Raw genomic sequence first — 382,234 nt, forward strand, 5'->3', positions numbered from 1 at the left:
GACCGGGCCGAGCTCGGCATGCTGCAGCACTCGCCCATAGAAGGTTTCCACAAGCCTCGAAATGAAGGCTTCATCGATGCCGATCGCCGCCATTTCGGCCTCGGCCTTTTCGCGGATCGCGGCAATATGCGCAGCCCGCCCTTGTATCTCGTTATCCATCTCAAGCCCCGGCGCTACTTCCAGCTGGCAGCTCTCATATAGGTTCGCGCGCGTTCTCGCAAAACGGCGGTGAGGGGACCGTGGCAATCTGTCAATCTGGCGGGGTTTCGATCTTGACCCACGCCACACGCCTCTTTAAATTTAGAATAATTCTAAAATATTGGAGAATACACATGCTGGCGCGATTTTTCAGATCACCAAAACGTTCCTTCCGATCCCTTTCCGAGCAGGAAATTCTGGCGCTTGCTATCGCCTCGGAAGAAGATGATGCGCGGATCTATCTCGCCTATGCTGAGCACCTGCGAAAGGAATTTCCGGCATCCGCCAAGGTGTTCGAGGATATGGCCGAGGTCGAGGACACGCATCGCCGGTCCCTGATCGAAATGCACCGCCAGCGCTTTGGCGAGCGTATTCCCCTCATCCGCCGCGAGCATGTCGAAGGCTTCTACGAGCGCAAGCCCGACTGGCTGCGCGCCAATCTTTCCCTCGATGCGATCAGGCAGGAAGCCGAAGCGATGGAGGAGCAGGCCTATCGCTTCTACGTCGAGGCGATCAAGCAGACCTCTGACGCCTCCACTCGCCAACTTCTCGGTGATCTCGCACTTGCCGAGCAAGGCCACGAGGATATTGCCCGCATGCTTGGCGACAAGCACACGCCCGAGGATGTGAAGAAGGAAGAGGACGAGACGGCACGCCGACAGTTCGTACTGACCTATGTGCAGCCGGGCCTCGCCGGTCTGATGGACGGCTCGGTTTCCACGCTGGCGCCGATCTTCGCCGCCGCTTTTGCCACGCAGGATACCTGGCAGACCTTCCTCGTCGGTCTCTCGGCCTCGGTCGGCGCCGGCATTTCGATGGGCTTCACGGAGGCTGCTCACGACGACGGCAAGATCTCCGGCCGCGGCTCGCCGCTCAAGCGTGGCCTTGCCTGCGGCATCATGACGGCGCTTGGCGGCCTCGGCCATGCGCTGCCCTATCTTATCCCGCAATTCTGGACCGCGACGATCACCGCCGCCGTCATCGTCTTCTTCGAGCTCTGGGCGATTGCCTTCATCCAGAACAAATACATGGAGACGCCGTTCCTGCGCGCGGCCTTCCAGGTCGTCGTCGGCGGCAGCCTCGTCCTCGCAGCCGGTATTCTGATTGGGAATGGGTGAGGAGCGGTCGGCGCAGCCGAGCAATCGATCCAGTGAATCGATTGCAGCGACGAACGCCCTGAGCCAAAACGAAGGGCCGGGCACGGGCGGCCTAACACTCGACATGAAAAAATCGGTCGGGCAAAGCCCGAGCAACCGGCGCAATGAATCGATTGCGGCACCGTCGCCTCAACCCGAAGCGAAAGTCCCGGTCGTCGCTGCTACAAATTCCAAGCACCGAAAATGAAAAAGCCGGCTGTCGCCGGCTTTTTCACAGTCCCCCCACGAAACCTTTTACTTGAGAGCGCCGACCAGAACGTCGCGGCCATTCTCGATGGTAACCCAGCGGCCGGCGTTGAAGCTCGACTGGCGCTTGATGAAGCTATAGGGCGTCGCAAACCAGGGCTTGACGTCGGAAGCCAGGTTGTCGAGCACGAAATCGCCTTCGGCAGTGCGCAGCGTCAGCACGGCGTGGCCTTCGCCATCAGGCTTGCGAACGACGGTCATCAGCAGGTCCGCGGGCGAGAAGCCGCGCTGGATGAGGATACGACGCTTCAGAAGCGCGAAATCCTCGCAGTCGCCAGCCGTGGTCGGATAGGCCCAAACCTCGTCCTTGCCGTAGATTTCCTTGTCGGTCATCGGCGTGATCGTGCGGTTGACGGTCGCGTTGACCGAACGGACCGTGGCCCACTTGGCGCCGGTCATGGCAACCGGACCGCTATTGCGGTTGGCACCGCATTCGCTGCGGTGCGTCTGACAGAAATCGTAATGACCAACCGGCTGCGATGTCGCATTGCCGGTCACCATCGAGGCATTTTTGCTCGGAGCCGGAATAGCGGCCGGCGCCATTGCAAACACGGCCATCATGGCCACGAGGAAACCCTTGATCCGCACGCCCTACTTCCCTGCATCGCCCTTCATTTATTAACAAACAGTTAACGGAGAGGGCCGAAAGGAGTCAATCGTTACTTCTTGGGAGGGCGTTGCAACTCGTAGACATGGTTAAAATGCGACATAACCTTAGGGATAGTCGGGCGTGAGTTACTCAACCAAGGCCCTCTATTGGGGTGGTTGCATATTCTTTGGCGAACAACTGGTCTCAGTCTATCGGATGAGGCCTTTGACTGCGCCGCGCAGCCGCTCGATATCCTGTGGGCGCGACAGCCGATGGTCGCCATCGCGAATGAAGGTCAGTACCACGTCGTCGGCAGGAAGATGTTCCACGAGCTTCATCGCATGCAGATAGGGCACGTCGGCATCTTTCATGCCCTGCAGGATATGGATCGGGCAGCCCGTTTCGATAATACCGGTCAGCACCCGGTTCTGGCGGCCATCTTCGATCAGCGCGCGGGTATAGATGTTGGGCTCGGGGCTATATTGCGAGCGTTCCTCGAAATAGCCGCGCTCTTCCAGCGAGACGCGCTCCTTCTTCTTGAGGTTTGGTTCGATGAGATCGGAGGTGAAGTCCGGTGCTGGCGCAATCAGCGCCATGCCTTCAAGCTTGGGTCCACCAGCCTTTGCAAGCTCCTGCGCCACCCTGAGCGCGATCCAGCCGCCCATCGAAGAACCGATGAGGATCATCCGTTTGGGGGCGGCGTCGCGGATCACCGCGAGCGCCTCCTCCAGCCAGCGCGAAATCGTGCCGTCGGTGAAGGCGCCGCTGGAAAGTCCGTGGCCGGAATAGTCGAGACGGATGCAGGCGGTCCCCAGTTCTTCCGCCAGCCTGTCGATTTCGACGGCCTTGCTGCCGCTCATGTCAGATCGGTAGCCGGATAGCCAAACGAGAGCTGGAAGATCGCGGTCCGCTCGTGCCGGTCGCACCAGCATGGCGATCTGCCGCGCGGCCTCGCCTGCGCCGACGGTGAGGAACTGAGGCTGAAGAACGGACATCGGGCGGAACTCCTGTTGTTTCGGTCTATAAAACAGATTCTTGACAGGCTGACAGCAGGTGATTTTTCCGCTATAGGGTGTTATTGAATCCGTTGCAGTGATGGCGTGACCCGTTTGTGCCCCCTTTTCGAACTGGGACACGAAGCTGCAACGTTCCGAACAACGCGAGGAGAATACGACCATTCGCAGACCCTTTAAAACCGACGCGCCCGTAAAGGATGGACCGCGCTCGAACCGGGAGATCCGCATTCCGAAAGTTCAGCTGATTGCTGCTGACGGACAGAATATGGGCATCGTGCCCACAGACCAGGCCTTGAAAATGGCGGAAGAAGCCGGCCTCGACCTCGTCGAAATTTCCCCCAATGCTGAACCGCCTGTGTGCAAGATCCTCGATCTGGGCAAGCTGAAATATGCCAACCAGAAGAAGGCCGCCGAGGCGCGCAAGAAGCAGAAGATTGTCGAAGTCAAAGAAATCAAGATGCGTCCGAACATCGACACCCATGATTATGAGGTGAAGATGAAGGCAATGGGTCGCTTCTTCGACGAAGGCGACAAGGTAAAGGTGACGCTGAAGTTCCGTGGCCGTGAAATGGCCCACCAGGAACTCGGCATGAAGCTTCTTCAACAGGTCAAGGCCGACACGCTCGAGATTGCCAAGGTTGAAGCCGAGCCTAAGCTCGAAGGCCGCCAGATGATGATGGTGCTGGCGCCGAAGTGACGGTGCCGCACTCTTTCGCTCAAAGCCGTCCGACAGGGCGGCTTTTGTGTTTTCCGGGGGCGGAAGATTCGTCATCCGCCCCGTTGCACTTTCATGACGCTGCGGTTATAAGCGCGCGTCCGAACTGACCGGCAGGGCATGCCGTGGCAGTTTCGAATGCTTGCGGGCAGGTTTCGTCACTGGACCCGCAGATCAACAACAAACGCTCCCGCGCCTTTGGCGAAGACCGGAAAACCGGGCTTTCGCAGAAGGGCTTCTTTAACGAAGCGGGTGAGGAGCTCTCAGAACGGAGTAGCAAAATGCCCAAGATGAAGACGAAGTCCTCTGCCAAGAAGCGGTTCAAGATCACCGCTACCGGCAAGGTCAAGGCGGCTGCCGCTGGCAAGCGCCATGGCATGATCAAGCGCACGAATAAGTTCATTCGCGATGCACGTGGCACGATGGTTCTGGCAGAACCCGATGGCCGCAAGGTCGTGAAGAACTATCTGCCGAACGGTCTCTGAGACTATTCCGGTAACGCGTTAGATTTAAGGAGATCATGAAATGGCACGTGTAAAAAGAGGCGTCACCGCCCACGCCAAGCACAAGAAGGTTCTGAAGCAGGCCAAGGGTTTCTACGGCCGCCGCAAGAACACCATCCGTACCGCCAAGGCTGCCGTTGACCGCGCCAAGCAGTACGCATACCGCGACCGCAAGGTTAACAAGCGCAACTTCCGCGCTCTCTGGATCCAGCGTATCAACGCTGCCGTCCGCGAATTCGGCCTGACCTATGGCCGCTTCATCGACGGCCTGAACAAGGCTGGCATCGAAGTTGACCGCAAGGTTCTCTCCGACATGGCAATTCACGAGCCGGAAGCATTCGGCGCCCTGGTTGCTGCCGCCAAGAAGGCCCTTGAGTATCTCAAGGACACCGGCACGGCTAACGAGTTTGAAGGCGCGGTTCGTTAACCAGCGCTTCCCAAGCTTGACGCTTTTTTGAATTTTGGGAAACCCGCGCTGGTTTGGGCTAGCGCGGGTTTTTCTTTCTCTATACTGCTGGCGCGGCCTTGCCGAGCCCGCCTTTCGAACGCCGCCTGATCCGGACGGAAAGAAGACAATGTCAGATATCGACCAGCTCAAATCCTCTCTGCTTGCCGAAATTGCCGCAGCCAATGATGAGCCTGCGCTCGAAGCCGTCCGTGTTTCCGCGCTTGGCAAGAAGGGCTCGATTTCCGAGCTCCTGAAGACGCTCGGTGCCATGACTCCGGAAGAGCGACAGACCCGTGGCGCCGCGATCAACGCCCTGAAGAACGAAGTGACCGACGCCCTTGCCGACCGCAAATCGGTGTTGAAGGAAGCGGCGATCAACGCTCGCCTCAAGGCCGAAACGGTCGATGTCAGCCTGCCGGTCCGCTCCTCGCCTGCCGAACGCGGCCGCATCCATCCAATCAGCCAGATTGTCGATGAAATCACCGCGATCTTCGGCGATATGGGCTTCTCGATCGCAGAAGGTCCCGACATCGAGACCGACTATTATAATTTCACGGCTCTGAACTTCCCGGAGGGCCATCCGGCCCGCGAGATGCACGACACCTTCTTCTTCAATCCGGACGAGAAGGGCGAGCGCAAGGTACTGCGCACGCATACCTCGCCGGTGCAGATCCGCACGATGGAATCGCAGAAGCCGCCGATCCGCATCATCATTCCCGGCAAGACCTACCGCCAGGATTCGGATGCCACGCATTCGCCGATGTTCCATCAGGTCGAAGGCCTCGTCATCGACAAGAAGGCCAATGTCGCCAATATCCGCTGGGTGCTCGAAGAGTTCTGCAAGACCTTCTTCGAGGTCGACAGCGTGACGATGCGTTTCCGCCCGTCCTTCTTCCCCTTCACCGAGCCCTCCTTCGAGGTCGATATCCAGTGCGATCGCTCCGGTCCCATCGTCAAGTTCGGTGAAGGCACGGACTGGATGGAAATCCTCGGCTGCGGCATGGTCCACCCGAACGTGCTGCGTTACGGCGGTCTCGATCCCGATGAATATCAGGGCTTTGCCTGGGGCATGGGCCTCGATCGCATCGCCATGCTGAAATACGGCATGCCCGACCTGCGCGACTTCTTCAATGCCGATGTCCGCTGGATGAACCACTACGGCTTCCGCCCGCTCGACATGCCGACACTGTTCGGCGGTCTCAGCGTTTAAGGGGAGGATTGGACCAATGAAATTCACGCTTTCCTGGCTCAAGGATCATCTGGAAACGGATGCCACGCTCGATGAAATCTGCACGCGCCTGACCGAGATCGGTCTGGAAGTGGAAGATGTCGATGACAAGGCGGCCTTCAAGCCCTTCGTCATCGCCAAGGTTCTCTCGGCTGAAAAGCATCCGCAGGCCGATCGCCTGAAAGTGCTGATGGTCGATATCGGTGAGGGCGCTCCGGTTCAGGTCGTCTGCGGCGCGCCGAATGCGCGTGCAGGCCTCGTCGGCGCCTTTGCCGCTCCCGGCACCTATGTTCCCGGCATCGACGTGACGCTGTCCATCGGCAACATTCGCGGTGTCGAAAGCCGCGGCATGATGTGCTCGGAAAAGGAACTGCAGATCTCCGACAATCACGATGGCATCATCGACCTGCCTGCTGATGCGCCTGTCGGTACGAGCTACGCCGCCTATTCCCATCTCGACGATCCGGTCATCGAGATCAACCTGACGCCGAACCGTCCGGATTGCACCTCGATCTACGGCATTGCCCGCGATCTCGCAGCCTCAGGTCTCGGCACGCTGAAGGCGCGTCCGGCACCGTCGTTCACGGTGGAGGGCGAAACTTCGGTCAAGCTGACGCTCGATCTTGATGATGCAAAGCTCTGCCCGGGCTTCGGCCTGCGGCTCGTGCGCGGCGTCAAGAATGGCCCGAGCCCCCGTTGGCTGCAGCAACGGCTTCTCGCTATCGGCCTGCGCCCCATCAATGCTTTGGTCGATATCACCAATTACATGACCTTCGACCAGGGCCGGCCGATGCACGTCTTCGACGCGGCCAAGGTCAAGGGCAACCTGACGGTCCGCCGCGCCAAGGAAGGCGAGACGGTATTGGCGCTCGATCAGCGCGAATACAAGCTCGGTCCGAACAATGTCGTCATCGCCGATGAGAACGGCGTCGAATCGATCGGCGGCATCATGGGCGGCGAACATTCCGGCTGTGACGAGAACACCGTCGACGTGTTGATCGAATCCGCTCTCTGGGATCCGATGAACATCGCCAAGTCCGGCCGCGCGCTCGGCATCATCACCGATGCCCGCTACCGTTTCGAACGCGGTGTCGATCCGGAATATATGGTTCCCGGCCTCGAACGCACGACGGAACTCGTTCTCGAACTCTGCGGCGGCAAGCCGGCCAAGTCCGAGATCGTCGGCTACAAGGGCTACGAACCGAAGATCGTCGACTTCCCTTATTCGGAGGTCAAGCGCCTGACCGGCCTCGAGATCTCTACGGAACAAAGCAATACGATCCTGACCCGCCTTGGCTTCAAGGTTTCGGGTTCGGGCGAGCGCGTCTCGGTCGCCGTTCCCTCCTGGCGCCCCGATGTCGATGGCAAGGCCGATCTCGTTGAAGAGATCATGCGCATCCATGGTGTCGACAATATCAAGCCGGCGCCGCTCGAAAGCCATGCAGCCGTCAATGGCCGCATCCTGACGACGCTGCAAATCCGCACCCGCGCCGCCAAGCGCGCACTTGCCTCGCGCGGCATGCTGGAAGCCGTCACCTGGTCGTTCATTCCGGAAGATCAGGCAAGGCTCTTCGGGGGTGGTTCGGCAGCCCTCAAGCTTGCCAATCCGATCGCCGCTGAGATGTCGGACATGCGCCCTTCGCTGCTGCCGGGTCTGCTGACGGCAGCCCAGCGCAATGCCGACAAGGGCTATGGCGACGTAGCGATCTTCGAAGTGTCAGGCACGTACGAAAACGACAGGCCGGAAGGCCAGCGTCGCGTGGCCGGTGGCATCCGCCGTGGCACGGCATCGCTGGCTGGCGCCGGCCGGATGTGGTCGAACGCAGCAAAGGGCGGCGGCAAGCCGGTCGATGTCTTCGACGCCAAGGCCGATGCGCTCGCCGTGATCGAAGCCTGCGGCCTGCCGATGGGCAATATCCAGATCGAGCAGGGCGGTCCCGAATGGTATCATCCCGGCCGTTCCGGCACGATCAAGATGGGTCCGAAGATCATTCTCGGTTACTTCGGCGAGTTCCATCCGACCACGCTCGAAAAGCTTGACGTCTCCGGCGCCCTTTGCGGCTTTGAAGTCTATGTCGACGCGATGGCCGAGCCGAAGAAGAAAGCGACCCGCACCAAGCCGGCGCTCGACCTCTCGCCTTTCCAGGCCGTCAAGCGCGACTTCGCTTTTGTCGTCGACAAGACGATGGAGGCCGGCGCGCTTATCAAAGCGGCGACCGGCGTTGATCGCAAGCTGATAACCGGCGTCAATGTCTTCGACATTTTCGAAGGCGCTTCGGTCGGCGAAGGCAAGAAGTCCGTTGCAATCGAAGTGCAGATCCAGCCGGCCGAGCGCACGCTTACCGACGAGGATTTCGAAGCGCTGACGCAGAAGATCGTGGCCAGCGTAGCCAAGTTCACCGGTGGTGTCCTTAGAAGCTGATCCGGCTAACAAAGTCGTGATAGGGCCGGCGGCGCATGCTGCCGGTCTTTTCATAGATGGAGATGGTAGAGCTTGCTCACGATCGTCCAGCGACCATCGATCTTCAGCAGCGACAGATAGTCGGTGAAGCGCATGCCGGCAAAATCGTCGGTCACTTTCACGGTTGCCGCGTCACCTGATATATCGATGCTGTCTATATCCATGTAAGGCTGGGTGCCGGGCGGCGCGGCCCCTTCTTCGAGAATAGCGGCGATGAATTCGTCGCGTGAGAGCCATTCCACTGCGTTCTGATAGTGCCCGATAACAGAGCTTTTCGGGTGAAAGGCCTTCTTCAAGGCCGCCTCATTGGCGAAGGCCATACCCTCGACATAGAGATGAACCGTTGCTTCGATTGCCTGCCTGTCGGCCATATCGATACCTCGTCCCATATTCCCAGCGGAAAGGATAGGGGCATGGCGGGCGAAGACAAGATCAGAGGGAGAAGAGCAGCGCGTGACGGCTGCTCTTCTTGCATGCGCTAAGCTGCGCGTGAAGCCTTCTGGTTTGCGGCAGATGTCGCAAGCTTCGTCAGGATCTGGTCGGTCTTGCCTTCTTCCTGCAGTGTCTGGTCGAGAAGCGTAACAGCGTCCTTGAAGCCCAGCGTTTGCGCCCAGGTTTTCAGTGTCCCGTAGCGGGCGATCTCATAATGTTCGACGGCCTGGGCCGCGGAAATCAGGCCAGCATCGACAGCTGCCGTCCCCTTGAACTCCTCCATGATTTCCTCGCCCTCGGCAATGATGCCCTGAATTGCTTCGCAGGTCTTGCCCTGGGCGCGCTTGCCGATGATTTCGAAAACCTGCTGCAGTCGCTCGACGTGACTTTCGGTCTCTTCGCGATGCTTTTCAAAACCCGCCTTCAATTCCTGCGACTGGGCGGCGCGCGCCATTTTCGGCAGGGCTCGCAGTATCTGGCGTTCGGCGAAGTAGATGTCCTTGAGGGTATCGTAAAACAGATCTTCCAGCGTCTTTTCCTTGGCCATTGTTCCGTTCCTTATTGGGAGATTTCCGCCCTTGCGGCGACACTGCATAGAAGCATTCACTATGCTAATTGTTCCCGTGGAAATCGGGTGGCGCGGTTTGGTCCTCCTGGCAATGATATCAGGAGGGATCGGGGAGGGCGGAACATGAAGAAACCGGGATCGATGAAGGGGCTGGAGGATCTCGGGCGGGTGCGGCTGTCGAAGAACTTCTTCTTCCGCGATTTCCTTCATTCCGAAATCGCCGATTTCTACCGTATTCCGAATATTCCCGAAAATCCTGATCTCGCCATCGAGACAGGCAGGCGGCTTTGCGAAGAACTTCTGGAGCCGCTGGAAGCAACCTTCGGGCGCCTCCATATCCGCTCCGGCTACCGGGCGCCCGAGGTCAACCGCTTCGGCAATGAAAACAATCTCAACTGCTCGACCAATTCCACGACTGCCGCCCACCACATATGGGACATGCGCGATTTCGACGGCTGCATGGGCGCTGCCGTCTGCATTGCCGTGCCCTGGATGGTCGATCGTTACAATGATGAAAGCGATTGGCAGAGGCTCGCCTGGTGGATCCACGACCACCTGCCCTATGCCTCGCTCTGCTTCTTCCCGAAGCTATGGGCTTTCAATATCCAGTGGCACGAGCGGCCGAAGCGGGTGATCCAGAGCTACGTGCGTCCGCGCGGCATCCTGACCAAGCCGGGCATGGCCAATTGGGAGGGCGATCATTCCGAATGGTATGAAGGCTTTCCGCAACTCAGAAATTGATGCGGTAGCGGATGTGGCCATCACTCTCGACATAAGTGTCGTAGAGTGCACGGGCCGTCCTGTTCTGCTCACTCGTATGCCAGTAGAGCCGCGACCAGCCGTTCTTCTTGCAGAGGGCCACGAGGTCGTCCATCAGTGCCCGGCCGACACCCTTTCCGCGCACATCCTCTGATACGAACAGGTCTTCGAGATAGCAGTCCTTGCCGCGGATCCAGGTGCCTTCATGCGTCAGGCAGAGTGTGAAGCCCACGACTTCGCCGTCGAGTTCCGCTACCCGCATGAAGATTGCCGACGCCGGATCGAAGACCCGGCGCCAGGTGGAATCGGTGATATCGGCATCGACGGCGACCTCGTAGAAAGCGAGATAGTCCGCCCAGAGCGCACGCCAGCGCGCCTCATCCTCGGGTCTCGCATCGCGGATCGTCACGGTCATGCCATCACCTCGTTTCAGGCGCCGGCCTCGTCGAGCAGCGCCATCGCCTCGTCGGAGAGCGCGAGCGTTGCCGATTTCACCAGGCTTTCAAGCTGAGACAGGCTCGTAGCACTGGCGATCGGCGCCGTCACGCCCTTCTTGCGCAGAAGCCAGGCGAGCGAGATTTCCGCCGGCTTGGCGCCCGTCTCAGCCGAGACCTTGTCGAGTGCGGCAAGGATGCGCATGCCCTTGTCGTTGAGATATTGCGAAACGCGGCCTTCGCGAGCGCGGCCCTCCGTATCCGCCTTGCTGCGGTATTTGCCGGAGAGAAAGCCGGCTGCGAGGCTGAAATAGGTGATGACGCCGATATCTTCCTTCACACAGAGATCGGCAAGCGGGCCTTCGAAGCTCGAACGCTCATAGAGATTATATTCCGGCTGCACCGCCTGATAGCGCGGCAGGCCGGCCTTATCGGCGGCATCGAAGGAAGCCTGCAGCAGGCTCGCATCATAATTCGAGCAGCCGACGGAGCGAATCTTGCCTTGTTCTAGAAGCTTCGCATAGGCGCCGAGCGATTCCTCATGCGGCGTGTCCGTGTCCGGCCAGTGCGACAGATAGAGATCGATATAGTCGGTCTGCAGCCGGCGCAGCGAATCCTCGACTGCCTTCAGGATATAGCCGGCCTTCAGCGTCTTGCCCTGGCCCATGTCCGAGCCGACCTTGGTGATGATGACCGCCTTGTCGCGAGAAACCTTTCCCTTCTTCAGCCATTTGCCGATGATCTCCTCGGAATCGCCGCCCTTGTTGCCCGGCACCCAGGCGGAGTAGACGTCGGCCGTATCGATCGTGTTGAGACCGGCGTCGAAAAAGCCGTCCAGAATGTCGAAGGATGTTTTTTCATCGGCCGTCCAGCCGAACACATTGCCGCCGAAGACGATCGGCGAGACCGAAAGACCTGTTTTTCCAAGCCGGCGCATTTCCATGGCGCTCTCCCAAAATGCTGAAGTGATTGAAATCGGAGGAAACGGCAGAACGCCGTTCGTCACTAACCTAGCGCGGACTGCCTTCGAGGGAAACCAAACTTCCGTGATCGCCCGTCGCGCCATTGCGCCGCATGAGAGGGCTGAATAAGGTGCGCCCGATCGATTGCAGGAGGACCTTTCATGTTGCGTTTCGGTATACTTTCAACGGCCAAGATCGGCCGGGATAATGTCGTTCCAGCCATTCAGGACGCGGAAAACTGCGTCATCACCGCTATTGCCAGCCGTGATTTTGCGCGTGCCCGGGAAATGGCGGACCGCTTCTCCGTGCCGCATGCCTTCGGCTCCTATGAGGAAATGCTGGCGTCGGACACGATCGATGCCGTCTATATTCCTTTGCCGACCTCACAGCATGTCGAATGGTCGATCAAGGCCGCCAATGCCGGCAAGCATGTGCTCTGCGAAAAGCCGATTGCATTGAAAGCCTCCGAGATCGACGATCTCATCGCCGCGCGCGACCGCAACAAGGTCATTATCAGTGAGGCCTTCATGGTCACCTATTCGCCGGTCTGGCGGAAGGTTCGCTCGCTGCTGCAGGAGGGGGCGATCGGCGAGCTTCGTCATGTCCAGGGCGCCTTTACCTATTACAACCGCGACCCCGGCAACATGCGCAACATCCCCGAGCTTGGCGGCGGCGGCCTGCCTGATATCGGGGTCTATCCTGTTATCAGTACCCGCTTTTCCACCGGCAAGGAGCCGTCCTGGGTCCAGGCAATCACCGAGCGCGATGCCGAGTTCGGCACCGATATCTATTCCAGCGTCAAGGCCGATTTCGGCGATTTCGAACTGAGCTTCTATATCTCTACCCAGATGGCCGGCCGCCAGATCATGGTCTTCCACGGCACCGACGGCTATATCGAGGTCAAGTCGCCGTTCAACGCCAATCGCTGGGGGCCGGAGGAGATCGAAGTGACCGATCGCGGTCACAGCGAATCCCGGATCATTCGCTTTCAGGATAGCCGCCAGTACAGGTGCCAGGCGGAAGCATTTGCCCGTGCTGCCGCAGGCGAAAAGGACGAAATCGTCACGCTGGAAGATTCCAGGCTCAATCAGAAGGCTATCGACGCCATCTACCGCGCCAGCGAGAAGGATGGTTGGGAAGCCGTCTAGTTTTTCTCGGCTTTGCCGCGGAAGACGAAGCGGGAATAGCCGAAGAAGCTGAAGAACATCGACGCTGCGGTCGCGAGCACCATCGCGACGAGCGGCTGCAGCGCCGGTAATGACAGAAGCAGCGCCGAATAAAGCCCATAATTGACGAGGGCTGCTGTCACGCCGACTGAGCCGTAGCGGAAGCCTTCTGCTGCCAGCGATCGGCCTGACCGGTCGAAAGTGAATGTCCGGTTGAAGGCCCATGTCGTCGCCATTGCGAGCGCAATGGCAATCAGCCGGCCAATGAAGGGGCCGAGTGGCGTCAGGTGTAGCAGGGCAGCAAGCACGCACGCATCGACGATGAAGCCAAGGCCACCGGCGATCGCGAAACGAATGAGCTTCTTCATGCGGCATCCGCCTTCTTGCCATCGAGCGTTATGGCTGAGGTTTTATCCTTTACCGAAACCGGTGCTGCAAGGCTCATATAATGGATACGCAGCTGCTCAGCCCGCGCCCGCGCAACGGAATCGAGGATCACGCCGGCAGTAAACAGCATGATGGAGATCATCGCCAGTGCCGTCGAAAGCACCCAGGTCGGCATGCGGCTGACGAGGCCGGTCGCAAAATATTCCGCCAGCACCGGGCCCATGAAGCCGAGACTTGCCAGCATGAAGAACGCGCTGATCGTGCCGAAGAAGGCGAAGGGCCGCGTCTCCTTCATCAGCATCGCAAACATCCAGAGGATCTTGCCACCATCGCGGAAGGTCGAGAGCTTCGAATGCGAGCCCTCCGGGCGCCGCCCGTAATGCAATTCCAGTTCACTGACAGGCAGTTTCAGCCGCGACGCATGCACCGACATCTCCGTCTCGATCTCGAAACCGCCGGAAACCGCGGGGAAGCTCTTGACGAAACGGCGCGAGAAGGCCCGGTAGCCGGAGAAGATGTCGGTAAAGTCAGGTCCGAAGATTGCGCGATAAAGGATGTTGAACAGCCGGTTGCCGAGGGCATGTCCCTGCCGGCCGGCATCATCATGGACGCCGCGCCGCGTGCCGACCACCATATCGGCCCTTTCCGTCAGCAGTGTCCGCACCAGCTCTTCGGCATCCTCAGGCGCATAGGTCCCATCACCGTCGGCGATGATATAGATGTCGGCATCAATGTCGGCGAACATGCGCCGCACCACATGGCCCTTGCCCTGACGCCGCTCGCGCACGACATGCGCGCCGGCAAGCATGGCATGCAGCGCCGTGCCGTCAGTGGAATTGTTGTCGTAGACATGGATATGCGCATCGGGCAATGCCGCCCGAAATCCCCTGACGACAGCCCCGATCGTCGCCGCTTCGTTGTAGCAGGGAAGCAGAACGGCAATGTCAGGACTTTCGCTGAGCGATCGCGCCATGGGGTTACACTCGTTACAAAGAAACCGCAGCGAATTTACGCCATGCTGCGTTAACAAGCCCCTATAAGAAGCGAAAGCTGTCGCGTCCTGTGGTTTACACTTTCTTGATAAGCCAAGGCTAAGGTTTGCCTATCACGCAACGACCTGGCTATCATGATGAACGCAGTGCAGCCGATCACCAAGGCGCAAGCCACATCAGTCAGGACTGGAATCATCGGCAATATTCGGCAGCTGCTGACGCGTCTCCTGCCATCCGCCCTCATCTACAGCCTTGTTCTGATCGGCATTATCGTGGTCATGAAATACGCCGGGGGTCCGGTCGATTATGTCGGCCCCGACAATGATGACGGCATGCGCCTCGTGGAGGTCAGGGACTTTCTGAACGGGCAGGGCTGGTTCGATCTGATGCAGTATCGGCTCGGCCTCGGCGAAGGCACGCTCATGCACTGGTCGCGGCTGATCGACTTGCCGATCGCTGCACTGATCCGCTTCTTCGGCCTCTTGCTCGGCCATGATGCTGCGGAAGCTGCTGCACTCGTGGTCTGGCCCCTGTCGCTCGTTTTTCCTGCCATGCTTGCCATGGGTCTTGCCGGACGGCGTGTCGGCGGCCTTGCCGGCATGCACCTGTCTTTCTGCTTTGCCGGCATGGCGGTCTATACCGGCAATCGCTTTGCGCCAGGCGCCATCGATCACCACAATGCTCAGCTCGCGCTCGTCGCAACCATGGTGGCGATGCTCTTCGATGAAAAGCAGCGCGCCTGGAACTACGTCGTTGCTGGCGCGTCAGCCGCCCTGGCGATCGCGATCGGCGCGGAAACCACGCCCTTCGTTGCCATCTATTGCCTTGTCGTCGCGCTGCTTTGGGTCTGGGAAGGCGAGCCGTTCGCCGCCGCCACCAAAGCTTTCGGCCTCAGCCTCGCTGTTGCGATCAGCATCCTCTTCTTTGTAACGGTACCGCCACAGCACTATTCAGCGGTGACTTGCGACAATCTTTCGCTCGGCTTCTACAGCCTGGCAACCATTGGCGGTGGTCTGCTGCTCGCCGCCGCGATCTTTGCGAGCCGTCTCGGCCGCGGCTTGCGTCTTGCCGTGATTGCGGCTGTCGGCGCCGGTGTTTTCGGCTCCGCCATGGTCATTGCCCCGGAATGCCTGCGCAATCCGCTTGCCGACCTCGATCCCATGCTGGTCGAACTCTGGCTGCGCAATGTCTCGGAAGCGCAATCCATTCTCGCTCTTGGCAGGACAGATCCCTTTTCCCTTGGCGCATTCTATGCGCCTGGCCTGCTCGCGATTGCCGTCTGTATTTTCCGCTCCGTGCAGGGCGATCGCGTGCAAGTCCATCTCGTCCTTCTGGCACTCTTGAGCGTCAGCTGGGCGGTTGCACTGGTTCAGGTCCGGGGAGCCGTCTTTTCAAATCTGCTATCCATCCTGCCGCTTGCCTTGCTGATCATCGACGTGCGCCGCGTGTCGAACGGCGACAGCGAAAATGCCGCGGCTGCCCTCATCTATATCGTGACGGTCCTGGCAAGCGTGCCGGCGGTATGGGCCGTCGGCGGTGCGCTTGTCGGAATGCAGGTCAACAAGACGAAGAATACGGAGGTGGCGGATAGACCGTCATGTTCCTCCAGGCAGGCGCTCGCGCCGCTTGGCGGCCTGCCTGCGGGTCTCGTCTCGGCGCCGTCGGAAATGGGTGTGCCGATCCTGCGCTACACCGCTAACCGTGTTCTATCGGCGCCCTATCATCGCAACCAAGGCGGCATGCTGACCGAGATGCATATAGGTCTGGCCGAGCCGCAGGAAGCAGAGGCCTTTCTGAAGGGAGCGGGCGTTACTGTTGTTGCCTTCTGCCCGGATGATCTGCAGACAAGCGAAATCGCAAAATTGAAGCCCGACGGGCTTTATGCACAACTTGGCAACGGCAATATTCCTGGGTATCTCGATCCGCTGCCAAAAGCTGCGGACAGCGGCGTCCAGTTCTTCCGTTATCGGCCGGCGTCGGACTGAGTCCCGTCTTTCAGGAGTGGACGAGTACAGCCCGCAGGCGATCGGTGGTAAAGAGGCCGCCGAGATAAAGCAACAGGCCGGCATTGTAACCGATGATCGTGTAGAAAAGCGCCAGGAATGAAACCGCACCGCCAGACACAATCGCGGCGATGGCAAAGGTTACAGCGATCAGCATGGCGACGATTGCAATGACGCCGGCTGAGCGCATAAGGCCAGCGGTGAGGCCCAGGGTGGTTGCTGTCAGGATGATCATGTTGTCACCTCTTCTTCAGGTCGTTTGCGAGGAACCTAGGGGTCCTCCGCTAACAAAAGTTTATTGGCCACCCTTAATGAAAGCTGCACTTGCAGCCATGGTTACGGATGCGTTCACCTGACGGCATTTCCTCCGGCTCGCGCCGGGCATGTGTTTCGATACAGTTCAACTCTGTTACAGGCTGAAAAGTTCCGTTACTTTTCCATTTACGTAAACGGAACTCTCCGGCTGCAACATCCGCGTTCGCACGAAGCAGCATTACGCTGTCAATTCGATCGCGCCTGATCGACCAGTTGTTCGGAAAGAGGGCGAGCCGAAACCTATAAGGTTGAGCAAGGGCGACGATGATAGAAGCGACCGTTCCCGCGTCGCTCATCGACGGGGAATTTTCACTGTCACCAACATGCTCATTTTCGGGTCGGGTGTTCGCCACTCCCTACGAACATGAATGATACTAAGATTTTTTTTAGAGTAGCGATATCCCTATTTCTTGGGTCTCCCACCGTTTTTTGAATAAAAATTCGCCCTTCCCCGGCCCCGACCTTTCAGTTTAAGGGCGATCAAAATAGAAAGAGGGGATGAGCAATGTCTTTGACGGCGATTCGCCTACCAATCTTGCGGAATATTCGGTCTCTGAGCTCTCCGGATCCATCAAGCGGACCGTCGAGACAGCCTTCGATCAGGTGCGTGTGCGCGGCGAGATCTCGGGTTACCGTGGTCCGCATTCCTCGGGCCATGCTTACTTCTCGCTGAAGGACGATCGCGCGCGGATCGATGCGGTCATCTGGAAGGGCACGTTTTCCCGACTGAAATTCCGCCCGGAAGAGGGCATGGAGGTGATCGCGACCGGCAAGGTAACGACCTTTCCCGGTTCCTCCAAATACCAGATCGTCATCGAGACGCTCGAGCCCGCCGGCGCCGGCGCGTTGATGGCGCTGATCGAGGAGCGCAAGCGCCGTCTCGGTGCCGAAGGCCTGTTCGATCCCTCGCGCAAGAGGCGTCTGCCTTTCATGCCCAAGGTGATCGGTGTCGTGACCTCGCCGACGGGCGCCGTCATCCGCGATATCCTGCATCGCATCTCCGATCGTTTCCCCGTCCATGTCATCGTTTGGCCGGTCAAGGTGCAGGGGGAGGGCTCCGGCGAGGAGGTGGCAAACGCCATCAACGGCTTCAACGCTCTGGAGCATGGCAGCGAGATCCCGCGCCCTGATGTGCTGATCGTCGCTCGCGGCGGCGGCAGCCTTGAAGATCTCTGGAGCTTCAACGACGAAATCGTCGTGCGGGCCGCAGCCGATAGCCGGATTCCGCTGATCTCCGCTGTCGGCCACGAGACCGACTGGACGTTGATCGACTACGCCGCCGATATCCGCGCCCCGACACCGACCGGTGCTGCTGAAATGGCCGTGCCCGTCAAGGCCGAGCTCGAGGCCCAGGTCGCAGGTCTCACTGCCCGTCTGCAGGGCTGCATGAGCCGCCAGATGGATCAGCGCCGCCAGTCCGTCCGCGCCTTGATGCGCGCCCTGCCGTCGCTCGATCAGCTGCTGGCGCTGCCCCGACGCCGCTTTGATGAGGCCGCTGCCGGTCTCGGTCGCGGCCTGGAGCTCAACACCATCAACAAACGCCGCGGTTTCGAGCGTGTTGCCTCGCATCTGCGGCCGGACGTGCTCTCCAACCGCATCACCGAGCGTCGGCAGCTTTTGAACGAACGCATGGCGCGGGCCGAGCGTGTCGTCGAACGCCGCATCGACAATCTGAAAGCCCGTGTCGAACGCTTCGGTGTCGTTCTGTCATCCGTGCCGGCTAGATTGACCACACAGACGGGTCGTGCTCGGGACCGCCTTGCCAATTTCTCCCGCCATGCCGACAGCGCTATTGGTCATCAGCTCGCTCGCGCCCGCGCAGCTCTGGCAGCGCAAGACCGCGTTCTTCAGTCTCTCTCCTACAAGAACGTGCTGAAGCGAGGTTATGCCGTCATTCGCGATGAGGAGAACAGGCCGGTCTCGCAGGCATCGGCACTCTCCGCCGGCATGGGCATCGCCATTGAGTTCGCCGACGGCCGCGTCGGCGCTATGACGACGGAAGGCGGCGCTGCGCCATCAGGGGGCAGGAAGCGCACGATCAAGGCCGGCGAACCACCGAAGCAGGGAAGCCTGTTCTAGCAATGCACATTCTGCTGGTGCTCGCCCATCCGCTGCCCGAAAGCTTCGCCGCTTCTGTGGCGCGGACTGCTCGCGAGGCCCTCGAAACCTCCGGCCATACTGTCGATCTCCTGGATCTCTATGCGGAGGATTTCGACCCACGGCTGTCCAGGGCCGAGCGGGGCGGTTATTTTGATGTGCCCTACGATACGTCCGCCGTCGCCGGTATCGTTGCACGGCTGCAAGCGGCTGACGGTCTCATTCTGGTTTTTCCGCAGTGGTGGTTCAACTTCCCGGCCATATTGAAGGGCTTCATCGATCGCGTCTTTGCGCCGGGCGTCGCCTTCACCCATGATGTCGCCGGCGGCCGTATCGTGCCGCAGCTCACCAATATCAAGCTGCTCTACGCGCTGACGACGACTGGTTCGCCCTGGTGGCTGGTGCATCTCTATATGGGCAATCCCGTCCGACGCCTGCTGAAGCGCGGCATCGCCAATTTCTGTGCCAAGCGAGTGAAGTTCCGGATGCTGAGCCTGCACGACATGGACCGTACGACGGACGCCAAGCGCAAGACGCATCTGGAGCGCGTCCGAAAGGCGCTCGCTGCCGTCTGACTATTCGAAATCGGACAGGAATTTTTTCAGCAACCGGTCGAGTTCGGCTCTGTCTTCTGCCGTCAGGTTGCGTGTCAGCCGCTGCTGGTTGGCGACATGCGCGCCGACCGCCTCTTCCACCGCTGCCAAACCCTTCTCGGTCAGCGCAATCAGCACGCTGCGCCGGTCTTCGGGATTGAACAGGCGCTCCACCAAGCCCGCTTTTTCCAACTGGTCGATCCGGTTCGTCATCGTGCCGGAGCTCACCATCGTCATGCCGAGCAGCTCTCCGGGCGAAAGCCGGTAGGGTGCGCCGGAACGGCGAAGCGTGGCCAGCACATCGAAGGAGGAAGAGGAAAGGCCGTGCTTGAGCAGAACCGCGTCCACTTCGCGGCCGATATGCGTTGTCAGCCGCTTCAGCCGGCCGAAGATCCCCATGGGCTCGACATCCAGCTCCGGCCGCTCGCGCCGCCATTGCGCCAGGATCCTGTCGACGTGATCCGATTTCTCCTTATCCATGCTGCATCGATATCAGCAGGTATCTTGACGTCAAGATAAAATGCATTATCTTGAATTTATCTTGAAGTAGAGATTCTTGAAATGAAGACAAATATCCGATACGCGACCGATGTGTTGATAACCGCGATCGCGCCCGCCATCTGGGGCAGCACCTATTTTGTCACCACATCCTTCCTGCCGCATGGCTACCCGCTGACGGTTGCAATGCTGCGGGCGCTGCCGGCAGGGCTGCTTCTGCTGCTGATTGTCCGGAAGCTGCCGACAGGCATCTGGTGGAGCCGCGTCTTCATTCTCGGCGCACTGAACTTCTCGTTCTTCTGGGCGATGCTCTTCGTTTCAGCCTACCGCCTGCCCGGCGGCGTGGCCGCGACGGTCGGCGCCGTACAGCCGCTGATCGTCATCGCGCTCTCGCGCATCTTCCTTGGCAAGCCGATCCGCTTCATTGCCGTTATGGCCGGCCTGATCGGCATCGCAGGTGTCGCACTTCTGGTGCTGACGCCGAAAGCGGCCCTCGATCCCGTTGGGGTCGTCGCAGGTCTCGCTGGCGCGGTCTCCATGGCCTTTGGTACGGTCCTGACCCGCCATTGGCAGCCGCCCGTCTCCAGCCTCACCTTTACCTCCTGGCAATTGACCGCAGGCGGCATTCTGCTCGTGCCCGTGGCCTTTTTCCTGGAGCCGGCGCTTCCCGTGCCGACGACAGCCAATATCCTCGGCATTGCTTGGCTTGGCCTCGTCGGTGCTGCTTTCACCTATCTGCTATGGTTCCGAGGGCTCTCGCGCATAGAGCCTTCGGCCGCTGCGTCGCTCGGCTTCCTGAGCCCGGTTGTCGCGACCGTGCTCGGTTGGCTGGCGCTCGGCCAGAGCCTGACACCGATCCAGCTTTCAGGCTTTGCCATGGTGCTGGTCAGCGTCTGGCTCAGTCAGCGCAGCCTGATGCCGAAGGCCGGTATTATGCCCACTCGCCCTGGCGCATCACCGGTACCCGCGAGCCATCGGGCTTGATGCCGTCAATATCGACCTTGTCGGAGCCGATCATCCAGTCGATATGAATCAGGCTGGAATTGCCGCCCTGCGCCTTGATCTGCTCCTGGCTGAGCGATGCGCCGTCGAGGAAGCATTTCGAATAGCACTGGCCGAGTGCGATATGGCAGGAAGCGTTTTCGTCGAACAGCGTATTGTAGAAGAGGATGCCGCTCGCTGAAATCGGCGAGGAATGCGGTACCAATGCCACTTCGCCCAGCCGGCGGGCGCCTTCATCCGTGTCGAGCACCTTGTTCAGCACTTCCTCCCCGCGTGAGGCCTTGGCCTCGACGATGCGGCCGCCTTCGAAGTGAACCCGGATATTGTCAATCAGCGTGCCCTGATGTGAGAGCGGCTTGGTGCTGGACACGTGGCCTTTCACGCGCAGCGCATGCGGCGTGGTGAAGACTTCCTCGGTTGGAATATTCGGATTGCAGGTAATGCCGTTCTTCGCCGTGGAGGCGCCGCCGTGCCACTCATGGCCGTCCGCGAGGCCGACGGTCAGGTCCGTGCCCGGCCCGGTGAAATGCAGTGAAGCGAAACGCTCGCCGTTCAGCCAGGAAGAACGCTTGCGCAGATTGGCATTGTGCTCGGCCCAGGCGGCGACCGGATCGGGCACATCGACACGCGATGCGGCAAAGATCGCCTTGGCGAGTTTGGCAATGGCGATTGCTTCCGGATCGTCCGGGAAGACGACCTTCGCCCAGGAAGGATTGGGGTAGGAAACGATGTTCCAGTTGATGTCGAAGTTGGAAATCTTCTCCAGCGCCGGCTTATAGGCCGTGGAATTGGCGCGGTTGGCGCGGCCGACCTTGCTCGGATCCTGCTCCGCCAGCAACATCGGGTTGTCGCCGGCAATCGCGAGGCGGGCAGCACCCTTTTCGTAGGCTCTCGCCATGCCGTCATAAAGCCAGCCGGAAGCCCGGTCGAAGCTTTCGTCGCTGGCATACTGGTAGCGGGCCAGCGTCGTTTCCTCGTCGGAATAGAAGGTCGAAACCAGGCCGGCGCCCGAGAGATAGGCGTGCTTGGTGATCAGTCGCACTAGGGGCAGCGCCACGACCGGCGCGGTAATGACGAGATCCTGCCCCTGCTGAAGCTGCAGGCCCACCTTGATGGCGACTTCTGCGAGTTTCTCGAGTTTGCCGGGATCGACGGAGCTATGGCTCTGGGGCATAAACGTCATGGGTCAACCTGCCTTCTGATATCTGCGACGGGAGGTGAAAGACTTAGACCCCTTTACGGCGAAAATGAAGCGTGCCGCCTCCAATTTGAGCGCGGCCGGAGCATGTCCGGCCGCGGGTGCGCGCGCGTCAAGCGGCGGCGGGCAGCCGGAGTAGGACCGAATTATGCTTCTCGAGGAATTCCATCAGCCGCTGCTGATAGTCTTCGCCGACGGCGTTCCTGACGCTTGCCCGCTCGGCCAGCGCCTTGCGCCAGCGCTCGACCCGCTCGAGGCCATCGAAGATGGGGCTGTCGCCGAGCGTATCGAACAGGTCGAAGTAGCGAAAGATCGGCCCAAAGACCGCGTCGACGAGGCTGAAGCTCGTCCCTGCGAAATAAGGTCCGTCCGCCAGCGCGCGCTCGATCGTCACGAATTTGGCAACAAGCGCCTTATGCTTGGCCTCCAGCTGCGCCCCATCCTGCGCCGTCTCATAGCCCCAGAGATCGGAAAGCACGGATGAGCCGAACTCCATCCATCCGCGATGGCGGGCGCGGGTCAGCGCATCGGCGGGATGCAGCACCGTACCTGTCTGTGTTTCCTCCAGATATTCGCAGATCACGCTGCTTTCGAATAACACCTCTTCGCGACCGTCGTCCTCTTGTATCCGCAGTAAAGGCACCTTGCCGAGTGGCGAGATTTTCAGGAACCAATCCGGCTTGTCGGCAAGATCGATGTTTATCCGCTCGAATGGCACGCCCTTTTCGATGAGCGCGATCGCGGCACGTTGCACATAGGGGCAGAGATGATGGCTGATGAGGGTAAGCTTGCTCATGAAAGTCTCCGGGGGTTTGCAAGGGATCGTTGGCTTCATATGTATGCAGATGCATCTAATATCGCTTGTCTTGAGTTTCAAGATAGATGTATTTGCATTTATGTCTGAGAATATGCCGAAGCCGAACGAAGCCGTCGTCTCTGCCTGGACGGGCCTCATGCGTGCCCGCGAGCGGCTGCTGGGCTTGATCGAAGCCGATTTGAAGTCTGCCGGCATGCCACCGCTTGCCTGGTATGACGTGCTTTGGGAATTGGCGCGCTCGCAATCAGGCAGGCTGCGCCCCTATGAGCTCGAGGAGCGGACACTGCTGGCGCAGTACAATCTTTCCCGTTTGATCGATCGGCTGGAAAAGGAGGGCCTCGTCGGTCGCGAGGTCTTCGCACAGGATGGTCGCGGCCGCTGGGTGGTGATCACTGATGCCGGCCGGCAGCTTCGGGAGCGCATGTGGACCGTCTATGGCAAAGCAATCGAAACTCATATCGGCGGCAAGCTTGCAGAAGGCGAGGCGAGGATGATCGCTGGCCTGCTGGACCGCTTTCTTTGATTAGGCGATCAGCGGGGCGGCGGCCGCCTTCAGCGCCTTCAACGCCTCTTTCGGATCGAGCCGCACCTGCAGCCCGCGTTGCCCGCCATTGATATAGACGAACGGCTCGGCAAGAGCGGTTTCCTCGATCGCCGTCGGCACGATCTTCTTCTGCCCGAACGGGCTGATGCCGCCGACATGGTATCCCGTCAGCCGTTCCGCATCGGCCGGTTTCATCATGTTGGCCGATTTGCCATGAAAGGCGCTCGCGAGCTTCTTCATGCTGACCTCGCGGTCGGAAGGCACGACCACGCAGACCGGCTTCCCGTCCACCTCCGCCATCAGCGTCTTCAACACGCGATGCGGCTCCTCGCCGAGCGCTTCGGCTGCCTGCATCCCCACGCGCTCGGCGTTCGGATCATAGTCATAGGTGTGAACCGTGAAGGCGACGCCGGCTTGTGTGAGGACCTGGGTGGCGCGAGTGGTCTTGGACATGGCTCAGCCCTTGAACGCCTGCGCGTAGATATCCGGCTTGAAGCCGATCAGCAGCTTGCCGCCAGTTTCCAGTACTGGCCGCTTGATCATCGACGGCTGGTCGAGCATCAGCACGATGGCTTTATTGCGGTCGAGATTTTCGCGCGCGGCGTCAGGCAGGTTGCGGAATGTCGTACCGGCACGGTTCAGCACCGTCTCCCAGCCCGCCTCATCGATCCAGCGTTCCAGATGCGCTTGGTCGATGCCGACGGCTTTGTAGTCGTGAAAGTCGTAGGCGACGTTATGATCGTCCAGCCAGTTGCGGGCCTTCTTCATCGTGTCGCAGTTCTTGATACCGTAGATGGTGACGGCCATGCCGGTTCGATCTCCCTGTTTTTGGAGGGAGATACCACGCTGTATCAGCGCTGCAAACGCCGTCGGTCCTTTATCCCTCAAGCTCTTCGATAAGGGCAGGCAGGTCCGCCACCGTTTCGATAACGTAGTCGGCACCGGCAGCAATCAGCTTCTCGCCGATCCGCTTGTGCAACACGGCTCGCGCCTCTGGCGAAAGCGCATCCAGCTCTTCAGATGTCAGCCCCGCCTCGTTGCCCGAGAGCGTGACGCCAACGGTGACGCAGCCTGCGGCAGCACCCTCGGCAATGCCGGGTTCGGTATCATCGACCTTCAGCACGGCAGAGGCCGGATAGACCATCAGGTCGAGGAAGCATTTATACATGCCGATCGGCGTCGGTCGGCCAAGCGGCAGATCATCGGCACAGATCAGATTGTCGGGCGCATAACCTTGTTCGGCGGCAAGCGGCAGCACGCGCTGCATGATCGAGCGTGTATAGCCTGTGGTCGAGCCGATCTTCATCTGCCGCTCGCGCAGATATTCGATCGTCTTGATCGCTCCAGGCACCAGCACGCAATAATCGCTCACGACAGCTTCGTTCAGCGGCACGAAGAGTTCGTAAACACGGTCGATGGCCGCCTCGTCCGGAAGCGTGCCTTGTGCCGCCTGCCAGCGGGCGGCGACATGCGGCTCGGCCAGCATCGCGGCGATATGCGCGCGCTTCGGGAGCCCCATCGGCTTGCGCGCGTCGGCGATCGTCACCTCGACGCCGAACTTGCCGAAGGTTTCCACAAAGGCGCCCATCGGCGCGAAGGATCCGAAATCGATGACCGTGCCGGCCCAGTCGAAGACCACTGCCTTGAATTGTGTCATGCTGCGCTCCCGTAGAGATCCTCGATGGTTTCCTCGCCGATGCCGAAGGCGGTCGAAGCACCGCAGCCTGCGGTTACCACGACAATGCGCAGCGCATCGGAAGGCTTGTCGGTAAACCGCCAGCGGTCTGGAGCGGAGGCATAGGTACCGATCCAGCGCTCGGTAATGAAGCGACCCGGCAGGTTGAGCACGGCATCCATTTCGTCGAGGGTCAGTCGGTCGACCCGCTCCAGTCCAAAGGGATCGGGCGTTTCGGAGTAATGGTGGCTGTCGCCGACGATCAGCGATCCGTCTTCCGACTGCGTGACGATCAGGTGGACGCCGTTTTCCCGCTCTGGCTTGAATTCGCGGTCAAGCCGCGCCTTCAGGGCCGTCGCTTCAGGCAATTCGGCATAGCCGAGATAACGTCCAAGCCCGAGATCGGACATGACGGCAGTGCTCAGCGAAACCCGCTGGGCCGGCACGACACGCATCATCTGCAGCTTGCAGCGTGTGACGTTATAGGCAGCGATGCGATCGGGAAACAGGCTCTTGAAATCGTCGCCTGGGCAAACAACCACGGTCTCCGCCTCGATCAGACCGGTTGACGTCTCCATCCGCGGCGGTTCGACGGCATTCACTGCTGTGGAGCGGCGGAACTCGATGCCATATTTGACTTCGAGATAGCGGGCGAGTAGCGGAATGGCTGTACGGGATTCGACCCGAAGTTCATGCGGACTATAGAGTGTGAAGCGCCCGGCTTCCGGTCGCAGCGCCGGCACAAGCCGGCGTGCTTCGTCCAGCGTCAGCCTTTCGCAGCCTTCACCCATTTCCGTGCGCAGGAAGGCGTCGATGACGGCTTCGGATTCGTCGAGCCTTGCAGCAAGGAGCAGCCCGCGCTGCAGGACGTCAATGCCGGCGTCATCGACGATCTCGGCCCAGACATCGCGGGCCCTGCGTGCCTTGTTCCAGCAGTCGCCTGCCTGCTGGCCGGTCACCGTCACAAAGCCGAAATTGCGCACCGAGGCGCCATTTGCCTGGGCGTCGCGGTCAACAACGACGACCCGTTTGCCGCGCTTTGCCGCCGCCAGCGCATGCGCCAGCCCGACAATTCCCGCGCCGACGATCGCAATGTCGTAATGCGGCATGAAAGCTCCTTCGCAACATGTCTGCAACGGCTTGGCGGATTTTCTTGAAGCCTGTGTGACAGTTGCGCGAGCTTTACATTCGCGTGTTGAAAAGAACGCCGGTCAGTCTTCCAGCGTACCGGCCTTTCGCGTCGCCCTGCTTGGCTTGTCGGCGGCGATCTTCATCAGGTCGCCGCGCCGGCGCACAAGGCGATCAGATGTCCGTGTGAGAAACAGCCCATCCTGTGGCGCCCGGATATCGATATCCCCTTCGGCAAAGCCGGGCCGGGTGACGATCGTCGCCAGAAGCTCTCCTTCCGAGACATGTTCGCCGATATTGCGGTGGAAGAGCACGGTACCACCCTGCGGCGCACGCACGATCTCCACATTGTCGAGCGGCACGGCAGGTCCGGCGAAGGTCTTGTCTCCGGAAGGTTTGCCGTTGACGACACCGCGCCCGATGAGGAAGCGCAGCAGCCCCTCGGCGTCTTTCTCGGCCATATCGGGATAGACGTCACGGCGGCCGCGCAGTTCCACAGTCACCGAAAGTTTGCCGGGAAGCTTGGCCTTGCGCTCGCCCGGCACCTCATACTTCCACGCAAAACCGACCGCCTCTTCGAAGGCGGAACTCTCGCCATCTGAAAGCAGCACCGCTTCCATGTGGAGCGCATTGGCAAGGTCAGCAGCCTCCGGCCAGAAGGCTTCGTCGATATAGGCATATTGCAGCGATTCATCATCGCAATGCAGGTCGAGCACCAGATCGGCCCCGAGCGCCATATGTATCAGCTCTCGTTTCAACCGATCTATAGCCGGGTAATTATCGGATCCGTCAAGTAGCTCTGCCCGATCACGGATCGAGATCAGCGGAAAATCGCGATTGAAATTGGTTCGTGACCCCAGATCGAAGCGACCCTGCAATTCACCAAAATGCGATTGTGCCGCTCCAACAGGGTTTGCCTGCGGCACGAGCGTAATGTCGCCCGCGATCCGCCCCTCGCTTTCAGCCTGGCGCAGCTTACCGCAGAGAAAATGCACGAGCGCCGTGCCCGGCAGTTCGTTGGCGTGCAAGGCAGCCTGGATATAGACCTTGGGTGCCGCAGGATCCTTTCCATGGAAGCACATGACTGGCAAACGCCATTCGATACCTGGTGTATCGCCGGGGAGGATGATCTCTGAAACGTCCACTGTCTTGCTCCGCATGTGCATATTGAGTGGGGAGTTTTACAAGAATCCCCACCCGCGGTGCAAGCGCAGCTCAGCCGATCAGGGGCCATCGGTTGACGACGCGATGCTCGCTCTTCCCATAGATGCTATGGATCAGCAGGAATTCCTGTACCATCCAGCGCACGGGTCGGTCGAGCTTTTCGGGCAGAACGGTCTTGCGATCATAGAGCATCGTCATGTGTGGCGTCAGATGTCCGCCGACATTATAGGGCAGTCCGGCCTCGTAGAGACCTTCCTGGATTTGGTTGCGAAGATCCAGCAGGCCTTCGTTTTCTTGCCTGCCGCAGATGACGAAGGCTTGCGGTCGGCCCGGATGCGTGAAGCTCATGGCTTCGTCGAGAACAATTTCGAACGGTTGGACGCGCACTGTCGCGGCGACTTGTTCAGCGCTGAACACGATATCATCCGGCAGCCGACGGTAGGCGCCGATGCCGTTCAGCGTGACATGAAGCAGTGCGTTGGGCCGCGAGGGCACGGTCAGAGAATGTCTATTGCGATACACTTGCGCGATGTCCAGCGYCTCGGATGCCGCTTCGATAGTTGGACGAAGTGCGAAGAAAATCCTGTCGTGAAATTCCCCGACGAGATTGGATTTCTTCCGGGGGCCAGCGCTATTCGGATCGAGTGGAAAATGAGGCATTTGAACTACGGACAACATCGCCCGCCTCCTTGTTTTTACGAGGAGGAGCATACTGGGATCGGCGTTCTGGTCAAGAACAAAACATGAACAGACATTACTGCGAGGATACTCAAAACAGAAACGGCCACCTTTGCGGCAGCCGTCTGCTGGGATCAATCACGCCTAGGCATGGATTAGGCAGCGTTCTTGACGACCTCGGCCACCTTCCTGGCGGACTTGGCGCGGGCTGCCTTCGGCGGTGCGAGACGAAGGACATCGTCTGCCAGCATACGGGCATTGTCTTGCGCCTTGTCGAGATTACTGACGCGAGCAGGATCCATCGTATAGAGGCTGCCACCGGAAACGAACATGTCGCGGTAGGCGGCGCGCTCGATCAGTGCCGTGTCGATGACATTGACCTGCTGCTTTGCGAGTAGGCCCTTGACCGCCAGCAGCGCGCGAGTGGTGATGATCGAACTGATGCGCGTCAGCACGACCGAATGCGGGATGCGGATATCATGCTGGGCTGCAAGCTGCTTCATGATCTCGAGCACCTGCGCACCGCCGACGGCATCCATTGCGCATCCCTGGACCGGAACCAGCACGTGGTCGGAAAAGCCGATGGCTTTCGCCATAGCCGGGCTCAGACCGGCCGGCAGATCGACGATGATGTAGCCGCCACGCTTTTTCAGATCCTTGACCTGCTGTTCGATCGTATTTTCGCTGACACCGGGGACGACAGCGAATTCCGCTGCGTCACCAGTCAGGCGATGCCAGCGTGTGGCCCATTGCTGGGGATCGGCATCCAGAACGGAAACGCGATGGCCACGGCGAGCCAGTTCTGTGGCGAGAACGAGAGCGACCGTCGTTTTGCCGGCGCCTCCTTTCGTATTCGCAAAAGTAAGTATTGGCATCGATACCTCGGGTTGATGAGTTGGCGGCATCATCCCTGGGAGAGGTGCGTCTCGGATTTTAGGAACAGCAGCTTTCACAGCGATGATACGAAAGGGTCAAACAGCAACCTTGCGTGGCGCTGTCTCAACATGCTGTCCGAGGTTGATTTTTTGGGGGGGCAATCAATGAGGGGCGGGCCTCAGGATAGCCACGCCTGAGATGATTAGCACGCAGCCCTATAAAACCGGCAGCGGTTTTTCATGAGTAGAATTGAATACTCTAGCTCTGGCAGGATCTAGATGCTGAAACACCCACTGTTCAGCTGTTTTGCCTATCATTCAGGCTCCTATGGAGCAGAGGCAAAACGGGAACCCGTGTCGGGTTCCCGAGATCTTCATTCCCACTCGATCGTGCCAGGCGGCTTGCTGGTCACGTCGTAGACGACACGGTTGATGCCGCGGACTTCGTTGATGATACGGGTGGCTGCGCGGCCGAGGAATTCCATGTCGTAGTGGTAGAAATCCGCCGTCATGCCGTCGACCGAGGTGACGGCGCGCAGCGCGCAGACGAATTCATAGGTGCGGCCGTCGCCCATGACCCCAACGGTCTGGACGGGCAGCAGCACGGCGAAAGCCTGCCAGATCGCGTCATAGAGGCCGGCCTTGCGGATCTCGTCGAGATAGATCGCATCGGCTTCGCGCAGGATGTCGAGCTTCTCGCGGGTAATGCCGCCGGGGCAGCGGATAGCGAGGCCCGGACCGGGGAAGGGGTGTCGCCCGATAAAGCTGTCGGGCAGGCCGAGTTCCTTGCCGAGGGCGCGAACCTCGTCCTTGAAGAGTTCGCGCAGCGGCTCGACGAGCTGCATCTTCATGCGCTCCGGCAGGCCGCCGACATTGTGGTGCGACTTGATGGTGACCGACGGGCCGCCGGTGAAGGAGACGGACTCGATCACATCGGGATAGAGCGTGCCCTGGCCGAGGAAATCGGCGCCACCGAGTTTCTTGGCCTCGTCCTCGAAGGTCTCTATGAACAGGCGGCCGATGATCTTGCGCTTGGTTTCCGGGTCGGAAACGCCCTCGAGCTCGCCGATGAAGCGATCGGAAGCGTCGACATGGAGCAGGTGCAGATTGTAGTGCTCGCGGAACATGGCGACGACGCCGGCCGCCTCGTCCTTGCGCATCAGGCCGTGGTCGACGAGGATGCAGGTCAGCTGATCACCGACGGCCTCGTGGATCAGCAGCGCTGCGACGGAGGAGTCGACACCACCGGAAAGCGCACAGATGACGCGCTTGTCACCCACCTGCTTGCGAATGTCCTCGACCGCCTTCTGGCGGTAGGCCGACATGGTCCAGTCGCCCTTGATACCGGCAATGTTATGGATGAAATTCGCGATCAGCTTGGCGCCGTCGGGCGTATGCACGACCTCAGGATGGAACTGCACGCCATAATATTTGCGCTTTTCGTCGGCGATGAAAGCATAGGGCGCGTTGGACGACGTCGCGACGACTTCGAAGCCCTCGGGCAGCTTGGTGACGCGGTCGCCATGGCTCATCCAGACCTGGTGGCGCGAACCCTTGGACCAGAGGCCCTCGAAAAGCACGCAGTCCTCATCGACTTCGAGGAAGGCACGGCCGAATTCGCGGTGATGGCCGCTTTCCACCATGCCACCGAGCTGCATGCACATCGTCTGCTGTCCGTAGCAGATGCCGAACACCGGAAGACCACTGTCGAAGATGATCTGCGGCGCCCTCGGCGATCCCTCATCGACCGTCGAGGCCGGGCTGCCGGACAGGATGACGGCTTTCGGCTGGAGGCGCTTGAAGCCTTCCTCGGCGGACTGGAAAGGAACGATCTCGCAATAGACGCCGGCTTCACGCACGCGACGTGCGATGAGCTGGGTCACCTGGCTGCCGAAATCGACGATGAGAACGCTGTCGGGATGTGCTGTCTGGGTCATGGCGAGCCTTTAATGAAAAGCGCCTCTTCTTGCAATGCGGGAATTCGGCCGTATCAGGTTTTATTGTCCCGATTGTCCCTGTTTTCAGCGCTTGAAGCGTGTCGCGATCTTTCAAATTCGCTGCCGCGCCTCAAGCTTTTGTCTTCGCATGTCGTTATCGCAAAACCGCTGCACACTTTTGCGCGACATGCTCTAGAACCAGAAAACGCCGTCCTCCAGAGCGGTGAAAAGGCTGTCCACGGCATAGGAAAGCTTGCGGTCGACGATATGCAGATATTCCGTCCAGCCGGAAATATGCTGCAGCTCGACCGCGCCGTCGGAAATACCGCGAAGGCCGATCAGCGGCAGCTTGTAGCCCTGGCAGGCGCGCAGCACCGCATAGGTCTCCATGTCGACCATGTCGGCTGCTATATTGGCATAGGCGGCACCGGAAACAACGTTGCCACCGGTCGAAAGCGTGGCTTCGGGAATGCCGGGAATGCGCAGCGGCAGGTCGAGGTCCGCAGGCAGGTCGAGGAAGGGGGTCTTGCCCTTTTCGAAGCCGAGCGGCGAGGCATCCATGTCGCGATAGGAAACGGAGGTCACCTGATAGACTTCGGTCTGCTGCAGGCGCGCCGAACCGGCCGAGCCGAGCGAAACCACCAGATCGGGCAGATCGTCCGAAGCATCGAGACGGGAGAGCGACTTGGTGATCGCGATTGCTGCCTCGACTGGCCCGACGCCGGTCATCAGCGGTTCGATGCGCGAGCGCAGGAACGGGCCATATTCGGCCTCCGCGGCCATGACAAACAGGATGGACTTGCCTGCAACCGACTTCAGTTCGAATTTCATCCCGTAATTCCCTCTCTTCCGCGAATGACCATCATCGTCCCGGTCATGGACGCGATGAGCTTGGCCGGCCCATCGCTGATCGCATAACCTCGCCCGTCGGCGACGATGATGTTGGAGCCGGGCTTGGTGATCTCGCCCCTGAAGAGGAAGCGTTCGCCGCGCCCCGGCGACATGAGGTTGACCTTGAACTCGATTGTGAGGATCGAGGCTTCGGCATCGATGACGCTGTAAGCGGCAAAACCGCAGGCCGAATCGAGCGCTGCGGAAATGACGCCTGCGTGCAAAATGCCGTGCTGCTGTGTCAGTTTGACGTCGAAAGGAAGCTCGATTTCCACCATGCCGTGCTCGATACGCGTCAGCTCCGCGCCGATGGTGTGCATGGCGGCCTGTCGTGCAAAACTCTGGCGGATCCGCTCCCGGAAATCGCCTCTGTCGGTATCGTTCATCGCAGCCCTCTCACGACCGCGAAAGTGGCATGGCCCGCCGGATTCGACAAGGTTGCAATCCGGCTCACGGCGTTTTTGTCTTCCGCTGCCACTCCAAATGCGTCCATCTCGAACAATCTGTTCGAGATGGACGCTCCCGTCCTGTCGCCGCGCCGATGTTTCGCCAACGGCTTGCAGCACTTCATCCGCCACTGCCACATCAGACTTGATCACAGCGTGATACGGCGTAGCTCTGGGCAAGAGCGGCGGCCATTGCAAGCCGCCTTTGCGATGGCTGGATTTTGGTCTCGTCGCGGCCGCCTTAGATTGCCTCAAAACCGCTTCTGAATAAGGCGCCCCGGGTTTATGATCATGCAAACCTGAGGGCGAGCCGATGAAGACATTTTCTCAATCTATGAGTGATTACGAGGCGTGGCTGGCACACGAGCTGCAGGGCGAGCTCGTACAGGAGGGTATCGACGAGAAACACAGGAAGATGCGCGAAGAGGCATTCTCCTTCCTGCGCGCTACCTACTGGCGCTGGGCAGAAATCATCTACGCCGTGAGGCCGGAGCTTGCCGATATGCCGCAAGTGTTGTCGATCGGCGATACGCACCTCGAGAATTTCGGGACCTGGCGTGATATCGAGGGGCGGCTGGTCTGGGGTGCGAATGATTTCGACGACGCGGCGATCATGCCCTATGGTCTGGATCTTGTCCGGCTGGTCGCAAGCGCCATTCTGGCTCAGCCGGATGCCGGGATTTCCGGCAGGGCGATCGCCGAGCTCATTCTCGCTGGATATGTGCGCGGACTTGAACATGCGAGCCCGATCGTGCTGGAGCGCGATCATCCCTGGCTGCGCGACAAGCTGCTGCTTTCGGAGGATGAGCGGAAGGAATTCTGGAAGAAATGGGACAAGCACAAGCCCGGCGAAAGGCCAGCCCCCGGCCGTTTTGTTGATGCACTGAGGAATGCTTTGCCGGGGGGCGCAGGAAGTTTTACGCCCTTACCCGTGAAGAAGAAGGGAACGGGCAGCCTCGGGCGGCCACGTTTCGTCGCCTATGTGAAGGAATGGCGTGGTGGGCCTGTGCTGCGTGAAGCCAAGGCGCTTGTGCCCTCGGCATGGTCGCTGGCAAGATCGGGAGATCACGTCATCAGAACAGGCGTCATCGCCGCCGGGCGCATGCGCAGCCCAGATCCTCATTTCGCAGTGTCGGGCCGAATTCTTGTCCGCCGGCTTTCGCCGAACAGCCGCAAGATCGAGATCGAGAGCGATGCTAAAACGCTCTTGGATGGCGCCATGCTGGAACTGATGGGATTCGAGATCGCCAACATCCATTCGGATGACGCGGCAAGTGCTGCGGCTATTCGCAATGACCTGCATTCCCGCGGTGAGGACTGGCTGTATGAGGCGGCGCGGGCAGCCGCCGAAGTCACTGAAAAGGAATGGAAAGACTACCGCATGAGTGCCGGCTGAGTGATCCGCACGATATGCTGATCCCAGGCGACATCGCTATGAGCCGACAGGAAATCGCCATCATAGGAGGAAACGGCAAAACCGCCGGGAGCAGGCGCGATTCCCGCGGCATCGCGAACGCTGTCCTCGCGCAGCACATTGCCGGTTTTCGCATCGATGGTGACAGATGCGCCGCCGACCGGCGAGGTGACGCCGACCAGACCTTCCTTTCGATTGACTGCGATCGCCCCGACATAATTGGCAAGCCGCCGGGTCGTTTCCTCTGGCAAATCAATGAAAACAAGATCCTCACCCTTGGCGAAATGTCCAACGAGTGGCGGCAGGTCCTTCCTATGACCCTCATACTGGCAGGCGAACCAGATGCGACCGTTGGCCTCGAGATCGACATGGCGTGTCGAGACCGACGACCATTGCGGCGGTAGCGTATGCTTTTCGATCAGCGTGCCGGTCGCCGCATCGATGAGCGCCAGCGACGGCTGCATGTTGCCGAGATTGAGCTTGGTGCGGCCGAAATCCGGGTGGGTCTCGATACCGCCATTGGCGACAACAAGCATGCGGCCGTCATCCGAAACCGTCATGTCATGCGGGCCGACGCCATAGGTTTCGTATTCGCCGATACGGACGAAACGGTTCGTCGCATCGTAGAGGCCGATCATGCCCCTGTTGTTGTCGAAGTCGTTTTCGCTGGCATAGAGCAACCGCCCATCCGGCGAAAACGCACCGTGGCCGTAGAAATGGCGGCCCTCCGGTGAGGTGATGACGATCGGTTCGCCCCTGTTCCGGGGGTCGAAGATCATCGCGAAGGTACCCGGCCTGCGGGCGAAGGCGACGGTGTGGCCGGTGGCAACACTATGGGCCATGCCATGGGCGCGGGCGGGCAGCGCCACCTGATCGACAATCTCCCCGCGTTCGGTAACCGTCGCGACCGCAAAGGAGCCGTTGGCAGCGCGGATACCGGATGCGTAGACAGCATCGGCGCGCGTGAGAGCCAGCAGCGCTTCAGGTTTCAGCGCAGCCAGAAAGCCGATACCGGCGGCCTTGACGAAGCCACGGCGGTCGATGGCGGCGCTGCGCCACATCGGTCAGTCTCCGTCCGAGAAGGAGAAGCCGGCCGAAAGACCGATTGCCGCTCCATACTGATCGCTGATCGTGGTGATGAGATCGCGGCTTTCGCTAAGCAGCGTATCGAGCTTGCCCCTCTCCGCATCGCTGACCGCGACTTCGATATCCGGGTTCAGCTTCGAGACGCTGTCGATGATCGTCTTCAACTTGGTGTCGATTGAATCGGCAACCGCCTTCTTTTCGGGCGGCAGCAGCTCGGCCATGCCGGCCTTCTGCCAGAGGGTACGAATGCCCTCAAGATTGGCGGCCATCGATTTCCAGGTGTTCTTGGAACGCCAATAGATCGCCATGCGCGGACGGGCGGGCGTATCCTTGCCCTTGTAGAATTGCTCCAGTCGCTGGTCGCGGACATTCTCCGCGCCGTGGACGAGGATGCCGAGGAGGGCGGTCACTGCCTCCTTGTTATCCATGAAATCGTCGCTCTGCGGGCCAGGATGTTTCCAGCCCGCCTGCACACCGTCAGGCTTTTCCCAGGCGGCGACCACTTCGCCGGCTTCACGCTGGATATTGCCGGCAACCGCCTGGCCATACAGGCAGCGGAAACCGCCCTTCTGCTTGATCAGGTCCTCGGACCCGTTGCCGTAGAGCACATATTCGAGTGCGGTCAGACCCTGCAGAGCAACACTCTTGCCGGCGATGGCGTCGACTGTCGCGTCCTTCGGATCGGCCTTGGCGATCAGCGCCTGCACCTGCTTCAGGCCGACACCCTTGCGGTCGGGATAGAAGAGGATGTGCTCGAAGAGATTGTCCTGGATGACAGGGCCGGTCTGGACGATCTCGATCGTCGACCAGTAGCGGATCGTATCGTCGAATGCCGATTTGGCGCGGTCGAGCGTCTGCTGTGTACCGGAGGCGCAGAGATCGTTCATGGCGGTCGTCAGGCGCGCGGACGATTGCTGCATGTTACGATAGCCTGGGCGGATGACCTCATCGACGGCGCGCTGCATGACCGACGGCACGGCATCCTCGTTCAGTCCCGCAGCGGGCGTCGCCGCGCTCTGGGCGGCAGCCGATGTGGCAAGGCCGGTCACGGCGAGGCAGAGGAGGGTGTGCCAGGGGCGCATTAAAGTGACTCCAGGAATGTAATCAGGGCCTCTCTATCGCCTTTTGATAGAGAGGAGAATGCGCTACGGGCTTTTTCCGCTTCGCCGCCATGCCAGAGGATTGCTTCGGTGAGATTTCTGGCGCGGCCGTCATGCAGGAAGAAGCTGTGTCCGCTGACAGTCCGGGTCAGTCCTATACCCCATAGCGGTGGCGTGCGCCATTCCCGTCCGCTTGCAAGTCCCACCTGCTGCCCATCGGCAAGACCGTCGCCCATGTCGTGCAGCAGAAAATCGGAATAGGGCCAGATGAGCTGGAAGGATTGCGCCTTTTCGGCGGTATCGCGGCGCGTGACGAACTTCGGCACGTGGCAGGAAATGCAGCCCGATTCATAGAACAGCTGCTTGCCGCGCAAGGTTTCTGCGAAACTTGCTTTGCGCCGGGCAGGCACGGCGAGGTTTTCGGAATAGAAGGTCACCAGGTCGAGCACCGGGCCAGGAGCTTCCTGCTCGCCGAGGCGTTTCTGCACGCCATCAGGCATGGCGAGGCACTTTGTCTCAGCGCCGGTGCAGTCGCCGTAGGCATTTGGCGCGTCCGGCGTCGAAATGCCGATATCGGTGGAAAAGGCGTCAGCGCTCTGGTCGCGTATATTGGCATTCTGCGCCTTCCAGCCGAAGCGCCCCAGTGCAATATTGCCGCTGCGGTGGTCGCGTACGATCGCCGTCTTGCCGGAGATACCATCATGATCGAGATCATCAGGATCGGCATGGGCAAGAATATCCGCCTCGGGGATCGCCTGGATCAGGCCGAGGCCGATCATCGCCGGGGCGACCCGCGCTGAGATCGTTGTTGCCGGATCGAGCGGGCCGTAGGCGAGGTCCTTGGCGGAATAGGCGGGTTTGCGCAGGCTAACCGTCTCCCCGCCCGCAAGCGTGACAGTCTCCTCGGTATAGGCGACAGCAACCTTGCCTTCGGCGGCAAGCCCCGGAACCGCGAGGTCCTGAAGCTGGTGCCCATAAACCGGATCGGGGAAGTTGACGACATCGGCGCCGGCGATTGCTTTCTCTTCCTCCGCTGTCTTCGCTGCACGGGCAATACGCAAGACCATCGAGGTAGCGCTTGGACCACCCTCCGGCGGTTTGCCGCGACCGTCATTGGCGTGGCAGCTCATGCAGGAACGGGCGTTGAAGAGCGGGCCGAGCCCGTCGGAAGCTTGTGTCGAGGATGGCGCCGAAACCCAAAGCTTGCGGAAGAGCGCATTGCCAAGCCGGAAATTCTGCTCTTCCTCGAAGGGGATATTGGCCGAGATATGCGAGAAACTGTCTTCGGTAACCGGATCGACGGAGGTCGCCGCACCCGCTTGCATGGCCTCGTAAGGCTCCGCCTTGCTGAAATCGCTGGTCGGCCTTGTGATATCGGCGACGCGCTTCAGGTCTGCATCGGAAAGATCGATCCGTCTGGTGGGAAGATCGAAAGCGTCGGCGATGGCGACGGGAAGCCCGGCAAGCAAGGCGCAGAAAGCTGCGCTGACAAGAAGGTGACGGGCAGGGTCATGCGACATTTCAAGGGTCCGGGCCGTTCCGCGATCGGAACGGCCCGCCTTTTTGCTTATTTGAAGACAGCGTTAGGATTATCCAGGCTGTCGGAACCTTCAAGCTCCACGGTGCCGAGGTCAAGTGCGGCAATAACACGCTGGACCGACTTCGTCTGGTCGATGAGACCGTCGATAGCAGCCTGGACGACGGCGTTGCCTTCCTTGTTGCCCTCGCCAATCATCTGGTCGTATTTCTCGACTGTCTCGCCGCGCTTGGCCATGGCGTGCATGGCATCCAGCGTCGTATTGAGCTTGCCGGTCATCTCGGCGTCCAGTGCCTTGTCCTTGGCGGCAACGAGGTCGTGCAGCGAAGGGCCGGTCATCTTTGTGCCGTCGACGCGGGTATATTCGCCCGTATAGGCGGCGGCGATGCCGATCGCGTCGTTCAGATGCGAGTTGTAAGTATTGTCGGAGAAGCAATCATGCTCTTCTTCCGGATCGTGCAGCAGCAGGCCGAGCTTCATACGCTCGCCGGCCAGTTCACCATAAGAGAGCGAACCCATGCCTGTCAGGATGGCGGCGAGACCGGCCTTCGGATCAGCTTCGACATGCTTGGTGGCTTCACCGTCGGGCGCCCAGTTGTCGGTCATTTCTTGCAGGTCGGAAACGAGCAGCGTGGAGGCGGACTTCAGATACTCGGCGCGGCGGTCGCAATTGCCATGTGTGCAATTCTTCAGGTCATAGTCGGTTGCTGGGCGCTCGCCGGCACCTGGTCCCGTTCCATGCAGATCCTGGCCCCAGAGCAGGAATTCGATGGCGTGATAGCCGGTCGCGACATTGGCCTCGATACCGCCGGCTTCGGCCAGCGTGCCCGAGAGGAATTCCGGCGTCAGCTTGGAGGCGTCGACATCCTTGCCATCGATCTTGATCGTCTTGTTGGCAATGACATTAGCGACATAGAGCGAGTTCTCGTCGCTTTCCGTACCGTAAGAAGGATCGACATAGTCGATCAGGCCTTCATCCAGCGGCCATGCGTTGACCTTGCCTTCCCAGTCATCGACAACAGGGTTGCCGAAGCGGTAGACTTCCGTCTGCTGATAGGGGACGCGCGCCTTGATCCAGGCATCCCGGGCAGCCTTCAACGTCGTATCGTTGGGCGTCTTCAGGAATATATCGATGGCCGCGTCGAGCGCCTTCGCAGTCGTCAGCGAGTCCTCGTACTTGGCATGGGCGACTTCGGCATAGTGTTTCACGACTTGAGCAGCATCGGGCGCCGCATAGGCGGGAAGGGCGAGCAGGGCGGCGGGGGCGATCGCCAGCGCGGCTGCGCGGAATGTGCGGTTGAGCTTCATAATCCTCTCCTGTGACGGATTTCCGTCTGAATCCGGCAATCGTCTCTTCGCGCAAAAGCAAACTGGTGTCAAACACTCTAGTTTGGAATGGTTTTAAGGATGGATGACTGTATTTAGCTGGTCGTTTGAAGACTATCTGACCGCAAATTCTAGGATCACCTGCACGACGGATCGCCCTTGCTACCTCTGCGTCTCGTGATCAACGCGGATCATGCAGGGTTTTCGATTTCCGCTGCAGAGCGCTTCTCAGCCGTCCCTTCTCAGGCGGCAGAAGAAGAAGCCATCCGTATCCGTCGACGCCGGCGTCAGCGTGATCGTCTTGCCATCGGAAGAGCGTGGGCGCGCGCTGTCCTTGCCGAACAGGCTGTCCCAGGCCGGCAGCGCGCTTTCAATCTTGAAATCGCCATTCTCGGCAGCAAAGCGCCGCACCTGCTCTTCGTTCTCCTGCGGCAGCACCGAACAGGTGACGTAGATGAGGTCGCCACCAGGGCGCACGAAGCTGCTTGCCTGCTTCAGGGCGTCCTGCTGCTGGGCGGTGCGCTCGTCGAGGTTCTTTGCCGTTAGCCGCCATTTCGTGTCCGGCCGGCGGCGCCATGTGCCGGTGCCGGTGCAGGGGGCATCGACCAGAACCTTGTCGCAGCGGTTGCGCAGGTTGGACAAGCCCTTGGCATCGTCATGGACCTGGACGTTGCGCGTGCCGGCGCGCTTCAGACGCTCGATGATCGGCGCAAGCCGCTTGCGATCGGCGTCATAGGCGTGAACCTGACCCTTATTGTGCATGGCGGCCGCCATGGCGAGCGTCTTGCCGCCGCCGCCGGCGCAATAATCCAGCACCTGCTCGCCATCCCCAGGCAGGACGAGATCGGCGACGATCTGCGATCCCTCGTCCTGAACCTCGAACCAGCCCTTCTGGAACGAAAGCTCGGCCGTGACGTTAGGAAGACGTGAGGCGCCTTCGCCGGCGGGAATCCGGATGCCGTAGCGTGCGATCTTCGCCTCGTTCGCGCCGGCGCGTTCCAGAGCCTTGAAGGCCTTTTCACGGGTGGCCTTCAGGATATTGGCGCGCAGATCAAGCGTCGGGCGCCCGGCAAGTGCCTGCGCCTCGGAAAGCCACTCGCCGCCGAAAGCCTGTTCGAAGGAGGGCTGTACCCATTCCGGAATATCGCCCTGCACATGTGGGGAGGCATCGGAAAGAGAACGGCTGGCAAAGGCTGCGAGCGCTTCTGCGGAAAGCGGCGTCGGCGCGAACTTGTCGCCTGCAAGTTCCGCAGCCAGTGTTTCCGGCGTAAAACCCCACTGGCGGAACATGACGGCGTGCGCAATGGCAACGGCACTGTCATCGTCCATCAGATAGGCATGGGACAATCGCATGCGCAGCGCGTCGTAGACAATGTTGCCGATCGCCGCCCGGTCGCCGGAGCCGGCAAAGCGGTGAGCGAGGCCCCAGTCCTTCAGCGCATCGGCGACAGGCCTTTTACGGGCATCGATATCAGCCAGAACCGAGATCGCCCCTTCGAGGCGGCCGCCCAAACGCATTCAAAATTCTCCTGTTGCCTTGGCTGGTGAACGATCCGCGCAAGAAAGAACCCCCAGCAAAGCTGTTCGGCTGGGCGGATTGTTCACAAGTCTCAACCGCGTGGTACCCGCGATTGACGGCAAGAGCAAGCGCCGCATCCGGCGCAGGGATTGTGCGGAGGACTTGGCCTCAGCTGATGACTTCGTAGCAGACCTTCGCAGTGCCCGAGGAGACCATGCCGATATTCTGTGCGGCAGCGCGCGACAGATCGAGCACGCGACCGCGGATGAACGGACCACGGTCATTGATGCGAACGACGACGCTGCGGCCGTTGTTGCGGTTGGTGACCTTCACCTTTGTGCCGAACGCCAGAGAGCGATGTGCGGCAGTGTAGACGGCCGGGTTCATGCGTTCCCCGGAAGCAGTTTTGGAGCGAAGTGCGTACCACGAAGCACCGCCACATCCGTTGGCAGCAAATCCTTCAGCCGGAAGGATGAAAGAGCACGCTGCAATGGCTGCGGTAGTGATTAGAGAACGGCAAATTTTCTTCAAAACGGATTGTCCCTCAACTATTGAACTTGCGCCTTCACAGGCGGCGGGGCTTAAATCCGGGGAAAAGTGGCGAAAAAGTGCCGAACACGATCACGGAACATTACAGTCTGTAATATTTGTGATTCCAATAACATTGCGGTAGCAGGACACCGCTTTGGCAATTCTTGGAAAAAGCCTAATGAAATCAGTTAAAATCCGAACGATTTTTTCGCGTAAACGGTAAACATTTGATGGCCGTTGGAAATCACAAAAAATTTTTTCTCAGGGTGCCATATTTGTCGCCACATTTGCGCAAATTTAGAGGCCGTTAACCATAATACGGAGCGAAATTCAGTTCGCAAAAATCAGAAAGTAGGAAATTCCTACTCTTTATGGATTATAACCCTATCACCCGAATGAGAGGGGTTCGTCAGCCGCGCCAACCGTCATTTTGCCACAACTGGGCGAGCGACATCGGATAGTTCGGGAAGGCAAACCGGAAGCCTGCAGCCTTCAGCTTGGCATTGGAAACGCGCTTGTTCTCTCCATAGAAGGAACGCGCCATCGGCGTCATCTCGGCGGTCTCGAAAGGCTGCTCCGGCGGCGGCGTGACGCCCATCAGGCTGGCGGCCTCGACTATGACATCCTGCGGCGGACCGGGTTGGTCGTCGGTGACATTATAGATCCCGCCGAGCGCATGTTCTGACAGAAACCGTGTGGAAGCGCCGATGTCCTCCACGCGGATACGATTGAACACCTGGTCCTTCTTGATGATGCGGCGCGCTGTGCCGCGGTCCAGATTGACGAAGGCGTTGCGTCCCGGTCCATAGATGCCGGAAAGTCGCAATATGGCGGCCGGCGTTTCGCGGGAACGGCCGAGCGCAAGCCAGGCATCCTCGGCGTCGAGACGTTCCTTGGAGCGGCCCGAGACCGGTATACACGGCGTTTCCTCGGTCACCCAGGAACCCTTGTGGTCACCATAGACGCCGACCGTGGAGAGATAGCCGATCCATTGCAGGTCAGGCAGAAGCACCGTGCTGTCCTTCCCAAGTAATGCAAGCAGCGGGTCGGCATCGCGCGGAGCGATCGACTGAACGAGATGCGTGACGGTGGCCATCGCTGCACGTAGGTCGTCGCTGAAGTCCTCTCCGTTGAAGATAAAGGCTTCGATCTCGATCTTGCGCAACTCTTCGGCTTTCTCTTCCGAACGGGTCGTACCGGAGACTCGAATGCCGCTGTCGCCGAACGCCTTGGCGATAGCCGTGCCGGAATAACCGCAGCCAAAGATCATCACATGCATCAGCTCACCCCTGCCAATCGCCATTCATTGAGGACGTCATCGTCCGACTCATTTTCCTTTTGTGCGGCAAAGGCTTTGAATTCGCCAGCCTCCATGAGCCGCGACAGCGCCCAAACCGCCATGCCGCGCACGACCGGCGAGGTATCGGCGGCAAGCGCACGACATCGCTCGATCAGGCTCCGCTCGCCGGAATTGCCAGCGGCGATCAGTACATTGCGAATGAAGCGGTCACGCCCGATGCGCTTGACCGGCGAACCGCTGAAGAACGTGCGGAAGCTTGGGTCGTCGAGTGACAAGAGGAAGGCGATCGAAGGCTCCTTCAGATCCTCCCTTGCCTTCAGCTTCATTTCCGACGCTTCGTTTGCGAACTTGTTCCAGGGGCACGCGGCAAGACAATCGTCGCAGCCATAGATGCGGTTGGCGATCAGCGGCCGGAATTCGGGATCGATCGGCCCCTTATGTTCGATCGTCAGATACGAGATGCAGCGGCGCGCGTCGATCTGGTAGGGGGCAGGAAAGGCAGCCGTCGGACAGGCGTCGAGGCATGCACGGCAGGAGCCGCAATGGTCGATCTCTGGCGCATCCATATTGAGATCGGCCGTCGTGAACATCGAACCGAGGAAAAGCCAGGAGCCATGTTCGCGGCTGACGAGATTGGTGTGTTTGCCCTGCCAGCCGAGACCGGCGGCTGCCGCGAGCGGCTTTTCCATGACGGGTGCAGTGTCGACGAAGACTTTTACATCCGCGCCTGCCCTGGCGGCGAAGCGGGTCGCAATCTCTTTCAGCCGGCCCTTGATGACATCGTGATAGTCGCGATTTCGTGCATAAACGGAAATTGCCGCCTTTTCCGCCTTGCCAAGGATGCCACGCGGGTCTTCGTCAGGCCCATAATTCAGACCGAAGACGGCGACCGAGCGCACATCGCTCCAGAGCGTGCGCGGATCACCGCGGCGCTCACGCGTTTCCGCCATCCATTCCATCGTCCCATGCCTGTTGGCATCGATGAACTGTCCAAGCCGTTCCTTGGCCTCCGGGATCGAATCGGGACGGGTGATGCGGCAGAGATCGAAGCCAAGAGCCGCCGATTCCGCCTTCAGGAAGGCGGTCAAATTGTCGCGGCGCTTCTGCTCCCTGGTATCGTCGGTTTTCGCTTCGGGCATCAAAAGCCCTCGTCAGAAATCCAGATCGGCATAATGGGAAACCGGCGTCAGTCCGCGCACGCGCTCGGTGAGCATCGGCCGGAAGGAGGGGCGCGATTTCAGCCGCTGGTACCAGTCTTTGGCGAGTGGCGATTCCGACCAGTCGATTTCCCCGAGATAATCGAGGATGGAAATGGAGGCTGCGGCGGCCAGATCGGCGTAACTCATCCGGTCGCCGGCAAGCCACTGGCGCGAGCCTGCAAGCCAGGTGAGATAACGCATGTGCTGGCGGATATTCGCGCGCGCCGTGCGCAATATCTTGGAATCCGGGGCGCCTCCGCCCTGGTCGGCCGTCATCTGAAGCTTATAGACGCGCTCGCGCGCCAGCGGCTTGGTGACGTCGTTTTCCATCTTCTGCATGAACCATTCCGTCAGCCGGCGGATTTCCGCACGCTGGAATGGATCTTCGGCGAGCAACCGACGGTCGCGCTTCAGCACGCCATGCGTCTCGTCGAGATATTCTGAAATGACGGTCGCGCCACAGAGCGCCCGCATGCTGTCGTCGACATAAACGGGCAGCGTACCGGCCGGGTTGAGCGCCAGGAAGTCGCGGCGCTTCTCCCAGGTCTGTTCCTCGATCAGCTCCGCCTGATAGCCGTATTCCGCCAGAATGAGCCTGACGAAGCGGGATGCGGACGACATGGGATGATGATAAAGCGTGGGCATCGATACTCGGACTTTTGATTGTGGTGCATGGGCTCAAGGGCTCGCCACTTATACCGCCCTAGTCATGACTCATTAGTTGAAGCTATAGGAGCTTGCCCCCGCCAATACAAGCGAATCGGGCTCACCTGCCTGACAAGGGACAAAACATGGCTGCCTGAATCATCGCAACTCCCCGCTCGCCTTTTCTTGCCTCCCGCTCTGGCGAATGATGATTGTGCAGTGCAATATAAGCCTGACCGCCACTCCAGTCCGACCGAACCCCAAACCGGAGACACTTTATGGACTACATAAACTCTATAATTCTGGGCATTATAGAAGGGATCACAGAGTTCCTGCCGATTTCGAGCACCGGCCATCTGATCATTGCCGAACAGTGGCTTGGTGCCCGCAGCGATACATTCAACATCGTCATTCAGGCGGGAGCGATCCTCGCCGTCACGATTATCTACTGGCGTCGTCTGCTTGATCTGCTGCTCGGCTGGCGCGATCCGCAAAACCGCGATTATGCCTTTAAACTGATTGTTGCCTTTCTGATCACCGCAGTGCTCGGCCTTCTCGTCAAGAAAATGGGTTTCGAGCTGCCTGAGACCGCAACGCCGGTCGCCTCGGCCCTGATCATCGGCGGTATCTGGATGATCTTTGCCGAATGGGCTGCCGCCCGCCGCCCGCCGAGCGCCCACATCACCTGGCTTGTTGCCATTCTGGTCGGTATCGCCCAGGTCGTCGCCGGTGTCTTCCCGGGCACGTCCCGCTCCGGCGCCACGATCTTCGTCGCCATGCTGGCCGGTACGGCCAATCGCGCAGCGGCAACCGAATTTGCGTTCCTCGTCGGCATTCCGACCATGTATGCCGCAAGCGCCTTCTCGCTGCTGAAGACCTTCAAGGATGGCGGCGCGGCCAATGAAGACTGGACAGCGCTCGGCATCGCGTTCGTCGTCTCCACGATCGTCGCCTTCGTCGCCGTCAAATGGTTGCTGGCCTATATCAGGAGCAACCGCTTCACGGTCTTTGCGATCTATCGCATCATTTTGGGTGTCGTCCTGCTCGGCATGGCGATGGCCGGCATGATCAGCTGATATGCTGAAAAAGTGAGCGATCGAACATTGGTCGCTCGCATCAAGGCAAAAATAAAAGCCGGTTCGAAAGGACCGGCTTCTTTATTAGTGGGTGATGGAGGCCGTCGAGCAGGGATCGACGCCATAGGCCGGCGAGCAACCGCCCTTCACCGCTGCGACGGAGCCCGGCGCAATGAAGGAGCCTGCGAGGATGACCAGTGCCGCACACGCAAAAAGAAGCGCGATTGACTTACCCATTAGAAATAGCCTTTCACAGTGATTGCCGCACGCCTGCGAGGCGCTTGAGTCTGTCTGAAGACGCGCGGGGGTGTTTAGTCAGTGGAATGGCAAATAGCAATAAATGTTCCTGCTAAATTTGGTGTTAATTCCACTAAATTTCCTATGCGTCTTTTATGCAACGTCACACATTATGAAACGCCTCATAACGCGCCAGGCTTGCCCCGGATTTGCATCGCACAAAAACAAAGCGCCGCCCGTGAATGTTCACGAGCGGCGCTTGAACGACCGTCTGTCGATTATCAGGCAGCCTTGCCGGAGCCGGTATACTGACCGTGCGGGCGGTAATGCACCAAATAGGAGTCGAGCACGGAAGTCGCCATCGTCGGCTTGATGCCAAGGCCCTTCAGCGTGCGGCCTTCAGCTTCGGCTTCCTTTGAAACGACGTTGTCGTGCTTCAGTAGCTTGACCTGGTCCGGCGTGATCGGCGGCGCGATGAAAGGCACCAGCGAGGCGATGCTGCCGATCATGGATGCGATGCCGAACGGCAGGGAAACGAGCGGGTTCTTGCGGACCGTGACCTTGAGCATGGTCTCGAGACATTCGCGGAAGGTAAGCACTTCAGGACCGCCAAGTTCATAGATCTTGCCAGTTTCGACCTTGCCGTCGACAGCGCGGGCAACAGCCTCGGCAACATCTTCAACATAGACGGGCTGGAATTTCGTCTTGCCGCCGCCCACGAGCGGCAGAACAGGAAACATGCGCGCCATGTCGGCGAACTTGTTGAAGAAGCTGTCTTCGGGACCGAAGACGACAGACGGGCGGAAGATCACCGCGTCCGGCTTGATCGACAGGATGGCGGCTTCCGCGCGGCCCTTGGTGCGGCCGTAACTGGACTGGGAGCCGGAATTTGCACCGATAGCCGAGAGGTGGGTGAGCGTCGCACCTGCGTTGCGGGCAGCTTCGGCAACGGCGCGACCGCCGAATTCTTGCACCGCATCGAACGTGTTGCGGCCGCTCTCGTGGAGGATGCCGACGCAGTTGATGACATGGTCGGCACCTTCGACGGCCCGGTCGATCGAATTGCGGTAGCGCAGGTTGGCCTGGACGAAAGATATCTGGCCGACATTACCGAGTGGCTGCAGGAAGCCTGCGAGATCGGGGCGGCGCACCGCAACGCGAATGCGGTAGCCACGCTTGGCGAGCGCCCGCACGACATGTCTGCCGATGAAGCCGGACCCTCCGAACACGGTGACGAGCGGCGGCAGGTTGGCAAGGGTCATGGCAGGCTCCTCGAAAGGCTTTGGAATGCTGTGATTGTTTTCGTCTTAGCCCAATACCGACGCGACGAAAAGGGCCATCGCGCCGCAGTTCTTACCCGTTCAAAACTGGCTCAGACGCCTTCGACCACGACCATTTCCGCGTCAGCCACCTCATGGCGGATTTTTGCGGCAGCCTGGTATTCGGGCGAATTATAGCAGTCGACGGCATGTTGCATCGTGGGAAATTCGATGACCACGTTGCGGGCACGCGCCTTGCCTTCAAGCTCGGTAATTGCACCGCCGCGGGCGAGGAAATTCGCGCCGTATTTCTCGAAGGCCGGCTTTGCGGTCGCGACGTAATCCTTGTAGCGCTCGAGGTCGCGTACATCGACGCGGGCGATCCAGTATCCCTTGGCCATTCCTGTCTCCCGTTTCAGCGGTTCGCCGGCCAGAGCGCGGCGACCATTTCATTGAGGATTGCACGAGCAGCTTCCCGAGGCTCCGGCGCCTTGACGATCGGGCGCGCGACGACGAGATGGGTGGACCCGGCCTTCAGTGCATCCCTAGGCGTCATCACCCGTTTCTGGTCGCCCTTTTCGGCGCCCGTCGGGCGAATGCCTGGCGTAACGATCGCCATATCAGGTCCAACGATCTCGCTGACAGCGGCGGATTCTTCGGCGGAGCAGACGATGCCGCCCATACCCGCAGCACGCGCCTGTTCGGCGCGGCGCGCGACCAGCGCCCGCGGATCATATTGATACCCGGCCTCGACGAGGTCTTCGGCATCCATCGAAGTCAGCACGGTCACGCCGAGCAGGCAGAGACCGGAGCCCCTTGCCGCCTCGACTGCGGCCTTCATCGCTTTCGGATAGGCATGCAGCGTCAGCATCGACATGCCCATCTTGGCGATGTTTTCGACGCCGGATGCGACCGTATTGTCGATGTCGAGCAGTTTCATGTCGAGGAAGATCTTCTTGCCGCTAGCGGCAAGGTCGCGGGCGAGTTCCAGCCCGCCGGCAAAAACGAGCTGGTAGCCGATCTTGTAGAAGAGAACGTCGTCGCCGAGCGTGGAAACCAATCTTTCCGCTTCGCCGATCGTTGGAACATCCAGTCCGACGATCAACCGCTCGCGTGCGTCCATCTCAAATCATCCCCGCCAGTCTTCAATGGGTGTCCAGTCGCATGATAAGCGCCGATCTGCAAGGCCGAAAGCATAGAGATTGCCGCCGCCGGCCGGCTGGTCGCGATCACGCGCAATGGGGGCTCCGGCCAGTTGGCATTTGAGCAGCGTTCCAACGCCGCCATGGCCGACGAAGGCGATCGGCGCTGTCCGGTCATGAGAGGATAGGATGGTTTCGACGGCAGAAACGATGCGGGCCTGCGCATCAGTGGCCCGTTCCCAGCCCCTGAAGCTCTCTTCCGGGTGTGCGAAAAACCAGTTGGCCGCCTCTTCGAACTTGTCCGGTGGCAGGAAACCGGTGGCGGAGCGGTCGTTCTCATGCATGCCATGCACGATCTCGATTTTCACGCCTGACGCCGCTGCAAGGATTTCCGCCGTCTCGATCGCTTTCGTCTCGTCGCTGGAGACGATACGGGTCAGCCGTTTCGCCCAGTCGCTTGAAGCAGCCTTGCGGGCGCGTTCTGCGCCAATGTCGGAAAGCCCCCACTTGGGAACGGGAATCTCAGGGTCGATCTTGACCTGGGGATGAGTAATATAAAGTCCAAACATTTATCCGCGCCGATAGATCCAGAGTTGAGCTGGAGGAATATTGCGCACGATGAAATCAAAATGATGAATGCTGTAGCGATCGGCATTGGCAACGATCGGCGAGACCGCGCCATAGGAGATCTGCACTACCGGCCGGCCCTCCGGCATGCGATCGAGCAGGCTTTCCAGGAGCGCGATGCGCGCCTGCATGGGAAAATTCAGAAGCGGTATGCCTGAGATCACAGAATCGAACGTCTGGTCCTTGAACACGCCGAGCGTCCGGTCGAGATCGAAGGCATCGCCGTTGATGAAGTTCACGCCTGGATAGAGGCGTACGAGATGTTCGTAGAAATCCGTCGAATATTCGATCGCGACGAGCTTTTCCGGCTTTATGCCATGCGCGAGGATTGCCTTGGTGATGGCGCCCGTGCCGGGCCCGAGTTCGAGCACTGGCAAGTCCGAATGCGGATTTGCGACACTCGCCATCTTGCGGGCGGTGATCGAGGAAGTCGGAACGATGGAGCCGACGGTTTTCGGCCCCTGCATCATGCCCTTGAAGAAGCGGATTTCCTCGTCAAACTTCCTGCCGAGCCGTTCCTTGAGCCGCAGTGCCATGCCGTCCTCCCATGCCTGCCGTTAAACCCTCCCTTAATTGCAGGAGGATGAAGCAAAAACAAGAGGCGATGTCGCGATCAGGAAAGTTTCGACGACAAAAGCGACGCGAGATTAAACGCGCATCGGCATCAGCACATAGAGAGCGTCGTCACCTGCGGTGTCACGCACAAGTGTCGGCGAGCCCGCATCGGCCAGAAGGAAGATAGCCTCGTCTCCGGAAAGCTGCGCGGTGATATCGAGCAGATATTTGGCGTTGAAGCCGATTTCCATCGGGTCGGTATCATAGCCGACTGCGACTTCTTCGGTCGCACTGCCGGAATCCGGATTGTTGACGGTGAGCAGAAGCTGGCCGTCGGAAAGGGCAAGCTTTACGGCGCGCCCGCGCTCGGAGGAAATGGTCGAAACGCGATCGACGGCCTGGGCGAAGCTCGTGCAATCGACGCGCATTTCCTTGTCGTTATTGGTGGGAATAACGCGCTGGTAGTCTGGGAATGTTCCGTCGATGAGCTTCGAGGTCATGACGATTCCGCCGATCGTGATGCGGATCTTGGCGTCGGAAACTTCCACGGTGACGACCGCATCAGGCGAGTCGACGAGCTTCTGCAGTTCGCCGACCGTCTTGCGCGGAATGATGATGCCCGGCATGCCTTCAGAGCCCGAGGGCGCATCGACATCGGCGCGCGCCAGGCGATGACCGTCGGTGGCGACAGCACGCAGCTTCAGATCGCCGCCGCTCTCGATCGTGTGGAAGAAGATGCCGTTCAGATAGTAGCGTGTTTCTTCGGTCGAGATCGCAAACTGCGTGCGGTCGATCAGCATCTTCAGGTCGCTTGCCTTCAGCTTGAAGGAATGCGTGAACGTGCCGGCGGTCAGGTCGGGGAAGTCGGATTCCGGCAGGCACTGCAGCGAGAATTTCGAGCGGCCAGACTGAACGTTCATCGAGCCGCCATCCTGGGTGGTGGCAAGCAGGACCTCTGCGCCATCGGGAAGCTTGCGGACGATGTCGTAAAGAAGATGGGCCGGAACGGTGGTGGCACCCGCCTGCTCGACATTGGCAGGTGTGGCTTCGGTAATTTCCAGATCGAGATCGGTTGCCTTCATGTCGAGGCTCTGACCATCTGCTTTCAGCAGCACGTTGGACAGGATCGGGATCGTGTTGCGGCGTTCGACCACGCGGTGGACGTGGTTCAGCGACTTCAAAAGGTTTGACCGCTCAATAGTAATACGCATGGGATGCTACCGCTTTCGACCTTTATTGCCCGGGCGCAAAAAGCGCCGCGTCACTGTTTCCCCTTCGGGAGAGGGGAGTGGACGGGCAAAATGGCAGAACTTTGCCAGCGATTGCAAGAGGCATGGCCGTCCACAGGCTCGCAAATGCCGTTTTGCAGCGCAATGCTCACAGAAATTGCGGCTCTTGTCGAAGCAGCACCGCTCGCCCATAAAGGCAAGAGGCTGGCGGGACGAAAGCGAGTGACATGACGGAAGAGGTGAGAGCGGAAACCGGCGCCCGGCGCGGCTTTCGCCTGCATAATATTGCGGTGCCGGCACGCCCGCTCGAACCGGCCCTCTATCTCGTTGCCACGCCGATCGGCAATCTGGGCGACATTACGCTGCGGGCACTGGAAACGCTTGCCGGTGCCGACGTCCTGGCCTGCGAGGACACACGCGTTACCCGCGTCCTGCTTGATCGCTACGGCATCCAGAACCGGCCTTTCGCTTATCATGAACATAATGCCGATGAGGCAGGGCCGAGGCTCCTGCAGGCGCTCGAGGCGGGCAAGTCGGTGGCGCTTGTTTCCGATGCCGGCACGCCGCTTGTATCTGATCCCGGTTATCGTCTTGCGCAGCAGGCGATCGAGGCAGGTTACCGCGTTATCCCCATTCCCGGCGCTTCGGCGCCGCTTGCTGCCCTCGTCGGTTCAGGCCTGCCAAACGACGCCTTTCTCTTTGCGGGCTTCCTGCCGACTAAGGACAAGGCTCGCCGAGACCGTCTCGCGGAATTCGCAAACGCACCGGCAACACTGATCTTTTTTGAATCGCCCCACCGCATCGGTGCGACGCTGCTTGCCGCAGCCGATGTGCTTGGCGGTGGGCGCCAGGCGTCTGTATGCCGCGAACTGACGAAGACCTACGAGGAGTTCCGCCGCGGTACGCTTTCCGATCTTGCGGTCCACTATGAAGAGCATGACAATGTGAAGGGCGAGATCGTGCTGGTGATCGGCCCGCCGAAAGAGCAGCCCGCCACCGAAGCCGATGTCGACGCGATTCTCACCGATCTCGCGAAATCCCTACCAACGGCCAAGGCCGCGACCGAGGCTGCCCGCTTGACCGGCCTGCCACGCAAGGTGCTCTACCAGAAGCTTCTCGATATGAAGGCGGCAAATGGCTGACGGCGAAGCGACGCTCCGCAGGAGAAAGGCGCTGCGCCGGGGTTCGGCCGCGGAATATATTGCCGCCGTTTTCCTGATGCTGAAAGGCTATCGCATCCTTGCCATGCGCTACAAAACGAAGCTCGGCGAGATCGACATCATTGCCCGAAAGAGGGACCTGGCCGTCTTCGTCGAGGTCAAGGCGCGCGCCGACGAAACAGGTGCGATAGATGCCGTCTCCTACACATCACAAAATCGGATCCGGGCTGCAAGCGATCTCTGGCTTGCCCGTCAGCGCGATTATGCGCGGCTATCGCAGCGCTACGATATCGTTGCGATAGTGCCCGGGAAACTGCCTCGTCATTTCCCGGATGCCTTCTGATCTCTCGCCGAGTTTGTTCTGGCGGCAGTGACGGTATCCGCAAGTCGTCGGCGGCGAACAAGCTTTCATTAAAATTTTAGCGCCTGCTTGAACGGCCCTTTACGACTCTTTTGTTATCCACGGCTGAGCTAGGGGTAGCAAATTGGGGGTTATGCATGGCCTGGAAGATGATGCTTGCGACCGCCGTCGCCATGGCGGCGCGGTCCGTGCCTTATGCGGCGTTGAAACCATCAGGGAAAACATTCATCGCGCACGCAAGCGATGGCTTGGTTCTGAAACCGACGCCGATCAATCCGGACTGGATCATCAGCGGAAACCCGCAGGCACGCACGGCAGAACATTCCCGCGGCCATGACGAGGCGTCGCTGACGGCGATCTGGGATTGCACATCGGGTGAATTCCGCTGGCGTTTCGGCTGGGACGAAACGGTCATGATCCTCGAAGGCGAGGTGCATGTCACCACCGAAGACGGAACGGAACGCACGCTGAAGACCGGTGACGTCGCCTTCTTTGCCGGCGGCACCTGGGCCAACTGGAGGGTCGATAACTACGTCCGCAAGGTCGCCTTCCTGCGCAAGCCCTTCCCGAAGCCGCTTGCCATCGCCTACCGCCTGCGCAACCTGTTGCGCAACAGCGGTGGCTCCGGTATCGCAGCCTGAAAATTGCGCATCCCGAAACGCCCGAAGCCATTGATTGCCGTTGCGTTTGATACCTGACCGACCTACATCTGGGCGGCATCAGCTCAAGGGACGGAAATGGCCAAGATCAAGAACGTAGCGGTCCAGATGGACCATGTCTCCGGCATCAACATCGCGGGCGATTCCACCTTCGCCATGAGCATCGAGGCGCAGGCGCGTGGCTACAAGCTCTTTCATTACACGCCTGATCGCCTGAGCTTCCGCGACGGCAAGCTTTATGCCTCCGTCGAGCCGATGGTCTTGCGCGACGTCAAGGGTGACCATTATGAGCTTGGTGCGCCCGAACGCGTCGACCTCTCGACCATGGATGTCGTCCTGCTGCGCCAGGATCCGCCTTTCGACATGGCCTACATCACCTCGACGCATCTTTTGGAGCGCATCCATCCGAAGACGCTTGTCGTCAATGATCCGGCCTGGGTGCGTAACTCGCCCGAAAAAATCTTCGTCACGGAATTTTCCGACCTCATGCCGAAGACGCTGATTACCAAGGATCCCGCGGAGATCCGCCGCTTCCGCGACGAGTTGGGCGATATCATCCTGAAGCCGCTCTACGGCAATGGCGGCGCAGGCGTCTTCCACTCCACCAAGGATGACCGCAACCTGTCCTCGCTGCTCGAAATGTTCGGCCAGCTCTTCCGCGAGCCCTTCATCGCCCAGCAGTACCTGCCCGACGTGCGTAAGGGCGACAAGCGCATCATCCTCGTCGACGGTGAATTTGCCGGCGCCATCAATCGTGTTCCCGCCGAGCATGACAGCCGCTCCAACATGCATGTCGGCGGCCGTGCTGAGCCAACCGAACTGACGGCGCGCGAAAAGGAAATCTGCGATCGCATCGGCCCGGCCCTGCGCGAACGCGGCTTCCTGCTCGTCGGCATCGATGTCATCGGCGATTACATGACCGAAATCAACGTGACCTCGCCAACTGGCATCCGCGAAGTAAAGAAGTTCGGCGGCGCCGATATCGCAAGCCTTTTGTGGGATGCTATCGAGGGCAAGCGCGGCTAAAGCAAAGCCAGGAATACTTCCGGACTACCAAAAGTGTTCTTGTCGTTCCGCCTTTGATCGCCTCCGTTCCAAGATTGCAACCCGCTGCAATTTGATTGCAGCGGATAGCTGAATTCGTTCGCTTATCGTTCTTGTTTTATTCCGGCTTCCATGCCAGATTGTGACCGCCTTCATAGGTTGGGTATCGGGGTCACGGGGCAGGGGCATGGTCGCGCGCGTCAGTACGGTTGCATTTCAGGGCATTGAAGGTGTTCCGGTCGAGGTCCAGGTCATGGTCGCTCCCGGCAAGATGGGGATCCAGATCGTCGGGCTTCCTGACAAGGCGGTCGCGGAAAGCCGCGAGCGGGTACAGGCAGCCCTGCACGCCTCCGGCCTGGCGTTGCCGTCCAAGCGCGTGACGGTCAACCTTGCGCCTGCCGACCTTCCCAAGGAGGGCAGCCATTTCGATCTTCCCATCGCACTTGGACTAATGGCTGCACTCGGCGCAATTCCCGCGGATGCCTTGTCCGATTACGTCGTCGTCGGCGAACTCAATCTCGACGGTACGATCGCCGCAATCGCCGGCGCTCTGCCGGCTGCTATCGGCGCCAACGCGACGGGCAAAGGGCTGATCTGCCCTGCCGAAAGCGGAGCGGAAGCCGCCTGGGCCGGTTCGGACGTCGATATCCTGGCGCCGCGCAGCCTGATAGCACTCGCCAATCATTTCCGCGGCACGCAGATCCTGTCGCGACCGGAACCATCCATTCGTCCGAATGCCGCCAATCTGCCCGATCTCGCCGAGATCAAGGGCCAGGAAAGCGCCAAGCTGGCCCTGGAAGTGGCGGCTGCCGGCGGCCATAACCTCATCATGGTCGGGCCGCCCGGTTCCGGCAAGTCGATGCTGGCGTCCAGGCTGCCGTCCATCCTGCCGCCGCTCTCGGCGGCCGAATTGCTGGAAGTCTCGATGATCCACTCCATCGCCGGTCAGCTCTCCGGTGGCAAGCTCTCCGACCGGCGGCCATTTCGCACGCCGCATCATTCGGCGACGATGGCGGCCCTCATTGGCGGCGGCCTGCGCGCCCGGCCGGGCGAAGCCTCGCTTGCCCATCACGGCGTGCTTTTCCTCGATGAATTCCCGGAATTTGCACCACAGGTGCTTGATGCCCTGCGTCAGCCGCTGGAAAGCGGCGAATGCGTCATCGCGCGGGCCAATCATCGGGTCTCCTATCCCGCGCGGATCCAGCTCGTCGCGGCCATGAATCCGTGCCGCTGCGGCATGGCAGGTGAACCCGGCCATACCTGCGCCCGCGGGCCGCGCTGCATGACGGATTATCAGGCCCGTATTTCCGGCCCGCTGATGGACCGTATCGATATCCGCATCGACGTGCCGGCGGTCTCCGCCGCCGATCTTATCCGGCCGACGGCAGCCGAAGCGAGCGCCGATGTTGCCCGGCGCGTGGCCCGCGCCCGTGACATCCAGCGCGAACGGTATGCTTCTGCAGGCGCCAGAGGTATTTCGACCAATGCCGGCTGCTCTACTTCGATGATCGAGAAATTTGCTGAGCCGGATGCGGCCGGATTGCAGCTGTTGCGCGATGCCGCGGACAAGATGAAGTTCTCGGCGCGGGGTTATCATCGCGTCCTGAAGGTCGCCCGCACGCTCGCAGATCTCGACGGCAAGGATACTGTTGGACGTATCCATCTCGCAGAGGCGATCTCCTATCGCGTCGCGGGCGAAAGGCTGACTGCCGCTGCATAAAATGACCGCTGGGTGAGAGACAAGATCCTGCTGTGGATCAAGGCAGGGCCAGGGCTCTATCTCGCCATTGCCGGTGCGACCTGTTTTACGGTGGACATATCCGCACGATGTGATGGGAACAGGAGAGATGTGGCAGGCCAAAACCGTAGCAGCGAACGACGCAATTCAGGATGTTGACGAGGTTAAACGGAGTGCCGAGGCAGTTGGCATCGCCTGAAAGAATAGGCGCGCAGGTTCTTCCTGCCTAAAGAGCGGCCGGGTTGCGATGTATGAAATAAGCAAGCGTTTCCATACGCTTGTCGAAAATCCTGACCGGGTTGGGAATAACTCTGCTTCACGGGCGATCTAGTTCGTCAGCGAGAGCGTGGATGACTTGCCGCTTTCGCCACTCGAAACGCCATCAACGAGGGGAGGTATGCCATGTCACTTCGCGCCGTCCCGGGATCGGCTGCTGTGGCCGCGCTTAGCCTGTCGCCGAAGCCTGAATTCGTTATCTCGTCACTTGCTGGGATAATCGGGGAACCAACGGCTGGTTTCTACAAAGATATATCGAGGTCGCGGCGACGATATATGAGGGCATCCGAGCAGACGAATATCGCGGCGAGTTCTGTGTCGGGGCCGGATAATGCAGCCAAGGCCGAGGAGCAGGTGTCCGCGCTGAAACAGCTTTGCCCTGGTTCTTGCGAAGAGTTCGAAGGCCTGCGGGCGGTGATAGCCGCAAGGACGGACAACCGAGGAACCGGCGGAATACAGGCGGTTGTCAATGAAAGGGGCTGGCCTTGATTGAGAGCACTGATCTGACAATATCCGAATGCCTTCGCGATCCTCTTATTGCCGTGCTGATGCATGCCGATGGCGTGAAACTGGAAGACCTCAGGCAATTGCTTGAGGCGGCGGCCCGCAACTGGCAATCTAAGCTGGATAATTGTCTGAATACAGGTGCGAGGGGCTGGTCAACGGAAATGCAAACCCCTTTGCAACGAACGGGGGACGCCGTTTCCCTCATTGGCATGGCAGATGTTTGATGATCATGTTTGGTCATTCTCGATCCGGACCACGCCCGGAAACCACGCGCCGTTCTTGCCCTATGAATTGAACGTAGAATTGTCAGATACCATCATAGCCTCTCCTGTGGAGTTCAGACGCAATGAAGTGGGACACGTCAAAAAGATTCGAGCCGATAGTTCTCGTTTTTGCAGAAAGGAGAGAGCGCAGGGTCGTCCGTACAGCTCGCGAGGCGGCCGAAGTATTGCTGAGGGAATGGCCGACCGAGGAGGGAGAGGAATTCCTGGTGGCGGTGAAAACCTGTTTGGACGTCATTACCGGAAAGACCGAACCCGAAAAGCTGCACCAGGCGATCGTCCGTGCAGCATATGAAGCTGGCATTGCGGCGATCACCACTGATCATCGACTGGGTGTCGTGAGGATGTATCCGCGACCGCACATCGCGTCGGTAATGTAAGGCTGACACCGGCAGCATGATAAAAGGGGCGCCGAAGCGCCCCACGAACGGTGACACGAAGTGCCGAAATCCAATCAGCTTCCGAGACCTTCGAACAACGCCGTCGAAAGATAGCGCTCAGCGAAGGATGGAATGATCACGACAATGTTCTTTCCGGCATTTTCCGGACGACGACCCACTTCGATCGCCGCCGTCAATGCCGCACCCGAGGAGATGCCGACCGGCACGCCTTCGAGCCTGGCGACGAGCCGAGCCTGCTGGAAAGCGTCGTCATTGCTGACGGTAACCACCTCGTCATAGATGCTGGTGTCGAGGATTTTGGGCGCGAAACCGGCGCCGATGCCCTGGATCTTGTGCGGGCCAGGCGTGCCGCCTGAAAGGATCGGTGAATCGGTCGGCTCGACGGCCACGACCCGAATATCCGGCTTGCGGCTCTTCAGCACCTGGCCAACGCCAGTGATCGTGCCACCGGTGCCAATACCGGCCACGAAGATATCGACGTTGCCGTCGGTGTCGTTCCAGATTTCCTCCGCCGTCGTCTTGCGGTGGATTTCCGGGTTGGCGGGATTTTCGAATTGTTGCGGAATAACAGCGTCGGGCAGCGAGGCGGCGAGCTCCTCGGCCTTGGCGATCGCCCCCTTCATTCCCTTCGCCCCCTCGGTCAGCACCAGCTCCGCGCCGAGCAGCGCCAGCATCTTTCGGCGCTCGACGGACATGGTTTCCGGCATGGTCAGGATCAGCCGGTAACCCTTGGCAGCGGCAGCAAAAGCGAGCGCGATACCGGTATTGCCCGAAGTCGGCTCGATCAGCACGGTCTTGCCGGGCGAGATCTTGCCCTGCGTTTCCAGGCTCTCGATCATGGCGACGCCAATACGATCCTTCACCGAGGCGATCGGATTGAAGAACTCGAGCTTTGCCAGAATGTTCGCCACGACGCCCTTCTCCTTGGCGATCTTGTCGAGGCGAACGAGCGGCGTGTCGCCGATTGTATCGGTAATGGAGGAATAGATGCGGCCGCGGCCCGGTTTGTGCGACATGGTGCTCTCCCTTTGAAATCCATATTGAAATCTGCGGAGAGAATAGGGTCAAAGTGGCGGTGAGACCAGAGTGGCTTCACCCGTCGGCCGTGCAAGCCAGAGAAAAAATCCTTTGAAAACCGTTCGTTGCCGAATGTTTATTTCAGGCGGCACGCGTTGCGATGAAGGCCGCCGTGCCCGCCAGGATGCTGGCTGCGACGCGGTTCAGGGCTTGCAAGGCGCGCGGTTGCTTCAGCATCGTGCGGGCGCGCGATGCGAGAAGCATGTAGGGAATGAGCACGATCATCAGTACGACGAAGGTGACGGCAAGCAGCATGAGATAGTCGCGCGTTCCGATACTGTTGAGATCGATGAGGGTCGGCACCAGCGCGACATAGAAGAGCATGGTCTTCGGATTGCCGAGTGTCACCAATAAACCGGACAGGAACGACATGCCGGCGCTGCTGGATTTTTTCGCGGCAATATCCTGCGGCAGCAGGCCGGCGGTCCAGAGCTTCCATGCGATATAGCCAAGATAGAGCGCGCCAGCGATCTTGATGACGAGGAAAATCTCGGTGAAGGTCTGCGCCACGAAGGCAAGGCCAAGGATAACGGCGGTCAGGTAGCTCATATCGCCGAGCACGAGACCGAGACCCATGAAGAAGGTTTCGCGGAAGTTCGAACCAAGGGCGCGCGCCACGATTGCCGTGATCCCCGGGCCGGGAATGGCGGCGGCGATGAACAAGGCGCCGGCATAGGCGATCAGGGCGGTAAGGCTCATCTTTGGATCCAGGAGATTGCGTCGTCTTTCTATAGGCGCATGAGGCATGCTCCATCAATCGCCGGGCGCTGATCTGTCCATAACCATAAAGAATAGGTCGGCTGAACCATGATCTACTTGGAAACCAAATCCGCCTTGCTATTTTCCCCTTGCAAGCGGCCGCAGACACGGCCCGCCGAGGCTTTCCCCAGTCGTCGGCGCAGAAGGTTTTCATCACCAAGGAGAGAATGCATGTCGCCTACCTCAGCCGAAGCCCGCAGACGTTCGCCGCTCAAGACCCCCTCCGACCTTCCGACCAATGCGATCACGGATATTTCGGCCGCGCTGACCGCCTTGCTCGCTGATGTCTTCGCGCTCTATGTGAAGACCAAGAATTTTCACTGGCATATGTCCGGCCCGCATTTTCGCGATTACCATCTGCTGCTCGACGAGCAGGCGGAACAGATCTTTGACATGACGGACGAGGTTGCCGAACGCGCTCGCAAGATCGGCGGCACGACGCTGCGCTCGATCGGCCAGATCGCCCGCCAGCAGCGAATCCCGGACAATGACGCAGACTATGTTACCCCCGAGGACATGCTCTCCGAACTGCGCGAAGACAACCTTCACCTCGTCTCCATCCTGCGCGAAGTGCATGAGGTCTGCGACGAGCACAATGACGTGGCGACCGCAAGCCTCATCGAGAACTGGATCGACCAGAGCGAACGCCGCACCTGGTTCCTGTTCGAAACGACGCGTCAGGCGAAGTAATAGACAAGCTGAAGTTACAGCTCAGCTTCTGGTCGCCGGCAGGCGGATAAGCCTGCCCGGCGACCAGCCGAGGTTCATGCCGGCCGCAGCAAGCAGAATGACGACCGCGCCGGCAATCTGCATCGGCTGCAATGCATGGCCGAAGGCCAAACGGTCGACCAGGATCGCGGCGACCGGATAGATGAAAGAGAGAGCGCCGGTCAGATGTGTCGGCAGCTTCTGAATCGCACCATAGAGCAGCACATACATGAGACCGGTGTGGATAACGCCGACGGTGATCAGGATCACCCATGATCCGGTATCGGCCGGCAGGTTGGTGAAATCGGTCATGGGTGCCAGCATGACGATGCCGGTCGAAACCTGGATCAGCGCGATTAGATGTGGTGGTGTGCCTCGCAGCCATTTGGCGGCAAGTGCGGCCAGCGCATAGAAGAAGGCAGCGCCGAGCGCCAGCAGAATGCCGACACCGTAACTGCCGGAGGCGGCATCGGCCTGCGGCTTAGCCTCGACAATTGCCGCCATGCCGGCAAAGGAAAGTCCGAGCCAGAACAGCTTGGTGCCTGTGATCTTCTCACCCAGAAAGAGTGCGCCGAGCGCAAGCAGCATGAAAGGCTGAGTATTGTAGACCGTCGTCGCAATCGAGATTGACGCGTGCGAATAGGAGGCGAACAGCAGTAGCCAGTTGGAGACGATCGCGACGCCGCCGAAGACGGCAATAGCGAGCGACCGCAGGCTGATGATACCAGGCCTCAGCAGGCCAAGCGCGGTGCAGATCACGAGCAGTGTCAGCGCCCCGAAGAAGCAGCGCCAGAAGACCACGCCGCTAACCGGCTGACCCGACATGACGACGAACCAGCCGATCGTTCCCGAGATCAGCATCGCCCCCGTCATCTCCGCTGTACCCCTTCTGATTTCATCCTGCATCGCCATCTCCGTTCGTTAGCGGGAAATTGTATTGCGGCATCGCAGCATTTTCTATAAGTTGAAAGAGGGGAAAGGCTGGATGAACCTAATCTTGTTAGGAGTTTTGCCATGTTGGCTAACGAGATGCAGGCAGTCGACGATATTGACCGTGCAATGATAGAGGCACTGGCCGGAAATTCGCGAATTTCCCTAAAAGAGCTCGCCCAGGCTGTCGGGCTTTCTTCGCCGAGTGCGGCGGAACGTCTGCGACGTCTTGAGGATCGCGGCGTGGTGACGCTTTTCACCATCGATCTCGATCCGGCGGCGATAGGCTACCCGCTTCAGGCGATCGTCCGGGTGCGTCCGCTGCCCGGCCAGCTTCACATCGTCGAGCGTATTATCCAGGACACGCCCGAATTCATCGAGTGCGACAAGGTGACCGGAGACGATTGTTTTATCGCCCGGCTCGTGGTCCGCTCTATGGGAGAACTGGACAGCATTCTCGACAAGGTCGCCGAGCGGGCGGAGACCAATACGTCGATGATCAAATCCTCGCCGGTCAAGCGTCGCCTGCCGCCCCTGATACGGAAAAAATAGCCTTAGAAATCCGCCAGTGGAGAGAGCATGGCGGGATGGTCGAGACTTATCTCTTTCAGCCCGCGCACCATCAGCCGCGTTCCGCTTTCGTAAGGCACTGCCTTGCCGGACCATTGAAGCCTGTCCGGGCGGAAGTGCGTTTCGACGGTCGTCGCCAGAATGCCGAGGCCGGCAAGGATGGCGGCAAATGAGGGGATTTCTGCCGCGACCACATCGAGAAGAGCGAAATGGCCATCCGCCGGCATTTTCCACGCGACGGCTGCCTTGTACTCTTCGAGATAACTCAGCCGGACGTCGGGATCGAGAAGCGTGTTGATCAGAAACATGGCCGGGCTGCTGGCGACGGCAAGCGTTTCGGATACCGGTTTGCGGGTCGCAAGCAGACCCTGGAGCAGGGCAAGATCCTCGGTATAGCGAGGCTGAAGCGGCCGTGATCCGCTATAATCCATGGCGATGGGCGCCTGTCCGACATATTTGTGAAGCGGCAGCGAACGGAAACCATATTTCTCGTAGAGTGCAGGTTTGTCCGTATAGAGGATCACTGCCTCGAATCCTTGCGCCTCGCACCAGGCAAGTGCCTTCTGCGTCACATCGTGATAGAGGCCTCGGCCGCGCCACGCCGGACGGACTGCGCCGGATTGAAGCCCGGCCGCGTTGACGAGCCGGCCATTGAGGACAAAGGGCATGGCGAAGGCGGAAAGATTGGCCGCAAGCACGCCCTCATCGGTAAACCAGCCGAAGGGCATGCTTGTCGGGTCCGGACCGCCGAGATCGCGCAACGGATCGATATCGATGCCGAATGTATCGTCGAGAAGCGAGACGAGGGCGGCCCAGGCCGCCGGGTCGCTGAAATAGTCCTGTCGGAAATTGAGCAGGTGCGCCGCGCTCATACCCCAGTCGAGCCGAAGCCACCGGCTCCGCGCGCGGTTTCCGTCGTTTCCGAGACTTCGGCGATGTGGGTCTGGGTGAAGGGTGCAACTACCATCTGCGCGATGCGCATGCCGCGCGTGATGGTGAAATCCTCTTCGCCATGGTTGACGAGAATGACTTTCACTTCGCCGCGATAATCGCAGTCGACCGTGCCGGGCGCGTTAAGGCAGGTGACGCCGTTCTTGGCGGCGAGGCCGGAACGCGGGCGTACCTGGCCCTCAAAACCCTCGGGGATTTCAAAGACGAAGCCCGTCGGGACGAGCGCGCGTTTGCCGGGCGCCAGCACCAGGGGCTTGTCCTCGTCAATGGCCGCGCGCAGGTCCATGCCGGCTGCCCCACGCGTTTCATAGGCGGGCAGATCCAGGCCCTGGCCGTTCGGCAGGCGGATCAGATTGAGGGTGGGGCGGGTGTCTGTGTGAATGGTCATGCGGCATTACTTCGCGCCGCAAGCAGCAAGGTCAATTGCAATGGCGCGCTTTAATCGCTAGATACGCCGCAATTCCACAGGATTCACACTATGGCCGAAAGTCTCGCCGAGGCGGTCTCCCGCCGCCGCACATTCGCTATTATCGCGCACCCGGACGCGGGTAAGACGACGCTCACCGAAAAGCTGCTGCTGTTCGGCGGCGCCATTCAGCTCGCCGGTGAGGTGAAGGCGAAGAAGGACCGCATGCAGACCCGCTCGGACTGGATGAAGATCGAGCGCGAGCGCGGCATCTCCGTCGTGACCTCAGTCATGACCTTCGAATATGAAGGCAATGTCTTCAACATTCTCGACACACCCGGTCACGAAGACTTCGCCGACGATACCTACCGCACGCTGACGGCGGTGGACGCCGCGGTGATGGTCATCGACGCTGCCAAGGGTATCGAGCCGCGTACGCTGAAACTGTTCGAAGTCTGCCGCATGCGCGACATTCCSATCRTCACTTTCATCAACAAGATGGACCGCGAAAGCCGCGATCCCTTCGAAATCCTCGATGAAGTCGAAGAGAAGCTGGCACTGGATACGGCCCCGATCACCTGGCCGATCGGTCGCTCCAAGACCTTCTGCGGCTCTTACCATCTGAAGGAAAACACCGTGCGCGGCTCCGATACGGAAGTCGCCGTTACGCCGGTCAACGGACCGCAGAGTGTCGCCGACCGGCTGCCGGAAAACGAGCGCGATGCTTTTATCGAAGAAGTGGGGCTCGCAATCGAAGCCTGCCGTCCCTTCGACCGGGAGTCCTTCCTCGAAGGCCACATGACGCCGGTTTTCTTTGGCTCGGCGCTGCGCAATTTTGGTGTCCGCGATCTCATCAACGCGCTCGGCGATTTCGCGCCGCCGCCGCGCGACCAGGTCGCCGATATCAGAACCGTGCATGCCGCCGAAGACAAGATGACGGCCTTCGTCTTCAAGATTCAGGCAAACATGGACCCGAACCATCGCGACCGCATCGCCTTTGCCCGAATCTGCTCCGGGAAGCTGGAGCGCGGCATGAAAGCCCGCCTGGCACGTACAGGAAAGCAGCTCGGCCTGACGGCGCCGCAGTTCTTCTTCGCCTCGCAGCGCCAGCTGGCCGATACGGCCTTCGCCGGCGATGTGGTCGGTATCCCGAACCACGGCACGCTGCGCATCGGCGACACGCTGACGGAGGGCGAAAGCCTGGTATTCCAGGGTGTGCCGAACTTCTCGCCTGAAATCCTGCGCCGTGTCCGCCTGGAAGACGCCATGAAGGCTAAGAAGCTGAAGGAGGCCCTGCAGCAAATGGCGGAAGAAGGCGTGGTCCAGCTCTTCCAGCCGGAAGACGGCTCGCCGGCCATCGTCGGTGTCGTCGGAGCGCTGCAGCTCGATGTCTTGAAGGAGCGGCTAATGGCCGAATACGGTCTGCCCGTCTCCTTCGAAATGTCGCGCTTCTCCGTCTGCCGCTGGATTTCGTCCGACCAGGCTGCGGAACTCGACAAGTTCCTGACCGTCAAGCGCGGCGATATCGCCCGTGACCTGGACGGTGACCCGGTCTTCCTGGCGCAGGACGGTTTCTCGCTCCGTTATGAGGCGGAGCGCTATCCGGCCATCAGGATGGTGGCGATCAAGGAATATCACGCGGCCAAAGCCGCCTGATCATCCTGCCAGCCGCTCGGCGAGGAACTCGACAACCGCGCGCACGGATGGCAACTGCCCGCGCCTGTGTGGCATCAGTGCTGTCGTCGTGATGCTGCCTGCTGTCCAGCCGGATAGCAGGCGTATCAGCTGGCCATCTTGCAGCGCGTCGTTGCAGACCGACGTAGGCAGGATGGTTATGCCGATCCCGGCGGCAGCGGCTTTCAGCAGCACCATCGGTTCGTCCGCTGCCATGACAGGCTGAGGCCCTATCACGACTTCCGCGCCGTCATCTGAAATAAGTCGCCATTGCTCCCCGGAGAGGCTCGGCATGACCCCCTTGTGAGTGACTATGTCCTCGGGTCGCTCGAGCTTTCCATATTTCGCGATGTAATCGGGCGAGGCTAYGAGCAGGAACGGGTGGGTGGTGATCCGGCGCTGCACGAGCGTGGAATCGCCGAGTGGCGAGCGGTGGCTGCGCAGCGCAATATCGAAGCCTTCCTGAACGATATCGACGAAGCGGTCCGTCACATGCAGCGATAATTTCAGTTTTGGATAGCGCGCCGTCAGCTCGGCCAGATGTTTGGAGAGCATGAACTGCGCGGTCGGCACGGCAGCCGTCAGTCTGACAGTGCCGCTCGGCTCCGCAAGGCGGCTGCGGACGACGCCCTCGGCCATTTCTGCTTCGATGATCGAGGCCTGCGCGTGCTCGAAGAACTCCCCGCCAATATCCGTTAGTGCGAAGCTTCGTGATGTGCGCTGGATCAGCCGCACGCCAAGCCTTTCTTCAAGTTCCGCCACGCGTTTGCTGATCGTTGATTTCGGAATGCCGAGATGGCGCCCTGCGGCCGTGAAGCTGCCGCTTTCAACCGACTGCACAAAGAGCTGGAGATCGTTGAGATTGAAGGCCGCCATATCATCTTCCATGCCTGTGGACTTTAAGATGCATTATCGTCGTCTGCCGCTTCATCGTCCACGAAATCATATTGCGCGGGTCAATAATTCCTCATGGAAAGGACCCATAATGTCCCTCATACTGTTTTATGGCGTGCCGGAAGGCTGCTCCTTCGGTTCCATCGTTGCATTGGAATGGTCCGGCCTACCGTATCGTCTCTGCCGTATCCAGATGCCCGAGGTCGTCTCCGGGGACGAATACCGGCATATCAATACGGTCGGCGAAACGCCGTCGCTGCTGTTGCCGGACGGCCGGCTGATCAGCGAAAGCATGGCAATCCTGAACAATATAGGCGCGCAGTCGACCGACAAAGGACTGGGCTTTGCGCAGGGCACCGTGGGTTTCGATCGTCTGAACCAGATGCTCGCCTATCTGAACACGAGCTTCTTCAACGCCTTCAGCCCGCTCTGGCACGCGGTAGAGCATGAATTGGAGCCTGCAGAGAAGGAGATTCTCGCTGCTTATGGCAAGGCCAAGGTGGAGAAGGCTCACCGGACGCTGGAGCGCCTGCTTGCCGGCCGGAAATGGTTGCTGGGCGACCGGCCTGGCATCGCCGACGCCTATTTCACCGGCATCGCCCGCTGGAACGACTTCCACAAGACCGTCGATATCGGACGGTTTCCGGCGGTGAATGATCTCTATCAGCGCATGCTGCAGGAGCCCGCTGTTCGTTTCGCGCTTGCGATTGAGCATCAGGAGAAGGCCGAAAGCACCGGCAGCTTCATGGGAGAGATCGACCTGGACCAAGCCCTTGGCCTGCTCCGCCAGGCTGCCTGATCGTCCTTTGCCGCCCTGTCCCGCGGGGCGGCATTCTCCCATGCTGGGCGGTATTCTCTCATGCGGCTGCGATGATTTCGATTTCCACCAGCCAGTCTTTCTGGAGCGTTTGAACAACGATAGCGGTGGTCGGCACGATATGATCACCGAGTGCGGCCAGCCGTGCATTCTGGTTTGCTTCTGCATGGCCAGCATCCCCGAGATAGCTGGTCAGCCTTACGATATTGCGAACCCCCATGCCGGCATCCGCAAGGATCGCCCGCAGGTTCGACCAGATAAGGTCGAGCTGGACCGATAGATCCTTGCCCGGCGCGCCCTCCGCGTCGAGGCCCATAGTGCCGCTCACGAAGAGAAAGCGGGTGGGGTTCCTGACCTCCATCGCGTGAATATAATCTGGTGTTGCCGCGTAGATGCCGGCGCTAGGACTGTGCTTCACCAGTTCCATTTCAAGATCTCCTCGAATATCTGGAAACTTGGCGCTATTATTGCCGAATATTTTTCGGCGATAAGGCGGATTTTCCGAATGACGAAAGAAACGAATGGTATTCGACGCAGCAGGCAAAGGCCCGAACAACTGGACCTCTTCGACCGAAGGATATTAGGCGCCCTGGCGGAGGATGCCCTGCAGAGCTATGCGGCCCTGGGAAAAACCGTCAACCTGTCGCCGCCTGCAGTGCACGAGCGCGTCAAGCGGCTGCGCCGGTCCGGCGTCATGAAAGGTGCGCATGCTGCACTTGATGGCGCCGCGCTCGGCAAGCCATTGCTGGCCTTCGTGCATGTCGAGGCCGCAGGCTGGGGCAAAAGTGAAAGGCTGATGCAGCTCTGCCGCTTTCCCGAAGTGGAGGAAATGCATTCGGTTGCCGGCGACGCCAGCGTCATCTTCAAGGTGCGCACCGAGAGCCCGCGCGCGCTGGAAGCTTTTCTGTCCCAGGTCCATTCCGTTCCCGGCGTGACCTCTACCAAAAGCTATGTGGCACTTTCCACCTATATGGAGCGGCCCGTTCAGGCGGATATGACGGCGGACTGGCCAGAAAATCCTTTGCCGGCCTGAAGGTATGCGGTGTAGTCCAGCCACCACATCGTCATGCATAGTGCCGTCTTGCAAGGAGAGCATATGATGGTTCGAGAAAACGAGATCCGCGAAAACGAGCTGCTGCTGGACGATCCGCCTGATGCAACCGACGCCGGCCTCGTCTTCGTCGGTCGGATTTTCACGCCGTGGACCTCGCGCATGGAGACGCCGCGTCAGGGCCGGCATGACGGGCCGCTCTGCCGCATTGAGATCTTCGACCCCTGGGTGCCGGCTTTGCAGGGCGTTGCGGGTTTCGAGCGGCTCGAAGTGCTTTACTGGCTACACCAGTCACGGCGCGACCTCTTGCTGCAGAGCCCGGCTCGCAACGGCAAGACGCATGGTACTTTCTCACTGCGGTCACCCGTGCGGCCGAACCCGATCGGCACCTCCATCGTCAAGCTCGAAGCTGTTGAAGGCAATACGGTGCTTGTGCGCGGCATGGATTGCCTCGATGGCACGCCGCTCCTCGATCTTAAGCCGGATCGGACGCTCTTCACGCCCATTGCGCCGCCGCAGCAGGGCGACTTTCAGACCGGCGATATGTCCGAGGTATGAAGCTCAGTCGACAGCCACCATCACGTCGGAGGCCTTGACGACCGCATAGGCTTCGGCGCCGACCTTGAGATCGAGTTCGTCCACGGCTTCATTGGTAATCGAGGCCGTGACGATGGTGCCATTGCCGATATCGATGCGAACATGTGCCGTCGTCGCACCCTTCACCACTTCCACGACCTTGCCCTTCAGGCGGTTGCGTGCACTGATCTTCATGGAATCCTCCGCTTGTTGTCAGCGAGATTATCTTCTGGCAGATGCGCCCGTCAAACCGTTCAGGCGGCAAGATCGCCGAGAAAGTCATTGCACCAGCGCGAGACGTCGCGTTCCAGCAGATGGTCCATCATCCGTCTCCAGCGATCCTGGCGCTCCTGAAGCGGCATGTTGAGCCCCCGCGCCAGCGCGTTGGATGTGCCGACAATGTCGTAGGGGTTCACAAGCAGAGCGCCGTTCAGCTCGCGCGCCGCACCGGCGAACCGGGAGAGGACCAGAACGCCTGGATCATCGGGGTTCTGGGCGGCAACATATTCCTTGGCGACGAGGTTCATGCCGTCGCGCAGCGGCGTAACAAGCCCGACTTTGGCGAGCCGATAGAGGCCGGCAAGCACCGGCCGGCTCACGGAGCGGTTGATGTAGCGGATGGGCACCCAATCGACCGTACCGAGTGCACCGTTCACGCGGCCCGCCTGTTCGGCGACCATGCGCTGCATCGCCTCATATTCGGGCACCTCGGAGCGGGATTTCGGTGTGATCTGCAGGTAGGTGACCTTGCGCTGATGCGCCGGGTTGTTGGTGACGAAATTTTCAAACGCGTCGATGCGCTGGGTGATGCCCTTGGAGTAATCCAGCCGGTCGACGCCGATGATGAGGCTGCGGTTTTCGATGCTCTGCTGTGCCTTCAGGACCATGCTGTGAGTACCGGCTTTCCTCGCGAATTCCGCGAAGGCGGCCGTCTCGATGGCAATCGGATAGGCTCCGCCGCGGAACCTGCGCTCGCCGGCGACGAAAAGCCCTTCGCTGATCATGTCACCCATCTCTTCCCGGCGCAGGCAGCCTGCGAAGTTCTCCAGATCGTGATCAGTCTGGAAGCCAACGAGATCGTAGGCGGCGAGCCCCCGCATTATCTCGTCATGGACAGGCATGGCGAAGAGGACGTCGGCGGGCGGCCAGGGGATATGCAGGAAAAAGCCGATCTTGTTCCTGATGCCCATCTGTCGAAGTTCGGCGGCAAGCGGGATCAGGTGATAATCGTGCACCCAGATGATATCGTCAGGCTTGATCAGTGGCGCCAGCCGATGGGCGAAGAAGCGATTGACACGGAAATAGCCGGCCATTTCCGTGCGCCCATATTCTGCGAGGTCGAGCCGATAATGACAGATTGGCCAGAGCATGCGATTGGCGAAGCCGAAATAATATTCGTCGACATCTTTGGATGTCAGGTCGGTTAGAGCATAGGTGATGTTGCCGCGCTGCTCGATCGCAAGCGGTCCGGGTTCGCCCGCGTCGTTGATTTTGCCCGACCAGCCCATCCAGACGCCCCCCCGTTTTTCAAGGGCGGCCTCCAGTGCCACTGCGAGCCCGCCGGCAGAGGCCGCCCCTTTCTTCTCCGGAACGGGCACGCGGTTCGAAACGACGACAAGGCGGCTCATGGCAAATTCCTTTCATTAGAAATAATTGCAAAACGCAATCAGCCGGCAAAACGCGCGACGATCTCGCGGACCACCGCTGCGGAGGGCAGGATGCCGCGCGCGTCTGTCTCGTGCGAAGGTGCACCGACGCGGATGGAGTAGCCGCCAAGCCTGTTTGCGGCGCGGAACATTGACTCATCGGTAATGTCGTCGCCAATGGCGATCGGACGACGGCCAAGGAAGGGCGGGGTTGCGATAAAACTCTCCAGTGCATCGCCCTTGTTGGCTCTGGCGGGCCGGATTTCCAGAACCATCTTGCCGCGCTGGAGGGTCCAGTCCGGACCTGCGCGGTTGACGAAACGCTCGATCAGCACGGTAAGTTCCGCCAGCCGCTCGGGCGCAAGGCGATAGTGGGCGGCAACGGCTGCGCCCTTGTCCTCGATCAGGATGCCGGTCCAGCTGGCCGTTTCTGCCCGAAGCTCGATCTTCAGCCTCTCGAACTCGCCCGTAGGCTCTACTTTGAAGATGCTGCCGTCAGGGCTGCGGCGCTCGGCTCCATGCAATCCGGCGATTGGAAACTGGAAGGGAGCGAAGAGCCGGTCGGCATAGGTAAGGCCTCGTCCGGTCACCAGAGCTAGTGCCCCGCCGAACCTCTGCGACAGCGTATCGAGCTGCGCGGGAAGCGACGGCGGCACGAATATCTCATCCGGCGTCGGCGCGAGATCGAGGAGCGTGCCGTCTATATCGAGGAAGAATGCACCGTTTTGAAGATAGGAAGAGAGTGTGGAGAGGGTTTCATCCTGCCGGGAAGCGCTGCCGGACGGCGGAGCTTCTGATAGCTGATTGCTGTTTGCCATGCCGGGGAAACTAGGTCAGCACAGCCCTCCGGCAACCCTCGATCGTCGTTCAATCCGCTGGCGGGCTCACCGGATGCTCGGCATAAAAGGCTTTTGCATCCGTCGTGAATGCGGCGCGCTGGCCAGCTGTCGTGTAGAACATGTGGCCGCCGCGATAGAGTTTCAGCGACACGCGATTTCCCGCCAGGGACGGCGGCAGGTGATCGACCACATAGCGGCTGACGCCGTAGGGCGTTACGAGATCGCTGTAGCCGTGGGCTATCAGCAGGTGGAAGGACGGGTTGGAGGCAAGCATCTGCCTGATATCATCAGTTGCGCTCGCCTGGAAACGTGAACCGCCGCCGCGGCCGCCGCCCCACTCCCAGCGCTGGCTGATATCGTTTTCGAGCAGCGTGTAGGTCATCTCTGTCTTGAAGCCGAGCTCGTTACGGGCGTAGTCGGCGAAGGCGCCGCCATAGGCTCTGGTAAAGCCGTCGAGGATCGCATCGTCGCCTCGGTCGTAATCGGATTCCGGAAAGGGGTCGGGCGTTGCGAAGGCCGCGTCGTATGGGCTCATCACCTCGCCCGCCTGCTTGCCGGAATGCTTGGTGTAGGCATTGCCGAGGAAGCCGCGATTGCGGGTGACGATATCCTGAGGGATGCCCGTAAGGCTGGAGATCCTGCTATAGAAGCTTGCTGCCGCGTCCCCTGTCGGTGCCGGGCCGGCGAGCGTGGTGAGGTAGTCGCCAAGTGCAAACTTCTCCGCATCGCGCTGGCCGGATTCGCTGAAGCTCTTGCGCCGGTCGGCTTCGGCGGCTGCCAATGAGGGGAATTCCAGCGCAGCCCCCAATGCGAACTGGTCGGCATTGAACATCAGCTGGCCTTCGAGCAGCGGCGAAAGCATGACGGTGCCGGCAATGATGATGCCCTGGTTTTGCTGCAGCGCCGAGGCGACCTTTGCGGCGCGGAAGCCGCCATAGCTCTCGCCGAGCAGATATTTCGGCGAATTGGCACGATTATTGTGCGCGACATAGAGGGCGATTGCCTTCGCCATCGTCTGCGCGTCGCTGCCGACATTGTAATAATTCGAGGCGTCGTCCGCCTTTACCGTACGGCTCCATCCGGTGCCGATAGGATCGATCAGCACGAGATCGGTGAAATCGAGCCAGCTATGGGGATTGTCGACGAGCTTCGCGTTTGCGCCGTCCCGGCCATCGGGCCCGAAATCGAGTATGCGCGGGCCGACAAGTCCAAGATGCAGGAAGGCGGAAGCCGCGCCCGGGCCTCCATTGAAGGCGAAGGTCAGCGGCCGGTTCGGCCCGGCATCCTTGGCGATATAAGCGGTGTAGAAGATCGCGGCGTTCTGCGCGCCATCCTGGCCGAAAAGATCGAGCGTACCAGCCGTGGCCGTGTAGGCGATGTTGCGTCCGTCGGCCGTTGTCATCTCGTGCTCGGTTACGGAATCTCGCGGCAGCAGCTTGAGCACGCCGTCGCGGGAGGAACCCTGAGCTGACGCAGCCCGTCGTACACCGGCCTCTTGCGCAAAGGAGAACGCGGGTGCGAGCGTAGCGGTCAGCGCGGCGAACAGAAGCAGGGATCGGAAGTGCAAGGATTTTTCCTCCGGCGGGTCGGAATGCGGCTGAGATAGGGTAGCAGCCGAACCCCTTCGATGGAGATCAAGAGATGGTGATGCGAAGGTGAGGCTAGCTCATTCGCCTTTCTCGACCGTGCGCGCATTCACATGCAGCGCCCGGCCGGCCCGCCACCCGTTGAACGCGGCGCCAAGGCCGAGCGCGACGAAAAGCACCGCGCACCATGCGAAACTGCCAGTCCAGCCGCGGATCAGACCGACAATGAACGGCCCGACGGCGGCAAGCAGATAGCCTACGCATTGTGCCATGCCGGAAAGGTGAGCGGCGACATGCGGGTCGCGCGAACGCAGCACGATGGCGGTCATCGCCGCGGCGATCAGCCCGCCCTGACCGATGCCCTGCAGCACTGCCCAGACCCAGACGGTCGAAAGCGGCGCAAAGAGCAGGCCGAGCAGTGCGACGACGGCGAAAGCGCAGAGTGTCACGTTGATGAGGCGCTGATCCCTGCCTCGTACGGCGATGTGCGGCACGAAGAGGCAGGCGGCGGCCTGCACCATCACGGAGACCGAGACTATGCCACCGGCCACAATGCCGTCGAGACCACGCTCACGCAGGATCGGCACCAGCCAGCCGAAGACGCAATAGGCGAGCGCCGACTGCAGGCCCATGAAGAGCGTGACCTGCCAGGCAAGCTTATCCCGCCACAGACCTTCGACGCGAAAACCGCTGCGCCGGGCCTGTCGGCTGCTCGCAAAGACCTGCGGCAGCCATATAAGCCCGACCAAGAGCGCAGGCAGCGCCCAGACGGAGAGCGCGCCGTCCAGCGAACCGCCGAGCGCATGTTCGATCGGTAGCGTCAGGCCGGCGGCACTGGCGGCGCCCGCGCAGAGCGCCATCGTATAAAGGCCGGTCATCAGAGCCGTATTCGCGGCGAAATCGCGTTTCACCAGTCCGGGCAGCAGCACGTTGCCGACGGCGATCGCAGCACCGGCAAGAGCGGTACCGAAAAAGAGCAGAGGCACGGAGGAAAAGCCACGCAGCGCCGTACCGAGCGTCAGCAGCAGGAGCACACCGAGCAGCGTCCGCTCCGTGCCGATGCGCTGGGCAAGCCGCGGAGCAAGCGGAGAAAAGGCGCCGAGGCAAACGACAGGCAAGGTCGTCAGCAGGCTGGCGCCGAGTGGCGACAGGCCGAGTTCCCCACGGATCTCCGGCAACAGGGCGGAAGCGCTGGAAAAGACCGGGCGCAGATTGAAGGCGATCAGCACGAGGCTGGCGCCAAGGAGGAAGCGGGCTGTTGTGCTCTGCTTCTGCGGAGGCAGCGGTGAAGGCACGCTGTCAATTTCGGCATCGATCATTGTCTCGTCGGCGGCGTCGAACGAGGGCGTGACATTCTGTACGGTCATGGTCATGAAAGAAGCATCCGGTCGAGAGCGGAAAGGATGGGCGCCATGAAGGCGCGCACGGCAGCATCGGCCTTGTCAGGGCTGCCCGTCTCAATGGCGTCGACGATCGCCTGATGCGCTTGCATGTCAGGCTCAGGAATGGTCCTGTCGAGCGTGGCGGCGATGGTTTCCGCGATGGAGATGGAGAAGAAATCGTAGATCTCAATCATCGCCCGGTTGCCCGAAGCGGCGATGACGGCCTTGTGGAAGGCAAGATCGCGTTCGATAAAGCCTGCGGGATCGCCGCCTTCATAGTTGCCGCGCTCGGCAAGCAGCCTGCGAAGCCCGGCGATGATATCAGGCGTCTTGCGGATGGCGACAAGCCGTGCGCCCTCGACATCAAGCGCACAGCGCGCCTCGAACTGGTCGCGCAGGCTGGCGCGCCGTGCCATTGTGAGCGGTCGGCTGTTGTCGGTGGTCGAAAGCACATAAGTGCCGGAGCCCTGCCGCGTTTCCAGAAGACCCTGCGAGACGAGAACGCGCACAGCCTCGCGCACCGTGCCGCGGCTGACCGAAAGCATGGCCGAAAGCGTGGCCTCGTTCGGCAGCTTCTCGCCGACAGCCCAGCGCTTGGCGAATATCTCGCTGCGGATTGCTTCGGTTGCCGTATCGGCAAGGTTTGTTTTGTTGAGTGGTTGCATGACACTATTCATAAAGTCATCGGATGACTTTATGAATAGGTTGCTTTCGTTCCAGCGTCAATTGCCACCGCGGCAATAAAAAAGGGCCGCTTTCGCGACCCTTTCCATGAGGTTTGGCCTGTAATTGGCCGGACCGTCTTATGCGGTCCCTGGAAGGTGGGGTTTAGTGCGAGGGCTGCCTCGCTTCCATCACCACTTCCATGCCCGTTACGAGGTCCGAAAACTCATTAGACATTGGATCACCTTCCTTTCGTTACGTTGATAATGATCTAAACGTAAGCCGATTCCCCGGAGATGCAAGAAAAAATCGCATGGCTGTTTTTTAGCCGGCGTTGGGTTATGTCGCGCAACTGTCTGATTTTCCATGGCTGCGATCACGCAAATCCCTATTGTTTTTGCGGAAAGTGATCTCGATCAGCGTCAAGAATTCGTCAACTTGGCCTGGCAAATCGGATAGTCATTAAGTTGTTGTTAGCCGTAGCGTCAGACAATCGAAGACGTTTTCAGCATTCCTGCCGCGCAGGCGGCGGGCCGGAGCAAGAGCATGTGTCGCTGGGCAGCCTATCGCGGAGACCCTCTCTATCTGGAGGAGCTGGTATCCTCTCCCGCCCATTCCCTGATAGAACAATCCCATTGCGCCACCCGCGCCAAGACGGCGACGAATGGCGATGGTTTCGGCATTGCCTGGTATGGTGACCGACCCGAGCCGGGCCGCTACCGCGATATCCTGCCGGCATGGTCCGACTGCAATCTGAAGAGCCTGGCCCGGCAGATCCGCTCGCCGCTATTCCTCGCCCATGTCAGGGCCGCGACCGGCGGCGGCACGCGCCGCGACAACTGCCATCCCTTCACGCATGAAAGCTGGTCTTTCATGCACAACGGCCAGATCTCCGGTTTCGAGCGTCTGCGTCGGCCGATGGAAACCATGCTGGATGACGAACTCTTCAATGCCCGCAGCGGCACGACGGATTCCGAACTCCTGTTCCTGCTCGCTCTGCAGTTCGGTCTTCGGGATGCACCGATCGCTGCGATGGCGCAGACAATCGCGTTCGTCGAAGGCCTGGCGGAGAATATTCTGGGATCCGTGCTGCTGCGCTTCACCGCGGCCTTCTCGGATGGAAAGTCTCTTTACGCGGTTCGCTATGCCACTGACCGCAAGGCACCCACCCTCTATGCCTCGCCGCTTGCCAAGGGGTACTGCCTCGTTTCCGAGCCGCTGAACGATGACGGTGATGCCTGGCGGGAAATCCCTGATGGGAGTGCTGTGATCGTCAGCACCGAGGGTCTTGAGATCACGTCTTTCCGGCCGGAAAAGCCTGCGGCTGCGAGGCCGGAACCTTTTTCTATCCCCGCATAAGCTGTTCGGCGATCAGCGCGGCCAGCCGTACCGCCACCTCGTCCTTGGATAGATCCGGCCATTGCTCGATGCCGTCGCGCCGGATGAGCTTCACGCTGTTGCGCGTACCCCCCATGATGCCGGTGGATGGCGAGACGTCGTTGGCAACGATCAGATCCGCGCCTTTGCGATCCAGTTTCAGCTTGGCATTGGCCTCGACATCCTGTGTCTCTGCCGCAAACCCGATCACGAGTTTCGGTCGCGTCGTGTGATGGCCGACGGTCTTGAGGATATCCGGGTTCTCGGTCAACGCCAGTGTCGGAATGGATTCACCGGGATGCTTCTTGAGCTTCTGGTCGGCGGCCGAAGCCACCCGCCAGTCGGCGACGGCTGCCACCATGACGGCGACATCGGCGGGAAGGGCGGCAAGCACGGCGTCGCGCATCTCTTCAGCGCGCTCGACATGCACCATCCTGACACCGGCCGGATCGGGGATCGTCACCGGGCCGGACACCAGCGTCACATCCGCGCCGAGTCGCGCCAGGGCTGCGGCAATGGCATGACCCTGCCGACCGGAGGAACGGTTGGCGATGTACCGCACCGGATCGATTGGCTCATGCGTCGGGCCTGAGGTGACGATCGCCTTCCTGCCGGCGAGCGACTTAGGCCCGTCGTCGAGCAGTGCTTCGGCAGCCGCAACGATCTCCAGCGGCTCCGCCATCCGGCCCGTGCCGGCCTCGCGGCTCTCCGCCATCTCGCCGGCGACAGGGCCGATGAAGCGGATGCCGTCGCGCCGCAGGGTCTCCATATTGCGTTTCGTCGCCGGATGCGTCCACATTTTAGGGTTCATCGCGGGTGCGGCAAGCACCGGCCTATCGGTGGCAAGCAGCACCGTGGAAGCGAGATCATCGGCAAGCCCATGCGCCATCTTGGCCATCAGGTCGGCGGTGGCGGGCGCGATCAGCACCAGATCGCAATCGCGCGCCAGCCGGATATGCCCGACATCCTGCTCATCCTGCCTGGAAAAGAGATCGGTGAAGACATGGTCTGCCGCAAGCGCACCGACGGCAAGCGAGGTCACGAACTCCTGCGCACCCTTCGTCATGATCGGACGCACGGAAGCGCCGCGTTCCCGCAGGCGGCGGATGAGATCGAGGCTCTTGTAGGCCGCAATGCCGCCTGTGATGATGAGAAGGATGCGTTTGCCGCTGAGAGCCATGGTTTTTCCCGCCGCTTCTTTGATTGGGCAAAACCCTAAGCCTTTGGCGGAAAACATGCAATCGCCGATGCTCAGGCCGGCTTGGGCCGCTTCGGGGTAAAGATCGCAATCGCCATTCCGACGCCGATCAGCTGAAGGATCGCGCCGCCGGCTTCGGGCACTGTCGGCATGCGCTGCTCGAACAGGAAGCCATAGAACAGGCCGAAGACCGTCTCCGCAACGATAAGCTGGGCGGCGAGTGCCAGCGGCAGAATACGCGAGGCAATCATCCAGCACAGCGTGGCAAGCCACGATCCGGCAATGCCCATGACGGCCGCCCAGAGCACGAAGTGAAAGGTCTGCACGCCGGTGAAGCTGACTGTCTCCCCGAGCGAGGTGAAGGGCAGGAGGACGACTGAGCCGAGGCCAGCTCCGATCCCCTGCAGAGCGGTCCAATGCATGGCGCTTGGCGCATCCTGGGACTGCATGACGGCAGCGCTCATCATGCCATAGGTGACCCAGAGCGCCAGTCCGATCAGAGCGGCGGCGATGCCGAACAGGATCTCGGTCTGATCGCCGGCGGATGTCGTGGCAAAGATCGAGACATTCACCCAGCCGATGCCGATCGCTATCAGGATCAGCGGTATTGCCAGCGCTCTCCAGCCGATGACCTGATCCCTGAGATTGGCGATGATGGCGAGTAGGACGGGCATGGTGCCGATGACGAGCGGTGGGATGGCAGTGCCCGCGTAACGCACGGCATAGGAAATACTCATGAAATAACCGACATAGCCGACGCTACCGAGCGCGATGCCGGTCAGAACAAGCGAGCGTCGCAAGCCCGCTGGGCGAAAGCGCGGATTGATCATCAGGATAAGGCTGACGACGGCAAAGAGCCCGTAGCGCGCCACCGTCAGGTCGATCGCCGTATAGGGTGCGACGACGCGCGGGGCAACGAAGCTGAGCCCCCATAGCGCACAGGTGGCAAGACCGCACAGGATGCCGATCAGCATGTGAAACTCCGAAGAGACGGGGCGAGGCTCCGGCAGGAAAGGGATAGGGAGCGGTCACGCGGAAGGATGTTCATAGCCGATATGCCCTATCGGGCGTCGAAACAAGGCCTGTCTGCGACATCCGGATGATAGTCGGAACGCAGATCGCGAATTGCTGCGTTGGTGTCACTAATCATGTGACGTAAGCGCACTTCAGTCAAAGACGGCGCATCGGCATAGTGGGCCAACCCGAGTAAAGGAGTTGCCCCATGTTTGCTGTAACAGGAATGACAGGTCAGGTCGGCGCCGCTGTTGCCGATCATCTGCTGAAAGATGGCGCCGAGGTTCGCGCGGTCGTAAGAAACCCCGAAAAGGCGGCCGGCTGGAAGGAACGGGACTGCGATATTGCTGTCGCCGACATGAATGACGCGATATCTCTGACATCGGCGTTCAGAGGCGCCGAAGGCGTCTTTCTCGTCATCCCACCGCTTTTCGATCCCACACCGGGTTTTCCGGAGGTGAAAGGCATGCTGGCAACCTTGAAGACCGCGCTTGAGGCGGCGCGGCCAGAAAAACTTGTCTGCTTGTCGACCGTCGGCGCACAGGCGAAACAGCCGAACCTGTTGAGCCAGCTGGGCATCGTGGAGAAGGAGCTTTCGAGGCTCTCCATCCCGGTCGCTTTCCTGCGCGCTGCTTGGTTCATGGAAAACGCTGCCTGGGATGTGGCGCCAGCCCGCGAAAGCGGCATCATTCCGAGCTTCCTTCAGCCTCTCGATCGCACCGTGCCAATGATTGCAGTTGATGATATCGGCGCGCTCGGTGCGAAGATGCTAGGTGAAGACTGGCAGGGCGTACGCGTTGAAGAGCTGGAAGCCCGCGAGCGCGTCAGCCCGGTCATGATAGCAGCTGCCTTTGCCAAGGCACTTGGCAAACCGGTATCCGCGCAAATCGTGCCGCGTGAGAGCTGGGAGGAACTGTTCCGGACCCAGGGCATGAAGAACCCAGAGCCACGGATGCGCATGCTCGATGGTTTCAACGAGGGCTGGATCGATTTCGAGGGCGACCGCGAGAAATCGCTGAAGGGCACGACGACGATCGAAACGGCGATCCGCCGTCTCGTCACCGGGGCATGAATACAAAGGCCGCGGCGGCAGCGCTGCGGCCWTTGCTCGATACCTCTGATATGCAGGAGAAATCTCAGAGGTTGCTCATGCCGCCGTCGATGATGAGTTCGCTGCCGACGATATAGGCAGCCTCATCAGAGGCGAAGAACACGATGGTCTTGGCGACTTCGCTGACATCGCCGAAACGGCCGACCGGGATCTGCGACTGAATATGGGAGGCCATCGCCTTGGAATCGGCCTCCGACATGCCGAGCTTGTCATAGAGCGGTGTAGAGATCGGGCCGGGGCTGATGGCGTTGACGCGGATGCCGCGACCGATCAATTCACCTGACAGCGTCTTGGCCAGCGTCAGCAGCGCACCCTTCGTCAGCGAGTAGACACTCGAATTCGGCATGCCGATATGGGCGTTGATCGAGGTGTTCAGCACGATCGAAGCCTTCTTCGAGAAAATCGGCAGCAGAGCCTGGATCAGGAAGTACGGGCCTTTGACATTGATCGCGAAGGACTTGTCGAAAGCCGCTTCGCTCCAGCTCTCGACCGGGCCGAACTCCGCGATACCGGCATTGACGAAGAGGATATCGAGCGTGCCGAAAGCGTTCTTTACCGTTTCGGCAACCCCAGCCTGACCACCGACATTGCCGGCATCGGCCTGGATGACGAGAACCTTCTCGCCGAATTCCGCGCGGGCGGCGTCGACGCTTTTGGCGCTGCTGCCGGTAATGGCGACGCGAGCGCCTTCGGCGATGAACTGGCGGGCGGTTTCAAGGCCGATACCGCTGGTGCCGCCGGTAATCAGGGCTGTCTTGTTTGCAAGGCGAGTCATTGTCCTATTCCCCTGGATATCTGGGATGATGATGGGATCATGCGGGAGGAAGGCCGGCGCGATAACCCGCTGTTTTCGGCAGAAATCATTAACCTGCAGCGGATAATCGCGCCATAGCCGTCAGGTGCGGGTGATCGAGGCGCCGCCATCGACCAGCGTCGCAGTGCCGGTGACGAAGCTTGCATCGTCGGATGCGAGATACAGCACCGACCGGGCCAGTTCTTCCGGCGCTGCAACGCGTTTCAGCGCATGCAGGTTGGTGATGAAGGCCTGCTTGTCCGACGTATCGTTCATCTCGCGATACATGTCCGTATCGACGGCACCCGGCAGGATCGCGTTGACGCGAATGTTCTGCGGGCCGTATTCGGCGGCGAGCGCCTGTGTGAGGCCGATGAGGCCGGACTTGCTGGCGGCATAGGCCGCAACGCCGGGGAAAGCGAAGCTGTAGCCGACGAATGTCGAGGTGAAGACGACCGAGCCGCCACCATTCTTGACCATCTCGGCGATCTGGTGCTTGGCAGCAAGGAACGAAGCCGTCAGGTTGATCGCCAGCGCATCGCTGAAGCCCGCTTCGGAGACGTCGGTGCTCGGGCCTGCTTCGCCGAGCGTGCCGGCATTGTTGAAGGCGATATCGAGCTTGCCGTAGTTCTGGACGGCGGCTGCGACCAGCGCTTTGTGATAGTCTTCCGAGCGGACGTCGCCGGCCACGGCAACAGCGTCACCACCGGCAGCCTTGATTTCCGCTACCAGGCTTTCAAGCTCGGCCTGGCGGCGGGCACCGACGACGACCTTGGCGCCTTCGGCGGCAAAAAGCTTGGCAGTCACGCGACCGATACCCGAGCTTGCGCCGGTAACGATTGCCACTTTGTTGATCAGACGATTCATAGTTCCATCTCCTGAGTCTGGGTTGGATCGGCGACGCCGTCCCGTTTCGATGACTGGAAGATGGCATTCTTCTTTCGTTCGGATTAGTCTCCCGATCACGGAGTTCGAATTCGGAAAAGCCGAACGATGATAGAGCCAAACGATGATGAAGATTGAGGGGATAGCGGCTTTCGTCGCCGTAGTGGAGGCAGGTTCTGTCAGCGAAGCCGCGCGGCGGCTGCGGCTGTCGAAGTCGGTTGTCAGCGAACGGCTGGCCGAGCTGGAAAAGACGCTGGGCGCCATGCTCGTCCACCGCACCACGCGCAAGCTTACCGTGACCGAGGATGGGGCAGCCTTTCTGGAGCGCGCCGGGCGCATCGTCCGCGAGATGGAGGATGCCGAGGCAGATATGGCCGAACGCCGCGGCACACTCTCCGGTCCGCTGCGCATCGCAGCGCCCGTCAGCTTCGGCCGCCTGCATCTCGGTCCTGCGCTTTACCCGTTCTTGAAGGCGCATCCGCGGATCGCTCTCACGCTCGACATGGACGACAGGCGCGTCGATCCCGCCTCGGACGGTTATGACGCCATCATCCGCCATGGTGCCATCGCCGATTCACGGCTGGTCGCCTGGAAGCTCGCCCGCAGCCGCCGGCTGCTGGTCGCCTCACCCGACTATGTCGAACACCACGGAACGCCGGCTTCCTTGTCCGATCTCAACGGCCATCGCGGTATTTTCTATACCAATCGCGGCGCTGCGGATTGGCGCTTCCAGACAGAGGAGGGCACCGTCGTCATCCGCGCGATGCTCGGTCTCGGCATCAATAATGGCGATATGCTGCATGATGCAGCGATCGAGGGCCTCGGCATCGCGCTGCTGCCGACCTTCATCGCTGGTCCCGCCATACGCGAGAGACGACTCATGGAAATCGACGTCGGCGCCAAGCCCGAACCGGAATTCATCTACATGGCTCATCCCGAAGGCCGAAATCCTTCCGCCAAGCTGCGCGCCATCGCCGATCATCTGAAAAAGACGTTTGGTGATCCGCCCTATTGGGATCCGGATTGCTAGTTCAGAAGGCTCATCAGGTTTTCGGTCACGGGAGAACGCTGGCTGCGCAGCACCGCAAGCGCCAGCCGCGCTACGGCGGGCGGGCCTTCGATCGGCCGGTACGCAACACCGGCGAGTTTGATCTGTGAAATCGACGCCGGAACGATCGAGACACCGAGATCGGCTGCAACGAGGTTGACGACCGAGGAGATTTGCGGCGCCTCCTGAGCGACCTTCAACTCAAATCCCGCCTCGCGGCAGGCCCGCACCACGTCATCATATAGGCTGAGGCCAACGAGACGCGGGAAAAGAATGAATGGCTCCTTCGCCAGCAGGGCGAGCGGCAACGTCTTTCGTTTTGCCAGCGCGTGGCTTGCCGGCAGGGCCACGACCATCGGTTCGTCCGGCAGGCGCTTCAGCCTGATGCCATCGGGATCGTCGAGGCCGGGGCGGAAGAAGGTCGCATCCAGTTCGCCATGCTCCAGCTTCTGCATAAGGCCTAGCGTGTTCATTTCCGTCAGTGACAACTGCACATCCGGCCAGCGGGCCTGAAAGCGGCGGATCGTCGTGCTGACCACGGGGTTGAAGGCGGAGGAGGCGGTGAAGCCGAGCGACAACCGGCCAGTCTCGCCGCGATTGGCGCTTTGCGCCGCCAGCCGTGCTTTCTCGGCTGCCGCGAGCGACGCTTTCGCTTCCGGCAGGAAGGCAGCGCCGGCTGCGGTTAATTCCGCCCCGTGCGGCACGCGATGGAAGAGCATGGCGCCGATTTCGGTTTCGAGATCTCGGATCTGCTGGCTGAGCGGCGGCTGGCCGATGCCGAGGCGCGCAGCCGCCCTCGTGAAATTGCCCTCTTCCGCCACCGCCAGAAAATACCTGAGATGCCGCAGCTCCATCACTATCTCCAAAAGCTATCAAGAACGCCTGTCTCATATATTGGACAAATGGAGGCGATCTGACTAGATCGGGAGGCAGGAAGGAATGATAATGTCCGACTCTGCAATCCAAGACGTCGCCGGCCTTGAAACGACCGAAGAAAACCACCGGAAACACTATCTCACGCGTGGCACCGGCGCTTATCGCCGCGCCAGCCTGGCGCTCTTCCTCTCGGGTTTTGCCACCTTCTCGCTGCTCTACTGCGTGCAGCCGCTCCTGCCGATCTTCTCGCAGGAATTTGCCGTCAGCCCGGCTGAAAGTTCGCTTTCGCTGTCCCTCTCCACCGGCTTCCTGGCGATCGCCATCGTCTGCGCCGCTGCCGTCTCCGAAGGGCTCGGCCGGCGCAGCCTCATGTCGATTTCGCTGGTCGGCGCCGCCGTGCTGACGATCGCCACCGCCTTTGCACCGAACTGGCATCTGATGCTGATTATCCGCGCGTTGCAGGGCTTCGTTCTGGGCGGGGTTCCGGCCGTTGCCATGGCCTATCTCGCAGAGGAGATCGACCCGCGCGGTCTCGGCGCCACCATGGGTCTCTATGTCGGCGGCACGGCCTTCGGCGGCATGTCGGGCCGCGTGCTGACGGGTATCTTCGCCGAATATCTTTCCTGGCGACCGGCCCTGTTTCTGATCGGCGCCATCGGCTTGGTCGCCGCGATCGGCTTCATTGCGCTGCTGCCGCCCTCGCGCAATTTCGTGCGTCGCGCCGTCTTCGATCCGCAATTTCATCTGAAGGCGTGGTCCGGACACCTCAGCAACCCGGCGCTGCCCTTCATCTTCATGATCGCCTTTTTCGCGATGGGTTCCTTCGTAACGATCTACAACTATGCCGGCTTCCGCCTCGTGGCACCTCCCTATGATCTCAACCAGACCGAACTCGGCTTGATCTTCACGGTCTACCTCTTCGGTATCGGCGCGTCCTCGGTCGGTGGCATCCTCGGCGACAGGCTCGGCCATTTTACCGTGCTGCTGGCGGGCATCGTCATCACTGCAGCAGGCTGTGCCCTGACGCTTTCGGCCTCGCTGCCGCTGATCATCACCGGCATCATCGTACTGACCAGCGGCTTCTTCATGACGCATTCGGTAGCAAGCGGCCTGGTGGGCAAACTTGCTGCCGGCACCAAAGGTCACGCCTCCTCGCTCTACATGCTCGCCTATTACATCGGCTCGAGCGTCATGGGCTCTGCCGGCGGATGGTTCTGGGCGGTGGAGGGATGGTCTGCGATCGTGATTTTCACGCTGACGATGATGGCGCTCGCGTTTCTGTCCGCGCTGACCGCGCGCCGTCTCGCCCGTCTCCTCCCTTGACTTCTGGCCTGCGACGATTAATTTAACTGAATGGTTAAATACAAGTCGGAGGATCACCTTGAAGAAAATCTATCGTGGAAGCTGCCACTGCGGCGCCGTTGCCTATGAAGCCGGGCTCGATCTTTCGGCAGGCACCTTCAAGTGCAATTGTTCGATCTGCCGCAAGAAGCGCAGCTGGCTGGCTGTCGTGCAGCCCGATGACTTCCGGCTGGTCTCGGGCGGTGACGGGCTGCGCAAATATCAGTTCGCTTCCGGCTCGATCCAGCATCTCTTCTGCGAAAATTGCGGCGTGGCTTCCTTTGCCCGCAATGACAATGAGACGATCGGCCCCTTCATCGCCGTCGCCGTCAGCTGCCTTGACGACGCCAGCGCCGAAGAGCTTGCCGCCGCCCCGATCGCCTATTTCGACGGCATGCATGATCGTTATGACGCAGCACCTGCCGAAACGCGGCATCTGTGACTACGACCGTCACCCAAGCCGGATATAGGGCACGTCCTTCTTCGCCACCTCGTCGAGCGCCTCGTCATAACCGGCATCGGCATAGCGCATGACGCCGAGTGCCGTATCGTTGGTCAGCGCATGGTCGAGCCGTTCGTCGGCGGCCTCGGAGCCGTCGGCAACGACGGTGACGCCGCAGCTCGTCATGTAACCGGCATAACCACCGCCACCGGAATGGACGACGACGAGATCGGCCATCGAGGAGCAAAGCATCATCGCATCGATGAGCGGCCAGTCTGCGATGGCATCGGAGCCATCCTTCATGCGCTCCGTCATGATGTTCGGATGCGCCATGGCGCCGGCATCGAGATGGTCGCGGGAGAAGGCGACCGGTCCCTTGAGTTCGCCATTGGCGACCAGTTCGTTGACGCGGCGCGCCAGCGCCGTGCGCTCGCCATGGCCGAGCCAAGCAATACGCGCCGGCAGCCCCTCGAAGGGAATATGCTCGCGCGCCAGGCGGATCCAGTTGGTGATGATCTTGTTGTCGGGAAACATCTCGAGCAGCAGATCGTCGATGCGGGCGATATCGCTCTCCTCACCGGAAAGGGCCATCCAACGGAACGGGCCGATGGCGCGGGCAAAGAGCGGGCGCAGATAGGCTTCGGTAAAGATCGGGATATCGAAAGCATTGGCAACGCCACCCTCGCGGGCCTGCGTGCGGATGAGATTGCCATTGTCGAAGACTTCAGCGCCGCGCTTCTGGAATTCCAGCATTGCGGTGACGTGCTCGACGATCGAGGCACGGCTGGCAGCCATCAGCTGGCCCTGGCCATCGTCGCGCAGGCCCTTCACCTGATCGATGCTCATGCCCTTCGGCACATAGCCATAGACAAGGTCATGCGCTGAGGTCTGGTCGGTGACGATATCGGGCACGATGCCACGCCGGGCAATTTCCGGATAGATCTCAGCGGCGTTGCCAACGAGCCCGACGGAAAGCGCCCGCTTGTCCTTGACCGCGGCATCGATCATCGCGAGCGCGCTGTCGAGATCGGGCGCGATCTCCTGCAGATAACCGATCTGCTGGCGCTTGCGGGCGCGTTCCGGATCGATGTCGACGCAGAGGATTGCAGCCCCGGCCATGCGGCCGGCGAGCGGCTGCGCCCCGCCCATGCCGCCAAGCCCTGCCGTCAGCACGAAGCGCCCATGGAGATCGCCGCCGAAGCGCCGTTCGGCGATGCGCATGAAAATCTCGTAGGTGCCCTGAATGACCCCTTGGCTGCCGATATATTGCCAGGCGCCGGCCGTCAGCCCACCCCAGCAGATCAGCCCCTTGCGCTGCAGCTCGTAAAAGACCTCGGCCTTCGCCCACTGGCCGACGATGTTGCAATTGGCCATGATGACGAGCGGCGCCTTGGCATGGGTCTTCACGAGGCCGATCGGCTTGCCGGACTGGATGAGCAACGTCTGATCCTCGTCCATTTCGGTGAGCGCCTTGACGATGCCCCGATGCGCCGCCCAGTTGCGCGCCGCCTTGCCGAGAGCTGCATAGACGACGAGATTGTCAGGGTCTTCGCCAACCGAAAGTACGTTTTCCAGAAGCCGCAGCAGCGCTTCCTGCCGCCAGCCCCTGGCGCGCAGCTCCGGCCCGCCGGGGATCGGAAATTTCGGATGGCGTGGATTGGCCTTCGGCATCTTGGGTTCCTCGTCTTTCGTCGTCGGCGCCCAAAGCACCGGTTCATTCACTTGGCAGGCAGCGGCTCCACAAAGGCAAGCGCGGCATCGATGAGGCGGCTGCGCATTGTGTCGTCGCCATAGACATCGGCATTGGCCCGCACCCAGCCATACATGATCCGCTCGCCTGACAGCATCTGGATCACGCCGGGCTGCGCCAGCGCCCAGCCATCATTGCCCTTGCCCAAGCGCAGCAACATGCCGTCATGGCGTGCGCAGCAGAGCAGGTTACCATTGAGCATGAAGGCCCAGCCGCCGAACATGGATTTTTCGCTCAGGCCCGTCCGGTCGCCGAGTTCTTCGCGCATCAGTTCTTCCAGGCCGGGATCGCGCGCCATGGCTCAGGCCCTCGTCTCCAGTGCATAGCGTGCTATCTCGATGCCCATCGCCTTTTCGACGAACGGATAGACGGTTGGATCGAGCACGCTGGCGGATAGCGGTATGATCTCCTTCGGTACATGCAGGATGAAGACATGCATGCCACCCTTTAGCTGGCCGACCGAAAGCGGCTCGCCCTCCTCGGAAAGCGTGGTGATGACGGCCGGGAAGGTCGCTAGGCGCGTGCCGCCGGCATCTTCGACTGCCATATATTCGTTCATCACATGCAGGGTGACGGCTTTTTCGCCGGCGCCGACGGTGATCGTTCCGATGTCGAAGGCTTCCTTCGTATAGACGACGTCCTTCCTGGTAATCGTACCTTCGGCCAGGATATGGCCACCCGTCGTCTTGCAGATCGCATCGATGATCGCCGATCCGCCGCGTTTTTCCGCCTCGATTATGGCTTCGCCGAGCTTCAGTGCCATCGAGATCCCGCCAAGCGCGGCATTCTTGCGGACATAGGAGGCGCGCAGCGGGTTGCGGCAGCTGGCGATGAAGCCACCGGACTGGTCGGCGGCCGCCCGCAGCACCGGCGAGATCTTCGCCGTAGCACCCTTCACGACCAGCTCGATATAGCGGTTTTCGGCCCGGTTGCCGCCGACAGCCGTCTGGATCATCTGTTCCGGCGATCCTGCCATGCCGATCGAGCCCATGTCGCCGGTCGGATGTGCGCGTATATCGCCGACGGCATCGACGACTTTGGTGCCGAGGATCGCTGAAGGCAGCCAGCCGTTCAGCGTCGAGGACTTGCCGTTCTGGCCGATGATGAGACCGGAGAGCTTTTCGCCGAGCGACTCCTGCAGCAGCTGCACGGCTTTCACATAATCGATGCCCTGCATCTCCCAGGGCGTGGTGGAGGCAGGCGCCCCGATCGCCGCCGCCGTCGCGACCCAGTCGTTATCGCCGAGTTCCTCGATGGAGACGAGTTCAGGCTTGCCGACGTTGACGGCGGCATAACCGAGCATACGGCCATGATCGGCCCAGCCACCGCCGCCGGCGGCATAGACGGAACCGCCCTTAACGGCGGCTTCCACGTCCTTCTCAACCAGTATGCGTCCCATTATCCTTCTCCGTCGTAAGTGTCCTGTCCATCTCGCGCACTGCCTCGAAAAGCACGGCGGCGCCGAGCGCTATGTCGTCATTTTCGGCCCATTCATCCGGGGAGTGGCTTCGGCCCTCCTTGCAAGGCACGAAGATCATCGCAGCCGGCGCGACGCGGGCAATCCAGGCCGTATCGTGGCCGGCGCCCGACGCCATGAAGCGGTGTTTGGCTCCGACTGTCTCGCAGGCCCGTTCCAGGGTCGCGAGCAGGCCTTTGTCGCTCGGTGTCGGGAAATTGTCGGAAATGCGGTTCGGAGAAGGAATTGTCACGCCGAATGCCAGAGCGAGCTTTTCAGCATGGCCGTCCAGCCAGCGGCAGAAGGCTTCCATGTCGGCCCGGATTTCGGCCCGTCCGTCGATCAGCAGCACGACCCGCGACGGCACGACATTGGCGGCATTCGGCTCGATGCGGAATTCGCCGACAGTGGCCGCAAGATGACCGGGTGTCTTGGCAAGTTCGCTCGCCGCATTGCGAATATCGAGGACCAGCTGCGAAGCGGCAACCAGCGCATCGGAGCGCAGATCCATCGGCGTGGTCCCGGCATGGTCGGCGCGGCCTTCGACAGTGATCTCGATGCGGGTAATGCCTGAAATCGCGGTGACGATGCCGATATCCTTGCGCTCGTTTTGAAGGATGGGGCCTTGTTCGATATGCAGTTCCAGAAAGCCGGCAATATCGGGCTTGTTCTCGTGAGTCAGAACCCCCGGCGATCCACCGACCTCGGCAATCGCTTCGCCAAGATCGCGGCCGTCGACCGCGCGGGAAAGCCATGCCTGCGGCAATTGCCCCGTCATGCCGCGACTGCCGATGCAGGAAACACCGAAAATGCTGACCTCCTCGGCCAGGAAGTCGACGATCTCCAGATCATGATCGAGGTGAATCTCCTGCTCCCGCAACGCCCGCGCAACCTCCAGAGCTGCGGCAACCCCGGCAATGCCGTCGAAGCGCCCGCCATCGGGTACCGTGTCGGAATGCGACCCCAGCATGATGATGCCTGAACCGGGTTTTGCGCCTTCGCGCCGGCCGATGAGATTGCCGGACGCGTCGATACGGGTATCCAGGCCGATCGCCTGCATCCGCGCCTCCAGATAGGCGCGGCCCTCAAGGAAAAGCGGCGAAAAAGCCCGCCGTGTCCACGGATGCCCAGGCTCGGTAATATTGGAGAGAGCTTCGATGTCAGCGGATATCCGGCCAGGATTGACGGGCAGGTTGCGGCTCATGCCAGCACCTGTCTGGCAAGCGGTCGCACGAAGCGGCCGGTACCGGGTTCGGCCAGAACCTTCGACCCCTCGGTGATCTTCTCTCCGCGCAGCCATGCGGCTGAAACCGTCCACGGCAGGCGGATGCCGTTATAAGGGCTCCAGCCGACGACATTGTTGCCGCTGGACGAAGCGTCGTAGACCATTTCCTTCGGCTCCAGCACGACGATATCGGCATCCTTGCCCGGTGTGAGCGCTCCCTTGATATGGTCGAGGCGGAAATGCCGGGCCGGGTTTTCGGCCATCAGCTTCGCCGCCCAGGTCAGCGGTACGCCGCGTTCCAGCGCGCCCTTGACGAAAAGCGGCACCATCACTTCCAGACCTGGAACACCCGACGCATTCGCCAGCATGTCGGGATTGGTCTTGCGGTTTTCGGACCAGCTCACATGGTCGGTCGACACCAGCCAGACGTTGCCTTCGGCAACCTTGCGCCAGAGCGTCTCGACTTCGGCGCGCGGCCGCACTGGCGGATTGATCTTCGCCTTGCCGCCCAGCCGCTTCACATCGTTTTCTTCGTCTAGCGTCAGGTAGTGAATGCAGCATTCCACCGTCGCCTCGAAACCGTCGCGGCGATAGGCCCGCGCGATGTCGTAACCGCGACCGAGCGAGCAATGCACGACATGCGACGGACAGCCGGTATTGGCGCCGGTTTCGAAGATCGTGTGCATGGCAAGCAGTTCGGTTATCGGCGGGCGTGACAGGCCATGCGCTCGCCAGTCGGTGATGCCGCTTGCCTTCACCTGTTCCATATAGGTGCGGACCGCCTCGTCATCCTCGTTGTGCACGCCGGCCGTCAGCCCGGTCGGCGCAATCGCCGCAAAACAGGCGTCGAGCAGGGCCGGTGGAATGCGCGGGAAGCGTTTGGGATCGGTGCCGAAGGTGGAGAATTTGAAGGCGGCAACACCCGCTTCCACCATTTCCGCGATGCGTGTCGCGCCTTCCTCGGGATCGACCGTACCATAGACCGCAAAATCGACGCGGGCCTGCGGACCGGCATGATCGACCTTCTTCTTCACGGCTGCCGCCGAGCAGACGAGATTGCCTTCGTCATAGGGCATGTCGACGATGGTCGTGACACCACCGGCCGCAGCCGAGCGCGTCGACCAGATGAAGTCCTCCTGGTCCTTCTGGGAGAGTGAATGGACCTGCGCATCGATCGCGCCCGGCAGGATCAGTGCCTTGCCAAGCAGGTGCCGTTCTTTGGCCGCCGGCGGCACGCCAATACCGACTTCGGCGATCTTTCCATCGTAAACGGCGACATAGCCGCCCTCGACAATGCGCTCCGGCAGCACCACTGTGCCCTGCAGAACGAGATCGAAATCCATGCCGCGTCTCCCTCGATAGGTTGAAAATCAGATGATAGCCGGTTCCCGCGTCAGCCGTTCTTCGATGCGCTCGAGCGAACCGAGTGCAAAGAAATCGTCGAAGGAGGCGATCGGCACCTGCTCGATCAGCTTGGAGAGGAATGCATCCGAGCCGAGTTCCTCTTCGATTGCCTCGACCTCGGCCGAAAGCGGCCGGTCCACCGTGTAGAAGGCCGCATGTTTGCGCACGACCTCATAGAGCATACCCGCAACACCCTTCGGCGTGTCGCCGATAATATCGATCGCCTGTGCTGAAAGCAGGGCTTCCAGTGCGGCGAGACGCTTCAGCGCCCGCATCTGCCGGTCGAAACGCTCGATAACGAGCGGCAGGAAGGCCGCCTCGTCCTCAAGCCCCGCCGCTACGACGAGCGATTGCGCCGAAACAGGGTTCGACATGGAGAGTACGCGCGAAAAGATTTCGCCTGCAAGCTTGATGATCGGGCCGAAACCGGTCGCGATGCGGCCGGGAGGCACGAGATTGACCGGCAGGCCGCGCCGTTGGCCGTTGCCGAGCAGGACACAGCGGTTGAAGGCGTTGCGCGCTGCATGCGCCATGCAGAGCGCTGCCGATTCCAGCAGAATGGTCACGTCGAGCGGCAGGGAGCCGCCCGATGTCATCACCCGTCCCTCGACGACGACGGGATTGTCATCGGAACGCCCGGTGGCGGCGAGAATCTTGTGGCCCGTCGAAAGCAGGTTTTCGATAACGGCACCAAAGACCTGGGCGATCATGCGCAGGCTGAGCGCATCCTGCACATGGGTCGCGACCGGCCATTCCCATTCGTCGGAGGCATTGCACAGCCAGGCGCCGATCAGCGCTTCCCGCGCGGTGCCGACATGGCGCACAGCCCGCCAGGGATCGCGCGACCCGCCGAGCGCACCTGAGGCCATCATGCCGGTCGCCAGCAGCACACGGATCGAGGCGGCGGCATTGCGCGTCGTCTCCGCAGCGGCGGCAAAGCTGACGGCATTGACGCTGAGCGAGGCGAGGCTGTCGCGCGGCGCCATCTTCACCGGTTCCATGCCGGCTGCCTGGAAGGCGTCGGCAGCCTGCATGCGCTCACCGCGATAAATCGCTTCGCCAACGCCGGTCAGCACTGCGCCGATCTGGCCCATCAGGCCGATATCAGCGCAACCGATCGAGCCGGTGCGGCGCACGACCGGAATGAGGTCTGCCCTCAGCATGCGCATATAGGCGTCGATGAGATCGGGCGTACAGCCGACCTGGCCGGTCAGTGCCGTGTTGACGCGCATCGCCATGGCATTGCGCACGACATTGCAGGAAAAAGGTGTGCCGGTGCCGAAATGGTGGGCGCGTACCAGACCGAGATTGAAGGCGTCAAGATCTTCGGGCGACCATTCGACATCCTTCATGGCGCCCACACCCGTGGTCGCGCCGTAAACCGGCATGCCGGATTCGATGGCATCCTCGACGATCGAACGCGCGATCCTCACGCGCTGCATACCGATCTCCGAGGCCGAAAGCGTAACCCTGCCGGAGCCGATCCTCACCATTTCGGCAAAGCTGAAGAGCTGGCCGCTCAGTTCGATTCCGGGGCGTTCATGCTTCATGTGCTCATCTCCATGGAGGCGAGACTAAGCGAGCCTCACGTCTGGCGGGATATCCCAAATGCCGAACACATCATGCTTTTGTTGCTTTCCGATCAGCTCACCATCCAGGCAATATAGAGAAGCGTGAGCGCAATGATCCAGAGGGCCACTTTTGCCGAACGGTTATGACGGGCTTCCGCCTTGCCGATGGCTTCTGCTGTCTGCTCGTCGAAGCGCAATCCATGTTCGCTCATATGCAGAAGCTGATGGTGGAATTTCTCGGTCTGGGCGGCGATCTCCGGCGCGGCTTCGGCGAGCTTCACGGCGGCCTTCAGCCCGTCCTTGAGATCGGTGACGATGCGTTTGGGGCCGAGATTGTTCTTGATCCAGTCGCCGACGACAGGCTCGGACGCCTTCCACATGTTGAAGCGCGGATTGAGCATGCGCGAGACGCCTTCGACGACGACCATCGTCTTCTGCAGCATGACGAGCTCGGGACGCGTTTGCATGTCGAAAAGTTCGGTGACTTCGAAAAGCAGCGTCAAGAGCTTGCCCATCGAGATCGTCTCGGCCGGCTGTCCGTGGATCGGCTCGCCGATCGCCCGGATCGCCTGGGCAAAACTCTCGACATTGTGGTGGCCGGGTACATAGCCCGCCTCGAAATGCACTTCCGCCACCCGGATATAATCGCGTGTGATGAAACCGTAGAGGATTTCGGCGAGGAAGCGACGCTCCTTCTTCCCGAGACGTCCGACGATGCCCATGTCGACGGCAACGATCATGCCGTCGGAATCGACAAAGAGGTTGCCCGGGTGCATGTCGGCATGGAAGAAACCGTCGCGCAGCGTATGGCGCAGGAATGACTGGATCAGTGTATCGGCAAGCATGTTGAGGTCGTGGCCGGCAGCCCGCAGCCCCTCCACATCGGACATCTTGACGCCGTCGATCCACTCCATGGTGATGACGTCACGGCCGGTGCGCTCCCAGTCCACCTTCGGCACGCGGAAGCCCGGATCCTTTTCGGTATTCTCGGCAATCTCGGAAAGCGCAGCCGCCTCGAGACGCAGGTCCATTTCCACCTTGGTGGTCTGCTCCAGCGTCTTCGTCACCTCAACCGGCCGCAGGCGCCGGCTGGCCGGCATGAAGCGTTCCTGCATATGGGCGACGAGATACATCGCCTCGATATCATGGGCAAACCGCGCTCTCACGCCGGGCCGCACGACCTTGACCGCAACCTTCTTGGGTCCATCAGGTGTGCCGACCTCTGCTGCATGCACCTGCGCGATGGAGGCTGCGGCAATCGGATCGCCGAAGCTTGCATAGAGATCCGTGATCGGCCGCCCGAGCGAACCCTCGATATTGGCCTTGGCGGCAGCCGCCGGGAAAAAGGCCATCCGGTCCTGGAGTTGGGACAGATCGTCGGCAAACTCGACGCCAACGACGTCAGGACGCGTTGCAAGGAACTGGCCGATCTTCACATAGGATGGCCCAAGCCGCTCGACAGCCTGTGCCAGCCGGTCGCTGCGCTTCTGATATTTGCTGCGCTTGCGCGCAAACATGCCGACAAAGGATTTCGCCAGGCTGACCGATGGCGGCAGGCCTTCCGAAGGCAGCGCCGAGATGACGCCCTCACGCACCAGAATCCAGCCGACTCTTGCGAGCCTGAAATATGCCCCGAAAGCACTCATGCGGATCAGAGCTTCCAGCCGGAATGCAGCGCTGCGATGCCGCCGGTATAATTGGTATAGGTCACGCGCGAGAAGCCGACCGTGCGGATCATCGCCGCGAAATTCTCCTGGTTCGGGAACTTGCGGATCGATTCCACGAGATACTGATAGGGTTCTGCGTCACCGGTGATCGCCTTGCCGAATTTCGGAATGGCGTTGAAGGACCAGGCATCGTAGACCTTGTCGAGCAGCGGCAAGTCCACTTCGGAAAATTCCAGCACCAGCAGCCGCCCGCCGCGCTTCAGGACGCGATAGGCTTCCGAGAGTGCTACCTCGATCCGCGGCACGTTGCGGATGCCGAAAGCAATCGTATAGGCATCGAAGCTGTTTGCCTCGAAGGGAAGGTCTTCGGCATTGGCCTCGACAAAGGTCAGATTGTCGGAAAGTTTTTTCTTTTCCGCTCGCTCGGCGCCGACGCCAAGCATCGAACCGTTGATGTCGAGCACGGTCGCATGCGCCTGGCGGTTGGAAGCTTCGATGATGCGGAAGGCAATGTCGCCCGTGCCGCCGGCAACATCGAGCACCTTGTAGCCCGGCTCCTTGCGCGGGTTGAGCGCCGCGATCATCGCGTCCTTCCAGGCCCTGTGCATGCCCATCGACATGACGTCGTTCATGATGTCGTAGCGCTTGGCGACCTTGTGGAAGACCTCGTTGACGAGGCCTTGCTTTTCACCGGTCGGCACCTCACGGAAGCCGTAGGACGTTTCCATGCCGCCATCGGCGGAGGTCCGGCTGTCTGACATCAAGCTACTCCGTTCACATCAAGAATTCGGCGCGGCGACCATAGCGAAAGCGAGGGAGCGGCGCTATCTGTGGGCCACGGTCCGCCCGCGGCACGTTGGCGCTATAGCGCACATCGCGGGCGGTTGAAACACGTTAGATATAGATGGGTTAAGATGCCGGAATTGCCAGAAGTCGAAACGGTGAAGCGCGGTCTGACGCCGGCAATGGAGGGCGCGCGCATCGAGAGGCTGGAATTGCGCCGCGGCGATCTGCGGTTTCCCTTTCCTCAGGGCTTCGAGCAGCAGGTATCCGGCCGCAAGATCATCGGCCTTGGACGGCGGGCCAAGTACTTGCTGATCGACCTCGACAGCGGCAAGACGATCATTTCCCATCTCGGCATGTCCGGCTCCTTCCGGATCGAACAGGGCGCCGTCAGCGGCACGCCTGGCGACTTCCATCACGAGCGTTCCAAGGATGAGAAGCATGATCACGCCATCTTTCATCTGGATGGCGAAGGCGGACCGCGCCGCGTCATCTACAATGATCCGCGCCGCTTCGGCTTCATGGACATTGCCGACCGCTCTGAACTCGACGCCAACCCCTTTCTGTTCGGTCTGGGGCCGGAACCGACTGGCAATGAGCTGTCGGCAGCCTATCTGGCCGAACGTTTCCAACGCAAGGCACAGCCGCTGAAGAGCGCGTTGCTCGATCAGAAGAACATCGCCGGGCTCGGCAATATATATGTCTGCGAGGCGCTCTGGCGGGCGCATCTGTTGCCGACGCGCGCAGCCGGCACGCTGGTGACCAAGGTGGGTAAGCCGAAGGAAGCGCTGAACCTGCTGGTCAGCTCTATTCGCGATGTCATCGCCGATGCGATCGCTGCGGGCGGATCGTCGCTGCGCGACCATATCCAGACGGATGGCTCGCTCGGCTACTTCCAGCATTCCTTTTCCGTCTATGATCGCGAAGGTCTAACTTGCCGCACGCCGGGCTGTGGCGGTACGGTCTCGCGCATCGTGCAGGCTGGCCGGTCCACCTTCTGTTGCGCCACCTGCCAGAAATAGGAGAGCGCCATGGCCTATGAAACACTTCTTGTTGAAACCCGCGGCAATGTCGGCCTCATTACGCTGAACCGGCCGCAGGCGCTGAACGCGCTGAATTCGACTATGCTCGAGGAACTGAAGCAAGCCTATGCGGCCTTTCATGCCGATGAGACCATAGGCGCGATCGTGTTGACCGGCTCGGAACGCGCATTCGCCGCCGGTGCCGACATCAAGGAAATGCAGCCGCTCGATTTCGCCGAAGTCTACAAGAGCGATTTCATCAGCGGCTGGGACGAGATCGCCAAGGCCCGTAAGCCGATCATCGCCGCCGTCAGCGGCTTTGCGCTCGGCGGCGGATGCGAGCTTGCGATGCTTTGCGATTTCATCATCGCCTCGGAGACGGCAAAGTTCGGCCAGCCGGAGATCACGCTGGGCGTCATTCCAGGCATTGGCGGCTCGCAGCGCCTGACGCGCGCGGTCGGAAAGGCCAAGGCGATGGATCTGATCCTGACCGGCCGGATGATGGACGCAGCCGAAGCCGAGCGCGCGGGACTCGTTTCGCGTGTGGTGACACCGGAAAGGCTGCTGGATGAAGCGCTGGAGGCGGCAACCAGGATCGCATCATTGTCTCGGCCGTCGGTTTTGATGGCAAAGGAGGCGGTCAGCCGCGCCTTCGAGACGACGCTGGAGGAGGGCTTGCGTTTCGAACGCCGCCTCTTCCAGAGCCTCTTTGCGACCGAGGATCAGAAAGAGGGCATGGCCGCCTTCATCGAAAAGCGCAAACCTGCCTTCAAGAACAGGTGAGCGGATGCTGCCGGGAAAGGCGCTTTTCCTTGAAAATGCGCGTTGACGCGGGTGAGCTTTAGCGTTATATGCCCGCCCACGGTTCGGAAAGCCGCTCAGGTTTTCCGCTAATGCTCCCGTATTGCTGAATTGAGTGGCCGCAGGGCCAGCGCGGCAATGGCGGAGTTTGTTCGAATTCTTGAGAGAGGCATCCATGGCCAATACAACTTCGGCGAAAAAGGCGACCCGCAAGATCGCTCGCCGTACCGCAGTCAACAAGGCTCGCCGTTCGCGCGTTCGCACTTACGTTCGCCAGGTCGAAGAGGCACTCGCCGCTGGTGATGCCGCCAAGGCAAAGGAAGCCTTCATCGCAGCTGAACCCGAGCTGGCACGTGCCGCAAGCAAGGGCGTCCTGCACGCCAACACGGCATCCCGCAAGGTCTCGCGCCTCGCCGCTCGTGTGAAGGCCCTGTCGGCTTCTGCGACAGCGTAAATATCTCATTAACGAATTGCTCGTTATGATTAGCCCGGTAATTTTACCGGGCTTTTTCGATTCCGTCTCCCGCTCCGGCTATGGTTAATCTAACGACGATTTCGTGTCAGAGGCATGACAGGAAAAATTGTTTTAAAACAATAGCTTACGCAAGGATCTTTTTAAGACTTGCGACTCTGGTCACCCAGCCCGGGGCACCAAATGAGTCAAGAACATTTTTTCTTTTTTCTTTTTATGCGTGTCCAAAATAGCCCACTCGGGGAATCTCCTTGATTCAAAAGCGATTCTTTTTTGACGGTGGTGTGACGCCCTAAAAGGGCAGCGGGAGTCAATGGCCGCATCTTAATTTTGCGTAAAATTCATCGTTGATCTTGCCATTTGATCCTGCCTAAATGGCGTCCAGCAAAGGGCGCGGACATCACCTGCAGAAGTCAGTCCAAACTGCCACGTCGGCAGGATGATGGCTCTGTGTCGCTTGCAACGGAGCGGACAGCTTCCGTTTTCTCACGCACTCGACGGCATTGTACCGTGACGTGGCTGTCACGGGACGGGGACGTTTTGTGCGCTCCGCGGCCACACGCTTTGCGCGAGGCCCGGAAAAGGGCAGGGGAAAGTGTAACATTGCGTGCGGGCTTGCGGGCGAAAAACGAGGATCGGCCGCCAGCCTGACACAGAGCCGTTGAGACGGTTGTCGCATGATCGCGACCACCGCAGGGTCTCTGTGTCAGTCCCGAAAGGGGCAGTGTTTGAGTGAACCGGCATGCAGGCGGCTCATGAGGATGTCGCTGGCTTTGCCAGAGCGGGGAATGATCGGGCGGCTGTCAACGAATGACCGCCCGAGGAAATGAAAGGCGGCATTATGCAGATGAATTCGATGACGACGGGTGCGCTGGATAACGGGGAAGCTGCACCGCAGTCTTTCGGTTCCATTCACCTGAGTGCAACGGAAGAAAAGGGCGAGATGAAGCATGGCGTTCTCTTCGACCGCGTAAGCGCGCGTCTGAAGGCACAAGTTGGTCCTGACGTCTATGCAAGCTGGTTTGCACGGCTCAAGCTTCATTCGGTTTCCAAGAGTGTCGTCCGTCTCACCGTTCCCACGACCTTTCTGAAGTCGTGGATCAACAACCGGTATCTCGATCTCATTGTCGGGCTGTTTCAGGCCGAAGATCCTGAAATCCTGAAGGTCGAGATCCTTGTGCGCACGGCAACGCGCACCGGCGTGAAGGCGGTCGACGAGGCGGTCGCCATCGAGCCGGCTGCCCAGCCCACCCAGCTTCGTCGTCCGGCATCTGCCCAGCCGGCGGGGCATATCGTCCAGCAGGCCGTTTCGGCCGCCGCTGCGGCGCGCCCGGCAAGTGTCGGTTCGCCGCTCTTTGGCTCGCCGCTGGATTCTCGCTTCACCTTCGACACCTTCGTTGAGGGCAGCTCCAACCGCGTGGCGCTTGCCGCCGCGAAAACCATTGCGGAAGCAGGTCAGGGCGCTGTGCGCTTCAACCCGCTCTTCGTCCATGCGACCGTCGGTCTCGGCAAGACCCATCTGCTGCAGGCGATCGCCAATGCTGCGGTGCAGAACCCACGTGGCCTGCGCGTCGTCTATCTGACGGCCGAATACTTCATGTGGCGTTTCGCGACGGCGATCCGTGACAATGACGCGCTGACGTTGAAGGATTCGCTGCGCAACATCGACCTTCTGATCATCGACGACATGCAGTTCCTGCAGGGCAAGATGATCCAGCACGAGTTCTGCCACCTGCTGAACATGCTGCTCGACAGCGCCAAGCAGGTCGTCGTCGCAGCCGACCGAGCGCCGTGGGAACTGGAATCGCTCGATCCGCGCGTCCGTTCGCGACTGCAGGGCGGCGTTGCGATCGAACTTGATGGTCCCGACTACGAGATGCGTCTCGAAATCCTGAATCGTCGTCTCGCGGCGGCCCGTCTGGAGGATCCGTCACTGGAGATCCCGACCGACCTGTTGCAGCACGTTGCCCGCAACATCACGGCAAGCGGCCGCGAACTGGAAGGCGCCTTCAACCAGTTGATCTTCCGTCGCTCCTTCGAGCCGAACCTGTCGATCGAGCGCGTGGATGAGCTGCTGGCCCATCTCGTCGGTTCCGGCGAGCCGCGTCGTGTGCGTATCGAGGATATCCAGCGCATCGTCGCACGTCACTACAACGTCTCGCGCCAGGAACTGGTCTCGAACCGCCGCACGCGTGTCATCGTCAAACCGCGCCAGATCGCCATGTATCTGTCGAAGACGCTGACGCCACGCTCTTTCCCGGAGATCGGTCGCCGCTTCGGCGGACGCGATCACACGACGGTTTTGCACGCCGTGCGCAAGATCGAGGAACTGATCTCGGGAGACACGAAGCTGTCGCATGAGATCGAGCTATTGAAGCGTCTCATCAACGAATAAGCGGTGCACAGCCACCACGTTTCAACAGCCGGGAGCAATCCCGGCTGTTTTCTTTTATGAGCATTTTATTCTATACACCCGCGAGTGAGAAAAATGCGCCGGTGACGAACGTCGGCGTTCGGGAGGACATCAATGAGTTTTGAACGGATTGCCGTGATCGGCCTTGGCAAGGTCGGGCGGCTGGCGGCAACGCTTTTGCATGAGGGTGGCTTTGAGGTTGTCGGTGTCGATGCACAACTGCCCACGGGCGAATTGCCCTTCCAATGCCGGGCTGGCGATATCACCGACGTCTCCGTCATCGGAGAGCTGCTGTCGAGCGTCGAGGCGGTGCTGTCCTGCCTGCCATATCATCTCAACATCGAGCTGGCACGGGCGGCCCATCTCGCCGGCATCCACTACTTCGATCTGACCGAGGATGTGCCGACCACCAATTTCATTATCGAACTATCCAAGACCGCCCGCGGCCTGATGGCGCCGCAATGCGGTCTGGCGCCCGGCTTCGTCGGTATCGTCGGCTCAAGCCTTGCCGATGGCTTTGATCGCTGCCGCTCGATCCGCATGCGTGTCGGCGCCCTGCCGCAGCACCCGACCGGACTTCTGGGCTATGCCTTCAACTGGTCGCCGGAAGGCGTGGTCAATGAATATCTGAACGATTGCGAAGTCATCGAGGGCGGCGTGCGTAAGCTCGTCTCGCCGATGGAATGGCACGAAACGATCTATGTCGGCGGCGTCAAGCTGGAGGCCTTCACCACCTCGGGCGGCCTCGGGACCATGTGCGACACCATGCTCGGCAAGGTCGATAACCTCGATTACAAGACGATGCGTTATCCCGGCCATATGGAGCTGATGAACTTCTTCTTCCATGAGCTTCTGATGCGTGAGAAGCGCCAGCTCGCCGGCGAAATCCTGACCAACGCCAAGCCGCCTGTCGATGACGACGTCGTCTACGTCCATGTCGCGGCCGAAGGCACGATCAACGGCTCCTTGCGCCGGAAGGAATTTGTCCGCGCTTATTATCCGATCGAGATTGCAGGAGCCCGGCGTACCGCGATCGCCTGGACGACGTCGGCCTCGGTGGTTGCCGTCATCGAAATGGTCCGCGACGGTCTGCTGCCGGCGAGCGGCTTCCTGCATCAGGAGCATATTCCGCTCGAGATGTTCCTGAAGACGCCGACCGGCAGCCTTTTCAAGGCAGGTGCTACCAGCCGCGATTAGGTTTTCGCTTCTGAAAGCAACCAGCGCCGGAACGCCGCAACCGCCGGCCGTTCCAGCGCTGTGCCTGGATAGACGAGATGGTAGGCAAGTTTGCTTGTCAGCCCCAGTGGAAACGGCGCGATGAGCCTTCCCTCGGCAAGTTCCTTCTCAATGAAGGAGCGGCGCATCAGCGCCACGCCGAAGCCTGATTTCATCGCATCGAAGGCGCCATTGCCGTCGCTGAAGATCGGGCCGCGGGAGGCATCCACCTTGGTGGCGCCCGCCGCGGCCAGCCAGAGCTGCCAGTCGCGGCGGTAGACGTCGTGGATGAGCTGGTATGCCGAAAGCTGATCGGGCGAGGGATTTTCGCCGAGGGTCGCAGCGATCGCCGGCGTGCAGACCGGCACCAGTTCGTCATCCACCAGCCGCTCGCTGATCAATCCCTCATAACCGCCAAGCCCGTGGCGGATGGCGAGATCGATCCCATCGCGCTCGAAATCGAACATGCGATGGGACGCACTGATGCGGACATCGATATCAGGATGTATGTCCTCGAAGCGCTGCAGGCGCGGCAAAAGCCAGTGTGTTGCAAAACCTGCCGTACAGGTCAGCGCCAGCGCATTGCCCCGCCGCCGTGCCGTCAGTGATGCCGTCGCTTCGCGCACGAGCTGGAAGGCCGTGCGCAATGTCGCGAAATAGTCCCGGCCTTCCGGCGTCAACAGAATCTGCCGTGTACGCCGCTCGAACAGCGATACGCCGAGCGAGGCTTCGAGATCGCGGACCTGCAGGCTGACAGCGCCAGGCGTGACGTGGAGCTCGCGCGCCGCCTGCGTCATGCTCAGATGACGCGCCGTGGCCTCAAAGGCGCGCAGGGCCGACAATGACGGCAAAGGATCTGTCATGCTTTAGCTCAGCTCAATCATGCGAGCAGAAATGCTCGTTTGTCAGGCGGTAAGGAATACTAATAAAAACCGGTAGATCTGGCAAATCCACGCAGATGAGCCGGAGAAAACACTTTAGCAGAACTCGGCGAGGAGATTGTCATGTCCGTCCAGAAGACCATGGGAGCCGCAGAATGGGCCATGCTGATCGTGCTGTCGCTTCTCTGGGGTGGCTCCTTCTTCTTCAACGGCATTCTCGTGAAGGCGCTGCCGCCGTTCACAATCGTGACCGGGCGTGTCCTGCTTGCCGCCATCGCACTTAATCTGATCGTGCGCGCCATGGGCCATACCATGCCGCGTGACAGGCAGAGCTGGATCGCCTTTTTCGGCATGGGGCTTCTCAACAATATGATTCCCTTCTGTCTCATCGTCTGGGGCCAGACACATATTGCGAGCGGTCTTGCCTCGATCCTCAACGCCACGACACCACTCTTTGCCGTACTCGTTGCTCATGTCCTGACGGCGGATGAAAAGCTGACGGCAAACCGTCTCTTCGGCGTGATCGTCGGCTTTGCAGGCGTTGCTTACATGATCGGCTTTGACGCGTTGAAGGATCTCGGCTCGAACGTGCTTGCCCAACTCGCAGTTCTCGGTGCTGCTTTCTCCTATTCGCTGGCCGGCATCTGGGGACGGCGATTCCGCCGGATGGGCCTTGCGCCGCTTATTCCGGCCGCCGGGCAAGTGACTGCATCCACCGTTCTGATGCTGCCGATCGCGCTGATTGTCGACCAGCCCTGGACGCTCGCCATGCCCTCCGCTGAGACCTGGCTGGCGCTATCAGGACTTGCGATCCTCTCGACGGCCGTGGCCTATGTGCTGTTCTTCCGCATACTGGCAACGGCAGGCGCCACCAATCTGATGCTGGTGACCTTCCTGATCCCCGTTAGCGCGATCCTGCTTGGCGCCGCAGCACTCGGTGAGCAGTTGCAGCTCAAACATCTGGTGGGCATGGCTTTGATCGCGGTCGGCCTTGCCGCAATCGATGGAAGGCTCGTCAATTTTGCAAGGAGACGGGCTGCTTGAGGCGGACCTGAAGCGATTCGGGAAAAAGTGTGAGCGGCAGGTTTGCGCCCGGAACTGAGTGAAGCAAGGGAGATAGAGCTTAGCCTTGTTTCGAAGAACAATAGGAATGCTCTAGCAGGCGAGGTCCGCCACGACGGAATCAAGGATCAGCATGCCTGCCGGCGTGCAGCGCAGGCGGGAATTGCCGATCCGCTCAATGAAGCCGTGTTCCAGTAAAAATTCCTCGCGTTTCGGATCGGGATCGCGGCCAGAAAGCTGCTGCCAGCGGGCAAGATCGACACCTTCCTTCAGGCGCAGTCCCATCAGCAGCAATTCATCGGCCTGCTCATCGAAACCGAGGCGCTCGTGCTCGGTGATACCATGGCCGTCGCGTTCGACGAGGTCCAGCCAGGCTTCAGGCTTGCGCTCCGTAGCGGTCGCGACCTTCTCTGCGCCCCGCGACAGGCGACCATGCGCGCCAGGGCCGATGCCGGCATAGTCGCCATAGCGCCAGTAGGTGAGGTTATGGCGGCTCTCCGCACCCGGCCGGGCATGATTGGATACTTCATAGGCCGGCAATCCTTCGCGCTCGGTGATCTCCTGCGTGGCTTCATAGAGAGCAGCGGACTGGTCCCCATCCGGCACGATCAGCTTTCCGGCCTTATGCAGCCCGTAGAAGGGCGTGCCTTCCTCGATGGTGAGCTGATAGAGCGAGAGATGGTCCACGGCATAGGAGATGGCTTCCTTGAGCTCGCGATCCCACTCCTCGACCGTCTGGTTCGGCCGTGCATAGATCAGGTCGAAAGACATACGCGGGAAGATGTCGCGTGCGAGTCTGATCGCCTTCAGCGCGTCTGCGACGTCATGCAGCCGCCCAAGGAATTTGAGGTCGCGATCATTCAGTGCCTGTACGCCGAGTGAGACGCGGTTCACACCGGCGGCGCGGTAGCCGCGGAAACGGTCTGCTTCGACGCTGGAAGGATTGGCCTCCATCGTGATCTCGATACCGTCAGGCACATTCCAGTGCCGCGCAATGCCGTCGAGGATCGCATCGACTGTTTCCGGCTTCATCAGCGACGGCGTGCCGCCTCCGAGGAAGATGCTGGTTACCGTCTTCGGCCCGCTCATCAGGCGGGCATTTGTGATCTCTTTCAGGAAAGCGGCGACATAGCGCTCCTGATCGACCGGCTGATGCCGGACATGGCTGTTGAAATCGCAATAGGGGCACTTCGCCGCGCAGAAAGGCCAATGCACATAGACCCCGAAACCGGGCTCGCCGGTATCGGGCAGAAGCTTTGCATCGCGCGTCAGCGCAGACGGTTCGATCATGTTCAAGGCTCGGCCTATGCTTCCAGGCAGGTTTCGACGAAGAGCTTGAAGGCGCGGGCGCGATGCGAGAGAGCCTGCGGCTTGCCGATGTTCCAGCCGTGTTTTTCTTCCGCACTCATCTCGCCGAAGGTCACATCATAATCTTCAGGCTGGAAGATCGGATCATAGCCGAAACCTTGCGTCCCGCGCGGCGGCCAGACGACTTTACCTTCCACTTCGCCGCGGAAAAGCTCCGTGTGACCATCCGGCCATGCAAGGCAGAGCACGCTGACAAAACGGGCAGAGCGCTGCTCGGGCTTGGTGGCGCCGGCCTTTTCCAATGCCTTCTCGACCTTCTCCATGGCCATGAAGAAATCGCGGGTGCCGTTGCCGGTTTCAGCCCAGTCGGCGGTGTAGACGCCGGGATCGCCGCCAAGCGCATCGACGACGAGGCCGGAATCGTCGGAAAGCGCCGGCATTCCGGAGGCTTGAGCCGAGGCAAGTGCCTTGATCGTGGCATTTTCCTCGAAGGTCGTCCCGGTTTCCTCGGGTTCGATGAAATTGAGTTCGGCGGCCGATTTGGCGGTGAAACCAAGCGGACCGATCAGATCCTGGATCTCGCGGATCTTGCCTTGGTTGTGGCTGGCGACGACAATAGTTTTGGTTTCGAGCTTACGCATAAAATATCCTTACCCCATGCCCCAGATTTTGGCCTCCGCGCATTCCAGGCTATTGCCTGAAGGGTCGCGGAAATAAATCGATCGGCCGCCCTGCGGCCATTGAACCTCGGATTCGATGCCGATGCCGGCAGCTTTCAGCTTTTGCACCATCGCATCGAGATTGTCTCCCGAAACCCTGAAGCAGGCATGGCCCCTTCCGATAGTGCCATGCGGCGGAACCTGCAGGCTGTCCGGTGCAGGCGGCTTCACCGTTTCCTCCGGGTTGAAGATCAGGAGCACGCCTGGTCCGCAGCGGAAGAACACATGACGGTTGCCAGACCGTGCGATCTTCTCAAGGCCCAGCACATCCTCGTAAAAGGCTTCTGTCGCATCGAGATCATTTGCGTAGAGCGCAGTTTCAAGAACGCCTTCGATGGGTTGTGCCATTGCCCGCCCCTTTTGAGGCCTTGCCCCCGTAAGCAGGGACGAGGAAATTCACTGGCGAGGCTTGAATGAAAGCCTCAGGCGATGGCTTGCTTCTGTAGGTCCACCAGCTCGGCAATGCCCGCCTTGGCGAGACCCATCAGCGAGGAGAACTCCTCTTCGCTGAAAGGCGTGCCTTCCGCCGTACCCTGGATCTCGACGATGCCGCCGGCGCCTGTCATGACGAAATTGGCGTCGGTCTCGGCCGAGGAATCCTCGAGATAGTCTAGGTCGATGACCGGCTGGTTGGCGAAGATGCCGCAGGAGATCGCCGCGACATGGTCCTTCAGCACGCGGTCGGCCTTGATCATGTTGCGGGTTTCCATCCAGCGCAGGCAATCGTAAAGCGCAATCCAGCCGCCGGTGATCGAGGCCGTGCGCGTGCCGCCGTCGGCCTGGATGACGTCGCAGTCGAGCGTGATCTGCCGTTCGCCGAGGGCAGTAAGATCGACCACGGCACGCAGCGAGCGGCCGATCAGGCGCTGGATCTCTTGCGTGCGGCCGCCCTGTTTGCCGGCTGCGGCTTCGCGCTTCATTCGCTCGCCTGTCGCGCGCGGCAGCATGCCATACTCGGCTGTGACCCAGCCCTTGCCGGTGTTGCGCAGCCACGGCGGCGTCTTGTCTTCCAGGCTCGCCGTACAGAGTACGTGCGTATCGCCGAACTTTACCAGGCAGGAGCCTTCAGCATGCTTGGAAAAATTGCGCTCGAAGGAGACCTTGCGCATCTGGTCGGTTTTTCTGCCTGAAGGCCGCATTCTCTTCTCCTGAAACATGATGCCGAAAACGTGAGCGCTTTCAGGCAATGTCTGTGCATGCATTGTATCGTCGCCCGCTTCTACGATTGGCTGCGTGCATTTGCAAATTCCCTTTTGCCACGGGGGGCAGATTGGCTATATTTCCCTGATATCATTCAGTGCGGGTGCGAAAAGTTCATGAGCTACAGGTCGACATCAATTTCGGATGCCGTGGCTGCGCTGGATGAACGATCGAAGGAAATCTTCCGGCGCATCGTCGAAGGCTATCTGGAGCACGGTGAGCCGCTCGGCTCCCGCAATCTTTCGCGTCTTCTGCCGATGTCTCTGTCGCCTGCCTCCGTTCGCAATGTCATGAGCGATCTGGAAGAGCTTGGTCTCATCTATTCGCCGCATGTCAGCGCCGGGCGCCTGCCGACGCAGATCGGGCTGCGCTTCTTCGTCGATGCCTTTATGCAGGTCGGTGACCTCTCGGCAGAAGAACGTGCCAGCATCGACCGCCAGGTGCGGGCTGGAAGCCGCGACAATCCGGTGGAATCGATGATGAATGAGGCGAGTCGCATGCTCTCGGGCATTTCGCGCGGCGCCGGCCTTGTCATCACCTCAAAGAGCGACCCGGTTCTGAAACATGTCGAGTTCATCCGCCTGGAACCTACCAAGGCGCTGGCTGTTCTTGTCGGTGACCATGATCAGGTGGAAAACCGCATTATAGAACTGCCCGCAGGTGTTACCTCGTCGCAACTCACCGAGGCTGCCAATTTCCTCAATGCACACATGACCGGGCAGACGCTGCCGGAATTGCGCTTGCAATTGAGCCAGCTGAAAGATGAAGTTCGCCATGAGCTCGACGCACTGTCGCGCGACCTCGTGGAGCGCGGCGTCGCCGTGTGGGCCGGCAACTCGGACGAGACGAAGCCGGCACAGCTCATCATCCGCGGCCGAGCAAACCTGCTGGAAGGCGTAGGCGGCGCGGAAGACCTCGACCGGCTGCGCCTGCTATTCGATGATCTGGAGAAGAAGGACAGCTTGATCGAGCTCCTGAACCTTGCCGAAAGCGGGCCGGGCGTACGCATTTTCATCGGTTCGGAAAACAAGCTTTTCTCACTTTCCGGCTCCTCGCTCATTGTGGCGCCCTATCGCGATGACGACGACCGCATCGTTGGCGCGGTAGGGGTGATCGGTCCCACGCGGCTCAATTATTCCCGCATCGTGCCGATGGTGGACTATACCGCGCAGCTCGTGTCGCGCCTTTCGCGCGGATCTCTCTGATCCCTTGCGCAAAACAGGCGGAATTTTAGCTTCTTCGTAACGCAGACTTGATTTTTTCCGGCCAAACATCGATATCGGGCGCATCTGAGAATACACGAACCGGAGACCGTCATGACTGATGAAACGACGAAGAACGGACCTGACGCGGCTGCGGCGGAAGCCACAGCCGACGCCGCCGCAAACGTCGAGAATGAAGCCGTGAAGGAAGCAGCCGCAGGCGAACCGGATGCGCTTGAGCTTCTGAAGGCCGAGAATACGGAATTGCGCGACCGCTACCTGCGGCTCGCTGCCGAAATGGATAATCTGCGCCGCCGCACGGAGCGCGAGGTCAAGGACGCCAAGTCCTATTCCGTCGCAGGCTTCGCCCGCGACATGCTGGCCGTCTCGGACAATCTGCGCCGTGCGATCGATGCCATTCCGCCGGAAGCCAGGGCTGCCGCCGACGCTGGCCTGATGACATTGATCGAAGGTGTCGAGATGACCGAGCGCTCCATGCTCTCGGCTCTCGAGCGCCACGGCGTTCGCAAGCTGGAGCCGGTCGGCCAGAAGTTCGACCCGAACTTCCATCAGGCGATGTTCGAAGTGCCGAATACCGAAGTGCCGAACAATACGGTGGTACAGGTCGTACAGGCCGGTTTCAGCATTGGTGAACGCGTCTTGCGCCCGGCCATGGTCGGCGTCGCCAAGGGTGGTCCGAAACTCGTCGAAGCCGAGGCCAACTCGGTGCTGGACGAGAAGGACGCCTGAGACAGCAAGAATGCCTGACAATTGAAAAAGGCCGCGTCAGCGGCCTTTTTGGTTTTTGTATCACCCTTGCGAACTAGATGCGCCCGAAACGCTCGATCAGCAGATCGAAGAAACCGTCGGAATCCACGTAGCGCATGACCTTTGCATTACGCTTTCGGTCGGTCACATGCCACCAGTCGACGACGGTCATGCCGACCGTCAGTTCGGATGTGACTTCGATCTCGACATTGCAGTCCCGGCCCTTGAAGAGGTCCGGTTTCAGCAGATAGGCGACGGTCGTCGGATCATGCAGCGGACCGCCGTCCGAGCCGTATTTTTCGATGTCGAAGCGCTCGAAGAATTCCAGCATCTCGACCATCGCCTTGGCAGGCGCGGTGCCGATATCGGCCATGCGCTTCACCCGGTCCTTGCGGGTCAGCAACTGGTGCGTCACATCGAGCGGCATCATGACGACCGGCACGCCCGAGCGGAACACGATATCGGCGGCTTCCGGATCGACATAGATGTTGAATTCAGCAGCCGGCGTGATGTTGCCGCCTTCGAAGAAGCCGCCGCCCATCATGACGAGTTCGCGGATGCGCGGTACGATATCCGGCGCCTTCTGGAAAGCCAGGCCGATATTGGTCAGCGGACCGAGCGTACAGAGCGTGACGGTGCCTTCCGGCTCGCGTCGCAGCGTTTCGATGATGAAGTCGACCGAATGCTGCGCCTGCAGCGGCATCGTGGGCTCTGGAAGCGTAGGGCCATCGAGGCCTGTCTTGCCATGCACGTGCTCGGCGGTGACGAGCTTGCGGGCGATCGGTCGGTCGGCGCCGGCAAAGACCTTGATATCGGTCCGCTCGCACAATTCGCAGATGATGCGCGCGTTGCGGCTGGTGAACGACAGCGGCACATTGCCGGCAACGGTGGTGATGCCCAACACCTCAAGCTCTTCAGGGCTACCGAAGGCCAGCATGATCGCGGCGGCATCGTCCTGGCCGGGGTCGGTGTCGATAATGATTTTTCTCGGTTCTGCCATCCGAATCGTTCCATCCTCTGGTGCGCGACGCCTGGCATGCACCTTTTCATTGTCTTTACGCTCCCGTCGCAAATCAACACAGCGCGCCGGAGCATGTTTTGATGCGGGGCGCTGCGCCCTTTGTCAAGGAAGCGATCAAAATGCGGGAGGCCCGGCCGGCGGCCGTCATGCCTTGCAGCAGGCAAGCGTCGTCCCCATATTGGCGATACCCGGATGCTGCATGTGAGGTCCGGGAAGGTCGCTTGCATCAAGGACTTTGGAAGATGAGCCGCATTACCCCTTTCGCCAGCCCGCTGCTTTTGGGCTTCGATGCCATGGAAAAGACGCTCGAGCGGATTTCCAAGGCCAGCGACGGTTATCCGCCCTACAATATCGAACGCATCGCCGCCGGTCACGACGCGCCCGAGCGGCTTCGCATCACGCTTGCAGTCGCCGGTTTCAGCGAAGAAGAGCTTGATGTGTCAATTGAGGAAAACCAGCTTCTAATCCGCGGCCGCCAGGTCGATCAGGGCGAGCGCGATTACCTCTATCGCGGCATTGCCGCCAGACAGTTCCAGCGCACCTTCGTTCTCGCCGATGGCATGCAGGTCTTGGGCGCAATCCTTAAGAACGGCTTGCTTTCGGTTGATCTAATTCGCCCGGAACCGGCGCGTATGGTCAAGAAAATTAACATTTCGGTTTCACAGTAGCACAACGGTTTGTTGAACCGTTGGTCCCTTCTCTCGGAGGAACAGGAATGTTGATGAAAGAAGCCACGTCGCGTCTGACCAAGTCTGAACTTGCCGGTATCGGCAATGGCGAGGTCGCCTATATCCGCAAAATTCGCAATGAAGAGGTCTCCAAATGCTTCCCCGAGGCTCCGGATATCGATCCGAGCGTTGATCTCTGGGCACTGTTTGGTGCCGATGGTACGCCGATCCTGCTGACCGACAATCGCTCCAGCACCTTCTTCAAGGCAGCTGAAGACGAACTGAAAACGGTCAGCCTGCATTGATCGAAACCGGCCCGCCGAGCACGGCTGGCCGCCGAATGCATGTGTGAAGATCGTAATGGGCGATGCAAGGGACTGACGTCAGTCCCTTGCCCATACGCTAGCTGCTTTGCAGCATTTCCCTATTCTCGAAAAATTCCACTCAGCGGCAACGCCGTCGAAATTGATCCGTCTACGCGGGTTAGACGCGCTTGAAGGTGAGATAGGCCGAAGAACGGCCCTCACGACGGGCCTTGGCTTCATAGCGGGTGCTCGGCCAGCCCTCATAGGGCGTCAGCCAGTCAGCCGCATTCTGCGCCATCCATTCGAAGCCGCCATGGTCGCGGCATTTCAGGAGCGTCCAGTTCACATAGGTGTCGATGTCGGAGGCAAAGCAGAACAGCCCGCCCGGCTTCAGCACGCGATGAAAACGGTCGAGATTGGTCTTGGAGACGAAGCGTCGCTTCCAGTGTTTCCGTTTCGGCCAGGGGTCCGGATAGAGCAGGTCGATCTGGTCGAGGCAATGATCGGGAAGCCAGTCGAGGAGCTGTGTGGCGTCGTCGTTGTAGACGCGCACGTTGCGGGCACCGGTCTCATCGACGCGTGCAAGCAGCTTCTGCATGGAATTGATGAAGGGCTCGACGCCGATAAAGCCCGTCGAAGGCGTTTCCAGCGCGCGGTGGATCAAATGCTCGCCACCGCCGAAGCCGATCTCCAGCCGCAATCTTTCGATCCCATCGGGGAAAAGCGCTTTCAGCGGCTCCGGTGGAGCCGCCGAGAGATCGACGATGAATGCCGGGAGCAGGGTAGAGAGCCTTTCGGCCTGTTGCTCGCGCAGAGCCTTTCCCTTGCGGCGACCGAAAAAGGCTTCGGTCGCCCGACCCCGGCGTTCCATGTCCGTCATGCAGCAGCCTTGGTCTTGACGGCTTCCTTGAGCGCCTTCACGAGGTCCGTGCGCTCCCAGGAGAACGAGCCGTCGCGACCGGCCTTGCGGCCGAAGTGACCGTAAGCCGACGTCTTCGCATAAATCGGCTTGTTGAGGTCAAGGTGACGGCGGATGCCCGACGGCGAAAGGTCCATGTTCTGGCGGATCGCCGCCTCGACCTGATCCTCGGAAACGCCCTTGCCCGTGCCATGCAGGTCGACATAGATCGACAGCGGCTGCGCGACGCCGATGGCGTAGGAGAGCTGGATCGTGCAGCGGTCGGCGAGACCGGCGGCAACGACGTTCTTGGCGAGATAGCGGGCAGCATAGGCAGCCGAACGGTCGACCTTCGTCGTGTCCTTGCCGGAGAATGCGCCACCGCCGTGGGGAGCCGCACCGCCGTAGGTGTCGACGATGATCTTGCGGCCGGTCAGGCCGGCGTCACCGTCAGGGCCGCCGATGACGAACTTGCCGGTGGGGTTGATGTACCACTTGCAATCGTCGGCGATCTTCAGGTCGCCGAGGGCTTCGCGGATATAGGGCTCAACGACGCTGCGAACCTTCTTCGAGTCCCAGCTGTCGTCAAGATGCTGGGTGGAAAGAACGATCGAAGTGGCTTCTGCGGGCTTGCCGTCGACATAGCGCACGGTCACCTGGCTCTTGGCATCGGGGCCGAGCTTGGCAACTTCGCCTTCGCCCTTCTTGCGCGCGGTAGCAAGCAGCTGCAGGATCTTGTGAGAATAGTAGATCGGCGCCGGCATGAGGTCAGGCGTTTCCTTGCAGGCGTAGCCGAACATGATGCCCTGGTCGCCGGCACCTTCATCGCCCTGCTGGTCGGCGGCGCTGTCGACGCCCTGGGCAATGTCGGCCGACTGCGAATGCAGGAGCACGTCGATCTTGGCCTTCTTCCAGTGGAAGCCGTCCTGCTCGTAGCCGATGTCCTTGATGGCGCGACGGGCCGCAGCCTTGAACTTCGAAGGGTTGATGACGTCGTTGCCGTCCTTATCCTTCTTCATCAGGCTCGGCGGCAGGCGAACTTCACCAGCGATGACGACGCGGTTGGTGGTCGCCAGAGTTTCGCAGGCAATGCGCACGCCCCACGGATTGATGCCGGTCTTTGCCGCTTCGCGGTAGACCAGATCGACGATCTCGTCGGAGATGCGGTCACACACCTTGTCCGGGTGACCTTCGGCAACAGATTCGCTGGTAAAGAAATAGTTCGCGCGCATTCCGGGATTCCCCTCAAAGAATAAAAGCGGTCTAGTAGGTACTCACTTCGTGCTCTGATGACAAGCACAGAAGGACATAAATATATCTTTATATCTGCGGCGAAATGACAAATTTTGCCCCAAAAACGCAAAAAGGCGGCCTTTTGAGCCGCCTTAAGCTTTCCGAGCGTGGAGACGCTCAGTCGGAATCGGCTTCCGCCGCAAGTGCCTTCACCAGTTCGACGACTTTGCGACGAACCTTGGGATCGGTGATCTTCACAAATGCGCGGTTGAGCTGGAGTCCTTCCGAAGAGGAGAGGAAATCCACGACATAGTTCGAGCTCGAGGTTTCCGCCATACCGGTCAAGGCACCGGAATGTTCACCGGGAGCGTCTTCGAAGAAGAAGGAAACCGGAACGTTGAGGATGCTCGAAATGTTCTGCAGGCGGCTGGCGCCAACGCGGTTGGTGCCCTTCTCGTATTTCTGGATTTGCTGAAAGGTGATGCCGAGGCTTTCGCCGAGCTTCTCCTGGCTCATGCCTAACATGGTACGGCGAAGTCGAATGCGGCTACCGACATGGATGTCGATAGGATTCGGCTTCTTCTTATTTTCAATCATGGTCGTGCCCTAGCAAAGAAAAATTCAACCCTGTTCTAACCGGCATGCCCTGACCTCATTCCGTAACGCCACGTTGCAAGTCGCGATAACCCACCTTGAAGCATACGTTACTAACGCCGATTGCGACCACTATGCAATTTTAGGGGTTTTTGGTCAATTCAACCTGGAAATAAAACCCCTGCGTGAAATTAGCGCAATGGCCATCAGTAACGTTTCAGTCAACCAGAAGTACGTTTGGCGGGGATATGGGCTTCCAGTGTTTTTTTGCAATCCATCGAGAGTTGCATCAATAAAGCCCATTTCGTCCAATTTAAGACCTGCAACGATTTCGCCGCGTGCGTCTACAACCGCCGAAATTCCGCTATTCGCATCGCGAATCAGCGGCAGACCGGTCTCGACCGCCCGTACGCGTGCCTGCTGAAAATGCTGGTAAGGACCCGGCGTCGAGCCGAACCAGCTGTCGTTCGTGATGTTGAGAATAGCGTTCGCTTGACCGATGTCGCCGGTCATTTCGTCCGGGAAGATGATCTCGTAGCAGACGAGCGGATAGAATTTCAGCCCGCTCGGAAGTTCGAGCAGATGACGGCTGGCGGCTGCCGAAAAGCCGCCCGGCATCTCCACCACATTCTGGATGCCGAGTTCGTTGAGCATGTCTTCGAAGGGAAGATATTCACCGAAAGGAACGAGATGCACCTTGTCGGAGGCGGCGACGATCTGCCCCCGCCCGTCGATCACATAGATCGAATTATAGTAGCGGGTAGGATAGCCAGGGCCGAGTTCTTCAGCGCGGACGGCGCCCGCGATCAGGATCTGGTCGTCATCGAGCGTGTCGGCAATCCGGGTCAATGCATCCTGGTTGTCTGTGAGGATGAAGGGGATCGAGGTTTCCGGCCAGACGATGATGTCGGGCTTCTTGCCACCGTCCTTGGGAGGCTCACTTGAGAGCTTGAGATGGGTCTCGAAGATAGCCTCGCGATCCGCATCGCTGTCCATCTTGGCCGTCTGGTCGATTGCCGGCTGCACGAGGCGCACCACGGGCCGCTTGTCCTCGGGTAATGCTTCGGGTTTCGGCGCGAGATAGAGAATGTAGGCGCCATAACCGAGATGCACTGCAAAGAGGATCGCCGCGAGGCTGACGCCGAGTTTCGCTCCCTGTCGGGTTCCGATGAGGGCAGGGGCAGCAAAGACGAAGACCGAGAGAGCGGTGACCCCCATGGTGCCGATCACATGCGCCGACTGCATCATGATAGGCATCGGCATCATGGCATAGCCGATGGCGTTCCACGGAAAACCTGTGAAGATGAAGCCGCGCACCCACTCAAGCAAGCCGAAGCTGGCAGCAAGTGCTGCAATCCGCCCCATGCCGTCGGACCAGAAGATACGCGCAAGAGCCGCGGCCAAGCCGTAGAAGACGGCAAGACAGGCCGGAAGCCCGAGGATCGCGAGCGGCAAGGCCCAGGCAAATTCATCTGAATCGATCAGCAGTGCATGCCCGAGCCACCAGAGCCCGGCAACGAAATAGCCGAAGCCGAACAGCCAGCCCGTGGCGAATGCCGGCCAGAGCCTGCCGGCAAGGCTGCTTTCGGGCGAGGCGGCCGCCCCGTCGATCAGCCAGACGAGCAGCGTGAAGGAGACGAACATCGCCGCGAAGAAGCCGATCGGAGGCAGCGCCAGGACACCGAACGCGCCGGCGGCGATCGCAAGCAATGACCGTTTGAACCCCCAGACGAGGATAATCCTGTCCGCAAGCCGCTCCATGCGCACTCCCATCAAAGCCGCGAATCAATCCAATCGCAGTCTTTCAAAAAAGCGCGCGCTTGTCGTCTTGCGGGATCGGACAGCAAATCGAAATCCGCTTTCGGAAAGCCCGACACTGCGTTCTTGGGAAGGGTCAGTTTGCAGTCGATTCCGCAGGCCGGTCGTCGTTGCCGTCGCCGATGGACGGTCCGTCACCATCTGCCTTGGCGCGACGGCGGATTGCCTGGCGCTTGCGGGTGATGCGCACCCGCTTGATGCGCCGCGGATCCGCGTCGAGGATGTGGAATTCGAAATCTGGCAAGGCCTGGACGACTTCTCCACGCACGGGGATGCGCCCCAGTGCGGAGAAGATCAGGCCGCCCAGCGTATCGACTTCATCAATCTGCTCGCTGATGTCGAAATCCGGCCCGATGGCCTCGGCAATCTCCTCGAGCTCGACGCGGGCATCGGCAACGAACATGTCTTCCGAAACACGTTTGAACATGACTTCTTCATCGTCATGCTCGTCATCGATATCGCCGATCACCATCTCGACGATGTCTTCATGCGAGGCAAGGCCGTCCGTGCCGCCATATTCGTCGATGACCAGCGCCATCTGTGTGCGGTTCACCTGCATGCGACGCAGGAGATCGGATGCCAGCATGGAAGGCGGCACGAAAAGGATCTGTCTGATAATGCCCGTCTCGGCGAGCGTCTTCTGCAGGTCGACGCGTCCGAGATCGAAATTCGGCTTGGCCGAGCGCGCCACCTTCTGGAGGTTCTCCAGAGAGACTTCGATCGTTGGCGCGCCCGCCGCCGGCTTCGTGCCGCCGCGGCGCTTGTTACGCGCCTGCTTGGCGACATAGGAAAGAAGGTCGCGGATATGCACCATGCCGCGCGGGTCATCGAGCGTTTCGGCATAAACCGGCATGCGCGAGCGACCGCTTTCCTCGAAGAGGATCATCAGTTCGCCGATCGTGATGTTCTGGTCGACCGCCTCGATATCGGCGCGCGGCACCATGACGTCGGCAACGCGCACCTCACGGAAGCGCAGGATATTGTGGAGCATTGCCCGTTCGTCGGGCGAAAACGCGTCCGCTGCAGCCGGGTCGGTCATCAGCGCGTCGGCAATATCTTCGCGCAGACGCGAGCCCTGTTGTGGTCTCAAGATGCGCGCGGCGCGTGACCAGAAGGATTGCGGTCGGTGTCGACTACTTCCACCCTCGTCGGAAGAGGAGGATTGGTCGGAGTCCATGGCGTCTGACGCCGGCTTCGTTGAAAAGTCGCTCATGGTTCCATTTTAAGGTCTTGACCCTCGTAGGGGTCAGATAGGCCGAGTACTGCCAAAATGCGAGTCTCCAGCCCCTCCATAATTTCGGCTTCGTCATTATTCATATGGTCGTAGCCGAGCAGATGCAAGAAACCATGCACCATAAGGTGGGTCAGATGATCGTCAAAGCTCTTTTCGAGCTCTCGCGCTTCGCGCTCCACTGTTTCCAGGGCGATGATGATATCGCCGAGCATCGGGCCCGGCATTTTGCCGGGTTTGACCGGAAAAGCCGGAAACGACAGCACGTTGGTCGGCTTGTCCTTGCCGCGCCATTCCGCATTGATGTCCTGGATGGAGGCATCGTCGGTGAAGACGAGCGAAACTTCCGGCGGCATCTTCGGGAAGGGTTGTTTTTCCTCCTCCCTCAGATAAGTGACAGCCGCGCCCAACACGCGTTCGGCAAGGGCATGCAATACATCTTCGGCGGGCCAGCCCGTGTCCTCGATGCTGATCTGTATGTCGAGCTCGGCCATCAGTCCTGCCGGCTGGCCTCTTCGTTTGCCGCAGTATAGGTCGCGTCATAGGCCTTGACGATGCGACCGACGAGCGGATGGCGAACGACGTCGACATCCTTGAACCGCGTGATCGAGATACCCTCGACATCGTTCAACAGATGAAGGGCTTCCACGAGGCCGGATTTGACGCCGCGTGGCAGGTCGATCTGGCTCGGGTCGCCGGTGATGATCATGCGGGAGTTTTCGCCGAGACGCGTCAGGAACATCTTCATCTGCATCGAGGTGGTATTCTGTGCCTCGTCGAGGATGATGGCGGCATTGGCAAGCGTACGGCCACGCATGAAGGCGAGCGGCGCGATTTCGATGACGCCGGCAGTGATCGCCCGTTCGACCTTGTCACCCGGGATCATGTCGTAGAGTGCGTCATAAAGCGGGCGCAGATAGGGATCGACCTTTTCCTTCATATCGCCCGGCAGGAAGCCCAGACGTTCACCGGCTTCGACGGCCGGTCTCGAAAGGATGATCTTTTCGACCGCGCCGCGTTCCAGAAGCTGGGCGGCCTGGGCGACGGCGAGATAGGTTTTGCCGGTACCGGCTGGGCCGACGCCGAACACCATCTCCGAGCGCTCGAGCGCCCGCATATAGGCATCCTGTGTCGGCGTGCGCGCGATGATCGTCTTTTTGCGCGTCGAAATCTGCGCCATCGTCAATTTGGCTTTTTTCTCCATCGTCGGCAGCGTGAGCTGGTCGTCGGCGGCAACCGCCATGCGAATTGCCCCTTCAACGTCTGAACGCTCCACACTGCCGCCTTTCTGGAGTTTTTCATAGAGGTAATCGAGTGTGCGTCGCGCCTGATTGGTGGCCAGCACATCGCCGGTGATCACGACGGAGTTGCCCCGCGCTCGCGCATCGATATTGAGCCGCTGTTCCAGAAGCTTCAGGTTCTGATCGAACTGTCCGAAGAGTTCGCTGGCGAACCGGTTGTTCTCGAACGTCAGGACGAAGTGATTGGCGTCGCTCGCAATGCGTGGGTGGCGCGGTGAAGAAGAAACCAATTCCTGTCCGTTCAAGCGGTCGAGCTCCCTGGGTTAAACCTCAGCCTCTGCGCGTTCGGCAAACAGGCTGTTGGTTCCGGTTCCTGTGATTCGCACTTTAATAATGTCACCGATTTGCGATGCTTTTGCATCAACATTCACGGACTGCAGCCACGGCGATCTGCCGATAAGCTGACCAGGCATGCGGCCCGGCTTTTCCAGGAGAAGATCGATTTCCTTGCCGATGCAGGACTCGTTGAATTCCTGCGTCTGCTTGAGAAGCAGCGCCTGCAGGCGTTCCAGCCGTTCTGCCTTGATATCTTCCGGCACCTGGTCCTTCAATTCCGCACCGGGCGTGCCCGGCCGCGTCGAATATTTGAACGAGAAGGCCTGTGCATAACGAACCTCCTCAACGAGTTTTAGTGTATCCTCAAATTCCCGGTCTGTCTCCCCCGGAAAGCCGGTTATGAAGTCGCCTGAAAGCGCAATGTCAGGGCGGGCCTTGCGGATGCGCTCGATGAGCGAAAGATATTCCGCTGCCGTGTGGCGACGGTTCATGGCTTTCAGGATTCGGTCCGATCCGGCCTGAACCGGAAGGTGCAGATAGGGCATCAGCGTCCGAAGGTCGCGATGCGCCTCGATCAGCCGATCGTCCATGTCCCGCGGGTGGCTCGTCGTGTAGCGAAGCCGCGCAAGGCCGGGGATATCGGCAAGCCGGTAGAGCAGGTCGCCGAGGCTCCACTCTTCGTCCTTGGGACCGACACCGTGCCAGGCATTGACGTTCTGGCCGAGCAGGGTGATTTCGCGCACGCCGGCTTCGACAAGCTTCATCGCCTCCTCGACGATCTGCGACACTGGCCGCGACACTTCCGAGCCGCGCGTATAAGGCACGACGCAGAAGGTGCAGAACTTGTCACAGCCTTCCTGAACGGTGAGAAAGGCTGTTACGCCGCGGGCGCGGATTTTCGGTGCCTCGGCGATCGGCAGATGCTCGAACTTGTCTTCGATCGCATATTCCGTATCGACGACGCGGTGGCCTTCCTTGGCGCGGCGGAGCGCTTCCGGCAGGCGATGATAGGTCTGCGGGCCAATGACGACATCGACCGCCGGCGCACGCCGAAGGATCTCTTCGCCTTCGGCCTGCGCGACGCAGCCGGCGACACCAATCATCATCTCGCGGCCGTCCGCAGCCTTGCGCTTTTTCATCTCCCGCAGGCGCCCAAGCGCGGAATAGACCTTCTCGGCCGCCTTCTCGCGGATATGACAGGTATTGAGCAGGACGAGGTCGGCCTCTTCCATGTCCTCCGTCGGCTCATAGCCGTCGCGGGCAAGAGCATCGCTCATGCGGGTCGAGTCGTAGACGTTCATCTGACAGCCATAGGTCTTGATGAAAACCTTGCGGCTGTTGGAGCCATCGCGAAGAGAAGTCTCCGGGGCCTGAAGAAGGGCGTTGTCCTGGGTCATGGCGGCTATTTAGTGGTTTTTACCGCGCGAGAAAAGGGACTCTCGGTTCAGCCGATATTACGGCCGCGCAAGCTGCTGTTCAGCAGGTTGCGGATGCGGGCGGAGATCGTGGTGCTGACTGTCTTTCGATTGGTCTTCTCGCCATATTCGACCGCCTCGCCAAACGAGACTTCGACATCGATCGCGCCGCATTTCAGGATGTCGGTCAGATGCGGCAGAAGCTCTATATCGCCGGGCCAGGCTGCAAGTGGACGATGGTAGCGGCCCATGGCGATGCCATGCACCTGAGTATAGGCAATCGCCACCGGCTGCACCATCACCGAGCCGGTCGGGGAATGGGGCACGGCCATGGCGGCTGCACCGAAGAGCGACGACTTGACCTCCAGCAGGCGATTGCCGTCTGACGTCGTTCCCTCCGGAAACAGCACGACGATTTCACCGTCGGCCATGCGGCCTGCGATCTCGCTCGCCTGATCGCCGGTGCGGCGTTTTTCTTCCCGCACCACGAAGACACTCTTTTGCAGCTTGGCAAGCATCCCGAAGATCGGCCAGTCGCGAACCTCGATCTTGGCGATGAAGGCAACGTCGGCTACCGCCGACATGACCATGATATCCATCCACGAGGAATGGTTGGAGCAGAGCATCAGCGGCCGGCGGCCCTCGAGTTCGCCGCGCACGCGGATGCGGATGCCGAGACAATAGCAGACAATACGATGCCAGCGGCGGGGCAGGGTACGCCGGAGTTTCCAGTCGAAATGCAGCGCCAGGATCTGCAGCGGCATGAGAAGGATGCTGACGACTATGATGATGGTAAGCGCGAAGAAAATGCGCAGCCGGACGATCAAATGTGGCGCTCCCGGACTGCCATGATGTCAGAGTTCGTCTTTCTTCAGCGGGATGCCATAGAGTTCCAGCCGGTGATCGACGAGCTTGAAGCCATGTTCGCGCGCGATCCGCTCCTGCAGCGCCTCGATTTCCGGCGACCGGAACTCGATGACGACGCCGCTCTTCAGGTCGATCAGATGGTCATGATGTTCTTCGGGCACCGTCTCGTAGCGCGAGCGGCCGTCGCGAAAATCGTGTCGGGCGATGATCCCCGCATCTTCGAAAAGCTTTACCGTACGATAGACCGTCGAAATCGAAATCTTGGCGTCGACCTTCACGGAGCGGCGATAGAGCTCCTCGACATCGGGATGATCTTCGGAGTCCTCGAGGATGCGCGCGATTACCCGGCGCTGCTCGGTCATGCGCATGCCGCGTTCAGCGCAAAGCTCCTCAAGGGTTTTGGCTACCTCAGTCATGGCTGCCTTCTCGCTATTCCTGCCGAGAAGGGAACTACCGAAGAACGCGCTTCATGACAAGCGCCGTGGAGGTAGCCCCGTTGGCATCCTTATAATAGCCCTTGCGCTCGCCGGCCTGCTCGAAGCCAAGCTTGCGGTAAAGGCCGAGGGCGGCGGTATTGCCGTTATCGACTTCCAGGAACATGCTTTCGCCGCCACGGAGCCGTGCTTCGCGTATGGCGGCCTGCATCAGCCGCCACCCGAGGCCGGAACGCGCGACCTTAGCCTGTACGGCAACCGTCAGGATTTCCGCCTCGCCCGCCACCTGGCGCGCAAGGATGAAGCCCGGCAGGGACTTTTTCAGGATCGCATTGGTCTGGCGGGCGACGAAGCCGAACACAGTGTTCTGTGACAAGAGGCTGTGGAATTCGCCGTCACCCCAGGGACGGGCAAAGCGCTCGCCGTGCAGGACGGAAACGTCGAGGCAATCCTCCGGCTGCATGGTGACGATTTCGAATTCCGGTTTCAGCGTCAGATAGGCTTCCAGCATCGTCATACTCTTGCAATCGCGTATCCGGCCTGCGGTTTGGCATCGGGTCCGCGCAGATAAAGTGGCTTCGGCTTTCCGGTATTCGGGTTCGCGGTAGCACCGAGACGCGCCACGATGGAGATCGGGAAGGAGTTGGCGTATTCGCCCGTTGCATCCGGTTTCAGGATCGGGGTCGCCGAACCGGTGATCTCGCCGTCGAAATCGGCAGCGAAAGCCTGAGCCTCGGCGATGCTGACCGCGCGTGCCTCGTCGAGCGCGGCGCCGTCGGCCGCAAAAGACTGAAGATAGATTTCTTCCCTCTTGGCATCCATCGCCGCGAGCACTGCGCGGCCAGGCGTCTTTTCGCGCTGGGCGGCTGCCATGACTTCGAGCGTGGTTATGCCGACGGCGGGGATATCGAGGGAAAGCGCAAAGCCGCGGGCGGCTGCAACGCCGACACGGATGCCGGTAAAGGAGCCGGGACCGATGGTGACGGCAAGGCGGTCGATATCCGAAAGTGCGACGCCCGCCTGATCCAGCGCGCGGTCGACGATACCCATCAGATGTTCAGCATGCCCCTTGCCGATCATGTCCGATGCCTCCCCCAGCATCGTATTCCTGCCGCTGTCATAAATAGCGGCAGCGCAATCCACACCTGCCGTGTCGAGCGCCAGAACGATCATGCCATCAATATCCGAATAAACTATTGTCGCCTATCCATAAATCCGTCTGGCCGAACCTCGGATGAACGGCCCAGCGTATCCGGCTTTTTTAAGCGGCAATCACTTCCTGCACTTCCGGAACGAAATGGCGCAACAGGTTCTGGACGCCGTGCTTCAGCGTTGCCGTCGAAGACGGGCAACCGGAGCAGGAACCCTTCATGTTCAGGTAAACCTTGCCGTCCTTGAACCCACGGAAGGTGATGTCGCCGCCATCCTGGGCAACGGCCGGACGCACGCGGGTCTCCAGCAGTTCCTTGATGGTCAGCACGATCGATTCGTCGCCTTCATCGAAGAATTCATCGCCGGCGTCGACATCTTCCGACAGGATCGAGGCGTCACCCATGACCGGCTTGCCGGACATGAAATGCTCCATGATCGAGCCGAGAATGGCTGGCTTCAAATGCTGCCATTCGGCATTGTCTTTGGAAACGGAAATGAAGTCGTAGCCGAAATAGACGCCGGTCACGCCCGGAATCTCGAAGAGGCGGGCAGCGAGCGGCGAAGCCTGGGCTTCATCGGCATTGCGGAATTCGGCCGTACCGTTTTCCATCACGACCTTGCCGGGAAGGAACTTCTGCGTGGCGGGGTTCGGCGTGGCTTCGGTCTGAATGAACATCTCGCTCTCCATGCGGCGGGCTTCAGCCTCTACCGTCTTTAGAATTCTTCAAAAGAAAATAAGCCTATTGTCCGGCTGATTCAAGAGACTGATACTCAAGAAATGCCTTAGCAGAGGGCGTCTATTTCCTCGTTGGTCAGCGTGTCGGGAAGCACGGTAACTGGAATCGGAAAGGCCGCTCCGCGTCCTGCAACGGAAGAAACCAGCGGCCCCGGTCCTTCCTTGGCCGAGCTTGCCGCAAGCACGAGGATGGCAACGTCCCGGTCTTCCTCGATCACGGCGTTGATCTGCTCGGCCGAATTGCCTTCACGGATGACGATCTCAGGCTCGATGCCTATCGTCTCGCGCACGATCTGCGCAGCCTTGGCAACTGTGGCTTCCGCCTCCTCGCGAGCTTCCGCCCGCATGATCTCCTCGACGCCAAGCCATTGCTGGAAATCGCCTTCCGGGATCACATAAAGAAGAATGAGACCGCCATTGGAATTCTTGGCGCGCCGCCCGGCATAATGGACGGCGCGTTGGCATTCGGGTGTCCCGTCTATCACCGCCATGAACTTGCGGCGATGACCTTCGAGCCGTGAGAGTCGCTTTGATACCATGGCGCGAACTCTGACACCTGTGACCGAAAATTTGCAAGCCCCCGTTTTGCACGGGGGCTCTGCATGTCGATCGGCCTAGTAGAGGAAGCCGATGATTTCCCGAAGTTCGCGCATCGTCACATCGGCACGCGCCCTTGCGCGCTCATTGCCGTCGCGCAGGATCGCATCGATGTGGCTCGTATCGTTCATCAGGCGGCGCATTTCGCCTGTTATCGGCGACAGGACCTGAACGGCGAGATCGATCAGCGCTGGCTTGAAGACGGAAAACTGCTGGCCGCCAAATTCGGCGAGCACCTGTTCTCTCGTCTTGTCGGCGAGTGCGGCATAGATCGAGACGAGGTTTTCAGCTTCGGGCCGATTTTCGAGACCTGCGATTTCGCTCGGCAATCCATCCGGATCGGTCTTGGCCTTGCGGATCTTCTTGGAGATCGCATCCTCGTCGTCCATCAGGTTGATGCGCGAAAGATCCGACGGATCGGACTTCGACATCTTCTTCGTGCCGTCCCGCAGCGACATGACGCGCGGTGCCGGTCCGCCGATCAGCGGTTCGACCATAGGGAAATAGGCATGCACCGGCTCGTCGCCGACGGCGATGTCGATCCCGTAGTTCGTCTTGCGGATATGCGAGGCGTAATCGAGGTTGAACTTCATCGCGATGTCGCGCGTCAGCTCGAGGTGCTGCTTCTGGTCCTCGCCGACAGGCACATGCGTGGCGCGGTAGACGAGAATGTCGGCAGCCATCAGGCTCGGATAGGCGTAGAGACCGAGCGAGGCCTGCTCACGGTCCTTGCCGGCCTTGTCCTTGAACTGCGTCATGCGGTTCATCCAGCCGATGCGGGCGACGCAATTGAAGATCCAGGCGAGCTCGGCGTGCTGCGGTACGGCGGACTGGTTGAAGACGATATGCTTTTTAGCGTCGATGCCGGAAGCGATGAAGGCGGCTGCGATGGAGCGCGTCTGCGACAGCATGTCCTCGTGGACGAGCTGCGCGGTCAGTGCATGCAGGTCGACGACGCAATAAATGCAATCGTTGCCGTCCTGAAGCTGCACGAAGCGGCGGATCGCGCCGAGATAATTGCCGAGATGCAGGTTGCCCGTCGGCTGAACGCCGGAGAATACGAGCTTCTTGAATTCACCCATGATGCTGTCCTCGATTAGGCTGGTGGAGGGCCCCAGGGCCAAAGGCCCATGTTGCTAACGCGGGCGCTTATGCACGGGCTCCCGGTCGCAATCAAGAGGCCTCGGGCGCGGCATGTTGAATGAGATCGAAGGTGTTGCCGTAAGGATCCGAAAAGACGGCCACAGTGCCGTAAACCTCATGGCGCGGCTCCTCCAGAAAGCGCACGCCGCCGGCACGCATCGCCGCATGATCTCGTGCGAAATCGTCGGTCCTGAGGAAAAAGCCGACGCGCCCGCCGGTCTGGTTGCCGATGGCGGCTCGCTGGCTTTCGCTGGCCGCTTGCGCGAGCAGAAAGGCCGCCCCATCTCCCCCTTTTGGCTTCACGACCACCCAGCGCTTGCCTTCCGGCTGCACTTCGTCTTGCAGGCATTCAAAGCCAAGCGCCTCACAATAGAAGGCTTTGGCGCGATCATAGTCATCGATGACGAGGGTGACGAGGAACAGGGATTGGGCCATAGGATCTCCGATTTTTGGGAATTTGTTCTCTTTTGGTGCTGCTAAACGTCCTGTTTTACGCCAAATTGATCAGAAGACTTAGCTAAAATTGAGTATAAAATTTCACAGAAAAGCTTTTTTTGAACTGAAAATCCCTCGACTGGCGTGACGGCCGCATTGAGCCGTCTGTGTAACCGATCGGAGGGACTATGCAAAACGCCAGTTTGCTCGCTGTGGCAGGCCTCTTTGCCCTACAATCAGCAACCACCGCTGTCGGTCAAGATGGCCGACGGCAGACCAACAATCTTCCAAAACACGAATTGCGCGTTGCCTATACGGTTCAGACCGTCAGCGTTCGTGCCAGCTGTTTCCCTGAGCGATTGCGAGCGGTCTTGTCGTATATCGCGGCAAAGACCGGGCGACGGCCGATGATAACCTCGGGCTTTCGCCCGCACCCCCGTCGCCATGGGTCCATGCATGGAAAATGCCTGGCGGCGGATATCCGGATCCCCGGTGTGCCGGAACGCACGATCATCGCCGCTGCGAAAAGCGCTCCCGGCATCGGTGGGATCGGCACCTATTGCAATGGCATCGTCCATGTCGATGTCGGCCCGCAGCGACAATGGGTGGATTGCTGAAGCAATTCCAGCGAAGACGCGCAGCGGCTTGCGTCAGTAATCGCGTAAAGAGAGCCTTATACGTCCTTCGCGGGTGCCGGTTTGCGATTGAGATTGCGCCGTATCATGCCGAGATCCGCGCCGCCGATCAGGAAGGCGGTCGCGAAATAGATGACTATCGAAATCGCAATCAGCAGGCCAAGCGTGCTGACCTTGGTCAGAAGCGGCGCGCCCGAGGCGAGCGAAGGCGCCCAGTAATGTTTGAGATACATGATCGCAACGCCCATTACGGCAGAGGCGACGATCAGCAGCGCGGTGCGCTTGGCAAGTGCCCATTCCCATGTCAGGTGGCCGCGGCGCAGAAGCGTGGTGAAGAGCAGCACGGTGCTGATCCAGCCTGCGGTCGCTTCCGCCACTGCAATGCCGGGTGCGCCCATATAGGGAAAGAGCGTCAGCGCGGTCGCGCAGTTGGTGGCGACCGCGATTGCCGAAAACCGCATCGGCGTCTTGGTATCCTCGCGGGCATAGAAGCCCGGCTGCAGCGCCTTGATGAGCACGAAGGCCGGCAGCCCGATGCCGTAGATCGCAAGGATCGAGCCGACGATCAGGGTGTTTTGCTCATGAAAGGCCCCGCGCTCATAGAGCACGCGGATGATTTCGTCCGACAGGATCCACAGCGCGAAACCGGCGGGGATGGTCAGGAACATCACGAATTCGATCGATCTGTTCTGGAGGAAGGCGGCCTCGCGTAACGCGCCGCCCTTCAGCGCGCGGGCAAGCTCGGGCAGCAGAACCACACCGACGGCGACGCCGACGACGCCGAGCGGAAGCTGGTAGATACGGTCGGCATATTGCAGGGCGGCGATGGCGCCCTCGCGCGAGGAGGCGATCGCCTGGCCGATCAGCTGGTTGATCTGCGTAATGCCGCCGGTCACGGCCGCCGGAACGGCAAGGATCAGCAGCCGCTTGACGTTGGGCGTCATCTTCGGAAAGCGGAAGCCGATGCTGATGCCGGCATGCAGCACGCCGAAATAGACGACGGCGAGCTGCAGGACGCCTGCTGCCAGCACGCCCCATGACAGATACCAGGCGGTCGCGAGCGGTTCGGCGCCGGTATAGAGCGCATAAAAGAGCGCGCCGATCATCACCACGTTGAGGAAGACGGGCGCCACCGCTGCCGCGAAGAAATGATGCAGCGAATTCAGCATGCCGCTCATCATCGCCGTCAGCGACATGCACATGAGATAGGGGAACATCACCGCCGCCATGCGGATGGTAATGTCGAACTTCTCCGGATCGTCTGCAAAGCCCGGTGCGATTACGAAGCGCACCAGCAATGGCATACAAAGCTCCATCACGATGGTGATGAGCAGTAGCACGGAGAACAGAACGCCGAAGACTTCTTCCGAAAAGCGCTTGGCGCCATCAATGCCGTTCGCCTCGATCTCCTTGGCAAAGAGCGGCACGAAGGCCGCGTTGAAAGCGCCCTCGGCAAACAGCCGGCGAAACAGGTTCGGGAAACGGAAGGCGGCATAGAAGACGTCGGCCATCGGTCCGGTGCCGAGCGCCGCTGCCATCAACGTTTCGCGGGCAAAACCAAAGATGCGGCTTCCGAGCGTGGCGCCGCCGACCGTGGCGAATTTCTTGACGAGGCTCATACGGGGGAACCGGCTTTCTTTTCGGCGGCAGTAGCGGCAGGGGCGATGATGCCTGACGGCATGCGTTCGCGCAGTTCGTCCTGCTCCTCGGCCATGACCGCTTTCATGCGGGCAGTGATATTGGAACGCTTGCTGTCGCCGGAGATCTTCTGGCCGACGAGATCGGTGACGTAGAAGGTATCGATGACCTTCTCACCGAAGGTGGTGATGCGCGCCGACTGGATGTCAAGCGACAGATCGGAGAGAACGGCTGTCATTTCCGACAGCAGGCCCGGCCGGTCGAGGCATTCCACCTCGATGACGGTGAATTTGTTAGACAGGCTGTTGGTGATGGTCACCGACGGTGGAATGACGAAGGCCTTACTCTTCTTCCGGTTCTTCGTGCGGGTCGCGATCACCTCGGGCAGGCGTTTGCGGCCGGAAAGCACGTCCTCGATCATGCGGCCGATGGTGCCGGCGCGTCGAAGCTCGTCCTCATCGTTCGGAAACTCCCGGCTGACATGGATCGTGTCGAGTGCCCGTCCGTCGGAGGTGGTGAAGATCTGCGCATCGACGATATTGGCCCCGGCCGCAGCGCAAGCGCCGGCAATGACGGCGAGCAGGCGAGGGTGGTCGGGGGAGAGAACGGTGATTTCAGTGATGGCATGGAAGCTGTCCGTGCGCACTGACGTCGCCAAGGCCTGCCCCGCCTTGTCTGCCTGGCGGATAAAATGCGCGTGGCGGATCTGGTCTTCTAACGGCACGGAGAGCAGGTAAGGTTGGTAATGCAGCTTGGTATAGGTGCGGCGGTCCTTCTGGCTCCAGTCGGAAAGCGCGGCGTAGAGCGCTTCGGCCGCGGCCTGCGCGCGCTCCTTGCGCGACACTTCCGAGAAGCCGCCGGCAAGCAGCAGTTCCGTCTCGTAATAGAGCGTGCGCAGCAGCTGGCCTTTCCAGCCGTTCCAGACACCCGGTCCGACGGCGCGGATGTCGCAGATCGTCAGGATCATCAGCATCTTCAGGCGGTCGAGAGACTGAACGCGATCAGCGAAATCGGTGATCGTCTTGCGGTCCGTCAGATCGCGCGTCTGCGCGACCATCGACATGGTCAGATGTTCCTCGATCAGCCAGACGACGATCTCGGTCTGCTTCTGTGACAGGCCAAAGCGGGCGCAGAGCTTGCGGGCGACGCGTGCGCCGGCAATCGAATGGTCTTCCTGCCGGCCCTTGGCGATATCGTGCAGCAACACGGCGACATAGAGAGCCTCGCGGTCTTCGATATGCGGCATGAGCTTGTTGGCGAGAGGATGCAATTCCTCCGCCTTGCCCTTGTCGATCTCGGAGAGAACATCGATCGCGCGGATCAAATGCTCGTCGACCGTATAGTGATGATACATATTGAACTGCATCATCGCGACGATCTTGCCGAATTCGGGAATGAAACGGCCGAGCACGCCAGCCTCGTTCATGCGCCGCAGGATCAGCGCCGGATCGCGCTTGGACGTCAGGATCGACAGGAAAAGCCGGTTCGCCTCGTCATTCTCACGCAGGTCGTTGTTGATGAGGGCGAGCGAACGGGTGACGCGCTTCAGCGCGTCGGGATGGAATTCCAGTCCGTTGATATCGGCCACATGGAACAGACGGATGATGCTGACCGGATCGCGCTTGAAGACATCGGGGTTGGCGAGTGTGATGCGGCCGCGGTCCTCCACGAACTCGACGCTGCCGGGGATCTTACGATTGCGGTGGGTGAAGCGGCTGATGACGCCCGACAGTCCCGGGATCGATTTCGCCTGCTGGTCTTCGAGTGCCGCGCAGAGGATGCGAGTGAGATCGCCCACATCTTTAGCGACCAGGAAATAGTGCTTCATGAAGCGCTCGACGGCCGAGAGGCCGGGGCGGGAATGATAGCCGAGCGCCTCGGCGATCTCGCGCTGGATGTCGAAGGAAAGACGCTCCTCCGCTTTGCCGGTCAGGAAATGCATGTGGCAGCGCACGGCCCAGAGAAAATCGTCGGCCTTTTTGAGAAGCCGGTACTCCTGCTTCGACAGCACGCCGAGCGGCACCAGATCGGCCGGATCGCGGACGTGGTAGTAATATTTCGAAATCCAGAAGAGCGTATGCAGGTCGCGAAGGCCGCCCTTGCCTTCCTTGACGTTGGGTTCGACGAGGTAGCGCGTATCGCCTGCCTTCCGGTGGCGTTCGTCACGTTCGGCAAGTTTGGCGGCGATGAATTCTGGCCCCGTGCCGGTGACGATTTCCTTGTCGAAGCGGGCTTCCAGATCCGCCTCCAGCGACTTTAGGCCGCAAATGTAGCGCATCTCGAGAATGGCGGTGCGGATGGTCATGTCGGATTTGGAAAGCGCGATGCATTCCTCGACGGTGCGCGTCGCGTGCCCGACCTTGAAGCCCATGTCCCAGAGCATGTAGAGCATGAACTCGACGGCTTTATGCGTCTCTTCCGCCGGCTTCGGCAGGAAGAGGAAGAGCAGGTCGATATCGGAGCCTGGCGCGAGCGTGTCACGGCCATAGCCGCCGACGGCGGTCACCGCAAACTTGTCCTTCTGCTTCGGGAAAACATGCTCGGTGGCGAAATTATAGAGAACGGCGATGATCTGGTCCTGCAGCCAGGAAATGCGGTGGGCGCAATCAAGTCCGCCACCTTGGGCATCGAGCAGTTCGCGCGCCTTCCTGCGCCCTTCGACGCTGGCTTTCTTCAGAACGGCAAGAAGATCGTTCCGCAGCACGTCCGGACGGTTGCGGTTGGCTTCGGCAATGGCGTTACATTGCCCCTGCAGCAGTTCTACATCGAGGATTTCGGAAAAATCGATGTCGTGCGTCACCATTGGCCGGGCGGTTGTCTCTTCGGTCCGAGCCGCTTGCTCATGGCGCGCCTCTTGTTTGATCTGCATGCGCTATAGCCTCTTTGCCCGCGGATTGACACGGGTCTTCATATTCCATGAACCTTTAAATTTGGCGAAATGGTGTTGGCAAGCTTCAGGTGACGGACGCTTTGCCGCAAGCCCTCAGGCTGATGCCTGCGTCAGCAGCGTATCGAGAACCTGCCGCGTCTCGCTCATGATGCCGTTAAGCGTCGCCTTGTCACATTCGCGGTAGCCGGCATCGACGATCGCGCCGCTGAGTTCGCCGATCTTCAGGCAGGAACCGGTGATCTTCGCCATGCCGATCGGCGTGTTCCAGCCGCGCGCCTCCAGATTACCATCAGATTGCTTCATGACTTCTAGCATCGAAACGATGACGGAGAGTCGCTGGGTTTCCTGAAGCAGTTTTTCCATGAACACGGGGTGCTGCTCCTATTTCATCTTCTTTTTAAGGTCGTAAAGCGCATCGAGCGCCTCGCGCGGCGTCATGTCGTCGAGGCTCATTGCCTTGAGGGCTTCTTCCACCTTGGAAGGCCCGCGCGATGTTTCCTCGCGGCGCACTGCGACCTGGAAAAGTGGCAGGTCATCGATCAGCTGGCTCGCCGGGTTCTTGCGATCGGCATCTTCAAGCCGGGTCAGCACATCGCGCGCGCGGGCCACGACAGAGGAGGGCAGACCGGCGAGCCGCGCGACCTGAATACCATAGGAGCGGTCGGCCGCACCTGGACCGACCTCGTGCAGGAAAATGACATCGCCGTCCCATTCCTTCACGCGCATCGTCGCATTCGATAGCCGGGCAAGCTTTTCAGAAAGCACGGTCAGCTCATGGAAATGCGTGGCGAAAAGTCCGCGGCAGCGATTGGCTTCGTGCAGATGCTCGACAGCGGCCCAGGCGATGGAAAGGCCGTCGAAGGTCGCGGTACCGCGGCCGATCTCGTCGAGAATGACGAGGGAACGATCGGTTGCCTGGTTTAGGATTGCAGCCGTCTCGACCATTTCCACCATGAAGGTGGAACGCCCGCGCGCCAGATCGTCGGAAGCGCCGACGCGCGAAAACAGCCGGTCGACGATGCCTATATGCGCTGATGTTGCCGGCACGAAGGAACCCATCTGGGCGAGAATCGAGATCAGCGCGTTCTGCCGTAGGAAGGTGGACTTGCCGCCCATGTTCGGGCCGGTCAGCAGCCAGATCGCCCCATCCTTCCCATCGGAAACGGGCGAGAGATCGCAATTATTGGCGACGAAGGGGCCGGTGGACTGCCGCCGCAGCGCCTGTTCGACGACGGGATGGCGCCCGCCCTCGATTGCAAACATCTTCGAGCCGTCGACCAGCGGTCGGCAATAGGCTTGCTCTTCCGCAAGCAGCGCCAACGCTGCCGCGACATCGATGACGGCAAGTGCGCGCGCGCCGGCCTTGATCGCTTCGGCCTCGGCCACGGTCGCTTCCGTCATTCGGTCGAAAGCTTCGAGCTCGATCTGCAGCGCGCGGTCTGCGGCGTTGGCAATCCGGCTTTCGAGGTCGGCAAGCTCGGTCGTGGTGAAGCGCATGGCATTCGCCATTGTCTGGCGATGGATGAAGCGGGCCTTCGCCTCTGATGTATCGGTCATCGGCCCGGCGTTGCCGGCGGTGACCTCGATGAAATAGCCGAGAATATTGTTGTGCTTGATTTTCAGCGATTTGATGCCGGTCTCTTCGGCATACTGCAGCTGCAGGCCGGCAATGACCCGGCGCGACTGGTCGCGGAGCGCCCGAACCTCGTCGAGATCGGCATTGGCGCCGTCACGCAGGAAGCCGCCGTCGCGTTTCAGGAGCGGCAATTCTTCGGCGAGGTTTTCGGCGAGGAGTGTTTCCAGTTCGGATGGAAGAGCCTGCAGCCCCACGCGCGCCTGCTCCAGTTCCTCCGGCAGCATCGCGCTTCCCAGCAGGTCGGCGATTTGAGCCGCGGCACCAAGCCCCTGCCTGATAGCCCAGAGATCCCGCGGACCGCCGCGGTCGAGCGCCAGGCGGGAGAGTGCCCGCGGCATGTCCGGAACGTGTTTCAGCGCGTCGCGCAAGTCGCCGCAGAGCGACGGTTCCTGCATCAGGAAGCCGATCGAATCCAGGCGCTGGTTGACCCGGCTGGGATCCGTCAGCGGTGACATCAACCGCTCGGCAAGCAGTCGCGCCCCGCCGCCGGTGGTCGTGCGGTCGATCGCCCTGAGCAGGGCGCCATTGCGATCGCCAGAGAGCGTGCGCACAAGTTCCAGATTGGCGCGGGTTGCCGGATCGATGAACAGTGTCGACGCGCCACTTTCCCGCTCGGGCCGCCCGAGCGGCGGTCGCTCGGCAATCTGTGTCTTTTCCACATAAGCGATGGCTGCGGCGGCGGCCGCCAGCTCTGCGCGCGAAAAACTTCCAAAACCGTCGAGCGTCGAAACCTCGAAATAGCGCGCTATACGCGTTTCTGCTGTCGCGCTGTCGAAAAGCACGGCCGGCTGCGGAACGGCGGTGCGGCCGAGTATGTCGAAGACCGGCTTCAGTTCGACATCATAAAACATCGTATCGGGAACAATGAGCTCGCGCGGATCGATGCGCAGGATATCGGCGAGCAGTCGTGATGCTTCGGTTTCCGCCAAGCGGAAGACGCCGGTGGAAATATCGATCCAGGCGAGCGCCAGCGCCGGCTCGGAAGAACCGCGGATGCGCGACAGCGTCATCAGATAGTTCGATTCCGAAGGGGAAAGCAGCTTCTCCTCGGTGATGGTGCCCGGGGTGACAAGACGCACGACATCGCGCTTGACGACGGATTTCGAACCGCGCTTTTTGGCTTCCGCCGGATCTTCCACCTGCTCGCAGACGGCAACGCGGTAGCCGAGCCCGATCAGCTTCTGCAGGTAGTCGTCGGCCGCATGCACAGGCACGCCGCACATGGCAATGTCCTGCCCCATGTGCTGGCCACGCTTGGTGAGCGTGATGCCGAGCGCGCGCGAAGCTTCGAGCGCGTCCTCGAAGAACAGCTCGTAGAAATCGCCCATGCGATAGAAGAGCAGCGAATCCGGATTGTTCGCCTTGATCTCGATATACTGTTCCATCATCGGCGTCGCCGAGGCGCGACTTTCCTCAGTCGCGAGCTCGGCTGCCGAGAAGGCTTCGTTTCTGCTGTCTATTCGTGCGTTCACGGAGGTGCAGTTTTTCCCAAAAAAACAGGTGCCAACCCTATCCGCGCGCCGCTATAGATGACAACAGCAATTGGGAAAGAGGAAAACGTCACCCACAGACGTTTGGAGGAGGCATGTCCCAGATGGAGAAGAAAGAACGGCCGGTGACCTCTGTTACCGACAAGGAAGCGCTCGAATTTCACGCGATGGGTCGGCCAGGCAAGCTGGAGATCAACCCGACCAAGCCGATGGCGACACAGCGCGACCTCTCGCTTGCCTATTCTCCCGGCGTCGCGGTGCCCGTCAAAGCCATCGCCACCGATCCTGCCACTGCCTACGACTATACGACCCGCGGCAATATGGTCGCCGTCATCTCCAACGGAACCGCCATCCTTGGCCTCGGCAATCTCGGAGCATTGGCTTCCAAGCCGGTCATGGAAGGCAAGTCGGTTCTCTTCAAGCGTTTCGCTGATGTCGATTCCATCGACCTCGAGGTAGACACCGAAAATATTGACGAATTCATCAATTGCGTGCGCTTCCTCGGCCCGTCCTTCGGCGGCATCAATCTGGAAGACATCAAGGCGCCGGACTGTTTCGTCATCGAAAGCCGCCTGCGCGAGCTGATGGATATTCCTGTGTTCCATGACGATCAGCACGGCACGGCAATCATCGCTGCTGCCGGCCTCATCAATGCGCTGGAACTGACCGGGCGTGATCTCAAGACCACCAAACTCGTCTGCAATGGTGCGGGTGCTGCCGCCATCGCCTGCGTCGAGCTCATCAAATCGATGGGCTTTGCGCCGGAAAATATCATCCTCTGTGATACCAAGGGCGTCATCTATCAGGGCCGCACCGAAGGCATGAACCAGTGGAAGTCGGCGCATGCGGCAAAGACCGATACCCGCACGCTGGAAGAAGCCATGCAGGGCGCCGACGTGGTTTTTGGCCTGTCGCAGAAGGGTGCCTTCTCCGAAGAGATGATCCGCTCCATGGCCGACCGGCCGATCATCTTCGCCATGGCCAATCCCGATCCGGAAATCACGCCGGAAGAAGTTGCCCGCATCCGTGATGACGCCATCATGGCGACCGGCCGTTCGGACTATCCGAACCAGGTCAACAACGTGCTGGGCTTCCCCTATATCTTCCGCGGCGCCCTCGACGTTCGTGCTACGACCATCAACGATGCAATGAAGATTGCCGCTGTAAACGCACTCGCCAGTCTCGCCCGTGAAGATGTGCCCGATGATGTTGCGGCTGCCTATCAGGGCAACCGCCCGCGTTTCGGCGCGCAATATATCATTCCGGTTCCCTTCGATCCGCGCCTGATCTCCGCCATTCCTGCTGCCGTTGCCGAGGCGGCGATCGAAAGTGGCGTCGCCCGCAAGATCATCACCGACATGGCTGGCTACAAGCGAGAGCTGTCGGCTCGCCGCGATCCGATCGCCTCCACGCTCGCCAGCCTTTATGAGCGTGTGCGCCGTCACCCGAAACGGGTGGTTTTCGCCGAGGCCGAAGAGGAGCAGGTGCTGCGCGCCGCCATGTCATACGCCAATCAGCAGCTTGGCACCGCCATACTGCTCGGCCGCGAAGACCTGATCCATGCAACGGCCGAACGCGCCGGCATCGACCTCAATCGCCCGGGCCTCGAGATCGTCAACGCTCGTATCTCGACCCGCGTCGAGGCCTATATTGACTATCTCTATGCCCGCCTTCAGCGCAAAGGCTACCTCCACCGCGACGCGCAGCGCCTGATCCATAATGACCGCAACCATTTCGCGGCCACCATGGTGGCGCTTGGCGATGCCGATGGCATGGTGACGGGCATCACCCGCAACTATTCGACGGCACTCGAAGATGTGCGCCGCTGCATCGACCATAAGCCGGGCCATCGCGTGATCGGCGTGTCGATCGCGCTTTGCCGCGGACGCACGGTCTTCGTTGCCGACACTGCGGTCCACGACATGCCGACGGCCGAGGAACTTGCCGATATCGCCGAGGAGGCCGCAGGTCTGGCGCGCCGCATGGGCTACCAGCCGCGCGTCGCGTTGCTTGCCTATTCCACCTTCGGCCATCCCTCGGGGGAGCGTTCCGAGCGTGTCCGCGAAGCGGTAAAGATCCTCGACAAGCGTCGCGTCGATTTCGAGTATGATGGCGAAATGGCCGCCGATGTTGCCCTGAACCGCAAGGTTATGGAGCAATATCCCTTCTGCCGCCTCTCCGGCCCGGCCAACGTCCTCGTCATGCCGGCATTCCACTCGGCATCGATCTCGACCAAGATGCTGCAGGAACTCGGCGGCTCGACAGTCATTGGCCCCATCCTCGTCGGCTTAGACAAGGCGGTACAGATCACCTCGATGGGCGCCAAGGACAGCGATATCGTCAATATGGCTGCCATCGCGGCCTATGCTGCCGGCTCTTGATAGGTAAAAGAGGCCGGATCACTGCGGTCCGGCCGCACGCAGCCTAGCCCGCGAAGGCGATCAGGTTTCCATCTGGATCGCATACGATGAATGTTCGGGCGCCCCAGGGTTCCAGCCTCAGCGGCTGATGAAACGGCACGCCATTTGCGGTGTATTCGAGAAAAAGTGCCTTCACATCATCAAGTGTGATCGTTGCTGACAGGATATCCCTCTCGCGCTGACGAAGTTCGGGATGGAAGGCAGGCATGTCGACGTGGCGAAGATTGAGCCTGGCTGCATCGCGAATGACTTGCGCATAAAAGGGCGGTTCGCCGTAGGTAAAGGCAATCGTGAAGCCGAGTTTCTGTGAATAGAAATCGCAGGCGGCCTGGATATCGTCCACAAAAAGCTGCGGCTGAGCGTCAAGCAATGTCGGTTGGCAAGCGGATTTCTGCTGGTCGGTTGCATTCATCTCCGTGAGCCCTTTTTTCAGCGCCTCCCAGCTTTCAAATCCCTCCTGTGCGGCCACCAGTTCCTGTGCATCCGCAAGCTTGAACTCAAGTTCGAGGATTTGCCGGTCATTGAGATGGCGGTAGCGGGAAAGCCAATGGCGAATCTCTGCGGCAACAGGATAATAACGATCCTGATGCCAGCGCTTGAATTGCTTGGCTTTCTTCCGGAGATTTTCGAGATTCGGCATGGCGCAAGGTTTGATCTTGTAGGCGGGCATAGCCCAGCCGGCACCATTGCCGATGCGCCCTACTGAAAACGCCGAATAAGAATGGATGCATGAGACATCGCCGTCAAGCGATGGCCGTCAGCTTGCGAAGCGACCTGCGTCTGCACCATAATAATTGAGATATCGGTCGGAAATGCTCGATATCGGCAGCACGATCAGCACGTCGGTCGTATTGAACGCCTGATCGACGACCGCGCTGGAACCGACCATCGCGCCGAGGCGCAGGTAACCCTTGATGAGCGGCGGCAACGCCATCAGCGCCTTTTTCGGATTGACGCCTTCGGGCGGCATCAGGTCCATGTCGCGCGCGAGATGCGGCAGGGCGCCAACGGCCCATTCGTTCTTGGCGAGCACGCTGTGATAGAGGAAGGAGAGTGCCAGCGCATGGCTTTCCGGGTGAACGCCTGGGAAGGAGGCGCAGCCGAACATGGCGCTCATGCCGTGCTTCAGCGCATAGGCCCAATTGCCCTGCCAGAGCAGTTCCACCGTGCGCTTGGTGCGGTACTCCGGCAGCACGCAGGAGCGGCCGAGTTCCATGAAGCGCTTGTCAGGATGACGGGCAATGAGCTCGTCGATCGCAAATTCCGAAGCCGAGTAAAAACCGCCATTGGCCATGGCGACATCCTGCCTCAGCAGCCGGTAGGTCCCGACGATCTGGTCTTCAGCGTCCCCCTCGATCGAGCGGTCGAGAACGAGAAGATGATCGCAGAAGGCATCGTAGGCATCGAAGTCCCGCTCGCGGCGCATGGCGTCTGCCGGCAGCTGGGCCTTCATTTCCTCGACGAAAACGCGGTAACGCACAGCCTGCGCGGCATCGATTTCACGCGCGCTGCGGGCAAGGCGAGTCTCCAGATTGCCGATACGACCGAGAACATCGTCTTCCTTCGGCGCGGCAGCCGTCGACGGCCGAGCGGCCTCGGCAACAGCGTCACAATTAAGGATGTCAACAGACATGGCGATTCTCCCGTCTCCGGCCTACCACACGCCATAAAACACTTATGTACGACAGGAAAGTGACATATCGAATTTGTGCACGCAAGAAACGTGCCGATTTCCCCACCTTCAGCGCGCCTCAGCCCGGCGTGCCGAAAGCGCAACAACCGCCTGTACTTCGGTCAACAGCCTGACTGGATCCACCGGCTTCACCATGACGCGATTGGCGCCGTTGAGCAAGACCTGTCGCCGCGATTCGTCACTCTTGTCAGCAGTCAGGACGATGACCGGTACGGGCTGAAGATCGAGCCGTCGTTCGTGTCCGCGCAGGCGTCCGAGCATGTCGATGCCATTGCCGCCGGGCATGGAGAGATCGCTGATGATGATATCGGGCCTGTCGTCACCCAATGCATAATCGAGCAGGGTTTCGAAATCATCCACGTGCCTGACGGAATGGCCGCCTTTTTCCAGCATGACCCGCACCAGCATGGCATTGATCGGATCGTCCTCGCCTAGCAGGACGGAAAGACCGCCGCCCATCGCCGTGCGTTCAGCAATGGAGGGGCCGAGCCCGGGCTGGTTGTCGTTCAGCGCATCGCGCTTTTCCATGCCGCGCATGCGTCCGCGCAGCACGTCGATCAGCGACTGCTCGCGCAGCGGCCGGATCAGCCACGCATCGAAGAGGTCGAGCGAATAGGAGTTGCGCTCTTCCGGATTGACGAGCAGCACCTTGCGCAGGCCCAGTGCCGCGATCTCCGTGCGATCGGCGATATGCAGCGAGAAATCGTCAGACATGCGGTGATCGACGATAATATCGGTCGGTCGGTCGCCGCTGCGGGCTAGCGACAGCAGACTTTCGCGCGCCGCCTCGCCGGCGGCGACAAGGTGGCAGCGTCCGCCAAGCGTCGTGATCGTTTCGGCGATCGCCGTGCGCGCTGCGCCCGCCGGAGCGAGCAGCACGATGCTGTTTCCCGCCAGCAAGGCATTTCGGGTGGCTGTATCCTCTTCCGAAAATTCGACAGGAAAGCGGATGGTGAACTGGCTGCCCTTGCCCCTCTCGCTTGCAACTGTCAGCGAACCGTCGAATTCGCGCATGATGCGGGCGGAGATTGCAAGGCCGAGGCCCGTGCCGTTGCTCTTCTGGGCAAGCGAACCGCCCTGTTCGAATTCCCCGAATATGCGCGCCTGCTCGTCCGCCGTCATGCCAGGCCCGGTATCGGTCACCGATATCACCAGCTCGCCGGCAGCTCGGGAGACGCGGATGAAGACGCCGCCGGCCTGCGTGAACTTGACGGCATTGCCGATGACATTGAAGAGCACCTGCCGCAGTCGCGCCGGATCGAAGTTCATCAGCTCCGGTACGTCGGAGGAAACTGTCGCGCCGATCTCGATACCCTTCTCATGAGCGCGATGGGCGAGCATCTCGACAACGCTTTCGACCAGCTTGCGCAGGGATTCCGAGCGCGGATGAAGCTGGAAGCGGCCGACCTCGATGGTGGAGAAGTCGAGCAAATCTTCAACCAGCTGCGTCAGCGCCTGACCGGACTGGCGGATGCTGGTGAGGTAGTTCTGCTGTTCCTGCGTGAGCTTCGTTTCTGCGATCAGATGCGCCATGCCGAGAATGCCTGACAGAGGCGTGCGGATTTCGTGACTGACCGTGGCAAGCAGCCGCGATTTGGCGGCGCTGTTATATTCGGCCTTCTGCCGAGCCTCCTCACGGCTTTCGGCGGCAAGCCGCTCTTCGGTCACGTCGCGCGCGATGCTTTGCAAAAGCAGGCGTCCATTTGTCGGATCGCGGGTCACCACATCTTGCCAGAGAAAGATGCGCTGGCCGGTCGATGTCGAGATTTCGACATCATAGCGGTGCGGCTGAGGGCCGGGGCGGAAGGCAAGGCCGATCTCCTCGCAAGTCTGGCCTTCGGGTTTGGCGCGCCCTGTCAGCCGGCGGAACGTCTCATTGGCGCCGATGATGCGGCGGTCCATCGTCCGGGTGACGACGATGTCGCCGAGCACGTCATGGACCTCACCGAGCAGGCCGGTTGTATCGACACGTTCAGATATATCCGGGCTTCGCCCGCCGGGCCTGGCTCCGTTCTTCAAAAGCGTGGCAAGATAGCCTGCAATCGCGGCGATCAGGACAAGGCCGAGGCCTGCAACGAGTGACCCGCCCCAGTGAGAAAGCAACAGCAGCAGGATCGCCGAAATGAGACCTGCTCCGCCGAGCCAGTAAAAGAGCAGAGGATACAGAGAGCGCAGGGGAGGCGGCGACGATAATTCACCCGCCGTCCGGCCTCGGTAGGCCCTGACGGCGGTACCGCCGAATGCGGCGGACAATCGGTCCTGTAACTGCGCCAGACTCTGCATGCAGTCCAGCTAACATATTGCCCGTTCCGAATGTTTTCAGGAATCCGCTAAAAATTTAATGATCCGTCTTTTTCGGCTTCTGCAGCATCTCATCGACAATGACGCAGCCTGCGCCAACGGTGATAAAACTGTCGGCGAGATTGAACACGGCGAAGGACCAGGTTTCCGTGTGGAAGAGGATATAGTCGATCACATGGCCATAGGCGAAACGGTCGATGAGATTGCCGATCGCTCCTGCAATGATCAGCGCGTAACCGAGATGCGCCAGCCAGCGGTCCTTGGCCGTGCGATGCCAGAGATAAAGTACGAAAGCGACGATGATCAGGCGCATGCCGACGATGAACCAGCCATCCATGCCTGATAGCATCGAGAACGCGACGCCCAGATTGTAAGTGCGGTAGAGCGCCAGCATCGGAATGACGGGCACGGCTTCCTGCAGCGGAAGATAATGGTCGACGGCGATCTTGACGATCTGGTCGAGGATGACGGCGATCACGATGAAGATCAGGATCGGCAGCGGTCGTGAAAAGAGCGCCGGGCGTGCGGTCGCAAGATCGGTCATTTGCCCTCGGACAGTGAGAGGAGATGGCGGCGTGCCTCGAAAAGCATGACGGCTGTGGCAACGCCGAGATTGAGGGAATCGGCGCGACCCTGCTGCGGAATGCGGGCAAGCGCGTCCGCTTCCCTGGCAAGCTGGTCCGGCAGGCCGGATTGTTCGTTGCCCATCAGAAGCACGACCGGCTTCTTCTTGTAATCGATCGTGCGATAGTCGACCGAGCCGGCAAGATGGGTCGCGACGACGGAAACGCCCGCCTGCTTCTTCCAGGCGATGAATTCCTCCGCAGTTGCATGGGCGACCTGAACGGCAAAGACCGAGCCCATGGTGGCCCGCACCGTTTCCAACGAGAAAGGATCGGTCGTTTCGCCGACAAGAATGACGCCGGAGGCGCCGGCCGCGTCAGCCGTCCGGATGATCGTTCCAAGATTGCCCGGATCGCGCACGCGGTCGAGCGCCACCCACGTCTCGCCATCCTTCGGCCGGATATCCCTGAGCTTTGCCCAGCGCGTTTCGAAAATGCCGACCACCATCTGCGGATTGTCGCGACGCGTGATCGAGGAGATCACCTTCTCGCTGACTTCGAGCACCAGACCGCCGGACGCAACGGTCTTTGCCGCCATCTGCTCGACCAGCGGCTTGCCCTTGGCTGCCTTGGCATAGACGAGCGTGCGGATTGTCCAGCCGAGCTCGATCGCGTCGATGACGAGCTTCAGCCCTTCAGCCATGAAGGTGCCGCTCTCTTCACGCGACTTCTTGTTGGTCAGCGCCTTGATGTCTTTTATGATCGGATTGGCAAGCGAGGTGACTTCCTTCACCTGCCCAACCCTGCGGGGGCCGCGATCGTGGAATTCGTTCATTTCGGCACCCAGCGGGAAAAGAGGGAAGTGGAGAGCGCCCGACCCGGCGTCTTGCCGTCAAGGCCTGCCTCGCGGATGACGAGTTCGCCGGATTCGACCACGCCGCCGGCCCCGCGCATTGTCTCGCGCATCAATTCGTGGATCGAATAGAAGCTCGCCCGGATCGAATAGGCGGTCAGCACCAGGCCGACGGCTCTAGGCGACAGGATCTCGCGGCAGATATCCAGCATCAGCGGCAGGTGTTCGAAGAGATGCCAGACCTCGCCGTTCGGCCCGCGGCCGAATTTCGGCGGGTCGGTGAGAATGATGTCGTATTGGCTGCCTCGGCGCTCCTCGCGCAGGATGAACTTCATGGCGTCCTCGCAGATCCAGCGGATCGGCAATTTCTCCATGCGTCCCAGCGCCTGGTTCTCGCGGGCCCAGCCGATCGCCTTCTTCGACGCGTCCACATGCGTGACCTCCGCACCGGCGGCGGCGGCGACCAGTGAGGCGACGCCGGTATAACCGAAGAGGTTCAGCACCTTCAGAGGTCGCCCAGCCCGTTCCACCTGTTCCTTCATCCAGCTCCAGTGCACGATCTGCTCGGGAAAAACGCCGACATGCCGGAAGGAGGTGAAGCGGCCGAAGAAATCGACACCGAGCAGGTTGAGGGGCCAGGTCTCGCCATGCGCCCCCTTCGGAAAACGCCAGCGGCCAGTGCCTTCCTCATCCGTATCGCCGGTGAAGACAGCGTCGACCTTCTCCCAGGCATGGGCGGGCAGGGTTGGCTGCCACAGTGCCTGTCCCTCAGGGCGCACGATCCGGTAGGGGCCGTACTGCTCCAGCTTCTGACCGTTGCCGCTGTCGATCAGATGGAAATCGCCGGCGCCCGTCGAATCGAGGATGACGGGGACGCGTTCAGCCGGCCGCTCGCCATTGCGCACCATGAGCGGGCGGTCGATTGCTGCCGGAATGGCTGCCGGTGGGCGCTGTTCGCGCTGAGGTGCAGGTTTTGCGGCCGTCTTCTCCGGCATTGCAGGTCGCGCATCGCTGCGGCGTCCGCCCGAAGGGCCTGCCGACGTCTTCGCGCCGGGCCGGCGTTCTCTCTGTTTCAACGTGGTCTTCCGCGTCCAAAAATCAATTGAGCCAGTGCAAATAGCATCCTGTCCGACCTTGGCAAAGCGCTTTCCCGTTATGATATGGTTCGCTCATGGAAATGGGGAATTGCTGATGGAACTGATCGGGGAGGAACGCATCGCCGCGCCGCGGGATGTTGTATGGGCGGCCATGAACGATCCCGATATCATCAGGCAATGCATTCCCGGCTGCCAAAACGTCGAAAAGCTGTCGTCCACACAATTCCTGGCAACGGTCAAAGTCGGTTTCGGACTGTTTTCCGTGACGTTCAACGGCGAGATCAGGCTTTCGGATGTCGATGTGCCGCGCAGTTACACCATCGCCGCGGAAGGGCGGGGCGGGATTGCCGGCTTTGCAAGAGGCGAAGCCGATGTGACCCTGGTGGACGAGGGCCTGCATACCTTGCTGTGTTATAAGGCGGACGGTGATACGGGGGGGCGGGTCGCCGAACTCGGCGGCAGGCTGATCCGCACCACGCTGGAAAAGCTCGCGCGACGCTTCTGGGGCAGCTTCAACGCGGCCGTCGTCGAAAAGGCTGCAGGCTAGACACTATGCACAATCCCTTCCAAGCAGGATCGATGACCTGGAAAATCCGACCGAACCGTCCCGAAGATGCGATGCAGCTCGCTGAGATCTACCTCTCCGTCCGACGCCGAACCTTCACATGGGTGGACCCCGGCAAATTTCATCGGGAGGATTTTGCCGCCCATACCAACGGTGAAATGATCTCCGTCTGCGAGGAACCCGCTGGGAAGATAGCTGGCTTCATATCGATCTGGGCGGCGGATGATTTCATCCACATGCTCTACATCCTGCCCGAATTCCAGGGCAAAGGCGCGGGAACCGCGTTGCTGCAATCGCTTCCTGCCTGGCCCGAGCACAGGTATCGGCTGAAATGCCTGGTCAACAACAGCAGGGCCAAAGCCTTCTATCTGGCGCATGGCTTTCAGGTCACCGGCAGGGGCGCCTCGACGGAAGGCGACTATGAAGAACTGAGTTTCATTCCCGCCACGACGGGATAGTTGCAATCATCGCGAGGGTAACTGTCCGGCGATTTCCTCCGCCCGCGTTTTGTGGCGGCCAGCTTCGCCTTGCCAGCGGATTGCTTCCTTGGCTTCGACGCGTGCGCGCTTGCGATGTTTGCCTTGATTGAACCAGGTCGCAGCAGAACCCACCAGCATGCCAATGATGAAGGCGATCAGCAGGAAGACGAAGAAAGGCGCGGCGAGGGAAAGAACCTGATCTTCCGGGCGAAACGGATTGAAGGCAAGCGTCACATTCTGTCGGTTGGCGACGCAGAAGATAATCAGGATGACGCCGAGTGGCAGCAAAATCAAAAGGTTGATGATCTTCTTGGTCATATGGTTCTCCGCGCCGGTCTTCCAAAGGCAAGCTTCATGGACGCCAGAATAGAAGGGCGGCGGCGAAGTTCAAGTGTGGCTTGATGCGCGATGCCGAGGATCAATCCTCTTCGTCGGCCTGTCCGGGGTTCAGGCGCTCGCGCAGTTCCTTCCCGGTCTTGAAGAAGGGGACCCACTTCTCTTCGACAAATACCGTATCGCCGGTGCGCGGGTTGCGGCCGGAGCGGGATGGGCGGTTCTTGACGGAAAATGCGCCGAAGCCGCGCAGTTCGACGCGGTTGCCGGCAGCAAGCGCATCCGTGATCTCGTCGAGGACCGCATTGACGATATTTTCAACATCGCGGTGGTAGAGATGCGGATTGCGTGCCGCAACGATCTGCACCAGTTCGGACTTGATCACGATTGCCCCCTTAAATTATTGATTTCTTATTCAATCCTGGCCAACCTGCCAAACTGAAAGCAGCCCGTCAAGGAGCAACTTTGGGGGTAGGATGCCGTTCATATCCTGACCTTTGACCAGATCACCATAACCAAAGATCGTAATCAATCGCGAAACAGCTCCAGCGAGCAAAAAGGGCGTGTTGCTCTTCTTGTCCCAGTCGACGACCGGGAGCTTGTCGCTAACGTTTCGGGAGGTCAGATAGGCCTTGATTTCCGCTTCTCCACCGACGGCGTCGATGAGCTTCACCTTGAGCGCCTGGCGGCCCGTATAGATCGTGCCGTCAGCCAGTTTGAGCACCTCGTCATGCGGCAATTTGCGCCGGTCGGCAACGAGGTTGACGAACCAGTCGTAGCTGTCGAGAACCATGTTGCGGATCATGGCCTTGGCTTCTTCACTCGTGTCGTGGAACGGCGACGGCTCGGCCTTGAGCGGCGAAGATTTGATCTCCTGCAGCGAGACGCCGAGCTTGTCGAGCAGTGGCTGGATCTGCGGGTACTGGAAGATGACACCGATCGAGCCGGTGATCGAGCTTTCGCCGGCGATGATCGTATCGCCGGCCGTTGCAATCATGTAGCCGGCGGAAGCTGCGAGCGTTCTGACGTCGGAGACGACGGGCTTCTTCTCCGCAATCGCCCGGATCGCCTTGAAGATCTTTTCGCCGCCATAGGTCGTGCCGCCGGGCGAGGAGATCGAGACCACGACTGCCTTGACTTGATCGTTGTCCTTGATCTTTTTCAGTCGCTCGAGCAGTTCGTCATCATCCGTGATGAGGCCGGAGATCGTCACATGGGCGATATGCGGCCGCGCCGTGCTGCTTTCGCTGAAGGCAAAACTATAAAGCGCGAAGCCCAGCGCAACGAGCAGCACGACCGCAGCAAGGCGCCAGAAACCAAGCCTGCGGCGCAGCAGCCGGCGGTCTGCGATGATCGAGCTGTCCATTCCAACCTCCAGAAACGAAACCCAACAGCGGTTTCCGCCGCTGGGAAATAAGGCGCAAGCCCCTTCGAGAAAATGCCCGGAAACCTGCTATTTTCGGTTTAGTTGCTTGTTGCAGAAAAAAATCCATATTGGCAAGCCAATGTAATAATGCGAAACGAACTGTGATTGGCGACCGCTATTGCTATATAAGCGGCACGATCATCACACACGGACCAGGCATATGCTCGATACCCTCAGGAATAACGGGAAGCCCGCATACGCAGGGCCAAAGGACAGCGCCTATGGCGTTGCCCGGTTTCATTCCGTACGTGTCCGCCGCCTGAAGTTTTTGCTCCCGGTCGCAGCTCTCGTCGTTTCCCTCATCTTCATTGCCGTCTCTGTGATCCGCACTTACCTGCCTGAAACCATCAAGATCGAGGGCGCCAAGATCGAGAACGGCAAAGTCGTGATGGAAAAGCCGGCCATTGCCGGTCGTAACTCCGACGGCATCAATTATTCGATGCTGGCCGAACGCGCGCTGCAGGATATTCGCAATCCCGACTTCATCACGCTGGAGACGATCAAGGCGGCCGTGCCGATGAATGACGGCCTGATGGCTCGCGTGACGGCGGCGACCGCGGATTTCAACCGCGCCACCGACAACCTGCATATGACCGCACCGTTCACCCTTGTCCTGAGCAGCGGTCTCGTTGCGAATTTTCAGTCCGCCCACCTTGATATCAAGGGCGGAAACTTGACGACGGACGATCCCGTCAGAATTACCAAGGACAACGCTTCGATTGTTGCGCAGACCCTCAATATAACCGATAAGGGGCGCGTGATCACATTCGAGGGGAATGTTCGCATGAATGTTGAATCATCCGCTATCCACAAACAGGGTACCTAAAGAGCCGGGTCACATGACAAAAGATTGTCGCATTTCAACTTGCAAGACTGGCGTAGCTTTCATCACTGGCGCGCTTGCCTTCGTTCTGTCGGTCGCGGGGGCGGCCGCTCAGTCGACGACGATGCCTGGCATGAAGCTTTCAAGCGATCAGCCGATCCAGATCGAAAGCAACAAGCTGGAAATCCATGATCAGGAACATACGGCGCTCTTCACCGGTGACGTCAAGGTCGTTCAGGGTACGACGACCCTGCAGGCCGGCAAAATGACCGTCTATTACAAGGACAAGGCAAAGCAGCCCCAGGCAGGCGGCGCAGCAGCACCTGCAGCCCAGCCGGCGCAGGCAGCCGCTGAGCAGTCCAATTCCCTTGCCTCGGGCAGCGCGGACATCGACAAGATCCTGGTGACCGACAAGGTCTACCTCACCTCTGGGACGCAGACGGCGACMGCCGAYGATGGCAATTTCGATATGACCTCGCAGGTCTTYATCCTCACCGGCAAGAAGGTCGTGCTGACGGATGGCCCGAACGTTTTTACCGGTTGCCAGCTCACCGTTCACATGACGACAGGCCAGGCAGAGCTTGAAAGCTGTGGCGGCCGTGTCCAAATTCAGCTCGATCCGAAATCGCAGCCGAGCCAGCAGCCAAAGCAGAACTGAGAGTCGGCCTTTCACGTGAAGCTATTCTCCTTATCCACCAAGTCCGGCAGAGCTGCGACGGAAGCTGCGGCTGCTCCCGTCGATAAGGCCCGTTATCAGGGAACGCTGATTGCACGCGGTCTGACCAAGACCTATGCGACGCGGCGTGTCGTCAACGGCGTCTCGCTGGTCGTGCGGCGCGGCGAGGCCGTGGGCCTGCTAGGTCCGAACGGCGCCGGCAAGACCACCTGTTTCTACATGATTACCGGCCTTGTGCCGGTTGATGAGGGAACGATCGAAATCGACGGCAATGACGTGACAACGATGCCCATGTATCGTCGCTCCCGCCTCGGCGTCGGCTACCTGCCGCAGGAAGCCTCGATTTTTCGTGGACTGACGGTGGAGGAGAATATCCGAGCCGTTCTCGAGGTGCATGAAAAAGACAAGGCGGCGCGTGAGCGCAAGCTCGACGAACTGCTCGAAGAATTTCACATCGCCAAGCTCCGCAAGAGTGCCGCCGTGGCACTCTCGGGCGGTGAACGCCGACGCCTGGAAATCGCCCGCGCGCTTGCGACCGACCCGACATTCATGTTGCTCGACGAGCCCTTTGCCGGTGTCGACCCGATCTCGGTTGCCGATATTCAGAACCTTGTGCATCATTTGACGGCACGCGGCATCGGTGTCTTGATCACCGACCACAATGTGCGCGAGACATTGGGATTGATCGACCGGGCCTATATTATCCATGCAGGCGAAGTGCTGACCCATGGGCGCGCGAACGATATCGTCAACAATCCCGAAGTGCGCCGGCTTTATTTGGGCGACAATTTCAGTCTCTGAACCAGTTCTGGACGACAGAAAATTATCGTTGCGGCATAGGTTCCGCTTGACCAAATAGGATAAAAAAGCAATTTTTGGGCCAACTCGGATTTCCGTGGCCTGAAGCCTTGATCGGACGCGGTTTCCAGGAGGAGTCGAGGGAGTTTAGCGTCCGCCATGGCCCTGTCTGCAAACCTTTTTCTAAGACAGAACCAGTCCCTGGTGATGACACCGCAACTGATGCAATCCATCCAGTTGCTGCAGATGACGCATGTTGAACTCACCCAGTTCATCGCTCAGGAAGTGGAGAAGAATCCACTGCTCGAAATCCCGTCGAGCGATGGCGATGGCGACACCGGCGAACGTGGTGAGGCCGCGGACGAACCATACTCCCAGCAGACAGAGGACGCGGGCGACGGCGATTATGAGGCCCGTGGCGAAACGCTGTCCGGCGACTGGTACGATAACGGCAGCCCAAGCCGGCTGAGTGACGAGCTGGACGCCAATTACAGCAATGTTTTTCCCGATGATGGAGCGCCGCAGCGTCTCGACGCGCCTGAACTCGTCAGCCAGTGGAAATCGATGCCGGGCAGCGCCGAAGGTGCTGACAATTATGATCTCGATGATTTCGTTGCCGGCCAGGTCTCGTTGCGCGATCATCTTGCCCAGCAGATACCTTTCATATTGCCCGATATGGCCGATCGCCTGATTGCCCAGAACCTGGTCGATCAGCTCGACGATGCCGGCTATTTGCAGGCAGATGTCGCCGAAGCCGGTGAGCGTCTCGGTACAGATGCAGAAGACATTGAGCGCGTGCTCGCAGCGTTGCAGACGCTCGATCCGCCCGGCGTCTTTGCCCGTACCCTTGCCGAATGCCTGGCTATTCAACTGCGCCAGAAGGATCGTTTCGACCCTGCCATGCAGGCACTGGTCGAAAATCTCGAATTGCTTGCACGGCGTGACTTCGTCAGCCTGAAGCGCCTCTGCGGCGTCGATGAGGAAGACTTGCTCGACATGCTCGCCGAAATCCGCCAGCTCAATCCGAAACCCGGCAGCGGGTTCGAGGCCGGCGTTTCAGAGGCCATCACGCCCGACGTCGTGGTCCGCCCTTCGTCTGACGGCGCCTGGCTTGTCGAACTCAATCCGGATACGCTCCCGCGGGTCCTGGTCAACCAGACCTATTTTTCGCACATTACGAAGAATGGAGAGGATTACGCCTTCCTCTCCGAATGTCTTCAGAGCGCCAACTGGCTGACGCGCAGTCTGGATCAGCGCGCCAAGACCATCATGAAGGTCGCAAGCGAGATCGTACGCCAACAGGATGCATTTCTCGTACATGGCGTCGATCATCTGCGGCCGCTGAACCTCAAGACGGTTGCCGAAGCGATCAAGATGCATGAATCGACGGTCAGCCGCGTCACCTCGAATAAATATATGCTGACGCCGCGCGGTCTTTTCGAACTCAAATATTTCTTCACAGTTTCGATCAGCGCCGTCGCGGGCGGGGACAGCCATTCGGCTGAGGCGGTTCGCCATAAGATCCGCACGCTGATCATGCAGGAAAGCCCCGACGCGGTGCTCTCCGACGACGACATCGTCGATATGCTCAAGAAAGGCGGCATCGATCTTGCGCGTCGAACGGTCGCCAAATACCGGGAGGCGATGAACATTGCCTCTTCGGTCCAGCGCCGCAGGGAAAAGCGTGCACTAGCCAAGGTCGCCGGCTTCTGAGTTGCAACGCCAGGGCGAGTAAACGCTCGTCGTTACGAACCGCTGATCGCGGATGCCTCCCCATTTCATGGGATTTTCATTGCACGTTTTCCGCGTATACTAGGCCTCGCTGTGCCGGGCTATTGACTTTCCGGGAGCCTGTCGCTAGAAGCCCGCCGCAATCGGAGCAGCGAAGGGCATCCGGGCATTATCCCCATCATCCTTACGGCACCAGGGACACGCAGACTTGAGCCTCATCTTGCTTGAGATTGCGCGAAGTGCTTGGATGAACTTGAGGCTTGGCGTAAACTGATACTCGCAAACTACCATAAGAAGGGAAACTCCATGAGTGTGCGTGTATCCGGTAAACATATGGAAATTGGTGACTCCTTCCGTCAAAAGATCGAGGACCAAATTGGTGTGGCCGTCACGAAATACTTCGACGGGGGATATTCCGGTCAGGTGATCGTGGAAAAATCGAACTCTCGGTTTTCCGCCGATTGCAAGCTTCATCTCGACAGCGGCGTCGTGCTGCATGCGGCAGGTGAGGCGATGGACCCGCAGATTGCCTTTGATGCGGCATCCGAGCGTATCGAGAAGCGCCTGCGCCGCTACAAACGAAAGCTCAAGGATCACCACGCTGGTAATCACCTGAACGGTTTCGCGGAAGTCGCCTACACCGTCATGGACGCGGTTCCCGATCACGAAGACGAGGTCCCGGACGATTTCGCTCCGGCCATCGTCGCTGAAAGCACCAAGCAGCTCAAGACGATGTCTGTCGCAACCGCCGTCATGGCACTCGACATGACCGATGAGCCACTTCTCCTGTTCCGCAGCCCCGGCAAGGAACAGCTCAACATCGTTTACCGTCGTCACGACGGAAATATTGGCTGGATCGATTCAGCCAATATCAAAAGCTGAGATCCGGACGAAGGAGTGGTGCGATGTACCGCTCCTTCGGACGCGTGATCTCGGTGACAGAAGGAAAAAGAAATGGCATTGGCAGATTTGCTGCACCAGGATGCGATCATTCCCGCCCTCAGGGTAAATTCCAAGAAACAGTTGCTTCAGGAATTGGCAGCAAAAGCCTCCAGGACCACGGGGCTTTCCGAGCGGGAAATCTTCGATGTGATCCTGCAGCGTGAACGCCTGGGCTCGACCGGTGTCGGCAACGGCATCGCCATTCCCCACGGCAAGCTCGTCAATATCCACTCCATCGTCGGTATTTTCGCTCGGTTGGAACAGCCCGTTGATTTCGAAGCGCTGGATGACCAGCCGGTCGATCTGGTGTTTCTGCTTCTGGCGCCGGAAGGCGCCGGTGCTGATCACCTCAAGGCGCTTTCACGCATTGCGCGCGTCCTGCGCGACCACGATCTGGTCGCCAAGCTGCGCGCGACCGATTCCGCTTCGGCGATTTATGCCTTCCTCAATGAAGAGCAGACGTCGAACGCTGCCTGACGCCTGACTGTCCATCCGAATGCAAAAAGGCGCCTGATCGATCAGGCGCCTTTCCTGTTCGGCGACAAGCGATCAGAACTCTTCCCAATTGTCCTGGGCAACAGCCGCCGAGCCGCGAGACTGAGTAACGGCCCGTCGCGGTGCAGGAGCAGCCGCACGTGGTGCCGGAGCGGCTGCGCGTGGTGTCTGAGCGGCCGATGCGCGCATCTGTTGCCCGGTGGCTCGCAGTGCTGCCGCGGCATTTCCCTGGCCCGCGACGCGGAAGCGGCTGACCAGTGTCTTCAGCGTCTGGGCCTCGTCGTTCAGCGTCACGCTGGCGGCGGTGGTCTCTTCGACCATCGCTGCGTTCTGCTGCGTGACCTGATCCATCTGGTTCACGGCCTGGTTGATTTCCTTCAGGCCAATAGCCTGCTCGCTCGCAGAGGCTGAGATCTGACGGATGAGGCCGTTGATGCCCATCACCTGCTCGGCAATCTTGTGCAGCGTCTCGCCGGCCCGACCGACGAGATCGACGCCTTCCTTGACCTGGACGGCCGATGTGTTGATGAGCGTCTTGATTTCCTTGGCGGCATTTGCCGAACGCTGGGCGAGTTCGCGCACTTCCTGCGCGACGACCGCAAAGCCCTTGCCTGCTTCTCCTGCGCGGGCCGCTTCGACACCGGCGTTCAGAGCCAGAAGGTTCGTCTGGAAGGCGATCTCGTCGATGACGCCGATGATGCGCGACACTTCCGTCGAGGACTGTTCGATGCCGTGCATGGAGGCAATCGCCTTCTGCACGACTTCACCTGATTTCTCGGCGTCTTCGCAGGCGAGATTGACGTTGTCAGCCGCTGTACGCGCATTCTCGGCGCTGGAGTTGACCTGAGCGGTCAGCTCGTTGAGTGCCGCTGCCGTCTCTTCCAGGCTTGCCGCCTGCTGTTCGGTGCGCTTGGCAAGGTCGGACGCGCTGTTGCTGATTTCGCCGGTGCCGGAGCCGATATTGACGACGCTGAGGCTCATCGTAGTGATGGTTTCCTCAAGGCTCGCCAGAGCGGCATTGAAGTCCTGCTTCAGCTTGCCGTATTCGCCGGGGAATTCCTCGGTAATGCGGTGGCCGAGATTGCCCTGCGACAGTTCGGAAAGGCCCGCACCGACGATCGACACGATATGACGCTGCAGGTTGACCGATTGCTGGCGTTCCGATTCCGAGCGACCGCGTTCGGTTTCGGCGGCGAGCCGCTGATTGTCCGCCTCGGCTTCGAGACGCCGCGTATCGGCAAGGGCAAAGCGGAAACCTTCGAGAGCCTTGGCGACCGATCCGATTTCGTCGGCGCGGTTCTGGCCGGCGACCGCTTCGTCATATTTACCGTCGCTCAGCGCCTTGACGCTGGAGACGAGGCCAGCGAGCGGACGCTGAACGAACGAGCGGACGGCGAAGTAGAGGGCGAGCAGGACAGCGCCGAGCACGATGATGCCGTTGACGATCATCATGACGGTCTGGTCCTGAACCGGCGCATTCATCGCCGCATGCGGAACGTCGACCAGCACGACCCAGTTGGCATTCAGGCCCGGAACTGGGAATGGATAGACGACGCGGTCGAACGGATCGAGCCCATCGAAGCTGAGATTCTTGACGAGGCCGACCTTCATGGACGAAAGCGCAGCCTTTACGTCAGCCGAGCCAGGATTGTCGCCATAGGGTTTGGACATGAGCTCGGGGCTCGGGGCAACGATCCAGTTGCCGTTCTGGGCAATCAGCGTCACGCGACCGGATCCGAAGGGGCGCAGCGCCTGCACCTTGTCGGTGAGCGACTTCAGCGAGATATCGACGCCTTCCACACCGATCATCTTGCCGCCGGACATGACGGGATAGGCAATCGACGTCAGCAAGGTCGGAACGTCGGTGCCCTCGGCGAGGTACGGCGCAGTGATCGCGCCCTTGCCGCTGTCGGCAGCGAGTTTCCACCATTCGGCAGTATAATCGTTGTCGAAGGTCGAGAACTGGATGTCGCCGGTCCTGGTCTTCGACCAGTAGGGCGTAAAGGCGCCGACTTTGTTCGTGCCTTCGTCGTTGTTGTTGGCGATCTCAGTGGTCTTGCCGTCGAATGCGCCGAGCTGCTCGCAGAACCAGCTGCCAAAGGCGAAAGCATTCTGTTCGAGGTTGGCTTTCAGAATATTGATGATGCCCTTGCGGTCGAGGATCTTGCCCTCGTGTCCGCGCCCGACGACGCCCGACATGGTACGGGCAGCACTCGCAAGCTCGCCGACATTGGCGGCAATCTCGTTGGCGATCGACTTGGCTTCCGAATTGGCCTGATCCAGCGTGAGGGTCTGAACGCGGCTACGGGTCTGGTCGATGAGGAAGAGGTTTGAAACGACGAGCACCAGTGCGATGGCGGCACCGGTAATGACAATGAGTTTCGCCGCAAGCGATTTCATTCTGAAAATGAACATGTGTTCCTCGGGCAGGACGCGCCGAAGGGCCATTCTTCGGCACAGCGGGTAAGGCATGCTTCGTCATGGAGCAGCCACAGGGGTTGAACCGCCTCGAAGATGGACGAGGTGCGATCGCGAGAAAGATCGCCAGAAACCTCTTAAATTTGAATGAAATTTGCTATGTTTCGGCAGCAAAACCGGAACGCCGCCCCAAAACTAGGGGTGGCGTTTCATGGGTTATTCGCAGTTGGACTGGACTATATTCTGTCTGCGACTTCGGCTGCGAGCGGTATCGACGGTTGTGCACCCGGCTTCAGGCAGGCGAGCGAGCCGGCGACCGCTGCGCGGCGGAGCGCCGAGTCGAAATCCAGCCCTTCATCAAGGCTTGCGGCGAAGTAACCGCAGAACGTATCGCCGGCGCCGACAGTATCGACGGGTTCGATGACGAGGCCTTGCGCGCGGGCGATCTGACCATCCCGGATCGCGATGACGCCATCACCGCCGAGCGTGACGATCAGGGTCTGGCCGGTCTCCGCATGAAGACGCTCCAAAGCAGCCTCACGGTCACCGGCACTCATGTTTTCCCGTCCCGCCAGCCGCTCGAATTCGGTCTCGTTGGCAATGACGATATCGGCGAGCCGCCCAAGGCGCGGTGCATCTGGAATGAGTGGAGCGAGATTGAGAATGCTCGTGACGCCCTTGGCGCGAGAGGTGGCAAGCGCACGCTCGACCGCTTCAACCGGAATCTCGAGCTGCAGCATCAGGATATCGCCCTCATTCATGGCATTGACGGCAGCCTCGGCATTGGCGCCGTCGACCTTGCCATTTGCGCCGGGAATAACGGCAATCATGTTCTCACCATCGCCGCCGACGAGAATGAGGGCAGTGCCAGTCGGTCCCTCGACACGCCTGACGCGGGAAAGATCGGTGCCGGCGCCGTCGAGAAGTTCGAGCGCACCTTCAGCAAACGCGTCCTTGCCGACAGCACCCGCCATATGGACATAACGTCCCGCCCGCCGGGCGGCGAGCGCTTGGTTGGCGCCTTTGCCGCCGGCAGCCGTTGCAAAACTGTTGCCGGCAACCGTTTCGCCGGGCTTCGGCAGGCGTTCGGTCGTGGCGATGAGGTCCATGTTGATGGAGCCGAAAACTGTAATCATGGCATGTCCGTCCCTTGCTTCGGGCCGCGACACTGCCGAAGCGATCATTCCTCGTCAACTACCCTGAGCTTGAGCAGTCCAGTACGGCTTTCGACAGATTTGGCCGGCGCCTCGTTCTCGCGCGCCGGCTTGCCGTCGCCGCCTGCTTCAAATTCCAGCGCTTCGATCTTTGCACCCCGCTTGGTGAGCTTGTCCGCCGAGGTGATGATCTGGTCCACGTCGCGCTGCGTCTGGGAAAAATGTCCCTGCAGTTTGCGTACGCGTTCGTCGAGCCGGCCGAGATCGTCCATGAGGAGGGCGACTTCTCCCTGGATGACATGCGCCTGCGCCCGCATGCGCTGGTCTTTCAGTACGGCCTGAATGACCTAGATTGACAGCATCAGGAGCGAGGGCGAGACGATGACGACCCGCGCGCGGTGAGCCTTCTGCACTATTGCCTCGAAATTTTCGTGAATTTCGGCAAAGATCGATTCCGAGGGAACGAAGAGGAAAGCCGTATCCTGTGTTTCCCCCTGAATCAGATATTTCTCGGAAATATCCTTGATATGGACTTCCATGTCGCGGCGAAACTGCTGTGCGGCTAGCTTGCCCGCATCCGGCCCGCCGGCATCGCGAATCGCATTCCAGGCTTCGAGCGGAAATTTCGCGTCGATCACGAGCGGCGGTGCGCCGTTCGGCATCCGGATCGTGCAGTCCGGTCGCGAGCCATTCGAAAGCGTCTGCTGGAAAGCATAGGCGCCCATGGGCAGGCCGTCGGCGACGATCGTCTCCATGCGCGACTGGCCGAAGGCTCCACGCGTCTGCTTGTTGGAAAGAATGGCCTGCAGCCCGACGACATCCTTGGCGAGTGTCTGGATATTGCTTTGGGCGGCATCGATGACAGCCAGCCGTTCCTGTAGTTTCTGCAGGTTGTCATGCGTCGATTTCGTCTGTTCGGTCAGGGTCGAGCTCATGCGCTGCGTCATGCCATCGAGCCGCTGGTTGATCGCGTGGTTGAGTTCTGCCTGCCTTGAACCGAAAACCTCGGCCATCGTCGAGATGCGTCCCTGCATCTCGGCCTGGATTTTCAGAAGCTCGGCCATGCGGGCTTCGCTTTCGGCAGCACGAAGATTGGCCTCTTCCGCCTCTTCGCGGCGTATGCCGGCATTGCGCAACGCAAACACGATCGTCACGAGAATGACGACGGCGAGCGTGCCACCGGCAAACGCAAGCACGCCAGGGCTCAGCACGGGCAGGGAAATGGTGAGTGAGTCGGATGTCATGGTCATGCCGCACCATAACAAAATAACCGCCGATATCTAGATCAAAACGTGAACAATCCCCGCTGTCCTTTGGCATATTGTCGGGCTACCCCACTGGAATGGAAGAAAAATTAGCGAGTACACTTAACCATTGCTAAACCATATTCGCCAAATCTGGCGCGGTAATTTCCCTCCGCATCCCCGCCAGATAGAGATCCCCATGACTTCCCAGCAGACCGACAATGCCCTCAGGCAGCGCCTTGACTTCATTGAGCTCGACGATGAGGCACGCAAGAACCTGCGGGAACTGCGCCCGGCAATCTCGGAGCTACTCGGCGGCGCGCTGGACAAGTTCTATGGCAAGCTCGCCAAGACCCCGACCGTCGCGAGCTTTTTTTCAGACAAGGCCCACATGGGTCATGCCAAGAAGCGCCAGCAGGAACATTGGGGCAATCTCTCCGGCGGCAATTTCGACCAGAGCTATGTGAATGGCGTCACGGCCGTCGGCCGCACCCATGCCCGCATCGGCCTCGAGCCACGCTGGTATATAGGCGGCTATGCGCTTGTCATGTCCGAGCTCGTCCGTGGTCTGATGGAAAAGCAGTGGCCTTCGCTCTTTGCCCGCCAGCAGGGAAAGACGCTCGCCGAAAAGCTGACCGCCGTCATCAAGGCGGCGATGCTCGATATGGACTATTCGATTTCGGTCTATCTGGAAGCGCTTGATGAGAAGCGCCGTGTTCTGGAAGAAGAACGCGCCCGGGCCGAAGCCGATCAGGCACTGGCGCTGGAGCATTTGCGTCGTGGCCTCGAAGCTCTTTCGCGTGGCGATCTTGAAGCGACGCTTCCTTCGGATCTGCCCGGCAATTTTCGTGGAATGGCCGAGGATTACAACCGGGCCGTCAGCGCACTGCGCGATTCCTTTACCTCCGTCCGCACGACGTCCCGTCACATTCTCGAAGGCGCCGATGTGATCTCCAGGGCGGGCGATGACCTCGCCCTGCGCACTGCTCAGCAGGCCGCAGGTGTTGAGGAAAGCTCGGCCGCCCTCCAGCAGCTCTCCGTTAGCGTCAGCCAGACCGCCGCCAATGCCGAAAAGGCATCTGGCGCCGTGCGCGAAACGCAGCAGAAGGCCAAGAATTCCGGCGAACTCGTCACCAGCGCCGTTTCGGCCATGGCAGGTATCGAGAAGTCCTCTACCGAAATCGCCAAGATTATCGGCGTCATCGACGAGATCGCTTTCCAGACCAACCTGCTGGCACTGAATGCCGGCGTCGAGGCCGCGCGTGCCGGTGATGCCGGTAAGGGCTTCGCGGTCGTCGCTCAGGAAGTCCGTCAGCTTGCCCAGCGCACGGCCGATGCCGCGAAGGAGATCAAGAACCTGATCTCCGAAAGCTCGACGCAGGTGAACGAGGGCGTCAACATTGTCAGCAGCACCGGTGAAGCGCTGAGCGACATGATCAGCCGCATCGACATCATCAACAGTTTCGTCGCCGATATCGCCGCCGCCGCCCGCGATCAGGCAACCGGCGTCAATGAGGTGAGCATCGCAATCCGCAACATGGATACGATCACGCAGCAGAATTCCGGCATGGTGGAGCGTACGTCTGCCGAAACCCGTCGGCTGAAGGATGAGGTCGAGAACCTCATCGAGCTTCTGCAGCGTTTCCGTGCACGTGCCGAAGGCCGTCAGGCTGCCCCTGCCGCTCGCCGCGCGGCCTGATAATCTCGACGAAAACCGGGCAGGCGCTGCAAAAAACCGCAATCCTTGCCCGGCGGATGATTCCCTAGTGTGAAAAGATGCGTTATGGGAACGCCATGACCATCAAGCCACTCATCATTCTTCCCGACCCCCTTCTCCGTCAGGTTTCCCAGCCGATCGAGCGGGTCGACGCCGACCTGCAGCGCCTTTCCGACGACATGTTGGAAACCATGTATGATGCGCCGGGCATCGGCCTTGCCGCGATCCAGATCGGCGTGCCGCGCCGCATGCTCGTTATCGATCTCTCGAAGGAAGGCGAGGAAAAGCAGCCGCTCATCTTCATCAATCCGGAGATCGTCCGCTCTTCGGACGAGCGCTCCGTCTATGAGGAAGGCTGCCTTTCCATTCCCGACTATTATGCGGAAGTCGAACGCCCCGCGAATGTCACGGTCAAGTATCTTGATCGCGAAGGCAAGGAGCAGAGCGTCGAGGCTGATGGTCTTTTGGCGACATGCCTCCAGCACGAGATCGATCACTTGAATGGGGTGCTCTTCATCGATCATATTTCGCGGTTGAAGCGCGAAATGGTGATCAAGAAGTTCACCAAGGCTGCAAAGTCGAAGGTGCTCTGAGAGGGCCGACAGCAGCGACAAACAAAAGATTCGAGCGGGCTTGCTGGTGAGCCCGTAAACCCGTTTGAAGACGGTTGATCCTCATTTGGCGAGATAGAATGTCTCTTCGTATCGTTTTCATGGGAACGCCCGACTTTTCCGTCCCGACGCTGCGCCTGCTCGTCGAGGCTGGCCATCAGATCATCGCCGTCTATACCCAGCCGCCACGGCCGGGCGGACGGCGCGGGCTTGATCTTCAGAAGTCGCCGGTGCACCAGGCGGCCGAGCTGCTCGGCCTGCCGGTCTTCACGCCGGTCAATTTCAAAGATCCGGAAGAGCGCGAGCGCTTCCGCGCCTTGGGTGCCGATGTCGGTGTGGTCGTTGCTTACGGCCTGCTGCTGCCCGAGGCTATCCTGAACGGCACGCGTTATGGCTGCTACAACGGCCATGCCTCGCTGCTGCCGCGCTGGCGCGGCGCGGCCCCCATCCAGCGGGCGATCATGGCTGGCGATGCCAAGACCGGCATGATGGTCATGAGGATGGACAAGGGCCTCGATACCGGCGACGTGGCGCTGACCCGTGAAGTCGAAATCGGCCCGAACATGACGGCAGGCGAATTGCACGACCGCCTGATGCATGTTGGCGCCAAAGCGATGTCCGAGGCCATGGTCAAGCTGGAGATGGACGATTTACCGCTTACGCCGCAGCCGGCCGAAGGCGTGCTCTATGCCGCCAAGATCGACAAGGCGGAAACGCGCATCGATTTCGCCCGCGATGCCAAGGACGTTCACAACCATATCCGCGGCCTCGCACCTTTCCCAGGCGCCTGGTTCGAGCTCGTCAGCCAAGGCAAGGCGGAGCGCGTCAAGGTGCTGGGCTCGGAGCTTGCGACGGGCGAGGGTATGGCTGGAACGCTTGTGACGGATGATCTCGTCGTCGCCTGCGGCACTGGTGCGGTTCGCCTTACGAAACTTCAGAAGGCCGGGGGCAAACCGCTCGCCGCGTCCGATTTCCTGCGCGGCACGCCGCTTGTTGCCGGCACAAGGCTCGCCTGATGCCGCGATACCGTATGATCGTCGAATATGACGGCGGCCCCTATGTCGGCTGGCAGCGGCAGGACAACGGACCATCGGTGCAGGGCGCAATCGAAAAGGCGATCTTCTCGGCATCGGGCGATGCCGTATCCATCCGCGGCGCGGGACGCACCGATTCCGGCGTCCACGCCATGGGGCAGGTCGTCCATGCTGACCTTTCGAAGGACTGGTCCCCCTTCAAGCTGCAGAATGCGCTGAACGCCCATCTGAGGCTCGCCGCCGAGAAAGTGGCGATCCTCGACGTGGAGGCCACGAGCGAATTCTTCGATGCCCGCTTCTCGGCGCTCCGCCGGCACTATCTATACCGCATCATCAGCCGGCGCGCGCCGCTGGCGCTGGAGGCGGGCAAGGCATGGTGGGTGCCGAAGCTGCTCGATCACGAGGTCATGCATGCGGCCGCCCAGACGCTCGTCGGCAAACATGATTTTTCCACCTTTCGCTCAGCTCACTGCCAGGCAAACAGCCCTGTGCGCACGCTCGACCGACTGGATGTGACCCGCAATGGCGAGCTGATCGAAATCCGCGCCACGGCCCAGAGCTTCCTGCACAACCAGATCCGCTCATTCGCTGGAACGCTGAAGCTTGCAGGCGAGGGCAAGTGGACGCCAGATGATGTGCGTGCGGCGCTGGACGCACGTGATCGCAAGGCCTGTGGCCCCGTGGCCCCGCCCGACGGGCTCTATTTCATGCAGGTGGATTATCCCGAGGTGATCACCGACCGCCGCAAGCCTGCAAATGACGAGGACGACTTTTCCTAGCTCACGCCGGATAGATGCCGAGGAAGTTCTGCAGATATTCCGACAGCAGCATCGACGGCACCAGCAGCACCAGCGTCAGAGCGCCGACCAGCAGGGCGTGCCCCTGGCAGATCATCCTGAGGATGCGTGCCAGCACGAAGACCTGTGCCAGCATGAACACGAGTAACAGCAGCGATACAATGCCGACGGAGGCTGGCAGGAAGAAGACGAGCGCCAGCAGCAGACCGTTGATATAGGCAAGCGGCACGCCGAGCCAGTTGATGCTGACTACGATGGGAGCAAAGCGCTCGCCCATGCGGAAAGCAAGCAACAACAGACCGGCAAAGACCAGCGGCACGAACCAGTTCGCAAGCTCGACCAGCCCTAGCCGGAAATAGAAGGGAAATCCGACATCGGTTTCCGGCGGCATGGATCGCAGAAAGGCATTGCGCCACCAGAGCCAGGAAATCCCTGTTGGCGGCAGGCACCAGAGGATCGCCCAGAAGGACCGGTTGACGCCGCGATCCGATATGTCGAGGAAGCGGAAGCCGCGCGGATCGAGCTTGATCAGCAGCCAGATGCCGGCGAGATAATATTGAACCTCTCTAAAGCCCGGCATTCGCAAACCATCGTTCGATGAAGGTCTCGTAGATCGCCGTCAGCGTCTCCAGATCTGCAACGGCGACGCGTTCGTCGACCATGTGCATGGTCTGGCCGACAAGGCCGAATTCCACGACCGGGCAATAGTCCTTGATGAAGCGCGCATCCGAGGTGCCGCCCGTCGTCGAGAGCGCCGGCGATGCGCCAGTGATGGCTTCGACTGCGGAGGAAAGCGAGGCGATCAGCGCATTGTTGCGTGTCAGGAAGACGTGGCTCGGGCGATCTGCCCATATGATCTCGTATTTCACCGGCTCGCGGCCCGGCCGCAATATACCGGCAGCGGCTGCCGCATCGAGCCGCCTGATGATCTCGGCCCGCAGCGTATCGGCCGTCCACGTATCGTTGAAGCGGATATTGAAGCTCGCGGAAGCCTTGGCGGGAATGACGTTGGTCGCCGGATTGCCGACATCGATGGTCGTCACTTCGAGATTGGACGGCTGGAAATCGTTGGTCCCGGCGTCGAACGGCGGGTCCATCAGCGCCTGCGCCAGTTGCATCATGCCTCGCACCGGATTGTCAGCAAGATGCGGATAGGCGGCATGGCCCTGTACGCCATGCACGATGATCTTGCCGGAGAGCGAGCCGCGTCGGCCGATCTTGATCATGTCGCCAAGTTTGTTCGGATTGGTCGGCTCGCCGACCACGCAGGCATCCCAGGTCTCGCCGCGTTCGGCTGCCCATTGCAGAAGCTTGATCGTACCGTTGATCGACGGGCCTTCCTCGTCGCCCGTGATCAGGAAGGAAATCGAGCCCTTCGGCAGGCCATGTTTTTCGACATGGCGGGCAACGGCTGCTGCAAAGCAGGCAACGCCTCCCTTCATGTCCACTGCGCCGCGGCCGAAAAGCTCGCCATCGGCGATCTCGGCGGCAAAGGGCGGGTGGGTCCATGCGCCTTCATCTCCCACCGGCACAACGTCCGTATGCCCCGCAAACATCAGATGCGGGCCTTCGGTTCCGAGGCGGGCATAGAGATTCTCAACGTCGGGCGTGCCGGCCTCTTTCGCAACCATCCGGTCGACTTTGAAACCGAGCGGCGAAAGCATGGCTTCCAGCGCAGATAGCGCTCCGCCTTCCGCCGGCGTCACGGACGGGCAGCGGATCAATGTCTGAAGGTTGGCAACAGGATTCGTAGCGGTCATGGCGGTGGAATTATCCGGTGGGAATGGCAAAGACGTGGCAAGGCGTGAGCTCGCCTTGCCCAAAAAGACGCCGATTGTTTACCGAATCAATATCGGGCTGTCATCAATCTCTGAGCAGTTCGTTGATGCCGGTCTTGGAACGGGTCTGCTCGTCGACGCGCTTGACGATCACGGCGCAATAGAGGTTCGGCGCCGGCTGGCCGTTCGCCATCGTCTTGTCGGATGGCAGCGAGCCCGCAACAACGACCGAATAGGGCGGCACTTCGCCATAGGTGATCTCGCCGCTGGCCCGATCGACGATCTTGGTGGACTTGCCGATGAAGACGCCCATGCCGAGCACCGAGCCTTCACGCAAGATGCAGCCTTCGACCACTTCCGAACGGGCGCCGATGAAGCAATTGTCTTCGATGATCGTCGGGCCGGCCTGCATCGGCTCCAGAACGCCGCCGATGCCGACGCCGCCGGAAAGATGCACATGCTTGCCGATCTGTGCACAGGAGCCGACAGTCGCCCAGGTGTCGACCATCGTTCCTTCGCCGACATAGGCGCCGAGATTGACGAAGGACGGCATCAGGATGGCGTTCGGGGCGATATAGGCCGAGCGTCGCACGACCGCGTTCGGCACGGCCCGGAAGCCGGCGGCGCGGAACTGGTTCTCGCCCCAGCCTTCGAACTTCGAGGGAACCTTGTCCCACCAGGTTGCCTGACCAGGACCGCCCTTGACGACTTCCATGTCGTTGAGGCGGAAGGAAAGCAGCACGGCCTTCTTCAGCCACTGATTGACTTGCCAGGCGCCGTCGGCGCCGCGCTCGGCCACGCGCACCTTGCCCTCGTCGAGCAGGTTTAGAGCCGCCTCGACCGCATCGCGCACTTCACCCTTCGTCGACGTGTTCACATTGTCGCGATTGTCGAAGGCAGTTTCGAGGGTCTTTTCGAGGGATGCGAGGTCGGTGGCGCTCATGAGAATTCCTTAAACTTCGATCTTTATCGTGGAGACGACGGAGTCTCCGGAATTGCGGTTGGCGGGTTATCACCCGATCTATAGCATGCGCCCGTAAAATGGAATGATTTTTCGGACAAGATCATATCTGGATTCAAGGCGTTATAGCGACATATCCGGTCACTTATGGCCGGTGATACTGAAAGGCATTTCGATATGGCAAAGGCAAGAAACGGCGGCGGACGGCGCAAGGATGGCGTCTGGGACCCGTTGAAGAGCAGTTCGAGCGACAGGCAGCGTGCGGAAGCGGTTCCGAAGACGCCACAGACGCTCTCGCCGGCCTATCGCCTTGCCTATGTGGACGAGGATTTCCTCTGCCGCGAGGAGCTGCGCCCGATCCGCCTGCAGCTCGAGCTCCTCAAGGTCGAGATGATGATGGCCGAGCGCGGCATCAAGTCGACCGTCGTCCTGTTCGGCGGCGCGCGCATTCCGGCCCCCGGCCAGAGCGCCTGGGCCGCCCGCAACGAAACCCAGCGCGCAAACCTCGAAGCCGCATCGGTCTATTATGATGAGGCCCGCAAGTTCGCCCGCCTTTGCTCACGCTATGCTGCCGGCTTCGATTTCCACGAATATGTCGTCGTTACCGGTGGCGGTCCCGGCGTCATGGAGGCGGGAAATCGGGGCGCGGCGGATGAAGGAGCACCTTCGATCGGCCTCAATATCGTGCTGCCGCACGAACAGGCGCCGAATGCCTATGTGACGCCCGAGCTCAGCTTCAATTTCCACTATTTTGCAATCCGCAAGATGCATTTCATGGTGCGCGCCAAGGCAATTGCGGTCTTCCCCGGCGGCTTCGGCACGATGGACGAATTCTTCGAATGCCTGACTCTGATCCAGACAGGCCGCATRGAGCGCATCCCGCTGCTGCTCTTCGGCTCGAAATTCTGGCACAGCATCATCAATTTCGATGCGCTCGCCGAATTCGGAACGATCGCCCCCGAGGACGTGAACCTGATCAGTTTCGTCGATACTGCCGACGAGGCCTGGAAGATCGTCCAGGATTTCTACGAGCACCGGGAAGGCCACTAGGCTCTGACTCCTGGCAACGAAAAACCCTCTTCCCATGAGGTGGGAAGAGGGCTCCTGATGAGGGGCAAACCCCTCGCGATGAACTGCTTGCGGTTCGGTCATCCCTTCAGAGGAAGGGCTGGTCCGGCATGTCGTCGATCGAGATCACGCCGTCTTTGTTGCGGTCCATGCGATCGAAGAACTTGTTGAAGGCGGTTTCCGCTTCCTGCTTGCTGATCTGGCCGTTCTGGTCGGTGTCGATGCGGCCCATCATCATTGCCATGAAGCGGCCATTGCCATGCATCCAGTGGTGACCGTCGCGGCCATGACGGCCATGGTTCTTGTCGTCGTCGGCCTGCGGCGCCGCATTCTGATCCGCATCGCCCTGCTTGGCTGAGACCGCTTCACGACGCGCCTTGAACTGTGCTTCGCGGTACGCGCGGATTTCGCCTGGCGTCAGCGAGCCGTCATGGTTGGTATCGATGGCGGCGAAGATCTTCTCCATGCCATCGGTCGCCTCCTGCTTGGTAATCTTTCCGTCCTTGTTGGTGTCGAACTGTTTCAGCATGCGCACGAAGACGATGTCGCGGAAGGCAGCACCACGCGGACCACCCATCATGCCCCAGCCCATCTGGCCATGATGTCCCGGACGGTCGGGCCGATCCGGCCGGTCTCTTGGTGCGGCGAAGCTCACCCCGGCGGCGGCGCCGAGGAGAAGAACAGAAGAAAGAGCCGTCAGAATAAGCTTGTTGCGGTGCATGATTGCATCCTTTCGTAGGGTGTCCCTCGACCACGAAAGGTAGGTCCGAACCGCGCCCGGACCCAGTTAAACATCTGTAAGATGGATGAAACTTTGGTAAGCTAGGCCGTAATCTTCTTAAGGAAATCAGCAAGATCGTCGGTGACGAAATCGATGTGGTCATCTTCGCCGCTGGTCTTTTCCCACCATTCGACGACGGTCTCTTCCAGGTTGCGCGGCACCAGCAGAACGGTCTGCATGCCGAGTGCCTTCGGCACGGTGAGATTGCGAGGCAGGTCTTCGAACATCGCAGCCTTGTTCGTCTCGATCTTCTTCAGCGCCATGAACTTGTCATAGGTCGCCTGCGCCGGTTTCGGCAGGTAGTCTGCCGCGACGATGTCGAAGATATCGTCGAAATGATCGAGAATGCCGAGTGCGCCGGCAGCTGCCTGTGCATGCGGGACGCTGCCATTGGTGAAGATGAACTTACGGCCCGGCAGGGCCTTGATTGCGTCGGCAAGGTCCGGATGCGGGGTCAGCGATGAATAGTCGATCGCATGCGCCTTTTCGAGGAAGTCGTTGGGATCGACCCCGTGATGGATCATCAGCCCCTGCAGCGTCGTGCCATGATCGAGATAATATTGCTTCTGCAGCCTGCGCGCCTCGTCATGCTCCATCTGCAGAAGCGCTGAGACATAGGCCGTCATGTTCTTGTCGATCTGCGCGAAGAGATTGACATGATGCGGATAGAGCGTGTTGTCGAGGTCGAAGACCCATTCGGTCACGTGCTCGAAATCGTTCTTGGTAGGCGTGCGGTCGATCTTTGTCATGGCCGCTCTTATCGCATGGCCGCGGCGGGAAACCAAAGGCTTTCGCTAGCAGGTCCGGCCCAGCGAGGTCCTCCCAAAAAAGACACCAGATTTTCACAACTTTAGAGAGATTTTGGCCGACTTTCGCCATCGATAACTGGTGATCTCTGCCTGCGTCAGACAGGGGGACCCGCAAGGGTAAAGTCGCATGAAGATCGTTCTGTTAAACCCGCCGCATACCGCGATCGGCAGCCGTATTCCCGATGATCATCTTCCACCGCTCGGCCTTCTTTCGGTTGGAGGTCCGCTGATCGATGATGGTCATGTCGTCAGGCTGATCGATGCCGAATTCGGGCCGATGACGGTTGCGGACATCGTCAGCCGCGTGGTGGCTGACAGTCCCGATCTGGTGCTGATCGGCCATTCGGGCTCGACGTCGGCCCATCCGACTGCCCGAGCGATCGCAGAGGCTATCAAGAGCAGCGATCCGAAAATCTCCATCATCTATGGCGGCGTATTTCCAACCTATCACTGGCGGGGGGTGCTGGCCGAGACCGAGGCATTCGACGTCCTCGTGCGCGGCGAGGGCGAGGAAACCATGCGGCGTCTTGCGGATGCGCTAGTGACGAACCGTCCGCTCGCCACGATCCCCGGAATTGCCTTTCGCGATGGCCATTGCGAAATCCTGGCAACGCAGCCAGCACAGGCGATCGCCGATCTCGATGCCTATCGCGTCGGCTGGGAACTGATCGATCATCGCAACTATAGCTACTGGGGCGGCAAGCGTGCCGTCGTCATGCAGTTTTCCAGGGGGTGCCCGCATCTTTGCAACTATTGCGGCCAGCGTGGTTTCTGGACCCGCTGGCGTCATCGCTCGCCGGAGCTTTTCGCCCGCGAGATTGCCAGGCTCTATCGCGAAGAGGGCGTCGAACTCATCAACCTCGCCGATGAAAACCCGACATCCTCGCGAAAAGCCTGGCTGGCTTTCCTCGAAGCGATGGTTGCCGAGAATGTGCCCGTGCAGATCGTCGGCTCGACGCGGGCCGACGACATCGTTCGCGATGCCGATATCCTGCACCTTTATCGCAAGGCTGGCATCGTCCGCTGGCTGCTTGGTATGGAAAACACCGATGAGGCGACGCTTGCCTTGATCAAGAAGGGCGGTGCCAAGACAACCGACCGGGAAGCGATCCGCCTCCTGCGCCGGCACGATATCCTCTCCATGGCGACCTGGGTCGTCGGTTTCGAGGAGGAGAAGCTGAGCGATCTCTGGCGCGGCTTCCGGCAGTTGCTCTCCTATGATCCCGACCAGATCCAGGCGCTCTATGTGACGCCGCATCGCTGGACGCCCTTCTTCCGCATCGCTCGCGAGCGACAGGTGATCGAGGCCGATATCCGCAAATGGGACTATAAGCATCAGGTCCTGAAGATGCGCTATCTCAACCCGATCGTGCTGGTCGCCTGCGTCAAGCTGATCGAGGTCGCAGTCCAGGCGCGCCCGAAGGCGCTGCTGCGTATTCTCTTCCACCGCGATCCAGAACAGCGTCATTCCATGCGCTGGTATACGCAGATGGGCCGCCGCGTCTGGTTTCACGAGATCCTCGAATTCCTTTTCCGCCGCCGTCACCTCAAGGAAGGCCCGACCCTCGAGACATTCTGGGGCGCACCCCAGGATGCAGAGGAGGAATCGATGCTGCGCCCGCAGCGGCATGTGAAGAGCCTCGACGCTGCGGAATAAAATAGACGCCCGATTTTCGGCGGACGACTGAGGCGCGGAGTGCTAGAAAGCCGACATGCTTTTCGAACGCCCCGACGATGACACGCTCTATGATGCCCTGATCGCCCGCAGCGCCGATTATGAGGGCCAGGCCTATGTCTGTGTGAAGACAACAGGCATCTTCTGCCGTCTGACCTGCCCGGCGCGCAAGCCGAAGCGGGAAAACACCATCTTCTTCGATACGATCGCCGCCTGCATGCATTCGGGCTTCCGTCCATGCCAGCGCTGCAGGCCGCTGGAGCAGCCGGGCCGCGAGCCGGTCGTCGACATGCTGCTGGCGCGGCTCGACAGCGAACCCGATGTGCGCTGGACCGAAGATGAGCTCGTACGCCGGGGCTACGATCCTTCGACCGTGCGCCGCGCCTTCAAGCGGGCGCTCGGCATGACCTTCCACGATATCGTACGCTATCGCCGGCTTGGCGAAGCAGCACGGCAGCTCGCCGGTGGCGCGCGGGTGATCGATGTGCAGCTCGATGCAGGATATGAATCCCCGAGCGGCTTTCGCGCCGCTTTTCAGCGGCTGGTCGGCAAGGCGCCGGCGCTTTCGCAAAACCGCGAACTGCTCTTTGCCGACTGGTTCGATACACCGCTCGGACCGATGATAGCAGTCGCCGACAAGACGCATCTGCATCTCCTCGAATTTCACGACCGCAAGGCTTTGCCGACCGAACTCGAAGCCCTGCAGAAGCGTGTCCGTTCCTCGGTCGCGATCGGCCGTACGCCTGCTATCGACCAGATCGAGATGGAGATCAGGGACTATTTCGAAGGGCGGCTTGCCACATTCAAGACGCCGCTGGCGCTTGGCGGCACGCCCTTCGAAAAGCATGTCTGGGCAAAGCTCATCGAAATTCCCGTCGGCCAGACACGCGCCTATGGCGATCTTGCAAGAGAAATGGAAAGGCCGGAGGTGGTGCGTGCTGTCGGCCGTGCCAACGGCGCCAACCAGCTCGCCATCATCGTGCCCTGCCATCGTATCCTCGGCGCGGATGGTTCACTCACCGGCTACGGCGGCGGGCTGTGGCGCAAGCAATGGCTGCTGCGGCACGAGGAAAAGATCAGCGGATATAAAATGGAGAGGACAGCATGAATCAGACTGAGAAAACCGACTATTTCGGTACGCTGCATCGCAAGGGCACGCCCGTCATTTTATACAACATCTGGGATGCCGGAACGGCCAAGGCCGTTACGGAGGCGGGCGCGAAGGCGCTCGCGACCGGAAGCTGGTCGGTCGCGGCTGCCAATGGTTATGGCGACGGCCAGAAGCTGCCGATGGATGTGCTGATCGAGACGGCGCGCACGATCACCGCCGTCAACGACCTGCCGCTCTCGGTCGATTTCGAAGGTGGCTATTCCACCGAACCCGCCGGCGCCGCGGCCAATGTCGCAAAGCTCATCGAGGCTGGCGCCATAGGGATCAACTTCGAGGACCAGCGCGTCGGCGAGGCCGGCCTTCATTCTATCGAAGTGCAGGCGGCTCGCATCCGCGCCATCAGGGAAATGGCGAAGGCGCGAGGCATCAATTTTTTCCTCAATGCCCGCACTGATCTCTTCCTTCAGGAAGGTGACGGCTCCAGGCACGCAGGACTGGTGGATGCAGCGATCGAGCGTGGCAAGGCCTATGCAGCGGCAGGCGCCAGCGGCTTCTTCGTGCCGGGTCTGATCGAGCCGGCCCTGATCGAAAAGGTCTGCGCCGCATCCTCGCTGCCGGTCAATATCATGATGAAGGCCGGTGCGCCCGAACCGGCCGATCTTGGAAGGCTCGGTGTTTCGCGCATCAGCTATGGTCCGGGGCCTTATCGGGCGATGATGGAAAAGCTGAAGGAAGCAGCAGCTGCGATCTATTCGGCCAACTGATCGTTGCCGGCGGAGTTTCGCTGCATGGCGATGGCCTGAGCAATGAAATTGCGAACGGTGGGGGAGCGCTCGTCACGCCGGGTGGCGAGTGCCAGCCGTGCCGCTGGCGCTTCGCCGTCAAATGCGATGTAGCAAACACCGGGAACTTTGATCTTCACCATTTCCGCCGGCACGATCGAAACGCCGAGACCGACTGCGACCAGGCTGGCAATCGAAGTGATCTGCGGCGCTGATTGGCCGAGCCGCGGTTCAAATCCCACTCGCCGGCATGCGGCGATGATGTCGTCGAAGAAGCCGACACCCGCCTCGCGTGGAAAGAGGACGAAGCTCTCTTCGGCCAGGGCGCCGAGGGGTAAAGTCTGCGCCTGTGACAGCGGATGCCTTGCTGGAAGCACGATGACCATGGGATCTTCGGCCAGCAGCTGACATCGGGCCTGCAGCACATCACTGCTGCCCGGGCGGATAAAGACGGCGTCGAGTTCGTCCCCGTCGAGACGCTGCAGCAGTTGCGCCGTCGGCGCTTCCCCCAGGCCGAGTTCGACGGCCGCATATTTCTCGCGAAAGGCATTCACGATGGCGGGCACGACCGGATTGAACACCGCAGAGCTGGTGAAGCCAACCCGCAGCCGCCCGCTCCCTCCGCGCGCCGCCCGCAGCGCAGATTTTTTGGCCTGCTCCGCCTGAAGCAAAATCGCCTGCGCCTCCGGCAGAAAGGCCTTGCCTGCCTCCGTCAGTTCCGCGCCGTTCGAGAGGCGGCGGAAAAGAGCCGCTCCAATCTCGTTTTCAAGATCGCGTATTTGATTGCTGAGTGGCGGCTGGCCGATACCGACCTTCCGTGCCGCGCGTGTGAAATTGAGTTCTTCTGCGACGGCGATGAAATAACGAAGATGGCGAAGTTCCATGCGATACGTTTAAGATATCGCATTCATCTCTGCAATATATTGGAACTATCTCCCCTGCGCCGCCACATGACGGAACGCGCAGCCTTCATATGACGGCTGCGCCAGGAAAGGAGTTCACGATGAGTTCAATCGAAAAGCAGTTTCTCATTACCGGTGTCAGCTCTGGCTTTGGCCGCGCCTTTGCGCAGGCCGCATTGGAAAAGGGCCACCGCGTGGTGGGAACGGTGAGAAACGATGATGCCGTAGCGTCGTTCGAGAGGCTGGCGCCGGGTCGGGCGACGGCAGTCCGCCTCGACGTGACCGATATAGAGGCAATCGAACCGGCCGTTGCCGGCATCGAGGGAACCATCGGTCCGGTGGACGTTCTCATCAACAATGCCGGCTATGGACATGAAGGAACTTTGGAGGAATCGCCGATCGAGGAAATGCGCCGGCAATTCGAGGTCAATGTCTTCGGCGCCGTCGGAATGATGAAGGCCGTTCTTCCGTTCATGCGCCGGCGGCGGGCGGGTCATATCATCAACATCACATCGATGGGCGGGTTCATCACCATGCCGGGCATCGCCTATTATTGCGGCAGCAAATTTGCGCTCGAAGGCATCAGCGAGGTTTTGGCGAAGGAAGTGAAGCCATTTAATGTTGCAGTCACCGCTGTGGCTCCTGGCTCATTTCGCACCGACTGGGCCGGACGATCGATGATCCGCACCGACAGGAGCATTTCTGATTACGATGCGCTCTTCGATCCCATCCGCAGGGCGCGCGAGGAAAAGAGCGGCAGACAGTCAGGCGATCCTCGCAAAGCGGCGGCCGCTGTGCTGGCACTGGTCGAGGCTGAAGATCCGCCGGTCCATCTGCTGCTCGGCGCCGATGCGCTGACGCTGGTCCGCGACAAGCTCAAGAGCATGAGTTCGGAAATTGATGCCTGGGAAGATCTGACGCTCTCGACAAACTTTGCCGGAGCATGAGAAAGGCGCCCGCAAGGGCGCCTTTTTCGATCAGGGAACGATCAGTGTGCCGACGCCGTGCTCGGTGAAGATTTCGAGCAGCACCGAATGGGCCGTCTTGCCGTTCAGGATAACGACGCCCTGCACGCCGGCCTTGATGGCATCGATGCAGGTCTCGACCTTCGGGATCATGCCGCCGGAAATCGTGCCGTCGGCAATCAGCGCATGCGCTTCGGCGACGGAAAGCTCCTTGATGAGTTTGCCCTGCTTGTCGAGAACGCCGGGCACATCCGTCAGGAACAGCAGCCGGGTGGCGTTCAGCGCTCCGGCAATCGCACCGGCAAACGTGTCGGCGTTGATGTTGTAGGTCGCGCCATCGCGGCCCGGGGCAACCGGCGCGATGACCGGGATCATCTCGGAGCGGGCGAGAAGGTCGAGCAGCGTGCGGTCGACTTCGACGACTTCGCCGACGAAACCGAGATCGAGCACACGCTCGATGTTGGAATCCGGATCCTTGACGGTCTTGCGGGCCTTTTCGGCGAAGACCATGTTGCCGTCCTTGCCGCAAAGGCCGATCGCCCATTCGCCGGTCTGGTTGATCAGCGCGACGATTTCCTTGTTGATCGAGCCGGCGAGAACCATCTCGACGATCTCGACCGTCTTCTGGTCGGTGACGCGCAACCCGCCTTCGAACTTCGATTCGATGCCCATCTTCGTCAGCATGGCGCCGATCTGCGGGCCGCCGCCGTGAACGACGATCGGGTTGACGCCGGACTGCTTCAGAAGCGCGATATCGCTAGCGAAAGCCTTGCCGAGCTCGGGATTGCCCATGGCATGGCCGCCGTATTTCACGACGATCGTCTTGTTTTCATAGCGCTGCATGAAGGGCAGCGCCTGTGCGAGAAGACGTGCCTGGATTTCGCTTTCGGACTCGTTCATGGGGGACCCCGCGGAATTGATCGCGGCCTTTTATCTCAAGTTTTTGACAGAGGGAATAATCCGGCACGCAATAGTTTTTCGTATCTAAGGCCGACCTGGAAGCCGGCCAGCTCATATTGAAACTATCGAACCGGAAATCGTTCATTCGAGGGCGACATGACTGGGGATTTTGCAGATTTAATCGGCCGTGTCGCGTTGGGTGACCGCAGGGCCCTCGCCGCGCTCTATAACCAGACCAGCCCGAAACTTCTGGCGATCTGCCTTCGTATTCTTGGAAACAGGAACGAGGCCGAAGAGGTGTTGCAGGAGGTCTATATCAAGATATGGCAGCGCGCCGGTGCCTTTACGGCGGGCTCCGCGACGTCGGCCGCGTGGCTTGCGGCAATTGCCCGCAATCAGTCGATCGATGCCTTGCGTTCGCGCAAGCCTGTAGCCGACGAAATCGACAAAGCGCTTGATCTTGCCGATGCCGGTCCCGATCCTGAAGCGCAAGTCGTGATTAAGGATGAAGGAAGGCGGATTGACACCTGCATGGAAGAGTTGGAAGCTGATCGTGCGGTCGCAGTGAAACGGGCTTATGTCGAAGGGCTGAGCTATCAGGAACTGGCCGATCAGTTTGGTGTCCCGCTGAATACGATGCGGACATGGCTTAGACGCAGCCTGCTGAAACTGAGAGAGTGCATGGAACGATGACATCGCCCGACAAAAGCAAGGGAGACCGCTCCCGGGATGAGGTTCTCGCCGGCGAATATGTGCTGGGCGTCCTCTCTCTTCAGGATCGCAAGATCGTTGAGGAACGCATGCGCCGCGACCGGCAGTTTGCCGCGATCGTCAGCCGCTGGGAGGTCAACCTCTCCGGCTTCAACGACGAATATGGCACGGCTTCTCCGAGCCACGAGACCTTCAAGCAGATCGAGGCGCGTCTCTTCGCCGATACAGAAAGTGCGCCGCGCTTTTCGCACGGCCTCTGGAATTCCGCCGGTTTCTGGCGCTCGCTGACATTTGCCTCCCTTGCGGTCACCCTGGGCGTCATCGCATTTACCTCCGGTCTCGTGCCTCAGCCCCCTGTATCGCCGCCGCTGGTGGCCGATCTCTCCGGGCAGAACAATCAGGTCAATCTGACCGCCTCCTACGAGATCCAGACAGGCCGGTTGAAGATCGTGCCGGTCGCTGCCGGCAAGCCGGAGGAGAAATCTCTGGAGCTCTGGTTGGTGCCGGGCAGCGGCACGCCCCGTTCTCTCGGCGTCTTCCAGCGCGGTATGAACGGCGAATTGCAGATACCGACGGATATGCGCGGCCAGATTTCCGATGGCGCGACGCTGGCCGTCAGCCTGGAGCCATTCGGCGGCTCGCCTACACATCAGCCGTCAGGCCCCGTCATCGCCAGCGGTTCGATCCACAGACCGTGAAAATCGGATCATTTTCCTGAAACTCTTCTGCAGCGCCTTCCGTAGTTCCTGATATCCGGGCGGCGCAGGGCATAAAGCCGGCGGCTGCGACCGGATGCAGAGGAGAAAAATCATGATCAAGTCCGCATTGCGCGTTGCAGCTGTCGCCGCCGCCTTTTCCGCTATCGCTTTCGCTGCTCAGGCAAAGAACCCGATCGTCGGCGGTGCCGCGATGTATGCGAACAAGAACATCGTCGAGAATGCCGTCAACTCCAAGGATCATACGACCCTTGTTGCTGCCGTGAAGGCCGCCGGCCTCGTCGGCACGCTGGAAGGCAAAGGGCCCTTCACCGTTTTCGCGCCGACCAACGAAGCCTTTGCTGCCCTGCCGGAAGGCACTGTCGATACGCTGCTGAAGCCGGAAAACAAGGCTAAGCTCGTCAAGATCCTGACGTGCCATGTCGTTGCCGCAGACGCGATGTCGAAGACCGTCGCAAAGATGATCAAGGACGATGGCGGCGAGCACGATATCAAGACGGTCGGCGGCTGCGTGCTCAAGGCAAAGGAAAGCATGGGCAAGATCACGCTGACGGATGAAAATGGCGATGTCGCCCACGTCACCATCGCTGACGTCAAGCAGTCGAACGGCGTCATTCACGTCGTCGATGAGGTGCTGCTGCCGAAGATGTAACTCCAAGTATCGGCTGTCAGAGGCGCCTTTCGGGGCGCCTCTTTATTTCCAGTTGTTGATGCCGACTGTTTCGGCGATCGCCTGGCGTAGTTCGTCCAGTCCTTCGTTCTTTTCCGAAGACGTTGAAAGCACGGCCGGATAGGCGGCCGGCCGCTTGCGGATCTTTTCCGATGTTTCGGCAAGCAGCTTCGGCACGGCCGGCGCCTTGATCTTGTCCGTCTTGGTCAGAACGATCTGATAGGAGACGGCCGCCTTGTCGAGCAGCGTCAGCACGTCTTCGTCGTTCTTCTTGATGCCGTGGCGGCTGTCGATCAGCACATAGACGCGCTTCAGCGTCGCGCGGCCGCGCAGGTAGTCGAAGACGAGCTTCGTCCAGTTATCCACCTGCTCCTTCGGCGCCTGCGCATAGCCATAGCCAGGCATGTCGACAAGCGCCATCGGCGGCAGGTCGCTGCCCTCGCCGGAATAGCCATCCGGAACGAAGTAGTTGAGCTCCTGCGTGCGTCCCGGCGTATTGGAAGTGCGCGCCAGACCCTTCTGACCGACCAGCGCATTGATCAGCGACGATTTGCCGACATTCGATCGACCGGCGAAGGCGACTTCCAGGGGACCTTCCGGTGGAAGGAATTTCAGGGAAGGCACGCCGCGGATGAAGATCCAGGGGTGGCCGAAGAGCGGCTTTGCGATTTCGGTCATATGAATTCTGCAATCTCCGGGTTCGGTAGTGAAACCGGCTTCATGTTTTTAAAGCGTGTTGTCAAGCTTCGCGCGGTTGAGCGCTTCGGCGGCCCGAAACAAAAAGCCCTGCCGAAGCAGGGCTTTTCGACTATTTCGATGGTGCCGGTTTTCGTTTGAACAGGCCCTTCAGATTGTCGAAGAGTTCGATCTTCACGCCGTGGCGCTTCATGATAACCGACTGCTGGATGACCGAGAGCGTGTTGTTCCAGGCCCAGTAGATCACCAGACCTGCCGGGAAGCTCGCCAGCATGAACATGAACACCAGCGGCATCCAGTTGAAGATCATGGCCTGCGTCGGATCCGGCGGGGTCGGGTTCATGCGCATCTGGAAGAACATGGTGATACCCATGATCAGCGGCCAGACGCCGAGATGCAGCAGGGTCGGGGCCTCGAATGGCAGCAGGCCGAACAGGTTGACGATCGACGTCGGATCGGGTGCCGAAAGGTCCTTGATCCAGCCGAAGAACGGCGCATGGCGCATTTCGATGGTGATGTAGATCACCTTGTAGAGCGAGAAGAAGATCGGAATCTGCAGCGCCACCGGCCAGCAGCCGGCGATCGGGTTGATCTTTTCTTCCTTGTAGAGCTGCATCGTCGCCTGCTGCAGGCCCATACGGTCGTCGCCGAACTTGGCCTTCAGCTCTTCCATCTTCGGCTGCATGCGCTTCATGTTCGCCATCGAAGCATACTGCTTGCTGGCGAGCGGGAAGAACAGCGCCTTGACGACGATGGTCGTGCAGAGGATCGCCACGCCGAAATTGCCGAAGTAGCGGAAGAAGAAATCCATCAGCTTGAACATCGGCTTGGTGATGAAATAGAACCAGCCCCAGTCGATCAGGCGGTCGAAGCGCGGGATGTTGTAGCTCTGTTCGTAGCCGTCGATGACGGGAACTTCCTTCGCACCGGCAAAGACAAGATTCTTGAGTTCGACCGACTGGCCCGGCGCAATTGTAAAGGCGTCTTCCTTATAGTCCGCCTGGTAGCGCGGCTGCCCGTCGGTGAAGTGCGAGAAACGCGCGTCATAGGGTGCCTGCTGCGGCGGGATGATTGTCGCGGCCCAATACTTGTCAGTAATCCCGAGCCAGCCGCCGGTGGATTTTGGCGGGGTAACGGCTTCCTTCTCGACTGCCGAATATTTGCTCTCGATGAGACCGTCGTCGCCGATGACGCCGATGAAGCCTTCATGCAGAACGTAGACGGACGGCGTCGTCGGCTTGTTGTAGCGCGTCACGCGGCCGTAAGAGGAAAGCGAGACAGGTGCCTGGCCGGCGTTCTGGATCTTGTCCGTGACCGTGAACATGTAATGCTCGTCGACGGAGATCGTGCGGGCGAAGGTGATGCCCTTGTCATTTGTGTAGGTAAGAGTGACCGGCGTCTTTTCGGTGAGCTTTGCGCCCTCCGGTGCGGTCCACACGGTGGATGGGCCTGGAACGGTGCCTGTCGTGTCACTGCCGACATAACCGAGTTCGGTGAAGTAACCATCCTTGGTTTCAGCTGGTGAGAACAGCGTGATGATCGGGCTCGAGTCATCGACCGTCTCGTGATAGGCCTTGAGCTTCAGGTCATCGAGGCGAGCGCCGACGAGGTTGATGGAGCCGGAGAGCGCGGCGGTGTCGATGGCAACACGCGGCGTCTTTGCAAGCGCTTCTTCGCGGGTAGCGGTCGCAACTGCCTGGCCTGTCGGGGCGGCGCCATTCGTCTGGGCGCTCGGGCTGCTGCTTGCGGCAGGCTGCTGCGTCTGCTCGGTCTGCTGCTGTGCCTTCTGCGCTTCCTGAGCCTTGCGCTGAGCTTCGATGCGCGGGTTCATATAGAGGAACTGCCAGCCAAGGACGATCAGCACCGAGAGAGCGATCGCAATGAAGTAATTGCGGTTGTTTTGCATCATACGTTCCTGGGGCGCTCGTCTTTCGGGCGCCGGTGTTTCGGCCTGGTTTCCACGCGGGCTTTCAGTTCCGCGGCCAGTTCATCGAAGGACGCCGTCAAAACGTCCCTGCGGGCGACAACCACATAGTCGTGTCCGGGCTGCATTGCAAACCCTGCATGAAGCCGCACCGCCTCTTTAAGGCGCCGCCGCATGCGGTTTCTTTCGACGGCGTTGCCATGTTTTTTGGTGACTGTGAAGCCGACGCGGGCTTCGCTTTCTTCTTCCTTGCGGTTCAGGACCTCGAGAAGGAAGAGAGGGCCGCGGCGCTTTTCGCCTTCGCGGACTGCAAGAAATTGCGGGCGGCTCAAGAGCCGCCCGACAATCTGTTTGTCTTCTTTGGTCTTCAATTCGCCCGTCATTTTCTATCGGGCAATTCCGGCCTTAGGCCGAAAGACGCTTGCGGCCGCGTGCGCGGCGAGCAACGATGACCTTGCGGCCGCCCTTAGTGGCCAAACGCGCACGGAAACCGTGGCGGCGCTTGCGAACAAGCTTCGAGGGCTGATAGGTACGCTTCATTTATTTAAACACCGCGGAGTGCGGCCCTTCTTGAATTTGCATAATGCAAGGAGCGTGGTTTTTCGAACGGACGAGGTCGCAAAAGACCTGAAACGACCGGACGTGCGGCGGCTTATACGGATGAAGCCTCTCAAAGTCAATTATGGCAGGCAGATTCCTGAATACACACGGTAGATGGCAAGATTTCGCACTTTGGTGTTAACGAATGCGGCGGTTCACTATATGGTTGTATATTTCTTCTGAAGGCTTCGGAAAGCTGTCAGCCGGAGTTTTTCTTTCTTGAAGATGCTCGGTTCTAGACGAAACATAACGCGGCTAACAGTAAATATGGGTAATTTCCTGTAGTCGATATTGTTAATATTCGAAATACAACATTAACGAATTTACCCGATCTTCCAATGCATCGGCTGGGAGTGTGTTTTCCAGGCATTGTGAGGCGAGGAGCGTTCGTTGAAAATTCGCGGCAAAATCAATCTTCTTGTGTCTGTCATGGGCGGCGTTGCGCTTTTGATTGGTGCCACCGCGCTGTCGGCGATGGCCAAGTATAACGCGAACCTGACGGCGTATGAACACGCCGCGGCCCGTGCCTATGCAGGCGAACGCTTGAACCGCTTTGTCACCGCCGTCGTCATGGAATCGCGCGGCATCTATGCTGCAAAGAGCCTCGACCAGACGCCGGCTTTCGCCAAGGGGCTGATGGCCGATCTGGATGAGATCGACAAGGTCATCGCCGGTTGGGCGACGCTTGTGCCTGACAGCCAGAAAGATTCCTTCACCAAGCTCGTTGACCGCGCCAAGGAATTCCGCACCTTCCGCAGCGAGACGGCCCGTCTCGGTACGCAGGTCAGCCCGCAGGCGGCCAACGAGCAGGGCAACAACGACGCCAACCGCGCCAACCGCAAGGCGTTCCAGGCCGAGATCGACGCGATCGTCACCACCGACAAGGCGGAGTTGACGGCAGTCAATGACGAGATCGAAGACTTCCGCAGCTGGATCCTGATGCTGGTGCTCAGCATTACCGGCATCGGCATCGCGGCAGGCGTCGGCATGGGCTTTTACATCGGTACCAGCCACCTGAGCCGGCCGATCAAGAAGGTGACGGATGCGATCAAGGAGGTCGCAGACGGCAATTTCCAGGTCGAAGTGCCCTTTGCCGGCCGCAAGGACGAAATCGGCGAAATGGCCGCAGCCGTCGCAGTTTTCAAGGAAAACGGCCTCGTTATCCAGCGCATGAATGCCCAGGAAGCGGCGATGCGCGCAAAGAGCGACGACCTGCAGTCCAGCATGTCGGTCGTCGTCGCTGCCGCAGCCGCCGGCGATTTCAGCCATCGCATTGACAAGGACTATGAGGACGAAAGCCTCAACCAGTTCGCCGGCAACATCAACTTGCTCCTGTCGAGCGTCGATGCCGGCGTCGATGAAACCCGCCGGGTCATTGCAAGCCTTGCCGAAGGCGACCTGACGCAGACCATGCGCGGCCAATTCCAGGGCGCCTTTGCCGAACTGCAGAATAACGTCAACAGCACATTCGTGACGCTGCAGACGACCATGCGCGAAGTGCGCGAAACGACTGAAGCGATCAACGGCAATACCAACGAACTCCGGAACGCCAGCGACGATCTCTCCAAGCGTACGGAACAGCAGGCTGCCGCGCTGGAGGAAACCTCCGCTGCTCTCGACGAGATCACGGCCGTTGTTATGAATTCGACCGAACGTGCGCAGGAAGCGACCGTCATGGTCTCTGAGGCAAAGGAAAATGCCGGCCGCTCTGGCGTCGTGGTTCGCAACGCCGTCGATGCGATGGGCCGCATCGAACAGGCGTCTCGCGAAATCAGCCAGATCATCAACGTCATCGATGAGATCGCCTTCCAGACAAACCTGCTGGCGCTGAACGCCGGCGTCGAGGCCGCCCGTGCTGGTGAAGCCGGTAAGGGATTTGCTGTCGTCGCGCAGGAAGTGCGCGAACTCGCCCAGCGCTCGGCAACCGCCGCCAAGGATATCAAGGCGCTCATCACCAAGTCGGGCGATGAGGTGCAGGTCGGCGTCAAGCTGGTTCAGGCGACGGGTGAGGCCTTGTCCGAGATCGAAACGCGGGTCATCGCCATCAACGATCATATCCATTCGATCGCGACAGCGGCAAAGGAACAGTCGACCGGCCTCAAGGAAGTCAACACCGCCGTCAACCAGATGGATCAGGTCACTCAGCAGAACGCCGCGATGGTGGAAGAGACCTCGGCTGCGACCCACAAGCTGTCGGCCGAAGCCGATGGCCTCGTGCGCCTCATCTCCCGCTTCAAGCTTTCCAGCGAGGCGTCCGTTGCTGTTGCGCGCCAGCAGCATCACCAGCCAGTTGCCTCTCCGGCGCGCCGCGCTATCAGCCGCGTCGCCCGGGCCTTCGGCGGCAATGCAGCCGCTGCGGAGCAGAGCTGGGAAGAGTTCTGACAGCCTCTGTAATCAGGATCGGAACGCCGCCTGCGGGCGGCGTTTTCGTTTGTGACGACTTGCCGCTCCTCGCAAAGATTTGAAAGCGGAGCATTCTGCTCTAATATAGAAGCTCATTCTGATGGCGGCCTTTCGCCGCACGGACAAGACGAGATGCCGGTTCAAGACCAGGGCGAGACTTCCAAAGCGGAAAACATCGCGGCCGGCGAGGCTGCCAAGGGCTCCTATCCGCGTGCCGGCATGTTCAGCCGTCTGTCCGGCAAGCTGCTCTGGCTCACCGTCTTCTTCATCATGCTGGCGGAAATCCTGATCTTCTTTCCCTCGATCGCAAGCATGCGTGTCCGCTGGCTCGAGGACCGCCTGAATACGGCCGCCGCTGCCGCAATCGTCATCGACGGGCTGCAGCCGGTGGAGCTGCCGCGGACGCTGCAGAAAGAGACGCTGGAGGCGACCGGCACCAAGGCGATTGTGCTGCGCAAGGACGGCACCTCCCGCCTGCTTGCCATGAGCGAGATGCCAACCTCGGTCGACGAATCTTACGACCTCACAGATATCCCGCCATTGACCGCCATGCGCGATGCGCTGGACACTCTGATCTTCGGCGGCAACCGCATGATCCGCGTCTACGGACCGGTGGGCGAGACGAATACCGGCGTCGAAGTGGTGATGAAGGACAGGCCGCTGCGCAAGGCAATGTTCGTCTATGCCCGCAACGTTCTGCTGCTGTCGATCCTGATTTCGCTCTTTACCGCGACACTGATTTTCTTCTCCATCAATCGCATCCTCATCCGCCCTATCCGCAAGCTGACGGGCAGCATGCAGCAATTTGCCTCCGACCCCGAAAATCCGCTCCATGTCTATGTCGGAGACGGCGGCCGCGACGAACTGGCTGTTGCCGGCCGCAACCTGACATCCATGCAGCTCGAACTGCAGAAGACATTGAAGCAGCAGAGAAATCTCGCGGCACTCGGCCTCGCGGTGTCGAAGATCAACCACGATATGCGCAATATCCTGGCATCCGCCCAGCTGATGTCCGACCGCCTCGTCGATGTCGATGATCCCATGGTGAAGAGCTTCGCGCCGAAGCTGTTGCGCACCATCGACCGAGCCGTGGGCTACACGACCGAAGTGCTCTCCTATGGCAAGGCGACCGAATCGGCGCCCCGCCGCCGCCGCCTCCGCCTCTATGAGCTGATACAGGAGGTGAAGGACATCCTTGCCATCGACCCTCAGACCGGCGTCGAATTTGTCGAGCAGATGGGTCTGGATCTGGAAGTGGATGCCGATAGTGAGCAATTGTTCCGGATCATCCACAATCTCTGCCGTAACGCCCTGCAGGCGCTGACCTCTCCGGGAGAAGAAGGGGCAGGGATCGTCAGGCGCATCACCGTTGCCGCCCAGCGCGTCGGGAGCGTCGTCAGCATCACCGTGGATGATACCGGCCCAGGCATGCCGCTTAAGGCGCGGCAGAACCTCTTTGCCGCCTTCCGCGGCTCGGCCCGCTCTGGCGGCACCGGTCTCGGCCTTACCATTGCCCGTGAGCTGGTGCTGGCCCATGGCGGCACCATCGCACTTGTGGAAAAGCCCTCGGTCGGCACTCAGTTCCGTATCGAAATTCCGGATCGCCCGGTTTCACTGGAAGATTATCGCAGCCGGTCGCACGCCGAAAAGTGATGCAATTTCCGCAATGGAGCCTTGCTCAACCAAAGTCGCGATTTTTTTCGAATTGCTCTTGCATTGCCCGAAAAGACCCTTTAGAGAACCGCCCACGCAAGCGGCACGGCCGCCACTGCAGACGCACCCGTAGCTCAGCTGGATAGAGCACCAGACTACGAATCTGGGGGTCAGGAGTTCGAATCTCTTCGGGTGCGCCATTTCCTCTCCAAATTCCTGTGATCAGTTATTGAGCTGCTTTGTGATCGGTTGTTGCCGAAGCCCGACTACTATCCGGTCGCATTTCGAATGCACGGTCAATGGGTCTAGTGCGCAGCCCTATGACTATGGAGCGGGCGGCTACTTGAGTTTTTCGATCTCGTAGTACCCATTGTCGAGCCGACCGGATGATGTGACTTCCTGGGCTCTTTGGCGCCATCGAGTGTTTCGCAGTGCTGGCAAAAAAGCGGTTCAGGTCTTCTGCACGCTGCTCGCTGATGCCGAGAAAGCCCATATAGTACCGCCGCTTCCTGGTCGGCGGCGAAGTTCCCCCATCCAAGCCTAGTTTCGCGCAACCTTCGACGTCTATCTGCGGAAGCGATGGATTATGGCAGGCGAGAAGCCGGAGGATTGCATGAAGACGGGAACTGTTGGTGTCGTAGGTCTCGTCGCGATGATRGCGGCCCTTGCGGGATGCGTCGATCGTGCCAATGCGCCGGTGCTCGTGGCTGTCGCTTCGCCCGTCAATCCGCCTGGCGTCGCTCACAGCCTCTGCATGTCCGATGCCAATGCCATGTACGACGAATCCAACAAACAGTACGACTTGCGGGCGCAGTTGACCGGTCACCGTGATCCGGTGGAACGGGAGACGAATGCGAGCAGTGCCGCCCATCGGCAATATGTCTCCTGCATCGCCGGCCAGGGCTACCGTCCTTTGTACGCATATCAAGAACGGTGAATTCACACATTCGATAAATGTCCCAGGAGCCCGCCCGAGCGGCTTCTGCAAAGTCGCAAATTTTGATTTTTTGTGTCTTTCAGTCGCGGCGGATCGCCTGCAATCACAAGTGTAGGAAGCTGCGTGTGATGGCGGAACTTCACGCGCGTAGAACGCATTTTTCATAGATAAATCCAGGAAGGAGGGTTTATCATGAAAATGTTCACTCTAGTCCCGTCCGCCATTGCGCTCAGCGCTCTTCTCGCCCTCTCGTCTATCGTTCCCGCGCTGGCGGCGCCCGTTCAGCAGGCCCGGAATCCGGTCGCCTCAAGCCCAGAAATGGTGCAATATAAGGTACATGCCGGCTATTGGCATGGCTACCATGGTTTCCGCACGGAACGCCCCGGTACCCGCCGTCACTCCGATGGCTACTGGTATCCGCTTGCTGCGTTCGGCGTTGAAGCCCGCACCACGGGCGCGATTGTCCGCCAACCCCTCAATCGCACCGAGCCTAAGACTATGTGCAACCCAGCATTTAGTGGAACGATCGGCCCCGGCAGCATGCCATGCGACAACGGCTATTGAGCCGGCAAAGAGAGAGGCGGCCAAAAGCCGCCTTTTTCTTGCGCGCAATTGGATCTCACGTCGTCGTGATTGCTATCTGGTGCAGTGGAATGTGACAGATCTGCTCCCTAGCTCCTTGGCGTAAATCCCAACCATCCTCCCAAGGAGACAAGAAATGATCAATATCGTGAAGAATGGCCTCGTGGCCGTAGCCTTTGGCGCAATCGTCAGCGTTTCGGCTTTCGCATCGGCCAACGCAGCCCCGGCGCAACCGCAGCAGCAGGTCGTAAAGCAGCAGAAGAACACGAACGCTCGCAACGAGCCGCGCACCACCGGATCCGTCAATGGTGCTTCCAACAGCTCCGACCCTTACCAGTACGGTCGGAAGAAGTCGCTCAACATGGCCTGCGGCCTGCGCTTCAACCCAACCAGCAGCTCGGGCTGCAACTACTAAAAGCAGTTGATGGCATGGGCGAAGGGGAGGGACTGACGTCCCCACCCCGAAAAAGGCAGCCGCTACGGCTGCCTTTTTCGTTCCGCAGACGCTTCGGCCACGCCGTCGAGGGAAAGGCCGGTCAGATATTCCGAGACCTGCCACAGCCTGCGCCAGACCGCCTTATCCTGCGCAGCAGGAACGATCTTTGCGAGCGCAGGTGAGCCTTTCAGCTCATAAAATCCATCGGGACCGTACATGACGCCACCTTTCGCATCCGGCGAAGTCGCGGCAAACAGCGTCGGCAATGCGCCGGCGGCCGCCGATTGGGAGAGCAGGGGTTCCAGCAACTTGCTGAAACGCTCCTGCCAGCTCGGGCCAGTACGTCCCATGCGCGGACCAGTGCTCTGCAATCCGGTCACCGCGTAGCCCGGATGTGCCGCGTTGCTCCTCAGATTCCAGCCCTGCGCTCTGGCCATACGATCGAGTTCCAGGCTGAACATCAGCGTTGCAAGCTTGGACTGCGCATAGGCTGACCAGTATCCGTAACGTTGCTCGCATTGCAGGTCGTCGAAGTTGATCCTGCCGGAGCGGTGGGCCAGGCTGCTGACCGTAACGATGCGCGGGGCGCTGCCCGACAATACTCTGGGCAATAGCCGCAGGTTCAGGGCGAAATGGCCGATGTAATTGGCACCGAGCTGCATTTCAAACCCGTCTTCGGTGACATGGCGCGTCGGGATTGCCATTACGCCGGCATTGTTGATGAGCAGGTCGATGCGTGGAAGCGAGGCGGAGAGACGGGTGGCGCAGTTTGCCACCGATGTCAGGCTCGCCAGATCGAGCGGTTCGAAACTTACCTCGGCGCCGGCATGCGCCGCACGGATATCCGCGAGCGTTTGCTTGCCCTTTTCCACATTGCGCGATGCGATAATGACGCGGGCGCCCGCCCCGGCAAGCGCCTTGGCCGTTTCATATCCGATACCGCTCGTCGCGCCGGTAATGACCGCGATACAGTCCGTCTGGTCCGGTATGTCCTTCGTCATCCAGTCAGTCATGGAAGTTCCTTTTGCGGTGCAGCGCGTGCCGAGTTGCTGTTTTGATATGGTATATTGCACTAAATGCAAAAATGCAATAAATACAAAAATACACAAAATGTTTATGGAGAAGGACGTGCGCAAAGACGATGGATTGACGGGGCTGCCTTGGAATTGCCATGCTGCGAGAGATCGTCGCATCAATGGTCAATCGCATTTCAGACAGGTGGGATAATCATGATCGCTAGAACTGCATGCTCCGATTTCCTGCATTTTTTCCGCTCCTGGCTGAGCAACCCGCTGAGGGTTGCGGCCATTGCGCCCTCCGGCGATTCGCTCGCGCGGATCATGACCAGCGAGATCGCGGCCCTGGATGGTCCGATTATCGAGCTTGGGCCGGGCACCGGCGTCTTCACCCGCGCGCTGCTTGCGCGTGGTATCAGCGAATCCGATCTGACGCTGATCGAGTACGGTCCGGAATTCATCGGGTCGCTTCAGAAGCGTTTTCCCGATGCACGCATCCTGCAGATGGATGCCGGTCACCTGGCGCAGGCCGATATATTCGAGGGTGAACCTGTCGGCGCAGTCGTCAGCGGCTTGCCGCTGCTTTCCATGTCGCCGCGCAAGATCGCCTCGATCCTAGCCGGTGCCTTCGTCTATATGCGGGCAGGCGGCGCCTTCTATCAATTCACCTATGGGCCGCGCTGTCCCGTGCCGCGCCCGATCCTTGACCGCCTGGGCCTGAAAGCCACGCGCATCGGCGGCACGGTACGCAATCTGCCGCCGGCCTCCGTCTACCGGATCTCGCGCCGCAAGCCGCTGGAGCTTTCGCGTGAGCGTTTCAAATATCGCAGCAGCGGAGCGGATATGGAGATCTCTGCTTTCCCCGAAGCAGATGACTGAATGACACCTGATGGAAATGACAGAGAAGAAACAGCCTGAAGCCGTAGAGGGCAGGCGCGAGCGCAAGCGGCGCCAGACCCGCGAGCGCATCGAGCAGGCAGCGATGACCCTCTTTCTGGAGCGCGGCTTCGACGCCACGACGATTGAGGAAATCACCGAAGCCGCAGATGTCTCGAAGCGTAGTTTCTTTGATTATTTCCCGTCGAAGGAAGAGGTCGTCTTCGCTTGGCAGGATTCTTTTGCTGACCGCCTGATGGCGGCGATTGCCGCACGTCCGGCCGCCGAATCCTCCGTCAAGGCTGTAGAAGAGGCCCTTATCGTCACCGTAACCGCCTCGGCTGACGAGCGCGCTCTGGCGCTCGGTGAGCTGATCCATTGCACGCCGACCCTCAAGGCCCGCGATCAGCTTAAATATGCCAAGCTGGAGCAGGAGCTGACCGAGGCGCTGATCGCCCGCAAGGGCGGCGATCCTGATGTGCGGACACACATGCGCTTGCTTTCGGCTGTTGTCATCGGCGCGCTGCGCGTTGGCGGTGAGCTCTGGGAGCGGCGCGTGCCAGGTACTTCGACCGAAAGTGTCGCGATGGAAGCCTTCGCACGCGAGATCCTTGGTGAACTCTGGAAGATGCTGGCCGAATTCGGTGAAGAAGCAAAGTCTGGGTTCTAGGCAGTTTCACCCTCGACGATCACCCTACTTGTCGTCGCGGTGCTTCGGATCGATGCCGTTCCGGGATGTTGGCGACGCGCGTGAGCTCTGCCGCCCGTCCAAGATGAATGTTCTTGCCCGTGGCTGTCATGCAAGCAGTGCTGCCCTATATGCTGCAAACGCAGCAGCGGCCACATCCTCAATGTCATCTCGATGGACGGGATCATCACCATGCCGGGCATCGCTTTTCATCATGGCAGCAAGTTTGCCTGCGAAGGCATTTCCGAGAACCTCGGCAAAAGGGGCGGGAGCTTTGTCATCCAGGTGATGGTCGTCGAGCCGTACGATCCAGAAAAGGCAGCGTCTGCAATGCTGACGCTCATTGCATCCGACGATCCGCCGGCCCATCTGTTGCTTGGGCGTGACGCGATTAGCTCCGTTCGCGAAAGGCTGGAGTCTCTCAAGACCATATTCGACACTTGAGGGCAGGTCTCCGGCTCCGCCGATTTTGAGTGATTTATTGACCAAGAGAGGAAGAGACGATGACTGATTACAATGCAGCGAAATCCGGCACCTTCAAGATTGGTGGCGATCTGGAGGTCAACCGCCTTGGCTTCGGCGCCATGCGCATTACCGGCGACGGTATCTGGGGCAATCCTGCCGATCACGATGAATCGATCCGCACGCTGAAGCGCCTGCCGGAATTGGGCGTCAACTTTATCGATACCGCGGATTCCTATGGTCCTGACGTTTCCGAGTGGCTCATCAAGGAAGCGCTCCATCCCTATAAGAAGGGCCTCGTCGTCGCCACCAAGGGCGGCCTCACACGCCACGGTCCCAATATCTGGCTGCCGCTCGGCCGCCCGGAATATCTGATCCAGCAGGTGCACAAGAGCCTGCGCAATCTCGGCGTCGAGCAGATCGATCTCTGGCAGTTGCACCGCATCGACCCGAAGGTCCCGGCCAAGGAACAGTTCGACGCGATCAAGTCGCTGCTCGATTCCGGCCTGATTCGCCATGCGGGTCTCAGCGAAGTCTCGGTCGCCGATATCGAGGCGGCCTCCAAGGTCTTCAAGGTCGCGACGGTCCAGAACCGCTACAATCTCGTCGACCGCACCAGCGAAGATGTGCTCGACTATTGCGCCAAGCATAATATCGGCTTCATCCCCTGGTACCCGTTGGCAGCCGGCGATCTCGCCAAGCCCGGCTCACTGCTCGATACGATTGCCAAAAAACACAATGCTGCCCCCAGCCAGATCGCGCTTGACTGGGTACTGAAACGCAGCCCGGTGATGCTGCCGATCCCCGGCACGTCGAAGGTCAAGCATCTCGAAGAAAACGTTGCAGCCGTGAACATTACTCTGTCCGACGACGAGTTCACCGCTCTCGACGCCGAAGGCAAGAAGCTCTTCAAGGCTGCCTGATTGGAATTGGACCGGCATTTGAACGGTCGCGATCTCAGTCGCGGCCGTTTTCGTTTTCCGCCTTGCGCCGCTGTTTCCCGGAGAGTGCCCAGAAAGACGCGCAGCTTTGATGATGCGTGCCTTTCGCCAATAAAAAAGGCAAGGGACAAGGGGAAGGGCGGCGGCATCTGGTTCTATCCGCCGCAATGTGCGGAATAATTTTGATCAGTTGATAAAAGATGCCGCAAAATGAGGCGCGTGTGTGACGCTAACTAGGCAAGCATTGCGCCCAATGCATTGCTGCATTGCGGTAATTTCGCTATTCTCCATCAAATGAATTGGGTATTAATAATCCCGAAGGCAGCGCACTCCTCCTCCCAGCGCTCCCTTTCATCGGACTGACAACACTCCTCCTCCCAGTTGTCAGTCAGGATCAAGAGCCCGACGCACCTCCTCCCGCGTCGGGCTCTTTTCTTTTCCGGATCAAATCTCGCCTAAAACCTTCGTGAAATTGACTCGGCTCGCGGGCTCGGACTATCTGGAAGCGCGCCGCAAGCGCATATCGGTGGCTTGGCGCGATGACGCCTGAACCTGCGGAGATGTCATGATCGGCGGATGCGGCGTTTCTCGCAAAGCCCTCGCAGCCCTGCTTGTCCTGTGTTTTGGTCTTGTTTCCTGCGGGCGGCCGATCGGCGTCATGCAGGCAGCCGGCACCGTTCCGCCGGGTACTTCGCGCGTCGACCTTCTGGTGGCAACCACGCGTGCTGCGGATGAAAATCCGGCGGTGCTCTTCTCCGGCGAGCGCGGCACCGGGTTGATGGTTGATGCCGTCGATGTCTCCATTCCGCCGGAAGCCAACCGCAAGGCTGGCCAAGTGCAATGGCCGCGTCGCCTGCCTGCCGATCCTCTCAAGGATTTCGTCACCGTCGCAGTTGACCCGCTCGATGGCGAGAAGGCGGGCGAGAACTGGTTGAGGACGCACATGCCGAAGAGCAAGCGCGTGCTCATCTTCGTGCATGGCTTCAACAATCGCTATGAGGATGCGGTCTATCGTTTTGCGCAGATCGTCCATGATTCGCATGCCGACGTTGCGCCCGTCGTTTTCACCTGGCCCTCGCGCGCCAGCATTTTCGACTACAATTATGACAAGGAAAGCACCAACTATTCGCGTGATGCGCTGGAAGAGTTGCTGCGGCGCACGGCCAACAATCCGGCTGTCGGCGATATCACCGTCATGGCCCACTCCATGGGCACATGGCTGACGGTGGAGGCGCTGCGTCAGATGGCGATCCGCGACGGCCGCGTCGCCTCCAAGATCAACAACATCATTCTTGCCTCGCCGGACCTCGATGTCGACGTGTTCGGTCGTCAGTTCCAGAGCCTCGGCAAGGACAGGCCGCATTTCACCATCTTCGTATCCCAGGACGACCGGGCACTGGCGCTCTCGCGCCGCATCTCCGGCAATGTCGATCGTCTCGGCCAGATCGATCCCTCGGCCGAGCCTTATCGCAGCAAGCTGGAAGCTGCCGGTATCACTGTGCTTGACTTGACCAAGCTGAAGACCGGCGATCGCCTGAACCACGGCAAGTTTGCCGAAAGCCCTGAAGTCGTGAAGCTCATCGGCGACCGGCTGATTGCCGGCCAGACCATCACCGATTCCGAAGTCGGGCTCGGTGAGGCCGTCGGTGCAGTCGCCATGGGTGCTGCACAGACGGCCGGCAGCGCAGTCAGTCTCGCAGTCAGCACCCCGATCGCGATTTTCGATCCTCGCACTCGCCGCAACTATGACAGCCAGGTTCGCCGCCTCGGCCAGTCTATGAACAATACGGTGGGGTCGGTGGGCGATAGCGTCGGTGCCGGCCTGCCGGAAGATCCGCAGTAAAAAATCATAGGCATTCGCCTCGCGGTGATATATCACATCTCCGACGGCACCGACTCTGCCGTGCGGTGGACAAGATATGGCGAATGAAACGAATGAGACGGTGGCCGTCGTCGGCGCCGGTGTGATCGGTGCTTCGATTGCTTTCGAACTGCAGCGACGCGGCTTTCAAGTCACGTTGATCGACAAGGGCGAGCCGGGCAGGGGGACCTCCTACGGCAATATGGCGAGCATCGCGCTCGACTTCGCGGCCGGTTCCGGTCCCTCGACCTGGAAGAAGCTGCCGCGCTGGCTGATCGATCCGGAAGGTCCGGTCTGGCTGCGGCCAGGCTATGCGGCAAAAATCCTGCCCTGGTTCCTGCGGTTTCTCGCGGCCGGCCGTCCGGCACGTTTGAGAGAGATCGAGGATGCGGGCATGAGCCTCTCCAGGATCGCTCTTGGCGATATGACCGCCATGCTCAGTGCGATCGGCGCGCCCGACCTGATGACTGAAGAGGGCTGCCTTGCGATCTACGAGACCGAGGCCGAATTTGATGCGGACCGTGGCCACCTTGACCTGATGCGGCGCTACGGCATGGAATTCGAGGTGCTGAGCAACGGTGCGATCCAGTATTACGAGCCGACCCTCTCGCCGAAAATCGCCAAGGCCGTGCTGCTGCCGGACAACAAGTCGATCCGCGATCCCTATAAGCTGGTTGTAAAGCTTGCAGATGCGGCAAAGGCCGCCGGTGCCAACTTCGTGTCCGGGCAAGTGAAAACTGTCGAACGCAAGAGCGATGGCAGGACCGCCGTTCTTCTCGAAAACGGCAATCGCATCGAAGCCGACAAGGTCGTCCTGGCAGCCGGCGTCCACACGCGGTTCCTTGCCGAGGCCCTCGGTGAGCCGATCCCGCTCGAAACCGAACGTGGCTATCATACGCAGATCATGCAGCCCGGCATTTCCATGCGCTATTCGGTGATCTGGCCGCATCGCGCCTTCATGGTGACGCCGACCGCAGGCGGTATCCGTGTCGGCGGCAATGTCGAGCTGGCGGGGCTTACGGCCGCCCCCGATTTCCGCCGTCCGCGCGTGCTGGTGCGCCACGCGCAACGCATCCTTCCCGGTCTCAAGGTCCAGGACACCAGCGAATGGATGGGCCATCGCCCGGCATTGCCGGATACGATCCCGATCGTTTCGCCTTCGTCGAAAATGCCTGGCGTCTTTTATGCCACCGGCCACGGCCATCTCGGTCTGACCTATTCGGCAACGACGGCGCGGTTGATCGCGGATATGGTGGCAGGTGTCAAAACATCAGTTGATATCAAGCCATTCCGTATCAACCGATACTAGCATTGGTCATGGCCGGAACCTTCGTCACCCGTAATAATGTCCGCGTCGATGGCGCCATCGCGCATCATATCTGATTGGGAGCTTGAGAGATGAGATGGAAGCGCACGATCCAGCTTCTGGATGTTCACGCCGAAGGTGAGATCGGCAAGGTCGCAATCGGTGGCGTGCCCAAAATTCCGGGCGAGACGGTCGCCGCCCAGCTTCACTGGCTGAACACCGACCCCAAGGGGCAGGAGCTTCGTCGTTTCCTCTGCCTCGAGCCGCGTGGTGCACCGATCGGGTCGGTCAACCTGTTGCTGCCGCCAAAGCATCCGGACGCGGATGCGGCCTTCATCATCCTGCAGCCTGATCAGGCGCATGCGAGCTCCGGCTCGAACTCCATCTGCGTAACGACCGCTCTCCTGGAATCCGGCATCGTCGAGATGAAGGAGCCCGAAACCATCGTCACACTGGAAACTGCAGCCGGTCTCGTCAAGGCGACCGCCACTTGCCGCGACGGTCGCTGCGAGAAGGTGAAACTGACGATGGTGCCGTCCTTCGTCCACGAGCTGGATGTCGAGATCGACACGCCGCACTGGGGAACGATCAAGGCCGACATCTGTTATGGCGGCATCTTCTATGCGCTGGTCGATGTCGGCCAGATCAATTCGAAGATCGAAAAGGCCAATGCCGCAGCACTCGTCCAGGCAGGCATGGTGCTGAAGGACCTCATCAACCGGCAGATGCCCGTCGTCCATCCGGAAATTCCGGCAATCTCAGGCGTCGCCTATGTCATGTTTCGCGATATCGAGGCCGATGGCACGGTGCGCACCTGCACGACCATGTGGCCTGGACGTGCTGACCGTTCGCCCTGCGGCACCGGCAATTCGGCCAATCTGGCAACCCTTTACGCCCGCGGAAAAGCGAAAGTCGGCGACACATTCAAGTCGAAGTCGATCATCGGCTCGGAATTCGAAGTCGGCCTCCAGGCGGTGACGGAGGTCGCCGGCAAGCCTGCCGTCATCCCGACGATCACTGGCCGCGGTTTCACCTTCGGCCTGTCGCAGGTCGCACTCGACCCCTTCGACCCGCATCCTCTCGGCTTTGCGCTGACGGATGTCTGGGGGCCTTCGGCCGGCGAGATCTGATCTCGCGTCACAGCTATCAATAAACGAAGGGATCGACTTCGGCCTTGACGGGTTCGTCGGCGGCCGTGGGATAGATCACGCCCTTGCGCAGGATGATATTGGCATAGAGCCGCGGTTCGCTGGTCTGGATGACCGCATGGGCCGCGCGCACGCGGCCATAGAAATCCTGGCCGATAAGTGGAACGACCTCTCGATCCGGCTCATGCCTGGCGCAGCAGGCGATCATTTCCTCATGAACGGGGTCGAGCTTGTCGCGTTCGGCCTTCACCGTTGAGCGGAAAATTGCTTCTGCCACGAAGTCGTCAATTGGCAGCACGCTCAAAACGGCATCAAGGACCGGAATGAGATGATGTCCGTCGAGCCGGATCAGCCGCCGCGCATGCTCGATACCCGGATAGTTGCCATCGACGATGGCAATTTCATCGCCATGGCCCATGCCGCGCAATGTCGCGAGCAGATCCGGGCTCAAGAGCGGGTCAAGCCCTTTCAGCATTGTCGATCTCCTTGAAGAGTACATTCTGGTCAGTAAGATAGCGCGCAAAGATCGGCAGGCTGGCACCTCCGATGGCACGTGCCTGCGCGCCGACCAGGCCCTCCACGATGTCGGGCATGACGACGCCCTGCAGGTCGAGCTTTTCAGCTTCGTGGATCGTCGCGTAAACGATGCGCCGGCGCACCCAGTCCGGAAAGCCGCCATCGATGACGGCGGCGCTGAAGTCGATGATGGAGGCGGCTGCCACGATCGCCTGTGCCAACGCCTTGGCCGTATCCTGGATCCAGGTTTCCATTGGTTCGCCGAAATCCACCCAGTCGTCGGCCGAATACCAGAGCGGTTGCGGATCTATGCCGCGCTCGCGCAGCATGTTTTCCAGTACGAAGATGGAAGCGATTTCCAGGAGCTGCAGCGTTTCGCCATTCTTGCCGCGCACGGGCAGTGGGCCGATGGCGCCTGCTGTGCCGGTTTTGCCGGAAAAGATCGCCGAATTGAGCACGATCCCGCCGCCGATGAAGGAACCGATGAAGAAATAGACGAAATCCGGATAGGACGGACCAATCCCGAAGACCAGTTCCGCACCGCAGGCGCTGGTGGCGTCGTTCTGCAGGAAGACCTGATAGGCGACCTGTTCGGCAATCTCTGCCTGCAGGTCGAAGTCGCGCCAGACTTCCATGGCACCCTCGGGCGCACCCACTTCGTCCGCCCAGTTCCAAAGCTCAAAAGGAGCCGCGATGCCGAGCCCGGCTATACGGCTGCGCTCGCGTTCGTCGAGCCTCCCTTCCAGCTCCCTGATCCCTTTGGTGACAAAGGACAGGATTTCGTGCGGCAGGGGGTAGGCGTAGATCCTGTGCAATTGCAGCCGGATGTTGCCGACGAAATCCATCAGCACGAGGTCGGCACTTCGCCGACCGATCTTCACGCCGAAGGAATAGACGGCATCCGGATTAAGCCGCATCGGAATGGATGGCTGGCCGACGCGACCGCGGATCGGTTCGCCGCGCGAAAGCAGGCCTTCCTTTTCCAGTGCGCGCATGATGACGGAGACGGTTTGGGCCGAAAGCCCGCTGCGGCGTGCGATATCGGCCTTCGATAACGCGCCGTATAGGCGCACCAGCGACAGCACGAGCCGTTCGTTATAGGCGCGCACCCTGATCTGGTTCGCACCTCCCGACGGATTTAGAATTGGTGGTGGGGCCGGCATGGAATCCGGACCATCCAAGGACGACATTGGCCACTCCTCCCGTTTAACGGCCTATGCCCGATTTCTCGCCAGCATGCCACATCGAATTAATAATTCAATTGGATTTATTTATTGACAAGCGGTTTTCTTTCGCTCTTAATTGCCAGCGTCAACGGCACGGGACGGCTTTGGGAGGGGCTCATGTCACATTCCGCAAGTCTCGCCGTGCATGAATTCCGGTGCCGCCTTGGGGCGGGCCGGCTAATCTGGGAGGAGTTCATGAAGAAATCAGTTCTCGCTTTCGGCGCGCTCGCGCTCGGCGTCGCCTTTTCCGCTCCGGCAATGGCGGCGGATGTTTCCGCATGCCTGATCACCAAGACCGACACCAACCCCTTCTTCGTGAAGATGAAGGAAGGTGCGACAGCCAAGGCCAAGGAACTCGGCGTCACGCTGAAGTCCTATGCGGGCAAGATCGACGGTGACAGCGAAAGCCAGGTCGCAGCAATCGAAAGCTGCATTGCCGATGGCGCAAAGGGCATTCTGATCGCCGCTTCGGACACCAAGGGCATCGTGCCCTCGGTCAAGAAGGCTCGCGACGCCGGCCTGCTGGTCATCGCACTCGACACGCCGCTTGAGCCGGCCGATGCCGCAGACGCTACGTTTGCAACCGACAACCTGCTCGCCGGCAAGCTGATCGGTCAGTGGGCCAAGGAAACGCTGGGCGACAAGGCAAAGGACGCCAAGGTCGGCTTCCTCGACCTGACCCCGTCGCAGCCGACTGTCGACGTCCTGCGCGACCAGGGCTTCATGATGGGCTTCGGCATCGACCCGAAGGACCCGAACAAGATCGGCGACGAAGACGACAAGCGCATCGTCGGCCACGACGTGACGAACGGCAACGAGGAAGGTGGCCGCAAGGCCATGGAAAACCTTCTCCAGAAGGACCCGAGCATCAACGTCATCCACACGATCAATGAGCCGGCTGCGGTCGGCGCCTATCAGGCCCTGAAGGCCGTCGGCATGGAGAAGAACGTACTGATCGTATCGGTCGACGGTGGTTGCCCGGGCGTGAAGTCGGTCAAGGAAGGCGTCATCGGTGCGACCTCGCAGCAATATCCGCTGATGATGGCATCGCTCGGCGTCGAGGCGATCAAGAAGTTCGCTGACGGCGGTGAAAAGCCGAAGCCGACCGAAGGCAAGTCCTTCTTCGACACCGGCGTTTCCCTCGTCACCGACAAGCCGGTTTCCGGCGTCAAGTCGATCGACACGAAGGAAGGCACGGACAAGTGCTGGGGCTAAGCCCTGCCTGAACTAAGTGTGAGAAGTGGCCGGGGCTTGATCCCCGGCCGTTTTGGGCGGACCATATGCCGTCGCCCGACAAACCGGCTGAACAAAGACCGGAAGACTATCGGCGACGGCTTTCGCGTGAGTTCGGCGCGCGGCTGCGAAGGAGGAACAATGACCGGAGCACAGGAATTTGAACGTGTCCTCGACGAAAGCGACAAGAGTGTTGCCTCGTTCGAGCACGAGAATGTCTCGCTGATCAAACGCGCGCAGCATTTTCTGCACTCGACACCGGCCGCCGTGCCGCTGATCGTGCTGATACTGTCGATCGTGATCTTCGGAATAGCGATCGGCGGACGGTTCTTCTCGTCCTATACGCTGACGCTGATCCTGCAGCAGATCGCCATCGTCGGTATTCTCGGCGCCGGCCAGACGCTGGTTATCCTGACCGCCGGCATCGATCTTTCGATCGGCGTCATCATGGTCATTTCGGCCGTCATCATGGGCAATGTCGCCATCACCTATGGCATACCGACACCGATCGCGGTCGTAGCCGGCCTCGTCGTCGGTGGTCTCTGCGGATTGCTGAACGGTTTCCTCGTCGCCTTCATGAAGCTGCCGCCGTTCATCGTGACACTCGGCACCTGGAATATCGTCATGGCGACGAATTTCATCTATTCCGCCAATGAGACGATCCGCGATACCGATGTCGATGAACAGGCGCCGCTGCTCCATCTCTTCGCCACGAGCTTCAAGCTCGGCAGCGCGGTGCTGACCCTCGGTGTTATCGCCATGGTCCTGCTCGTCGTGCTGCTCTGGTATGTCCTCAATCACACCGCCTGGGGCCGGCATGTCTATGCCGTCGGCGATGATCCGGAAGCTGCCAAGCTCTCCGGCATCCAGACCAAGAAGGTGCTGCTGACCGTCTACACCATATCGGGTGTCATCGCTGCCTTCGCCGCCTGGGTCTCGATCGGCCGCAATGGCTCGATTTCCCCGTCCTCGGCCGTCACGGACTATAATCTGCAAGCGATCACCGCGACCGTCATCGGCGGCATATCGCTCTTCGGCGGCCGAGGCTCCATTCTCGGCACGCTCTTCGGCACCATGATCGTCGGTGTCGTGTCCATGGGGCTCAACATGCTCGGTGCCGACCCGCAATGGAAAGTCCTGCTGACAGGCGTGCTGATCATTGCCGCCGTCGCGATCGATCAATGGATCAGAAAGGTTTCGGTGTGACCATGGCTGGCGAACCCATTCTCACTGCCCGTGGCCTCGTCAAGCGTTATGGACGCGTGACTGCGCTCGACAATGCCGATTTCGACCTCTATCCGGGCGAAATCCTCGCTGTCATCGGCGATAACGGCGCCGGCAAATCCTCGCTCATCAAGGCGATATCGGGCGCAATCACGCCCGATGACGGAGTGATCACCCTGGAAGGCCGGCAGGTACAGTTCAGATCACCGATGGAAGCGCGCGAAGCAGGCATCGAAACCGTCTATCAAAACCTCGCCCTTTCGCCGGCGCTGTCGATTGCCGACAACATGTTCCTCGGCCGCGAGATCCGTAAGCCAGGTCCGTTGGGCACGTGGTTCCGTATGCTCGACCGGCCGACGATGGAAAAGCAGGCACGCAACAAGCTGTCCGAACTCGGTCTGATGACTATCCAGAACATCAACCAGGCGGTGGAAACGCTCTCCGGCGGCCAACGCCAGGGCGTCGCCGTTGCCCGTGCGGCGGCCTTCGGTTCCAAGGTCATCATCATGGACGAGCCGACTGCCGCCCTCGGCGTCAAGGAAAGCCGCCGCGTGCTGGAACTGATCCTCGACGTGCGCGCCCGTGGCATTCCGATCGTGCTCATCTCGCACAACATGCCGCATGTCTTCGAGGTCGCGGACCGCGTTCACATCCACCGTCTCGGACGCCGCCTGACGGTCATCAATCCGAAGGAATACACGATGTCCGATGCCGTCGCCTTCATGACCGGCGCCAAGGCAGCCCCTGCGGAGCCCGTTGCGGCATGAATGCGAGAATAGGCGAAATCGTCGGCGAGGTCCTGAACCGCGCCGGCGATTCCAGGCGCTTCCTGATTGCGATTGCGGGGCCACCCGGCGCCGGCAAATCCACCATGGCCGACAATATCGCCGACGCCTTGAAGGTGCTGGGCGAGAGTGCTGCCGTTTTGCCCATGGATGGCTTCCATATGGACAATACGGTTCTCATCGAGCGCGGTCTGCTGGCTCGCAAGGGCATTCCGGAAACCTTCGATGTACGCGGCTTCCTCGATATCGTCCGAGCCGTGCGGCCCGCCGATCAGGAGGTCCTCGTTCCCGTCTTTGATCGTTCGCGCGAGCTTGCGATCGCGTCGGCCAGGCCGATCGATCCGCAGGACCGCTTCATCATCATCGAGGGCAACTATCTGCTCTTCACGCAGGGCAAATGGGCCGAGCTCGACGGCATCTTCGATTACACGATCATGCTCGCCCCGCCGATGGAAGTTCTGGAAGAGCGCCTCTGGGATCGCTGGCGCGGCTATAGACTGACCGAGGAGGAAGCGAGCGCCAAAGTCTACGGCAACGACCTGCCGAACGGCCGGCTCATTCTCGAAAATCGTCGGCCCGCCGACATCACATTGGAAATCGCGCTGGCCTGAGCAGTTGTTTCTGCACCGGTCTTGATGCTATCGAGGCGAAACCCGCATCGCTTCGGAGGCTCCCATGCAATCGATCACTATCCGCCGTCCTGACGACTGGCATCTGCATCTGCGCGACGGCGCCATGCTGGAAGGTGTGATCGGAGATACGAGCCGAACCTTCGCGCGCGCCATCATCATGCCGAACCTGGTCCCGCCGGTCGTCACGACCGCGGATGCGGCCGCTTATCGCCAGCGTATCATGAAGGCGCTTCCGGCCGGCCATCGCTTCCAGCCGCTGATGACGCTTTATCTTACCGAGCACACGAGCGCCGACGATGTGGAAGAGGGCAAGAAGAGCGGCCTCATCACCGCCGTAAAACTCTATCCGGCCGGCGCCACGACCAATTCGCACGGCGGCGTGCGCGATATGGAAAAGGCGATGCCGGTACTGGAGCGCATGGCGAAGATCGGCCTGCCGCTCTGCGTCCACGGCGAGGTGACGACGCCCGACGTCGATATTTTCGACCGCGAAGCCGTCTTCATCGAAACGGTGCTCGACCCGCTTCGCAAGCGCCTGCCGGAACTGAAGGTGACGATGGAACATGTCACGACATCAGATGGCATCGACTATATCAAGTCGGCCAGGGCCAATCTTGCCGGCTCCATTACCACCCATCACCTGATCATCAACCGCAATGCCATACTCGTCGGCGGCATTCGCCCGCATTATTACTGCCTGCCGGTCGCGAAACGCGAAAATCACCGGCTGGCATTGAGGGCAGCGGCGACCAGCGGCGATGCCAGGTTCTTCCTCGGCACGGATTCCGCGCCGCATGTCGACCCGTTGAAGGAATGTGCCTGCGGCTGCGCGGGGATCTATACCTCGATCAACACGATGAGCTGCCTTGCCCATGTGTTCGAGCAGGATCGCGCGCTCGACAGGCTGGAGGCCTTTGCCTCCTTGAATGGTCCGGCCTGGTATGGGCTCGAGCCGAACGAGGAACATATCACGCTGGAGCGGCAGGCCGACCCCGTGGTCTTCCCCGCCAGGATCGAAACCGGCGCCGGGCCGGTTACCGTCTTCGATCCGATGTTTGCATTGCATTGGCAGATCAAAGCCTGAGAACCTGTATAAGCTTAAATATTTTTCTTCTTATAGTTGCTGTCGAACGTTGATTTTGTAACGCTCGGCTGCGAAACCTATGTTTTTTAACGGAATGCGTAAGACATTCGTCAGCAATGACGAGATAGATTTTTAAAAACGGTATCGGCGCGGCAAGAGCCGCGGAGATTTAAAGCATGATGCTTGACTATAATTCATTGCTGCTGGCGCTTGGCGTTTCAGCAACCTGCCTTGCCGTGACGCTCACGGGAAGCTGGCTTGCGCGCCGGGCTGAAACCTTTCTTCTCACCGGCGCATTCGGCCTCGTTCTCGTTGTCGCCGGCATCTTAGCCTATGCCCACTATGTGGAACAGCCCGAGCGCCTGCTCGGTGCGGGTTGTTTCGTGCTGTTTCATGCCGGTTTTGCCACGATCTGGGGCGCGGGCTATCAGTTCCGCACCGGTCGGCTCCCGAAATCGGGCATTGTCGTCCGTGCACTCGTCGCCATGGTCGCATCCATTCCGCCGATGATCGCCGGGCTGGATGGTCTGGCCTTCATGGCGGATAATCTCGCCATCGCCTTCCTGCTCTTCACCACCGCCCGGCAATATTGGCTTGACCGCGCAGAAGCACCTGCGCCGATATCAGGCATTACCGCCCTCTACACATTGACGGCGATTTCCTTCGTCCTCTGCGCCGCAGTCTTGATCTGGGACGGCAAGCTGGTGCTCGGGGCCGCACCCAGCAATTGGGCCGAAGACCTCAGTATCGCCGTGTGCATCGCCGGGATGACCGGCATCGGCGCCTTGTCGCTGGCACTGCATCAATGGCGGCTTGCCGCCCGTCACCGCATGGATGCGATCACCGATCCGCTGACCGGGTTGCTGAACCGCCGCGCTCTGTTCGACCAATATGGCGTCCGCTCCATGGATGCTTCGACCGCCGTCATCGTCTTCGACATCGATTATTTCAAATCGGTCAACGACCGCTACGGCCATGCGGCCGGTGATCACGTCCTGAAAGTCTTTGCCGGCGAACTCTCCGCCAATTGCCGCGGCGGCGATACGGCCGCCCGCCTCGGTGGTGAGGAATTCGCGCTGGTGCTGAAGGAAATCATGCCCGGCCGCGCCGAGCTTGCCGCCGAGCGCATTCGCAAGGCTTTCGAGGAGCGCGACATCTATATCGAGGACGAAGTGCTGAAATGCACTGTCAGCGTCGGCGTCGCGCCCGGACGTTCCGAGCCGCTGGATTTCGATGCCATGCTGAACGAGGCGGACAAGGCGCTCTATGCCGCAAAACGCGCCGGCCGCAACCGCGTCGAACTCGCCAGCCACCTTCATTCGGTGCCGACAGGTGTTGCGCGCTCGGCCTCTTGATCCGTCTCCCGACCTTTCGTAATGTGAGATCGGCCGGATGCAGCCAGCCGCCCCGCGATGCGCAAGCATAATGGTGAATGCGTCCAACTCCACCTTCACATCCTTGCTCTGGCAATCGATGGCGAACGGGTCAGCAGACGCGGGCACTGATCTTCCTGTTTGCCGCCAACGGAGAAGGATGAACCATGCGCGATTTTCGCGATGCCAAGCTTATGGCAAAAACCCTGCGGCAGGCGCTTGCCGACCGCGATATTTCCCTCACCCATAGCGAAACCCTGGAGATTGTCGCCAGACAATTCGGCCTCGACCAGTGGAATATTCTCTCGGCAAAGCTGGATGAGGCCGAAGGTGCGAAATCTGCTATCGGTATCGAACCACCTGTGCCGATCTTCCGCATCTTCTCGGTCGAGAAAGCCATGGAATTCTACTGCGGCTTCCTGGGTTTCACGCTCGACTGGGAGCATCGTTTCGGCGAAAACTCCCCGCTCTATTGCCAGGTCTCCCGCGAGAATATGCAGTTGCACCTGAGCGAACATTCCGGCGATGCCAGCCCAGGCGCGCGAGCCTTCGTACGGGTGAGGGATGTCCGAGCCTATCAGGCAGAACTCGCCGCCAAACGCTATCGTTATATGAACCCGGGTGTCGAAGAGGCGCCCTGGGGCCTCGAAATGGGCGTCATCGACCCCTTCAACAACCGCATCACCTTCTGCCAGCAGAGCTAAAGCATTCCAGCAAAGGTGTGCCGCGGTTCTGCGTCCGGAATTGCGCGGAAACAGCGAAGGGCGGAGGGCTATTCCCTCCGCCCTTTTCAAATGATCATGAGCACCCGCACGAAAGCGACCGAGGCCAACAGCGAGGCGATCGTGCGCACATGGTTCCACCACGTCCAGTCCCTGAGATAGGTCGTCCAGAGCTGCACCGCGTCTGGCCCGTTGCCGCTGACTTTCGCCAGCGCATCATTCATCGGCACGTTGAAGACGATGGTCGAGAGGAAGGACGCGATGATATAGAGTGCCGCGCCGGCCAGCATCATCGAAGAGGCGCCGCCGCGCCAGTTCACGAAGGCCAGCACTGCGATGACGACGCAGAGGATCGCCGTCGGCACGAAGAGCAGCATAAAAGGCGAGCGGACGATGGTCACGTTGATGGAATTCATCGCAGCAATGCCCTGCTCGGCAGGGATGCGCGAAAAGGCAGTCATGATGAAGGTGGAGAAAGCAAAGAAGATGCCGGCGACAAGGCCGCTGCCGATCGCAGCGGCAATAAGGGAAATGACGAGAACGATCTGCATGGTCAGGCGCTCCACAATCCGGTTGCCGCGGTCTCCCGCGCATATTGGCTGAAATCCTTTGCCGGTCGGCCGAGTATCTCTGTCACCCCACCCATCACCTCGGAATTGCGTCCATCGAGCACCTGTCCGAAGAGTTCTTCCAGAAGTGCCACGATCGGCGCCGGCATTCCCACAGCGGCAAGTCCGTACTTGAAATCCGCCATCGATACCTGTGCATATTCTATCGGACGGCCCGAGGCAGCCGCAATCTCGGCCACGGCTTCGCGGAAGCTCAGCGCGCGAGGACCGGTCAGCTCGTAGATCCTGTTGCGATGCCTGATATCGGTCAGCGCCGCCACTGCTGCATCGGCAATGTCTCCAGCGTCGATGAAGGGCTCCTTGATATCGCCAGCGGGCAGTTCCAGCCTGCCGGCAATGAGCGACTCTACGAAAGCGCCCTCGCTGAAATTCTGGCAGAACCACGAGGCGCGCAGGATCGTGTAGTCGATCCCGGCCGCCCGCAGCGCTTCCTCACTCCGCTGCGCCCCTTCTTCGCCACGGCCGGACAGCAGCACGATATGCTGCAGCCCGCACTCCCTTGCGAGTCTTGAAAGTGCCTCGATAGCCTCTGCAGCCCAGGAGACGGAAAGGTCCGGCTGGAAAGCGACATAGGCGCTCGTCGCACTCGTGAGTGCCTTGCGCCAGGTCGTGCGATCCTCCCAGTCGAAGGCCGGTACCGTGGAGCGGGATGCTTTGCGAACATCAAGTCCGAGCTCTTCCAGCCTGTTGGCAATGCGGCCGCCGGTTTTCCCCGATCCGCCGATCAGAACGATTTCGGAATTCTGCATATCGAAACTCCTCTTCGATTCAAAACAAGAGAAACTCTCTCATTTGCAAAATGAGATAAACTCTCTTATTTTCTTTGTCAACAGTCGAAGGAAGCGGAAGATGGCAGAAGAGGTGATCCCACGACGCAGGCGCCAGCAGGAGCCGACCGGCCAGCCGCGCCGTATCCCGAGCCAGCAGCGCGGCCGCGAACGCTTCGAAAGGATCTTGACGGTCGCCTCCGCGCTGATCGAAAAGAACGGCAGCGATGCACTGAAGATGAGTGAAATCGTTGAAAAGGCCGAGATTTCCTTCGGCGCCCTCTATCAATATTTCCCGGACAAGACCTCGATCATCCGCACACTTGCCGAGCGCTTCAATGAGCAGGGCCGGCAATGCGTGGCAGACGAACTGGCGAAGGTGACGGACGCGGACAATCTGCAGACAGCCCTCGGCGTCATCGCGGATGAATATTATGCCTTCTTCCGCCGCGAGCCTGTCATGCGCGATATCTGGCACGCGACCCATACGGACAAGCTTCTTCAGCAGGTCGATGCCGAAGATATGGAATTCCACGCGCAGGCCCTGTTCTCGGTGTTAAAACGACTATGGCCAAAGCGTGCCGAGCCGGAGCTTCTGGCCATTGCCCGACTGACCATGCAGCTCCTGGCGGCGGCTGTTCGCTACGCTGTTTCGCTGGATGAGAAAGAGGGCGCGCAGGCAATCGCGCTCTTCAGGAAGATGCAGGTTGCGGATATTGGCCGCCTGCTCGGCTGACGGCCGTCTTCCGTCTGGAAACCGACCGCTCTTGCTGCTATTGCCGCTGGAACGTCAGCCGAAGGAGAAGCCGCATGATCCAGACCACATTTCCTGACCGCGCCGTCATGGCAGAGCTGCTGGCAAAGATGCTCTGGGAGATCAAGGCTGTTCATTTCAATGCCGAGACGCCCTACAAATATGCTTCCGGCATCATGAGCCCGGTCTATATCGACTGCCGCAAGCTTCTCTCGTTCCCACGCGTCCGCTCGACGGTGATGGACTTTGCCGCCAGCACGCTGCTGCGCGATGCCGGCTTCGAACAGTTCGATTGCATCGCCGGCGGCGAAACCGCAGGCATTCCCTTTGCCGCACTGCTTGCCGATCGTCTCGGCCTGCCGATGATCTATGTCCGCAAGAAGCCGAAGGGCCACGGTCGCAATGCGCAGATCGAAGGCGACATGAAGGAAGGCGCCCGCGTTCTCATCATCGAGGATCTGACCACTGCCGGCGGCAGTATGTTCACCTTCATCGATGCCATAAGGGCCGCCGGCGGCATCGTCGATCACGGCATGGCGCTCTTCTTCTACGGCATCTTCCAGGAGGCGCATCAGCGCTTTGCCAATGGCAAGGTCCAGTTCCATCATATCGCCACCTGGCGTGAGGTTCTGGCGATCGCCAAAGAGCAGAAGCTCTTCGACGACAAGACGCTGCAGGAAGTCGAAGCCTTCCTCGATGCGCCGCTGGCCTGGTCGGCAAGGAATGGTGGCGTGAGTGAGCTTTCGCTCTAGCCTTTTGACAAAAGCTCGCTTAATCGATTGAGAAACGCGTAAGTCCTGTTGGGAGGAATTCGATGATTTTGTGCTGCGGCGAGGCCCTGATCGACATGCTGCCGAGGGATACGACCCTTGGCGAAAAGGGCTTTGCGCCCTATGCCGGCGGCGCGATCTTCAACACGGCGATTGCGCTTGGTCGTCTGCGCATCCCGACGGCCTTCTTCACCGGCATTGCCAATGACATGATGGGCGAAATCCTGCTCGATACGCTGAAGGCGAGCAATGTCGATTACAGCCCGTGCGCCATCACCTCGCGCCCTTCGACGATCGCCTTTGTCAAGCTCGTCAACGGTCAGGCAACCTATGCCTTCTACGACGAAGGCACCGCCGGCCGCATGATCACCACGGATGATCTGCCTGTTCTCGGCGATGATTGCGAAGCGCTGCATTTCGGCGCGATCAGCCTGATCCCGAGCCCCTGCGGCGAAACCTACGAATCGCTTCTCGATCGCGAAGCCGCAAAGCGCGTCATCTCGCTCGACCCGAACATCCGCCCTGGCTTCATCAAGGACAAGCCTGCGCACATGGCCCGCATCAAGCGCATGGCCGCCAAGTCCGACATCGTGAAATTCTCCGACGAGGATCTCGAGTGGTTCGGCCTGGACGGCGACCATGACGCACTGGCTGCTCACTGGCTGAACCACGGCGCCAAGCTCGTCGTCATCACCAAGGGTGCCGAAGGCGCAACCGGCTACACTAGCGCGCGCAAGGTCACCGTACCTAGCGAGCGCGTCACCGTCGTCGATACTGTCGGCGCCGGCGACACATTCGACGCCGGCGTCCTCGCCTCGCTGAAGATGGATAACCTGCTGACCAAGGCTCAGGTCGCCAACCTCGACGAACAGGCGCTCCGCAACGCTTTGGCGCTCGGCGCCAAGGCGGCTGCCGTCACCGTCTCCCGCGCCGGCGCCAATCCGCCCTGGGCAAAAGAGATTGGACTGTAAGACTTTCAGCCAGACCCCGCCGCTGCCTTGAAACTCAAGGCAATTCCTTCGCGTCTTTCGCGCGGGCGCGCGCCTGGCTTTCCTTCTTGATCGGCCGACCGACCGGACAGACTTCCTGCACGAAGCCGTTGAGTGTGTTGACGAGATTGTTCTCGATCAGGGAGTAATGGACGAACTGACCCTGCTTCTCTCGCCGGATCAAACCCGCCGTCTCAAGGACGGAAAGATGCTGCGAAACGGCCGGCTTGGACATGCTGAAGCGGTCGGCGATCTCGCCGGCGGTCAGGCCCGATGCCGAGAGATAGGCGAGTATCTTCCGACGTGGCGCACTGGAAAGTGCGTGGAATACCCGCTGAGCGGCGCTGACGGAACCGTCTTCCGCAGCGTCATYGAACATCTCTTCTTCCAAGTCCTGTCTCCGTGCCCGAGGCATCGCTGCATCGATCCATTAAACAATTAAGCAATTAATGCATTGCTTAATTGTTTCTCTTGCCGCAAAGTAATTAGGTAATTCCTTAAATAATGAATTGGCGGGCGGTGTTCAAGTGTTGAATGCGCCCGAAGGGAGGGAGTTTGCCACGAGCAGCATTTCCACCGGACGGATGATTGATGACAAAAGCGATCCAGTGAAGGGCAGGGTGGTCTGGATGCCCGCGAAGTCGATCTGGATTACCACGATGACCTTGATTGCGATTATTGGCGGACCGCTGACTTTCACCTGGAGTGCCTTTGCCGTCTTCATCCTGTTGACCGCGGTCACGATCTGCCTCGGTCATTCGGTCGGCATGCACCGGCTGCTGATCCACCGCTCGTTCAGCACCCATATCTGGATCGAACATTTTCTCGTCTATATTGGTACGCTGGTTGGCATGGCCGGCCCCTTCGGCATGATCTATGCGCACGATATTCGCGATTGGGCTCAGCGACAGCGAGAGTGCCATGACCTTTTTGCACACAGGCGGTCGTTTTTCATCGACGCCTTCTGGCAGATGCATTGTGCAGTGGTGCTGGATCATCCGCCGCATTTCGTCATCGGGGAGCGGGAGCGGCACGATCGCTTCTATCGCTTCGTGGAGGCGACGTGGATGGCACAGCAGATCCCCCTAGTCTTCATGCTCTTCATGCTCGGCGGATTGCCGTGGCTAGTCTGGGGCATTGCCGTGCGGATAGCGGTGTCGCTGACCGGACACTGGCTGGTCGGTCATTTTGCCCACCGGGATGGCCATCAGGGCTGGAGTATCGATGATGTCGCGGTGCAGGGGTATAACCTGCCGCATTTCGGGTTGGTGACCTTCGGCGAGAGTTTCCACGGCAACCATCACGCCTTTCCGGAATCCGCGCGGCTCGGCATCGAACCGGGCCAGCTGGATCTGGGTTGGTATTTCATTCGGATGCTGGAAGGGCTCGGTTTGGCCACGGCGATCAGGCTGCCCCATCTGATTGCGCCAAGACGAGGGTTGAAGCGCCTCAATGCATCCGGAACCGCCGGCGATCGTGCTGATACGCCCTGGGCGCGCGAAATCGGCCTCTGAGCCTATTCGATCCGGTCAAGAAAGGCCCGGACCTCGCGATTGAAGAGGTCCGGTTGCTGCAGCGGCGCGAAATGGCTGACACCGGGCAGCAGCACGAATTCAGCATCCGGGATCGTCCTTGCCAGATAATCGGCATGCTCGGGCTTGATGAATTCGTCATGTTCGCCGAGCGCGATGGAGACCGGCACCTTGATTCCGGCCAGTTGTTCGGCCGTATAATTCGGCTCCGTCGCCATCATCTTTGAAACATCGCCAACGAAAGCCTCGAACTGATCAGGCGTCGCAGATAGCGCCTGATAATCCTTCCTGTGACGGCTGAAGCAGCGATCGATAACGGGCGTCATCTTGAATTCCTTGGTGCCGCTGGGGTCCATGTTGCAGGCGAAGAAAAACACACCGCAGACCCGGTCCGGCTGCTGGTCGGCGAGGACTAGCGACGTGCAGGCGCCATCGCTCCAGCCGACGAGGGCCGCTTCCTCTATGCCGGCATGATCCATGACCGCCAGCGCATCTGATGCCATCAGGTGATAGCTATAGGGACGGTCGTCACGGGTGCTGCGGCCATGACCGCGGCTATCGATCACCACGACCCGGTGGCCGGCCTCAATAAGATCGGGAACCTGATAGCCCCAGTTGCCGCTATTGCCGAGCCCGCCATGCAGCAGGATGACAGCGGGGCCTGCGCCATAAGTCGCATACCAAATACGCGCGCCCTTGTTTTCGACGAAACCCTCATCAGTCGACGGCGGCAATGGTAGCGCACCCTCGGCTTCGAATTTCACCAGCTCGTCATCCGTTGCAGTCATCAGCTCCTCCACTGTCACTCTCTCTCTATAGACGACGAGATGCCCTGCAATTCGACAGGGTCAAATAAAAAAGCCCACCCGCATGGCGGATGGGCTTCGATAACAGCGTTCGCCGGGATTACTTGGCGAGCTTTGCCAGCGCAGCGACAAGACCCTGCGTCGAGGAATCGTGGCCGGCAGCGCTTTCCTTGCCTTCGACGACGGGCAACAAGCCGGTCGCCAGTTCCTTGCCGAGCTCCACGCCCCACTGGTCGAAGGAATTGATGCGGAAGAGCACGCCTTCGACGAAGACGCGGTGCTCGTAGAGCGCGATCAGGCGACCGAGCGCATAGGGCGTCAGCTTGTCATAGACGAAGGTGATCGACGGGCGATTGCCGGTAAAGACACGATGCGGGGCGATGAAATCGGCCTTCTTGTCGTCCATGCCCTTGTCGGTCAGCTGCTTCTTGGCTTCCGCGAAGGTGCGGCCCTTCATCAGCGCTTCCGACTGGGCGAGAACGTTGGACATCAAGAGCTGGTGCTGGTGGCGCAGCTCCGGCTCGAAGCCGTTCGCGGCGATCATGAATTCGGCCGGGATGATGCTCGTGCCCTGATGGATGAGCTGGTAGAAGGCGTGCTGGCCGTTGGTGCCGGGCTCACCCCAGGCAACAGGGCCGGAATTGCCCTCGACCGGCGTGCCGTCGATGGTGACACCCTTGCCGTTCGATTCCATATCGAGCTGCTGCAGATAGGCCGGAAAGCGCGACAGGCGCTGGTCGTAAGGCAGGATGGCGCGGGTCGGGTAACCCAGGACATTGCGGTGATAGAAACCGATAAGGCCGAGCAGAATTGGCAGGTTTTCGGTAATCGGCGCCTTGCGGAAATGATTGTCGATGGCATGCGCGCCATCGAGGAACTTGCCGAAATTCTCCGGACCGACGGCGATCATCAGCGGCAGGCCGATTGCCGACCAGATCGAGTAGCGGCCGCCGACCCAGTCCCAGAAGCCGAAGACGCGTTCACTTTCGATGCCGAAGGCCGAGACCTTGTCGAGTGCCGTCGAAACGGCGGCGAAGTGGTGCTGAACAGCAGCTTCACCCAGTGCGCCGGCGATGAACTTGCGCGCCGTCTGGGCGTTGGTCATCGTCTCGACGGTGGTGAAGGTCTTGGAGGCGACGATGAAGAGCGTCGTTTCCGGCTGCACCAGCTTCAGGATATCGGCAATATGGGCGCCGTCGATATTGGAGACGAAATGGGCGCGCGGGCCGTCATGGAAGGGGGCAAGCGCCAGCGTCGCCATGACCGGGCCGAGATCCGAGCCGCCGATGCCGATATTGATGACATCGGTGATCTTCTTGCCGGTCGCGCCCTTCAGCGCGCCGGAGCGCACGCCGTCTGCGAACTTGCCCATGGCGGCGAGAACGGCATTGACGTCAGGCATGACGTCCTTGCCATCGACCAGCACGGGCGTGTTGGAGCGGTTGCGCAGCGCCGTGTGCAGAACCGCGCGGTTTTCGGTGAAGTTGATCGCCTTGCCGGAGAACATCTCCTCGCGCTTCTTTTCGACACCGCCTTCTTCGGCGAGCTTGACCAGAAGCTTGAGGATCTCGTCGTTGACGGCCGTCTTGGAAAAATCCATCAGCAGGTCGTCAAGCGATACGGAAAAGCGCGAAAAGCGCTGCGGATCGGCCGCGAATGCGGCGCGCAGATCGGTGGCCTTGGTGGCAGCCGCGGTGCTCTTCAATTGTTCGACGATGGCATTCATGGAAGGCTCCTTTGGAGGCGGAGAGGGCTGCGGAAACTATTCCCTTTCTCCTGGTCAAATCAAGTTCAGCCATCTGTCGAAATATGAAAAAAGCCACCCGCGACAAGCGGATGGCTCGCAATTTCACGGGACGGTCAAATTCAGCCGCGCAGGTCCTTGCGCAAAATCTTGCCGACGGGCGTCTTCGGCAGCTCGGTGCGGAATTCGATGAAACGCGGTCGCTTGTAGTTGGTGAGATTGGCGGCACAATGCGCCTTCACATCGGCCTCTGTCAGCCCAGGGTCCTTGCGTACGATGAAGAGCTTCACCGCCTCGCCGGAATGCACGTCCGGCACGCCGATGGCCGCCGCCTCCAGGATGCCGGGATGCATGGCCGCCACTTCCTCGATCTCGTTCGGATAGACGTTGAAGCCGGAGACGAGGATCATGTCCTTCTTGCGATCGACGATCTTGGTATAGCCGCGCCCGTCCATGAAGCCCATGTCGCCGGTCCGGAAATAGCCGTCCGGCGTCATCACCTTCGCCGTTTCCTCCGGCTTGTTCCAATAGCCGGCCATGACCTGCGGCCCGCGGACGCAGATCTCGCCGATCTCGCCGAGCGACAGCGAATTGCCGTCCTCGTCTCTGATATCGAGCTGCGTCGAAGGAATGGGAAGGCCGATCGATCCTGTGAATTCAGGGGAATCAAAACGGTTGGCCGTCGCGACAGGCGATGTCTCGGAAAGCCCGTAGCCTTCCGTAATGTGCGAGCCGGTCACCTTCAGCCAGCGCTCCGCGACCGGTCTTTGCACTGCCATACCGCCGCCGAGCGACATGACGAGCGAGGAAAAATCGAGCCTAGCGAAGTCGGCATTGTTGAGCAGCGCGTTGAACAGCGTGTTGAGACCCGGAAAAATATGGATGTTCGACTTCTGGAATTCCTTGACCAGCCCCGGAATGTCGCGTGGATTGGCGATCAGCACATTATGGGCGCCGAGCGACATGCCCATCAGCGAATTCACCGTCAGTGCGAAGATGTGATAAAGCGGCAGCGCGCAGAGGAAGTTCAGGACATCAGGCTGCCTCTTCTTGTCGAAGGCGGATTTCAGCCAGAGTTGCAGCTGCAGCTTGTTGGCCAGCAGGTTCTGATGCGTCAGCACCGCGCCCTTCGCAATGCCTGTCGTCCCACCCGTATATTGCAGGAAGGCGATGTCGCTGCCGGTGAGCGCAACGGGAGCAAGGGTCCTGTGCGCGCCTTCGGCCAGGACCTGTCTGAAACTCTTGTGTTGCGGGATGGACCAGGAAGGAACGAGCTTCTTTACCCGGCGAACGACGAAATTGACGATATGCCCCTTGGGCCCGAGCATTTCGCCGAGAGAGGTGACGACGACATGGCGCAGGTCCGTCTTGTTGATGACCTGTTCGACGGTGCGCGCGAAATTTTCCAGAACGAAGATTGCCTTGGCGCCGGAATCGTTGAGCTGGTGCTCAAGCTCGCGCGGCGTATAGAGCGGGTTGACGTTCACGACGACGAGCCCGGCGCGCAGGATGCCATAGACCGCGACGGGGTTCTGCAGCACGTTCGGCATCATCACGGCGACACGATCGCCCTTTTGCAGACCGGCATCTTGCAGCCACGCAGCCACCTTTCGGGTCTGGGCCTCGAGTTCGCGATAGGTCATCGTTTTGCCCATGCTGGAAAAAGCCTTGCGATCGGCAAAGCGGGCACAGTTTTTTTCCAGGAGGTCGGGAAGCGATGTGAATTCCAGTGGGGGAATCTCGGCCGGAACGATGTCCGGATAGGTGGCAAGCCATGGTTTTTCCGGTTTCTCACCGCTTGGGTGGACGGAAATGCTGTTCATTTTCTCTCTCCCATTCGGCCGCCGAAACCGGATTTGCGCCGGGATCGATCGGAAGATTCCTCCATCCTCCGTCAAGGCAGCTTATGCCATTGCTTGAACGGTTCAAGCAACTTGAGGCTACAATAACCTTGACGTAAACGTCAATATCGCAGCCGGTGCCTGCGAACATCATGCGGCCGGGAACTTTGAAGCAAAGGGTACGTTGTGTCGGTGTGGATGAACCACGAGGAACGACAAAGGAGGTGCACAATGCTCAATCAGGATACCGACGCCACTCGCCGCGACCCGAATGTGAAGGATACGCCGACGCTGATCGCCAGTGACCGCGTTGAAGGCACCCGCGTCTATGGCGCCGATGGCAAACATATCGGCTCCATCGAACGTCTCATCCTCGGGAAGCAGGATGGCCGCGTTGCCTACGCCGTCCTGAGTTTTGGCGGCTTCCTCGGCATCGGCCACGACCACTATCCGCTGCCCTGGGCAAAGCTGAGCTATGATACCCAGCTGGACGGCTACCGCATCGATCTCACCAAGGAGCAGATCGAAGGCGCGCCGAGCTACGCGGATGATGACGACACCTGGTACAACGATAATGGCCGCCGCGTGTATGATTATTACGGCGTGCCGCCCTACTGGATGTAACGTCGCCCGCGCAGATGAGCCGGCAGAGGCCCCGCGAGAGCGGGGCCTTTCAGTTTTTGTTCACAAGGTCATTGGCGGTCCGAAGCACCGTTCCAACGACGATTTGTTCGGCCGACAAGGACTTATCGGTCGTTAAACGGAAGACGTGGCTTTCACCAGGCAGCAGCGTCACCAGCATCGAGTCGACCACAGCCGAGGGGTCGAGCCGGTCCGCCATCAAGCAGAGATCCTTCAGGAAATTCCGCGCCGTCACCGTGACATCGTAGCCGCCGGCCGATTTTGCCAACGATATGCTGAGATCAGGTGCCGGAAGCTTAAGATCGATATCCTCGACGAAATAGTGGAAGGCGCGCTTGTCCAGCATCTGGACGAAGATGACTTCCTCATCCGCTGCTCCGGCTTTTGCGATATCCGCAGGCAGAGGAAATTCCTTCGCTTCGAACCGATCGCAGAGCAGCCGCCAGAATTCGAACTCCGCCAGGACGGTACCATCGAGCCGCATGCGCTTGCCGCTGATCTTCGAACGCCAGAACAAGGTTTGCTCGTTGACGGCCACTGCCGAAAGGCCTTCGCCGCGTGGCTGGATCGTCAGCAGGCGAGGGTGGAATGCCTGCTGCATCGCATACCAGAGCGGCTTGCGCCGGCCGGCGGAATCGAGTGCCGCCCAGGACGTCACCGGCCAGCAATCGTTGAATTGCCAGACGACCGCGCCCTTGCAGATGTCGCGATGCGAGCGCATGTGCTCGACGGCGAAGCGAATGGCGCGGGCCTGATTGAGCTGAGTGGCAAAATGCCAGTCATCCATCGTCTGCGGTACGGGCAGATGCCCCGCAAGCCCCTTGATCAGCTTGTCATTGCCCTGCGTCGCCTTTTGATGATGGAAGACGCCGCGCGATTCCGGCGTCAGCGGGTTGTCATGCACGCTCTCCTGCAGCGTCGCCCAGTTCGGCGGGGCCTGCCAGCCGAATTCCGAGCAGAAGCGCGGGATGTAATTGCGGTAGACCTCGTAACCGACGTCGTTCCACACGTCCCAGATATGCTTGCAGCCATGCCGGTCGTCATTCGGCTCGATATCCATGGAGCCCGAATAGGGGCTGCCAGGATAGTAGGGCCGGTCAGGATCGAGTTCCGCGCAGAGCTTTGGCAGGACATCGAGATAATAGCCGAGCCCCCAGCTGACGCCGTCCTCGATAATCGGTCTCCAGCCCCACTCGTCAAAACCCCAGATATTCTCGTTATTGCCGTTCCAGATGATGAGCGAAGCATGCCACATCAGCCGCACGACATTGTCTCCCACCTCGGCAATCACCTCGTTGCGCAACGGCTCTTCCTCCGGATAAGAGGCGCAGGCAAAGAGGAAATCCTGCCAGACGAGCATGCCGGCCCGGTCGCAGGACTCGTAGAATTCGTCCCGCTCGAAGATGCCGCCGCCCCAGACGCGCAGCAGATTGATATTGGCGGCCTTCGCCTCGTCGATCCGCGCCGCATAGCGCTCCGCCGTCACGCGGGACGGGAAACAATCGTCCGGAATCCAGTTGGCGCCGCAGGCAAAGATCGGCACGTCGTTGATGATGAAGGTGAAGGCAGAGCCATGTGCGTCCGGTGACGTATCGAGCCGCAGCGAGCGGAAGCCGATCTGCTTGTAATAGCTGTCGAGGATATCGCCGCTCTCGTCCTCCAGCCGGATCTCCAGCGGATAGAGTGGCTGCGCGCCGAGATGGTGCGGCCACCATAGCTGCGGCGAGGGCACGCGCACCTCGAACGAAACCTCATCCGCATCTGTGTCGATCGTGACCGTCTGCGTCACGCCCCCGATCTCGGCCGTCAGCTTGGCCAGTCCGGTCTCGCCATGTCTTGCCAGCCGCGCATGAACCTTGACCAGCCCATCGCCGCCGGCAAGCGTTGCCGAGATGCGGGTTTCGCCAAGCCGCACCCGATCCCAGCTCTCCAGCCGCACCGGCTTCCAGAGGCCAGCCGTCACAAGCGTCGGGCCCCAATCCCAGCCGAAATTGCAGGCCATCTTGCGCATCAGGTTGCCCGGCCCCGGATAGTTGTTCGGGCGGTAGCCGTAGTGCTTCTCCATTTCCGCACCATAGGCATAGGCGGAATGGAAGGTGACGCTGAGTTCGTTCGTGCCTGCCCTTAAGAGCGACGAAACATCGAAGCGATAGGTGCGGTGCATGTTGAAGGTGCGGCCGATCTCCTCGCCGTTCAGTCGGATCGTCGCGATCGTATCGATGCCGTCGAAGACCAGTTCCTGCATCGTGATGGCATCGGGCTCGGCTTCGAAATTGAGCCGGTAGACCCATTCCGTCTTGCCGATCCAGTCATTGGTGATCTCGTTGATATCGAGATAGGGATCGGGGATCAGCCGGTTGGCCAAAAGGTCGAGATGCACGCAGCCGGGCACCGTTGCCGGAATGGACGCCGGCAGACCGGTTCTTCCTGTATCGTTACAGGAAAGCGTCCAGCCGTTATGAAGGTCTCTCCTCCCAATCATGTCAGCCTCTTGTCTTTTATTGAAAACGGCCGTGGCGCTGAAGCACTTCGATCTTGTAGCCGTCGGGATCGGCGATGAAGAAGAACAGCCCGAAGAGCTTGCTATCGCGGTTGAGTTCCACGAGCTTGCCGGGATTGAGGCCGAGATCGGTCAGCCGCTTGTGCTCGACCTCCACTTCCTGAACGGAGACGGCGAGATGGCCGTAGGCATCGCCGAGATTGTAGGGCTCGATACGGCCCTTGTTGACCGTCAGTTCCAGCTCGAAACCGCTCTCGTCATTGCTCATGTAGATCAGCGTGAAAGTCTCGAAATCGACACGGTCGGCAATCCTGAGCCCGAAGACCTTGCTGTAGAATTCGACCGAGCGCGCCTCGTCCAGAACGCGGATCATGGAATGGATCATCTTGGCCAAGGCGGTCTCCCAATCGCTGATATCCAGAGCAATTCCAGCAGAAACGTGCAGCGGTTATGCGTTCGGAATTGCGTAAAAACGAGCAGATAGAGCACTTTCGTGATTCGAAGAAAACGAACGTGCCCTAGGCAGCCTTGGTAGCCGTCCTCTCAAGCCGGACGCAAGCCCATTCTGCGCGTGATCGCGCCTTCGAGCATGCCGACGACATCATAGATCAGCACCGCCATCAGGCCGACGATAAGGCCGCCCTGCAGAATGAAGGCGGTATTGTCGGAAATCAGACCGGCAATGATCACTTCGCCGAGACCCTTTGCCGCAACCGTCGAGCCGATCGTCGCCGTGCCGATATTGATGACGGTTGCGACCTTCAGCCCCTCGAGGATCAGCGGAAGGGCGAGGGGCAGCTCGACCTGGAAGAGGCGCTGCGTCCCGTTCATGCCCATTCCGTCTGCTGCATCCAGTACCTGCGGTGACACTTGCTTGAGGCCGGCAACCGTATTCTCGAAGATCGGCAGCAGGCCGTAGAGAAAGAGTGCGATCAGCGTCGGCGCAGCACCGAAGCCGGTAGCGGGAACGGCAAGCGCCAACACCGCGACAGGCGGAAAGGTCTGACCAGCATTGGCGATGGCGCGTGACAACGGCAGGAAGTCGGCCCCGCTTGGCCGGGTGACGAAAATGCCGCCGAGAACGGCAAGCACCGCGCTGCCGATAATCGAAACGAAGACCAGCTCCAGATGGCCGAGCGCCAGCGAAGCGAGGCTGTTCTGCATATAGACCGGCGGCGCATTGTTGTTGGTCAGCGGCACCAGCATGAAGGAGAGCCACTCCGTCCTGAAGATCAGGATGAGCAGGATCACCAGCGCCAGCGCGCGAAACAGATTGGCGAGGAGAAACTTCATGCCTTGCGGCCCAGTTCGATGAGCCGCTCCATCGAAATCGAACCGACAGCCGCTTTGTCGGCATTCTGCACGGCGGCCTCATCCACGCCCTGCCAGATCATCTCGGCCAGCGCATCGCGAAGGCTGAGCGACTGCGCCAGCGAATAGGGCAGGCCCGGCTTGGCTGGCTCCATACTGTCCTTCAGCGGGGTCAGCGACATCAGCTTCAGCGCCCGGTCGGATGTGCCGGTCAATTGCTGCACGAAGGGGTCTGCAGGCTCTGTCAGGATCTTCTCCGGCGTCGAGCACTGCAGCAGTTTGCCGCCGCTCATCACGGCGATCTGGTTGCCGAGATGGAAGGCCTCGTCCATGTCATGGGTGACGAGCACGACCGTCGTGCCGAACTGCTTCTGGATCGCCAGCAGATCGTCCTGCGCCTTGCCGCGAATGACGGGATCGAGCGCGCCGAAGGGCTCGTCCATCAGCAGCAGTTCCGGTTCGGCCGCGAGCGCCCGGGCAACGCCGACGCGCTGCTGCTGACCGCCAGACAGCTGATGCGGATATTTCTCCGCGAAGGCTGCCGGATCGAGATTGAAGAGGCCGAGCAATTCCCTCACGCGTTTGTTGGTCCGGGTTGCGTCCCAGCCGAGCAGTTGCGGCACGGTCGCGATATTCTGCGCCACCGTCCGGTGCGGAAAGAGGCCGTGTCCCTGGATCGCATAGCCGATCTTGCGGCGAAGCTCTGTCGCCGGCACGTCCATGATATTCTGCCCATTGACCAGAATCTCGCCTTCGGTGATCGGCACCAGCCGGTTGATCATCCGCATCAGCGTCGATTTGCCGGAGCCCGATGTGCCGACGATGACGGTAATCGATCCCTTCTCGACGCTCATCGAGACATTGTCGACGACGGTGGCCGAGCCATAGCGCTTGGTGACGTTCCGGATCTCGATCTTGCTCATGCGGCTGGCCCCTGGATGCTTTCGATGACCGCATCGAGGATGACGGCCGAGGAGAAGGCGAAGAAAACGGTCGGCACGGCGCCGAGCAGAACGAGGTCCATGGCCGTCTGGCCAAGCCCCTGGAAGATGAAGATGCCGAAGCCGCCACCGCCGATCAGGGCGGCGATCGTCACCATGCCGATTGCCTGCACCAGCACGATACGGATGCCGGTGAGGATGACGGGGAAGGCAAGCGGCAGGTCGATTCCGGTGAGGATCTGCCGGCGCGTCAGCCCCATGCCGGCCGCCGCATCGCGCACCGAGGGATCGACGCCTTCGAGGCCGACGACCGTATTGGCGACGATCGGCAGCAGCGAATAGAGCACGAGCGCGATCAGCGCCGGCGCCGTGCCGATCCCGCGAATGCCGATTTCGGCCGCGAGCGGCACATGCGTCGCGAGATAGCCGAGCGGCAGCATCAATATGCCGAATAGCGCAAGGCTTGGAATGGTCTGGATCAGACTTAGCGTCTGCAGCACGATGGCGCGCAGCTTGGGCACCCAGAAACAGAGGATGCCAAGCGGCAGTCCAAGCACGATCGCCACCGCAAGCGATCCGAAGGCCAGAACCAGATGGGAATAGGCCTCCGTCCAGAACTGCGCCGAGCGCGTGGAGAATTCCCGGAGGATCGACAGGCTATCGAGCAGGCCGGAGGAGAGGCAGAGGCCGAGAAGCGCCGTATAGGCGGCAAGCACAGCGACACGCGTCCAGGGCGTCAGCCGGATCTTCACCAGCGCGTCGGAGATGATGAGGCCGATCACCCCGAAGAGCACCCAGAAACTGCCACCTGGCGTCATGCGCGCCACCGTACTGCCGGGCGGGGTGGCAGCCGTTGCGGTGAGACCAATGGCGGCGATCAGCGCCGCAAGGCAGAGCGTGCCGAGGGCGAGCCGGATGAAAGCATTGCGCAGGAAGAGAGTTGCCAATGCTGTGGCAACCAGCAGCACCAGCAGGATGACGACGGAAGGTTGCGGAAGAAGTTGCGTCAAGAGCATCGGCTTGCCGGCGGCGATACGGTTTGCCTTCACATAGATGAAGGGCAGAAGCGCCGTTGCCAGAATGCCGCCTGCCACGAGTACCACGCCGAGCCGGTCCAGTTTGCGGACCGCTAAGGTTTCTTCCATCGATCCTACCCTGTGGGAGAAAGCCCCGCCCTGAACGGGCGGGGCGCATCAGCCAATTACTTCAGGAAGCCCTTTTCCTTCAGATAGGCTTCGGCAACTGACTTAGCCGGCTCGCCATCGACCTGGATCTTGGCATTGAGCTTGCGCAGTTCATCCGCCGTCAGGCTTTGGAAGATCGGAGCGAGGATTTCCTGGATCTTCGGGTTTGCCTGCAGCACGGCTTCACGGATGATCGGGGTTGGTGCATAGACCTGCTGCACGTTCTTGTCGTCTTCGAGAACGACGAGTTCGGCAGCCTGGATTGCGCCGTCAGTGCCGTAGACCATGGCGGTATTGACGCCGTTGGTCTGGTCGGCCGCAGCCTTGATCGTCGCAGCCGTATCGCCGCCCGAAAGCACGACTTCCTGATCCGGCTTCAGCGTGAAGCCATAGGTCGTCTGGAAGGCGGGCAGGGCGCCGGCCGAGTTGACGAATTCGGCGGAGGCAGCAAGCTTGGCAGCCCCGCCGCCCGAAACCCACTTGCCGAAATCGGACATGGTCTTGAGGTTGTTCGGGGTGGCGACATCGCTACGCACGGCGAGCGCCCAGGTGTTGTTGGCAGGCGAAGGCGTCAGCCAGACGATCTTGTTGGCGTCATAGTCGAGCTTCTTTGCTGCCTGGTAGCCTTGTTCCAGGTTCTTCCAGGCTGCGTCATCGGCCTTGTTGAAGAAGAAGCCGGCATTGCCGGTATATTCCGGATAGATGTCGATTTCGCCAGCAGTGATCGCCTTGCGCACGACGGGCGTCGCGCCGAGCGCGATGCGGTCCTGCGTCTTGATTCCGTTGGCTTCCAGCGCGAGCGCGATGACGTTGCCGAGCAGCGTGCCTTCGGTGTCGATCTTCGATGAAACGACGACGTCTGCGGCGTGGGCCGCGCCGGCCGCAAAGGCGGCAAGCGAAACGGCAAGTGCGAATTTCTTCAGCATGATTATCCCCTTGGTTGAACACCGTTAAACGTCGCGAAAGCCCCGGACGAGAAGCCTGCGCGCATAAAACCAGCCGGCATGGTCAGCCATCAGGCCATCATGCCGGAAATACGTGCGTCATGGAAATAGTGTGCATGCCCGAAAAATCGATGCCCGAAAATCGAAGCAGCCCCCTCCAGTATTCGCTCTCGCGGCGCGATTATGGCGGCGAATGCAGACCGTTGCGCGGAATTGCATTCCCTTTTCCAATGCCGGCGCGATTTGTTTTTGTCCCCTTGCGTGTTTCCACGATGTTCCGGTGCTTTTGATCGGTTCTTTTTGCCGCCCGGATTTCTATGGGTGAACGATAGCCTGCACCTTCGCGAGCAGGGATATCTTTTTTCACGAACACGTCATATCCTCCGCCTTTTCAGTAGTTTCCGGAGAAAGCCTTGCATCTCGGCGCCCTCTTCATCGCAAGTCACGTTCTGTCTTCCGGCTCCATGCGCGAGACGGCGCGCCGCTTCAACGTCTCCGTCTCGACCGTGTCGGCAGCGATCGACAATCTGGAGACGGAGCTTGCCTTGAAGCTCGCCGAGCGTTCCTCGGGCGAACTGGTCATTCTGCTTGCCGGAGGCAGAGTTCTGGAGGGATTGGCGCCGATCCTTGCTGCAACAGGGCAGCTTGGAGACAGGCTCGGTCATCGTGAACCAGAAGCTTACGGACAATGGGCCGCCCGCATCCCAGTCAAGCTAGTCACCATGGAGCGTTATCTGGAGGTTGCCGATCAAGGCAGCATCAACAGGGCAGCACGCCGCCTTCGTCTTGGTCAGCCGCAGCTTTCCTTGCAGATCGCCAATCTTGAGAAATTCTTCGGAGACCGGCTCTTCGAACGTCAGGCACAAGGCTCTGCGCTGACGGAGGAGGGCCGATTTGCTTATGCGGTCTTTTCGACCATCAGCCTCGCCTGGAACGAACTGAAATCCGCTGCGGACGAACGCTACCAGCGCACCGCCCGCTCGCTGCGCATAGGCGCCATCATCCCTACGGGCTCGGAAAGCTGGGTCGCACGTTGCCTTGGCAGCCTCGTCGCCGAGTGGAATACCGGCCGCAACAAGAATGCCTTATCGCTGGTCTCGATGACCGCGGACGATCTGCGCGAGGCGCTGAAATCCGGACGCATCGATGTCGCGATCCTCGATTCCGTCTTCGGCCTGGAAAGCTTCCGTCATCGCGAATTGCTGCGCACCGACATGGTAGCGATCGCTCCGCTCGACAGCACGGGAGCAACTGCCACGGAGCTTGTCGCCAGTCATCCGATCTGCACGCCGAGCCCGCGCACCGGAATCGGCCATGCCGCCATGACCTTCGGCTATGACCGTACCCTGCATCGCCGCCTCCGCGACCGGGATATCACCGCGGCGGATTCGCTGCCTGTCATCGTCGATCTCGTCGCCAACCACGGTTACGTCTCCTTCCTCGGCCGCGTCAGCGCCATGCCGATTGCCGACCGAGTGCGCATCGTCGAACTCGCCGAGCCGATGCCCATGTCCTACCACGTGGCCTTCAATCATCGGAAAGCGGCCGCTGACGCTTGCGACCTGCTGATCGCGACTGCTGCAAAAATCGTCCCAAGACCTGTCGCGAAAGATGCCGCCTTCGCATAAATAAGCTGCGGCGGAAGAAGAGGGATTCGGATGATGACGGTTTTGCTGGAAGTATGCGTCGATAGCGCTCAAGGCCTTGCGGCGGCGATCGAGGGTGGTGCCGGCCGCATCGAGCTCTGCTCGGCGCTGGAACTTGGCGGGCTGACGCCGCTGCCGAGCCTGATGCGAATTGCCGCCGAAGCACCGATCCCGGTCTATGCGATGATCCGCCCTCACGCCGGTCCCTTCATCTTCGATGCCACGGATGAAAAGGCGATGCTGGCCGATATCGATGCCGTCAGGGCCGCGGGCCTCGCCGGCGTCGTCATCGGCGCCAACCGGTCGGACGGCACGCTCGACATGCCGCTCATTCATCGCTTGAAGGCGCATGCCGCCGGCCTCGGCTCGACCCTGCATCGCGCTTTCGATCTCGTGCCGGACCCGGATGTGGCACTGGAGCAGGCGGTCGAACTCGGCTGCGAGCGCATCCTCACTTCAGGCTGTGTGCCGAAGGCGCTCGATGGACTGGAAACGCTGAAGCGCATCTCCGCCAAGGCAGCCGGTCGCATCTCGATCATGCCGGGCAGCGGCGTGCGCCCAACCAATGCCGTCGAAATTCTGCGGGCGACGGGTGCTCACGAAATCCACGGTTCCTGCAGCTCACCCGTTGCCAGTGCCGATCCGCGCGCCGTCTCCTTCGGCTTCGATGTGCCGACCTCGAACCGGACCGATGTCGAAGTCGTCAGGCAGATGCGCGCCGCGATCGCTACGCTTTAATCAGCAACCTTGATGACGGCCTTGATAAGGCCGCTCTTCTCATGCGCCCAGCGGGCAAGATCACGCGGCGCGTCGGCAAGCGTCGTGCGATGCGTGATCAGCTTGTCGACCGGAACGAGGCCCTTGGCGATCGAATCCGCGACATGTTCGAAGTCGACGCGCGTTGCATTGCGGCTGCCGATGACCATCATCTCCCGCTTGTGAAACTCCGGGTCGGAGAAGCGGATATCGTCTTTCACGACACTGACGAGCACCAGCGCGCCGCCATGGGCGACAAAGCCGAAGGCCTTCTCTATCGACGGCCCAAAGCCTGTCGCGTCGAAGACGACATCAAAACCATCGCCGTCCGTCCTGGCTTTCACGGCATCTGCGGTCCCATCATTGGCGACGATGCCTGACGTGAAGCCGAAGCGCTCGGAGGCCATCTGCAGCCGTTCCGTGCTCGTATCGAGCAATGTCACATCATGACCGGCAATACGCGAGAAGATTGCCGCACCAAGGCCGATCGGGCCCGCGCCGATAACGAGCGAGCGGGAACCTGCAGCCGCCATGGAGCGGCGCACAGCATGCGCCCCGATCGCCAGGAATTCGACGGTCGCGGCAGCCTCCAGGCTGAGGCCCTTGGCGGCATAGAGATTGCCCGCAGGCACCACGATCTCCTCGCAGAAAGCGCCGTCGGTATGAACTCCGAGAACCTTGATATTGGTGCAGCAGTTCGGCTTGCCCTGCCGGCAGGCGACACAGCTACCGCAGGAAAGGTAAGGATTGACGATCACAGGTGTGCCCGTCGCCATCGCCACGCCGTCGCCTGCTTCGAGCACGGTCGCCGAGATCTCGTGTCCCATCACGCGCGGATATTCGAGGAACGGGTGCTTGCCTTCGAAGATGTGGTAATCCGTGCCGCAAATGCCGACATGGCTGACGGCGAGCCGTACCCAGCCGGGTGCCGGTTTTTCGGGGGAGGGGCGCTCGACGAGATCGAGGACGCCGGGTTCGCGGCAAAGGACTGCTTTCATGACGGTTCTCGCATTGCTGAAATGAAGAAAGCCGGCCCTGTGGGCCGGCTTTGTTTTGTATCCCGCTCAGCCCGCCCGGCGCCGGCGAAGCTGATCGAAGTAGACGATGACGATGATCAGCAGGCCGGTGATGATGCGCTGCCAGAACGAGTTGACGTTCAGAAGGTTTGCGCCGTTGTTGATGGTCGCTAGAATGAACGCACCGATCAGCGGACCATGCACCGAGCCGACGGCACCGAAGAGAGACGTGCCGCCGATGACCGAAGAGGCGATCGCCTGCAGTTCCCAGCCGTCGGCCTGTGTCGCGTTACCGATTGCGATACGCGAGGCGAGCAGCACGCCCACGAAGGCCGCAAACGAAGCCGAAAGGATATAGGCGAGGTAGATCATCCCCTTGACGTTGACGCCGGAAAGACGCGCCGCTTCCGCATTTGAACCGACGGCGAAGAGGTAGCGGCCCCAGCGGCTCAGATGCAGGAAGACGAAGGAGGGGATCGCGACCAGGATGACCATCCAGAACAGGCTTGGAACGCCAAGGAAATCGGCGCGGGCGAAATTGCTGAAGCCCTCGTCCGTGATGCTGATCGTCGAGCCGTTGGTGATCAAGAGGCCGATGCCGCGCAGCGACGTCAGCGTCGCAAGCGTGATGATGAAGGGCGGCAGGCCCATATGCACGATGCCGAAGCCATGGAAGGAGCCGATCGCGACACCGATGGCCAGCGTCAGCAGGATTGCCGCCCAGAGCGGCACACCCGCCTGCAGCAGCCAGGCGATGATGACGGTGCAGAAACCGACGATTGCGCCGACAGAAAGGTCGATGCCGGCGGTGATGATGACGAAGGTCTGGCCGAGCGCCAGGATCGCCGTCATCGCACCTTGGCGCAGCAGGTTGGAGATGTTGAGCGGCGTCCAGAAGCTCTCGGTGACGAAGCCGAGCACGACCCAGAGGAAGATCAGCAACCCGATCAGCGTCAGGCCGAACAGAATGTTCATCTTCCGGCGCGGCGGCGGCGCGACGATTTCGGTGGGGGTGACAGTCATGAATTTTCTCCCTCTTATTCTTTTGGCTCAGACGCCGATCGCTTCGCTGAGCACTTCTTCATGCGTCGCCGCGTGGAAATCATGGCTTGCAACGAGCTTGCCGCTGCGGAAGACGTGCAGCCGGTCGGCCAGTTCGTAGACCTCGGGCAGGTAGGAGGAGATCAGGATGATGCCTGCCCCCTCCTTCAGCAGCTTGGCGAAGAGCCGGTAGATTTCCGCTTTGGTGCCGACATCGACGCCGACAGTCGGCTCGTCGAAAATGAATAGCCGGGCGCCATGGCTCAGCCACTTGCCGATCACGATCTTCTGCTGGTTGCCGCCCGACATGCTGGAGGCCGGAACACGCCGGCTCGGCGTCTTGATGCTGAGATCGCGGATCTGCTTGTCGGCATTCGTCGATTCGCGTGCGTGATTGATAACCGGGCCGTTGCTGAGGCGTCCGAATACCGGCAGGTTGATATTGAGGCCGATCGGCAGGTTGAGGCAAAGCCCCTGGTCGCGCCGGCTTTCGGGCGCCAGCGCAATACCGAGCTCCATCGCGGTGCGTTCGTTCTTGATGTCGACGCGCTTGCCCATCCAGTGGATTTCGCCCGCACTTGTCGGCTGGCGACCATAAAGCCCGAGCGCGAATTCGCTGCGCCCGGCGCCGATCAGGCCGTAGAGCCCGACAATCTGTCCTGCCTTGACGTTCAGCGTCACATCCTCGAAGCCCGGACCTGTAAGTCCCTTGACGTCGAGGATCGTCTGGCCGATCGGAATCTCTTCCTTATGGTAGATCTGCTCGATCGAGCGGTTGATCATCAGCGCGATCAGCTCGGCCTCATTGGTCTCGCCGATCAGGCGCGTACCGACATGCGTGCCGTCGCGAAGCACCGAGACACGGTCGGCGAGCTCGAAGACCTCTTCCATGCGGTGGCTGATATAGACGATGGTGACGCCTTCACTCTGCAGGCGGCGGATCAGCTTGAAGAGCTGTGCGGATTCCTGGCGGGTGAGGTAGGCGGTCGGCTCATCGAAGATCAGGAACTGCGTGCCGCGCATGGCGGCGCGCGCGGTGGCGACGAGCTGCTGCTGACCGATCGTCAACGAGCTCAGAAGCGCACCGGCCGGCAGGCCGAAGCCGAGATCGTCGAGGACGGACTGCGCCATCTTCTCCATCTGCTTCCTGCGCATCAGCCCGTAACGGTTGACCTCGTCGCCGAGGAAGAGATTGGCAGCCACCGTCAGGTGCCTGCAGAGCACGACTTCCTGGTGAACGGCGTTGATGCCGCGGGCAATTGCCTCGTTCGGCGTCGACAGCCCCACCGGATGGCCGCACCACAGCACCTCGCCTGCCGTGCGGGTGATGACGCCGGTGAGCAACTTGATGAGGGTGGATTTGCCGGCACCGTTTTCGCCGACGATGGCGTGGATTTCACCGGCAAGGAAGGTCAGCGTCGCCGGTTTCAGCGCCTGCACGTGACCGTAATTCTTCTGCAGGCCTTTCAGTTCGAGGATAGGCGATCCGGCGGGAATTCGATTGGCTTCTTTCAGCGTGGCGCTGTCATCGTGGCGATGACTGACCTCTTCCAGTCCGACCATGGACCTCTCCTCCTCTTGTCACGTCTGCTCCATCCCTGGTGAACCATACCACGGATGAGAAAGGCCGCGCCGGCTTTTGAAGCCGGCGCGGCCGCCTGTCGCTCTTACTTGATCTTCGGGTTCAGGAGCGCGTCGATCTTCGGCTCGGCCATGTTCGCCTTGGTGACGAGGTTTGCGCCGGTGTCGACGTTCTGCTCGACCTTCTCGCCCTTGGAGACGGCAAGAGCGGTCTTCACGCCGTCATAGCCCATGCGATAGGGGTCCTGAACGACGAGGCCGGCGATCGCACCATCCTTGAGGAAGCCGACCGTCTTGTCGTCGCTATCGAAGCCGATGACCTTGATCTTGTCGCCGAGCTTGTTTTCAGCGATCGCCTGGCCCACACCCTGCGCCATGATCAGGTTCGAGGCGAAGACGCCGACGAGCTTCGGGTTTGCCGTGATCAGGTCGGTCATCATGTTGAGACCGGTCGTTGCCTGGCCATCGCCGTACTTGTCGGCAATCACCTTCAGGCCGGGATGCTTGGTCTTGATCTGATCCAGGAAGCCTTCGCGGCGCTGTTCCAGCGAGCCGACGCCCGGAAGGTTCGTCAGGATGACGATTTCGCCCTCTTCCTTGCCGGTGGCGCCTTTGATGGCGGCGGCAAGACCGTCAGCGGCGATACGGCCGCCCTGGACGTTGTCGGTCGTCAGGAACGACTTGAATGCCTTGGAGTCGGCGCCGGAGTCGATGCCGATGATCGGAACCGACTTGGCGGCTTCATCGATCGGCTTGCCGAGTGCCTTGAACTCGGTCGGCGAGATGACGATGGCGGCCGGCTTGCCGGCAACGGCATTCTCGAGAATGCTGATCTGACCGTTGATGTCGGATTCAGCCTGGGCGCCGAGTTCCGGCACGTTGACGCCGAGATCCTTGCCGGCCTTGCGTGCGCCGGCCAGAACGATCTGCCAGTAGAAGGACGTCGTGTCCTTGACGATGATCGGGATCGTTACCTCGGCGGCAAAGGACGCGGCCGGCATTGCCGTTGCAATGACAGCGGCGCCTGCAAGTGCCGTAAAGGCGCGGCGAGACAGAATGGATTTCACGATATTCATAAGGGTTCTCCTCTAAGGGTGCGTTCTCCTCCAATGAAACCGGACCGCTGAACGCAGGCGGACGATTTTTATCGATAAAAAACATTTACGATGTGAAGCTAGCCGAGGCGAAAGCAAATTGCAAGTGTGCCGATTTCGCTTTTTTACCCGCTAAATTGTCTGCCAAGCAATTGTTTTCGTTTCCAATACATAAGAACCTAAAATACGGTCCTCAGTCGAATTGCACCTCGTGCGGGTGCACGACGCCCTTCTTCAAAATCAGGTTGCCGTAGAGCCGGAACTCGGTGGTCGCGACAATATAGGCCGCCTTCCGTGCCATCTCGTAGAAGGCGAAGCGTTCGACGGATGCGATGGAAAAATCGCCGGCGCGCCGGGTGACGATCTCCTGGAATTCGGCGCAAACCTCCGGCACCGCCTTGGAATCGCCGACCACCTCCATCCGCCATGCCGATTGCGGCACGAACGTATCGAGCGGCATATGGGTGAGGATCGCCTCGGCCATGGCAGTGGCGCTGACGCCATCAGCCCGGATGACGTCAGGCCCCATGCTGCTTGCAGGGAAATTGGCATCGACAATGACGATGTCGTCGCCATGCCCCATGCTCTTCAGCGCATAGAGCAGATCGGGGCCAAGAAGCGGGTGAATACCTTTAAGCATGGTGTCTCCTCAGACCCGCACGGCCTCTTCGCCGAGCGGCGCGGCGACAAGCGTATAGGGTTCGAATTCGGGATAGATGTCGGCAGGAAGCCGCGGCTCGAAATTTTCTATGTTGCGCGTCAGGCTCGACGGACGCGCGGTGCCGATCAGCACCGAGGAGACCACCGGGTCGTGCAGCGGAAACTGCAGGGCAGGGGCTGCCAGCGGTACGCCGTGGAGCTTGGCCACCTCTTCCATTGCGCCCACCTTGGCGAGCACTTCCTCGCTCGCCGGCATATAGTCGAAATGCGAGCCCGGCACCGGGCCGGTCGCGAGGATGCCGGAATTGAAGACGCCGCCGACGACGAACGAGGTTCCCTTCTGTCGGCAGAGCGGGATCAGTTCGGCAACGGCCGAACGGTCGAGCAGGGTGTAGCGGCCGGCCATCAGGATCGTGTCGATATCGGCGTTGCGCATCACGTCGAGGCAGACAGGCACCTCGTTGACGCCGAGGCCGAAAGCCTTGATCGCGCCCGAGGATTTCAGCTGCTCCAGCGCCTTGACGCCGCTATCGAGGAAATTCTTCAGATGCACGGCATTCCTGGCCGCACCATGCGTATAGGCGCCGATGTCATGAACGAAGAGGATATCGATGCGGTTCAGGCCGAGGCGCGCATAGCTGAATTCGACCGAGCGCATGATGCCGTCATAGGAATAATCGTAATCGGCATCGAAGGAGAGCGGATCGACATAGCTGTAGTCGGGAACCGTGCCTGTCGGCACCGGGCGCAACAGACGGCCGACCTTGGTGGACAGAACATAGTCGTTTTCCGGCTTGTCACGCAGGAAATCGCCGACGCGTCGTTCGGCAAGTCCGAGGCCATACCACGGCGCCACATCATAATAGCGGATGCCGTGATCCCATGCCGTTTCCAGCGTTTCCATTGCCTGCTCACGCGGGCAGGCGCGGTAGAGGCCGCCGAGGGCAGCGGCGCCGAAGCTGATTTCGGTCACCTCGAGCGCCGTCTTGCCAATTCTCCTCGTCTTCATCATTCCTCCTCGTGAAGACCTGAAATTCAATAAATATTATTCAGAGCGTGGCTCCGAGATGCCACGGGACGAATTCGTTGTCGCCGTAGCCGAAAATCTCACTTTTCGTCTTCTTGCCGGAGGCCGTATCGACGATCAGTTCAAAGATCTCGCGGCCTTTGCCGCTGATCGTCGCGTCACCTGTAACGATCGAGCCGCAGTCGATATCCATATCCTCTTCCATCGAGGTATAGAGCGCGGAATTGCTGGCGAGCTTCAGCGAGGGCGCGGGACGACAGCCGAAGCAGCTGCCGCGACCGGTCGTGAACGCGATCATGTTCGCGCCGCCGGCAACCTGGCCGGTGGCTGAAACCGGATCGTAGCCGGGCGTGTCCATGAAGACGAGGCCGGGGGCGGTGACGCGCTCGGCATAACCATAGACGGCGGTCAGCGGCGAGCGGCCGCCCTTGGCGACGGCGCCGAGCGACTTTTCGAGAATGGTCGTCAGGCCGCCGCGCTTGTTGCCCGGAGACGGATTGTTGTCGAGCGAGGCACCGTGGAGGGCGACATAGTCTTCCCACCAGGCAATCTTCTCATCGAGCTTTTTAGCGACATCGTCGCTGACGGCGCGGCTGCGCAGCAAATGCTCGGCACCGTAGATCTCGGAGGTTTCCGAAAGGATCGCCGTACCGCCGGCAGCCGCCAGGAGGTCGGCAGCAACACCAAGCGCCGGATTGGCGGTGATGCCCGAAAAACCGTCCGAGCCACCGCATTGCAGACCGATGATGATCTCGCCGATCGACATCGGCACGCGTTTCTCACGGCCGACATCGGCGGCGATTTCGCGCAGCACGCCCATGGCGCGCTCGACCGCGCGGCGGGACCCGCCTGCGTCCTGAATGTTGAAATGCCGCTTGGAGGCGCCCGCGCCACTCTGGCCGTAAAGGGTGAGCTGGTTGACCTCGCAGCCGAGGCCGATCATCAGCACGCCGCCAAAATTCACATGGCGCGTATAGCCGGCAAGCGTCCGGTGCAGCACGTTCATGCCATCACCGGTCGAGCTCATGCCGCAGCCCTGGTCGTGGACGATCGGCACGAAGCCGTCGATGCCGTCATAGTGCGGCAGGATGGTGCGGTTGGCCTCGTCGGCAATCGCGCGGCAGACCGTGGTGGAACAGTTCACACTGGCAATGATGCCGATATAATTGCGCGTCGCCGCCCGGCCGTCTGCGCGGCGGTAGCCCATGAAGGTCCGCGCTCTGTCCTCTGCACTTGCTTCTTCAGGCGCCGAATTGGCGGTCGCCGCAAGGCGGTCGTTTTCGAAATGCAGATTGTGGCTGTGAACGTGGTCGCCGGCTTTCACATCAGCCGTGGTGCGGCCGATCGCCTGGCCGTATTTCACGACCGCTGTGCCGATCGGAATGTCCGATATGGCGACCTTGTGGCCGGGGTCGATCTTCTGGCGCGTCGTAACGCCGGCAACGGTCGCTCCTTCGGCAATCGGGGCCGTTGCGACCGCGACATTGTCTCCGGCCGACAGGATGATCCAAGGCTGTCTGTCCAATTTCATCTCCCTGACGAAACGTTCGCTTCTGCGCCCGTTACATCGACGAATGCGCATTGATTTTGTTTTTTATCTACAATAAACATTTTCAAGTCAACGGGAATATTGATCCTGTGGATGAGGGAGGCAAACAGCCGCATGCGACCGAAAATAAGATAAAGGTCGCCTGAAGAGGCTCCTGGTCCGGCTGTGCCCGTTCTTGGCGGCGGGCATCATCGCCGTGTCGCCAGAGCCGTCGGGTTTGAGCGGAAAGCGGGGTCTGATGGCACGGCAGAATACAGTCTTCAAGGAAGCCTATAACCGATATGCGGCAGCATTGCGCATGGACACGGCGTTGCCTTCGGAGCCGGAAATCGCCGCCCAGCTCGGCGTCAGCCGCAGTACGGCGCGCGCCATCCTGACCCGCCTCAGCGATGAGGGCATCATCCGCTGGAACAAGCGCCAGAAGATCGTGCTGCGCCAACCTGTCGACCGCGACTTCTTCCCCTCGGAGGAAACGGATTCGCTGCACGACATCATCGAGCGCAGCTTCATGCAGCGCATTCTCTCCGATGAGGCCGCCCCCGGCATGCAGATCAACGAGCTGGAGCTTGCCCGCGAGATCGGCACCGGCACGACCAGCGTGCGCGAATTCCTGATCCGCTTCTCGCGCTTCGGGCTGATCGAAAAACGGCCGAACAGCCATTGGACGCTGAAGGGCTTTACCCGTGAATTTGCGCTGGAACTTGCCGATGTGCGCGAAATGTTCGAGCTGCATTCGGCCGCCGAGTTCGGCAAGCTTCCTGCCGACCATCAGGCCTGGGCTGCTCTTGCGACTATCAAGGAAGAGCACCTCTCCATGCTCTCGGACATCAACAACCGCTTCAAGGAATTCTCGGTCCTCGACGAGCGCTTCCACCTCTTGATCCACCGCGCCTCGAAGAACCGTTTCATCGCCGATTTCTATGACGCGATCGCCATCATCTTTCACTATCACTATCAGTGGAACAAGACCGCCGCCCGCGAACGCAACGAGCGCGCGATCCACGAACATCTCGATTATATCGCAGCACTCGAAGCACGGGATCAGGAGAGGATCCAGGCTGCCTGTCGCATCCACCTTCGCTCGGCCCGCCAGACGCTGCTGCAGTCCATTCCGCAGGCGGCCGAGACTGCGTGAAGTGACGAGTGGCGCTACGACTTACGGGATCGCCGATGCTCAGGCCTCTTTAATTCTTGATCACATTGATGTTGACGGTTACGTCCTTGATCGTTCCCTCCCCATAGGACACTCTCACTTTATACATATCTTTTCCAGAATAGCCGCTCTTTGAAGTATAGTATTCGGATACTCCGGGAGATTTCCTGGAATTGCATCTGCTTTGAGGGGCATTCTTATAGTTAGCGAAAATATTTTCTTTCACGAATTCGACGGATCCGTGCTCCGGGGCTTGAATTAGTTTTACATTAGGCATTGTTCTTGGGCTGCAGTCTGGATTCAGCATGTAAGACTGGCCCATTTTTGTCCGCTCTCCACTTAGAGCTCGACTATGATCCTCAGAATTCTGAACGCCATTATTATTTGTGACGCATCCTGACAGACCTAACATCGTAGAGAGCATAAAAATTTGAATATGACTTTGTCTGAAAAATCCCGAAACAACCATTAGTATTTCAGCTCCCGGTTTTATTGATGCTCTAATTCGCCTTATCCAACGAATGAGCTGTTGTAAATGACCCGGGCGAGCGTCACTCCTTTGTTATTGCATTTTTGCACTTCGGGAAAAAGATCAGGTCTAATGCGACGCCGCTTCGCTCGCAGCACTCCCCGCGCCCCCGGCCTTCACACCGCGCCCGATCGGGATCAGCCAGGTGGTCGCAAAGGTCAGCACCGCCACCACGACGACGCCCCAGAAGCTCCAGTGTAGTGCCGCATCGAAAATGCCGCGCACTGCCGGATCGGCGGCGAGTTCGGAGAGCCCGGTCGGCTGGTTCAGCGCCTCACGCAGGCTGTTGGCCGCATTCCCCTTCGCATAGTGGTTGATACCGGCATTGAGGATGGCGCCGAGTACGGTGGCACCCAGCGTATTGCCGAGGCTGCGGGCAAAGATGATCGAGGCGGTGGCGCTGCCTCGCATCGACCACTCCACGCTGTCCTGCACCAAAGCGATGCTGGTGAGGTTGATGAGCCCCATGCCGAAGCCCATGAAGAAGGAGCCGGCGCCCGCAACGGCCGGATGGCTTTCCGGCGTCAGGAACAGCAGGAAGAAGGCCCCGAAGGGAAACATGAAGCTGCCGACCCGCAACGTATTGCGGATGCCGAATGCCCTGAAGAACCGGCTGGAAAGCATCACGGAAAGCGGCCAGCCGACGACGAGCATGGTGAGCGTGAAGCCGGCAACGATCGGCGAGCGGCCGAGCACGCCCTGCACATACATCGGCAGGATCGTCGAAAGGCCGATCAGCGCCATGCCGGCAAGCAGCATGCAGGCATTGCTGGTCGCCACGAGCCGCCGGCTCCAGAGCGCGATGGAAATGATCGGTTCCGGCGTACGCTTCTCCTGCAGCACGAATAGGATACCGGTCACGACGAAAACGGCGGCAAGTGAAATGAGCACCCAGGCCGGCGCATCCGTCTCTGTCAGGATCGTCAAAAACGCGATGATGGCGATCGAAAACAGGATGGCGCCGAGATAGTCGATCTTCGCATCCTTGTGCGCCACGTCCTCCTTGAGGAAGAGCAGAAAGGCGATGATCGAGAAGATGCCGATCGGCAGGTTGATCCAGAAGATCCAGGCCCAGGAGATCGTATCGACGATGATGCCGCCGGCGAGCGGCCCGACGACGGCCGAAGTCGCCCAGACCGTCGCCATCACGCCCTGCACCTTGCCGCGTTCCTCCAGCTTGAAGAGGTCGCCGATGATTGTCATCGTCACCGGCTGGATCGCGCCGGCACCCAGCCCCTGCACCAGGCGGAAGACGATCAGCGAGGCCATCGACCACGCAAGTCCGCAGAAGAGCGAGCCGATGAGGAAGACGATGATGCCGCCGATCAAGACCGGCTTGCGGCCGAAAATATCCGAAAGCTTGCCGTAGATGACGGTGGTCGTCGACTGCGCCAGCAGGAATGCTGAAAAGACCCAGCTGTAATAGGTGAAGCCGCCGAGCTGGCCGACGATCCGCGGCATGGCGGTCGCCACGATGGTGGCCTCGATCGCCACCATGAAGGTTGCGAGCATGATCGTGGCAACCACGAGCGTGCGGTTGGATTGCTGAGCGGTGGCGGACATGATGAACCTTTCGGAGCTTTCTCCGTGGCGAGAAAACTGCTCTCGGCTTGGCGGGGCAAGTGCAACGCGGAGTGTCGGCAGTCTTTTATGCTCCCGCTGATAGCAGGTAAAGCGCAAGTGATATGCTTTCTTTTGTGTCGACGCTTTAAACCGCTTCCGACCCCGGCAAAATTCAAATACAAGGCATTTTACAAAGCAGGTTTCGGTGGGTTTCCGCCGAAACACGAGGTCTGGCAGGCCAGGGCTCTCGGATGTCAGGATTGCATTTCCGCCAGGTTATTCCCAACTGAAAATCTGATGCAGGCCTGCGAACCGCTCCATCGGATGCGAGGGGTTCGGATCCGGGCAGGGAAATGGCGAGCTATGATGACGCATGTTTTGGCTGCGAGCGGCGGGGTTAGACAGGTAATTTGCATCAATTGGGGCACGAGATACGGGCCGACCTTCATCAACCGTCTCTTTGCGATGGTGAAACGCAACATAACGCCGCCCTTCACCTTTACCTGTTTCACCGACTGCCGGGACGACCTCCATTCCGGCATCCTGTGTGAGGACCTGCCGCCTCTGGATGTCGAAATGCCTGTTAAYACGAGAGGCATCTGGCCGAAGGCAAGGCTTTGGGGATCGAAGCTTGGGAGCCTGAGCGGGCCGGTCCTCTATCTGGACCTCGACCTGGTGATCGTCGCCTCCCTCGATGCGTTTTTCGAGGTTGGAGCGCCTGAGGATGTCGTCATGGCCCGCAACCAGACGACGCCTTTCGAAAAGCTCGGCCAGAGTTCGCTTTTTCGCTTCCCGGTCGGCAAGCTCCTGCCGCTGCAGGAGGAGTTCAGGGCCAACCCGCAGAAAGTGGCCGATGAATATCAGTATGAACAGCGCTTCGTCACCCGCAATGCGCCGGGTGGCGTGAAGTTCTTCCCGCGGAGCTGGGTCTTGCATTTCCGGCAGGATTGCCACTGGGCCTTTCCGCTGAACTATTTCCTGACGCCGCGCTTGCCCTCCAGTGCCCGCGTCGTCCTCTTCCCGCGCGGCTTCCACCCGCAGAATGCCATCGACGGGAAATTCGGCCCGAAAGGCCGGGCCGAAACGAGGCTCGATCATATCAGGGGCGTCTTCGACGCCGGAAAGCGCGGCAACAAGAAACCGTTCCGCTACCTGCGCCACTATATTCTCCCGACGCCATGGGTGGCGGATCACTGGCATGAATAAGAACGCAAGTTCGGCAGCAGAACGGAACTATTTCTCGCCTTGACTGTTTTCGGCTGAGGAAAACTCCCGGGTGCTCCGATGCGTCCTCTTCTATGCGCAGCATTTCTTTCGCTCACCGGCCTTGCCGCCGGCGCAAACGCGTCCGAGGCGGATTTCCTCAATTCGCTCGAGGGTAACTGGAGTGGAAGCGGCATGGTCCTGACCAGGATCGGCGGCATGAAGGTCAACGTGTCCTGCAATCTGAAATCCGACGCCAGCGCCACGACAGTGGCCATGAACGGCAACTGCCGTGGTCTCGCCGTCGTCACAAGAAGCTTCTCGGCAAATGTAAAGGCTGTCGGTCAACGTTATACCGGCAACTATACGGGCCCATCGGGCCAGCCCTCCAGGCTTGTCGGCAGCAGGAAAGGCGATGCTCTCAATTTCAATGTCACCTGGGCGCGCGTCACCAACGGCGATCGGAGCGCAAACATGATGATCGAGAAGGTGGGCCAGAACGGGCTTCGCCTGCAGACCGTCGATCGCGACCTTGCCTCGGGCCGATCGGTGGTGACGAGCCGCATCGATCTGCAGCGGCAGTGAACATGTCCCGGATTTTGTGACGCGCCCGACCCATCGGAACCTACGACTGCTTCCTGATGGTAGCGTAGATGATGTTGCGATTGGCACCGAACCAGACCGTCTTGTCAGTGTCTCCCGGCGCACTGCGATGGGAAATACGCCACATGTCGGCTTCGGAGCGCTGGAGAAGCTCCCAGTTCATGTAGGATTCCATGTAGCCGTCATCGGCCATCTCGTTGGAAAAGTTGGCAAACAGGAAGACGCCGCCGGGCTTCAGCATTTCCATGCAGATCTGCGTGAGCCGAATTGCCACCTTGTCCGTGAGATAATCGTATAATCCTGCCGCGTAGATCAGATCGAACGTGCCGATCCGGTGCTTTCGTGCAAGCAAGCCGCGCACGGATCCATTGATGGGCTCGACGGACGTTCCATGGAATTGGCTCGAGACGGAACCGATGCTTTCCGGATCCTGATCAAGGGCTACCCAGCGTTTCAGGCGGCCTTCCGCAAGGGCCTTCGATGCCTCCGCTTCCCGCAGGTGACCGGCAGCTACGGCCAGCACCTCGGTATCCGGACCTGTTCGCGCAGCGCTCTCGTCGACATAGCGGGTCAGGATGTCGCGACGTTCCCTGACGGCGACCGGGCCGGGGGCATTTATCGTGTAGTCGAAGATATCGAGGCCCAGACGGGTGGATCTGGCCACTTCTTCGGCCACCGCCGGATGCCCATAAATGAAGTCTATGAGACTGGCATCGCCAGAATAGCCGCGAGGTTTGTCAAAAGACCAGCGGGTGAACGGGCATTGCTGGAGGATCTTTGCCGAGGGATGGGCCTGAATGATCGGGATGAGCTTCTGCCACACGGCAGCGCCGAATTTATGACGGACCTCATGGAGCTGGCCGATCAACCACCTGACGGCATCAGGCAGGTTCCCGCCCGCGGAGAACCGTTGCATGGCAATGTTGATGACGATCGCAAACTCTGCCTCCGCAGTTCGCAGATGGTCTGTCTCGTTATCTCGGCTCGGTAAGGGAAGCGTATTGCTGAAGGACTGCGGCGTAATCAAGCTTTGGCCATCAAGAGAAAAGAGCGGCTGAGCCACGGAAACCTCACTGGTAAACAAGAATTTAAAACATTGCGTAAAATCCTCATCATTTACACGGAGGTCAAGCGTTAAGGTTGGACTGCGGGGCAAATGCACGTCTGACTTTAGAAAATATTAGTGAAACCGAGCGATAGCCCGCCCGCTTCGGGACCCCTTTGGGCATTATCGGTTGATGTGGAGTCTGCCTGCGGCTATCCAGCGTCACTGGCAGTCTGYGAAGGGCAACTGCTGCAAGATGTTGGGTGGCAGGGGCATGATGCACGTGTTAGCCGAGACCGCAGCTGCTACCGTGCGGCCGACGCTGTCGCCAGAACAGTTGCGTTGCCTATACAAGCAGAATAGCGAGAGCAGCCGAAAGAACGCGACGCGCAAAGGCCTCTGGACAGCGGTCGCTGCCTACCTTGCATACTCCTTCACGGACTATCTTTTTATCGGCGATGTCGTCCAGTACACGGTCGCCGGCCGGCTCGTGGTCGGCATCGCCGCACTATGCGTGCTGGAATTCCTGCTCTATCGCAAGGCAAAAGCCGATACGGTTGACATGGCCGCGGCGTTGTCGGTGCTCGCAGCCTATCTCGTCTGGCTTCTCACTGGCCAGATGACTGCGGTCAGGGATGCGTTCTCCTATTATATGGTGTTTGGCGCGATCTTCATGATGAGCGTCAATCTGTTCTTCAGTTTCCGGTTTCCGGTTGCTCTTGCCGCCTCCGCAACGAACGTGCTCATCTTCACTGGCGCCCTCTATCTGTTTGCGCCGATGTTGCTGCTGCACAAGCTCATTCTCGGCGCGTTCTGTTTTTCCTGCTTTGTTTTCACGTCCTACGTGAATCTTCAGCTCAATAGGGAGCGCTACAAAGTCTTCCTGAATGCTCTTGAAGCCAGTTTGCAGCAAGCTGCCGCGGACGAAAGAGGCAAGGCTCTCTTGCATCTCTCGAACACCGACTCGCTGACCGGCCTCGAAAATCGGCGGGCCGTCGATCAACGTCTGCGTGATCATTGGCAACGATGGCAGGACGACAGCGCGCCATTTGCCGTCCTCCTGATCGATGTGGATTATTTCAAACGCTATAACGACTGCTACGGCCATCAGGAAGGTGACCGCTGTCTCATCGCTGTCTCCGAGCTTCTTCGAAGCGTGGCCGAGTCCTGGGGTTCGATCATCGGGCGATACGGCGGTGAGGAATTCATCGTCATCACACCGATGCCGAATCCAGAACGAATGGTCGAGCTTGCAGAAGCGATGTGTGCTGCCGTTAGGGCCTTGGCCTGGCCACACGAACACAGGCGGGACGGGACCACTGTCATCACGGTGAGTGTTGGCGTGTCCTGTACGCGGGACGAGAGCAAGCAGGTCGAGAAGGTCATTCACGAAGCGGATCGCGCGCTTTACGCCGCCAAGGCTGCGGGCCGCAACACCCTGGTGGTCTTCGATCCCGAAGATCCCGAGAGCAGCGATGACAGCGAGGATATAGCTGCGACCCTGAAGATCGCGCTCGATCACGGCCTTGTCTCTCTCGTGTACCAGCCGATCCGCAACGTCCAGACGGGCAAGACGGACGCTGTCGAGGCCTTGATGCGTTTGAGCATGCTGGATGGAACGTCCGTACCGCCTGTCAAATTCATCCCGGTCGCCGAAAGAACGGGTTCAATCGTCGAACTCGGCCGGTGGGCAATCCGCACTGTTTGCCGGGACTTGCTGGCGGCCGACCTCGTGCAGGTCGCGAGCGTCAACGTTTCCCCGATCGAACTCAAGACGCCGGGTTTCGCCACCTATGTGGCGGCAACGCTGGCAGAATTCGGCGTGACGGGCGCCCGGCTTGCTTTCGAGATTACCGAGGGCGTGGAGTTGGAAATCGACCAGGACGTCGTTCGTTGCATCAGCGACCTGAGAAAGCTCGGCGCTCAGGTCTGGCTTGACGATTTTGGCACAGGCTTCGCAGGTCTCTCGTGGCTCCGTCTCATAGAGTTCGACACCGTCAAGATCGATCGATCCTTCCTCCATGACTGCAATACGGAAAGAGGCAAGAGGATGTTGCTCGACATCATCAGCCTGCTGCGTAATCGCGGCGTGCAGATCCTGATTGAAGGCGTCGAGACCATCGAACATCAGCGGCTGATGCAGCAGTATGGGATCAACCAGATTCAAGGCTATTTCATAGGAAGGCCCGCGCCGGCAGCCCAGCTCGAAGCTGATAACGTGCTGCAGTTCAGCATGATCAGGAACCTTGATTCAAAACGCCTGTTCCGGAATGGGCCATAGATTCAGCCCGCTTCAGGACCTCCACGGACGACGGCTGCCGTGCCGGGCCGGTCCATATTGCCTTCCGTGCGGCGAGCCGGCGATAGAGTGAACGTCGCCCTGCGTCGGCTGTATCGCGTCGAACTGCATCGCATTTGTTATGAACAGCCGTCGTCGCGCATTCTGCCTCTGATCGGTCTCAGCGGAACGACCATGACTGGCAGCGCAATCACCTGCACACTGTCGAACACGAGTCAGGGATGGCAAGTTTCCCGGTCCGGTACGGCCGTCGGGAGGGGCGCGTCTCACCGCCTTGAACGGCTGCGCCGCCGGTAGGATTATCGCCGTCAGGGGTTTTCGCGAAACTCGAAATGTCAGCCTGTGCCGCGATACCAGAGTGCAACTCATGCGGCGAGTAGCAAATCTACAGATGATCTCGGTGGGGGGCGGCCCACCGCTTACGGCCAGCGGGCATCCAAACAGCCAGATCAACGACCTGCTGCAGTTGGCCTTCGTCGCAAGCCCGAACTCAAAGTCGTGACCAGAAAGCACGGCATATCCTACACCAACGTATGGTTATGGAACACACACTAACGGGATAATTTTCATCCATCGCATCACTGCCTTCCCCGGTCGGGTCGGCCGGCTGGCTGAACCTAACTTTGCTGGAATCGCTAAATCCCGGTGCAGCCCAAACCGCCAGTTGGCGCTTCAGGGGCAGGAGCCCCCATGACCATGAATGTCACCAATCATCCTGCGAACACAAACCTGAAAACTTCAGATGAGAGCGATCAAGCGGAGACAGGGACACCTGTTCCGCCGACGCGAAAGCCGAAATGGCGAATGCTGGTGCTGGGTACGATAGGGATAGTGGCGCTTGGTGCAGCGGCCTATGGCGGCTGGAAATACTGGACGGTGTGGCAATTCGAACAATCGACGGACGATGCATATGTGCAGGCCGACGTGGTCGCGATAGCGCCGCAGGTGGCGGGCTATATCCAGACGCTTCTTGTCAATGACAATCAGCCGGTCAAAGCCGGTGACGTTCTCGCGACAATTGATCCGCGCGACTTTCAGGCGGCTGTCGATCAGGCCAAGGCGGATGTCGCCGAGGCCGAAGCGGCCATCGTCAGTATTGCCGCCCAACTCAGCGAACAAAAGGCCCTGATCGATGAAGCGCAAGCGACGATCAATACCGATCAGGCATCGGAGGTGTTCGCTGAACAGAACAACCAGCGCTTCATGACCCTGTCAAAAACGGGTTCGGCAACAGTGGAAGAGGCCCAACAGGCATCGTCGCAGGCCGATTCGGCGAAGGCCGTCGTAGTCAAGGACAAGGCTGCACTGGTCGCCGCGCAGAAGCAGATCGCTACGCTCGATGCTCAAGAGTCCGAAGCAAAAGCGACTCTTGGTCACAATCGTGCCGCGCTGGCTCAGGCCGAACTCAATCTCGGATACACGGTGCTGCGAGCACCCGTCGACGGAGTAGTCGGCGCGCGGGCAGTCCGGGTTGGCCTCTACGCCCAGCCTGGTCAACTGTTGCTGGCCGTAGTGCCGCTCCAGGCGGCCTATGTCGTCGCCAATTACAAGGAGACTCAGCTCGCCAACGTCAAGCCAGGCCAACCGGTCAGGATCGACGTGGATACATTTTCAGGTATCACCGTGCGCGGCATCGTTAACAGCCTAGCGCCGGCAAGCGGTCAGGAGTTCGCCTTGCTGCCGCCCGACAACGCGACCGGCAACTTTACCAAGATCGTCCAGCGTGTTCCGGTCAAGATCACCATCGACAAGTCGGATCCACTTGCCGGTCGCCTGCTTCCGGGGATGTCGGTAACGACCACAATCAAGGTTGGACCGGCCGCTAATGGCAACCCTCCTGGGAACGCAAGCAAGTAATCCTTGGGAGGTTTACGGCGATGGCGGGCATGGAAACATCCGGCGTTGAGCGCGAGCCGGGCGCCAGCGTGCGCACTTGGATCGCGGTTGGCGGCTGTATGGTGGGGGCGCTGATTGCCGTCCTCGACATTCAGATCACCAACTCCTCGCTTCCACAGATCGAAGGCGGAATAGGTACCGGTTCCGACAACGGCACCTGGATCTCGACCGCCTATCTGATCGGCGAAATCATCATGATCCCGCTGACGGACTATCTGAGCCGCGTCTTCACCTTCCGCCGCGCCTTGCTCGGCAATCTCGGCCTGTTCCTGTTGTTTTCCATCTGCTGCGCCTTTGCCACGAACCTATCGGAAATGATCATGTTCCGTGGATTGCAGGGCCTCACGGGCGGGGTGATGATTCCGATGGCCTTCACTCGCGTGTTGACGACGATCCCGCTGCGCCAGCAGCCGACGGGGTTAGCGGCTTTCGCGCTGACTGCGACCTTCGGACCAGCAATCGGGCCGACCATCGGCGGCTACCTGACCGAAAACTACGGATGGCAGTATATCTTCTTCATCAATCTTATCCCCGGGGCGTTGATGTTTGGCTTGCTCTATCMGACGCTGGAACGATCCAAGATGAACCTCGCATTGCTGCGCGACGGCGACTGGCTCGGCATCGCATTCATGGCGGTTGGCTTGGCATCGCTGCAAACAGTGCTCGATGAAGGCAACAAGGACGATTGGTTCGGGTCACCCTACATAGTGCACTTGGCCATCCTGGCAGCCATTGCACTGACGATTTTCATCATTATCGAGTTGGTCGTCGCGAAACCTGCTGTCCAACTACGTCTGCTCGCGCACCGAAATTTTGGATTGGGTACGCTCGCCAATATCATCGTTGGCTTTGCTCTCTATGGCTCGGTGTACGTGCTGCCTGCGTACCTGAACGGAGTTCAAGGCTACAACGCCGAGCAAACCGGCTTGGTGCTGGCCTGGGCCGGCCTGCCCCAGCTTCTGATCATCCCCTTCGTGCCTTTGCTGCAAAAACACTTCGATCGGCGTGCCATCGTCTCCGTCGGGCTGGCTATCTTCGCAGCAAGCTGCTTTCTGAACACGCATCTGAGCTTCGACGACGGTGGTCCCCAGTTCATGATTACCAACATCGTGCGTGCAATTGGTCAGGCCGTGGTGATCGCACCGTTGATCGGTATCGCAACTGTTGGGATCCCCAGAGAGCAATCAGGAGCGGCATCCGGGCTGTTCAACATGATGCGAAGCCTCGGTGGCGCAGTGGGAACGGCCACACTGGCAACGATCATCACCAAACGTGAACAATTCCATTCCAACATCATCGGCCAGTCGGTCACGCCCTATGGAAGCAACGTCGAGCAGTTTCTGACGAACATGCAGCAGTATTTTATGGCGCATGGCGCCGGCGATGTCGGTCATGCGCATCACGAGGCCGAGATCTTGCTCGGCACGCTCGTTCAGCAACAATCCTTCGTCATGGCGTTTTCCGACACATTCTATGTACTCGGAGTGCTCCTGTCGCTCGCAGTCGTCGTGGTCCTTTTGACACGAGGGCCTTCGCCGACTTAGGCTGTTTCGGCGGGGTGCCAAGGCGCTATATGGCCTGAACTCGTTGTACAACGCGGTGTTGGAACACCTTTGGCAATGTAAACGAACGTTTGACCATCGTCGTCCGGATTGGGGCCAACAAGAAAGTACACTCCCGCCTTTGTGACTTCGGGCCGTGGCTGGAGATCCTTCGCGAGCGCATTCCGGAAGGTCCGCTGAAGATCAAGGCCACGGATGTCTGGAAGCTGGTCGGCTTCGACGGGCCGGAAACCATCAACAAGCTGACGAAGGCTCATCACGCCCATATGCGTGCGGCGATGGTCGGCCTTGGGTTTGAGAAGAGGGACAACGGCCTTCGCTTTCCCGACGGCGACAAAAAGGCCGCTTACCTTCGCGGCGATGCGGAGGAGGCGAAGGAATGGAGCCTCGACAGGCGTGAGCCGGCCTATGATTACGGTTCGATTTTCTGACGCGCACTGACGTCAGGACAACCCGGCCACCGAGCCGGGTTTTTTATTTCCAGGGGTATGACGAACCCCGTCCACGGCAACCCCGTCCGCGCCTGGAACCCCGTCCATCAACGGCAGATTCTGGACGGGGTTCACAGAGGTGGATGGTGTATGGATGGGGTAACGACATCCGGCTTAAGAAATTGATTTGTAATGGTTTTCCTGCGCTGGACGGGGTGGACGGGCTTGTTTGCTGAAAGGTATCGGAAACAGGTTATGCCGGCTTGTAAACGGCGAAACACAGGGTGTTTCCGGCGACTCTTGGGAAATGCGTTTTAACCCCGTCCACCGCCTCCGGGAGCCAATCGCGCCGTTTTTGATGATCCGAGCGGATACCTGCTGCCACGCCTCGTGCCGGTTCCACTGTGGACTTTAGAGAAAACTTATACGAGAGTGCATTTAGGGTTTATCCAAAATTCGAGGTTGCAATGAGACAGCTGTGGATTCCTGTGCTGACAGGCACGGCAATTTGCGCCGCTGCGAGCGTCGCCCATGCCGGCAATCCGTCATATCGCTGCGAACCGCAAACGGTTCAGGACGACGCGGTGGCCGTCGTTTATTCGGATGTGGATGTCAGCAGTTTTTCCGACCCCGACAAACATACCTGCGTCTTCGCCATCGGTGCGCGCCCGCGTTCCGGCGGCGCTTCCGAGGCGCTTCCGCCCATCCCTGAAGTACTCCAGCAACTGCGCAACGGCGATGTGAGTGAAATCATCGTCCGCCTCACACTCGCCCGCGCGGCCGTTCAGCCCGACATCAGCGAGATTTCCGGGCAGCTCAAGAAGGCACTTGCGGATTCTGCCGCCGACATTGGAAATTGCCTTACCGCGTTGTCGCTATTTGCCAGCCCCGACGCGCCGAAGCCCAAAGTCATCATAGGAAGAGATCCGAATTATCCCAATGGTCGGGAGTCTGTTTATCTTTCGATCAAGGACAAGGAACTGGAAGTGACCTGCAGCGTCTCACCAGCGGGAAGCGAAGGGCGGGTCAACTCCGATTCACCTATGATGCGGCTCCAGGTGCGTTCGAGCAGGGGCACTAACGACAGCTGGTTTGTCCCCCGTGGTGCGATCCCTCCGCAATAAGGCCCGGAACAATGTGGGCGACGGTGCAAAGATATCTCAAGGAAATCGTTTTTGGCTTGATCGTCGCAGCGATAACCGGTGCTCTGGCATGGGGCTTTTGGGAGCTGTATGACCGGTTCAGAGACCGTCCCCTGACAGCCAGTATCAGCGACGAGACATCAACAGCGCCTTTTTATGAAATACAGATAAAGCCCGCGCTCCAGAGTATCTGCGCGCGACCGAGCTGGGAGGCGTGGATCGGAAAGACTATCTTCGACCAGCATTGTGTCCGGCTGGTCTTTGAGCCGCCCGCGCTTGAAGACATGATTACCCGCCGCGTCCCCTTCCAGGAAACGGCCGAACCGGACCAGCTTCTAGAATTGTTCGTACGACACCACCGGGGATGCCTTTCATTGCGGCGCGAGGCCGACACGATCTTTGTGGAAGAGCCCGCCGACGCGCAGATCATCCGCGAGGGCGACCGCCTGATATGCCCCAAATAACTATCAGAATAGAATTCCGTCGTCTGCTTCGTCATCCACGCGGCGGTGTCCCTCGTCTTCCTCGCCGCAAAATCACTGAGCGCGCAGCTAAATCTCCTTGGCGTCTTTCAATTTGTCTGGCACTCTTTTCTTGATGTGCGCGAGATATGGTCTTCGTCTGTTTGTCGTGTAGATCGCCGCCCACATGACGCCGGTCTGGATGTCACCTGTCACATCGCCGCGATCATGGGCAATACCGGTCCATTGCTCTCCGACTTTCAGGACATGCAGAATTGTCGGCGGATAACCTTCAGGCTGCGGATGCGGAACGATGAAGGACTTGCTCGCTCTGTCACGCCAACGTCGCCAGAAATTGGGATACTCCAGCAGGCAGAAGTGGGTGATTGTGGTCGGCGCATCACCGTTATTGAGCACGTTGACAAGAAGAAGCCCCTCCTTCTCGATGCCCCCAAGGCCGACCATCGTCATATTGGCGTTCGCTCGCACGTGGATTTTAGGTCCGCTTTCAAACCAGCGGCGCACTTCGAGCGAGAGCGCACCAGTGGCGACGATTGCAGCATATATGGCAATCCAGTCGGCAGCGTTCATGGCGGTGTGCTCTTACCAAAGGCCACTTTGATCACGTCTCGGCTGCCGGACGGGCGTGCTACCGAATTGGTAAAGGTGATCGCGATTGACCTGACAGGTTTTATAGTCTCCGCTACCCTGAATGAATACAATCAGACGATCTTTTGCAAGGCACGCGGGGCAAATGTAGTGCTCCGGTTGTCCATCGGCTGCGACGGCTCGCAGCTTGTAGACCAGATTGCCGTGAGAAGTGGTAAAAAGCTCGTACCGCCCCTTTTCTTTCTCGAACTGATCTTCTTTGCGCAGCTCGTTGCTGAGCTGCTTCAACGCCTCGCTGAGCTGGACGTTCATGACATTTGCTGTCGTCAACTCACTAGCGAGCGCGTTAACCAGCTTCATGGCCTCGCCGTTGTCCGGCGCTGCCTTCTCTAAAGAAAACAAGTTCTTGATCGCGTCCGCCGTGGATGCGGCCTTGCTCGTCACACCTACCGCGGTAGACGCCAAGCCGAGCACTGTCTCAACGATCGTCAGGTCCATGCGATAGAATCCTTCAATGGTGACAACCTCGACTTGAAATTACCGCTCGACCACCGGTATCAACAAGCATACGCCGAGGGGTATCCCAAGACTTTCGTAAGGGCAAGCTAAGTCCTTCTGTTTATGTTATGCCCTTACAAGAGTGTAATCATGCGGTTCTTTGCGAACGAACTTCGTATCGGCGACGCGTCTGTACTTGCCGGGGTTGGTGGTTCATTCTTGGCCATAAACGACTCTGGGGATAGCCGTGCCGTATCACAGCCTAAACGCCAATCCTGTCTCGCAACTCGCCGAGCTTTATGCAGAGGTTGTAGAGGACCCAGGTGGCTTGCGTGCCGAGGTGAAAGTTACACTTTCGCTACAACCTGACGAGATTGACATCGATGACTTCAGTGTGGGCGTTTCCATACGTGAAGCATATCTAGTCGTTACAGCTGATGGACAGCAAACGGAACATTCTACCAAACACGGCATGAGGAATGCGGGTGAGCGCATTTCTTCGAAGCGTACGCTCGAAAAGATGGTGAGCGCTGTCGTGTCCAATGAAGCGGCGATCGAAGGTGTAGCAGAAGCCAATTTCGCGGCTGTAGATGCCAGCCTTAAAGCATCGGCTAAGGTATCCAAGAGCCATGACGAGACCCGTCCCACTTCGCTTACAGAGCGGCGCGAACTAGACTTCGAACATATTCCCGTGGAAGCGATAGGAAGCGATCGCTGGAAGATTTCTAACGAGGGTGGGGCTCCGCTGCGTGGATATTATCTGACGGATGAGAGGCTTTGTGTCCTAGTACGAAACACCGTTCGGCCAAATCTCAAGGCAGTGCAAATTTCGCTCAAAGCTAAACCTAAGGATGTCGATGTCGAGGTTATGAAAGATCGCCGCCTATTGAAGCTCTCCATCAACAAGACAAAGCTACTTGGAATACTGGCGGCAAAGCATCTGGGGACGCTCTCAGAATCCTCGGAGGAAGCACTGACGCTGGCGAGCTATGAAGGACGGTATGAGGACTAACGTATTTCTTGACGGAGAGTTTGCGAACAAACGTGGTGCAATCCTTGCAGTTTTGACGGAGGATACTGACAATTTCGGGGCACTGGTAGCCTCAGCGGGCCTAGATCCTCGGCAGGACTTCCGGTTCAAAAACCTCGATGGAGTGGATTTTAGCCACACTGATCTGCGCAGCTTTGACTTTACAGGATCAAGCTTGAAGGGCGCGACGGGCGTTAATGCGATTTGGGATGAGACTACAGTCCTTGTCGATGCGGAATATGAGGGATCCATCTTTGATAAAAAAGCCGGGACAGGTGTTTTTGTTGAAGAGTCGCCGCTAAATGAGAGATTTCGTGCAATATATCGAAAGACATGGCAGGAGCAGATAATATGGCTTGATAGCATTAATGGTGATGGAAACTTTAATGCCGATTTTGAAACCGCATTTGATATTTATTTAAATAGTGAAGATACGTTTGTAAAACGACACGCTTTGGCTACTATTGTAAAATTCCTACACAAATCCGTGGTTCTCGGTTTTTTATGTCAGCCCGCCCGCCTAACGCCGCATAATTCGAGGGCCAGAGCGGCGGTGTTTCATGTTCTGGGTATCTTCGTAGAGCGCGATCGAAGAGAGGCACTCCGGATAGCACTTGCCTTGTTAAGTACAGCTTGGAGAGACGAAGCGGTCGCGTTCCTCGCGCGGCATCTGCTGGAAGATGGTGCTATTCGCCACCTCACTGACTTAGTAAGGCGCGCCGACTCGCAAGTTCTTAGAAAGCGATATGTCGGAGCATTGGCTTCACGATACGGGCAGCCGGTCTCGTTGATGGTCCGCGATCCGCTAACCGAAGATAGCGCGGATTTCGGCGAACTGATCGATGCCGACCGAATAGCGCGTGTCGCCAATGTTATGTCTCGACGCATAAATGATGAGGCGAGAAATGGACGCATAGGATCTTACCTTGATGAGTTCGAGACCCACCAAGGAGAAACTGCGGTTCGCCTCAGGATATTGGCGCGCTTGGAAATGCTCAATAATTTTGGTCTTGGCTTTCGGCTACCAAGTCGCAGGGAAGTATCGGCTTATAAAGCGCAGCGACACCGAAATAATGGACCGTAGACCCCACACCTAGCATTATGCGGTGGCCAGTTGCGGAAGAGGTTCACTGGTTACGACTCACTCGGATGTGCCCCTCTAACGCCTCCTTCCAAGATTTCGTCTATAACTTTCGCCTTACAAACCCTGCCCAATTGAACTCCGAAAGGATCATCGCCTAGGCGCCCCGAATAAATCCCAAGCAAGCTTTCTACGGTTCCGAAAACGCTATCGTCATCTGGGATACCGTTCGGAAGATGTACACCAGTGTAGCGCAAAACGACTAGTGACCCTGACATTCCCTCTCGGGTATGCCATGCTGTGGCCCGCCTGTGTACCGGTGCGCAGCCTATAACCTTGTGATTCCTTGAAAGAATAGTCATTTCAATGAGGAAGAGAAATGGTGCCGCTTACGTGACTCGAACACGTGACCCCATCATTACGAATGATGTGCTCTACCGACTGAGCTAAAGCGGCAATCCGGCGGGAGAAGCTTGTCGCCCGCGATTTGCATGGGGCTGATACAGGCATTATCGCGAGATTTCAAGCACCCTCTTATGCCGCCGGGCAAAAAAGCTGAAGCCTGTGGAAAGGCCCGCCCTTCACAGCGCCAGCCGGGTGCGGGCGGCCTGATATTCCGCTTCCAGCCGGTCGACCAGCTTTGCGACCGGCTCTACGGCCTTGATCGCGCCGATGCCCTGGCCGCTGCCCCAGATGTCCTTCCAGGCCTTTGCGCCGCCCGTTGCCTGTTCGAAATCCATCTTCGAGGGATCGGCATCAGGCAGGTTGTCGGGGTCGAGGCCGGCGGCGCGGATGGAGGGTTTCAGGTAGTTGCCGTGTACGCCGGTGAAATAGTTCGAGTAGACGATATCGGCGGCGGCGCCCTCGACGATAGCCTGTTTATAGCCATCGGAGGCGCGCGCCTCCTCGGTGGCGATGAAGGGAGTGCCGATATAGGCCATGTCGGCACCCATGGCCTCTGCGGCCAGAATGGCGCCGCCGGTTGCAATCGAGCCGGCAAGCAGAAGTGGGCCGTCGAACCATGCGCGGATTTCCTGCACCAGCGCGAAGGGCGAAAGCGTGCCCGCATGTCCGCCGGCACCTGCCGCAACGGCGATCAGCCCGTCCGCGCCCTTGCGGATCGCCGAATTGGCATGGCGGTTGTTGATGATGTCGTGCAGCACGATGCCGCCATAGGAATGCACCGCCGCATTCACTTCCGGCACGGCGCCCAGCGAGGAAATGACGATTGGCACCTTGTATTTCACGCAGAGCATCAGATCGTGCTCCAGCCGCTTGTTCGACATATGGACGATCTGGTTGACCGCGAAGGGGGCTGCTGGCCRCTCCGGATACCTGGCATTATAATCGGCAAGATCTTCGGTGATCATGGCCAGCCACTCGTCGAGCTGGCTTTCCGGCCGCGCGTTCAAGGCCGGGAAGGCGCCGATCACGCCTGCCTTGCATTGCGCCAGCGTCAGCGCCGGATGGGAAATGATGAAAAGCGGAGAGCCGATGACCGGCAGTCGCAGATTATCTCTGAGTATCGCGGGCAGAGCCATGCTTTCACCGATTTTGACGTTTACGAAAACGTCAATTGATTATCAGAGCCGGTGCCTGAGGAAAAGAGCGAGAGAGGGAACGCGTGCTCTTTTCCGTAATCCCGTCTAGTTTCAGAATATCTAGTGGAGATTTGGAGCACAGCGCGGCGTCGCTTATCCCCCGCCGATGCGCTCCGGCAAGGTTGCAAGGCTTGCGGTTTGCCGCACTTGCCGCTACCGAATTTTGACAGGCATGTGATCTTTGAGCTCGATGCCGGCAGGAAACGTGAAGGGCCTGATGTGAGCGGACTAGAAACGGCTATCAGAACTGCGTTGGATAATTCAGACCGCGACAGTGCGGAAGTTCGTGCACGCATCTATCAGTCCGCGCGTCAGGCGCTGGAAGCCGGCCTGCGCAAGCAGGATATCACCGATGCCGATGTGGTTGCCCATCATCGCCACCGTCTCGAAACGACGATCCACACCATCGAGAGCGAAGAGCGCGCCCGCCTTCACCCGCGGCAGGGGCCTCCGGAGGTTCCGGTTCCCCCTGTCGTAGAAATGCCCGAGCCCGTCCATCACGCGGCAGAGCCCGCTTATCCTGCGCAGGAAGATCACGATCCGGTCGTCGCCGGTGAAACGCGTGGCCACCATGCCGCCTCCCGGGCCTCGGATGATGCGAGCCTGGATGACGTTCACGCGAGCAGCGTTGATCAGCTGGGGGCGGCACCCCACGGAGAGATGCGCGGCGAAATGCGCGCAGCGCCGGAAAAGCGCGGCGGCATGGATTTTCGCCCCGAGCGGGCAGCTGTCCGCCGCAAGCCGCGCAAGTTCTTCTCGCGTCTGCTCGTCTGGTGCGTGCTGCTCGCTTTCATCGGCACCGGTGCCTGGTGGGCCTATAGTTCCGGCCTGCTGTTGACGGCGGCCGAGCGTGACACGAGCGTCGCCAATCCGCCCGCCAGCACCCAGCCGGAAGATTTCGATGGCGAGGATAGTGCCGCCAACAGCCCTCCCTCGCATGACGACCAGCCTGTGACGATCGACCCGCAAAACAGCTTCTCGGCAGACTGGATCGAGGTCTTCAAGCCCTCCGATGCTGACAAGATCGAGAGCGGTGCGCGTGCCCGCACGGAAAATGTCACCGAAACGGAAGGTCAGGCCGTTCGCCTGACGTCCCAGAGCGGCAATACGGATGGCAACGTCTCAATCACCATCCCGGCCAATGTCCTGCAGCAGCTCGCCGGCAAGTCCTCGACCATCGCGCTGACCTTGCAGTCCACCACGGACGACCCCACGCAGATCACCGTCGAATGCGATTTCCAGTCACTCGGCAATTGCGCCCGCCACCGCTTCAACGTCACGCGTGAAAAATCGGACGCGCTGCTTCAGGTGCGCTTCGACCGTTCACTGGCCCCGAATTCCGCGGGCCGGCTCATGATCAACAGTGATGTCGATGGCAAGGCTCGCGGCATCAATCTCTTCGCCGTACGGATCCTGCCTGGTCAATAAGCGGCAGGGTTTGCCGGACGCCGTGCGTCCGAGGCTGTAGCGACCTCTATTTCAGGAAGCCTCGGCCGGAGCCGATGATCTTGTCGTCGATCGCGCCGATCGCGTTCTTGTCCTTGCTGTCATAGTCGATGGTTTTCAGCATGTGGCGCAGGAGGTTGAGCCGTGCCCGGCGTTTGTCGTTGGCGTGGATCACGGTCCAGGGCGCAAATTCGGTGTGGGTTTCCTTCAACATGCGGTCGCGCTTCTCACTGTAGTCGTCCCATTTGGTCAGGGCGGCTATATCCATCGAGGAAAGCTTCCAGACCGCGAGCGGATCGTGGCGCCGGTCATGGAACCGTTTGATCTGCATTTCCCGGCCGATATCCAGATAGAACTTGAAGAAGAAGATGCCTTCATGGGCAATGACCTTCTCCACCTGTGGCGCCTGGTTGAGAAAGTCCTCGTATTGTTTCGGCGTGCAGAAGCCCATGACCGGCTCCACGCCGGCACGGTTGTACCAGGAGCGGTCGAAGAGCACGAATTCGCCCGAGGTCGGAAACTGCGCGATATAGCGCTGGAAGTACCACTGGCCCTGTTCCCGCTCCGTGGGCTTGGCGAGCGCCACAACGCGGGCAAGGCGCGGGTTCATGTGAGCCGAGGACGCCTGGATCGCGCCGCCCTTGCCGGCCGCATCACGCCCTTCGAAGAGCGCCATCACCCGTTTGCCGGTCGCCTGCAGCCAGAACTGCACTTTCACGAGCTCGACCTGCAGCTTCCTCAGCTCCTCGAAATATTCGTCTTCCTTGAGCTTCTTCTTGTAGGGATAGTCGCCGGATTCCAGCGCATGCTCGTCCACCCAGTCGGGCAGCACGGGATCATCGATATCGAAGACGCGTTTCTTGCCCCTGATCTCGAGCTCCACGGCTCTGCTTTCGACGTCCTCGGCCATCATCTCCTCCGGCGCTTGATGCTTTCGCCTTTCGGCAGGCGAACATATTTATCATTGAAAATCAAATCCGATGCGTGAGCAGAGCATAATCCCGTGCTGAGTGCTGCGGCTTTTCGTACAAGTTTCGGAAACGGAAAACTTCTGTCATGAAACGCGGCTATCAGGCAGAGTTTGAATGTGAAGAAAAACGAATCGATGCCGTGAGGGGCCGTTTGGAAGACCAAATGCCGTGGACAAAAAGCCTGTTGGCGCGCATCCGGCGCGAACGCCCGGTTTTGCTGGCGACGCTGCTGAGCGCGCTTGTCGCGCTTGCTGCGGGCATGAACAAATGGATCGTATTCGCCCTGCTGCTCGTCATGATCGTCACCTCGCTCTTCAACGAGGCCCCGGTCATCAGGCCCGATGTCGTCGAACCGGTCGAACCCGAGCCCGAAGTGCTTCCGAGCCGCCTGCCTGAAGTCTCCGCCACGCTGGCCGGCCTCGATATCCCGGTCATGGTGCTCTCGGAAGATGCCTCGGTGCTGTTTCAGAACCGGGCGGCCGAAAAAGCCTTCGGCGAGGCGACGCTCGGCTCCCATATATCGGCACGGTTGCGTTCGCCAGGCGTGTTGGACATGGTGCGCGAGACCATCGCCACCAACGCCCCGAACCAGATCGAGCATTCCGAGCGGCTGCCTTCGGAGCGCGTCTATATTGTTCGCAGCGCTCCTGTCGAATTCAAGGATGATGACGGCCGCAACGAGCGCTATTACATCCTTTCCTTCCGCGATATTTCCGAGGTTCGGCGCATCGATCGCATGCGCTCGGATTTCGTCGCCAATGCAAGCCACGAGCTGCGCACGCCGCTTGCCTCGCTGCGCGGCTTCATCGAAACCATCCAGGGCCCGGCAAAGAATGATCAGAAGGCGCAGGCGCGCTTCCTCGGCATCATGTTCGACCAGACGACACGCATGAGCAGGCTTGTCGACGATCTCCTGTCTCTCTCCAGGCTGGAACTCAAATCGCACATCGCTCCCGACGAGAAGGTGGATCTCGTGCCGCTTCTCGGCCACGTCAGGGACTCGCTTCTGCCGCTTGCAAGGGATGTCGGCGTCTCGATCAACCTGCATCTGCCCGAGGGCAAGGTCGAGGTGCTGGGCGATCGTGATGAGCTCGTTCAGGTCTTTGAAAACCTGATGGAAAACGCCTGTAAATACGGCCAGGAGGGCGAGATCGTCGATGTCTGGTTGAAGAACGGGTCGGGCCAGCCCGTCGAGGTCAGCGTTGTCGACAAGGGGCCCGGCATTCCCGCCGAACACGTGCCGCGCCTGACGGAGCGCTTCTATCGCGTCAGCATTGAAGACAGCCGTTCGAAGAAGGGCACCGGCCTCGGGCTTGCCATCGTCAAGCATATTCTGACGCGCCATCGTGCACGGCTGATCGTTAAATCCGAGGTGGGCAAGGGAACCGAGTTCACGGTGCGCTTCTGACGCAATATGTCGCACACTATTTTGAAGCGTCGCATTTTTACTTTAATAATCAATAGCTTAATCTGTCATAAATGTTTCACCGATTTGACATAAAAGGACGGTGCTTAAGGCGCTAAGAGAGTCCTGCCGATGAAAAAAGGCAATGCGAGGGCCTCTTTGAGGCCGCACTCACACAAGCCCAAATGCCGGGAGATTCAAATGAACACCTTTAAACTTACTGTTGCCGCGCTCGCTGCAACCGCCGCTTTCGCTGGCGTTGCTGTCGCCCGCGACCAGATCCAGGTTGCTGGTTCGTCCACCGTCCTGCCGTACGCAAAGATCGTTGCCGAATCCTTCGGCGAAACCTTCACCAACTTCAAGACGCCGGTCGTCGAATCCGGCGGCACGGGCGCTGGTCTGAAGGAATTCTGCAAGGGCGTCGGTGAAGACACGATCGACGTTGCCAACGCTTCGCGGCCGATCAACAAGAGCGAAGCCGAAGCCTGCAAGGCTGCAGGCGTAACCGACATCCAGGAAGTCAAGATCGGCTACGACGGCATCGTCTTCGCAACCGACTCTTCCAACCCGGATGTTGCCTACGTTCCGGCCGACATCTACAAGGCCCTCGCAGCCCAGGTCGTTGTTGACGGCAAGCTCGTCGCCAACCCGTACAAGAAGTGGTCCGAAGTCAACCCGAAGCTTCCGGCTGTTGATATCGCTGCCTACATCCCGGGCGAAAAGCACGGCACCCGCGAAGTCTTCGAACAGAACGTTCTCGCTGCTGGCTGCAAGGCTTCCGGCGCAACCGACGTTATCGCCAAGGAAATCGCCGACAAGGCTGCCCAGGGCAAGGCTTGCGTCGCAGTTCGTAAGGACGGCGCTGCCGTTGACATCGACGGCGACTATCCGGAAACGCTGGCACGCATCGCTGCCAACAAGACCGGYGTTGGCGTATTCGGTCTCTCCTTCTATGAAAACAATGCCGACAAGCTCAAGGTTGCGACCATGAGCGGCATCGTTCCGTCGACGGAAACCATCGCTAACGGCACCTACCCGGTTTCCCGCCCGCTGTTCTTCTACGTCAAGAAGGCACATCTCGGCGCCGTTCCGGGCCTGAAGGAATATGTCAACTTCTTCGTATCCGACCAGATGATCGGCCCTGACGGCCCGCTCGCCGAATACGGTCTCGTTGCTGCTCCGGATGCAGAGCGCGACGCGATCCGCAAGGACGTAGAGGCTGGCAAGACCATGTAATGAACTTTGCCGGCGCGACGCTCGGGGGGCGTCGCGCCGGCATCGCCTTATCCATCCGGCTCCATTCGGGGCGCCGGACGGGTGAACTTCTTCTCCATGATAATGAAGCCGATGGCACGCTCCTGGAGCTGCCGGGTTCTTTGGGGGCTGTGGGCCTGGGGACGTAACGAATGAGCACATCCATCATACTCTTGTGCCTGGTGGTGATCGGCGCCGTTGCCTATGTGGCTGCGCGCAGCCGCGCTAGCGCACTTTCCGGAGGCAGATCTGCTGCCCTGCATTCGCGGCCGGCCTATTATGGCTCCTATGCCGCGATCTGGGCTGCTCTGCCGTCCCTGATCGTTCTGTGTGTCTGGCTGGCTGTCAGCCCGGGCATCATCTCTTCTTCCGTTCGCGGCGCCTTTCCTGACGACGTGAAGGCGCAGCCGGCCGTCCAGCAGGATCTCGCCTACAGCATGGTCGCCACCATTGCCCGCGGCATGAACCTGCTGACCTCGGATGAGGTTTCCTCCCTCTCGGGCAATCCCGCGGGCTTGCAGGCAAAGCTCAGTGAAAAGGGTGTGCCGCTCGCCGGCGAGCCGCAGCCTTACATGATCGATGCCGCAAAGACCCTGAACTCTGAGAGCATGACGAGCCGCACCATCATGACGGCGATCGTTCTGCTCATTTCCGTCGCAGGCGCCTTCTATGCGTTGCGCTCGGTTGCTCCGCGCTTCCGCGCCCGCAATCGTGTCGAGCGTGTCATGCTCTGGGCGCTGCTCGTTGCATCCTCTATCGCCATTCTGACGACGATCGGCATCGTTCTCTCGATGCTGTCAGAAGCGGCCCGTTTCTTCTCCGTCGTTCCCTTCGTCGACTTCTTCTTCGGAACGGTCTGGGATCCGCGCTTTGCCGGTGCGGGCAGCTCCTCCTTCGGCCAGTTCGGGCTTATCCCGCTCCTGCTCGGCACGCTCTATATCGGCCTGGTCGCCATGCTGGTCGCCGTGCCGGTTGGCCTCTTTGCCGCCATCTATATGGCCGAATACGCCTCTCCGAAGATCCGCTCGATCGCCAAGCCACTTCTCGAAGTGCTCGCCGGCATTCCGACGATCGTCTACGGCTTCTTCGCGCTCGTCACCGTCGGGCCGTTCCTGCGTGATTTCTCGTCGCAGATCAGCGGTCTCCTGACCGGTAACTATACGAACTTCATCCAGGCGCAGAGCGTCATCACCGCCGGCATCGTCATGGGCATCATGCTGATCCCTTACGTTTCCTCGCTGTCGGATGACATTATCACCGCCGTTCCGCGTGCCCTGCGCGACGGTTCGCTCGGCCTCGGCGCCACGCGCTCCGAAACCATCAAGAAGGTTGTCCTGCCCGCAGCCCTTCCCGGTATCGTCGGCGCGCTGCTGATGACGGCTTCCCGCGCTATCGGCGAAACCATGATCGTGGTTCTGGCCGCCGGCGTCGCCGCCCGTATCCAGATCAATCCCTTCGAGCCGATGACGACCGTGACCGTCAAGATCGTCAACCAGTTGACCGGCGACCTTGAGTTCACCTCGCCGCAGACGCTGGTCGCCTTCGCACTTGGCATCACGCTGTTCTGCATCACGCTTTGCCTCAACATTTACGCGCTCTACATCGTGCGCAAATATCGGGAGCAGTACGAATGACGAATATTGTTTCCCCCGTCGCCGGCGTCACCGTTTCCAAGGCGCCCGCGCGTCGCGATATCGGCATCAAGCGCCGCTATGCCGCCGAGCGCCGGTTCCAGGCCTATGGCATAGCAGCCATAGCGTTCGGCCTCATCTTCCTCTTCATCCTGCTCTGGACGGTCATCAGCAACGGCTATACGGCCTTCCAGCAGACGTCGATCACGCTGCCGATCGAGTTCGCCGAGAAGACGCTCGACCCGGACAACAAGCGTGCAACCGACCCCTCGGTGCTGGTCGCTGCCAACTATCCGGTTCTGCTGCGCGACGCGATCGTCAAGCAGCTCGGCATCAATGCATCGAGCCGTCCTGACGTGCGCGACGCATCCGCCATGCTGTCCAAGGGTGCGCCGATCCAGTTGCGCGACATGGTCGTTGCCGACCCGTCGATCATCGGCAAGACCGTCAATGTCACGGTGCTTGCAGATGCCAATATCGACAGTGCCAACAAAGGCCAGATCAACCTTTCGGTCGATGAGAAGAACCGCAAGGTCAACGACAAGCAGGTTGCCTGGATGAACGAGCTGAAGGCGAGCGGTGCTCTCCACAAGACGTTCAACACCGGCCTCTTCGTCAACGGCAATTCCAGCCGTCCGGAAGCAGCAGGTCTCGGCGTCGCCCTCATCGGCTCGCTCTACCTGATGCTCATCGTGCTTGCCCTTTCGTTGCCGATCGGCGTCGCTGCCTCGATCTACCTCGAGGAATTCGCGCCGAAGAACAAGCTGACGGATCTGATCGAGGTCAACATCAACAACCTCGCCGCCGTTCCGTCGATCGTCTACGGTCTGCTCGGATTGTCGGTCTTCATCAACTTCGCCGGCCTGCCGCGTTCGGCGTCGCTCGTCGGGGGCCTGGTGCTGACCCTGATGACGCTTCCGACGATCATCATCGCGACGCGTGCGGCGCTGCGCGCCGTACCGCCGTCGATCCGCTCGGCAGCCCTCGGCCTTGGCGCCTCGAAGATGCAGATGGTGTTCCACCATGTGCTGCCGCTTGCAATGCCCGGCATCCTGACCGGCACGATCATCGGCCTTGCCCACGCACTCGGCGAAACTGCGCCGCTGCTCCTGATCGGCATGGTCGCCTTCGTCGCCCAGGCGCCGGCCACTCCGCTCGATCCCTCCACGGCACTTCCGGTTCAGGTCTACATGTGGGCCAACGAAGCCGAGCGCGCATTCGTGGAAAGAACCTCGGGTGCCATCATCGTCCTGCTCCTGTTCCTGATCGTCATGAACATCGGAGCTATCCTCTTGCGTCGTCGCTTTGAGCGCCGCTGGTAAACGGAGTAAAGATCATGAACATGTTGACGGAAGCCGCAGTCGAGAAGGCGCTGGACCAGAAAATGAGCAACGTTCCGTATAAGATGATCGGTCAGGATGTCTCCGTTTATTACGGCGAGAAGCGTGCGCTTTTCGATGTCAATCTGAACATCCGCGAAAACACCGTGACCGCGCTGATCGGCCCCTCGGGCTGCGGCAAGTCCACCTTCCTGCGTTCGCTGAACCGCATGAACGACACGATCGACGGCTGCCGCGTGACCGGCAAGATCACGCTCGACACGGATGATATCTACGATCCCGATATCGACGTCGTCGAACTCCGCGCCCGCGTCGGCATGGTGTTCCAGAAGCCGAACCCGTTCCCGAAGACGATCTATGAAAACGTCTCCTACGGCCCGCGCATTCACGGTCTGGCAAAGTCCAAGGCCGACCTCGACCAGATCGTCGAGACCAGCCTGCAGCGCGCCGGCCTCTGGAACGAGGTCAAGGACCGCGTGCATGAATCCGGTACCGGCCTTTCCGGTGGTCAGCAGCAGCGTCTGTGCATCGCACGCGCTGTCGCCGTCAGCCCGGAAGTCATCCTGATGGACGAGCCCTGCTCGGCGCTCGACCCGATCGCGACTGCAAAGGTCGAAGAGCTGATCCACGAGCTGCGTGAAAACTACACGATCGTCATTGTGACGCATTCCATGCAGCAGGCCGCGCGCGTATCACAGCGTACGGCCATGTTCCACCTCGGCAACCTGGTCGAGGAAAACGATACTGACAAGATGTTCACCAATCCGGACGATCCGCGCACCCAGGACTATATCATGGGCCGGTTCGGCTGATTTTGGCAATGTGAAGCCTTCCCGATTTTCGAGGACAAAGCCCCATGGCATCGACACATATTTTTTCCGCCTATGACGACGATCTGAAGTTCCTGTCCCGGCGCATTTCCGAGATGGGTGGTCTTGCCGAACAGATGGGCGCCGACGCAATTCGCGCGCTGGTCAACGGTGACACCGCACTCGCTCAGAAGGTCATTTCCGACGACGTGATCCTCGATCACGCTGAACGCGAGATCAACGACAAGGCGATCGTCACGATCGCCCGCCGCCAGCCGATGGCCTCCGACCTTCGCGAGATCATGGGTTCGATCCGCATCGCCGCCGACCTCGAGCGCGTCGGCGATCTCGGCAAGAACACGGCAAAGCGCGTCATCGCGGTGCAGAGCACCGGCGTTCCGCGCAAGCTCGCCCGCGGTCTCGAGCATCTCTCCGAACTGGCGCTGGTCCAGCTTAAGGAAGTGCTCGACGTCTACACCAATCGCTCGGCCGACAAGGCCAAGTCCATCCGCGAGCGCGACGACGAGATCGACGCGATGTACACCTCGCTGTTCCGCGAACTCCTCACCTACATGATGGAAGATCCGCGCAACATCACGAGCTGCACGCATCTTCTCTTCTGCGCCAAGAACATCGAGCGCATCGGCGACCACGCGACCAACATCGCCGAGACGATCTACTACATGGCAACCGGCGCCCAGCCGGAGGGCGAGCGTCCGAAGGACGACAGCTCCAATACCGTTGGTGCGGTCACGGAGTAATCCGGACCTGCCGATTGCGTGCGCGCCCCGTCGGGGCGCGCAAGGGTCGCAGCCAATTCCGAGTCTTGCATGGTCCCTTGCTTAAATCACCCCCGGTTTAAGGATCATGCATTAGGAGACTGACACGCATGATCCCAAGAGTTGCAGTTGTTGAAGATGAAGAGGCGCTGAGCGTGCTTCTCCGCTACAACCTCGAAGCCGAAGGTTTCGAGGTGGATACGATCCTTCGTGGCGACGAAGCCGAAATCCGGCTTCAGGAGCGCACGCCGGACCTGCTCATCCTTGACTGGATGCTGCCGGGCGTTTCCGGCATCGAGCTCTGCCGCCGGCTGCGCATGCGGCCGGAAACCGAGCGCCTGCCGATCATCATGCTGACGGCGCGCGGTGAAGAGAGCGAGCGCGTTCGCGGTCTTTCGACCGGCGCGGACGACTATGTCGTCAAGCCCTTCTCCACGCCGGAACTCGTCGCCCGCGTCAAGGCGATGCTCCGACGCGCCCGTCCCGAGGTGCTCTCCACCGTTCTGAAATGTGGTGATATCGAGCTCGATCGCGAAACGCACCGCGTCCATCGCAAGAGCCGCGAAGTCCGCCTCGGCCCGACCGAATTCCGCCTGCTGGAATTCCTGATGTCCTCGCCGGGCCGCGTCTTCTCCCGCTCGCAGCTTCTCGACGGCGTCTGGGGCCATGATATTTACGTGGACGAGCGCACCGTCGACGTCCATGTCGGCCGCCTGCGCAAGGCGCTGAATTTCTCCAACATGCAGGATGTCATCCGCACCGTGCGCGGCGCGGGATATTCCATGGAAGCTTAAGCTTAATCCGAGTGATCGGAGGTCCAGACGGGTCGCTCGCTTGCCGGGCGGCCCGTTTGTCTATCTGGCACCCCTAGCTCCTTACGAAAGCCGACACCAGGCGCCGAAAGCGAACCTCGAAAGGATCTGCTTTTTACAGACGGATGCGCACAAGAATTCGATCAAGAGCCTTTTGCAGAGCCGCAGTGCCGCCAAACGCACGAAAGTCTTCGAGCACCTGTTCGTTCAATCCGCCCTTGGTCGAATGCTCGCCGATGAGTTCATCGAAACTCGCGACAGGTTTTGAACGGGCAGCATGGGCGAGGCCGGAAAACAATTGACGGAGGTAGGCGTCGCCAGCCGTTCCCGAGAGCCCCTTGCTCTGCAGCCAGGTCGACGTCGCGTCCAGGATGCCGAAATAGCTGGCCATCAGGCAGCTCGCCACCGCGAGAAGTTCGAACTCCTGCTTGTCTTCAACCTGGATCGCCGTTCCGAGCGCCGAAAAGAGGGTGTGGGAGACCTCGTCGGGCGGGTAGATCGCAGTCGCCCCCTGGAGATCGGCGACGAACGGAAGTGGAATTGCCAGGCTCAGGCGAACCGGCCGATCGATCCACGCCAGCAGTTGATCCATTGGCGTAGCCGCGACAAAGCTGATGACATGGTGGCCCGGCCGAAATCGAAGCGAGCGGATGACCTCCTCGGCAATTTGCGGCCTCACTGCCAAAAATACGAGATCGGAGCGGTCGAGAACATCCTGGTTGCCCACAGCGATAGACACATTCCCGTTTGCCGCCGCGAGCCGGGAGGCGACGCCTGCGTTACGAGGTGACAGCGCGATGGGTGCGTCGCGAAACGCTGTCTTGCCCAATCCGGTGACGACAGCCTCGGTAATCGTGCCCGCCCCGACGAACCCCATTGTCATCCGCTTTGGATCGATCTCCATTGGCACCCCCAAGCGACTATGTGCGCCGTGCTACTCGACCAGAATACCGCATCTGTATCAGAATATCGCGCTACAGCGCTATGACCCACCGGTCCATGCCAGCCCTGGGGCTGAAACGCATCGATGGTCTTGGCCACATAAGTTCGTATTGTCAGGCAGGTGGATGCAGGCAGAGATCGGCCTTCCGCAGATCGTGGTCAGGAACCGTTTTCCGCCGTTCCTGTGCCGGCTAAAAAATCACCCCTCCGCGCAAGGCGAGGAGGGGTGATGATACATCGCGTCTGTTGGAAGATCGCGGATTAGGCGACCCGGACAGCCTTGCGGCGTTCGCTCACCGGCTGATAGGCGAGACGCTGGTGGTAGTTGCAATAGGGCGATGAATCCGGGGAGTCGCAGCCGCAGAAGTAGAAATCGTCCTTCAGCGGATCGCCGACCGGCCACTTGCAGGTGCGCTCCGTCAGTTCCGTCAGGCCGAGGCGGCGCGAAATAGGCACGACCACGTTTTTGGCCGGCACGTATTCCATTTCCTCGACCGTTTCGATCTCGATCTCTTCCTTCAGCATCGTTGCGCCCTGCTGGCGCGTCACGGTGCGGGTGGCGATGCGAGATGCATAGTTCGGGGCGCGGGGCGCAGAGGTGTTGCGCTTGGGCGCACGCGCCGTGGTTGCGGTTCCGCCGGCCTTGGCGCGGCCGGGAAGACTGAGCCGGTGAACCTTGCCGATAACAGCGTTTCTACTTACTCCGCCAAGTTGCGCAGCGATCTGGCTGGCACTCAGTCCCTCCGACCAAAGCTTCTTGAGCTTTTCGACACGCTCGTCTGTCCAGTTCATGCCCTGTCTCCACCTTTCGCGTTGGTGATGGCAGAATCCCTCACCGTTGCCTCGGAAGCCTCCGAAGCAAGAAACGCCTGATCAATTTTGGTGACTAGTTCCGCCGCATGCAGTCTAGTAATTGAACTTTAACCTAGTGTGAGCCTGACTCTGTGACAAGAGTCGCAGGAATCCGATGAATCCGAATTCGTAGTTTTCCCCAACTTGCTTCCCGGGAGAGTCATTTCTGCAACATTAGCTGTTGATAGACCTGTAATGCGGATTGCAGGCTTGACGCATGCGCTAAATCCTCAGTTTTGTTGACATTGCAGTGCGAAAAGTAAATAGTGCTTCAGGCCGCCGAAAGGCGGCATTTTTAATTTTTCGGACCTGGTTTTCTTAGCCGGAGTCCGTTGCCTCAGAGCCTGATTGAAGGAGATCGCGCCATGGCTGAAGCCTCGCCGCTTTATGATACCTATTCTCGTGCCCCGCTGCGGTTCGAGCGAGGTGAAGGCGTCTGGCTGATCACCGAAACCGGCGAGCGATATCTGGATTTTGGCGCGGGCGTTGCCGTCACCTCTGTCGGACACGGCAATCCGCATGTCGTGGCTGCTCTCAGGGATCAGGCTGACAAGGTCTGGCACCTCTCCAACGTCTATGAGATCCCCGGCCAGGAGAAGCTTGCCAACCGCCTGACCGGGGCCACCTTCGCCGACAAGGTGTTCTTCACCAATTCCGGCGCCGAGGCGCTCGAATGCGCCATCAAGACGGCGCGCCGCTACCAGTTCTCCAAGGGTCATCCGGAACGTTTCCATATCATCACCTTCGAAGGCGCCTTCCACGGCCGCACGCTGGCGACGATCGCAGCCGGCGGCCAGGAAAAATATCTCGAAGGTTTCGGCCCCAAGACCCCCGGTTTCGACCAGGTTCCTTTCGGCGATGTCGAGGCGGTACGTGCCGCGATTACCGACAAGACGGCCGGCATCCTCATCGAACCCGTGCAGGGTGAAGGTGGCGTGCGCCCGGTGACGCCTGAATTCATGAAGGCGCTCCGCCAGCTCTGCGATGAGCATGGTCTGCTCCTCATTCTCGATGAAGTTCAGACCGGCGTCGGCCGCACCGGCAAGCTCTTCGCCCATGAATGGTCGGGTGTCACGCCCGATATCATGGCTGTTGCGAAGGGCATCGGCGGCGGCTTCCCGCTCGGCGCCTGCCTCGCGACCGCAGAAGCAGCCTCCGGCATGAAGGCCGGCACGCATGGTTCCACCTATGGCGGCAATCCGCTGGCCATGGCCGTCGGCAACGCGGTTCTCGATGTCATCCTTGCCGAGGGCTTCCTGCAGCACGTGCGCGATGTCACCCTGGTCTTCCGTCAGGGCCTTGCCTCGCTCAAGGATCGTTATCCTGATGTGATCGAAGATATCAGGGGCGAAGGTCTGCTGCTCGGCGTCAAGGCTGCCATCCCCTCGGCGGAACTGCTGAAGGAAATTCGCGCAGCACACCTTCTGGCGATCCCGGCGGGCGACAATGTCATCCGCCTGCTGCCGCCGCTGGTCGTAACCGCCGAGGAGGCGCGCGAGGGGCTTTCCCGTCTCGAACGCGCTGCCGAAAGCATCCGTGCCGCCAAGGTCAAGAAGACCGCTTGATAGGACATTGCCCCGCCCGCTGGCGGGCGTAGCAGGTAACGAACAATGGCTTCCCCCAAACACTTTCTCGATCTCTCCGCAGTCACCGCTTCCGACCTCAGAACCATCATGGACGATGCCAAGGTGCGAAAGCAGGCATTCAAGGCCGGTTCCGCCGACAAGCCGCTCGCCGGCAAGATGCTGGCCATGATCTTCGAGAAACCGTCGACCCGCACCCGCGTCTCCTTCGACGTCGGCATGCGCCAGCTCGGCGGCGAGACGCTGTTCCTGTCGGGTACTGAAATGCAGCTCGGCCGCGCCGAGACCATCGGCGACACGGCCAAGGTCCTGTCGCGCTATGTCGATGCCATCATGATCCGTACGACCGAGCACAGCCGGATGCTGGAGCTAGCCGAGCATGCCACGGTGCCCGTTATCAACGCCCTGACCGATGACACCCATCCCTGCCAGATCATGGCTGATATCATGACCTTCGAAGAGCATCGCGGCCCGATCAAGGGCAAGACGATCGCCTGGACCGGCGACGGCAACAACGTGCTGCATTCCCTCGTGGAAGGGGCTGCCCGTTTCGGCTACCGCATGAACATGGCGGTACCCCTTGGTTCCGAGCCGAAGGATCACTATCTGAACTGGGCCCGCAATGAGGGCGCCGAAATCATGCTTTACCATGATGCTGACCGTGCGGTCGCCGGCGTCGATTGTGTGGTGACCGATACCTGGGTCTCCATGAATCAGGAACATCGGGCCCGTGGTCACAATGTCTTCCAGCCTTATCAGGTCAATGCGCATTTGATGGCGCAGGCCGGCAAAGATGCATTGTTCATGCATTGCCTTCCCGCCCACCGCGGCGAGGAGGTGACGGATGAGGTGATCGATGGCCCGCAGTCCGTGGTCTTCGATGAGGCGGAAAACCGTCTTCATGCGCAGAAGTCGATTCTTGCTTGGTGCCTGGGCGCGATCTGAACCATAATCGGATGTCGCGAGTCCAAAACTCGCGGCTGCGCAAGCAGCCGGTGCGCTAGCCGGCTGCTCTGACAGAACAGGAGTGAAAGCCATGGCAGAAGCTGCCGCCGCCCTCGGCGAGTTCGATTTCGCCGGCGATGATCATGTCGTCCCCTTCCAGGTGGAAGGGCTGGATGTGCGCGGTCGCGCCGTCCAGCTCGGCCCGATGCTGGATTCGATCCTCGAGCGCCATCACTATCCCATGCCCGTCGCCCGCCTTCTGGCGGAAGTGGTGGTGCTCACCGTGCTGCTCGGCACCTCGCTGAAGTTCGAGGGCAAATTCACGGTCCAGACCAAAAGCGACGGTCCCGTCGATCTACTGGTCGCCGATTTCTCCACGCCGGAAAATGTCCGGGCCTACGCCCGCTTCGATCAGGCCTTGCTCGACAAGGCGATTGCAGCAGGCGAAACGGAGCCGGAACAGCTGCTCGGCAAGGGCGTGCTCGCCTTCACCATCGACCAGGGCAAGTTCAGCCAGCCCTATCAGGGCATCGTCGCGCTTGACGGTACCTCGCTGGAAGACATAGCCGGTGTCTATTTCCGCCAGTCGGAACAGATCCCGACACGTGTGCGCCTTGCCGCTGCCGAACTCTTCGACCGCGACGAGAACGGCAAGCCGCGTCACCGCTGGCGGGCAGGGGGCCTCGTCGCCCAGTTCCTGCCGGAAGCGCCGGAGCGTATGCGCCAGCCCGATCTTCATGGCGGCGATGGCGACACGGCTACGCGCGCCCATGTTGAGGATGATGCCTGGACGGAGGCCCGCTCGCTCGTTGAAACGGTCGATGCTGACGAACTGACCGATCCGCAGGTCGGCACGGAACGCCTGCTCTTCCGCCTCTTCCACGAACGCGGCGTGCGTGTCTACGATCCGCGGGCGGTCTTCGATCGTTGCAGCTGTTCGCGCGAAAAGATCGGCGGCGTGCTGAAGGGATTCAGCGCGGAGGAAATCGAGGCGAGCCAGGAAAACGGCGAGATCGCGGTGACCTGCGAATTCTGCTCCACGACCTATCGCTTCCCGGTGCAGGAACTGACGCCTCAGCTTATCTAGTCTTCCTGACTAGAAGAGACGAGAAGCAATAAACAGGCGAGGGTACAGCACAGTGACTCGACTTTCGGTAGTCACTGTGTGTCTATGCGTTTCATTGGTTGGGCTATGAAAACGGGATGGGTGCCAATGAAGCTGTTGTGTTTGCTTCTCGCGCTGATAGCTGCGGTGCCGCAAACGAGCTTCGCCAGTGACGAGACAATGCTATGGAAAGAAGTCGGCGGCTGGACGGTGGCTGCCGACCTGACTTTGGGCAGCGCCTGCTTTGTTGCGACGGCCTTTGAGGATCGTACACTTTTCCGTCTTGGCTTCAATTTCCTCGATAAGGACCATCCCTTTTATATTCTGATGGTCAATGACAATTGGAAATCGTTGGAGGAAGGCAAGCAATACCCGATCGAACTCTATCTGGACCGCTCCAAATGGACTGTCGATGCAAGCGCTGTGGTCTTTAACGGTGAAAAGGGACTACGCATTGATTTTAAAGATACTAACTTGGTCAGCGAGTTTGCCGTCAAGTTGGGTTTTCGCGCCGATTTTAACGGCAAGCGAATAGTCGCCCTTAGTCTGAAAAACTCCGTCAAGGCTATTGATGAGATGATCGCCTGTCAGAAGGCCGTTGACGCTGTCCTGGCCAAACAGTCGAAACCGCCACAATCAAAGGATCCATTCGATGCAAAACCGGATGCTCAGACCGCCTCGGATCCGTTTGAACTTTAACAGAGATTGACGACTGAAGGCTCAAGATTGACGCATCGTCACGAATAGCGAGGCTACGCTTTAGTTCAGCACCCTGAGCAGGCCGGGTGAATCGAGCGAGAAGGCGGGTATGTCGACATCGAACATCTCGCCTTCGTCCGTCTCCATCTGGTAGTGGCCAAACATCAGGCCGGATGGCGTATCCAGCGGGCAGCCGGAGGAATATTCATAGGTATCGCCCGGCTGCAACCGCGGCTGCTCGCCGACGACGCCGGGGCCGCTGACCTCGTCGATCTGCCCGTTCTGGTCGGTAATGTTCCAGTAGCGGTTGACGAGACGCACGGCGATATCGGAGTTGTTGCTGATCACCACGCGATAACCCCAGACATAGCGATCGTCTTCCGGATCGGATTGCTCCTCCAGATAAAACGGCTCGACAACGACTTCGATATCTCGTGTGAGGGCGCGATACATGCCTTACACCTTAGTCAGGATACGTTACCCGTATCTTATACGAGGCCTCTTCCGTCAAGAAACGGTACAGTGATCGCGGCCTCACTACCTTCAGTTGGGCCGCCTTTCGTTCATTAAGCCTAACTCTCAGTGTTAATTTCAAGGCAAATGCGACGGCCGCGGCGTTTGCCGGCGGCCGTGCCTTGATGTCAGGCCGAAACCTTGGCCAGAGCGCGAGCGAAATCCTCGATGAGATCGTCCGTATCTTCGATACCGGCCGACAGGCGTACCGTGCCCGGCGAGATGCCGAGTTCGGCGCGAGCCTCATCCGTCAGGTTCTTGTGCGTGGTCGTTGCCGGGTGGGTGATCAGGCTCTTGGAGTCGCCGAGATTGTTGGAGATTTTCACGATCTCAAGCGCATTCTGCAGCGCGAAGGCCGCCTCCTTGCCGTCCTTCAGTTCGAAGCAGACGAGTGTCGAGCCGCCCGACATCTGCTTGGCGATGATATCGGCCTGCGGATGGTCCTTGCGGCCGGGATAGATGACCTTGGCGACCTTGCCCTGATCGGCGAGGAAATCGGCGATATCAGCCGCATTCTGCGTCTGCTGCTTGACGCGGAGCGGCAGCGTCTCGATGCCCTTCAGGAGTGTCCACGCATTGAAGGGCGACATGGCCGGGCCGGTATGGCGGAAATAGTCGTGCAGGTTCTCGTCGATCCATTCCTTGTCGGAGAGAACGACGCCGCCGAGGCAGCGGCCCTGGCCGTCAATATGCTTGGTCGCCGAATAGACGACGATATGGGCACCGAGCTCCAGCGGCTTCTGGAAGAGCGGCGTTGCAAACACGTTGTCGACCACGACCTTTGCGCCGATCTGGTTGGCGAGCTTGGCGACACCTGCGATGTCGACAACCTCCAGCGTCGGATTGGTCGGGCTTTCCAGGAAGAAGACCTTGGTCTTTGGGGTAATAGCCTTTTCCCAGTTTTCGAGGTCGCGACCGTCGATCAGCGTGCAGTCGATCCCGTATTTCGGCGCAAGCGTCTCAACTACCCAGCGGCAGGAGCCGAAGAGGGCGCGCGCAGCAACGATATGATCGCCGGCCTTCAGCTGGCAGAGGATGGCAGCAGTAACAGCGGCCATGCCGGAAGCGGTGGCGCGGGCGTCTTCAGCGCCTTCCAGCATGCACATGCGCTTTTCGAACATGTCATTGGTGGGGCTGCCGTATCGCGCATAGATGAAACCGTCCGTCTCGCCCTTGAAGCGCGCTTCGGCTGCTTCGGACGTATCGTAGACGAAACCCTGCGTGAGATAGATTGCCTCTGAAGTCTCGCCATACTGCGAACGGAGCGTTCCGCCGTGGACGAGTTGGGTTGCTGGGCGCCAGGTCTTGCTCATGCCATCACCACTTTCAAACAACAAAAAAACCGGCCGCAAATGCAGACCGGTTTTCAACCCGGTCTTTTTAGCCACTTGTTTAACGTGGCTGCAAGCCGACCGGCCAAATCACCACGGGATAAATTTGCAATACTGCCGTTCTAAGCTTGCGTCAATTCCCCGACTTTGGTTTTGTCTCCGCGAGTATATGGATGGAGCATGATGGCTCGCGAAACTGGAATTTTGGCTGACCGCGCAATTGCCGCGCTGTTTGAAACCGGGCGCCTTCAAAGCGAACGCGAGCTGGATCGCGACCAGATCCAGCCGGCAAGCTTGGATCTGCGGCTGGGCGCCAAGGCTTTCCGGGTGCGCGCCAGCTTCATGCCTGGCCCGTCCCATCTCGTTTCCGACAAGCTCGATCGGCTGAGCCTGCACGTCATCGACCTCGGCGAGGGCGCGGTACTGGAAACCGGCTGCGTCTATATCGTGCCGCTGATGGAACATCTCGATCTGCCGGCCAATATGTCTGCCTCGGCCAATCCGAAAAGCTCGACCGGTCGCCTTGATATCTTCACGCGTGTCATCACCGATTACGCGCAGGAATTCGACAAGATCCCATCAGGCTATTCCGGGCCGCTCTATCTCGAAATCAGCCCGCGCACCTTCCCGATCGTCGTGCGCCGCGGCTCGCGTCTCTCGCAGATCCGCTTCCGCGTCGGCCAATCGGTACTCGGTGAGCCGGATCTTCTGAAACTGCACGAGACGGAAACGCTGGTCGCAGCCAAGCAGCCGAACATTTCCGGCGGCGGCATCGCGTTGTCGATCGACCTGACGGGCGACAAGGACGGCCTGATCGGCTACCGCGGCAAGCATCACACCGCCGTCGTCGATGTCGACAAGAAGGCCCAGCACGATATCTATGATTTCTGGGAACCGCTCTACAGCCGCGGCCGCAACGAACTGATCCTCGACCCTGACGAGTTCTATATCCTGGTCTCGCGCGAGGCCGTACACGTTCCCCCGCACTACGCGGCGGAAATGACGCCCTTCGACCCACTCGTCGGCGAATTCCGGGTCCACTATGCCGGCTTCTTCGACCCCGGTTTCGGCCATGCTCCGGCAGGCGGTCGCGGCAGCCGCGCGGTGCTCGAAGTGCGCAGCCACGAAGTTCCGTTCATCCTCGAAGACGGCCAGATCGTCGGCCGCCTGATCTACGAACACATGCAGGAACAGCCCTCGAGCCTCTATGGCTCAGGTCTTGGCTCCAACTATCAGGCCCAGGGCTTGAAGCTCTCGAAGCATTTCCGCATCTGATATGCGGTGACGCCGCGACTTGACAGCGACCGCCATCTGTTGGAAGTCTCAAGTCATCAGGCGGGTGTAGCTCAATGGCAGAGCAGCAGCTTCCCAAGCTGAATACGAGGGTTCGATTCCCTTCACCCGCTCCAGCGACCTTCACAGCGGAATTTTACAGAGTCTGCCAGCGCCCAATTCCTTGTCCGTGGCGCTAGACGACTATCAGGTAGCCTCCACTGTCATCCTGAGGGCAGGCAAATGGCGACTTATCGCGCCGGCAATCCCGCCAAGGTAAGTATCACACATGCTCCAATTTATATGGCCAGCTTGAGCATTTGACGGCTGATTGCCGGGATACGCTTTGAAGATAGATGAGGCGGCAGTCAGAGGAGAGCGATGACCGACAGGTTTGAAAGTTACGATGCCGAACAACGCGCGATGATCGATTGGTTGACTGGCCGTTCGCCGGATGCTCGCCATGCCATTGCCCTGGAGCTCAATTTTGACTTCGCCGAAGATGTATTCGAGTGGATTCTGACCCAGCCGGACTGCGATTTGGCAACTGCGGCAAGCTATTTCTGGCGGGCAGGACCCCTGGAACGGCTTGAAGATCCCGATTTCTTCGGGGAAGAGAGTTTAGCGTTAAAGCGGCTGGTAGAGCGCGTTAACGCAGGTTTTTATAGCCGATCGGAGATTTTTTACCGCGGGCAGGAGCCACGGAGCGGCGAAGAGGTTGACAGCGCAACACTTCAAGAAGCCGAAATGTTGCGAGAATTTGCGCGTACCCACAAGGCCTCTGATCTTCCTTGGACCCTCCCTGAGGCATTGGTGCCGCCGTTCGGACATCGCGTAGTTCGCATTTTGGAGGAGGAAGATTTCGATAAATCGGAGGAACTCCGGATACTGTTTGCCGGGCTTGGTACAGGTTCCGGACCGGCTGCAGAAGAATTCACATGGGCGAAGCCGTCCCCAGGAAATATAGCGCGGCGTGCGCAGAGTTCTGTCGTTGGAGAGGGAGCCGCAAGATCGAGCAGGTCCAATTTAACGCCATTATATCTTTACATCGCATTCGTTGTGGCGGGATGGGGACTTGTTTACGTCTTTGAGCCTCCAAGGCTCGTGTACACGGTTATGATTGTATGTTGCATACAGTTCGGAATTACGACCGGCATTAGGCTGCGATCTCGAAAATAGAAATCTTGCAGTGGGCATGCGAGCATGCCCACTGCAAGCTCAATTCTTTCTAGCCCTCAATCTCTTCCGAAAATTGTGATTGGCCGATATCGACGATGCGCGATCGCAAGCGAGCGATCCGGGCGAATGATATAGGTTTCCTCGACCTGCCGGCCGAACTGGTCGATGAAATCGTGCGGGAAGGTCGAGCCGATTGGCGACTTGGTAAGCTTCGAACGCGGCTGACCGCTATAGGTGATGCTGCCGGGAATGGGTTCGAGACCGGGACCGTTATACTCGACAGTGGTGCAGCCGGCGAGCGCCAGCGCGCTGATCAGGCCAAGTGCGATCAGTTTCATGTTGGATGCCTTTCTTTCCGCAGCACGGCGCCATTCTACCTCAAATCGTCAAAAGCTCACGACACAAACGGCACCGGTCTCTTCAACCCTTCGAGAAGAGTTTTGCGACCAAAAGCTTAYTGCTTGGCGAAAGTGACTCGGCCGGCCAATATTGCCGCTCTTGGATCGATCTGCTCGAGCGRCAATGTCGAAAAAGGCAGGACTGGATAAGGTAAGCCCGGTCCCTCCCACCATGGGAAGCTCTGCTCCGTGTTTCACACGAGAACCCGCGACGTGGCCCGCATGCGAATGCGGGGTCCCGGCGGCATGCGGAGCGTTAAAAGACGCACTCCTCCGGGATTTTATTCTCAAAGGAGACAGTCATGCGTTTGAACCATCTTGATTTCTACGTGCCCGATATTGCCGCTACGGCGGATTTCTTTCGGCGGAATTTCGCTCTCGAATTGCGGGATATGAACGAACGGATCGGCCGGGCGATCCTCTACGACGACCAGGGCACGGAGGTCGTTCTCAGTCGCCCGTTGCCAAAATTCGGCGGTGCCGATCAGGTCGAGCTGCAGCGACAAACCTATCATATCGGCTTTATTCTTGCTGAAAGGTCGGATGTCGATGGGCTTCATGGCCGCCTGGCAGCGGACGGCGCCGCTGTCTCAGGGCCGCCTGCCGCCATTCGCGGCGGCTGGCTCTTCTATTGCACCGCGCCCGGTAACATTCTTGTCGAAGTCGGCTGGCGTCCACCGGTCTGAACAGAGACCTGAAACGAAAATGGGCGGCCGAAGCCGCCCATCCTCATTCAATCAGTCTCTTGCTCAGAACTCTGTCCAGTCGGCTTCCTGGCTGCTGGACGGGGCGGCGGCATTGCTCACGCCGAAGGCGCTGGCGAGCTTCTGGCCGAGTGCGCGGGCAGGCGAAGCCTTCGGGCGTGTCGTGCTTTCGGCAACGCGGACCGGGGCTCTGGCGGCTGGGCGTGTGGCGGCGCGTGGCGCGGCCGGCGCCGTCGGGATCGACGCGCTTGCAACGAAGCCGCCGGTGCCCGTCAGGCGGAACTGGCCGAGCAGGTTGTTGAGTGCTGCCGCTTCCGTGGCAAGGCCATGGCTGGCTGCGGTGGATTCCTCGACCATGGCGGCATTCTGCTGCGTGCCCTGGTCCATGGTGTTGACGGCTGTGTTGATCTCCTGCAGGCCGGTCGACTGCTCGCGGGCTGCTTCTGCAATCGCATGGACGTGCTGGTTGATTTCCTGCACCTCGTGGACGATTGCGTCGAGCGCCTTGCCCGTTTCGCCGACAAGACTGACGCCGGTCTGCACATGCGTACCCGATGTTGTGATCAGCGCCTTGATTTCCTTGGCGGCGTTTGCCGAACGCTGTGCGAGTTCACGCACCTCCTGTGCGACGACCGCAAAGCCCTTGCCGGCTTCACCGGCACGCGCTGCTTCAACACCGGCGTTCAGCGCCAGCAGGTTCGTCTGGAAGGCGATATCGTCGATGACGCCGATAATATTGCCGATCTCGACGGAGGATTGCTCGATCTGCTGCATGGCGGCGACCGCCTTGCGGACGACGTCGCCGGATTTTTCGGCACCAAGGCGGGTGCGGGCAACGAGTTGGCTTGCCTCTTCGGCCCGCTTTGCCGCGTCTCTTACGGTGGTGGTGATCTCTTCGAGCGCTGCTGCCGTTTCTTCGACGGAGGCGGCTTGCTGTTCGGTGCGCTTCGAAAGCTCGTCGGCAGACGACCGGATCTCGTTGGCGCCGGCGCTGATCGCGCGGGCATTGGAGCCGACTGTGTGCAGGGTCTCGTTGAGCTTCTCGATCGAATTGTTGAAGTCCCGGCGCAGCGCGTCGAGATGCGCGACGAAAGGCGTTTCGATATGCGATGCGACATCGCCGGCAGAGAGTCGGCGCAGGCCGTCTCCGAGCGCATTGACCGCGCGCTCGAGATCAGCGGCTTCCGCAGCCTTCTGCGCTTCGCGTTCCCGGCGCTCGTTGTCGCCGAGGCTGCGGTCGGCTTCGGCGCGTGCCTCGATCCGGGCGCGTTCGATCGCGTTGTCGCGGAAGATCGAGACGGCCTTGGCCATCTGACCGACTTCGTCGCCGCGGTCGAGCCCGGTGATCTCGCTCGCGGTATCGCCTTCGGCAAGCCGCGTCATGCGCAGGCGCAACTGCATCATGGGGCCGGCGATGCCGATTTGCGCCACGGCCACGCTGATGCCGACAGCAGCCAGAACCGCAATGCCGATCAGAATGAAGCAGAAGAAGATCCGCTCATTGACGGAAGCCGAAAGCGCGTCGCCGCCGTCGTTGAGCATCGTCATCATCGCATCGTTGTTGGCGATCATCTTCGGCGTCAGTGCGTTGAGCTTGGCGTTGATCAGAGCGACATTCGCCAGGGCGCCGGTGCTGTCCTTGGCCTTGCTCTGTTCGATGATCTTGTTCGCCAGCGTTTCGATTTCATCGATACCAGCCTGGATTTCATCGATCGCGGCCTTGCGGCTGGGCACAAGCTCCAGCGCCTGCTTCATGCGGTCGCGTGCCTGCGGCAGCTTGCTCGGAGTGGCGAGTGCCGTTTGGAATGCCGGCGTATCGGGCTTCATGTCGGCAAGCAGGCTCACCTGCAGCACCGAGGCGACGACCGATGCGCTCGCGCGGGCGCTCTGCATCGAGGCCAGCGCCTCATGATCGATGAAGGCGCTATAGGTCGCGTCCGCCTGGCGGAACTCCGACATGACATAGACCAGTCCGGCCATGGTGATCAGCCCCAGGAGCGCCACGACCGATATGACTTTTGTACGGATTTTCAGATGTTTCAGCATGGAATGTCACCCGATTGGCCGGGTGTGTTGCGAACCCGGCGCTTTTGAAATCATTTGTTGCAGAACAATTCTTCGGTATTTCGGTGGCGGGAGATACCTTGAGAGGTTCGACATGCGCATCATGCGGTCGGCCGGTGAGGTCGGTGTCGTCGCGCCAAATAAGACTGGATATTGCTTAATTCCGCGCTAACGAGGGCATGCGATTGCTGTTAATTTCGAGGGGGCGGGCCGCTCTCGTCGCAGAGATCGCAAAACCGCTCCGCGCAGAATGCCGGAGTGATCTGTGTTGGATGGCGCTGTTGAAAAGTCAGCTTTGAAGGCAGAACAGTCCTTCTGTTTGCGCCTCTGGCAGCTGGCGGAACGGCTCGGCCATATTCCCCACACGGGATGATTCTGTTACAGCTCGGGGGAGCGGCAAACCCGCATGTAATCTCTAGGCAGGTCATAATGGTGCAATCTAAACCGGCGTTTATGGCTCGCGTAGGGATTTTCATCCTCTGCCTTTTTTCGGCTGTCATGCTGTCGGTTTTTTCCGCTTTTGCGCAGCAACCAGGCCTGTCCGTGCCTCTGCTCTTCGATTCCCGCGAACGGTTGGCAAAGCCTGACCTTTCCTCGCTCGTGCGCCTGCGTTTCCTGACCTCGGTGGACTTCCCGCCTTTCAATTTCACCGACCAGAACGGCAAGCTCGCCGGCTTCAACGTCGATCTCGCCCGCGAGATCTGCACCGAGCTGGAGATCGCCGACAAGTGCCAGATCCAGGCGCTGCCCTTTGCCGACCTGCAGAAGGCGCTCGCCGGCCTACAGGGTGACGCCGTCATTGCCGGCCTTGCCGTCACGCCCGAGTTGCGCCGCGAGTTTCTCTTCTCCCGCCCTTATCTGATGCTGCCGGCCCGCTTCGTCCGCAACACGGCCGCGTCCGTGACCGGAACGACGGCCACCGGCCTCGCCGGCCACTCCGTCGGCGTCGTCAAGGGCACCGTGCATGAGGCGATGCTCGCTGCCTTCTTCCCCGCCATCAAGGCTCAGCCCTTCGACAACAAGGAAGCGCTGCTGACGGCCTTGAAGGAGCGCAAGATCGACGCTGCCTTTGCCGATGCGCTGCAGCTTTCCTTCTGGGTCGCTTCGTCAGCTTCGGACAAATGCTGCGCTCTGTTCGACGGACCCTATATGTCCGAGCATTTCCTGGGCGAGGGAATGACGATCATGCTGCGCCAGAACGACAGCGTGCTGACGGCAGCAATCGACCATGCGCTCGCAACTCTCTCGCGCAATGGCCGCCTGCAGGAAATCTATCTGCGCTATTTCCCTTACGGGCTCTACTAGAGCAGTCCAGCAAAACTGTGCAGCGGTTTTGCGTCCGGAATTGCGTTAAAAAGCAGAAAGCTTTAGCCCTTGCGGAAGCGGGCGATCGCGCTGCGCTCGATGGCGGCACAGGTCAGCTTGTCGAGGCCGAGACGGTCGCGCAGCAGGCTGAGCAGCCGCAGTTCTTCTGCCTTGACGGAAAGGTCGGCCGAGGCGACTTCGACTGCCAGTGCATAGGCCGTGTCATAGAGACGGGCAGGCAGTGTATCGCGAACGGTTTCCAGTACCACATCCAGCCCTTCAGGGCCGGCCAGCAGCGAGGCGCAATCGCGGGCGATGGAAATCAGATTGTCGTCGTCGAAATCGCGGAAAACCGGCAGGAAGCCAATGAGCTGACCAATTCTCTCCATTTCCCGGTCGTTCATGGTGCTGTCGACGGCGGATGCCATCACCATCACATAGATCAGCGCGTCATGGGCGGAAAGCGGCTTGTTCATGTCTGATTCCCTCTTCGATGAGCGGAGATTAGGAATTGGCGGTCTCTATTACAAGGGAGTGGCGGTTTCAGGCCGGACCACAGCCGCCGGCCTGCGGCGCGGATCCTCGCCGTGAATGCCCTGTTTTGCCTGCTTTGCCTTTTCGCCGGCAGCAGCAAGCGGTGAACCCGGCTGCGCATCCACCCAGCCGTTTTCAACCAGCCATGTGCCGATATCCTGCTGCCCCAGCCGGCAGGCAGCAGTTGCCATGTCCTCCCATGCATCGGAAGGCAGGTCGCAATCGATCGTGCGGTTGCGTAGGTAAAGCCGCAGCGCCGTCTTCGCCATCATGCCGCACGGCCACTGCTTTCCGTCCGAGCCGCAGCTCTTGTCGGCGGGCGTCTCGATGATTTTGGCAATCTGCAGCCTGCGTTTACCGAAGGAGAGAATACCGGCGCTCTCCACCGTCGGTCGCAGCAGTTCCACGCTGTCCTTTCCGGCAGGGGAAGGTGATGGCGTCCCCGTCGGCGCTGGAGCGCTTTGCGCGGGCGCGCCCGCTGGCGCATTCTCGGAAGAAGCTCTTGCTGGGGTTTCGGATGGAGCCGCTGCCGGCTCGGTTGGCGCAGGCTCCGTTGCCCGGGCGATCAATTCGGCGTCTTCATCGGTGAGCGATGCAGGCGGCTTTGCCACATCGGGCAGCGCTGCGGCGACATTTCCGGCATCGGCGTCAGATGCCAGCCCCCCGCCGCCATTGAGCCGTGCTTGCCCGGCCAAGAGCAGGCCGACCACGACCGCCATCCCCGCGATACCTGTGATCAAGGCTGCAGGGCGCATGATTATTTTCCTATTGGCTGGCCCAGATGATACGGGCAATCCATTCGACGTCGGAAAGCTCGATCGTCCGGTTGGGATGTTCAGGATTGAGCGACAAAAGTTCGATGGAGCGCGGGCTCTGCCGCAGAAGCACCTTGGCCATGACCTCGCCCTCGCGTGTCTTGACGACGACACGGTCGTTGCGGCGCACTTGCGCGCCGGGCTCCACGATCAGCACATCGCCGTCGCGGTAGAGCGGCATCATGCTTTCGCCCTGTATCTCGAGCGCATAGACGCCGGCCTTCTGCGAGGGGCCGGCTGGGAATTCCACAACATCCCAGCCCTGGCCGGCAGGAAAGCCGCCATCGTCGAAAAAGCCGCCGGCGCCCGCCTGTGCAAAGCCGAGCAGCGGAATTGAGTTCCCCTGTGAGGCAAAAATTCCCTCCGGCAGGCTTGCGGCCGCAGCCCCCGCCGGCCGCATGAAGCCGAGGAACTGCTCCATGCTCGCCCCCGTCGCCTCCAGCACCTTGGCGATGGATTCCGTCGAAGGCCAGCGCAGGCGCCCGTCTGCCGAGAGCCGCTTGGATTTGTTGAAGGAGGTCGGATCGAGCCCAGCCCGTCGCGCAAGACCAGACGGCGTCAGGTCATGCCGTTCGGCAAGCCTGTCGATCGCTCCCCAGATCTGGTCATGTGACAGCATATGCGTCCGGTTCCGCGGTCCATCCGGCCGCTTTCTATCGCCGGCAGATTAACCGAGGCATTTCTCCGAGTAAAGCGAAAATGAGGAATAAAATCCTGTCTTGTCTGTCGCAGGCTAAAGCATGTCGCGCAAAAGTGCGCAGCGGTTTTGCGATAACGAACATGCGAAAACAAAAGCCTGAAGCGTGGCAAGCGAATCCGAAGATCGCGACACGCTTTAGGCGACCATGGCCATGTTGATCTTGCCGAGCTGGATGACTGCCTGCGTGCGGCTGTCGACATTGAGCTTCAGCAGGATTGCCGAGACATGTGCCTTGATCGTCGCTTCGGAAACGCCGAGCTCGTAGGCGATCTGCTTGTTCAAAAGGCCTTCGCCGAGCATGGTCAGCACCCGGCTCTGCTGCGGTGTCAGCGTGTGCAGGCGATGGATGAGGTCGGCGACATCGGGGTCCTGTTCCTGTCCGTCGCGATAGCTCTCGGGCGTAGCAATGTCGCCCGCGAGTACTGTCAGGATGCCGCGGCGGATATCCTCGATGCCGGAAGATTTCGAAATGAAGCCAGAAGCGCCAAGTTCCAGCGCCCGGCGGATTGTCGTGGTGTCATCGGTCGCGGATATGATGACGATCGGGAGGCTGATGAATTCGGAGCGCAGCGCCATCAGGCCGGAAAAACCGCTGACTCCCGGCATGGCAAGATCGAGCAGCATCAGGTCCGCATCGGGATGCTCCGATGCCGCTGTTCGCGCAGCAGCAAAATCCCCGGCTTCGACGATTGCCTGGTGTCCTTCCATCCCGGTCACCGCCTGCCGCAACGCGTCGCGGAAAAGCGGGTGATCGTCAGCGATGATGATGGTCTGTTCCTGCATCGAAAACTCCCTCCCAAGAGCTCGATCCCGTCAGCCCTGTTCGGCTCCCCCGCACGAACATGACTCTCCACTTATATGAATATAACCAGATCAACTCCGCTGCGGAAGAGGATTGGCCTCGTCTTCCGCCCGGAATTCCCGAACTATACCCATGAAACTGCGCATCATCCGCTCCATGATGCCGATCGATCGGTCGACTTCCGCATCCGTCGGCAAGGCGGGCCGGGCGCCTGAATTCCTTTCCAGCGCGCTTACGCGATCGGCGAGCCGGTCGAGTTCGTCCTCGTAAGCCGCCCGTTCATCGGCGGCCATGCGGCAGACCAGGGCACCATCCTTCTCGGTGCAGAGCGACATCGCCCCTGTCTGCCTGTCGAGGCGCACGAAATGGTCGCCGCTGCGTTCGAGCTGGAAGCGGGCGGTATCCGGCTCGGCCGCCAGTGCCGCACATGGCAGAAGACCGGCGGCAAGCAGTACTGCAAATGCCTTCATCGTCTCATCCTCCGCAAAGCGTGATACCCGTCCGTTTTTGCGCCCGCAGGCGTGGACAACGCCGTCTCTTTGGGGCAAAGCCCTCATTAACAAGGCCAGCCAACGGGATCATCATGACCGCGACACCGACCCTTTACAAGATCGTGCCGGAGGCACTCTGGAAGGAGGCCAGACAAACCGGCATTTTTCATGGCGCCGGCATTGATATCAAGGATGGCTTCATCCATTTCTCGACCGCGGACCAGGTCAGGCAGACCGCGGCCCTGCATTTCGCCGGCCAGGCCGGTCTCGTCCTCGTCGCGATCGATGGGAGCGGTTTTGGCGACAAGCTGGTCTTCGAACCCTCACGCGGCGGCGCGCTCTTCCCGCATCTCTATGCCGACCTGTCGCTTTCGGCCGTGCTCTGGGAGGCCGGCCTGCCGCTCGATAATGGCGGCCTTCACATCTTTCCGGAGCTCTCAGCGTGATCGACCCCTTCAAGCGCATCGCCCGCCGCGGCCTCTTCCTCTTCGATCCGGAGACCGCGCATGGCATGTCGATTGCGGCGCTGAAGTCAGGCGTCGTGCCCGCCTGCCGTATCGCGCCGGACCCGCGCCTGCGCCAGACCGTCGCCGGGCTCGATTTTCCCAATCCGCTCGGCATGGCGGCGGGTTATGACAAGAATGCCGAGGTGCCGGAAGCGCTCTTGAAGCTCGGCTTCGGCTTTACCGAAATCGGCACCGTTACCCCGAAGCCGCAATCGGGCAATCCGCGCCCGCGCATCTTCCGTCTGGTGGAAGACGATGCGGTCATCAACCGCCTCGGCTTCAATAATGAAGGCCATGATGCAGCTTTCCGCCGCCTTCAGCAGATCAGTCGCGCCGGTATCGTCGGCGTCAATATCGGCGCCAACAAGGATAGCGATAACAGGATCGCCGACTATGTCGCCGGCATCCGCCGCTTCTATTCGGTCGCCCGCTATTTCACCGCCAATATATCCTCGCCCAACACGCCGGGCCTGCGCGACCTGCAAGCGCGCGAAAGCCTCGCGGCCCTTCTGTCGGCTGTGCTGACGGCGCGTGACGAGGAAGCGGAAAAGGCCGGCCGGAAAGTCCCGGTTTTCCTGAAGATCGCCCCCGATCTCACAGAAGAAGGCATGGATGACATTGCTGCAGAGGCGCTGTCACATGCACTCGACGGTCTCATCGTTTCCAACACGACGCTCGCGCGCGACGGCCTGAAGGATCAGGTCCAGGCGAAGGAGACCGGTGGCCTTTCCGGCGCTCCGCTGTTCGAAAAATCGACGGCCGTACTCGCCAGGATGCGCAAGCGCGTCGGTTCTGCTCTGCCGATCATCGGCGTCGGCGGCGTCTCTTCGGCCGAGACTGCGCTGGAAAAGGTCAGGGCAGGGGCCGATCTCGTGCAGCTTTATTCCTGCATGGTTTATGAGGGCCCGGGCCTGCCCGGCACCGTCGTACGCGGCCTCTCAAAGCTGCTCGACCGCGAAAAGGTCGCCTCGATCCGCGATCTCAGGGATAGCAGGCTCGACTACTGGGCAGCGCGAAAGGTCTGAGCCGCGCGCGGCTTGACCAGCACGACCAGGAAGAAACCGCGAAACAGCAGGAAGGCATTCATCGCCAGCCACAGGCCGTGATTGCCGAAGAGCGGCACGAAGGCGGCGAGCATGGCAAGATAGCCCGCAAAGGACATCAGCATGCGGTTGCGCATGTCGACGGACCATGTCGCGCCGATGAAGACGCCATCCATCAGGAAGGCGAGCGCACCGGTCAGTCCTGTCACCGCTGCCCAGGGCAGGTAGGTCTCGGCGGCTGCCTGTACTTCCGGCGAACTCGTCAGTCCGGAGATGAGGGCAGGACCGGCAAAATAGAAGAAGGCGGAAATGATTGCCGCAAGCCCGAAAGACCAGAGCGTCGTGAGCTTCAGGCCACGATCGAAGGCGGGCTTATATTGCGCGCCGATCGCCCGCCCGGTGATCTGTTCGGCGGCATTGGCAAGGCCGTCGAGATAATAGCCCGACAAGAGGAAGAAATTCATCAGCACTGCATTGGCTGCAAGGGTGATGGCCCCGAAGCTGGTGCCGATGCGGGTCATGATCGCAAAGGAGCCGATCAGCACGAAGGTGCGGATCAGGATATCGCGGTTCAGCGCGAAAAGCTCGGCAAGCTTGCTGCGCGAAAAGATCTCCATCCGATTTGGCCGATGTGCCCGATCGAAGCTGCGCAGTACGATGAAGAGACCGGCAAGCGCGCCCACCGTTTCGCCCGCCATGGTGCCCCAAGCGACACCCGAAACACCCCAGTCGAGCGAGAGGCCGAGATAGATGGAGAGCAGGATGTTGATGCCGTTGATCACCGCCTGCAGCAGCAGTCCCGTCCGGCCTTGTCCGCGGCCGAGCACGAAGCCGAGCAGCGCGTAATTGGCAAGGGCTGCCGGGGCTGCGAGGATGCGGATCGAGAAATAGGTGCTGGTTGCCTCGGCAATCCGGCCTTCCGCCCCCATCAGCTTCAGCCCCACAACAATCAGCAGTGGCGACAGCACCAGAAGCGCCAGGCCGGAGCCGAGTGCGGAGACTATCGCTCGCCAGAAGACGGCCTGCTGCTCGTGTTGATCCCGCCGCCCGAGCGCTTGCGCCGTCAATCCGGTCGTGGACGCCCGCAGGAAGTTGAAGCTGCCCATGATCAGGTCGAACAGCATGGCACCGATGGCAAGCCCCGCCAGCGCTTCCGGATCGCCCATGTGGCCAACGACGGCAGTATTGGTGATGCCGAGCAGCGGCGTCGTCATGAAGCCGAGCGTCATCGGAATGGCGATCGACAGCACCAGCCGGTGCGTCACGTCGAAGGCCGATATATTTCTGCTGCCGCCTGTATCCATATCCGCCTCTTGGGGAGAGAGGCGGTGTCGCCTCAGTTGGAAAGCACCATCGCCCAATAGGGCAGATTCTTCGAAGACGTATTATGTGCAACGGCAACGCCGAGACCGCTATAGCGTCCGAGCATATTTTCCAGATGGTGGGGGGAATTGATCCAGGCAGTGACGACCGCATCGACGCTCTGCTGGCCCGCTGCGATGTTTTCGGCGGCCGGAAGGGAAACGCCGCTCGCCTTCACGCGGGCGCCGAAACTGTCCGTCATGCCCATCAGATGCTTCATCTTGCCCGCACTGGCCATGCGCTTGGCCTGGAAGATCGCGGCGGCACTTGCATGCGGATCGACGCTGAGCGGCGGCAGGCCGTTCTTGGCGCGCAGCTGGTTGACGAGCGGCAGCGCCGAAGCGGTCYGATCGACGCCGTCGGATGGAGTGCTCGCCATTTTCGGCGTGGTCGTGCAGCCGGCAATGCCGGCGGCCAGTGCGAGGCCCGAAAGCTGAAGAATGCCGCGGCGTGAAAGGATGATTGAGCTCATGTTATTTGCGATAGCTGAAAAGACGGATGATGATGAAGATCGGGATGACGATGGTCGCACCCAGCATCAGATAGTCGCCGACGTGTCCGAGCGCCGAAAAACCCTGCCGCCACAGATGCACCACGAAATCGCGGAAGTTGTAGATGAGCTCCCAAGGGGTGAGCCCGAATATGGCCATGACGAAGCCGACGATCAGCGAGACCACCAGAAGCTTGATGATCGTGCGGCCAATGGAATCGCCGAGGAATCTGTTTACCTGATCGGACATGCGCCATCTCCTGTTTGCCTTGAGATACGGTCACGGCGATTCGGCCGCAAGCCTTTTCCGCCAAGGCAGCACCGCCTCTGAAATAGGACTTGAGTTTTTTTGTGGCCGCAGCCAAATGCCGCCAGCCAAAGGGTCCGATCATGCAGCCAAACCAGCTTTCTTCCGGCGACGTCATCGCCGACCGCCGCGCCGATTATGCCAAGATGCTTGCCGAAGGTGGTGATACGCAAGCGGCGGCCGAGCTGATGGAGCAGGCGCTGGAACTCACGCCAGCCTGGGCGGCCGGCTGGTATCGCTTGGCCACCTATCACGAGAAGGCGGGCAAGGCGGAGGCCGCCATCGAAGCCTATCGCCGCACGCTGGAGCTTGATCCCGACGATATTTTCGGCGCGGGCCTTAAGCTCGCGCTGCTTGGTGATGCGGAGACACCGGCCCAGCCGTCGAGCCGCTACGTCGAACGCCTTTTCGACGATTATGCCGATCGCTTCGAAACATCGCTGGTGGAGAAGCTGGACTATTCCGTCCCGCAGAAGCTTGCCGCCCTCGTCGCATCCACCGGCAGGCACTACCAGCTTGCTGTCGATCTCGGCTGTGGCACGGGCCTGCTCGGCCCTGAGATCCGTTCCCATGTCGTCAGCCTTGAGGGCTTCGACCTGTCGCAGAACATGCTGGCGAAGGCTGCCGAAAAACAGGTCTATGATCATCTTGCTCAGGCGGACCTGTCGCTGGCGCCTGAAGCTTCAGGCATCTTCTCCGATGGCGGGCGGCACCGTGCCGATCTCGTCACGGCCGCCGATGTGCTGATGTATCTCGGCAATCTCGAAAGCGTCTTTGCGATCGTCGATGACCTCGCCGCAACAGGTGCCGACATCGTCTTTTCGGTCGAGGATGGCGGCGAGGGCGACGGCTTCAGCCTGGCGCCGTCGCTGCGTTATGCCCACTCGCAAACTTACATCGAGGGACTGGCGTCAGCCCACGGCCTCGAAATTCTCGATGTCGTCAAAACCACCATTCGCAAAGATGGCGGCAGACCGATATCCGGCATTCTGTTCCTTACGCGCAAGGCGGCTTAAGCGCATATTTCTTGCGATTTTAAAATAGGTCAACATTGCTTACGTATTTCGCTTGCGCACAACCGGGCAAGGCCTGATAATCCGGCCATCCCGCGAGACAGCGACGCGCTCCAAAAGCGCAGCACGCGCCGCATCCATCCCTACATTGCCCCTACCTCCGGCCGGTCCGGAACAGCCGCTATTGGAGATCGCGACATGAGCCAGATCATCAGTGCCCTCGGTTTCTGGAATACCACCGCGACGCGCCACACGCCGGTCGAGGATGTCCAGGGCATATTTTCCGGCAGCCTCATCTCCGCGCTCGGCCTCTATGTGCTCGCCAGCGCCGGGCTCCTGACAGGCAGCACCGCAGGCGTTGCCTTCCTGCTTCACTACGCCTTCGGCGTGAACTTCGGTCTCGCCTTCTTCCTGCTCAACCTGCCCTTCTTCTACCTCTCGTGGAAGCGCCTCGGCACAGCCTTTACGATCAAGACCTTCATCGCCATCGGCCTGACGTCGCTACTCGCCAGCCTGCAGCCGAAGGTCATGGAAATCGCCGCCATCCATCCGGCATGGGCAGCCCTTCTCGGTGGCCTGCTGCTTGGCTACGGGCTTCTTGCTCTCTACCGCCATCGCGCCAGCCTCGGCGGCGTCGGCATCCTCGGCATCTATATGCAGGAGCGTTTCGGCATCCGCGCCGGCATCGTACAGCTCGCGATCGACATGTGCGTGCTGGCAGCCGCCTTCTTCGTCACCACGCCGCCGGTCGTCTTCTATTCCGTGCTCGGCGCGGTCGTGCTCAACCTCTTCGTCGCGATCAATCATCGGGCCGACCGCTACATCGCGCTATAACATTCTCCCAGCTGATCTGACCGGAAACTCAACCTTACAAATTGGTAATCCTTTGTAAACAAAACGTAACTTGCCTGTGATGGATCCCGGCGTGAAACTTTCCCTCGCGCCGGAATTGATGAGGTAAGCTATGTCAGATCTGGAAAAGCTTGTCAGACGCCGCATGCAGGAAGAATACACCAAGGGTTCTTCCGCAGAGGAAATAACGAAGGTCATTCGCGACATATTCAACAGCGTCGACCTGTCGGGCAAATGGCCTGCAGCCGTTGCCGCACGGGCAATGACGGGTCACAAGTGACCAAATAGTCAACCGACCCGATACTTCGGGTCGGTCACAGGATGAATTCCCTTCAGGCGGAATCTATCAGGCTGCCTTCTGCGGCGCATCGATCGGATGCTGGCTGCGGAAGCCAACGGCAAGCCGGTTCCAGATATTGATCGTGCCGATCGCAACCGTGATCTTGGTCATTTCTTCCTCTGAAAAATGCGCCTTCAGCGTTTCGTAGTCGGCATCCGGTGCGCCGGTCTCGGCAATCTTCGTCACCGCATCGACCCAGGCGAGCAGAGCGCGTTCGCGGGCGTCATAGACAGGCGATTCCCGCCATACGCACATGAGGTTGATCCACTGTTCGGAAAGGCCGTGGTGGCGCGCTTCCTTCGAATGCATGTCGACGCAATAGGCACAGCCGTTGATCTGCGAGGCGCGAAGCTTGATCAGGTGAATGAAGCGCTTATCCAGTCCGGATTCCTGGACATATTGCTCCAGCGCCGCGACGGCCTTGTAGGCATCCGGGGCGGCTTTGCCGAAGTTGAAACGTGCTTGCATGGTATTCTCCTTGGGTTGGGGTTTGTTGTTGCAGCTCAGCGAGCCGCTTTTCTCTCGTGCATTTCCATGAAGGCGCAGCCTCTGGCAGCAATCCCGCCGTCATCATCTGCGGAAAGTTCGGCCAGGATTTCGGCGATACTGGTGTTTGCGAGTTCGGCGCGATAGGCGCGCTCTGCTCTGAGCATTGCCGCCGTGATCTGGCAGGGTTTCGTGAAATAGCGCTGCGGCAGCGGATTCGGCCCCCGCTGGCGGATCTCCGAACAGCGGAAGGCCGGTGCCGGCCCTTCGACCGCGAGCACGATATCGAGCAGCGAAATATCCTCCGGCTTCTTCGCCAGTCGATACCCGCCTTTGGGACCGGGCACTGTTTCCAGAATTCCGCTCCCCGAAAGCGCCTGCAGATGCTTCAGCAGGTAGCTCGTGGAGACACCGTGATATTCGGCAAGGGCCGCAGCCGATAACACGCCGCCTTCGGAGAGCCCGGCCAGCACTGCCGTGCAATGAATGCCCTGTTCGACGCCGTCACCAAGCTTCATGGCCAATCTCCTGTATCGTGGATATAAGTTATCCATGATTATGCCAAGGAGTCAATAGCGCTTCTATTCGCTGATGTTTGAACTACATTTGCCCCGTGGATCAGATCGATGCCGAAACCAGCCTTGCCTTGCCCCCACCCTTCCTCCGCTGGTTTGCGGAAAAGGGATGGCGCCCGCGCGCGCATCAGCTTGAATTGCTGGCCCGCGCCGAAGCCGGCGAAAGTACGTTACTCATCGCGCCAACCGGCGCCGGCAAAACGCTCGCCGGCTTTCTGCCGTCGCTGACCGACCTCACTCGCCGCGGCAAAATCCCGCCGGGCTCGGCCTTCACAGGCATCCACACACTCTATGTCTCGCCGCTGAAGGCGCTGGCCGTCGACATCGAGCGCAATCTCATGAAGCCCGTTACCGAGATGGGCTTGCCGATCTCGATCGAGAACCGCACCGGCGATACGCCGAACGCCAAGCGCCAGCGCCAGAAGCTGAACCCGCCGGACATCCTGCTGACGACGCCGGAACAGGTGGCGCTGCTGCTTGCAAACCGCGAAGCCGAGCGTTTCTTTGGGGATTTGAAATACGTCATCTTCGACGAGCTCCATTCACTCGTCACTTCAAAGCGTGGCCATATGCTCTCGCTTGGCCTTGCCCGCCTGCGTCGGCTGGCGCCCGATCTGAAGACCATCGGCCTCTCCGCTACCGTCGCCGAACCCCTGGATTTGCAGAGATGGTTGGTGGCGCAGCAGGAGGGCAGGGAGAACCACGCTGGCCTCGTACTCGTCGAAGGTGGCGCCAAGCCCGATATTTCCATTCTCGATACGGAAGAGCGCATCCCCTGGTCCGGCCACGCCGCCAAATACGCCATCCCGGATGTTTACCGCCAGCTCATCGACCACCAGACGACACTGCTCTTCGTCAATACCCGCTCGCAGGCCGAAATGCTCTTTCAGGAGCTCTGGACGGTCAACGAGGAGAATCTGCCGATCGCGCTCCACCATGGCTCGCTGGATGTTACCCAGCGCCGCAAGGTCGAAGCCGCCATGGCCGCCAACCGCCTGCGGGCCGTCGTCGCCACTTCGACCCTCGACCTCGGCATCGACTGGGGTGATGTCGATCTGGTCATTCATGTCGGTGCGCCGAAGGGCGCCTCGCGCCTTGCGCAGCGCATCGGCCGCGCCAATCACCGCATGGACGAGCCGTCGAAGGCAATCCTCGTTCCCGCCAACCGCTTCGAGGTCATGGAGTGCCAGGCTGCCCTCGATGCGAATTACATCGGCGCGCAGGATACGCCGCCCGTAGGCCGAGGTGGGCTCGATGTGCTGGCCCAGCACGTGCTCGGCATGGCCTGTGCCGAACCCTTCGACATGCTGGATCTCTATGACGAGATCACCAGCGCCTCGCCTTATGCCGATCTTGCGTGGGAGACCTTCGAGCGCGTTGTCGATTTTGTCGCGACCGGCGGTTACGCCCTGCGCACCTATGAGCGCTATGCCCGCATCCGCAAGACCAAGGAAGGCCGCTGGCGCGTCTCCAATCCGCAGGTCGCCCAGCAATATCGCCTGAACCTCGGCACCATCGTCGAAGACCCGATGCTGAACATCCGTATGGCCAAGCGCGGCGAGGGCGGCAGGCTCGGCCGTCCGGGCGCCGTGCTCGGCAAGGTCGAGGAATATTTCCTCGAACAGCTCGCCCCTGGCGATACGTTCATCTTCTCCGGAAAGGTTCTGCGCTTCGAAGGTATCCGGGAAAACGAGGCTCTGGTCAGCCAGGCCTATTCCTTCGATCCAAAAATCCCCTCCTATGCCGGCGGCAAATTCCCGCTTTCGACCTATCTCGCCGATCAGGTTCGCTCGATGCTCGATGATCCCGCCCGCTGGCACCGTCTGCCGGATCAGGTGCGCGACTGGCTGTCGTTGCAGAAGGAAAAATCGCTGCTGCCGAAGCGCGACGAGCTGCTGATCGAAACCTTCCCGCGCGGCAGCCGCGGCTATATGGTCATCTATCCCTTCGAGGGCCGGCTTGCGCACCAGACGCTCGGCATGCTGCTCACCCGCCGACTGGACAGGGCAGGGGCAAAACCGCTCGGCTTTGTCGCGACGGACTATTCCCTTGCCATCTGGGGTCTGGAAGACCTCGGCCTGATGATCGCCAATGGCCGCCTCAGCCTCTCAGATCTCTTCGACGAGGACATGCTGGGTGACGATCTGGAATCCTGGCTGAACGAATCCTTCCTTCTGAAGCGCACCTTCCGCAATTGCGCCGTGATTGCAGGCTTGATCGAGCGACGCCATCCGGGCAAGGAAAAGACCGGCCGGCAGATCACCGTCTCCGCCGACCTGATCTATGATGTGCTGCGCACCCACGAGCCCGATCACATCCTGCTGCAGGCAACACGGCAGGATGCTTCGACCGGTCTTTTGGATATTTCCCGCCTCGGCGATATGCTGAGGCGAATCAAGGGCCATATCACCCACCGGGCGCTGGACCATATTTCGCCGCTCGCCGTGCCGGTCATGCTGGAAATCGGCCGGGAATCGGTGCCGGGTCAGGCCCATGATGCGCTGCTTGCCGAAGCCGCCGACGATCTGATCGCCGAGGCCATGTCCTGAGAAATCGGGCCTGAATTATTGGGAATACGAGAGTGATGAACCGCCTGGCGCTCGCGCGCGACATGATCAGCCTTGCCGCAATACCGGGCGTCGAAACCGCCATTCACGGTGTTGCCGCCGTCTGCGATCCGCTTGGTGCGCTCTACCTGCCGGATGCCGGCATTCTGGTCGTTTCCGACCTCCATCTGGAAAAAGGCGCAGCCTATGCCCGCCGCGGCATGCTGCTGCCGCCCTACGATACGCTGGCGACACTGACAGTGCTCGCCGCCGTCATTTCCCGCTACGATCCGAAACTTGTCATATCCCTTGGTGACAATTTCCACGACCGCGTCGGCTCGCAGCACCTGCCGGATGCCTTCCGCACCCTGATCGTCGAAATGGCCCGCGGCCGCGAATGGATCTGGATCAACGGTAACCACGACCCTGACGGTACAATCGACCTGCCCGGCACCTGTTCGGATGAACTTTTTTACGCCGGCCTGACCTTCCGCCACGAGCCGCGTGACGGTCTGCAGAAGGGCGAGATCGCCGGCCATCTGCATCCGGCAGCCACCGTCCGCCGCCGCGAAAAATCCGTCCGCCGTCCCTGCTTTGCGACCGACGGCGCCCGTCTGCTGATGCCAGCCTTCGGCGTCATGAGCGGTGGCCTCGACCTTGGCCACAAGGCGATGAAGGGCCTCTTCGACAAGGCTTCGCTGATTGCCCATCTGCTCGGTCGCGACCGGATCTATTCGGTGCGCTACGGCAATCTGCGCGGCTGAACAGGCTTAATTACATCCCTGCAACTGCTGCTGATAGGTGCCGGCCATCCGTGCAAACTTCTGCGCCGTCTGCTGCAACTGACCATTGCTGCGCCAGTCGCCGCGTTTGTAGCCGGTCGGGCCGGAGTAATAGGCCAGGTAAAGGTTGTAGGCGTCGTTGAGCGGAATGCCCGTCGTTTGGGCGTTGCTGTAGTGGTACCAAGCGATGAAATCGATCGCGTCGCCAAAGTTCGTGCGACGCGCGGACCAGTTGCCGGTTTCGGACTGGTAGTGATCCCAGGTTCCGTTCAGCGCCTGTGAATAGCCATAGGCCGTCGACGGTCTCGTCCAGGGAATGAAACCGAAGAGTTTTGTGCGCGGCGGACGCGCATAGGGCTGGAACCCGGATTCGACATACATGGTCGCCATCAGGATTGGCACCGGCACGCCGTATTTTTTCTCGGCACGCTCTGCGGCGCCCTGCCAACTGGTGAAGAGACCATCCTTCTGATCGAAGACGGCGCAGATATTTCTCGTCTGGCGGGGCGCTGTCGCGCAGCCGGCAAGCAGGGCCAGCCCGATGACCGCAAGCACGATACGAGTACGCATGATACAAACCTCTCGTTTCCGAGAGATTACTAACTCGTAAACGTTAAAGAGCGGTTTTTATGCGAATACGAGATGTTCTGGCGGCTTTTTGTGAGGCCAGGGATTGGTGCCGTCCCGCAGCCAGAGCAGCGTATCCAGCCAGAAGCCGGCGGCATGGCGTGCATGAAAAAGATCGAAATGTCCGATCCTCGGAAATCCGAGATCGTCTGGCGCCAGCAGTACCTCCTCCACTCTGGCATTGCGATAGTGGGAAAGCCCGCGGCGAATGGCCTGCACAGTACCAATCTCGTCATCAGTGACGGTGAGGCCGAGGATCGGCGCATGGAAATTTTCGAAGGATTTTGAGGCGTCTTTTTTTGCAGCCGAGCGAGGACTGCTCCATCCCCGCTGGAATGCCCAGTCGAGCGCGACGTCCTTCGGCAGATCTTCGAGCCAGCCGAGACACCGTCCGGGAAAATAGCCGGCAAGCAACGTTATCGCCGGCATTAGAAGATGCCATTTCGCGAACAGCCGCCCGCGATGATCAGGCGCATAGTCCCGCCAGTTCCCATATTGTGCCCCGACCGCCAGCATCCGGGCAACGCGGTCGCAATGCGCCGAAAGACCCGGCAGGAAGCCGCCGATACTATGCCCAACGACAAAGAGCTCTCGGCCGGGCCTTTGGGCCTCCATGAAGCCTAGCGCTGCATCGAAATCCCGCTCGCCCCAGTCCCGCCAGCGATAGCCGCAGTCACGCAACCGCTCCGGTCGCGAGAGGCCGATGCCGCGATAGTCATAGATCAGTACATCGAAGCCATGTTCGGCGAGAAAGCGCGCATAATAGTGATAATAGCGCGCCGCAACGCCGGTTGCCGGATTGATGACGACGTTGCCATTGCTGCGTTTGCTGGTCGCACTCCAGATGTGGCCGTGAAGCGCAACACCATCGGAGCACTCGATCACGACGGCTTCCGCCTCCTTGATAAGATCACTCTCCCTGCGTTTGCCTGCAGCCGGCATCTGTCGTCCCCTTCGTCCCTGACCCTGCAGGACATTAGCCGTCAAGCCGTGTTGATGACACTCACTAGTCGGTATACATTGCTGTCATGGTCAGATCCGCATCAGACACGCGGGAGCGCATCGTCGCAGCCGCCGCGAAACTCTTCTACAGCGACGGCATCCGCGCCGTGAGCGTCGATGCCGTTGCGGAGAAGGCAGATGTCACCAAGCGCACCCTCTACTATCATTTCGACAGCAAGGACGATCTGATCGCCGCCTATCTGGAAAGCCGGGATCAGCCCAATCTCGCTGTCTACAGGCGCTGGTTTGCGGAAACGGACGGCGATCTCGCGGCGAAGGTAAAAGGCATTTTCGGCAATCTCGCCCGTTCTGCCCGGCACCCGAAATGGAAGGGCTGCGGATATCTCAGAACTTCGGCGGAACTCGCAAACATGCCCGGCCATCCCGCGATCAAGGTCGGCGCCGCGCATAAGAAGAATGTCGAGCAGTGGCTCGTGACGCTCTTCGAGGCTGAGCATGGTGCTGACGCGGATAAGCTCGCCCGCCAGATCGTGCTGCTGCTCGACGGCTCTTTTGCCGCCGTGCTCCTGCATCGCGATCCGACCTATATGGAAACGGCCGGCGAAGCGGCTGCAGCCCTCGTGGCTGCAGCCGGAAAATGATCATTCTGCGGTGCCGGGTTCATAGCGCAGGATCACCGCACCGCTCTTGGTCACCGAGGAATCGAGCAGCTTCAGCGCCCTCTGGTTTTCCGCCGGCTTGAAGTGCGGATTGCCACCGCCGAGGATGACCGGCACGAGGCAGATACGGATTTCATCCACCAGTCCAGCCTTCAAGAGGACATCGGTAAGCTCGGCGCTGCCGAAGATGAAGATCGTCTTGCCGCGCTCCTCCTTCAGCCGCTTCAGTTCGGGTACCGGGTCGTTGACGACGCGCGTATTGTTCCAGTCCGCCTTTTCCATGCTTCGCGAGACGGCAATCTTGGCGATGCCGTTCATATAGGCCTTGATCTTGTCCTCGCTCTCCGCGGTCGGCCAATAGGCCGCCATGCCCTCATAGGTCTTGCGTCCGAAGACCAGAAGGTCGCCTTCCTCGCCGAACTGCTCGGCATATTTTTCGAGCTCCGGCCCCCAGGCCAGATTGTGGAACTCGATGTCCCACGGTTTCGTCCCTTCGAAGTAGCCATCCAGCGTCATCAGGTTCCAGACAACAAGCTTCCTCATCTCATCCTCCTTGGACTGTGTCCTCTTCAAAACCAGTTGCCAATAACAACTGGTTTTGAAGCTAGTCCAACTGATAGCAAAATGCAAGCGGTTAAAAATGGAGGAGTTTGAAAGACGGCGGCAGCGGGCATCGGGACACGCTTCTGCCGTCCGCTACGTGATGGCCGTCGGATGTTTGATGAAAACCTATCTGAAACTTATCGACCGGTGGCGGAGATCCGCGGATCAATCCTTACGGAAGATCAGGCTGGCGCCCCATCCCGTCAGCACGGCCAGCAGCACCGCAAAACAGCCGTAGAAAATCGGTTGCTCATGCGCAGCATCGGTAATCGTCTGCTCGATACCCGTCTTGATGACACGCAGCGGCTGCGATTTCTGCGTCACGAACTTGCCGCTCTTGAACAGATAGGCGCGCACCGTATGCACACCGTTCGGAATGTTGGCTGGCAGCCGCAGGCTTGCCTTGAAGAGGTTGGAGGAGACGAAGCGCACGCCACTCGGATCGCGCTCGTAGAGCCCGCCCACCTGCTGTATCCGCCGGAAGGCGGTGCGGAATTCGTTGAGACTGTTGAAATTACCGGCAAAATCGATCGGCCGCAGCGGAATATGGTCGATGCCGATCCCTTCGCCCGTGAGGTCCAGCGGCGTCGTGATGTCGTCGATGGAACGCGAACTCGACATTGAATAGGAATGCGGCACGTCGGCAAAGGTCATCGACGAGGTGTTGATCCATATGCCGAAGACCCGCTCCTTCTTGCGCACGGTGGCATCCTCGCGCGGTCCTTCCAGAACCACGATGACATCATACTGGCCGATGGCGAGCAGCAGGTCGTCCGTATTGGTCACTGCACCGAAAATCGTCAGGTCCGCGCCGCGGAAATCCGAGGTGATGGCGATCTCGCTGGTCGAAGTGCCAATTTCCAGCAATTCGCGTTCGGCCTGCGTCGTTCCCTGACCGGGCAGCATCATCTGCGCCGAGGCGGCCACAGGCATGAGAAGAACAAGAAGCAGGAGGAGCCGAAACATCAGTTCCCCACTCCCATCACGACCGAATAGATATCCTGCGGTGTCACGATCAGCGCGACGGCAAGGCGCAGTCCGACGGCGAGAACCAGCAGGCCGAGAAGCGCGCGCAATTGCTCGCCGCGCAGCCGCTGGCCGACACGCACGCCATATTGCGCACCGATGACACCGGCGAGCATGAGGAAAAAGGCGAGTACGATATCGACGGAATAGTTGGTCGCCGCCTGCACGATCGTCGTATAGGCGGTCACGAAGATGATCTGGAAGAGTGAGGTACCGACGACGACATTGGTCGGGATGCGCAGCAGGTAGATCATGGCCGGAACCATGATGAAGCCGCCGCCGACACCCATGACAGAGGTCAGGATGCCGATCGCAAAGCCGAGCGTCACGATCGGAATAACCGACAGATAGATCTTCGATTTCTTGAACCGCACCTTGAGCGGCAGCTTGTGAACCCAGTGCTGATGGCCGGGCTTGCGGGGCGCCGGTGCCTCGTTGCGGGCCGCCCGGCGCATGGCATTGACGCTTTCCCAGAGCATCAGCCCGCCGACTGTACCGAGGAAGACGACGTAAAGCAGCGAGATGAAGAGGTCGAGCTGACCGATCGCGCGCAGCAGCGAGAAGATCCAGATACCAACAGTCGCGCCCGAAAGACCGCCGACAAGCAGCACCGATCCGAGCTTCACATCCAGCGTGCCGCGCCGGAAATGCGTGATCGCCCCCGAGATCGAGGAAGCGACCACCTGGTTGGCCCCGGTTGCGACGGCGACGACCGGCGGAATGTTATAGAAGATCAGGAGAGGCGTAATCAGAAAGCCGCCGCCAACGCCGAACATGCCCGACAGGAAGCCAACGGCGGCCCCCATGCCGAGAATGATGAAGATGTTCACCGACAATTCTGCGATGGGCAGATAGATTGTCACAGCCGACCCCGATTATCGCCGCGCCCGCCGCGGCGGCCTGTCTCACGTCCCCGTTCGAATGGCGCATCCTACTGTGAAATCGTTGCCAGAGGCTTTCGAAGGAAAAAGTGCAATCAGCCGGATGCGGGTCTCGATATGTCCCGCATAATCCGGCTTTTTTCAGGTTTTGTGACAGGTGGCTCGAAAAGGCGAAAAGCCCCGCGGCAGAGTGCCGCCGGGCGATCTCAGATAGCCTTGGCGCCCGGTTTGTTGCGTTCCAGAAGCGCCTTCACCGTATCGTCGTTGACCTTGCCGGTCGGCTCCTGTCCGATCGACTTCTGGAAGTTCTTGATGGCAGTCACGGTCTTGGCGCCCATTTCTCCATCCGCCGGGCCAGCGTCGAAGCCGTTATTGTTGAGGATCGCCTGGATGTTGCGGATCGCTTTCTTCATGTCGACAGTGGCCGTCTTCGGTGCGGCGGCACTTGCCCATGCATCGGGAACCTCGATGCCGTTCGCCTTGTTGTCGAGCGGCTGCGGCTTCCAGAGCTCGGCCTTGGCGCGGGCGCGCTCGAGTTGGTCCGGCTTCATGGCATTTGCGACTTCGTCACGTTTCTGGGCGGCATCCTTGTCGCCCGACTTGGCGGCGATCGAAAACCACTTGTAGGATTCTTCCAGATCCGCCGGTACGCCATTGCCGCGGGCGCACAGGATGGCGAGGTTGAACTGGCTGTCGGTGATGCCGAGGTCGGCAGCCTTCTGGAACCACGTTGCGGCCGTCGCATAATCCTGCTGGCCGAGCGCGCCTGAGGCATAGAGCACGGCGAGATTGTGCATGGCGCTGGCATTGCCCTGGCCCGCAGCCTGCTCATAGAGGCTCTTGGCCTTCTGCACGTCGCGGTCGACGCCATTGCCCTTCTCATACATGCTGCCGAGACGGTACTGTGCCGGTGCGAAGCCGTTGTCGGCCGAGAGCTGATACCAGCTCGCGGCCTGCTTCTGGTCGGCGGCAAGGCCGTTGCGGCCTTCGGTATAACGCGCACCGATCTCGAAGAGCGCCAGCGCGTCGCCATTGCGTGCTGCATCGGCAAGCGGCTGCGGCTGGATCGTATCGGGAACGATAATCGAAGCGTCAGCGGATGCGGCAGGTATCGTCGCCGGCGCCGCGGGAGCGTTCGGAACGAAGCCGGACGTATTCTGCGCGGGCGCCTGGGTGAAATCCTCTGCGCCTTCGCCGTCAAGCGGCGTGGCATCGGTGAGGTGATCGGGTGTCGCTGCCTGCGGCTCTGCGGGCGCGGTCGCCTCGGAAGGTGCTGCGTCCGGCGTCATCATCGGCGCCGGAGCGCTGGTTTCGGGCGCGGCTGCTTCCGGCGCAACCGGTGCCGGGGCTGTCATATTGGCCTGCGGCGTTTCGGTCGCGTCGGTCAGAACCGAGACTTCAGCCGGAGGCGGGGCCTTTTCGCCCGTGGTCAACGTGCGGGCAAGCGGGAAAGCCATGATGGCCAGCAGCACGGCCCCGACCGCGAGCAGGATCGGCCGGCGAAAGCGCGAGAAGGCGCCACCCTTGCCGGCTTTTTCAGGCTTTGCAGCACGACGCTCGGCGCGGGTCGCGGGCTTTGCGTTGCTGTCGATCTCCATGGCGGCGGCCTGCGCGGCGCGTCGCGCAGCGGCAATATAGTCGGCCCGATCGTTTTCGGTCGCCGGCTTGCCGCGCTGGGCATTCTGGCTGGCGCGCACGCGCTCCAGGATCTTCTTGACATCAGGTGCGCCAGAGCCCGGTTCGAGCAATTCGTTTGCCGCCTCTGCCGGCACGACATCGACGGGATCGATTGACGGTGCGGGATCGATGACCGTGCGCTCGGCAGCGGTCTTTGCCTCCGTCTTGCGCGATGGCATCAGCTTGCGGCCAAGGCTTGCAAGCAGGCTACCCTTGGCAGGAACGACAGGCTTTTCCGACTGGCTCGTCGCTTCGATGGCGATCGCGCTGGTGCTGTCGGCCAAAGCCGCTTCCGGCATACGCATCACCGTCTCTTCGGCGATGTCGGCCGTGCGCAGCACAGGCGAAGCCTTCGGCGCCTGCATCACCGGCGCCTTGGCTGGCTCGCTGCCCGCATCGACGAGTGCGTAGGGGTCAACGTCGAAATCGACTTCCGCCGCCGGCATCCGGGCGGCCGGGCGAACCCGCTCCTCCATCGTATCGAGCCGGTCGGCAATATGCAGCAGCGTCTCGTGGAGGGCCTGGAAGGTCTTGTGCGTGCGCTCCTCGCTGTCGCGGCTCAAATCTTCGAGGTTGCGCAGATCGTCGGCGAGCGCGATGAGGGCCGACATGTCGCTCTCTGCGGGTGCGGCGCCCTGCGCTCCGCCGTTGCGCGAGTAGGCATCGACCACGGCTTCCGCTGCCTGCCGCGCCGCCTCGATGATATATTCGTCGTTCGTCGCGATATAATCTTCGATTGCACCCATGCGACGGTCGAGATCCGCCGATACTTCCGCATTTTCGCGCGGCGCATTCAGGAGCTCGGAGAGATTTGCGATCTGCTCCTCGAGGTTCTTCAGCGCGCGCGTGTCGGTCGGCGCAGCTGCCGTGCTTTCCTCCAGCCTTGCGGCGATGTCGCTAAGCCGCCCTTCGATACGCTGAAAGGCGCTGTCGTCGATAACAGGCGCCGGGACGGGGCGGATTTCCATCTCGTCGATGCGACGTGCGAGATAGTCGAGCCTCTGGGCGAGCGCATCATTGACCGAGCCGCTTTCCAGCGCATCGATCTTGCGGGAAATGTCGGAAAGCGCGCCGGTCAGGTCCTGCTGCGGGGCGGCCTTCTGCGTGCGCTCGAGCAAATAGGAAAGGTGCTCCAGCCGCTCGTCGAGACGCGAAGTCGCCTCGGCCTTGGCAAGGTCCTCGACGCGTGCCGTCAAGGCTTCCAGCCGGCCGGCCATCTCGTCGGCCGGGTTGGGACGGTTTATGGCGGCGCGGCCCATCAGCTCGATCTGTTCGCCAAGCGCGGAAAGGCGATTTTCCAGCCGCTGCATCAGTGCGGGATCACCACCTGCAGCACTGCGTCCGCTGGCGGCGATCGCGCGACTGATCTCGTCGAGCCGCGTGTCCATGGCGGCGAACTGCTCCGACATGATCCGGTCGTGCGGCTGGATGAGGTTGCCGAACTGCTCGACCGCAGAGGCGATGGTGATGAGCTTGTCTTCCAGTGCGTGCACGGCCGGGCTTTCGCCCATGCCGCCAAGATGCCGCTTGATGTCGTCAAGCCGGTAGGCGAGCGACACCAGCTCTTCCTGCAGCCCGGCCGTGTCGAGCTCTGCCAGGCGGTTTTCCACATTGTCCCAGCGCTGTTCCATGTGGCGCATGGAATCCTCGCGCGCCAGCCCGTCCATCAGCGAACGCAGCTCTTCGAATTCGTTGCGCAGGCCAGTAGCCTCCGGACCAGCCGAGCGGCTGGTGAGCTGCGCGATGCTCTGCGACAGGCGACCCATGTCGGCGCGGATGTCGTCGGCGAAATGCCTGTCCTGCGCGCTCGCCTTGATCTCGCGCAGTTCCGTGCGCAGCGCATTCATCTCGCGCGTGACACCTTCGGAAATGTCGCGCTTCAGGTCCTGCCGCAGGTTGACGAGGGCCTGGGCGATTTCGGTCATCGTGTCGCCGGAGGCGCGGAAAGCGGGTGCGGGCGGCTGCGGTGCCGGCGCGCGCTGCGGAGCAGGCGCAAGTGCCGGTTCACGCAGAAGGGCCGGTGCCGCTTCGCGCGTATAGGCGCGCTCGCGGTTCTCTCTGGTAGCGTCAAGCGCGCGCTGGCGCTGGCGGATTTCCGCCAGCGGGTCGGCAGCGCGCGGCGTATAGGAACTGACGTAGGGATCGCGGACGGGCGTCGGATTACTGGGTCGCTGTTCGCGTCCGCTGCCCATCAAGCCTTCGATCCGCGCTTCCAACCCCTCGATCGTGCGGTTCAACGCGTCGAGCGAGGTCCTGTCGGAATGCCGGGAAGAATGTGATCGCGATCCGTTCATGTTCTTGCTCGCTTCGATTGCCCGGTCCGGGCCCGATCATTGCCTTTTCCGAAGCGTACCGGGGCACGCAGCGGAGAGCGCCATCCATGAGGAAATAATCAATTAGACTTTCCTCAAGCTGGACAGATTTTGGCGGCACTCCTGAAACGCGAGACAAAGAAAAGGAATGCAGATCGCCAATGCTCACCGCGCACCTTTCACGAAACGTGGTAAAGAACTCGTTAACCCGGATGAGAATTTTTTAACTTTTGCGCTCTTCGTGCCAATTTGGCGCGCGCAAATCTTCAGATCGGTCGCTTGTACTGCAACTCGATCTTCACGCCTTCTGGCCCATAGATGAAGACTTGGCCGAGATCGGTATCCGGAATGTCGAGATATTCATGGCGATAGCCGCTCGCTTTGATACGGGCGAGTGCCGGTTCGAATTCGAAGAGGCTGAAGGCAACATGATTGAAGATACCGGGCGGAAAATCGCCCGCCCGCTCCGTCAGACTCAGATGGATCACCGGCTTGTCGTCGAGATAAAGCCAGTGACCGCGCGAGGGAAAGGGTGGCCGATAGCCTTCCTTCACGCCAAGAATGTCTTCGAAAAAAGCGATCATGGCAGGCGCATCGCGGGTATCGATCGTCACATGGTCCAGACGCAGCATCGTTCCCTCCCAGGCTTTCGAAGCCAAACCGATCCTACCGGTTTCGACGCCTTCGGGAAAGCATCTATGCGCGATCGAGACCGCCTGGATCAGAAGTTCTCCGTCCAGGGCCGCAACTCCACTTCCTGCGACCAGGCGCTGCGGTGCTGCTGCAGCACGTCGATATAGGACTGTGCGATCGCATCAGGCGAAAGCGTACCGTCGGGTTTGTCTTCGCTATCCGGCCTCATGGCAGAACGCACGGCGCCATCGATGATAAAATGCGCCACATGGATCCCGCGCGGCCCAAGTTCGCGGGCAGCACTTTGTGCCAAACCCCGCAGCGCAAATTTTCCCATGGCAAAGGGCGCCGATTGCGCATAGCCCTTGATGCTGGCCGTCGCCCCCGTCAGCAGGATAGCCCCGCGACCTTTCGCGATCATGCGTTTGGCCGCCTGCTGGGTCACAAGGAAGCCGCCAAAGGCACTGGTGGCGATCGCCTGTTGCACCTCTGCGGCATCGAGTTCGGCAATCGGCCCTCGCACCCGGCCGCTGGCATTATAGATGACGATATCGGGCTCGCCGATTTCGGCATCGACGCGCTCGAAGAGGGCCGAGACCGCCGCGGGCTGTGAAGCATCGGTAGCAAAAGCCTTCGCCCCGGTTTCATCGAGCAGAGGCCCGAGCTTGCCGATATTGCGCGCCGCAAGGCTCACTTTGACGCCGCGCTCTGCAAGCTTGCGGGCAAGCGAGCCGCTGATGCCGGAACCGGCACCGACGATGAGCGCGCTGCGATAGGGAAACTCGGCCATGATCTTCTCCTTCGGATGAACCCTCTGGAGAGGTAGGCAGTCGCAGCCCGTCAAAAAACCGCCGGCCGGAAATATTTCATTCCTGGGGAGCGTCGATCGAAAGCCCGCAGATGCGCGAGAGATGGGCGAGCGGCAGACCCGTCTCCTCGGCCCAGCGGTTGAAAGTCTGCTGGATCAGTTGCTGATCCTTCTTGCCGGTTCCGGATGACGAGAGCGGCACGCCCGCATCCCTCAGGCAGGCGAGCACGTCTGATGTCATGATAAAGCCGTCGCGACCGATACCGCGCAGGAAATATTGACCGGTGGCTCCGCCCAGCCGGTTGCCGCGTTTGGCAAGCACGTCGAGCAGGCCGATATGATCCTCACGTGGCCAGTTTGCGAAAAAGGCGCCGGCGCTGCCCGCTTCGTTCGCCATCTCGCGTACGAAGGCGGCGTTTGCGCGCACCGACATGATCTTCGCGCCATTCTTGACGACGCGGTCATCGTTCGTCAGGTCATGCCAATATTCGTCGGAAGCGATATTGAGGGCGGCAGGGTCGAAACCGTCGAAAGCCGCTTCAAAGCCTGGCCATTTATTATCGATGACCTTGTGGACGAAACCGCTGTAGAAGACGCGCTTCGTCATCTGCGACAGGATGCGGTCATCCGGCAGGGCGCGCAGTGCCTCATGGTCGGGAATTGCCGGCAGCATCGCCTTCAGCGCGTCGGCGCCGCCTTTTCTCTGCTCGGCGCGCTGACGGATAATCTTGAAATCGCTCAAGGCTGGGCTCCCGAAATAGACATTGCTGGCGCAAGCCTAGTCCGGGAGAGACCGTGTCTTCAAGCCGTTTGGCTTCAAGATCCCCGCTCAGGCGGCGACGGATTCACGCACGTCGTCGAGCAGAAAATGCACGACCAGATAATCGGTCTTGTAATGGCGCCCGCTGTCACCGACTTTTTCTTCGCAGCCGCCATCGGCGGGGTGCCATGGATGATAGTGTGGATTGGTGGCGATCAGCGTCACCGCCTTGCCGGCATATGGCCCCTCGGCCGGCCGGAAACGCATTTCGGCAAGCGGCCAGATGCGTTCATAGGTTTCCATGGGAATGCGCACCCTCAGCGCCCTGCGCGGAGACGGCGGCTCGTCATGCGCAACCACTCTTTCGCCATTGACCGGTTCCACAGTCACAGGCTCGATGGTCACAAGTTCCGCCGTATCGAAGATGGAATTGAACTCCGCAGGCCACGCTCTTTTCATGAACAGCTCCTCCCAGGCTTTTCCAAGGTCGCAGGATGGAGTGTAGCGCGCTTGGCCGGAGAAGCAACGGACTATTACCATTCTGTGACAATGCGCGTACATGGTTCACCTCTCTCTACGCCACCTCACAAAATCGCGCGCACTCCGGATTTGACGTTTACGCAAACGTCAATATTTTGTAAGAGAGTGTCAACGCCGGAGCGATCCGGTTGCCGAATTGGAGGAATTCGAACGATGCCAGTCTACAAGGCCCCGGTGAACGACACGCTCTTCGTGCTGAACGACGTGCTGGGTCTCGAGCGCTACAACAATCTCCCGGGTTTTGCCGATGCCACGCCTGACATGGTGGAGGCTATTCTGGGCGAAGCGGCGAAAGTGGCCGAGGAGGTTATGTTTCCTCTGAACTATTCCGGCGATCAGCAGGGTTGCCAGCGTCAAGAGGATGGCACGGTTTCGACACCGAAGGGTTTCAAGGAAGCCTATAAGGCCTATCGCGAAGGTGGCTGGATCGGCCTCGCCGTGCCGGAGGAATTCGGCGGCCAGGGCCTGCCCTATACGCTGCACGTCGCCGTCGGCGAATATACCTCGGCCGCCAATATGTCGCTGATGATGTATCCGGGCCTGACCCAGGGCGCGATTGCTGCCATCCTCGTTCACGGCAGCGAAGAGCAGAAGCGCACCTACTTGCCGAAGATGGTCGAGGGTGCCTGGACCGGCACGATGAACCTCACCGAGCCGCATTGCGGCACAGATCTCGGCATGTTGCGCACCAGAGCTGTACCGCAGGCTGACGGCAGCTATCGGATCTCAGGCCAGAAGATCTTCATCTCCGCCGGTGAACATGACATGGCCGACAATATCGTCCACCTTGTGCTCGCGCGTATCGAGGGCGCCCCCGAAGGCACCAAGGGCATTTCGCTCTTCATCGTGCCGAAGTTTCTGGCCGCTGACGATAGCGGTACCGGGGTGCGCAATGGCGTTACCTGTGGCGCGATCGAACACAAGATGGGCATTCACGCGAACGCCACCTGCGTCATGAACTACGACGACGCGACCGGCTATCTTATCGGCGAGGCAAACCGCGGGCTCAACGCCATGTTCGTGATGATGAACGAGGCCCGTCTGATGGTCGGCCTGCAGGGCATCGCCATTTCAGAGATCGCTTATCAGAACGCCGCAAACTATGCCCGCGATCGTATCCAGGGTCGCTCCCTGTCGGGCGTCAAGGCGCCGGACAAGAAGGCCGATCCGATCATCGTCCACCCAGATATCCGTCGCGCGTTGATGACCATCCGGTCGTTCAACGAGGCCGGCCGCGCCTTCCTGCTCTGGACCGCGCTGAAATCCGATATCGCCCACCGCGCCAGCGACGAGAAGGACCGCCAGACGGCCGACGACATTCTCGGCCTCGTCACCCCGATCCTCAAGGGCGTGATGACCGACAGGGGCTTCGATCATGCCGTCATGGCCCAGCAGGTCTTCGGCGGCCACGGCTATATCGAAGAGCATGGCATGAGCCAGTATGTGCGCGATGCCCGCATCGCCATGATTTATGAAGGCGCAAACGGCATACAGGCACTCGATCTGGTTGGCCGCAAATTGGCACTGAATGGCGGTCGCGCGGCCATGGCGCTCTTCAAGGAGATCGGTGATTTCTGCGAGGAAAACCGCAATGACGGAGAGCTCGGCTTCTTCACCAAGCACCTCAAGAAGGGCTTGAACGACGTGCAGGGCGCAACCATGTGGTTCATGCAGAATGCGATGGCAAAGCCCGACAACGCCGGTGCCGGCTCCGCCGATTACATGCACCTCTTCGGCCTTGTCATTCTCGGCTATATGTGGGCGCGTATGGCCAAAGCCGCCAATGAACGTCTTGCCGCCGGCGATGCCAGAGAAGACTATCTGAAGAACAAGCTCACCACGGCGAAATTCTTCATGGAGCGTGTGATGCCCGAAACCGCATTGCGCAAGACGCGCATCGAAACCGGTGCCGACACGATGATGGAACTGGCCGCCGAAGCGTTTTGATCACTACCCCTTCTCCCCACTGGGAGAAGGTGGCCCGAAGGGCCGGATGAGGGGGCCGCAAGCGCGGCCGTCTCTGGCTCCTTCCTGCCGGAAGACGATTTCACCGGCGCCTTTGCGCCGCCAGGGAGATGAAACAATGACCGAGGTTTTCATTTACGATCACGTCCGCACGCCCCGCGGCCGCGGCAAGAAGGATGGCTCGCTCCACGAAGTGCCCTCCGTGCGCCTTGCGGCGAAGACGCTGGAGGCGATCCGCGACCGCAACGGTCTTGACACCGAAACCGTCGACGACATCATCATGGGCTGTGTCGACCCGGTCATGGATGCCGGCGCCGTCATCCCCAAGGCCGCTGCCTTCGAAGCCGGTTATTCGACCAGGGCGCCCGGCATGCAGATTTCACGCTTCTGCGCTTCCGGTCTCGACGCCGTGAACTTCGGCGCCGGCAAGATTGCGCAGGGCGCTGACGATATCGTCATCGCGGGCGGCGTCGAAAGCATGTCCCGCGTTGGCCTCGGCATGTCTGGCGGCGCCTGGTTCATGGACCCCTCGGTGAACTTCCCGGCCTATTTCATGCCGCAGGGCGTGTCGGCCGATCTGATCGCCACCAAATACGGTTTTTCGCGTGACGACGTCGATGCCTATGCTGTCGAAAGCCAGAAGCGGGCGGCAAACGCCTGGAACAATGGCTGGTTCAAGAATTCCGTCATCCCGGTCAAGGACCAGAATGGCCTGACGATCCTTGCCCATGACGAGCACATGCGCCCCGGCACCGATATGCAGGCGCTCGCCTCCCTCAATCCGTCCTTCCAGATGCCAGGCGAAATGGGCGGCTTCGAAGCCGTTGCCATCCAGGCCCATCCGGAAGTCGAGCGTGTCAACTATGTCCACCATGCCGGCAATTCTTCAGGGATCGTCGATGGCGCGGCGGCTGTCCTGCTCGGCTCTAAAGCCGGCGGCGAGAGCATGGGTCTCAAGCCCCGCGCGCGCATCAAGGCCTTCGCCAATATCGGCTCCGACCCGGCTCTGATGCTCACTGGCCCCGTCGATGTCACAGAAAAGCTCCTGAAGCGCACGGGCATGACGCTTGCCGATATCGACCTCTTTGAACTGAATGAGGCCTTCGCCGCCGTCGTGCTGCGCTACATGCAGGCCTTCGACATCGAGCACGACCAGATCAACGTCAATGGCGGCGCAATCGCCATGGGCCATCCGCTGGGTGCCACGGGCGCCATGATCCTCGGCACTGTGCTGGACGAACTGGAGCGCCGCGATCTCAACACCGCACTGGTCACCCTCTGCATCGGCGCCGGCATGGGCACGGCAACCGTCATCGAACGCGTCTAAGGGAGAGAGACGATGAGCTACACCAACTTCACCGTCGAGACCGATGCGGATGGTATTGCCCTGGTCACCTGGGACATGCCCGGCAAGTCGATGAACGTCTTCACCGAAGAGGTGATGAGCGAACTCGATGCGATCATCGATGCCACCGTTGCCGACAGTGCCGTCAAGGGCGTCGTCATCACCTCGGGCAAGTCTTCCTTCTCCGGCGGCGCTGATCTCTCGATGATCAAGGCTATGTTCACGCTCTATCAGCAGGAGAAAGCCGCAAACCCTGACGGCGCGGCACAAAAGCTCTTCGATCTTGTCGGCCTGATGACCGGCCTCTTCCGCAAGCTCGAAACCTGCGGCAAGCCCTGGGTCTCCGCCATCAACGGCACCTGCATGGGCGGCGCGCTGGAAATGTCGCTCGCCTGCCACGGCCGCGTCGCCTCCAATGCCAAGAGCGTCAAGATCGCCCTGCCGGAAGTCAAGGTCGGCATCTTTCCGGGTGCCGGCGGCACGCAGCGCATCTCGCGCCTCACCGATGCCCAGTCCGCCCTGCAGATGATGACGACGGGCCAGTCGCTGAACGCATCGCGCGCCAAGGCCATGAACCTCCTCCACCAGGTGGTCGAGCCGGATCAGTTGATCCCGGCTGCCAAGCAGATGATCAAGGACGGCCTGAAGCCCGTCGCCCCCTGGGACGAAAAGGGCTTCAAGGTCCCCGGCGGCGGCATCTGGACTCCTGCGGCAGCCCAACTCTGGCCGGCAGCTCCTGCAATCCTGCGCCGCGAAACCTCGGGTAACTATCCCGGCGCGCTCGCCATCCTGAAATGCGTCTATGAAGGCCTGCAGGTTCCCTTCGATACGGCGCTGAAGATCGAGCAGCGCTATTTTACCCAGGTGCTGCAGACGACCGAAGCCTTCTCGATGATCCGCTCGCTCTTCATCTCCATGCAGGAGCTTAACAAGGGAGCCCGCCGCCCGGCCGGTGTGCCGAAGACCGAACTGAAGAAGGTCGGCGTCGTCGGCGCCGGCTTCATGGGCGCCTCCATCGCCTATGTCACCGCCGCCGCCGGTTTCGAGGTCACTCTCATCGACCGCGATATCGAAGCCGCCACCAAGGGCAGGGGCGTCGGCGAAGGCCTCGTCAAGGATTCCGTCGGTAAGGGCCGGCTGACGCAGGAGGAGGGCGCCGCCCTTCTTTCCCGCATCACGCCGTCTGCCGACTATACAGACCTGAAAGACGCTGATCTGGTCATCGAAGCGGTTTTCGAAGATCGCGCGGTCAAGAAGGCGGTCATCGAGCAGGTCGAAGCCGTCATCCCGGAGACGACCGTCTTTGCCTCCAATACCTCCACCCTGCCGATCACAGGCCTTGCAGAAAATTCGAAGCGCCCGGAACAGTTTATCGGCGTGCACTTCTTCTCGCCGGTCGAAAAGATGATGCTGACCGAGGTCATCCTCGGCAAGAATACTGGTGACCGTGCGCTTGCAGTGGCTCTCGATTATGTCGCCGCCATCAAGAAGACGCCTGTTGTCGTCAACGATACCAGAGGCTTCTTCGTCAACCGCTGTGTCTTCCGCTATATCCACGAAGCCTATGACATGCTGATCGAAGGCGTGCCGGCGGCGATGATCGAGAATGCCGCCAAGATGGCCGGCATGCCGGTCGGGCCGCTGTCGCTGAACGATGAAGTGGCAATCGACCTCTCGCAGAAGATCCTGAAGGCCACCGTCGCCGATCTCGGCCCCAAGGCTGTCGACAAGCGCCACCTCGCCCTCATCGACAAGCTGGTGGACGAACTCGACCGTCGCGGCCGCAAGAACGGCAAGGGCTTCTACGAATATCCGGCCAAGCCCGCCAAGAAATTCCTCTGGCCCGATTTGAAGACCCTCTATCCGCAAAAACCTGCCGCTGAGGTCGACGTCAACACGCTGAAGCAGCGCTTCCTGGTGACGATCGCTCTCGAAGCCGCCCGCACCATGGAGGAAGGCATCGTCACCGATCCGCGTGAAGCCGATGTCGGCTCCATCCTTGGCTTCGGCTTCGCGCCCTATACCGGCGGTGCGCTGAGCTATATCGACGGCATGGGCGTGAAGGCTTTCGTGGACCTCGCCGAAAAGCTAGCCTCCAGCTACGGCGACCATTTCAAGCCCACGCCTCTGTTGAAGGACATGGCCGCCAAGGGCGAAACCTTCTACGGTCGTTTCGATCCCTATCCGGCCGCCGATAAGGCTGCTTAAACGAGGCGGGAACGTCCGGAGCCCCCTCATCCGACCCTTCGGGCCACCTTCTCCCCGAGGGGAGAAGGGGTTTTGCCGCACTGTTTTCGCGCTCTCAAAGGCGTCGTAGCCCACGTCCCCTCTACCCACCGGGGAGAGGGTTAGGGTGAGGGGCTCCAGACGACCGCGCAATTTCAGTTACTCACAATTCTGCCGGACACTCTGGGCCAAAAACACTTAGCTCTTGCGCTAAGTATCGCATCATGATACTTAGCCTCATGGATTACTATTCGCATCAGCTCGACAGCATCTTCCTGGCGCTCGCCGACCCCACGCGCCGTGCCGTCATCGGCCGGCTCGGCACCGGTCCGGCGAGCATCAGCGATCTTGCAAAGCCTTTCGCCATGGCGTTGCCGTCCTTCATGAAGCACATCCACCTGCTCGAAGAGACAGGCCTTATCGAAACGAAGAAGCAGGGTCGTGTGCGCACCTGCACGCTGGAGAAGAAGCGTTTCGCAATGGTCGAAGGCTGGCTTTCGGCTCAGCGCGCCATCTGGGAGGCCCGCACCGACAGGCTCGAAGCTTTCGTCACTGCCACGCAATCGAAGGAGGAGAAATCCCAATGAAGCCAAATGTGAATCCCGATCTTGATCTGACCATTTCGCGCGTCATCAAAGCACCACCGTCCGCCGTCTGGAGCGCCTGGACCAACCCGGCACAATTCGAAAAATGGTGGATACCCGCGCCGGCGCTCTGCCGTGTCGCCACCATGGACGTCAAACCCGGCGGCGCCCTTGTAACCGAAATGAGCGAGGATGGCGGTCCCTTTCAACACCATCTCAGTGCCTGCTATCTGGATGTTCAGGAGGGTCGTCGCATCGTCTTCACCAATGCGCTCCTTGGCGGCTGGCGCCCTGCGCCAACCCCCTTCATGACAGCCATCATCACCCTCGCCGATCATCCCGAAGGGACCGACTACAGTGCCGTCGTCATGCACAAGGACAAGGAGACCCGCAGCACGCATGAAGAACTGGGCTTCCATGACGGTTGGGGCACGGTCGCCGCGCAGCTGGCAAAGCTGGTGGAGAAATAAAGAAAACTCATGCCCGGTATAGCGGCCGGGCTAAGGCGATAACTGGGAACGGCTGAGAATGCCGGGTGACACGGATCGCTTAACCTGCCAGTCGGTGATCCGTTGTCTGGCCCTCGTCGAACATCTCGCTCAGCATTTCAAGGATCACATGGACCTTCTCGGATTTGACCGAGTAGTAGATCGTCTGCGCATCGCGCCGCGTCTTGACGAGGTCCCTGCTGCGGAGCTTGGCGAGGTGCTGGGAGAGGGCCGATTGGCTGATTCCGATAATATCGGCGAGATTGTTGACGGCCACTTCGCGCTCGGCAAGCGTCTTCAGCATCCGCAGTCGATGGGCATTCGCCATCACCAGCAGCAGGTCGGCTTTCTTTTCAAAACTATCTGTATTCATCGCATTCCCTTCACAATCTTGCGGCCGCTATTTATATGACTAATTAAGAATTGTCTTAAGAGTGTGGCCGGGAACAAATTTTTCCTCATGTTTTTAGAAGTGTCAGGAGAAGCAGGGCTCCGTGCTGCAATTGACCGGTGCCGAATTCGCATTTGATCAGTCACCAGGTTCAGAAATCTCCCGTGCGCGCCTATATGCCTGTCAGGAATCATGAGAAGAAGCGTGCAGGCACACTTCAGTTTAAGCGATGGAATCATGAAGAAGATCGGTTTTCTCTCGTTCGGGCATTGGACGCCCTCGCCGCAATCCCAGACGCGCTCCGCCGGCGATACGCTGCTGCAGTCGATTGATCTTGCCGTTGCAGCTGAAGAACTCGGTGCCGATGGCGCCTATTTCCGTGTCCACCATTTCGCCCGTCAGCTTGCGTCACCCTTTCCATTGCTGGCCGCTGTTGGCGCCCGGACCAGCCGCATCGAGATCGGCACCGCGGTCATCGACATGCGCTACGAGAACCCGCTCTACATGGCGGAAGACGCCGGCTCCGCCGATCTGATTTCCCGCGGGCGCCTGCAGCTCGGTATCAGCCGCGGCTCGCCAGAGCAGGTCATCGATGGCTGGCGATATTTCGGCTACAACCCGCCGGAAGGCCAGAGCGATGCAGATATGGGCCGCCGCCATGCCGAGGTTTTCCTCGAAATATTGAAGGGTGAAGGCTTCGCCGAGCCCAATCCGCGGCCGATGTTCCCCAATCCGCCCGGCCTCTTGCGGCTCGAACCGCATTCCGCCGGCTTGCGTGAGCGCATCTGGTGGGGTGCCGGCTCGAACGCTACGGCAGTCTGGGCCGCCAAGCTCGGCATGAACCTGCAAAGCTCGACCTTGAAGGACGACGAGACGGGCGAGGCCTTCCATATCCAGCAGGCCAAACAGATCCGCGCCTATCGCGAGGCCTGGAAGGAAGCCGGTCATCAGCGGGAGCCACGCGTCTCCGTCAGCCGCAGCATCTTCGCGCTGGTGAACGATCGCGACCGCTCCTATTTCGGCTATGGCAATGAAGGGCAGGACAAGATCGGCTTCATCGACGAGAATACGAGGGCGATCTTCGGCCGTTCATACGCCGCCGAGCCTGATGCTCTGATCGAGGAGCTGAAGAAGGACGAGGCGATCGCCGAGGCAGATACGCTGCTTCTCACCGTCCCCAACCAGCTCGGCGTGGAATACAATGCCCACGTTATTGAATCGATCATGAAATATATCGCGCCGGCGCTCGGCTGGCGGTGATCGCATAGCGTGTCGCGCAAAAGTGCGTGCGGTTTTACGATAACGACGTGAGAAAACGGGAGCTTAAAGCGTGGCGGATCTGAAAGATCGCGGCACGCTTTAAGCCGTCGCCGTATCCCTTGTCGAGCGCATCATCACCAGCCCGGCAAGGCTGACGAGGACGATGCCGGTTGCGTAGATGTCTGTGGTCATGCCGTAGCCGATCGACTTGACGAGGAAGCCAGCAAGGATGGCCGGCAGGCTGAAGGCGAGATAGCTCTGGATATAAAAGGCCGAAAGCAGGCCGGCCCGTTCTTCCGGCTTGGCGAGCGGCATGATCGTGCCGATCGAGCCGAGGAAGTTGGTACCAAAACCGGCGCCCGTCAAAAGCGTTCCGATGAGCAGCAGCGGCACGCTGGCAAGATGCACGCCAGCGACGACCGTTGCGATACCCGCTGTCTGGGAGGCCACGCCGAAGACGAGATTGCCCTTCGGGCTGCGGCTGCGGCGAAGGAAAACGGTAATTGCGCCGGACAACATCAACGCTGCCACGACCGCGCCACCCGTCAGCGGTGCGCGACTGCCGGTAGTGGAGACGACCAGCGAAGGTACGAGCGACAGGTAGAAACCGCCGAGCGTCCAGTTGGCGATATTGATCGGCGTCACCAGCGACAGCGGCTTCTTTACCTGTTGCGGAATGAAAATCGTCGGCTTCAGCGAAGTGAAGATGCCGGGCCGTGTGCCGCCGGTTTCTCGCGTCAGCCACAGCGCAAAGGCCTGCACTGTAAAGGCGACGAGAAGCAGGGCGTAGACGAGATGCAGTGGTTCCGGCCCGTACTGGATCAGCGCGCTGGTTCCGATCGCGCCGATCGCCATGCCAGAAAGCGGCGCAATGGAGTTGACGATTTGCCCCTTGGCCCGGTCGACATCGACAAGAGCTGCACCGAGGGAGGCGCCGGCAATACCGGTGGCGATACCCTGCACGATGCGCGCCGCGATCAGCCATTCCGGTCCGCTGGCGATGGAAAATAGCGCCATGGCGATGATCTCCAGCACCAGCGCGCCAAAGATGACAGGTCGCCGTCCGAGATGATCGGAGATGGAACCGGCGATCAGCAAAGTGGCGAGCAAAGCGAAGGCATAGACGGCGAAGATGACGGTGATGAGGATTGGGGAAACGGCAAAGACTTCCTGATAGATGCGATAAAGCGGCGTCGGCGCAGCCGATGCGCCGAAGAAAATGGCCAGCGTCAGTGCGTGGAAGCCCATGGGTGACGAATTCTTGATGGATTCAGGGGCGGCGACCATATATTGATCCATTAAAGCTAAATCGTTGCGTTAGCCCTATTTAGGTTGAGGCGCCGGTAAAAGCAAATAATTTGCGTTAATGGATCGATGAATGTTTCTGATCTATTGGTGCCGGAGCAGTTCCAGCAAGGTGGGCTACGCCCGGACTTGTGGGCAAGCAAAGAGAGCATGTCCCGCAAAACTGGGGAGCGGTTTGCGACCACGGCATGTTAAAACGGGACCAGAAGCATGCTAGGCAACCGAAAGGTCGCGGCGCGCTTCAGGGCTGAGAAAGTTGGGTTGAAATGGCAGTGAAAGAGAATATCCGTCCGGGTGGCAGAAGTGCACGTGTCCAGGCTTCGGTGCATGCCGCAGTGCGTGAGCTTCTTGCGGAGATGAGCCGAACGGAGATCACCGTTCCGCTGATCGCGACGCGGGCGGGTGTCACGCCGTCCACCATCTATCGCCGCTGGGGTGATCTGCAGGAATTACTGGCCGACGTCGCCGTCGAACGTCTGCGTCCCGACATGGAACCGGTCGATACCGGTACCGGCGCCGGCGATCTGGAAGCCTGGGCCGAACAATATGCAGAGGAAATGTCCTCTGGCCCCGGTCGTGAATATATACGCGACGTGCTCGCTGCCCAGACCGGTGATAATGCCAATAAGTGCTGCAACTTCACCCGTCAGCAGATTGAAGCGATCGCCGGAAGGGCGAAGGGGAGGGGCGAGGCCTTTCCCGATGTCGATACGGTGATGGATAGTGTCGTTGCACCCATCATGTACCGCACCCTCTTCGGCGATGCTCCGAACTCTGCTCGTGTACGGGAGCTTGTTGACCACCTTTTCGACCGGCGCAAGGTGGCGTGATCTTCACTCGGCGGCGGCGCGCTTCAGCCCCGAAACCTGGGTGATATAGGCGCGCAGTGCCGCAGGGCGCACCGGCTTGTGCTGCACCGCGATGCCGTGTTTTTCTGCCTCTGCCCGCACTTCCAGCGTCCTGTCGGCTGTGACGAGCAGTGCGGGAATCTCAATACCGAAATGCTGCCGGAGATACAGGATCGCTTCGACCCCGGTTCCGTCGGCAAGATGATAATCGGCGATGACAAGGTCMGGCGGCTGACGCATCGAAAGCGTCTGGACAGCCGAAAGTGAATCCGCTGCCTGCGTGTTGCAGCCCCATCCATCGATCAGCAGCCGCATGCCTTCGAGGATCTTGGTTTCATTGTCGATGCACAGGATGCGCAATCCTTTCAATGGCTCGGCCGTGCGATCGACTGGAACCACGGCTGCACTTGTTTCCGCGCTCTTCGAGATGTCTAGCGGCATGAGAACGCGGAATTCCGTACCCTTGCCATGTGTCGACTGAAGTTCGACCTTGTGGCCGAGCACGCGGGCGATGCGGTCGACGATGGAGAGGCCGAGCCCGAGACCCGATGCGGTCTTGGCGCCTTCGTCCAGCCGCGCGAATTCCTTGAACACCGTCCGGAATTTCGAAGGCGGAATGCCGATGCCGGAATCCATTACCTGGATCATCACCTGATTGCCGCGTCGCCTGACCCCGATCAGCACCTTGCCGCTGACCGTATATTTGATGGCGTTGGAAACGAGGTTCTGTACCAGGCGGCGCAACAGGTTCGGATCGGAGCGCACTCGCAGCGAGGTCGGCATGACCTTGAGCTTCAGCTTCTTCTCGCGGGCGATCGGCGCAAAATCGGTCTCGATACGCTCGAGCAGGTCGGAAAGCGGCACGGATGCCAGCCGCGGGCGCATGGCGCCGGTATCAAGTCTGGAAATATCGAGCACGGCGCCGAGAATGGATTCAACCGATTCCAGCGCGGAATCGATGTTGCGCACGATCGGGCTGTTTTCCGATTGCGCCATGCGTTCGACGAGTGCGGAAGAATAGAGCCGCGCTGCATTGAGCGGCTGCAGGATATCGTGGCCCGCTGCGGCAAAGAATCGGGTCTTGCCAATATTGGCCTCGTCCGCCGCCGCGCGTGCCTCCGCCAGCTCCTTGTTGACGCGCGTCAGTTCCGCGGTGCGCTCCGCCACGCGCTGTTCCAGTGTCTCGTTTGCCTGTTTCAGTGCCTGGTCGGCGGCCACACGCTGGGTAATGTCGGTGAAGGTCGCGACGATGCCCTTGTCCGGCATGGCGTTGGAGCGCACTTCGATGATGCGCTCGCCGCCGGCGAGCACCAGCGGGAAAGGCTTGTCGAGCGTCAGGAAATGCCGCACCGCTTGGCCCTGGTCACCGGGCGCGATGTCACCGCGATGGCTAAGGATACTGACGATGTCAGATAGCGGAAAGCCGACCTGGCCCGCATTTTCAGGCAGGTCCAGCAATTGACGGAAACGCCGGTTCCAGATCGTCAGCCGGTTGGAACTGTCGAAGACGGCAATGCCCTGATCCATCTGCGACAGTGCCGTCTGCAGCATGTCCTGATTATATTGCAGCGCTTCGCTCGCCTGGTCGAGCAGCCATGCGGTATCCGAAGAGGCATCCTCGATCTTCTGCAGGATCAGCGACAGCACCAGCCGTGCGGACGAAGAACCGATGGCGCTGCCGAGCAGCTGCTCGGTGAAATGGATGAGCGCCATATCGGCCGGCTGATCGTCCTCCAGTTTGCGCCCCGAGGTCTGCTCATAGGTCGCAAGCGAGCGCTGCATGCGCTCTTCGCCGAGATAGCGGGCGATGGCCGTTTTGAGATCGCCGACGCTGATGCGGGTCTTCCAGCCGCGCGTGGCAAACTGCGAGCGCGAATGCCGTTTGACGAAGATACCGGCCTGGATGCGTTCCAGCGGCTTGGCATTGCGCGTCAGCGAGCCCACGACGAAGGCGGCAGTATTGACGAGCAGGCTCATCGCCGTCGCATTGACCAGCGGATCGGCATCCGGATCGGTGAAGAGCGTCGTGCCGGGAAAGATGAAACCGAGGAAACTGCTTGCCACATAGGAATAATCCGGCCCGCCGAAGGAGGGCAGGAAAAGCAGGTAGACCCAGATGGTGAAGCCGGAGGTCAGGCCGAGGATGGCGCCGCGCGCATTTGCCCGCCGCCAGATCATGCCGCCGAAGAGGGCAGGCGCAATCTGCGCGATGGCGGCAAAGGAGAGCAGGCCGATCGAGGCAAGCCCCGCAGTGCTGTCAGTCGAACGATAATAGGCGTAGCCGAGCAGCAGTACGGCGAAGATGGCGCTGCGGCGGATATTGAGCAGGCTCTTTGCGAAGTCGTCGCGCTGGCTTGCAAGGCCCGCAAGCTTCCGGCGCAGGAAGAACGGCATGACGATGTCGTTCGACACCATGATGGAAAGCGCCACGGAATCGACGATCACCATGGCGGTCGCCGCGGAGAAGCCGCCGATGAAGGTGATCAGCGAGACGACAGGCATCTGCCCTGCAAGAGGCAGGGTAAGGACATAGAGATCGGCATTGCCGTTGCCGCCGAAGATGAGCAGCCCGCCGATGGCGACGGGCAGCACAAAGAGATTGATGGCGATCAGGTAGAGCGGGAAGAGAAAGCCGGCGAGCCGGAGCTGTTTTGCCGTTCGGTTTTCGACCACTGTGACGTGAAATTGGCGCGGCAGCATGATAATGGCGAAGGCCGAAAGCAGTGTCAGCGTGATCCATCGGCTGAGCGGCGTCTGATAGTCGAGGGCGGCACTGACCAGGGCATTCTCCGATCCTTTCCGCCACAGGTCGCTCGGTCCGTCGAACAGGAACCAGATGACACATATGCCCGCCGTCAGGAAGGCAACGAGCTTCACCATCGATTCCATAGACACCGCGAGGATGAGCCCGTCCTGATGCTCGGTCGCATCGGTATGGCGGGTGCCGAACATGATGGCGAAGCAGGCAAGCACGAGCGTCACGATCAGCGGCAGGTCGAGGAAATAGAGATTGCCGCTGCCGATACCGTAGTCGGACGGATTGACCATGGCCGTGACAGTCGCGGAGATGGATTTCAACTGCAGCGCGATGTAGGGAATGGTGCCGATCAGGCAGATGAGCGCCACGATGGTTGCGACAGTGGAATTCTTGCCGTAGCGCGCCGCAATGAAATCGGCCACCGATGTCAGCTTCTCGGCCTTGGCGAGTTCGATAATGCGCTTCAAGAGCGGCATGCCGAGTGTGAAGACGAGAATCGGCCCAATATAGATGCCGGCAAATTCTAACCCGTGATGCGCAGCGAGGCCGACACCGCCGAAATAGGTCCAGGACGTGCAGTAGATCGCAAGGCTGAGCGCATACACAACAGGCCGGCCGCCCTCCGGCACGCCGAATTTTCGGCTCCGGCGGTCGCCATAGCTTGCCACTGCGAAAAGCAGCAGAAGATAGCCCAAGGCAAACGCAAATATGACCCAGCCTGGAAGCATTGACCCTCCGCCGGCGGACTATCCGCCGTCCTCCCGGAACGGTTTGAAGATTAGGGCAATTCAGCAGGTTTGAAAATTCCCGCGGTCTTGGTCTTAAGTTCTACGCGGAAGGGGATGATGTCCGAATATTTCCAATTGCCGATTGATTAATTGAGATGAAGGTGTAGCTAATGAAAACAATGGCATGTCTTTGAAAAATGCATCGAGGGGAGACAGATCTGATGCTCAATGAGTTCAAAGCGTTCATCGCCCGCGGCAATGTCATGGATCTCGCAGTCGGTGTCATCATCGGCGGCGCGTTCGGCGGGATCGTCAAGTCGCTGGTCGAGGATATCATCATGCCGATCGTCGGCGCGATCTTCGGCGGTTTCGATTTTTCCAACTACTACATTTCGCTGTCGGACAAAGCCGTTGGGCCAACCCTTGACGAAGCCCGCAAAGGTGGGGCCGTTTTCGCATACGGCAATTTCATCACCGTCCTCATCAATTTCCTGATCCTCGCCTGGATCATCTTCCTGATGATCAAGGCTGTGAACATCCTGCGCGAGCAGGTCGAGCGCAAGGAAAAGGCCGCACCGGCAGAGGTCCCGCCGCCGCCGGCCGATGTCGCATTGCTGACGGAAATCCGCGACCTTCTCGCCAAGCGCCCGGCCGTCTGATCTGACGGTCTGATCCGGGTGAGGGCCCGCCCATTCCGGCCGGGCTCATCCATCACGAAAATCGATATGCCATCACGCTTTGTCATGGGATTTGCGCCTGCAAATCCGTTATGAAGGCGTGAACCGGAGATATGCATGTCGATTATAAGCAGCCTCAGCCCGCGCGCCGTCGCAGCGCCAGAAAGCGGGATCGTCGAAGTCGTCAATTATGCCCGCGGCCGTGAGGGCCTTTTGCCGCTCTGGGTCGGCGAAGGCGATCTTCCTACTCCCGATTTCATCAATCAGGCGGCCATGCAGGCGCTCGCCGCCGGCGAGACCTTCTACACCTGGCAGCGCGGCATCCCCGAGCTACGCCAGGCCCTGTCGGATTACTATTTCAGGCATTTCGGTATCCGTCTGGCACCGGAGCATTTCTATGTGACCGGTTCCGGCATGCAGGCGATCCAGATCGCCGTCCAGGCGCTGACTGCACCCGGCGATGAGTTCGTCTATCTCACCCCGGCCTGGCCGAATATTGCCGCCGCCCTTGAAATCGCCGGCGCGCGGTCGGTTGGCGTAGAGCTCCAGTTTGAAGGCGGCACATGGGCGGTCGATCTCAACCGCGTTGAAACAGCCATTACGCCGAAGACGCGCGGCCTCTTCATCAACACGCCGTCGAACCCCACGGGCTGGACCGCGACGAAGAAGGACCTGGCCGGTATCCTGGCGCTTGCTCGTAAACAGGATCTCTGGATCATGGCAGATGAGATCTACGCGCGTTATTTCTACGCTGGCGGTCGCGCGCCGTCCTTCCTGGATGTGATGGAGCCGGGCGACAAGGTCATCTTCGTCAACTCCTTCTCCAAGAACTGGTCGATGACCGGCTGGCGCGTCGGCTGGATCGTCGCCCCGCCGGAGACCGGACAGGTGCTGGAAAACCTCATCCAGTATTCAACCTCCGGCGTAGCACAATTCATGCAGAAGGGTGCGGTTGCGGCCCTTAACGAAGGTGACGCCTTCGTGCAGTCGAATATCGAGAAGGCGACCCGCTCCCGCGATATCCTCTGCGAGACGCTGATCGCCACCAACCGCGTTGAAACGCTGAAGCCCGACGGTGCGCTTTACGCCTTCCTCAAGATCGACGGCGTTACCGACAGCCGCAAGGCCGCGATCGACATCGTCGACAAAACCGGCGTCGGCCTTGCGCCCGGCACAGCCTTCGGACCGGGCGGCGCACTTTTCCTGCGTGCCTGCTTTCTGCGCGATCCGGCACAGGTGGCGGTCGCTGCCGAACGGCTCGCCGACTACATCCTCAAGATTTAAGCGGAACGGCGCATCGCTTCCGGCAAGACCGGAAGCAGCGTCACGTTCCGACCCTCGACGATGATAACTTCGCCGTCCCTGAGCGGCTGAAAGGGCATGCCGGTTTCGTCAAGGAAGTTGGCTGCCTTTTCGGCCGCTTCTGCCTCATCATGAGCCGAGCGATAATGCGGAACGATGGAGAAGTCGACGAGGCCAAGGCCTTCCCAAGGAACGCTCTCGTCATAGCCTGGCGCACACTGCCGCGGATCATCCATGATGTCGATGCCCTTGAGCGAGGGCGTCGCCACGACCGCCCCGGCGCTGAACCCGCCATAGACGATCGCATCGCCGCGCACCAACTCCCCTATGATCTGATCGAAACCGCTCTGCCGCATGGCGCGCCGTAGAAGAAAGGCATTGCCGCCGACGGCCCAGACGAGATCAAAACCGGCGAGCGCTTTTTCAAGAACACGCGGCTCCCCGAAATAATCCCTCAGATCCAGTTCTTCCGCCTCGATCCCCCAATCGGCGAGCTCCTCCTTGGGATCGTAGACATTGGCCTCATAGGCGCGACGCGCCTCGGCCGGGATGAAGTCCAGCGCATTCTGGATAATGGCGGCGCGCCGCCCGCCATTGAGAAGCTTCTTGAGCCGGAAGGCGCTCGCTCCGAGCCGATAGGATGACAGGTAGAGTCTCATCATTGCTGCTCCCTGTTGGAGAGGGGCAGGTCACGAGATATGGAAAGAAGATACTGTGCCACGAGAAGTCCTTGCATGGGGCGGACATCGGGGCAGAAACAAAAAACCCCGCGCGTCCGGCGGGGTTGGATCGGGTAATGTGAACAGTTTCAGGTCACAAGCCGACGCCCCCACCGCAAAGGGTGGTCGTCATGCCCATCGTCATAGCCTGAAACGCGAAGTTGTTCATGGCCTGAGTTTGCCCGGCCGCATGCGTGATGTCAATGAGCGCTGAAAGAGAGGGGCAGGAGGCCTTTTCGTTTCGAAATCGGCCGGTCGCTAAAATTGTAGCAAAGCCGGAAATCCGCCTCTAACCACATGTCGAAACATACCGGCCGCAAAGGCTTTCCGAGGCTGTTTGATAACAAAATCGGAAAGGAAAATCCCGTTCTGATGTTCCCGAAAAAACATAAAACAGGGAATGCAGACATGGCGGTTCTGGTGACAGGTGGGGCTGGATATATCGGCAGCCACATGGTTTGGACGCTGTTGGATGCCGGTGAAGACGTCGTCGTGCTCGACAACCTCTCTACCGGCTTTCGCTGGGCCGTGGCGCCGGCGGCGCGCTTCTATCTTGGCGATGTCTCCGATCCGGATGTGCTGAAGAAGATCTTCATCGAGAACGATATCGAGGCAATCATCCATTTCGCCGGCTCTGCCGTCGTCCCTGTTTCGGTTGCCGATCCGCTCTCCTACTACGATAACAATTCAGGCAAAACGCGCGCGCTGCTGAGCGCTTCGATCAAGGCCGGTATCCGCAACTTCGTCTTCTCCTCGACGGCCGCTGTCTACGGCCAGCAGAAGAGCTCCGCTCCCGTGAAGGAAACGGCACCCCTCAATCCGGAAAATCCATACGGCCAGTCGAAGCTGATGACCGAAATGATGCTTCGTGACGCCGCGGCCGCCTATGACTTCGGCTATGTGGCGCTCCGCTATTTCAACGTCGCGGGCGCCGACCCGCAGCTGCGCGCTGGCCAGTCGACCTCGGGTGCGACCCATCTCATCAAGGTCGCCTGTGAGGCTGCGCTCGGGAAGCGTGGCAGCATTACTGTCTACGGTTTCGATTACCCGACCCATGATGGCACCGGTGTGCGCGACTACATCCATGTCAGTGATTTGACGGCGGCGCATTTGAAGGCACTCGAGCATCTGCGCCAGGGCAGGGGGCCACTTGTCGCCAACTGCGGCTATGGCAACGGCTATTCCGTACTCGATGTATTGAACATGGTCACCCGCTTGAACGGTCATTCGTTCAAAATCAACATGGCGGCACGTCGCCCGGGTGACGCCGCAAGCGTCGTCGCCGATGCGACGCTTGCCCGCCGCGTGCTGGATTGGGCGCCGAGATATGACTCACTGGAAACCATCGTCCGCAGCTCGCTCGACTGGGAGCTCTTCCTGATGAACAAGAGCGTCGACGATCTGCACAGCATTCATCGCGCACTGGCTGCAGCTTCTTTCTGAGATGTAGCCGAACAACTTGCCATTCCGGCGTAGGTACGGGTGGCCCGACGTTACGTGAATAAGGAATAATCAAGCTTTCTCTGGCCAACTTCAGCCAAGGGAATAGGGATCATGAAGAACTTCATAGCCTCGTTGCGGCTGCAAAAAGATAATCCGAAGTTTCTGGTGGCACAGTTCAAGGCTTTGTCGTCACAGATTCCGATTCTCTACGTTCTTCTTGTCATCAATGCGCTGGCTGTGGCCATCACTCACATCAGGTCGGCGCCTCTCTGGCTTTCGCTCTACATTCCCGTCGGGCTCAGCATTGTCTGCGTCTTTCGCCTCTGCTGGTGGGAAATATCAGGCAAGGAAAATGTCACTCCGGAGCGCGCGCTGCGGCTGATGAAAGTAACGCTAGCAGGCGCGGTCATCCTCACCATCGGCTTTGGCGGTTGGGCTATCGCGCTCTATCGATATGGCGATGCCTCGCAGCAGGGGCAGATCGCCTATTTTCTGGTCGTAACCGGCATTTCCTGCGTTTTCTGCCTGATGCACCTGCCGCTCGCCGCGGCAATCACCACGGTCATCACCTTTACGGCCATGATCGTGACCTTTCTCTTCTCCGGCAACCCGGTTTTCGTCGCAACGGCTGTCAGCGGCCTGTTCCTGGTGCTGCCTTTCCTGCGCGTCATCAACAGCTACTTCCAGAATTTCGCGCATCTGGTGCGGCTTGCAGAAGAGCTCAAGCAGAAGCAGGCCGAAGCCGAGGAGCTGAATCGCGTCAACAGCCGCAATGCCCTGCAGGATCAACTGACTGGCCTTGCCAATCGTCGCAGTTTCTTCCTGTCGCTGGAACAGATGCTGCTGAAGGATTCCGCCTCGCCACCGGTCATCGGCATCGTCGATCTCGATGGCTTCAAACCGGTCAATGACGTCTTCGGCCACGCGGCCGGCGACGTCGTATTGAAGGAGACGGCACGCCGCTTCGTCTTGTTGTTGGGCGATCAGGGCATCGTCTCGCGTCTTGGTGGCGATGAGTTCGGCATCATCTTCCCCGCTGACATGACGCTCAGGGCAATTTCCGATCTCGGCCTGGCGCTATGCGCGGCCGTGCGCGAACCCTATGACATCCCGGACGGTTCGGTCCGTGTTTCCGGCTCCTGCGGCATCGTCTATCCTGAGGCGGGCGAGTACACGGCCGAAGACCTCTACGAGAAAGCGGACTTCGCGCTCTATCAGGTCAAGAGCAAGCGTGTCGGCGGTGTGGAATTCTTTTCGCCGGAGCACGAAAAGATCCTCACACAACGCTACCTCATCGAGCTCGAACTGCAGACCGAGAATTTCGCCAGTGAGTTGAAGCTCGAATATCAGCCGATCGTCGAATTGCGCAGCGGCCGTGTCGTCGGTTTTGAGGCGCTTGCGCGTTGGGACAGCGCGCGCTTCGGCCGTATCAGCCCGGATGCCTTCATCCCGGCTGCCGAACGCACCGCCGTGATCGGCCGCGTGACGCGCATTCTCTTCGGCCAGGCGCTCGACGCCCTGAAGATCATGCCGGCGCATCTGCGCGTCTCCTTCAACCTGTCGGCCCGCGACATCTGCGATCACGAAACCTCGATGGCCCTGCTCGCCATGATTAATCGCTCGGGCGTCGACCCAAAACGTATCGAATTCGAGATCACCGAGACGGCGCTGCTGTCTGACTTCGATACTGCCGATCAGGTGATCGGCATGCTGCGCGCCGCCGGCATCTCGATTGCGCTTGATGATTTCGGCACGGGCTATTCAAGCTTGAGCCATATCCATCGCCTGGCCTTCGACAAGCTGAAGATCGACAAGGCCTTCGTGATGAATTTCGACCGCGATGCTCGCTGCATGAACATCACCCGTTCCGTCGCCAATCTTTGCCAGAACCTCGGCATCGCTTCCGTGGCCGAGGGTGTCGAAAGCGAGGATGTGGCCGAGTCGCTGAAAGGCATCGGCGTAAGATTGGCGCAGGGCTATTACTTCTCCCGGCCGCTGCCGCTGGAACTGGCGATCGACTACGCGGTCAGGCGCGATGTTACTGTTTCTCAGTCCCTTTCGGCCTGAATGATCAGCCAGCCACTGGAACCTCGGCCCGACCCCGTTTATTCCTAGGGAAGGAGTGAGGTGGATCATGGACAATAGCAATCAGAGCGAAGTTATCGTTGAACGGCGTGGCACGGCGGGCCTTATCCGGCTGAACCGCCCAAAGGCGCTGAACAGCCTGACGATCCCGATGGTGCGTACGATTGCCGCCGCACTTGACGAGTTTGCCGGTGACCAAGCGGTGGCCAGCGTCCTCGTGATGGGGGAGGGCGAGCGCGGCTTCTGCGCCGGCGGCGATATCCGCGCCATTCACATGAGCGGGCGTTCCGGCGATGGCCTGGCGGAAACTTTCTGGCGCGAGGAATTCCGCCTCAATCACCGGATCGCCAGCTATCCGAAACCCTATGTAGCGCTGATGGACGGCATCACCATGGGCGGCGGCGTCGGGCTTTCCAGCCACGGCCGCCATCGGATCGTCAGCGAGCGCACCCGCCTTGCGATGCCGGAAACCGGTATCGGCTATTTTCCAGATGTTGGCGCCACGTGGCTGTTGCCTCGCACGCCGGGTGAAAGCGGTACATGGATGGCCCTGACCGGGCTCGATATCAATGCCTCCGATGCAATCTATACCGGCCTCGCTGACGTCTATATGTCTTCCTCGCGCCTCGAAGAGGCAGTCCATCGTCTGACGAACCTGTCTGCGGGAAGTTCGTCTGACGATGTGGATGCGGTGCTGCGCGATCTCTCGGAACAAGTGGATGAAGGCAGGTTGCAGGCCAATGCCGCAATGATCGACCGTGCCTTCCATTTCAACCGCGTGGAGGATATCGCTTCCGCACTCGCTGCGGAGGAGGGTGAATTCGCCGCCGAAACCCGCCGTGTGATGCTCACACGATCGCCGACAAGTCTCAAGCTTGCCTTGCGGCTGCTGAGAGCCGGCCGCCAGAGCCGCACGCTCGGCGAATGCCTGGCCCGCGAACTCGGGGCTTGCATGCACGTCCTGCACGGTCCGGATTTTTACGAGGGCGTTCGCGCAGCCGTCATCGACAAGGATCGCAATCCGAAATGGTCGCCGCCGACGATCGCCCTGGTCAATGATGAAATGATCGGCCGCTTCTTCGAATCGCCCAAGCCGCCGCTTTCGCTCTGACACTGTTTGATCGGGAAAGGCTCTAGCGCCACATGCCCCGCATGCGCGCGCCGACATCGATGCGCACCTGCCGCGCCTGCTGGGCGGCTGCCGTATCGGTCTTGACCTGCGGCCAGCCGCAAACCTCGAAGAATTGCAGCAGCGTGGCCGGAATGAAGCGGCTGCGCGACGCATAGACATGCCGGTCACCCTGCGAATTCTGACCATAGGTGAAGAAGCGCTGCGGCACGACGAGGTCGAGACTGTCCTTGGCGCGGGTCATTGCCACGTAGAGGAGGCGCCGCTCTTCCTCGATTTCCGCCGTCGTCCCGACCGCGAGATCGGAGGGAATGCAGCCGTCGATGACATTCAGCATGAAGACCTTGGTCCATTCCTGTCCCTTGGCCGAATGGATGGTCGAAAGGATGAGATAATCCTCATCGAGGAATGGCACGCCAGCCTGATCCGAGGTTGCATCCGGCGGATCAAGCGTAAGCTCGGTCAGAAAGCGCTCGCGAGAAGCATAACCGCCGGCGATTTGTTCGAGCTGGATGAGATCGGCAAGCCGGGCGCTCGCATCTTCATGCAGCCGTTCCAGATGCGGCTCATACCATTGCCGCACCAGCTCGATCTCAGCGGGCCAGCCGGCCTTGCCAGTCTTCAGCTGCTGCATGGTCGAAACGAAGGAGGTCCAGTCGTCGCCCGAGCGTGGCGGCGCAGGCATGGCGGCGAGGGCCGCAACCGGGCTCGGGTCCTCAGCCATATGGTCCAGCACCTTCTGCGCCGTAGAAGGCCCGACCCCCGGAAGGATCTGCATCAGCCGGAAGCCCGCCACCCGGTCGCGCGGGTTCTGGGCAAAACGCAGTGCCGCCAGCATGTCCTTCACATGCGCGCTGTCGAGGAACTTCAGGCCGCCGAACTTCACGAAGGGAATGTTGCGGCGGGTTAGCTCCACTTCCAGCGGGCCGCTGTGATGCGAGGCGCGGAAGAGCACGGCCTGGCTCTTCAGCTTCACACCCTCTTCGCGATTGTCGAGAACCTTGTCGGCCACATAACGTGCCTGATCATTCTCGTCGCGCACAGTCACCAGTCGCGGCCGTTCCGGCGATTCACGTTCCGTCCAGAGGTTCTTGGTGAAACGCTCGGAGGCAAGGTCAATCACGGCATTGGCGGCGGCCAGGATCGGCTGCGTCGAGCGGTAGTTGCGGTCAAGCGTGACGATGTTGGCGGGCGGGCTGAAGGTGGCCGGAAAATCGAGGATGTTGCGCACCGTCGCCGCGCGGAAGGAATAGATCGACTGCGCATCGTCGCCAACGACGGTCAGGCCCTGGCCGGTCGGCTTCAGCGCCAGCAGGATCGAAGACTGCAGCTTGTTGGTGTCCTGATATTCGTCAACAAGCACATGATCGAAGCGGCTGCCGATATCCTCGGCAATCATGGGCTCGGCCACCATCTGCGCCCAGTAGAGCAGCAGGTCGTCGTAATCGAGCACGTTCTGGCTCTGCTTGGACTCGACGTAACAGGCGAAAAGTTCGCGAAGCTGCTTTTCCCAGGTGGCGCACCAGGGAAAGGCGTCGCGCAGCACGAGCGGCAGTTCCATTTCCGAGTTTACCGCGCGCGAATAGATCGCCAGGCAGGTTCCCTTTGTCGGAAACCGGCTCTCGGTTTTCGAGAAACCAAGATCATGACGCACGAGGTTCATCAGGTCGGCGCTGTCTTCCCGGTCATGGATGGAGAAGGCCGGATCGATGCCGATCTGTTCGGCATAGTCGCGCAAGAGGCGTGCGCCGATGCCGTGAAACGTGCCGCTCCAGGCAAGTGCATCCGCCATGATGCCGGAATTCTTGCCGAGAACCTCGCCGCAGATGCGTTCGACGCGGCGGCCCATTTCTGCTGCTGCCCGGCGGGAAAAGGTCATGAGCAGGATTCGGCGCGGATCGGCGCCTTTGAGGATCAGATGGGCAACGCGGTGCGCAAGCGTATTCGTCTTGCCGGAGCCGGCCCCGGCGATGACCAGCAGCGGACCTGCCACATGACTGCCGTCTGCGAGCGTGCCGTGTTCAACGGCCATGCGTTGCTGGGGGTTGAGTCTCTCGAGATACATCCAGCCGTCCGGTTGGGCTTCACGGGAGAATCAGCACCCGCGAATAAAATCAGATGTTCCTTGGATGTTCTCGATTGGCGCCGCTGTCAAGCAGGCAGGGGCCGCCACGCACTATTGCGGAAAATCCGGCACGATCTGGCGCCGCACCAGCTTCAGGCTGCGGTCGGGCTGAAGAATATAGGTTTCGTAGACGCGCTGGCCCTGCTGATCGTAGAAGTCGTTGTACACTGCGCTGCCGATCGGCGACTTCGTCAGCTTCGTGCGCGGCTGCCCGCCATAGGTGATGCTGCCGGGAATTGGCTCTAGTGCGGGCGCGTCCGCGGCGGAGCAGCCGACCAGAGCGGGTGTGGCCAAAAGGGTCGTCGCAAGAAGGGCAGGCACCAGCGCTTTCATCGTCTTTTCCTCGGCTGCAATTGTTTACGGCGGCTACCGACATTTCCCTCAAGATTTCAGCAGCACCATCGTGATGACTATGCATCGGGCCGACCGCGCGCCGCAACAAACGTCGTCTTCCAGCGTTAAATCCCTATTAGCCAATGTCAGGAACGACCATGGTGCTGCGATTTCACAACTCGCCGACTGACGAGGAAGCCTGGATGAAGAGCCGCAACACGGCCGCCATGCGCGCGTCCGTGGAAAGCGCCCTGCATGCCGCGGGCGATTTCGATGCAGCCGAAATCATCGTCTCCACCATCGGTTCCCTCGTCATTCTCGAAGGTTTCGTGCGCCAATGGAGCGACAGTGAGCGGGCTCGGGCGATTGCCGAGGCTATTGTCGGAAGCGGTTACGTCCATTGCCGCATGCTGGTGAAATAAATCACCGTCCACTTGAAGATTTTCAAGGAACCAACGCCCCGCCTTCGGTGTTGAAAAGCTGATTTCAATGCTGGAGACAATAATGCGAACGCTTATACGCCTCTGGGCCTGGGGCCTTCTTATTGGGTGCGGCGCCTTTGCCGGCTCCGCCTATGCCTCACTCGAAACCGATATGGATTATTCGGCCTTGCCGAAGGACGAAATCGCGCTGAATGAATATACCAGCGCTGCCGTCTGCGAGCCCGCCGAGCCGCATTACCTGCCGTCCTTCATCCGTGTCGCAGATGGCACAATCGTCGGTGTGGGATATATTCAGGTCCAGGATGAGAATACTTCGGATTGCTGATCGAATATTCTAATTTTCTTGCGGACGAGGCTCGTCTGCAGTCTCCCGCAGAGGGTGACGAGCCTCTGACCATCATCATGATGGCTGGCGTCGTTCTATTGATGAACAGATGAGCTGCGCAATATCTTTCGAAACAAAGCCCTGCGCGAGCTCCGTGCAGGGTTAAGTGAAAATTAAGCATTGCTCCGTTTCGGAACGGATTGGACTTTATTTGTCCGAAACCGCCGCTGAAGACTTAATGCACTTTAAGCTTTGCTTCCTCGGCCGCTGCCATAAACTCCGCGCGAGCCTCTTCGACGGTCTTTCTTCCGTCGAGTGCTGCGCGGCAGACGCTCCGTGCCCTGAGGTATTTCAGTCCGCGCATGGCAGGCCAGTGCTCGGCAAGGCACGCCAAGGCGTCGAACGGTCCGTTAACCGTACGTGCTCCGGCCCCTTCGAAACCTACCTTGATCGGACCATTCCATCGTTCAGTTGCCATCGACGCTCCTCCAGCATGTCTCGATAGAAACAGTGATTGAAGCCTCCCGGTTCCTCCGCAAAGACTTCAGAATGCTAATATTCTAGCGAGATTTTTGCCGGCAGCAATGGCGCCGATTGGCGCGGTGGATAATGCTAAAGGAGAAAACTGGTGCTGCCGAGTGGGATTGAACCACCGACCTCACCCTTACCAAGGGTGTGCTCTACCACTGAGCTACGGCAGCAGGACCAGACGCGTGAAGCGAAAACGCTCAACTCGCGTGAACGGGGCGGCTATTGCCACAGGTTCGGCAGGAGTGCAAGCCGCAAATTCCAACTTCTCTGGGAATAACGTTCGGAGCACTTTTGGAATGGCGCGAATTCGGTTACTTCTGGGACATGAACGAAGAGACTGAAAAGGCCCGGCAGAGCCGGAAAGCGGCCATGGAAGCCCAGGCGGCATTGAGGCGCGAGCGGGCTGCCGAAAAGCTGAGAGAAAATCTTTCCAGACGCAAACAGCAGGTACGGGCTCGCCGCTCCGGCCAGGCGGACGAGACGGATGGCTTGCCCGCGGCAAAGACTGCTGCCGCAAAAATGGACGAATCGTAATGTTCGGTCCGCGACGAATTGAAGCGTACGGGGATTTGCTCTAAAGACCCCGACTTCTTGCCTTGCCCCCACAGGCAAAACTTTTTGAGGAAAGGCGGGCCTCGCCCGTAAGTGCACATGGATCGTATCAGAATTGTCGGCGGTAATGAGCTCAATGGCATCATTCCGATCTCCGGCGCCAAGAATGCCGCGCTGCCGCTGATGATCGCCTCGCTTTTGACGAGCGATACTCTGACGCTGGAAAACGTACCGCATCTTGCCGATGTCGAATTGCTGATGCGCATCCTTGGCAATCACGGCGTCGATGTAGCCGTCAACGGCCGCCGCGAGCGCCAGGAAGATTCCTACGCCCGCACGATCCATTTTACCTGCCGCACCATCGTCGATACCACTGCGCCCTATGAGCTGGTGTCGAAGATGCGCGCCTCCTTCTGGGTCATCGGTCCGCTTCTCGCCCGCGAAGGCCATTGCCGTGTTTCCCTGCCGGGCGGCTGCGCCATCGGCACGCGTCCGGTCGATCTCTTCATCGACGGTCTGACCGCGCTCGGCGCGACGATGGAAATCGATGGCGGCTATATCAATGCCAAGGCGCCGCAGGGCGGTCTTATCGGCACGCATTACACCTTCCCCAAGGTGTCCGTTGGCGCAACGCATGTATTGATGATGGCGGCAACGCTTGCCCGCGGTACGACCGTGATCGGCAATGCCGCACGCGAGCCTGAGGTCGTCGACCTTGCCAACTGCCTGAACGCCATGGGCGCCAAGATTTCCGGCGCCGGCACCTCGACCATTACGATCGAAGGCGTCACCTCGCTCTCGGGCGCCCGCCATCGTGTCCTGCCTGACCGCATCGAGACAGGCACCTACGCCATGGCCGTCGCCATGGCCGGCGGCGATGTCGTGCTTGAAAATACCGATGTTGGCCTCTTGGAAACGGCTCTCGAAACGCTGCGCCGCGCCGGCGCGGAGATCTCGTCGACGAACAACGGCATGCGCATCAAGCGCAACGGCGCCGGCATCCAGCCGGTCGATATCGTCACCGATCCCTTCCCGGGCTTCCCGACCGACCTGCAGGCGCAGTTCATGGCGCTGATGACCCGCTCTTCCGGTGTCTCGCATGTCACGGAGACCATCTTCGAAAACCGGTTCATGCATGTGCAGGAACTCGCCCGCCTTGGCGCGAAGATCTCGCTCTCCGGCCAGACGGCGAAGATCGAAGGTGTCCAGCGGCTGAAGGGCGCCCCCGTCATGGCGACCGATCTTCGCGCTTCCGTCTCCCTCGTCATCGCCGGCCTTGCCGCCGAAGGCGAAACCACGGTGTCCCGCGTCTATCACCTCGATCGCGGCTTCGAGCGGCTGGAAGAAAAGCTGACCCGCTGCGGCGCCATCGTCGAACGCGTCAGCGAGTAAGAAAAGGGCGCACATCCGCCCTTTATCCCGGTTGCGTATTTGGCCGCCGCGCCTTATTTCCGTTGTCTGACAGATCGCCGCACCTGCGGCCGAAAGATACGGGATAGAGGCTGGATGACCGACCTGAAACTTGTTGCGCTCGATGCCGAGGACCTGGCGGTCATTTCCGCACATGTGCAGGACAGTGTCTTCAAGGTAGCCGATATAGACTGGTCGCCGCGTGACAAGCAGTTCGCAATTGCCGCCAACCGGTTCGTCTGGGAAGAAGCGGCCCGAAAACGCAAAGGTTTTGAGCGCCGTCGTGCGGCCCTCGTATTCAAGCGCGTGCTATCCGTACGCTCGATCGGCATCGACCGCGCCCGCCGCGATGACGTGCTGTCGCTGCTTGCCCTGCAATTCGAGCAGAAGGGCGAAGGGCCGGAAGGCACGCTCGAGCTCTCGTTGTCGGGCGCGGCCTCCATCATTCTCGATGTCGAATGCATCGAAATGCAGCTTGCCGATGTCGGCGGCGCCTGGGAAACGGGTTCCAAGCCGCGTCATCCCGGCACCTGAGCCCAACAGTTCGAGCAAGAAGGAATTCCGGCCTTGGCAATCTGGCTTAATCAGACATCCCACGGTTTCGAACAGCGCTTCGCGGCCTTTCTCACCACCAAGCGCGAGGTCTCCGAAGACGTCAACGCCGTGGTGCGCGCCATCATCGATGATGTGCGCGCCCGTGGTGATGTCGCTCTCGCCGAATATTCGAAGAGGTTCGACAGCATCGATTACGCGACGGTACCGATGCGCGTCACCGAGGAAGAGATCGAGAACGCCGTCGAGGTCGTCCCCTCGGAAGTGCTCGGCGCCTTGAAGGTCGCGGCTCTCCGCATCGAATCCCACCATCGTCGTCAGCTTCCCAAGGACGATATCTACGAAGACAATATGGGTGTCGGCCTCGGTTCGCGCTGGACGGCGATCGAAGCCGTTGGCCTCTACGTGCCGGGCGGCACGGCGAGCTATCCGAGCTCGGTGCTGATGAACGCCGTACCGGCGAAGGTCGCAGGGGTCGATCGCATCGTTATCGCGGTGCCGGCCACGGGCGGTTCGGTCAATCCGGCGGTGCTGGCTGCAGCCAAGCTTGCAGGCGTCAGTGAGATCTACCGCGTCGGCGGCGCGCAGGCGATTGCTGCCCTTGCCTATGGCACGGAGACGATCGCCCCGGTCGCCAAGATCACCGGCCCCGGCAATGCCTATGTGGCCGCCGCCAAACGCCATGTCTTCGGCACTGTCGGCATCGACATGATCGCCGGCCCCTCGGAAGTGCTCGTCATCGCCGACAAGGATAACAATCCCGATTGGGTCGCCGCCGATCTGCTCGCCCAGGCCGAGCATGACGAGAGCTCCCAGGCGATCCTGATCACGGACGACGAGGAATTCGGCAAGGCGGTCGAAGCAGCCGTCGAACGGCAGCTGAAGACGCTGAACCGCGCGGAAACTGCCGCTGCCAGCTGGCGCGACTTCGGCGCGATCATCCTCGTCTCCGATCTCAAGGATGCCATCCCGCTCGCAAACCGCATCGCCGCGGAACATCTGGAATTGGCCGTCGCCAATCCTGATGCCTTTGTGGAGAAGATCCGCAATGCTGGCGCAATCTTCATCGGCGCCCACACGCCCGAAGTGATCGGCGATTATGTCGGCGGCTCCAACCACGTGCTGCCGACGGCGCGTTCGGCCCGCTTTTCCTCCGGCCTTTCGGTTCTCGATTTCGTCAAGCGCACCTCGATCTTGCGCCTTGGTCCCCAGCAGCTTCGCGACCTCGGCCCGGCGGCGATTGCGCTCGCCGTCTCCGAAGGCCTCGATGCCCATGCGCGATCGGTCGCGATCCGCCTCAACCTCGAAAGGTGAGGGAATGGCGAAGGACGACTTCCGGCTCTGCGACGTTGTCCTTGACGATACGATCGGCCGTTCGACGCCCGATGTCGAGCATGAGCGGGCAGTCGCGATCTTCGATCTGATCGAGGAGAACTCGTTTGCGCCGTCAGGCCATGCCGGCGGGCCGTACCGGCTGAACATTTCGCTGGTCGATTCCAAGCTGGTCTTTGCGATCACCACGGAAAAGGGTGAGGATGTCGCAACCCATATCCTCTCCCTGACGCCCTTCCGGCGGATCGTGAAGGACTACTTTATGATCTGCGAAAGCTATTATGAGGCGATCCGTTCGGCCTCTCCAAGCCGTATCGAGGCGATCGACATGGGCCGGCGCGGCATTCATAACGAGGGTTCGCAGACGCTGAAGGATCGTCTCTCCGGCAAGATCGACGTCGATTTCGACACCGCCCGGCGCCTCTTCACGCTGGTCTGCGTGCTCTACTGGCGTGGATGACGGCGATGGAGCCGCATGTTGAAACCGAGGGTGGAAAGCGGCCGGGCGCCATCCTCTTCATGTGCGGCATGAACGCTATCCGTTCGCCGATGGCCGAAGCAATCGCCCGCAGCATTCTGCCGGCCAATACCTATATACGATCTGCCGGTGTTCGCGCCGGCGAACGCGATCCCTTCGTCGATGTCGTGCTGGAGGAAATTGGCCTGTCGCTCGGCCGCCGGCAGCCGCAGACGCTGGAGGAGCTTGAGGACGATTATTTCGACCTCATCATCACGCTCTCGCCGCCGGCCCATCACGCAGCCCTCGAGCTGACCCGCTCCAGCGCTGTTGACGTTGTCTACTGGCCGACCATGGATCCGACGGTCGCGACCGGCACGCGTGAGCAGATATTGGACGGTTACCGCGAGGTTCGCGATCACCTCGCCGGCCTCATCGAAAGCCGGCTACTCAAGAGAAATGGCATCGCCGCGCAATCGGCGTGAAACAAAAGTCAGAAAGCCCGATCTACGAGGTTCACAAATCCCCGTTGATTGTGTAGTTTCCGCGCAAATTTTCAGGCGCCTTGCGCCTTTTTACCCAACACACAGGAAGAAAACCCTTATATGCCGAAAGAAGAAGTCCTCGAATTCCCGGGCATCGTGACCGAACTTCTGCCGAATGCGACGTTCCGCGTGAAGCTCGAAAACGAGCATGAGATCATTGCCCACACCGCCGGCCGCATGCGCAAGAACCGCATCCGCGTTCTCGCCGGCGACAAGGTTCTGGTCGAAATGACGCCCTACGACCTGACGAAGGGCCGCATCACCTACCGCTTCAAGTAAGCTTGGTCTGCGAAGCTCCCCGGAGCTTTCGCTCCCGCCTGCCGATGGTCGAGGTTCCATGGCGCTGAAATACAAGCTCATTCTGGCCTCGGGCTCGCCCCGCCGCGTCGACCTGCTCAATCAGGCTGGCATCGAGCCCTCGCGCCTCATGCCGATGGATATCGACGAGGCGCCGAAGAAGTCGGAGCATCCGCGCTCTCTGGCGCGTCGCCTATCGGGCGAAAAGGCAGAGGCGGCACTTGCCGCCATCAAGGGCGACATCACCTGGAAGGGCAGCTATATCCTGTCCGCCGATACCGTGGTCGCCGTCGGCCGTCGCATCCTCGGCAAGGCAGAGTTTGCCGACGAAGCCTCAAACTCGCTGCATCTGCTCTCCGGCCGCAACCATGTGGTCTATACGGGCATCTGCCTCATCACACCCGATCGCAAGGTGCGCCAGAAGATCGTCGAGACCAAGGTGCGCTTCAAGCGCCTGTCGAGTTTCGAGATCGAAAACTACATTGCGTCAGGCCAATGGCGCGGTAAGGCGGGTGCCTACGGCATCCAGGGGCTCGCGGGCACCTTCGTGCAGAAAATGGTGGGTTCCTACACCAATGTCGTGGGACTGCCGCTTTATGAAACCATCCTGCTTCTGACCGGCGAGGGCTTCGATGTCCACAGCCGTTGGCCCGAGGGTTGATCTTCAGCTAGAGCGCCGTGCGTCCTTTCGGACGCACAAAGGACGCTTTAGCGTTTTGAATCTACGCATCAGGCTTTCTGAAAATCGCAACGGTTTTCGGACCCATGCTGTAGGAGGAAATATGTCCGATGAAATGAAGACCGGAGGCAAGGTCGAGCCGCTGCGCAAGACGCGTCCCTGCCCGGAATGCGGCAAACCGTCGAACCGCGAGCACTATCCCTTCTGCTCCAACCGCTGCCGCGAGGTGGACCTGTCGCGCTGGCTGACGGGTTCCTACGCCATTCCCGTGGCCGACGACGAGACCAAGGCGGACTACCCCGACGAGGAAAACTAGGTTTTCCACCGCGAAGCCCTTATTTTTTCTCGCAAATTGCCAAAATCTGCTGGACCGTCAAAAAACTATCATTTGATGCTTGCCATGGGCGAACAAGATGCTATAACCCCGCTCGCTTCCGGGGCGAACCAAGGCCCCGACATTCCAAGCCGGAATGTTTTTCGAGAAGCGTGGTTAGCCCAGGTAGCTCAGTTGGTAGAGCAGCGGATTGAAAATCCGCGTGTCACTGGTTCGATTCCGGTCCTGGGCACCATCACATTTCAAACTATTTTTTGTTTTCGGTTGCTTGGATAGACGCGCGCCAAGCCAGTCCACCTTTCTGTCCACCTTCATTTTTCATTGGATGTGCCGCGGCCACCTTTCGCCCGAGGCATTCTTCGACGCATCTCCTCGTCGACAATAGCCTCGCCCACTTTAAGCCACAGCTACACGTAGAATATGCGCCTTGCCTGTCCGTCTTGGCGGCACCTAGCATCCTGTTTGGTCTCGGTCTCGCCGTGGGGGTTGCTTGAGCAGCCGCCAGCGTCCTTCCTTGGAGAAAACCGAATGTCTGCAAAAAGATGATCGATCTCAGGATCGGGTCGCTTGTCGTAGACATCGCCCCGGGACACTCGCCGAGATTAGCTTCAACGTCCGCCGCCAGCGGGAATATGAGGCTCGAACGCCTCGCTTTTGCTGGCCAGAATCAAGAAGTGTGGACGTCCCCGCACGCTAGTAAGCACAACTTTTGTGTGTAGTTAGATGATTCTAACTTGCTTATATGTGGTTGGTACGCATAATCGCCTCGGGAGGAACGGGGATGATCAGTAGCGCCGAAATTGTTGAAATGTATTCAGACTACTACGCTGATGGCGAAGTCGCTCAGAAACGCGCGATCGCAGCAAAGCAGTCTGTGGGACACATTAAGAAAGTTGCAGCGGATCATAGCTTTCAGTCGGTAATCGACATTGGCGCCGGAGAAGGCGCTGTCCTTTCGGAACTTGCCGGCAACGGCTTTGCCAATCGTTTCGCTGCAGTAGAGCTATCACGATCAGGCATCGAGGCCATACGCGCACGCCAAATTAATAGCCTGGCGGCAGCGGACCAATTCGACGGTTATTCAATCCCACATCCTGACAAGGCATTCGATCTCGGGCTTGCCATCCATGTCCTTGAACATGTCGAGCATGAACGAATGTTTCTGCGGGAGGCCAAACGTGTCAGCCGAAATCTCTATGTCGAAGTTCCGCTCGAACTGACGAACGATCTTCCGAAATCCATCCGCGAGTCCGGCCCCTACGGTCACATCAACTTTTATACGCCAGGCTCCTTCGAAAACTTGCTGAAGACGTGTGGTCTAAAGGTCGAACGGCTAATGGTTTTCGCTCATGACATTCAATACGAACAGTATCTAGCCGGACGGGCGAAGGGGTGGCTGAAGTACCAAATTCGCCAAAAACTCCTAAGAATTGCGCCTAAATTCGCGACCAGGAATATGGTCTATATGGCAGGCGCGTTTTGCAAAGCTGATTGATAAAGCGGGGGGGGGGCCTGCCCGTCACGTCACAAGCAGTGAAGATCGCAACATGTTGCGGCGGCGGAGAACGTATAAACGTGCTGGAGGAAGCGGACTGCAACAGTCCGCGCCACATCACTCAAACGGAAATGTCGCGCGGTTCTTCAATCGGACGGAAATCCTTTGGGTGAAAGAATGGTGGCGGTCCGAGGTCGAAGCTTGAGAACCAGCCCGCCGGGCCATACTTGCTTTCGTCGCTGAAATTAGGCGGCGGAAAAAGTCCGGCAAACTTCGCGTAGGATATCATCACACCAAAGAACAGCGTGAGGACGAAAGCGACTTTCTTGGCTCGGGAGACATCTTCTTTATGCATGTGCTTGCCTGCTCATAACGACATCGAACCATTGGTACGAAAATCGTGTCAGGAAATTGTCGAAACGAATATGTGATTGCGGCCGTGAACTCTTGGATGTCACGTCGAAACTTCGCTGGCGGAGGGAATTTTTCGCGTCCAAAGCCCTCCCGGGCGGAACCTCTCGCCACGATTTCCGTTTATGGCGCATGGCCCGTCAAACGTTCTGGAAAGGCTACCTCAAGCTCTCGCTTGTCACAGCGTCCGTTTCACTGACGCCGGCGACGACGGAGTCGAGCAAGGTGCGGTTTCATGTGTTGAACCGCGCAACGAAAAATCGCGTCGAAAGCCGCTATGTCGATAGCGTCACGCATAAGCCTGTTTCTGAGAAAGATCAGGTGAAGGGCTACCCCCGCGGCGAGGACGACTACGTCCTGCTCGAAGACGAGGAGATCGAGGAGGTGGGGCTGGAGAGCACCCGCACCATCGATATCGACAGTTTCGTACCGCGTGGATCGATCGATTGGATCTGGTATGACAAGCCGCATTTCCTGGCGCCGGAAGACAAGGTCGGCATGGAGGCCTTCTGCGTGATCCGCGAGGCGATGCGGGCCAATGATGTGGTCGGCATTGCGCGGCTGGTGCTCTACCGACGCGAAAGGGCCGTGCTGCTGGAGCCGCAGGACAAGGGCATCGTTCTCTGGACATTGCGTTATGGCGACGAGGTGCGCGAACCGGCCGCCGAACTCGATATGAAGGCGAAGGTCGACAGCGAGTTGCTGACCTTGATGAAGAAGCTGGTCAAGGAAGAGACGAAGGAATGGAGCCCTTCAATGGTGCAGGATCCGGTTCAGAAGCGGCTGAATGCGTTGATCCGCGGTAAAGAAAAGAGCCTCAGGAAGGCAGCCCCAGCCCGGAAGCCGGCCCCGGTGAAATCGACGGGCAATGTCATCAACATCATGGATGCACTGAAGAAGAGCCTCGCCGCTGAGGGCGATCGCGGAAAGTCGCGATAGGACTTCTCGGGTTCCGTTCCCCGGAAGGGGAGGGCGGTCGGTCTATGCATCGGCTCGCGCCTATCTTTTCCGCTTCTGCAATGGCTTGGCAGCCGCAAAGAACCCGTCCCAGGGATCCTTGTTAAGCGCATCGAGCCGCGCCGGCGTATTGTCGACGGTAAAATAGGCGGGGCCCATTTCGGTGGTCAGCTCACTCCACTCCAGCGGCATGGAGACGGCGGCACCCGGCCGGGCACGCGTGGAATAGGCGGCAACGGCGGTGTTGCCGCGGCCGTTCCGGAGATAGTCGATGAAGATCTTGCCGCTGCGCTTCGCCTTTGTTGCGGTCGCAAGGTAGCGGTCGGGATCATCTTTCGACATGCTGTCCGCCAGCCATTTGGCAAACCCCTTCACGTCCACCCAGCTGGCCTTCGGCTCAAGCGGCGCCACGACATGCAGGCCCTTGCCGCCGGAAGTCTTGACGAAAGCTGCAAGGCCTTCGCCTTCGATGCGCTCCTTCAGTTCGTAAGCGGCCGCTATCACATTTTCCCATGGCACGTCCTCGCCGGGGTCGAGATCCATGGTGATCATGTCCGGCTTTTCCCAGTTGTCCGTCGTCGTGCCCCACGGATGGATTTCCAACACCGCCGATTGCACCAGTGCCACGACGCCATCGTAATCGCCAATACGCAGCAGCTTCTCGCCACCCTTGTCCTTGGGGTCGGTAATCTGCTCGATATGATCATTCATGCCCTTCCAGGCATGTTTCTGGAAAAAGCGCTGATGGCCGGAAATCCCATCGGGCAGACGCAGGAGCGCTAGCGGTCGATTGACGACATAGGGCGCCATGAAACGCCAGACCTGCGCATAATAATTGGCAAGGCCCTCCTTGGTGACACCCTCATCAGGCCAATAGATACGGTCGGGATGGGTGAGCTGCACGGCCGATGTTGGCAGGTTTTTTGCGGTCGTCTTTTCCATCTCGCGCACAACATCCTTTGCCTGCTTGTCCTCCCGCAATCCCCGGAAGGCTGCGTGGCGCAGGTTACCATCGGCCGACCATGCGCGGAACTCCACTTCGGCAACAAGCTGCGGCTTGACGTAGTGCAGGCCGCGCCGCTCCTCCGCGGTCAGCTTGTCGTCGAAGGAATTCTGTTTCATCTCCATGGCCGACAGCCGCTCGTAAAGCATCTGTGCCGTCGTGACCGTATAGCCGGTGCCGACGCGGCCGACATGTTTCAGTGCGCCGTCCTCGTAATAGCCCATGGCGAGCGAGCCGATGGCATTTTTCATCGCGGTCGAGGGCACGTAGCCGCCGATGACGAATTCCTGCCGTTGTGAGCATTTCGATTTGATCCATTCGCCGTTGCGACCGGAGACATATTTGCTGTCGCGCTGCTTGGATACGACACCTTCGAGGCTGAGCCGGCAGGCGTGATTCAGCACCAGCCCGCCATCCTCGTTGAAATGCGCACTGTAGCGCAGTTTGCCGCTATCATCGGGCAGCAGGCTTTCGAGCAAATGTTTGCGTTCGAGGAGGCTTACGTTCAGCAGGCTGTAGCCATCGATATAAAGCAGATCGAAAGCATAAAAGACGAAGCGATCATAACGGCCTTCGCTGAGGTCGTGCTGCAGTGCGGAGAAATCCGATGCGCCGGTATCACGCTCGACCACGAGCTCGCCGTCGAGAACAGCCGTTTCCACCGCAACGGAGCCAAAGGCATCGACAATGTCCCTGCCGAATTTTTCCGTCCAGTCCAGCCCGCTGCGTGTCAACATCGTCACACGTCCGTGCTCGATCTTAACCTGCAGCCGATAGCCATCGAACTTGATCTCATGAATCCAACCCTCGTCGGTCGGCGGCTTCGGTTTGAGTTTGGCAAGCTCCGGCTCGGTAAAGCCGGGCATGACAGTCTTTTTCGCTCCCTTCGGCCAATCCCGCTTCTGCGCGACAGCAGGCTTGGCCTTTCTGGCCGGCGCCCTCGCTTTTGCGGCAACAGCCTTGCCGCCCTCCGGTCTGGAGTGCCAGGTTGCGTCTGGATTTTCGGCCACCTCTTCGAGTTGCCGACCGGTTTTGGCGGATTCGGGGCGCTCTTCAAGGATATCGGGTCCGCCCTCATGCCGGGCTTCTTCATCGTCGCCTTTAATGAGCAGCCAGTTCTCACGTTTCTCGCCGGGTTTTCCATGCATGCGCACCAGGTGCCAGCGGCCCTTCAGCTTCTCCCCGTCGAGTTCGAATTCCATGTGGCCCTTGCGATAGGCCTTGCGCGCGTCGCCAAGCGGCGTCCACGTGCCGCGATCCCAGACGATCACGGTACCGCCGCCATACTGGCCCTTCGGAATGATGCCCTCGAAATCGCCATAGGAGAGCGGATGGTCTTCGACATGAACGGCCAGGCGCTTGTCTTCGGGATTGAGGCTCGGCCCTTTGGTGACGGCCCAGCTTTTCAGTACGCCGTCCATCTCGAGCCGAAAGTCGTAATGCAGCCGTGTGGCGTCATGTTTCTGGATCACGAAGCTGTTGCCCTTCGCCTGGCCTTGTTTGCCGCGCGGCTCTGGCGTGATCTTGAAATCCCGCTTGGCCTGATAGGTTTCGAGCGCCATGATCAGCTTGCCTTCCTGCTGCTTCTATCGGCGGTCTTGCGGGCGGCGGGCTTCTTCGTCGGTGTCTTGCGGTCCATCTTCGCGCCCATTTTCGCACTTTGGCGCAATGCCTCCATGAGATCGACCACCTTGCGCTCGGGCTCGCGCTTGCGTTTCGGCGGCGCACGGCCTTCGATCTTGGCTTTCACCAGCTCGACGAGTGCTGCCTCGTAGCGGTCGTGATATTGGCTCGGGTCGAAGCTGCCCTGCTTGGTGGCAATGATGTGCCCCGCAAGCTCCAGCATCTCCTTGTCGAACTTGATATCGGGAATGTCCTTGAAGACGGAGCTTGCCGAGCGCACCTCATAGTCGAAGTTCAGCATGGTCGCGATGACATGGTCGTCCTGTACGCGGATGAGCAGTGTGCGATTGCGGCGGAAGAGCACGGCTTCGGCAAGGGCTGCCATTTTGCCGTCAAGCATGACCCTCGCAATCAGCGCCAGCGCTTCCGCATCGTGCGCGTCGACCGGCGCCAGATGGTAGGGGCGGTCGAAATAGAGTTTGTCGATCCCATCGCAGGGAATGAAGCCCTGCACATTCAGCACTTTGTCGCTTTCGGGCATGATCTCGGCAATCTCATCGCCTTCGATGAGAATGTAGTCGCCGCTCTCCATTCGGTAGCCTTTGACCTGGTTGTCCCGCTCCACCGGCTTGCCGGTTTCGCTGTCGACGAACTGCCGCTCGACGCGGTGGCCGGTCCTGCGGTTGATGATGTTGAAGGAGACGCGATCTGACGAGGAGACGGCTGTATAAAGGCCGACGGCGCAAGCAAGATCGCCGACCTTCAGATGGCCCTTCCAGCTTGCGCGTGCTGCCATCGCCCCCTCCGTTCAGAGCCTGCCGTTGCCTTTGTCGGTTTCAAGTGGCTGGAATTTCCAGCCGTTTCCATCTGGCGCTGGATAGGCGAGCAGCGCATCGCCATTGCCGATCTTCTGGCGAGCAGCGGCGTTTCTTGCGCGATCCATTGCCTGTTCAGCGGTAGCGTAGGGTTCGGACAATGTGTCGCCGAGCTTGTAAGCCCAACCATTGTCGTGGGGAACGATCTGATAGGTGATGTCGGCCATATGCTTTCCTCCTTGTCAACCGTTCTGGTCATTCATTGCCGGGACGGGCGGCTACGCCGCTCGTCAAGCGCGATGATCTTTTCGAGCGATGCGATATCCTCGCTGGTCACGACCGGAACCGGATCGCCGGCAATCGCCTCCAGTACTTCCTTGGATACTGCACCGTTGCGGATTGCCCATTCCAACGTCTCGCGTGTTTCCCGCTCAGCCTTGAGTTGGGCGTAGAGCGCAACGATCAGCCGGTCGCGAGCATCCATAGTTTTGTGCTTGCGGTCGATGTGGCGAGCATTAGGCATGGAGAAACCGTGCCTCTTCATGAGGTTACTTTGGAAAAAAACTGCTGAGAAGTAGAAAAGTTCCGTTCCGCAGCGCTGAGTGAAAATCAAATCACCGCATTGCGGCTCTGGACCGGAACCACTATCTGAAAGCTATATTCGATAGAGGATTTCAAAATGGCCGATCTCAAGGCTCGTCCCCGTCCCACCGGTGCAAAGGCTGTTCTCGGCCGTGTCGGTTTCCCGCATGTCACCTCGGTTACCGGCGGCGAGATCGATGTCGTCACCAGCCCGTCGCAGCCGGGCTTCAATCCGCTCGATCTGCTCTATTCCTCGCTTTCGGCCTGTCTCGTGCTCAGCGCCCGTATGGCGGCAAGCCAGCTCGGCATCCTTGACAAGGTCACGGAGATCACCGCTGATGTGACCGGCGAGAAGGCTGTGGAAGGGCTGTCGCGCGTTGCGAAATTCAACATCGCTTTCTCCATCAAGGGCGATATTGACGAGGAAACGCGTCGCAAGATCGCCCATATGGCCGAAGACGAAATCTGCACGGTCAGCAACACCATCCGGGGCACGCCGGAATTTGCAACCACGATTTCCGGATGATCGCATTGCTGCAGATTTCTGCATAAAAATTATAGACAATGGGACCGAAGCATTGCGTGGCCGTCGTGCTCCACATATGCTTTGGTATCCATTGAAATGATGCCGGCTGAGATGCAGTTTCAGACAGAACTTTCGACCGAACAGAAATCCCGGCGGCCGCTTGTCGCCATTATCGGCGGCGGTGTTTCAGGAGCGGGTGTCGCCTATCATCTGTTGAAGCTTGCCGGCAACGATGTGCCCGAGATTGTGGTCTTCGAGCCGCGCCCCATGCTGGGCCGCGGTCTTGCCTATGACACTGTCGATCCGGCGCACCGCATCAATGTACCGGCCGCCAAGATGAGCCTGCAGCCGGACGACGTGGAAGAGTTCCAGCGCTGGATCGAGATGAACAATGCCGTGCGCGACGATCCCGAGGCCGCGCGCGAGAATGGCCAGCTGTTCCCGCGCCGGCGTGTCTTCGGTGATTATGTCGGCTCGCTTCTGCAACCCTTCCTGAAATCGGGTGCCATCACACATCGCCGCGCCCTGGTGACGGCCATCCGCCGCAAGGGTGATGGATGGGTGATCCTCGACGCCAAGGGTGGTCGGACGCAAGCCGATATCGTTGCCATCGCTACCAGCCATCCCCCCCCGGTTGCACCGGGCAGGCTCGCGGCTATTCTTTCAAGCCATCCTCGTTTCGTCGCCGATACCACGAAACCCGGCTCCCTGGAGATCGTGCGGCCGCAGGACAGGGTTCTCGTCATTGGCAACGGTCTGACGGCGGCAGATGTGATCGCCTCGCTTGCACGCAACGGCCATGAAGGTCCTGTCGTCGCGATTTCCCGCCGCGGCCTGCGCTCTCGCGGCCATGCTGCGGCTCCGCAGGAGCCCTTCGGCGATTTCATCGCCGATCCGGGATCCTCTGCAGTCGCATTGTTGCGCAGGATCCGGCTGACCATTCGCCAGGCGGCTGAGCAGGGCTTGAGCTGGCATGCCGTCATCGATCAGGTGCGCTCCCAGGGCCACGATCTCTGGCGTGCTCTGCCTGTCGCCGAGCGGCGGCGCATCGTCCGACATCTCAGACCATATTGGGATGTTCATCGTTTCCGCATCGCCCCGCAGGTGGAGGCTGTGCTCGATTCGGCAATCGAAGCCGGCCGGCTGGAAGTAATTGCGGCATCCGTCGCCGATGCCAAGGTCGAGGGTGAAACGATCCGTGTCACCCTGCAGCCGCGGCACGCCCGCGAAAGATTGGAACGGACGTTCGACGCCGTCGTCGTCACGACTGGTCCGGCGCATGGCGGCATCTTGCAGACACAGCCTTGGCTGGGAGAACTCGCGCGCGAAGGCTGTCTCGTCCTCGACCCGGCCGGTCTCGGGCTTGCTTGTTCCGAGCATTCCGAAGCGCTCGGAGCGGATGGTCAGGTGATCCCCACCTTGCTCATTTCCGGTCCGCTTGCACGCGGCACCTTCGGCGAATTGATGGGATTGCCGCAAATCACCGAGCATGCGGTCTTCGTCGCCCGCGAGATCGCAGAAAAGCTGAAAGCCGCGGCCGAGGGATAATCACGATCTATTTCTGATCGATCTGTCGTTCACCGACTGTCATCGAGGCGCGACTTCTGATAGTCGCTGCGTCAGTCGCGGCTTGCGAGATCAGCCGTGCAGAAAGCATCGAGATCATGTCGCAGGCCGCTTCCCCCGTTTCCGAAACTCCGTCTTCCAGCCGCCTCCCGCTCATCGCCCTCATTATCGGTGGTGCGGCGATCGGCGGATCGCCAATCTTCGTACGGCTTTCCGAGGTCGGGCCGATGGCAACGGCCTTCTGGCGTGTGGCGCTGGCACTGATCCCGATCTTCATCTTCTCGCTTCTGCGCAAGGATACCGGTCCCAAGCCGAAGAGCCTTGCCGATTACGGTATGCTGATCCTGCCGGGCGCCGTGCTGGCGCTTGATCTGTCGGCCTGGCATCTGTCGATCACCATGACCTCCGTCGCCAATGCGACACTGCTTGCAAACCTTGCCCCGGTCTTCGTCACCGCTATCGGATTTCTATTCTTGGGCGCCAAGGTTACCCGCGTCTTCGTGCTCGGTCTGGTCCTGGCATTGGCCGGCGTAATCGTGCTGAAGGGCGGGCCTGCTGCCTTTGGAAACGGCGACCTGCGGGGTGATGGGGTCGCCATGATCGCCGCCTTCTTCTACGCCTGCTACATCCTGGCAATCGGCGCGCTGCGCAGTCGTTTCGATACGATCCGCATCATGCTGTGGAGCACAGCCTCTGCCGCGGTCGGCGTCTTCCCGCTCGCGTTTTTCTTCGAAGGCCACATGCTGCCGGCAAGCCTTTACGGCTGGTCGGTGGTATCGGGCCTTGCCTTCGTCAGCCATGCGGGCGGGCAAGTGGCGATCGCCTATGCGCTTGCTTACCTGCCAGCCGCGTTCTCCTCGCTGACCCTGCTTCTCCAGCCGGTCGTGGCGGCCATTCTCGCCTGGGCGCTGCTCAACGAGTCGATCACGGCAATGCAGGCCCTGGGCGGCCTCATTGTGCTTGCCGGCATCATGATCGCCAGGCGAGGGTGACCCGCTTAAAGGAAGCTTGACCATTGGCTGCTAGACCTGTCCCCGAGTTCGGACAGGATTGGCTATGGCGAACCTTGATCACATATTTTCAGCTGAAGTCCACGGCGCGGTAAAGCAGCAGGACGTGACTGTCCGGCAGGCGTCGACGGCGCCTCTGCTCGTGTTCATGGGTTTTGTGGCCATTCTTGTCGGCCTGTTCAAATTTCCGCCACTGCTCGACTACGCGAACCATTATGCCCGGATGTGGCTGCTTGCCGGCGGCATAAGGGAAGCACTATTCCCCGAGATCTACGCGATCGAGTGGAACCGCACCTTCACCAATGTCGGCATCGATCTGCTTGCCCGTTTCATCGGTCCTTTCATCGGCGTCTCGCTGCTCGCCCGCACCCTGCTGTTCCTGGCCATTGTTCTGCCGCCGCTTGGCGCAATCGCTCTGCATCGCCGCTTGTTCGGCGGCAGCTACTATTGGCAGATCGGCATGCTGTATTTCGCCTGGTGTGCCACGCTGATCGGCGGTTTCATCAATTTCCAGATCGGCCTCGGCCTCGCGTTACTGTTTTCAACGATGGATCACCGGCTGCAGTCCGGTTCCGCGGTCAGGCTCTTCCTTTGGCGGGTGGCCGCGTCGCTGTTTCTCACCGTCGTGCATATCTTCTCGGTAGGCTTCTTCCTGGCGATCGTCTGCGGGCTGGAATTTTCCTGGCGCTTTGACATTCTCGCATCGCGCACGGCGGTGTTGCGTCTCGCCGGCAGACTTGCCGCTGCAATGGCTGCCTGCCTGTTGCCGCCGCTGGTGCTGGCACTGACCGCCGCAGAACTCCCGGGCAGTCATGCTGGCGGCATCCTGGCGGCCTGGAATAACGGGCCGGTACTGCTGATTTTCAACCTGCTGTCGGCCGTCTGGACCTATGTTGCGATCGTCGATGTCATTTTGCTCGTACCGATTCTGCTCGTCTGCAGCAGGGCGGTTGCCGCAAAGGACATGCGCGTTCATGCGGGGCTTGTGATCACCGCGGCCGGTCTTCTTGTTCTAGCCATCCTTTCACCACGGCATGCCTTCGGTACCGGCTGGATAAGCTGGCGCTTTCCCATCATGGCTGCCCTTGTCGGCATGGTGATGATCTGCCCCTTCCAAAAAGTCGGCCGGAGTCAGGCCATCGTCCTGTTCATCGCCTTGAATATCGCTGTCCTTGGCCGAACCGCCTGGATCGGTTTCAACTGGTGGCAGGGGCAGGCCGATGTTGCCAGCGTTGAGAAGGTGCTTGAAGCTGTTCCTCCCGGCGCAGCGATCTTGCCGCTGCAGCACGATCCGGCCTTTGCCGAGATAAAACTCGATCAGCGGCATTACGCATTCACCGAGGATACATTTCGGCATCTGCCGACATTGGCGGTGCCTCTGGCGCATGCTTTTGTCCCGACGCTCTTCAGCGCGCAGGGCAAGCAGCCTCTTGCCGTCCTGCCCTCCTGGTCAGACCGTTCGGTACCGGAAGGAAATCTCTTTTCAACCGGTGTTCTGTCCTGTCCGGGCCTGATGGCGGAGGCTGCCAGCTTCACGCCCTATCTCGTCGACTGGCGCAGCAAGTTTGATTTCATCATGGTCGTCAACGCCGATACCGTCGATCAGAACGTCGGCGACGTCATGCCGGCAGGTACCCGCCTTCTGCGAGACGCTGGCTTTGCGAGGCTTTACGCGATCGATCGCAAGGCGCCGGCGGCACTGGAGGCCGTGCCGGCATCATGCCCAGACAGTTTCCACTGGTAGCTTACTGGGTTTCCTGCAGATTGTTTTCCTGCAGCAGCCATTTTTGAATGATCGGCACGTCGGCATCGCCGAGATCGTGACCGCCGGGGATGACGTCGGAATCGACAGTCGCCCCCGATGTCTTCAGCCGGGTTTCCAGTTCGCTCGCATATTTGCCATAGGCATCCATCTTGCCGCTGATGACGAGCAGGTCCGTGCCCTTCAGGTCGGCATGAGGATAGGTGCTGAGCACCGGCATGGAGCGAAGGAGCACAGCCTTGTGCACCAGGTTCGGGTGCAGGTAGAGCAGCGAATTCAAAAGGTTCGCGCCGTTGGAATAGCCGACATAGACGACCTTCTTCGGATCGAGGCCGTAGGATTTGACCGCGCCTTCGATGAAGGCGGCAAAGGCTTCGGCCTCGTTCTTGATGTCGTCCTGGTCGAAGGAGAAAGGCGTGATGCGCTTATACCAGCGCGGGAAGCCTTCTTCGGTCGCACGACCGCGCACGCCGAGGAGTGTGGCGCGTGGAGCGACCTTGTTCAGGAGCGGCATCAGCGTCGTCTCATTGCCGCCGGAGCCGTGCAGCAGCACGAAGACGCTGCCGTCCGGATCCGGTGGCGTATAGAAACGATGGACGAAAGGCAGGTCGCGGTAATTGATACGCGGCTGGCCGGGCATGGAAAATTGCGGCAGCACGACCTTGAGGTCGCTGAGACTGGTAATCGAATCCTTCGGTGGGATGAAAAGCTTGCTGCCGAGGGTAGCCTTCGGCTCATCCACCAGCATGCCTGGCTGGTTGGTGGCAAGCTCTATGAGCGTGCCGCCGGGTTCACGGGCATAGAGCGAGTGGAAGTATTTGCGATCGTGCAGGTTGGTCGCCGAAGCATTTTCCTCTTCGAGCGCCGTGTGAACGGCAAGCACGGCTTCGTCGTCATCGGCGCGGAAGGCCACATGGTCGAACGTGCCGGTGCCCGGCGCGCCGCCCCAGAAGCCACGCGCATCGCGCACGTCGATGACGTCACCCGACTGCGAGACGAGACGATCGATCGTGCCGCGATTTGCCTGGAACCTGTAGCCGAAATGGCTTTCGATGAAATGGCGGCTCTCCGCCGGCTTTTCAGTCAGCATGGTCGCACCACGCACGCGCTGCACGGCATGCTCGATCGGCACCTCGCCGCCATCCCAGACGGTTGGCGATTTCAGATCCCTGGCGCCGGCGAGCTTCACGATGACATTGTCGGGATCCTTCAGCCGCAGAACCGGCTCGCCGAATTCATCTGCCGGACCTTCCGAGCGGAAGCCGAAGCGCATCGCGCGCGTCAGCCAGTAACCGATGCTGGAGGGATCGATCGCCAGCGACATTTCGCTGATCTGGCCGTAGCCGGCGCGGCCGGGCGCTCCGTCCTCCCAGACGAGGAAAGTCACGAGCGAGCCCGGAGTACCTTCGGCATCACCATAGAAGAGATGAAGCTGTGTGGCGTCCTCGAAACCGGCCGTCTGTTTGACGAGCCGCATACCAAGGAATCCGGCGTAGAAATCCACGTTCGCCTGCACCTTGCGGGTGATCAGCGTGATATGGTGTATGCCTGAAGCCATGGATGAAAGCCCGAATTGAAAAGGCGAGGCCAGGAGCGCGAGTATGAGGGTCGTTGCTAGCGTCATGCCGTTGCCAATGGCCTTCTCTCTAATTTTGTTCCGCAAAAAGTACAAGTGCGTCACCGCGCGGCAGGAGTTCCAGCGTCTCGACTTCCTCTAACGCTTCCTCGAGTTGCTGCAGTGTCGGCGGCTTGACCATGTAGGCGAGTGCGCCGAGATCCTTAGCCCGTTGCATGTCGCTTTCGTCGCTTGATGTGCTCAGCACGCAGACTGGAATCCGGTTCAGCCGTTGATCGGATGAGAGCGCATTCAGCACTTCGAAACCGTCCATGATCGGCATGTTGATGTCGAGCAGCATCAGGTCGATCTGCGGTTCGTCCGCGATACCTGCGCGTTGCTCCAGGAGCCGCATCGCCTCACGACCGTTGGTGGCCACATGCAGGTTGAAGTTCACCTTCTCGCGGCGCATCAGCTTGATCTTCAGAAGCTGGATATCGGCCGGGCTGTCTTCCACCAGCAGCACTTCGGCGAGCCTGCCGCGGCTTTCGCTCGCATGGTCGGATGCTTTTGCCGTCGGGGACTGTTTGCGAGTGATCGGCTGTCCGCCCGATGTCTCCGCGAGTGGTACTTCGAGCAGGAAGGTCGCACCTCTGCCGGTCTTCGCCTCGCACCAGATAGAGCCGCCATGCAGCTGCGCGATGCGGCGGCATATGGCAAGCCCGAGCCCCGTGCCTTCGATGCCGCGGCCGACGAGGCGCTTGAAGGGTTGGAAGATCAGCTCACGATGGTCGGGGTCGATACCCGGCCCGTTGTCACCGATCGTCAGGCGGCAGACTCCCCTGTCTGCTATGGCCGAAATGCGCACTTCCGGAACGGTATCCTCACAATAGCGGATCGCATTGGAGACGAGGTTCTGCAAAAGCTGGATCAGCAGCGTCGCGTCGCCCATCACCTCCGGCAGATGGCCGCGGATAAGGATTGCCTGCCGGCTTTCGATCTGCTGGTGCAGATTCTGCTCCACCTGATCGAGCACTGCCGACAAGGGGACGGGCTTGAGCTCGAGTTCGCTCGAAACCTCCAGCCTCGTAAAGCTCGAGACCTTGACGATCAGGTCTTCCATGTGATCGGCGGCGCTCAGTATATAATCGAGAAGCTCGCGGTCTTCGGCCGGCAATTCGGCCGAGCCATGCAGGATGCGGCTGAAGGACTTGATCGTTCGCAGCGGCTCCTTGAGATCATGCGCCATGGCGCGGGTGAAGATTTCGAGCGACTGCCGCTTCTGCTCGAGCTTTGCTTCCAGCGCGCCATGCATCATCGCATTCTGGATGCAGCGATGCAGGGTTTCGGGCGATAGCGCATCCTTGGTGAGATAGTCGCGCGCACCGCTTTTCATCACTTCAACGGCGACGGTCTCGTTACCCTGGCCGGTCAGCATGACCACATTGGCGGCGGCATCCTGGGCGAGGAGTTCCGAGAGCACGCCAAGGCCGTCGCGGCCGGGAAGCGAATAGTCGAGCAAGATGCAGTGAGGGTGCCTCTGGCCGCTGAGGGCCAGACCCTCGTCACCGGTCTCTGCCTCGATCACGGTATAATTCGTGCCGGAGACGCGTGCCAGCATGCGGCGATAGACTTCCCGGTCGTCTATGTTGTCATCGATGATGAGAACGCAGCAGTCTTCCGCCAAACGTCAGTCCTCTAAAGGCAGGATTGCGATTTCGAACCAGTATTCCTTGAGCCGCTGGATAGCGGCGAATAGTCCATCGAGATCGACTGGCTTCTGTACATAGGTGTTGGCACCGAGCGCATAGCAGCCCTCGATGTCGCGCTCGTCGTCCGATGTCGTGAGGATCACGACGGGGATCTTGCGCCAATGCGGATTGGACTTGATCGCCTCAAGGGTCTTGCGCCCGTCTAGGCCCGGCATATTGAGGTCGAGCAGGATGAGGCCGGGCTTCGGAGTCATGGTGGCGAGCACGTCGAGTGCTTCCTGACCGGAGGCGGCCCAGCGGATGGAGTTGCGCAGATTGGTGCGCTTGAAGGCGCGCATCGTCGCTTCGAAATCATCCTCGCTATCCTCGACGATGAGGATCGGTTGCGTATCACGCTGCTGCATTCTGGCCCTCGCGCTTCCTTCCCAGGGTAAAATAAAATGTAGTGCCGACGCCGATATCCGACTCCAGCCATATCTCACCATTGTGACGCCCGATGATCTTGCGCACGAAGGTGAGCCCTGCGCCGGTGCCGTCCTCGGAATCCTGCGATTTTTCAAGCCGTTTGAAAATGCGGAAAATATCCTCGTAGAATTCTTGGGGTATGCCCTTGCCGTTGTCCTTCACGTAGAAGACGTTGCGGGCTGTCGTCCCGTCCCTGCCGACATAACGTTCCAGATAGCCGACGCTGATGAGCGGCATGGGCTTGTCGTTGTATTTGACCGCATTTGTGACGAGATTGCGGAACACTTCGGTCAGGCGCGGCGCATCGCAGACGACTTCCGGCAGCAGGCCGTCGATGACGACCTTTGCATGCCGTTCCTCCAGAAAAAGCTCCATGGTGGCGGCGACGTCGCGGACGATCGAACCGATATCGGTTCTTTTGACCGCGAGCTGCTGGCGGCCGATGCGCGAGAAATAGAGAAGATCGTTGACGAGCTTTTCCATGCGCTGGCTGAGCCGAACCAGCCGGTTGAGCCGGCGCACGCCGTCATCGTCGAGCTTCTCTTCGTAGTCTTCCAGCAGGAAACGCGAGTGATTGTGCAGGCCGCGCAGCGGTTCCTTGAGATCGTGCGAGGCGATATAGGCGAACTCGTCGAGATCGTGGTTGGAACGTTCGAGATCGGCTGTGTATTCCTCAAGTTGGGCAAGCGTCGTCTTCATCCGCTCTTCCTGCCGCACACGCTCGCTGATATCGCGCACGATGCCGACGAAGGTCTTGCTCGAACCGGCGACGACGGCGCTGACCGAGAGGTCGATCGGGAAGACGACGCCGTTCCTGCGCCGGCCGGAGACCATGCGCGTCGTACCGATGATCCGTTCCTCGCCGGTGCGCCGATAGTTGCCGAGATAGGCGTCATGTTCGGAATGATAGGGTTCCGGCATCAGCATCTTGATGTTGTTGCCGATCGCTTCCTGCGATGTATAGCCGAACATGGTCTCGGCGGCCGGATTGAAGCTCATGATCCGCCCCGCCTCGTCGATGGCGATCACCGCGTCGGGCGTATTGCGCACGAGCGCGCTAAACCGGATGCGTTCGGTTTCCAGACGCTGGTTGTTGCGCATGAAATAGAAGACGAAAATGGCAATCAGCCAGAGCGTCGCTGCCGTGATCGACCGATTGGCGGCTTCGCGCCAGAATTCGTTCTCAGCATGGTTGACGGCGAAAAAGCCGAGCAGGATCAGCACAGTGCAGACGAAAGCGAAGAAGATCGGCGCGTTACGATTGCCGAACCAGAGCGCTGTCAGCACAAGCGGGACATAGAGAATGCCGCTTGCCACGCCAAGTGGCGTGTAGAGATCGACAATGAGGCCGGTAAAGCAGATCGACGCCGGTATCCAGAGGGGGATCTGTGCCCGGTTGGTTGGCAACATCCACCAGGATCTGGCGAGAAGCCCGCAACCCAAAGCCACCAGACCGATAGCTGTCGGCAGGGCCATCGCGGCATAGGGACCCCAGCGATATCCCTGTTCGGCATTGGTGATGTATCCGGCAAGCGCGATCATGCCGAGCGTGATCACGATATAGCTGGTGAGTTCCTGTACGAGCTGGCCGCGCCGCTCCTTCCCATAGAGCGCAAGGAGAATGGAAAGATTTGATATCAGGAAGATCAGCGCGGTGTTCGGCCCCATGCCGCCGCCGATCTGTTCGGCAAAGCTTGGAGAGATGAGAAATTGCGTCAGGAACACATCGACATTGTGTATCGTGCGGCCGAGCGTGATGATCTCTGTCAGGCGCACCGCGGAAAGCAGAGCGGCAAGGCCGCAAGCGATGAGGGGCACGATGCGGCCGGGCTTGCTTTTTCCCATCGAAGCGGCGAGCCCGATACCCGACAGAACGAAGCAGATGGCGGTATTGAATGCCATGGAGGGAAAGCCGGGCACGATCGAGATGATGATTTCGATCTCGAGCAGCCACCCGGCTACCACCGTCAGCCCAAGCAGGACCAGCAGGTAGCCGATGACGATCGCGACCATGCGGTAGTGACCGCTTTCCGTCCCGTCTCGTCCCGCATTGCCAGCATCCCGCACCCGCACCACCTTTCCGCCATGTCCTTGTTGGACAGCCATCTTTTCCGAAATCGACGAATACTCAATAGCCAGATTGTTGGGCAAAACATGCTTTTTCGACAACAAATCATCAAAGGTCGATATCGAATTTTAGCGAAGTGGCGTTAAAGTCTCAGTCAAGGACAGTATAGAGCCGCCGAAACAATATCCCGATTGTGGTGCCAGATGCCGATCTTGTTTTACGTCGACGATAGCAGGGATGATCTCTTCTATATCGACTATATCCGAAAGAAACAGAAGGTGGATGTTGATCTATTCTGCTTCTCCACCGCACAGGCGGCATTCGAGGCGCTCGAGGAGCGGCTGGAAAGAGGCGAAGGCGTACCGGATATACTCATCGCTGACCTCTATATGCCTCTTGACAGCGGCAGCGGGCTGATCGCGCGGCTGCGGGGGGAGGAGCGCTTTTCAGCCATGCGGCTCGGCGTTTGCAGTGGTTCTGATGCAGCGGAGGACCGGGAACGGGCGCTTGCCGCTGGTGCCGATTTCTACCTTGAGAAACCGTTGGACTTTGCCAGCATCACCGGCAATCGATGATTGCGGAAATGCGGCGGATCTGCATCCCTGAAGTGCCCGATCTGTGCGACAAAGCACAATTGACAAGCCCGGCAGCGCATTTCAAAATGCAACCCAAGAGAAGAAAATCAAAGAGCACTGAGAGAGCCGCCCGATCCATGTTCGCCGCCACGAACGTCAGCCAACCCCTTAGCTGAATGGCCCGACCGGCTCTCCCGCGCTTACTTCCGGCACTGTCTTCCGCATCCATGGATGTTGAATGCAGAGAGATTGCGATACCTAGGTAAGAGCTACTATTCGAGTAAACTGCCCTATGCATCACCTGTAGTTGAGATGTCTCCGCTTGCGATATTGAAAGTCCCCATTTCGCTATCGATCATCAACCGTCTCGCAATTTTTGTAGCTGTTCGCGTTTTAGACGTATATCCCAAGATTTCGGGATCGCCGGAATGAGAATTGGGGAGGAGGAAGAGTCGGAATGACCAGTGCTGCCGCAGTTCCCTTTCATGCGGGTCCGGAACTGAGCCGGGCGATCAATCGCACGGATTTTTTTCGCCTGCTGAAGGCGGCCGCGCAGCATTACAATTTCGACAATTTTACCCTGGCGCGTATCTCGGAGGCTGCAGCGCCTTTCGGCGAACGCGATGTCGTCATCACCAATGTCGCCGAACGGCGCATGAGCCTCTTTGTCAAGACTCTCAAGGAAGCATTGGGAACTGCCAAGGCGCGGACGGCGCAGTTCCTGACGACGCCGGTACATGGGAAAAGTGCGGCGATAGAAGGCTACCCTCCAGACTTGGTCTTCAACGAATTCAGCGGCAGTACATTTCTTTTCATCCCGCTGTTTACGCCGGAAGGACGTCGCTACAGCCTGGTGCTCAGCGGCCCGCGTCCGGAGCCGGACCAGGGCGAGGTGGCGGATATTCTGCTCGATGCCATGCGCATCTTCGACAAGCTGTATGAGGAAATCCTGACGCAGGAAATGTCCGGTCGGCTGACACAGCGCGAAACCGAAATCGTCAAATGGACGAGCGAAGGCAAGACTTCCGCGGAGATAGCCATCATCCTCGGTCTTTCCGAACACACGGTCAATTCCCATATTACGGCCGCAGTCCGGAAGCTTGATGCCGTCAACCGCGTTCATATGGTGGCGATTGCGTTGCGAAACGGTCTGGTTTCGTGAGCCGGTTTCACGTCGGGGAAAGGTGAAACGATGAGTGCGGAAGCAACGCGCAGGAATGCGGTGAAGGTATTGTTCGTCGATGACGAGTTCATCGAGTTCCGTTCGCTCAAAAAGAAGATCGCAGACCTCTCCGAACCGCCCGTCGACGTCGAATATTCTCAATCGATCGGTGATGCGCTGGACAAGATAAGGACTGCTCGCTTCGATCTCGTCCTTCTCGACAACCGCCTGCTGCCAAACGCTGATTTTCGCGAGACGGTGCCTGAACTCCGGGGTATTGGCTATACCGGCCCGATTGGCGTCATCTCGACCGACATATCAGGCAATTATTTCCAGGAATTTCCCGATTACGGTGTCGATTTCCGTATCGGCAAAGACGAGATCGACGTCCAGACGCTGCAGCACATCATCCGCGAATACGTGACATATGATGTCCCGGATTTCTGGAAGGATGATTACAGCATCTGACGAGGAAGCTCTATGCGGGCAGGCGGATCGCAAAGCGGCTGCCGCTCTCGTCGGAATGGTCGAGCCTGATGTCGCCGCCGAAGGCGGCGAGCAGGTCGCGCGTGGTCGTGAGGCCAAGCCCCGGGCCGGGCACGCTGCCTGCTTTCGGCAGCTTCCAGAAGGCATCGAAGATCTTCTCCCGATAGGCAGGCTCGATGCCGCAGCCGTTGTCGGTGACGATGATGCGCCAGTCAGCAGCTTCTCGTGCGGCCGTCACGATCACATGCGGCGCGGCGGCGCCGTGGTATGTCAGCGCATTGGAGAAGAGGTGTCTCAAAACAATAGTCAGAACTGCCGCATCGCTGCGGATGAGGGGCAGATTGTCGGCATCGAGTGCGGCGCCGCTCACGGGAAATTCCTCCACCGATTGCTTCCAGGCCTCCTGCGCAACATCGGTGAGGCGCACGTCGCTGATGGTGATCTGGGGTGTCGTTCCTGCAAGGCTGATCAATGCCTTGGTAAGCCGCTGTGCCGTCTGGGCCTTGTCCATGATCGTTCTCAAGCTCTGCAGCTGTTCGCTGTCGAGCGTCGGTTCAAGATCGTCGAGCAGCATTTCCGCATACATGGCGATATGGCGAAGCGGTGATTGCAGGTCGTGCGAAGCGGTCGCGAGGAAACGTTTGATACGCTCCTCCTGATTATCAGTGGAACCGGTTTCCGGCTTTTTCGCCGTCGGGTTGGAAGACATGTGGCGGTGCTCCCGATCTCTTTGAACCGAACATAGAAAGAGGGCGCCGGCTGTGCAACCGGCGCCCTCTCCAAGTCCGTTAAATATCGGCGGTTTAGCCTGCCGTTTTGCGCGGCTGGCCTGCATCCGGCGGAATGATTTCCACGGCTGCATCGTTCGAAGCCGCGACTGCCTTGGCATGGCGGCGGCGCCAGTCGCCGAGGAAGAGCAGGATCGGTGCTGCGATGAAGATCGACGATGCAGCGGCAACGAGAATGCCGAAGGCCATCGGGATCGCGAAGCTTTCCACGGCACTGCCGCCCCAGATTGCCATCGGCAGCAGAGAGAGGAAGGCCGTCGCATTGGTATAGAGGCTTCGGGCCAGCGTCTCATTGATCGACTTGTCGATGATTTCGCGCAGCGGCATCGACTTGTAGAGGCGCATGTTTTCACGCATGCGGTCGTAGACGACGACCTTGTCGTTCACCGAATAGCCGACCAGCGTCAGGATGGCTGCGATGGCCGTCAGGTTGAAGTCCAGTCCCGTCAACGCGAAGAAGCCGATCGCCTTGGTCACGTCGAGCACCAGAGTGACGATGGCGCCGACCGCGAACGGCCATTCGAAGCGGAACCAGATGTAGAACAGCATCGCAAGGCTTGCGACGACGACCGACAGGATACCGGCCCAGGCAAGCTCGCCGGAAACCTTCGGACCGATGACGTCGGTACCGGTCACGGTCGCCGACGGGTCGATCTTGACGATCTCGGCCTTCAGTTTGGTCACCGCGGCCGTCTGTGCTTCCTCACCACCGTCCTGGCGCTGCGCGCGCACCAGCATGGTCTTGTTGTCGCCGAAGGACTGCAACGCGACTTCGCCGAGGCCAAGGCCGTTCAGACCTTCGCGGAAGCGGCCGAGATCGGCAGCGTCCTGCGTCTTCACCGACATCTGGATACCGCCACGGAAGTCGACGCCGTAGTTGAGGCCCGGATAGATGAACAGGGCAATCGAAGCGATCGACAGCAGCGCGGAGACGGTCACGCCGAAGAAGCGTGCTTTCATGAACTGGATATGCTTGTCGTAGGGGCTGAAGGGGATCAGCGGCCTGATGTTCAGGACCTTCAACTTCCGACGACGGGCGATCTCGATCATCGTGACACGCACGAAGGCGACCGAGGTGAACATCGAGATGATCAGGCCGAGCGCCATGGTCACGGCAAAGCCGCGAACCGGGCCGGAGCCGAACCAGAACAGGATGGCGGCAGCGATGAGCGCCGTCATGTTGCCGTCGATAATGGTCGAGTAGGCACGGCGGAAGCCGGTGTCGATAGCCGCAAAGGCACTCTTGCCCTTGCGCGTTTCTTCACGGATGCGTTCGTTGATCAGGACGTTCGCGTCGACCGCAAGGCCGATGCCGAGCACGACGCCGGCGATGCCGGGCAGGGTGAGCGTCGCCCCGACAAGCGTCAGTGCCGAGAAGGTCAGGATCGTGTGGATCAGAAGCGCGATATTGGCGAGAATGCCCCAGGTGCCGTAGAGCACGAAGATGAAGGCGGCGACGAGCACGAAGCCGACGACGCCGGCATAAAGGCCCATCTTGATCGCGTCCGCGCCGAGGTCGGCGCCGACGGTGCGTTCTTCGATGACGGTCAGCTTGGCGGGCAGGGCGCCGGCGCGCAGCATGGCCGCGAGCGTATTGGCGCTCTCAGTCGTGAAGTTGCCGGAGATCTGCCCCGAACCGCCGGTGATCGGCTCGCGGATGACAGGCGCGCTCAGCACCTTGTCGTCAAGCACGATGGCGAAGGGATTGCCGACATTCTGACGGGTAATATCCGCAAAGCGGGTAGCACCGGCGCTGTCGAAGCGGAAGGTAACGACCGGYTGCTGGTTCTGGTCGAAGCTGACGCGGGCATCCGAGAGGCGGTCGCCGGAAATTTCGACGCGGTCGAGAACCGGATAGGAGTTGCCTTCGTCGTCCTTCATGATCGTCACGCCGGGGCCGGCCTGGCCGTTCGGGGCGAGCATATGGAAGGACATCTTGGCGGTGGAGCCAAGAAGTTCGCGAAGGCGGGACGGATCCTGTGCGCCCGGAAGCTGGACGAGAATACGGTTGGAGCCGATGCGCTGGATCGTCGGCTCGGCAACGCCGACCTGGTCGACGCGCTGGCGAATGACTTCAAGGCTCTGTGCGACGGCATTGTCGACATTGGTTGCAATACCGGCCGGCGAGAAGCCAATGGTGATATTGCCGCCATCGGCCGTGACCGCAAGGTCGGACTGGCCGGCGCTGATGCCGCTGGAGATCACATTGCCAAGGGTGCGAAGTTGYGTGACGGCAGCATCGCTCTGCGACGGATCGGCGAGCGAAACAACGATATTGTTATTGTTGCGGACGATCGACTTCGGCTGAATGTTCTTTTCGCGCAGCACGCGGCGCGCGTCCTGCAGCAGCGAGTTCAGGCGCTCCTTGGTGAGATCGGCCTCATCGACTTCGAGCACGAGGTGCGAACCGCCGCGAAGGTCGAGACCGAGGGAGACCTGGCTATGCGGCAGCCAGGCAGGAATGCGCTGGAGCACGCTTGGCGGCAGCGCGTTTGGAAGGGCGATCAACAGGCCGAGCACGATGATCACCGTATAGGTGAACACCAGCCATGGTGAATTGCGCATGTTTTAAGTCCTTGGATAATGCTTTGGCCCGCGCGACCGCGCTGCGGCATGTCTACATGTCTATTTGATCAGAAGCACCCGAAGGTGACGTGATTCAGGCAGCCTGCGGCGGTGCGCGGGGCTGGTGAGCCCGGGCTGTGGCAGGCCGCAGCGGGGCTTCGAACTCAGGTGCCGGGGCGGCCTGGCGCCAGTCGGCAATATGCAGTGCGGGCGCAGCGTTCAGCGATGCCGGGCCGGCATCGTGGACCTGCTGTTTCGGTGCCATCTTGCGGTCGCTGATCAGCAAGCCGCGAATGGCGTCGCGCGCAGTCACCTGCGTCTGCTGCGAATCCCGGCTGGAAGACGACAGGCTGTTCGGCGCCGACGACGGGCCGATGACGATATTGCCGCCGAAGAGCAGGCCGAGATAGGCGAGAAACGCGACGACAACGGAAGCGGCAATACGACTTGCCAGACGGCGCTGACCCAGCTCCGTCTCCCCTGTCTCAGCGATTTCACTCCCAAATCGGCTCAAAGGCGCGCCAATCTCTCATTCTTTTCCCGGCGGAGGCTCCACCGACGGCACGATTGTACCAGCCGAAGGTCCGTCTTCATAGGGTGCACTGTCATGATGCACTTGAGCGAGCCGGTCAACCATGCCAAGCGCAATTTCCCGCTCACCCATGATCACGGTATCGGCGCCGTATTGCCGCAGTTCGTCTACCTCGGCGTCGGAATGAGCGCGCGCAACGATCAGGATCGATGGATTGATGGCGCGGCCCTGCTCGGCAATGCTGCAGGCTTCGAAGGCATTCGGAATAGCGATGACGAGGCTGCGGGCGCCGGCGATATTGGCGAGGCCGAGTGTTTCGCGGCTGACGGCATTTCCGGAGAGCACTTCGATTCCCTGCGCACGCAGCTCTGCAATGCGCTTGTCGGAATCCTCGATGACAAGGAAAGGRGTGCCTGCGGACTTGAGGTTCTGGCCGACAATGCTGCCGACGCGGCCATAGCCGACGAGGATTGCGTGGCCGCTCAGTGCCGTCGGGTGAACGTCGTCCGCGTCAACGTGTTCTTCCACATGTGCTGTGACGGTATCCGTTGCCGGAACTGGAGCTTCCGCCGGCTCCTCGCGCTTTGTTTCCAGGAGCGGCCGCATGCGGTCACAGACGAAGAAGAGCAGCGGGTTGAGGATGATCGAGATGATCGCGCCGGCAAGGATCAGGTCTCGGCCTTCCTCCGGCAGAAGGCCGAGGTCGACGCCGAGGGCGGCGAGAATGAAGGAAAATTCGCCGATCTGCCCGAGGCTCGCGGAGATCGTCAGCGCCGTGCCGACCGGCTTCCTGAAAAGCAGGACGATCAGGAACGCCGCCACGGACTTGCCGATCACGATGATGAAGACGGTCGCAAGTACCGGCAGCGGCCGTTCGATCAGGATGTTCGGATCGAACAGCATGCCGACGGAGACGAAGAAGAGCACCGCAAAGGCATCGCGMAGCGGCAGGCTTTCCTGGGCGGCGCGATGGCTGAGTTCGCTTTCGGCGAGAACCATGCCGGCAAAGAAGGCGCCGAGTGCCAGCGACACGCCGAAAAGCTTGGATGCGCCAAAGGCGACGCCGAGTGCGATGGCCAGCACGCCGAGACGGAAAAGCTCGCGCGAGCCCGTATGGGCGATGCGATGCATCGTCCAGGGAATGAGCTTGCGGCCGAAGACCAGCATGAGCGCGACGAACAGCACGACCTTGACCAGCGTCATGGCGATGATGCCGCCGACGCCAAGATCGAGGCCGAGAAGCCGGTTGAGGCCCGCCGAAAGAGGTTCGACCGGACCATGACCATCGCCGGTGATACTGGCAGCCGCCGGAATCAGCACCAGAGCCAGCACCATGGCTAGGTCTTCGACGATCAGCCAACCGACGGCGATACGCCCGCGTTCCGTTTCGACAAGACGCCGCTCCTGCAGGGCTTTCAGCAGCACCACCGTCGAGGCGACGGAAAGCGCAAGGCCGAAGACGAGGCTGCCCCCCGTCGGCCACCCGAGAAATGCACCGAGACCCCAGCCGAGCAGCGTGGCAAAGCCGATCTGTACGACAGCACCCGGCACCGCGATGCCTCGCACGGAGAGCAGGTCCTTAAGGGAAAAATGCAGGCCGACGCCGAACATCAGCAGGATGACGCCGATTTCCGCAAGCTCCGGCGCAAGGCTTTGATCGGCAACGAAACCCGGCGTATGGGGGCCGACGAGGACACCCGCGACAAGATATCCCACAAGAGGAGGAAGGCGTAGGCGATTGGCGATCGCGCCTAGAATAAATGCCAGCACGAGGCCGCCGACGATCGTCGAAATCAAAGGCGTATCGTGGGGCATCACTCTCTCCCGGTGTGGAAATCCTGTTTAAAACATGACATATATGATCTATATTGACCAATATGGGTGGTTTGGAATTATGGGTCAAGGTGCAAAAGAAACAATTCTGACGCCTGCTTTGTGCCGAGCGGCTCGCGGGCTGCTTGATTGGACTCAGACGGATCTTGCTGACAAGGCAGCCGTCTCCCGCAGCACGATCCGCGACTATGAAGGCCGTCATCACGAAATCCATCGCGCGACGGAGGCACAGTTGCGCCTTGCCTTCGAGGAGGGCGGCGTAAAATTTATCGAAATAGAAGGCTGCGGAACCGGCCTCTGCCTGCCCGGCTCCGTGAATTGAACTTCCTCAGGGCCGCATCAGGCAGGCCGCGCCGACCTTGTAAACATAGATCGTATCGCCTTTGTAGTTACCTTTTTCCGGCTGCCAGCTTTTCAGCATTTCCGGCGTTTCGTTTGCGCAGTTCAGCGGCTTGGAAGTCAGGAATAGGACCTGCCCGCGGGTATCGGCCGGCAGGGCGAATTCCTGCTCGTAATAGCTGTCCGGCAAATCGGCCGGCGGACGGGCATAGATCTTGTAGGACGTATCCCGCAGAGTGTGGAAGAGGTCGGCGACCATGTCCCTGTTGTCGGTGACGATGATGCCGGCGCCGGCCTGCGCCGCAAGATCGGCAGCTTCACGGCTGACTTCGGCTCGGCCGAGATAGCGTTCCATGACTTCCTTGCCGTTGGGCAGCACCAGTTGATGCGAGAAGATCGTTGCGAAAGGGAAGAGCAGGCAGGCAATGCCATTGATGGTGAGCGATGTTCTGAGACCCTTCGGCCACAGCCGATAAAGCACCCAGACGGCCAGCACGATGCCTGCCACATAGGCCGTTACGGCCCAGTTGGCATAGGCTTTGGCAATTGTCGCCTGCAAGGTAATGAGCAGCACGACCGGGATCGACAGCCAGACGAGTATCTTCTCGCGCGGCTCGCTGCGGCCGCGGATCATGTTCCAGACGGCCCAGAGCATGGCAAAGAAGACGATCGGGCCGACGACGCCAAATTGCGCCGAGAAGAATTCCAGCCCGCCGCGGATATTGATGCCGAGATCGCTCCAGTGGGCGATATCCTGCGTGTGGCGCACCGTCGTATTGTTGTTCTGGAGGTTCCACCAGAGGTTCGGGACGGCGACGACTGCCGATGTAACGACCGCGATGATGAAATCGCGCACCGAGATGCGCGCCGCCGGAATGAGCAGCATCGCGATCGCGCCGCCCGGCACAAGGAAGAGCACGGCATATTTCGTCAGGAACGCCAGCCCGACGCCGATACCCATGAGGAGAGCCAGCCCGACCGAGCGACGCCGCATCAACTCGAAATAGGCAATGAGCGCAATGCCTATGAAGAAGAGCAGGATGACGTCGGTGGAAAAGAAGACAGAGGAAAGCGCAACCGCCGGCAGCGTGATATAAGTCGCGCCGACCCAGCCTTCGATCTCCGGCCCGATGAAGCGCTTCGCCGTTTTCATCAGCACCAGCGCGGTTGCCATGTGGAAGAGAGGGCCGGGGAACCGCAGCCAGTAAATGTCGCTGGAGCCGGCAAGCTCGGTAAAGATCCTGAGCACCCAGGCAATCATCGGCGGTTTTGAATAATAGCCGAAATCGAGATTCTGAGACCAGAACCAGTATTGCGCCTCATCGACGAACAGATCCGTCGTATCAAAATGAAGCGTCACGAGGCGGAAAATCGTGAACGCCAGAATGATGAAGAGGCCGGTCCGAGCTGACATTAATTGGTTACTTCCGCTGACACAGGAGCGCGTGTCGATACACCAACGGTATCGGGCTGCCAACGGGAAAGGTAAGAAGCGTCGGAGGGCGGCGTCTTAGAAGACGCGAAGAGTGCGGCTGTCGCGGTGTGCCGCGATCACATCGAGGAGGGTGATGGCCGCGGCGATCGCAATCGCGATCAGGCAGGAACCCATTCCGAGAACTATCATTTCTCTTTCCTTGTTGACATCATGTCAGGCTCTTCAAATCGGCTCTATAACATAGAGCTTGCGTGTGCCTTGTAGCAGCGATGCAACTCTGTGCCAGTATTTACTAGGTCAAGTCTGGCGAATTGTTTCAAAAGCTATCGACGCGAAGGGCTTATTAACCTTCAAGCAAGGAATTAACCATAAACATTGGGTTACACGTCGGAATGGGAAGATGCACTCGTTCCCACCAGGCATGACGCCGCCCCGCCGTACCGGGTCGATCCGGTATCCATCTCTTCAGGCAGCTCCGAAACAGAATTGCTGATCAGGAGGCTTCAGTCCGTCGGTCGTTACCGATGGCGAAGACGGTCTCCATGCGTAGCGTTCTTCGGAAACGTCAAAAGTTTTTGGCCGGGTTAGCCCGGAAAGTGGTTGGGGACAGGCGTTGGGGCAGGATATGCCATCAGATCAGGCTCGTGGAGCACAGGCAGGCAGCCTGCGTGACCGCCTGCGCTTTGCAGGTCTCGACACCGACCAGTGCGAGATGGTCCGCCGCAATCGGCCTGCCCTTGAAGCTCATCTGAAGGCCGGCCTGCGCGATCTCTTCCATCGTTTCCAGTCTTTCCCGGATGCCGCGCGCAATTTCGGAAGCGAGCGTCAGATCGAGCGCCTTCACGACCTGCAATCCTCACACTGGGATGTGTTGACGGATGCACGTTTCGACAGCCTCTACGCGGAACGCGTCAAGGTTCTCTCCGATACCGAAAGCAAGATCGGCCTGGATCCCCGCTGGCACATGGCAGGCCACGGCGTCATGCTGGAGCACGTGATTTCCGGTCTCGCCGATGAACTGGCCGGCCGCCCGGTCCTGCCATCGGCCAAGCGTCGTGCTCGTGAGATCACCGACCTGATGACATCGATCATTCGTATCGTCATGGTCGACGTCGAAATCGCCGTCTCGCTGCGTTTCAATGCGCTGCGCACCACGCAGCAGCGGGCACTCGCCGATCAGCGTGCCGAAGGTGAGGCGGAAATCGCCCGTATCTTCAGTGACGTCATAGAAAGCCTGTCAGCCCGGGACTTGACGCAGCGCGCACCGGTCGATGGCGCTCACGCCGACATTGCTGCAGCGCTGAACGCGGCCCTCGACAACCTCCAGACGGAATTTGCTGCGATTGCCGAGCGCAATGCGAAGGCGGAAGCTGCAACACAATCGCTTGCCGGCGCATCCCGCAGCTTTGCCGGCAATGCCTCCGGTCAGGCCGGGCGCCTGCAGCTTTCCGCTGCCGCCCTTGCCGGCATTGCAGAGCGGGTCCGCGAGGGTGCAGCGGGCAGCCGGGCTGCCGAAAAGGCGGCCGCAGCCACGCGTGCCGCCGTCGAGGAAAGCGGCGAGGTCGTCGGCCGCGCAATCAACGCCATGGCTGATATCGAACAGTCTGCGGAGAAGATCGGCCAGATTATCGGCGCGATCGACGAGATCGCCTTCCAGACGAACCTGCTTGCCCTGAATGCTGGCATCGAAGCCGCACGCGCCGGCGAATCTGGCCGCGGCTTTGCCGTCGTGGCGCAGGAAGTGCGGGCACTCGCCCAGCGCTCCGCAGAAGCGGCCCGTGAAATCAAGACGCTGGTGACCACCACCAAGACGCAGGTCGACGCCGGCGTGCAGATGGTCGGACGCACGCAGGATTCGATTGCCAGCATCGTCCGCCAGGTGACTGACATCAACGCCGCGATCGCCAATATTGCCAGCGAGACCGGTGAACACGCCGCCGGCCTCGAAGCTGCGACTGCCGATGTAAAGGGTCTCGGCGGCGAAGTGGCAGACAATGCAAGCTTCGCCGAGCGTTCTGCCGAAGGCGCCGATCACCTCTACACGGTCATTCTCGAGCTTGGCCAGACGATCCGTGAGTTCCGCATTGCCCGTGAAAACACTTATGCAACCCGGCTGCAGCCGGCACGTGCCGCCCAGCCCCGGCAGGTTGCGATCGCGGCGCGTCCGGAAGCGGTCGAAGACGAATACGAAAACGACGATTTTACCATGCCGTTGCCTGTCGCGAGAGCGGGAGGTGGGCGGAATGTTTACTAACCTATCGGATTATGACGCCGGCTCGCTTTCGCGGGTTGGGGACAAGGGGACAAGGAAAAGCTGATGGCAGCAAAGAAGAGTGCCAAGACGCTGGAGTTGCCAGCGGTTCTTGATCTCAATGAGGCGTCCGCATTGCGCGACAAGCTTCTCTCCATGCGCGGAAACCCTCTGGCGATCGATGCTTCGGCAGTCGAACGCATTGGCGCTCTTTGCGCCCAGGTTCTGATGGCCGCCGAGAAGACCTGGGACCAGGACAAGCAGTCGATCACCTTCTCGAAGGTGTCCGACGCATTCACGAAAACCATGCAGTTGGTTGGCGTCGACATCGACCACCTGCTTGCCAAGGAGATCCGGCAATGAAGAAGAAAGTATTGACGGTGGACGATTCCCGTACCATCCGGAACATGCTTCTCGTAACCCTGAACAACGCAGGTTTCGAGACGATCCAGGCCGAAGACGGCGTTGAAGGCCTCGAGGTTCTCGAAGAGTCCAACCCTGACGTCATCGTCACCGACATCAACATGCCGCGCCTCGACGGCTTCGGCTTCATTGAAGGTGTCCGTCGCAACGAGAAGTACCGTGCGATCCCGATCCTGGTGCTGACCACTGAAAGCGACGCGGAAAAGAAGAACCGTGCCCGCCAGGCTGGTGCCACCGGCTGGATCGTCAAGCCCTTCGACCCCGCCAAGCTGATCGATGCCATCGAGCGTGTAACCGCCTAAAAAGCCCAGGATTTGCTCCTATGGATATGAACGAAATCAAAGAGATCTTTTTCCAGGAGTGCGAGGAACAGCTCGCCGAACTGGAATCCGGTCTCCTGAAAATGAATGATGGCGATCGCGACCCGGAAACCGTCAATGCGGTTTTCCGCGCGGTCCATTCGATCAAGGGCGGTGCCGGTGCCTTCGGTCTGGATGACCTCGTCGCCTTCGCCCACGTCTTCGAGACCACACTTGATTGCGTTCGTTCCAACAAGCTTGAGCCGAACCAGGACGTCCTGAAGGTCATGCTGAAGTCGGCCGACGTGCTCGCCGACCTGACCAATGCTGCCCGCGATGGCGGCAGCGTCGATGAAAGCAGAAGCCGCGGCCTCGTCAAGGAACTGGAAGCGCTTGCCCATGGCGAGCTGCCGTCTCCTTCGGCGGTTTCCGAGGCGCCCGCACCGAAGCCGGTTCCCAAGGCCGCTGCTGCTCCGGCTGCCGTAGCCCCGACTCCGAAGCCGACCGACGATAGCGGCTTCCAGCCGATCCCTTTCTCCTTCGACGATTTCGGCGGTGAAGAGAAGCCGATCGATCTGCCGGCCTATGAAATCATCTTCAAGCCGCGCTTCGAACTCTATTCAAAGGGTAATGACGCCACTCTTCTGCTGCGTGATCTCTCCCGCCTCGGCGAGATGAGCATCTATTGCAACACCGATGCTCTGCCCGGCCTCGATGAGATCGATCCGGAAGGCGCCTATTTCTTCTGGAACATCACGATCAAGACGGACAAGGGCGAAGACGCCATCCGCTCGGTCTTCGAATTCGCCGAATGGGATTGCGACCTGACCGTGAGGCCGGCAGAGGACAGCAAGCCCGGCGACACCAACGAAGAACTGCCGATGATCCCGGTCCCGTTCGATCTCTCGATCCTGGATGATGGCGGTACCTCCGAAGCACCGGCTGCGGCCGAGACCACGGCCGAGGATACGGCGGCGGCCGTTGCTGCTGCCGAAACGGCGACCAACGTCACGCAGATGGCTGCTGCTGCCGCCCGTGTCGAAAAGAAGGAATCGGCTGCCGCCGCTGCGGCTGCAGCAGCAAGTGCTGCCGCCCAGAACAATGCCGCTGCCAGCGCCGGCCAGACGATCCGCGTCGATCTCGATCGCGTCGACCGCCTGATCAACCTCGTCGGCGAGCTTGTCATCAACCAGGCGATGCTCTCCCAGAGCGTCATCGAAAACGATACGACCGGCACGTCCTCGATCAATATGGGCCTCGAAGAGCTGCAGCAGCTCACCCGCGAGATCCAGGACTCGGTCATGGCGATCCGCGCCCAGCCCGTGAAGCCGGTCTTCCAGCGCATGTCGCGTATCGTCCGCGAAATCGCCGACATGACCGGCAAGTCGATCCGACTGATCACAGAAGGTGAAAACACCGAAGTGGACAAGACGGTCATCGACAAGCTGGCCGAGCCGCTGACGCACATGATCCGCAACGCCGTCGACCACGGTATCGAAACGCCTGAAAAGCGTGCTGCTGCCGGCAAGAACACCGAAGGTACGGTCCGCCTGACGGCAAAACATCGTTCCGGCCGCATCCTGATCGAACTGGCCGACGACGGCGCCGGCATCAACCGCGAGAAGGTCCGCCAGAAGGCGATCGCCAACGAGCTGATCTCGCCTGACGCCAACCTGTCGGATGAGGAAATCGACAACCTGATCTTCCTGCCGGGCTTCTCTACGGCCGACAAGATCTCCGACATTTCCGGTCGCGGTGTCGGCATGGACGTCGTCAAGCGCTCGATCCAGGCGCTCGGCGGTCGCATCAACATCACCTCGAAGCCGGGCCATGGTTCCGTCTTCACGATGAGCCTGCCGCTGACGCTCGCTGTTCTCGACGGCATGGTGGTCACGGTCGCCGGCCAGACGCTGGTCGTGCCGCTGACGGCGATCGTCGAAACCCTGCAGCCGGAAGCGGCCGCGATCCACTCCTTCGGTGCGAACCACCGCCTGATCTCGATCCGCAACTCCTTCTGCCCGCTGGTCGATGTCGGTCGCATCCTGAACTTCCGCGCCACCCAGGCAAACCCGGTCGAAGGTGTCGCCCTTCTCGTCGAATCCGAAGGCGGCGGTCAGCGCGCCCTCATGGTCGATGCGATCCAGGGGCAGCGTCAGGTCGTTATCAAGAGCCTCGAGGCGAACTACACCCACGTTCCGGGCATCGCTGCCGCAACCATCCTCGGTGACGGTCGCGTGGCCCTTATCCTGGACGTGGATGCGGTGGTCGGCGCCTCGCGCGGACAGTCCCTTAAGGCGGAAATGTCTCTGGCGGCAGTAGGATAAGAGGCAATGTCGTACACGGCGAAAAATCTGACCCTCGGCGGAAACGAGCTTATCGCATTCCGCATCGGCGATCAGGAATTCTGCGTGAACATCATGGCGGTCCGCGAGATCCGGGGCTGGACCCCGGCGACCGGAATGCCACACTCGCCATCCTATATGGTGGGCGTCATCAATCTGCGTGGTGCAGTGCTGCCGATCATCGATCTGTCGGCCCGGCTCGGCATGAAGCCGACCGATCCGAGTGCCCGTCACGTCATCATCGTCGCCCAGGTCCACCACAAGGTGGTGGGCCTGCTGGTCGATGCTGTTTCCGACATCCTGACCGTCACTGACGATGACATTCAGCCGACACCCGAGATTTCCTCGGACCTTCAGCGTCAGTTCGCTCGCGGCATTCTCTCGATCGAAAAGCGAATGATCTGCCTGATCGAACTCGAAGCCCTGTTCCCAGATACCGAAAGCGAAGCCGCATGAATGCACTTGGCGTAAAAGATCAGAGGCAGCCTGGTGCCGACGAGGTTCTGGCGAGCGGCGAATACCCGCTGACGCGCCGCGATCTCTCGGAAATCGCCGCCATGATCTATGCGGATGCCGGCATCTTTCTCAATGAGACGAAGGCTTCGCTGGTCTACTCTCGTCTGTCGAAGCACATCCGCAATCTCGGCCTTTCGGGCTTTCGCGAATATTGCGATCTTGTCGCCTCGCCGGCCGGTGCTGCCGCCCGGCGCGAGATGCTGTCGCACCTGACGACAAATTTCACGCGCTTCTTCCGCGAGAACCATCATTTCGAACACTTGCGCGATCACGTCCTGCCCGATCTTCTGAACCGGGCGCGTGCCGGCGGCCGTGTGCGGATATGGTCGGCTGCGTCCTCGGATGGGCAGGAGCCCTATTCGATCGCGCTGACCGTCCTCTCAATGATGCCGAATGTCGCCGACTACGACTTCAAGATTCTCGCGACCGACATCGACCCGAAGATCCTCGCGGTCGCCCGCACCGGTGCCTACGATGAAAACGCGCTGGAAACCGTCTCACCTGCCATGCGTAAGCAATGGTTTACCGAGGTCGAGATGCAGGGGCGCCGCAAGTATCAGGTCGACGACCGCGTGAAGCGTCTTATCACCTACAACGAGCTGAACCTGATGGCCCAGTGGCCGTTCAAGGGCAAGTTCGACGTCATCTTCTGCCGCAATGTCGTCATCTACTTCGATGAGCCGACGCAGATGAAGATCTGGCAGCGCTTCGCCGGCCTGCTGCCGGAAGGAGGGCATCTCTATATCGGCCACTCCGAGCGAGTCTCGGGCGAAGCCAAGAACGTCTTCGACAATATCGGCATCACCACCTATCGCTATACGACCAAGGGTATCGGGAGGAAGGCATGAGCGCTCCGGCAAGAGTTCTCGTCGTTGACGACTCGCCGACCATGCGCGGCCTGATCTCGGCCGTTTTGAGCTCGGATCCCGAAGTCGATGTCATCGGTCAGGCCGGCGATGCCCTGGAGGCGCGCGAGGCGATCAAGCGGTTGAACCCGGATGTGGTGACGCTCGACATCGAGATGCCGAACATGAACGGTCTCGAGTTCCTCGAGAAAATCATGCGCCTGCGGCCCATGCCCGTCATCATGGTCTCGACGATGACACATCGCGGCGCGGAGGCGACACTCGCCGCCCTCGAAATCGGTGCCTTCGATTGCGTCGGCAAACCGCAACCGGGTGAACCGCGCCCGTTCGGCGACCTTATCGAGAAGGTGAAGGCCGCCGCCCGCACACAGCGCAATTTCGCCAAGCCGGCCATGCTTGCCGCCGTCACGCCGACCGCAGTGGCCGATTTCCGCGTCGGTCGCAAGATCGTCGCCATCGGTTCTTCGACCGGTGGCGTGGAAGCCCTGATCGCCGTGCTGCAGAAATTCCCGGCGAATTGCCCGCCGACCGTCATCACCCAGCATATGCCGCCGACCTTCACGAAGAGCTTTTCCGAACGGCTGAACCGCCTCTGTGCGCCGGTCGTGGAAGAAGCGACCGATGGCGCCCGTCTCGAGATCGGCAAGGTCTATCTGGCACCCGGCGGCGAACGTCATCTGCAGGTCTCCAACGCATCGGCGCCCTGCTGCCGGCTGGTGGAACGGGCGCCGGTCAATGGCCACCGCCCGTCGGTCGACGTGCTCTTCGATTCGGTTGCCGAACTCGCCGGGCGCAATGCCGTTGGCGTTATCCTTACCGGCATGGGGCGCGACGGCGCTGCCGGGCTGTTGAAAATGCGCCACGCAGGGGCAAGAACGCTCGGTCAGAACGAAAAAACCTGCGTTGTTTACGGAATGCCAAGAGTTGCCTACGAACTTGGCGCAGTTGAGCAGCAGCTACCGCTGACTGCTATCGGCGAAGAAATACTGAAAATGACAGCCGCCCGAAAGGAAGGGACAGAATAATGTCGATCGCGGAGAAAATCAAAGTTCTGATCGTTGACGATCAGGTTACAAGCCGCTTGCTGCTCAGCGACGCACTGACGCAGCTGGGCTTCAAGCAGATCACCTCTGCCGGCGATGGCGAGCAGGGCATGAAGATCATGGCGGAGCAGCCCCATCATCTCGTCATCTCCGACTTCAACATGCCGAAGATGGATGGCATCGGTTTCCTTCAGGCCGTGCGCAGCAACCCGAACACCAAGAAGGCGGCCTTCATCATCCTCACCGCACAGGGCGACCGTGCACTGGTGACCAAGGCAGCGCAGCTTGGCGCAAACAACGTTCTGGCGAAGCCCTTCACCATCGAAAAGATGAAAGCGGCCATCGAAGCCGTGTTTGGAGCCCTGAAATGATCACTGAGGGTGCGGCCCGCCGCGTGCACATCATTCAGGGTGAATACAAGGTCTTGAGTGATCCGGATGCGGTGCTTTCGACCATCCTTGGCTCGTGCGTGGCAGCCTGCCTCAGAGATCCCGTCGCAGGTGTCGGCGGCATGAACCACTTTCTGCTGCCGGGGACAGGCAACACCCCGATGACCGGCGGCGATGCCACGCGCTACGGCGTGCATCTCATGGAACTGCTGATTAACGGCCTCCTGAAAAAGGGCGCGCGGCGCGACCGGCTGGAGGCCAAGATCTTCGGAGGAGCGAAGACGATCTCGACATTCTCGAATGTCGGCGAGCAGAACGCAGCCTTCGCCATGCAGTTCCTTCGAGATGAAGGCATTCCGGTGGTCAGCTCCAGCACGGGCGGTGAGCATGGACGCAAGATCGAATACTGGCCGGTGTCCGGCCGGGCCCGGCAATACCCCCTGACCGGCGCCGAAACCCAGAGAACTGTCGCTCTCGAGCAGCGCCCCGCCGCTCCGCAAAAGCCCGCCGAGACCAGTATCGAATTCTTTTAATGGCGAGGATTTTTATATGACTTTTACACCGATGATCGAGCCGCCATCGCCGGTTGAGGCGCTGAGCGACGTCTTGATGCGCATTGTCTCCGAGCTTCACGACGTTGCCTACCTGATCGAACGGATCGAACCTCAGCTGATCGAACTGGGCGGCTCCGAAATCCTCAATTCTCCCGATAGCATGAAGGTGATGCAGGGTATCGATCTCGCCGTGCAGAAGTCGCGCGGCCTCGCCGAGTTCATCGACACCATCACCGGTGAAATTCCGCATAACTGGTCAATCGATGTCGCGACCGCACTAAGCCTCGTCAAGCTTGCCGAGATGCAGAAAGCGCTCGGCGGCGGTACGCGCCACGGCCACTCCCAGCCGCTCAGCAAGGCTGCCGGCGACTTCGATTTCTTCTGATACTGCAATTCTCCTAGATGCGCTGAACGAAACGCTCGCACAAGTTTCGGCGTCTATTCGTCAAATGAGGCAATAAGCCTGCTTTGTCTTTGACGGATCGTGCGAGAACAGAATGAATCTGTTAAATCAATTAGTTCAGATTATTAAGAACTTTGGTTCCCTTGGGCGGACGCGTTTGATGATCCTTGGTGGGGTCGGCGCCGCTTCCATCGCAATCATCCTGGCGGCCGCAATTTTCGTCAACAAACCGGCCCAGGAAACGCTTTATGTCGGCCTGGAGACGACTGATCTCAATCAGATCAGCATGGCGCTCGCTGAAAGCAATGTCGACTTCCAGGTCGGGACCGATGGCTCCAGCATCACCGTACCGGCCGGCATGACCGGCAAGGCCCGTCTGCTGCTTGCAGAGCGCGGCCTGCCGAACAGCGCCAATGCCGGCTACGAACTCTTCGACAATGTCGGCTCGCTCGGCCTCACCTCCTTCATGCAGGAAGTGACCCGCGTCCGTGCGCTCGAAGGTGAAATCGCCCGCACCATCCAGTCGATCTCAGGCATTACCGCCGCACGCGTCCACATCGTCATGCCCGAGGTCGGCAACTTTCGGAAGGCCGAACAGAAGCCGACGGCTTCCGTCATGATTCGCGCCAGCGCCGCGACGGGACGAAACGCGGCCACCTCGATCCGCCATCTCGTCGCCTCGGCCGTGCCGGGGCTCGACGTCGCTGACGTGACGATCCTCGACTCGGCCGGCCAGCTTCTCGCTTCCGGCGATGATGCCGCCAATGGCACGCTGAACCGCTCGCTCAACATCGTCCAGAATGTCCAGCAGGAAGTCGAATCCAACATCGACAAGGCGCTCGCACCTTTCCTCGGCATGGACAACTTCCGCTCCAGCGTCACGGCCAATCTCAACACCGACGCCCAGCAGATCCAGGAAACCACCTACGATCCGGAATCCAAGGTCGAGCGCTCCGTTCGCTCCACGAAGGAAGCACAGCAGTCGCAGCAGAATCAGTCCGACAATGCGACGACGGTCGAGCAGAACATTCCGCAGGCGGCCCCGCAGGCCGGCGGCGCAAATGGTCCGCAATCGCAGGACAAGTCCGACAAGCGGGAAGAACAGACCAACTACGAAATCAACAGCAAGACCACGGCCACCACGCGCAACAGCTACCGGGTCGAAAAGCTCTCGGTCGCCGTCGTCGTCAACAAGGGCCGTATCGCCAAGATGGTAGGCGAGCCCGCCGACCAGGCCAAGATTGACGCCTATGTTGCCGAGATGCAGAAGATCGTCGCCTCGGCCGCCGGCATAGATCCGAACCGCGGCGACGTCATCACCGTCACCCCCATGGATTTCCTCGAAAACCAGCTGCTCGACGATGCCAACGGCGGTGTCCATGTCATGGATATGCTGAGCCGCAACCTCGCAGGCATCATCAACTCGCTGGCCTTCGTTGCGGTAGCCTTCGTGGTGATCTGGCTGGGCGTGCGTCCTCTCATCCGCACCGTCAGCGGCTCGGGTACATCCTCCGCCGCAGTCTTCGGCGACGCCACTCCGGAATCGGCCGGCCTGGAACTTCCCGACTTCGCACCGGCGGGTGCTGCGGCGGGCGGTGCTCTCATGGATGGCTTCGGCTCCGACTTCGGCTTCGACAGCACCGAGGATCTGCTCAGTCTCGGCGACGACGACGGCAACTTCAACCGCCGCGTCAAGGAAGGTCCGGAACGCAAGCTTGCCCGTATGGTGGAGATCAACGAGGAACGCGCTGCGAAGATCCTCAGAAAATGGGCCATCGACGAAGCTGCATGATAACAAAGGCCGGGAAACCGGCCTATTTCTTTTTCAGCTGTGGATAGACCGATCAGTAACGGAAACGTTATCGGCACCGGTAGCCGGCCCGTAAGGACCCGATTACTTTGTAACGAAGAATTCGGATGTAGAGATCCTGCGGCAAAGGGATGGCGTCGTCTTCGCGACGCTGAAGCCTTGAATAAGGCGGACGACGTAAGTATGCTTCCAATAGAACAACAGGTCGTTGCTTTCACGCGTTTGATATTTGCTTCCGTTGGGCGATCGGTTTCGGCGCGTCCCTGGCCGGAACTGTGATAATTACGCCATTCAGACCGATAATTCCGCGCAGCCCCACTCGCGCATAAGGCGAGGAACATTGCGGCCAAAGCCAGAATCATCCTACTTTATCTATATTCGCGAGAGTGGAGTGGTGGTCGAATCACCGCATGGAAGGCCACAAAAGTAAATCCCCAGAAGTCGGAGATGGTGATTTGCGGTGGTTGGCTTACCCTTAAGTGATTCGAAATGGGATTCGCGTGGGGCATGTGTTTGAATCCTTTTCCTAAAACAGAACTTCTTTGCGAGAATCGATAGTTTCTCAGCCGCAGGTCACTGCTAATGGATATGGACACATTTCAGGCGAATAGAGGCGAGAAGCAAATGGCGAACTTCGTCGGCGCCAATGTGCCGGATCTTCTGCCGCGCCACGAGCTGATCAATCGTCTGCGCATCATCGCCGAAACCGGCAAGTTGCAAGCCGGCTTGCAGGCGCTGACAGAATATGTCGGTGCCATGCATTATCTGATGGCGCGCTGTGACCTCATCCAGGAAAGCGGTTTGGACTTTATCGTGTCGTCCGACTGGCCTTTCGATCTGGTGAAGGAGGTCGCCAATGACCTGGTATCCGGCTATGCGCGCTCGACCGAATTCGAAAAATGCATGCAGGTGCTGCAGCCGGGCTTCGCGCTTTTGCCCGACAGCGTTGAAGTGCCACACGGCGCAAGCCGGCAATATTGTTCTCTGACCTTCAATGTCGGCCGATCTCGGTTGGCATTGATGTTCCTGTTCAGGGAAGGTTTCGTGCTTTCGCCGGAACGTCTCCGGGACGTGGGCCTTCTTGCAGGCTATTTCGCAAGCTTCCTTCGGTGCGGGGGCACGAAGGTCGATCGCGATTTCGAGCTGACGGAGCGGGAGCTGGAATGTCTCTTCTGGATCGCGGAAGGCAAGACAAGCGACGAGATCGCCATGATCCTCGGTATCTCCCGGAATACGATCAATAACTATATAACCAGCGTGATGCGCAAGACTGCAACGAAGACGCGTTCCGAGGCGATAGCCTTCGCCGTTCGCAACAATCTCGTTTGAGGGGAATTATGGGGCATCAACCAGGCAGGGCGATAGGCAATACGGACCAGATGCGCATGGTGCGCGTGAACAGGATTTCCAGCCGGTCTGACCTTTTTCCGCGCCTGATTGCCATGCAGAAGCTCGCGGATGCGCAAGGTTTCGCTGTCTTTCGTGTCACAGGTTCCGGCGTGCCGGCAAAGCAGCGACTGATCTGCGAGCTGGAAAACTGGGGTCCCTCGAATGCCGGCTTCGGCAAGGCCTTCGTCGATGCCCATGGCGAGGCTTTGCTCGATCACATCGATCGTTCGCTGCTGCCGCTGTTCTGGGCGGGCAGCCATGATCGCGCGGCTCCGGGTCCTGCCGACTTCTCACCTTTCATGGTGAGGCTGAAAGACGGGGTGGTTCCTTTCTCCGGTCTTGCCTTTCCGGTGCGTCTCGGCGCTATCGGCAACGGCTTCGTGCTCTTCACGGGCGACGATCTCGATCCCCTGAGCGACACGATCATCGAGCTGCACGGCCGATGCTGCAATGTCATGATGGACCTGCTGTCCCTTGACGAACGTCGTGCGGCGGCAACGGAAGCGCTGAGCGAGCGTGAGATCGCCTGCCTTCAGCTTGCCGGCGACGGCCGTATCAGCGAAGAAATCGCCGACAAGCTCGGCCTTTCCGTCCACACGGTGAACGCCTATCTCGGCTCGGCCACCATCAAGCTTGATTCGGTCAACCGTATCCAGGCGATCGCCAAGGCGATCCGGCTCGGCTACATCAGCTAAAGAACGGCAAAGCCCGGCGCCTTGCGGGCCGGGCCTGATATTCCCAAGCGTAAACTGCTTTAGCCGGCGAGCGCCTGTGGCTTTGCCACGATATAGCGCGCTTCGTGCAGGCTTCTTTGCAGAAAAGCCGTGTTTGCGTCCGGATCGCTGGAAGCGTTCTGGAAGGAAATATGATTGATCTCGATACCGGCATGGTCCTCGGCCAGCGTCAGCTGCGCATAGACGGTCACGCCGCGCGGCTTGATTTCCAGATCGAGCACGACTTCGGGCTTGCCGCCCCATTCCAGCGTATAGTTTCCCCCCAGGCCGAAATTGACGGTGCCGGGATGGAAAAACAGTTCCGCTGCGGAGGCGACGAGGTCGGCGAGATTGCCGTAATACTCGAAACGCAGCAGAGAAATCAGATCGGATGCGTCCAGAAGCCTGAGCTCGGTTGCGACCGGGCTGATTGCTTCTGCAAGGATTTTTTCACGCTGGGCAGAGTAGGGGCATTTTTTCATTCGACTTATCTTACCCGTTTGTTCTTGGCCTCCGCGGCGTAAACCCGGTGAATGAGTTCCGCGACGGCCTTATAGAAGACTGACGGTATGACACTATCCACCGAGACTTGCGCAAACATGGAGCGTGCGAGAGGTGGATCCTCGAACACGGGAATGCTGTTCTCTTCGGCGATCTCTCTGATTTTCAACGCAATAAGGTCCTGGCCCTTGGCCAGGACGACCGGCGCATCGTTTTCCTCGCGCACGTAGCGCAGCGCCACGGCATAGTGCGTCGGGTTGGCGATGACGAGGGTGGCGCGCTGAACGCTAGCGATCATGCGCCGGCGGGCGCGGTCACGCATGACGGAGCGCTGTCTGCTCTTGACGAACGGGTCGCCCTGCGACTGCTTGTTTTCTTCCTTCACCTCGTGCTTCGTCATCTTCAGTTCGGTGAACCAGTGGTAGCGCGTCCAGAACACGTCGGCGATGGCGACGATGGCGGTGGCGATCAGCATCACGATGATGATCTTGCGCATGGCCGTCATCATGCGAACCATGATCGTCTGCGGGTCGGAGAACATCGCATCGATCGAGCCGAAATATTCGCTTCTAAGGACGAAGAAGAGAATCACTCCGACGACGACCACTTTGAACAGCGACTTGCCGAATTCGACGAGCCCCTGGACGCTGAAGAGCCGCGACCATCCCTTGACGGGCGAAATACGCGAAGCCTGAGGACGGATGCGTTCGAGAACCGGTGTTGGCAGGTTCTGGAAGACGGACGAGGCGATACCGAACACTATGAACATGATGAAGGCCGGGGCAAGAAGCGCCGCAACGGCCCAGCCGAGCTTCACAAAGAGCGAGATGACGTCAGGTCCGGTTTCGATCTTCCACTGGTCTGGCTGCTCGAAGATGTCGCGCAGGGTCTCGGCCATGTGCGACGTTGCGCTGGGAAGGAAGAAGACGAGGTAGATGAAGGTCGCGAGAATCGTCGTGAAGATCGAAATTTCACGCGAGTGGGGGGTATTACCTTTTTCGGCAGCATCAGACCGCTTTTTCGCGGTAGGGGCTTCTGTTTTGCTGTCCTTGTCTTCATCGGCCAAGTCTGCGGCCCTCCGTCAAAGAAAAAGGCCGCTGCTAAAGCGCGGCCCGTTTCCAGGAAGGGTAGACGTGTGCGTCTTGTCGATCAACCGCCGCCTTGCCGGCCAGTCGAATTGTCAACAGCTGCGATGATTTAGGCGGCCGCCGGACCGCCTTCCTTTTCCTTGAGCTCGATCTGGCCGGCATTGGCCAGGCGAATCGCTTCCTGCGCCACGGCGCGCCGTGCAATCGCGATCTCGCGCGGGTTGACGCCGGCCATGCCGCTTTGAAGATCCGATTCGATCATGCGGCGCTGGCGCGGACTGATGGAAGAAAGAACCGATTCGCGGATTTCCGCCGATGCACCACGCAAGGCGACTGTGAGGACGTCGGTCGAGATGTCGTTGAGCAGCATGACGCGGCTGCGCTGCGGCATGAACATAAGATCTTCGAAAAGGAAGATCTTCGGACGAACCTTGTTGACCGCTTCGCGATTGATCGATTCGAGCGAGGTGAGCAGCGTATCGACCTGCGGCTTGTCCATCTCGTTCATCAGGTCGGCGACCTTGGTGGAGCCCGATGCGTTGCGTTCTGCGTCGATCTCGGCAAGCAGCGTCATCACCTGGTTTTCGATGATTTGTGCAGCCTTCGGGCTGACACTCTTCATGTTGACCGTACGGTTCATGATGTCGGCACGACGGTTGTCGGGAAGCTGCAGCAATACCTTCGCGCCGAAGGACGAGGGCATCATGGATAGGATATACGCAACGGTCTGGGGGTGTTCGCGCAACAGGAACTGGGCGACGAAAGCAGGTTCCGCCTCGGCCAGACGATCCCAGATGGAGGTTTCGTAGGCTTGGAAAGCGGTGCGGCGGCCGAGAAGGCTGTCGACTTCGTCAGGGGTCAGCCCTTCCTCGAGGATGGCCTCGATCGCCTTGGCGTTGTCCATCAGACCCGCGCCTTCGGTGAAGAGATCTTCGAATTCGCTGACGAGCTGGAGGAGCTCGTCAGGCGGGATGGCACGAAGCGCCTGGGCAGATCCGATAATGGTCTGCAACTCGGCCTGCGTAAAATATTTCAGCAGCCGGCCGGCGACCCCCTTCCCCATAGCGAGAAGAACTGCCGCCGCCTTTTCAGCCTGGGTCAACGGTTTCCCGGCAAGTGCGCCGCCGAAATCGTCAAAGTCCATCATGGTCTAACCTCTCCGTCCCACACAGGGATCAGGCTTTTTTCGTGCTCAAAACTTCTATCAGTTTTACACCGAATCGCGTGTCGTCGTTATCAAGAACCGTAATCTCGCCGCGTGCAATCCTGCGGCCGTTCACCATTATTTCGACCGGCTCGCCGATCTTCTTGTCGAGCGCGATAGTGGCACCCTCGGTGAGGTTCATCAGGCCGGAAACCTGCATGCGGCTCGTCCCGAGCACGATCTGGACATCGATCGGAATGTCCATGATCAGGTCGAAGTTCGAGTTCAGCGCGCTGCCGAGCGGTGCCGGAGCGGACTGGAAGGAATTGCCGCCGAAGCTCGGCGCAGCGTCGAGGCTGGGAAAGCCTGCTGCACCGGTGCCGGCAGCATCGTCGCCGAAATCGCCGCCCCCGAAATCGCTTCCTGCGAAATCGGCACCGCCGAAGGATGTTTCGCCGGCATCACCGCCGAATGGCGAGAGGTCCGTTCCTGCTGCGAAAGCATCGTTCTGCAGGTCGTCGCCGAACTGCGGAAAGTCGCCGTCCGTATCTTTCTTCAACACGCCGCGCAGATCGTCGATAGCCTGATCCAGATCGGCTTCATTGCCCGGCATGTCCAGGGAGAGGTCACTATTCTGCTGTGTCTTCTTCGTAGCCATGAAATCACTATTCCAGTTGAAACTTGCCTCAAACTGCCTTTGTGGCGCTGAGAGCGAGAGAACCGATTAATTCATTAAGTGCCGGATCAGCTCGTCATCCGAATTCATGGTGTCTTTCACGCGCACCATGTAGTTGTCGCCTGAACGCCCGAACTCGCACACATACAATTCCCGGCTGTTGGCGCTGACTTCAACGCGCACGTCGCCACTGTCCCGGAAAGGAATGACATCGCCAGCCATCAGCTTGGAAATCGTCCGTAATGTCAGGTCCTGGAGATGGATCTTCGCTTCGAGGGTGACCTGCGAGCGGCGAACCTGGTCGCCGATCTGCTCGGTGAACTCGGGCGATTTGCTGGGCTGCTTCTTCGGCTTCGGGGCCGAAACCGTCGTCTTGAGCAGTGCCGTCTGCGGCACGATCAGGCTGAATTCGGAAACGATGCCGGCAAGCGTGATCGACATGTTGATCGCAGCGGCAAATTCGTCGGTGCGATCTTCCGGCGGACGCACACGGGCCTCATGCGCGAAGGGCGCCGAGAGGCTGGGCTCGAATCCGCCCGGCGCATTCACGGCCGAGCGCAGCACCTTGGATATCTTGTCGAACACCATGCCGGCGAGATCGAGTTCGATAATGGAGAGAAGCCGGTCGGCCGGCTCCTCGATCGTTTCGGCAGTGGCCCCAAGCAGGTGCTCCATCAGGGTGATGATGAAACCGTTGCCACAGCCGATGGTGATGTTCTGCGACCAATTGCGCAGCGTCGCATCGACGAGCGTCATGTTGGTGCTGAGATCGTCGATCAGGTGATTCTTGTAGCCGATCTCGCAGCCAAGATAGCCGACTGTCACATCGAGGCCGGTTTCGCTTTTCAGAACGTCGGGAAAGAATTCGCTGTATATGTCGCCGAAGGAACTGCAGAGCTTGGCAACCCTGCCCCTGTCGCCGAGACCGCCGGTCAATTTGGCAAGAAGGGCGGGATCCATTGTCTGGTTGTCATGCGAAGCATTGCTCATAGTCATTTAAGCTGCCTTGTTTTCGCCACCTGGGTTCATCATTTCCTGTTCCACTGCGTCGATCGACGGGCGCTCATACGCCGAGATCGTCTTGCGGCCGTATTCGAGGGCGACCTGCGGCACCGAGCCGTTCATGTAGGCAAGCAGGGTCTGCTTGACGACAACGTAGAGGCGGTGCTGCTTGGAGCGGACGACCTTGATCTGGGAGACCAGCGGGGAGCAGACGCAGTAGGAAAGCAGAATGCCGAGGAATGTGCCGACGAGTGCCGAACCGATGAGGTGGCCGAGCACTTCCGGCGAGTCATTGATATGCGCCATGGCCTTGATGACGCCGAGAACCGCCGCGACGATACCGATGGCGGGGAACGAATCGCCCATGATCTGGATCGCGTGGTAAGGCTTCATCTTGTCATGAAGGATGGTGTTGATTTCTTCGTCCATCAGCGCCTCGATCTCGTGGGAGCGGGCATTGCCGATGATGATCAGGCGCACGTAGTCGCAGATGAAGGCCGTCAGTTCCTTGTTCTTCAGAACTGTCGGAGCCTGCTGGAAGATCGTCGATTCAGCCGGGTTGTCGATATGCGCTTCGATTTCGTTGCGCGATTTCGTACGCAGGTCGCGCATCAGCGAATAGAGCACACCGAGCGTGTCGAGGTAGTTGCGCTCCTTGGGAACGGAGTGCTTGAAGGCTTCGCCGAGCGCCTTGCCGGAGTCCTTCACCACCTTCATGGGGTTCGCCATGATGAAGCTGCCGAGGCCGGCGCCGCCGATGATCAGGAATTCGAAGGGCTGAAAAAGAGCATCGACTTCGCCGCCCATGGCCATGAAGCTACCGACGATACAGCCGCAGACAACTACAAATCCGATAATAATATTCATCGTCAGCCCAATCTGAACGTTGCTTTTCTTTGCGACGGATAGGATTTGTGCCTTGCGTGAGGCTGATGAATGCCGTTTTGGCGTATGCATTTGCGCTGCCAGTTTCGCGCAAGGATTTGCCTTCATATTGAACGTGACGAGTGGGCCTATGCGCGCCCATGTCTGAGATGCCGCTCAGCGGAACCCGTGGCCGAACGAAAAGGAGCCCGGTGTTTCGTCCCGTTTATCGCCAATGTGGAGCTTACCGACATGCAATCCGGTCTTTACGTTTCCCTGTCGTCCCAGATGGCTCTCGAAAAACGCCTGACGACGATCGCCGACAATATGGCCAACGTGAATACGACCGGTTTTCGTGGCACCGAGGTAAAGTTCGACGAAATGATGGCGAACAACGAGAACAAGACGAACACCAAGGTCGCCTTCGTCTCCCAGGGCAACGACTACATGGACACTTCCCATGGTGAGATGCAGCACACCGGCAACATGCTCGATTTCGCCATCAAGGGCGATGCCTGGTTCTCTCTCGACACACCGGCGGGCCGCGTTCTGACAAGGGACGGCCGCTTCACGATGYGCGATACCGGCGAACTGGTTTCCACCCGCGGCTATCCGGTTCTCGATGCGGGTGGTGCGCCCATCGTCCTCAACACAGCCGGCGGCGAACCGAAGGTCGGCACCGACGGCATCATCTACCAGAACGACCGCCAGGTCGGTTCGCTTGGCCTTTTCGAAGCGGATCTCAACAAGGGTTTCCTGCGCTACGAAAATAGCGGCGTCATGACGACAGAGCAGCCGCGTGCCGTCGTCGATCGCTTCGATGTCGGTGTCGAGCAGGGCTACCTCGAGAATTCCAACGTCAATGCGATGCATGAGATGACGCAGTTGATCGAAGTGAACCGCGCTTTCGAAAGCGTCTCGTCCCTGATGCGCGACAGCGAAGATTCCTTCAAGGAAGCGGTTCAGACGCTGGGCGGTAGCCGCTAAGGCAGGGCGTGAAGCATGAACACCACGCTGTTGACCGAAGACGCACTCTCGCCGAAGCTGACGCATCTCGGCGCCCTTGCAGAACGCTATGCCTCGCCAGAATTCTCGGTGACGCATGGCGGCCGCGTTCATACGATCGCAGCCGGTCACTATACCGTGCGCGGCCTTTCGAGGTATGTGCGTCTTGGCGAGTTCGTCGCCCATAAATCCGCGACGGGCATACATCTCGGCGAAGTTGTCCGGGTAGAGCCGGATCTGATCTATGTCTGCCCGATCGAACCGGGCGAGCCGATCGGCATCCATGACGTCGTCATCCGCAAGGGTGCCTTCCGCATCTCCCCGTCGGACAGTTGGTGTGGTCGCACCATCAATTCCCTCTGCGAGCCGATCGACGGGCTCGGCCCGATCACCGAAGGCCTGGACCGCCGGTCGATCTCGAATACTGCGCCGCCTTCGATGACGCGCCAGCGCGTCGAAAAAGGGTTCAAGACCGGCGTGCGCGCGATCGATATTTTCTCGCCGCTCTGCCTCGGCCAGCGTCTCGGCATCTTCGCCGGTTCCGGCGTCGGCAAATCGACACTGCTGTCGATGCTGGCTCGTGCCGACGCTTTCGATAAGGTGGTGATCGCGCTGGTCGGCGAACGTGGTCGTGAAGTCCGCGAATTCATCGAGGATACGCTCGGCAGCGACATGAAGAAGGCGATTGCGGTCGTTGCCACCAGTGACGAGAGCCCGATGCTGCGCAAGATGGCGCCGCTGACGGCCGTAACCATCGCCGAGCACTTCCGCGACAAGGGTGAAAACGTCCTCTTCATCGTCGACAGCGTTACGCGCTTTGCCCATGCAATCCGCGAAGTCGCGACCGCCTCCGGTGAGCCGCCGATTGCGCGCGGCTATCCGGCCTCCGTCTTTACCGAGCTGCCGCGTCTTCTGGAGCGCGCCGGTCCCGGTGCGGAAGGTGCGGGCACCATCACCGCGATCATTTCCATCCTTGTTGATGGCGACAATCATAACGATCCGATCGCCGACTCCACGCGCGGTATTCTGGATGGTCATATCGTTCTGCAGCGAAGCCTGGCGGAGGAGGGGCGCTACCCGCCGATCGATCCACTCGCATCCATCTCGCGTCTTGCCCGCAAGGCCTGGACCCCGGATCAGGAGAAGCTGGTTTCGCGCCTCAAGGTGCTGATCCATCGGTTTGAGGAAACGCGCGACCTGCGTCTTATCGGCGGCTACCGTCCGGGCGCTGATGCCGATCTCGACATGGCGGTCAGGCAGGTGCCGATCATCTATGACGTCCTGAAACAGTCTCCCGGAGACCGAGAATCGCTCGATGCGTTTGCGGATCTTGCCGGTGCTCTGAAGGCCGCCGCCGGCGTGCCCACTCCGAGTGCGCCTATTCAAAGGAGGGCCTGATCATGGCCGATTTCGAAGACGAACGGATAGCCGCACTGAAAGAGCGCAACAAAGGCGTGCTGCTCGACCGCGCGCTGACCTTTTTGGGTCTGGCGCTTGCCGGTGCGTCCGCCTTCTTCCCCTGGTACGTCTTCTTCAACGAGGACAAGTTCGGCATCAACGTCGCCGACAGCAATGCCTCCCGCGATTTGCCGGACTGGCCGGCGCGCAACGTCTTCAGCGTGTCGCCGCTCGCCATGGTCAACAAGAACGATGAGGGCAAGAAAGTCCCGCCGATCGACAATTTGACGACGGCAACCGTTTCCGAGCTCGGCAAGGAGCGCAACGGCGACGCCTTGATGGAGGACCAGCCTTTCCCCGGCAAGGGTTCTTTCCGTTTGCTGCACGTGGCCAACGGCCGGGCCCTCATCGAGGATCCCTCCGGCATGTATGTCGTGCGCGTCGGCTCGATCCTGCCTGACGAAAGCCGCCTTGCCACATTGGAACAGCGCGATGGCAAGTGGGTGATCGTTACCTCCAAGGGTGAGATCTACCAGAACAACTGAAGCATGCCGCGCAAAACCGGGCAGCGGTTCTGCGACAAAGACGTGCGAAATCAAAGCCTGAAGTGTTGGTGGCGAACCCTGAGGATCGTGACACGCTTCAGTTCAGACAAAAGGTGAATCGCTGCAGGCCCGTGTCGGAGAAACGGTCGGGCGACGGTTGGTCGATGTCTGCAAGTAACCTCGAGCAATGGCCTGCAAATCCTGCATTTACCGTAAGTCCCACGCAAGATTACCGCCCTAGGTTCGGCCTAGTAAAAACGGAGAGTTCTCATGCAACCGATTCAACTTTTCGACTTGGCTTCAAAGCAGGCGGAATGGCTGACGATCCGTCAGGAGGTTGTTGCCGGCAACATCGCGAATGCAAATACGCCGAAGTTTCGTGCAAAGGATGTGACGCCTTTCCAGGCCGTGCTCGACCAGTCGGACGTGACCATGGCGCGCACCAATCCGATGCATCTGAGCGGCAACGATTTCAGCACGAGCGGCGATATCGACGTCAAGGACGCCGCGCTCGATCAGGAAATCGGTGTCCAGGAATCCGGCAACACCGTTGGTATCGCCGAAGAACTCTCCAAGTCGGGCGAGATCAAGCGTCAGTATGACCTGAACACCTCGCTCGTCAGTTCCTTTCATCGAATGATGTTGATGACGGTAAGGAAGTAGACGGATGGATCCGCTTTCAGCAGCAATGAAAATCGCAGGCTCCGGGCTCGAATCGCAGTCGACACGTCTGCGTATCGTCTCGGAAAACATCGCCAACGCCCGTTCGACCGGCGACACGCCGGGTGCCGATCCCTATCGCCGCAAGACGATCACCTTCGGCCAGCAGCTCGATCGCACCAGCGGCGTCGAGACTGTCAACGTCAAGAAGATCGGGACCGACGAAGGCGATTTCACCAAGGAATACGACCCGAGCAACCCTGCTGCGGATGACAAGGGCATCGTCAAGATGCCGAACGTCAATATCCTCATCGAGATGGCCGACATGCGTGAAGCCAACCGCTCGTATGACGCCAATCTGCAGACGATCAAGCAGACTCGCGACCTTATCTCCTCGACGATCGATCTCCTGAAGAGCGGACAATAATGATCAGCAGCGTACAGAATGTCAGCAATCTTTCGATGACCCGCGCCCTCGGCGCCATCGATACCGAAAATTCCGCCTCCTCCACGACTGCGGCCTCGTCTGCTGCGGCCGGTGCATCCGGCGGCCTGAGCTTTGCTTCCGTCATGGGCAACATGGCGACCCAAGCCGTCAGCAGCCTGAAGGGTGCGGAAAACATGTCCTTCGCCGGCATCAAGGGCACGGCTTCCACGCGCGAAGTCGTCGATTCGATGCTGCAGGCGGAACAGACCCTCCAGACGGCAATCGCCATTCGTGACAAGGTCGTTTCGGCCTTCCTCGAAGTCACCAAGATGCAGATGTAACTGATTTGAGGACGAACACATGAGAGCGCTCGCCATCGCAGCAACGGGCATGGATGCCCAGCAGACCAACCTGGAAGTCATCGCGAACAACATCGCGAACATCAATACGACCGGTTTCAAGCGCGCCCGCGCAGAATTCACCGACCTTCTCTACCAGACGGAGCGCGCCAAGGGTGTCGCCAACCGCGCCAACCAGGCCATCGTGCCGGAAGGTGCCAATATCGGCCTCGGCGTTCAGACCTCCGCCGTTCGCAATCTGCATCTCCAGGGTGAACTGACCCAGACCGGTAACGACCTCGACGTCGCAATCGTCGGCAAGGGTTTCTTCCAGATCCAGTCGACCGATGGCACGACGCTCTATTCCCGCGCCGGTGCGCTGAACAAGAACGACCAGGGCCAGTTGGTCAACATCGACGGTTATGAGGTCATCCCGGGCATCACCATCCCGCAGGGTTCCACCGAACTGACGATCAGCCGCTCCGGCGAAGTGACCGCCAAGCTGCCCGGCCAGACCGATCCGACGACGCTCGGTCAGATCACGCTTGCCGACTTCGTCAACGAGGCCGGCCTGAAGCCGATCGGAGACAACCTCTTCCAGGAAACCCCGGCATCCGGCGATGCCGTCATCGGCAATCCCGATGAAGACAACATGGGCTACCTCAAGCAGGGCTACCTGGAATCGTCGAACGTCGACCCGGTGAAAGAAATCACCGAACTGATCTCGGCCCAGCGCGCCTATGAAATGAACTCCAAGGTGATCACCACCGCTGACGAAATGGCATCCATCGTCAGCAAGAACCTGAAGTAAGAGGGAAGGGCCGAACATGATGTTTCGCCGGGCAGGATACGTCCAGGGATGGGTGGCTGCGGCCACGATCGCAATCGCCGGCATGTTCGTGCCGGTCGCAGCGGATGCCGGCATGGGTTATGCCGTCGTCCCGACGACGATCATTTACCCCGGCGACACGATTTCGAACTCTCAGCTTCAGGAAGTCGAGGTCACCAATCCCAACCTCGCCGGAGACTACGCAAAGTCCATTTCCCAGGTCGAGGGGTTCGTTTCCAAGCGCACGCTCCTGCCGGGCCGGACGATTTCGATCTCCGCCCTGCGCGAACCCTATACCGTGACGCGCGGTTCCAACATCCGCCTGGTCTTCCAGCTCGGCCAGATGACCATTTCCGCTGCCGGTTCGCCCCTTGAAGATGGTGCGACCGGCCAGATGATCCGTGCACGCAATATGGACTCCGGCGTCATCGTCAGCGGCACCGTGCTCGCCGATGGTACGGTCCATGTGAGGGCAAAATGAGTTTCTTCTTTCGTATTCTGAGCCTGGTTGCGGTTCTGGCGATGAGCCTGACCGATGTCGCGCCTGCCTGGGCGTTGACGTCCCGCATCAAGGATATTGCCTCGCTGCAGGCCGGCCGTGACAACCAGCTTATCGGTTATGGCCTTATCGTTGGTCTGCAGGGCACAGGCGACGGCTTCCGTGCTTCGCCCTTCACCGAGCAGTCCATGCGCGCGATGCTGCAGAACCTCGGCATTTCCACCCAGGGCAGCCAGTCGAATGCCAAGAATACGGCGGCTGTCATGGTCACTGCCAACCTGCCGCCCTTCGCAAGCCCCGGCAGCCGGATCGACGTGACGGTCAGCTCGCTCGGCGACGCGACGTCGCTGCGCGGCGGTACGCTCGTCATGACGTCGCTCTCGGGCGCCGACGGCCAGATCTATGCCGTCGCCCAGGGTGCAGCAATCGTCAACGGCTTCCAGGCCCAGGGACAGGCGGCGACCGTGACCGAAGGTGTGACGACGGCCGGCCGCGTGCCAGGCGGTGCCATCATCGAACGCGAGCTGCCATCCCGCTTCAAGGATTCGGTCAATCTGGTCCTGCAGCTGCGCAACCCCGACTTCTCCACCGCGATCCGCATCGCCGATATCGTCAATGGTTATGCCAAGGCCCGCTTCGGCGGCCCGGTCGCGGAAGCCAAGGATTCGCAGGAAGTCGTCATCGAGAAGCCGCGTGAGGCAGACCTCACGCGCCTGATGGCCGATATCGAAAATCTCGTGGTCGAAACCGACACGCCGGCCAAGGTGGTCATCAACGAACGCACCGGCACGATCGTCATCGGCTCGGATGTCCGCGTCTCGCCGGTCGCCGTCAGCTATGGGACTTTGACCGTGCAAGTGACCGAAACGCCGCAGATCATCCAGCCGGAGCCGTTCTCTCGCGGCGAGACGGCTGTCCAGCCGCAGACGGATATCCAGGCCCAGAAAACGGGCGGCCGGGTTGCGATCATCGACGGTCCTGACCTGCGCACCCTCGTTGCCGGTCTCAACAATATCGGCGTCAAACCGGATGGCATCATCGCCATTCTCCAGGGCATCAAGTCTGCAGGCGCCCTGCAAGCGGAGCTTGTGCTGCAATGATCAAGGTCAAGAGCGAGAATCCTGTCGTCCAGCTGTTGCGCCGGCTGTCCTTGCCGGCCGCCGGCCTCGTACTACTTTCCATTCCCGGCGCCTTCGCCCAGGAAGTGGCGCCGGCAGGCGACATCACCTCGACGGACGAGGTCAAGCAGTTCTGCACGAATATCGCCGATCCGGCTCGCGATCAGCGCTATCTCCTGCAGAAGCAGGAGCTCGAAAAGCTGCGCGCCGATATCGACAGCCGCGTTGCCGAAATGGACAGGCGCAAGGCCGAATACCAGGACTGGCTGAAGCGGCGCGACGATTTCCTCAAGCAGGCCGAGGCCGGCCTGACGGACATCTATAAGAAGATGAAGCCGGATGCGGCAGCCCTTCAACTGCAGGACGTCAAGCCAGAACTGGCCGCAGCCGTCATCATGCGGCTTGGGCCGCGCCAATCCAGCCTGATCCTGAACGAGATGGATTCCACCAAGGCTGCCAACATCGCCAGCATCATCGCAAGTGCATCTGATCCCAATACCTCGAAGGATCCTTCATGAATAAGCGTTTACCGGCTGTGATCGCCGCTGTTGCCCTCCTTGCTGGCTGCCAATCCACGGCAGTCAACGAGATCGGCCGCGCGCCTTCCATGAGCCCGATCGGCAGCGGTCTTGCCTATGGCCAAACGCCGCAGATGGCGCTTTATCCGAAGCAACCGCGCGCGGTTGCGCAGGGCTATTCGCTGTGGAGCGATTCTCAGGCCGCGCTCTTCAAGGATGCGCGCGCGCTCAACGTCGGCGATATCCTGACGGTCGATATCCAGATCAACGACAAGGGCTCCTTCGACAACGAGACCAACCGCAGCCGCAAGAATTCAAGCGGGATGAACTGGGACGTCAACGCGCAGGTCTTCGGCTGGACGCCACAGTCCAAGACGGATCTGACCTACGGTTCCGACACGAGCACGGACGGCAAGGGCAAGATCGAGCGCACCGACAAGCTCAACCTGTTGGTGGCGGCGGTCGTTACCGGCATCCTCGAAAACGGCAACCTGGTCATCAGCGGCTCGCAGGAAGTGCGCCTGAATCAGGAACTGCGCATCCTTAACGTCGCCGGTATCGTACGTCCGCAGGACGTCAATTCCGACAACCAGATCTCGTATGACAAGATCGCCGAAGCCCGCATTTCCTACGGTGGCCGCGGCCGCCTGATGGAAGTGCAGCAGCCGCCGCGCGGCCAGCAGGCCGTCGATCTCTTCTCGCCGCTTTGAGGCTGAACCAAAATGGCAGACAACGAAACGGACGAAGGCAAAAAGAAGAAGTCGGGCACGGTGATGACGATCATCGGCATTGCCGTCCTGACGCTTGTCGGCGCCGGCGGCGGCTGGGCGGTCGGCAACATGGTAGCGCCGAACATCCGCAGCGCCACCGAGGCCGAACAGGCGAAGGAGGCCGAGGCCAAGAAGAAGGCCGAGGGCGGCCTTCCGAAAATCGCCACGGAAGCCAACAACATCGTCGTGCTGGACCCGGTCACCTCGAACCTGGCTTACCCCTCGGAAAACTGGATCCGACTCGAGGTGGCGCTGATGTTCAACGGGCCGCCGGATGTCAAGGTCGCCGAGGATATTCACCAGGATATCCTCGCTTATATCAGGACCATTTCCCTTCAGCAGATCGAAGGGCCGCGGGGCTTTCAATATCTCAAGGATGACATCCAGGAACGTGTTGACCTTCGCTCTCAAGGGCGCGTATCGAAGGTCATGTTCAGGACCTTTGTCATCGAATGATTCGACTCATAGTTTTCCTTGCCGCCATGATGGCGGTGCCGGAACTGGCGGTAGCACAGCAGCTTCCGACTGATCTGTTGAATATCCCGGTCGACGGCTCCGCCGCCGCCTGGATCATCAGGACATTTGGCCTTCTGACCGTGCTTTCGGTCGCGCCGGGCATCCTCATCATGGTGACGAGCTTCCCGCGCTTCATCATCGCCTTTTCGATCCTGCGTACGGGCATGGGCCTGTCTTCGACCCCGTCGAACATGATCCTTCTCTCGCTCTCGCTGTTCATGACCTTCTACGTCATGTCGCCGACCTTCGATAAGGCCTGGCAGGACGGCGTCCAGCCGCTGCTTGCAAACCAGATCGATGAATCAACGGCGGTTCAACGCATCGCCGAACCGTTCCGCACGTTCATGTCTGCCAATACGCGTGAAAAGGATCTCGCGCTCTTTGCCGACCTAGCCCGCGAGCGCGGCCAGAATATCCAGACGACAGACCCGATCGACTACCGCATCCTGCTGCCTGCCTTCATGATCTCGGAGATCCGGCGCGGTTTCGAAATCGGCTTCCTCATCGTCCTGCCCTTCCTCGTCATCGATCTGATCGTTGCGACGATCACCATGGCCATGGGTATGATGATGCTGCCGCCGACCTCGATCTCGCTGCCATTCAAGATTCTCTTCTTCGTGCTGATCGACGGCTGGAACCTCCTGGTCGGAAGTCTGGTGCGCTCCTTCAGCTGACGGGCAAGGTCAGGCTCCCAGTCAGTTTGCCGCATTCCCTTTCTCACAAACACGAAGCCCGCCGGATCGCTCCGGCGGGCTTCGTGTTTGCAATGACGATGGCCTCAGTCTTTCGAGCCGAAAGGCTCGGTGCGCGACGGTAGGGCGGGAACGTCGATGTGGTCGGGGGTGAGGCCGTTTTTCCGCCGCTCGATGATCAGCTCGTAGCCGCGCTCGAGATGATGGCAGAAACGTTCCGCATCGAAGAGCGGCGCGATGTAGCGCTTGTCCCTCAGATGGTTCTTGTAGCCCGCGACACGTTCCGGATTGAGCGCGAGCTCGACGGCGAGATCCTCGTAGGCACCGAGATCGTCGGCGACGAGTTCCGGCAGATCGATTGCCTTCAGCAGGCTTTCGCTGACGCGTGAGGCGAAGTTCGTGCCCTTCATCGTCAGAACAGGAAGGCCGCCCCAGAGCTGTTCCGAGGTGGTCGTGTGTCCATTGACAGGGAATGTATCGATGCCGAGATCGGCCGCCTGCTGACGGCTTATATGCACTTCATAGGGCGCACGCGGGCAGAAGATGATCCGTTTCGCCGAGATACCATTGGCCTGGAAGCGCGCCAGCAGATTGTCCTTGTTGCGGGACGTATTTGCCATCAGCCAGAGCACGCTGTCGGGCGCACGCTTGAGGATCCTGGACCAGCTGTCGACGACCTCGGAGGTGATCTTTCGGTTGCCGTTGAACGAGGCGAAGATGAAGGCATCTTCTGGGAGGCCCAGCTCTGCCCGCGTGACAGGCTGCGGCCGCGGGCGGTTTGCCGGATCGTTCGGCTGGTAGCTTTCCGGCATGCGCAGGAATTTCTCGTGATAGAAAGGCTTGGCGACGTCAGGCAGCACCGAGTGATCGCCAATGACGTAGTCGAGATCGATATTGACCGTGCTGCCGGGAAAGCCCAGCCAGGCGACCTGGATCGGCGCCAGCGGCTGATTGAAGGACGATGCGCGGCTTCCCGAGGTGTGGCCCTTGAGGTCGACCATGATGTCGATGTTCTCGGCGCGAACGGCATTCAGGACAGCGGCGTCCGACAGGCCGTATGTGTTGACGATCTTGCCCCAGCGGCTGCGATCGGCGACGTTCTTCTCCAGAAACTCGGGCTGGGTGTGATCGAAGAGCGTGATTTCGAACCGATTGCGATCATGAAGCTCGAGAACCCGCTGTAGCAGCTTCATCGTCGCGTGACCGTCCCACAAGTCCGAGGACATGTAGCCGATGCGGATCTTGTCGGACCAGGTATGCGGCAGACCGCGTCGATAATCCACGCGCACCGGGTCCAGCGGCTGCGTGCCGATCGTCGCGTAGCGATTGAAATCCTCGTCGCCGCACCAATGCAGATGATAGAACGGGTTGTCCTTCCTCAGCGTGTCGATGTCGCCCTTGGCAAGGGCAGCGTCGATAGGCGCCTGATGTTTGTTCGCCTCATCGAATTCGTTGAATTCGCGCACGCAGACGAGATACAGAAAACGGAAGGCGAGGTTGCCYGGGAAGCGCCGGAAGAGGTTGCGGGCGAGCTGCTGGTTCGTCTCGTCCATGAGGTCGTCGTTAAGCAGCAGCGCGGCAAGGCGCATATGATCCGGGTTCATGCTCTCGGACAGGATTTTCTTGAACGGGCGCAGCAGATCCCGCCGCTGCCGGCGTACATAGATCGTCGAGATAATGAATGCGAGTTCGGCATCTTCCTGAGCCTTGCCGAGATTGCGCATCGCGATCAGCAGGGCGTCGTCGTCGTTGCCGGCTTCCAGGTGGAGTTTGGCGGCAGTCTTCAGGAATTCGAACCCGCCTTGCCCGGCGCAGTCGGCTGCGAGGCCATAGGCCTTGGCTGCATCGGACTTGAAGCCCAGTTGCAACAGGTTCTTGGCGAGGAGGGCGTAGGTCTTGGCGTCCTTCTGAGTGTCGATGAGCTGGTTGAGCGTCGCCAGAGATTGTGTATAGCGGCCCGCCTGATAGTCGCGGGATGCCGCCGAGAACGAAACTTTGCTGTTCAAAACCTAACTCCGTGAGGAAATGTTCCGGCATGAAATGGTGATCGACGGGCGCGCAATCGGACGGTCCCGCTAAAAGCAGGTTGCCCGACGATACTATCCCGGCTTCTGCCATACTGGCATTCGAAGCTTGCTTGAAACCGGTGCAGTCGCACACCCGCTTTCCGGGAAAGCTGCTTCCTGGAAGACAAATTCAAGTAACATTAACCATGGAATTGAAGCGACTTGGCCGACCCCTCGGCTTTTAAGAAGTTGGCAAGTATTGGCTGCGAGATTGCCCTCGACATGACGGGTTTGGGCCAAGAGATAAAGGCACCGAGTGGCATGAAGCTGGTCCGTCATCGCCGGTATTTATAGTCCGGTATGTCCTCCTTTTTGTATCTAGTTTTTCTAGGGGACACACTTATGACGAGCATTAACACGAACACTTCCGCCCAGGCCGCTCTCCAGACGCTGCGTAACGTCAACCAGGGCCTCAACACCACGCAGAACCACGTTTCGACGGGTTACCGCGTTGGCAAGGCTTCCGACAACGCTGCTTACTGGTCGATCGCAACGACCATGCGTTCGGACAACAAGGCTCTCGGCGCTGTTTCGGACGCCCTCGGCCTCGGTGCTGCAAAGGTTGACACTGCCTACACCGCCATGGACAGCGCTATCGACGTCGTCGGCGAAATCAAGGCCAAGATCGTTGCCGCTACCGAAAAC

General features: G+C 60.1%; 383 protein-coding genes, 5 tRNA genes, 1 pseudogene and 1 riboswitch (1 of these 390 only partly in view). Of the genes and pseudogenes, 190 read left to right on the plus strand and 199 right to left on the minus strand.

The window, feature by feature from the left end; genetic code table 11:
* A protein-coding gene (locus AC1DF8_RS05310; RefSeq protein WP_477995178.1) for a group III truncated hemoglobin crosses the window boundary here: on the minus strand, window positions 1–159 show its 5' end (the start). It extends 309 nt beyond the left edge of the window; only the first 159 of its 468 coding nucleotides appear in the window; its start codon is at window positions 157–159; the stop codon falls past the left edge of the window.
* Between the two features lie 173 nt (window positions 160–332).
* On the opposite strand from AC1DF8_RS05310, the gene mbfA reads away from it, so the two are divergent.
* Window positions 333–1,316 (plus strand): iron exporter MbfA, encoded by a 984-nt coding sequence (gene mbfA / locus AC1DF8_RS05315; RefSeq protein WP_477995179.1) that lies wholly within the window; start codon window positions 333–335, stop codon window positions 1,314–1,316.
* Window positions 1,317–1,589: 273 nt separating this feature from the next.
* Here the strand turns inward: mbfA and AC1DF8_RS05320 are convergent, their stop codons facing one another.
* Together AC1DF8_RS05320 and AC1DF8_RS05325 are read right to left on the minus strand one after the other, a co-directional pair.
* Window positions 1,590–2,189, minus strand: coding sequence for a transglutaminase-like cysteine peptidase (locus AC1DF8_RS05320; protein ID WP_112541932.1), 600 nt, complete (start codon window positions 2,187–2,189; stop codon window positions 1,590–1,592).
* A gap of 210 nt (window positions 2,190–2,399) precedes the next feature.
* Complete coding sequence (locus tag AC1DF8_RS05325) at window positions 2,400–3,185, minus strand: alpha/beta hydrolase (protein WP_113013170.1); 786 nt, start codon at window positions 3,183–3,185, stop codon at window positions 2,400–2,402.
* 181 nt (window positions 3,186–3,366) lie between these two features.
* Here AC1DF8_RS05325 and infC point away from each other — a divergent pair, with 181 nt between their 5' ends.
* From infC to pheT, 5 genes are all read left to right on the plus strand, one after another.
* Window positions 3,367–3,903 carry a translation initiation factor IF-3 gene (gene infC, locus AC1DF8_RS05330; protein ID WP_112541930.1) on the plus strand — a complete coding sequence of 179 codons (537 nt, stop codon included), beginning with the start codon at window positions 3,367–3,369 and terminating at the stop codon, window positions 3,901–3,903.
* Between the two features lie 299 nt (window positions 3,904–4,202).
* Entirely contained in the window at window positions 4,203–4,406 is a 204-nt protein-coding gene (gene rpmI, locus AC1DF8_RS05335) for a 50S ribosomal protein L35 (RefSeq protein ID WP_004108077.1), read from the plus strand.
* A 40-nt stretch (window positions 4,407–4,446) separates the two neighbouring features.
* A complete protein-coding gene (gene rplT, locus AC1DF8_RS05340; protein ID WP_112541929.1) occupies window positions 4,447–4,851 on the plus strand; it encodes a 50S ribosomal protein L20 in 405 nt (134 codons plus the stop codon).
* Between the two features lie 148 nt (window positions 4,852–4,999).
* Window positions 5,000–6,082 (plus strand): phenylalanine--tRNA ligase subunit alpha, encoded by a 1,083-nt coding sequence (pheS, locus tag AC1DF8_RS05345; RefSeq protein ID WP_112541928.1) that lies wholly within the window; start codon window positions 5,000–5,002, stop codon window positions 6,080–6,082.
* A gap of 16 nt (window positions 6,083–6,098) precedes the next feature.
* On the plus strand, window positions 6,099–8,522 hold the full coding sequence (pheT, locus tag AC1DF8_RS05350; protein ID WP_477995180.1) for a phenylalanine--tRNA ligase subunit beta: 2,424 nt from the start codon (window positions 6,099–6,101) through the stop codon (window positions 8,520–8,522).
* Window positions 8,523–8,572: 50 nt separating this feature from the next.
* Here pheT and AC1DF8_RS05355 read toward each other — a convergent pair whose 3' ends face one another.
* Together AC1DF8_RS05355 and AC1DF8_RS05360 are read right to left on the minus strand one after the other, a co-directional pair.
* On the minus strand, window positions 8,573–8,932 hold the full coding sequence (locus AC1DF8_RS05355) for a nuclear transport factor 2 family protein (RefSeq protein ID WP_113114779.1): 360 nt from the start codon (window positions 8,930–8,932) through the stop codon (window positions 8,573–8,575).
* A 107-nt stretch (window positions 8,933–9,039) separates the two neighbouring features.
* Window positions 9,040–9,540 carry a YciE/YciF ferroxidase family protein gene (locus tag AC1DF8_RS05360; RefSeq protein WP_183847755.1) on the minus strand — a complete coding sequence of 167 codons (501 nt, stop codon included), beginning with the start codon at window positions 9,538–9,540 and terminating at the stop codon, window positions 9,040–9,042.
* 144 nt (window positions 9,541–9,684) lie between these two features.
* Between AC1DF8_RS05360 and AC1DF8_RS05365 the strand changes: the two genes are divergently transcribed.
* A complete protein-coding gene (locus tag AC1DF8_RS05365; protein ID WP_183847757.1) occupies window positions 9,685–10,302 on the plus strand; it encodes a hypothetical protein in 618 nt (205 codons plus the stop codon).
* On the opposite strand, the gene AC1DF8_RS05370 is transcribed toward AC1DF8_RS05365, so the two are convergent.
* A complete protein-coding gene (locus AC1DF8_RS05370; RefSeq protein ID WP_183847759.1) occupies window positions 10,292–10,735 on the minus strand; it encodes a GNAT family N-acetyltransferase in 444 nt (147 codons plus the stop codon). The genes AC1DF8_RS05365 and AC1DF8_RS05370 overlap by 11 nt on opposite strands.
* Before the next feature lie 14 nt (window positions 10,736–10,749).
* The gene (locus tag AC1DF8_RS05375; RefSeq protein WP_183847761.1) at window positions 10,750–11,697 is read right to left on the minus strand and encodes an aldo/keto reductase; all 948 of its coding nucleotides are present in this window, start codon (window positions 11,695–11,697) and stop codon (window positions 10,750–10,752) included.
* A 180-nt stretch (window positions 11,698–11,877) separates the two neighbouring features.
* Between AC1DF8_RS05375 and AC1DF8_RS05380 the strand changes: the two genes are divergently transcribed.
* Window positions 11,878–12,864, plus strand: coding sequence for a Gfo/Idh/MocA family protein (locus AC1DF8_RS05380; RefSeq protein ID WP_112970092.1), 987 nt, complete (start codon window positions 11,878–11,880; stop codon window positions 12,862–12,864).
* Here AC1DF8_RS05380 and AC1DF8_RS05385 read toward each other — a convergent pair.
* The gene (locus AC1DF8_RS05385; RefSeq protein ID WP_112970091.1) at window positions 12,861–13,250 is read right to left on the minus strand and encodes a GtrA family protein; all 390 of its coding nucleotides are present in this window, start codon (window positions 13,248–13,250) and stop codon (window positions 12,861–12,863) included. The two genes, AC1DF8_RS05380 and AC1DF8_RS05385, sit on opposite strands and share 4 nt — an antisense overlap.
* The gene (locus AC1DF8_RS05390) at window positions 13,247–14,242 is read right to left on the minus strand and encodes a glycosyltransferase (RefSeq protein ID WP_112541919.1); all 996 of its coding nucleotides are present in this window, start codon (window positions 14,240–14,242) and stop codon (window positions 13,247–13,249) included. Before AC1DF8_RS05390 ends, AC1DF8_RS05385 begins: the two co-directional genes overlap by 4 nt.
* A gap of 156 nt (window positions 14,243–14,398) precedes the next feature.
* Here AC1DF8_RS05390 and AC1DF8_RS05395 point away from each other — a divergent pair, with 156 nt between their 5' ends.
* On the plus strand, window positions 14,399–16,246 hold the full coding sequence (locus AC1DF8_RS05395; protein WP_183848385.1) for a hypothetical protein: 1,848 nt from the start codon (window positions 14,399–14,401) through the stop codon (window positions 16,244–16,246).
* A 10-nt stretch (window positions 16,247–16,256) separates the two neighbouring features.
* Here AC1DF8_RS05395 and AC1DF8_RS05400 read toward each other — a convergent pair whose 3' ends face one another.
* Window positions 16,257–16,499 carry a hypothetical protein gene (locus AC1DF8_RS05400; RefSeq protein WP_112541918.1) on the minus strand — a complete coding sequence of 81 codons (243 nt, stop codon included), beginning with the start codon at window positions 16,497–16,499 and terminating at the stop codon, window positions 16,257–16,259.
* A gap of 578 nt (window positions 16,500–17,077) precedes the next feature.
* On the opposite strand from AC1DF8_RS05400, the gene xseA reads away from it, so the two are divergent.
* Both xseA and AC1DF8_RS05410 read left to right on the plus strand, forming a co-directional pair.
* Window positions 17,078–18,658, plus strand: a complete 1,581-nt coding sequence (xseA, locus tag AC1DF8_RS05405) for an exodeoxyribonuclease VII large subunit (protein ID WP_113013163.1) — start codon at window positions 17,078–17,080, stop codon at window positions 18,656–18,658.
* Between the two features lie 2 nt (window positions 18,659–18,660).
* Window positions 18,661–19,251: an NAD(P)H-dependent oxidoreductase gene (locus AC1DF8_RS05410; protein WP_477995181.1), complete on the plus strand. Its 591-nt coding sequence runs from the start codon at window positions 18,661–18,663 to the stop codon at window positions 19,249–19,251.
* On the opposite strand, the gene AC1DF8_RS05415 is transcribed toward AC1DF8_RS05410, so the two are convergent.
* Window positions 19,252–19,749 carry a MarR family transcriptional regulator gene (locus AC1DF8_RS05415; protein WP_112970086.1) on the minus strand — a complete coding sequence of 166 codons (498 nt, stop codon included), beginning with the start codon at window positions 19,747–19,749 and terminating at the stop codon, window positions 19,252–19,254.
* Window positions 19,750–19,830: 81 nt separating this feature from the next.
* On the opposite strand from AC1DF8_RS05415, the gene AC1DF8_RS05420 reads away from it, so the two are divergent.
* Window positions 19,831–20,751 carry an EamA family transporter gene (locus tag AC1DF8_RS05420; protein ID WP_477995182.1) on the plus strand — a complete coding sequence of 307 codons (921 nt, stop codon included), beginning with the start codon at window positions 19,831–19,833 and terminating at the stop codon, window positions 20,749–20,751.
* Here the strand turns inward: AC1DF8_RS05420 and AC1DF8_RS05425 are convergent.
* Both AC1DF8_RS05425 and AC1DF8_RS05430 read right to left on the minus strand, forming a co-directional pair.
* Complete coding sequence (locus AC1DF8_RS05425) at window positions 20,699–21,952, minus strand: aminopeptidase (protein WP_477995183.1); 1,254 nt, start codon at window positions 21,950–21,952, stop codon at window positions 20,699–20,701. The genes AC1DF8_RS05420 and AC1DF8_RS05425 overlap by 53 nt on opposite strands.
* A 127-nt stretch (window positions 21,953–22,079) precedes the next feature.
* Entirely contained in the window at window positions 22,080–22,763 is a 684-nt protein-coding gene (locus AC1DF8_RS05430; protein WP_477995184.1) for a glutathione S-transferase family protein, read from the minus strand.
* Window positions 22,764–22,863: 100 nt separating this feature from the next.
* Between AC1DF8_RS05430 and AC1DF8_RS05435 the strand changes: the two genes are divergently transcribed.
* Window positions 22,864–23,307 (plus strand): MarR family winged helix-turn-helix transcriptional regulator, encoded by a 444-nt coding sequence (locus AC1DF8_RS05435; RefSeq protein ID WP_477995185.1) that lies wholly within the window; start codon window positions 22,864–22,866, stop codon window positions 23,305–23,307.
* Here AC1DF8_RS05435 and ybaK read toward each other — a convergent pair whose 3' ends face one another.
* From ybaK to AC1DF8_RS05485, 10 genes are all read right to left on the minus strand, one after another.
* A complete protein-coding gene (gene ybaK, locus AC1DF8_RS05440) occupies window positions 23,308–23,781 on the minus strand; it encodes a Cys-tRNA(Pro) deacylase (protein WP_113203455.1) in 474 nt (157 codons plus the stop codon).
* 3 nt (window positions 23,782–23,784) lie between these two features.
* On the minus strand, window positions 23,785–24,135 hold the full coding sequence (locus AC1DF8_RS05445; RefSeq protein ID WP_477995186.1) for an ArsC family reductase: 351 nt from the start codon (window positions 24,133–24,135) through the stop codon (window positions 23,785–23,787).
* Between the two features lie 70 nt (window positions 24,136–24,205).
* Complete coding sequence (phnX, locus tag AC1DF8_RS05450) at window positions 24,206–24,985, minus strand: phosphonoacetaldehyde hydrolase (RefSeq protein ID WP_477995187.1); 780 nt, start codon at window positions 24,983–24,985, stop codon at window positions 24,206–24,208.
* Window positions 24,982–26,112, minus strand: a complete 1,131-nt coding sequence (locus tag AC1DF8_RS05455) for a TIGR03364 family FAD-dependent oxidoreductase (protein WP_477995188.1) — start codon at window positions 26,110–26,112, stop codon at window positions 24,982–24,984. Before AC1DF8_RS05455 ends, phnX begins: the two co-directional genes overlap by 4 nt.
* Before the next feature lie 102 nt (window positions 26,113–26,214).
* A complete protein-coding gene (locus AC1DF8_RS05460; RefSeq protein ID WP_477995189.1) occupies window positions 26,215–27,276 on the minus strand; it encodes a succinylglutamate desuccinylase/aspartoacylase family protein in 1,062 nt (353 codons plus the stop codon).
* A gap of 70 nt (window positions 27,277–27,346) precedes the next feature.
* A complete protein-coding gene (locus AC1DF8_RS05465; protein WP_477995190.1) occupies window positions 27,347–27,817 on the minus strand; it encodes a 2'-5' RNA ligase family protein in 471 nt (156 codons plus the stop codon).
* A gap of 311 nt (window positions 27,818–28,128) precedes the next feature.
* Window positions 28,129–28,848, minus strand: coding sequence for a ParA family protein (locus AC1DF8_RS05470; protein ID WP_113013152.1), 720 nt, complete (start codon window positions 28,846–28,848; stop codon window positions 28,129–28,131).
* A gap of 374 nt (window positions 28,849–29,222) precedes the next feature.
* Window positions 29,223–30,785 (minus strand): glutamine-hydrolyzing GMP synthase, encoded by a 1,563-nt coding sequence (gene guaA, locus AC1DF8_RS05475; protein WP_477995191.1) that lies wholly within the window; start codon window positions 30,783–30,785, stop codon window positions 29,223–29,225.
* Window positions 30,786–30,977: 192 nt separating this feature from the next.
* On the minus strand, window positions 30,978–31,616 hold the full coding sequence (locus AC1DF8_RS05480) for a 5'-methylthioadenosine/S-adenosylhomocysteine nucleosidase (protein ID WP_007813385.1): 639 nt from the start codon (window positions 31,614–31,616) through the stop codon (window positions 30,978–30,980).
* The gene (locus AC1DF8_RS05485) at window positions 31,613–32,062 is read right to left on the minus strand and encodes a PaaI family thioesterase (RefSeq protein ID WP_029869127.1); all 450 of its coding nucleotides are present in this window, start codon (window positions 32,060–32,062) and stop codon (window positions 31,613–31,615) included. Before AC1DF8_RS05485 ends, AC1DF8_RS05480 begins: the two co-directional genes overlap by 4 nt.
* Before the next feature lie 373 nt (window positions 32,063–32,435).
* On the opposite strand from AC1DF8_RS05485, the gene AC1DF8_RS05490 reads away from it, so the two are divergent.
* Entirely contained in the window at window positions 32,436–33,518 is a 1,083-nt protein-coding gene (locus AC1DF8_RS05490; protein WP_477995192.1) for a DUF2252 family protein, read from the plus strand.
* On the opposite strand, the gene AC1DF8_RS05495 is transcribed toward AC1DF8_RS05490, so the two are convergent.
* The 9 genes from AC1DF8_RS05495 to AC1DF8_RS05535 all read right to left on the minus strand — a co-directional run bounded on the left by AC1DF8_RS05495 (window position 33,497) and on the right by AC1DF8_RS05535 (window position 43,779).
* A complete protein-coding gene (locus tag AC1DF8_RS05495; RefSeq protein ID WP_477995193.1) occupies window positions 33,497–34,597 on the minus strand; it encodes a DUF1513 domain-containing protein in 1,101 nt (366 codons plus the stop codon). The genes AC1DF8_RS05490 and AC1DF8_RS05495 overlap by 22 nt on opposite strands.
* 3 nt (window positions 34,598–34,600) lie before the next feature.
* Window positions 34,601–35,704 (minus strand): imelysin family protein, encoded by a 1,104-nt coding sequence (locus AC1DF8_RS05500; protein ID WP_112541899.1) that lies wholly within the window; start codon window positions 35,702–35,704, stop codon window positions 34,601–34,603.
* Window positions 35,704–37,242: a di-heme oxidoreductase family protein gene (locus AC1DF8_RS05505; RefSeq protein WP_477995194.1), complete on the minus strand. Its 1,539-nt coding sequence runs from the start codon at window positions 37,240–37,242 to the stop codon at window positions 35,704–35,706. The genes AC1DF8_RS05500 and AC1DF8_RS05505 overlap by 1 nt, the downstream gene beginning before the upstream one ends.
* A 47-nt stretch (window positions 37,243–37,289) precedes the next feature.
* On the minus strand, window positions 37,290–38,567 hold the full coding sequence (locus tag AC1DF8_RS05510; RefSeq protein ID WP_029868856.1) for an imelysin family protein: 1,278 nt from the start codon (window positions 38,565–38,567) through the stop codon (window positions 37,290–37,292).
* Window positions 38,568–38,813: 246 nt separating this feature from the next.
* Window positions 38,814–40,103 carry an RsmB/NOP family class I SAM-dependent RNA methyltransferase gene (locus tag AC1DF8_RS05515; RefSeq protein WP_029868855.1) on the minus strand — a complete coding sequence of 430 codons (1,290 nt, stop codon included), beginning with the start codon at window positions 40,101–40,103 and terminating at the stop codon, window positions 38,814–38,816.
* Window positions 40,104–40,272: 169 nt separating this feature from the next.
* Window positions 40,273–40,635, minus strand: a complete 363-nt coding sequence (locus tag AC1DF8_RS05520; protein ID WP_029868853.1) for a septal ring lytic transglycosylase RlpA family protein — start codon at window positions 40,633–40,635, stop codon at window positions 40,273–40,275.
* Between the two features lie 409 nt (window positions 40,636–41,044).
* On the minus strand, window positions 41,045–41,914 hold the full coding sequence (locus tag AC1DF8_RS05525) for an SDR family oxidoreductase (RefSeq protein WP_477995195.1): 870 nt from the start codon (window positions 41,912–41,914) through the stop codon (window positions 41,045–41,047).
* Window positions 41,914–43,074 carry a tRNA epoxyqueuosine(34) reductase QueG gene (queG, locus tag AC1DF8_RS05530; protein ID WP_477995196.1) on the minus strand — a complete coding sequence of 387 codons (1,161 nt, stop codon included), beginning with the start codon at window positions 43,072–43,074 and terminating at the stop codon, window positions 41,914–41,916. The genes AC1DF8_RS05525 and queG overlap by 1 nt, the downstream gene beginning before the upstream one ends.
* 12 nt (window positions 43,075–43,086) lie before the next feature.
* Window positions 43,087–43,779 carry a glutathione S-transferase family protein gene (locus AC1DF8_RS05535; RefSeq protein WP_112541893.1) on the minus strand — a complete coding sequence of 231 codons (693 nt, stop codon included), beginning with the start codon at window positions 43,777–43,779 and terminating at the stop codon, window positions 43,087–43,089.
* A gap of 278 nt (window positions 43,780–44,057) precedes the next feature.
* On the opposite strand from AC1DF8_RS05535, the gene AC1DF8_RS05540 reads away from it, so the two are divergent.
* Entirely contained in the window at window positions 44,058–44,855 is a 798-nt protein-coding gene (locus AC1DF8_RS05540; protein WP_477995197.1) for an undecaprenyl-diphosphate phosphatase, read from the plus strand.
* Window positions 44,856–44,939: 84 nt separating this feature from the next.
* Here the strand turns inward: AC1DF8_RS05540 and AC1DF8_RS05545 are convergent, their stop codons facing one another.
* The 7 genes from AC1DF8_RS05545 to dnaN form a co-directional block, all read right to left on the minus strand.
* Window positions 44,940–45,092, minus strand: a complete 153-nt coding sequence (locus AC1DF8_RS05545; protein WP_165911864.1) for a hypothetical protein — start codon at window positions 45,090–45,092, stop codon at window positions 44,940–44,942.
* Between the two features lie 281 nt (window positions 45,093–45,373).
* A complete protein-coding gene (locus AC1DF8_RS05550) occupies window positions 45,374–46,354 on the minus strand; it encodes a complex I NDUFA9 subunit family protein (protein ID WP_112541891.1) in 981 nt (326 codons plus the stop codon).
* A 110-nt stretch (window positions 46,355–46,464) separates the two neighbouring features.
* Window positions 46,465–46,752, minus strand: a complete 288-nt coding sequence (locus AC1DF8_RS05555; RefSeq protein WP_112970056.1) for a DUF1330 domain-containing protein — start codon at window positions 46,750–46,752, stop codon at window positions 46,465–46,467.
* 14 nt (window positions 46,753–46,766) lie between these two features.
* Complete coding sequence (gene pyrF / locus AC1DF8_RS05560; protein WP_477995198.1) at window positions 46,767–47,474, minus strand: orotidine-5'-phosphate decarboxylase; 708 nt, start codon at window positions 47,472–47,474, stop codon at window positions 46,767–46,769.
* Window positions 47,475–47,480: 6 nt separating this feature from the next.
* A complete protein-coding gene (locus AC1DF8_RS05565) occupies window positions 47,481–48,062 on the minus strand; it encodes a histidine phosphatase family protein (protein WP_113211261.1) in 582 nt (193 codons plus the stop codon).
* On the minus strand, window positions 48,063–48,656 hold the full coding sequence (gene pmtA / locus AC1DF8_RS05570) for a phospholipid N-methyltransferase PmtA (RefSeq protein WP_477995199.1): 594 nt from the start codon (window positions 48,654–48,656) through the stop codon (window positions 48,063–48,065).
* Window positions 48,657–48,767: 111 nt separating this feature from the next.
* Window positions 48,768–49,886, minus strand: a complete 1,119-nt coding sequence (dnaN, locus tag AC1DF8_RS05575) for a DNA polymerase III subunit beta (protein WP_112541886.1) — start codon at window positions 49,884–49,886, stop codon at window positions 48,768–48,770.
* A 245-nt stretch (window positions 49,887–50,131) separates the two neighbouring features.
* Between dnaN and rsmI the strand changes: the two genes are divergently transcribed.
* The 7 genes from rsmI (at window position 50,132) to AC1DF8_RS05610 (ending at window position 56,310) form a co-directional block, all read left to right on the plus strand.
* Window positions 50,132–51,046, plus strand: a complete 915-nt coding sequence (gene rsmI, locus AC1DF8_RS05580; protein ID WP_477995200.1) for a 16S rRNA (cytidine(1402)-2'-O)-methyltransferase — start codon at window positions 50,132–50,134, stop codon at window positions 51,044–51,046.
* Window positions 51,039–51,407 (plus strand): YraN family protein, encoded by a 369-nt coding sequence (locus AC1DF8_RS05585; protein WP_112541883.1) that lies wholly within the window; start codon window positions 51,039–51,041, stop codon window positions 51,405–51,407. Before rsmI ends, AC1DF8_RS05585 begins: the two co-directional genes overlap by 8 nt.
* 155 nt (window positions 51,408–51,562) lie before the next feature.
* On the plus strand, window positions 51,563–52,066 hold the full coding sequence (locus AC1DF8_RS05590) for a cupin domain-containing protein (protein ID WP_477995201.1): 504 nt from the start codon (window positions 51,563–51,565) through the stop codon (window positions 52,064–52,066).
* 96 nt (window positions 52,067–52,162) lie between these two features.
* Entirely contained in the window at window positions 52,163–53,110 is a 948-nt protein-coding gene (gene gshB / locus AC1DF8_RS05595; RefSeq protein WP_477995202.1) for a glutathione synthase, read from the plus strand.
* Window positions 53,111–53,315: 205 nt separating this feature from the next.
* Entirely contained in the window at window positions 53,316–54,848 is a 1,533-nt protein-coding gene (locus AC1DF8_RS05600; protein ID WP_477995203.1) for a YifB family Mg chelatase-like AAA ATPase, read from the plus strand.
* Window positions 54,849–55,627: 779 nt separating this feature from the next.
* Window positions 55,628–55,873: a hypothetical protein gene (locus tag AC1DF8_RS05605; protein WP_477995204.1), complete on the plus strand. Its 246-nt coding sequence runs from the start codon at window positions 55,628–55,630 to the stop codon at window positions 55,871–55,873.
* A 122-nt stretch (window positions 55,874–55,995) separates the two neighbouring features.
* Entirely contained in the window at window positions 55,996–56,310 is a 315-nt protein-coding gene (locus AC1DF8_RS05610; RefSeq protein ID WP_113146842.1) for a DUF982 domain-containing protein, read from the plus strand.
* Between the two features lie 74 nt (window positions 56,311–56,384).
* Here AC1DF8_RS05610 and cysK read toward each other — a convergent pair whose 3' ends face one another.
* Both cysK and AC1DF8_RS05620 read right to left on the minus strand, forming a co-directional pair.
* Window positions 56,385–57,347, minus strand: a complete 963-nt coding sequence (gene cysK / locus AC1DF8_RS05615) for a cysteine synthase A (RefSeq protein WP_112541876.1) — start codon at window positions 57,345–57,347, stop codon at window positions 56,385–56,387.
* A 142-nt stretch (window positions 57,348–57,489) separates the two neighbouring features.
* Complete coding sequence (locus tag AC1DF8_RS05620; protein ID WP_112970045.1) at window positions 57,490–58,107, minus strand: LysE family translocator; 618 nt, start codon at window positions 58,105–58,107, stop codon at window positions 57,490–57,492.
* A gap of 231 nt (window positions 58,108–58,338) precedes the next feature.
* On the opposite strand from AC1DF8_RS05620, the gene AC1DF8_RS05625 reads away from it, so the two are divergent.
* Complete coding sequence (locus AC1DF8_RS05625; RefSeq protein ID WP_112970044.1) at window positions 58,339–58,857, plus strand: Dps family protein; 519 nt, start codon at window positions 58,339–58,341, stop codon at window positions 58,855–58,857.
* A gap of 21 nt (window positions 58,858–58,878) precedes the next feature.
* On the opposite strand, the gene AC1DF8_RS05630 is transcribed toward AC1DF8_RS05625, so the two are convergent.
* The gene (locus tag AC1DF8_RS05630; protein WP_113146843.1) at window positions 58,879–59,781 is read right to left on the minus strand and encodes a DMT family transporter; all 903 of its coding nucleotides are present in this window, start codon (window positions 59,779–59,781) and stop codon (window positions 58,879–58,881) included.
* 108 nt (window positions 59,782–59,889) lie between these two features.
* On the opposite strand from AC1DF8_RS05630, the gene AC1DF8_RS05635 reads away from it, so the two are divergent.
* Window positions 59,890–60,357: an Lrp/AsnC family transcriptional regulator gene (locus AC1DF8_RS05635; protein WP_376776545.1), complete on the plus strand. Its 468-nt coding sequence runs from the start codon at window positions 59,890–59,892 to the stop codon at window positions 60,355–60,357.
* A gap of 2 nt (window positions 60,358–60,359) precedes the next feature.
* Here AC1DF8_RS05635 and AC1DF8_RS05640 read toward each other — a convergent pair whose 3' ends face one another.
* A complete protein-coding gene (locus AC1DF8_RS05640; protein ID WP_477995205.1) occupies window positions 60,360–61,247 on the minus strand; it encodes a GNAT family N-acetyltransferase in 888 nt (295 codons plus the stop codon).
* Window positions 61,244–61,714, minus strand: a complete 471-nt coding sequence (gene dut, locus AC1DF8_RS05645; protein ID WP_113013129.1) for a dUTP diphosphatase — start codon at window positions 61,712–61,714, stop codon at window positions 61,244–61,246. The genes AC1DF8_RS05640 and dut overlap by 4 nt, the downstream gene beginning before the upstream one ends.
* A gap of 90 nt (window positions 61,715–61,804) precedes the next feature.
* On the opposite strand from dut, the gene AC1DF8_RS05650 reads away from it, so the two are divergent.
* The gene (locus tag AC1DF8_RS05650; RefSeq protein ID WP_477995206.1) at window positions 61,805–63,388 is read left to right on the plus strand and encodes a peptide chain release factor 3; all 1,584 of its coding nucleotides are present in this window, start codon (window positions 61,805–61,807) and stop codon (window positions 63,386–63,388) included.
* Here AC1DF8_RS05650 and AC1DF8_RS05655 read toward each other — a convergent pair whose 3' ends face one another.
* Window positions 63,389–64,282, minus strand: a complete 894-nt coding sequence (locus AC1DF8_RS05655) for a LysR substrate-binding domain-containing protein (RefSeq protein WP_477995207.1) — start codon at window positions 64,280–64,282, stop codon at window positions 63,389–63,391. It abuts the gene before it with no gap.
* A gap of 109 nt (window positions 64,283–64,391) precedes the next feature.
* Between AC1DF8_RS05655 and AC1DF8_RS05660 the strand changes: the two genes are divergently transcribed.
* Complete coding sequence (locus AC1DF8_RS05660; protein WP_477995208.1) at window positions 64,392–65,099, plus strand: glutathione S-transferase family protein; 708 nt, start codon at window positions 64,392–64,394, stop codon at window positions 65,097–65,099.
* A gap of 58 nt (window positions 65,100–65,157) precedes the next feature.
* On the opposite strand, the gene AC1DF8_RS05665 is transcribed toward AC1DF8_RS05660, so the two are convergent.
* Window positions 65,158–65,544 carry a RidA family protein gene (locus AC1DF8_RS05665; RefSeq protein ID WP_113146848.1) on the minus strand — a complete coding sequence of 129 codons (387 nt, stop codon included), beginning with the start codon at window positions 65,542–65,544 and terminating at the stop codon, window positions 65,158–65,160.
* 78 nt (window positions 65,545–65,622) lie between these two features.
* On the opposite strand from AC1DF8_RS05665, the gene AC1DF8_RS05670 reads away from it, so the two are divergent.
* Both AC1DF8_RS05670 and tsaA read left to right on the plus strand, forming a co-directional pair.
* On the plus strand, window positions 65,623–66,150 hold the full coding sequence (locus AC1DF8_RS05670) for an Lrp/AsnC family transcriptional regulator (protein WP_113114885.1): 528 nt from the start codon (window positions 65,623–65,625) through the stop codon (window positions 66,148–66,150).
* Window positions 66,151–66,216: 66 nt separating this feature from the next.
* A complete protein-coding gene (gene tsaA / locus AC1DF8_RS05675; protein WP_477995483.1) occupies window positions 66,217–66,726 on the plus strand; it encodes a tRNA (N6-threonylcarbamoyladenosine(37)-N6)-methyltransferase TrmO in 510 nt (169 codons plus the stop codon).
* 3 nt (window positions 66,727–66,729) lie between these two features.
* Here the strand turns inward: tsaA and AC1DF8_RS05680 are convergent, their stop codons facing one another.
* The 6 genes from AC1DF8_RS05680 to AC1DF8_RS05705 form a co-directional block, all read right to left on the minus strand.
* A complete protein-coding gene (locus AC1DF8_RS05680; protein ID WP_113146850.1) occupies window positions 66,730–66,939 on the minus strand; it encodes a TOBE domain-containing protein in 210 nt (69 codons plus the stop codon).
* A 59-nt stretch (window positions 66,940–66,998) separates the two neighbouring features.
* The gene (gene otsA, locus AC1DF8_RS05685; RefSeq protein ID WP_112541864.1) at window positions 66,999–68,372 is read right to left on the minus strand and encodes an alpha,alpha-trehalose-phosphate synthase (UDP-forming); all 1,374 of its coding nucleotides are present in this window, start codon (window positions 68,370–68,372) and stop codon (window positions 66,999–67,001) included.
* 38 nt (window positions 68,373–68,410) lie between these two features.
* The gene (otsB, locus tag AC1DF8_RS05690) at window positions 68,411–69,208 is read right to left on the minus strand and encodes a trehalose-phosphatase (protein ID WP_113013122.1); all 798 of its coding nucleotides are present in this window, start codon (window positions 69,206–69,208) and stop codon (window positions 68,411–68,413) included.
* Between the two features lie 49 nt (window positions 69,209–69,257).
* The gene (locus AC1DF8_RS05695; RefSeq protein ID WP_477995209.1) at window positions 69,258–70,796 is read right to left on the minus strand and encodes a S10 family peptidase; all 1,539 of its coding nucleotides are present in this window, start codon (window positions 70,794–70,796) and stop codon (window positions 69,258–69,260) included.
* A gap of 99 nt (window positions 70,797–70,895) precedes the next feature.
* The gene (locus AC1DF8_RS05700; protein WP_477995210.1) at window positions 70,896–72,188 is read right to left on the minus strand and encodes a CynX/NimT family MFS transporter; all 1,293 of its coding nucleotides are present in this window, start codon (window positions 72,186–72,188) and stop codon (window positions 70,896–70,898) included.
* Window positions 72,185–72,862, minus strand: coding sequence for a FadR/GntR family transcriptional regulator (locus tag AC1DF8_RS05705; RefSeq protein WP_112541860.1), 678 nt, complete (start codon window positions 72,860–72,862; stop codon window positions 72,185–72,187). The genes AC1DF8_RS05700 and AC1DF8_RS05705 overlap by 4 nt, the downstream gene beginning before the upstream one ends.
* Window positions 72,863–73,406: 544 nt before the next feature.
* On the opposite strand from AC1DF8_RS05705, the gene AC1DF8_RS05710 reads away from it, so the two are divergent.
* Window positions 73,407–74,219: a class II glutamine amidotransferase gene (locus tag AC1DF8_RS05710; RefSeq protein ID WP_477995211.1), complete on the plus strand. Its 813-nt coding sequence runs from the start codon at window positions 73,407–73,409 to the stop codon at window positions 74,217–74,219.
* Here AC1DF8_RS05710 and coaBC read toward each other — a convergent pair.
* Entirely contained in the window at window positions 74,206–75,417 is a 1,212-nt protein-coding gene (gene coaBC / locus AC1DF8_RS05715; protein WP_477995212.1) for a bifunctional phosphopantothenoylcysteine decarboxylase/phosphopantothenate--cysteine ligase CoaBC, read from the minus strand. The two genes, AC1DF8_RS05710 and coaBC, sit on opposite strands and share 14 nt — an antisense overlap.
* 71 nt (window positions 75,418–75,488) lie before the next feature.
* The gene (locus AC1DF8_RS05720) at window positions 75,489–76,409 is read right to left on the minus strand and encodes a DMT family transporter (RefSeq protein WP_477995213.1); all 921 of its coding nucleotides are present in this window, start codon (window positions 76,407–76,409) and stop codon (window positions 75,489–75,491) included.
* A 248-nt stretch (window positions 76,410–76,657) separates the two neighbouring features.
* Between AC1DF8_RS05720 and AC1DF8_RS05725 the strand changes: the two genes are divergently transcribed.
* Window positions 76,658–77,521: an NmrA family NAD(P)-binding protein gene (locus AC1DF8_RS05725; RefSeq protein WP_477995214.1), complete on the plus strand. Its 864-nt coding sequence runs from the start codon at window positions 76,658–76,660 to the stop codon at window positions 77,519–77,521.
* Window positions 77,522–77,585: 64 nt separating this feature from the next.
* On the opposite strand, the gene AC1DF8_RS05730 is transcribed toward AC1DF8_RS05725, so the two are convergent.
* Together AC1DF8_RS05730 and AC1DF8_RS05735 are read right to left on the minus strand one after the other, a co-directional pair.
* Window positions 77,586–78,335, minus strand: coding sequence for an SDR family oxidoreductase (locus tag AC1DF8_RS05730; RefSeq protein ID WP_477995215.1), 750 nt, complete (start codon window positions 78,333–78,335; stop codon window positions 77,586–77,588).
* 120 nt (window positions 78,336–78,455) lie between these two features.
* A complete protein-coding gene (locus AC1DF8_RS05735; protein WP_477995216.1) occupies window positions 78,456–79,220 on the minus strand; it encodes an SDR family oxidoreductase in 765 nt (254 codons plus the stop codon).
* A 142-nt stretch (window positions 79,221–79,362) separates the two neighbouring features.
* Between AC1DF8_RS05735 and AC1DF8_RS05740 the strand changes: the two genes are divergently transcribed.
* Entirely contained in the window at window positions 79,363–80,268 is a 906-nt protein-coding gene (locus AC1DF8_RS05740; RefSeq protein WP_477995217.1) for a LysR family transcriptional regulator, read from the plus strand.
* On the opposite strand, the gene AC1DF8_RS05745 is transcribed toward AC1DF8_RS05740, so the two are convergent.
* Window positions 80,265–81,140: a LysR family transcriptional regulator gene (locus AC1DF8_RS05745; RefSeq protein WP_477995218.1), complete on the minus strand. Its 876-nt coding sequence runs from the start codon at window positions 81,138–81,140 to the stop codon at window positions 80,265–80,267. The two genes, AC1DF8_RS05740 and AC1DF8_RS05745, sit on opposite strands and share 4 nt — an antisense overlap.
* A 91-nt stretch (window positions 81,141–81,231) precedes the next feature.
* Here AC1DF8_RS05745 and AC1DF8_RS05750 point away from each other — a divergent pair, with 91 nt between their 5' ends.
* A complete protein-coding gene (locus tag AC1DF8_RS05750) occupies window positions 81,232–82,485 on the plus strand; it encodes an MFS transporter (protein ID WP_477995219.1) in 1,254 nt (417 codons plus the stop codon).
* Between the two features lie 58 nt (window positions 82,486–82,543).
* On the plus strand, window positions 82,544–82,945 hold the full coding sequence (locus AC1DF8_RS05755) for a GFA family protein (protein WP_477995220.1): 402 nt from the start codon (window positions 82,544–82,546) through the stop codon (window positions 82,943–82,945).
* 9 nt (window positions 82,946–82,954) lie between these two features.
* Here AC1DF8_RS05755 and AC1DF8_RS05760 read toward each other — a convergent pair whose 3' ends face one another.
* The 8 genes from AC1DF8_RS05760 to ubiE all read right to left on the minus strand — a co-directional run bounded on the left by AC1DF8_RS05760 (window position 82,955) and on the right by ubiE (window position 92,779).
* A complete protein-coding gene (locus tag AC1DF8_RS05760) occupies window positions 82,955–84,616 on the minus strand; it encodes a urocanate hydratase (protein WP_477995221.1) in 1,662 nt (553 codons plus the stop codon).
* Between the two features lie 47 nt (window positions 84,617–84,663).
* Entirely contained in the window at window positions 84,664–84,993 is a 330-nt protein-coding gene (locus AC1DF8_RS05765; protein WP_477995222.1) for a TfoX/Sxy family protein, read from the minus strand.
* Window positions 84,994–84,996: 3 nt separating this feature from the next.
* Complete coding sequence (locus tag AC1DF8_RS05770) at window positions 84,997–86,094, minus strand: S-methyl thiohydantoin desulfurase domain-containing protein (protein ID WP_183887050.1); 1,098 nt, start codon at window positions 86,092–86,094, stop codon at window positions 84,997–84,999.
* Window positions 86,075–87,355 (minus strand): Zn-dependent hydrolase, encoded by a 1,281-nt coding sequence (locus tag AC1DF8_RS05775; RefSeq protein ID WP_477995223.1) that lies wholly within the window; start codon window positions 87,353–87,355, stop codon window positions 86,075–86,077. The genes AC1DF8_RS05770 and AC1DF8_RS05775 overlap by 20 nt, the downstream gene beginning before the upstream one ends.
* Window positions 87,352–88,719: a dihydroorotase gene (locus AC1DF8_RS05780; RefSeq protein ID WP_477995224.1), complete on the minus strand. Its 1,368-nt coding sequence runs from the start codon at window positions 88,717–88,719 to the stop codon at window positions 87,352–87,354. Before AC1DF8_RS05780 ends, AC1DF8_RS05775 begins: the two co-directional genes overlap by 4 nt.
* A gap of 27 nt (window positions 88,720–88,746) precedes the next feature.
* Window positions 88,747–90,330 carry an aromatic amino acid lyase gene (locus tag AC1DF8_RS05785; RefSeq protein WP_477995225.1) on the minus strand — a complete coding sequence of 528 codons (1,584 nt, stop codon included), beginning with the start codon at window positions 90,328–90,330 and terminating at the stop codon, window positions 88,747–88,749.
* Window positions 90,331–90,422: 92 nt separating this feature from the next.
* Window positions 90,423–91,997: a 2-polyprenylphenol 6-hydroxylase gene (gene ubiB, locus AC1DF8_RS05790; RefSeq protein WP_113211284.1), complete on the minus strand. Its 1,575-nt coding sequence runs from the start codon at window positions 91,995–91,997 to the stop codon at window positions 90,423–90,425.
* 5 nt (window positions 91,998–92,002) lie between these two features.
* Window positions 92,003–92,779 (minus strand): bifunctional demethylmenaquinone methyltransferase/2-methoxy-6-polyprenyl-1,4-benzoquinol methylase UbiE, encoded by a 777-nt coding sequence (gene ubiE / locus AC1DF8_RS05795; protein WP_113207077.1) that lies wholly within the window; start codon window positions 92,777–92,779, stop codon window positions 92,003–92,005.
* 153 nt (window positions 92,780–92,932) lie between these two features.
* Between ubiE and mutM the strand changes: the two genes are divergently transcribed.
* The 5 genes from mutM (at window position 92,933) to AC1DF8_RS05820 (ending at window position 98,706) form a co-directional block, all read left to right on the plus strand.
* Complete coding sequence (gene mutM / locus AC1DF8_RS05800; protein WP_477995226.1) at window positions 92,933–93,823, plus strand: bifunctional DNA-formamidopyrimidine glycosylase/DNA-(apurinic or apyrimidinic site) lyase; 891 nt, start codon at window positions 92,933–92,935, stop codon at window positions 93,821–93,823.
* A 9-nt stretch (window positions 93,824–93,832) separates the two neighbouring features.
* Entirely contained in the window at window positions 93,833–94,606 is a 774-nt protein-coding gene (locus AC1DF8_RS05805) for an enoyl-CoA hydratase (protein WP_477995228.1), read from the plus strand.
* A 193-nt stretch (window positions 94,607–94,799) separates the two neighbouring features.
* Entirely contained in the window at window positions 94,800–95,078 is a 279-nt protein-coding gene (rpsT, locus tag AC1DF8_RS05810; RefSeq protein WP_112541840.1) for a 30S ribosomal protein S20, read from the plus strand.
* Between the two features lie 859 nt (window positions 95,079–95,937).
* On the plus strand, window positions 95,938–97,491 hold the full coding sequence (dnaA, locus tag AC1DF8_RS05815; RefSeq protein ID WP_112542001.1) for a chromosomal replication initiator protein DnaA: 1,554 nt from the start codon (window positions 95,938–95,940) through the stop codon (window positions 97,489–97,491).
* 132 nt (window positions 97,492–97,623) lie between these two features.
* Window positions 97,624–98,706: a saccharopine dehydrogenase family protein gene (locus AC1DF8_RS05820; RefSeq protein ID WP_112541839.1), complete on the plus strand. Its 1,083-nt coding sequence runs from the start codon at window positions 97,624–97,626 to the stop codon at window positions 98,704–98,706.
* Here AC1DF8_RS05820 and gcvA read toward each other — a convergent pair.
* The gene (gene gcvA, locus AC1DF8_RS05825; RefSeq protein WP_477995230.1) at window positions 98,703–99,587 is read right to left on the minus strand and encodes a transcriptional regulator GcvA; all 885 of its coding nucleotides are present in this window, start codon (window positions 99,585–99,587) and stop codon (window positions 98,703–98,705) included. The two genes, AC1DF8_RS05820 and gcvA, sit on opposite strands and share 4 nt — an antisense overlap.
* A gap of 141 nt (window positions 99,588–99,728) precedes the next feature.
* Between gcvA and AC1DF8_RS05830 the strand changes: the two genes are divergently transcribed.
* Complete coding sequence (locus tag AC1DF8_RS05830) at window positions 99,729–100,649, plus strand: DMT family transporter (protein ID WP_477995232.1); 921 nt, start codon at window positions 99,729–99,731, stop codon at window positions 100,647–100,649.
* A 111-nt stretch (window positions 100,650–100,760) separates the two neighbouring features.
* Here the strand turns inward: AC1DF8_RS05830 and hemW are convergent, their stop codons facing one another.
* The 4 genes from hemW to rph form a co-directional block, all read right to left on the minus strand.
* Complete coding sequence (hemW, locus tag AC1DF8_RS05835; protein ID WP_112541836.1) at window positions 100,761–101,957, minus strand: radical SAM family heme chaperone HemW; 1,197 nt, start codon at window positions 101,955–101,957, stop codon at window positions 100,761–100,763.
* 14 nt (window positions 101,958–101,971) lie between these two features.
* Complete coding sequence (rdgB, locus tag AC1DF8_RS05840) at window positions 101,972–102,616, minus strand: RdgB/HAM1 family non-canonical purine NTP pyrophosphatase (RefSeq protein ID WP_112970013.1); 645 nt, start codon at window positions 102,614–102,616, stop codon at window positions 101,972–101,974.
* A gap of 9 nt (window positions 102,617–102,625) precedes the next feature.
* Window positions 102,626–103,042 (minus strand): VOC family protein, encoded by a 417-nt coding sequence (locus AC1DF8_RS05845; protein WP_113114724.1) that lies wholly within the window; start codon window positions 103,040–103,042, stop codon window positions 102,626–102,628.
* A gap of 74 nt (window positions 103,043–103,116) precedes the next feature.
* Complete coding sequence (rph, locus tag AC1DF8_RS05850; protein ID WP_113114723.1) at window positions 103,117–103,833, minus strand: ribonuclease PH; 717 nt, start codon at window positions 103,831–103,833, stop codon at window positions 103,117–103,119.
* 177 nt (window positions 103,834–104,010) lie between these two features.
* On the opposite strand from rph, the gene hrcA reads away from it, so the two are divergent.
* Window positions 104,011–105,099, plus strand: coding sequence for a heat-inducible transcriptional repressor HrcA (hrcA, locus tag AC1DF8_RS05855; RefSeq protein WP_112541832.1), 1,089 nt, complete (start codon window positions 104,011–104,013; stop codon window positions 105,097–105,099).
* 111 nt (window positions 105,100–105,210) lie between these two features.
* Window positions 105,211–105,846, plus strand: coding sequence for a nucleotide exchange factor GrpE (gene grpE, locus AC1DF8_RS05860; RefSeq protein WP_112541831.1), 636 nt, complete (start codon window positions 105,211–105,213; stop codon window positions 105,844–105,846).
* Between the two features lie 73 nt (window positions 105,847–105,919).
* Here the strand turns inward: grpE and AC1DF8_RS05865 are convergent, their stop codons facing one another.
* Window positions 105,920–106,864 carry a nucleoside hydrolase gene (locus AC1DF8_RS05865; protein WP_113207070.1) on the minus strand — a complete coding sequence of 315 codons (945 nt, stop codon included), beginning with the start codon at window positions 106,862–106,864 and terminating at the stop codon, window positions 105,920–105,922.
* A 263-nt stretch (window positions 106,865–107,127) separates the two neighbouring features.
* Between AC1DF8_RS05865 and AC1DF8_RS05870 the strand changes: the two genes are divergently transcribed.
* Both AC1DF8_RS05870 and AC1DF8_RS05875 read left to right on the plus strand, forming a co-directional pair.
* A complete protein-coding gene (locus tag AC1DF8_RS05870) occupies window positions 107,128–107,553 on the plus strand; it encodes an Hsp20 family protein (protein WP_112541829.1) in 426 nt (141 codons plus the stop codon).
* A 47-nt stretch (window positions 107,554–107,600) separates the two neighbouring features.
* Window positions 107,601–107,858: a BQ00720 family protein gene (locus tag AC1DF8_RS05875; protein ID WP_112541828.1), complete on the plus strand. Its 258-nt coding sequence runs from the start codon at window positions 107,601–107,603 to the stop codon at window positions 107,856–107,858.
* A gap of 178 nt (window positions 107,859–108,036) precedes the next feature.
* Here the strand turns inward: AC1DF8_RS05875 and trmB are convergent, their stop codons facing one another.
* From trmB to AC1DF8_RS05955, 16 genes are all read right to left on the minus strand, one after another.
* Window positions 108,037–108,738 carry a tRNA (guanine(46)-N(7))-methyltransferase TrmB gene (gene trmB / locus AC1DF8_RS05880; protein WP_113211290.1) on the minus strand — a complete coding sequence of 234 codons (702 nt, stop codon included), beginning with the start codon at window positions 108,736–108,738 and terminating at the stop codon, window positions 108,037–108,039.
* Window positions 108,735–109,988 (minus strand): methionine adenosyltransferase, encoded by a 1,254-nt coding sequence (metK, locus tag AC1DF8_RS05885; protein WP_477995238.1) that lies wholly within the window; start codon window positions 109,986–109,988, stop codon window positions 108,735–108,737. Before metK ends, trmB begins: the two co-directional genes overlap by 4 nt.
* A gap of 178 nt (window positions 109,989–110,166) precedes the next feature.
* Entirely contained in the window at window positions 110,167–110,586 is a 420-nt protein-coding gene (locus AC1DF8_RS05890) for a helix-turn-helix domain-containing protein (RefSeq protein WP_112541825.1), read from the minus strand.
* 153 nt (window positions 110,587–110,739) lie between these two features.
* On the minus strand, window positions 110,740–112,344 hold the full coding sequence (gene lnt / locus AC1DF8_RS05895; protein ID WP_477995240.1) for an apolipoprotein N-acyltransferase: 1,605 nt from the start codon (window positions 112,342–112,344) through the stop codon (window positions 110,740–110,742).
* Window positions 112,345–112,477: 133 nt separating this feature from the next.
* A complete protein-coding gene (locus AC1DF8_RS05900) occupies window positions 112,478–113,614 on the minus strand; it encodes a hemolysin family protein (protein WP_477995242.1) in 1,137 nt (378 codons plus the stop codon).
* Complete coding sequence (ybeY, locus tag AC1DF8_RS05905) at window positions 113,611–114,126, minus strand: rRNA maturation RNase YbeY (protein WP_477995244.1); 516 nt, start codon at window positions 114,124–114,126, stop codon at window positions 113,611–113,613. Before ybeY ends, AC1DF8_RS05900 begins: the two co-directional genes overlap by 4 nt.
* Window positions 114,126–115,178 (minus strand): PhoH family protein, encoded by a 1,053-nt coding sequence (locus AC1DF8_RS05910; protein WP_112541821.1) that lies wholly within the window; start codon window positions 115,176–115,178, stop codon window positions 114,126–114,128. Before AC1DF8_RS05910 ends, ybeY begins: the two co-directional genes overlap by 1 nt.
* 18 nt (window positions 115,179–115,196) lie before the next feature.
* On the minus strand, window positions 115,197–116,606 hold the full coding sequence (gene miaB, locus AC1DF8_RS05915; RefSeq protein WP_112970005.1) for a tRNA (N6-isopentenyl adenosine(37)-C2)-methylthiotransferase MiaB: 1,410 nt from the start codon (window positions 116,604–116,606) through the stop codon (window positions 115,197–115,199).
* A 47-nt stretch (window positions 116,607–116,653) separates the two neighbouring features.
* On the minus strand, window positions 116,654–117,451 hold the full coding sequence (gene olsA / locus AC1DF8_RS05920) for a lyso-ornithine lipid O-acyltransferase (RefSeq protein ID WP_477995247.1): 798 nt from the start codon (window positions 117,449–117,451) through the stop codon (window positions 116,654–116,656).
* A gap of 27 nt (window positions 117,452–117,478) precedes the next feature.
* On the minus strand, window positions 117,479–117,907 hold the full coding sequence (locus tag AC1DF8_RS05925) for a Fur family transcriptional regulator (protein ID WP_112541818.1): 429 nt from the start codon (window positions 117,905–117,907) through the stop codon (window positions 117,479–117,481).
* Window positions 117,908–117,941: 34 nt separating this feature from the next.
* The gene (locus AC1DF8_RS05930) at window positions 117,942–118,442 is read right to left on the minus strand and encodes a GNAT family N-acetyltransferase (RefSeq protein ID WP_477995249.1); all 501 of its coding nucleotides are present in this window, start codon (window positions 118,440–118,442) and stop codon (window positions 117,942–117,944) included.
* Window positions 118,439–119,098: a tRNA (adenosine(37)-N6)-threonylcarbamoyltransferase complex dimerization subunit type 1 TsaB gene (gene tsaB / locus AC1DF8_RS05935; RefSeq protein WP_477995251.1), complete on the minus strand. Its 660-nt coding sequence runs from the start codon at window positions 119,096–119,098 to the stop codon at window positions 118,439–118,441. The genes AC1DF8_RS05930 and tsaB overlap by 4 nt, the downstream gene beginning before the upstream one ends.
* A gap of 88 nt (window positions 119,099–119,186) precedes the next feature.
* Window positions 119,187–119,753: a NifU family protein gene (locus AC1DF8_RS05940; RefSeq protein WP_112541816.1), complete on the minus strand. Its 567-nt coding sequence runs from the start codon at window positions 119,751–119,753 to the stop codon at window positions 119,187–119,189.
* A 107-nt stretch (window positions 119,754–119,860) separates the two neighbouring features.
* The gene (locus AC1DF8_RS05945) at window positions 119,861–120,352 is read right to left on the minus strand and encodes a universal stress protein (protein WP_112541815.1); all 492 of its coding nucleotides are present in this window, start codon (window positions 120,350–120,352) and stop codon (window positions 119,861–119,863) included.
* Window positions 120,353–120,427: 75 nt separating this feature from the next.
* A complete protein-coding gene (trpS, locus tag AC1DF8_RS05950) occupies window positions 120,428–121,492 on the minus strand; it encodes a tryptophan--tRNA ligase (RefSeq protein WP_477995253.1) in 1,065 nt (354 codons plus the stop codon).
* Window positions 121,493–121,583: 91 nt separating this feature from the next.
* A complete protein-coding gene (locus AC1DF8_RS05955) occupies window positions 121,584–121,988 on the minus strand; it encodes a VOC family protein (protein WP_112541813.1) in 405 nt (134 codons plus the stop codon).
* Window positions 121,989–122,176: 188 nt separating this feature from the next.
* Here AC1DF8_RS05955 and AC1DF8_RS05960 point away from each other — a divergent pair, with 188 nt between their 5' ends.
* On the plus strand, window positions 122,177–122,605 hold the full coding sequence (locus tag AC1DF8_RS05960; protein ID WP_477995256.1) for a YcbK family protein: 429 nt from the start codon (window positions 122,177–122,179) through the stop codon (window positions 122,603–122,605).
* A 56-nt stretch (window positions 122,606–122,661) separates the two neighbouring features.
* Here AC1DF8_RS05960 and murJ read toward each other — a convergent pair whose 3' ends face one another.
* The 4 genes from murJ to mutS all read right to left on the minus strand — a co-directional run bounded on the left by murJ (window position 122,662) and on the right by mutS (window position 130,259).
* Window positions 122,662–124,242 (minus strand): murein biosynthesis integral membrane protein MurJ, encoded by a 1,581-nt coding sequence (gene murJ / locus AC1DF8_RS05965; protein ID WP_113013089.1) that lies wholly within the window; start codon window positions 124,240–124,242, stop codon window positions 122,662–122,664.
* Window positions 124,239–127,130, minus strand: coding sequence for a [protein-PII] uridylyltransferase (locus AC1DF8_RS05970; protein WP_113207064.1), 2,892 nt, complete (start codon window positions 127,128–127,130; stop codon window positions 124,239–124,241). Before AC1DF8_RS05970 ends, murJ begins: the two co-directional genes overlap by 4 nt.
* A 114-nt stretch (window positions 127,131–127,244) precedes the next feature.
* Complete coding sequence (locus tag AC1DF8_RS05975; protein WP_112970001.1) at window positions 127,245–127,520, minus strand: hypothetical protein; 276 nt, start codon at window positions 127,518–127,520, stop codon at window positions 127,245–127,247.
* 12 nt (window positions 127,521–127,532) lie between these two features.
* The gene (mutS, locus tag AC1DF8_RS05980) at window positions 127,533–130,259 is read right to left on the minus strand and encodes a DNA mismatch repair protein MutS (protein WP_477995259.1); all 2,727 of its coding nucleotides are present in this window, start codon (window positions 130,257–130,259) and stop codon (window positions 127,533–127,535) included.
* 113 nt (window positions 130,260–130,372) lie between these two features.
* Between mutS and AC1DF8_RS05985 the strand changes: the two genes are divergently transcribed.
* Window positions 130,373–132,658 (plus strand): NADP-dependent malic enzyme, encoded by a 2,286-nt coding sequence (locus AC1DF8_RS05985; protein ID WP_477995261.1) that lies wholly within the window; start codon window positions 130,373–130,375, stop codon window positions 132,656–132,658.
* A gap of 43 nt (window positions 132,659–132,701) precedes the next feature.
* On the opposite strand, the gene AC1DF8_RS05990 is transcribed toward AC1DF8_RS05985, so the two are convergent.
* The 6 genes from AC1DF8_RS05990 to AC1DF8_RS06015 all read right to left on the minus strand — a co-directional run bounded on the left by AC1DF8_RS05990 (window position 132,702) and on the right by AC1DF8_RS06015 (window position 139,183).
* Window positions 132,702–133,337: a bleomycin resistance protein gene (locus AC1DF8_RS05990; protein ID WP_112970245.1), complete on the minus strand. Its 636-nt coding sequence runs from the start codon at window positions 133,335–133,337 to the stop codon at window positions 132,702–132,704.
* 117 nt (window positions 133,338–133,454) lie between these two features.
* Window positions 133,455–134,330, minus strand: coding sequence for a l-ornithine N(alpha)-acyltransferase (olsB, locus tag AC1DF8_RS05995; RefSeq protein WP_112969998.1), 876 nt, complete (start codon window positions 134,328–134,330; stop codon window positions 133,455–133,457).
* Between the two features lie 108 nt (window positions 134,331–134,438).
* Window positions 134,439–136,673: a hybrid sensor histidine kinase/response regulator gene (locus AC1DF8_RS06000; protein ID WP_477995263.1), complete on the minus strand. Its 2,235-nt coding sequence runs from the start codon at window positions 136,671–136,673 to the stop codon at window positions 134,439–134,441.
* Window positions 136,674–136,728: 55 nt separating this feature from the next.
* A complete protein-coding gene (gene lspA / locus AC1DF8_RS06005) occupies window positions 136,729–137,235 on the minus strand; it encodes a signal peptidase II (protein ID WP_029869030.1) in 507 nt (168 codons plus the stop codon).
* Window positions 137,232–138,089: a TrmH family RNA methyltransferase gene (locus tag AC1DF8_RS06010; protein WP_029869031.1), complete on the minus strand. Its 858-nt coding sequence runs from the start codon at window positions 138,087–138,089 to the stop codon at window positions 137,232–137,234. The genes lspA and AC1DF8_RS06010 overlap by 4 nt, the downstream gene beginning before the upstream one ends.
* Window positions 138,086–139,183, minus strand: a complete 1,098-nt coding sequence (locus tag AC1DF8_RS06015; protein ID WP_477995266.1) for a class I SAM-dependent methyltransferase — start codon at window positions 139,181–139,183, stop codon at window positions 138,086–138,088. The genes AC1DF8_RS06010 and AC1DF8_RS06015 overlap by 4 nt, the downstream gene beginning before the upstream one ends.
* A 115-nt stretch (window positions 139,184–139,298) precedes the next feature.
* Here AC1DF8_RS06015 and AC1DF8_RS06020 point away from each other — a divergent pair, with 115 nt between their 5' ends.
* Both AC1DF8_RS06020 and AC1DF8_RS06025 read left to right on the plus strand, forming a co-directional pair.
* Entirely contained in the window at window positions 139,299–139,751 is a 453-nt protein-coding gene (locus AC1DF8_RS06020) for a CoxG family protein (protein WP_477995268.1), read from the plus strand.
* 32 nt (window positions 139,752–139,783) lie between these two features.
* Window positions 139,784–140,227, plus strand: coding sequence for a GNAT family N-acetyltransferase (locus tag AC1DF8_RS06025; RefSeq protein WP_112541998.1), 444 nt, complete (start codon window positions 139,784–139,786; stop codon window positions 140,225–140,227).
* Window positions 140,228–140,233: 6 nt separating this feature from the next.
* Here the strand turns inward: AC1DF8_RS06025 and AC1DF8_RS06030 are convergent, their stop codons facing one another.
* The 3 genes from AC1DF8_RS06030 to sppA form a co-directional block, all read right to left on the minus strand.
* On the minus strand, window positions 140,234–140,566 hold the full coding sequence (locus tag AC1DF8_RS06030; protein WP_029869035.1) for a LapA family protein: 333 nt from the start codon (window positions 140,564–140,566) through the stop codon (window positions 140,234–140,236).
* A 100-nt stretch (window positions 140,567–140,666) separates the two neighbouring features.
* Window positions 140,667–140,966 carry an integration host factor subunit beta gene (locus AC1DF8_RS06035; protein WP_003544934.1) on the minus strand — a complete coding sequence of 100 codons (300 nt, stop codon included), beginning with the start codon at window positions 140,964–140,966 and terminating at the stop codon, window positions 140,667–140,669.
* 30 nt (window positions 140,967–140,996) lie between these two features.
* Complete coding sequence (sppA, locus tag AC1DF8_RS06040; protein ID WP_112541802.1) at window positions 140,997–141,947, minus strand: signal peptide peptidase SppA; 951 nt, start codon at window positions 141,945–141,947, stop codon at window positions 140,997–140,999.
* A 220-nt stretch (window positions 141,948–142,167) separates the two neighbouring features.
* Between sppA and lptC the strand changes: the two genes are divergently transcribed.
* From lptC to ptsN, 6 genes are all read left to right on the plus strand, one after another.
* Window positions 142,168–142,833 (plus strand): LPS export ABC transporter periplasmic protein LptC, encoded by a 666-nt coding sequence (gene lptC, locus AC1DF8_RS06045; RefSeq protein ID WP_029868953.1) that lies wholly within the window; start codon window positions 142,168–142,170, stop codon window positions 142,831–142,833.
* 13 nt (window positions 142,834–142,846) lie between these two features.
* Window positions 142,847–143,488 (plus strand): LptA/OstA family protein, encoded by a 642-nt coding sequence (locus AC1DF8_RS06050; protein WP_029868954.1) that lies wholly within the window; start codon window positions 142,847–142,849, stop codon window positions 143,486–143,488.
* 15 nt (window positions 143,489–143,503) lie between these two features.
* Complete coding sequence (gene lptB, locus AC1DF8_RS06055) at window positions 143,504–144,307, plus strand: LPS export ABC transporter ATP-binding protein (protein WP_112969995.1); 804 nt, start codon at window positions 143,504–143,506, stop codon at window positions 144,305–144,307.
* A gap of 156 nt (window positions 144,308–144,463) precedes the next feature.
* Complete coding sequence (gene rpoN / locus AC1DF8_RS06060) at window positions 144,464–146,017, plus strand: RNA polymerase factor sigma-54 (protein ID WP_477995272.1); 1,554 nt, start codon at window positions 144,464–144,466, stop codon at window positions 146,015–146,017.
* Window positions 146,018–146,341: 324 nt separating this feature from the next.
* Window positions 146,342–146,917, plus strand: a complete 576-nt coding sequence (hpf, locus tag AC1DF8_RS06065) for a ribosome hibernation-promoting factor, HPF/YfiA family (RefSeq protein ID WP_029868957.1) — start codon at window positions 146,342–146,344, stop codon at window positions 146,915–146,917.
* 72 nt (window positions 146,918–146,989) lie between these two features.
* Complete coding sequence (gene ptsN / locus AC1DF8_RS06070; protein WP_029868958.1) at window positions 146,990–147,454, plus strand: PTS IIA-like nitrogen regulatory protein PtsN; 465 nt, start codon at window positions 146,990–146,992, stop codon at window positions 147,452–147,454.
* Window positions 147,455–147,526: 72 nt separating this feature from the next.
* Here the strand turns inward: ptsN and AC1DF8_RS06075 are convergent, their stop codons facing one another.
* From AC1DF8_RS06075 to AC1DF8_RS06085, 3 genes and pseudogenes are all read right to left on the minus strand, one after another.
* The gene (locus AC1DF8_RS06075) at window positions 147,527–149,887 is read right to left on the minus strand and encodes a methyl-accepting chemotaxis protein (RefSeq protein WP_477995273.1); all 2,361 of its coding nucleotides are present in this window, start codon (window positions 149,885–149,887) and stop codon (window positions 147,527–147,529) included.
* Window positions 149,888–150,126: 239 nt separating this feature from the next.
* Window positions 150,127–151,026: a ribokinase gene (locus tag AC1DF8_RS06080; protein ID WP_112541997.1), complete on the minus strand. Its 900-nt coding sequence runs from the start codon at window positions 151,024–151,026 to the stop codon at window positions 150,127–150,129.
* Window positions 151,027–151,070: 44 nt separating this feature from the next.
* Window positions 151,071–152,294 (minus strand): annotated as a pseudogene (locus tag AC1DF8_RS06085) (DNA recombination protein RmuC).
* A gap of 193 nt (window positions 152,295–152,487) precedes the next feature.
* On the opposite strand from AC1DF8_RS06085, the gene AC1DF8_RS06090 reads away from it, so the two are divergent.
* From AC1DF8_RS06090 to truA, 4 genes are all read left to right on the plus strand, one after another.
* Complete coding sequence (locus AC1DF8_RS06090) at window positions 152,488–153,987, plus strand: methyl-accepting chemotaxis protein (RefSeq protein ID WP_477995275.1); 1,500 nt, start codon at window positions 152,488–152,490, stop codon at window positions 153,985–153,987.
* Window positions 153,988–154,082: 95 nt separating this feature from the next.
* Window positions 154,083–154,598, plus strand: a complete 516-nt coding sequence (def, locus tag AC1DF8_RS06095; protein ID WP_112541996.1) for a peptide deformylase — start codon at window positions 154,083–154,085, stop codon at window positions 154,596–154,598.
* Between the two features lie 98 nt (window positions 154,599–154,696).
* Entirely contained in the window at window positions 154,697–155,632 is a 936-nt protein-coding gene (gene fmt, locus AC1DF8_RS06100; protein ID WP_477995276.1) for a methionyl-tRNA formyltransferase, read from the plus strand.
* Window positions 155,632–156,429 carry a tRNA pseudouridine(38-40) synthase TruA gene (gene truA / locus AC1DF8_RS06105; RefSeq protein ID WP_477995278.1) on the plus strand — a complete coding sequence of 266 codons (798 nt, stop codon included), beginning with the start codon at window positions 155,632–155,634 and terminating at the stop codon, window positions 156,427–156,429. Before fmt ends, truA begins: the two co-directional genes overlap by 1 nt.
* A gap of 1 nt (window position 156,430) precedes the next feature.
* On the opposite strand, the gene AC1DF8_RS06110 is transcribed toward truA, so the two are convergent.
* From AC1DF8_RS06110 to dapD, 3 genes are all read right to left on the minus strand, one after another.
* Window positions 156,431–157,027, minus strand: coding sequence for a hypothetical protein (locus tag AC1DF8_RS06110; RefSeq protein WP_113207053.1), 597 nt, complete (start codon window positions 157,025–157,027; stop codon window positions 156,431–156,433).
* On the minus strand, window positions 157,014–158,207 hold the full coding sequence (gene dapE, locus AC1DF8_RS06115; RefSeq protein ID WP_477995280.1) for a succinyl-diaminopimelate desuccinylase: 1,194 nt from the start codon (window positions 158,205–158,207) through the stop codon (window positions 157,014–157,016). Before dapE ends, AC1DF8_RS06110 begins: the two co-directional genes overlap by 14 nt.
* Before the next feature lie 103 nt (window positions 158,208–158,310).
* Complete coding sequence (gene dapD, locus AC1DF8_RS06120) at window positions 158,311–159,168, minus strand: 2,3,4,5-tetrahydropyridine-2,6-dicarboxylate N-succinyltransferase (protein WP_477995282.1); 858 nt, start codon at window positions 159,166–159,168, stop codon at window positions 158,311–158,313.
* 195 nt (window positions 159,169–159,363) lie between these two features.
* Here dapD and AC1DF8_RS06125 point away from each other — a divergent pair, with 195 nt between their 5' ends.
* Window positions 159,364–160,236, plus strand: a complete 873-nt coding sequence (locus AC1DF8_RS06125) for an LOG family protein (protein ID WP_477995284.1) — start codon at window positions 159,364–159,366, stop codon at window positions 160,234–160,236.
* A gap of 106 nt (window positions 160,237–160,342) precedes the next feature.
* Here the strand turns inward: AC1DF8_RS06125 and AC1DF8_RS06130 are convergent, their stop codons facing one another.
* Entirely contained in the window at window positions 160,343–160,975 is a 633-nt protein-coding gene (locus tag AC1DF8_RS06130) for an EF-hand domain-containing protein (protein ID WP_113203399.1), read from the minus strand.
* Window positions 160,976–161,076: 101 nt separating this feature from the next.
* Complete coding sequence (locus AC1DF8_RS06135; RefSeq protein ID WP_113013073.1) at window positions 161,077–161,784, minus strand: pyrimidine 5'-nucleotidase; 708 nt, start codon at window positions 161,782–161,784, stop codon at window positions 161,077–161,079.
* A 187-nt stretch (window positions 161,785–161,971) separates the two neighbouring features.
* On the opposite strand from AC1DF8_RS06135, the gene bchE reads away from it, so the two are divergent.
* Genes bchE through AC1DF8_RS06150 form a run of 3 tightly spaced genes read left to right on the plus strand, consistent with a single transcriptional unit; the run spans window position 161,972 to window position 165,394 of the window.
* Complete coding sequence (gene bchE / locus AC1DF8_RS06140; protein WP_477995286.1) at window positions 161,972–163,501, plus strand: magnesium-protoporphyrin IX monomethyl ester anaerobic oxidative cyclase; 1,530 nt, start codon at window positions 161,972–161,974, stop codon at window positions 163,499–163,501.
* 55 nt (window positions 163,502–163,556) lie between these two features.
* Window positions 163,557–164,627: a bifunctional transcriptional activator/DNA repair enzyme AdaA gene (locus tag AC1DF8_RS06145; protein ID WP_477995287.1), complete on the plus strand. Its 1,071-nt coding sequence runs from the start codon at window positions 163,557–163,559 to the stop codon at window positions 164,625–164,627.
* A complete protein-coding gene (locus AC1DF8_RS06150) occupies window positions 164,624–165,394 on the plus strand; it encodes an isocitrate lyase/PEP mutase family protein (RefSeq protein ID WP_477995289.1) in 771 nt (256 codons plus the stop codon). The genes AC1DF8_RS06145 and AC1DF8_RS06150 overlap by 4 nt, the downstream gene beginning before the upstream one ends.
* Here AC1DF8_RS06150 and AC1DF8_RS06155 read toward each other — a convergent pair.
* The gene (locus tag AC1DF8_RS06155; protein ID WP_477995291.1) at window positions 165,379–166,296 is read right to left on the minus strand and encodes a LysR family transcriptional regulator; all 918 of its coding nucleotides are present in this window, start codon (window positions 166,294–166,296) and stop codon (window positions 165,379–165,381) included. The genes AC1DF8_RS06150 and AC1DF8_RS06155 overlap by 16 nt on opposite strands.
* Before the next feature lie 119 nt (window positions 166,297–166,415).
* Here AC1DF8_RS06155 and AC1DF8_RS06160 point away from each other — a divergent pair, with 119 nt between their 5' ends.
* Complete coding sequence (locus AC1DF8_RS06160) at window positions 166,416–167,261, plus strand: oxidoreductase (protein ID WP_477995293.1); 846 nt, start codon at window positions 166,416–166,418, stop codon at window positions 167,259–167,261.
* Window positions 167,262–167,291: 30 nt separating this feature from the next.
* On the opposite strand, the gene argB is transcribed toward AC1DF8_RS06160, so the two are convergent.
* On the minus strand, window positions 167,292–168,179 hold the full coding sequence (argB, locus tag AC1DF8_RS06165) for an acetylglutamate kinase (protein ID WP_037100983.1): 888 nt from the start codon (window positions 168,177–168,179) through the stop codon (window positions 167,292–167,294).
* A 156-nt stretch (window positions 168,180–168,335) separates the two neighbouring features.
* On the opposite strand from argB, the gene AC1DF8_RS06170 reads away from it, so the two are divergent.
* The 3 genes from AC1DF8_RS06170 to AC1DF8_RS06180 all read left to right on the plus strand — a co-directional run bounded on the left by AC1DF8_RS06170 (window position 168,336) and on the right by AC1DF8_RS06180 (window position 170,258).
* Window positions 168,336–168,872 (plus strand): sigma-70 family RNA polymerase sigma factor, encoded by a 537-nt coding sequence (locus AC1DF8_RS06170; RefSeq protein ID WP_477995295.1) that lies wholly within the window; start codon window positions 168,336–168,338, stop codon window positions 168,870–168,872.
* Window positions 168,869–169,588 carry an anti-sigma factor gene (locus AC1DF8_RS06175; RefSeq protein WP_112541784.1) on the plus strand — a complete coding sequence of 240 codons (720 nt, stop codon included), beginning with the start codon at window positions 168,869–168,871 and terminating at the stop codon, window positions 169,586–169,588. Before AC1DF8_RS06170 ends, AC1DF8_RS06175 begins: the two co-directional genes overlap by 4 nt.
* Window positions 169,589–169,700: 112 nt before the next feature.
* Window positions 169,701–170,258 (plus strand): fasciclin domain-containing protein, encoded by a 558-nt coding sequence (locus tag AC1DF8_RS06180; RefSeq protein ID WP_112969979.1) that lies wholly within the window; start codon window positions 169,701–169,703, stop codon window positions 170,256–170,258.
* Between the two features lie 42 nt (window positions 170,259–170,300).
* Here the strand turns inward: AC1DF8_RS06180 and yihA are convergent, their stop codons facing one another.
* A complete protein-coding gene (gene yihA / locus AC1DF8_RS06185; protein WP_029869015.1) occupies window positions 170,301–170,954 on the minus strand; it encodes a ribosome biogenesis GTP-binding protein YihA/YsxC in 654 nt (217 codons plus the stop codon).
* Between yihA and AC1DF8_RS06190 the strand changes: the two genes are divergently transcribed.
* Window positions 170,955–171,113, plus strand: coding sequence for a hypothetical protein (locus AC1DF8_RS06190; RefSeq protein ID WP_477995298.1), 159 nt, complete (start codon window positions 170,955–170,957; stop codon window positions 171,111–171,113). It begins immediately after the preceding gene.
* On the opposite strand, the gene yidC is transcribed toward AC1DF8_RS06190, so the two are convergent.
* From yidC to rpmH, 3 genes are read right to left on the minus strand one after another with little or no spacing between them, the layout of a single operon-like run.
* Window positions 171,085–172,878 (minus strand): membrane protein insertase YidC, encoded by a 1,794-nt coding sequence (gene yidC, locus AC1DF8_RS06195; RefSeq protein WP_029869014.1) that lies wholly within the window; start codon window positions 172,876–172,878, stop codon window positions 171,085–171,087. The genes AC1DF8_RS06190 and yidC overlap by 29 nt on opposite strands.
* Window positions 172,878–173,279, minus strand: a complete 402-nt coding sequence (gene rnpA, locus AC1DF8_RS06200) for a ribonuclease P protein component (protein ID WP_112541782.1) — start codon at window positions 173,277–173,279, stop codon at window positions 172,878–172,880. Before rnpA ends, yidC begins: the two co-directional genes overlap by 1 nt.
* 22 nt (window positions 173,280–173,301) lie before the next feature.
* Entirely contained in the window at window positions 173,302–173,436 is a 135-nt protein-coding gene (gene rpmH / locus AC1DF8_RS06205; RefSeq protein WP_477995299.1) for a 50S ribosomal protein L34, read from the minus strand.
* 450 nt (window positions 173,437–173,886) lie between these two features.
* Here rpmH and AC1DF8_RS06210 point away from each other — a divergent pair, with 450 nt between their 5' ends.
* The 6 genes from AC1DF8_RS06210 (at window position 173,887) to AC1DF8_RS06235 (ending at window position 179,486) form a co-directional block, all read left to right on the plus strand.
* A complete protein-coding gene (locus AC1DF8_RS06210; protein WP_477995301.1) occupies window positions 173,887–175,878 on the plus strand; it encodes a methyl-accepting chemotaxis protein in 1,992 nt (663 codons plus the stop codon).
* Window positions 175,879–176,031: 153 nt separating this feature from the next.
* Window positions 176,032–177,552: an ATP-binding protein gene (locus AC1DF8_RS06215; protein ID WP_477995303.1), complete on the plus strand. Its 1,521-nt coding sequence runs from the start codon at window positions 176,032–176,034 to the stop codon at window positions 177,550–177,552.
* A gap of 123 nt (window positions 177,553–177,675) precedes the next feature.
* A tRNA-Arg gene (locus tag AC1DF8_RS06220) sits at window positions 177,676–177,752 on the plus strand.
* A 413-nt stretch (window positions 177,753–178,165) separates the two neighbouring features.
* Window positions 178,166–178,489, plus strand: a complete 324-nt coding sequence (locus AC1DF8_RS06225; RefSeq protein ID WP_477995305.1) for a hypothetical protein — start codon at window positions 178,166–178,168, stop codon at window positions 178,487–178,489.
* A gap of 192 nt (window positions 178,490–178,681) precedes the next feature.
* Entirely contained in the window at window positions 178,682–179,053 is a 372-nt protein-coding gene (locus AC1DF8_RS06230) for a cell surface protein (RefSeq protein WP_112969976.1), read from the plus strand.
* Window positions 179,054–179,207: 154 nt separating this feature from the next.
* A complete protein-coding gene (locus AC1DF8_RS06235; protein ID WP_113013061.1) occupies window positions 179,208–179,486 on the plus strand; it encodes a hypothetical protein in 279 nt (92 codons plus the stop codon).
* Window positions 179,487–179,548: 62 nt separating this feature from the next.
* Here the strand turns inward: AC1DF8_RS06235 and AC1DF8_RS06240 are convergent, their stop codons facing one another.
* Window positions 179,549–180,520, minus strand: coding sequence for an oxidoreductase (locus AC1DF8_RS06240; protein ID WP_113013060.1), 972 nt, complete (start codon window positions 180,518–180,520; stop codon window positions 179,549–179,551).
* A 216-nt stretch (window positions 180,521–180,736) separates the two neighbouring features.
* On the opposite strand from AC1DF8_RS06240, the gene AC1DF8_RS06245 reads away from it, so the two are divergent.
* From AC1DF8_RS06245 to AC1DF8_RS06275, 7 genes are all read left to right on the plus strand, one after another.
* Entirely contained in the window at window positions 180,737–181,402 is a 666-nt protein-coding gene (locus AC1DF8_RS06245; protein ID WP_477995308.1) for a class I SAM-dependent methyltransferase, read from the plus strand.
* A 16-nt stretch (window positions 181,403–181,418) separates the two neighbouring features.
* Window positions 181,419–182,069, plus strand: a complete 651-nt coding sequence (locus AC1DF8_RS06250) for a TetR family transcriptional regulator (protein WP_477995486.1) — start codon at window positions 181,419–181,421, stop codon at window positions 182,067–182,069.
* A 186-nt stretch (window positions 182,070–182,255) separates the two neighbouring features.
* Window positions 182,256–182,531, plus strand: a complete 276-nt coding sequence (locus AC1DF8_RS06255) for a hypothetical protein (protein WP_477995488.1) — start codon at window positions 182,256–182,258, stop codon at window positions 182,529–182,531.
* Between the two features lie 59 nt (window positions 182,532–182,590).
* Window positions 182,591–183,472 (plus strand): aldo/keto reductase, encoded by an 882-nt coding sequence (locus AC1DF8_RS06260; protein ID WP_113114693.1) that lies wholly within the window; start codon window positions 182,591–182,593, stop codon window positions 183,470–183,472.
* Window positions 183,473–184,055: 583 nt separating this feature from the next.
* Entirely contained in the window at window positions 184,056–185,333 is a 1,278-nt protein-coding gene (locus tag AC1DF8_RS06265) for an alpha/beta hydrolase (protein ID WP_113013057.1), read from the plus strand.
* Window positions 185,334–185,409: 76 nt separating this feature from the next.
* A complete protein-coding gene (locus AC1DF8_RS06270; RefSeq protein ID WP_113211320.1) occupies window positions 185,410–186,660 on the plus strand; it encodes an NAD(P)/FAD-dependent oxidoreductase in 1,251 nt (416 codons plus the stop codon).
* A gap of 89 nt (window positions 186,661–186,749) precedes the next feature.
* Entirely contained in the window at window positions 186,750–187,787 is a 1,038-nt protein-coding gene (locus AC1DF8_RS06275; RefSeq protein WP_113114691.1) for a 4-hydroxyproline epimerase, read from the plus strand.
* Between the two features lie 16 nt (window positions 187,788–187,803).
* Here the strand turns inward: AC1DF8_RS06275 and AC1DF8_RS06280 are convergent, their stop codons facing one another.
* The gene (locus AC1DF8_RS06280; RefSeq protein ID WP_113114690.1) at window positions 187,804–188,280 is read right to left on the minus strand and encodes an RbsD/FucU family protein; all 477 of its coding nucleotides are present in this window, start codon (window positions 188,278–188,280) and stop codon (window positions 187,804–187,806) included.
* Window positions 188,264–189,511 carry an ROK family transcriptional regulator gene (locus AC1DF8_RS06285; RefSeq protein ID WP_112969969.1) on the minus strand — a complete coding sequence of 416 codons (1,248 nt, stop codon included), beginning with the start codon at window positions 189,509–189,511 and terminating at the stop codon, window positions 188,264–188,266. Before AC1DF8_RS06285 ends, AC1DF8_RS06280 begins: the two co-directional genes overlap by 17 nt.
* A gap of 231 nt (window positions 189,512–189,742) precedes the next feature.
* On the opposite strand from AC1DF8_RS06285, the gene AC1DF8_RS06290 reads away from it, so the two are divergent.
* The 7 genes from AC1DF8_RS06290 to AC1DF8_RS06320 all read left to right on the plus strand — a co-directional run bounded on the left by AC1DF8_RS06290 (window position 189,743) and on the right by AC1DF8_RS06320 (window position 196,582).
* A complete protein-coding gene (locus AC1DF8_RS06290; RefSeq protein WP_112541769.1) occupies window positions 189,743–190,762 on the plus strand; it encodes a sugar ABC transporter substrate-binding protein in 1,020 nt (339 codons plus the stop codon).
* A 159-nt stretch (window positions 190,763–190,921) separates the two neighbouring features.
* Window positions 190,922–191,986: an ABC transporter permease gene (locus AC1DF8_RS06295; protein WP_112969967.1), complete on the plus strand. Its 1,065-nt coding sequence runs from the start codon at window positions 190,922–190,924 to the stop codon at window positions 191,984–191,986.
* 2 nt (window positions 191,987–191,988) lie between these two features.
* On the plus strand, window positions 191,989–192,771 hold the full coding sequence (locus tag AC1DF8_RS06300) for an ATP-binding cassette domain-containing protein (protein WP_477995490.1): 783 nt from the start codon (window positions 191,989–191,991) through the stop codon (window positions 192,769–192,771).
* On the plus strand, window positions 192,768–193,400 hold the full coding sequence (locus tag AC1DF8_RS06305) for a nucleoside triphosphate hydrolase (protein ID WP_112541766.1): 633 nt from the start codon (window positions 192,768–192,770) through the stop codon (window positions 193,398–193,400). Before AC1DF8_RS06300 ends, AC1DF8_RS06305 begins: the two co-directional genes overlap by 4 nt.
* A gap of 64 nt (window positions 193,401–193,464) precedes the next feature.
* A complete protein-coding gene (pyrC, locus tag AC1DF8_RS06310; protein ID WP_477995313.1) occupies window positions 193,465–194,505 on the plus strand; it encodes a dihydroorotase in 1,041 nt (346 codons plus the stop codon).
* A 176-nt stretch (window positions 194,506–194,681) separates the two neighbouring features.
* Window positions 194,682–195,860: a GGDEF domain-containing protein gene (locus tag AC1DF8_RS06315; protein WP_477995314.1), complete on the plus strand. Its 1,179-nt coding sequence runs from the start codon at window positions 194,682–194,684 to the stop codon at window positions 195,858–195,860.
* Between the two features lie 185 nt (window positions 195,861–196,045).
* The gene (locus AC1DF8_RS06320; RefSeq protein ID WP_113013050.1) at window positions 196,046–196,582 is read left to right on the plus strand and encodes a glyoxalase superfamily protein; all 537 of its coding nucleotides are present in this window, start codon (window positions 196,046–196,048) and stop codon (window positions 196,580–196,582) included.
* 86 nt (window positions 196,583–196,668) lie between these two features.
* Here the strand turns inward: AC1DF8_RS06320 and AC1DF8_RS06325 are convergent, their stop codons facing one another.
* A complete protein-coding gene (locus AC1DF8_RS06325; protein WP_477995316.1) occupies window positions 196,669–197,151 on the minus strand; it encodes an anthrone oxygenase family protein in 483 nt (160 codons plus the stop codon).
* Window positions 197,152–197,153: 2 nt separating this feature from the next.
* Window positions 197,154–197,978, minus strand: a complete 825-nt coding sequence (locus AC1DF8_RS06330; RefSeq protein ID WP_477995318.1) for an NmrA family NAD(P)-binding protein — start codon at window positions 197,976–197,978, stop codon at window positions 197,154–197,156.
* A gap of 100 nt (window positions 197,979–198,078) precedes the next feature.
* Here AC1DF8_RS06330 and AC1DF8_RS06335 point away from each other — a divergent pair, with 100 nt between their 5' ends.
* The 3 genes from AC1DF8_RS06335 to AC1DF8_RS06345 all read left to right on the plus strand — a co-directional run bounded on the left by AC1DF8_RS06335 (window position 198,079) and on the right by AC1DF8_RS06345 (window position 200,491).
* Complete coding sequence (locus AC1DF8_RS06335; protein WP_113114684.1) at window positions 198,079–198,732, plus strand: TetR family transcriptional regulator; 654 nt, start codon at window positions 198,079–198,081, stop codon at window positions 198,730–198,732.
* 74 nt (window positions 198,733–198,806) lie between these two features.
* A complete protein-coding gene (locus tag AC1DF8_RS06340) occupies window positions 198,807–199,502 on the plus strand; it encodes an orotate phosphoribosyltransferase (protein WP_112541760.1) in 696 nt (231 codons plus the stop codon).
* Window positions 199,503–199,564: 62 nt separating this feature from the next.
* A complete protein-coding gene (locus AC1DF8_RS06345) occupies window positions 199,565–200,491 on the plus strand; it encodes a carbohydrate kinase family protein (RefSeq protein WP_477995321.1) in 927 nt (308 codons plus the stop codon).
* Window positions 200,492–200,525: 34 nt separating this feature from the next.
* Here the strand turns inward: AC1DF8_RS06345 and AC1DF8_RS06350 are convergent, their stop codons facing one another.
* A complete protein-coding gene (locus AC1DF8_RS06350; RefSeq protein WP_477995322.1) occupies window positions 200,526–200,900 on the minus strand; it encodes a metalloregulator ArsR/SmtB family transcription factor in 375 nt (124 codons plus the stop codon).
* A gap of 193 nt (window positions 200,901–201,093) precedes the next feature.
* Between AC1DF8_RS06350 and AC1DF8_RS06355 the strand changes: the two genes are divergently transcribed.
* Window positions 201,094–202,023 carry an acyl-CoA desaturase gene (locus tag AC1DF8_RS06355; protein WP_477995324.1) on the plus strand — a complete coding sequence of 310 codons (930 nt, stop codon included), beginning with the start codon at window positions 201,094–201,096 and terminating at the stop codon, window positions 202,021–202,023.
* A gap of 2 nt (window positions 202,024–202,025) precedes the next feature.
* On the opposite strand, the gene AC1DF8_RS06360 is transcribed toward AC1DF8_RS06355, so the two are convergent.
* The 3 genes from AC1DF8_RS06360 to AC1DF8_RS06370 form a co-directional block, all read right to left on the minus strand.
* Window positions 202,026–202,829: an alpha/beta fold hydrolase gene (locus tag AC1DF8_RS06360; protein WP_113114681.1), complete on the minus strand. Its 804-nt coding sequence runs from the start codon at window positions 202,827–202,829 to the stop codon at window positions 202,026–202,028.
* Between the two features lie 118 nt (window positions 202,830–202,947).
* A complete protein-coding gene (gene pgi / locus AC1DF8_RS06365) occupies window positions 202,948–204,573 on the minus strand; it encodes a glucose-6-phosphate isomerase (RefSeq protein ID WP_113114680.1) in 1,626 nt (541 codons plus the stop codon).
* A 140-nt stretch (window positions 204,574–204,713) separates the two neighbouring features.
* Window positions 204,714–206,414: a long-chain-fatty-acid--CoA ligase gene (locus AC1DF8_RS06370; protein WP_477995326.1), complete on the minus strand. Its 1,701-nt coding sequence runs from the start codon at window positions 206,412–206,414 to the stop codon at window positions 204,714–204,716.
* A gap of 249 nt (window positions 206,415–206,663) precedes the next feature.
* Between AC1DF8_RS06370 and AC1DF8_RS06375 the strand changes: the two genes are divergently transcribed.
* On the plus strand, window positions 206,664–207,056 hold the full coding sequence (locus tag AC1DF8_RS06375; RefSeq protein ID WP_112541753.1) for a PRC-barrel domain-containing protein: 393 nt from the start codon (window positions 206,664–206,666) through the stop codon (window positions 207,054–207,056).
* A 49-nt stretch (window positions 207,057–207,105) separates the two neighbouring features.
* On the opposite strand, the gene AC1DF8_RS06380 is transcribed toward AC1DF8_RS06375, so the two are convergent.
* The 7 genes from AC1DF8_RS06380 to AC1DF8_RS06410 all read right to left on the minus strand — a co-directional run bounded on the left by AC1DF8_RS06380 (window position 207,106) and on the right by AC1DF8_RS06410 (window position 214,321).
* Window positions 207,106–209,556, minus strand: a complete 2,451-nt coding sequence (locus tag AC1DF8_RS06380; RefSeq protein WP_477995327.1) for a glycoside hydrolase family 2 protein — start codon at window positions 209,554–209,556, stop codon at window positions 207,106–207,108.
* A gap of 16 nt (window positions 209,557–209,572) precedes the next feature.
* Window positions 209,573–209,968 (minus strand): VOC family protein, encoded by a 396-nt coding sequence (locus AC1DF8_RS06385; RefSeq protein ID WP_477995329.1) that lies wholly within the window; start codon window positions 209,966–209,968, stop codon window positions 209,573–209,575.
* A 149-nt stretch (window positions 209,969–210,117) separates the two neighbouring features.
* Window positions 210,118–210,867: an ABC transporter permease gene (locus AC1DF8_RS06390; RefSeq protein ID WP_112541750.1), complete on the minus strand. Its 750-nt coding sequence runs from the start codon at window positions 210,865–210,867 to the stop codon at window positions 210,118–210,120.
* Window positions 210,864–211,808 carry an ABC transporter ATP-binding protein gene (locus AC1DF8_RS06395; RefSeq protein ID WP_477995331.1) on the minus strand — a complete coding sequence of 315 codons (945 nt, stop codon included), beginning with the start codon at window positions 211,806–211,808 and terminating at the stop codon, window positions 210,864–210,866. Before AC1DF8_RS06395 ends, AC1DF8_RS06390 begins: the two co-directional genes overlap by 4 nt.
* Window positions 211,805–212,971, minus strand: coding sequence for an ABC transporter permease (locus tag AC1DF8_RS06400; RefSeq protein ID WP_113114675.1), 1,167 nt, complete (start codon window positions 212,969–212,971; stop codon window positions 211,805–211,807). The genes AC1DF8_RS06395 and AC1DF8_RS06400 overlap by 4 nt, the downstream gene beginning before the upstream one ends.
* 56 nt (window positions 212,972–213,027) lie before the next feature.
* Window positions 213,028–213,936: a glycine betaine ABC transporter substrate-binding protein OsmF gene (osmF, locus tag AC1DF8_RS06405; RefSeq protein ID WP_477995333.1), complete on the minus strand. Its 909-nt coding sequence runs from the start codon at window positions 213,934–213,936 to the stop codon at window positions 213,028–213,030.
* A gap of 199 nt (window positions 213,937–214,135) precedes the next feature.
* Window positions 214,136–214,321, minus strand: coding sequence for an acetyltransferase (locus AC1DF8_RS06410; RefSeq protein ID WP_477995335.1), 186 nt, complete (start codon window positions 214,319–214,321; stop codon window positions 214,136–214,138).
* 46 nt (window positions 214,322–214,367) lie between these two features.
* Here AC1DF8_RS06410 and AC1DF8_RS06415 point away from each other — a divergent pair, with 46 nt between their 5' ends.
* Window positions 214,368–215,582 (plus strand): LysR family transcriptional regulator, encoded by a 1,215-nt coding sequence (locus AC1DF8_RS06415; protein ID WP_113211336.1) that lies wholly within the window; start codon window positions 214,368–214,370, stop codon window positions 215,580–215,582.
* Between the two features lie 33 nt (window positions 215,583–215,615).
* Window positions 215,616–216,338: a copper homeostasis protein CutC gene (locus AC1DF8_RS06420; protein ID WP_477995491.1), complete on the plus strand. Its 723-nt coding sequence runs from the start codon at window positions 215,616–215,618 to the stop codon at window positions 216,336–216,338.
* On the opposite strand, the gene AC1DF8_RS06425 is transcribed toward AC1DF8_RS06420, so the two are convergent.
* From AC1DF8_RS06425 to AC1DF8_RS06455, 7 genes are all read right to left on the minus strand, one after another.
* Entirely contained in the window at window positions 216,335–217,354 is a 1,020-nt protein-coding gene (locus AC1DF8_RS06425) for a zinc-binding alcohol dehydrogenase family protein (RefSeq protein ID WP_477995337.1), read from the minus strand. The genes AC1DF8_RS06420 and AC1DF8_RS06425 overlap by 4 nt on opposite strands.
* 66 nt (window positions 217,355–217,420) lie before the next feature.
* Window positions 217,421–218,395 (minus strand): ABC transporter permease, encoded by a 975-nt coding sequence (locus tag AC1DF8_RS06430; RefSeq protein WP_112541743.1) that lies wholly within the window; start codon window positions 218,393–218,395, stop codon window positions 217,421–217,423.
* A 27-nt stretch (window positions 218,396–218,422) separates the two neighbouring features.
* Window positions 218,423–219,976: a sugar ABC transporter ATP-binding protein gene (locus AC1DF8_RS06435; protein ID WP_477995339.1), complete on the minus strand. Its 1,554-nt coding sequence runs from the start codon at window positions 219,974–219,976 to the stop codon at window positions 218,423–218,425.
* Window positions 219,977–220,080: 104 nt separating this feature from the next.
* Window positions 220,081–221,070, minus strand: a complete 990-nt coding sequence (locus AC1DF8_RS06440) for an ABC transporter substrate-binding protein (protein ID WP_112541741.1) — start codon at window positions 221,068–221,070, stop codon at window positions 220,081–220,083.
* A 211-nt stretch (window positions 221,071–221,281) separates the two neighbouring features.
* The gene (locus AC1DF8_RS06445; RefSeq protein ID WP_477995344.1) at window positions 221,282–221,728 is read right to left on the minus strand and encodes an RbsD/FucU family protein; all 447 of its coding nucleotides are present in this window, start codon (window positions 221,726–221,728) and stop codon (window positions 221,282–221,284) included.
* Between the two features lie 9 nt (window positions 221,729–221,737).
* Window positions 221,738–222,757, minus strand: a complete 1,020-nt coding sequence (locus AC1DF8_RS06450) for an aldo/keto reductase (RefSeq protein ID WP_477995346.1) — start codon at window positions 222,755–222,757, stop codon at window positions 221,738–221,740.
* Window positions 222,758–222,797: 40 nt separating this feature from the next.
* Window positions 222,798–224,300, minus strand: coding sequence for a UxaA family hydrolase (locus AC1DF8_RS06455; protein WP_112541991.1), 1,503 nt, complete (start codon window positions 224,298–224,300; stop codon window positions 222,798–222,800).
* Window positions 224,301–224,562: 262 nt separating this feature from the next.
* Here AC1DF8_RS06455 and AC1DF8_RS06460 point away from each other — a divergent pair, with 262 nt between their 5' ends.
* Window positions 224,563–225,459 carry a GntR family transcriptional regulator gene (locus AC1DF8_RS06460; RefSeq protein WP_477995348.1) on the plus strand — a complete coding sequence of 299 codons (897 nt, stop codon included), beginning with the start codon at window positions 224,563–224,565 and terminating at the stop codon, window positions 225,457–225,459.
* A 616-nt stretch (window positions 225,460–226,075) separates the two neighbouring features.
* Here the strand turns inward: AC1DF8_RS06460 and AC1DF8_RS06465 are convergent.
* Window positions 226,076–227,569, minus strand: coding sequence for an MDR family MFS transporter (locus AC1DF8_RS06465; RefSeq protein ID WP_477995350.1), 1,494 nt, complete (start codon window positions 227,567–227,569; stop codon window positions 226,076–226,078).
* 363 nt (window positions 227,570–227,932) lie between these two features.
* Here AC1DF8_RS06465 and AC1DF8_RS06470 point away from each other — a divergent pair, with 363 nt between their 5' ends.
* Together AC1DF8_RS06470 and AC1DF8_RS06475 are read left to right on the plus strand one after the other, a co-directional pair.
* Complete coding sequence (locus AC1DF8_RS06470; RefSeq protein ID WP_112969941.1) at window positions 227,933–228,775, plus strand: glycosyl transferase; 843 nt, start codon at window positions 227,933–227,935, stop codon at window positions 228,773–228,775.
* A 78-nt stretch (window positions 228,776–228,853) separates the two neighbouring features.
* Window positions 228,854–229,357 (plus strand): hypothetical protein, encoded by a 504-nt coding sequence (locus AC1DF8_RS06475; RefSeq protein ID WP_112541735.1) that lies wholly within the window; start codon window positions 228,854–228,856, stop codon window positions 229,355–229,357.
* 40 nt (window positions 229,358–229,397) lie between these two features.
* Here AC1DF8_RS06475 and AC1DF8_RS06480 read toward each other — a convergent pair whose 3' ends face one another.
* Window positions 229,398–230,438, minus strand: coding sequence for a class I SAM-dependent methyltransferase (locus AC1DF8_RS06480; RefSeq protein ID WP_477995493.1), 1,041 nt, complete (start codon window positions 230,436–230,438; stop codon window positions 229,398–229,400).
* Between the two features lie 259 nt (window positions 230,439–230,697).
* Here AC1DF8_RS06480 and AC1DF8_RS06485 point away from each other — a divergent pair, with 259 nt between their 5' ends.
* The 6 genes from AC1DF8_RS06485 (at window position 230,698) to AC1DF8_RS06510 (ending at window position 238,214) form a co-directional block, all read left to right on the plus strand.
* On the plus strand, window positions 230,698–232,701 hold the full coding sequence (locus AC1DF8_RS06485; RefSeq protein WP_477995495.1) for a putative bifunctional diguanylate cyclase/phosphodiesterase: 2,004 nt from the start codon (window positions 230,698–230,700) through the stop codon (window positions 232,699–232,701).
* Between the two features lie 708 nt (window positions 232,702–233,409).
* Window positions 233,410–234,576, plus strand: a complete 1,167-nt coding sequence (locus AC1DF8_RS06490) for an HlyD family secretion protein (RefSeq protein WP_477995352.1) — start codon at window positions 233,410–233,412, stop codon at window positions 234,574–234,576.
* A gap of 20 nt (window positions 234,577–234,596) precedes the next feature.
* Entirely contained in the window at window positions 234,597–236,159 is a 1,563-nt protein-coding gene (locus AC1DF8_RS06495) for a DHA2 family efflux MFS transporter permease subunit (protein ID WP_477995354.1), read from the plus strand.
* An 89-nt stretch (window positions 236,160–236,248) separates the two neighbouring features.
* A complete protein-coding gene (locus AC1DF8_RS06500) occupies window positions 236,249–236,608 on the plus strand; it encodes an SGNH/GDSL hydrolase family protein (protein WP_477995356.1) in 360 nt (119 codons plus the stop codon).
* A 467-nt stretch (window positions 236,609–237,075) separates the two neighbouring features.
* A complete protein-coding gene (locus tag AC1DF8_RS06505) occupies window positions 237,076–237,732 on the plus strand; it encodes a hypothetical protein (RefSeq protein WP_477995358.1) in 657 nt (218 codons plus the stop codon).
* 11 nt (window positions 237,733–237,743) lie between these two features.
* The gene (locus tag AC1DF8_RS06510) at window positions 237,744–238,214 is read left to right on the plus strand and encodes a hypothetical protein (protein WP_477995360.1); all 471 of its coding nucleotides are present in this window, start codon (window positions 237,744–237,746) and stop codon (window positions 238,212–238,214) included.
* An 87-nt stretch (window positions 238,215–238,301) separates the two neighbouring features.
* Here AC1DF8_RS06510 and AC1DF8_RS06515 read toward each other — a convergent pair whose 3' ends face one another.
* Both AC1DF8_RS06515 and AC1DF8_RS06520 read right to left on the minus strand, forming a co-directional pair.
* On the minus strand, window positions 238,302–238,802 hold the full coding sequence (locus tag AC1DF8_RS06515) for a hypothetical protein (protein ID WP_477995362.1): 501 nt from the start codon (window positions 238,800–238,802) through the stop codon (window positions 238,302–238,304).
* A gap of 12 nt (window positions 238,803–238,814) precedes the next feature.
* Entirely contained in the window at window positions 238,815–239,318 is a 504-nt protein-coding gene (locus AC1DF8_RS06520; RefSeq protein ID WP_477995363.1) for a hypothetical protein, read from the minus strand.
* Window positions 239,319–239,565: 247 nt separating this feature from the next.
* Between AC1DF8_RS06520 and AC1DF8_RS06525 the strand changes: the two genes are divergently transcribed.
* Entirely contained in the window at window positions 239,566–240,330 is a 765-nt protein-coding gene (locus AC1DF8_RS06525) for a hypothetical protein (protein ID WP_477995365.1), read from the plus strand.
* Window positions 240,320–241,432, plus strand: a complete 1,113-nt coding sequence (locus AC1DF8_RS06530) for a hypothetical protein (RefSeq protein WP_477995367.1) — start codon at window positions 240,320–240,322, stop codon at window positions 241,430–241,432. The genes AC1DF8_RS06525 and AC1DF8_RS06530 overlap by 11 nt, the downstream gene beginning before the upstream one ends.
* A gap of 377 nt (window positions 241,433–241,809) precedes the next feature.
* On the opposite strand, the gene AC1DF8_RS06535 is transcribed toward AC1DF8_RS06530, so the two are convergent.
* Window positions 241,810–241,885: transfer RNA gene (locus AC1DF8_RS06535), tRNA-Thr, on the minus strand.
* 125 nt (window positions 241,886–242,010) lie between these two features.
* Window positions 242,011–242,970, minus strand: coding sequence for an NAD(P)H-dependent flavin oxidoreductase (locus AC1DF8_RS06540; protein ID WP_477995369.1), 960 nt, complete (start codon window positions 242,968–242,970; stop codon window positions 242,011–242,013).
* Between the two features lie 279 nt (window positions 242,971–243,249).
* Between AC1DF8_RS06540 and AC1DF8_RS06545 the strand changes: the two genes are divergently transcribed.
* Complete coding sequence (locus tag AC1DF8_RS06545) at window positions 243,250–244,458, plus strand: regulator (RefSeq protein WP_477995371.1); 1,209 nt, start codon at window positions 243,250–243,252, stop codon at window positions 244,456–244,458.
* Window positions 244,459–244,504: 46 nt separating this feature from the next.
* Here the strand turns inward: AC1DF8_RS06545 and ppk2 are convergent, their stop codons facing one another.
* Window positions 244,505–245,386 (minus strand): polyphosphate kinase 2, encoded by an 882-nt coding sequence (gene ppk2 / locus AC1DF8_RS06550; protein WP_113211348.1) that lies wholly within the window; start codon window positions 245,384–245,386, stop codon window positions 244,505–244,507.
* A gap of 245 nt (window positions 245,387–245,631) precedes the next feature.
* On the opposite strand from ppk2, the gene phoR reads away from it, so the two are divergent.
* The 7 genes from phoR (at window position 245,632) to phoB (ending at window position 253,459) form a co-directional block, all read left to right on the plus strand.
* Window positions 245,632–246,855 carry a phosphate regulon sensor histidine kinase PhoR gene (gene phoR / locus AC1DF8_RS06555; RefSeq protein WP_112541988.1) on the plus strand — a complete coding sequence of 408 codons (1,224 nt, stop codon included), beginning with the start codon at window positions 245,632–245,634 and terminating at the stop codon, window positions 246,853–246,855.
* A 198-nt stretch (window positions 246,856–247,053) separates the two neighbouring features.
* Window positions 247,054–248,088, plus strand: coding sequence for a substrate-binding domain-containing protein (locus AC1DF8_RS06560; RefSeq protein WP_112541682.1), 1,035 nt, complete (start codon window positions 247,054–247,056; stop codon window positions 248,086–248,088).
* Between the two features lie 170 nt (window positions 248,089–248,258).
* Entirely contained in the window at window positions 248,259–249,740 is a 1,482-nt protein-coding gene (gene pstC, locus AC1DF8_RS06565) for a phosphate ABC transporter permease subunit PstC (protein WP_112541681.1), read from the plus strand.
* Window positions 249,737–251,059, plus strand: coding sequence for a phosphate ABC transporter permease PstA (pstA, locus tag AC1DF8_RS06570; RefSeq protein WP_112541680.1), 1,323 nt, complete (start codon window positions 249,737–249,739; stop codon window positions 251,057–251,059). Before pstC ends, pstA begins: the two co-directional genes overlap by 4 nt.
* Window positions 251,060–251,073: 14 nt before the next feature.
* Entirely contained in the window at window positions 251,074–251,889 is an 816-nt protein-coding gene (gene pstB, locus AC1DF8_RS06575; RefSeq protein WP_003588779.1) for a phosphate ABC transporter ATP-binding protein PstB, read from the plus strand.
* A 44-nt stretch (window positions 251,890–251,933) separates the two neighbouring features.
* Complete coding sequence (gene phoU, locus AC1DF8_RS06580; protein ID WP_477995373.1) at window positions 251,934–252,647, plus strand: phosphate signaling complex protein PhoU; 714 nt, start codon at window positions 251,934–251,936, stop codon at window positions 252,645–252,647.
* A 128-nt stretch (window positions 252,648–252,775) separates the two neighbouring features.
* Entirely contained in the window at window positions 252,776–253,459 is a 684-nt protein-coding gene (gene phoB, locus AC1DF8_RS06585; protein WP_003570612.1) for a phosphate regulon transcriptional regulator PhoB, read from the plus strand.
* 133 nt (window positions 253,460–253,592) lie between these two features.
* Here phoB and AC1DF8_RS06590 read toward each other — a convergent pair whose 3' ends face one another.
* Window positions 253,593–254,381, minus strand: coding sequence for a pyrroline-5-carboxylate reductase (locus AC1DF8_RS06590; RefSeq protein WP_477995375.1), 789 nt, complete (start codon window positions 254,379–254,381; stop codon window positions 253,593–253,595).
* Window positions 254,382–254,680: 299 nt separating this feature from the next.
* Window positions 254,681–255,211: a GcrA family cell cycle regulator gene (locus tag AC1DF8_RS06595; protein WP_112969922.1), complete on the minus strand. Its 531-nt coding sequence runs from the start codon at window positions 255,209–255,211 to the stop codon at window positions 254,681–254,683.
* A 425-nt stretch (window positions 255,212–255,636) separates the two neighbouring features.
* Between AC1DF8_RS06595 and AC1DF8_RS06600 the strand changes: the two genes are divergently transcribed.
* The 4 genes from AC1DF8_RS06600 to AC1DF8_RS06615 all read left to right on the plus strand — a co-directional run bounded on the left by AC1DF8_RS06600 (window position 255,637) and on the right by AC1DF8_RS06615 (window position 259,603).
* Window positions 255,637–256,836, plus strand: coding sequence for an acetylornithine transaminase (locus AC1DF8_RS06600; RefSeq protein ID WP_477995377.1), 1,200 nt, complete (start codon window positions 255,637–255,639; stop codon window positions 256,834–256,836).
* Window positions 256,837–256,881: 45 nt separating this feature from the next.
* The gene (gene argF, locus AC1DF8_RS06605; RefSeq protein WP_112541676.1) at window positions 256,882–257,799 is read left to right on the plus strand and encodes an ornithine carbamoyltransferase; all 918 of its coding nucleotides are present in this window, start codon (window positions 256,882–256,884) and stop codon (window positions 257,797–257,799) included.
* A gap of 91 nt (window positions 257,800–257,890) precedes the next feature.
* On the plus strand, window positions 257,891–258,886 hold the full coding sequence (locus tag AC1DF8_RS06610) for an Hsp33 family molecular chaperone (RefSeq protein WP_113013014.1): 996 nt from the start codon (window positions 257,891–257,893) through the stop codon (window positions 258,884–258,886).
* Between the two features lie 126 nt (window positions 258,887–259,012).
* Window positions 259,013–259,603, plus strand: a complete 591-nt coding sequence (locus AC1DF8_RS06615) for a hypothetical protein (protein WP_113146934.1) — start codon at window positions 259,013–259,015, stop codon at window positions 259,601–259,603.
* A 60-nt stretch (window positions 259,604–259,663) separates the two neighbouring features.
* Here the strand turns inward: AC1DF8_RS06615 and apaG are convergent, their stop codons facing one another.
* Together apaG and AC1DF8_RS06625 are read right to left on the minus strand one after the other, a co-directional pair.
* Entirely contained in the window at window positions 259,664–260,056 is a 393-nt protein-coding gene (gene apaG, locus AC1DF8_RS06620) for a Co2+/Mg2+ efflux protein ApaG (protein WP_112541673.1), read from the minus strand.
* Between the two features lie 188 nt (window positions 260,057–260,244).
* Complete coding sequence (locus AC1DF8_RS06625) at window positions 260,245–261,429, minus strand: O-succinylhomoserine sulfhydrylase (protein WP_477995380.1); 1,185 nt, start codon at window positions 261,427–261,429, stop codon at window positions 260,245–260,247.
* A 46-nt stretch (window positions 261,430–261,475) separates the two neighbouring features.
* Window positions 261,476–261,554: riboswitch (SAM riboswitch) on the minus strand.
* A gap of 73 nt (window positions 261,555–261,627) precedes the next feature.
* On the opposite strand from AC1DF8_RS06625, the gene AC1DF8_RS06630 reads away from it, so the two are divergent.
* The 3 genes from AC1DF8_RS06630 (at window position 261,628) to AC1DF8_RS06640 (ending at window position 263,898) form a co-directional block, all read left to right on the plus strand.
* Window positions 261,628–262,722 (plus strand): 2'-deoxycytidine 5'-triphosphate deaminase, encoded by a 1,095-nt coding sequence (locus AC1DF8_RS06630; RefSeq protein ID WP_162732819.1) that lies wholly within the window; start codon window positions 261,628–261,630, stop codon window positions 262,720–262,722.
* A 60-nt stretch (window positions 262,723–262,782) separates the two neighbouring features.
* A tRNA-Gly gene (locus AC1DF8_RS06635) sits at window positions 262,783–262,856 on the plus strand.
* A 244-nt stretch (window positions 262,857–263,100) separates the two neighbouring features.
* A complete protein-coding gene (locus AC1DF8_RS06640) occupies window positions 263,101–263,898 on the plus strand; it encodes a DUF4274 domain-containing protein (RefSeq protein WP_477995383.1) in 798 nt (265 codons plus the stop codon).
* 56 nt (window positions 263,899–263,954) lie between these two features.
* Here AC1DF8_RS06640 and AC1DF8_RS06645 read toward each other — a convergent pair whose 3' ends face one another.
* Complete coding sequence (locus tag AC1DF8_RS06645) at window positions 263,955–264,236, minus strand: hypothetical protein (protein WP_112541671.1); 282 nt, start codon at window positions 264,234–264,236, stop codon at window positions 263,955–263,957.
* Window positions 264,237–264,598: 362 nt separating this feature from the next.
* Here AC1DF8_RS06645 and AC1DF8_RS06650 point away from each other — a divergent pair, with 362 nt between their 5' ends.
* On the plus strand, window positions 264,599–264,982 hold the full coding sequence (locus AC1DF8_RS06650; protein WP_477995385.1) for a VOC family protein: 384 nt from the start codon (window positions 264,599–264,601) through the stop codon (window positions 264,980–264,982).
* 63 nt (window positions 264,983–265,045) lie between these two features.
* Here the strand turns inward: AC1DF8_RS06650 and AC1DF8_RS06655 are convergent, their stop codons facing one another.
* On the minus strand, window positions 265,046–267,046 hold the full coding sequence (locus tag AC1DF8_RS06655) for a methyl-accepting chemotaxis protein (protein WP_477995387.1): 2,001 nt from the start codon (window positions 267,044–267,046) through the stop codon (window positions 265,046–265,048).
* 447 nt (window positions 267,047–267,493) lie between these two features.
* Here AC1DF8_RS06655 and AC1DF8_RS06660 point away from each other — a divergent pair, with 447 nt between their 5' ends.
* Window positions 267,494–268,369, plus strand: a complete 876-nt coding sequence (locus AC1DF8_RS06660) for a transporter substrate-binding domain-containing protein (RefSeq protein ID WP_112969915.1) — start codon at window positions 267,494–267,496, stop codon at window positions 268,367–268,369.
* 62 nt (window positions 268,370–268,431) lie between these two features.
* Here AC1DF8_RS06660 and AC1DF8_RS06665 read toward each other — a convergent pair whose 3' ends face one another.
* The 5 genes from AC1DF8_RS06665 to AC1DF8_RS06685 all read right to left on the minus strand — a co-directional run bounded on the left by AC1DF8_RS06665 (window position 268,432) and on the right by AC1DF8_RS06685 (window position 271,690).
* Window positions 268,432–268,845, minus strand: coding sequence for a tellurite resistance TerB family protein (locus tag AC1DF8_RS06665; RefSeq protein WP_007821246.1), 414 nt, complete (start codon window positions 268,843–268,845; stop codon window positions 268,432–268,434).
* A 48-nt stretch (window positions 268,846–268,893) separates the two neighbouring features.
* Window positions 268,894–269,658: a thermonuclease family protein gene (locus AC1DF8_RS06670; RefSeq protein WP_477995388.1), complete on the minus strand. Its 765-nt coding sequence runs from the start codon at window positions 269,656–269,658 to the stop codon at window positions 268,894–268,896.
* 10 nt (window positions 269,659–269,668) lie between these two features.
* Window positions 269,669–270,337 carry a S24 family peptidase gene (locus AC1DF8_RS06675; protein ID WP_112969913.1) on the minus strand — a complete coding sequence of 223 codons (669 nt, stop codon included), beginning with the start codon at window positions 270,335–270,337 and terminating at the stop codon, window positions 269,669–269,671.
* Between the two features lie 216 nt (window positions 270,338–270,553).
* Window positions 270,554–271,201 (minus strand): response regulator transcription factor, encoded by a 648-nt coding sequence (locus AC1DF8_RS06680; protein WP_113207005.1) that lies wholly within the window; start codon window positions 271,199–271,201, stop codon window positions 270,554–270,556.
* A gap of 90 nt (window positions 271,202–271,291) precedes the next feature.
* Window positions 271,292–271,690, minus strand: coding sequence for a hypothetical protein (locus AC1DF8_RS06685; protein WP_477995390.1), 399 nt, complete (start codon window positions 271,688–271,690; stop codon window positions 271,292–271,294).
* Window positions 271,691–271,803: 113 nt separating this feature from the next.
* Here AC1DF8_RS06685 and AC1DF8_RS06690 point away from each other — a divergent pair, with 113 nt between their 5' ends.
* Together AC1DF8_RS06690 and AC1DF8_RS06695 are read left to right on the plus strand one after the other, a co-directional pair.
* Window positions 271,804–272,157: a DUF952 domain-containing protein gene (locus AC1DF8_RS06690; RefSeq protein ID WP_477995391.1), complete on the plus strand. Its 354-nt coding sequence runs from the start codon at window positions 271,804–271,806 to the stop codon at window positions 272,155–272,157.
* The gene (locus tag AC1DF8_RS06695) at window positions 272,154–273,242 is read left to right on the plus strand and encodes a quinone-dependent dihydroorotate dehydrogenase (protein ID WP_477995393.1); all 1,089 of its coding nucleotides are present in this window, start codon (window positions 272,154–272,156) and stop codon (window positions 273,240–273,242) included. The genes AC1DF8_RS06690 and AC1DF8_RS06695 overlap by 4 nt, the downstream gene beginning before the upstream one ends.
* On the opposite strand, the gene AC1DF8_RS06700 is transcribed toward AC1DF8_RS06695, so the two are convergent.
* Genes AC1DF8_RS06700 through AC1DF8_RS06710 form a run of 3 tightly spaced genes read right to left on the minus strand, consistent with a single transcriptional unit; the run spans window position 273,218 to window position 275,362 of the window.
* Window positions 273,218–274,564 carry an MATE family efflux transporter gene (locus AC1DF8_RS06700; RefSeq protein WP_477995395.1) on the minus strand — a complete coding sequence of 449 codons (1,347 nt, stop codon included), beginning with the start codon at window positions 274,562–274,564 and terminating at the stop codon, window positions 273,218–273,220. The two genes, AC1DF8_RS06695 and AC1DF8_RS06700, sit on opposite strands and share 25 nt — an antisense overlap.
* Before the next feature lie 32 nt (window positions 274,565–274,596).
* Window positions 274,597–275,094: a CAP domain-containing protein gene (locus AC1DF8_RS06705; protein WP_477995396.1), complete on the minus strand. Its 498-nt coding sequence runs from the start codon at window positions 275,092–275,094 to the stop codon at window positions 274,597–274,599.
* 1 nt (window position 275,095) lies between these two features.
* Window positions 275,096–275,362, minus strand: a complete 267-nt coding sequence (locus tag AC1DF8_RS06710) for a DUF6460 domain-containing protein (RefSeq protein WP_477995397.1) — start codon at window positions 275,360–275,362, stop codon at window positions 275,096–275,098.
* Between the two features lie 140 nt (window positions 275,363–275,502).
* Between AC1DF8_RS06710 and AC1DF8_RS06715 the strand changes: the two genes are divergently transcribed.
* From AC1DF8_RS06715 to AC1DF8_RS06725, 3 genes are all read left to right on the plus strand, one after another.
* Window positions 275,503–276,435, plus strand: a complete 933-nt coding sequence (locus AC1DF8_RS06715) for a tetratricopeptide repeat protein (RefSeq protein WP_112970236.1) — start codon at window positions 275,503–275,505, stop codon at window positions 276,433–276,435.
* A 195-nt stretch (window positions 276,436–276,630) separates the two neighbouring features.
* A complete protein-coding gene (locus tag AC1DF8_RS06720) occupies window positions 276,631–277,266 on the plus strand; it encodes a YitT family protein (protein ID WP_112969905.1) in 636 nt (211 codons plus the stop codon).
* 130 nt (window positions 277,267–277,396) lie between these two features.
* Window positions 277,397–277,564, plus strand: a complete 168-nt coding sequence (locus tag AC1DF8_RS06725) for a hypothetical protein (protein WP_162709948.1) — start codon at window positions 277,397–277,399, stop codon at window positions 277,562–277,564.
* A 66-nt stretch (window positions 277,565–277,630) separates the two neighbouring features.
* On the opposite strand, the gene AC1DF8_RS06730 is transcribed toward AC1DF8_RS06725, so the two are convergent.
* Together AC1DF8_RS06730 and AC1DF8_RS06735 are read right to left on the minus strand one after the other, a co-directional pair.
* The gene (locus AC1DF8_RS06730; protein ID WP_113207000.1) at window positions 277,631–278,092 is read right to left on the minus strand and encodes a carboxymuconolactone decarboxylase family protein; all 462 of its coding nucleotides are present in this window, start codon (window positions 278,090–278,092) and stop codon (window positions 277,631–277,633) included.
* A gap of 35 nt (window positions 278,093–278,127) precedes the next feature.
* Window positions 278,128–278,628 carry an RrF2 family transcriptional regulator gene (locus AC1DF8_RS06735; protein WP_112541658.1) on the minus strand — a complete coding sequence of 167 codons (501 nt, stop codon included), beginning with the start codon at window positions 278,626–278,628 and terminating at the stop codon, window positions 278,128–278,130.
* A 95-nt stretch (window positions 278,629–278,723) separates the two neighbouring features.
* Between AC1DF8_RS06735 and AC1DF8_RS06740 the strand changes: the two genes are divergently transcribed.
* Together AC1DF8_RS06740 and pdeM are read left to right on the plus strand one after the other, a co-directional pair.
* Window positions 278,724–281,234, plus strand: a complete 2,511-nt coding sequence (locus AC1DF8_RS06740; RefSeq protein WP_477995400.1) for a ligase-associated DNA damage response DEXH box helicase — start codon at window positions 278,724–278,726, stop codon at window positions 281,232–281,234.
* Window positions 281,235–281,269: 35 nt separating this feature from the next.
* A complete protein-coding gene (pdeM, locus tag AC1DF8_RS06745) occupies window positions 281,270–281,995 on the plus strand; it encodes a ligase-associated DNA damage response endonuclease PdeM (RefSeq protein WP_477995497.1) in 726 nt (241 codons plus the stop codon).
* A 6-nt stretch (window positions 281,996–282,001) separates the two neighbouring features.
* On the opposite strand, the gene AC1DF8_RS06750 is transcribed toward pdeM, so the two are convergent.
* A complete protein-coding gene (locus AC1DF8_RS06750; protein WP_112969900.1) occupies window positions 282,002–282,583 on the minus strand; it encodes a transglycosylase SLT domain-containing protein in 582 nt (193 codons plus the stop codon).
* Window positions 282,584–282,640: 57 nt separating this feature from the next.
* Window positions 282,641–283,582, minus strand: a complete 942-nt coding sequence (locus AC1DF8_RS06755; RefSeq protein WP_477995402.1) for an alpha/beta hydrolase family protein — start codon at window positions 283,580–283,582, stop codon at window positions 282,641–282,643.
* Window positions 283,583–283,668: 86 nt separating this feature from the next.
* Here AC1DF8_RS06755 and AC1DF8_RS06760 point away from each other — a divergent pair, with 86 nt between their 5' ends.
* Window positions 283,669–284,244: a TetR/AcrR family transcriptional regulator gene (locus tag AC1DF8_RS06760; protein WP_113146951.1), complete on the plus strand. Its 576-nt coding sequence runs from the start codon at window positions 283,669–283,671 to the stop codon at window positions 284,242–284,244.
* Here AC1DF8_RS06760 and AC1DF8_RS06765 read toward each other — a convergent pair whose 3' ends face one another.
* The 8 genes from AC1DF8_RS06765 to AC1DF8_RS06800 all read right to left on the minus strand — a co-directional run bounded on the left by AC1DF8_RS06765 (window position 284,245) and on the right by AC1DF8_RS06800 (window position 293,421).
* A complete protein-coding gene (locus tag AC1DF8_RS06765) occupies window positions 284,245–284,805 on the minus strand; it encodes a dihydrofolate reductase family protein (protein ID WP_477995403.1) in 561 nt (186 codons plus the stop codon). It abuts the gene before it with no gap.
* Between the two features lie 225 nt (window positions 284,806–285,030).
* The gene (locus AC1DF8_RS06770; RefSeq protein ID WP_112541651.1) at window positions 285,031–285,831 is read right to left on the minus strand and encodes a TIGR02186 family protein; all 801 of its coding nucleotides are present in this window, start codon (window positions 285,829–285,831) and stop codon (window positions 285,031–285,033) included.
* Window positions 285,831–286,754 (minus strand): sulfite exporter TauE/SafE family protein, encoded by a 924-nt coding sequence (locus AC1DF8_RS06775; RefSeq protein ID WP_112541650.1) that lies wholly within the window; start codon window positions 286,752–286,754, stop codon window positions 285,831–285,833. The genes AC1DF8_RS06770 and AC1DF8_RS06775 overlap by 1 nt, the downstream gene beginning before the upstream one ends.
* Before the next feature lie 224 nt (window positions 286,755–286,978).
* Window positions 286,979–290,743 (minus strand): peptidoglycan-binding protein, encoded by a 3,765-nt coding sequence (locus tag AC1DF8_RS06780; RefSeq protein ID WP_477995406.1) that lies wholly within the window; start codon window positions 290,741–290,743, stop codon window positions 286,979–286,981.
* A gap of 284 nt (window positions 290,744–291,027) precedes the next feature.
* A complete protein-coding gene (locus AC1DF8_RS06785) occupies window positions 291,028–291,393 on the minus strand; it encodes a VOC family protein (RefSeq protein WP_112541648.1) in 366 nt (121 codons plus the stop codon).
* Window positions 291,394–291,482: 89 nt separating this feature from the next.
* The gene (locus AC1DF8_RS06790; RefSeq protein ID WP_477995408.1) at window positions 291,483–292,184 is read right to left on the minus strand and encodes an SDR family NAD(P)-dependent oxidoreductase; all 702 of its coding nucleotides are present in this window, start codon (window positions 292,182–292,184) and stop codon (window positions 291,483–291,485) included.
* Window positions 292,185–292,260: 76 nt separating this feature from the next.
* Window positions 292,261–292,944, minus strand: a complete 684-nt coding sequence (locus tag AC1DF8_RS06795) for a DNA-3-methyladenine glycosylase I (protein WP_477995410.1) — start codon at window positions 292,942–292,944, stop codon at window positions 292,261–292,263.
* Window positions 292,945–293,031: 87 nt separating this feature from the next.
* Window positions 293,032–293,421: a hypothetical protein gene (locus AC1DF8_RS06800; protein ID WP_112541645.1), complete on the minus strand. Its 390-nt coding sequence runs from the start codon at window positions 293,419–293,421 to the stop codon at window positions 293,032–293,034.
* 234 nt (window positions 293,422–293,655) lie between these two features.
* Between AC1DF8_RS06800 and AC1DF8_RS06805 the strand changes: the two genes are divergently transcribed.
* From AC1DF8_RS06805 to AC1DF8_RS06825, 5 genes are all read left to right on the plus strand, one after another.
* Window positions 293,656–295,449, plus strand: coding sequence for an acyl-CoA dehydrogenase C-terminal domain-containing protein (locus tag AC1DF8_RS06805; RefSeq protein WP_477995412.1), 1,794 nt, complete (start codon window positions 293,656–293,658; stop codon window positions 295,447–295,449).
* Window positions 295,450–295,585: 136 nt separating this feature from the next.
* Window positions 295,586–296,794 (plus strand): acetyl-CoA C-acetyltransferase, encoded by a 1,209-nt coding sequence (locus tag AC1DF8_RS06810; RefSeq protein ID WP_112541643.1) that lies wholly within the window; start codon window positions 295,586–295,588, stop codon window positions 296,792–296,794.
* 12 nt (window positions 296,795–296,806) lie between these two features.
* Window positions 296,807–299,020, plus strand: coding sequence for a 3-hydroxyacyl-CoA dehydrogenase NAD-binding domain-containing protein (locus tag AC1DF8_RS06815; protein WP_477995414.1), 2,214 nt, complete (start codon window positions 296,807–296,809; stop codon window positions 299,018–299,020).
* 257 nt (window positions 299,021–299,277) lie between these two features.
* Window positions 299,278–299,625: an ArsR/SmtB family transcription factor gene (locus AC1DF8_RS06820; RefSeq protein ID WP_112541641.1), complete on the plus strand. Its 348-nt coding sequence runs from the start codon at window positions 299,278–299,280 to the stop codon at window positions 299,623–299,625.
* Window positions 299,622–300,092 (plus strand): SRPBCC family protein, encoded by a 471-nt coding sequence (locus AC1DF8_RS06825; RefSeq protein ID WP_112541640.1) that lies wholly within the window; start codon window positions 299,622–299,624, stop codon window positions 300,090–300,092. Before AC1DF8_RS06820 ends, AC1DF8_RS06825 begins: the two co-directional genes overlap by 4 nt.
* A gap of 79 nt (window positions 300,093–300,171) precedes the next feature.
* Here AC1DF8_RS06825 and AC1DF8_RS06830 read toward each other — a convergent pair whose 3' ends face one another.
* Window positions 300,172–300,483 (minus strand): ArsR/SmtB family transcription factor, encoded by a 312-nt coding sequence (locus AC1DF8_RS06830; protein ID WP_112541639.1) that lies wholly within the window; start codon window positions 300,481–300,483, stop codon window positions 300,172–300,174.
* A 255-nt stretch (window positions 300,484–300,738) separates the two neighbouring features.
* On the opposite strand from AC1DF8_RS06830, the gene AC1DF8_RS06835 reads away from it, so the two are divergent.
* The gene (locus AC1DF8_RS06835; RefSeq protein ID WP_112969887.1) at window positions 300,739–301,761 is read left to right on the plus strand and encodes an LLM class flavin-dependent oxidoreductase; all 1,023 of its coding nucleotides are present in this window, start codon (window positions 300,739–300,741) and stop codon (window positions 301,759–301,761) included.
* Window positions 301,762–301,860: 99 nt separating this feature from the next.
* Here the strand turns inward: AC1DF8_RS06835 and AC1DF8_RS06840 are convergent, their stop codons facing one another.
* Window positions 301,861–303,048 (minus strand): MFS transporter, encoded by a 1,188-nt coding sequence (locus tag AC1DF8_RS06840; RefSeq protein WP_112969886.1) that lies wholly within the window; start codon window positions 303,046–303,048, stop codon window positions 301,861–301,863.
* 284 nt (window positions 303,049–303,332) lie between these two features.
* On the opposite strand from AC1DF8_RS06840, the gene AC1DF8_RS06845 reads away from it, so the two are divergent.
* On the plus strand, window positions 303,333–303,896 hold the full coding sequence (locus AC1DF8_RS06845) for a TetR/AcrR family transcriptional regulator (RefSeq protein WP_113146961.1): 564 nt from the start codon (window positions 303,333–303,335) through the stop codon (window positions 303,894–303,896).
* Between the two features lie 3 nt (window positions 303,897–303,899).
* Here the strand turns inward: AC1DF8_RS06845 and AC1DF8_RS06850 are convergent, their stop codons facing one another.
* Window positions 303,900–307,400, minus strand: coding sequence for a PAS domain-containing hybrid sensor histidine kinase/response regulator (locus tag AC1DF8_RS06850; RefSeq protein WP_477995416.1), 3,501 nt, complete (start codon window positions 307,398–307,400; stop codon window positions 303,900–303,902).
* A 221-nt stretch (window positions 307,401–307,621) separates the two neighbouring features.
* On the opposite strand from AC1DF8_RS06850, the gene mscL reads away from it, so the two are divergent.
* On the plus strand, window positions 307,622–308,059 hold the full coding sequence (gene mscL / locus AC1DF8_RS06855) for a large conductance mechanosensitive channel protein MscL (RefSeq protein WP_112541634.1): 438 nt from the start codon (window positions 307,622–307,624) through the stop codon (window positions 308,057–308,059).
* A 135-nt stretch (window positions 308,060–308,194) separates the two neighbouring features.
* Complete coding sequence (locus tag AC1DF8_RS06860; protein ID WP_477995418.1) at window positions 308,195–309,361, plus strand: pyridoxal phosphate-dependent aminotransferase; 1,167 nt, start codon at window positions 308,195–308,197, stop codon at window positions 309,359–309,361.
* Here the strand turns inward: AC1DF8_RS06860 and AC1DF8_RS06865 are convergent.
* A complete protein-coding gene (locus tag AC1DF8_RS06865) occupies window positions 309,358–310,041 on the minus strand; it encodes a Type 1 glutamine amidotransferase-like domain-containing protein (RefSeq protein WP_477995420.1) in 684 nt (227 codons plus the stop codon). The two genes, AC1DF8_RS06860 and AC1DF8_RS06865, sit on opposite strands and share 4 nt — an antisense overlap.
* A 465-nt stretch (window positions 310,042–310,506) precedes the next feature.
* Here AC1DF8_RS06865 and galE point away from each other — a divergent pair, with 465 nt between their 5' ends.
* The 3 genes from galE (at window position 310,507) to AC1DF8_RS06880 (ending at window position 314,737) form a co-directional block, all read left to right on the plus strand.
* A complete protein-coding gene (gene galE, locus AC1DF8_RS06870; RefSeq protein WP_113013194.1) occupies window positions 310,507–311,541 on the plus strand; it encodes a UDP-glucose 4-epimerase GalE in 1,035 nt (344 codons plus the stop codon).
* 111 nt (window positions 311,542–311,652) lie between these two features.
* The gene (locus AC1DF8_RS06875; protein WP_477995422.1) at window positions 311,653–313,608 is read left to right on the plus strand and encodes a putative bifunctional diguanylate cyclase/phosphodiesterase; all 1,956 of its coding nucleotides are present in this window, start codon (window positions 311,653–311,655) and stop codon (window positions 313,606–313,608) included.
* 67 nt (window positions 313,609–313,675) lie between these two features.
* Window positions 313,676–314,737, plus strand: coding sequence for an enoyl-CoA hydratase/isomerase family protein (locus tag AC1DF8_RS06880; RefSeq protein WP_477995424.1), 1,062 nt, complete (start codon window positions 313,676–313,678; stop codon window positions 314,735–314,737).
* Between the two features lie 22 nt (window positions 314,738–314,759).
* On the opposite strand, the gene AC1DF8_RS06885 is transcribed toward AC1DF8_RS06880, so the two are convergent.
* Together AC1DF8_RS06885 and AC1DF8_RS06890 are read right to left on the minus strand one after the other, a co-directional pair.
* On the minus strand, window positions 314,760–316,820 hold the full coding sequence (locus tag AC1DF8_RS06885) for an ATP-dependent helicase (RefSeq protein WP_477995426.1): 2,061 nt from the start codon (window positions 316,818–316,820) through the stop codon (window positions 314,760–314,762).
* A gap of 111 nt (window positions 316,821–316,931) precedes the next feature.
* On the minus strand, window positions 316,932–317,213 hold the full coding sequence (locus tag AC1DF8_RS06890; protein ID WP_112541628.1) for a hypothetical protein: 282 nt from the start codon (window positions 317,211–317,213) through the stop codon (window positions 316,932–316,934).
* A gap of 203 nt (window positions 317,214–317,416) precedes the next feature.
* Here AC1DF8_RS06890 and AC1DF8_RS06895 point away from each other — a divergent pair, with 203 nt between their 5' ends.
* On the plus strand, window positions 317,417–317,635 hold the full coding sequence (locus tag AC1DF8_RS06895) for a BON domain-containing protein (RefSeq protein ID WP_246715587.1): 219 nt from the start codon (window positions 317,417–317,419) through the stop codon (window positions 317,633–317,635).
* An 82-nt stretch (window positions 317,636–317,717) separates the two neighbouring features.
* Window positions 317,718–317,981 carry a hypothetical protein gene (locus tag AC1DF8_RS06900; RefSeq protein WP_113206982.1) on the plus strand — a complete coding sequence of 88 codons (264 nt, stop codon included), beginning with the start codon at window positions 317,718–317,720 and terminating at the stop codon, window positions 317,979–317,981.
* 235 nt (window positions 317,982–318,216) lie between these two features.
* On the opposite strand, the gene AC1DF8_RS06905 is transcribed toward AC1DF8_RS06900, so the two are convergent.
* Together AC1DF8_RS06905 and AC1DF8_RS06910 are read right to left on the minus strand one after the other, a co-directional pair.
* Window positions 318,217–318,459 carry a DUF982 domain-containing protein gene (locus tag AC1DF8_RS06905; RefSeq protein WP_112541625.1) on the minus strand — a complete coding sequence of 81 codons (243 nt, stop codon included), beginning with the start codon at window positions 318,457–318,459 and terminating at the stop codon, window positions 318,217–318,219.
* A 148-nt stretch (window positions 318,460–318,607) separates the two neighbouring features.
* A tRNA-Thr gene (locus AC1DF8_RS06910) sits at window positions 318,608–318,682 on the minus strand.
* Between the two features lie 154 nt (window positions 318,683–318,836).
* On the opposite strand from AC1DF8_RS06910, the gene AC1DF8_RS06915 reads away from it, so the two are divergent.
* From AC1DF8_RS06915 to AC1DF8_RS06965, 11 genes are all read left to right on the plus strand, one after another.
* A complete protein-coding gene (locus AC1DF8_RS06915; protein WP_037101256.1) occupies window positions 318,837–319,046 on the plus strand; it encodes a hypothetical protein in 210 nt (69 codons plus the stop codon).
* Between the two features lie 117 nt (window positions 319,047–319,163).
* Window positions 319,164–320,456, plus strand: coding sequence for a UDP-N-acetylglucosamine 1-carboxyvinyltransferase (murA, locus tag AC1DF8_RS06920; RefSeq protein ID WP_113206981.1), 1,293 nt, complete (start codon window positions 319,164–319,166; stop codon window positions 320,454–320,456).
* Window positions 320,457–320,570: 114 nt separating this feature from the next.
* A complete protein-coding gene (locus AC1DF8_RS06925; RefSeq protein WP_112541623.1) occupies window positions 320,571–321,008 on the plus strand; it encodes a DUF2948 family protein in 438 nt (145 codons plus the stop codon).
* Between the two features lie 33 nt (window positions 321,009–321,041).
* Entirely contained in the window at window positions 321,042–322,340 is a 1,299-nt protein-coding gene (gene hisD / locus AC1DF8_RS06930) for a histidinol dehydrogenase (protein ID WP_112541622.1), read from the plus strand.
* Between the two features lie 4 nt (window positions 322,341–322,344).
* Window positions 322,345–322,818, plus strand: a complete 474-nt coding sequence (locus tag AC1DF8_RS06935; RefSeq protein ID WP_112541621.1) for a UPF0262 family protein — start codon at window positions 322,345–322,347, stop codon at window positions 322,816–322,818.
* Entirely contained in the window at window positions 322,815–323,300 is a 486-nt protein-coding gene (locus tag AC1DF8_RS06940) for an arsenate-mycothiol transferase ArsC (protein ID WP_183887203.1), read from the plus strand. Before AC1DF8_RS06935 ends, AC1DF8_RS06940 begins: the two co-directional genes overlap by 4 nt.
* 120 nt (window positions 323,301–323,420) lie before the next feature.
* On the plus strand, window positions 323,421–323,639 hold the full coding sequence (infA, locus tag AC1DF8_RS06945; RefSeq protein ID WP_003545338.1) for a translation initiation factor IF-1: 219 nt from the start codon (window positions 323,421–323,423) through the stop codon (window positions 323,637–323,639).
* A gap of 58 nt (window positions 323,640–323,697) precedes the next feature.
* On the plus strand, window positions 323,698–324,318 hold the full coding sequence (locus AC1DF8_RS06950; protein ID WP_007821131.1) for a Maf-like protein: 621 nt from the start codon (window positions 323,698–323,700) through the stop codon (window positions 324,316–324,318).
* 121 nt (window positions 324,319–324,439) lie between these two features.
* A complete protein-coding gene (gene yacG, locus AC1DF8_RS06955) occupies window positions 324,440–324,652 on the plus strand; it encodes a DNA gyrase inhibitor YacG (RefSeq protein ID WP_112541619.1) in 213 nt (70 codons plus the stop codon).
* Window positions 324,653–324,829: 177 nt separating this feature from the next.
* A tRNA-Phe gene (locus AC1DF8_RS06960) sits at window positions 324,830–324,905 on the plus strand.
* Between the two features lie 546 nt (window positions 324,906–325,451).
* Window positions 325,452–326,165: a class I SAM-dependent methyltransferase gene (locus AC1DF8_RS06965; protein ID WP_477995430.1), complete on the plus strand. Its 714-nt coding sequence runs from the start codon at window positions 325,452–325,454 to the stop codon at window positions 326,163–326,165.
* A gap of 121 nt (window positions 326,166–326,286) precedes the next feature.
* Here the strand turns inward: AC1DF8_RS06965 and AC1DF8_RS06970 are convergent, their stop codons facing one another.
* Window positions 326,287–326,520 carry a hypothetical protein gene (locus tag AC1DF8_RS06970; protein WP_113211379.1) on the minus strand — a complete coding sequence of 78 codons (234 nt, stop codon included), beginning with the start codon at window positions 326,518–326,520 and terminating at the stop codon, window positions 326,287–326,289.
* Window positions 326,521–326,708: 188 nt separating this feature from the next.
* On the opposite strand from AC1DF8_RS06970, the gene ku (AC1DF8_RS06975) reads away from it, so the two are divergent.
* On the plus strand, window positions 326,709–327,515 hold the full coding sequence (ku, locus tag AC1DF8_RS06975; RefSeq protein ID WP_477995433.1) for a non-homologous end joining protein Ku: 807 nt from the start codon (window positions 326,709–326,711) through the stop codon (window positions 327,513–327,515).
* A 60-nt stretch (window positions 327,516–327,575) separates the two neighbouring features.
* On the opposite strand, the gene ligD is transcribed toward ku (AC1DF8_RS06975), so the two are convergent.
* Genes ligD through AC1DF8_RS06995 form a run of 4 tightly spaced genes read right to left on the minus strand, consistent with a single transcriptional unit; the run spans window position 327,576 to window position 331,497 of the window.
* The gene (gene ligD / locus AC1DF8_RS06980) at window positions 327,576–330,098 is read right to left on the minus strand and encodes a DNA ligase D (RefSeq protein WP_477995435.1); all 2,523 of its coding nucleotides are present in this window, start codon (window positions 330,096–330,098) and stop codon (window positions 327,576–327,578) included.
* Window positions 330,099–330,100: 2 nt separating this feature from the next.
* The gene (gene ku / locus AC1DF8_RS06985) at window positions 330,101–330,955 is read right to left on the minus strand and encodes a non-homologous end joining protein Ku (protein WP_112541560.1); all 855 of its coding nucleotides are present in this window, start codon (window positions 330,953–330,955) and stop codon (window positions 330,101–330,103) included.
* A gap of 12 nt (window positions 330,956–330,967) precedes the next feature.
* Window positions 330,968–331,201, minus strand: coding sequence for a DUF2188 domain-containing protein (locus tag AC1DF8_RS06990; protein WP_018113919.1), 234 nt, complete (start codon window positions 331,199–331,201; stop codon window positions 330,968–330,970).
* 32 nt (window positions 331,202–331,233) lie between these two features.
* Window positions 331,234–331,497, minus strand: coding sequence for a hypothetical protein (locus AC1DF8_RS06995; protein WP_112969871.1), 264 nt, complete (start codon window positions 331,495–331,497; stop codon window positions 331,234–331,236).
* A gap of 156 nt (window positions 331,498–331,653) precedes the next feature.
* On the opposite strand from AC1DF8_RS06995, the gene AC1DF8_RS07000 reads away from it, so the two are divergent.
* The 4 genes from AC1DF8_RS07000 (at window position 331,654) to AC1DF8_RS07015 (ending at window position 336,402) form a co-directional block, all read left to right on the plus strand.
* A complete protein-coding gene (locus AC1DF8_RS07000; RefSeq protein WP_477995438.1) occupies window positions 331,654–332,082 on the plus strand; it encodes an OsmC family protein in 429 nt (142 codons plus the stop codon).
* A 96-nt stretch (window positions 332,083–332,178) separates the two neighbouring features.
* A complete protein-coding gene (locus AC1DF8_RS07005; RefSeq protein ID WP_113203557.1) occupies window positions 332,179–333,630 on the plus strand; it encodes an FAD/NAD(P)-binding protein in 1,452 nt (483 codons plus the stop codon).
* A gap of 116 nt (window positions 333,631–333,746) precedes the next feature.
* Window positions 333,747–334,640: a DMT family transporter gene (locus tag AC1DF8_RS07010; RefSeq protein WP_183880727.1), complete on the plus strand. Its 894-nt coding sequence runs from the start codon at window positions 333,747–333,749 to the stop codon at window positions 334,638–334,640.
* Between the two features lie 64 nt (window positions 334,641–334,704).
* The gene (locus AC1DF8_RS07015; RefSeq protein WP_477995440.1) at window positions 334,705–336,402 is read left to right on the plus strand and encodes a hypothetical protein; all 1,698 of its coding nucleotides are present in this window, start codon (window positions 334,705–334,707) and stop codon (window positions 336,400–336,402) included.
* 1 nt (window position 336,403) lies between these two features.
* Here the strand turns inward: AC1DF8_RS07015 and AC1DF8_RS07020 are convergent, their stop codons facing one another.
* From AC1DF8_RS07020 to AC1DF8_RS07035, 4 genes are read right to left on the minus strand one after another with little or no spacing between them, the layout of a single operon-like run.
* Window positions 336,404–338,044, minus strand: a complete 1,641-nt coding sequence (locus AC1DF8_RS07020; protein ID WP_477995441.1) for a VOC family protein — start codon at window positions 338,042–338,044, stop codon at window positions 336,404–336,406.
* 22 nt (window positions 338,045–338,066) lie between these two features.
* Window positions 338,067–339,662 carry a response regulator gene (locus AC1DF8_RS07025; protein ID WP_477995442.1) on the minus strand — a complete coding sequence of 532 codons (1,596 nt, stop codon included), beginning with the start codon at window positions 339,660–339,662 and terminating at the stop codon, window positions 338,067–338,069.
* A gap of 3 nt (window positions 339,663–339,665) precedes the next feature.
* On the minus strand, window positions 339,666–340,091 hold the full coding sequence (locus tag AC1DF8_RS07030; RefSeq protein WP_112541556.1) for a response regulator: 426 nt from the start codon (window positions 340,089–340,091) through the stop codon (window positions 339,666–339,668).
* Window positions 340,078–342,165, minus strand: a complete 2,088-nt coding sequence (locus tag AC1DF8_RS07035; RefSeq protein ID WP_477995499.1) for a sensor histidine kinase — start codon at window positions 342,163–342,165, stop codon at window positions 340,078–340,080. The genes AC1DF8_RS07030 and AC1DF8_RS07035 overlap by 14 nt, the downstream gene beginning before the upstream one ends.
* Before the next feature lie 258 nt (window positions 342,166–342,423).
* Here AC1DF8_RS07035 and AC1DF8_RS07040 point away from each other — a divergent pair, with 258 nt between their 5' ends.
* The 3 genes from AC1DF8_RS07040 (at window position 342,424) to AC1DF8_RS07050 (ending at window position 344,425) form a co-directional block, all read left to right on the plus strand.
* The gene (locus AC1DF8_RS07040; protein WP_113146979.1) at window positions 342,424–342,795 is read left to right on the plus strand and encodes a response regulator; all 372 of its coding nucleotides are present in this window, start codon (window positions 342,424–342,426) and stop codon (window positions 342,793–342,795) included.
* Between the two features lie 457 nt (window positions 342,796–343,252).
* The gene (locus tag AC1DF8_RS07045; RefSeq protein ID WP_112541554.1) at window positions 343,253–343,957 is read left to right on the plus strand and encodes a LuxR C-terminal-related transcriptional regulator; all 705 of its coding nucleotides are present in this window, start codon (window positions 343,253–343,255) and stop codon (window positions 343,955–343,957) included.
* A 30-nt stretch (window positions 343,958–343,987) separates the two neighbouring features.
* Window positions 343,988–344,425 (plus strand): response regulator, encoded by a 438-nt coding sequence (locus AC1DF8_RS07050; protein WP_477995445.1) that lies wholly within the window; start codon window positions 343,988–343,990, stop codon window positions 344,423–344,425.
* 10 nt (window positions 344,426–344,435) lie between these two features.
* Here AC1DF8_RS07050 and AC1DF8_RS07055 read toward each other — a convergent pair whose 3' ends face one another.
* The 4 genes from AC1DF8_RS07055 to ybaL all read right to left on the minus strand — a co-directional run bounded on the left by AC1DF8_RS07055 (window position 344,436) and on the right by ybaL (window position 350,143).
* Window positions 344,436–345,152, minus strand: coding sequence for a sensor histidine kinase (locus AC1DF8_RS07055; RefSeq protein ID WP_113116616.1), 717 nt, complete (start codon window positions 345,150–345,152; stop codon window positions 344,436–344,438).
* A 94-nt stretch (window positions 345,153–345,246) separates the two neighbouring features.
* Window positions 345,247–347,796: a protein translocase subunit SecD gene (gene secD / locus AC1DF8_RS07060; RefSeq protein WP_477995447.1), complete on the minus strand. Its 2,550-nt coding sequence runs from the start codon at window positions 347,794–347,796 to the stop codon at window positions 345,247–345,249.
* A gap of 94 nt (window positions 347,797–347,890) precedes the next feature.
* Window positions 347,891–348,310 (minus strand): hypothetical protein, encoded by a 420-nt coding sequence (locus tag AC1DF8_RS07065; RefSeq protein WP_113116614.1) that lies wholly within the window; start codon window positions 348,308–348,310, stop codon window positions 347,891–347,893.
* 15 nt (window positions 348,311–348,325) lie between these two features.
* Entirely contained in the window at window positions 348,326–350,143 is a 1,818-nt protein-coding gene (gene ybaL / locus AC1DF8_RS07070; protein WP_477995449.1) for a YbaL family putative K(+) efflux transporter, read from the minus strand.
* A gap of 34 nt (window positions 350,144–350,177) precedes the next feature.
* Here ybaL and AC1DF8_RS07075 point away from each other — a divergent pair, with 34 nt between their 5' ends.
* Window positions 350,178–350,483 (plus strand): helix-turn-helix domain-containing protein, encoded by a 306-nt coding sequence (locus AC1DF8_RS07075; protein WP_477995451.1) that lies wholly within the window; start codon window positions 350,178–350,180, stop codon window positions 350,481–350,483.
* 6 nt (window positions 350,484–350,489) lie between these two features.
* Here the strand turns inward: AC1DF8_RS07075 and AC1DF8_RS07080 are convergent, their stop codons facing one another.
* Window positions 350,490–351,914, minus strand: coding sequence for an ArnT family glycosyltransferase (locus tag AC1DF8_RS07080; protein WP_477995453.1), 1,425 nt, complete (start codon window positions 351,912–351,914; stop codon window positions 350,490–350,492).
* A gap of 646 nt (window positions 351,915–352,560) precedes the next feature.
* Between AC1DF8_RS07080 and AC1DF8_RS07085 the strand changes: the two genes are divergently transcribed.
* The 13 genes from AC1DF8_RS07085 (at window position 352,561) to visR (ending at window position 364,915) form a co-directional block, all read left to right on the plus strand.
* Window positions 352,561–354,189 (plus strand): globin-coupled sensor protein, encoded by a 1,629-nt coding sequence (locus tag AC1DF8_RS07085; protein WP_477995455.1) that lies wholly within the window; start codon window positions 352,561–352,563, stop codon window positions 354,187–354,189.
* A 63-nt stretch (window positions 354,190–354,252) separates the two neighbouring features.
* The gene (locus AC1DF8_RS07090; RefSeq protein ID WP_112541545.1) at window positions 354,253–354,549 is read left to right on the plus strand and encodes an STAS domain-containing protein; all 297 of its coding nucleotides are present in this window, start codon (window positions 354,253–354,255) and stop codon (window positions 354,547–354,549) included.
* The gene (gene cheY1, locus AC1DF8_RS07095; RefSeq protein WP_003570362.1) at window positions 354,546–354,911 is read left to right on the plus strand and encodes a chemotaxis response regulator CheY1; all 366 of its coding nucleotides are present in this window, start codon (window positions 354,546–354,548) and stop codon (window positions 354,909–354,911) included. Before AC1DF8_RS07090 ends, cheY1 begins: the two co-directional genes overlap by 4 nt.
* A 20-nt stretch (window positions 354,912–354,931) precedes the next feature.
* Window positions 354,932–357,232, plus strand: a complete 2,301-nt coding sequence (locus AC1DF8_RS07100) for a chemotaxis protein CheA (protein ID WP_477995457.1) — start codon at window positions 354,932–354,934, stop codon at window positions 357,230–357,232.
* Between the two features lie 6 nt (window positions 357,233–357,238).
* Window positions 357,239–357,706 carry a chemotaxis protein CheW gene (locus tag AC1DF8_RS07105; RefSeq protein ID WP_112541543.1) on the plus strand — a complete coding sequence of 156 codons (468 nt, stop codon included), beginning with the start codon at window positions 357,239–357,241 and terminating at the stop codon, window positions 357,704–357,706.
* The gene (gene cheR / locus AC1DF8_RS07110) at window positions 357,703–358,614 is read left to right on the plus strand and encodes a protein-glutamate O-methyltransferase CheR (protein ID WP_112541542.1); all 912 of its coding nucleotides are present in this window, start codon (window positions 357,703–357,705) and stop codon (window positions 358,612–358,614) included. Before AC1DF8_RS07105 ends, cheR begins: the two co-directional genes overlap by 4 nt.
* Window positions 358,611–359,657 carry a protein-glutamate O-methylesterase CheB gene (gene cheB / locus AC1DF8_RS07115; protein ID WP_477995459.1) on the plus strand — a complete coding sequence of 349 codons (1,047 nt, stop codon included), beginning with the start codon at window positions 358,611–358,613 and terminating at the stop codon, window positions 359,655–359,657. The genes cheR and cheB overlap by 4 nt, the downstream gene beginning before the upstream one ends.
* On the plus strand, window positions 359,657–360,046 hold the full coding sequence (locus AC1DF8_RS07120) for a response regulator (RefSeq protein WP_007816129.1): 390 nt from the start codon (window positions 359,657–359,659) through the stop codon (window positions 360,044–360,046). The genes cheB and AC1DF8_RS07120 overlap by 1 nt, the downstream gene beginning before the upstream one ends.
* Window positions 360,043–360,597, plus strand: coding sequence for a chemoreceptor glutamine deamidase CheD (cheD, locus tag AC1DF8_RS07125; protein WP_112541540.1), 555 nt, complete (start codon window positions 360,043–360,045; stop codon window positions 360,595–360,597). Before AC1DF8_RS07120 ends, cheD begins: the two co-directional genes overlap by 4 nt.
* Before the next feature lie 16 nt (window positions 360,598–360,613).
* The gene (gene cheT / locus AC1DF8_RS07130) at window positions 360,614–361,003 is read left to right on the plus strand and encodes a chemotaxis protein CheT (RefSeq protein ID WP_112541539.1); all 390 of its coding nucleotides are present in this window, start codon (window positions 360,614–360,616) and stop codon (window positions 361,001–361,003) included.
* Between the two features lie 112 nt (window positions 361,004–361,115).
* Window positions 361,116–362,813 carry a flagellar basal-body MS-ring/collar protein FliF gene (gene fliF / locus AC1DF8_RS07135; RefSeq protein WP_112969856.1) on the plus strand — a complete coding sequence of 566 codons (1,698 nt, stop codon included), beginning with the start codon at window positions 361,116–361,118 and terminating at the stop codon, window positions 362,811–362,813.
* 600 nt (window positions 362,814–363,413) lie between these two features.
* Window positions 363,414–364,160 (plus strand): transcriptional regulator VisN, encoded by a 747-nt coding sequence (gene visN / locus AC1DF8_RS07140; protein WP_112541537.1) that lies wholly within the window; start codon window positions 363,414–363,416, stop codon window positions 364,158–364,160.
* A gap of 8 nt (window positions 364,161–364,168) precedes the next feature.
* Complete coding sequence (gene visR, locus AC1DF8_RS07145; protein ID WP_112541536.1) at window positions 364,169–364,915, plus strand: transcriptional regulator VisR; 747 nt, start codon at window positions 364,169–364,171, stop codon at window positions 364,913–364,915.
* A 59-nt stretch (window positions 364,916–364,974) separates the two neighbouring features.
* Here the strand turns inward: visR and AC1DF8_RS07150 are convergent, their stop codons facing one another.
* From AC1DF8_RS07150 to motA, 6 genes are all read right to left on the minus strand, one after another.
* Complete coding sequence (locus AC1DF8_RS07150) at window positions 364,975–365,415, minus strand: hypothetical protein (protein WP_112541535.1); 441 nt, start codon at window positions 365,413–365,415, stop codon at window positions 364,975–364,977.
* 5 nt (window positions 365,416–365,420) lie between these two features.
* Window positions 365,421–366,500, minus strand: coding sequence for a flagellar biosynthesis protein FlhB (gene flhB / locus AC1DF8_RS07155; protein ID WP_112969855.1), 1,080 nt, complete (start codon window positions 366,498–366,500; stop codon window positions 365,421–365,423).
* Between the two features lie 131 nt (window positions 366,501–366,631).
* A complete protein-coding gene (gene fliG, locus AC1DF8_RS07160; RefSeq protein WP_112969854.1) occupies window positions 366,632–367,669 on the minus strand; it encodes a flagellar motor switch protein FliG in 1,038 nt (345 codons plus the stop codon).
* A gap of 28 nt (window positions 367,670–367,697) precedes the next feature.
* The gene (fliN, locus tag AC1DF8_RS07165; protein ID WP_112541532.1) at window positions 367,698–368,324 is read right to left on the minus strand and encodes a flagellar motor switch protein FliN; all 627 of its coding nucleotides are present in this window, start codon (window positions 368,322–368,324) and stop codon (window positions 367,698–367,700) included.
* A gap of 66 nt (window positions 368,325–368,390) precedes the next feature.
* Entirely contained in the window at window positions 368,391–369,338 is a 948-nt protein-coding gene (locus tag AC1DF8_RS07170) for a FliM/FliN family flagellar motor switch protein (RefSeq protein ID WP_112541531.1), read from the minus strand.
* Entirely contained in the window at window positions 369,339–370,211 is an 873-nt protein-coding gene (gene motA, locus AC1DF8_RS07175) for a flagellar motor stator protein MotA (protein ID WP_037071050.1), read from the minus strand.
* A 249-nt stretch (window positions 370,212–370,460) separates the two neighbouring features.
* On the opposite strand from motA, the gene flgF reads away from it, so the two are divergent.
* From flgF to fliP, 13 genes are all read left to right on the plus strand, one after another.
* Entirely contained in the window at window positions 370,461–371,195 is a 735-nt protein-coding gene (gene flgF, locus AC1DF8_RS07180) for a flagellar basal-body rod protein FlgF (protein WP_477995463.1), read from the plus strand.
* A 15-nt stretch (window positions 371,196–371,210) separates the two neighbouring features.
* The gene (gene fliI / locus AC1DF8_RS07185) at window positions 371,211–372,611 is read left to right on the plus strand and encodes a flagellar protein export ATPase FliI (protein ID WP_113012949.1); all 1,401 of its coding nucleotides are present in this window, start codon (window positions 371,211–371,213) and stop codon (window positions 372,609–372,611) included.
* 2 nt (window positions 372,612–372,613) lie between these two features.
* Entirely contained in the window at window positions 372,614–373,156 is a 543-nt protein-coding gene (locus AC1DF8_RS07190) for a flagellar protein (RefSeq protein ID WP_112541529.1), read from the plus strand.
* A gap of 270 nt (window positions 373,157–373,426) precedes the next feature.
* Window positions 373,427–373,819: a flagellar basal body rod protein FlgB gene (flgB, locus tag AC1DF8_RS07195; RefSeq protein WP_112541528.1), complete on the plus strand. Its 393-nt coding sequence runs from the start codon at window positions 373,427–373,429 to the stop codon at window positions 373,817–373,819.
* Window positions 373,820–373,823: 4 nt separating this feature from the next.
* Complete coding sequence (gene flgC / locus AC1DF8_RS07200; protein WP_112541527.1) at window positions 373,824–374,243, plus strand: flagellar basal body rod protein FlgC; 420 nt, start codon at window positions 373,824–373,826, stop codon at window positions 374,241–374,243.
* Window positions 374,243–374,584: a flagellar hook-basal body complex protein FliE gene (gene fliE / locus AC1DF8_RS07205; RefSeq protein ID WP_112541526.1), complete on the plus strand. Its 342-nt coding sequence runs from the start codon at window positions 374,243–374,245 to the stop codon at window positions 374,582–374,584. Before flgC ends, fliE begins: the two co-directional genes overlap by 1 nt.
* A 19-nt stretch (window positions 374,585–374,603) precedes the next feature.
* The gene (gene flgG, locus AC1DF8_RS07210; RefSeq protein WP_112541525.1) at window positions 374,604–375,392 is read left to right on the plus strand and encodes a flagellar basal-body rod protein FlgG; all 789 of its coding nucleotides are present in this window, start codon (window positions 374,604–374,606) and stop codon (window positions 375,390–375,392) included.
* Window positions 375,393–375,408: 16 nt separating this feature from the next.
* A complete protein-coding gene (flgA, locus tag AC1DF8_RS07215) occupies window positions 375,409–375,891 on the plus strand; it encodes a flagellar basal body P-ring formation chaperone FlgA (RefSeq protein ID WP_112541524.1) in 483 nt (160 codons plus the stop codon).
* A complete protein-coding gene (locus tag AC1DF8_RS07220; protein WP_112541523.1) occupies window positions 375,888–377,009 on the plus strand; it encodes a flagellar basal body P-ring protein FlgI in 1,122 nt (373 codons plus the stop codon). Before flgA ends, AC1DF8_RS07220 begins: the two co-directional genes overlap by 4 nt.
* Window positions 377,006–377,545, plus strand: a complete 540-nt coding sequence (locus AC1DF8_RS07225) for a MotE family protein (protein WP_112541522.1) — start codon at window positions 377,006–377,008, stop codon at window positions 377,543–377,545. Before AC1DF8_RS07220 ends, AC1DF8_RS07225 begins: the two co-directional genes overlap by 4 nt.
* A complete protein-coding gene (flgH, locus tag AC1DF8_RS07230) occupies window positions 377,542–378,255 on the plus strand; it encodes a flagellar basal body L-ring protein FlgH (RefSeq protein WP_112541521.1) in 714 nt (237 codons plus the stop codon). The genes AC1DF8_RS07225 and flgH overlap by 4 nt, the downstream gene beginning before the upstream one ends.
* A 12-nt stretch (window positions 378,256–378,267) precedes the next feature.
* On the plus strand, window positions 378,268–378,771 hold the full coding sequence (locus tag AC1DF8_RS07235) for a flagellar basal body-associated FliL family protein (RefSeq protein ID WP_112541520.1): 504 nt from the start codon (window positions 378,268–378,270) through the stop codon (window positions 378,769–378,771).
* Window positions 378,768–379,505: a flagellar type III secretion system pore protein FliP gene (gene fliP, locus AC1DF8_RS07240; RefSeq protein ID WP_477995468.1), complete on the plus strand. Its 738-nt coding sequence runs from the start codon at window positions 378,768–378,770 to the stop codon at window positions 379,503–379,505. Before AC1DF8_RS07235 ends, fliP begins: the two co-directional genes overlap by 4 nt.
* Before the next feature lie 104 nt (window positions 379,506–379,609).
* Here the strand turns inward: fliP and AC1DF8_RS07245 are convergent, their stop codons facing one another.
* Entirely contained in the window at window positions 379,610–381,529 is a 1,920-nt protein-coding gene (locus tag AC1DF8_RS07245; protein WP_477995470.1) for an O-linked N-acetylglucosamine transferase, SPINDLY family protein, read from the minus strand.
* Between the two features lie 402 nt (window positions 381,530–381,931).
* Between AC1DF8_RS07245 and AC1DF8_RS07250 the strand changes: the two genes are divergently transcribed.
* A partial coding sequence (locus tag AC1DF8_RS07250) for a flagellin N-terminal helical domain-containing protein (protein WP_477995472.1) occupies window positions 381,932–382,234 on the plus strand: 303 nt, incomplete at its 3' end.

It is taken from the genome of Rhizobium sp. 05N49 (genome assembly GCF_056396805.1).

Coding starts and splice junctions, on each gene's coding strand:
- AC1DF8_RS05490 (WP_477995192.1), top strand. CDS start 32,436: ATGAAGACATTTTCTCAATCTATGAGTGATTACGAGGCGTGGCTGGCA.
- AC1DF8_RS07090 (WP_112541545.1), top strand. CDS start 354,253: ATGGCAGCAAAGAAGAGTGCCAAGACGCTGGAGTTGCCAGCGGTTCTT.
- osmF (WP_477995333.1), bottom strand. CDS start 213,936: ATGCTGAAGAAATTCGCACTTGCCGTTTCGCTTGCCGCCTTTGCGGCC.
- AC1DF8_RS07035 (WP_477995499.1), bottom strand. CDS start 342,165: ATGGTCGCGATCGTCATCGGCTACCTGCTGGTCCTGCTTGGGCTGACG.
- AC1DF8_RS05765 (WP_477995222.1), bottom strand. CDS start 84,993: ATGGCGCGCGATCCCGGCCTGGAAGAACTGATGCGCGAAGAACTCGGC.
- AC1DF8_RS07085 (WP_477995455.1), top strand. CDS start 352,561: ATGCCATCAGATCAGGCTCGTGGAGCACAGGCAGGCAGCCTGCGTGAC.
- AC1DF8_RS06890 (WP_112541628.1), bottom strand. CDS start 317,213: ATGAAAGCGCTGGTGCCTGCCCTTCTTGCGACGACCCTTTTGGCCACA.
- AC1DF8_RS05870 (WP_112541829.1), top strand. CDS start 107,128: ATGAGCCGCATTACCCCTTTCGCCAGCCCGCTGCTTTTGGGCTTCGAT.
- AC1DF8_RS05585 (WP_112541883.1), top strand. CDS start 51,039: ATGGCTGACGGCGAAGCGACGCTCCGCAGGAGAAAGGCGCTGCGCCGG.
- AC1DF8_RS06285 (WP_112969969.1), bottom strand. CDS start 189,511: ATGTCGTCCTTGGATGGTCCGGATTCCATGCCGGCCCCACCACCAATT.
- AC1DF8_RS06370 (WP_477995326.1), bottom strand. CDS start 206,414: ATGAACAGCATTTCCGTCCACCCAAGCGGTGAGAAACCGGAAAAACCA.
- AC1DF8_RS05535 (WP_112541893.1), bottom strand. CDS start 43,779: ATGCCCACGCTTTATCATCATCCCATGTCGTCCGCATCCCGCTTCGTC.
- AC1DF8_RS05495 (WP_477995193.1), bottom strand. CDS start 34,597: ATGTGGCGCAGCGCCGCCATCGACCGCCGTGGCTTCGTCAAGGCCGCC.
- flgB (WP_112541528.1), top strand. CDS start 373,427: ATGCAACCGATTCAACTTTTCGACTTGGCTTCAAAGCAGGCGGAATGG.
- mbfA (WP_477995179.1), top strand. CDS start 333: ATGCTGGCGCGATTTTTCAGATCACCAAAACGTTCCTTCCGATCCCTT.
- AC1DF8_RS06075 (WP_477995273.1), bottom strand. CDS start 149,887: ATGTTCATTTTCAGAATGAAATCGCTTGCGGCGAAACTCATTGTCATT.
- AC1DF8_RS05990 (WP_112970245.1), bottom strand. CDS start 133,337: ATGCCGAATCTCGAAAATCTCCGGAAGAAAGCCAAGCAATTCAAGCGC.
- AC1DF8_RS05750 (WP_477995219.1), top strand. CDS start 81,232: ATGTCCGACTCTGCAATCCAAGACGTCGCCGGCCTTGAAACGACCGAA.
- AC1DF8_RS06420 (WP_477995491.1), top strand. CDS start 215,616: ATGACGGTTTTGCTGGAAGTATGCGTCGATAGCGCTCAAGGCCTTGCG.
- dapE (WP_477995280.1), bottom strand. CDS start 158,207: ATGACCGCTACGAATCCTGTTGCCAACCTTCAGACATTGATCCGCTGC.
- yidC (WP_029869014.1), bottom strand. CDS start 172,878: ATGCAAAACAACCGCAATTACTTCATTGCGATCGCTCTCTCGGTGCTG.
- hemW (WP_112541836.1), bottom strand. CDS start 101,957: ATGATCGAACCGTCTGCGCTGACGCGCGATGCAAAGCTTCTGCCCGAT.
- phnX (WP_477995187.1), bottom strand. CDS start 24,985: ATGACACAATTCAAGGCAGTGGTCTTCGACTGGGCCGGCACGGTCATC.
- otsB (WP_113013122.1), bottom strand. CDS start 69,208: ATGGCAAACAGCAATCAGCTATCAGAAGCTCCGCCGTCCGGCAGCGCT.
- AC1DF8_RS05555 (WP_112970056.1), bottom strand. CDS start 46,752: ATGGCCAAGGGATACTGGATCGCCCGCGTCGATGTACGCGACCTCGAG.
- olsB (WP_112969998.1), bottom strand. CDS start 134,330: ATGTCTGTTGACATCCTTAATTGTGACGCTGTTGCCGAGGCCGCTCGG.
- rplT (WP_112541929.1), top strand. CDS start 4,447: ATGGCACGTGTAAAAAGAGGCGTCACCGCCCACGCCAAGCACAAGAAG.
- AC1DF8_RS05725 (WP_477995214.1), top strand. CDS start 76,658: ATGTTTGCTGTAACAGGAATGACAGGTCAGGTCGGCGCCGCTGTTGCC.
- AC1DF8_RS06675 (WP_112969913.1), bottom strand. CDS start 270,337: ATGCTGTCACATGACCAGATCTGGGGAGCGATCGACAGGCTTGCCGAA.
- AC1DF8_RS07100 (WP_477995457.1), top strand. CDS start 354,932: ATGGATATGAACGAAATCAAAGAGATCTTTTTCCAGGAGTGCGAGGAA.
- AC1DF8_RS06400 (WP_113114675.1), bottom strand. CDS start 212,971: ATGGAAGAAACCTTAGCGGTCCGCAAACTGGACCGGCTCGGCGTGGTA.
- AC1DF8_RS07040 (WP_113146979.1), top strand. CDS start 342,424: ATGCCGATCTTGTTTTACGTCGACGATAGCAGGGATGATCTCTTCTAT.
- AC1DF8_RS06240 (WP_113013060.1), bottom strand. CDS start 180,520: ATGACTGACTGGATGACGAAGGACATACCGGACCAGACGGACTGTATC.
- AC1DF8_RS07225 (WP_112541522.1), top strand. CDS start 377,006: ATGATCAAGGTCAAGAGCGAGAATCCTGTCGTCCAGCTGTTGCGCCGG.
- AC1DF8_RS06330 (WP_477995318.1), bottom strand. CDS start 197,978: ATGCAGAATTCCGAAATCGTTCTGATCGGCGGATCGGGGAAAACCGGC.
- AC1DF8_RS06935 (WP_112541621.1), top strand. CDS start 322,345: ATGGCGAAGGACGACTTCCGGCTCTGCGACGTTGTCCTTGACGATACG.
- AC1DF8_RS05620 (WP_112970045.1), bottom strand. CDS start 58,107: ATGAGCCTTACCGCCCTGATCGCCTATGCCGGCGCCTTGTTCATCGCC.
- flgH (WP_112541521.1), top strand. CDS start 377,542: ATGAATAAGCGTTTACCGGCTGTGATCGCCGCTGTTGCCCTCCTTGCT.
- AC1DF8_RS06485 (WP_477995495.1), top strand. CDS start 230,698: ATGCACGTGTTAGCCGAGACCGCAGCTGCTACCGTGCGGCCGACGCTG.
- AC1DF8_RS05435 (WP_477995185.1), top strand. CDS start 22,864: ATGTCTGAGAATATGCCGAAGCCGAACGAAGCCGTCGTCTCTGCCTGG.
- visN (WP_112541537.1), top strand. CDS start 363,414: ATGGATATGGACACATTTCAGGCGAATAGAGGCGAGAAGCAAATGGCG.
- AC1DF8_RS07190 (WP_112541529.1), top strand. CDS start 372,614: ATGGCCGATTTCGAAGACGAACGGATAGCCGCACTGAAAGAGCGCAAC.
- AC1DF8_RS06790 (WP_477995408.1), bottom strand. CDS start 292,184: ATGGCCGAGTTTCCCTATCGCAGCGCGCTCATCGTCGGTGCCGGTTCC.
- AC1DF8_RS06230 (WP_112969976.1), top strand. CDS start 178,682: ATGAAAATGTTCACTCTAGTCCCGTCCGCCATTGCGCTCAGCGCTCTT.
- AC1DF8_RS06970 (WP_113211379.1), bottom strand. CDS start 326,520: ATGCATAAAGAAGATGTCTCCCGAGCCAAGAAAGTCGCTTTCGTCCTC.
- ligD (WP_477995435.1), bottom strand. CDS start 330,098: ATGGCGCTCGAAACCTATCAGGCCAAGCGGGATTTCAAGATCACGCCA.
- rpmH (WP_477995299.1), bottom strand. CDS start 173,436: ATGAAGCGTACCTATCAGCCCTCGAAGCTTGTTCGCAAGCGCCGCCAC.
- rsmI (WP_477995200.1), top strand. CDS start 50,132: ATGACGGAAGAGGTGAGAGCGGAAACCGGCGCCCGGCGCGGCTTTCGC.
- AC1DF8_RS06430 (WP_112541743.1), bottom strand. CDS start 218,395: ATGACTGTCACCCCCACCGAAATCGTCGCGCCGCCGCCGCGCCGGAAG.
- AC1DF8_RS06610 (WP_113013014.1), top strand. CDS start 257,891: ATGGCAGAAGCTGCCGCCGCCCTCGGCGAGTTCGATTTCGCCGGCGAT.
- def (WP_112541996.1), top strand. CDS start 154,083: ATGACCATCAAGCCACTCATCATTCTTCCCGACCCCCTTCTCCGTCAG.
- fliE (WP_112541526.1), top strand. CDS start 374,243: ATGATCAGCAGCGTACAGAATGTCAGCAATCTTTCGATGACCCGCGCC.
- AC1DF8_RS05540 (WP_477995197.1), top strand. CDS start 44,058: ATGGACTACATAAACTCTATAATTCTGGGCATTATAGAAGGGATCACA.
- tsaB (WP_477995251.1), bottom strand. CDS start 119,098: ATGATCGTTCTGGCGCTCGACACGGCAGGTGTGGATTGCGCTGCCGCT.
- AC1DF8_RS06750 (WP_112969900.1), bottom strand. CDS start 282,583: ATGCGTACTCGTATCGTGCTTGCGGTCATCGGGCTGGCCCTGCTTGCC.
- pyrF (WP_477995198.1), bottom strand. CDS start 47,474: ATGGACGCACGCGAGCGGTTGATCGTCGGACTGGATGTTCCAACGATC.
- AC1DF8_RS06630 (WP_162732819.1), top strand. CDS start 261,628: ATGATGGCTCGCGAAACTGGAATTTTGGCTGACCGCGCAATTGCCGCG.
- AC1DF8_RS06520 (WP_477995363.1), bottom strand. CDS start 239,318: ATGGACCTGACGATCGTTGAGACAGTGCTCGGCTTGGCGTCTACCGCG.
- AC1DF8_RS06215 (WP_477995303.1), top strand. CDS start 176,032: ATGCCGGTTCAAGACCAGGGCGAGACTTCCAAAGCGGAAAACATCGCG.
- dapD (WP_477995282.1), bottom strand. CDS start 159,168: ATGAGCGCCACCGACCTCGCATCCCTCGAAAAGACCCTCGAAACTGCC.
- AC1DF8_RS05670 (WP_113114885.1), top strand. CDS start 65,623: ATGACGAAAGAAACGAATGGTATTCGACGCAGCAGGCAAAGGCCCGAA.
- AC1DF8_RS06925 (WP_112541623.1), top strand. CDS start 320,571: ATGACCGACCTGAAACTTGTTGCGCTCGATGCCGAGGACCTGGCGGTC.
- AC1DF8_RS06080 (WP_112541997.1), bottom strand. CDS start 151,026: ATGATTACAGTTTTCGGCTCCATCAACATGGACCTCATCGCCACGACC.
- AC1DF8_RS06600 (WP_477995377.1), top strand. CDS start 255,637: ATGGCTGAAGCCTCGCCGCTTTATGATACCTATTCTCGTGCCCCGCTG.
- rnpA (WP_112541782.1), bottom strand. CDS start 173,279: ATGACGGGCGAATTGAAGACCAAAGAAGACAAACAGATTGTCGGGCGG.
- AC1DF8_RS05635 (WP_376776545.1), top strand. CDS start 59,890: ATGTTGGCTAACGAGATGCAGGCAGTCGACGATATTGACCGTGCAATG.
- AC1DF8_RS05735 (WP_477995216.1), bottom strand. CDS start 79,220: ATGAATCGTCTGATCAACAAAGTGGCAATCGTTACCGGCGCAAGCTCG.
- AC1DF8_RS06845 (WP_113146961.1), top strand. CDS start 303,333: ATGGCAGTGAAAGAGAATATCCGTCCGGGTGGCAGAAGTGCACGTGTC.
- AC1DF8_RS07050 (WP_477995445.1), top strand. CDS start 343,988: ATGAGTGCGGAAGCAACGCGCAGGAATGCGGTGAAGGTATTGTTCGTC.
- AC1DF8_RS06840 (WP_112969886.1), bottom strand. CDS start 303,048: ATGGTCGCCGCCCCTGAATCCATCAAGAATTCGTCACCCATGGGCTTC.
- motA (WP_037071050.1), bottom strand. CDS start 370,211: ATGAATATTATTATCGGATTTGTAGTTGTCTGCGGCTGTATCGTCGGT.
- AC1DF8_RS06175 (WP_112541784.1), top strand. CDS start 168,869: ATGACATCGCCCGACAAAAGCAAGGGAGACCGCTCCCGGGATGAGGTT.
- AC1DF8_RS05550 (WP_112541891.1), bottom strand. CDS start 46,354: ATGACCCTTGCCAACCTGCCGCCGCTCGTCACCGTGTTCGGAGGGTCC.
- AC1DF8_RS06720 (WP_112969905.1), top strand. CDS start 276,631: ATGAGCCAGATCATCAGTGCCCTCGGTTTCTGGAATACCACCGCGACG.
- AC1DF8_RS06710 (WP_477995397.1), bottom strand. CDS start 275,362: ATGTCCGATCAGGTAAACAGATTCCTCGGCGATTCCATTGGCCGCACG.
- AC1DF8_RS05420 (WP_477995182.1), top strand. CDS start 19,831: ATGAAGACAAATATCCGATACGCGACCGATGTGTTGATAACCGCGATC.
- AC1DF8_RS06000 (WP_477995263.1), bottom strand. CDS start 136,673: ATGCAGAGTCTGGCGCAGTTACAGGACCGATTGTCCGCCGCATTCGGC.
- AC1DF8_RS05845 (WP_113114724.1), bottom strand. CDS start 103,042: ATGGCACAACCCATCGAAGGCGTTCTTGAAACTGCGCTCTACGCAAAT.
- AC1DF8_RS06530 (WP_477995367.1), top strand. CDS start 240,320: ATGAGGACTAACGTATTTCTTGACGGAGAGTTTGCGAACAAACGTGGT.
- lptC (WP_029868953.1), top strand. CDS start 142,168: ATGCTCGATACCCTCAGGAATAACGGGAAGCCCGCATACGCAGGGCCA.
- AC1DF8_RS06440 (WP_112541741.1), bottom strand. CDS start 221,070: ATGAATATCGTGAAATCCATTCTGTCTCGCCGCGCCTTTACGGCACTT.
- sppA (WP_112541802.1), bottom strand. CDS start 141,947: ATGGACAGCTCGATCATCGCAGACCGCCGGCTGCTGCGCCGCAGGCTT.
- xseA (WP_113013163.1), top strand. CDS start 17,078: ATGAGCAATGTCTTTGACGGCGATTCGCCTACCAATCTTGCGGAATAT.
- grpE (WP_112541831.1), top strand. CDS start 105,211: ATGACTGATGAAACGACGAAGAACGGACCTGACGCGGCTGCGGCGGAA.
- fliN (WP_112541532.1), bottom strand. CDS start 368,324: ATGGCTACGAAGAAGACACAGCAGAATAGTGACCTCTCCCTGGACATG.
- AC1DF8_RS05665 (WP_113146848.1), bottom strand. CDS start 65,544: ATGGAACTGGTGAAGCACAGTCCTAGCGCCGGCATCTACGCGGCAACA.
- AC1DF8_RS06625 (WP_477995380.1), bottom strand. CDS start 261,429: ATGAGCAAGACCTGGCGCCCAGCAACCCAACTCGTCCACGGCGGAACG.
- AC1DF8_RS07005 (WP_113203557.1), top strand. CDS start 332,179: ATGATGCCGGCTGAGATGCAGTTTCAGACAGAACTTTCGACCGAACAG.
- pheS (WP_112541928.1), top strand. CDS start 5,000: ATGTCAGATATCGACCAGCTCAAATCCTCTCTGCTTGCCGAAATTGCC.
- lspA (WP_029869030.1), bottom strand. CDS start 137,235: ATGACCGATCTTGCGACCGCACGCCCGGCGCTCTTTTCACGACCGCTG.
- AC1DF8_RS06755 (WP_477995402.1), bottom strand. CDS start 283,582: ATGCCGGCTGCAGGCAAACGCAGGGAGAGTGATCTTATCAAGGAGGCG.
- AC1DF8_RS06880 (WP_477995424.1), top strand. CDS start 313,676: ATGGACAATAGCAATCAGAGCGAAGTTATCGTTGAACGGCGTGGCACG.
- ptsN (WP_029868958.1), top strand. CDS start 146,990: ATGGCATTGGCAGATTTGCTGCACCAGGATGCGATCATTCCCGCCCTC.
- AC1DF8_RS06355 (WP_477995324.1), top strand. CDS start 201,094: ATGATTGATGACAAAAGCGATCCAGTGAAGGGCAGGGTGGTCTGGATG.
- AC1DF8_RS05820 (WP_112541839.1), top strand. CDS start 97,624: ATGAGTTTTGAACGGATTGCCGTGATCGGCCTTGGCAAGGTCGGGCGG.
- AC1DF8_RS06475 (WP_112541735.1), top strand. CDS start 228,854: ATGCGTCCTCTTCTATGCGCAGCATTTCTTTCGCTCACCGGCCTTGCC.
- AC1DF8_RS06490 (WP_477995352.1), top strand. CDS start 233,410: ATGACCATGAATGTCACCAATCATCCTGCGAACACAAACCTGAAAACT.
- AC1DF8_RS06030 (WP_029869035.1), bottom strand. CDS start 140,566: ATGACCAAGAAGATCATCAACCTTTTGATTTTGCTGCCACTCGGCGTC.
- otsA (WP_112541864.1), bottom strand. CDS start 68,372: ATGAGCCGCCTTGTCGTCGTTTCGAACCGCGTGCCCGTTCCGGAGAAG.
- AC1DF8_RS06595 (WP_112969922.1), bottom strand. CDS start 255,211: ATGAACTGGACAGACGAGCGTGTCGAAAAGCTCAAGAAGCTTTGGTCG.
- hpf (WP_029868957.1), top strand. CDS start 146,342: ATGAGTGTGCGTGTATCCGGTAAACATATGGAAATTGGTGACTCCTTC.
- AC1DF8_RS06250 (WP_477995486.1), top strand. CDS start 181,419: ATGACAGAGAAGAAACAGCCTGAAGCCGTAGAGGGCAGGCGCGAGCGC.
- AC1DF8_RS06860 (WP_477995418.1), top strand. CDS start 308,195: ATGTCGATTATAAGCAGCCTCAGCCCGCGCGCCGTCGCAGCGCCAGAA.
- fliI (WP_113012949.1), top strand. CDS start 371,211: ATGAACACCACGCTGTTGACCGAAGACGCACTCTCGCCGAAGCTGACG.
- AC1DF8_RS06700 (WP_477995395.1), bottom strand. CDS start 274,564: ATGGATACAGGCGGCAGCAGAAATATATCGGCCTTCGACGTGACGCAC.
- AC1DF8_RS05515 (WP_029868855.1), bottom strand. CDS start 40,103: ATGCGTTTGGGCGGCCGCCTCGAAGGGGCGATCTCGGTTCTGGCTGAT.
- AC1DF8_RS05395 (WP_183848385.1), top strand. CDS start 14,399: ATGAACGCAGTGCAGCCGATCACCAAGGCGCAAGCCACATCAGTCAGG.
- AC1DF8_RS05510 (WP_029868856.1), bottom strand. CDS start 38,567: ATGAAGCTCAACCGCACATTCCGCGCAGCCGCGCTGGCGATCGCCCCC.
- AC1DF8_RS06805 (WP_477995412.1), top strand. CDS start 293,656: ATGCCAGTCTACAAGGCCCCGGTGAACGACACGCTCTTCGTGCTGAAC.
- yacG (WP_112541619.1), top strand. CDS start 324,440: ATGTCCGATGAAATGAAGACCGGAGGCAAGGTCGAGCCGCTGCGCAAG.
- AC1DF8_RS06450 (WP_477995346.1), bottom strand. CDS start 222,757: ATGAAGACGAGGAGAATTGGCAAGACGGCGCTCGAGGTGACCGAAATC.
- AC1DF8_RS06445 (WP_477995344.1), bottom strand. CDS start 221,728: ATGCTTAAAGGTATTCACCCGCTTCTTGGCCCCGATCTGCTCTATGCG.
- gcvA (WP_477995230.1), bottom strand. CDS start 99,587: ATGACAGATCCTTTGCCGTCATTGTCGGCCCTGCGCGCCTTTGAGGCC.
- pgi (WP_113114680.1), bottom strand. CDS start 204,573: ATGAATGCCATCGTCGAACAATTGAAGAGCACCGCGGCTGCCACCAAG.
- pheT (WP_477995180.1), top strand. CDS start 6,099: ATGAAATTCACGCTTTCCTGGCTCAAGGATCATCTGGAAACGGATGCC.
- AC1DF8_RS06995 (WP_112969871.1), bottom strand. CDS start 331,497: ATGCCTAATGCTCGCCACATCGACCGCAAGCACAAAACTATGGATGCT.
- infA (WP_003545338.1), top strand. CDS start 323,421: ATGCCGAAAGAAGAAGTCCTCGAATTCCCGGGCATCGTGACCGAACTT.
- cheD (WP_112541540.1), top strand. CDS start 360,043: ATGATCACTGAGGGTGCGGCCCGCCGCGTGCACATCATTCAGGGTGAA.
- AC1DF8_RS06145 (WP_477995287.1), top strand. CDS start 163,557: ATGCTTTTCGAACGCCCCGACGATGACACGCTCTATGATGCCCTGATC.
- AC1DF8_RS07235 (WP_112541520.1), top strand. CDS start 378,268: ATGGCAGACAACGAAACGGACGAAGGCAAAAAGAAGAAGTCGGGCACG.
- AC1DF8_RS06395 (WP_477995331.1), bottom strand. CDS start 211,808: ATGAGCAAGATCGAGATCCGGAACGTCACCAAGCGCTATGGCTCGGCC.
- AC1DF8_RS06340 (WP_112541760.1), top strand. CDS start 198,807: ATGATCCAGACCACATTTCCTGACCGCGCCGTCATGGCAGAGCTGCTG.
- AC1DF8_RS06680 (WP_113207005.1), bottom strand. CDS start 271,201: ATGCAGGAACAGACCATCATCATCGCTGACGATCACCCGCTTTTCCGC.
- AC1DF8_RS06280 (WP_113114690.1), bottom strand. CDS start 188,280: ATGCTGAAAGGGCTTGACCCGCTCTTGAGCCCGGATCTGCTCGCGACA.
- lnt (WP_477995240.1), bottom strand. CDS start 112,344: ATGGAGCGGCTTGCGGACAGGATTATCCTCGTCTGGGGGTTCAAACGG.
- metK (WP_477995238.1), bottom strand. CDS start 109,988: ATGCGCGCGAACTATTTCTTTACCAGCGAATCTGTTGCCGAAGGTCAC.
- AC1DF8_RS06110 (WP_113207053.1), bottom strand. CDS start 157,027: ATGCCGGGCTTTAGAGAGGTTCAATATTATCTCGCCGGCATCTGGCTG.
- AC1DF8_RS06325 (WP_477995316.1), bottom strand. CDS start 197,151: ATGCAGATCGTTCTCGTCATTTCCCTTATTGCCGCTGCGATCGGCAGC.
- mutM (WP_477995226.1), top strand. CDS start 92,933: ATGCCGGAATTGCCAGAAGTCGAAACGGTGAAGCGCGGTCTGACGCCG.
- AC1DF8_RS06645 (WP_112541671.1), bottom strand. CDS start 264,236: ATGAAACTGATCGCACTTGGCCTGATCAGCGCGCTGGCGCTCGCCGGC.
- AC1DF8_RS05960 (WP_477995256.1), top strand. CDS start 122,177: ATGCAAAACGCCAGTTTGCTCGCTGTGGCAGGCCTCTTTGCCCTACAA.
- AC1DF8_RS06130 (WP_113203399.1), bottom strand. CDS start 160,975: ATGCACCGCAACAAGCTTATTCTGACGGCTCTTTCTTCTGTTCTTCTC.
- pmtA (WP_477995199.1), bottom strand. CDS start 48,656: ATGGCACTGCGGCTCAAGGAACGGCTCGGCAGGAAGTTTGACGAGGAA.
- dut (WP_113013129.1), bottom strand. CDS start 61,714: ATGACCATTCACACAGACACCCGCCCCACCCTCAATCTGATCCGCCTG.
- AC1DF8_RS06260 (WP_113114693.1), top strand. CDS start 182,591: ATGACTGATTACAATGCAGCGAAATCCGGCACCTTCAAGATTGGTGGC.
- murJ (WP_113013089.1), bottom strand. CDS start 124,242: ATGAGCCTCGTCAAGAAATTCGCCACGGTCGGCGGCGCCACGCTCGGA.
- AC1DF8_RS05525 (WP_477995195.1), bottom strand. CDS start 41,914: ATGCATGTGATGATCTTTGGCTGCGGTTATTCCGGCACGGCTATCGCC.
- ku (WP_477995433.1), top strand. CDS start 326,709: ATGGCCCGTCAAACGTTCTGGAAAGGCTACCTCAAGCTCTCGCTTGTC.
- AC1DF8_RS07010 (WP_183880727.1), top strand. CDS start 333,747: ATGTCGCAGGCCGCTTCCCCCGTTTCCGAAACTCCGTCTTCCAGCCGC.
- AC1DF8_RS06360 (WP_113114681.1), bottom strand. CDS start 202,829: ATGACTGCAACGGATGACGAGCTGGTGAAATTCGAAGCCGAGGGTGCG.
- AC1DF8_RS06275 (WP_113114691.1), top strand. CDS start 186,750: ATGAGATGGAAGCGCACGATCCAGCTTCTGGATGTTCACGCCGAAGGT.
- AC1DF8_RS05470 (WP_113013152.1), bottom strand. CDS start 28,848: ATGCCAATACTTACTTTTGCGAATACGAAAGGAGGCGCCGGCAAAACG.
- AC1DF8_RS05400 (WP_112541918.1), bottom strand. CDS start 16,499: ATGATCATCCTGACAGCAACCACCCTGGGCCTCACCGCTGGCCTTATG.
- fliF (WP_112969856.1), top strand. CDS start 361,116: ATGAATCTGTTAAATCAATTAGTTCAGATTATTAAGAACTTTGGTTCC.
- AC1DF8_RS07020 (WP_477995441.1), bottom strand. CDS start 338,044: ATGACGCTAGCAACGACCCTCATACTCGCGCTCCTGGCCTCGCCTTTT.
- AC1DF8_RS06650 (WP_477995385.1), top strand. CDS start 264,599: ATGCGTTTGAACCATCTTGATTTCTACGTGCCCGATATTGCCGCTACG.
- AC1DF8_RS06010 (WP_029869031.1), bottom strand. CDS start 138,089: ATGAACGAATTCCACGATCGCGGCCCCCGCAGGGTTGGGCAGGTGAAG.
- AC1DF8_RS05410 (WP_477995181.1), top strand. CDS start 18,661: ATGCACATTCTGCTGGTGCTCGCCCATCCGCTGCCCGAAAGCTTCGCC.
- fliP (WP_477995468.1), top strand. CDS start 378,768: ATGATTCGACTCATAGTTTTCCTTGCCGCCATGATGGCGGTGCCGGAA.
- AC1DF8_RS06090 (WP_477995275.1), top strand. CDS start 152,488: ATGACTTCCCAGCAGACCGACAATGCCCTCAGGCAGCGCCTTGACTTC.
- AC1DF8_RS06885 (WP_477995426.1), bottom strand. CDS start 316,820: ATGTATCTCGAGAGACTCAACCCCCAGCAACGCATGGCCGTTGAACAC.
- AC1DF8_RS06825 (WP_112541640.1), top strand. CDS start 299,622: ATGAAGCCAAATGTGAATCCCGATCTTGATCTGACCATTTCGCGCGTC.
- AC1DF8_RS05740 (WP_477995217.1), top strand. CDS start 79,363: ATGATGAAGATTGAGGGGATAGCGGCTTTCGTCGCCGTAGTGGAGGCA.
- mscL (WP_112541634.1), top strand. CDS start 307,622: ATGCTCAATGAGTTCAAAGCGTTCATCGCCCGCGGCAATGTCATGGAT.
- AC1DF8_RS05545 (WP_165911864.1), bottom strand. CDS start 45,092: ATGGGTAAGTCAATCGCGCTTCTTTTTGCGTGTGCGGCACTGGTCATC.
- AC1DF8_RS06505 (WP_477995358.1), top strand. CDS start 237,076: ATGAGACAGCTGTGGATTCCTGTGCTGACAGGCACGGCAATTTGCGCC.
- AC1DF8_RS06020 (WP_477995268.1), top strand. CDS start 139,299: ATGGAACTGATCGGGGAGGAACGCATCGCCGCGCCGCGGGATGTTGTA.
- AC1DF8_RS06270 (WP_113211320.1), top strand. CDS start 185,410: ATGGCGAATGAAACGAATGAGACGGTGGCCGTCGTCGGCGCCGGTGTG.
- cheT (WP_112541539.1), top strand. CDS start 360,614: ATGACTTTTACACCGATGATCGAGCCGCCATCGCCGGTTGAGGCGCTG.
- bchE (WP_477995286.1), top strand. CDS start 161,972: ATGAAGATCGTTCTGTTAAACCCGCCGCATACCGCGATCGGCAGCCGT.
- flgG (WP_112541525.1), top strand. CDS start 374,604: ATGAGAGCGCTCGCCATCGCAGCAACGGGCATGGATGCCCAGCAGACC.
- visR (WP_112541536.1), top strand. CDS start 364,169: ATGGGGCATCAACCAGGCAGGGCGATAGGCAATACGGACCAGATGCGC.
- AC1DF8_RS05970 (WP_113207064.1), bottom strand. CDS start 127,130: ATGCAGATCAAACAAGAGGCGCGCCATGAGCAAGCGGCTCGGACCGAA.
- AC1DF8_RS06150 (WP_477995289.1), top strand. CDS start 164,624: ATGAATCAGACTGAGAAAACCGACTATTTCGGTACGCTGCATCGCAAG.
- AC1DF8_RS06725 (WP_162709948.1), top strand. CDS start 277,397: ATGTCAGATCTGGAAAAGCTTGTCAGACGCCGCATGCAGGAAGAATAC.
- flgA (WP_112541524.1), top strand. CDS start 375,409: ATGATGTTTCGCCGGGCAGGATACGTCCAGGGATGGGTGGCTGCGGCC.
- AC1DF8_RS05955 (WP_112541813.1), bottom strand. CDS start 121,988: ATGGCCCAATCCCTGTTCCTCGTCACCCTCGTCATCGATGACTATGAT.
- AC1DF8_RS05500 (WP_112541899.1), bottom strand. CDS start 35,704: ATGCGCCCCTGGCACACCCTCCTCTGCCTCGCCGTGACCGGCCTTGCC.
- AC1DF8_RS06875 (WP_477995422.1), top strand. CDS start 311,653: ATGAAGAACTTCATAGCCTCGTTGCGGCTGCAAAAAGATAATCCGAAG.
- rph (WP_113114723.1), bottom strand. CDS start 103,833: ATGCGGCCTTCAGGCAGAAAAACCGACCAGATGCGCAAGGTCTCCTTC.
- AC1DF8_RS06660 (WP_112969915.1), top strand. CDS start 267,494: ATGGTGCAATCTAAACCGGCGTTTATGGCTCGCGTAGGGATTTTCATC.
- queG (WP_477995196.1), bottom strand. CDS start 43,074: ATGCCCGAAGCGAAAACCGACGATACCAGGGAGCAGAAGCGCCGCGAC.
- flgC (WP_112541527.1), top strand. CDS start 373,824: ATGGATCCGCTTTCAGCAGCAATGAAAATCGCAGGCTCCGGGCTCGAA.
- fmt (WP_477995276.1), top strand. CDS start 154,697: ATGTCTCTTCGTATCGTTTTCATGGGAACGCCCGACTTTTCCGTCCCG.
- rpmI (WP_004108077.1), top strand. CDS start 4,203: ATGCCCAAGATGAAGACGAAGTCCTCTGCCAAGAAGCGGTTCAAGATC.
- miaB (WP_112970005.1), bottom strand. CDS start 116,606: ATGACCCAGGACAACGCCCTTCTTCAGGCCCCGGAGACTTCTCTTCGC.
- AC1DF8_RS06390 (WP_112541750.1), bottom strand. CDS start 210,867: ATGAAGTTTCTCCTCGCCAATCTGTTTCGCGCGCTGGCGCTGGTGATC.
- AC1DF8_RS07015 (WP_477995440.1), top strand. CDS start 334,705: ATGGCGAACCTTGATCACATATTTTCAGCTGAAGTCCACGGCGCGGTA.
- AC1DF8_RS06460 (WP_477995348.1), top strand. CDS start 224,563: ATGGCACGGCAGAATACAGTCTTCAAGGAAGCCTATAACCGATATGCG.
- argB (WP_037100983.1), bottom strand. CDS start 168,179: ATGAACGAGTCCGAAAGCGAAATCCAGGCACGTCTTCTCGCACAGGCG.
- AC1DF8_RS05365 (WP_183847757.1), top strand. CDS start 9,685: ATGAAGAAACCGGGATCGATGAAGGGGCTGGAGGATCTCGGGCGGGTG.
- AC1DF8_RS05745 (WP_477995218.1), bottom strand. CDS start 81,140: ATGGAGCTGCGGCATCTCAGGTATTTTCTGGCGGTGGCGGAAGAGGGC.
- AC1DF8_RS06835 (WP_112969887.1), top strand. CDS start 300,739: ATGAAGAAGATCGGTTTTCTCTCGTTCGGGCATTGGACGCCCTCGCCG.
- AC1DF8_RS06940 (WP_183887203.1), top strand. CDS start 322,815: ATGACGGCGATGGAGCCGCATGTTGAAACCGAGGGTGGAAAGCGGCCG.
- AC1DF8_RS05625 (WP_112970044.1), top strand. CDS start 58,339: ATGTCGCCTACCTCAGCCGAAGCCCGCAGACGTTCGCCGCTCAAGACC.
- AC1DF8_RS06245 (WP_477995308.1), top strand. CDS start 180,737: ATGATCGCTAGAACTGCATGCTCCGATTTCCTGCATTTTTTCCGCTCC.
- AC1DF8_RS06305 (WP_112541766.1), top strand. CDS start 192,768: ATGAATGCGAGAATAGGCGAAATCGTCGGCGAGGTCCTGAACCGCGCC.
- AC1DF8_RS06765 (WP_477995403.1), bottom strand. CDS start 284,805: ATGAGGAAGCTTGTTGTCTGGAACCTGATGACGCTGGATGGCTACTTC.
- AC1DF8_RS06770 (WP_112541651.1), bottom strand. CDS start 285,831: ATGTTTCGGCTCCTCCTGCTTCTTGTTCTTCTCATGCCTGTGGCCGCC.
- AC1DF8_RS05565 (WP_113211261.1), bottom strand. CDS start 48,062: ATGTTTGGACTTTATATTACTCATCCCCAGGTCAAGATCGACCCTGAG.
- AC1DF8_RS05660 (WP_477995208.1), top strand. CDS start 64,392: ATGTCCCTCATACTGTTTTATGGCGTGCCGGAAGGCTGCTCCTTCGGT.
- AC1DF8_RS05930 (WP_477995249.1), bottom strand. CDS start 118,442: ATGACGATGCTGGAAGCCTATCTGACGCTGAAACCGGAATTCGAAATC.
- AC1DF8_RS05640 (WP_477995205.1), bottom strand. CDS start 61,247: ATGAGCGCGGCGCACCTGCTCAATTTCCGACAGGACTATTTCAGCGAC.
- coaBC (WP_477995212.1), bottom strand. CDS start 75,417: ATGGCTCTCAGCGGCAAACGCATCCTTCTCATCATCACAGGCGGCATT.
- cheR (WP_112541542.1), top strand. CDS start 357,703: ATGAATGCACTTGGCGTAAAAGATCAGAGGCAGCCTGGTGCCGACGAG.
- AC1DF8_RS06155 (WP_477995291.1), bottom strand. CDS start 166,296: ATGGAACTTCGCCATCTTCGTTATTTCATCGCCGTCGCAGAAGAACTC.
- AC1DF8_RS05945 (WP_112541815.1), bottom strand. CDS start 120,352: ATGGTATCAAAGCGACTCTCACGGCTCGAAGGTCATCGCCGCAAGTTC.
- AC1DF8_RS05480 (WP_007813385.1), bottom strand. CDS start 31,616: ATGAAATTCGAACTGAAGTCGGTTGCAGGCAAGTCCATCCTGTTTGTC.
- AC1DF8_RS07055 (WP_113116616.1), bottom strand. CDS start 345,152: ATGTCTTCCAACCCGACGGCGAAAAAGCCGGAAACCGGTTCCACTGAT.
- gshB (WP_477995202.1), top strand. CDS start 52,163: ATGGCCAAGATCAAGAACGTAGCGGTCCAGATGGACCATGTCTCCGGC.
- AC1DF8_RS07170 (WP_112541531.1), bottom strand. CDS start 369,338: ATGACTATGAGCAATGCTTCGCATGACAACCAGACAATGGATCCCGCC.
- guaA (WP_477995191.1), bottom strand. CDS start 30,785: ATGACCCAGACAGCACATCCCGACAGCGTTCTCATCGTCGATTTCGGC.
- AC1DF8_RS07075 (WP_477995451.1), top strand. CDS start 350,178: ATGACATATATGATCTATATTGACCAATATGGGTGGTTTGGAATTATG.
- pyrC (WP_477995313.1), top strand. CDS start 193,465: ATGCAATCGATCACTATCCGCCGTCCTGACGACTGGCATCTGCATCTG.
- ubiB (WP_113211284.1), bottom strand. CDS start 91,997: ATGAGTGCTTTCGGGGCATATTTCAGGCTCGCAAGAGTCGGCTGGATT.
- AC1DF8_RS06830 (WP_112541639.1), bottom strand. CDS start 300,483: ATGAATACAGATAGTTTTGAAAAGAAAGCCGACCTGCTGCTGGTGATG.
- AC1DF8_RS06380 (WP_477995327.1), bottom strand. CDS start 209,556: ATGATTGGGAGGAGAGACCTTCATAACGGCTGGACGCTTTCCTGTAAC.
- trmB (WP_113211290.1), bottom strand. CDS start 108,738: ATGACGGACATGGAACGCCGGGGTCGGGCGACCGAAGCCTTTTTCGGT.
- AC1DF8_RS06170 (WP_477995295.1), top strand. CDS start 168,336: ATGACTGGGGATTTTGCAGATTTAATCGGCCGTGTCGCGTTGGGTGAC.
- AC1DF8_RS05985 (WP_477995261.1), top strand. CDS start 130,373: ATGTCCCAGATGGAGAAGAAAGAACGGCCGGTGACCTCTGTTACCGAC.
- AC1DF8_RS05355 (WP_113114779.1), bottom strand. CDS start 8,932: ATGGCCGACAGGCAGGCAATCGAAGCAACGGTTCATCTCTATGTCGAG.
- AC1DF8_RS07220 (WP_112541523.1), top strand. CDS start 375,888: ATGAGTTTCTTCTTTCGTATTCTGAGCCTGGTTGCGGTTCTGGCGATG.
- AC1DF8_RS05785 (WP_477995225.1), bottom strand. CDS start 90,330: ATGAAGCATGAACGCCCCGGAATCGAACTGAGCGGCCAGCTCTTCAGC.
- AC1DF8_RS05830 (WP_477995232.1), top strand. CDS start 99,729: ATGTCCGTCCAGAAGACCATGGGAGCCGCAGAATGGGCCATGCTGATC.
- AC1DF8_RS07105 (WP_112541543.1), top strand. CDS start 357,239: ATGTCGTACACGGCGAAAAATCTGACCCTCGGCGGAAACGAGCTTATC.
- AC1DF8_RS06640 (WP_477995383.1), top strand. CDS start 263,101: ATGACCGACAGGTTTGAAAGTTACGATGCCGAACAACGCGCGATGATC.
- AC1DF8_RS06235 (WP_113013061.1), top strand. CDS start 179,208: ATGATCAATATCGTGAAGAATGGCCTCGTGGCCGTAGCCTTTGGCGCA.
- AC1DF8_RS05415 (WP_112970086.1), bottom strand. CDS start 19,749: ATGGATAAGGAGAAATCGGATCACGTCGACAGGATCCTGGCGCAATGG.
- pstC (WP_112541681.1), top strand. CDS start 248,259: ATGAGCACATCCATCATACTCTTGTGCCTGGTGGTGATCGGCGCCGTT.
- hrcA (WP_112541832.1), top strand. CDS start 104,011: ATGAGCTACAGGTCGACATCAATTTCGGATGCCGTGGCTGCGCTGGAT.
- AC1DF8_RS05700 (WP_477995210.1), bottom strand. CDS start 72,188: ATGACCATGACCGTACAGAATGTCACGCCCTCGTTCGACGCCGCCGAC.
- dnaN (WP_112541886.1), bottom strand. CDS start 49,886: ATGCGTATTACTATTGAGCGGTCAAACCTTTTGAAGTCGCTGAACCAC.
- rdgB (WP_112970013.1), bottom strand. CDS start 102,616: ATGCGTAAGCTCGAAACCAAAACTATTGTCGTCGCCAGCCACAACCAA.
- ybeY (WP_477995244.1), bottom strand. CDS start 114,126: ATGGCCGAGCTCGACATACAGATCAGCATCGAGGACACGGGCTGGCCC.
- AC1DF8_RS06780 (WP_477995406.1), bottom strand. CDS start 290,743: ATGAACGGATCGCGATCACATTCTTCCCGGCATTCCGACAGGACCTCG.
- AC1DF8_RS06690 (WP_477995391.1), top strand. CDS start 271,804: ATGACCGCGACACCGACCCTTTACAAGATCGTGCCGGAGGCACTCTGG.
- AC1DF8_RS06820 (WP_112541641.1), top strand. CDS start 299,278: ATGGATTACTATTCGCATCAGCTCGACAGCATCTTCCTGGCGCTCGCC.
- cheY1 (WP_003570362.1), top strand. CDS start 354,546: ATGAAGAAGAAAGTATTGACGGTGGACGATTCCCGTACCATCCGGAAC.
- AC1DF8_RS06665 (WP_007821246.1), bottom strand. CDS start 268,845: ATGAACAAGCCGCTTTCCGCCCATGACGCGCTGATCTATGTGATGGTG.
- AC1DF8_RS06815 (WP_477995414.1), top strand. CDS start 296,807: ATGAGCTACACCAACTTCACCGTCGAGACCGATGCGGATGGTATTGCC.
- AC1DF8_RS06465 (WP_477995350.1), bottom strand. CDS start 227,569: ATGTCCGCCACCGCTCAGCAATCCAACCGCACGCTCGTGGTTGCCACG.
- AC1DF8_RS06895 (WP_246715587.1), top strand. CDS start 317,417: ATGAAGAGCCGCAACACGGCCGCCATGCGCGCGTCCGTGGAAAGCGCC.
- AC1DF8_RS07045 (WP_112541554.1), top strand. CDS start 343,253: ATGACCAGTGCTGCCGCAGTTCCCTTTCATGCGGGTCCGGAACTGAGC.
- AC1DF8_RS07150 (WP_112541535.1), bottom strand. CDS start 365,415: ATGAAAAAATGCCCCTACTCTGCCCAGCGTGAAAAAATCCTTGCAGAA.
- AC1DF8_RS05705 (WP_112541860.1), bottom strand. CDS start 72,862: ATGCAACCACTCAACAAAACAAACCTTGCCGATACGGCAACCGAAGCA.
- pstA (WP_112541680.1), top strand. CDS start 249,737: ATGACGAATATTGTTTCCCCCGTCGCCGGCGTCACCGTTTCCAAGGCG.
- AC1DF8_RS06900 (WP_113206982.1), top strand. CDS start 317,718: ATGCGAACGCTTATACGCCTCTGGGCCTGGGGCCTTCTTATTGGGTGC.
- AC1DF8_RS06730 (WP_113207000.1), bottom strand. CDS start 278,092: ATGCAAGCACGTTTCAACTTCGGCAAAGCCGCCCCGGATGCCTACAAG.
- AC1DF8_RS05775 (WP_477995223.1), bottom strand. CDS start 87,355: ATGAGCCGCAACCTGCCCGTCAATCCTGGCCGGATATCCGCTGACATC.
- AC1DF8_RS05610 (WP_113146842.1), top strand. CDS start 55,996: ATGAAGTGGGACACGTCAAAAAGATTCGAGCCGATAGTTCTCGTTTTT.
- AC1DF8_RS07080 (WP_477995453.1), bottom strand. CDS start 351,914: ATGTCAGCTCGGACCGGCCTCTTCATCATTCTGGCGTTCACGATTTTC.
- AC1DF8_RS06715 (WP_112970236.1), top strand. CDS start 275,503: ATGCAGCCAAACCAGCTTTCTTCCGGCGACGTCATCGCCGACCGCCGC.
- AC1DF8_RS06990 (WP_018113919.1), bottom strand. CDS start 331,201: ATGGCCGACATCACCTATCAGATCGTTCCCCACGACAATGGTTGGGCT.
- AC1DF8_RS06760 (WP_113146951.1), top strand. CDS start 283,669: ATGGTCAGATCCGCATCAGACACGCGGGAGCGCATCGTCGCAGCCGCC.
- AC1DF8_RS06950 (WP_007821131.1), top strand. CDS start 323,698: ATGGCGCTGAAATACAAGCTCATTCTGGCCTCGGGCTCGCCCCGCCGC.
- tsaA (WP_477995483.1), top strand. CDS start 66,217: ATGGTTCGAGAAAACGAGATCCGCGAAAACGAGCTGCTGCTGGACGAT.
- AC1DF8_RS05445 (WP_477995186.1), bottom strand. CDS start 24,135: ATGGCCGTCACCATCTACGGTATCAAGAACTGCGACACGATGAAGAAG.
- AC1DF8_RS06905 (WP_112541625.1), bottom strand. CDS start 318,459: ATGGCAACTGAACGATGGAATGGTCCGATCAAGGTAGGTTTCGAAGGG.
- AC1DF8_RS06320 (WP_113013050.1), top strand. CDS start 196,046: ATGCGCGATTTTCGCGATGCCAAGCTTATGGCAAAAACCCTGCGGCAG.
- ppk2 (WP_113211348.1), bottom strand. CDS start 245,386: ATGGCCGAGGACGTCGAAAGCAGAGCCGTGGAGCTCGAGATCAGGGGC.
- pstB (WP_003588779.1), top strand. CDS start 251,074: ATGAACATGTTGACGGAAGCCGCAGTCGAGAAGGCGCTGGACCAGAAA.
- rpsT (WP_112541840.1), top strand. CDS start 94,800: ATGGCCAATACAACTTCGGCGAAAAAGGCGACCCGCAAGATCGCTCGC.
- AC1DF8_RS05865 (WP_113207070.1), bottom strand. CDS start 106,864: ATGGCAGAACCGAGAAAAATCATTATCGACACCGACCCCGGCCAGGAC.
- AC1DF8_RS05925 (WP_112541818.1), bottom strand. CDS start 117,907: ATGACTGAGGTAGCCAAAACCCTTGAGGAGCTTTGCGCTGAACGCGGC.
- phoB (WP_003570612.1), top strand. CDS start 252,776: ATGATCCCAAGAGTTGCAGTTGTTGAAGATGAAGAGGCGCTGAGCGTG.
- AC1DF8_RS06345 (WP_477995321.1), top strand. CDS start 199,565: ATGATTTTGTGCTGCGGCGAGGCCCTGATCGACATGCTGCCGAGGGAT.
- AC1DF8_RS05630 (WP_113146843.1), bottom strand. CDS start 59,781: ATGCAGGATGAAATCAGAAGGGGTACAGCGGAGATGACGGGGGCGATG.
- AC1DF8_RS05425 (WP_477995183.1), bottom strand. CDS start 21,952: ATGACGTTTATGCCCCAGAGCCATAGCTCCGTCGATCCCGGCAAACTC.
- truA (WP_477995278.1), top strand. CDS start 155,632: ATGCCGCGATACCGTATGATCGTCGAATATGACGGCGGCCCCTATGTC.
- AC1DF8_RS05360 (WP_183847755.1), bottom strand. CDS start 9,540: ATGGCCAAGGAAAAGACGCTGGAAGATCTGTTTTACGATACCCTCAAG.
- phoU (WP_477995373.1), top strand. CDS start 251,934: ATGGCATCGACACATATTTTTTCCGCCTATGACGACGATCTGAAGTTC.
- AC1DF8_RS05770 (WP_183887050.1), bottom strand. CDS start 86,094: ATGGGACGCATACTGGTTGAGAAGGACGTGGAAGCCGCCGTTAAGGGC.
- AC1DF8_RS06800 (WP_112541645.1), bottom strand. CDS start 293,421: ATGAAAAGAGCGTGGCCTGCGGAGTTCAATTCCATCTTCGATACGGCG.
- ybaK (WP_113203455.1), bottom strand. CDS start 23,781: ATGTCCAAGACCACTCGCGCCACCCAGGTCCTCACACAAGCCGGCGTC.
- argF (WP_112541676.1), top strand. CDS start 256,882: ATGGCTTCCCCCAAACACTTTCTCGATCTCTCCGCAGTCACCGCTTCC.
- yihA (WP_029869015.1), bottom strand. CDS start 170,954: ATGACCGAAATCGCAAAGCCGCTCTTCGGCCACCCCTGGATCTTCATC.
- AC1DF8_RS05805 (WP_477995228.1), top strand. CDS start 93,833: ATGGCCTATGAAACACTTCTTGTTGAAACCCGCGGCAATGTCGGCCTC.
- apaG (WP_112541673.1), bottom strand. CDS start 260,056: ATGTATCGCGCCCTCACACGAGATATCGAAGTCGTTGTCGAGCCGTTT.
- rpoN (WP_477995272.1), top strand. CDS start 144,464: ATGGCCCTGTCTGCAAACCTTTTTCTAAGACAGAACCAGTCCCTGGTG.
- AC1DF8_RS05505 (WP_477995194.1), bottom strand. CDS start 37,242: ATGTCGCATGACCCTGCCCGTCACCTTCTTGTCAGCGCAGCTTTCTGC.
- AC1DF8_RS07120 (WP_007816129.1), top strand. CDS start 359,657: ATGTCGATCGCGGAGAAAATCAAAGTTCTGATCGTTGACGATCAGGTT.
- AC1DF8_RS06180 (WP_112969979.1), top strand. CDS start 169,701: ATGATCAAGTCCGCATTGCGCGTTGCAGCTGTCGCCGCCGCCTTTTCC.
- AC1DF8_RS06510 (WP_477995360.1), top strand. CDS start 237,744: ATGTGGGCGACGGTGCAAAGATATCTCAAGGAAATCGTTTTTGGCTTG.
- AC1DF8_RS06265 (WP_113013057.1), top strand. CDS start 184,056: ATGATCGGCGGATGCGGCGTTTCTCGCAAAGCCCTCGCAGCCCTGCTT.
- AC1DF8_RS05455 (WP_477995188.1), bottom strand. CDS start 26,112: ATGCCGCATTACGACATTGCGATCGTCGGCGCGGGAATTGTCGGGCTG.
- AC1DF8_RS05730 (WP_477995215.1), bottom strand. CDS start 78,335: ATGACTCGCCTTGCAAACAAGACAGCCCTGATTACCGGCGGCACCAGC.
- AC1DF8_RS06590 (WP_477995375.1), bottom strand. CDS start 254,381: ATGGAGATCGATCCAAAGCGGATGACAATGGGGTTCGTCGGGGCGGGC.
- AC1DF8_RS07000 (WP_477995438.1), top strand. CDS start 331,654: ATGGCCGATCTCAAGGCTCGTCCCCGTCCCACCGGTGCAAAGGCTGTT.
- AC1DF8_RS05390 (WP_112541919.1), bottom strand. CDS start 14,242: ATGGCGCGATCGCTCAGCGAAAGTCCTGACATTGCCGTTCTGCTTCCC.
- pdeM (WP_477995497.1), top strand. CDS start 281,270: ATGAACCGCCTGGCGCTCGCGCGCGACATGATCAGCCTTGCCGCAATA.
- AC1DF8_RS06685 (WP_477995390.1), bottom strand. CDS start 271,690: ATGAAGGCATTTGCAGTACTGCTTGCCGCCGGTCTTCTGCCATGTGCG.
- AC1DF8_RS06735 (WP_112541658.1), bottom strand. CDS start 278,628: ATGAAGCTTGGTGACGGCGTCGAACAGGGCATTCATTGCACGGCAGTG.
- AC1DF8_RS06435 (WP_477995339.1), bottom strand. CDS start 219,976: ATGGTCGGACTGGAAGAGGTCAGTCATCGCCACGATGACAGCGCCACG.
- AC1DF8_RS06300 (WP_477995490.1), top strand. CDS start 191,989: ATGGCTGGCGAACCCATTCTCACTGCCCGTGGCCTCGTCAAGCGTTAT.
- AC1DF8_RS05760 (WP_477995221.1), bottom strand. CDS start 84,616: ATGCCGAAGGCCAATCCACGCCATCCGAAATTTCCGATCCCCGGCGGG.
- AC1DF8_RS07030 (WP_112541556.1), bottom strand. CDS start 340,091: ATGCAGCAGCGTGATACGCAACCGATCCTCATCGTCGAGGATAGCGAG.
- AC1DF8_RS06190 (WP_477995298.1), top strand. CDS start 170,955: ATGAATTCTGCAATCTCCGGGTTCGGTAGTGAAACCGGCTTCATGTTT.
- AC1DF8_RS05485 (WP_029869127.1), bottom strand. CDS start 32,062: ATGAACGATACCGACAGAGGCGATTTCCGGGAGCGGATCCGCCAGAGT.
- AC1DF8_RS06865 (WP_477995420.1), bottom strand. CDS start 310,041: ATGATGAGACTCTACCTGTCATCCTATCGGCTCGGAGCGAGCGCCTTC.
- AC1DF8_RS06810 (WP_112541643.1), top strand. CDS start 295,586: ATGACCGAGGTTTTCATTTACGATCACGTCCGCACGCCCCGCGGCCGC.
- AC1DF8_RS06515 (WP_477995362.1), bottom strand. CDS start 238,802: ATGAACGCTGCCGACTGGATTGCCATATATGCTGCAATCGTCGCCACT.
- AC1DF8_RS05600 (WP_477995203.1), top strand. CDS start 53,316: ATGGTCGCGCGCGTCAGTACGGTTGCATTTCAGGGCATTGAAGGTGTT.
- AC1DF8_RS06160 (WP_477995293.1), top strand. CDS start 166,416: ATGAGTTCAATCGAAAAGCAGTTTCTCATTACCGGTGTCAGCTCTGGC.
- AC1DF8_RS05780 (WP_477995224.1), bottom strand. CDS start 88,719: ATGGATTTCGATCTCGTTCTGCAGGGCACAGTGGTGCTGCCGGAGCGC.
- dnaA (WP_112542001.1), top strand. CDS start 95,938: ATGCAGATGAATTCGATGACGACGGGTGCGCTGGATAACGGGGAAGCT.
- AC1DF8_RS06785 (WP_112541648.1), bottom strand. CDS start 291,393: ATGCTGCGTCTGGACCATGTGACGATCGATACCCGCGATGCGCCTGCC.
- AC1DF8_RS06135 (WP_113013073.1), bottom strand. CDS start 161,784: ATGACAAAGATCGACCGCACGCCTACCAAGAACGATTTCGAGCACGTG.
- AC1DF8_RS06615 (WP_113146934.1), top strand. CDS start 259,013: ATGAAGCTGTTGTGTTTGCTTCTCGCGCTGATAGCTGCGGTGCCGCAA.
- cysK (WP_112541876.1), bottom strand. CDS start 57,347: ATGTCGCACAAACCGGGCCGCGGCCGCATCTATTCCTCCATTACCGAT.
- AC1DF8_RS05325 (WP_113013170.1), bottom strand. CDS start 3,185: ATGTCCGTTCTTCAGCCTCAGTTCCTCACCGTCGGCGCAGGCGAGGCC.
- AC1DF8_RS05710 (WP_477995211.1), top strand. CDS start 73,407: ATGTGTCGCTGGGCAGCCTATCGCGGAGACCCTCTCTATCTGGAGGAG.
- AC1DF8_RS06655 (WP_477995387.1), bottom strand. CDS start 267,046: ATGCTGAAACATCTGAAAATCCGTACAAAAGTCATATCGGTCGTGGCG.
- AC1DF8_RS05680 (WP_113146850.1), bottom strand. CDS start 66,939: ATGAAGATCAGTGCACGCAACCGCCTGAAGGGCAAGGTCGTGGAAGTG.
- AC1DF8_RS05890 (WP_112541825.1), bottom strand. CDS start 110,586: ATGATTGAAAATAAGAAGAAGCCGAATCCTATCGACATCCATGTCGGT.
- AC1DF8_RS06025 (WP_112541998.1), top strand. CDS start 139,784: ATGACCTGGAAAATCCGACCGAACCGTCCCGAAGATGCGATGCAGCTC.
- AC1DF8_RS06670 (WP_477995388.1), bottom strand. CDS start 269,658: ATGCGCCCTGCAGCCTTGATCACAGGTATCGCGGGGATGGCGGTCGTG.
- AC1DF8_RS05385 (WP_112970091.1), bottom strand. CDS start 13,250: ATGAAGAAGCTCATTCGTTTCGCGATCGCCGGTGGCCTTGGCTTCATC.
- AC1DF8_RS06290 (WP_112541769.1), top strand. CDS start 189,743: ATGAAGAAATCAGTTCTCGCTTTCGGCGCGCTCGCGCTCGGCGTCGCC.
- galE (WP_113013194.1), top strand. CDS start 310,507: ATGGCGGTTCTGGTGACAGGTGGGGCTGGATATATCGGCAGCCACATG.
- AC1DF8_RS06965 (WP_477995430.1), top strand. CDS start 325,452: ATGATCAGTAGCGCCGAAATTGTTGAAATGTATTCAGACTACTACGCT.
- AC1DF8_RS06915 (WP_037101256.1), top strand. CDS start 318,837: ATGAACGAAGAGACTGAAAAGGCCCGGCAGAGCCGGAAAGCGGCCATG.
- AC1DF8_RS06295 (WP_112969967.1), top strand. CDS start 190,922: ATGACCGGAGCACAGGAATTTGAACGTGTCCTCGACGAAAGCGACAAG.
- ubiE (WP_113207077.1), bottom strand. CDS start 92,779: ATGTCAGACAGCCGGACCTCCGCCGATGGCGGCATGGAAACGTCCTAC.
- fliG (WP_112969854.1), bottom strand. CDS start 367,669: ATGATGGACTTTGACGATTTCGGCGGCGCACTTGCCGGGAAACCGTTG.
- murA (WP_113206981.1), top strand. CDS start 319,164: ATGGATCGTATCAGAATTGTCGGCGGTAATGAGCTCAATGGCATCATT.
- ku (WP_112541560.1), bottom strand. CDS start 330,955: ATGGCAGCACGCGCAAGCTGGAAGGGCCATCTGAAGGTCGGCGATCTT.
- AC1DF8_RS05720 (WP_477995213.1), bottom strand. CDS start 76,409: ATGCTGATCGGCATCCTGTGCGGTCTTGCCACCTGTGCGCTATGGGGG.
- trpS (WP_477995253.1), bottom strand. CDS start 121,492: ATGGGTGAATTCAAGAAGCTCGTATTCTCCGGCGTTCAGCCGACGGGC.
- AC1DF8_RS05430 (WP_477995184.1), bottom strand. CDS start 22,763: ATGAGCAAGCTTACCCTCATCAGCCATCATCTCTGCCCCTATGTGCAA.
- AC1DF8_RS06315 (WP_477995314.1), top strand. CDS start 194,682: ATGATGCTTGACTATAATTCATTGCTGCTGGCGCTTGGCGTTTCAGCA.
- AC1DF8_RS05940 (WP_112541816.1), bottom strand. CDS start 119,753: ATGTTCATTCAGACCGAAGCCACGCCGAACCCCGCCACGCAGAAGTTC.
- AC1DF8_RS06375 (WP_112541753.1), top strand. CDS start 206,664: ATGCTCAATCAGGATACCGACGCCACTCGCCGCGACCCGAATGTGAAG.
- AC1DF8_RS05375 (WP_183847761.1), bottom strand. CDS start 11,697: ATGGAAATGCGCCGGCTTGGAAAAACAGGTCTTTCGGTCTCGCCGATC.
- AC1DF8_RS05590 (WP_477995201.1), top strand. CDS start 51,563: ATGGCCTGGAAGATGATGCTTGCGACCGCCGTCGCCATGGCGGCGCGG.
- AC1DF8_RS05380 (WP_112970092.1), top strand. CDS start 11,878: ATGTTGCGTTTCGGTATACTTTCAACGGCCAAGATCGGCCGGGATAAT.
- AC1DF8_RS05370 (WP_183847759.1), bottom strand. CDS start 10,735: ATGACCGTGACGATCCGCGATGCGAGACCCGAGGATGAGGCGCGCTGG.
- AC1DF8_RS06335 (WP_113114684.1), top strand. CDS start 198,079: ATGGCAGAAGAGGTGATCCCACGACGCAGGCGCCAGCAGGAGCCGACC.
- AC1DF8_RS05900 (WP_477995242.1), bottom strand. CDS start 113,614: ATGAGCGACTTTTCAACGAAGCCGGCGTCAGACGCCATGGACTCCGAC.
- cheB (WP_477995459.1), top strand. CDS start 358,611: ATGAGCGCTCCGGCAAGAGTTCTCGTCGTTGACGACTCGCCGACCATG.
- AC1DF8_RS06425 (WP_477995337.1), bottom strand. CDS start 217,354: ATGAAAGCAGTCCTTTGCCGCGAACCCGGCGTCCTCGATCTCGTCGAG.
- AC1DF8_RS05875 (WP_112541828.1), top strand. CDS start 107,601: ATGTTGATGAAAGAAGCCACGTCGCGTCTGACCAAGTCTGAACTTGCC.